We start from the raw sequence: 457,408 nt of genomic DNA, 5'->3' as shown, positions 1-457,408 counted from the left end.
GGGCGATGCGGCGGTCATGCGGGCAATCCTTGAAGATGCTGGCCATCGAGGCATTGGTCTGCCATGCGCCTACCCATGAATCAGGTCCGCAAGCAACGGATAAGCGAGTCCTTCGGCGCGGCGGCCGACCGGTATGACGAACATGCCGGACCGCAGCGGACGGCCGCAGCCTTGGTCGCCGATATCGCCCAGCGGCAAAGCCCGGACGGCGTCGCGCGCATCCTGGAAATCGGTTGCGGCACCGGCCTGCTCACGCGCGACATCCAGACCCGCTGGCCCGGCGCGGAACTGGTCGCGACGGACATTTCGCCAAAGATGCTCGACCGCGCGGCATCGGCCGGGCTGGTCGCCGGCACCTTCCTTACTATGGATGGGGAGGCGCCGTCGTTCGAGGGCGAATGGTTCGACCTCATCCTCTCCAGCCTTGCCTTCCAATGGTTTGACGACCTGCCCGCCGCGATCGCGCGGCTGGTGGCGCTGCTCCGCCCCGGCGGCAGCCTCATCTTCTCGACCATGGGGCAGGGCAGCTTTGCCAATTGGCGCGCTGCCCATGCGACCTGCGATCTGACGCCCGGCGTTCCCGCCTATCCCTCGCTCGACGCGCTGCGCGCCATGCTGGCGGCCTATGGCGACGCCTTCGCCTTTGACGAGACCGTCCTGCTGGAGGGGCAGGGCGCGCGCGCGCTGCTCGGCCATCTCAAGGGCATCGGCGCGGTGGTGCCGGACGAGGGGCGCCGGCCGCTCTCCCCCGCCGCGCTGCGCCGGGTGATGGCGGCCTATGACGAGGCGGGTGGCCGCGACGTCTATCAGTTGCTGATTGGCCGGGTGACGCGCGCGGACCAGGCATAGGGGCCGATCACCGTGCCGACGAAGCCGCCAGCCTCATGGGTGCTGAGGAAGCGGATATCGACATCGCGCGCCAACACCGTCTCCCGCCCGTCGACGCCATAGGCGAAGCGCGCCGTGCCGCCATCAAGGGCGATGGTCAGGCGGACGGGCTTGGCCGGATCGATCGGCGCGGCAGCGACCAGCCTGTCACGATCGCTGTCCTCGCGCAGCATCAGGGCGAGCTGCGGTTTCCCGTCCTTCCGCGTCACGCCGAAGAACAGGAAGGATCGGTCGGACTGCACCGCCACCAGCCCCGCAAGATCCCCCTCCGTCTCCGGCCGATAGGTCAGGTCGGTGCTGATGGTCGCGACATGGTGCTCCTGACGCCGCCCGACAAAGGCCGGGGCGCCGCTGAGGTCGCCCAGCGCCGTCGTGCCGTCCAGCACCAGTCCGCCTGCTTCCAGCCGGTAAAGCAGCGCCTTGGGCGTCCGCAGCCCGATCCAGCCCATGCCTAGCCGCGGTCCGTCGAACCCATCGCGATAGGCAAAATCGCCGCTGGTCGGCGGCGCAGCTGAATCGCTTATGGGCAGGGCCGGGCGCTTTGCCGCATAGGGAATGGCCTTGCCGGCCTCCAATATATGCGGCCAGCCATCGCGCCATGCGACCGGCAGCAGGAAGGTTTCGCGCCCGATATTGTAGAGGTCCGGGCCATAGGGGCGGGTGGCGAGGAAGGTCGCCCACCAGTCGCCCGTCGGCGTCTGCACCAGCTTGGCATGGCCGGCCGACGTCACCGGATGGGGACGGGCCGGGGCCAGGCTGCGCTGACTCAGGATCGGATTGCCGGCATAGGGAGTGAAGGGGCCGCGCAGGTCGCGGGCGCGGAACACCACTTCGCTATGCTGGTCGCCGGTGCCGCCCTCGGCCGCGATCAGATAATAAAACCCTTCGCGCTTCAGCAGATGTGGTCCCTCGATCCAGGCGGGCTTCTGTCTGATGTCGACGCCGCCATTGACGATCTGCGTCGCCGCGCCGGTCATCTTGAGCGCGTGCCAGTCAAATTCCTGCACCCAGATCGCCCGATGCCCCTCATAGCGGGGTGGTTCGGCCGGCGCGCGATTATTGACGATGAAGGCGGGGTCGCCTTCCCAGTAAATCGACGGATCAATCCCCTCGAACGGCAGCCAGTGCGGCTTGGACCAGGGGCCGGCCGCGTCCTTTGCCGTCATCACGAAATTGCCGCCGCAATCGACGCAGGTGCCGACCAGATAGAAGAGCCCGTCATGGAAGGAGATGTCGGGCGCGAACATGCCGCGCGAACTGCGCAGGCCGCTGAAATCAAACTGGTCGGGCCGGTCGATCGCATTGCCGATCTGGCGCCAATGGACCATGTCGGTCGACCGGAAGACCGGCAGCCCCGGATAATGGGCGAAGGAGGAGTTGACGAGATAATAGGTCTCGCCGACCCGCGTGATGGACGGGTCGGGATAATAGCCGGACAGGATCGGGTTGCGATATTCGTCGGGGCCGGGCGTCACCTGCTCCTGCGCGCGCCCGTCATAGCGAAAATCGCTGAAGCGCGCGGGGCCTGCCAGAGCCGGGCCGGCGACCGCAGCCAGCAACAGCAAGGCGGCACGACGGGTCTTGCGCATATCCTCTCCTCCCATTTTTGCGGAGCATAGGAGAGAGGAATTGATAGCGCTATCAAAAATCGAGCCCTGCTGAGGCAAACGGGCCTGGATATGTCAATTTCGCCGTCACTATCTTCTCTGGCGCCCGGCCGCGATGAAGGCGATCGGCAGGCCAACCAGGATGCAGTGGGAGAAGAGCTGGTTGCCGATATTCCAGGCGATCCGACCGATCGGCAGCGCGGCATAGGCGGCGGGCAACCACATGGCGGGCCAGCGCCACGGCCGCACGATCCAGTACATGATTGCCCAGAGCAGCAGGCCATAGAGCAGGCCGGCGACGACCGGATGGCCGCGCAGGGCAGGGCGCCGCTGTGCAATCAGCATATAGGCGCCCGCCATGCAGGCCATGATCGCGAAATGGACGGCCAGGCCGGCAATCGCCCATAGCCAGGCGGGATCGCCCCGCGCGCGATCGCCCAGCGGGCCGCTCGCGACAAATTGCAGCACCGCATGCGGCGCCGTGCCTGCCATGCCGGCAAAGACGAAGGCGGAAAATATGTCGAGTGTGCCGGCAACCAAGGTTGCCCGGATGATCCTCTCGCGCATGGTGCGCTCCCCATTTTCTCGGGGTGGATCATGACAGATTGCGATGAATTTGTCCCGCCGGATGCGCTGCACCCGGCGGGACGGAAAGATTTAGAGTTCGCTGTCCATCAGCGCGGGGAAGAAGCCCTCATGCGCGGTGCGCAGCGCGTCGATCGACACGCCCGCCACGCTGTCGCCGCCGACGGTGCCGATCTTGACCGCGCCCGCAATCTCGACGCCGGCCGGCGCCGTGACGACATAGCGGCTCTGGTCTTCGCCGAACGCCGAAGCGGTGGTCAGCGCCACGTCCAGCGTCGCGCCGATCTTGCCGGCCAGCGCCATCTCCGCGATCGTGACGATCAGGCCGCCGTCGGAAATGTCATGCACGGCATTGACCGTGCCGGCCACCACCAGCGCGCGGACAGCGTCGCCATTGGCGCGCTCGACCACCAGGTCGACCTTGGGCGCATCACCCGCTTCGCGGCCGGCAATCTCGCGCAGCCAGATCGACTGGCCCAGATGCGTGCCTTCGCCACCGACCAGCCAGATCGCGTCGCCTTCATTCTTGAACGCCACGGTCGCCATGGCATCGATGTCGGCCAGCAGGCCGATGCCGCCGATCGCCGGGGTCGGCAGGATCGCCGAGCCACCGCCGGTCGCCTTGGATTCATTGTAGAGGCTGACATTGCCCGACACGATCGGGAAGTCGAACGCGCGGCAGGCGTCGCCCATGCCTTCCAGACAGCCGGTCAGCTGCGCCATGATCTCGGGGCGCTGCGGATTGGCGAAGTTGAGGCAGTTGGTGACCGCCAGCGGGGTCGATCCGACCGCGCTCAGGTTGCGATAGCATTCCGCGATTGCCTGCTTGCCGCCTTCATAGGGGTCGGCATAGCAATAGCGCGGGGTGCAGTCGGTGCTGATGGCAATGCCCTTGCGGCTGTCATGGACGCGGACCACCGCGGCGTCGCCACCGGGGCGCTGCACCGTGTCGGCGCCGACCATATGGTCATATTGTTCCCAGATCCAGCGACGGCTGGCGATGTCGGGGCTGCCCATCAGCGTGACGAGGTCCGCGCCGATGTCGGCGCTCTCGGCGATCTCACCCAGCGGCTCGACCTTCGACCAGATCTTATACTCGTCCTTCGGCATCGAGGGGCGGTCGTAGAGCGGCGCATCGTCGGCCAGGGGGGCAAGCGGAATGTCGCAGACGATCTCGCCCTTATGCTCCAGCACCATGCGGCCGGTGTCGGTGACATGGCCGATGACGGCGAAGTCGAGTTCCCACTTCTTGAAGATCGCCTCGGCAAAGGCTTCGCGACCGGGCTTGAGCACCATGAGCATGCGCTCCTGGCTTTCCGACAGCATCATCTCATAGGTGGTCATGCCGGTTTCGCGCTGCGGCACGTCATCCATCTTGAGGTGCAGGCCGACGCCGCCCTTCGACGCCATTTCGACCGACGAAGAGGTGAGGCCGGCGGCGCCCATGTCCTGGATCGCGACGATCGCGTCCGACGCCATCAGTTCAAGACACGCCTCGATCAGCAGCTTTTCGGTGAAGGGATCGCCGACCTGGACGGTGGGGCGCTTCTCTTCGCTATCCTCGCCGAAATCGGCCGACGCCATGGTCGCGCCATGGATGCCGTCGCGGCCGGTCTTGGACCCGACATAGACGATCGGGTTGCCGACGCCGCTGGCGGCCGAATAGAAGATCTTGTCGGTATCGGCGATACCGACGGTCATCGCATTGACCAGGATATTGCCGTCATAGGCCGGGTGGAAATTCACCTCGCCGCCCACGGTCGGGACGCCGACACAATTGCCATAGCCGCCAATGCCATGGACCACGCCGCTGATGAGATGCTTCATCTTGGGGTGGTCGGGGCGGCCGAAGCGGAGCGCGTTCATGTTGGCCACCGGGCGGGCGCCCATGGTGAACACGTCGCGCAGAATGCCGCCGACACCGGTCGCGGCGCCCTGATAGGGTTCGATGTAGCTGGGGTGGTTGTGGCTTTCCATCTTGAAGATGGCGGCCTGGCCATCGCCGATGTCGACCACGCCGGCATTTTCGCCGGGGCCACAGATCACCTGCGGCCCCTTGGTGGGCAGCTTCATCAGGTGGATCTTGGAGGATTTATAGGAGCAATGCTCCGACCACATGACCGAAAAGATCCCGAGTTCCGTCAGGTTCGGCTCGCGGCCGATCGCCTTCAGGACGCGATCATATTCTTCGGGGGACAGACCGTGCTCGGCAACGATCTGCGGGGTGATCTGGGGGGCGCTGCTGGACATGAGCGCGCCTTTAGACGCGTGGCGCGGGATTCACAATGGGGAGGCGGCGGCCAAGTCATGGCCGCCGCCCTTAAGTCGCTTAGCAGCTGCTGTTGCGGTCGATGGCGCGGCCAGCCAGGGCGCCGGCGCCAGCGCCGACGACGGTGCCGGTGGTGCGATCGCCGCGGGTGTCGACCGCGCGACCCAGCAGGGCACCGGCAACGCCGCCCAGCAGCAGGCCGGTGGTGCCGCCCGACTTGCGGCAGCGATAATCACCGCGATAGCCGCGACGGTCGGAATAGCGACCATGGTCATAATGGCGGTCGCCACGGTGCCAGCCACGGTCGTGGCCGCGGGCGAAGGAGGTCGCCGGAACAGCGGTGGCGACGGTTGCGGTCGCCAGGGCCATGGCGATCAGGCTCTTCTTGAAGTTCATGGGTCATCTCCTCGACCTGTTTATCTCTGGTACGAGGCTGTTCTGCCACCGGCTGGCTGGCAACATCCTGAACCGGCACGTTATCTGCCGTTCAGGAAAGGCGTCGGGCATGAAAAAAGGGCCGGTTCCTAGGGAAGAACCGGCCCCTGTCAGAAAAAAGACTCAGGCAATGCTGCGATCAGACGTGGCAGGCCTGCGCCGACTTGCCGGGGACGGTGATCGTCACGTCGTTGCCCGAACCCTTGACCTCATAACCACCTTCGGCGGTGAAGGGCTGGCCGGCTTCGGCAGCCTTCAGCATGGTGGGCGCGCCATTCTTTTCGGTGCGCAGGATCGCGCTCTTGTCGTCGCTCATATAGTCGACGAAGAACAGGCTGTTGTCCTTGCAGCGGAACTGCTTGTTGGCCTTGACCGACGGCGGCAGCTCGACCGGCGCGGCGTTGGCAAGCTGGGCAGCCATCGGATCGGCGGGGCCGCCGACGACTTCGGGTTCGTCACTCTTGTTGCAGGCCGACAGCATGGTCAGGCCGGCAACGGCGATGAGGGGGAGATAATATTTCATAGCGATCCTTTTATGTGCGCTTGCAACATTGTGCGTCAACGCAAAACTGCCCCAATTCCGCCACGCCTGTGCAGCGACGTCATGACGTTTGCGTGACAGCGGCGCTATTGACCCACTATTGAGCGGCCTTGGGTCTGCTGCCATGTCATCCGCGCTTGACCCCGTGGACAGGGGCGGTCAATGCAGGCGCATGGCTGAGGAAAATACCCCGCAAAAGGATCTGTCCCAATTGTCGTTCGAGGATGCGCTGCGCGCGCTCGAATCGATCGTTCGCCGGCTGGAAAGCGGCGATGTCCCGCTCGATGAGTCGATCTCGCTCTATGCCCAGGGTGAAGAACTGCGCAAGCGCTGCACCGAGCGGTTGCAGGCGGCCGAGGCGCGCATCAGCAAGCTGACCGTCGATGCCGGCGGCGCCATCACCGGCGCCCAGCCGTTCGGCGCGGATTGACCCACTGCATGGAACGGAGCGCGGCAGGAGCGCTGGTCGCCGCCCGTGCGGCAACGGTCGCGGCCGATATCGACCGGGCGTTCGACGCGCTGCTGGCGATCCCCGACGATCCACGCCATCGCCTCTATGAAGCGATGCGCCATGCCGCGATCGGGGGCGGCAAGCGGCTGCGGCCGCTGCTGGTGCAGGCGACCTGCGACCTGTTCAACATTTCCCGCGAATCCGCGCTGCGCGTCGGTCTCGCGATCGAATGCATCCATGTCTATTCGCTGGTGCATGACGATCTGCCGGCGATGGACAACGACGATATGCGGCGCGGCAAGCCGACCGTCCACAAGGCGTTCGATGAAGCAACCGCGATCCTGGCCGGCGATTGCCTCCATGATCTCGCCTTCGAAATCCTGGCCGACGAACAGACCCATCCCGATGCCTTCGTCCGCATTGACCTCGTCAAGGCACTCGCCGTCGCCAGCGGCCCGGCCGGCATGGCGGGCGGGCAGATGATGGACCTGGAGGCGGAAAAGACCCGCTTCGATCTCGCCACCGTCACCCGGCTGCAAAATCTCAAGACCGGTGCGCTGATCGGCTTCTGCGTCGATGCCGCCGCCATCATGGCGCGCATCCCGGTCGATGCGCGCACCGGCCTGCACGGCTATGCCCGCGATATCGGCCTCGCCTTCCAGATTGCCGACGACCTGCTCGATGTGGAGGGCGACGCGGCCCTCGCCGGCAAGGCGCTGGGCAAGGATGCCGCCGCCGGCAAGGAAACCTTCGTCTCGCTCCTGGGGGTAGACCGGGCGCGGGAACAGGGGCGTCTGCTCGTTGAACAGGCCAAGGCGCACCTGCACGGCCATGGCGCGGAGGCGGACCTGCTGCGCGCTATTGCCGACTATATTGTGGAGAGGGACCGCTAGATCATGAGCAAGTCGCGTATCGGTGTCTATCCCGGCACCTTCGATCCCATCACCCTTGGCCATATGGACATCATCCGCCGCGGCGCGAAGCTGGTCGACAAGCTGGTGATCGGCGTCACCACCAACATCAGCAAGTCGCCGATGTTTGCCGACGAGGAACGGCTGGACATGGTTCGCCGCGAATGTGCGGACATCGACACCGAAATCGTCGTCACCGGCTTCAACTCGCTGTTGATGGACTTTGCCGAATCGCAGGGGGCCAGCGTCATCATCCGGGGCCTGCGCGCCGTCGCCGACTTCGAATATGAATATCAGATGGCGGGCATGAACCAGCAGATCAACAGCCGGGTCGAAACCGTCTTCCTGATGGCCGACGTCTCCTTGCAGCCGATCGCGTCGCGCCTGGTCAAGGAAATCGCCCTCTATGGCGGGCCGATCCACAAGTTCGTCAGCCCCGCCGTGCGCGAGGAGGTGGAGGCGCGGGTTGCCGCACTCGGCCTCAAGGGGCAGGGTTAGGAACGGATTGTCGCCAATGTTGCCGTCTCGTTTCAGCCCGCGTTCAGTTGCCAATCCCGATCAGGGCGCTATCAGGACGGCTTGACCTTCCCGGGCAAGATCTAAGGAAAGCTTATTCGCATGCGTTTCACTTCCGCGCTCAAGACCGTGGCGATCGGTTTCGCCCTCACCGCGTCCAGCGTGGCCTTCGCCCAGGGTGGCGGCGGTGGCGGCGGCGGTGCCGAGGAAATGAAGAAGGCGGAGACCGCTGCGAAGGCGGAGCAGAATGCCAAGTCACTGGGCGCCCAGCTGACGCCGCAACTGCCGCCGGCGACCATTCCGGCCGACCCGCAGAATATCTGGGATCTCGACCTGTCGAGCGGCGGCCGCGTGCGCATTCAGCTGCGCCCGGACATCGCCCCCAACCATGTCGAGCGGATCAAGGAACTGACCCGCCAGGGCTTCTACAATGGCCTGAAGTTCCACCGCGTCATCCCCGGCTTCATGGCCCAGGGCGGCGATCCCAAGGGTGACGGCACCGGCGGTTCGACGCTGCCCGACCTCAAGGCCGAGTTCAACCCGATGCCGCATCTGCGCGGCACCCTGTCGATGGCCCGCGCCCAGAGCGAGGACAGCGCCAATAGCCAGTTCTTCATCGTGCTGCTGCCGCGCATGCAACTCGACAAGAAATATACCGTCTTCGGTCGCGTGATCGAAGGCATGCAATATGTCGACGCGATCCATGAGGGCGAACCGCCGGCCGACCCGACCGTGATCCTGCAGGCCTCGATCGAGAGCGACGGCAAGCCGCCGGTGCTGGCACCGCCGCCCCCGCCGCCGGCGCCCGAACCCGCAGCGCTGCCGTCGAAGAAGCCGGCTGCCCCGGCCAAGAAGCCCGCCCCCAAGAAGAAGTGAGTTTGCGCCCGGAAGGGCCGTCGTCATGCGTGTAGACCTGTTCGATTTCGATCTGCCGGCGGAGAATATCGCGCTCCGCCCGGCCAGCCCGCGCGATTCGGCGCGCCTTCTGCTCGTGCCCGGTGACGGCGCGATGGAGGATCGCATCGTGCGCGACCTGCCATCGCTGCTGCGCGCGGGCGATGTGCTGGTCTTCAACGATACCCGCGTCATTCCCGCCCAGCTGGAAGGGATGCGGGGCGAGGCGCGGATCGGTGCGACCCTGCACAAGCGGCTGGGCCTGCGCCAGTGGCAGGCCTTCCTGCGCAATGCCAAGCGGGTGCGCGATGGCGACCGGATCGATTTCGGTGCGGGCGTGACCGCGATCGCTGGCCCGCGCGACGAGGATGGCGGCGTCACCCTCGATTTCGAGGGCGAGGAACCGGTCGAGATCCTGCTGGAACGGGCCGGGCGCATGCCGCTGCCGCCCTATATCGCCAGCAAGCGCGCCACCGACGAGCGTGACCGCAGCGATTACCAGACCATGTTCGCGCGCGAGGATGGCGCGGTCGCCGCCCCCACCGCCGCGCTGCACTTTACGCTCGACCTCACCGCCGCACTGGCGCAGGCCGGCGTGCTGACCGAAACGCTGACCCTGCATGTCGGTGCGGGCACCTTCCTGCCGGTCAAGGCGGACGATACCGACGACCATCGCATGCATGCCGAATGGGGCAGGATCGATCAGGACACGGCCGATCGCCTGAACGCCGCGCGCGCGGCCGGCGGCCGGATCATCGCGGTCGGCACCACCTCGCTGCGCCTGCTTGAAAGCGCGACGGGGGAGGATGGCGTGATCCGTCCCTTCGCCGACGAAACCCGCATCTTCATCACGCCCGGCTACCGCTTCCGCGCGATCGACGGGCTGATGACCAATTTCCACCTGCCCAAATCGACCCTGTTCATGCTGGTAAGTGCCTTGATGGGCCGCGATCGGATGCAGCAGGTCTACGCCCATGCGATCGCCACCGGTTATCGCTTCTACAGCTACGGGGATTCCTCGCTGCTGCTGCCGTGACGGCGATCGGTCATTGCTCCGGTCGTTTGACGCAGGCGATGCTGCCGACGATGTCGGTGCGGGTGCCGCGGTTGCAGTGCCAGGACGGGTCATCCTGCAATGTCGGCGGATGGTCCTTGGCGGCCGAACGATAATGGGCATTATATAGCCAGATCAGCGCGGGGCGGCCGCCTATGGCATGGGCGCGCAATATTGCGTTCGGATCGGCCCTGCGATCTACGACCAGCGGTTCCACGGGCACGTCCATTCCGGCCCGTGTCAGGAAATAGCCGCCGATGGCCGCAAGCGATGCGCGGTCCATGATCTTTGCCGAGGGCGAATCCCATAGGAACAGGACGCGGTCGGGCCGTTCCGCGCGGATGAAGTCGCTGCCCTGTTCATAGCCGTAGATCGTTCGGTCGCCCAGTTCGGTTCGCATCAGCGCGGGGTTGAGGACGGGCACCATGAAGGCGAAAGCCATGCCCAGTGCGGCATGAACGGGACGCGGCGTGCGCTGGATCAACAGGGTCAGGCCCAGCATTGCGCTTGGCACCAGTGGCACCAGATAGCGGTCGGTCAGGGACGGCTGGAACAGGCTGACCAGGATCGCAATGGCAAAGCCGATCACCGCCGTCAGTGCCGTCAGCGGCAACGGGTCGCTGCCGCTCGATAGGATAGCGGATTGCCGGCGCCGCATATGGATCGTCGCGACGATGACTAGCGCGATGACCGCGAACAGGGCGACGATATTCTGCGCACCCAGGACGAAGGCCAGGTTGAGCATCGCTCGGAACAGGCTGGTAGGATCATACCAGGCGACATCGTCGCGCGCATAGTCTGCCAGCCGGGGCAGATGATAGGCGAACCAGCCAAGACCGGGTGTCGCCACGATCATCGCCGGCCACATCCGCGCCAGGTTCAGGCGATGTCGGTACAGCAGCACCAGTATCTGGCCCAGGATCAGGACGGCGGCATAATAATGGGTGAGGAACATCAGTGTTCCAAGCCCGACCCAGAGCATCGCCCAGCGCCGCGTCAATCGCTCAAGCAGGTGCGCGACGGTCAGGCAGGATGCGGTCGACAGCACCATCATCAGGCCATAGCCGCGTGCGTCCACCATGATGCCCAGATTGGGCGGCCACAGAAAGAGGAGGGCGGCCCATGTCCAGGCGCCGGTGCGACCAAGCGTGCGCGGGCGCCAGAGCAGCGGCAACAGGGCGGCGACGAGGACGAACAGGATGGAGGGGAGGCGCAGCATCAGATTGCTGTCGCCGAACAGCGTCACCCAGCCTGTCAGCAGCAGATAATAGAGTGGCGGATTGCAATCGAGCCAGGCCTCGCGCCAGAAGGACGACCAGTCCGGTCGCGTCGCGATCATCCCGCTCCAGGTTTCATCGAGCCACAATGGGGTCGTGTTCGCCAAGCTTAAGCGCATGCCGACCAGATAGAGGGCGCCAAGGAGGAAGAAACTGCCGGTCAGCAGGATGATCGGTGTCGCGGGCAACCGGCGCGCGGCGGAAATCTCGGGCAAGATCGGATCCTCGGATGAATTGCGAGGACAGTGGTTTGTCATGGTTAATATATGGATAAGTGAGGGCGGGCTTCGTGATCGGGGGCGGTGTCGCGGCCAGCGAGGATGATGTGATCCGCCCTTTCGCCGAGGAAAGCCGCACCTTGGTCGCGTGGCGCTATCGCTTCTACAGCTATGGGGGATGCCTCGCTGCTGCCGCCGCAAGGTTGAACCTGGCGGCTAGAAGGCCTCCGCAATCCCGACATAGACGGCATGATCGTCCTTTCCCGCCGCAAGGTCGACGCGCAACTGCACGTCATTGCTGCGGAAAGGACGATAGCGCAGGCCTATGCCGCCGGCCGGCAGCAGCTTGCCCTTGTCGATGATCGTGCCGGCCGATGGCGCGATGCCGCCCAGCCCGACAAAGGCGGTAGCGCCCCAACGGCCGCTGACATGCTGGCGCCATTCGGCCTGCGTCGCCCAACTGGCCTTATCGCGATAGCGACCGGTGACATAGCCGCGCAGATCGTTGTTCGCGCCGAACAGGCACAGATCATAATAAGGGGCGTTGCCACCCGCGGCACATAGCGCCCCCCGCAATGCGATCACCGTGCCGGCGCCGATCGGCAGATAGCTGTTGGCGGCCATCTGCAACTTGTCATGGCTATAGCTGTCGCCCAGCGCGCGCAGGCCGAACAGCCAGTTGGCGCTCAACATCACGCCGCGATGCGGTTGGGTCGCGCTGTCGCGCGTATCATAGGCAAAGCTGGGGCCGATCGCAGACAGGTTGCTGTTCATGGCGTCGAGCGGCGGCGCCGGCAAGGATTCGGCCTCCGCCTCTTTCAGCCGCGCGTCGGTGGTGCGCAGGCGGTAGCGGATGCCGGCATAGCCGCGCGGGAAGACGCGCATCAACGCCTGCAGGTCGATGTTGAACTGCTTGCTGTCGATCTCGCTATGTGCGCCGCGGTCGCCGGCCGTCGCGCCGATCCCATAATAGTCGTTGCGATCGTCGATATAGGAGAGGCTGGCGCTGAAGCGCAGCCGATCCTTGTCGAACGACATGGAATGAAAGGCGCCGAGGCCCCTGGTCCCGCGCGAGGTGTAGATGACGCCGCCGGCACTGATCCATTGCTGGGGCGCGGCATTGGGATTGTAGAAGGCGATGGCACCTGCGGCGAGGCCGGTGCCGGTTGCCGGATTGGACAGCGGCACGGGGGCGAAGAGGATCTGGGGCTTGCGGGTGGTGGAGGGCGCCGTGGTGCCTTCAGCGGGCAGGGCGCGTGACAGGCTGTTCGCATCGGTCTCGCTCTGGGCCATTGCCATGCCCGCTGACAGGCAGGGGACGGACGTAAGCGCCACGCATCCGAGGCGATAGCGCCGGATCATGCCGGGGCCTGTGGGAGAGGCGGGCGGATGGCCATGCGCTATCCATCCCTCATCTCCGGCAGAGGAACCATCGGGACAAACACTGAAGCATGGCCGGCGATCCTGCGCGGCTTCATGTTAAAGCCGTCGAATTGCGCCATGACGTTCGGGGGAATGCGAGCGGACGGATGCAGGGCAGGGCATGCGCAAGCGACTGAAATGGCAATGCCCCCACATGTCGATCGCTTTGCGCTCTCGCCTGACTATCGTCATGGAAACCCGGCGTCGACCGGTCACCACTAGGGATAATCCCTGAGCCATGCCGGTGTTTCGCCCGATGGCTCCCGGCCCCCCAAACGGGACATGTTGCCCTCGATACACTGAGGGGGTCATATGGCCAATCTGGCGGAATTTCTGGACAAGCTGCCCATCCTGCTGGTCGGGTTTCTGATGCTGGCGACCATGACGCTGACGGCGACGGCCGGCTATGTCCTGCGGCGGCGCGTGCGGCTGATGCTGACGCACAAGGGCGCCAAGGAAGAAGGTGGGGCGGAGGGCTATATCGTCTCCGCCGTGATCGGTCTGGTTGCGCTGCTGCTGGGCTTCACCTTCGCGCTGGCGGTTGGCCGGTTCGAAACGCGCCGGGCGCTGGTGCTGCAGGAAGCCAATGCCATCGGCACCAGCTATTTGCGGGTCCAGGGCCTGCCCGAACCGCATCGCACGCGGATGTCGCAGATATTGGTCAACTACACCAATAATCGCGTCGAACTCGGCACAGCCAGCCCCGACAAGATGGCGCCCTTGATCGTCGCCAGCGATCGGCTGCTGGTCGAGCTATGGGCCGGCACGCTGGCGGCGACCGATGCGATCGGCAATTCCGCGCTGGCCTCCTCGCTCCATTCGACCGTCAACGAAGTGATCGACATGGACAGCGCGCGCAAGGCGGCGCGCAAGGTGCGGGTGCCGGGCGAGGTGTTCCTGGCGCTATGGCTCTATATCGCGGTGACCGCGGGGATGCTGGGCTATGCCCGGTCGGAAACACAGGGGCGGATGCTGGCGGGCATATTGTTCCTGCTCTTCACCATGTCCTACATGCTGATCATCGATATCGACCGGCCGGCGGGCGGCAATATCGTCGAAAGCCAGGGGCCGATGATCGAACTGCGCGAGACGCTGAAGCAGCAGCCGCCCGGCACCTTCGACATCTGGCGCAAGCCGGTCGCGACGCCGACGACCTAGGCGCGACGGAACGCCACTGCCAATGCACGGAGCATCGGCGGTGGCGTGTCGCGCAGGGGAATGGCGCGCGGGCCATGGAGCAGGCCGATCGTCCGCCGCTCGCCAAAGTCGCGCAGCGCCGCGCGCGCCATGCCGGGCCATTGATAGCCCAGCGGCATCACCGTGACGCCCAGGCCCGCCGCCACCATCTGCATCACCCGCTCGTCATTGGTCGATCGATAGGCGAAATGCGGGCGGATGCCGCGATCGACGAAATAGCGGCTGGTCGCCGACAGCGCTTCGCAATGGCGGCGCACGATCATCGTCTCGCCCGCCAGTTCCTCCGCCGCAATCGTCTCGCGCCCGGCCAGACGGTGATCGGCGGGAAGGGCCAGGCCATAGCCTTCCTCCGCCAGTGGCTGCGCCGCATAGCGGTCCTCCGCGCCCGGCCGCACCAGGGTCAGCGCCACGTCGATCCGCTCGGCATCCAGCCGCCCGAGCAGTTCGCGCTCCGATCCTGGAATAAATTCGACCCGGCCGCGCGCCTCGGCCGGGCAGGCGGCGACCGCTGCCGCCACCGGCGCGCCGGCGATGCTGGTCAGCAGGCCGATGCGCAGCGTCTGGATTTCGGCCGTCTGCGCGCCCGCCTGTTCGGCTAGGTTGAACTCGCGCTCGATCCGCCGCGCGTGGCTCAGCAGGCGACTGCCGGCCTCGGTCAGTTCGACCCGCTGGTTGCTGCGCAGGAACAAGGGCGCGCCGACGGCCTGTTCCAGCTTGGCGATGCCGACCGACAGGGTCGGCTGCGACACCAGGCAATGCGCCGCCGCACGGGAGAAATTGCCCTGGTCCACGACCGCCAGGAAATAGCGCAGCAGATAACGTTCGATCATAGATGGAAACTATACACTCCTGCCCGTGGTTTCAATTTTTCCCTTGCCGCGTTCAGGACTAGGGTGCGGCGCAGGAGAGATGCCAATGACCGACTTCGATTTCGCCCTGGGCGAGCATGCGGACATGATCCGCGAAAGCACCGCCCGTTTTGCCGCCGATCATATCGCCCCGTTGGCGGCGGAGATCGATGTCAAGGACTGGTTTCCCCGCGAGCTGTGGCCTGCCATGGGCGCGCTTGGCCTGCACGGCATCACCGTGGACGAGGCGGATGGCGGCCTGGGCCTGGGCTATCTGGAGCATGTGGTGGCGCAGGAGGAAGTGGCGCGGGCCTCCGCCTCCATAGGTCTCAGCTATGGCGCGCACTCAAACCTCTGCGTCAACCAGATCCGCCGCTGGGGCAATGACGCGCAGAAGGCGCGCTATCTGCCCAAGCTGATTTCCGGCGAGCATATCGGCAGCCTCGCTATGTCGGAAGCCGGCGCCGGGTCCGATGTCGTGTCGATGAAGCTGAAGGCCGAGAAGAAGGGCGATCGCTACGTCCTCAACGGCACCAAATTCTGGATCACCAACGCGACCGAGGCGGACACGCTCGTCGTCTATGCCAAGACTGGTGAGGGCTCCAAGGGCATCACCACTTTCCTGATCGAGAAGGGCTTTGCCGGCTTCTCGATCGGCCAGAAGATCGACAAGGTTGGCATGCGCGGCAGCCCGACCGCCGAACTGGTGTTCGACGATTGCGAAGTGCCCGAGGAAAATATCATGGGGCCGCTGAACGGCGGCGCCGGCGTGCTGATGTCGGGCCTCGACTATGAGCGCACCGTGCTCGCCGGCATCCAGCTCGGCATCATGCAGGCCTGCCTCGACACGGTGCTGCCCTATGTTCGCGAGCGCAGGCAGTTCGGCAAGCCGATCGGCGCGTTCCAGCTGATGCAGGCCAAGGTCGCCGACATGTATGTCGCGCTCAACAGTGCGCGCGCCTATGTCTATGCCGTGGCGCGCGCCTGCGACGCGGGCAAGACCACGCGCTTCGACGCGGCCGGCGCCATCTTGCTCGCCAGCGAAAATGCGATGAAGGTCGCGCTGGAAGCGGTGCAGGCGCTGGGCGGCGCGGGCTATACCAGGGACTGGCCGGTCGAACGCTATATGCGCGACGCCAAGCTGCTCGATATCGGCGCCGGCACCAACGAGATCCGCCGGATGCTGATCGGCCGGGAATTAATTGGGGCGTGATTCAGCTCCGCCCCACGAACAGGAAGCCGACCGCCGCCATGATGCAGGCAAAGGCAGCCGCGTGGCGCCAGTGGAGCGGTTCGCCCAGCACCGTCACCATGAAGATGCCGAAGATCACGAGGGCGATGGCTTCCTGCGCGATCTTGAGTTGTCCGGCGGACCAGCCATGGGCAAAGCCGATGCGGTTGGCGGGCACCGCCAGGCAATATTCGACGAAGGCGATCGCCCAGCTGATCAGGATGACCAGCATCAGCGGTTTGTTCATGCCGCCTTTGAGGTGCCAGTACCAGGCGGTGGTCATGAACAGGTTGGAGAGGATGAGGAGAATGATGGTGGGCATGGATGCTCTGTGGCACGCGGACGCCGGGAAGGCGAGGGCATGAGCGCACCGGTTCTGGACAGCAAGCTGTCGCCCGATAGCGAAAGCTTCCGCGCCAATGCCGCGCATAATCGCGCGCTGGCGGAGGAATTGCGCGCCAAGGTTGCCGACGCGGCCTTGGGCGGATCGCCGGCCGCGCGGGACAAGCACACCGGGCGCGGCAAGCTGCTGCCGCGTGATCGCGTCGAACGGCTGCTCGATCCGGGCTCGCCATTCCTGGAGATCGGCCAGCTCGCCGCCAATGGCCAATATGGCGACGAGGTGCCGGGCGCCGGCATGATCGCCGGCATCGGCCGGGTGTCGGGGCGCCAGGTGATGATCGCCTGCAACGACGCCACGGTGAAGGGCGGCACCTATTACCCCGTCACGGTGAAGAAGCATCTGCGCGCGCAGGAAATCGCGCTCGAAAACCGGTTGCCCTGCATCTATCTGGTCGACAGCGGCGGCGCCAACCTGCCCAACCAGGCGGAGGTCTTCCCCGACCGCGACCATTTCGGCCGCATCTTCTATAATCAGGCGAACCTGTCGGCGCGCGGCATTCCGCAGATCGCCTGCGTCATGGGCAGCTGCACCGCCGGTGGCGCCTATGTCCCGGCCATGTCGGACGAGACGGTGATCGTCCGCAACCAGGGCACCATCTTCCTCGCCGGCCCGCCGCTGGTGCAGGCGGCGACGGGCGAGGTCATCAGCGCCGAGGATCTGGGCGGCGGCGACCTGCATGGTCGCAAGTCGGGCGTGGTCGATCATGTCGCGGACAATGACGAGCATGCGCTGTCGATCGTGCGCGATATCGTCTCGACCCTGCAGCCCGATCGCCAGAGCGACCTCAACCTGCACGACCCGCGTCCACCCAAGTTCGACCCGGCCGATCTTTATGGCATCATCCCGCAGGATGTGCGCGCCCCCTATGATGTGCGTGAAGTGATCGCGCGGATCGTCGACGGCAGCGAATTTCACGAGTTCAAGCCGCTATACGGCACCACGCTCGTCTGCGGCTTCGCCCATATCTGCGGCATGCCGGTGGCGATCCTGGCGAACAACGGCGTGCTGTTCAGCGAAAGCGCGCAGAAGGGCGCCCATTTCATCGAACTGGCCTGCCAGCGCCGCATTCCGCTGCTGTTCCTCCAGAATATCTCCGGCTTCATGGTCGGCGGCAAATATGAGGCGGAGGGGATCGCCAAGCATGGCGCGAAGCTGGTGACGGCGGTGGCGACGGCGCAGGTGCCCAAGGTCACCGTGCTGATCGGCGGCAGCTTCGGCGCGGGCAATTATGGCATGTGCGGCCGCGCCTATCAGCCGCGCTTCCTCTTTACCTGGCCCAACAGCCGGATCAGCGTGATGGGCGGCGAACAGGCGGCGAGCGTGCTGGCGACCGTCCACCGCGACGCGTCCAAATGGACGCCGGAAGAGGCCGAAGCCTTCAAGGCGCCGGTGCGCCAGAAATATGAGGATGAAGGCAATCCCTATTTCGCGACCTCGCGCCTGTGGGACGATGGCGTGATCGACCCGGCCCAGACGCGGGATGTGCTGGGGCTGGCCTTCGCCGCTGCGCTGAATGCGCCGGTGGACGAACGCGCGCAATTTGGCGTGTTCCGGATGTGATCGGGGTGGAGGCGATGTCGCCCCTTTCATTCCTCCCCGAGCTTGTCTCGGGGAGGGGGACCGCCCGGCGCAGCCGGGTGGTGGAGGGGCAGGCGTGCGTGCGCCTCCGCGACGATCCCCGTCATGACGGCATCGAGGTCATTCAGCACATCGCGAGCGGCGATGCGCAAAGTCGCAACCTCCGCCGCGGCGAACCACGCATCGCGCGCGGCATCATGGCACTGCCTGGCGCTGTCGTCATGCCCGCTGCCATCGATCTCGATGGCCAGACGGGCATCCATGCAATAGAAATCGAGAATATAGGCGCCGCTTGGATGCTGGCGACGAAATTTCAGTCCGCCCGGTCGCTGCCGCAACGCTTGCCAGATCAATATTTCGGGCAGGGACATCGTTCGCCGCAACTGCCGCGCCGTTCGCGTCGCGCGCTTTCCTGCCTTGGGCGCCCGGTCTCTCAGCATCGCACCATTACCCCTCCACCATGCTTCGCATGGTCCCCCTCCCCGAGACAAGCTCGGGGAGGAATAACCGGAGATGTCCATGCTTGAATCCCTCCTCATCGCCAATCGTGGCGAAATTGCCTGTCGGGTGATCCGCACCGCGCGGCGACTGGGTATCCGCGCGATCGCGGTCTATTCCGATGCCGACGCCGACGCGCTGCATGTGCGCGAAGCGGATGAGGCGGTGTATATCGGCCCGTCGCCGGTGCGCGAATCCTACCTGGTCGGTGACCGGATCATCGCGACAGCGAAAGCGACAGGCGCGCAGGCGATTCACCCCGGCTATGGCTTCCTGTCGGAAAATGCCGAATTCGCGCAGGCGGTGATCGACGCGGGGCTGATCTGGGTCGGCCCCAACCCGTCCTCCATCACCGCGATGGGCCTGAAGGACGCGGCCAAGGCACTGATGCAGGATGCCGGCGTGCCCACCACGCCGGGCTATCTGGGCGAAGACCAGTCGCCTGAACGACTGGCGGCGGAGGCGGATGCGATCGGCTATCCTGTCCTCATCAAGGCGGTCGCCGGCGGCGGCGGCAAGGGCATGCGCAAGGTCGATGCCGCGGCCGACTTCGCCGACGCCTTGCTGTCCTGCCGGCGCGAGGCGGCGTCCAGCTTCGGCAATGACCAGGTGCTGCTGGAAAAATGGATCACCAACCCGCGCCATATCGAGGTGCAGGTGTTCGGCGACAAGCATGGCAATGTCGTCCATCTGTTCGAGCGCGACTGTTCGCTCCAGCGCCGCCACCAGAAGGTGATCGAGGAAGCCCCGGCACCGGGCATGGATGAAGCGACCCGCGCGGCCGTGTGCCAGGCGGCGGTCAATGCGGCCAAGGCGGTCGACTATGTCGGCGCCGGCACGATCGAGTTCATCGCCGACGGATCGGACGGGCTACGCGCCGACCGCATCTGGTTCATGGAAATGAACACCCGGCTTCAGGTCGAACATCCCGTAACCGAGGAGATCACCCGCCAGGATCTGGTCGAATGGCAGTTGCGGGTCGCGTCGGGCGAACCGCTGCCGCGGACGCAGGATCAGCTGTCGATCAATGGCTGGGCTATGGAAGCGCGCCTCTATGCCGAGGATCCGGCCAAGGGCTTCCTGCCCTCGATCGGTACGCTCGACACGTTCGAGCTGGGCGGCGGTGCGCGCATCGATACCGGCGTCGAGGAAGGGGCGGCGATTTCGCCCTATTATGATCCGATGATCGCCAAGCTCATCGCCCATGGCGACACGCGCGACGCGGCGCGGCTGCGGCTGGCGGCGGCGCTCGACGATACGGTGATCTGGCCGCTGCGCACCAATGCGGGCTTTCTGGTCAAGGCGCTGGAGAATGCGGATTTCGCGGCGGCCCGGCTCGACACTGGCCTGATCGCGCGGGAGGGCGACGCGCTGTTGCCGCCGGCCGATCCGTCCGACGCGGCACTGGCCGACGCAGCCGCGGCGCTGACGCCGGGCGGAGCGCTGGCGGGCTTCCGCCTCAATGCGCCGGTCCGGGCGGAGGCGAATTTCCTGCTGAACGGCCATGCCCATGCGGTGCGCTATGATCCGCGTCTGGGCGACGCCCGGCCGCTGGAGGATGTGCTGATTGCCGAGGGCGGGCAGGTCTGGGAAATGACGCCCTGGCGTGTTGTCGGCGGCGCCGGTGGTGCAGCATCCGACGGCGCGATCCTGTCGCCCATGCCCGGCCGCATCATTGCCGTGGCGGTGACGGCCGGACAGGCGGTGACCAAGGGGCAGAAGCTGATGACGCTCGAAGCGATGAAGATGGAGCATAGCCTGGTCGCGCCGTTCGACGGCGTGGTCGCAGACCTGAACGCGGCCGAGGGCGGGCAGGTGAGCGAGGGCGTACTGCTGGCCCGGATCGATCATGGCGAGGATTGAGCCGATCCGGCTTCATGGAATGATAATTGCACTATTGTGCATATTTATATAGAGGGCGAACTATGGCGGGCAGGCATTTTGACGAATGGCAGGTGGGCGACCGGATCGCGCATGAATTGCGCCGCACGGTGACCGAGACCGACAATCTGCTGTTCACGACGATGACCCATAATCCCCAGCCGCTGCATCTGGATGCCGAGGCGGCCAAGGCCTCGGAATTCGGCCAGATCCTGGTCAACGGCACTTTCAGCTTCGCGCTGATGATCGGCCTGTCGGTGGGGGATACCACCATGGGCACGCTGGTCGCGAACCTGGGCTATGACAAACTCGTCATGCCCAAGCCGGTGTTCATCGGCGATACGCTGCGCTGCGAGACCGAGGTTACGGACCTCAAGGAAAGCCGCTCGCGCCCCGAAGCGGGCATCGTCACCTTCACCCATCGCCTGCTCAACCAGCGGGACGAGATTGTTTGCCAGTGCCTGCGCATGGCGTTGCTCAAGAAGAGGTCTGCATGAAACTTCGCTCGCTGCTCTTTGTGCCGGGCGATCGCCCCGAACGGTTCGACAAGGCGGCGGCGAGCGGCGCGGATGCGATCATCCTCGACCTGGAGGATTCGGTCGCACCCGAGCGCAAGGGCTATGCCCGTGATGCGATCGCCGGCTGGCTGGGGGAGGCGCGCAATTGCACCGCCTTCGTCCGGGTCAATCCGCTGGACGGCGGGCAGACCGCCGACGATCTGGCCATCATCCTGCCGGCGACGCCCGACGGCATCATGCTGCCCAAGGCGGAAGGGGCGGCCAGCATCCTGACGCTGGAGGAACTGGCCGGGCAGGGGCGCCTGCCGCCGATCCTGCCCATCGCCACGGAAACGCCCGCCGCCCTGTTCGAGCTTGGCAGCTATCGCAGCGTTCGTGATCGGCTGGCCGGCCTCACCTGGGGCGCGGAGGATCTGCCCGCCTCGATCGGCGCTACCAGCGCGCGGGAGGCCGATGGCCGTTATACCGCGCCGATCGAGATGGCGCGCAGCCTGACCCTGTTCGCGGCCCATGCCGCCGGTGTCGCGGCGATCGACACGGTCTTCCCGCGGATCGACGCGATGGATGATCTGGCCGCCTATGTCGGCCGGGCGCGGCGCGACGGCTTTACCGGCATGATGGCGATCCATCCGGTTCAGGTCGCGGCGATCAATGCCGGCTTTACTCCGACCCCGGCGGAGGTCGATCATGCCCGCGCGGTGGTCGATGCCTTTGCCGCCAATCCGGGTGCCGGGGTGCTGAAGCTGGACGGCAAGATGATCGATCGCCCGCATCTGGTGCAGGCCCAGCGCGTGCTGGCCGCCATATGAAAAAGGCCCGGCATCGCGGCCGGGCCTTTCCATGTAGTTGCCTTTGTTCGGACTTTTTCTCGAAATGCGCGAAAGAGCGCATTTCGATAAGCGGCACCGGCCCACGCCCCCACCCGACCTCCCATTCAGGATACACTCTGTGGGAGGTCGGGTGGGGGTGTGGGCCGGTGCGGATGCGCCAAAGGCGCATGTCAAAATAGACTCTTAGCGGTAACGGCTCTTTTCATAATTGGTCGACGATCCGGCGCCATAGGTGCCACGGGTATCGTCGCGATCGCCGAACAGCGCCTGCTGTTCGCGCTCGATGCGCCAGGCGTGCTGCGCTTCGTCCGCGCTCTTTTCCAGCGTCACCTTGGTCGCATCGACCGACTTGATCCAGGAGGAGGGGATGGAGTGGTGGACACCGCCGGCATCGCTGTCGCTCTTGGTCAGGATGATGCGGTCGCCGCGCAGCTTGTCGACGGTGCCGACATGTTCGCCATCGCTGCCGACCACTTCCATATGCTCGCGCACCTGCGTCACCGCCTGGCGCTGCTCGCCGCGACGGGTGCGCCATGTACCGAACTCGCTGTTGAAGCGATCGCGATGTTCGCGCTGATATTCGGCATAGTCGCGGTCCAGTTCGTCGATCCGCTGCTGGCGCCAGCTATAATAGTTGCTGTCATGATGCGCGCCATAGTCCTGCTGCGGCCCGAAGGCGCGGTTGCGATAGCCATGGTCCTCGCTGCCATAGCCGCTGCGCTCCCCGGTATAGGGGGCAAAGCCACGGCCGGGTAGATAGTCGCTGCGTGCGGCCGAGGCATAGCCAAGCCGGCTCGACTGGTCGCGCGGGTCGCCATAGGGGCGGTTATAATATTCGTCATATTCGCGGCGGCGCTCCGCCTCGTCATCGCCGAACCAGCTGCGAATCTCGTCGCCGGCCCGGTCGAAGAAGCCGCGTTCGTCGGGATCATAGCCCTGGGGATAGGGGCGGGCACCCGGCCCGCTGAACTGGCCGCGCATGCCGTATCGATAGGCGCGCTCGTCGCGTGGCGCCCTGTACCGATCATTGCCGCGATCCCAGTCGGTTGAATAGCGATCATCGCCGCCATAGCGGCGTCCGCCTTGATAACCCATGGTCCGTCTCCTTGTGCTTGTCGGAGGATTGCGCCCTCCGGTGGTGCGTGCTTGTTGCACCGACAGGCCATCAATGGGTGGCGCGGCCCATCGTTCCGGGCGTTACGGGCGGGTAACGTCGCGCCTTTCAACCGCCCTGCCGAAGGCGGAAAGGGCCGATTTCCGGGGCTCTTGATCGAGATCAGGAAAGGCGGCGATTTTTTGCGCAAAAGACCGTTGCAAGGCGAAAATCCCTCGCCTATAGGCAGCCCACCTTTGGGGCCTTAGCTCAGCTGGGAGAGCGCGTCGTTCGCAATGACGAGGTCAGGGGTTCGATCCCCCTAGGCTCCACCATTTCCCTTCGAAATGAACGAACTGTTCCGTGTGGCATTGGCTGTGCGGACCGGACGCCACCGGCCGGCGCACCCCATGATCATCGGACAGCATGGCAAGATGCGCGATCTCGCACGGGCGGATCAGGGCAGCCTTTCTCCCATTGACGCTTCGAGCACCGCATACCATTCGCCGCGGGTCCATTCGACCTTGAAGGCTTCGATGCTGCGGGCAATGCGGGCAGCGGACTGGCTGCCGACAATGGGAATCGGGCGCGCGGGATGCGCCATGATCCAGGACAGGGCGGCGGCGGTGATATCGACGCCATAGCGCTCGCCCTGATCTGCAAGCATCACAGCGGCCGGGTGCAGCGCCTTGGCGAGGCGACCACCACCCAGCGGCGACCAGGCCAGAACCGCCATGTCGCGCGCCATCGCCTGATCGAGCGTGCCGTCATGGAGCGGCACCGTGCGCAGCGCGGAAAATTCGGGCTGGGTGCTGACGATCGGCAGGTCGAGAAAGCTCTGGAGCGCGTCGAGTTCATGAATCGCATAGTTGGACACGCCGATCGCGCGCACCTTGCCGGCTTCGACCATGCGGGTCAGGCTGGCGGCGACTTCCTGCGGATGGGTCAGGAAATCGCGGCGATGGATCTGGTAGAGATCGACCCGGTCGATGCCCATTCGCGTCAAGGACGCATCGATGGCCTCGGCCAGATAGTCTGCGCCGCTATTATAGGGGATGCCCGGCCGGATGCCGCCCTTGGTGGCGATGATCATGCGCTGCCGCAGTTCTGGGGCAGCCGCCAATATCTGGCCGAACAGCGTTTCGGCCGATCCGAAACCGGCGGGTGTGTCGCAGCCATAGATGTCCGCCGTGTCGAGCAGGGTGATGCCGGCGTCCAGCGCCGCCTCCACCCTGGCGCGGGCCTCGGCGATATCCTCGCCGGCCAGGCGCCACATGCCCCAGGCGATCGGAAAGACGGAAATGCCGCTCTTGCCGAGCGGACGTGGTTCGGCGGAGAAGCGCAGCGTGGTCATGGATCGATCAATGGCACAAGCAATGTGCTGGCGGTAGGGGCCATCCGCGCCCCACATGACCGGCCGGGCGAGCGGCGCTTGCCGGGGCCGGTGTCATGCCCTGGATGAAAAGCTCATGTAACGCGCGCGCCAGGCGGCGACTTCGGCGCGCAGGTGGGCGGGGGCGGCATCCCCCGACAGGACGAGGGCCGCGACCTCATTGTCGGGGTGCATCAACATCTTCCGCGATCCGTCGCTGAACCAGACGGGCACCAGCTGATCGCAAAGACTGTCGAGGATCGCGCCGGCCATGCCATTCTCGATCGCCGCGCTGCCGGGCAGCATGCGAACCATGATCGATACGCCTTCGAAGCAGTTGCGCGGTTCGCGGACGAAATCGATCGACGCCAGGATGCCGGACCGGTCCGGACGGGCTTCATCGGGCATGGCCTGGACCCGGCGCCATGCGCAAAACCATGTCCGGCAGATATGCGGGCGCACGGCATGAATGCTGCATCCCTGCTCGCCCAGATGCGCGCAGGGCGCGCCCGCCGCTTTCTTGAAATCGGGCGTGTCGACGGTCAGAATGGTGCAGCACATGGTGCAATCGCCGCAGGACCGGTCAGGGATGACAGGGCCCAGCAGAGCGGTTTCCAGATCTGTATCCATGTGCATCCGGGCGGGGTGCCTTGGCCTTGTCGGGAATGCAAGCGGCATCATGCGCGCCGCCTCGCGGCAGATGCCCTGCGCCGGTCAGGCGCGCATGAAGCGCCAGTGGTCGGCGTCGCTCTCCGCCGGATCGAAGCGATATCCGTCACTGTCGAAGCCCTGCATGGCCTCGACATCGGCGACATGATGTTCGCACATCCAGCGCGCCATCATGCCGCGTGCCCGCTTCGCGTTGAAGCTCACGAAGCGCGGGCCATTCGGCCCCGGCTCGCGAAAATCGACATGGATCACGCGCAGGCCATCCAGCCTGTTTTCGACCGCCGCGAAATATTCCTGGCTGGCGAGATTGAGGACGACGCCCGATCCCTCTTCCGCGGCCTGCGCGCGCAGCAGCGCGGCGATGCGGTCGCCCCACCAGTCGGTCAGCTTCTTGTGCCGCGGTGCCCAGCGCGTGCCCATTTCCAGCCGATAGGGACGGATCGCATCCAGCGGACGCAGCAGCCCGTAAAGGCCCGACAGCATCCGCACATGATCCTGCGCAAAGGCCACCGCCGCCTCGTCCAGCGTGTCCACTTCGAAACCGGAATAGACGTCGCCGGCAAAGGCATAGAGCGCCTGCCGTTCGGGCAACTCGGCGAAGTCCCGGAACCGGTCGGCATTGAGCTTCGCCAGGCGCGGCGAGATATGCATCAGTTCCGCCAGCCGCTTCTGCGAAAGATTGGCGGCCGACTTGGCGAGCCCGCGCGCTTCCTCGGCGAAATGCGGCGTGGTGACGGCAAGGGGCGGCAGCGCGCGCTCGAAGTCGAGCGTCTTGGCGGGAGAGAGCAGAACGATCATGCCCCGCGCGGTAGCCGCGCCTCGTCCGGGCGTCAAACCGGACCGCGCCTCCCCCTCCCGCCCACCAGCGGATTTCGCTTCAGCGCCCGCCTGTGGCCCCTGATGGCCGCGCCACCGCATACATGGCCTGCGCCATTTCCCGGTAGTAGGCGTTGCGATCGCCGTCCCGTGCATAGACTTCGTTGATGCTGTGCGACGCGCCGGGGACATAGATGAACTCTGCCCGTCCACCCACCTTGCGGAACGCGGCCTCCAGATCATGGACGGCGCCGTCGAGATAATAGGAATCGGCGGTCCCGACCACGACATGGACCTTGCCCTCCAGGTCATGGCGCAGGCGTGGCCATTGGGTCTCGATCCGGTGGCCGATATCATAATTTTCCCGCCAATAGGCCGCGACCTGCGCATCGACTGCGCCCGTCACCCGATCGAAGAGCGGCGCCGGCGTCCCGTCTGCACGGCGCGGCGAGAAGGTCCAGTCGAAGGATCGCAACTGGCCGCCGTCCCGGCCCAGCACCGTCTCGATCCCCGCCGCCTGCGCGATCGTCGTCTTCACCTCGCCATGGGCGCGCTCCAGCGGACGGGCCACGCCATTGGCATCGCGATACATGTTCGCCCCCGGCTGATAGAGGTCGACGCCGATGAAATGCCGGAAATCCACCGGATCGGGTGACGAGGCCCAGCTTCCGCCGAAGACAGCGGGATAGCGCACCATCGCCCAGAGCGCGAACCAGCCGCCCGAACTATGGCCGGTCAGGAACCGGCCCGAGGGCCTTGCATCCATCCGATAGCGGCTTTCGAGCGCCGGGATGATCTCGCGCGTCAGCGCTTCGCCCCAGGGACCATTATTGACGCTGTCGGCAAATTCGGTCGTGCCCGTGGGCGAGGCGAAGTCCAGCGTCACCCAGATCATCGGCGGAATGGCCTTTGTTTCCATCAGGTGCCAGATGTGCGACAATTGCTGCCCGTCCACCCGGTGATTGGTGCCGAACGCACCGGCCGTATAGACCGTGGGATAGGTGACGCGGCCATGGGGATCATAGCCCGGCGGGGTCAGCACCCAGGCGGCGACGCTCTGTGGCGTGCCGCGAAAGCGGGTCAGCGCCTTTGATACGACCTGTTCGTCGTGCAGATGCGGGCGCGACGCGGTGATCTGCTCGGCGGCGCGCGGCGGCAGGCCGGTGACGTCGAACTGCGCGGGCGCCGGCGGCAGTCTGTGATCGAGCGCAATCGACGGCCTGGCGCCTAGCGGCAGGCGCAACGTCACCACCTTCGAGACCAGGTCGCCCGGCCCCCGCCCGCCATAATTATAGACGCCATCGCGATCGAGCACGACCTGCACCCGATAGTCCCCAGGCGCCAGGGCCGCGAGCCCCTTGGGGAAGGCGCTTTCCCCGGCATCGATGCTGATTGTGCGATCCGGCCCGAAACTCGCGACATCGCGGCCCGCCACGAAGATGCGGGCGTCGTCGGGGCCATAGATGTCGATATCCTCGCTCTTGCCATTGTCGGCGCTCAGCGGTGCCGCAAAGAGCAGCAACCGTCCCGATGCGTCGTCGCCCAGCGCAGCCGGCAGGCTGATATCGAAACGCGTTTCGGGTGCCGCAGCGCCGATCAGCGCCAGCCCAGACAGGGGAAGTGCAAGCAAGCGGGCCATTGCGGTCATCATCAGGTGATCCTGCCATTTTGCCGGCGCAGGGCAATCAACTGGGCGGCAAGGCCCAGGATCAGCACCGCCAGAAGCGCAGCCTGCGATCCCAGCAGCAAGGGCGACTTGAGGTCTGTGACGAACGGGTGACCGTCCGGCACGCGGCGCAGGATTTCAGTCACGGTCGGCACCATCAGCAGAAACGTCGTGAGGCTGAGGAAGACGGTTTCCAGATAGCGCCGCGCGCGCCCGAGAAAGCGGATATTGTCCACGCCATAGCCGGCGATCAGCAGCAGGATCGTCACCGTGCCGATACCGTAGCTGACGGGCTGATGCGCCACCAGGAACACGGTGCCGGCACCGATCAGCATGAAGATGAGATAGGCGATGCCCGGTGCGGTTCGCGGCATGATCCGGCCATGGCGCGCAGGCTGCCGAGCGTATGGACCCAACCCAGGGGCGTTATTCCAAACATGGTCTGTGTCTTTCTGTTGGCGGGCGATCGCCGCGCTTATGCGGCAAAGCTGGTGGAGCGGGACAATGCGCGCCATTGCGCGATCTCTGCTTCCATGGCGGCCATCTTGCCTTCGACCAGGCCCAGCGCATCGTCGCCCAGGAACAGGCGCGTCGGCGGTGCCGGCGCCTCCACCAGCGCCAGCAAGGCTTGCGCCGCGCGCGCGGGATCGCCCGGCTGCTGCCCGCTCTTGGCCTGACGCGCCGCCCTTATCGGGTCCATGACCGCGTCATAGTCGGCGATGCTGCGCGGCGTGCGGTCCATCGACCGCCCGGCCCAGTCGGTGCGGAACTGGCCGGGCGCCAGCGCCGTCACATGAATGCCGAACGGCGCCACTTCCTTGCCCAGCGCTTCGGAAATCCCCTCCAGCGCGAACTTGCTGCCGCAATAGAAGCTGATGCCGGGCATGGTGATGAACCCGCCCATGGACGTGACGTTGACGATATGACCGCGCCGCCGTTCGCGCATGCCGGGCAGCACCGCCTTCATCATCGCCACCGGGCCGAACACATTGGCGGCGAACTGGCGCTGCAGATCGTCGATCGACGATTCCTCCAGCGCGCCCTCATGGCCATAGCCCGCATTGTTCACCAGCACGTCGACCGACCCGGCGCGCCGCTCGGCGTCCGCCACGGCCGCCGGAATCGCGTCCAGATGCGTCACGTCCAACTGCAGCGGATGCGCGCGTCCGGGCGCCAGCGCCCCAAAGGCGTCGGCATCCTTGGGGTTCCGCACGGTCCCGACGACGGCATGGCCGGCGTCCAGCGCGCCCTCGGCAAAGGCCCGGCCGAGGCCGGAACTGACGCCGGTAATCAGGAAAGTCTTGGGGATCAGCGCCGACATGGCCTACTCCATGATTTGAACATCAACTATATCATGATATAGATAGCAGCATGACGTCCATCAAGCCCCCCTCGACCGGTTCGCGTGGTGAACCCGTGCGCAATCGTGTGATCGACGCGGCCGAACGCCTGCTGCGCGACGGCAAGGCGGAATTTTCGATGCGCGATCTGGCGACCGAAGCGGGCGTCAGTTTCGCCACGCCGTTCAACCAGTTCGGCAGCAAGGCCGCGATCATGCACGCCCTGTCGGCGCGGCGGATCGCCACCGCTACCCAGCGCTTCGCGGACAAGCCGCGGCTCGACGATGCCGGCCAGCGCGTGCTGCTGGCGGTCGCCACGGTGGTCGAGTTGATGCTGGAAGAACCGCGCGTGAATCGGGCGGTGATGGGGTGGCTCGGCACGCCGGGGCCCACCCATGGCGAAGTGCTGGCGCAGTCCACCGCGCTGTGGACCCTGGCGATCGGTGCTGGCGAAGGTCTGATTGAAGGACACCCGGCGCTGCCCGCCCTGGCACGGCATCTGGCCTTCGGCTTTCGCGGTGTGCTGTCCTTCTGGACCGCGGGCGAGCTATCGGACGAGGAACTTGCCGCCAATGCCCGCGACGTGGCGAACGCCTTGCTGGGCAGCGCAGCCAGGCAGGCCTGATCGCCAAGCCCAGAGCGGGCGGCGCGCCTTATCCGTTCGCGCCCTGCTGGGCCTCGCGATAGGCGCGGGCGGACAGGCCCATGTTGCGCTGGAAGAAGCGGCTGAAATAGGCCGGGTCGGCAAAGCCGATCGAAAAGCCGATCTCGGCAATCGACAGGTTGGAATAGAGCAAGGCCCGTTGCGCTTCGAGCAGGGTGCGCTGGTCCAGCATCTGCGTCGGCGATCGTCCCGCCATCCGCGCGCAGGCGACGCGTAGCGCGGTCTGGCTGACGCCCAGCGCGGCGGCATGGACCGACACCGGTTCGCGCAGGCGGAAGCGCTGCTCGATCCGTTCGCGCAGCCGCGCGACGATCGACGCATGCGGTCCGGCGCGCGGGGCGGCATGGACGGCGGCGCTGCGATGGCGCAGTGCCGTCACCAGCAGCGACAGCATCGCCGCATCGACGGCCGCCCGGTGGCCCGGCGCCGACCAGCTGAGTTCGCGCATCAGATCGGCCACCAGCCGTTCGACTGGCGGCAATTGCGCCGCGCTCATCTCGATCGCGTCGGGCCGCTCGAACAGGCCGGCCAGTTCCGCGCCATGGCGGCCAAGATCCTGCAGATAGGCGTCGGCCATGGTGATGACGAAGCCGGCGGTTTCCTCCAGCCATTTGAAGCCATGCACCGCGGTGGCCGGCACCAGCAGGAAGCTGGGCGCGACGAAGCGCAGCTCCGCGCCATCCGCCTCCATCGCGCCGCCGCCCGAGGTGATGAGGAAGATATGGCTCAACTCGCTATGAGCATGCGGTTTGATCGTCCATTCGCTGGGACGTGAGCGATCGTCCAGCGTTTCGACATGGACGAAGCCCTCCGCCACCAGCCTGTGGGGCTCCCCATAGAGGTAGAAGGTCGGGAAGGACTGTTTCGACATTGGGCATGGTCCCGTCGGGATGCGCTGGGGCTGATGAATTGTCCAATTAATAGGCTGGTGCGCCCATGTCCATCGCCGGCCGTGCGGATACGATGGGCGCATCGGACAAACAGGGGCGCCGTCAGCGCGCCCGGATCATGAGAGGATGCGAATGCGCACCAGCATAGCCATTATCGGCGCCGGCCCGGCCGGCATGTTCCTGGCCCATCTGCTCGCGGCGGAGGGCATTGCCGCCGTCGTGCTGGAACGGCGCGACCGGACCTATGTTGAGGGGCGGGTCCGCGCCGGCGTGCTGGAACAGGTGACGACCGACCTGATGCATCGGCTGGCCCTCGGCAGCCGGCTCGATCGCGAGGGGCTGGTCCATGGCGGCACCCAGATTTCGCTCGACGGTTCGCTGTTCCGCATCGACATGGCGGCGCTGACCGGTGGCAGCGCGGTCACCGTCTATGGCCAGCAGGAAGTGATGCACGACCTGTTCGAGGCGGCGCCGGAGCGCGGTGTCGAGATCGTCTGGAATGCGCAGGATGTGACGCTGGAGGGGCTGGACGGCGATCATCCCGTGGTCCGCTGGCGCCAGGATGGCGTCGCGCAGGAATTGCAGTGCGACTATGTCGTCGGCTGCGACGGCTATCATGGCGTCAGCCGCAACAGCATCCCCGCCCATGTGCTGCGCACCTTCGAGCGCGTCTATCCGTTCGGCTGGCTCGGCATATTGGCCGATGTGCCGCCCGCCGACCATGAACTCATCTACGCCAATCATGAACGCGGCTTCGCGCTCGCCTCGATGCGCTCGCCCACGCGCAGCCGCTATTATATCCAGTGCGGCCTCGACGAGCAGGTCGATGACTGGTCCGACGATCGTTTCTGGGATGAGCTTTGCCTGCGCCTTGGCCCCGACGCGGCATCGCGCGTCACCCGCGGGCCGAGTTTCGAGAAGTCGATCGCGCCGCTGCGTTCCTTCGTGTCGGAACCGATGCGCTGGGGCCGGCTGTTCCTGGCCGGCGATGCTGCCCATATCGTGCCGCCGACCGGCGCCAAGGGGCTCAACCTTGCCGCGTCGGACGTCATCATGCTGAGCGAGGCGCTGGTTGACCATTATCGCGGCGGATCGGATGCCGGGCTGGACGGCTATTCCGCCCGTGCTCTGGCGCGCGTGTGGAAGGCGGAGCGCTTTTCCTGGTGGTTCACCTCGATCACGCACCGCTTCCCCGACATGGACGGTTTCGCCCGCCGCATCCAGGCGGCCGAGATCGACTATATTCGCGGGTCGCAGGCGGCGCAGCGCACGCTGGCGGAAAATTATGTCGGCCTTCCGCTGATGGCTGCCTGACGCCTCTCGCCGGGGCGGGGCTTTACCGCTCCGCCGGATGCGGCCTAGACCGGGGCATGAGCAAAGAGAATGACGCGGGGCGCCCCGCAGCGACGATCGTGATCGTGCGCGACCGGCCGGGGGCAGCGCCCGACCTGCTGATGATGGAACGGGCCGCGACCATGGCCTTTGCCGCTGGTGCGCTGGTCTTTCCGGGCGGTGGCGTCGACGATAGCGACCGGGCGCTGGCCGCCAGTGTTTCCAGCGATCTGGCCAGTGATGAGGTCGCTGCGCGGATCGCGGCCATTCGCGAGACGATCGAGGAAAGCGGCCTGGGCGTCGGTCTGGCGGGGTCTGTCGATGCCGCCACCGTGTCGGCGATTCGCGCGGGCCTGCTCGGCGGGGCGCCGCTGGGCGATCTTCTGGCGCCGCGCGGTATCGCCCTGGCGCTGGATGCGCTGGTGCCGTTCGCCCGCTGGCACCCGTCTGCGCGGGAAAAGGCGATCCGCGTCTATGACACCCGCTTCTATCTCGCCCGCGCGCCACTGGGGCAGGAGGCAAGCGTCGACGCGACCGAGAATGTCCGCCTGTTCTGGAGCAGCGCCGCCGCGACCATCGCCCGCGCCGATGGCGGCGACGGGCATGTCATCTTCCCCACCCGCCGCAATCTGGAACGGCTGGCGCAATATGACAGTTTCGACGCGCTCGCCGCCCATGCCCGCAGCATCCCGGTGGAAAAGGTGCGCCCCTGGTTCGAGGAGCGCGACGGCGAGCCGCATCTCTGCATCCCGGCGCATCTTGGTTATCCGGTCACGTCGGAACCAATGCGGCAGGTCCGGCGTGGTTAGGGCATGCGCCGCCTTCATCTGACCCTTCGTGCCCTTGTCATTATCGCTGTCATCCTTGGCCTGCTCTGGGTCGGATACGCGCTGCTGCGCCAGCGACCGCAGGATCTGCCCTGGACCAGGCTGGACCTGTCGCAGCCGGTCGGCCTGTTCACCGGTCGCAAGCTTGCCGCCCTGACCGGCGAGCGGGCACAATGTCTGGCGCTGCTCGATCGGGCCGGCATTGCCTATACGGCGATGAAGCCGGGCGGGGGCGAGGGGCAGTGCGGCTATGCCGACGCGGTCCGGCTGAAGGCGGAAAAGGGCATGATCGCCTTGTCACCCGCCGGGGTGGCGCCGTCCTGCCCGGTGGTTGCCGCCCTGCGCGTCTGGGAATGGCAGGTGGTGCAGCCCGCCGCCCAGCGCCTGTTCGGCCAGCCGGTGCGCTCCATCACCCATTTCGGTTCCTATAGCTGCCGGCGCATGTATGGCCGCAGCCAGGGCGACTTCAGCGAACATGCCACGGCCGACGCGATCGACGTCGCGGGCTTCGTGCTGGCCGATGGCCACCGGATCAGCGTGATCGGCGACTGGAAGGGAGAGGGCAAGGATGCCACCTTCCTGCGTGACGTGCGCGATGGCGCCTGCGACCTTTTCTCGACCGTGCTCTCGCCCGACTATAATGCCGCCCATCGCGACCATTTCCACCTCGACCAGGCGGAACGCGGTGCGACGGGCTGGCGGGCCTGTCGTTAAAGGTGGTTACTGCCCGTAGCCGGCCTGCTTGGCCAGGCTGACGGCTTCGCGCGCGGCGGCGAGCAGGGCACCGCTCTTGGCCTCGCATTCGCGCTGCTCATAGTCGGCGGTCGAATCGGCGACGATGCCGGCGCCGGCCTGGACGTGCATCACGCCATCCTTCAGCACGGCGGTGCGCAGCACGATGCAGCTGTCCATATTGCCGTCCGGCCCGAAATAACCGACGCCGCCGGCATAGGCACCGCGCGTTTCCGGCTCCAGTTCGGCGATGATCTCGCAGGCGCGGACCTTGGGCGCGCCCGACACGGTGCCGGCCGGGAAACCCGCGAACAGCGCGTCGATCGCATCTTTTTCGGGCGCCAGACGGCCGACCACGTTCGACACGATGTGCATCACATGGCTGTAGAATTCGACCGTATAGCTTTCCGTCACGGTAACGCTGCCGGCACTGGCGACGCGGCCGACATCGTTACGGCCCAAATCCAGCAGCATCAGATGCTCGGCCCGTTCCTTGGGATCGTCGAGCAGGCTGGCGCGATTGGCGGCGTCCTCCACCGCATTCTTGCCGCGCGGGCGGGTGCCGGCAATCGGCCGGATCGTCACTTCGCCATCGCGGGCGCGGACCAGGATTTCCGGGCTGGACCCGATCAGCGCAAAGCCGGGCAGGTCGAGATAATAGAGGAAGGGCGACGGATTGATCCGGCGCAGCGCGCGATAGAGCGCGATCGGCGGCAAGGTGAAGGGGCTGGTGAAGCGCTGCGCCAGCACCACCTGGAAGATGTCGCCCGCGACGATATAGTCCTTGGCGCGATCGACCATCTGGGCATAGCGGCCCGGTTCCAGCACCGGCGTCACGTCGATCTCGGCAATGTCGGCCGGGGCGGGCACGGCCGGCAGCGGCGCAGCCAGGCGCGCGGCGGTCGCGTCGATCCGTTCCAGCGCCTGCGCGATCGCCTTTTCCGCGTCGGCGGCCTGATCCTTCCACACCGGGGCGACCAGGAACAGGGCGTCGGCCAAGCGATCGAACACCAGGATGACGGTCGGCCGCACGAACAGCATGTCGGGCAGGGCGATGTTGTTGGCGGCGGGGCGGGGCAGCTTTTCGACCAGGCCCACCGTCTCATAGCCGAAATAGCCGACCAGACAGGCGAGCGCGGCCGGCAGGGCGGGGTCCAGATCGGCGCGGCATTCAGCGACCAGCGCGCGCAGCGCCTGCAACGCATCCTGTTCGGCCGGGACGAAAGCGTCGCGATCGGTCGCCCATTGGCGGTTGATCTCGCCCTTTGCGCCCTCGGCGCGATAGACGAGGTCGGGGGCCAGGCCGATCAGGCTGTAGCGGCCACGCACCGCGCCGCCCTCGACCGATTCCAGCAGGAAGTCGCCGCGGTCCGGCTCGAACAGCTTGAGCGCAGCGGAGATCGGCGTGTCGGTGTCGGCAATCTGCCGCCGCCACACCAGACCCGAACGGCCCTGTGCCAGTGCCGCGCGAGCGACGGCCGTGCCGTCCACCATTCCCCCCTGCGCCGCCATCTTACTGCTCGCCGCTATTGGTGGCGGACAGCGCCTTCTGGGCTTCGGCCACGGCGTTCGCCTTGCGGGTCACGCCCATGTCCTTCTCGATCGCGCGCTCGAACTGGGCGCCATATTCTTCGCCTACGACGTCGCCCAGCTGGGTGCGGACCTGGTTCAGCAATTCGGGCTGACCGGCGGCGTCGCCACGCTTGATGGCGTTCAATTGCACCACGAAGGTGCCGCGATCCTGGCCGATCGGCAGGGTCTTCACGCTGTTGGCGGCCATCGAGAAGAGGATGGCGATTTCGGCCGGCGGGCGCTGCTGGCCGCGCATCAGGTCGGCGCGACGGCCACCCACGACCTGCGGGGCGGGCAGCTTGACGCCGGCCTGGGCCAGCGCATCGGCCAGCTTGGTGCCCTTGACGACCTTGGCGCGGATGTCCTCGGCAACCTTCTGCGCCTTCTCATAGCCCTGGCTCAGCTTATACTGGGCCACGACCAGCGGCTTGATCTTGGCGAGCGGCGGCGGGGCGGGGGCGACGATATCGCCCGGCGCGGCCAGCGCATAGCGCTTGTCGGCAGTGATCGGCACCAGCTGGGCATCATCGTCGGCGCTCATCGCGAAGACGGGGGCCAGCAGCGGCTGCAGGTCGCTGTTGGGCTGATAGGTCTCGTCCTCGACCTGCTTGCCGCTCGACACCAGCAGCGGCGAGGTTTCCAGCTTCAGGCCATTATCCTTCGCGACTTCCTCGAAGGTGCCGCCATTGGCGATCTGATCCTCGATCTTGCCGGTGAAGTCGGTCAGCAGCTGCTTTTCCTTCTGGGTGCGCAGCGTGGCGATGATCTCATCGCGCACCGACGCCAGCGCACGGGCCGGGACATTGTTGAGCGCGGTGACGCGCAGCACGATCCAGCCGAGCGAACCACGGACCGGGCCAACCAGTTCGCCCTGCTTGGCGGCAAAGGCGGCGTCGGCGACCGGCTTGGAGGCGGTGGCGGCCAGCGCCTCGCGGCTCTGGTCGGTCAGGGTCGACACGGCAAGGCCCGCACCCTGCGCCGCGGCGGCCAGCGTCTTGCCGGCCTTCACCTGGTCGGCGATCGCCTTGGCGCCCGCCTGGGTCGGCAGCACAAGCTGTTCGACGCTGCGATTTTCCTTGGCGGCATAGGCCGCCTTGTTCTGATTGTAGGCGGCGGTGATTTCCGCCTCGGTCGGCTGGGCCGCCTGGGCGAACCGCTCGCTGTCGATCACGGCATAGCGGATGCGGCGCTGTTCCGGGATGGTGTAGCGCGCGGCATTCTTCTTGTAGAAATCGGCGACCTGCGCGTCGGTCGGCTCCTTGGCGTCCAGGAAAGCGGCGGCCGGGATCGCGGCGATCGTGCCCTGGCGTTCTTCCAGCAGCAGCGACGCATAGGGCAGCGCCACGCTGTCGGGCAGCTTCACGCCCAGGCCGACCGGGGCCAGCAGCTGGCGCTGCAGGATTTCGCGGCTGATATCGTCGCGCAGCGACTGTTCGCTGATCCGCTCGCGCTGCAGCAGGGCGCGGAAATTATCCTGGCTGAAATTGCCGGCGGCGTCCTGGAAGGCGGGGATCTGCGCGATCTGCGCATCGACCAGCCGCTTGCTGATATGGACGCCCTGATCGCTGGCGAACTGCTTGAGCGTCAGCGCCGCGACCAGCTGGTCGAACACCTGCTTGCCGCCACCCTGGGCAAAGAAATCGCCGATCTGCATGCCGGGATTTTCGCGGCGCGCATTTTCGAACACGCGCTGGATACGGTCCTGCAGCTCGCTCATGCGCAGCTTGGAACCGCCGGCCTTGGCGACGGTGTCGCCGCCGCCCAGGCCGGTCCCGAACTTGCCGCTGGAAATGTCGCCCAGGATGAACGCCGCCGCGATCAACCCCAGAAAGAGGATCGCGAAAAAGGCGCCGAATTTGGAACGGATGAAACTGCGGAAGACAGAGAGCATGAGAATGTCCGGTTTTTATGCGGCGATATGGCGGCCCGCTTTAGGGGCGGATCGACCCGGCGGCAAGTGCGGCCGTGGCGGACGGTCTGGACAAATGCTGCATCGCCGTCCATCGGCTTGATTGCCTGAAAGCGGAACCAGGAGACGCGGTGCATGCCGTGGGGACCCGCTGCGGGCACGTGCAGCAATAATCACAAGGGGACTTGGACCGATGAGCAGGCGCAAGCTGGTGGTCGGCAACTGGAAGATGAACGGGATGCGTGCGCATCTCGACGAGGTGGAGGCGATCGGCAAGCTCGCCGCGCAGCATCCGGCGGTGGAAGTCGGGCTTTGTCTGCCGGCCACGCTGATCATGGCCGGGTCGCAGCTGAAGGGCGCGGCCTTCATCGGCGCCCAGAACTGCCATATGGAATTGAGCGGCGCCTATACCGGATCGCTGTCGGCGGAGATGCTGATCGAGGCGGGGGCGACCTGGGTCATCACCGGCCATAGCGAACGGCGCGAGACGCGCGGCGAGACCAACGCCGATGTCGCCGCCAAGTCGGTCGCCGCCCATGCGGCGGGCATGAAGGTGATCCTGTGCGTCGGCGAAACGCTCGCCGTGCGCGATGCGGGCGATGCCGACGAAGTGGTCACCGCCCAGTTGCTCGCCTCTCTGCCCGAAGGCGCAAGCGCCGACTGGCTGGCCGTCGCCTATGAACCCATCTGGGCGATCGGCACCGGCCGCATCCCGACGCTGGAGGCGATCCAGTCGATGCACGCCACCCTGCGCGCCGCGCTCGCCAGCCGGATCGGCCAGGACCAGGCCGACGCCATGCGCATCCTCTATGGCGGATCGATGAACGGCGACAATGCCGCCGAGATCATCGCCCTGCCGGACGTCGACGGCGGCCTGGTCGGCGGCGCCAGCCTGTCGGCTGCCAAGTTCGAACCGGTGATCGCCGCCGCGGACTGATGCAGAGCGCCCTCTCTTCGTGCGGAAGAGGGGGCATTCTGGCTTGATGCGAGTCGAGCGCGTTGCTGGCTGTGCGTTGAAGGGGCGGGCTATCTTCACGCCGTTCGCCCTGAGCGAAGTCGAAGGGCGCTGCTGAGCGAAGGCGAAGCTATTGCCTCGCTCCGCTCGGCCGAGGGCTTCGATTTCGCTCAGCTTGAACGGTTCTTTCACTGTCCAGACTTAATTATATGGGCCATTGCAGGCCAGCCGCGGCACCCTCCGCACGCGCCCTCATCCATGCCTTCGTTCATATCGACAGGCTCGCCGGTTGCCCCGGCGGCCCATCATCGCTATGTGCGCGCCAACGCATTCCTTCATTGGACAGAAAAGAACCCGCATGTTCACCTTCCTTCTCGTCGTGCAGGCGATCGTCGCTGCCCTGCTGGTCACCGTCATTCTGATGCAGAAGTCGGAAGGTGGCGGTCTGGGCGTCGGTGGCAGCCCGGCCGGGCTGATGTCGGCGCGCGGCGCGGCGGATTTCCTGACGCGTTCGACCACGATCCTGGCGACCATCTTCGTCCTGCTGTCGATCACCCTGGCGGTCATCGCCTCGGTCCGTCATGCAGGCGGCGACATCGACACCTCGCTGGTCAAGTCGGCCCCCGCCACGCAGGCCCCGGCGCCCGCGACCGGCAGCGCCGACCCGCTGGCCGGTGCGGCCAGTGCCGCCGGCAATGGTTCGGCAGCGAACGGCGCAGTTCCGCTCGCTAACTGACCTTTTCGTCGTTCATCGCCATATTTTTTGCGAGCGTGCGGATTCGCGCGCTTGCTCAACTCGTTTGTATAAGGCTAAGCCTCTTCTCCCATGACGCGGTATATTTTCATCACCGGCGGCGTGGTCTCCTCGCTTGGTAAGGGCCTCATGGCCGCATCCTTGGCAGCGCTGTTGCAGGCGCGGGGCTATCGCGTGCGAATCCGGAAATTCGACCCCTATCTCAACGTCGATCCGGGCACGATGTCGCCCTATCAGCATGGCGAAGTCTATGTGACCGACGACGGGGCGGAAACCGACCTCGATCTTGGCCATTATGAACGCTTTACCGGCGTGTCGGCGCGCCAGTCGGACAACGTCACGCAGGGCCGGGTCTATCAGACCATCATCCAGCGCGAACGGCGCGGCGACTATCTGGGCGCGACCGTCCAGGTCATCCCGCACGTCACCGACGAGATCAAGGCGTTCGCCACGGCGGAGACCGACGATCTGGACTTCGTGCTGTGCGAAATCGGCGGCACCGTCGGCGACATCGAATCGCTGCCCTTCATGGAAGCGATTCGCCAGCTCCATAATGATCTGGACCGCGGCCAGTCGATCTTCGTCCACGTGACCCTGGTGCCCTATCTGGCGGCGGCCGGCGAACTGAAGACCAAGCCGACCCAGCACAGCGTGCGCGAACTGACCTCGCTCGGCATCCAGCCCGACATCCTGCTGTGCCGCGCCGAGCATCCGCTGCCCGAAAGCGAGCGCAAGAAGATCGCGCTCTTTTGCAATGTCCGTCCCGAGGCGGTCATTCCGGCGCTCGACGCCAAGAGCATCTATGCCGTGCCCGAGCAATATCATGCCGAGGGTCTCGACAATGAAGTGCTGCGCGCCTTCGGCATCACCGATGCGCCCGCGCCGTCGATGGACCGCTGGACCGATATCATGGATCGCCAGCTCAACCCAGAGGGCGAAGTGACGATCGGCGTGGTCGGCAAATATGTCGGCCTGCTCGACGCCTACAAGTCGCTGCACGAAGCGCTGCACCATGGCGGCCTTGCCAACCGGGTGAAGGTCAACATCAAGTGGATCGACGCCGAACTGTTCGAGAAGGGCGACGACCTCGCCGCCAGCCTCGAGCCGATGCACGGCATCCTCGTCCCCGGCGGCTTCGGCGTGCGCGGGTCGGAAGGCAAGATCGCATCGGTCAAGTTTGCGCGCGAACGCGACGTGCCCTTCTTTGGTATCTGTCTTGGCATGCAGATGGCCTGCATCGAAGGCGCGCGGAACACGGCGGGGATCGAAAATGCCTCGACCACCGAGTTCGGCGAAACCAGCGAGCCGGTCGTCGGCCTCATCACCGAATGGATGAGCAAGGAAGGCCTGCAGAAGCGCACCGCCGAGACCGATCTGGGCGGCACCATGCGTCTGGGCGCCTATCCGGCCAAGCTTGCGGGCAACAGCGTCGTCGCCGGCATCTATGGCAGCAACGACATCAGCGAGCGTCACCGCCACCGCTATGAAGTCAATGCCGGCTATCGCGAACCGCTGGAAAAGGGCGGCCTGATCTTCTCGGGCATGTCGCCGGACGGCACGCTGCCCGAAATCGTCGAGCGGCCCGACCATCCCTGGTTCGTCGGCGTGCAGTTCCACCCGGAACTCAAGTCCAAGCCGTTCGACCCGCACCCGCTCTTCGCCAGCTTCATCGAAGCGGCGGTCAAGCAGAGCCGGCTGGTATAAAAGAACGGGGCCGGAAGGCCCCGTTTCTCGTTTCAGCCCTTCGGCGTGTCGAAGAGATGGCGATACTGGCGCGGCTGGCAGCGCAGATATTGCGGCGCGGCCTTCACCGATGCGCCCAGATGGGCGGCGGCATGCCAGGGCCAGCGCGGATCATAGAGAATTGTGCGGGCGATCGCGATCAGGTCGGCGTCGCCGGTGCCGATGATCGCCTCCGCCTGCTCGAAATCGGTGATCAGGCCGACGGCGATCACCGGCATGTCGACCGCCTGCTTGACCGCGCGGGCCAGCGGCACCTGATAGCTTGGACCCACCGGAATATCCTGACGCGGGTCGAGGCCGCCGCTCGACACATGGATGGCGCTGCAGCCGCGCGCCTCCAGCGCCTTGGCAAATGCGACCGTCTGCTCGATGTCCCAGCCGCCATCGACCCAATCGGTGCCCGACACGCGCATCGTCACCGGCTTGTGCGCGGGCAGGGCGGCGCGCGCCGCGTCGAAAATCTCCAGCGGCAACCGCATCCGGTTTTCCAGGCTGCCGCCATAATCATCGTCGCGCTGGTTGGAGAGCGGCGAGAGGAACTGGTGCAGCAGATAGCCATGGGCGCCATGCAGCTGCACCGCATCGATACCGATTGCATCGGCCCGCTTTGCCGCCGCGACGAAGGCGTCGCGCAGCCGGTCGATCCCGGCCTTGTCCAGCGCCATCGGCGCATGGGTGCCCGGCGTGAAGGGCAGGGCGGAGGGGGCGACCGTCTGCCAGCCATTGACCGCATCGGGCGCGATCTGCGCGCCGCCCTGCCATGGCACCTGCGTCGATGCCTTGCGCCCGGCATGGCCGAGTTGGATCGCGATGGGCATGTCGCTATGGCGCCGCACGCCGTCCAGCACGCGCTGCATCGCCGCCTGCGTCGCATCGTCCCACAGGCCGACATCGGCATGGCTGATCCGCCCCTCGGGCAGCACGGCGGTCGCCTCGATCGTCAGCAACGCCGCGCCCGACAGGGCAAGCTGGCCCAGATGAATGAGGTGCCAGTCGTTCATCTGGCCGTCGACGGCGGAATATTGGCACATCGGCGCAATCACGATGCGGTTGTCGAGGGCAAGGCCGCCGACATCGAAGGGCTGGAACAGCTTGGGAGCGCTCATGCAGGTCTCCAGAAGTGGGAGAGGGAGAGAAGGCCCGCAAGATAGGAAGCCGGCCGGGCGGCCGAAAGGGGGCGTCTCTCGCGGTCGCAAGATGGTCCGGTCTTCAAAATGTCATCAATCGGTCATCGCGGTGCAGCGCTTCGGAAACGCCGCTGTCGCGCAGCTTTCCTAATCGCGACCCCGACCAGAGGGGACTCGATCATGACCAGGATTTTTGCGGCATCCATCAGCCTGTTCGCACTCGCGATCGCCGGCACCGCCCATGCGCAGCAGCCGCTGCCCGAGGAGGAAGGCGGCATCGTCGTCACCGGCCAGCGCGCGCAGTTGCAGCGTTCCATCGACCAGAAGCGGGCAGCGCTGGGCATCGTCGATGTGACCGCGTCCGATGATATGGGCCAGCTGCCCGACAAGAATGTGGCCGAGGCGGTCGAGCGCCTGCCCGGCGTCGGCGTCCAATATGACCAGGGCGAGGGACGCTATGTCGCGGTGCGCGGCGTGCCCTCCAGCCTCAATGGCTATACCATCAACGGCTTCGAGATCGGCAATCCCGACGGACTCGATCGGCGCCTGCCGCTCGACATCCTGTCGGGTCAGCTCTTGAAGCAGGTGGAGGTCGCCAAGGTGAAGACCGCCGACCTGACCGGCCAGGGCATCGGCGCGACCATCAACCTCGTCACCCAGACCGCCTTCGACTTCGACGATCGCTTCATCTTCCAGGCGAATGGGCAGGTCGGCTATCAGGAACTGCGCAAGGGCGACCAGCCGATCAAGGGCGATGTCACCATCGGCACCCGCTTCGGCGCGGACGAACAGTTTGGCATCCTGCTGGGCGCCAGCTATTCCGACCGCACCTATAGCAGCTATGGCATCTATCCCGATGACTGGACGCCCGACGCCGATGCCGCGCGCGGGGCCGTGCCGGTCAACATCAAATATAATGACTATCGCCTCAAGCGCGAGCGGATCGGTGCGGCCGGCTCGTTCGACTGGCGCGGCGAGAGCGTCCAGCTCTATGTTCGCGGCATCTATTCCAAATTCTCCGAGGATGAATATCGCCAGCGCTTCCGGCTCGATTTCTCCGATATCGACTGGGACGCCAACGGCCTGACCGGTATTGCCTCCACCAGCGAGCAGCGTTCCGACCTGCGTCTGGAATATAAGGAAAAGTCGGTCCTGTCCTTCATGGCCGGCGGCACGGCGGACCTGACTGACAACTGGTCGCTTGATTTCGGCGCGGCGCGCACCCGCAACGAAGTGATCGAACCCAATCAGCTCTGGCAGTTCCGGGGCAATCCCGGCGCGGTAGCGGTCGATTTTTCGGACAAGCTGTTCAGCGCCGTGCCGGTCGACGGCTATCTCGATCCGTCGGACCTGGGCTTCCGCCAATATTCGGCGCAGGATGAATATGGCCTGGAAAAGACCTGGCAGGGCCGGCTCGACCTGACCGGCAAGCTGCCGACGATCGGCCAGAACAGCTTCATCAAGTTCGGTGCCAATGGCCGCTGGACCGACAAGCGCTTTAATTCCTCCAATGACGTCTATGGGCGCGGCAGCAGTGCCAACCGCTTCACCCTGGATGGCCTGTCGGGCGACACCGTCATCGTGAAGCTGGGCGATGGCCGCAATTATTTCCTCGGCCCGGTGATCGATGCCGACCTTGTCGATGCCTATACCCAGGGCAAGCTAGGCGGCGCGCAGTTCGTGCTCAACGAAGCGACCAGCCTGGCCAATGAAACGCTGAGCGATTTCGACCTCAGCGAGAATGTCTATGCCGGCTATGCCATGGCCAATCTCGACTTTGGCGCGCTGTCGGTCACGGGCGGCCTGCGGGTTGAGCGGACCGAACTGGACATTGACGGCTATCTGCTGGAAGGCGACGTCGTCCGCCCGACATCGGGCCGCACCCGCTATACCAACTGGCTGCCCAGCCTGGTGGTGCGCGTGACCCCGTCGCACGACACCGTCTTCCGCCTTGCCTATTCGCGCAGCATCGGCCGGCCCAGCTATGCCGACCTGTCGCCGGGCGGCACCGTCACGGTGGAGGGCGCGGACGAGATCAGCGTGTCGAGCGGCAATCCGGCGCTCAAGCCCTATGTCGCGGACAATCTCGACATGTCGGCTGAATGGTATTTCGCGCCCGGCGGCCTGATCAGCGTCGGCGCCTTCGCCAAGTTCATCCGCAACCCGATCTTCACGCAAAGCTATACCATCAATGACGGCAGCTTTGGCGGTGTCGCCTATGACCGGATCAATTTCAGCCAGACGCTCAACGCCGACAAGGGCGATATCATCGGCCTGGAAGCCGCCTGGCAGCAGCAGTTCACCTTCCTGCCGGGTCTGCTCTCGGGTCTTGGCATGAACCTCAACCTCACCCTGATCGACTCCAGCCTGCGCATGCCGGACCGTGGCACCGTTGCCTTCCCCGAACAGTCCAAGCTGCTCTGGGGGGCGCAGATCTTCTACCAGAGGGGTATCGTCGAAGCGTCGGTCGCCTATCATCATACCGGCCGCGCCTTGCTGTCGGCGGGTGATATCCGCCTCAATGACCAGTATAATGACGATCTGCGTCGTCTGGACGCGAAGATCGGGGTGGATGTGACGAAGAATGTGCGCCTCTTTGCCGAAGGGCAGAATCTGACCGACGAGCCGACCCGCCAATATCAGGGCGGCGTGCGCGACTGGGTGATCCAGAATGAACGCTATGGTCGCACCTTCTACGTCGGGGCCTCGGTCAAATGGTAAGGGCGCTGCTTGTCGGAACCGCGCTGCTGGGACTGGCCGGCGCGGCGGTCGCGCAGCAGGCGCCGGCGGATGCGCCGTCGTCGCCGCCATCCCCGGTCAGCCTGCGGATCAAGGCGCCGGAAGCGCATCAGGGCGCGGCGTCGGACGGCACCCATGTCTATGCGATCGATAATGACCGGATCGGCAAATATCGCATCGCCGACGGACAGCGCGTGGCGCAGTGGCAGGGGGAGCGTCGCCTCTATCCGCACATGAACAGTTGCACCGTGGTCGGCACCGAACTGGTCTGTGCCGCGTCCAACTATCCCGCCGTGCCGCAGACCAGCGCGGTCGAGATTTTCGACACGAAGACGCTGAAGCATGTCCGCAGCGTCAGCCTGGGCTTTGGCCCCGGATCGCTGACGGTGATGGATCGCCATGATGGCAAATGGTGGGCGGTCTTCGCCAATTATGAGGGCAAGGGCGGCGAGCCGGGGCGCGATTATCGCTATACGCTGCTGGTGCGGATGGACGATGCTTTCCGGGCGGAGGCAAGCTGGGCGTTCCCGGCCGACGTGCTGGCCCGCTTCGCGCCCAAAAGCTGTTCCGGCCTTAGCTGGGGCGCAGACGGCCTGATCTATGCCACCGGGCATGACCGGCCCGAAGTCTATGCGCTGAAACTGCCGGAGGCCGGATCGGTGCTGGAGCATGTCGGGACGCTCGGCATTGCCACGCCGGGCCAGGCGATCGACTGGGATCCCAAGGCGCCGCGCCGCCTCTGGTCGATCGGCCGGGGTGCTGGCGAGATGGTGGCGAGCGAGATGCCGCCGCTCCGATAGGGCGGCTCAGCGGACCTTCAGCCCCAATTCGGCGAGCAGTTCGCCGGCCTGGTCGCGCGAGATGGTGGCGCCACGAAAGCGGCTGGCATCGCCCAGATGGACGCCGCCTATGTCCGCGCCGCGCAGGTCGGCGCCCTCGAACCGGGAGCCTTCCAGCATCGCCTCGCGCAGGCTGCAGCCTTCGAAACTGGCCATGCGGAAATCGCATTTGCGCAGGTCCGCCTGCGAAAAATCGATGCGGCTCAGTAGCTGCTTGCGGAAGGACAGGCCGGGCAGGCGCGCGTCGATCAGCAGGCATTCGGTCATGTCGATCTCCAGCGCGCGCAGGTCCGACAGGTCGGCGCCGGTCAGCTTGCACTGGGCCAGTCGCGCGCCCTCCAGCCGCGCCCGCCGCAATATGACATTGTTGAAATCGCATCCGGTCAGCACCGCGTCGGAGAGATCGCAGCCGGTGAAATTCGCGCCGCCGCCGCGGCAGCCCTGCCAGCGGGTGCGTTCCAGCGTGGCGCCGGCCAGATCGGCGTTGCGCAGGTTGCAGCGCTCGAACTGCCAACCGGTAAGGTCGAGCTGCGCCAGTTCCGCCGCTTCCAGGTCGCAGTCGATCAGGGCATGGGGCGTGCCCGCCAGCGCCATGATGTCGGCGCGCGCCAGTTGCTGCCCGTTGCGCGCGGGCAGGGCATCGATGTCGGTCATGCGGCTATCTATGCCTTGGGCGTCAGCTTGAGCAGGCGGCCCTGCGACTTGCCGCCATCCTCCAGCAGCCACAGCGCGCCGTCCGGCCCCTGTTCGACCTCGCGAATGCGGGCACCCATGTCCCACTGATCGGCCTTTTCCGCATTCTCGCCGTCCAGCTTTACCCGTACCAGCGACTGGCTCGACAGGCCGCCGATGAACAGCGATCCCTTCCATTGCGGGAACAGGTCGCCCGAATAATAGATCAGGCCGCCCGGCGAGATCACCGGATTCCACCAGACCTTCGGCGCCTCATAGCCGTCGCCAGGCTTGTGATCGGGAATGTCGCGGCCGTCATAATGATCGCCGTTCGACACGCGCGGATAGCCATAGTTGAGGCCGGGCTTGATCAAATTGACCTCGTCGCCGCCCTTGGGGCCCATTTCCTGTTCCCACAGGCGCCCGTCCTTGTCGAACGCGATGCCCAGCAGATTGCGATGGCCATAGGACCAGACCGCCGGGTTGAAGCCCTTGGCGCTGAGCGGATTGCCCGCCGCCGGCGTGCCGTCCAGATTGAGGCGTAGCACCTTGCCCAGGGTTGATTTGGGATCCTGCGCCGGCTCGAACTTCTGTCGCTCGCCATTGGTGAAGAAGAGATATTTGCCATCGGGCGAGAAGGCGATGCGGCCCGAATAATGGCCATTGCCCTCGACATAATCGCTGGCAAGGAAAATGACCTTCACGTCGGCCAGCCTGGTCGTGCCGTCGCTCGCCTGGTCGAAGATGCCGGTGGCCAGCGCCACGCCCTTGCCGCCGGCACGATCACCCTGGCCCACTTCGGAGAAGCTGAAATAGACCTTCTTGTCCTGCGCGAATGTGGGGGAGGGGACGATGTCCATCAGCGCGCCCTGGCCCTCGCTGTCGACCTTGGGGATGCCGGCGACCGGGATCTTGGTGCCGTTCTTCGGATCGAACAGGATCATCTCACCGGCCTTTTCGGTGATCAGCATCCGCCCGTCGGGCAGGAAGGTCATCGCCCAGGGCGATTCGAAATCGGCGATCACCGATGTCTTGAACGGCTTTTCCCCCGCGGTCGCACCGGCATTCTGGCCGGTCGCATCGTCGGCTGAACAGGCCAGCAGGGCGAGGGGGAGAGTGACGGCCATCACGCGCAGCATGGGAAACTCCTGTTATAATATTCGCGGGGGAAAGCCGATTTTCGGCGGGGGTTCCATGCCCGCATCCTCCACCGGATGCGGGCATGGATGCAAGCCTCATCGGCGATCGGCCGATTTCTTAAGCTTCTGCCGCTAGAGGACTGGGCGGCAAGAGGGGGAATATGGTGCTGCACGGCGTATCGGATTTCGATGCTGCGTGCGCGCAGGCAGGCGCCTTGCGCGTCGAGCCGCTATGCCTTGCCGACGCGCTGGATTCGACCGCGCTTGCCCGCGCCTGGGAAAGGCTGGAGGCGCGCGCCGACTGGCCGACCCAGACCCGCCTGTTCGCCGCCACGCTGAACGACCTGATTGCTGCCGGGCCGAGCCGCATCATGACGGTCTGGGCGGGCGCCGATCTGGTCGCGCTGCTGCCGCTGTGCCGCGATGGTGGCGCACTGGCCCGCTGGCGGATGATCGGCGCGCGCGAAACCTATGAGCCGGGCGACATGCTGTGCAACGGGACGGCGGCGGCCGATGCGCTGGCCGGCGCGATCGCGCGCCTGCCCCATCCGCTGCTGCTCGATCGCATCTCCGCCGGGTCGACCCTGATCCCCGCATTGGCGCGGGCGGTGCGGCGGCGTGGGCGGCTGGTCGTGCGGCCGGCCATGGCCTGTCCCCATATCGCGCTGGACGAGGGCTGGCGCGACCCGGAAAGCCGCTTCAACGCCGGTCGTCGCTCCGACTTCCGCCGCGCCCGGCGCAAGGCGGAAGGGTGCGGCCTGCTCCAGCATGAGACGCTGGCGCCGGACGCGGACAATTTCGACGCCCTGTTCGACGAGGCCGTCGCGGTCGAGGCGCTGGGCTGGAAGAGCGAGGCGGGCACCGCCATCGCCACCGATCCGCGTCAGGCAGCGATCTTCCGCGCCTTCTTCCGTGCGGTGGCGCAGCGCGGCGACCTGCGCATCTCCTTCCTGCGGATCGACGGCCGCGCCATCGCGATGCAGATGGCGGTGCTGTGGAACGGCCGCTACTGGCTGTTCAAGATCGGCCATGATGCCACCTTCAACGCCTGTTCGCCGGGCGGGCTGCTGATGCTCCATGCCATCGGCTGGGCGGCGCAAGCGCGGCTGCACAGTTTCGAATTTCTCGGCGTTGCCGAACCCTGGATTCGCAAGCTCTGGACCCAGACGGAGCATGACTGCGTCCAGTTGCGCACCTATCCCTATAATCTGCGCGGCGCGGCGGCCTTTGCGGCGGACGCTATTGTCTGGTCGCGGCAACGGCTGCTGCGGCGGTGAGGGGCGGGGCGGCCTGGCGCCTGTTGCGGGACACGCGTTATGCCCTGCCCGGTGCGCTGGGGCGGGTCATCCCGGCACCCGACGCCCCCCATGCCGTGGCGATCGCCCGGCAACAGGCCCGCGCCGGCGCTGCCACCACGATCGGCTATTTCGAAGGGGCGGGGGGTGATCCCTCGTCGATCATGGCCGCCTATGCGCGGGTGGCACAGCGGGCGCGCGGCCTGGACCTCAGCCTGTCGGTGAAGGCGCCGCCGCTGCGTTTCGATCCGGTCAGCCTGCGTGAACTGGCGCAGATTGCGCGCCAGTCCGGCCTGTCGCTGGTGTTCGACGCTCATGGCCCGCAGGATGCGGACGAGACGCTGGCGGCGGTCGAACGGCTGCTGCCCGACTTTCCCGATACCGGCATCGTCCTGCCCGCCCGTTGGCAGCGCAGTCAGGCCGACGCGGTCCGGCTGCGCGACAGCAGCGCGCCGGTCCGTATCGTGCGCGGGGAGTGGCCCGATCCGGCGGGCGATGCGGTCGATCCCGATGCCGCCTATCTGGCGCTGGTCGAAGCACTGGCCGGACGCGTGGCGCCGGTCGCGATCGCCACCCATCGCCCCGCGCTGGCCGACCGGGCGCTGGCCCTGCTGCGTAACGCCGGCACGCCGTGCAGCCTGGAACAGTTGCGGGGCCTTCCGGGCCGCCGCTGCCGGGCGGTGGCGCGGGGGCAGGGGGTGCCGGTGCGCCTCTATGTGCCGTTCGGTCCCGGCTGGATTCCCTATGCGCTGGACCGGGCGCTGGCCCGGCCCTATCTGCTGGCGTGGATATGGCGCGACTGGACAGGCCGCGCAGACCCCTGAAATAGCGCATTTTACGAAAGATGTTGCAGGTCATTGGCAACCTGCCTATATGGATATTGCTTCCTTACATCGTCACACATGTCAGGGTCGCAGGCACCAAGCCTGCGGCGGCAACAAGCAGCTATATATTTCTGGCCTATCTGATTTCTGGAGTATCCATGGCGGACATCGCCGAACTGACCGCATTGATCGAGCCCGAGGTAAAGGCCCTGGGGTTCGACCTCGTGCGCATCAAGCTGTTCGGATCGGGCGACGAATATACGCTGCAGATCATGGCCGAAGATCCGAAGACCAAGCAGTTGGTCATCGAGGATTGCGCCGCCATCTCGCGCCGCCTGTCCGACGTGATGGATGAAGTCGACCCGATCGAGGAAGCCTATCGTCTGGAAGTCAGCTCGCCCGGTATCGACCGGCCGCTGACCCGCCTGCACGATTTTCTCGAATGGGCGGGCCATGAAGCGAAGATTTCCGCGACCGAAGTGGTCGAGGGGCGCAAGAGCTTCCGTGGCATCCTCAAGGGCGTCGAGGGTGAGGATATCCTGTTCCAGGATGCCAAGGCCGGCGATGTCACCATCCCGTTCGCGCTGGTCGGCGATGCCAAGCTGATGCTGACCGATGCACTGATTTCTGCTACCATGCCGCTCTCCTCCGATGGGGCGGACGAGTTCGAAACCGAGGAATAAGGGTTTTATCGTCATGGCCAACGCCATTTCCGCCAATAAGGCCGAGCTGATCGCGATTGCCAACAGCGTCGCCAGCGAGAAGATGATCGACAAGGCGATCGTCATCGAGGCGATGGAAGATGCGATCCAGCGCGCCGCCCGTGCCCGTTACGGCGCCGAGAATGACATCCGTGCCAAGCTGGACCCGGACAGCGGCGACCTGCGCCTGTGGCGCGTCGTCGAAGTCGTCGAGGTGGTCGAGGATTATTTCAAGCAGGTCGACCTCAAGCAGGCCGCCAAGCTGAAGAAGGATGCCGTGGTCGGCGACTTCATCGTCGATCCGCTGCCCGCGATCGACCTGGGCCGTATCGACGCCCAGTCGGCCAAGCAGGTGATCTTCCAGAAGGTCCGCGACGCCGAGCGTGAACGTCAGTTCGACGAGTTTAAGGACCGCGTGGGTGAAATCATCACCGGCGTCGTCAAGTCGGTCGAATTCGGCCATGTCGTCGTCAATCTGGGCCGCGCCGAAGGCGTGATCCGCCGCGACCAGCAGATCCCGCGCGAAGTGGTTCGCGTTGGCGATCGCATCCGTTCGGTCGTGCTGAACGTGCGCCGCGAAAATCGCGGTCCGCAGATCTTCCTCAGCCGCGCGCACCCCGAATTCATGAAGAAGCTGTTCGCGCAGGAAGTGCCGGAAATCTATGATGGCGTCATCACCATCATGGCCGCCGCCCGCGATCCGGGTTCGCGCGCCAAGATCGGCGTCATCAGCCGTGACAGCAGCATCGATCCGGTCGGCGCCTGCGTCGGCATGAAGGGTAGCCGCGTCCAAGCCGTCGTGCAGGAAATGCAGGGCGAAAAGATCGACATCATCCCCTGGTCGGAAGATACCGCGACCTTCGTCGTCAACGCGCTGCAGCCGGCCCAGGTCGCCCGCGTCGTCATCGACGAGGAAGAAGAGCGCATCGAAGTCGTCGTGCCCGACGATCAGCTGTCGCTCGCCATCGGCCGCCGCGGCCAGAATGTCCGCCTCGCCAGCCAGCTGACCGGCAAGGCGATCGACATCATGACCGAGGCCGACGCCAGCGAGAAGCGCCAGAAGGAATTCGTCAGCCGTTCGGAAATGTTCCAGAACGAGCTGGACGTGGACGAGACGCTGTCGCAGCTGCTGGTCGCCGAAGGCTTTGGCGAGCTGGAAGAAGTCGCCTATGTCAGCGTCGAGGAACTGGCCGGGATCGAAGGCTTCGACGAGGATCTGGCTGCCGAGCTGCAGAGCCGTGCGCAGGAAGCGCTCGACCGTCGCGAACAGGCCGCCCGTGAAGAGCGTCAGGCGCTGGGCGTCGAGGACGCGCTGGCCGACATGCCGCACCTCACCGAAGCGATGCTGGTCACGCTCGGCAAGGCCGGCGTCAAGACGCTCGACGATCTCGCCGACCTCGCCACCGACGAACTGGTGCAGAAGAAGCGCGTCGACCAGCGTCGTCGCAAGTCGGACAGCGGCAATGAGGACAAGGGCGGCATCCTGGCCGCCTATGGTCTGAGCGACGAGCAGGGCAATGAGATCATCATGGCCGCCCGCGCCCATTGGTTCGAAGGCGAGGAAGCGTAAGCCAACATGCCTTTCGTCGACATCCGCCTGGCCGGTAGCGCGACTCGCGAGCAGAAAGCCGCGATCGTTGCTGACGTCACCCAGTCGCTCGTGGAGCGGCTGGGAAAGCCGGCGGCTGCCGTCCAGATCGTGATCTCGGAAGTCTCGACCGAAAATTATGCGGCCGGCGGTCAGTTGATCGCCGACCGTGCAATTTCTCCAGCCAGGGAGGACGCCAATGCTGCGGACACTCCCCGATGAGAGAATAAGCCTACTCGACAGCGTTGGTCTTGCCCTTTTGTCCGTTTTGGCGGAGGGGCGCGCATGACCGAACGCAAATGCATATTGAGCGGCGACCGCGCCGATCCCGAAACGCTGATCCGCCTGGCCATCGGCCCTGAAGGACAGGTGATGCCCGACGTCCGCGCCAAGGCGCCGGGCCGGGGCGCCTGGATCGGCGTGTCGCGGGCCGAACTGGAAACGGCGCTGGCCAAGGGCAAGCTCAAGGGTGCGCTCGCCCGCGCCTTCAAGGAAGGCGCTCTTGAAATTCCCGACAATCTTCCCGATCTGGTAGAGGCCGGGCTGCGGCAGGATCTGCTCAGCCGCCTGGGGCTGGAGGCTCGCGCCTCCATGCTGCTGACCGGATCGGAAAAGATCGACGTCGCATGCCGCAAGGGCATGGTGAAAATGCTGCTCCATGCCGCCGATGCGGGCACGGACGGCAATCGAAAACTGGACCAGGCCTTGCGCGTGGGACAGGAAGCGGAAGGCACGGATCTTGCGGGCATCGTCTTGCCTGTGGACCGGCACGCCCTATCTATGGCAATGGGGCGCGACAATGTCGTCCATATCGCGGTGACCGACTCGCGGGCGACAGTGCGCCTGCGTGCGGCTCTGGGCCGCTTGGAAAGCTATCTGGGATGCGCTACCGGGGCGCCGGTGCATGGCGAGCAGGACTCCGCCGATGCGCAGGCGCATGAGGCTGCATGGAATGATGCGTCGGCGGCTGCGCCGGCTGATGATGATGTGAAGGGTTAAACATAGTCGATGAGTGACAGCAACGAAGACAAGCCGGTTCTGGGCCGCAAGCCGCTGGGGATCAAGCGCACGGTCGAGTCCGGTCAGGTGCAGCAGCAGTTCAGCCATGGCCGCAAGAACACGGTCGTGGTTGAGGTGAAGCGGCGCCGCGTCCCCATGGGCAAGCCGGGTGAAAGCACCGGCGCTGCGCCCGCTGCTGCGCCCCAGGCTGATCCGACGCCGGCCGCGCCCGCAGCGCCGGCCGCACCCCGTCCCGCCGCGCCTGCGCCGCAGCAGCGCGCGCCGCAGCCCGCCCCCGTGCGCCAGGCGCCGCCGCAGAGCCTGATGTCGCGTCAGGAACTGCAGGCCAAGCTGCTGCGCGAGGCCGAGGAAGCCCGCATGGCCGCGCTGGAAGATGCGCGCCGCCGTGAGGATGCCGCACGCCTTGCCGCCAGCGAGGAAGAAAAGCGCCGCGCCGAGGAAAATCGCCAGGCTGCCGAAAATGCCGAGGTCGAGGCCGCCAAGGCTGCCGAAGCCGCCGAGCAGGCCAAGGTTGCCGAAGCCGCCAAGCCGGCTGCGCCGGTCGAAGCGCCGGCCGCGCCGGCTGCTGCAGCCGAGCCTGCCGCTGCCGCTCCGGCCGCGCCCGCCGCACCGGCGACCACCAGCTCGACCATGCCGCCGCCGCGCCGCTTCACCCCGGTCGCGCCGGTCAAGCGCCCCGAACCGGCGAAGCCCGATCGTGCCAAGCGCAACGATGACAATCGCCGCCAGTCCGGCAAGCTGACCGTCACCCGCGCGCTTGCGGACGACGACAGCGCCCGTGCCCGCAGCCTCGCCGCGCTCAAGCGCGCTCGCGAGAAGGAACGTCGTGCCCATTATTCGGGCGGCAGCCAGCCGCGCGAGAAGCAGAGCCGCGACGTCGTGGTGCCCGAAAGCATCACTGTGCAGGAACTGGCCAACCGTATGGCCGAAAAGGGCGCGGACCTGGTCAAGGCCCTGTTCAAGATGGGCACGGCCGTCACGCTCAACCAGCCGATCGATCAGGATACGGCGGAGCTGCTGGTCGAGGAATTCGGCCACCGCATCCAGCGCGTGTCGGATGCCGACGTCGAAATCGGCATGGAAGGTGAGGCTGACGCACCCGAAACGCTCAAGCCGCGTGCCCCGGTCGTGACGATCATGGGCCATGTCGACCATGGCAAGACCTCGCTGCTCGACGCGCTGCGCGGCACCGACGTGGTGGCCGGCGAAAGCGGCGGCATCACCCAGCATATCGGCGCCTATCAGGTGAAGACGAAGAGCGGTGATCTCATCACCTTCCTCGACACGCCGGGCCACGAAGCCTTCTCGGAAATGCGTGCCCGTGGCGCCAACGTCACCGACATCGTCATCCTCGTGGTGGCGGCCGATGACGGCCTGATGCCGCAGACGATCGAAGCCATCAACCACACCAAGGCTGCCGGCGTGCCGATGATCGTCGCGATCAACAAGTGCGACAAGCCCGACGCCAACCCGCAGAAGGTGCGTGAGCGCCTGCTGAGCGAGGAAATCGTGGTCGAGGACATGGGCGGTGACGTCCAGGACGTCGAAGTGTCGGCGCTCAAGAAGACCGGCCTTGACGAACTGATCACCAAGATCCTGCTCCAGGCCGAGGTCATGGAACTGACCGCCAACCCCGATCGCGACGCCGAAGGCAATGTGATCGAGGCCCAGCTCGACAAGGGCCGTGGTGCGGTTGCGACCGTGCTGGTCCGCAAGGGCACGCTGAAGATCGGTGACACCTTCGTCATCGGTTCGGAAAGCGGCAAGGTCCGCGCGATGATCAACGACAAGGGCCAGCAGGTTAAGGTCGCTGGTCCCTCGACCCCGGTCGAGGTTCTGGGTCTGTCGGGCGTGCCGATGGCCGGTGACCAGCTCACCGTCGTCGAGAATGAAGCCCGCGCCCGTGAAGTCGCTGCCTATCGTCAGGAACAGGCGACCAAGAAGCGCACCACGGCTGCCCCGACCAGCTTCGAGCATATGTTCTCGGCGCTGAACACCAAGGTCATCGAATATCCGGTGGTGGTGAAGGGCGACGTGCAGGGTTCGGTCGAAGCGATCGTGTCCTCGCTCAACCGTATCTCGACCGACGAGATCAAGGTCCGCATCCTGCATTCGGGTGTCGGCGCGATCACCGAAAGCGACGTCACGCTGGCCGCTGCCAGCCGCGCGCCGCTGATCGGCTTCAACGTCCGTCCCAATGCCAAGGCCCGTCAGCTCGCCGAGCGTGAGAAGATCAGCCTGCGTTACTATGACGTGATCTACGACCTGCTTGAGGAAGTTCGCGGCGAAATGGCTGGCCAGCTCGCCCCCGAACGGATCGAGACGATCGTCGGCCGCGCCGAGGTGCTGCAGGTCTTCCCGGCCGGCAAGAAGGACAAGGCCGCCGGTCTGCTCGTCCTCGACGGCATCATCCGCAAGGGTCTGGCCGCGCGCCTCACCCGCGACGATGTCATCGTGTCGCGCACCAACATCGCGTCGCTGCGTCGCTTCAAGGACGATGTCTCCGAAGTCCGCGCCGGCATGGAGTGCGGTGCGGTCCTGCAGGACACCAACGACATCAAGCCGGGCGACACGCTCGAACTGTTCGAAGTCGAAGAGCGCGCACGCACGCTGTGAGTTACAGAAGGCCGGTCGAGGAATTTAGCTGTGAGCTAAATTTCTTGACCGGCCTTTGCCGTGCCTATAATTTGCGGATGTGGATATCCGCTTCTCGAAGACGGCGATGAGAGCGCTGCTGCGATCGAACAAGCGAACGCTTATTCGGCAGAAGATTGACGAGTTGGCGAACGATCCCGCATCGCTGGAAGCCAATGTGAAGCGTCTTCAGGGGCGCCCGGAATATCGCTTGCGGGTTCAGGACTGGCGCGTGATTTTCCGTATCGATCAGGATATCCTCTGGATTGACGATATAGCGCCGCGCGGATCGGCTTATGAGGTGAACCCATGACCGTTCAGATTGTCGAGATCGCGGGCCAGAAGATCGCGATGCTGCCGATTGAGGATTATCAACGGCTTGTCGAGATCGCGGAGGATAAGGCTGACATGGTAGCAGCTGCAGAGGCTGAGGCGCGCCGCGATGGGGGCGAGGAATATCTTCCCGCGAAAGTGGTCGATGGAATGATGGCCGGGGAAAGCCCTTTACGCGCATGGCGAAAACATCGGGGCTTAACGCTGAAAGTTTTGGCGGAACGGGTGGGCTCGACACATGCCCATCTCAGTAATGTAGAACGCAATAAGAGAAGCGCGAATGTGGAACTCTGGCGCAAGCTGGCCATGGAGTTGAATGTTTCGCTCGACGATATGTTTTTTAAGGTCTGACTATGGCTCAACAACAATCCGAAGGTCCCTCTGTCCGCCTGCTGCGCGTCGGCGAACAGGTGCGCCATGTCCTTTCCGACATTCTCCAGCGCGGCGACGTGCATGACGATGTGCTGAGCCAGCATGTGGTCAGCGTCACCGAAGTGCGCATGTCGCCCGACCTGCGCCACGCCACCGTCTTCATCAAGTCGCTGCTCGGCAAGGATGAGGAAGCGGTGCTCAAGGCGCTGCGCACCAACACCGCCTATCTCCAGCGCGAAGTCGCGCACCGCATCCGCCTCAAATATGCGGCGAGGCTCAAATTCCTGTCGGACGAGAGCTTCGACGAGGGCAGCCATATCGACAAGCTGCTCCGCGACCCCAAGGTCGCCCGCGACCTGGAGCAGGATGAGAGCGAAGATTGAAGGGCTGGCCCCCGGAGCGCTATTCCGGGGGAGGACTAGGCCATGGCTGCGATGGAATTTTGAGCGCGTAAACGTGCGATCGCCTCGTCGGGCGTTTTACCTGTAGCAATCCAGGCCGGATGCGCCTGCCAGAACGCAGCTGCCTCCAGGTCATTACCGCTGGGGCCGTGGCTCATGATCCAGCCTATCCGCGAAGCCTGCTCGCAGGAGTGATCGCCCTCGGCCAGTGCAAGCCATGCCCCGCCACTATAGGCACCGCTATATCGGTCCTGCACGAGGACGATGGGATAGAGGCAGGCTTCACTGGCTTGCGCGGTCGCCATGTGTTTGCTCCAGCAATTGTGTGACGCATCTTGCCATATCTTGTCCGGTCGCGGAATGTTTCCAGCGTCGACGCGACGGTGCCGCAGCGCTAACAGCGTCTTTCCCGGAACCGGAAGATCAAGAGGGGCAAACGCATGAAGATGAGCGGGATAATCAGTATGGCCGCCTTGGCATTGGCTACGCCCGCCATCGCCCGCGAACCCGCCACCCATCCTGCCGTCACCACCGATCCCGCGCCCGACGCCGCCAACCCGGCGCGGATGGATGCGTTCGTCATTCCCTCGGGCGAGGGGGCGATGAATGCGGTCATGTATGTCGCGGCGGGCAGCGGCGTGCATCCGACCCTGCTGCTGCTCCACGGCTTTCCGGGCAATGAGCAGAATCTGGACCTGGCCCAGGCCGCGCGCCGCGCCGGCTGGAATGTCCTGACCCTCCATTATCGCGGATCATGGGGCAGCCCCGGCATCTTTTCCTTCACCAACGCGGCGGAGGATGCGTTCAACGCGCTGCTGTTCCTGGAGGAAGCGTCGACCGTCGCCAAATATCGCATCGACACCAGCGCGATCGTGGTCGCCGGGCACAGCATGGGCGGCTTCATGGCGGCGGAGGCAGCGGCCGCAGAACCGCGCGTCGCCGGGCTGTTCCTGATCGATCCCTGGGATCCGGCCCAGACTGTCGCGTCGCTGGCGACGCCACAGGGCGAGGCGGGTTGGAAGGCGGAGGTGGCGGGCGATCTGCCGCCGCTCGCCGGTGCCAGCTATGAAAGCCTGACCGCCGAGATCAAGGGCGACGGCCAGAAGTTCGACCTCGGCCGCAAGCTGGTCGGCTATGGCCGTCGGCCGCTGACCATCATCGGTGCGGAACGCGGCATCGGCGCGATGGCGCGCAAGGTCGGGGCGGACGCCCAGTCGGCCAATCCCAACACCCGCCTGATGGTCTGGCCGACCGATCACAGCTTCTCCGACAAGCGGATCGCGCTCGCCGATGCGTTGGTGCGTTTCCTGGCTGGCGTTGCGCCCACGCTGCGTTAAAGCGCGGCCATGGCGAAGCTCTATTTCTATTATAGCTCGATGAATGCGGGCAAATCGACGACCCTGCTGCAATCGAGCTTCAACTATCAGGAACGCGGCATGGCGACGATGCTGTGGACTGCGGCGGTCGACGATCGTTTCGGCCATGGCCGGATCGCCTCGCGCATCGGGCTGGAGGCGCGGGCGCATCTGTTCGAGCCGGGCGTCGATATGCTCGCCGCCATCGCCGCCCAGCATGACGCGACGCCGCTCTCCTGCGTGCTGGTGGATGAGGCGCAGTTCCTGACCCGCGATCAGGTCTGGCAACTCGCGGCGGTCAGCGACAGCCTCGGCATTCCTGTCCTCTGCTATGGCCTGCGCACCGATTTCCAGGGGGAGTTGTTCGAGGGCAGCGCCCATCTGCTGGGCCTGGCCGACGCGCTGACCGAGATCAAGACGGTGTGCGACTGCGGCCGCAAGGCGACGATGAACCTGCGCGTCGATGCGTCGGGCCGGGCGATCCGCCAGGGCGCCCAGACGGAGATTGGCGGCAATGACCGTTATGTCGCGCTGTGCCGTCGCCATTTTGTCGAGCAGATGCGCGGATGAGCCGGATGGAGGATCTGCTGGCGCCGATCGACGCGCCCGGCCTTCATCTGGAGCAGTTGGCCGACCATCATCGCGAGGCGTTGCGCGCCATCTGCCCGATCGACGATCCGGTGTGGGAGATTTATCCCAACCATCTCGCCGGGGCGGATTTCGACCCGACCTTCGACGCGATCCTGGCGACGCCCAATCGCTACACGTTTCTCATTCTGGCCGCTGGCGAGCCGGTCGGCATGTCGGGCTATCTCAATGTCGATGCTGCGCATAATGGGCTGGAACTTGGCGGCACCTATATGACGCCGGCGGTGCGCGGCACCGGGCTGAATGGCCGCATCAAGCCGCTGCTGCTCGACCGCGCCTTTGCCTGTGGCTTCACCCGCGTCCAGTTCTGCATCGACGCGCGCAACATCCGCTCGCAAAAGGCGGTGGAGAAGCTGGGCGCCGTGCGCGAAGGCGTGCTGCGCAAGCAGCGCATCACCTGGACTGGCCATGTCCGCGACACGGTGATCTACTCGATCCTCGCCGACGAATGGGCTGCCCGCGCCGCCTGAGCTTCAGTTGATGCCGGCAATCCAGTCCGGCAATTCGCCCAGCCGTTCGAGCTGGGTATAGCGCGCCGCGCCGATCGGCGGCTGCGCCCGCTCATGCGACCAGGCGCCCTCCTGCGGGATGAACGCCGCCCACGCCCCGGCCTCCAGCGCCGGCAATATGTCCGACCGCATCGAATCCCCGGCCATCACCGCCTGTTCGGGGGCGATGCCATGGCGGACGAACAGGGTGCGGAAAGTATCGACCTTCTTGTCGCTGACGATCTCGATCCCGGAAAACAGGTCGCCCAGGCCCGACGCCGCCAGCTTGCTTTCCTGGTGCAGCAGATCGCCCTTGGTCACCAGTACCAGCGGGCCGATGTCCGCCAGCCGCTCCAGCGTCTCCTCCACCCCGTCGAACAGCTCGACCGGATGGGCCAGTAGCGCGCGGCCTGCCGCCAATATGTCCTGGATCATCGCGGTCGACAGTTGATCGCCGGCCAGTTCCACCGCCGCCTCGATCATCGAGAGAGTGAAGCCCTTGGCGCCATAGCCATAGAGCGGCAGGTTGCGGATCTCGCAGGCGATCAGCCGCTCGCGCGTCACATCGACATCGGCAAAGGGCTGCAACATGTCGGTCAGCGCGTCCTGGGTCGCGTTGAAATGGCGCATATTGTGCCACAGCGTGTCGTCGGCATCGAGGCAGATGAGCTTGATCGTCATGGCGCCGGAATAGCCGAGCGCGATGGGCAGTGAAATGCCCTTATCGGGTGGATGTTCGGAAAGGACGATGGAAGGTGACATGTCGGGGCAGGGGGGGTAAGGCCCGCCGCCATGCACGGTTGGCTTATCCTCGACAAACCCCATGGCCTTGGCTCGACCCAGGCGGTCAGCGCAGTGAAGCGCGCGCTGCGGACCCAGCGCGAGGTTCTGGGCGGCACGGAGAAATGGAAGGTCGGCCATGGCGGCACGCTCGATCCGCTGGCGACCGGGGTGCTGCCGATCGCGATCGGCGAGGCGACCAAGCTGGCCGGCCGGATGCTCGACAGCGACAAGATCTACGACTTCACCATCGCCTTCGGCGCACAGACCGACACGCTCGACCTGGAGGGCAAGGTCATCGCGCAAAGCGAGGTGCGCCCGACGCTGGCACAGTTGGAGGCGGTGCTGCCGCGCTTCACCGGTCCGATCGAACAGGCGCCGCCGGCCTATAGCGCGATCCTGATCGACGGCCAGCGCGCCTATGACCTCGCCCGCAAGGGGGAGCAGGTGGAGATGAAGACGCGATCGGTGACGATCCATGAACTATTCCTCCCCGGAACGGGGAGGGGGACCGCGTCGCGCAGCGACGGGGTGGAGGGGCAGGCGCCGCTGGATATGGCTTTGGATGGGCAGGATAGGGGGGGCGTGCCCCTCCACCATGCTTCGCATGGTCCCCCTCCCCGTGCCGGGGAGGAATTGGCCACCGTCACCCTCACCGCCCACGTCTCCAAGGGCACCTATATCCGCTCCCTCGCCCGCGACATCGCGCTGGCGCTCGGCACGGTCGGCCATGTCACCATGTTGCGGCGGATCAAGGCCGGGCCCTTCACCCTGGAAACCGCGATTTCGCTGGACAAACTGGACGAAGCTGCTAGGGGCGGCGACATCGGCGAGCTTATGCTCCCGTTGACGGCAGGGCTGGACGATATCCCGGCTCTTGCAGTCTCTCCCGATGAAGCATTGGCACTCCGACAGGGGAAGATGCTCATGGGGAAACCGCACACCGGTCTCCTGCTGGCGATGTTGGGCGATACGCCCGTCGCGCTGGTGGAGTCCAGTGGCCCGGAGATCCGGGTGGTGCGCGGCTTCAATCTCTAGATACGAAAGGAAGCCCGATGTCGATCACTGCAGAGCGCAAGGAAGCGCTGATCAAGGAACATGCCCGCGTCGAAGGCGACACCGGTTCGCCGGAAGTCCAGGTTGCGATCCTGTCGGAGCGCATCTCGAACCTGACCGAGCATTTCAAGGGTCACCACAAGGATAACCACAGCCGTCGCGGCCTGCTGATGCTGGTCAACAAGCGTCGTTCGCTGCTGGACTATCTGAAGAAGAAGGATGCGGCTCGCTACACCGACCTCATCACCAAGCTGGGCCTGCGTAAGTAAGCCTGCTAATAAGGGACGGCCCCATTCGGGGCCGTTTCCGATTCTAACTGACGTCCTTTTGGGGATGTCATTCGGGACGGGCGCAATCCGGCGCCCCGTTTCGTTTCAGGGGCCACACGATGCTCCACAACCGCCGCGGACCGGTTTCGTCCGCATATGAGGCCCCGCCCGGCAATAGGGCCAGGTGGGCAAAGGAACATATATGTTCGATGTAAAGAAAGTTTCGATCGAGCTGGCCGGCAAGACGCTGACCCTCGAAACCGGCCGGATCGCGCGTCAGGCCGACGCCGCCGTGCTGGCAACCTATGGCGAAACCGTGGTGCTGTGCGCCGTGACCGCCGCCAAGTCGGTGAAGGACGGCCAGGACTTCTTCCCGCTGACCGTTCACTATCAGGAAAAATATTCGGCCGCCGGCCGCATTCCGGGTGGTTTCTTCAAGCGTGAGCGTGGCGCCACCGAGAAGGAAACCCTGGTTTCGCGCCTGATCGACCGTCCGATCCGTCCGCTCTTCCCCGAAGGCTTCTACAACGAAATCAACGTCATCGCCCAGGTGATGTCGTTCGATGGCGAGAGCGAACCCGACATCGTCGCGATGATCGCTGCTTCCGCTGCCCTGACCCTGTCGGGCGTGCCCTTCATGGGCCCGATCGGCGCTGCCCGCGTCGGTTACAAGGATGGCGAATATCAGCTGAACCCGTCGCTGGACGAAGTGAAGACCGGCGAACTCGACCTGGTCGTCGCTGCCACCAGCAACGCCGTGATGATGGTCGAATCCGAAGCCAAGGAACTGTCGGAAGACGTCATGCTCGGCGCCGTCCTGTTCGCCCATGAAGCGAGCAAGAAGGTCGTCGACGCGATCATCCAGCTGGCCGAAAAGGCCGCCAAGGATCCGTGGGAAATGGCCAAGGGCGACGATCTCGGCGTGCTGAAGGGCAAGCTCAAGGATCTGATCGGTGGCGACATCGCCGCCGCCTACAAGCTGACCGACAAGTCGGCCCGCTCGAATGCCCTGAACGAAGCCCGCGCCAAGGCGAAGGCGATGTTCGCGGAAGACGGCCTCGACGCCCAGACCGTGATGGCCGGCATCAAGCTGACCAAGAAGCTGGAAGCCGAGATCGTGCGCGGCGCCATCCTGAAGGACGGCCAGCGCATCGACGGCCGCACCACCACCCAGATCCGTCCGATCGAGGCGATGGTCGGCTTCCTGCCGCGCACCCATGGTTCGGCCCTGTTCACCCGTGGCGAGACGCAGGCGATCTGCACCACCACGCTGGGCACCAAGGACGCCGAGCAGATGATCGACGGCCTGACCGGCCTGCACTATGAAAACTTCATGCTGCACTACAACTTCCCGCCCTATTCGGTCGGTGAAGTGGGCCGCTTCGGTGCGCCGGGTCGTCGTGAAGTCGGCCATGGCAAGCTCGCCTGGCGCGCGCTGCACCCGGTGCTGCCGACCAAGGACGAATTCCCCTACACCATCCGCGTTCTCTCGGACATCACCGAGTCGAACGGTTCCTCGTCGATGGCCACCGTCTGCGGTGGTTCGCTCTCGATGATGGACGCGGGCGTTCCGCTCAAGCGTCCGGTGTCGGGCATCGCCATGGGCCTGATCCTGGAAGGCAGCGACTTCGCCGTCATCTCGGACATCCTGGGCGACGAGGATCACCTCGGCGACATGGACTTCAAGGTGGCTGGCACGGAAGCCGGCATCACCACCATGCAGATGGACATCAAGGTTGCCGGCATCACGCAGGAAATCTTCGAGACCGCCCTGCGCCAGGCCAAGGAAGGTCGCGCCCACATCCTGGGTGAGATGAACAAGGCCCTGTCCTCGACCCGCACCGAACTGTCGGCACACGCTCCGCGCATCGAGACGATCCAGATCGACAAGTCGAAGATCCGTGACGTCATCGGCACCGGCGGCAAGGTCATCCGCGAGATCGTCGCCGAAACCGGCGCCAAGGTCGACATCGACGACGAAGGCATCATCAAGATTTCGTCGTCCGACACCGCCCAGATCGAAGCTGCCAAGAAGTGGATTCTGGGCATTGTCGAGGAAGCGGAAGTCGGCAAGATCTACACCGGCAAGGTCGTCAACATCGTCGACTTCGGTGCGTTCGTGAACTTCATGGGTGGCAAGGACGGCCTCGTCCACGTCAGCGAAATGAAGAATGAGCGCGTCGAAAAGCCGACCGACGTCGTGTCGGAAGGCCAGGAAGTGAAGGTCAAGGTTCTCGAGATCGATCCGCGCGGCAAGGTTCGCCTGTCGATGCGCGTCGTCGACCAGGAAACCGGCGAGGAACTGGAAGACACCCGTCCGGCCCGCGAACCGCGTGAACCGCGCGGCGACCGTGGTGATCGCGGCGATCGTGGTCGCGGCCCGCGCCGTGACGGCGGCGACCGTGGTGGTCGTGGTGGCGATCGTGGCCCGCGCCGCGACCGTGGCCCGCGCAGCGAAGGCAAGGGCGACGATGACGGCTCCAACGCCGGCCTGCCCGACTTCCTGACCCAGGACTGATCGGCAGCATCATCGCTGACAGGAAAAGGGGGCGTCCGGTTCTACCGGGCGCCCTTTTTCGTGACGAATCCCGTCAGGGCTGATTTCGATCAAGGCGCGGGGGGCGACATCTGATACGGTCGCGTCACGGTTCTGGGGGAATGTCCATGCAACGCAGGAATGAGCGGTTTGTCGAGCGCCTGCCGCTCGTGCTTCCAAGACCGGTCTATGGCTATGCCCTGAGCCTGTTGCTCTGCATGCTCGCCTGGCTGGCGCGTGTCGCAGCGGAAACGCTGCTGCCGGTCGGCTATCCCTTCGTCACCTTCTTCCCGGCGGTCATCCTCTCCTCCTTCCTGTTCGGGGTGCGGCCGGGCATCTTCGCCGCCATCATCGGCGGGCTGCTGTCCTGGTATTGCTTCATCCCGCCCTTCTATGCGCTGGCCTTCAACCCCGGCGTCGCCATGGCGCTGATCTTCTACACGATGGTCGTGGCCGTCGACATATTGCTCATCCACTTCATGCAGCGCGCCAATTTCAACCTGGCGGTGGAACGGGAGCGCAGCCGCGCCCTGGCCGAGAATCGCGAATTATTGTTCCGCGAACTCCAGCACCGCGTGTCGAACAATCTTCAGGTGGTGGCCGCCATGCTCTCGCTCCAGCGGCGCCAGATCGACAATGATGTCGCCCGTCGCGCGCTGGACGATGCCGCCGCCCGCCTCGCCCTGATCGGCAAGATCAGCCGCGCCCTCTATGATCCCTCGGGGCAGGGGCAGGAACTGCGCGCCTTCATGGTCATGCTCTGCGCCGATATCGTCGATGCGTCGGGCCGCACCGATATCGATTGCACCATCTGCGCGCCCGATGGCCTGTCGCTCGAACCCGATGTCATCGTGCCGCTGGCGCTGATCGTGGCGGAATCGGTCAGCAACGCGATCGAACATGGCCTGCCCGATCGCGCCGGGCGGGTGGCGGTGACGCTGGAGCAGCAGGCGGACGGCGCGCTTCACCTGCGCGTCGTCGACGATGGGCGCGGCCTGCCGGACGGGACCATGCCCGACGGGCCGACCAGCATCGGCCTGCGCATCGCCGTCGCGCTGGCGCAGCAGCTTGGCGGCCGCTTCCGGCTGGAACCCGCGCCGGATGGCGGCGCCATGGCCTGCCTCGACCTGCCGCAACAGACGCGCTGACACGGCTTAACGTTCTGCAACATTCTGGCGCTTGGCGACGGCGATCCGCTCGGCTATGACCCGGCGCATGCTGACGAAAACCCTGACGCGCATCGGCGCGGCCACCACTCTGGTCCTGATCGCCTCGCCTGTGCTGACCGGCTGCTCCACATCGAAGAACAAGGCCGACACCCTCTACGTCGCCCGTGACGTGTCGACCCTCTACAACAGCGGCAAGGCCCGCCTCGATCGCGGCCAGTACAAGCTCGCCGCCGCACTGTTCGATGAGGTCGAGCGCCAGCATCCCTATTCGCCCTGGGCGCGCCGCGCGCAGCTCATGTCGGCGTTCAGCTATTATATGAACCGCGACTATCCGGAATCGATCGCGGCCTCGCAGCGCTTCCTGTCGATCCACACCGGCAACAAGGACGCGCCCTACGCTTATTATCTGATCGCGCTGTGCTATTATGAGCAGATTGCCGATGTCACCCGCGACCAGAAGATCACGCAGCAGGCGATGGATGCGCTGGGCGAACTGATCCGCCGCTATCCCGACACCCGCTATGCCGCCGACGCCCGTCTGAAGGTCGACCTGGTGAATGACCACCTTGCCGGCAAGGAAATGGAACTGGGCCGCTTCTACCAGCGCCGGGGCCAGTGGCTCGCCGCCACGCTGCGCTTCCGCACCGTGATCGACAAGTTCCAGACCACCACCCACACGCCCGAAGCGCTGGAGCGTCTGGTTGAATCCTATCTCTCGCTCGGCATCCCGGCCGAAGCGCAGAAGGCCGCCGCTGTGCTGGGCCGCAACTATCCCGGCACCAAATGGTATGAACGCAGCTACAAGCTGATGCAGCAGCATCCGGTCAAGAGCTGAGGCGCACGCTTTATTTGTTCCCCTTTTGTGCGATGGCAGGTAGACAGGCGCCATGCTGACCTCGCTTGCCATCCGCAATGTCGTGCTGATCGAGGCGCTGGACCTGGAGTTCGGCGCCGGCCTGTCCGTCCTCACCGGTGAAACCGGCGCGGGCAAGTCGATCCTGCTCGATTCGCTGGGGCTGGCGCTCGGCGCCCGCGCCGACAGCGGTCTTGTCCGGGCAGGGGAGGCGCAGGCCAGCGTCACCGCCAGCTTCGATCCGCCGCCCGCCGGCCATCGCGCTGCGCTGCTGCTGGCCGACAATGGCATCGACATCGAAGCCGGCGAACCGCTGCTGATCCGCCGCACGGTGAAGGCTGATGGCGGCAGCCGCGCCTTCATCAACGACCAGGCCTGTTCCGCCGCGCTGCTGCGCGATCTGGGCGGCGCGCTGGTCGAGATCCACGGCCAGCATGACGATCGCGGCCTGCTCAACGCCCGCGGCCACCGCGCGCTGCTCGACACCTATGGCCGCTGCGAGGCGGAGGCGGTCGCCATTGCTCATGCCGCCTGGCGCGCTGCCGCCGCCGATCTGGCGCAGGCGCGCGACACCGTCGCCAATGCCGCGCGCGATCGGGACTATCTCGACCATGCCGTCGCCGAACTGTCGAAATTCGCGCCCGAGGCCGGTGAGGAAGCGACTTTGGCGGAGGAGCGCGCGACCATGCAGAAGGGCGCGCGCCTGTCCGATGACCTGTCCGCCGTCACTGATTGCCTGACCGGCTCCGACGGTGGCCTCGCCCAGTTGCGCCAGGCGGCGCGCCGGCTCGACCGGATCGCGGGCGAATATGAACCGCTCTCCGCCGTACTGGAGGCGCTGGACCGCGCCGTGATCGAAGCGGGCGAGGCGGAGGATAAGCTGGCCGAGGCGGCCGAGGCGCTGAGCTTCGACCCCGCCCGGCTGGACGCGATCGAAACCCGGCTGTTCGACCTGCGCGGCCTGGCCCGCAAGCATCAGGTCGCGCCCGACGATCTTGCCGCGTTGCGCGACGAGATGGCCGCGCGCCTCGCCGCGATCGAGGGTGGGGAGGAGCATATCGCCGCGCTCGAAGCCGATGTCGCGCAAAAGGCCGCAACCTATCGCGCCGCTGCCCAGGCTCTGTCGGCCGAACGCCAGCTTGCCGCCGGCCGGCTCGATGCGGCGGTCGCGGGCGAACTGGCGCCGCTGAAGTTGGACGCCGCCCGCTTTCGCACTGTCGTAGCCCCGCTCGACGAAGGGCAATGGAGCGGCGCCGGCATGGACCGGGTCGAGTTCGAGATTTCGACCAATCCCGGCGCCCCCTTCGCGCCGCTCGCCAAGATCGCCTCGGGCGGGGAACTGTCCCGCTTCATCCTCGCGCTCAAGGTTGCGCTGGCGGAGCGGGGCGGGGCCGACACGCTGATCTTCGACGAGATTGACCGGGGCGTCGGCGGCGCGGTGGCCGATGCGATCGGCGAGCGCCTGTCGCGCCTGGCACAGAGCAACCAGATCCTGGTCGTCACCCACAGCCCGCAGGTCGCGGCGCGCGGCGCGGGCCATATGCTGATCGCGAAATCGAGCGACGGCACGGTGACGCGCACCGGCGTCCATGCGCTGAGCGATGGCGAACGCCGCGAGGAAATCGCCCGCATGCTCTCCGGCGCGGAAATCACCGCCGAAGCGCGCGCACAGGCGGAACGGTTGCTGGAAGCTTGACTCCCACCTCCGTTCGGTTCGAGCTTGTCGAGAACCAGAGTGCAGGGTTCTCGACAAGCTCGAACCGAACGGGGAGGATAGCCGCATGACCCATAATCGCAGAGACATGCTCGGCCTGACCGCCGCGACGCTGGCCGCAACCGCCATCCCCGCCGCCGCGCAGGAGGCAAAGCCGCGCTACGGCCTGATCGGCCAGATGCTCAGCGCGCCCGGCAAGCGCGACGAACTGGTCGGTTATCTCAAGGATGCGATCGGCGCGATGCCTGGCTGTCTCTCCTATGTCGTGGCGCTCGACACCGCCAATCCCGACGCGCTCTGGATCACCGAAGTCTGGGACAGCCGCGAAAGCCATGCCGCCTCGCTGAAACTCCCCGCCGTCCGCGCCGCCATCGCCAAGGCCCGCCCGATCATCGCCGGCTTCCCCCAGCATTTTGAAACCGTGCCGGTAGCGGGAATCTGAATTCTGATATCATAGTTTCAACCGGGTGCCCGCCTTTGCAGGGCGCTCTCGACGAGGGCGTAGCGCATGCCACTTACGTTGGCGCAATTCCTATTTTCGATCCCTGTTACGCTGGGAGTGTTGTTTCTGCCGTTTCTCGTTGGAGGAATGTTGAAGAACCGTCCTTTGAAGCCACTTTTGATAGCTTATGTGATCGTCAGCGCGCTATTGGTGGCTTTTTTCTCTATCCTCGCCTTGTTTGAGCATCTGAATAAATGACTGATCCTACGCAAATTACTGAAGCCGAAGCCGCCAACCGCCTGATGCGCCTTGCCAGGGAGGTGGCGAAGCATAACCGCCTCTATCATGACCAGGACGCGCCGGAGATCAGCGACGCGGACTATGACGCGCTGATCCGCGAGAATAACGCGCTCGAAGCGGCCTTCCCGCATTTGATCCGCGCCGACTCGCCCAACGCGCAGGTCGGCGCTGCCGCCACCTCGACGCTGAAGAAAGTGCCGCACGCGGTCCGCATGATGAGCCTCGACAATGGCTTTGCCGACGAGGATATCGCCGAGTTCGCCGCGCGCGTCCGCCGCTTCCTCGCGCTGGCCGAAGACGCGCCGGTGGCGATGACCGCCGAACCGAAGATCGACGGCCTGTCCTGTTCGCTGCGCTATGAGCAGGGCGAACTGGTGCTGGCCGCGACCCGCGGTGACGGCACCACCGGCGAGGACGTCACCGCCAATGTCCGCACCATCGCCGACATCCCGCAGCGCCTGACCGGCGAAGCCATCCCCGACCTGTTCGAGATACGGGGCGAGGTCTATATGGCCAAGGCGGATTTCGTCGCCCTCAACCAGCGGCTGCTGGACGAGGCGGAGGATGCGGACAAGGCGCGCCAGTTCGCCAATCCGCGCAACGCCGCCGCCGGATCGCTGCGTCAGAAGGACGCCAGCGTCACCGCCAGCCGGCCGCTGCGTTTCCTGGCCCATGGCTGGGGCGCCCATAGCGCGCTGCCCGCCGACACCCAGTTGGGCGTGATGCAGGCGATTGCGAGCTGGGGCCTGCCCGTGTCCGACATGCTGGTCTGCGTCGATAGCATCGACGCCATCCTGGCCCATTATCGCGCGATCGAGCGTGCCCGTGCCGATCTGCCCTTCGACATTGACGGCGTTGTTTACAAGGTCGACCGGCTCGACTGGCAGCAGCGGCTGGGTTTCGTGGCCAAGGCGCCGCGCTGGGCGATCGCCCATAAATTCCCGGCCGAACGCGCCCAGACCACGCTGGAGGCGATCGACATCCAGGTTGGCCGCACCGGCAAGCTGACCCCGGTCGGCCGCCTGACCCCGGTGACGGTCGGCGGCGTCGTCGTCTCCAACGTCACGCTCCACAATGCCGACGAGATCGAGCGGCTGGGCGTGCGGCCGGGCGACCGCATCGTCGTCCAGCGCGCCGGCGACGTCATCCCGCAGGTGGTCGACAATCTGACCCGCGACGAAGTGCGCGACCCCTTTCCCTTCCCCACCCATTGCCCGGTCTGCGGATCGGAAGCGGTGCGCGAGGAGGAGGAAGTCGATTATCGCTGCACCGGCGGCCTGATCTGCGCCGCCCAGCGGTTCGAGCGGCTGCGCCATTTCGTCAGCCGCGCCGCGCTCGATATCGAGGGGCTGGGCGAAAAGACGATCGAGGAATTTCTCGACCTTGGCTGGATCAAGGAGCCGGCCGACATCTTCCGCCTGCGCACCCATGCCGGCGAACTGCTGGGGCGTGAGGGCTGGAAGGAAAAGTCGGTCGACAATCTGCTCGCCGCGATCGAGGCCAAGCGCGCGCCCGACGCCGCCAAGCTGCTGTTTGGCCTCGGCATCCGCCATGTCGGCGCCGTCACCGCGCGCGATCTGTTGAAGCGCTATACGACGCTCTCCGCGCTGCGCACCCTTGCCGACGAGATCATTGCCCTGCGCGATCAGGATTATGAGACGCAGGCCAAGAAGGACAAGGCGATCGCCGAGCATATCGGGGTCGAGAATGTCGGCGCCGCCGTCGGCCATGCGCTCGCCGATTTCTTCCACGAACCCCATAATGTCGAGGCATGGGACGATCTGCTGAGCGAAGTGTCACCGCCGCCTTATGTCGTCGAGACCACCGCCAGCGCCGTTACGGGCAAGATCATCGTCTTCACCGGCAAGCTGGAAACAATGAGCCGCGACGAGGCCAAGGCACAGGCCGAGCGCCTCGGCGCCAAGGCGGCGGGATCGGTCAGCGCCAAGACCGACCTGGTCGTCGCCGGTCCCGGCGCGGGATCGAAGCTCAAGCAGGCGACCGCGCTCGGCATCGAGGTGATCAGCGAACAAGACTGGGCTGACATCGTCAGGGCGGCAGGCTAGAGCATTTTCGAAGCAGATGGTATCATCTGCTGGCTCGGAAAATGCGGAAAATAAAAGGAAAGTAGAGCATAATCCATTCAGAATGAATGGATTATGCTCTATAGGGCGATCATCATGTCAAACAGCAACAACAGTGGCACCGTCCTGGTCGACGGCGCGCATTATGATTGGGAAGTGCGGCGCGAACCGCAATGGAGCGATGCGGATGGCTGGCGCGGCATGACCGTCGCCCTGCAGCAGCAGGGGACGCAGCGCGGTGCCGTGCTGGAATTTCCGCCGCCCAAGCGCCTGCTCAAAGGACTGGCGCGCGGCCGGCTCCAGATCAACGACGCCATCGTCGCGCGTGGCGTACGCGCGGCGCTGGCGGCCGGCTGGGAACCGGAATCGCGCGGCAAGCCGATGCAGTTCATGGTCGACGCCGACGGCAATTGATGCCGGCGCCCCAGGGCGGGCGCTATCGTTCACGCAAATTTACCCAATCTTATCGCGTGGGGGCGTAGGGCAGGGGGATGATGGGGCAGGGTCGGACGCGATTGCAGGAACTGGACGCGTTGCGCGGCATCGCGGCCTTTTCCGTGCTGCTCTTCCATTATTTCAACATCTATCCCAAGCTCTTCCCGCAAGGGCATCGCCTGCCGCCCTTGTTCGAACATGGCGGCTATGGCGTGCTGCTCTTCTTCGCCATTTCCGGCTTCGTCATCGCCTTCTCGCTGGAAGGAACGCGCAGCGCCGCCGATTTCGCGGTCAAGCGCTTCGCCCGTCTCTTTCCGGTCTATTGGGCGGCAATGGCGCTCTCGATCGGCATCGTCCTGCTGCTGGGCGCCGGCCAGTTGCTGCCGCCCGCCTGGGTGATCCCGGTCAACATGACGATGCTGCAGGGCTATTTCTATCTGCCCGCAGTCGACGGCGTCTACTGGACGCTGGGCGTGGAACTCGCCTTCTATTGCTGCATGCTGGCGATCTGGATGGGGCGCGGCTTTGCCCGGCTCGAATGGCTGCTGCTCGGCTGGCTGGCGATCAAGGCCGCGATTGCCGGCTGGCACGCGATGCCCAGCCGCCTCGTCATGCTGCTGGTGCTCGACTATATCCCCTTCTTCATCATCGGCATGCTCTTCTATCGCATCTGGTCGGGCCATCGCCGCTGGGGCCAGCAGGCGCCCTTCTTCGTGGCGGCGCTGGCGACGATCGCCTGGGCCGACCCGCGCGAATATCTGGTCGCGGCGCTGCTGGTGATGGCGATCTTTGCCGCGATGCTGCGCGGCTGGCTGCCCTTCCTGCGCCATCGGCTGCTGCTCTGGCTGGGCGCGATCAGCTATGCGCTCTACCTCATCCATCATAATGCCGGGCTGGCGATCATGAACCTGGTCGACCGCGCCGGCCTGTCGACCTGGATCGGCCTGCTGCTGGCAACCGCGGTCTCGCTGTTGCTGGCGAGCGCGCTCACCTATGGCGTGGAGCGTCCCGCCGCCCGTCGCATCAACCGCTGGTGGCGCGACCGCACCGCGTCACAGGGCCAGCGCGCCACCCAGGCCGGTTAGGCGGCCTCGACCTCGCGTGCGTCATGCGCCCGGCGCGCGTCCATGATCGCGCCGACATGGCCCTCGGCCCAGCGCGTGATCTGGTCCAATATGCCGATCAGCCCCTGCGCCATCTCCGTCAGCCGATATTCCACCGTCACCGGCACCGTGGCATAGGCAGCGCGGCTCACCAGTCCGTCGCGCTCCAGGCTCTTCAATGTCTGGGACAGCATCTTCTGCGAGATCGCGCCGATCCGCCGGCGCAGATCGTTGAACCGCACTGGCCCGTCCTTCAACGTCAGCATCACCAGCACCGCCCATTTGTCGCCGATCCGGTCCAGCACATGGCGGGTCGGGCAATCGGGATCATAGGCGTCGCCGATCCGGGGCAGGGGCGTGGGCGCAGTCATGGCAGGCGGTATCCTCGGCGTAACCAGGTGATGGCAAAGTGCCTTCTTGCGACTATGATATCAGGATCGCTATCTGGTTTCCATTGGTAACTACCCATGGAGAATGGAACATGAAGATCGCGATCATCGGCGGCAGCGGCCGTGCCGGGCGGGAAATCAGCGCGGAACTGGCCCGCCGCGGCCATCAGGTGACGGCGATCTCGCGCCATCCCGAAAATGCGGTGCAGGATGCCGGCGTCGCTGCCGTCGCCGGCGACGTCAAGGACGCCGCCGCGCTCGGTGCGCTGCTCGCCGGCCATGATGCGGTGGTGAGCGCCGTCATGTTCGCGGACACCGATCCGGCATCGCTGGTCGGCGCGGTGCGCGCGTCGGGCGTGGCCCGCTATCTGGTGGTCGGCGGCGCCGGCAGCCTGGAGGTGGCGCCGGGCGTCAAGCTGATCGACACGCCGGACTTTCCCGAAGCCTATAAGGCCGAAGCCGGCCGGGGCGGCGATTTCCTCGCCTATCTGCGCGGCGTGGCGGATCTCGACTGGACCTTCCTCTCGCCCTCGGCCCTGTTCTTCGTCGGCGATCGCAAGGGCCATTTCCGCCTCGGCACCGACCAGTTGCTGGTCGACGGCGAGGGCCATAGCAGCATTTCCTATGCCGACTATGCCATCGCGCTCGCCGACGAGATCGAAACGCCTCGGCACATCCGCCAGCGCTTCACCGTAGGCTATTGATGAAATTCCTCCCCAAGCTCGGCTTGGGGAGGGGGACCGCCGCAGGCGGTGGAGGGGCCGGTGCGTGACCGCGCACCCTGCCCCTCCGTCCGTGCTTCCCGTTTCTCGACAGGCTCGAAACGAACGGAAGGGGTGTCAGGCAACCCCCTCCAGCTTGTCCTGCGTCTTCGTGGCAAAGTCGCCGGCGTCATGCCGCTCGTGCAGCTGATCCTCCAGCGGCCCGTTGGTCTTGTTGACGATCCGCCCGCGCTTCACCGCCGGGCGCGCATCGATCTGCTTCGCCCAGCGCAGCACATGGGTGTAGCTGCCCGCGTCCAGAAACTCCGCCGCGCCATAGACCCGGTTCAGCAGCACGCCCGCATACCAGGGCCACACCGCGATATCGGCGATCGAATATTCGTCGCCCGCCAGATATTCGTTGTCCGCCAGATGCCGGTCCAGCACGTCCAGCTGCCGCTTCACTTCCATCGTGTAGCGGTTGATCGGATATTCGTATTTTTCCGGCGCATAGGCGAAGAAATGGCCAAAGCCGCCGCCCAGGATCGGCGCGCTGCCCATCTGCCAGAACAGCCAGCTCAAGGTCGCGGTGCGCTTGGCCGGATCGGTCGGCAGGAATTTGCCGAACTTTTCGGCCAGGTAGAGCAGGATCGCGCCGGATTCGAACACGCGCTGCGGCGGCGACACGCTATGGTCCATCAGCGCGGGGATCTTGCTGTTGGGATTGACGTCGACAAAGCCGCTGCCGAACTGGTCGCCATCGCCGATGCGGATCAGCCAGGCATCATATTCGGCCTGCGTGACGCCCGCCTCCAGCAATTCCTCCAGCAGGATCGTCACCTTCTGCCCATTGGGCGTGCCCAGCGAATAGAGCTGGAGCGGATGCGGGCCGACCGGCAATGCCTTGTCATGGGTGGGGCCGGCGATCGGCCGGTTGATATTGGCAAAGGCGCCGCCCTTGTTTTTGTCCCAAATCCAGACGGCGGGCGGGGTATAGCTGTCGGTCATGCGGGCATCGCTCCGATAAGGGCCTGTTCCAATAAAGGCCTGGGATGCCCGGCAGGTAGGAACGGCGCTCGCCCGCCGCAACCGAGCGCCGCTCAACCCCTGTTGATTATTTCTGCTATTCCGCTGCCTGCGTCCGCACCACCAGCACGCTGACCGGCGACTGGTGGATGATCGCCGACGCATTGGACCCCAGCAGCTTGGATGTGAGCGAGGGCTGGTGCGATCCGATCACCACCAAGTCGGCCTTCAGCCGCGCCGCCTCGCTCAGCACCTCGTCGCGCACCCGCCCGCGCCGGGTCAGGAAATGGGTGCGATCGAGCGCCAGCCCGGCCTCGCTCGCCCATGTCTTCATTGCCGCCAGCGCATCGCGCTCCTCATTCTCGTCGAAACTGCCGTCCAGCAGTTCGGAATAGCGGGTCGGCAGATAATAGCGGACATAGAGCAGATGGACGACGCCCTGCTTCCCCGCCACATCGGCCGCGCCGGCAATGGCGGCACGGGCGAGGTCGGGGGCGTTGACATCGACGGCGGCGACGATCGTGGCATAGGACATGGCGCTCTCCTCTTATCGCTTATGCGCCGTCCAACCCGTGACGCGCGCGCGGGATGCCCCAGCCATCAAAGATTCCCGACGCGACATGAATAAGGACATGCCGCAATCGCCGGGCAATGGAGGAGGGGGCGCAAATCCGGCCATTTCCACCCGTCGCTGAGATGGCGGAGTTGGGTAGGAAGCTGGCCACCTGTTTCACAGCGTCATCCCCGCGCAGGCTGGGTCACCAGCTTCGGACCAGATGCGAGGTCAGGAGATGGATTCCCGCCTGCGCGGGAATGACGGAGTGGGTGGGGAGTGGACTGTCGGCTTTTGGCCCCTAATCGGCCGAGCAGACATATGATCGCCTTCTGCTCAACCTACACGGCCCTGATCTCGTTAACGACGCCGTCGAACAGGCCAAGGTATCTCGCTTCCAAATCCGCGATAGAAAGCGAAAACATGTGTGCCGAATGAGGCAGGCCAGCTTCCTTGGCAGCGACGTGACCGTCCCTCATAAACGATGCAAACAGATCAATCGCCGTGGTTAAATCGCCTGCATTTCGCATTCCGTAATCAGCAACCCACAAGCAATAGGTCACGCGCTGGATCGAAGTCATAGCTGCGAAGCCGATCTCCGCCTTCGCGCTCACGATTTCGTCGGTTGCGTCAAGCAGCCATGTCTCATTGTCGCGATCGTCATGCGTCATCGATGGCATACCTGATAAGGCGTTCGCATCTAACGCGCTCCGCAGTTTCGTCGCCCTCTGCTAACCCCGCGAAATCTTCCAAGAGATCACGCGCGATAAACGTTTCGAGAAAATAGCTGTAAACTATCCCTGATCGTTCGATGTCATCGGTCGCGTCTGGCGCAGGGTTGATAACGATAGCGTCTGCAAAGCACCCCCAAGGCTTGGCAGCGTAAATCGTGCCATCGTCGTCACTCCACTCCTGCGTGCTTTTCAGCAATTCAATCAAATGCACCCGGCCATCTCCGTCCGCTTATGACGAGGCTAGCGGTGGATTCTGGCGGCGGCAAATGGTCGTTAGCTGTCAAAGCCGGATATCGTCATTGCGAGCGGAGCGAAGCAATCCACTGGCGCGAGATGGATTGCTTCGCTCCGCTCGCAATGACGGGAGATGCTCGCTTCGTGTCACCCTGTCCTACATGCCCGATTTCTGATCTACCCTGCGCGATGGACCAGCGCCTTTCTTCGCATCGCCGCCTCTGCCTCGCCTGTAGCCTCATCGATGCGCGGCAGGCGCCTATGTGCCGCGTCGCCGCCGCCCCGCCGCCGCATGACGGGCGCGTGCCACCGACCCGCGCCCCCACACCCCCGACGCGCGACAGGCGCGTGGTCGACGCGTTCCCGGCGCGTTGGCGGTGCAAAGGCCCCGGAAACCCCGTTTACACTGTGAACTTCGACAGGCGCGTGGCCCTGTGCTGTTACCAGTCCTGCCGCCTGTCGCGTCGCAATCGTCGTCCGGTCCGTCGCGCCCGGCATGACGGGGCAGGGTGATTGCTGTATGGCCCGCACGCCGGTCCGATCGATCCCCGATCCATCGGGACGGCGAAAATTTTTATCCCGTCCCGCCCTTGACCGGCGAAACGACTTTTCCATATGCATGCCGCTAGCACTCTCCATCCGCGAGTGCTAACAATGAGAGAGTTCATCGGGAGAAGGACAAGGCGGGGCACAATATCGCACGGGGATATTCCTCTTGCGGGCCGCGCCGGACCCATCCCAGCACAAAGGGAAAGGCAATCATCATGGCATTCCGTCCGTTGCATGACCGCGTTCTCGTTCGCCGCATTGAAGCGGAAGCGAAGACGGCCGGTGGCATCATCATCCCCGACACCGCCAAGGAAAAGCCGCAGGAAGGCGAAATCGTCTCCGTCGGTTCGGGTTCGAAGGCCGAAGACGGCAAGGTCACCCCGCTGGACGTCAAGGCCGGCGATCGCGTGCTGTTCGGCAAGTGGTCGGGCACCGAAGTCAAGGTCGACGGTGAAGACCTGCTCATCATGAAGGAATCGGACATTCTGGGTATTGTCGCCTAAGCAGGCGACGGGCTGGGTATCGTCGCCTGAGCGACAGCAACCCGCAGAATTTCGGTTTTCCATTTTTCCCTATATTTCAAAGGAATTAGATCATGGCAGCGAAGGACGTAAAGTTTTCGCGTGACGCTCGTGAGCGCATCCTGCGCGGCGTCGACATCCTGGCCGACGCGGTCAAGGTGACCCTGGGCCCCAAGGGCCGCAACGTCGTCATCGACAAGAGCTTCGGCGCCCCCCGCATCACCAAGGACGGCGTCAGCGTCGCCAAGGAAATCGAACTGAAGGACAAGTTCGAGAATATGGGTGCCCAGATGGTCCGCGAAGTCGCTTCGAAGACCAACGACATCGCCGGTGACGGCACCACCACCGCGACCGTCCTGGCCCAGGCCATCGTGCGCGAAGGCATGAAGTCGGTTGCCGCCGGCATGAACCCGATGGACCTGAAGCGCGGCATCGATCTCGCCGTCGCCAAGGTTGTCGAGGACATCCAGTCGCGCTCGAAGCCGGTTGCCGGTTCGGCCGAAGTTGCCCAGGTCGGCATCATCTCGGCCAATGGCGACAAGGAAGTCGGCGAGAAGATCGCCGAAGCCATGGAAAAGGTCGGCAAGGAAGGCGTCATCACCGTGGAAGAGGCCAAGGGCCTCGACTTCGAGCTGGACGTTGTCGAAGGCATGCAGTTCGACCGCGGCTATCTGTCGCCCTACTTCATCACCAACCCGGAAAAGATGGCTGTCGAGCTGGCTGATCCGTACATCCTGATCCACGAGAAGAAGCTCTCGAATCTGCAGTCGATCCTGCCGATCCTGGAAGCCGTGGTTCAGTCGGGCCGTCCGCTCCTCATCATCGCCGAAGACATCGAAGGCGAAGCGCTGGCGACCCTGGTCGTCAACAAGCTGCGCGGCGGCCTGAAGGTTGCTGCGGTCAAGGCACCGGGCTTCGGCGATCGCCGCAAGGCCATGCTGGAAGACATCGCCGTCCTGACCAAGGGCGAAGTGATCTCGGAAGACCTGGGCATCAAGCTCGAAAACGTCACCCTGGGCATGCTGGGCACCGCCAAGCGCGTCACCATCGACAAGGACAACACCACCATCGTCGATGGCGCCGGTGATGCCGACTCGATCAAGGGCCGTACCGAGCAGATCCGTGCGCAGATCGAAGTCACCACTTCGGACTATGACCGTGAAAAGCTGCAGGAACGCCTGGCCAAGCTGGCTGGCGGCGTGGCCGTCATCAAGGTTGGCGGTGCGACCGAAGTCGAAGTCAAGGAGCGCAAGGATCGCGTCGACGACGCCCTGCACGCGACCCGCGCTGCCGTCGAAGAAGGCATCGTCCCCGGTGGTGGTACCGCGCTGCTCTACGCGACCAAGGTTCTCGAAGGCGTCGCTGGCGCCAATGACGACCAGACCCGCGGTATCGACATCGTCCGCAAGTCGCTGACCGCGCTGGTTCGCCAGATCGCCGCCAACGCCGGCCATGACGGTGCTGTCGTCTCGGGCAAGCTGCTCGACCAGACCGACACCTCGTTCGGCTTCAACGCGTCGACCGACACCTATGAAAATCTGGTTGCCGCTGGCGTCATCGACCCGACCAAGGTCGTGCGCACCGCGCTCCAGAACGCTGCCTCGGTTGCTGGTCTGCTGATCACCACCGAAGCCGCGGTTTCGGAACTGCCCGAAGACAAGCCCGCCATGCCCGCCATGCCGGGTGGCATGGGCGGCATGGGCGGCATGGACTTCTAATCAGTCCTGCGCTTGTTGCGAAAATGATGAGGCCGGTGGAGCGATCCACCGGCCTTTTTCGTGCCCGTCCTTTCCGCTGTCCTACAGCCTGTTTCCGGCCCCATATGACAGTGCCTTGGCCGGGGAGGAGAGGGGGATATTGTTGATCGGGCAGCGGAATTGATCTGCTTTGGTGGGCATCTGGTTTACCAAATCTCAAGGCTGATCCGCCACTATGCTGGCACGTGTCACGCCTCGTCCGCCATCTGTGCGCAGTCCTGCGCGCGCGCTTTGCGCCCCGTACCCAGCAGAATGCTGAGGTGCAGGATAGCCTCGTCAAAGCGCTTTATGCCTCCCCGGCATCGCTGCTTTCTGGCGCGATTTCAGGAGGTTCACTCAGTCTCGTGATCGCCTGGCAGGCCCATGTCCTGACCATGCACATCATCGCCGCGTTGGTCCTGATCGTGGGAATCAGTCGCTCCATTTCGGCCGTCTATTTCCAGCGCGCGCTGGCGCATCAGGATGGTCCGGCGCGTCCGATCTGGGGAATCGCCTATGAAATGGGGGCCTGGATCTATGCCGCGCTGCTCGGGCTGCAATCGCTCGCGACGCTGACGATCAGCCAGAATGCGACCCTGCATGTCCTGGCCGTCGGCATGGTCGCTTCCTATGCGGGCGGCATTTCCGGGCGCAATGCCGGCCGGGTCCATGTCGCGGTCGGCCAGACCTGCTTCACCATGCTGCCGACCTCGATCGGCCTGCTGATCGCTGGTGGCGTCGGCTATGTCGTCCTTGGCGTGCTCTGCTTCCTGATGATCTTCGCCATGGCGGAAATCACCAAGACCACCCACCGCATCGTGCTGGAAGCGATGCAGGGCAAGCAGGAGAAGAGCAACCTCGCGATCAAGTTCGAGCGGCTGGCCCGCTATGACAGCCTGACCGGGGTGGAAAACCGCATGGCGATGCAGATGCGGCTGCGCGACCTGTTCGACAATCGCATTTCCGATGCGGATCAGACCGCCGTCCTGTGGATGGACCTCGACCGGTTCAAGGAAATCAACGACACGCTGGGCCATATCGTCGGCGACCAGCTGCTGTGCCAGGTGGCCGAACGGCTGACCCGTGCGCTCGACCGGCGCGGCCATGTCGCGCGTTTCGGCGGCGACGAGTTCGTGCTGATCTGCCCCGGCGTCAGCCGCATCCAGGCGGAAGTGATCGCGGGCGACATCACCCGCATTCTTGCCGGCGATTTCGAAGTCGGCGGCCATCACCTGACCATCTCCGCCTCGATGGGCATTGCCGTCGCGCCCGAAGATGGCGCCGATGGCGACGAACTGCTGCAGCATGCCGACCTTGCGCTCTACAAGGCCAAGCATGCCGGGCGGAACCGCCATGCCCAGTTCGACTGGACCATGAAGGAGCGGCAGAACCGCACCTATGAGCTGGAGACCGGGCTACGCAGCGCGCTCGCCAATGGCGAGCTGCAACTTCATTATCAGCCGATCTTCGATACCGAGACCGGCCGGATCACCATCTGCGAGGCGCTGATGCGCTGGCAGCATCCGGAACTGGGCTGGATTTCCCCGGCCGAGTTCATCCCGATCGCCGAAAGCTCGGCCCTGATCGAGCCGATGACCAACTGGGCGCTGGCTCAGGCGTGCCGTGACGCGATGGGCTGGGACGAGGATATCCGGGTCGCGGTCAACATCTCGCCCGCGCTCATCAAGACCGACGGCCTGCCGCGCGCCGTCATTTCCGCTTTGCTCCAGTCGGGGCTCAAGGCGCGCCGGCTGGAGCTGGAAGTCACCGAATCCATCTTCCTGGAAGATGACCGCCGGACCCATCTGATCCTCAGCGAATTGCGCCGCATCGGCCTGCGCCTCGCGCTCGACGATTTCGGCACCGGCTATTCCTCGCTGGGCGCGCTGCGCACCCATGAGTTCGACACGATCAAGGTCGATCAGAGCTTCATGCGCGGCGTCGGTGAAAATCCCCGCGACCGGGCGATTGCCCAGTCCGTCGCCTATCTGGCCCGCGCGCTGGAGGTGGAGACGGTGGCGGAGGGGATCGAGACCGAGGAACAGTTGCGCTACGCCCGCGAAACCGGCTTCACCAACGTCCAGGGCTTCGTCCTCAGCCGACCGGTCCCGATCGGCGAGTTGCAGGCCCTGCTCAACCGCAACAGGGCCGATATCCATGACATGGCGGCGCTGATCCGCCAGCGCCGCCTGGCCTGATCCCTATTTGGTCAGGCGCGTCTGGGCCGACGCCAGCCGGCGCATCATGCGGATATCCTTTAGGTCGGTCTTGAGCGCCGAAGCGGCCCAATTCTCGACAATATCCTTCAGTTCGTCATGGTGCAGCGGATCGACCCGGCGCCCGGCTTCATAGACGCCGACATGGCCGGCATGGTGCGGGCGATTGCGGGTGACGAAATCGCGCACCGCCGCTTCCCCCTCGCCATCCTCGACCAGCGTATGGACGATGCCCATGTCGAACATCTCTTCCGCGGTGAAGACCTTGCCCGACAGGATCATGCGCTCGGCCGCCAGCCGGCCCAGCTTGCGCGACAGGATCGAATAGGCGCCCATGCCGGGGAACAGGCCGAACAGCATTTCGGGCAGGCCGAAACGGGCGCTGCGCTCGGCGATCACCACGTCGAAACAGAGCAGCGCCTCGAACCCGCCGCCCAGCGCATCGCCCTGCGCCAGCGCGATCGACACCACCGGCATGTCGCCGTTGCGCCAGGTGCGATGGACGACGTCGATGCAGGCATGGCCATATTGGACCAGGCCGGGCAGGTCGCCGCGTTCGATGCAGCCGGCGAACAGTTCGAGGTCGCCGCCCAGGTTGAACACGCCGGGGAAGCGGGAGCCGGCCACCATATATTTGACCGGCAACTGGCCGGCATCGAACAGCCGCTTGGTCTCGGCATACCAGTAGCGGACGTCGCGCAGCATGGTCATGCTGAAATTGGGGCGATTGGCCGGCGTCATGAACGCCCAGAGCGTTTCGGATTCGGCCTCCCACTGCACGTCGATCTGGCCGAGGTCGAACAGTTGGGAAGGGGCGGGGGATGACGTTACGGCATCCTCGCCAAAGCTTTCGATCTCGAATGCCGCTTCGACCTCGGTCGCGCGCTCGTCAGCTGCACTAAAGCGTCCTGAATCAATCATGTGCGCCCCATTTTTCTCTTGAATCTGAACCTTCGACGGTCGGCGCTTATGATGCAGTGCGGGACAAATAGTTGACAGATCATTAACCATTTTTATCCGCAACTGTTGCCCGGAAAGCGCGGTAAATGCGCCGAAATGGAGATTGTTGTTGCGATATCGCAACAGAAATTTTCGTTTCCGCTTTTCAACCCCTCTGCTCAGCCCTTTGTTAACCATTGTTAATTAGAGCGGTCGCATGGACATGCATCGCCTTCCGGCCCGCAAGAATGTGACACTCACGCTACAGGATGCGCAGGGCCAGCCCTGGACCTTGCGCCTGTCCGCCGATTGTCTGCGCTTCATCGGCCGCTATCGCAGGGTCGAGGGGTTCGACATCGACGCGATGACCCTGTTCGACGGCGTCCGCCGGGCGGGCTGAAACGGCGGTCAGGCCGCGCCGCTCTTGTGCGCGCGGGCGTTCGCTCCTAGAGCGCGGCGATGACCAAGCCCCGCTTTTCCTTCTCGATCGCCGCCACCGACGGCAAGGCCCGCACCGGCGCGATCCAGATGCGTCGCGGCGAGATCCGCACGCCCGCCTTCATGCCGGTCGGCACCGCCGCCACCGTCAAGGCGATGCGCCCGGCCGAAGTGCGCGCCACCGGTGCCGACATCATCCTGGGCAACACCTATCATCTGATGCTGCGCCCCGGCGCCGAACGCATGGCGCGACTGGGCGGACTGCACGGCTTCATGGGCTGGGACCGGCCGATCCTGACCGACAGCGGCGGCTATCAGGTGATGAGCCTGAGCGCCCTTACCAAGATGAGCGAGGAGGGGGTCGCCTTCTCCAGCCATCTCGACGGCTCCAAGCATATGCTCAGCCCCGAGCGCTCGATGGAGATCCAGCGGCTGCTCGACAGCGACATCGTCATGGCCTTTGACGAATGCACCAAGAATGGCTGCACCCATGACGAGGCCGCCAGGTCGATGGAGCGATCGATGCGCTGGGCCAAGCGCTCGCGCGACGGTTTCGATGCGGGCGGCGACCATGCCGATCGCGCAGCCCTGTTCGGCATCCAGCAGGGCTCGCTTAACGAAGGACTGCGCAAGATTTCGGCGGAAAAGCTGATCGAGATTGGCTTTGACGGCTATGCCGTGGGTGGCCTTGCGGTGGGCGAGGGGCAGGAGGCGATGTTCGCCACGCTCGACTTCGCGCCCGACATGCTGCCGCAGGACAAGCCGCGCTACCTGATGGGCGTGGGCAAGCCCGACGACATCGTCGGCGCCGTGGAGCGCGGCATCGACATGTTCGATTGCGTGCTGCCGACCCGGTCGGGCCGCAATGGCCAGGCCTTCACCTGGGCCGGCCCGCTCAACATCCGCAACGCCAAGTTCAACGAGGATCTGGGCCCGCTCGATCCGCGCTGCGGCTGCCCGGTCTGCGCGACCTGGAGCCGCGCCTATCTCCATCATCTGGTGAAGTCGGGCGAGATGCTGGGCGCGATGCTGATGACCCAGCATAACATCCATTTCTATCAGGAACTGATGCAGGGCCTGCGCGACAATATCGCGGCGGGCACATTATCGACCTTCACGGCCGATTTCCGCCGCGACTATCAGCGGGTCTGACGCTTTTTCAGGGAATGACGCTGATCGCGATGCTGTAGCAGCCCGCTTCGGCATCATGATCGAGCGGGGAGCGGAGCTGGCGCGACAGGCCGGTCAGCACCCGGCCATAACGTTCGTTCAGCAATAAAGTCACTTCCGGCCCGGCGCGCAGCGCGGGCGACGCCATCTGCAACAGGGCGCGGTCGTTCCGATCGGCCTCCAGATGCACCGAAATCCGCATCGTCGCGCGCGGATCGGACAGCATCGCCAGTTCGACCAGTTCGGTCACCAGGAAGGCGACCGGAACGGCGACATCCTGGCTGATGTGCAGATCATCGTCGCTGTCGATCTGGATGCCGAAACGGCGCGCCTCATGCGGGGCGGTGCCGCGCAGGCTGGCGGACAATTCGCTGATCAGCGGACGCACGCCGACGCCGCGATTTTCCTCCAACTCGGCAAAATGGTTGCGATGGACGACCGACAGGGCGTCGACCCGGCGCTGGATCGACCCATAGGCCGAAACTGCTTCGGGCTCATGCGCCGACCGGGCGTGCAGGCTGATCAGGCTGGCGATGATCTGCAGGTTGTTCTTGACCCGATGATGCACCTCGCGCGTCAGCTTGCGCTGGGTGTCGAGCGCGGCGGCCATTTCCGCCTCATGGGTGGCGACATCCTCGCTGATCTCGCGGAATGTGTCGCCCAGGTCGCTGATCTCGTGCGCGGGCGTGCGGATGCGCCGCAGCGGCTCCAGCACTTCGCCAGGCTGATAGGCGGCAACCTGGCGCCGCAGCAGCACCAGCGGGCGGATCAGCAGCCGATTGACCACGAACCAGCCGATCGCAGCGGCCGCGAACCACATCACCAGCGGCAGGAACAGCGACAGCAATCGGGCGATCGTCGCCGGCGGCTCGCGCACCGTCATGGTCAGCAATATGTCGGGCGGGTCGAGCCGGGCGGACAGGCTGCTGCTATGGCCGTCGATCCGACTGCCGGGGCGGCTGACGATCATCTGCCGCTCGCCCTGGCGCAGGCTCAGTTGCCGGTTCTGCAGCGCGGTTGCCGGATCGGCGACGCTTTCGAGATGCGGCCGCGAATAATAGGCCAGCGCCGCGACGCGATTGTCATGGCTGTGGGTGCGCGACAGCAGGAAGTCGCCGGACGACAGTAGTTCGACACGCGGACCGATGAAGCGGCGCGTGGGCGGAATGCCGGCCGGCTCCGGCGTGGCCGATCCGCACAGCTTCTTGCCCGATCGGTCATAGATATAGAATCGGATGCCGCTGCGGTCCTGCGCGGTAAGGAAGAAGGAGAGGCGGTTGCAGATTTCGCCGTCCGCCTTGCCATCGGCCAACGCGTTGACGGTCAGGCCCAGCGCGGTGCGATCGGCGTTGAGATCGGCGGTCAGCTTGCGCGCGCTCTGGGTCACGGCGACACGCAGCAGCGCTTCCTTCTCCAGGTCGGCGGTGCGGATCGCCTGCAGCGACGCCACCAGTGCGATCAGCCCCAGCGGCAGCAGCGCGAGCGTCAGGATGAGGAACATCTTGACGCCGGTGGACCGGAGATAGACGCCGAACATGGTCATGGGGGATCGAGAGGGTCCTTGTACGGGCGGCAGGGAAATGCCGCCCCGACCAGCGTTGATCAGTCCAGTTTGCTGAGCAGGTCCAGCATTTCGGCGGGAATATCTTCGTCGACCGTGCGCTGATAGACGGACTTGAGCACCTGGGACACCTGGGCCTCGTCCTTTTTCGCGGCCGTGCGGCGCTTGCGTGGTTCGGGCGCAGTCTTCATGTCGCGGTCGCGGATGGTCGTGCCGACGTCAATATCCCCTCCCATCCTGTCCCGTTCCGTTGTTGAAGAAACCAAAATCAGCCCCTTTGAAGCTAAATCCGTGACGCCAGCCTGTCCGCTATTTCGCCGCAACGCATAGCGGCGTCAATTCACCAAGCTGGGCAAATTTCACCAAAAAGCCGTTACCGTCGAAAAAACCGAACGAGAGTGAAACAAATCTTGGTGTCGATGGTTCCGGCATTCGAAGCATTTTTTGCACCGTCGGTCATTCGGCGGCAGGGGGAGAGGGGCTTGCCAGCGCGGCATCGTCATCCCATCCTCCGGCGGAGCCGATGTTTCGGACAACAGGCCCGACAGGGCAGGGAGAAGACTTACCGATGTCGCTTGGACAGCAACTGCACCCCCATCTTCCTTTCTTGCGGCGCTATGCGCGCGCGCTGACGGGCAGCCAGACTCATGGCGATGCCTATGTCCGCGCCACGCTCGAAGCGATCGTTGCCGCGCCGGAGGAGTTTCCCAGCGGTGTCGATCCTCGCCTCGGCCTTTACAAGACCTTCCATGCGATCTGGTCGTCCTCGCACCTGGATGACGAGCCCGGCTTCTCGGGTTCGATCGGGCAGGAGGCGATCGCCCATGCCCGATTGGCCCGGCTGACCCCGCTGCCGCGCCAGGCGCTGCTGCTGACCGCGCTCGAAGGCTTCACGACGGAAGATGCCGGCTATCTGATCGGCCTCGACACCGCCGATGTCGAAGCTCTGGTCGAGGAGGCGCTGGAGGAGATCGAGGCGCAGACCCGTGCCAAGGTTCTGATCATCGAGGATGAGCCAATTATCGCGATGGATATCGAGACGATCGTGCGCGACCTTGGTCATGATGTGACCGCCATCGCCGTCACCCGTGAGGATGCGGTGCGCGAGGCGCTGGCGGAACGGCCCGGCCTGGTGCTGGCCGATATCCAGTTGGCCGATGATTCGAGCGGCATCGACGCGGTGAAGGACATTCTTGCCGAATTCTCGGTGCCGGTGATCTTCATCACCGCCTTCCCCGAACGGCTGCTGACCGGCGAGCGGCCCGAGCCGACCTTCCTCATCACCAAGCCGTTCCAGCGCTCGACGGTCAAGGCCGCGATCTCGCAGGCGCTTTTCTTCGACGAGGCGACCGCCCCGGCCTGACCTGTCTTCCCGCCGGCCGATCCTTTGTGACGGTCGGCGGAACCCTCCCGGCTTTAACGCGTTAAATATGCGTAACGATTCGGAGAGGGCCGATGGCCGACGAGGAGCAGCATATCTCCACGCAGGACGCACGGGGCGGCGCTACGCCGCACGTCGTTCGCTATGTGCTGGGCATTTGGCTCGCACTGGCCGTGATCGTGATGCTGCTGGTTCTCTGGCGGTAAGGCAGTGGAAAAAATGGGCGTTTCTAGGGGTATCTTGGGAATTGGCCTTTGGCGGTAATCGAACTAGGGTGCGGATGCATATATGGCTTTGACGACTTCGGTTCATGCAGCGAGGGCGACAGTCGAAACGGGGGTTGCTGCCGTGGATGAAGGGCTGAACCAGGCGCCGCGCGAGGCACTGTCGGACGGCGAGTTCAAGCGTGAACTGGCCGCGGTCATTCCGCATCTGCGCGCCTTCGGGCGATCCCTGTCGGGCAATCGCGACACCGCCGACGATCTTGTCCAGGAAACCCTGCTCAAGGCCTGGGCCGCCCGTGCCCGCTTCCAGGCCGGCACCAACATGCGCGCCTGGACCTTCATCATCCTGCGCAATCATTATCTCTCGCAGATGCGCCGTTCGCGTTTCCGCGGCGATTGGGACGACCTGACCGCTGACCGGCTGCTCGCCGCGCCCGCGGGGCAGGACAAGCATGTCGAACTCAGCGACATGCAGCGCGCCCTGCTGCAATTGCCCCAGCCCCAGCGCGAGGCATTGATCCTCGTCGGCGCGGGTGGCTTTGCCTATGAGGAAGCGGCGGAAATCTGCGGCGTCGCGGTCGGCACGATCAAGAGCCGCGTGGCCCGCGGTCGCGCCGCGCTCGAACAGATATTGGAGGAGGGCGCGCTGCCCTCGCGCCGGACGCAGGAAACGACCGATACGGCGGTGCTGGACGAGATCATGGACGATGTCGATCGCCTGAGTCGTGGCCGCATTTCCGACAATCTGGTCGACCATGGTGCCGCCGACGACGATGGCGATGACGACATGGGGGGCAAGACCGCCGAGGATTGAGGGCGGGATGCACTTGCCCCGGCGTGATCGGGAACGATCCGCCCGGCTTGTCGGTTGAAAGGCCATGGGAAGGATGGAAGCCATGGGCAGCGACCCGCAACATCGACAGGATCGGACCGGGCGACGCTCGGATCGTCCGCAAGGCAGCGGCGGCATCGTCTTCGCGCTGGTGGCGCTGGCCCTGATCCTGGCGATCGGCTTCTTCTACCTCACCAACGAAAGCCGAGAGGATCGGCGCGCCGACGCCATTACCCAGGCGGCGGATTCGCTCGACAATGGTGCCCGGATCGTGGGTGAAGCCGCGCGCAATGCCGCGGACAAGCTGCGCAACAACAACTGAACCTCCTTGCGATCGGGCGGGACAAGGCGATCCGGTGTCGCCTTGATTTACAGTCACTGGCGCCATCTTCAGATTTTCTTTGCCATTTTCAGGCAGGGTCTGAGCCCTGTCGGATTTCCTTACAGCTTGTTGTAAGGCTGGGCCGACTCCAGTTGGCGGCCCTTCCCGACCGGAGGGGCGGTGCTGCGGGAAGAAGCGCGATACGATGATCAGGCTGTTCAAACATTATGTCCCTCATGCGGTGCTGCTGCTCGGCCTGCTCGATTTCCTGCTGCTGATCGGCGCGGCGGAAGCGGGCTGGATCCTGCGCGCGCATCAGATCGGCATGGATGTCGAGCCGATCGCGACCCGCATCGGCCCGCTGCTGAGCTTCGCCTTCGCCATCCAGACCGGCATGATCGCGGTCGGCGTCTACAGCCCCGAAGCGCTGCAATCGATCCGCTTCGCCTTCGCCCGCCTGCTCGTCGCCATCTCGCTGGGCGTCATATTCCTCTCGGTCATGTATTTCCTGCTGCCCGGCATCACCCTGTGGCGCTCCAATTCGCTCTACGCGATGGGGCTGGCGATGGGGCTGCTGCTGCTGGCCCGCATGCTGCTGGGGTCGCTGCTCGGGGGTGAGGCGTTCAAGCGCCGCCTTGTCGTGCTGGGCGCCGGCCGGCGTGCCAATCGCATCCGCGACCTGGAACAGAAGCGCGGCGCCGGTTTCCTGGTGGTCGGCTATATCGCCATGAACGACGGCGACCAGGTGGTGGAGGAAGCGATCAACCGCACCGCCATCTACAACATGTCCGATTATGTGGTGCGGCTGAACGCCAGCGAGGTCGTGCTGGCGCTGGAGGAACGGCGCAACGCCATCCCCATGTCCGACCTGCTGCGGATCAAGACCACCGGCGTCCATGTCAACGATCTCTCGACCTTCCTGGAGCGCGAGACCGGGCGCGTCGATCTCGACAGCGTCAATCCCAGCTGGCTGATCTTTTCCGACGGTTTTTCCGCCGGTCGTCGCCTGTCCAGCATCGCCAAGCGCATCTTCGACATCATCGCCAGTTCGATCCTGCTGCTGCTGACCGGCCCGATCATCCTGTTCGCCGCCTTGCTGGTGAAGCTCGACAGCCGTGGCCCGGCTTTCTACCGGCAGCAGCGCGTCGGCCTCTATGGCCAGGAATTCTGGATCGTGAAGCTGCGCACCATGCGCCAGGATGCGGAGGTCAAGGGCCAGGCAGTCTGGGCGGAGAAGGATGATCCGCGGATCACGCGCCTGGGCTATTGGCTGCGCAAGCTGCGCATCGACGAACTGCCGCAGAGCTGGACCGTGCTGAAGGGCGAGATGAGTTTCGTCGGTCCGCGCCCGGAACGGCGCCAGTTCGTCGAGGATCTGGAACAGCATCTGCGCTATTATGCCGAACGGCACATGGTGAAGCCCGGCATCACCGGCTGGGCGCAGATCAACTATCCCTATGGCGCGTCGATCGAGGACGCTCGCCACAAGCTCGAATATGATCTTTATTATGCCAAGAATTACACGCCCTTCCTGGACCTGCTGATCCTGATCCAGACGGTGCGGGTGATCCTCTGGCCCGACGGCGCGCGCTGAGCGGCAGGCCATGAGCGCGCTGCTGCAATTCATCGGCGACTGGGGCCATGCACTGGCCGCGGTCCTGTTCGCCGCGCTTGGCATCTTCATCCTGCGGCGCCGGGACGATGCGGCCGAGCCGCGCATGCTCGCCAGCGCGCTGCTGCTGACCTCCTGCTGGGCGCTCTATGTCTCGTTCGGTGGCGTCGACAAGCCGCTGTCGGGCATCGGGGAAAGTGTCCGCAACGCCGCCTGGCTGATGCTGCTGTTCGTCATGCTGCGGCGCGGGCCGGCCTCGCGCGGCGGCGCGCTGGTCGCCGTCGGCCTCGTCTATCTCGCCGTCGCCGGCCTCATCTTCCTCCAGACCTCGACCGATCTCACCTGGCGGCAATTGCCGGTCCGCAGCGATCTGCACCAGATGCTGGTGGCGGTGTCGCTGGTGCTGCGGATGATGACCGCGATCGGCTGCCTGCTGCTGGTCCATCATCTCTACACCGCCTGGCCCTCGCGCGATCGCGGGCGGGTGTCGCTGCTGCTCGGCGCGCTGGCGGCGATGTGGACCTATGACCTCAATCTCTATGTCATCGGCTATTTCGCGATGGACCGGGTCAACGAGCTATACGCGCTGCGCGGGCCGCTGATGGCGCTGCTGGCGCCGGTCATCGCCATCGGCATGCGCAAGGAAATGGCCGGCCGCCTGCAATTGTCGCGCACCATTGCCTTCCAGTCGCTCTCGCTGGTCGCGGTCGGCCTCTATGTCGTGGTGCTGACCGCGGCGGCGGTGCTGATCGAGATGATCGCCGGCCCCTATGCGCGGGTGGTGGAGATTGGCGCGGTCTTCTTCGTCGCGGTGACCGCGCTCGTCCTGCTGCCCTCGCCACAGATGCGCGCGCTGTGGAAGGTGCAGGTCGCCAAGCATTTCTTCCAGCATCGCTACGATTATCGCACCGAATGGATGCGCTTTGGCGAAACCATCGGCCGGCCGGGCGAAAATGCCCCGCCGCTGGGCGAGCGGGTGGCCAAGGCGGTCGCCGACATCACCGATTCCCCCGCTGCCTTGCTGCTGCTGCGCACCGATGACGGTCGGCTGGCGTTCGAGGCGCAATGGAACTGGCCGCAGGAGCCGATTGCCGGCCTGTCCCTGCCGCTCGATCAGTTGGAAAGCTGGGAAGGGAGCGGCTGGATCGTCGATGTCGGTCGCATCCGCGATGGCGACGCCACCTTCGACCTGCCGCCTTGGCTGATCGAGGATGCCCATGTCTGGGCGCTGGTCCCGCTGCTCCATTATGGCCGGCTGATCGGCGCGATCCTGCTTGCGCCGCCGCCGATCGACCGCCGCCTCGACTGGGAGGATTTCGACATGCTGCGCGCTGCCGGGCGCCAGGCGGCGACCCATATCAGCGAGGCGCAGGGGCAGCAGGCGCTCGACGACGCCCAGCGCTTCGACGAGTTCAACCGCCGCTTCGCCTTCATCGCGCATGACATCAAGAATCTGGTCAGCCAATTGTCCCTGCTCTCGCGCAATGCCGAGCGGCACGCCGACAATCCCGATTTCCGTGCCGACATGCTGCTGACGCTCAAGGAGTCGGTGGGCAAGATGAACGACATGCTCGCCCGCTTGTCGCAGCATAACAAGGGCCGGCCCGAAGAGCCGCGCCCGGTGGCGCTGGGGCCGCTGGTCGATCAGGTCGTGCGCAGCCGCGCCCGCCAGCGCGCCATCACCGTCAGTGGTGACTTGCCGGTCGCGCTCGCCGATCCGGCGCGGGTCGAGCAGATACTGGTCCATCTGCTGCAAAATGCGATCGACGCCAGCGATGCCGATCGCCCGGTCGAACTGCATCTGGGCAGCGCGCATGGCCAGGCGACATTGGCCGTGGTCGATCAGGGCTGCGGCATGACCGCCGAATTCATCCGCCGCGATCTGTTCAAGCCCTTTTCGTCCAGCAAGGCCGGCGGCTTTGGCCTCGGCGCCTTCGAGGCGCGGAGCCTGGCCGAGGCGATGGGCGGTCGGATCGACGTGGAAAGCAAACCCGGCGTGGGGAGCCGTTTCACCCTGCGCCTGCCGCTGGCGCCCGCGCCGGCGCGCGATGATGTTCAAGGAAAGGCCGCCTGATGAGCGACACCCGCCCCAAATTGCTGATCGTCGAGGATGATCCCGGCCTGCAGCGGCAATTGCGCTGGGCCTATGAGGATTATCAGCTCTTCATCGCCGGCGACCGGCTCGAAGCGATCGAGATGTTGCGGATGGAGGCACCCGATGTGGTGACGCTCGACCTGGGCCTGCCGCCGGACCCGGACGGCACCAGCGAGGGCTTTGCCACGCTGGAGGAGATATTGCGCATCAAGCCCGATACCAAGGTGATCGTGGCGTCGGGCCATGGCGCACGGGAAAGCGCGCTCAATGCCATTTCCGGCGGTGCCTATGATTTCTACCAGAAGCCGGTCGACATTGACGAACTGGGCCTGATCGTGCGCCGCGCCTTCCACGTCCACGCGCTGGAGCAGGAAAATGCCCGCCTCGCCGAAGCCGCGCCGGAGGGGGGCAGGGTGCTCGGCCGGATGATTACCGGCGCGCCGGAGATGATGCGGGTCGCCCGCACGATCGAGCGGGTCGCCAGCGCCGATGTCTCGGTCATGCTGCTGGGCGCCAGCGGCACCGGCAAGGAATTGCTGGCGCAGGGTCTGCATGATGCCAGCCCGCGTCGCGGCGGTGCCTTCGTCGCGATCAATTGCGCGGCCATCCCCGAAACCCTGCTGGAATCAGAACTGTTCGGGCATGAAAAGGGCGCCTTCACCGGTGCGGTCAAGACCACCCCCGGCAAGATCGAGCAGGCGCAGGGCGGCACCCTGTTCCTGGACGAGGTCGGCGACATTCCGCTGCCCCTGCAGGTAAAGCTGCTGCGCTTCCTGCAGGAACGGGTGATCGAACGGATCGGCGGGCGCCAGCCGATCGCGGTGGATACGCGCATCGTCTGCGCCACCCATCAGGATCTCGACGCGATGATCGCCGCCGCCAGCTTCCGTGAGGATCTCTATTATCGCCTTGCCGAGATCGTCATCCGCATCCCCGCGTTGCGCGACCGGCCGGGCGATCCGGCGCTGCTCGCGCGCCATTTCCTCACCCGCTTCGCGCAGGACATGAACCCGCAGGTCAAGGGCTTCGCCCCCGATGCGCTCGCCGCACTCGACGCCTGGGGCTGGCCGGGCAATGTGCGCGAGCTGGAAAATCGCGTGAAGCGCGCGGTCATCATGGCCGATGGCAAGCATGTGACGGCGGCCGATCTCGATCTCGACGGTGATCGAGCCGAAGGCAGCGAGGTCGTCAATCTCAAGGCCGCGCGCGAAATGGCCGATCGGCGCGCCATTCGCCGGGCGATCGCCCGCACCGACGGCAATATTTCCAGCGCCGCCAAGATATTGGGGATCAGCCGGCCGACTCTCTACGATCTGCTCAAGCAATATAAGATGCAGGGCTGATCGATGCGGCGCTCACGCCTGATCCTGCTGGCGGGCCTCGCCCTGCTGCTGCTGGCGCTGGCCGGCCTGTGGCAGTGGCGCGTGCATGAGGCGGACGGCAGTGCGGCGCTCGCGCGTGGGCTGGCCGCGCTGGATGCCGGCGATGCGCGCACCGCCCGGATCGAGCTGATGAACGCCATTCGTGGCAATTCGGCATCGCTCCCGGCGCGGCTGGGCCATGCCCGCGCGCTGGTGCAGCTGGGTGATGGCGCCGGGGCGCAGGCCGATCTGCTGCGGGCGCGCAAGCTGGGCGCCAGCGTCGCGGACATAAATGGGCTGCTGGCGCAGGCGCTGCTGTTGCAGGGCGATGCCGATGGCGCCCTGCGCGCGGTGCAGGCGCGCGAAGGCAAGTCGGCCGAGGCCGCCCGTGTCGCAGCCCGTGCCTGGCAGGCGAAGGGCGACAATGACGCCGCGCAGCGCGCCTTTGACGATGCGCTGCATCTCGCCCCGCGTGCGGCCCGGACCTGGATCGATCTCGGCCGGTTCCGCCTGATGCTGGGCGACCAGGCCGGGGCGATTGCGGCGGCGGACAAGGCATTGGCGCTGGCACCGGGCGATCCGGATGCGCTGACCCTGCGCGGCATGCTGATCCGCGATCAATATGGGCTGGTGGCGGCGCTGCCCTGGTTCGAACGCGCGCTGGACGATCATCCCAATGCGCTTGCCCCGCTCACCGAATATGCCGCGACGCTGGCCGATGCCGGCCGTGCGAGCCGCGCGCTCAGCGTCAGCCGGCGCATCCTGGCGCTCGATCCCGGCAATCCGCGCGCCTGGTTCCTTCAGGCGGTGATCGCTGCCCGCGCCGGCCAGATCGATCTTGCCCGCACCCTGCTGGCGCGCACCGATGGCCGGCTGGATGGCGAGCCGGCGACCCGGTTGCTGCGCGGCGTGCTGCACCTGTCGGATGGCAATGCCGTGCTGGCGGCCGATGCGCTGGGGCCGCTGGTGGCGATGCAGCCCGACAATCGCGTGGCGCGCACGCTGCTCGCCCGCGCTTCCTATCTGACCGGCGACTATGCCGGCACGGCGGCGACGCTCGCGCCCCTTGTCGATCGCCATGATGCCGATCCCTATGTGCTGACGCTGGCGGCCCGCGCGCAGGAGCAACTGGGCGATCGCGCGCAGGCCGACGCGTTGCTGGCCCGCGCGTCCTGGCCGGTGCGTCCCTCGTCGGACCTGCTGGGGGGCACGAACGCCGTCATGGCGCCGCCGGCCGATATCGCCACTGCGGCCGACAATATCCCCTATATCCGCGCGCTGCTGATGCAGGGGCGCACGGGCGAGGCGGTCGACCGCGCCGCGCTGCTGGCGCGCGCTAATCCCGGCGCGCCGGCCGCCCATGTCGTGCTGGGCGATGCGCTGGTCGCTGCCGGTCGGCCCGCCGATGCCGCCCGCAGTTTCGAGGCGGCGGCCAATATCCGGTTCGATCGCAATGCTGCGCTGCGGCTGGTCGCGGCCTGGAGCGCGGCGGGCGATCCTGCCCGCGCGCTGCAACTTATCCGCCTGTTCCTGGCGCAGAACCCGATGGATGTGGAGATGCAGCGGCTGGCGGCCGGGGCGGCGATGCAGGCGCATGACTGGCGCGGCGCGCTGCGTTTGTTGCAGGCGGTGCAGGCGCAGACGGGCGGCCATGATGCGCTGCTGATGGCCGATCTGGCCCGCGCGAGCCTGGAAACGGGATCGCCCGGCAAGGCGCGCCTCTATGCGGCCCAGGCCTATCGCCTGATGCCGGCCAATCCGGTCACCGCCGACATCTATGGCCTGGTGTTGCTGCGCACCGATGCGAAGGGGCCGGCGGCGATCGACCTGCTGGAAAAGGCGGTCGCCCTCGCGCCGCAAAACCCGCCTTTCCAGTTCCATCTGGGGCAGGCCTATGCCGCCGCCGGGCGCAAGGTGGAGGCGAAGCGCGCTTTGTCGCACGCGGCCGCCGCCCATTTCCCCGATCGCCAGCAGGCGGTCAAGGCGCTCGCTGCCTTGTAAAAAAAAAGCGCCCCGTGGGGCGCTCTTCTTCAGACCTTCTGGCTGTCCAGTTCGTCGAGCCGGATGCCCAGCCGCCGGATCTGTGCCGCGACCGGCGGCCACACGCTTTCCAGGAAGCGGCTGCGTTCCGCCTCGCGCAGCTTGCGGGTCGCGCCATCGGCGACGAACATGCCCACGCCGCGCTTCACGACGACCAGCCCGTCATCCTGGAAGCTCTGATAGGCCTTGGCCACGGTCAGCGGATTGGCGCCCTGCTGCGCGGCAAAGGCGCGGACCGAGGGGAGGAGGTCGCCATCGCGATAGTCCCCATCCAGGATGGAGGCGGCAATGATCTCGCGGAGGCGGAGATAGACGGGTTTGGATTCGTCGCTCATAAGTGCATCAGTGCCATAATACAGCCGTGCAGGTCAATGGACCTTGTTACGTGAAAGCCCGTATTTTCGGCAATTATCTGTCCCATGTCGATACGATATCGTTATAATCTGGCCGAGGCCGTTCTTCCAGCGCGCGTGAGGGCGTGCCGATGAAGACGAATCCGGCCAGCCGCTCGTCCGCGCTGCCAAAGGCGTCGCGCACATCGTCATTGAAGCTCGGCCATCCGGTCAGCCAGCCGCCGGCAAAGCCCAGCGCATGGGTGGCGTGCAACAGGTTCATGATCGCGGCGCCGGCTGACAATTCCTGTTCCCAGACCGGGATCTTGCTGCCCGCGATCGGCTTGGACAGCGCCACCACCAGGGTCGGCGCCTGATGCGCGAACTGGTGCATCGCCTCGATCTCCAGCCGCCCGGCCTCCGGCTTCTCGGCGCGATAGGCGGCCTCCAGCAGCGCGGCCAGCTTTTCCCTTTTGTCCTGCGGCACGATCACGAAGCGCCAGGGCGCCAGCTTGCCATGATCGGGCGTGCGCAGCGCGACTTCGAGGATCTGGCGCAGCTGCGCATCGTCCGGGCCGGGCGCGATCAGGTCGCGCGGCTTGCCGGAACGGCGGGTCTGCAGCAGGGTGAGGGGGCTGGAAAGGTCGTTGAACATCGGTTGCCAAATGGGACGCTTTGCCGCCGGGCGCAAGGGCGAAGGGCGCACTTCCTATCGCTTCAGCCCCTCTTTGACTCTGCCCACCTTTCCCCTCTAGGGTCCGTGCCATAACGCCGCCGCTTTCGCCGGCCGGCACAAAAAGACAATTTCAAGGGGGTCCGATGGCGACCGCAATCACCGTACCGGCGGAGGCAGGCAAGACCTGGCTCGGCCATCCGCGCGGCCTGTTCCTGCTGTTCTTCGCGGAAATGTGGGAACGTTTTTCCTATTATGGCATGCGTGCCATCCTGATTTTCTACCTCACCAAACATTTCCTGTTCGGCGAGGACAAGGCCTATATCCTCTACGGCGCCTATACCTCGCTGGTCTATATCACCCCGGTGATAGGCGGCTATCTGGCCGACCGGTTCCTTGGCCCGCGCAAGGCGGTGCTGGTGGGCGGCGTATTCATCGCCATCGGCCATTTCCTGATCGCCATCACCGAAGGGCCGGGGGGACAGGATGCCTTCTATCTCAACGGCTTCTATCTGGCGCTGGCCAGCATCATCGTCGGCACCGGCTTCCTGAAGGCCAATATCTCGGTGCTGGTGGGCGAACTTTATGCCCGTGACGATCATCGCCGCGACCCGGCCTTCTCCATCTTCTACATGGGCATCAACCTGGGCGGCGCCAGCGGACCGATTGTCTGCGGCCTGCTGGGCGAGCTGTGGGGCTGGAGCTGGGGCTTCGGCGCCGCCGGCGTCGGCATGCTGCTCGGCCTCGTCATGTTCGTCTGGCTGCGGCCCTGGCTGCTGGGCAAGGGCGAGCCGCCCGCGCCGGAAAAGCTGCGCGCGCCGGCGATCGGCACGATCTCGCAGGAATGGACCATCTATGCCAGCGCCGCGCTGGGCGTGGCGGCGATCTGGATGGTCATCCGCTATGCCGAACTGCTGGGCTATACGCTGCTGATCTTCTCGGCCCTGACGGTCGCCTACATCCTTTGGCGCTCGGTCACGGTGCTGACCAGGGTGGAGCGCGACCGGATGTTCGCCGCGCTCTTCCTGATCGCCCTCAATCCGCTCTTCTGGGGCCTGTTCGAACAGACCGGTTCCTCGCTCAACATCTTCACCGACCGCAATGTCGATCGCGTCATCCTGGGCTGGGATGTGCCGGCCTCTTTGTTCCAGTCGGTCAACTCCATCTACATCATCCTGCTCGCGCCGCTGTTCGCGGTGCTGTGGACCTTCCTCGACAAGCGCCGGCTGGAGCCATCCTCGCCCGCCAAGTTCGGCATCGGGCTCATCCTGTGCGGCGCCGGCTTCCTGGTGCTGGTCGCGGGCGCGGCGATGGCCGGGCAGTCGTTGACGCCGGTGATCTTCGTCTTCCTCATCTATCTGCTCCACACCATGGCGGAACTCTGCTTCTCGCCGGTCGGCCTGTCGGCGATGACGCGCCTGTCGGTGTCGAACATGGTCGGGCTGGTGATGGGCACCTGGTTCCTGGCGATGGCCGCGGGCAATTTCATCGCCGGCCTGATCGCGCGCGCCACCGGCAGCGGCGAGACGGGCGACGTGACCCAGGTGCTGGACGTCTACAGCCGCATCGGCTGGTTTTCCGTGGTGGTCGGCGGCCTGGTGCTGCTGGTCTCGCCCTATGTGAAACGCATGATGCATCTCGATCTCATTGCCGCTGAAAAGGGGAAACAGGCATGAACGCACGCAGCAAGCTGCTGCTGGGGCTGGCGCTGGTCGCGACCGGCATGACCGCGCCGGCGGTCGCCAAAAAGGAAAAGGACCAGCCCGCACCGGCGTCCCAGGGCAGTTCGGCCGAGCCGGACAATCCCTATCCTTCGACCTACAAGCCCTATCCGGGCGTGGCGACCGCGATCCGCGGCGCGACCATCTTCGATGGTGAGGGCGGACGGATCGACAAGGGCGTCGTCTTCCTGTCGGGTGGCAAGATCACCTCGATCGGTGGCCCCGACACGCCGATTCCGGCGGACATCGCGGTGTTCGACGGCACCGGCAAATATGTGACGCCCGGCGTCATCGACATTCACAGCCATCTGGGCGTCTATCCCTCGCCTGCTGTGGAGGCGCATTCGGACGGCAATGAAATGACCTCGCCGGTCACGCCCCATGTCTGGGCCGAACATTCGGTCTGGCCGCAGGATCCCGGCTTCGGCCGCGCACTTGCCAATGGCGGCGTCACCACGCTTCAGATCCTGCCCGGCTCGGGCAATCTGTTCGGCGGTCGCAGCGTGATCCTGAAGAATGTCCAGGCCCGCACCATGCAGGGGATGAAGTTCCCCGGCGCGCCCTATGGCCTGAAGATGGCCTGCGGCGAAAACCCCAAGCGCGTCTATGGCGCCAAGGGGCGCGAGCCCAGCACCCGCATGGGCAATATGGCGGTCGATCGCCAGACCTGGATCAAGGCGCGCGAATATCAGAAGAAGCGCGCCGCCGGTAAGGACCAGACCCGTGACCTGGGCATGGAGACGCTGGCCGATGCGCTGGAAGGCAAGATCCTGGTCCAGAACCATTGCTACCGCGCCGACGAGATGGCCAATGTGATCGATATGTCGAAGGAGTTCGGCTACAAGGTCACCGCCTTCCACCACGCGGTCGAGGCCTACAAGATCGCCGATTTGCTGCGCGAGAACGGCATCTGCGCCGCCATGTGGGGCGACTGGTATGGCTTCAAGATGGAAGCCTATGACGGGATCAAGGAAAATGTCCCGCTCGTCCACCAGGCCGGCGCCTGCGCCATCGTCCATTCCGATGACGAAAATGGCATCCAGCGGCTGAACCAGGAAGCGGCCAAGGCATTGGGCGCGGGCCGTCGCATGGGGCTGAATATCCCTGACGAGATCGCCTGGACCTGGCTCGCCATCAACCCGGCCAAGGCGATGGGCATCGCCGACCAGACCGGCAGCCTGAAGGTCGGCAAGATGGCCGACGTCGTGCTGTGGAACGGCAATCCGTTCAGCACCTATACCCGGCCGGAAAAGGTCTGGGTCGACGGCGCCCTGCTCTATGACGCCAATGATCCCAAGCGGCGCCCGGTAACCGACTTCGAACTCGGCCAGATCGGCGCGGGAGACGTGAAATGACGATGAAGACCGCAATCCGCGCCGCCGCCGCGCTGCTCGCCATTGCCGCCTCGCCCATGGCCCTGGCCCAGACCATCGCGATTACCGGCGCCACCCTGGCGATCGGGGACGGGTCGGAACCGATCCAGAATGGCACCGTGGTCATTTCCGCGGGCAAGGTGGTGGCCGCCGGGGCCGGCGTCGCCGTGCCGGCCGGCGCCAAGACCATCGACGCCAGCGGCAAATGGGTGACGCCCGGCATCGTCTCGGGCTTCTCGCGCGTCGGCCTGGCCGAAGTGCCCGGCGTCAAGGAAACCAACGACATCAACGCCCGCACGCCCTTCTCGGCCGCGATCGATGTTGCGCCGGCGATCAACCCGCTCGCCAATCCGATCGCGATCAGCCGCACCGCCGGCGTGACCCGCGCGGTGGTCGTGCCCGCGACCGGCAACGGCATCTTTGCCGGGCAGGGCGCGGTGGTCGATCTGGGTGCCGATATGGACCCGATCACCAAGGCGCGCGCCTTCCAATATGTCGAGATGGGCGAAGAGGGGGCGGAGGATGCCGGCGGCAGCCGACCGGCGGCTTACCTCACCTTCAAGATGATGCTGCGCGAGGCGCAGGATTATGCCAGGGCCCCGGCCAGCTATGATGGCCGGTCGAAGGACGCGCTGCTCAACCGGGTCGATGCCGAGGCGCTGGTCCCGGTCGTCACCGGCGCCATGCCGCTGATGATCCATGTCGAAAGCGCGCGCGACATTCTCGGCGTGCTGGCGCTCCGGAAGGACTTCCCGGCGCTGAAACTGATCCTCGCCGGCGCGACCGAGGGCTGGATGGTCGCCAGCCAGATCGCCGCCGCCAAGGTGCCGGTGATCGCCGGCGGGCTCGACGACCTGCCCTCCAGCTTCGAGAAGCTGGCCGCGACCCAGAGCAATGTCGGCCGCATGGTCAAGGCCGGCGTGCCCGTCGCCATGGGCCTGATGGACCGGGACGAAGCGCTGCAACTGCGCCTCGCCACCCAGCAGGCGGGCAATATGGTCGCCCTCAACAAGGTGCCGGGCGCCACTGGCCTCAGCTGGGGCCAGGCGCTGCGCAGCATCACTTCCGCCCCGGCCGAGGCGATGGGGCTGGGCGACCGGATCGGCTCGCTCAAGGCCGGCAAGGCGGGCGATGTGGTGATCTGGGACGGCGACCCGCTGGAAATGGAATCGGCGCCGGTCGCGGTGTGGATCGACGGCATCCAGCAGCCGATCGACAATCGCCAGACCAAGCTGCGCGACCGCTACGCCACCCCGGCCGAGGGCAGCCTGCCCAAGGCCTATGAATGGTAAGATGGGGAAGGGGGCCACGGCTCCCTTTTTCATGCCGCGCACATCTGCCGGCAAAATGCGGGGGGCATGGCACCAAAGGCGACCCCGCCTCGTTGGGGCAGGACGCAACCGCGATATAGGAGAGGCCCCATGCCCGATGAACTGAATGAAGCCCTCGAGCGGTTCCAGATGTTTGCCGCCCGCTTCAAACTAGATGATCTGATCGATGCCGAAAGCGGCTTCACCGGCAACGACGCCGCCCTGCTGGCGGGCGAAGTCGAAATGGCCATCCAGACCAGAGGCATGCAAGACAGCCCCGAGCCGGATATAGACGGCGGCCTGTTCTAGGGGCCGTGAATCCAGCTGGGCGACGATAGAAGCGCACTATCTGGGCAAACTGCCCCCGGACGCAGCGGCAGGAACAATCAGCTATTCATGGAGGTCGTGCTGTGGACTGTTCGAAAGGGCAGTCCATGGCGCGACCTGCCGACCCATTCGATTAACCGGGAAAGGCGCCGCCTCTGGTTCCCGGCCACGGTCGACTTCCGACGGAAATGCTGTCCTCCCTGCACGACAGGCGCCGCATGATCACGCGCGATTAGTAGGTCATCTGGCCGGTGACATTGCCGCCGTCGAGATAGCGGCAGACCAGTATCTCATCCTCGCCGCTGGCGACGGTGACGAGCGCACATCCCACCTGTGTCGTGTCGCGCCAGATCAGCTGGGTATAATGGCCGACATCTTCCCACTGGCCCGATGTGCTGACATCGGTGAACACGCCATTCTTGAACGCTGCCTTCTCGTCGATCCACATGGTGACCATGTCTTCGGGCGTATAGGCGCCCTTGCTGCCCCGCCACAGATTCTCGCCCTCTGCGACCAGCGAGCCATCATGTTCGAGATCGCTTAGCGTCTGGAGATTGGCGCCCCATCGCGCCGCATCGGCGGCGAGCGCCGGGCTCCAGCTAAGGTTCGGCACGCCAATCTGGCCACGCTCCGCATTATGGGCGGCCAGGACGCGCTGGTCGAAATTGTCGAGCCGGTTCTGCGCCTGTACCGGTGATGCCGCGATAAGGCCCAGCAGAATGGCGGCTGACCGCTGTATCGAGGGGCGCGTGAGAAGCTCCAGCATCATAAACTTCTCCTTGCTCTGATGGTAGATCGCGCGGGGCATTAGCCGAATTTTTCGAGCAGATATTGCGAGACCCAGATCTGGGTGCCAGCCAATTGGGGCAGCGCCAGCCTGGTCCGCTGGTCAAAGCGCAGCTGCCGCGCCAGCCCATCGCCGATGGCCGCCCCGGCGGCCATCTCGTGCGGGTTGAAGCTGTTCCGCACCCGGCGCAGGGCGTCGCGCACGCGGTCGCCTTCCTCGCCGGTCAGGGTCGCGGGTAATGGCCCACCATAAGGGGTGCCGCTTGCGATTAGGCCGAGCAGCTTCGCAAAATCATCGGGTTGCATCTCTACCCATTGATGAGGCTGGAGAATGGCCTTCGGGCGGAAAATCACAGCGGTTGCCGTCACGATCCCTCCCGTCAGATAGACGGTCGGGCGTTGCCGGGGTGGGGGTTCCGTTGCAATCTGTGGCGCCAGCACCGGGGCCACGGTGTCGCCGTAAAATTCCGATGCCCTTTGACTGACAGTGGCGGTGCGGACGTCCGGCCAGCGAAGCTTGACCGCGCCGGCCATCGTCTTGGGTCCATAGGGCGCCGAAAGGGCGACAAACTGGCCATGCTGGTCATAATAGCCGCCCTTGATCGTGCCGCTGGCGATGTTGACGTGCATCACATTGCGGCGGTCGGCGGGGCGCACGATCCTGTCATAGCCCAGCCGTGCCTGATCCTTGATCGAGATGATTTCGGGGGTGATGCCCGTTCGTGCGGGAAGGGCGGCGACGAACTGCTCCACCCGGCCTGGCGCGAAATCGATCAGGCCGCCTGAAACCAGTACGGCAATGTCGCCGGTCTGCAAACCATGCTGGGACTTCAGCCGATCGATATGGCCGGCCACGATCTCGACGCTCTGGGCGGCCATGGCGTCATCCGCTGCGGGGCCGAGTGGGCTTGCCAGTTCGGTTTCGACGAACGCCTTGCCGCTGGGCTCCGGCGCCATGCGCTCGAAGCCCGAAAGCCTGCGTTGGCCCAGTTGGTCACGGTCGAACCGGTAGGCTGCGACGCTCATTCCGCCTCGTCGGATTTCGACGACGCCATAGGTTTTTTGCCGGTTCGCCTGCGCATTCGCCCTGGCTGGTATCAGGCCCGGTATCAGGGACAGGCCTGTGACCGATGCTGCCGTTGCGCCGATGAATGCGCGCCTGCTCCAAGCCATCGCTGTCCCCCATGTCCAGGCAGATGTCGGGGCCAATCCCGGCGAGCTGCGACAAACGGATTGCTAGGGCGATGTCGGGTGCGAAACAATCGGGCTATTCCGGATCGCCGATGGCGGAAAATCCTTAGGGGCGATGGCGCCGGGGCCGTGGCGTCTGTCCTACAGCGCCGGCTTTCCGCTATACCGTCGCCGGCTCTTTCCCATCGTCCGCGCGCGTCCTCGGCCTCGCACGATAATTTCCATCATCGGCACGAAAATGTCAGGATGTGCGGGAAATATGCGAAGTTAAGCGCGGCATTTCCTATTTTTGCCGGGCCGGGTTCAGCCGCTGGTGGCGCCCCACACGTCGCTCGCCTTCACGAAGCCCTTCTGGCCCTTCACGTCGAATGCGCACCAGCCGCTCGAGCAGGAACCGATCCGGCCGACCACGCCCTTTTCGGCGCGGAACAGGGTGCGGCTGGTTTCGCTCGCGCCCTCGTGCATCGGTGCTTGCGCTGCGGTGACGATCGCCGTGGCGGTATCGCTCAGCAGGCGGACATGCATCCAGCCCTGGGCACCGTCAGGGTCTTCCACCTTGCGCCACAGGCCCAGCACCTGCACCACCTTCACCGGCAGGTCGCGGCGCTGATAGACCCAGTTGGACGGGTAATCGAGGCTGGGGCCGACGCGCATCCGCGCCTCGTCGTGCGACAGTGATGCCCAATAGGGCACCGGCTTGGCCGGGGCCGCCGCCGCGCCGCTCATATTGGTCAGTGTCGCGATCATGCCCGCGCCCAGCAGCAGGCGCTTCATGCCCGACCCTTTGCCCATATCACCCATGGTCTTTCCATACGCTTGTCCGGCCGGTCGCGACAAGCTTTCAATCGCAGGCAGCCGCATATCCGCTTGACCGGCGGGGCAGGCGGGAATAGCGGCCATGCTATGGCCAGGAAACCGCGCCCCGCAACGCCGCGCGTCATCGTGACGCGTCGCCTGCCCCCCAATGTGGAGGCGCGCATGGCCGAACTGTTCGACGCCAGCTTCAACACCGGCGACATCCCCATGAACCGGGCCGAACTCGCCGCCGCCATGGCGCAGTGCGACGTGCTGGTGCCCTGCATCAGTGACCAGATCGACGCGGAACTGATCGCCGGCGCGCCCGACCGGCTGCAACTGATCGCCAGCTTCGGCAGCGGCGTCGACCATATCGACCTCGCCGCCGCGCGGACCAGGGGCGTGATCGTCACCAACACGCCCGGCGTGCTGACCGAAGACACGGCCGACATGACCATGGCGCTGATCCTCTCCGTGCCCCGCCGCCTGGCCGAGGGGGAGAAGCTGGTGCGCTCGGGCCAATGGCATGGCTGGAGCCCGTCGGGCATGCTCGGCCATCGCATCGGCGGCAAGAAGCTGGGCCTCATCGGCATGGGTCGCATCGGTCGCGCCGTCGCCCGCCGCGCGAAGGCGTTCGGCCTCTCCATCGCCTATCATAATCGCCACCGCCTGCCGTTCGAGGTGGAGCAGGAGCTGGAGGCCAGCTGGCATGACGATCTCGACGCGCTGCTGCGCGAATGCGACATCGTGTCGATCCATTGTCCGCTCAACGCCGACAGCCGTGGCCTGATCGATGCGCGGCGGATCGGCCTGATGCGGCCCGACGCCTATCTCATCAACACCTCCCGCGCGGAAATCACCGATGAGCCGGCACTGATCGCTGCGCTCGCTGAAGCACGGATTGCCGGTGCCGGGCTTGACGTCTACACCCATGAGCCGGCGGTCGATCCGCGGCTGCTCGCGCTCGCCAACGTCACCCTGCTGCCCCATGTCGGCTCGGCGACCTTCGAGGGGCGCGATGCCACCGGCGCGCGCGTCATCGCCAATATCCGCACCTGGGCCGATGGCCATCGCCCACCCAATCAGGTGCTTGAAGGCTGGGTCTGATCGCTGCGCGCGCGGAACAATGCGCGCCTTCCTCCGTTTGGAAACATCAGAGAAACGGAAGGAATCCCACCATGATTCGTCTTGCCATCATTGCCCTTGTGATCGCGGCCGTGCTCGCCGTCCTCGGCTTCGGCGGCGCCGCCGGCACCTTTGTCGGCATCGCCAAATTGCTGTTCGGCGTCGCGATTGCCCTGTTCCTGATCTTCCTTGTTCTGGGCCTTCTGGCTGGCAAGGGAATCAAGGATGCGATAGACTGACACGCATGATCGAGATTGGCGCTGGAGTGGATGAGACCGGGCGGTTGCTGCGCGATGAGGCCGGCTTCCTGCTCCAGCGCGATCTGGGCGGCACCTGGCGACTGGTGTTGCTGCGCGTGCCGGTCGACCATGTCGAAAAGCGGGTCCGGGTGCGCGCCTATTATGCCGGCGACGACATTGTCGAAGCGGATGGCGTAGCCGCCGCCTGAACCGGCATCGGGCCATCTTGCCAGAATCGTTGCGCCGCGCGATCAGTTGCGCCCATGCGCAAGATCATTTCCCTGATGCTCGCCGTTGCGGCGCCAGCTCTGGCTCACGCCCAGACTCCCCATGACCAACTGACCCAGGTGATCGATGATCACTGGAAATGGTATCTGTCGGTCCATCCGGTGGAGGCTACCGCGCGCGGCGTGCGCGACTACGACGATCAGATTTCGGACCTGTCGTTTGGCGCCCGCGATGCCCAGATCAAGGCGGAACAGGGCTTCGTCACCCGGCTGGATGCGGTGCCGGAGGCGGGGCTGGATGCCGCCGACAAGGTGAACCGTGCCGTGCTGTTGTGGATGCTGCGCGACGACATCGCCAGCGACAAGCATCAGGCCGAACGGCTGATGCTCTTCACCACCTATTATAGCTGGCATCAGGGCTTTTCCGGCATGGCCGACGGCCTGCCTTTCTACACCCGTGCCGATTATGAGAGCTATTTGAAGCGCCTTGCGCTTTATCCCAAGCAGAATGGCGACGGCATGGCGATCACCCGCCAAGCGATCAAGGGCGGTTACGTGCTGCCCTGTTCGGTGCTGGGCGGCTTTGCCAAGGGGATCAGCGGCATCGTCGCCGGGCCGCCGGAGGGCACGCGCTTCTACGAGCCCTTCACGCGGACGAAACCGCGCGACATCAGCGACGCCGACTGGGCGGCACTGCAGGCGCGCGCGGTAGCGGTGATCCGCGATGTCATCACGCCCGAATATGGCAAATGGCACGACCTGTTCGTGGCGGACTATCTGCCCAAATGCCGCAAGAGCGACAGCGCCTCGACCCTGCCGGGCGGGGCGGCCTGGTATGCCAGTCGGGTGCGCACCCACACCGCCACCGACCTGACGCCCGATCAGATCCACCAGATCGGGCTGGATGAGGTGGCCCGCATCGGCAAGCGGATGGACGCGATCGCGGCCAAGGCGGGCTATCCCAGCCGCGCCGCCTTCATCCAGCATCTGCGCACCGACCCCAGCTATTACGCCAAGACGCCCGAGGAACTGCTGCGCGTTGCCGCACGCCAAGCCAAGACGATCGACGGCCTGCTGCCGCGCTATTTCGCCACGCTGCCGCGCCTGCCTTATGGCATCAAGCCGATCCCGGCGGCCGAGGCGGAGGGGACGACCACGGCCTATTATGGCCCCGGCGCGCCCGAGGCAGGAATTTCCGGCACCTATTGGGTCAACACCTCGAAGCTCGACCAGCGGCCCTTCTGGGAATTGCCGGCGCTGACCGCGCATGAAGCGGTGCCGGGCCATCACAACCAAATCGCGTTGCAGCAGGAATTGCCGCTGCCGCCCTTCCGCAAATATCTCGCCGGCTTCACCGCCTATGTCGAGGGCTGGGCGCTCTACACCGAATATCTGGGCGAGGAGATGGGGCTCTACGACACGCCCGAAAAGATGATGGGTCGCCTGTCCTACGAGATGTGGCGCGCCTGTCGCCTGGTGGTGGACACCGGCATCCATGCCAAGGGCTGGGACAAGGCGAAGGCCGTCGCCTTCATGAAGGCGAACAGCGCCCTGAGCGACGCCAATATCGATGCGGAGGTCAATCGCTATATCAGTTGGCCGGGACAGGCGCTGGGCTACAAGCTGGGCGAGATCAAGATCCGCGAATTGCGCGCGCGGGCGGAACAGCAGCTTGGGCCCAAATTCGACCTGCGCCGTTTTCATGACGCGGTGCTGTCGCAGGGGGCGGTGCCGCTTACCGTGCTGGAAAGCCAGATCGACGGCTGGATCGCCGCGGAAAAGGCGCGCTGACAAGTGCGCTGATAAAGGCAAGATGTGGGGCGGGGCGGGAGCGATTTCCACGCCTCCCGCACAATAAAAGTGCGCCCCATGTGCGCGTCGCTGCGAATGATTTTCAGTAAGCGAAAATGGCGGAAATAAAGGGGCTTTCGGCCATTTTGTCCCTTTGCCTGAGCGGTCGCAATCTGTATGCCACCGCTCATCGGGACACACTTGCTTCGACCATAGGTTGGGGCGCCTCCCTCCACCTTGCCGCGTCTTCGTGGCTTCTGGTGGGAACGCGACGCTTCCTTCCGCATGGCCGGGCCTATGCGAGGAGACGCATATCTTATGACCGCCACCGGACAGGATACTCTCGGCACGCGCGACACGCTCAATGTCGGCGGCAAGGACATCGCCTATTATTCGTTGGAAAAGGCGGCTGCGAAGCTGGGCGATGTTTCGCGCCTGCCTTTCTCGATGAAGGTGCTGCTCGAAAATCTGCTGCGCTTCGAGGATGGCGTGACCGTCACCACCGACGACATCAAGGCGATCGTCGACTGGCAGAATGACAAGGGCAAGGCGGAGCGCGAGATCCAGTATCGCCCGGCGCGCGTGCTGCTGCAGGACTTCACCGGCGTGCCCTGCGTCGTCGACCTGGCCGCCATGCGCGACGCGATGAACGCGCTGGGCGCCGACGCGAGCAAGATCAACCCGCAGGTGCCCGTCCACCTCGTCATCGACCATTCGGTCATGGTCGACGAGTTCGGCACGCCGCGCGCGTTCCAGGACAATATGGAGATCGAATATCAGCGCAATATGGAGCGCTACGACTTCCTGAAATGGGGCAGCAAGAGCCTCGCCAATTTCTACGCCGTGCCGCCGGGCACCGGCATCTGTCATCAGGTGAACCTGGAAAATATCGCGCAGGGCGTCTGGTCGAGCGAAGGCGCTGATGGTGCCACCATCGCCTATCCCGACACCTGCGTCGGCACGGACAGCCACACCACCATGGTCAATGGCCTTGGCGTGCTGGGCTGGGGCGTGGGCGGGATCGAGGCGGAGGCCGCGATGCTGGGCCAGCCCGTCTCCATGCTGATCCCCGAAGTGGTCGGCTTCAAGTTTACCGGCAATTTGAAGGAAGGCGTGACCGCCACCGACCTGGTGCTGACCTGCACCCAGATGTTGCGCGCGCGCGGCGTGGTCGGCCGCTTTGTCGAATATTTCGGCCCCGGCCTTGCCACTCTCAGCCTCGCTGACCGGGCGACGCTGGCCAATATGGCGCCCGAATATGGCGCGACCTGCGGCTTCTTCGGCATCGATGACAAGACGCTGGACTATATGCGCCTGACCGGCCGCAGCGACGAGAATATCGCGCTGGTCGAGGCCTATGCCAAGCAGCAGGGCTTCTGGATCGATCCGTCGGTCGAGCCGATCTTCACCGATACGCTGGAGCTGGACCTGTCCACCGTGGTGCCGAGCCTGGCTGGTCCCAAGCGCCCGCAGGACCGCGTCGCGCTTCCGCAAGTGGACGACGTGTTCAACGCGGACATGGAGAAGACCTATCAGAAGGCGCAGACCCGCGTTCCGGTCGAGGGCAAGGATTATGACATTGGCGACGGCGACGTCACCATCGCCGCGATCACCAGCTGCACCAACACCTCCAACCCCAATGTGCTGATCGCGGCCGGCCTGGTCGCCAAGAAGGCGAACGAGCTGGGCTTGAAGCCCAAGCCCTGGGTCAAGACCTCGCTGGCGCCGGGTAGCCAGGTCGTCACCGACTATCTGGAAAAGGCGGGCCTTCAGGCGCATCTCGACGCGATCGGCTTTAACCTCGTCGGCTATGGCTGCACCACCTGCATCGGCAATTCCGGCCCGCTGGCCGAGCCGATCAGCAAGGCGATCAATGAAAATGGCCTGGTCGCTGCCGCCGTCATTTCGGGCAACCGCAACTTCGAAGGTCGCGTCTCGCCCGACGTGCGCGCCAACTTCCTCGCTTCGCCGCCGCTGGTCGTCGCCTATGCGCTCAAGGGCACGGTGATCGAGGATTTCATCACCACCCCGATCGGCACGAGCAAGGATGGCGAAGCGGTCTATCTCAAGGACATCTGGCCGACCAATGACGAGGTCGCGACCACCCTGGCGGGGGCGGTCGACCGGGAGATGTTCCGCGCCCGCTACGCCAATGTCTACAAGGGCGACGCCCATTGGCAGGCGATCGAGGTCACCGGATCGGACACCTACAAGTGGCGCGCCGGGTCGACCTATGTCGCCAATCCGCCCTATTTCGAGGGGCTGACCATGACCCCGGCGCCGGTCACCGACATCATCGGCGCCATGCCGCTGGCGATCTTCGGCGACTCGATCACCACCGACCACATCTCGCCGGCCGGTTCGATCAAGGCGACCTCGCCCGCAGGCAAGTGGCTGAGCGAGCATCAGGTCGCCCAGGCCGACTATAACAGCTATGGTTCGCGCCGTGGCCATCACGAAGTCATGATGCGTGGCACCTTCGCCAATATCCGCATCAAGAATCTGATGCTCGATGGCGTCGAAGGCGGCATGACCAGCTATCAGGGCGAAGTCATGCCGATCTATGACGCGGCGATGAAGCACAAGGCCGACGGCACGCCGCTGGTCGTGATCGGTGGCAAGGAATATGGCACCGGCTCGTCGCGCGACTGGGCGGCCAAGGGCACCAACCTGCTCGGCGTGCGCGCCGTGATCGTCGAAAGCTTCGAGCGTATCCACCGGTCGAACCTGGTCGGCATGGGCGTGCTGCCCCTGGTGTTCAAGGATGGCCAGACCCGCGACACGCTGGGCCTCAAGGGCGATGACAGCTTCACCATCACCGGTGTCGCCGACCTCAAGCCCCGCCAGGATGTCGAAGTGCAGGTCACCCGCGCCGACGGTTCGACCTTCAGCTTCACCGCGCTTTGCCGCATCGATACCGTCAACGAGCTGGAATATTTCCTCAACGGCGGCATCCTGCAATATGTGCTGCGCAAGCTGGCGGCCTGAGCGCTTGATCGATTGACGCGCTGAGCTAAGGAATGAGGGCTCTCTCCGTGAGGAGGGAGCCCTTTTCATTTTGGGGTGGATGGTGGCGCTGTTCGTGGAGATCGTCGGCTGGGCCGGCGCGATATTGGTGCTGATCGCCTATGTCGGCGTCTCGACCGGGCGGCTGTCGGGTGGGTCGGCGACCTTCCAGTGGCTCAACGCCGTCGGCGCCGCCTTCTTCATCCTCAACACCTGGTGGCACGACGCCTTTTTTCCCTCGATGGTGCTCAACATCATCTGGGCGGTCGTCGGCTTTTCCACCCTGTGGCGCATCTTCCGTCGGAGAATGTCCCCGTCATGACCCGCTTGATCGATCTCAGCCACGCCATCGAACATGGCATGACTACCTATAAGGGCGTCGCCGCCCCGCATATCTGCGATTACTGGACCCGCGAACAGTCGCGCGCCAACTATGCCGATGGCAGCGCCTTTCAGATGGGTCGGATCGACATGGTGTCGAACACCGGCACCTATCTCGATGCGCCCTTCCACCGTTTCGAGGAGGGCGATGACCTCTCCATGCTCGATCTCGACCGGCTGGCCAGCCTGCCGGCGATCGTCGTGCGGCGGCCGTTCGACGCAGTGGGCCTCGCGACGGATGCCGCCGATCTCGACGGCATCGACGTCGCCGGCCGCGCGGTGCTGGTCCACACCGGTTGGGACCGGCACTGGCGCACGCCGGCCTATTATGAGGATCATCCCTTCCTGACCGAAGCGGCGGCGCAGATGCTGGTGGCGCGCGGCGCCCGGCTGGTCGGCATCGACAGCCATAATATCGACGATACCCGCCCCGGCACCGGTCGCCCGGTCCATCGCGAACTGCTGGGCGGCGGCGTGCTGATCTGCGAGCATATGACCAATCTGGGCGCGCTGCCGGATGCGGGCTTCGCCTTCACCGCTGTGCCGCCCAAGATCGTCGGCATGGGCACATTCCCGGTGCGGGCCTTCGCGCAAGTCGATCCGGCATGATCTTGTGATGTCGCGCTGAAGCATGACATCGCTGTTAGGCTTCGGCTTTCACTTGAACTGAGAGGCGTTAGCGCCGATACTATGACGATCGGCCGAGAAAGGCCGTCCAAGGAGATTTTACCCATGGCCAATTGGTCCGACCCCCGTTCCGATATCGCAGGCTTTGGCAATGCCAGCGCCGCGCGCAGCGAGGCGTTCGATGCCGGGCTGCGCAAATATATGCTGTCGGTCTATAATTATATGGCGAGCGGCGTGCTGCTGACCGGCGTCGTCGCGATGCTGTTCGCGTCGAGCGGTCTGGCGCTGCAGATCCTCGCCGGCCCCGGCATTCTGAAATATGTCATCATGTTCGCGCCGCTGGCTTTCGTCATGGTGATGAGCTTTGGCATCAACAAGCTGTCGACCGTCGCGATGCAGAGCCTGTTCTGGGCCTATGCCGCCGTGATGGGCCTGTCGCTGTCGTCGATCTTCCTGGTCTATACCGGCACGTCGATCGCGCAGACCTTCTTCGCGACCGCTGCGGCCTTCGCCGGCCTCAGCCTGTTCGGCTACACCACCAAGAAGGATCTGTCGGGCTTCGGCACCTTCCTGATCATGGGTGTCGTCGGCCTGCTGGTCGCCAGCCTGATCAACCTCTTCCTGCGTTCCAGCATGATGGATCTGGTGATCAGCTTCGTCGGCGTGCTGCTGTTCGCGGGCCTGACCGCCTATGACACGCAGAAGATCAAGAGCATCTACAGCTATGTCGCCGGCACCGACATGATGGGCAAGTCGGTGGTGATGGGGGCGCTGAACCTCTATCTCGACTTCATCAACATGTTCATGTTCCTGCTGCGCTTCATGGGCGATCGCCGCTGATCTCCAGCGAACGGAACGAAGACAGGAAAAAGGCCCGGCGGACATCTCCGCCGGGCCTTTTGCTTTGTTGGGAAGGGGCAGGCTCAGCCCTGTTTCTGCATCTCGGCGATCAGGGCGTTGTCGATCTCCTTCTGCCTCTTATAGGCTGGGCGTTCGCGCAACCGGGCGGCATAGGCCTCGAATGCCGGGCGGCTGGGGATGGTGCCGAAGGTGAGCCCCCAGTCGATCTGCGCGCCGACATAGACGTCCGCTGCGGTGAAGGTGCCGCCGCAGATCCAGCTGCGGCCGGTGACCGCCGTTTCCAGCGTGTCGAGCGTGTCATCGAGCGAGCCATAGCCCGCGCTGCGTTCGCGTCCCTCTGGCAGGACGAAGCCCATCGCCTTGTTGGTGACCGCGGCCTCCACCGGACCGGCGGCGAAGAAGAGCCAGCGATAATAGTCGGCCCGATCATCGGTCGCCGGCGCCAGGCCGGCGGCGGGGAAGGCATCGGCCAGATAGGCGCAGATGGCGGCGCATTCGGTCACCACCTTGCCGCCATGAACGATCGCCGGCACCTTGCCCATCGGGTTGATCGCGCGATAGTCGGCGGTCTTCATGCCGCCGGCATAATCCAGCACCACCGCCTCATAGGGGGCGCCGACCTCCTCCAGCATCCATCGGGCGATCTGCCCGCGGGACATGGGGTTGGTATAGAGAAGAACCGGGTCCGCCATCATGCATTCTCCTTGGAAAGTGGCCGGAACATATCATGAACGATATGCTCCGGCCAGCCGGATCATTGGGCCGGTGCGGTGGCCGCCGCCGCAGGCTTGTCGCGATAGCGATCGAACCAGGCGATGATCGCCGCCGCCTTGGCCGCCGATTGCGACGGGCGGGCGGCGATGCCGCCATGGCTCGCGCCCGGCACCTTCACCAGCGCGGTCGGCACGCCCCGTATCTGGAGCGCGCCATAATATTGCTCCGCCTCGCTGACCGGGGTGCGATAATCCTCGCTGCCCACGACCACCAGGGTCGGCGTCTTGACGTTGCCAACCAGGCTGAGCGGCGAGCGGTTCCAATAGCCCATCGGATCTTCCCAGGGCTTGGCCGGGAACCAGTAGCGCGAGGTGAAGAGGGTATTGTCCATGGTCAGCGCTTCGCTGATCCAGTTGATCACCGGTTTCTGCGTCGCGGCGCCCTTGAACCGGTCGGTCTTGCCGATGATCCAGCTGGTCAGCACGCCGCCGCCCGAACCGCCGGTAACGAACAGATTGTCCGGATCGGCCACGCCCGCGGCGATCGCGGCATCGACCGCGGCCATCAGGTCGCCATAGTCGTCACCGGGATATTTGTGATGGATCAGCTGGGCAAACTCTTCGCCATAGGAGGTGGAGCCGCGCGGGTTGGTGTAGAGCACGGCATAGCCGGCGGCGGCATAAAGCTGGTCGTCGGTCGAGAAATGCGGGCCATAGGCGGTGTGCGGGCCGCCATGGATTTCCAGCAGCAACGGCACGCGGGTGCCAGGCTGATAGCCGGGCGGGGTGACGAGCCAGGCCGGCACGGTCCGGCCGTCGGGCGCGGTGACGGCCAGTTCCTTGACCTGTCCCAGCGCCTTGTGCCCCAGGAAATCCTCATTGAGGCGCGTGAGCTGGCGGCTCTTGCCGCCGCTGCTGACCGACAGGTCGGCCGGGCGCAACGCCGATCCGCTGGTGAAAGCGAGCGTGCCATTGGCCGCGACGCTGAAATCGCCGCCGCTATAGGGCCGGTCGAAGGCGGTGCCGGTGAGGCCGCTCGCCAGTTCGGTGACATGGCCGTCGAGGCTGATGCGGGCGAGGCGGTTGACGCCGCGCTCGTCATATTGGGCGTAGAGCGACTTGCCGTCCGCCGCCCAATAGGCGCGGTCGATGTTGCGGTCGAAACTGGCGGTGATCGCATGGGCGCCGCTGCCGTCGCGGTTCATGACGTAGAGATAGGTGTTCTGGTAGGAGAGGCGCTTGTCGTCATAGCCGAGATAGGCGACCTTGCTGCCGTCGGGCGAGACGACCGGCGCCACATCGGGGCCTTCGCGGCTGGTCAGTGGGCTGATCGCGCCCGAGGCGATGTCGAGCGTATAGATTTCCGGGTCAAACACCTTCTGCTGCCAGTCGGGCTTGCGCACCGCGCTGAACAATATGGCGCGGCCATCGGGTGTCCAGCTCAATGGGCCGCCATCCTGATAGTCGCCAAAGCTCAGCTGCCGCGCCGGACCGCCATCGGCCGACACCAGGAAGATATGGTCATAGCCGGCCTGGACATAGCCGCCGCCATCATTGCGATAATCAACCCGGTCGATCACCTCCAGCGGCTTGGCCCATTCGGCTCCCTCCGGCTTGTCGGGCGCCCTGCCCAGCTTCATCGGGTCGGCGGGTACGCGCATGATATAGGCAAGGCTCTTGCCGTCGGGCGACCAGGTGACCGACTGCGGGCCGTCGGGCAGGGTGGTGACGCGCACGGTGGCGCCGGTGTCCAGCCAGCGCACGAACAATTGCGGCTTGCCCGCATCGGCGGCGATATAGGCGATGCGCTTGCCATCGGGCGACCAGCGCGGCTGGCTGGCGTCGGCGACCAGCGGGCGCTGCGCGCCGGTGGCGGTGTCGACCAGCCAGATCGCGCCCTTCTGCCGGTCGGTCATGATGTCGCCCTGGCGGCGGACATAGGCGACGCTATTTCCGTCGGGGCTGATCTGCGGATCGGTCGCGACCTGCAGCGCGAAGATGTCGCGGCCCTCGAACCTGGACGACGGGGCGGCCGACTGGGCGGCGAGCGGCAGGGGGGAGAGGGCGGCGCCGAGCAGCAGCGCGGCCAGTAGCTTGTGTCGCATGAAAACCTCGAAACGGAAGAATGGCGCGAGACTTGCCGGATTTTCCTTTCGTTTCAAGTGCAACTCGTGGCCGGGGCGCGACGGGTGGCGCCGCGCCCCGACTGTCGCTTCAGCAGCCTGCGCCCATCGCGCCGGCGAGCATGCCGCCAAGGCCGCCCTTGCATTTCTTCTTCTTGGGTGGCGGATTGTCGCCGGAGGCGTCGGCGCTGTCGTCACTGCCCTGGCTCATCATCGATCCCATGTCCGGGCCATTGAGCATCCACATGGTGTTGGAGCGATAGCGCACACGGGCGATCCATTCCGGTTTCCAGGCGATCTTGGGATCGGCCGGGCGCGGCGGATAGGCGAAATTGGCTTCCGGGCCATAGGCATAGAGGCTGCCCATCAGCATCTCGCCGCCCGATTGCATCACCTGCGACGGCACGGTGCAACTGGTCTGGCTGGGCGGCATGACGATCTTGTCGCCGATCAGCTTGCGCACGGCACCGGGCGAAAGCCAGTCCCACACCGGCCCGCCAAAGGCCTGACTGGCTGATGACGCCCACCACACCATGTCGCCGCCCTGCTTGGCCGCGAACACCCAGGCATAATAGCCGGTCGCATTGGGCACCGCGTTCCAGCTCAGCTGGGTGGCGCCGCCCGCCGCCGGGCTGGCGCGCCCCGTGATCGGCGGCATGAAGTCCTGGTTCAGCGCGAACTTGATCTCGGGCGAATAATTGCCGGCGATGCGATGGTCGCCGATCAGCGAGGAATTGCCCGACAGCGTCTTGCGTGTCTGGCCATTGGGCCATTCGCCATAGGTCTTGCTGTTGGTGAAGCGGACCTGCCATTCCTGCGGGATCGCCGCGCCGGTCATATAGAGGCCGGGCGGAAACTGGCCGCGCGCGACCTTGGCGAAATCGATCACCACCGGCTGGTTCGGCCCGGCGGTCGCGCCGCAGCCCCAATAGATGAGCAGCCGCCCCTTGGGCTTCTCGCCGGGTAGCGCCGGCTCGTCGCTCGGCGTGACCTTTGGCGTGACCAGCGGGACGGAGGCACCCAGCCGGGCGCCGGCGGGCATATAATGCTCGGCTGCCGGCGAACCGCTGGCGGCCTGGGTCGATCCCAGCCGCAGCACCAGTTCATGGATCGGCTGGTTGCCGCCGCCCATCATCATCGACATGGCCCCGCCCATGCCGCCGCCGCCCGCCATCGCGGCCATGCCGGACATGGTGCCGGCATCCATCGAATAGCGGGCGATCGGTCCGCCGGCCTGCTGGCTGGCGCCGGGCGTGGCGAGAAGGACGAAGCTGAAGCTGAGCAGCGCGGCGCGTGGCGCGGCGGACCGCAGATGAAGCGAAGTGGACATGCATTCCCCTATGAAAGCGTGGAAGACATGCGACCTTTCTGTTCTGGAGTCGGCTTAGCAGAATTTGCGGGGGGCGGGGAGAGGGGCGCGACGCTAGGCGACCTGCCTTCCCGTTTTAGCTTTTGTCAGCCTTGCCCTTGCCGCTGGCCGGGAAATAGCCGCCGCAGCGCCGTGTGCCATACAAAGTGGAACCGGTGCCGAATGTCGCGGGAGTGAAGGTAACAGCCTGCACCGGCGCGCTGACGCCAGGGGCGCGGCGCGCAAGCATGGCCTGCACGGCGGCGATCTGGGGCGCATCCACCGGCGCAAAGATTGGTCCCTGCGGCAGGTCGAAATAATCGACGAAGCCACCGCCGCGAATGCTGGTATTGCCTGATGCGATCGCCTGCCTGGTCAATTGCTGCCGATGGGTGAGCGCGTCGAACCGGCCGAGATAGACGACCTGGCCCGGCTTCGCCTCGAACTGGAGCGAGGCAGCGTTGAAGCAGAGCGCCCAGCTATCCTGCTGCGAATAGCTGCGCACGACCCAGCGCCCCGGCTTGACGGGAACCATCAGATAGCCGTCGAGGAAATTCTTCTGCTTGGCTTCGAACAGCGCGGTGCCGCTGAAAGGCCCACTGGAAAGCCGGGCTTCCGCATCGACATAGGTGGAGAGCAGCAGCTTGAATGCCGAGTGCATCGACGGCGCCGGTTGCCACCAGTCGGTCTTGATGATGACCAGCGCCTCTTCGGATTGGGGCGTGAGAATGATCTGGCCGGGCGCCTTGGCGTTGGCGACATGCGGCGATAGCGCGCCGCCCAACGCAACAACTGCACCGAGCGCTGCCGCCCATTTTCCAATCATGACCATGTTTTCCCCAATCCCTGCGGACTCAATCCGTCCTGCCGATCTGACCGCAATTCCCTAATAATTGCGCAACGGCCGCCGCGCGCATGTGGGGCGGGGGAATCAGGTCCGTGCGAACTGCCCATGGCGCAGGAAATGCGCGACCTGATCGACGACGGGGCGGGTGTAGATCATCGCGGTATGGGCGACAGGCAGGGTGATATGATCGCTTTCGCCCGGACAATGGGTGGCGGCGACGCTGACCTTGCCGTCATTGGGCGCGCGGAAGATGCGGCTGGGGAGCAGGCCGTTCATCGGCCGGTCGCCCGCGATGATGCCGAGCGGATAGTCGACCTTGCCCAGCGCCGCCAGCGTGGCCGCGTCGCGGCGGGTGCGCAGCAGCGCGCCGGCCTGGTTCAGGATCAGCGGATGGAGGCGCAGGCGGTAGAGAAGGTCGGCAATCTCGCTGCCGCCATTGGGCGTGCCGAGCATGACGACGCGGCCCAGATGGTCGGGGCGATGGCGCGCGAGCCAAGCGCGCAGCATGAGGCCGCCCATCGAATGGCCGACGCAATGCACGGTCTGGGCGGTGTAGGCCGGGCTGGCGATGATGCGGGCGTGGAGATGATCGATGACGCGGGCCAGCGGCCAGCGCCAGCTGGGATAGCCGATATTGGCGACGTCATACCCCGCCCCGCGCAGCCGCCGGGCAAGCAGCGCGGTCTGCACCTGATGCCCGCCAAAGCCGTGGAGGAGGAGGATGGACTGGGTGTGGGGCAGCATGATGGCATGGGTGTCATGCAACGCTGACGCAGGCAAGGGCATGTGGGTGTAGGGGGAGGGGGCTGACCACCAGAAGAAGCTGTGAATTCCTCCCCTGCAAGGTTCGGCAGAGGCACGCGACTCTGCCGAACCTTGCAGGGGAGGATGGTCTGGAAGCGACCACCCCCGTCATCGCGAGCGACGATGCCGGCCTTTGACGGCTGACGACCAGAAGCTACCTTCACCATCTTCGTCATCCCGGACTTGATCCGGGATCCATTCAGCGCTCCCCATCCGCCGTAGCGCAGAATGGATCCTGACTTCCGTCAGGATGACGGTGGCTGTGACTGGCAAGTAACGACCAACATTTGCCATCCACGCGGCTCTCGCGGTTCTCCATCTGCGGACATTGCAGTTTGCGGAAACCGATCTTAGCATCATCAACTATGTTCAATTGGTTGCGCGACAAGTTGAAATGCATTCGGCCCGTTTCATCGTGGATGGTTACAATCTCAGGTGAAGCGATCGTTACCACCGATGGGCAAGGCACTGAACGCCAGCTACCCATTGTCGATCTTAAACGCGTCGTTGTCGCGACTGACGACAGTGGACCTTGGGGCGACGATGTAGTGTTTCTGCTCTATTCTGATGGATCAGAGCCTGTCGGTATTTTCCCGCTTGAGGCCGGTGGATGCCAAGACTTTGTCGATTGGCTGAGTACGTTAGACGGCTACAAAGACCGCGAAATGGCCAAAGCCATGTCATCCACCGAAGTGGCAAGATTTGCCGTTTTTTCGGCTGAAAGCTGACAGTCTCCTAATCACCCAAGTTGGCCTTCCCTTTTCTTCTCCGCGCCTCCGCGTGATTCATTTTCGCGCGGAGCCGCGGCGGCACGGAGATAGTGGATGAGGGCTAACCGCCTGTGCGGCAATGACGGAAAAAGAGGGGAGCAGCAGCTGCGCGGGGATGTGGCTCTTTGTGGCGCGTGCCCCTCCACCGTGCTGCGCACGGTCCAGCTCCTTGTGCCGGATAGGAATAAAAAAAGGCGGCCCTCTCGAGCCGCCTTTCCCATGGGCCTGTGAAGCCGCTTATTTCGTGCCTTCCGGCGTCTTGGCCTTGCCGCCCTTCTTGCCACCCTTCTTGGGGGCGGCGGGGGTGATCTGGAAGGCCAGGGCCTCATCCTTCATATGGACATGGACCTCGCCGCCATGGACCAGCTTGCCGAACAGCAGTTCCTCGGCCAGCGGCTGCTTGATCTTCTCCTGCATCAGGCGGCCCATCGGGCGGGCACCATAGAGCTTGTCATAGCCCTTCTTGGTGAGCCAGGCCTTGGCATCCTCGTCCAGCGTGATGTGGACATCGCGATCCGCCAGTTGCAGTTCCAGTTGCAGCACGAACTTGTCGATGACCCGGGCGACGATTTCCGGCGGCAGATAGCCGAACGGCACGATCGCATCGAGGCGGTTGCGGAATTCGGGGGTGAAGAGCTTCTTCACCGCGTCTTCCTGCACATCCTCGCGGGTCAGCTCGCCAAAGCCGATCGATTCCTTCGCCATGTCCGACGCACCGGCATTGGTGGTCATGATGAGGATGGTGTTGCGGAAATCGACGGTCTTGCCGTGATGATCGGTCAGGCGGCCATTGTCCATCACCTGCAACAGGATGTTGAACAGGTCCGGATGCGCCTTCTCGATCTCGTCGAGCAGCAGCACGCTGTGCGGCTGCTGGTCGACGGCGTCGGTCAAGAGGCCACCCTGGTCATAGCCGACATAGCCCGGAGGGGCACCGATCAGGCGGCTGACCGAATGGCGCTCCATATATTCCGACATGTCGAACCGCTGCAGCGGGATGCCGAGCAGGGTTGCGAGCTGGCGCGCCACCTCCGTCTTGCCGACGCCGGTCGGGCCGGAGAAGAGATAGTTGCCGATAGGCTTGTCGGGATCGCGCAGGCCGGCGCGCGACAGCTTGATCGCGGACGACAGCACCTCGATCGCCTGATCCTGGCCGAAGACGACGCGCTTCAGATCGGTGGTCAGCGATTCCAGCACGCTCTTGTCGTCCGACGACACGGTCTTGGGTGGGATGCGGGCCATGGTGGCGATGACCGCCTCGATCTCCTTGGGGGTGATCGTCTTCTTGCGCTTGGAGGGCACCACCAGCATCTGCATCGCGCCGACTTCGTCGATCACGTCGATCGCCTTGTCGGGTAGCTTGCGGTCGTTGATGTAGCGCGCCGACAGCTCCACCGCCGCCTTGATCGCGTCCGGCGTATATTTGACGTGATGATGTTCCTCGAACGCGGTGCGCAGGCCGGTCAGGATCTTGATCGTATCCTCGACCGAAGGCTCGTTCACGTCGATCTTCTGGAAGCGACGCAGCAGCGCGCGGTCCTTCTCGAAATGATTGCGGAATTCCTTGTAGGTGGTCGAACCGATGCAGCGGATCGTCCCGCCCGACAGGGCCGGCTTCAAGAGGTTCGAGGCGTCCATCGCGCCGCCGCTGGTCGCGCCGGCACCGATCACGGTGTGGATCTCGTCGATGAAGAGGACGGCGTGCGGCATCTTCTCCAGTTCGGTGACGACCGCCTTCAGCCGCTCTTCAAAGTCGCCGCGATAGCGGGTGCCGGCCAGCAGCGCGCCCATGTCGAGCGAATAGATGACCGCTTCCTTGAGCACGTCGGGCACTTCGCCCTCGACGATCTTGCGCGCCAGGCCTTCCGCGATCGCGGTCTTGCCGACGCCCGGATCGCCGACATAGAGCGGGTTGTTCTTCGACCGGCGGCACAGGATCTGGATGGTGCGGTCGACTTCCGACGACCGGCCGATCAGCGGATCGACCTTGCCGCGTTCCGCCTTCTCGTTGAGGTTGACGGTGAACTGCTCCAAGGCACTGTCCTTCTTGCCCTTGCCGTCCTGCACCTTCTTTTCCTCCTCGGCTGCCCCCTTGGTCTCCTGACGCTCGGGCGTGGGCGTGCCCTTGCCGACGCCGTGGCTGATGTAGCTGACGGCATCGAGGCGGCTCATGTCCTGCTGTTGCAGGAAATAGACGGCATAGGATTCGCGTTCGGAGAAGAGCGCGACGAGGACATTGGCGCCCGTCACCTCATCCTTGCCGGACGACTGGACATGGAGGATGGCGCGCTGGACGACGCGCTGGAAGCCGCTGGTGGGCGAGGGGTCGCTGGCGCCCTCCACCTTCAGGCTGTCGAGTTCGGTGTCGAGATACTGGGTGACGGCATCGGCCAGTTCGCCCAGTTCCACGCCGCACGCCTGCATCACCTTCGACGCATGTTCATCGTCGATCAGCGCGAGAAGCAGATGCTCCAGCGTCGCATATTCATGCTTGCGCTCGGACGCATGGGTCAGCGCATTGTGCAGGGTGGTTTCAAGGGCGGCTGCGAAAGATGGCATGTCTTTTCTACTCCTGGCCCCGGTTAGGGGCTGACTTGAACCTTATGTCGGCATTGCTCGACGACGGTTCAAGGGAGAGGCCCTGACCGCCGGAATTGCCAGACTGCCCATGCCCGGTGGAGCCCTTGGTCGGGCCGTCAGGGGCGAGGCGCGGGTTCATCGCTTGAATAACGCCTCGGCAGTTGCCTTGTGGTTAACGGCGCTTTCAATTTTTGTTCGAGTGCGGGTGATTTCGGTTTCCAGCGCCCTGATGCGCGCTTCCAGTTCCGCAACGGACAGGGGACCCAGATCCTGTCGGAGCAGTTGGGCCAGCGGATCATCGGCCTTCCTCGGCAGATCATTGTCCATGTCCATAAAGGGTAATGTTGACCCTGTAGGCTAGTCTGTCAATAAGAAGCGAAGCTCCGTCCGTCGATTTTGGGTGCGGCGCAATATCTCTGGCCCGGGGGGGCGCATATGATCCTCGACAGTTTCACGATTCCATCGCAGATGACGGCCATCGGCATCCCGGTGCCGGGCGGTCCCGACGCCCTGGTGCCCGAACAGCGGCCGGTGCCGGTGCCCGGCGAGGATGAGGTGCTGATCCGCGTCGCCGCCGCCGGCGTCAACCGGCCCGACGTGCTGCAGCGGCAGGGCAAATATCCGCCGCCGCCCGGCGCGTCCGACATTCCCGGACTCGAGGTGGCGGGCACGATCGTCGCCGCCGGCCGGTCTGCCGACATGCTGGTCGGCCAGCGCGTCTGCGCGCTGCTGCCGGGCGGGGGCTATGCCGAATATGCGATTGCGCCGGCCGGCCAATGCCTGCCGGTGCCCGCGGACTATGACCTGGTCGAGGCGGCGGCGCTGCCCGAAACCCTGTTCACCGTGTGGACCAACCTGTTCGAGCGCGCCTATGTGGTCGGCGGCGACCGCGTGCTGGTCCATGGCGGCACCAGCGGCATCGGCACCATGGCGATCTCGCTCTGCCGCCTGTTCGACATAGAGATCATCGTTACCTGCGGCAGCGACGACAAATGCGCGCAGGCGCTCGAATGGGGCGCTTCCCATGCGATCAATTACAAGAGCCAGGACTATGTCGCCGAGGTGAAGCGCATCACCGGCGGGCAGGGGGTGCAGGCGGTGCTCGACATGGTCGGCGGCGACTATGTCCCGCGCAACATCGAATGCATGGCGGAAGATGGCCGCCATGTGTCGATCGCGGTGCTGGGCGGGGCCAAGACCAGCATCTTCCTGCCGACGGTGATGTCCAAGCGCCTGACCCTGACCGGATCGACGCTGCGGCCGCGCTCCTCGGGCTTCAAGAGCCTGGTCGCGGACGAGATCATGCGCACCGTCTGGCCCTTCGTCGAACAGGGCAAGCTGCGCCCGGCAATGGACCAGCGCTTTGCCCTTGCCGACGCGGCCAAGGCCCATGCCCGCATGGATGCCGGCGAACATTTCGGGAAGATCGTGCTGACGGTGTGAGGGGTGGCGGGGAAAACCCGCCAAACCGTAGCATTTCCGTCATATTCGGTGCGGAGTTGTAACAGAGCGGCGCTAGGGATTCGGCCTCAAGGACAACAGCCCTTGAGGACGTAGACATGGACGCCATCACGCGCTTGCCCTTCCTGAGCGAACTGGAAGAGGGGGCTGACGACCGCTTCCACATCCCCGAACGGGAAGGCGCGCGTCGCCGCTATCGCACCATCTGGATTTCCGACATCCATCTGGGCACGCGCGGCTGCAACGCGACGATGCTGATCGATTTCCTGGACAGCGTCGACAGCGACACCATCTATCTGGTCGGCGACATCATCGACGGCTGGCGGCTCAAGAAGCGCTTCTACTGGCCGGCCGCGCATAATGACGTGCTGTGGCGGATCATGAAGCGGGCCAAGCGCGGCACGCGCGTCGTCTATATTCCCGGCAATCATGACGAGATGTTCCGCCAGTTCACCGGCATGAATTTCGGCGGGGTCGAGATCCGCCGCAAGGCGATCCACGAGACCGCCGACGGGCGCAAGCTGCTGGTGCTGCATGGCGACGAGTTCGACACGATCATGCTGGCGCATCGCTGGCTCGCCTTCGTGGGGGACGCGGCATACACCACCCTGATGCGCCTCAATGTGGTGGTCAACGCGGTGCGCCGGCGCATGGGCCTGCCTTATTGGTCACTGTCCAAGATGGCCAAGCACAAGGTCAAGAATGCCGTGTCCTTCATCTCCCGCTTCGAGGAAGTGGTGGCGCATGAAGCCGGCGCGCGTGGCGTCGACGGCGTGGTGTGCGGCCATATCCACAATGCCGAGATGCGCGAGATCGAGGGAATCGAATATTATAATGATGGCGACTGGGTGGAGGGCTGCACCGCGCTGGTCGAACATGCCAGCGGCGCGATGGAGGTGCTGCACTGGGCCGACGAGATCGCCAAGCGCGGCGAAAAGACGCCGGCGCTGATGGCGGCCTGACGCGGAGACGGGCCATGCGGATCGCGATCGTCACCGACGCCTGGACGCCGCAGGTCAATGGCGTGGTGCGCACGCTGCAGACGATCCAGGCCGAACTGGAGCATATGGGCCATGAGGTGAAGGTGATCTCGCCCGATCTCTACGGCTCCATTCCCTGTCCGACCTATCCGGAAATCCGGCTGGCGCTGGTGCGATCGGGCGTGGTGGGGCAGGCGATCGCCGCCTTCCGTCCCGATGCCGTCCATCTGGCGACCGAAGGGCCGCTCTGCTTTGCCGCCCGGCGCTGGTGCCTGCGCGGCAACGTGCCCTTCACCACTGCCTATCACACCCACTTTCCCGATTATGTGTCGCAGCGCACCGGCCTGCCGGCGGCCTGGTTCTGGCGCTATATTCGCTGGTTCCACGGCCCGGCACAGGCGGTGCTGGTGTCGACCCGGTCGGTGCGGCAGCAATTGCGCGCCCATGGCGTCGCCAATGTCCGCAAATGGGGCAGGGGCGTGGACCTCAACACCTTTGCTGGCGATCTCGCCCCCTCGGCCCTGCTGGCGGACCTGCCGCGCCCGATCCAGCTCTATGTCGGCCGGGTCGCGGTCGAGAAAAATCTTGAAGCCTTCCTGGCGAGCGAGCATCCCGGAACCAAGCTGATCGTCGGCGACGGCCCGGCCCGCGGTGCGCTGGAACGCGCCTATCCCGATGCCCGTTTCCTGGGCGCGCAGTTCGGTGCCGATCTGGCGGCCATCTATGCCGGCGCGGACGTGTTCGTCTTCCCCAGCCGCACCGACACGTTCGGGCTGGTGATGATCGAGGCGCTGGCCGCTGGCACGCCGGTCGCGGCCTATCCGGTCACCGGGCCGATCGATATCGTCACGCCGGAAACCGGTGCCCTGTCGGAGCGGCTGGAGGATGCCATCGCCGCCGCGCTGCTGTGCGATCGGGCCGCCTGTGCCGCCTATGGGCGTAGCTTTAGTTGGGAACGCAGCGCGCAGGAATTTCTGGCCGGATTGCATCCGATCGATCCGGTGGTGATGGACAGCGCCGCCTGACGCTTTTCCTTGCCGCAAGCCCCGCGATGCTCTATCCCTGACATGTCGTGGCCGCCCTGCTTGGGCGGCCCTTATCGTTTTTAGAGCCGGAGAAGACCCCGTGTCCCAGCCCCTCATGCCCCATGCGACCGCCAGCTGGCTGGTCGACAATAGCGCTCTGAGCTTCGACCAGATCGCGGAATTCTGCGGGCTCCACATCCTGGAAGTCCAGGCCATCGCCGATGACACTGCCGGCATCAAATATACCGGCCGCGATCCGGTGCGCGCCCATGAAATCACCATGGACGAAATCCACAAGGGCGAGAGCAATCCCGACTATAAGCTCAAGATGCTCAAGGGCCCCGAGCCGGTCCGCCGCACCAAGGGCCCGCGCTACACCCCGGTCAGCAAGCGCCAGGACAAGCCCGATGGCATCGCCTGGATCCTGCGCAACCATCCGGAGATTTCGGACGGCGCGATCGGCAAGCTGATCGGCACCACTCGCACCACCATCGCCGCGATCCGCGATCGCAGCCACTGGAACATCAGCAATATCACGCCCAAGGATCCGGTGACGCTGGGCCTGTGCTCGCAGCGCGAACTGGATGCGCTGGTCAGCAAAGCGGCGAAGAAGGCCGGCATCGAGATGCCGACCGATTCGCGTCTGGATGGCGATCGTGAGGCGCTGATCGAGGAACTGCGCCGCGAGCGCGAGGATAATGCGCGCCGCATCGAGCAGGCGCTCAAGAGCGAGTCCGAGCTGATTTCGGGTGCCGCGACGATCCTCGATCCGTTCAGCAGCAACAAGGGCGAGGTCTGAAGACGTAGCGTCATCCGACGCTCTTTCTGACCCGCTGCAATGCAGCATTTTCAAGGGCCGCGCCGGCTTTCCGGCGCGGCCTTTTTGCTACAATCCAGACACAGGTTGACGCTTGCGTAAAGCGCTCGGGCCACTTACACTTCTGTAAATGGAGAGCAGAGAAAAGATCTGGCGCGAGCATTATCAGCACCCTACGCCGTGGGAGCAGACGTTCCCGCCGATGTCGATGGGGGACATGGTAACGCAGAGCGCCACCGCCCACCCGCAGGCCCACATGATCGACTTCATGGGGCGCAAGTTCAGCTATGGCGCGATGATGGACGACATCAGGCGCATCGCCTGTGGTTTGCAGGCCATGGGCGTGAAGAAGGGGGATCGGGTCGGTCTCTACCTGCCCAACACCCCCCATTATGTCGCGGCCTATTATGGCGCGCTGCTGGCCGGCGCGATCGTCGTCAACTTCTCCCCCCTCTACACAGCCGCCGAACTGGAGCATCAGGTCGAGGATAGCGGCACCAAAATCCTGTTCACCCTGTCGGCCAAGGCATTGCTGCCGACCGCGCTCAAGGTGCTGGACAATAGCAGCCTCGAAAAGCTGGTAGTCGGTTCGATCGCCGAGGTGCTGCCGACTGCCAAGAGCATCCTCTTCCGCCTGTTCAAGCGCGGCGAGACGACGCCGCTGCCGCATGATCCGCGCGTCATCCGCTACGACCGGCTGATCGCCAATTCCGGCGAATGCATCGTCGCCGACATCGATCCGGTCAACGACGTCGCGCTGCTGCAATATACCGGCGGCACCACCGGCACGCCCAAGGGCGCGATGCTGACCCACCAGAATCTGACCGCCAACGCGCGCCAGGCGCAGGGGATCGACCCGCACGCGGGCGAGGGCGACGACCGCATCATCGCGGTGCTGCCCTTCTTCCACGTCTTCGCCAATACCTGCACGCTGAACCGGACCGTCATGAATGGTGGCGAGATGGTGATGCTGCCCCGGTTCGAGGCGGTGCAGGTGCTCTCGGCGGTGCAGCGGACCAAGGCGACGTCGCTGCCCGGCGTGCCGACCATGTATCAGGCGCTGCTCGATCATCCGGCCCTGCCGAACATCGATTTCTCGTCGCTGCGCACCTGCATTTCGGGCGGCGCGCCGCTGCCGATGGAGGTGAAGCAAAAGTTCGAGGCGGTGACCGGTGCGCGGTTGATCGAGGGCTATGGCCTCACCGAAACCAGCCCGATCGTCTGCGCCAACCCCTATGAGGGGCTGAACAAGACCGGCACCGTCGGCCAGCCCGTGCCGGGCACCCGCGTCAAGATCGTCAGCCGCGAGGATCCGACCCAGCCCCCGCCAGAAGGCGAGCCGGGCGAACTGATGTTTGCCGGCCCGCAGATCATGAAGGGCTATTGGAACCGACCGGACGCGGATGCGCAGGTGTTCGTGGGCGAGTTCCTGCGCACCGGCGATGTCGGCGAGGTTGATGACGACGGCTATGTGCGCATCGTCGATCGGCTCAAGGACATGATCGCTGTCGGTGGCTTCAAGGTCTTCCCGAGCCAGGTGGAATCGGTCCTCTATCATCATGAATCGGTGAAGGAGGCGCTGGTGATCGGCGTGCCCGATCGCTATCGCGGCGAGCAGCCCAAGGCGTTCGTGACCCTGAACGAAGGCGCGACCGTCGACGGGCCGGGGCTCAAGGACTGGCTGAACCCGCAACTGGGCAAGCATGAGCGGGTCTGCGAGGTCGAGGTGCGGGCCAGCCTGCCCAAGACGCTGGTCGGCAAGCTGTCGCGCAAGGAACTGGTCGCCGAAGAACGCGCCAAGGCCGAACAGGCGATGGCGCAGAATGCGGCGCAGACTGGAACCGCGGCCTGATTTCTCCTATCTAGCGCGCCAAAGCTGGATAAGGATTATCGATATATGGCGCAGGAAATCGCAACGCTGGCTGGTGGCTGCTTCTGGTGTACGGAAGCAGTCTACCAGACGCTCAAGGGCGTGGAATCGGTCCAGAGCGGCTATATCGGCGGGACCAAGGTCGATCCGACCTATGAGGAGGTCTGCACCGGCAGTACCGGCCATGCCGAAGCGATCCGCATCGCCTTCGACCCGGCCGTCATCAGCTATGCCGACCTGCTCGACATCTTCTTCGCCACCCACAATCCGACGACGCTGAACCGCCAGGGCAACGACATCGGGACGCAGTATCGCTCGGCGATCTTCCCCCATTCGGCCGAGCAGCAGGCCGAGGCGCTGGCCGGCATCGCGCGGGCACAGGTGGACCAGGTCGATCCGGTCGTGACCGCGATCGAGGCGGACGCCCCCTGGTATCCGGCCGAGGATTATCACCAGAAATATTGGGAGCGGGTCGGCGACCAGAATCCCTATTGCATGGCGGTGATCCCGCCCAAGCTGGCCAAGCTGCGCAAGGGTTTTGCTGCGCGCATCGAGGAATAAGCCTCGGCCTGGCCGATTTCCCGACGGCTCGTCCCGTTTCGCCGCGTTCTTAGCCTATGGTTAATGTCGACCATGGCAGATGCAGCGCAACGGACGAGTCGGGGGACTTTGAAATGACCAAGACGATCATGCTGCTGGCGCCGGCGATGCTACTGATGCTGCCGGGTTGCATCGCCAGGACGGCGGTGGATATCGTGACCCTGCCGGTGCGCGCAGGTGCGCAGGCGGCGGACTGGGCGACGACCAGCCAGGACGAGGCCGACCGCAACTATGGCCGCAAGATGCGCAAGCAGGAGGCCGAGGAAGGCAAGGCGCGCAAGAAGGCCGACGAACAGCGCCGCCGCGAATGCCGCAAGGCCGGTTACGACAATTGCGGCTGAGCCCCGAAATTCGTCAGATCGACCGGTCAGGCCGCGGCGCGGCGTAACCGGTCGTTGATGGCGGTGCCGATCCCCTCGTCGGGGATGGGTGCGACCGCGATCCGCTCCTGGGTGCTGGCGTCGGCGACGTGCAGCGCCGCGAACAGATTGGCCGCCGCCTCGCGCAGGTCCGCGTCGACGCTCAGGTTCAGATGGCAGGGCATTAGCCCGAAGCCGATCAGATATTCATCCTTTTCCGCCCGCAGCGCGTTAAGCCGTACCGGCTTCGACGGCGCATAATGGCTTTCGAGCTGGCCGGGCGCTTCGATCTTCGCATTGTCCTTCCCCGTGATAACCGGCAGGCCACTTGCCTCCTCCAGCATCGCGGCCGTCACCGGGCCGGGGCGCAGCAGGCGGATGCGGTCCGCTTCGGGCGCGGCAATGGTCGATTCCAGCCCTTCGCTGGTCGGGCCTTCGTCCAGGATCATGCGGATCTTGCCGTTGAGGCTCGCCAGCACATGCTCGGCCCGGCTGGGGCTGATCGATCCGCTGCGATTGGCCGAAGGCGCCGCCAGCGGCCGGCCACTCTCGCGGATCAGCGCGCGCATCGCCGGATGGGCCGGCAGGCGCAACGCCACGGTCGGCAGGCCGGCCATCACCAGCGGCGACAGGCCGCTATCGGCCCGCACCGGCAGCACCATGGTCAGCGCGCCCGGCCAGAAACGGGCGGCAAGCTGCTCGGCCTGGGGCGAGAAATCGGCCAGCCGCCGCGCCATCTCCATGTCGGCGACATGGACGATCAGCGGGTTGAAGCTGGGCCGCCCCTTGGCGCTATAGATGCCCGCGACCGCCTGGGAATCGGTGGCATCGGCCGCCAGGCCATAGACGGTTTCGGTGGGAACGGCGACGGGCTCGCCGGCGCGGATCAGCAAGGCTGCCTCGCGAAGCGCTTCCGCGCCATAGCGGCAGACCCTGGTGGAAAAGGCTGGATTTGGGATAGTCACGACCCCCGCGATATAGACCCCGGAACGCTGCAGTAAAAGGCCATTGCGACAGTGACATGACATTGTTGGCAAAGCTTGCCGCAACGGCGCGGCCCGGCTAATCCCGCGCCATGAACGACGCCCTGCTGACCCGTATCGCCGAAGCGCTCGAACGGCTCGCGCCGCCGCCGGCTTCCTCTGCCGACCTTGCGGCTGCACCCGCCTATGTGTGGGACGGGGTGGCGATCCGCGCGGTGGATGCGTTCGACCCGGTGGATTATGATCTGCTGACCGGCATCGATGCGCAGAAGAGCGCGCTGCTGGACAATAGCCGTCGCCACGCCGCCGGCCATGCCGCCCATGACGTGCTGCTGTGGGGCGCGCGGGGCACTGGCAAGTCGGCGACCGTGGCTTCGGTGGTCGGCAAGCTTCAGGCGGAAGGGCAGGACATCGCCCTGCTGCAATGCGCGATCGACGAACTGGCCAGCCTGCCGGCGCTCTTCACCCTGCTGCGCAGCACGACCCGGCCCTTCATCCTGTTCCTCGACGATCTGGGCTTTGACGAAGGCGTGGGGGATGCCCGTGCGCTGCGTTCGCTGCTCCAGGGTGGCACCGCCGCGCGTCCGGCCAATGTCCGCCTCTATGTGACGTCCAACCGCCGCCATATCGTGCCGCGCAACCTGTCGGAACAGGATGATCCGATCAATCCGCGCGACGTGGTCGATGACAAGATGGCGCTATCGGACCGGTTCGGCCTCAGCCTCGGCTTCCATGCCCTCGACCAGGACGCCTATGTCGCCATTGTCGAGGGCTATGCGCAGGCGCTGGGCCTCAGTGTCGAGCCGCTTGACGCGATCCAGTGGGCAACCCAGCGGGGCAGCCGCTCGGGCCGTGTCGCCTGGCAATATGTGGTCGAACTCGCCGGCCGTCACGGCCTCTCGGTCTGATCCCCTCTTGGTCTGATTCTCAGTCGCCGTCCTTTTCGGCAAGGCTCAGAAATTCGTCGACCAGTCGGTCCAGTTCCTTGCGGCAACGCGGCGGATCGACGGCGGTGTCGCACAGCGGCGCGGCATCGGCCATCGTCTTGATGACGCGGGCCAGACTCAGCGTGTCGCTGTGACGCTGTCGATGGGCGAGGGCGGCGAAGGTGTTGAAATACATTTCCGCCAGCCGGCGGTCATGCTCTAGATCATAGCCTTGTCGTCGGTCCGGCTGGCCCAGCGCTTCCATGCGCAAATGATGAAGGGATCGCCGCGCGCTGTCCGCCCGCAGCTGATATAGCTCCGCCGGTTCGATCGGTTTCATCTTGGATGCCTGTCGCATCGCGTATCAGCGCGCGAACGGGGCAATATATCCCGGCTGTTGCCCGGCCGAAATTAAGCGTCTGGTCTTGCGAACAAGTTTTTTCGACGCTTCGGCCGGGCGCCCAAGATTATTGTGCGCGGGTCACCCGCCAGACGACACCGCCGACATCGTCCGCCACCAGCAGTGCGCCCTTGGCGTCCACGGTCACGTCGACCGGGCGGCCACGCGCCGCGCCCTGTGCATCGAGGAATCCGGTCAGGACGTCGGTCGGCTTGGCCTTGCCGACTTCGCCATTATCCTCGAACGGAATGAACACGACCTTGTAGCCGGCGGCCGGCTTGCGGTTCCAGCTGCCATGCAGGCCGACAAAGGCGCCATTGCCATAGGCGGCGCCAAGCTGCGCATCCTTGGAGAAGCTCAGGCCCAGCGGCGCGACATGATTGCCCAGCGCATAGTCGGGGCGCTTGGTATATTCGCGGATTTCCGGCCGCTGCGGCTGGACCCGGCGATCCTCATAGCCGCCCCAGTAATTCCACGGCCAGCCATAGAAGGCACCGAACTCGACGCGGGTCAGATAGTCGGGGACCAGGTCGCCGCCCAGCATGTCGCGCTCATTGACCACGCCCCACAGCACGCCGCTCCTGGGTTCGAACGCCAGGCCGACCGGATTGCGCAGGCCCGACGCATAGATGCGATAGTCGCCGGTCTTGGGATTGACCTCCAGCACGGCGGCGCGGTTCGCTTCGCTTTCCAGGCCATTCTCGCCGATATTGCTGTTCGATCCGACGCCGACATAGAGCAGCCCGTTGGGGCCGACGGTCAGGCTGCGGGTCCAGTGCATGTTCGGCGCCTGGGCGGGCAGGTTCAGGATCTTGCGCCCCTTGTCGCTGATCTTGGTTTCGCCTTCCTTATAGGGGAAGGCCATCAGCGCATTGGTGTTGGCGACATAGAGGGTGTCGCCGATCAGCGCCATGCCATAGGGCGAATAGAGGCCGCTCAGGAACACCGTCTTGGTGTCCGCCTTGCCGTCGCCATCGGTGTCGCGCAGCAGGCTGATGCGGTCGGGCGAGGGGACGCCGGCGCCGGCCTTGTTCATCAGGAAATTCATCACCCGGCTGACGATGCCGGTCTGCGGGCGGGGTTGGCTGTTGGTCTCGGCCGTCAATATGTCGCCATTGGGCAGGCGCAGCAGCGATCGCGGATGGCTCAGCCCCTCGGCGAAGCGCTCGACCACTAGGCCCTTGGCGGCGACCGGCTTCTCGCCCGCCTTCCACGGCTTCACTTCGGCGATGTTGACCGTCGGGAAAAACTCGTTGCGCGGCGCGGTGAAGCGCGGTTCCCGACCGACATCGGCGCCGGCCGGCAACTGGGCCGTGTCGCCCTGCGCGAAATAGAGGAAGGCGCCGCCGGCAATGACCAGCGCGACGAGGGGGATGGCGATGAAATGCTTCTTCATGTCGCCACATCTATGCGGCGATGCGGCGCCCGGCAAGGCGCTCCGTTGCGCGGGTGGTTAGTTAGAATCTGTTTGGAAATGCGCCTTTGGCGCATCCGCACCGGCCCGCACCCCCACTCGACCGCCCAGGCATGGTATCCTGATGGGTGGTCGAGTGGGGGTGCGGGCCGGTGCCGCATCGAAAATGCGCTCTTCCGCGCATTTTTCAAACAGGCTTCTAGGCCTTTCGTTCGCGCAGCCACAGCAGCAGGGCGATCAGGATGCCGGCCCCGGTGCCGACCAGCAGGCCGATGCTGGGCTGGCCCAGCAGGCCGCCGCCGATCGCCCCGGCCATGATCAGCAATGCGATGATGGCGCCCGCGCCGGTCGGATTCTTCGCCTTGTTCATGGCCCATCCTTGCCATGGCCCGCCGCCCATGGCCAGTCGCTTGTGCGCGCGTCCACCCTGTCCCGGATCGGAACGGACGGCGTCCCGAAATGGCGCGCCTGTCCCGCTGCGGGACTTGGCTAACTGGTTGTTCACCCTCGTCATCGGCCTGCTGCGCCAAAGCGCCAAACTGGCATGGGGGTTGATAGGGGAGGGGAAAGGGCGCGCAAAAATCGGGGGTCGCATGCACATGCCATATCTTTCGGATCGAAAGAGCTATGAGGATGCGACGGAACTGATCGCGACCTTCGGCGCCAATGCCGGCTATGAGGCGGCGGCGCGGGCCGATCGCAGCCGCGACCTCGGCAACCACATCCATTTCTGCCACTGGCGCCAGATCGAGCGGCTGATCGTGCTGCTCGCCCATCACCAGCCGCTCGGCACGATCCACTGATCGTCTGAACGCAAAAGGGCCGGAGCGTCATGGAACGCTCCGGCCCTTTTTGCTGTCTCGCTGACGGCGCTTTAGAGCCGCAGCCCCGCGGTTTCCGGCAGGCCGGCCAGGATGTTGAGATTCTGCACGGCGGCGCCCGCCGCACCCTTGCCCAGATTGTCGAGCGTGGCGACCAGACGCGCCTGGCCGCTCTGCGCATTGCCGAACACCGACAGCGACAGGCGGTCGGTCGCGCCGACATGCTCGACCTCAATCTGTGCCATGGCTTCGCTGTCGGCCAGCGGCGTCACGCTGACGGTCGGCGATCCTGCATAGGCGGCGGCCAGCGCGGCATGGATGTCTGCCGGGGATGGCGTGCCGGGCATGGCGCGCAGTTGGAGCGGCACTTCCACCAGCATGCCACGATAGGCGTTGGCGACGGCCGGGGCGAACAGCGGCGGATGGGCCAGACCCGAATAGCGGGTCATTTCCGGCACATGCTTGTGCGCCAGGCTCAGGCCATAGGCGCGGAAGGCGGTCGGCGCGCCCTCGGCGCCCTCATATTCCGCGATCATCGCCTTGCCGCCACCCGAATAGCCCGACGCGCCCGATACCGTCACCGGCCAGTCCACCGGCAGCAGGCCGGCCAGCACCAGCGGACGGACCAGGCCCAGAAAGCCGGTCGGCCAGCAGCCTGGATTGGCGACGAAGCGGCTGTTGGCCAGTCGCTCGCGATGGCCCGGTTCCAGTTCGGGGAAGCCATAGGTCCAGCCGTCGGCGACGCGGTGTGCGGTCGATGCGTCGATCACGCGGGTGCGGTCATTGTCGATCATCGACACGGATTCGCGCGCGGCATCGTCGGGCAGGCACAGGATCACGATATCGGCCGCGTTCAGCGCGTCGCGCCGGGCCGCCATGTTGCGGCGATCCTTCTCGTCGACCGTGATCAGCGACAGTTCGGGCCGGTCGGCCAGGCGATCGGCAATCTCGATGCCGGTGGTGCCATGGCCGCCGTCGATGAAGATCTTCGTCGTCATGGGGCAATCCTCCGCCGCGCGATGATCGGCTGTTCATGATCGGGCGCCAGCCGAGCGACGACATCGGCCAGCGGCTCGACCACCACGGCCATCCAATGGGCGTTGGCGTGCAGCATATGGGTGGCGTCGGTCATGATCCCGACATGGCCGGGGAAGAAGATCAGGTCGCCGCGCTGCAACGGCACGCTCGCCTCGATCGGCGCGCCAATGCCCTCGCACTGCAGGTCGGTGTCGCGCGGCACGGCGATGCCGCATTCGCCCAGCGCCACCTGCACCAGCCCCGAACAGTCGATGCCGCGATGGCCACGGCCGCCCCAGACATAGGGCTGGCCGAGATAGCGCTGCGCCACCGCGACCCAGTCGCTTTCCCGCGAGTCGAGCGGGGCGGCATGGCGGCCATGGATGAAGCCGTCGCCGGTCGCGAGGAAACTGTCCTCGGCCTCGCCGCCGAAGCGGGCGCCCAGCGGCCAATGATCGGCGATCGGTGCCTTGATGTCGGCGCGGCTGAACAGCGGCGCGCTCTGGTTGACGATGCGGTGGCTGACCGCCTCCTTCACGTCCAGCGCGTCGCGGCGGATATAGCCGACATAGCCATCATGCCCGCAAAAGCCCCAGGCCCAGTCGGTCGTGACGTCGAGCGCATGGAAACTTTCGCCACGCAGCAATTCGCTGACCGCCTCGGCATTGTGCGAGGGCTGGGACAGGATCGGCGCGCCGGGCGCCACGCAGGTCAGTTCGACCGCGCGGGCATAATGGGCGGAAAAGAGCACGCCGGCGAGCGAGATGTCCGCAAGGTCGCCACGCGCCGCATGGACGCGGTGGTCGAGCGCTACGGATCTGCCGTCCAGCTTGAACCGGGTTCTTTCAGGCGGTGCGTTCCGCGTGGTGTTGATCTGGCCTGTCATCGCGCGCGGTTCCTGCGATGAAATGGTGAAAGGCGTCAAGGAATTCCGCGCCCTTCGACGTGCGGGTGATGAAAATATTGCGCCGATCGGCCGCATCCCGCTCTCGTCGGAGATAGCCGAGCGCCGAAAGCTTGTTCAGCGCGCGGGTGATGACCGGCTTGGACACATGCAACTGTTCGGCCAGGCCGCGCACCGTATGCGGACCATCGCCGATATAGACGGTCAGCATCAGGGCCATCTGGCGGTTGGTGAGGTCGGGTTTTCCCGACCGCACATAATCCACCAGGGTCCGCATCCACTGGCTGAGCGGCTGTATGCCGGGACGGTCGATCTGGGCGGCCTGTTGCGGGGAAGCGAGCGCGTTCATGCCCCCCTAACGCATGATAGCCAATCCGGTTGCGTAACGGATCGCAGGATATTGCAGTTTGGCTATCGCGCGCCGTCATAGCGCTGCTGGAGCAGGCGGAAGACCGCGCGCAGGCCCAGCGCCTCGCCGCCCTTGGGCCGGCCCGGACGCGCCGCCGGTCGCCAGGCGAAGGTGTCGAGGTGAATCCAGGCCGTGCCCTCCGGCACGAAACGCTGCAGGAACAGGGCGGCGGTCACCGCGCCGGCAAAGCCGCCTTCGCCGGCATTGTTCATGTCGGCAATGTCGGACTTCAGCATGTCATAATAGCCGTCCCACAGCGGCAGGCGCCAGGTCGGGTCGTCGACCGCCGTGCCGGCCGCCGCGATGTCGGTCGCCAGCGCCTCGTCATTGGTGAACAGCGCCGGCAGGTCCGGGCCGACGGCGACGCGCGCCGCGCCGGTCAGGGTGGCGAAGTCCACGATCAGCTCGGGCTTTTCCTCGCCCGCGCGGGTCAGTGCATCGCCCAGCACCAGCCGCCCTTCGGCGTCGGTATTGCCGATCTCCACGGTGAGCCCCTGCCGGCTGCGCAATATGTCGCCGGGGCGGAAGGCATTGCCGCTGATGGCATTTTCGGCGGTCGGCACCAGCAGGTGCAGCCGCACCGGCAGGCGCGCGCCGATGATCAGCCGGGCCAGCGCAATCGCATGGGCCGCGCCGCCCATATCCTTCTTCATCAGGCGCATGCCCGATGATGGCTTGATGTCGAGGCCGCCGCTGTCGAAGCAGATGCCCTTGCCGACCACGGCAATGCGCGGCGCACTGGGATCGCCCCAGCTCATTTCGATGAGGCGCGGGGCAAAGCTCTTGTCCGCCGCCTTGCCGACGGCATGGATCATCGGGAAACCCTGCTCCAGCGCGTCGCCGCGCGTCACCTGCACGTCGCCGCCATGGGCCTGTGCCAACTGGCGCACGGCATCTTCCAGATCCTGCGGTCCCATGTCGGCGGCCGGCGTGTTCACCAGGTCGCGGACCAGCGCCACCGCCTCGGCCTGCTGCACGATCGCCTCGATCCGGGCGACGTCGCCGGTCAGCAGTATGCGCGGGCCGGCCGCGCCCTCATCCTTGCGATAGCGTTCGAACCGATATTGCGCCGTCAGCCAGCCCAGCGCCGCCGCGCCGGTGCTACCCTCGGTCAGGCGATAGCTGCCCTCGGGCAGGCTTTCGGCTAGCCTGGCCAGGCACCAGCTGCCGAGCGCGTCGCGCTTGGCGACCCCGGCCACGACCGACCAGTCGCTCTGCCCCTCGCCGGGGACGATCGCATATTCGTTCGGCTTGGCGTGGAATTTCTGAGCGCTGATCAGGGCGCGGACCCGCTCGGGCTGGGCGGTGAACCAGGCGTCCAGCTCGGCCGCTTCGATCAACTGGATGGAACGGGCGGGCTGGCCATTATCGGCTTTGAGCAGGTCGGCAAATTCGGTCATGCACAGGGATGTAGGAGAAAGCGCTCCACATGGGAACGGGCCATTTTTTGCATCTTCTTTCGTCCCGGTGGAAACCCGGCCGGCCGTCAGGGCATTTGCCTATTGTGGCCCGAGTGCCTAGGTTCCAGATCATAATAAACGGCAAGGAGAGTAGCCATGATCCGTTCCGACAATAGCGGCCTGCAGGCGCTGCGCGCCCGCGCCTATGCGCTGGCCGAAAGCGGCCAGTTCGCCAACGCCCATGCGGTCGAGCAGGCGCTTGTGGCCGAAGGATGGCCCAACATCCATCGCGCTCTCGCCGGCGATTATGCGCGCAAGGCGATCAGCGAGCGCTGCCTGACGGCCAAGCCGCACTGATGCGGGCAGGGTGGGGGAACGGGTCGACGGGCCTGCTGCTCGCAGCCCTGTTGCTGTCCGGCTGCTCGAAATCGACTGAGGATGACACGCCCGGCGGCAACATGCCCGCCAATGCGACGATGCGCGCCTTTGTCGACCGCATGGCCGGCACCACGCGACCCGCTGCCCCACCCGCCAAACCATTCGAGCAGTCGGACAAGACCGAACTGCTGGAATTTCTCTACGCCTATCCGGCGCAGGCGGCGGCGATCCCGACGCTGGTCGATCGCTTCGCCCACGCCATGGCCGAGAACAAGGCCGATGCGCTCAAGATGGCGACGCAGGACCGGGATTCGGCCAGGAAAGCGGGTTTCCCCTTCCACGCCCATAGCCGCGAGACGCGCTGGAGCGTGATGGCCGATACGCCGCGCTTCCTGGCGCTCGAATCCGCCAATTACATGTATACCGGCGGCGCCCATGGCATGACCGGCTATGAAGCGCTGCTGTGGGACAAGGAACGGCGGCGCGAGACCGATTTCGGCGCGCTGCTGACGTCCGAACCGGCCTTTGCAACGGCCATCCACGACAATTTCTGCAAAGCGCTGGACCAAGCGCGGGCGGAAAAGCGCGGCGCGCCGGTGGTGCCGGGCGATGACGACTTCACAAAATGCATCGATCCGATGAAGCAGGTGCTGGCGCCGACATCGCGCGACGGCAAGTTGATCGACGGCATCCAGGTGACGATCGGCCCCTATGGCGCCGGCCCCTATGCCGAGGGCAGCTATGACATCAAGCTGCCGGTCGATGCGGCGATCTACAAGGCGATCAAGACCGAATATCAGGATGCCTTCGCCAGGCCCTGATATCCGGTTCCCGATCGGTCAGGCCGGCACGCCGTACAGGTCGTGATCGTCGGCATCCTCGATCAGCACGTCGAACATGTCGCCGGCCTTGCGGCCTTCGCCGACGTCGCGCAGGAAGACATTGCCGTCGATTTCCGGCGCGTCAGCCTGGCTGCGCGCGGTGGCGCCGATGCTGCCATCTTCCTCGTCGGGCTCGCCGACCTCGTCGATGATCACCGGCATGACCCGGCCGACCTTGGCCTGCAGCTTGGCGGCGCTGATCGCGGCGGTCTTTTCCATGATCCGCTGATAGCGTTCTTCCTTGACCTCTTCGGGCACCGCGCCTGGCAGGTCATTGGCGGCAGCGCCCTCGACCGGCTCGAAGCGGAAGGCGCCGACGCGGTCGAGCTGCGCCTCGTCCAGCCAGTCGAGCAGATACTGGAAGTCCGCCTCGGTCTCGCCGGGGAAGCCGACGACGAAGCTGGAGCGGATCGCGATGTCGGGGCAGATGTCGCGCCACTTGCGAATGCGATCCAGCACCTTGGCTTCGTTGGCCGGGCGCTTCATCGTCTTGAGCACGCTCGGCGAGGCATGCTGGAAGGGGATGTCGAGATAGGGCGTCAGCAGCCCCTCGGCCATCAGCGGGATGACATGGTCGACATGGGGATAGGGGTAGACATAATGGAGGCGCACCCAGGGGGCGACGCCGTCCGCCGTGCGCAACTGGCCCAGTTCGCGCGCCATATCGGTCATATGGGCGCGGACCTCATGGCCCTTCCACATGCGCGGCTCGTGGCGGGTGTCGACGCCATAGGCCGAGGTGTCCTGGCTGATGACCAGCAACTCCTTGGTGCCGGCCGCGACCAGCTTTTCCGCCTCGCGCAGCACTGCGTCGATCCGGCGCGACACCAGGTCGCCGCGGATCGAGGGGATGATGCAGAAGGAGCAGCGATGGTTGCAGCCCTCTGAAATCTTCAGATAGCTGTAATGGCGCGGCGTGAGCTTTAGCCCGCCCTCGGGCACCAGATCGATGAAGGCATTGGGGATGGGCGGCGATGCATCATGCACCGCATTGACCACCTGCTCATATTGATGCGCGCCGGTAACGGCCAGCACCTGCGGGAATTTCGCGCGGATCACGTCCGCTTCGTCGCCCATGCAACCGGTCACGATGACGCGGCCATTTTCGGCCATGGCCTCGCCGATCGCCTCGAGCGATTCCTCCTTGGCGGAATCTAGGAAGCCGCAGGTGTTGACCAGCACGACGTCGGCGCCGGCATAGTCGGCGGACATCTGATAGCCGTCGGAACGCAGCTTGGTCAGGATACGTTCGGAGTCGACCAGGTTCTTCGGACAGCCGAGCGAAACCATGCCGATCTTCGGCGCGTCTGGGATTTTGGTTGCCATGATCGGCGCGCACATAGGGATTTTTGCGCCAAATGTCACGGGGTAGCCGAAAAGACAAAGGGCGCGCCCGGATGGACGCGCCCTTCGTTCTAGCTAAGCCCTTGATCCGTTACATCTTGTAGGACAGGCGGATGTAACCGAACTGGCCCGGCACATCATAGGTGGTCGGGTCGAAATTGGCGCTGTCGCAGGTGAAGCAGGCCGGCGGATCCTTGTCGAACAGGTTGTTGACGCCGATCGTCAGCCGGGTGCGATGGTCGAGCCAGGCCGGCGAGAAATAGGCCTGCATGTCGCCATAGAAGGTCGATCCCATGACATGGCCGTCGCTCTCGGTCACCTTGCTGATATAGCGGCCGGTGAAGGAAACGCCCCAGGCATCGGCCGAATAGTCGAGCGTGGTGGTCGCCTTGAAGCGCGGATAGGCCTGGTCGACCGAACCGCAGCGTTCGGTGCCGGCGCATTTGATCGTGGGGGCATTCAACTCGGCCGGGGCCTTGATGTCATAGCTCAGCAGATAGGCGGCATTGATCGTCAGACCGACCGTGCCGTCGCCCACCGGCTTGGAGCGATAGATCAAAGATCCGTCGATGCCGTCGGTGTTGATGGCGTTGAGATTCTGCAGCGTGGCGTCGATGCCGGCGACCAGACCGCTGGGCGTGCGGCTGATCGATGCGCAACTGACCGGATCGGCATCGAAGGCGCAGCGGCGCAGCGTCAGCGTCGCAGGCACCGAGTCGATCGCGTTCTTTAGGCGGATATTATAATAATTGACCTCAAGGCTGAGTGCGCTGGCAAAGCCGTTGCGTGCCCAGGCCGGGCTGTAGACCATGCCGGCGGTCCAGGTCTTGGCGGTTTCCGGCTTCAGGTTGGTCGAGCCGCTGGAAAAGACGCCCAGCTGGCCACCGGTCGGCTCGTCATAGCTGCCATCGGCCGGCACGCCATTGGCGATGCAGTTGGCGCGCACGGTCGGATTGTCCCAGGATCCGCCCGCTGCGCTGGTGCAGGGGTCGTTGATCGTCTGATCGGTGCGCGACCGGCCGGCATGCATTTCGCCGATGCTGGGCGCACGCAGGCTCTCGGCATAGCCGCCGCGCAGCAGCAGGTCGCTGACCGGTTTCCACAGGCCCGACACGGTGAAGGTCGTGTTGCTGCCAAAGCTGCTATAGTTGGAATGGCGCACCGCGCCGTCCAGTTCCAGCTTCTGGAAGAAGGGCACGTCGGCGAGGATCGGGATGCGGATTTCGCCATAGACTTCATCGACATTGAAGCTGCCGGCGGCCGGGCTGGTCGGCACGTCGGCGCCCAGGCCCGCGGTGATGATCGGGTCGGGGGTGTAGCTGGCGCGCTGGTTGCGATGCTCGTAGCCGACGGCGAAGCCGACCGCGCCGCCCGGCAGGTCGAACAATTCGCCCGACAGGTTGGCGGTGGCGTCCCACAATTCCTGCGTGCTGCGATCCTTCTGGTCGAAGGTCACATAGTCGAGCATGGCCTGGGTGATCGACCCGGCCCCGCCGAAGATGTTGAACGGTACGCAATCGCCAGTGCAGCCCGCGACCGGCCCCAGCGCCTGGGCCAGCTTGGCGGCGTTCAGGTTGCCGGTGAACACCTGATGCGCGTCATTGCTGCCATACATGCCGTTGACGTCCCAATACCATGTCTTGTCGCCGACCCCGAAGGAGCCTTCGAGTGTCGATTGCATGGTGAAGGTATCGACATCCTGGCTGAAGATGCGCGGGCCGCCCTCGACGAAGCGACGGGCGATCAGCGAATAGGTCGCCGGCTCGCCATTGGCACCCGACGACAAGGTGAAGCCGAACGGATTATAGGGATTGGTCGCATCGATGCTGATCGTATCGAGCAGATTGCCATTGCCCGCATCCGGGCCGACGAACAGCGGCAGCGGCGCGGCCTGGGTGGTCGAACTGCGATGCTGATAGACCAGCCGCGTGCGCAGGCTGACATTGTCGGAAAATTCGAACTTGGCGTTGAGGAAGCCGCCATAGCGTTCCGACGGCGTCAGCAGGTAATTTTCCGGCGCGAAATTATAGCGATCGGCCGAAGTGAAATTCTTGAAGTCTCCCGGATAGGTCGGGCGCCCGCTGACCGGCGCGATCAGCGTCAGATCCTCGTCGCCGATCATGAAGCGGCCGTTGGGCGTCGCACCGGAACAGCCGCCGATCGGGTCGGCGCAGCTCGTCTGGCCCGGATTGGGGAAGCGGGAGATGGAGCGATCGGCGGTGCGGACGCTCTGCTGCTTCACATAATTGCCGCCAAAGACGATCGACACCCTATCGGACTGCAGGCCATAGCTGGCGTTGAGATCATAGGTTTCGCCATCGCCTTGTTCATAAGTGCCGAACTGGGCGGACAGGTCGAGGCCCTTCTGCGACTGCTTGGTAATGATGTTGACGACGCCGGCAACCGCGTCGGAGCCATAGAGCGGGGAGGCGCCCGACTGCAGCACCTCGACCCGTTCGATCATGCTGGCAGGGATGGAGTTCAAGTCGACCGAAGCGGGGATGCCGCCGGCGGCCGAGCCGTTCACATAGCGCATGCCGTCGACCAGGATCAGCGTGCGCTTGGCGCCCAGGTAACGCAGGTCGATTTCGGCCGAGCCGGAGCTGACGCCGGTGCCGTCGGGCGGACCACCGATATTGCCGGCATTGTTGACCTTGGTGTTGAGGCCGCCGCCAGCGCTCGGAATGCGCTGCAGCACGTCGGCGATGGAGGAAAGGCCGGTCCGCGCGATCGCTTCCTGATCGACGGTGACGATCGGCTTGTCCTGGTCCAGCGGATTCTGGCGGATGCGCGACCCGGTGACGATGATGGCCCCGGCATCATCGGCCTGCGGCGCGGCGGATTGGGCGAAAGACGATGCGTTATAAAGGAAGGCGGACAGCAGGACGCCGGTTTTCAGGACATTTTTCAAGCGCATATTCTACCCCTCAAAAATCAGACCTGAGGGAGTGTTGCCATTCTATGACAGCAAGGCAATTGGCCGCATGCTGCGCTGCACCGTTGGTAGCACGAATTTTGCTCTATGTTGCTGTGGCGCAACAAACATGTTCAGTCTGTCGCTGATTTGAACCTATTGATCGTCAGGGCGAGGCATGGCGCCGGTTTCTTCCACGATCTCGATGATGCAGTCGCCGGTCTGGAGCGCTCGCGCGCCTTCCTCCCAGAAGCCGATCGGATGGTCGCCGCGATAGATGCGCACGCCCAGGCCCGTGCCGATCGCCGAAAGCGGCTGGCCGATTTCCTGCGGCAGCACTGGCCGCTCGTGCAGCTTCACCCGGCCGCCCGAGGCGGCGAGATCGGCCATATAGTCGGCAATATGCTTGCCGCTGGTGCTGCCCGCCAGCAGCAGCCCGGCAAAGCTGACCGGGTTGATGACCGTGGTGGCGCCCGCCTGGCGCGCGGGCACTTCATTATCCTCGTTGCGCACGACGATGCTGATCGGCAGGCGCGGGGCCAGATGGCGCGCAGTGAGCGTAATCAGAATCGACGTGTCGTCGCGTCCCGCCGACACGATCATCGTGCGGGCACGGTGGATGGCCACGTCCTTCAGCGTCTTGTCGCGGGTGCTGTCGCCGCACAGCACGTTGCAGCCCAGCGCCTCGGCATGGTCCAGCGCTTTCTCGCTGCCGTCGATCACCACGATCTCGCGCGGGTCGGTGCCACGCGCCAGCAGCTCGTTCACCGCCTCCTGGCCGCTGGTGCCGAAACCGGTGACGACGATATGATTGTGCAGATCGGCCTGAATGCGTGCCATGCGCCACCTGTAGAGGATGTTGCGGAAGAAGAGATTATAGGCCGTGCCCAGAAAGATGATCCAGACGAACAGCCGGATCGGCGTGACGAAGATGGATTCGAACAGGCGCGCTTCGGGCGAGACCGGCACGATATCGCCATAGCCGACCGTGGTGACGGTGACCGTGGTGAAATAGAGCACGTCGATGAAGCTGATCTGGTCGTCATAATTGTCCTTGAGACCGTCGCGCCCGAACCAGTGGAGCGCCAGCACGATCGCGATCAGGCCAAAGACCAGCACCACCCGCCAGGCGAGGTCCGCCCAGACCGGCAGCGCCGATCGCCGCCGCAGAAAGCCGGCCATGGGCGATGCCGAAGGCGGCGGCGCGATCTTCATGGGGTGGGCAATTGGGTCATGGGATTGATCGGCACTCGGTCCTTGCGCAGCTCGAAATGCAGCTTCGGCTTGCTGGCATAGCCTGTGTCACCGCTGAGGCCAATCACCTGGCCCTTAGTCACCTTCTGCCCGCGAACCACGTCGATCCGGTTGGCATGGCCATAGGCGCTGACCCAGCCGCTACCATGGGTGATGAGGATGAGGCCGCCGAACACCGCGATGCTGTCGCCGGCATAGGCGACGACTCCATCAGCCGCCGCGCGGATCGGCGTGCCGATCGGCGCGGCAATGTCGATGCCGTTATTCTTGGCGCCGCTTTCGCCGGGGCCGAAGCGCGAGAGGATATTGCCCTTGAGCGGCCAGGCGAATTGGCCGGAAAAGCCGCCAGGCTGGGCGATCGGCACATTGGAGGGCAGGGGGCGGGGCTGCGCCTTGGCCACCGTGCGCGGCTTCTCCTCCGCGACGGCAGGCTGGCCGCCGGTCAGCACATCGTCAATGTCGATGCGGAAGGCGGCGGCGCGCTGTTCCAGGCTGGATGCGGGCGCCCGGACCGGCTGCGCCGCCACCGGGGCGGCCGGCATCTCGCCACCGGGCAGCAGCAGTCGCTGCCCGCGCCGCAGTACATAGGGTTCGGTCAGGCCATTGATGTCGACAATGTCGCTCCACCGCACGCCATAGGCCACGGCGATGGCGATGCCGGTCTCCCCCTCTGCCACCGCATGATAACGCCCGCTGGGGATCGACAGGCTCTGCCCCGGCCGCAGCGCATAGGGCGGGGCCAGTCCGTTGGCCCGTGCGATCGCGTCCGATCCCGCGCCGGTGCGGTTGCCGATGCCGCGCAGCGTGTCGCCCGGCTGCACGCTGTAGAGGCTGGCGGCCACCGTCCGCGCATTCGCCGTCACCTGCTGCGCCGTCCAGACCGGTTTGCGCTCGATCATCTGCGGTTCGGGCTTGACCGGTTGCGGCGGCATGCTGGGCGATGGCGGAATGGCGGGCGCCGGCTGGGCCGGGGGCAGGGGGGCGGCATAGGGGGCGCTGTCCTGCACCGGGGCAGGGATGCAACCCGCCAGCAGCAGCGGCAGCGGCGCCATGGGCAGCCAGCGCCGCCCCCTCAGATGTCCAGCCATATGGTCTCCCCCCGGAGCGTCAGTCAGTCCGAAAATGCCTGCGCCGTCGCCGCCAGCGCGCCATCCTGCGTCAGGTCATAATGAAGCGGCGTCACCGCGATATACTCATCTGCGATGGCCGCCAGATCGGTTCCCTCGGGCGCGGAATCGCTCCGCCCCAGGCCAAACCAGTAATAGCGATAGCCGCGCGGATCGGTGCCCTCGATGATCTTCGTCCGGTCGATGTCATGGAAGCCCTGCCGCACCACGCGCACGCCCTTGATCCTGTCCGGGGCGATCGCGGGGAAATTGACGTTGAACAGCAGGCGCGGGCTGGCCGGCATGGCGATCAGCGGGCGCAGCACCCGCTCGCCCCAGGCTTCGGCGGCAGCAAAGGGTACCGCGTCGCCCATCGCCTCACGGGCATAGACCTGGCTCAGCGCGATCGACTTGATGCCGGAAATCGCACCCTCCATCGCGGCGGCGACGGTGCCCGAATAGGTGACGTCCTCGGCCAGGTTGGCCCCGCGATTGACGCCCGACAGGACCAGGTCCGGTTTCGCGTCCTTCATCAGATGGCCGACCGCCATCATCACCGCATCGGTCGGCGTGCCGGTGACGCTATAATGTTTGTCGCCATGCTTGCGGATGCGCAGCGGCCGGGTCAGCGTCAGGCTGTGGCCTGCGCCGGACTGTTCCTCGCTGGGCGCAACGATCCAGATATCGTCGGACAGGGTGCGGGCGATCGCCTCCAGCACCTTCAGCCCCGGCGCATGGACGCCATCGTCATTGGTGAGGAGGATGCGCATCGCCCGTTTCCTTGCTTGAGGCCTTTTCTTATCGCGGCTCCAGCTTGGTGATGCCGCCCATATAGGGCGTCAGCACCTCGGGCACGATCACGCTGCCATCGGCCTGCTGGTAATTTTCCAGCACCGCAACCAGCGTGCGACCGACCGCCAGGCCCGATCCGTTGAGGGTATGGAGGAAGCGGGTCGCTTTCTCCCCCTCCGGCTTGTAGCGGGCGTTCATTCGCCGCGCCTGGAAATCGCCGCAGTTGGAGACGGAGCTGATCTCGCGATAGGTCGCCTGGCTCGGCAGCCAGACTTCCAGGTCATAGGTCTTGCGCGCGCCAAAGCCCATGTCGCCGCTGCACAGCAGCATCTTGCGATAGGGCAGGTTCAGCGCCTGCAAAATGCCCTCGGCCGCCTGCACCATCCGCTCATGCTCGGCGTCCGATTCCTCGGGCGCGCAGATCGCGACCAGCTCGACCTTCTCGAACTGATGCTGGCGGATGAAGCCGCGCGTGTCGCGCCCGGCCGATCCGGCCTCGGACCGGAAACAGGGGGTCAGCGCGGTCAGCCGCACCGGCAGGGCGTCGGTCGGCACGATCTGCTCGGCGACCAGATTGGTCAGCGATACCTCGGCAGTCGGGATCAGCCAAAGCTTTTCCCTGCGAACCTCAGGATTTGTGAGGTATTCTTGCTGAATTAGCGCATTCAGGTTACCTGACCATCCTGGCTGGCCTTGGCCGCTAAGGGCTTCATTAATCCGATTCACAAAATGCTCGAGCGAAGATACAGATCTGAGCGTAGAGAACAGATCTTCGGCAAACTTGGGCAACTGCCCGGTGCCGAACAGCGCCTCGTCCTTCACCAGCAGTGGCGGATTGGTTTCCTCATAGCCGTTGGTACCGGTCTGGGTGTCGAGCATATATTGCGCCAGCGCGCGGTGCAGCCGCGCCATCTGGCCGCGCAGCGCGGTGAAGCGCGCACCCGAAAGTCGCGCGCCGCCCTCGAAATCCAGCCCCAGCGCCGGGCCGAAATCGGCATGGTCCTGCGGCGCGAAATCGAACGCGCGAACATTCCCCCAGCGGCTCAGCTCGACATTGCCGGCTTCATCCGCGCCCTGCGGCACATCGTCGGCGGGCAGGTTGGGGATCGCCGCCAGCATGGCATTGAGCGCCGCGCCGACCTCGGCCTCTTCGGCTTCCAGCGCGGGCGTGCCTTCCTTCAGCGCCGCGACCTCGGCCTTCAGCGCCTCGGCCTTGGCCATGTCCTTGGCCGCCATCGCCTGACCGATCGCCTTGCTCGCCTCGTTGCGGCGGGCCTGTCCCTGCTGCAGCTCCGTCTTGAGCGCGCGGCTCTTTTCGTCCAGCGCCAATATGTCGGCGGACAGCGGGGCCAGGCCACGGCGCGCCAGGGCGGCGTCGAAAGCGGCGGGATTTTCGCGGATGAAGCGGATGTCGTGCATCGCTGCCCTATGCCGTCGCGAACGAGGCCACGCAACCCTGTGCGCCTTCGCCCGTTGGTGATGCGTCCACAAAATGAAGGAGAAGGCGATGCAGATCGATCATGATGCGATGGTGCTGGTGGCGGACGGGCGCAAATTGCTCTTCTTCCGCAACAAGGGCGACCGCGCCTTTCCCCAGCTGGAGGCGGAAGAGGTGAAGGTGCAGGATAATCCGGCCGACCGGGACCAGGCATCGGACGCGCCCGGCCGCGCCTTCAATTCGGTTGGCAGCCATCGCAGCAGTATGGAACAGACCGATTTCCATGAACTGGAAGAGGCACGCTTCGCGGCAGAGGCGGCAGACCTGCTCAAGCGCCGCGCCTTTGCCCAGGATTATGAGAAGCTGATCATCGTCGCCCCGCCCACGGCATTGGGCGAGATGCGCAAACATTATCACAAGGAAGTGCAGGACCGGCTGGTCGGCGAGATCGCCAAGGATCTGGCCAATCATCCGGTCGGTGAGATCGAGAAGATCATCGCCCGCAGTTGAGCGGGAAATCCTGTCGGTAAAAGAAAAGGGCGGCCCCAGGGCCGCCCTTTTTGGTTCTCGGACAGTGCCGGCTCAGATGTCGCCGGTGCGGATGATCGGGATAGGCTTGGCCGGGCCATGGCCCTCGATCGACAGCTCCGTATTGCGATCGGCCAGGCGCTTGCGCATCAGCAGCGCGGCGGCACCGGCGCCGAACAGCAGCACCATCGGCGGCGCCGGCACATCGGTCGGCGGCGGCGGCGCGGGAGGCGGCGGCGTGCCCGAAGAGGTGCCCGACGATGTCGAGGTCGACGTGGAACTGCTGGTCGAGCTGCTCGACGACGTGCTGCCGAAGCTCGACGATCCGGTCGAGGTCGAACTGGACGTCGAGGTCGATGTCGCGCCCGACGAGGAAGAGGTCGATGTGGACGTAGAGGTCGAAGTCGATGTGGAGGTCGACGTCGAGGTCGTCGTGGTCGACGTCGTACCGCTGGAGGTCGACGTCGGCGGTGTCGGCGAATCCGAACCGCTGGTCGTCGATGTCGGCGGCGTGGGCGAGTTGGAGCCGCTCGAGCCCGTCGAACCGGTGGTGGAGATCACCACCGTGCCGCCACCGCTGCTGCCGCCACCAAAGAAGCCGCCGATGAAACCGCTGCTGCCGCCAAAGCCGCTGCTACCGCCGATCGGCGCTGCGGTCGGGGTCGGCCCGCCAGCCATCAGCGGCAAAGCGGCCTGCACCGGCGGCGGGGGCAGCGGGATGGGCGGCGACGGCGTGGTCACGGTCAAGCGGATCGGGGCGGGCTTCTTGGCCGGCGGGCGCTTGGCCGTGGCCAGGACGCGCTGGCGCGGCTTGGCCTTCACACTCTTGGTGCTGTAGACCGTTGCCGGACGCGCATTTTCCGCCACATGGACGGCGCCTCCGCCAATGATGGCGCCGCCACAAGTGCAGGCGCACAATTTTGCCAAAGCCATCCGAACCGACATAGGATCTTCTCTAGTCCTGTTTACCCATTCGCGCCATCGGTGCCTTCCGTAGCGTGAACCCTGCCATTCCCTACTGCATACCAACGCAAAATAAAGCGTTAACTGCAAGGGCATTAACCATCTTTGCGTCGTAAAAGGTCCGAAAAACCGGGCGTTTGAGTCAATCGCGATGGTTAACGTGTCATTGTGGAACGTTAAGGATGGGCTGCATGAACATCCGGATGGCGAGATCGGGGAAAACCCTGATGGAGTCGCGCTGTCCGTTCCGGGTGCGTCAGCTGGCCTAGGGGATGCGCCGGAGTGCGCATTGTCCGCTTGTATCGCCTCGTCGCGATGGCTATGAGGCCCGCTCAAACAAAAGTCATGGGCGCCCGGAACTTACAGCGCCGGGGCCTCTCGAGTCGGAGAGCCAGATGGCATCGGTACTGAATTCCGATAAAGACGGTGTGAAGCCGCCAAAATCGACCGTAACACTCCCGGACGATTATCGTCCGTCGGCTGACGAAGAATTCATGAACCCCCTGCAGCAGGAATATTTCCGGCAGCGTCTCTGGGACTGGAAGAAACAGATCCTGTCGGAAGCGGAAGGCACGCTCGCTGTGCTGCAGAATGAACCGCTGCGCGAACCCGACCTCAACGACCGCGCATCGAGCGAGACCGACTGGTCGATCGAACTGCGCACCCGCGACCGCCAGCGCAAGCTGATCTCCAAGATCGACGCGGCGCTCCGCCGTATCGACGAAGGCGAATATGGCTATTGCGAAGTCACCGGCGAGCCGATCTCGCTGGGCCGGCTGGAAGCCCGTCCGATCGCGACCATGACGGTCGAGGCGCAGGAGCGGCACGAGCGTCAGGAAAAAGTCTCCCGCGACGATTAACCCCCTGCGGCGGTTAACCCTTTCTCCACGTCGCATGACTATCCTGTTGGCCAAGTGTCATTTTGCGGGAATAGTCATGGATAAGGAAACGGGAAATTCTGATCGGGGACCGGCTCGTTCCGCGCCGCGCGACAGCCTGTTCCTGCTCACCAGCCTCAGCACGCTGGATGGCGTCGATCTGGGCAAGGCGCGCGTGCGCAATCTGTCGGCCACCGGCCTGATGGCGGATTGCGAACGCGCCATTCCCGCCGGCACGCGGCTGCGTCTCGAACTGCGCGGTGTTGGCCTGGTCGAGGGGGCTGTCGCCTGGTCGCGCGATGACAAGATCGGCTTCGCCTTCGACGCGCCGATCGATCCGCAACTGGCGCGCAAGCCGGTCGCCAATGGCGTGTCGCGGCAGGCCCTGCCGGACTATCTGCGTTCCGCGACGATCACGCGCCGCTGATACCGATGATATAAATGGGTTGGCAAAAGGCCCCGCCGGTTCGCCGCGCGGGGCTTTTTCATATGCGACCTGTTCCATGCCGCCGCGACGCCTCCACTTGGGGCGAGCGTTAGGCGAAGGCTGTCATGCCCAACGCCTGTCATCGCCAGGTCATCTTCCCCGGCTAGGCGTCATCCGCTGCACTATGTCGAAAATCTGGCCGGGTTTCCGGCTGGATCGATGCTCTGCGTCCCGCTGGCAGGAAAATGGCCGGTCCGGTGATCCGGCCCCGGCCTTTTCCGTGCGGAACGGGCTTAATGTCGGCCCTGCATCTCTTCCTTGACCCGCAATTTCTGCTTCTTCAGCGAGGCGACGAGAATGTCGTCGGGCATCGGCCGACTCGACTCGGCCTTGATCCGGGCTTCAAGCCCGGCATGCTTTGCGGAAAGAGCTGAAACGTGGGAATTTTCCATGACATTCTCCTTACGAGGGTGATGGATGACGAAGTAGATCATGATTCGGCGGACCTGTCTCGCGATGATTCGCGCTTTGCGATGGGCCGTCGGTAAAATTGCGATGGCCCGCGCGCCTGCGCCGGGCTATCGGGAGAGGCTATGTTGGGTTCGGAAGGCGGGGGCTTGGTGAGCCGCGAAGACATTATGCGCCGGTTGGAGCTGCTGCGGGTCGAGCATCGCGATCTCGATGCCGCGATCGCGGCGCTGGTCGACGGCGGGGTGGGTGACCAGATGCAGGTCGCGCGCCTCAAGAAACGCAAGCTGCGGCTGCGGGACGAGATCGTCGCGCTCGAAGATGCGCTGGTCCCGGACATCATCGCCTGATGCGTCCGCCGCGTCGCAAAATTGCGGGACTGCGGCGTAAAGCGATCCCAAATGGGACAGGCGGGCTTCCGGCGCCATCCACGGCCCTGACAATCGCACCGCGATATGTCAGCTAGGCCTATGCGCAACGCAGCCGCCCTTGATCCCGGTCTTCATCGCCGCCTTGTCGATGGCCTCTATATGGAGGCGATGGTGATGGCGGATGAGGCGCGCTCCTATTTCGACGCGGACGAGGCCGGGCAGTTTGCCGCCGACGATCCCCTGCGCCGCGTGTCCTTCGCCTGTGAATCGCTCAAGGTCACGACCCGGCTGATGCACATCATCGCCTGGCTGCTCAGCCAGCGCGCCTGGCAGCGTGGCGAAATTAGCGATGCGGACGTGGCCGATGAGAAATATCGGCTCGGCCGCGCCACCGCCACCGATCCGGGCATTGCCGGCGACTTCCCCTTCGCCGCCCGTTCGCTGATCGAGGCGAGCCAGGAGCTTTATGGTCGGGTCGCGCGGCTGGAAAAACGGATGCTGTCGCCGGACGCGCCGCTGGCCGACAGTCCGGCCCGCGCACTCATGGATCGGCTCAACACCGCCTTCTGACCATTGGGCCATCGCCATCTCTTGGCTGGCATAATCGCCCCGACTTGGTCTAGACCGGTCGCATGACCCATGGCTTGCGGACAGGGCGCCGCTTTCCCGTTGATCCGCGCGCCGCAGGGCTATGTCTCTTGTCCCTGGCGTTCTGCACCGCCGGCACTGCGTTCGCGCAGGCGGCCCAGCCTGCGCCTGATCCCGCTGCCGATCCCGCCAGCCCGCCGGTCGATCCCTCCGCATCGCTCGATGCCATGCCCGACATCGGCATCGACTGGCCCGACATGGGCCAGCCCGATACGGTCGCCCCACTGCCGGAGGATCCGGTTGCGGCCAGCGAACCCGACACCCCCGACCAGCCGGCGCAGCAGGCCGACGCCGCCGCCGATACCGGCCCGGCCGAGGAGGTCGTCACCTTCACCGACGCCGGGGAGGAGCGCAAATATGGCGTCACCCTGCGCGGTATCGACGCGATCGGCGACAATCAGGTCGCGCCCCGTTTCGACAGCCTGTCGATATTGCACCAGGGGGAGGGGAAGGCCGCCAACCTTGCCCAGATCAACCGCCGGGTGAAGGAGGACAGCGACCTGCTCGACCGGCTGCTGCGCGCCGACGGCTATTATGCCGCGCGGGTGCGCGGCAGCGTCGCGCCGCCGCCCGCCGGCAGCGACAAGCTGTCGGTCATCTTTGATGTCACGCCGGGGCCGCTTTATGTCCTCGACACGGTGGAGATTGCCGGTCTCGCCGAAACCGGCCCGCGGGAGGAGACGCTGCGCGGCGCCTTCACGATGAAGTCGGGCGATCCGATCAACGCCGACCGCATCCTTGCGGGGCAGACCGCGCTGGCGACGGCGCTGGGCGAAAATGGCTATCCCTTTGCCAGGGTGGACGAACCCGAAGTGCGGATCGACCATGAAGCGCGCAACGGCGATCTCGACATCATCGTCACGCCCGGCGGTTATCGCAGCTTCGGCCAGATATTGCTCGACAATGATGATGTGTTCAGCGCCCGCCATCTCCAGCGCATGGCCCGGTTCGAACCCGGCGAAACCTACCGCGCCACCGATGTGGAGGATCTGCGCCGCGCTATCGTCACCACCGGCCTCGTCTCGTCCGTCACGCTGACGCCGAAGGACGCGGGCGATGGCGAGCATGTCGACCTGGATGTCGATCTGCGCCCGGCGCCGATGCGCACCATTGCGGGCGAACTGGGCTATGGTACGGGCGAAGGTTATCGCGCGGAGGTCAGTTGGCAGCATCGCAATCTTTTCCCGCCCGAAGGATCGCTCACTCTGCGCGGCGTGCTCGGCACCCAGGAACAGACGGCGCAGGCCACCTATCGCCGCAACAATTTCCGCGAGCGCGACCATGTGCTGACGGGCCTCGTCTCCTACAGCAATATCCGCCGCGACGCCTATGACGCGCGCACCATCACCCTGTCGGGCGGGCTGGAGCGGCAGACCAACATCCTGTTCCAGAAACATTGGGTCTGGCGCGTCGGCGCCGAACTCATCGCCTCGGACGAAGCGGACGCCTTTTCCGGCGGCAGCCGCCGTACCTTCTTCATCGGCGCGGTGCCGCTCAGCCTGACCTATGATGGCAGCGACGACCTGCTCAACCCCAGCAAGGGCTTCCGCCTCGGCGGCCGCCTCAGCCCCGAACTCTCCTTTCAGGGGTCGACCTTCGGCTATGCCAAGGCGCAGGTCGACGCCAGCGCCTATCAGCCGATCAATGATCGTGTCGTGCTCGCCGGGCGGACCCGGCTCGGCACCATCCTCGGCTCCACGGTCGATCGCATCGCGCCGTCGCGGCGCTTCTATGCCGGCGGCGGCGCGTCGGTGCGCGGCTATGGCTATCAGGCGATCGGCCCGCGCTACGGCCCGGATGATGATCCGGTCGGCGGCAAGAGCCTGATCGAATTTTCGGCCGAGGCGCGCATCCGCTTCGGCAATTTCGGCGTCGTGCCCTTCCTCGACGCGGGCAATATCTCCACCACCTTCCTGCCGCGCTTCCGCGACCTGCGGGTCGGCACCGGGCTTGGCGTGCGCTATTATAGCAGCTTCGGCCCGATCCGCGTCGATGTCGGCACGCCGATCAATCCGCAGCCGGGCGATGCCAAGGTCGCCGTCTATGTCTCGCTGGGGCAGGCCTTCTGATGGCCATGCCGCCGCCCGATAGCCAGCCGCCCGTGCCGCCGCCCCCGGCCGCGCCGCGCCGCCGCGCCTGGGACGGGCGCTGGCAGCGCTGGCTGGCGGGCGCACTGGCGCTCGCGCTGCTGGTCGTGGTGGCGACGCTGGCCTGGCTCGACAGCGCGCCCGGACACCGCTTCCTCGTCTCGCGCATCGCCGCCGTCAGCCCGCCCTCGGGCCTGCGCATCCATGTCGACCGGATCGAGGGCAGCATTTATCGCAAGGCGGTGCTGCGCGGCCTCGTCCTGTCCGATCCCAAGGGCCGCTTCTTCGACGCGCCGCGGGTGGAACTGGACTGGTGGCCCTTCGCCTGGCTCTCCAACCGGCTCGACATCGACCGGCTGCTGATCCCGCAGGCGACCCTGCACAAACTGCCCAAGCTCAATCCCAGCGAGCGGCAGGGGCCGATCCTGCCGGGCTTCGACATCCGCCTGATGCAGTTCTCGGTCGATCGGCTGACCGTCGCGCCCGCCGTCACCGGCAAGGTCGAACTGGCGACCCTGTCGGGTGATGCGGACATTCGTGGCGGCCGCGCGATCATCGACTTGTCGGCCCGCGTCATCGGCGCGGAGGATGCCCTGAACCTTACGCTCGACAGCCGGCCCGACGATGACCGATTCAACCTGGCGGTCACCGTCAACGCGCCCAGGGGTGGCGTGCTGGCGGCGGTGGCCGGCCTCAATCAGGACGGCAATCTGCGCATCAGTGGCAAGGGGCGCTGGACCCGATGGGATGGGCGCCTCGCCGCCACGCTGGCCGGCAATCCCGTCGCCGACCTGAAGCTCGGTGCGCGCAGCGGCGCCTACACCATCCAGGGCACGATCGAGGGCAGCGCCATTCCCGGCAAGGGCCTGCTGCCGCGCCTCGCCTCACCGCGCCTGACCATCGGCGCGCAGGGTACGCTGGCCGACCGGGTGGTCGATGGCAGGCTCACGCTGCGCTCGGCTGCGATCGACATGGTCGCCGACGGCGCCATCGACCTGCGCAACAACGCCTTCGACAATCTGCGCCTCGACATGAACCTCGCTCGGCCTGAAGCGCTGCTCAAGGATATGCGCGGCCGCGACGTGGTGGCGAAGGTCCGGCTCGACGGTCCGTTCGCTGGCTTTGGCTATGAATATCTGCTCACCGCGCGCCAGCTCGCCTTCGGCAAGACCCAGATCAACGATGTCCGCATCGACGGCAAGGGGCGTCAGGCGAAAAGCGGGCCGGTGCTGCTACCGGTCCGGCTGCGCGCCCGCAGCCTTGACGGGCAGGGCGATCTGGTTGCCGGCATCGTCCGCAATTTCGCGCTCGACGGCGTGCTGCAGCTCAAGGGGCAGCAGATCGTCAGCAACCCCATGCCCTTCCGGTCGGACCGTCTGAACGGCAAGCTGCTGGTCATGGCCGACCTCAAGAGCGGCCGCTATGATGTCGGCATCGACGGCCGGATCAGCGGCCTCTTCATCCGCGGCCTCGGCATCGTCGATCTGGACTCGAAACTGCGTGCGGCCCCCGGCGCCAATGGCGCCTTCGGCCTGTCGGGCAATGCCGTGGCCAAGGTCCGCCGGCTCGATAATGCCTTTCTCAGGGGGCTGGGCGGCGGCCTGCCCACGGTCCGCAGCGCGCTGGCGCTGCTGCCGGGCGGCGAGATCGGCTTCTCCAACATGAAGCTCGACGCGCCGCTCATCAGCCTCAATGCCAAGGGCGTGCGCCACCGCGACGGCAGCGTCCATCTCGAAGGCAATGGCAGCCACAAGCAATATGGCCCGGTCAATGTCGTGCTCGATGGCAAGATCGACCGGCCGATCGTCCATGTCCAGCTTGCGCGGCCGATGGATGCGCTCGGCCTGCGCGACGTGCGCGGCGAATTTCTGCCCGGCGCCGATGGCAATTACAGCTTCACCGCCAATGGCGGATCGACGCTCGGCCCGTTCACCGGAGAAGGCCGCATCTTGCTGCCGCCCGGCGGTCAGGCGGTGGTCCGCGTCGCGCGCATCGCGGTCTCGGGCGTCACCGCCAGCGGCGACATCCGCCCCGTCACCGGCGGGCTCGACGGCCAGTTGCTGGTCGCCGGCCCGGTCAGCGGCACGATCGGCTTCCAGCCGGTCGGCGGCATCCAGCAGTTGAAGCTCGATCTCGACGCCAATGACGCCAGCTTCGACGGCCCTTCGACCATCGCCGTGCGGCGCGGCTCGCTCGACGCTACCATCCTGCTCGATCCCGACGGCACCTCGATCAACGCCACGGCCCAGGCACGCGGCCTTCGCGTCGGCGGCATGCTGCTCGGTCGGCTCGATGCCACTGCTGCGCTGGTCGATGGGCGCGGCAAGGTCTCGGGCAATCTCTCGGGCCAGCGCGGCCGCCTGTTCGACCTCAAGGGCGAGGCGCAGGTCGATCTCGACCGCGTCCGCCTGTCGGCCAGCGGCACGATCGACAAGCGGCCGATCCGTCTGACCCGCGCGGCGCTCTTCACCCGCGCCGAGGATGGCTGGCGCCTGTCGCCTGCGACCATCAGCTATGCCGGCGGCACGCTGCAATTGGCGGGCGAACTGGGCGGCGAAACCACCCGGATCGAGGCGCGCGCGCAGAAGATGCCGCTCGCCCTGCTCGACATCGCCTATGACAATTTGGGGCTGGGCGGCATGGCCACCGGCACGCTGAGCTACAGCCGCCCGCGCGGCGGCCTGCCGACCGGCAAGGCGGAACTGCGCATCCGTGGCCTGTCCCGCTCGGGCCTGTCTTTGAGTTCCCGCCCGGTCGATGTCGGCGTCAACGCCGTGCTGACCCTCGACCGGCTTGCCACCCGCATGGTCTTCGTCGCCGATGGCCAGACCATCGGCCGCGGCCAGGCGCTGCTCACCCCGCTCATCTCGACCGGCAGCCTGGTCGAACGGCTCAACGGTGCGCCGCTGATCGCGCAGCTTCGCTTCAACGGCACCGCCGACACGCTCTGGCGCCTGACCGGCGTGGAGATTGTCGATATTGCCGGCCCTGTCAGCGTCACCGCCGACGCGCATGGCACGCTTGCCGATCCGGTCATCACCGGTTCGCTCGCGACCGACAATGCCGCGCTCAACAGTCCGGTCACCGGCATGCGCCTGCGCAACGTCAAGGCGCGCGCCCGTTTCGCCGGGGCGCAACTGGTCTTCTCCAGCTTCACCGCCAATGCCCAGAATGGCGGCAGCGTGACCGGCACCGGCAATTTTACGTTCAACGGCATTGGCGGCGTCGGCATGGACCTCGCCTTCCAGGCGGACAATGCCGCGCTGCTGGAGCGTGACGATATCGCCGCCACCGTCACCGGCCCGCTCACCATCCGCTCCGACGGCAAGGGCGGCGAGATTGGCGGCGACGTCACCCTCAACAGGAGCCGCTTCACCATGGGCCGCGCTGCCGCCGTCGCCCAGATCCCCGAACTCAAGGTGATCGAGATCAACCGGCGCGGCGAGGAGATCGAACGCCCCCGCGCGGCCGAGCCCTGGACCATGGCGGTCAAGGCGCGGGCGCGCAATCGTCTGACCGTGACCGGCCTTGGCCTCGACAGCGAATGGCGCGCCGATCTCAACATTGGTGGCACCGTCACCAATCCGGCGATCGCTGGCCGGGCCGAACTGGTGCGCGGCAATTATGAATTTGCCGGCCGCCGCTTCGAACTGCGCGAAGGGCGCATCCAGTTCGACGGCAAGACCCCGGTCAACCCGACCCTCGACATCGATGCGGAGGCGGACGTCAGCGATCTCACCGCCACCATCCATGTCGGCGGCACCGGCCTCAAGCCCGACATCAGCTTCAACTCCGTGCCCTCGCTGCCGCAGGACGAACTGCTCTCGCGCATCCTGTTCGGCACCTCGATCACCAACCTGTCCGCGCCCGAAGCGCTCCAGCTCGCCTCGGCGGTCGGCTCGCTTCAGGGCGAGGGCGGGCTTGATCCGATCAATGCAGTGCGCAAGGCGGCGGGCCTGGATCGTCTGCGCATCATCGCGGCCGATCCGACCCAGGGGCAGGGCACCTCGCTTGCCGCCGGCAAATATCTGACCCGCAAGACCTATGTCGAACTGATCAGCGACGGGCAGGGCTATAGCGCCACCCGGATGGAATATCAGGTGACACGCTGGCTGTCCCTGCTAGGCGCCATTTCCACCCTCGGCCGCCAGAGCGCCAACCTGCGTATTTCCAAGGATTATTGACGTGACCAAATCGCGCATCGACAGCGCCGCCGCGATCAGCGTGATGGACCTGTTCACCATCGGCATCGGCCCGTCCAGCTCGCACACGGTCGGGCCGATGCGCGCCGCGCTGATGTTCATGGATACGCTGCCGACCTGTCCGGTGCGGGTGCAGTGCGAACTTTATGGCTCGCTGGCGCTGACCGGCCGGGGCCATGCCACCGACAGCGCGATCCTGCTCGGCCTGTCGGGCCACAGCCCCGAAAATGTCGATCCCGATGCCATCCCCGCCATTCTTCAGGCGATCCGCGACGATGGCCGCATTCGCGCCGGCAGCGCCCATCTCGACTGGGTGCCGTTCGAGGAAGCGCGCGACCTTGTCTTCCGCATGGGCGAATTTCTGGAGGCGCACAGCAACGGCATGCGCTTCACCGCCTGGCTGCCGGGCCGGGACGAACCGCTGGTGCGCGATTATTATTCGATCGGCGGCGGCGCGGTGCTGCCCGGCGCCATTCCCGCCGACCCGGATATTCCGCTCGGCCATAATGTGGTCCAGCCCTTTCCCTTCTCGTCCGGCGCCGAACTGCTGGCGCAGGGGGAGGCGACCGGCCTTAGCATCGCGACGCTGGTTCTCCGCAACGAGGGCGCCTGGCGCGCCCAGGGAGAGACCGAGGCCTTTCTCGACAGCGTTATCGACGCCATGTCCGCCTCGATCGATCGCGGCCTGAAAGAAGAGGGCCTGCTGCCCGGCGGGCTCAAGGTGCGCCGCCGGGCCAAGGCGATCCACAACAAGCTGCGGCTGCAGGGCGCCAGCGTCGGCCCGGCCCAGATCTTCGAATGGGTCAGCCTGTTCGCGCTCGCCGTGAATGAGGAAAATGCCGCCGGCGGCCGGGTCGTCACCGCACCCACCAACGGCGCGGCCGGCGTGATCCCGGCGGTGCTTCATTATTATCGCCGCTTCGTGCCCGGCGCCGATCGGGAAGGGGAGCGCCGCTTCCTCCTCACCACCGCCGCCATGGGCTTCCTCTACAAGAAGCGCGCCTCCATCTCGGCCGCCGAAATGGGCTGTCAGGGGGAAGTCGGCGTCGCCTGCTCGATGGCAGCCGCGGGCCTCGCCGCCGTGCTGGGCGGCACCAACAGCCAGGTCGAAAATGCCGCCGAGATCGGCATGGAGCATAATCTTGGCCTCACCTGCGATCCGATCGGCGGCCTCGTCCAGATCCCCTGCATCGAACGCAACACCATGGGCGCGGTGAAGGCGATCAACGCCGCCTATCTCGCGCTCCAGGGCGATGGGCGCCATATCGTCAGCCTCGACGCGGTGATCGAGACGATGCGCCAGACCGGCGAGGACATGGCCAGCCGCTACAAGGAGACATCGCTTGGCGGCCTGGCCGTCAATGTCGTGGAATGCTGAAGGAAGGTCGCCTCATTTCGTCGCTCCCGGCCCACGGGAACGCGCCGAACTGAGCGGCTTTCGTGGCATTAATACCACATTATCAGCTGTTTATCTGAGGTTCATGAAACAAATATGACCGCTCCGGCTTGAGCGTCTCACCCCCAAGGGGAAGAGAAAGACAACGGAGTGATGTTTATGCGTAAGTTGATGGTCGCCACTTTGCTGGCCGGTGGTGCAGTTGCCGCGCCGGCGCTCGCACAGGATGCCACCCCGACCTTCACCGGCCCGCGTGTCGAAGCGATCCTGGGCTATGACCATACCGGGGCCGGCAGCTCGATCGACAATGACAATGGCAGCGACGATCAGAAGATCGACGGCCTGCTCTATGGTGTCGGCGCGGGCTATGACGTGAATGTCGGCGGCGCCGTCGTCGGCGTCGAGGGCGAGTTCACCGACTCCACCGCCAAGAGCAGCCGCAACGACTTCACCGACCAGTTCGGCTATGGCCGCGTCAAGCAGGGCCGCGATCTCTATATCGGTGCCCGCGCGGGTATCCTCGCCGATCCCTCGACCCTCATCTATGTGAAGGGTGGCTACACCAACACCAAGCTGGGCGTGCTGGCCGGCGACACCAATCAGGTCACCGACACCTCGTTCAAGCTGGATGGCTGGCGCGTCGGCGGCGGCGTGGAGCGCGCGCTCAACGCCAACACCTTCGCCAAGATCGAATATCGCTACTCCAAATATGACAGCGCCCATATCGACTTCATGGATGGCTCGACCAGCAGCGAATTCGACGTCGACACCGACCGCCATCAGGTCGTCGCCTCGGTCGGCTGGCGCTTCTAAGACGTCAGAACATCCTCCCCATCCGTTCGCTTCGAGCGAAGTCGAGAAGTGCGATGCACAGGCGTTTCTCGACAAGCTCGAAACGAACGGGGGAGGGGGCGTTCGATACAGAAAACAGGGGGCCGGTCACCGATCGGCCCCTTTTTTGCAGCATCCGCCCATAGCCTCTATCAGCCGCCCTGCGGGGATGTTACTTACATGGCTGTGAGTAACGCGATTCCCCACCTGTACCCGGTTGGCATCCAGCCCGACGACATCGACTTCATGGGTCATGTCAACAATGCCAGCTATCTGAAGTGGGTGCAGGATGCCGTGCTCGACCATTGGCGCGCGCTCGCCCCGGCCGAGGCGGTGGCCCAGCATCTCTGGGTCGCGCTCAAGCATGAGATCACCTACCGCAAGCCCACCTTCCTGGATGATGAGGTGATCGCCACCGTCCTCCTCGAAAAGGTGCAGGGCGCCCGTGCCTTCTATGAAACCGTGATCCGCCGTGGCGAGGAAGTGCTGGCCGAAGTCAAGTCGAGCTGGTGCTGCGTCGACTCCTCCACCCTGCGCCCGGCCCGCATCGCCCGCGAAGTGATGCAGCATTTCTTCGCGCCCGACGACAGCGGCTCCACCGCCGACTGATCCCACCCCATGAATGGCAGGGTTGCAGCGTGGGAACGCGCTTGACCCACGCCCGGATGTTTGCATTAGTCCGACAAATAAAGGGCCGGTGACGGGGCGGCGAAGCGCGCCGTCCGCTGCGGCCCTGTCGGCGAAGCGCGTCTGTCGATCATCATGCGCTCGCCCGATGGATGAGGGAGAGGGCGTTGATGCGGTGGCCGTCGGGAATGACATATCTGGGTTTTGGCCTGCTGCTGGGCAGCGCCACCATGGCGATCGCGGCCCCCGCCACGCCGCCGCGCCAGCTCGACATCGTCAAAAGCATCGTCAAGGCCAAGCCGGAGGCGAAGGACGAAGCCAGCGCCCGGACGTCCTATCTCCTCGTCTATTTCAAGGACGAGACCCACTCGCTGCATTTCGCGACCTCGGCGGATGGCTACAGCTTTACCGACGTCAATGACGGTGCGCCGGTCCTCAATGGCCGCGATGTCGCCGAACAGAAGGGCATCCGCGATCCCTATATCATGCGCGGTCCCGACAATGCCTTCTACCTCGCCATGACCGATCTGCATATTTTCGCCAAGCGCGAAGGGCTGCGCGATACCGACTGGCAGCGGCCGACCGACAGCTATGGCTGGGGCAATAACCGCTCGATGCTCTTCATGAAATCCTATGATCTCACCCACTGGACGCTGGCGTCCGTGACCATCGATCAATTGTTCAAGTCGACCGCCAATGCCGGCACCGCCTGGGCGCCGGAAATGATCTACGATCCCGACAAGCGCAAGATCATGGTCTATTTCAGCACCCGCAACGGCAAGGAGACCGACCATATGGTCTATGCCTATGCGGACGACGCCTTCACCACGCTGACCAGCGAACCGCGCGACCTGTTCACCTATCCCAAGGCCGGCACCGGCACGATCGACGGCGATATCACCAAGGTCGGCGATCGCTACCGCCTCTTCTATGTCGCCCATGACAAGCCCGGCCATCTGCGTCAGGCCACCTCATCGCGCATGGATGGCGGCTATGTCTTCGATCCGGCCAAGATTGACCCGGAAACGGTCGGTACCGAAGCGCCCAACCTGTGGCGGCGCCACGGCACTGACACCTATGTGCTGATGTATGATGTGTTCGGCGCCAAGCCGGTCAACAATATGGGCTTTTCGGAGACGGAGGATTTCGTCCATTTCCGCGACATCGGCCATTTCAACGCGCCGGGATCGCCGATGAAGGCGACCAACTTCACCCAGCCCAAGCACGGCGCCGTCATCCCGATCACCCCGGCAGAAGCGGAGCGGCTGAAAACCTATTTCCGGAAATAAGGGGCAGGGGAGGATCGCACCGGATCGGCGCAGCGCCGCCGTTGCGATCCACCATCCTTACAGCGTCGCTTCGATCGCGCGCGCCGCCTGGTCAGGATCTTCGGCCTGGCTGATCGGGCGACCGATCACCAGCATCGACGCGCCCCGGTCCAGCGCCTCGCGCGGGGTCACGGCGCGCTTCTGGTCGCCCATCGCGCCGCCCGCCGGGCGGACACCGGGCACGACGAAATAGCCGTCGGGCCAGATCTTCTTGACCAGCGCGACCTCCTCGCCGGAACAGACGATGCCGTCCAGGCCGGCGTCGCGCGCCAGTTCGGCGAGCCGCGTCACCTGTTCCTCGGCGGCGCCATTGACGCCAATGTCATTAAGGTCGCCATTGTCGAGGCTGGTGAGTACCGTCACCGCCACCACCTTGGTCTTGGTGCCGGCCGCCGCTTTCGCATCCTCCAGCATCGCCCGGCCGCCGGCCGCATGGACCGTCAGCACCGCCGGTTCCAGCCCGTGCAGCGCCTGCACCGCCTTCGCCACCGTATTGGGAATGTCGTGCAGCTTGAGGTCGAGGAAGATCGGCAGGCCGAACTTCATCATTTCATGCACGCCATGATGGCCATTGGCGCAGAAGAACTCCAGCCCCAGCTTTAGCCCGCCGACATGGTTGCGGACCTGCCCGGCCAGATGCTGGGCCTTGGCAAGGTCGGGCGTGTCGATGGCGACATAGATCGGGCTGCTCATGCTTGTCCTGTAGGGGTAAGGGGCGACGGCGTGGCGTCGGGCAAGATCGGGGTTGTCACCGTCGCAGGCGTGGCCGGGGCGGCGGAAGCGGTCGCGGCGACCAGCGCACGCTCGGTGCTCTCCAGCCGGCGCTTCATGCGCCAGCGCGTCGCGCGGGCCATGATCCAGAAGGGCATGGCGCCCAGCAGGAATGCGCCGATCAGAAGCACCGGCAATTTGGTTTCCATCACCATGTCGCCCCACAGGCGCACGGTCACGGGGACATAGTTCGCCATGCAGAAGAAGGCGAGGGCGACGGCGATGACGACCCAGAAGGCAGTCCGCAGAAATTGCATCGGCGATCCTCTCGCTGCTGATAGGGCGGTCAGCCTAGGCGATTTTGGCGAAAGGCGAAAGCGCCTGTTCAGATTTCGCGGACGGCGACCATCATCGACAGCGTTTGCGTGGCGCCCGGCGCCAGCATCGCCATGCCTTCAGGTCCGTTGATCGCGTCCGGCATATGGCTGACCGGCTCCAGGCAGAAGAAGTCGCCAGCGGGCGGGCGGAAGACATGCAGCCAGTCCGCACCCTGCGCCGTCAAGGTCAGGCGGATGCCGTCGCCCCGGTCGACCACCGCCACATGATCCCAGCCGCCATGGACATTGTCGATCAGGCTGTCGCCGGTCACGCGCGCGCCCTGCGACCAGTCGCCCAGCGCATCGGCCGGCACTTCCCGTTCGGGCAGCATGTCGGGGGAGGAGAGCCAGAGCGTGTCGGCGTGGAAGCGCAGCATCGTGTCGCCGTCCAGCGCGAAATAGGGATGGAAGCCAAGGCCGCAGGGCATCGGGCTGTCGCCCAGATTCTGCACCAGCAGCGTGACTTCCAGCGCATCCTCGCTCAGGCGGACATGCTGCTGCGCGCGCCAGGCCCAGGGCCAGCCCGCATCGCCGTCATGCGTCTGTTCCAGCCTGACGTGATGGCCCGACTGTTCCAGCACCTGCCAGGGCCGCTGCCAGCCAAAGCCATGGATGCTGTGGGGATGATCGCCGAAATTGAGCGGCAACTGATAGCTTTGCCCGTCCACGCTATAGCGCCCATGGGCGATGCGGTTGGCATAAGGCACCAGCGGGAAGCTGGCCATGTCCAGCGGATCATGGCTGTCCTGCGGCGCGCGGCGCAGCAGGGCCACGCCGTCGCGATCGAAGGACAGGATCGACCCGCCAATGTCAGGGGCGAGCGCGCAGCTGAGCGCGCCCGCCTTCAGGGTGACGATCTTGCTCAGCCGACCATGTCCTCAAGCTCGCGGCCCTTGGTCTCATGGACCATGGCGCGCACGAAGAAGAAGGAAATGGCGGCAAACAGGGCGTAGCCGGTATAGGTCATGACCAGGCCCGGCGACACGGCGAGCGAGGGGAAGCTGACCGAGATCGCCGCATTGGCGATCCACTGGGCAAAGCCGGCGACGGCCAGGCCCGAACCACGGATCTGGTTGGGGAACATCTCGCCCAGCATCACCCACATGATCGGACCCCAGCTCAGGTTGAAGAAGATCACGTAGAGGTTCGCCGCGATCAGCGCCATCAGGCCGTTATGGCCCGGCAGCACCACGCCGCCATCCGCGCCGGTGACGGCGGTGGAGAAGGCATAGGCAACGATCGCCAGCGTCACCGCCATGCCCGCCGAACCGATCAGCAGCAGCGGCTTGCGGCCGATCTTGTCGACCAGCATGATCGTGCCCAGGCACGCGCCGATCGACAGCACGCCCGACAGGATGTTGATCTGCAGCGCATTATCCTCGGAAAAGCCGACGGCTTCCCACAGGGTGGCGCCATAATAGAAGACGACGTTGATGCCGACCAGCTGCTGGAACACGGCCAGACCAATGCCGGCCCACACGATCGGGCGCACCTTGCCGCTGGCCTTGTCGATCAGGTCGCTGAGCTTGGGGCGGTGATGATCGGCGGCCAGGCTGGCGCGGATCTCGCCGACCTTGCGATTGGCTTCCTCGGCCCCGAACAGCTTGGTCAGGACCGCGCGGGCGCGTTCGTCCTGGCCGCGCGCGACCAGATAGCGGGGGCTTTCCGGGATCACCAGCAGCGCCAGGAAATAGATGGCGGCCGGGATCGCCTGCAGCCAGAACATCCAGCGCCAGGCCGGGAAGTCGAGCCACAGCGGCGCGGTCGAACCGCCGGCATAGCGGGCCAGCACGAAATTGGCGACGAAGGCGCCGGTGAGGCCGGAAATGATCATCACCTGCTGCACGCTCGACAGCCGGCCGCGGATCGAGGCGGGGGTGACTTCGGAGATATAGACCGGCGAGATGACGCTCGCCGCGCCCACGCCCAGGCCGCCGATGATGCGGGCAATGATGAAGATGGCGGAGGAACCGGCGGCACCGGCCAGCAGTGCGCTCACCAGGAACAGGATCGCCGCCAGCATCATCACGCCGCGACGGCCGATGATGTCGGCCATGCGGCCCGCGCCGAACGCGCCGATCGACGATCCGACCAGGATCGCGCCGACATTGACGCCGATGCCCAGCTTGCCCAGGTCGAAGGCGGCTTCCAGCCCCTTCTGGGTGCCGTTGATGACGCCCGAATCATAACCGAACATGAAACCGCCGATCGTGGCGACGGCCACGATCGCTGCGATGAAGGCCATATTGACCTTCCCGGCGCTCCCCTCACTCATCTGCTTGTCCTTCCAGCTCTCTATTTCTTCTATATCGTGGCGACATGGCCCGGCAGCCCCGCGACGCCGGCGTCGAAGGCGAACAGATCGCCTGCCAGGGGCTGTTCTGTCAACGCTGTCACATCCAGTCCCTTGCGCGCCGTCGTGGCATAGGCCGTCATCAGGTCCGGGCCGCCAAAGGCGATCTTGGTGATGTTGGCGACGGGGAAGCGGATTTCCCGCATCAGCCGCCCGGCCGGGTCATAGCGGCGCACCGCCCATCCGCCGAACAGGCCGGTCCACAGGCAGCCTTCGGCATCGACCGTGGGGCCATCGGGATAGCCCGCGCCATCCTCGATCCGGGTGAACAGGGTGGCGGCGCCGGCGACGCCATCGGCATCGACCGGGCATTGCCAGATGGCGCGGCCCAGCGTGTCGGTATGATAGAGGATGCGCCCGTCGGGCGAGAGGGCAGGGCCGTTGGTGATCGACACGGCGGCCAGCCCGCTCTCGACCAGGTCGCCGCGATGCAGCCGGTAGAAACGGCCGCTTTCCTCTGCCTCGGCATCGTCCATCGACCCGAACCACAGGGCGCCGCCGGGCGCCACCGTGGCGTCGTTCAGCCGGTTGCCCGGTCGATGCGCTTCGGGCGCGTGGAGCAGGGTGAAGGCGCCGCTCCTGGGATCGAAGCGATGCACGCCCGATTGCAGGCCGACCGCGAACAGCCCGTCGTCGGTCGGCACGATCCAGCCGACCTGGCCCGGCGTGGTCCAGCTCTTGGACACGTCCAGCGCCGGGTCGAAGCGGTGGATCGCATGGCCCTTGATGTCGACGAACCACAGGGCCGCCTCGCGTTCGACCCAGATCGGCCCTTCGCCCAGTATCGCCCCGACCGACAGGACGCTGCGCGGTGCGGCGTCGCTCATCTCAGCGCCAGCCGGCGTCGATGAAATAGTCATGGCCGGTGCAATAGCGCGCATCGTCCGACGACAGGAACATGGCCAGCGCGGCGACATCGACCGGCAGGATGCGGCCGTCCAGGCACTGGGCCGCGACGATCTCGGCCTCGCCTTCGGGCGTGTACCATTTTTCCTGGCGCAGCGTCTTCACATTGCCCGGAATGATGGTGTTGACGCGGATATTGTCGCGGCCAAGGTCGCGGGCCAGGCTGCGCGTCAGCCCCTCGATCGCCGCCTTGGCGGTCTGGTAGAGGATGAGGTCGGGCAGGGCCAGGTGCCAGCTGATCGAACCGAAGTTCAGGATCACGCCGCCGCCCGCGCGCTTCATCGCCGGGATCGCCGCCTGCGCCGCGAAGAACTGGTGGCGCAGATTGACCGCCATCCGCTCGTCCCAATAGGCCTGGGTCACGTCCTCGATCACGTGGCGATCGTCATTGGCGGCGTTGTTGATCAGGATGTCGATCCCGCCCAGTTCCGCCTCGACCCGCGCCATCATCGCCTGCAGCGCGTCGATGTCGCGCAGGTCGCAGGCGTGGAAGATCGGGGTGAAGGCGCAGCCGCTCAGCCGTGCGGCCAGGGCCTCGCTCTCGGGGATGGCGATGTCGCAGAAGGCGACATGCGCGCCCTGCATCGCATAGGCTTCGACCAGCCCTTCGCCGATGCCGCTGCCGCCGCCGCTGATGAAGACCCGCTTGCCCTTCAGGCTCGGGTAGATGGCGCGGCTCATGCAGTTTCTTTCTGGTCGACGGCCGAGAGCAGACCGCGCCCGGCAAGATTGGTCATCAGCGCGGTCAGGCCGAAGGTCCAGGGTGCGGCGTCCTTCGACGTCACCACCGGGTTGATCAGCTTGCCCAGGCGCGGGGTGGAGATGGCAACGATGTCACCGACCTTGTGCGTAAAGCCGCGGCCTTCCTCGTCACGGTCCTGCACGGGCGCGAACAGCGTGCCCAGGAACAGGGCGAAGCCATCGGGATATTGATGTTCCGACAGGGTCTGGCGCACCAGTTCCAGTGGATCGCGGCTGATCTGGTCCATCCGGCTCGTGCCTTCGAGCATATAGCCTTCCGGCCCCTCGATGGTCAGGCCGACTTCGGCATTGCGCACATCGTCGATGGTGAAATCGCCGTCGAACAGGCGAACGAGCGGGCCGAGCGAGCAGGACGCATTATTGTCCTTCGCCTTGCCCAGCAGCAGGGCGGAGCGCCCTTCGAAATCGCGCAGATTGACGTCATTGCCTAGCGTCGCGCCCACGGCCTGGCCATCGGCATTGACCAGCAGCACGACCTCTGGCTCGGGATTGTTCCAGGTGGAATCGGACCGGATGCCGATTTCCGCCATCGGGCCGACCGTCGCCAGCACCGGTGCCTTGGTGAAGACTTCCGCATCCGGGCCGATCGCGACCTCCAGATATTGCGACCACAGGCCGTCCTCGATCAGCGCGGCCTTGAGCGCAGCGGCTTCCTCGGTGCCCGGCACCACGGCGCGGATCGATCCGCCGACCCGCTCTTCCAGGCGGCCACGGATTTCGGCGGCAGCGCCGGCATCGCCGCGCGCCCGTTCCTCGATTACGCGCTCCAGCGCCGACAGGGCAAAGGTCACGCCGCATGCCTTGACGCATTGCAGGTCGACCGGACTCAGCAGGGCCGCTTCGATCGCGTCCAGATCGCCGATCTTCTCGCCATCGGTGGCGGCGACGAAGGGCAGCTTCTCGACCAGCTGGGCGCTGGTCGGCGCGATCGCGCTCATGTCGTAAACGACGCCCTGCGACACCAGGATCGGGCTCGGGCCCGCGTTCGTCTGGATGCGGCCCAGGAAAAGCCCGGTCCGCCAGTCATGCGGCAGACAGTCAAGCAAGGCGGTATCCCCCGGCATCATCTTCTCCTATGCACCTGGTTGTTGATTGATAGCGCTACCAACATGGAAGGGCGGTGCAAGTCAAGACCCCCCTGATGAAAATCGCTCGCAGGGGCGGGGCGTCGGGGCTTTGCTGGCCGCGGGCCAGGCGTCATGGCGTGCGCATGGCACGGCGAATTTCCGGCCTTGCCGCTACGTCAGCCCTTTTCAGTCCCGCCGGGCTGCGGCATAGAAGGGGGACTATGAAGAAGAACCAAGAGAGCGTGCCGGACGCCGGCGCAGAAGCCCTCCAGCCAGAGGATAATGCCCCCGATCTCGCCGATGCGGCGCGCAAGTCCGCCGGAAAGGCCGTGTGGATGGGCACGGCCGTGGGCATTGGCTCGGCCGCGATCGTCGCCGCCCTGCTCTATACCAAGAAGCGTCGCTGAACCGGTCGGGGCCTGTTCCCGGCACCGCGGCCATCCGCCATAAAAAAAAGAGGCGGCATGTTCTGTGACATGCCGCCCCGGTGCGACCCGCTTGGGGTTCTGTATTTTCCCTGCCTTCGTGACGGGAAGGGAAATATTTATGCGCCCGCGCTGCCGCTCAGATAGCTGATCAGTTCGGGCTTGCTGACCGATATGCTCTTGTCGGCATCGGCAGTGGTGAAGGCGCCGCTGGCCCAGGCGGTGACTTCGGCCGGCGGCAGCGTCTTGCCGGTGGCCTTCATCTCCTGATCCTTGAGGGCCACCATCCAGCGCGAAAACTCGCCCTGGTCCAGCTGTCCGTCCTTGTTCGTGTCATAGGCCGGGAATTCCGACTCGACGATCGCGGCGACCGAATTGGCCGGGTTTGCCGGCTGCGCGGCCTGCGGTTCGGCCGGGCTCGCGGGCGCTGCCGGTTGTGCGGCCTGCGCTGCCGGATCGGCCGGCGCAGCCTGCTGCGCCAATGCGGGCGCTGCGACCAGCATGGCGCTCGTCAGAAGCAAGGTGCGGATCATGGCGACATCCTTTATATCATTGAAACGCGCAGGGCCTGCATTGGGCGCCTGCTTTGGCTTCATGCCTTAATTGCCATCACATAATACATGAAGACTAGGAAAAGTTCCTGAACATCGGTTCATCTACGCATTTGGACTTATGAAATGCTTCGGTTCGACTGTCTTTGCTTGGATAATTGCGGCCGGATGAGGCGCGCGCGGGGCAGGGGAGCCTCCTCAATTGCTCCAAAGGGCGCGGGCTGCTAGGCGGCGCGGCAATATCCACCCTCCAGCCGCAGGATTCGCCCATGGTCCCCCGCTATTCCCGTCCCGCAATGACCGCCCTCTGGGAGCCGGAAGCCCGCTTCAAGATCTGGTTCGAGATCGAGGCGCACGCGACCGAGAAGCTGGGCGAACTGGGCGTCGTCCCGCCGTCGGCCGCCAAGGCGCTGTGGGACTGGTGGGCCACCAACCCCGCGATCGACGTGCCCGCGATCGACGCGATCGAAGCCGTCACCAAGCATGACGTCATCGCCTTCCTGACTTGGGTTGCCGAACAGGTGGGCGACGAAGCCCGCTTCATGCACCAGGGCATGACCAGCTCCGACGTGCTCGACACCTGCCTGGCCGTGCAACTGACCCGCGCCGCCGACCTGCTGATCGAGGATCTCGACAAGCTGCTCGACGTCATCAAGCGCCGCGCCTTCGAGCATAAGCTGACCCCGACCATCGGCCGCAGCCACGGCATCCATGCCGAACCGGTCACCTTCGGCCTCAAGATGGCCGAAGCCTATGCCGAATTTTCGCGCTGCAAGACCCGCCTGATCGCGGCCCGCGAGGAAGTCGCCACTTGCGCCATTTCGGGCGCGGTCGGCACCTTCGCCAATATCGATCCGCGCGTCGAGGAACATGTCGCGCAAAAGCTCGGCCTCGCGATCGAGCCGGTCTCGACCCAGGTGATCCCGCGCGATCGCCACGCCATGTTCTTCGCGACCCTGGGCGTCATCGCCTCCTCGATCGAGCGCCTCGCCGTCGAGGTCCGCCACCTGCAGCGCACCGAAGTGCTGGAGGCCGAGGAATATTTCTCGCCCGGCCAGAAGGGCTCGTCGGCCATGCCGCACAAGCGCAATCCGGTCCTCACCGAAAATCTCACCGGCCTCGCCCGCATGGTGCGCAGCTACGCGCTACCCGCCATGGAAAATGTGGCGCTCTGGCATGAGCGCGACATCTCGCACTCTTCGGTCGAGCGCTATATCGGCCCCGACGCCACCATCACCCTCGACTTCGCGCTCGGCCGCCTGACCGGCGTGATCGACAAGCTGCTCGTCTACCCCGAGCGGATGATGAAGAATCTCGACAAGATGGGCGGCCTCGTCCACTCGCAGCGCGTGCTGCTGGCCCTGACACAGGCCGGCGTCAGCCGCGAAGACAGCTATCGCTATGTCCAGCGCAACGCGATGAAGGTCTGGGAATCCGACGGCCAGCTTTCGCTGCTCGAACTGCTCAAGGCCGACGAAGATGTCGCCAAGGCATTGAGCGCCCAGGAAATCGAGGACAAGTTCAACCTCGACTATCATTTCCGCCAGGTCGACACCATCTTCGCCCGCGTCTTCGGCGAAGCCTGACCCGACGCGCGAACAGCGCCGCGCGACAGTAAAGAAGAGGGCGCCCGACCACCCGGTCCGGCGCCCTTTTTCGTCCCTGCGAGCATGGCGAAGTCATGACGATAACGGGTTTTGACCGCTGACGACCCAATGCTGCCCGCTCTATCTTCGTCACCCTGAACTTGTTTCAGGGTCCATTCCTCCCAATAGACCAATGGCTTGTTAGGCTTGATAGATGCTGAAAAAAAGTTCAGCATGACGTAGGTGGAATGGCCGCAACCCACCCTCGATCGCTGTCCACAGAGCCGATCGCTACAAAGCGCTCCCCGCAGCGGCCTGTCCGCTTATGGCCGGAAAAGCTGCCCGGCGCGACACGACCATTTTTGGCCGTTCCGTCAGATAATCCTGATCCTTGAAACCGGCCATTCATTCAAGAGGCACGAAGAAGGCTGAATGGCGAAATCTGTTGGAGAGCGGACGTCCGCCGATCACAGCAGCGCCTAGAAATATTTAATTATATATTACAGTGGACCACGCGATATTGCGCGGCATTTTGCCCCATCCAAAAAAAGATCGGACGACATCCTGCGCCGTTTGATGGTCAAATGAATCTCCAGAAGGGCTTTTGAAAATAGCCCCAAGAAAACCAGTAACCCCCATCTCTTTGCCCGAAAATTTATTATTAGTCTTAACAGCGATTTTGCGAACGCGCTCTCCGTTGGGAATTAACTCTATACCCCAACCCTTCTTGTTCCATTGAAGGATAAGTTGATTGCGATCCTCATCGACCACACCAATGATGCCGTCCCTACGTCCCTTTGTGGTTTCAAAGGCTTCATCAATAGATGTCTCAGATGCGATCAGGGTATCGCCCCACCCAGAGGCGCGCACTGAGGGCACAGGAAAATTCGAGTTATGCACCTCTCGTGACGCATTTCGCTTCCCCTCAATGCTGTCTTCAATCCATCTCAGCGTAAAGACGAAACCGACAATGAGGCATATCCCAATCGGCAAGAAGCGCAAAAAGCCAATCTCTTCAAACGCCTTTGATATAAAAGGCGCATAGAAAAAAAGCGCAGCGATGCTCAATATGAACGAAATGAAACGGGCTAAGCGATATCGGCACATGTGCATTTTGATACACTTGAGTTGCCGATGTCCGCAACAAAGTGATTATTGCCGAACGACTTTTCCGCGCATCGTCGGCTATCGCTTGTCATCTCTCCAAAAGCAGACCGTCTCAAACCCACCCAAACCTGTCCTACACCCCGCCCACCCTGCTACACCGGGCCAAGGCTCATTCCCATCGTCCGCCCACCCTCCATCCTCGCATGAAGATTTCCAATGCGCGCACGAAAATGTCACAATGTGCGGGAAATATGCGAAGTTAAGCGCGGTCGATCCTATTTTCTGCCCTTGTGCTTGGGGCGCAGCCGCGGCGCCGCGTCGGACTGGCGGCGGACCAGTTCATAGTCCAGCAGCATGTGCGGCGGGCCATCCTCGCTCTGGGCGCGGCGCCCCTTGATGTGGCGCACCAGCAGGTCGACCGCCGCCCGCGACATGGCGCTGATCGGCTGGCGGATGGTGGTGAGTTCCGGCCAGATGGTGGTGGCGAGCGAGGTGTCGTCGAAGCCGCAGACGGTAAGGTCGCCCGGCACGTCCAGTCCGTTGCGATGGGCGATCGCCACCGTCGCGGCGGCCATGTCGTCATTGCTGGCGAAGATGGCGGTCGGCGGATTGTCCCGCGCCAATATATGCTCGGCCGCGTCCAGACCGGATCGGTAGGTGAAGAAACCCTGTTCCACCAGCGCATCGTCCAGCGCGATGCCGGCTTCGCCCAGCGCCCGGATATAGCCCTGATAGCGTTCCTCGCTCGCGCTCAGGTTCGGATGCCCCTTGATGAAGCCGATGCGGTTATGGCCAAGGCCAATCAGGTGCCGGGTCATTTCATAGGCCGCGCCCCGGTCGTCGATGCTGACCGCGGCCAGGCTGGCGGGCGCATGGCCGGTCGCCACCACGACGGCGGGGATGCCCGCCTCGCGCAGGGCATCGATCATCGCTTCATGGTCGCACAGCGGCGGCGGCAGCACGACGCCGTCGATCCGGCCGCGCACCAGATGGTCGACCACCGCCTTGATCGCGGTCTGCTCGTCCCATTTCTCGACGACCAGGTCGATGCCGGCGCGGCTCGACTGGTCGAGGCTCCCGACCAGGAATTCCGACAGATAGGAGGCGGACGGGTTGGAATAGAGCAGGCCGATCCGCGTCTCGTCGCCGCCCGCCAGGCTGCGCGCGGCGGCGCTGGGGGAGTAGTTGAGCGCGGCGATCGCCGCCTCCACCTTCTCCTTGGTTGCCGCCCGCACCACCTGTTCGCCATTGATCACCCGCGACACCGTCATCGGCGACACGCCGGCATGTTTCGCCACATCGTTGATGGTGGGCGCGTTGCGCTGGCGGCGGGAACTTCTGGCTTCCATCAGTTTTTCGGGGCCTTCGACATGGGACTAAACCTCTCTGCTAGCGGGATCATTGCGCAAGCTTAAGTAAAATCTCATTTCGGGTGCCCCGGCGCATAGGGGAAGCTCAGCGCCTTGTACCAGTCGAGCGGATGGGCGGGCGCCGCGCTGCCGGCGGGCAGGGGGCGGCCGGACACCGACTGGAAATAGGCGATGCAGGCGTCGCGCCACCATTGGGCTTCGCGATGCTGGATCGCCAGGAAGGTCTCGACCTGCGCAAAGCGCTCGGCATCGACCTGGGGCTTCAGCTTGGCCCAGTCCCGCTGCATCGCCGCCACCGTTTCGACGCCCCGGTCATAATGATGGATCAGCCCGTCCCACAGCGTCTCGCCAGACGCCAGGCGATAGTCCCAGGGCAGATGGTGGAACCACAGCAGCTCGCGCTCCGGCGTGGTCTTCGGATTGTCCAGTTGCTTCGCCAGCGCCGGCGCATATTGGCCGGTGGCATTGCTGCCCGTCCTGGTCCGGTCAAAGCCGATGCCCTGCCTGTCGGCCTTGTGATAATAGACCGGGTTCCATTCGGGCCGCGCCAGTTCGGACACCCAGGGGGCGGGGCCATAATGATGGCCAGTGCCCATGATATGGGCTAGGCCCAGCGGCGTCATATAGTCGACCGCCGCCTCGCGCGATCCCATCATCATCGCGACGATCGGCGTCACCACCCTGGGATCGGGCGAGAAGGTCTGCGCCGCCCATTCGCGCGCGACAGCCTCGGCGGTCAGGTCGGTGTCCCACGCCATGCGACCGAACGCATACCAGTCCGCCTGGTTGAAGATCGACCCGCTCCAGTCGCGGTCGACGCCGATATTGGCGACCCCGGCGATGCCGGTCAGCTTGTGGCCTTCCAGCGATCCGTCGATCACCTTGGCGACGGTCGATCCCTTGCCTTTGGCCAGCGTATCGCTCTTCAGCACCTCCTCGAACAGCGTGCCCAGATAGGTAAGGTGGGTCGACTGGCCCAGATATTCCTTGGTGATCTGGAATTCCATCATCAGCGGCGTCTTGGGCATCGCGCCGAACAGCGGGTGGAAGGGTTCGCGCGGCTGGAAGTCGATCGCGCCATTCTTCACCTGGACGATGACATTGTCGGCAAACTGGCCGTCGAGCGGCTTGAAGTCGCTATAGGCCTGCTTGGCGCGATCGTCGGGATTGTCATGGGCATAGACGAAGGCGCGCCACATCACGATGCCGCCATGCGGCTTGACCGCGGCCGCCAGCATGTTGGCGCCGTCGGCATGGGTGCGCTTGTAATCCTGCGGGCCGGGCTGGCCCTCGCTGTTCGCCTTCACCAGGAAACCGCCGAAATCGGGGATCGCCTTGTAGATTTCGTCGGCCTTGGCCTTCCACCAGGCGGCAACCGCCGGATCGAGCGGATCGGCGCTTTTCAGGCCATCCAGTTCCATCGGCGCGGTCCATTTGACCGACAGATAGACCTTGATGCCATAGGGGCGGAACAGGTCGGCCAGCGCCGCCGCCTTGGCGATATAGGCGGCTGTCAGGCTGTCCGACTTGGCATTCACATTATTGAGCACCGTGCCATTGATGCCCAGCGACGCGTTGGCGCGGGCATAGTCGGTATAGCGCGGCCCCTTATAATCGGGCAGGCGCCACCAGTCCCAGATCGACTGGCCGGCATAGCCGCGCTCCACCGTGCCATCCAGATTGTCCCAATGGTTGAGCAGGCGCAGGCCGATGCGCGGCGCGCTGCGCATATCGATCCGGTCGAGCGCCGCGCCGGTGCGGGCAAGGCGCAGCCAAGCATAGGCGCCGTGCAGCACGCCGACATCGGTCGCGCCGGCAATCACCGTCACCGGCTTGCCCGCGACCGTCATGGTGCGAATCGCATAGCCGTCAGCGCCCAGCCCGTCGGTCGGCACCGATGGCTTGTCCTGCCGCGCGGCCGACTGCAGCAGGATCGCACCTTGCTGCACTGTTGCTGTCAGGGGCACGGTGACGCCGGTCAGCCCGGCAATGCCGCGCTGCAATTCCCGCCGGGCGATCATCAGGGTAGGGCTGGCCCCGCCGACAATGCTGCGCGCGTTGGCCCCAATTTGTTGGGCAGCGGCTGGATCGGCCGGCACGTTGCGCAGCCACAGATCATAGCCATCCTCGGCCCAGGCGCGCGGCGCGCCGATCAGCAGGACGCTGGCCATGATCCAGCAAAACAGGCGCGCAAACATTCGGTCCTCTCCCCCTTTGCCCGCAGGCAATTTTTTGGTGCATTGCCAACGGTGGCATTGACAAGCAGCTCTTGGGTTGTGATGGTAACGCTATCAGTTGATCGGCGGCAAGCAAAAAGGAAAGCCGCGACAAAATTGGAGAGGGGCGTCGTGATCCGGTCAGTTCAGTTTTTGTGCGCAGCATCAGCGCTGTCGCTGGTGATGGCGGCGCCGCTCACGCCCGTTATAGCGGCGCCGGCAACCGGCCAGTCGGCCCGCCCGCTCTACAAGGATGCGTCCGCCCCGATCGAGGCGCGCGTCGATGATCTGCTGGCGCGCATGACGCTGGATGAAAAGATCGCCCAGATCACCACCGTCTGGACCGACAAGGTGAAGCTGCTGGACGCGCAGGGCGAACTGGACCCCGGCAAGCTCAGCCCGACCTTCCCCAACGGCATCGGCCATTTCACCCGTCCGTCGGACGGTCGTGGCAGTTTCAGCCCGCGCGTCGTGCCCGGCCGCGATCCGCGCCGCACCGTGGCACTGGTCAACGGCTTGCAGAAATGGGCGATGACGCAGACGCGCCTCGGCATCCCGATCCTGTTCCATGAGGAAGGACTGCACGGCTATGCCGCCGTCGGCGCCACCAGCTTCCCCCAGTCGATCGCCATGGCGTCGAGCTGGGATCCGGCCATGCTGCGCCAGGTCAATCAGGTGATCGCCCGCGAAATCCGCGCGCGGGGCGTGCCGATGGTGCTCTCGCCCGTGGTCGACATCGCCCGCGACCCGCGCTGGGGCCGGATCGAGGAAACCTATGGCGAGGATCCCTATCTGGTCGGCGAAATGGGCGTTGCGGCGGTGGAGGGGCTTCAGGGTGTTGGCCGTTCGCGCATGCTCCAGCCCAATCATGTCTTCGCCACGCTCAAGCATCTGACCGGCCATGGCCAGCCCGAAAGCGGCACCAATATCGGCCCGGCGCCGGTGTCGGAACGCGAACTGCGCGAGAATTTCTTCCCGCCCTTCGAACAGGTGGTGAAACGCACCGGCATCGAGGCGGTGATGGCCAGCTATAACGAGATTGACGGCGTGCCTAGCCACGCCAATCGCTGGCTGCTGGAAAATATCCTGCGGGAAGAGTGGGGCTTTCGCGGCGCCGTCGTCTCCGATTATTCGGCCGTCGACCAGCTGATGAGCATCCACCATATCGCCGCCAATCTGGAAGAGGCGGCGACGCGTGCGCTCGATGCCGGCGTGGACGCGGACCTGCCCGAGGGCCTGTCCTACGCCACGCTCGGCAAGCTGGTGCGCGAGGGCAAGGTCAGCGAGGCGAAGGTCGATCTCGCCGTGCGGCGCATGCTGGAGCTGAAGTTCCGCGCCGGCCTGTTCGAAAATCCCTATGCCGACGCCAATGCGGCGGCCGCGATCACCAATAATGAAGAGGCCCGCGCGCTCGCCCGCACCGCGGCCCAGCGCTCCATCACCCTCCTCAAGAATGACGGCATGCTGCCCTTGAAGCCCGAAGGCACGATCGCGGTGATCGGCCCCAGCGCGGCGGTCGCGCGGCTGGGCGGCTATTATGGCCAGCCGCCGCACAGCGTCTCCATCCTAGAAGGGATCAAGGCGCGGGTCGGCACCAAGGCGAACATCGTCTTCGCCCAGGGCGTCAAGATCACCGAGGATGACGACTGGTGGGCCGACAGCGTCACCAAGTCGGACCCGGCCGAAAATCGCAAGCTGATCGCGCAGGCGGTCGAGGCGGCGCGCAATGTCGACCGCATCATCCTGACCTTGGGCGACACCGAACAGTCGAGCCGCGAGGGCTGGGCCGACAATCATCTGGGCGACCGCCCCAGCCTCGACCTGGTCGGCGAGCAGCAGGAACTGTTCGATGCATTGAAGGCGCTGGGCAAGCCGATCACCGTCGTCCTCATCAACGGTCGTCCGGCCTCCACGGTCAAGGTCAGCGAACAGGCCAATGCCATCCTGGAAGGCTGGTATCTGGGCGAGCAGGGCGGCAATGCCGTGGCCGACATCCTGTTCGGCGATGTCAATCCGGGCGGCAAGCTGCCCGTCACCGTCCCGCGCTCGGCCGGCCAGTTGCCGCTCTTCTACAATATGAAGCCCTCGGCCCGGCGCGGCTATCTGTTCGACACCACCGACCCGCTCTATCCCTTCGGCTTCGGCCTCAGTTACACCAGCTTCAGCCTGTCGGCGCCGCGCCTCTCCGCCACCAAGATCGGCACCGGCGGCAAGACCAGCGTCTCGGTCGATGTCCGCAATACCGGCGCGCGCGAAGGGGACGAGGTCGTCCAGCTCTATATCCGCGACAAGGTCAGCTCGGTCACCCGCCCGGTCAAGGAGCTGAAGGGCTTCCAGCGCGTCACGCTGAAACCCGGCGAGAGCCGCACCATCACCTTCACCGTCGGTCCCGAAGCGCTGCAGATGTGGAACGACCAGATGCACCGCGTCGTCGAACCCGGCGATTTCGAGATCATGACCGGCAACAGCTCGGTCGCGCTCCAGTCCACCACCCTGACGGTGCAATAAGCCATGATGACGACCCGCTTCGCCCGCCGCCAGGCCCTTGGCCTGCTCGCCTCCACTTCCGCGCTTGCTGCCGCCCCGCTGGCGGCGAAGGGGAAGGGCGGTCCGCTCTACAAGGATGCGACCGCACCGATCGACCTGCGCGTGCGCGACCTGCTCGGCCGCATGACTCTGGAGGAAAAGGTCGGCCAGATCATCGCGCTCTGGGCGACCAAGGCCGACATCATGGATGATCTCACCTTCTCGCCGGCCAAGGCGAGCAAGGCTTATCCGGCGAGCTTCGGCCAGATTACCCGCCCGTCCGACCGGCGCGGCGCGCCCAATGGATCGACCCAGGCCGGCGGCGTCGGCGCGCGCTGGCGCACCCCGGCCGATACCGTCGCCTTCATCAACGCCGTCCAGAAATGGGCGGTGGAAGAGACCCGCCTCGGCATCCCGATCCTCTTCCATGAGGAATCGCTCCACGGCTACATGGCGACCGACGCCACCATGTTCCCGATGGCGATCGGCCTTGCCGGCAGTTTCGATCGCCAGCTCATGACCGATGTCCAGTCGGTTATTGCTCGGGAAGTCCGTGCGCGCGGCGTCCATCTCGCGCTTTCGCCGGTGGTCGACATCGCCCGCGACCCGCGCTGGGGCCGGATCGAGGAAACCTTTGGCGAAGACCCCTATCTCTGCGGCGAGATGGGCGTTGCTGCCGTGCTGGGCCTGCAGGGGGAGGGCAAGCAGATCGGCCCGGACAAGGTCATGGCCACGCTCAAGCATATGACCGGCCATGGCCAGCCGCAGGCGGGCGAGAATATCGCGCCCGCGCCGATCAGCGAGCGCGAACTGCGCGAGAATTTCTTCCCGCCCTTCCGTCAGGTGGTCAAGCGCACCGGCATCGCCGCCGTCATGCCCAGCTATAACGAGATCGACGGCGTCCCCAGCCATCAGAACAAGTGGCTGCTCGGCGATATCCTGCGCGGCGAATGGCATTTCGATGGCGCCGTGGTCAGCGATTATGGCGCCGTCCCCGAACTCGACACCATTCACCATGTCCAGCCCGACCTGGAGGCGACGGCCCGTGCCGCGCTCCGCGCCGGGGTCGATTGCGAGCTGCCCGATGGCCTGGCCTATCGCACGCTCGTCGAACAGGTCCGCGCCGGAAAAGTGCCCCTTGAGGCCGTCAACCTCGCCTGCACGCGGATGTTGACGCTCAAGTTCCGCGCGGGCCTGTTCGAAAATCCCTGGCCGCGCGCCGACTATGATGCGCTCACCGGCAATGCGGAGGCGCGCGCGCTGGCGCTCAAGGCGGCGCACAAGTCGATCGTCTTGCTCAAGAATGACGGCACCTTGCCGCTCAAGCCCGGCGCCCATCGCAAGGTCGCGGTTATCGGGCCCAATGCCGCGGTCGCGCGGCTGGGCGGCTATTCCTCGATCCCGCGCCAGGCGGTCTCGCTGCTGGATGGGGTGAAGGCGAAGCTCGGCAACCGGGCGGACATCGTCCATGCCCAGGGCGTCTTCATCACCCAGAGTGAGGACCGCTCGGTGGACGAAGTGCTGCTGGCCGACCCGGCGAAGAACCGCCAGCTGATCGCCGAAGCGGTCGAGGTCGCAAAGACCGCCGACATCATCCTGCTCGCCATCGGCGACACGGAACAGACCAGCCGCGAAGGCTTTGCCAAAAACCATCTGGGCGATCGCACCAGCCTCGATCTGGTCGGTGAGCAGAATGACCTGTTCGCCGCGATGAAGGCGACCGGAAAGCCGGTGGTGGTGTGCGCCATCAACGGTCGCCCGCCCAGCTATCCCGCCGTGGTCGATGGCGCCAATGCGCTGATCGAATGCTGGTATCCGGGGCAGGAGGGCGGCACGGCCATGGCCGACATATTGTTCGGAGACGTCAATCCGGGGGCCAAGCTGCCCGTCACCGTCGCGCGCGACGCGGGCCAGATCCCGATCTTCTACAACCGCAAGCCATCCTCGCGGCGCGGCTATCTCTTCGCCGATGCCAGCCCGCTTTTCCCGTTCGGCTTCGGCCTCAGCTACACCAAATTCGCCTTCGGTCCGCCGCGCCTGTCGGCCAGCCGCATCGGCGTGGGCGGCGAAGTCACGGTGGAGGTCGATGTCCGCAATGTCGGCACTGTCGCGGGCGAGGAAGTGGTGCAGCTCTATGTCCATGACCAGACCGCCTCGGTCACGCGCCCGCTCAAGGAATTGAAGGGCTTCGAACGGATCGCGCTGGCGCCCGGCGAAAGCCGCACCGTGCGTCTGACCATCGGCCCGGAAGCAGTCGCGCTGTGGAATCTCGACATGCGCGAAGTGGTCGAGCCGGGCCTGTTCGACATCATGGTCGGGCCGGACAGCGCCACGCTTCAGACGGTTACATTGGAGATCGCCTGATGGTATTGGCCTGACCAATATCGTTGAAGGCAAATTGATTATCGCCTATGGCCATGATTGGTCATACCAGTTTTAGGGGAGCATCCATGCCCAAGATTACCGGCGCCAAGGTCATCGTTACCTGCCCTGGTCGCAATTTCGTCACCCTCAAGATCGAGACCGAAGAGGGCGTCTATGGTCTGGGCGATGCGACCCTCAACGGCCGCGAACTGTCCGTCGCCTCCTATCTGCAGGACCATGTCATTCCCTGCCTGATCGGCCGGGATGCGCACCAGATCGAGGATATCTGGCAATATCTCTACAAGGGCGCCTATTGGCGCCGCGGCCCGGTGACGATGTCGGCCATCGCCGCCGTCGATACCGCGCTCTGGGACATCAAGGGCAAGATTGCCGGCCTGCCGGTCTACCAGCTGCTCGGCGGCGCCAGCCGTGAAAGCGTCATGGTCTATGGCCATGCCAATGGCACGACGATCGAGGACACGGTCAAGGTCGCGCTGGAATATCAGGCACAGGGTTACAAGGCGATCCGCATCCAGTGCGGCGTCCCTGGCATGGCGTCGACCTATGGCGTGTCGAAGGACAAATATTTCTACGAACCCGCCGACGCCGACCTGCCGACCGAAAATGTCTGGAACACCAGCAAATATCTCCGCATCGTCCCCGAACTGTTCAAGGCCGCCCGCGAGGCGCTGGGCTGGGACGTGCATCTGCTGCACGACATCCATCATCGCCTGACCCCGATCGAGGCCGGGCGTCTGGGCAAGGATCTGGAACAATATCGCCCCTTCTGGCTGGAAGATGCGACGCCTGCTGAAAATCAGGACGCGTTCAAGCTGATCCGCCAGCACACCACCACGCCGCTGGCCGTGGGCGAGATTTTCAACTCGATCCATGATTGCCGCGAGCTGATCCAGAACCAGCTGATCGACTATATCCGCGCCACCGTGGTCCATGCCGGCGGCATCAGCCATCTGCGCAAGATCGCGAACCTCGCCGATCTCTATCAGGTCCGCACCGGCTGCCACGGCGCGACCGACCTGTCGCCGGTCTGCATGGCCGCCGCGCTCCACTTCGACCTGTCGGTGCCCAATTTCGGGGTGCAGGAATATATGCGCCACACGCCCGAGACCGATGCCGTCTTCCCCCATGCCTATACGTTCGAAAACGGCGCCATGCATCCAGGCGACAAGCCGGGCCTGGGCGTCGACATCGACGAGGAACTGGCCGCCAAATATGAATATAATCGCGCATTCCTGCCGGTGAACCGGCTCGAAGACGGCACCATGTTCAACTGGTGATCGCTTGACCTGCTTTGGCCACTCCACGCCGTCATCCCCGCGAAAGCGGGGATCCATCTCCTGCCATAGCCCCAATCGCGAGGTCCGGAGGTGGATTCCCGCGCTCGCGGGAATGACGAAACATTGTCGGAGTGGCCAATGACCACGATTCCCAAACCGTCCGGAAAGGTCCGCTGGATCGTCTGCGGCCTGCTCTTTGCGGCGGTGGTGCTGAGCTATATCGACCGGCTTGTCCTGCCGACGCTCAAGCCCGATCTTCAGGCCCACTATGGCTGGAGCGAGAGCGGCTATGCCGATCTCGCCATCTGGTTTCAGGCGGGTTACGGCATCGCCTATGTCGCCTTCGGCCGCCTGATCGACCGGATCGGCGCGCGGGCCGGCTATGCGCTGGCGGTCGGCCTGTGGACGGTCGGCCATGTCATGCACATCTTCTTCACCTCGACCGCCGGCATGCTGTTCGCCCGCATCCCACTGGCAATTGGTGAGGCGGGGACATTCCCGGCGGCGATCGCCGCCACCAATGAATGGTTTCCCAAGAAGGAACGCGCCTTCGCCATCGGCATCTTCAATGCCGGCTCCAATGTCGGCGCGATCCTGACGCCGCTGATCGTCCCGGTCATTGCGGTCACGCTGGGCTGGCGTTGGGCCTTCATCCTCACCGGCCTGCTGACGGTCTTCTGGCTCGCCGCCTGGCTGACCTTCTATCGCCGCCCGCGCGAAAAGAAGGGGCTGAGCGCCGAGGAACTGGCCTGGATCGAGGCGGACCCGCAGGAACCGGCCCGCCCGGTCAAGTGGCGCACCCTGTTCCGCTATCGCCAGACCTGGGCCTATATGACCTCGCGCTTCCTCATCGATCCGGTCTGGTGGACCTTCCTCTTCTGGCTGCCCGATTTCTTCAACAAGCAATATGGCGTGAAGATGCTGGACTTCGGCCCGCCGCTGATCGCCGTCTATCTGCTGGCCGATGTCGGTTCGGTCGCGGGCGGCTGGCTGTCGTCGCGCCTGATGGGCCGGGGCATGAACATCAACCGCGCCCGCAAGACGGCGATGTTCTGCGCCGGGCTTTGCGCCCTGCCGATCGCGTTCGCTGCCCAGGCGCCCAGCATGTGGATCGCGGTCGGCCTGATCGGCCTCGCCTGCGCCGGGCATCAGGGCTTCTCGGCCAATGTCTATGCGCTGCCGGGCGATCTCTTTCCGCGCTGGATGGCGGGGTCAGTGGTCGGCCTTGGCGGGCTGGCCGGCGCGATCGGCGGCATGCTGATGGCCAAGTTCGCCGGCATCATCCTGGAAACCGTCGGCAGCTTCCAGCCGATCTTCATCGTCGCATCCTGTGCCTATCTGCTGGCGCTGCTGGTGCTGCACCTTATCGTCCCGCGCTATGTGCCCGTGACTCTCTCGCAAGAGGCTGTCTGATCCTGTGACCCGTCTATCGTCCGCCACGCTCGCCGGCCTGCCCGCCGATATCGTCCGTCCCGGCTATGATCGCGCGGCGGTTCGCCCCGGCGTCGTCCATCTCGGCATCGGTGCCTTCAACCGCGCGCATCAGGCGGTGATCTTCGATGATGCCCTGACCGCCGGCGACCTGCGCTGGGGCGTGATTGCCGCGTCGCTGCGTTCGCCCGGCGTGCGCGACCAGATGATGCCGCAGGACTGCCTCTACACCATGCTGGTGCGCGATGGTTCGGCCGAGCAGGCGCGCATCATCGGCGTGGTCAGCCAGGTATTGGTCGCCCCGGAAGACCCGGCCGCACTGGTCGCCGCGCTCGCCGCGCCCGACACCCATATCGTCACCCTGACCGTGGCCGAGAAGGGCTATAAGCTCGATCCCGCGACCGGCGCCCTGATCGAGGGCGATCCCCAACTCGCCGCAGACCTTGCCTCGCTCGCCGCGCCGCAGACTGCGCCCGGCTTCCTCGTCGCGGCGCTGGCCGTGCGCCAGGCGGCGGGCCTGCCGCCTTTCACCGCGATCAGTTGCGACAATCTGCCGCACAACGGCACCCGGTTGCGCAACGCCGTGCTGGCGCTCGCTGCCCGGCACGACCCGGCACTGGCCGACTGGATCGCGGCAGAAGGGGCCTTCCCCGAAACCATGGTCGACCGCATCGTCCCCGCCACCACCGACGCCGACATCGCCGCGCTCGCCGCCCGGCTCGGCGTCGAGGATCAGGCAATGGTCAAGACCGAACCCTTCCTGCAATGGGTGATCGAGGATAAATTCTGCGGCCCGCGCCCGGATTTCGGCGCGGGGGTTCAGGTCACCGCCGCCGTTGCCCCCTGGGAGGAGGCGAAGCTGCGCCTGCTCAACGGCGCGCATAGCGGCATCGCCTATCTCGGCGGCCTCGCCGGCATCGACCATGTCCATGAAGTGCTCGCGCTGCCCGAAGCCCGGCATTTCGTCGAAAGTCTGTGGGACGAGGCGCAGACCACGCTGTCGCCGCCGCCCGAACTGGACGTCGCCGCCTATCGCCGCGAGCTGATGGCGCGCTTCGACAATCCGACCCTGCAGCATCGCACCCGCCAGATCGCGATGGACGGATCGCAAAAGCTGCCCCAGCGCCTGCTCGCCACCATCGCCGCGCGGCTGTCGGCAGGGCAGGGGATCGATGCCCTGTCGCTCGCCGTCGCCGCCTGGGTCCGCTGGCAGGCCGGCGTCGATGACCGGGGCGAAGCCCATGTCGTCGACGATCCGCTCGCCGCCGCCATCACCGCCCGGCTGGCCGACGCATCCTCTACGCAAGCCCGTGTCGACGCGATCCTGGCCTTCGATGCCGTGGTGCCCGCCGACCTTGCCGGCAACGCCGCCTTCCGCGCCGCGCTGATCCGCTGGCTCGCCATCCTCGAAGCAGACGGCGCCCGCGCTGCGCTCGCCCAGCTCTGACGGAGCCCCTGATGAAGACCCTGCGCACCATCCTGCTCGCCTCCTGCCTGCTCAGCCCTGCGACCTTGCTGGCCGCGCCGCGCGACAGCGTCTCGATCAGCCGCGACTGGCGCTTCACCAAGGGAGATCCCGCCGGCCTGATCGAGGATCTGCGCTATGATGTCCGTCCGCCGATCGAGGATGCCGGCGACGGCAAGGTGGCCGACGCCCGTCCCGACGCGGCGGTGCAGGTGGACGACAGCGGCGCCCGCGTGCTCAAGCCCTGGATATTGCCCAGCGCCAATCCCTTCATCGCCGATCCCGCCAGGCATCACACCCGTCCCGCCGGCAATCCGGGCGGCACCGTATCCTATGTCCAGCCCGGCTTCGACGACAGCGGCTGGACCCATGTCGACCTGCCGCACGACTGGGCGATCGCCGGCCCGTTCATCAAGGATGGCCCCTATGGCGGCATGGGCCGCCTGCCCAGCTGGGGCATCGGCTGGTATCGCAAGGCGCTGACCATCCCCGCCAGCGACAAGGGCAAGTCGATCTTCCTCGATGTCGAAGGGGCGATGTCCTACGCCGCCGTCTGGCTGAATGGAAAGCTCGTCGGCGGCTGGCCCTATGGCTATAACAGCTTCCGCCTCGACCTCACCCCCTATGCGGTGCCGGGCGGCCAGAACCAACTCGTGATCCGCCTCGACAATCCCCAGGCTTCGGCGCGCTGGTATCCGGGCGGCGGCCTCTATCGCGACATCTATCTCACCACCACCAACAAGGTCCATGTCGGCCAGTGGGGCAGCATCGTCCGCACGCCGCAGGTCAGCAAGGCGCAGGCCAGCGTGGACCTGAGCCTCACCCTCGACAATGACGGCGACACCCCGGCGCAGGTCGAGGTCGCGACCGCTCTCTATGCGATCGACGCCAGCGGCAAGCGCATCGGCCGCCCGGTCGCCAGCATCGCCCGCCAGTCCACCAGCATCGCCCCCCATGGCAAGGCGGAGCTGAAGGGCAGCACGATCCTCAGCAACCCGCGCCTCTGGGGCCCGCCGCCGACGCAGGCGCCCAACCGCTATGTCGCCGTCTCCACCGTGACCCAGGGCGGCAAGCTGATCGACAGCTACGAAACCCGCTTCGGCGTGCGCGACATCAAGTTCGATCCCGACAAGGGCGTGATCGTCAATGGTGAGCAGATCCCCCTGCGCGGCGTCAACAATCATCATGATCTCGGTGCGATCGGCGCAGCCTTCAACGCCCGCGCGGCCGAGCGCCAGCTCGAAATATTGCGCGACATGGGCACCAACGCCGTGCGCATGAGCCATAATCCGCCCGCGCCCGAACTGCTCGAACTCACCGACCGCATGGGCTTCCTGGTGATGGACGAGGTGTTCGACAGCTGGGAGAAGAAGAAGACCCCGCACGACTTCCACCTGATCTTCCCGGATTGGCATGAGGCCGACGCGCGCGCCATGCTGCGCCGCGACCGCAACCATCCCTCGATCATCATCTGGAGCATCGGCAACGAGGTCGGCGAACAATATGATGGTGAGGCGGGGGCGAAGATCGGCCGCGAACTGGTCGCCATCGCGCATCAGGAAGACCCGACCCGGCCCGCCACCAGCGCGATGAACTATGCCAAGGCGGACATGGCTCTGCCCACCACCGTGGACGTCATCAGCCTCAATTATCAGGGCGCCGGCATTCGCGGCATCGTCGGCCAATATCCCGCCTTCCGCGCGAAATTCCCGGACAAGGTCATCCTGTCCACCGAAAGCGCATCGGCCCTGTCCAGTCGCGGCGAATATATGTTCCCGGTGGCCGGCGCGATCAGCGGTCCGGTGCGCCCCTGGTCGGGCGGCAATCCCGACACGCATCAGGTCTCCGCCTATGAGATGCACGCCGCCGATTTTGGCTCCTCGCCCGATCGGGTCTGGGCCGCCGATGACCAGAATCCCTATGTCGCGGGCGAGTTCGTCTGGACCGGCTTCGATTATCTGGGCGAACCGACACCCTATTACACGTCGCGCAGTTCCTATTCCGGCATCCTCGATCTCGCCGGCTTCCCCAAGGACCGCTTCTGGCTCTACCAGGCGCGCTGGCGGCCCGACCTCAAATTCGCGCATATCCTGCCGCACTGGACCTGGCCTGACCGCGTCGGCCAGATCACGCCGGTTCATGTCTTCTCCTCGGCCGACGAGGCGGAACTGTTCATCAACGGCAAGTCGCAGGGCAAGGTCAAGAAGCGCGATTATGAATATCGCTTCCGCTGGGACTATGTCGTCTATGAACCGGGCGAGGTGAAGGTCGTCACCTGGAAGAAGGGCCAGCCCTGGGCGACCGAGACGATCCGCACCGTGGGCGAGGCGGCGAAACTGTCGCTGACCGCCGATCGCTCCGCCATCGCCGATGACGGTCGTGACCTCAGTTTCGTGACGCTCAAGATCCTCGACAAGGACGGCAATGTCGTCCCTGCCGCCAAGCAGGACATCCGCTTCTCGATCGAGGGACCGGGCGAGATCATTGCCACCGACAATGGCGACCCGACCGATCTGACTGCCTTTCCGTCGAAAGATCGCAAGGCTTTCAATGGCCTGGCGCTAGTGATCGTGAAGGCCAAGCCGGGCGAGAAGGGGCGGGTAACCGTCCGCGCCAGCGCACCGGGCCTGACCGCGGCGCAGGCCGTCATCAGCACAAATGCCACAGTCCGCTGAAAATTAATAACGTTACCATTTTCGCCCGTCCCATATCTTGACAATTGGGACGGGCACTTTATTGGTCTGCATCTGATAGCGCTACCAGATACGCCCACCGGATAGTCGGGGGCAGCGCTCGGGGAGAGGTTGTATGAACGTTTCACGCCACCATAATATCCGTGCGGCCCTGTTCGCCGCATCCGCCTTCGGTGCGCTGGGCCTGGCCCAGGCCGCCGCTGCGCAGGATGCTGCTGCACCGGCCGAAACCGCCGCCGCGCCGCAGGACAGCGAAACCGCCGACATCGTCGTCACCGGTATCCGCGCCTCGCTGGAAAGCGCCACCAACGCCAAGAAGAATGCGGTTGCGTTTGGCGACTCGATCTTCGCGGAAGATATCGGCAAGCTGCCCGCCACCAACCTCGCTGAAACGCTGAACCGCATGCCCGGCGTGCGCCTCAACCGCGACATCAACGGTGAAGGCACCCAGGTCGCGATCCGCGGCCTTGGCCCCAGCTTCACCCGCGTGCTGCTCAACGGTTCGCAGCTTCAGGTTGCATCGGATGGCGGCACCAACGGCGGCAGCGCCAACCGCGAAGTCGATCTCGACTTCTTCCCGTCGGAACTCTTCACCCGCCTCGACCTCGCCAAGAGCCCGTCGCCCTCGACGCTTGAAGGCGGCATCGCCGGCACCGTCAACCTGCGCAATGCCCGTCCCTTCGACAAGGAAGGCACCCATGTCACCGTCGTGGCGCAGGGCCAATATACCGACAATAACGACAAGTTCAGCCCGCGCGGCGCGATCGTCGCCAGCCACACCACTGACACGTTCGGCATCCTCGTCGGCGTTGCCGGCGTGAAGACCAAGACCCGCGTAGATGGCTTTGAATCGGTCGGCTGGACCGACGGTAATCTCGGCACCGGCGACGCCGGCGGCAATAATTTCTCCTGGGCCTCGGTCGTTCCCAACAATACCGGCCATGGCCTGGTCGCCGGCCAGCCGGTCGATGTCGTCGCCACTTCTGGCCTGACCCGCGACCAGCTCAGCACCGCGCTGATCCCGCGTCTCGGCCGCAAGAGCCTGACCGAAGGCGATCGCTCGCGCATCTCGGCGCTGGCCTCGCTCGAATGGCGCCCGTCGGACGAGCTGCATTTCGCCCTGGACGGCATCTGGGCCAAGTCCAAGCGTGATTACAGCAAGGTCAACATGAATTGGCAGGTCCGCAACTCGGGGCCGGGCACCAGCGCCCAGTCGACTGGTGGCATGGTGCCGATCGACCTGACCGTCGATGACAATGGCGTCGTCACCAGCGGCACCTTCGCCAACTCCTCCTATTTCCTCGAAGCCAGCCTGTTCAAGCAGACGACCAAATTCTGGAACGTCAACCCGAGCGTCAGCTGGCAGCCGACCGAGGATCTGAAGGTCGACCTCAGCGCCAACTGGTCGAAGAGCCGCTTCTTCCGCGAACAGCCGACCTGGGCGTTCCAGACCACGCCGCAGTCGGGCGTCGAAACCTATTATGACAATACCGGTGGCGACTATCCGTCGATCACCAGCAATCTCGACCTCAACGATCCGAACAACGGCAGCTGGCAATGGTATCGCCAGAATATCCAGCTGGTCCGTCGCAAGACCGAGACCAAGGGCGCGCATCTCGACGTGACCTATGGCGATGACATGTTCAACGTGAAGGTCGGCGGCGCCTATGATCAGGCGACCCGTTCGATCCGCGCCTATGACAACAGCACCGCCTATCAGCTGTCGGTCTGCGGCACTGGCTGCACCGGCGCCACCGGCACCGTGCCGACCAGCGCCATCGCTCAGTATCTGCGCAGTTCCTCGACCGCCGGCTTCATCGTGCCGGACTTCGATGCGCTCAAGCAGGCCACCAACTATGCCAGCTATCGCGACAGCGCGCCCGAAGCACGCGGGGCCGTCACCGGCGGCGCGACCGGCGACATGGATGAAAAGGTCTGGGGTGCCTATTTCGAACTGAACGGCGTCACGACCATTGCCGGCCGCGACCTGCACATCAACACCGGCATGCGCTACGCCCACACCGACCAGCTGGTCGTCGGACCGAGCCAGGTCGGCACGGAGATCGTCGACATCACCTCGTCCTCGACCTACGAGAATTTCCTGCCGTCGATCAATCTGACCTATGATGTCGCCGACAATGTGAAGCTGCGTGCGTCGGCCTCGCGGACGATGACCCGCCCGGATGCCGGCGCGATCCTGCCGGGCATCACCTTCTCCGATCCTTCGGCGCTGACTGCCACGGCGGGCAATCCGAACCTCAAGCCCTACACCTCGGACAATTATGACCTGGGCGGCGAAATCTACACCGGCGGCATCGGTTATGTCGGCGTGTCGCTGTTCATGAAGAATATCCAGGGCTTCACCGTCACCACCTCCGAACAGGTTGCCTTCGGGTCGCTCAACATTCCGTTCGACAGCCTGATCTCGACGCAGCAGAACGCCCTCAACGACCGGTCGCTCCAGACCGGCATCCCGGTCGCTCAGCTGCCGATCACCGTGAACCGTCCGGTCAACCTGCGCGATCTCAAGATCAAGGGTATCGAAGCGACCTGGGTGCAGCCGCTCGACTTCCTGGTGAAGGGCCTCGGCTTCTCGGCCAACGGCACTTACCTGAAGCAGTCCTCCTCCTCGGGTCTGGTCGCGACCGGCGTGTCGCCCTGGAGCTACAACCTGCAGGGCTTCTATGAAAATGGCGGTCTGTCGGTCAGCGTGAACTATGTCTGGAATGACGAGGCGATCGCCGTGAACGGTCCGCAGAACGGCATCAACGGCGCCGACCTCAAGTCCGACGCCCGTGGCCAGCTCGACATGTCGGCCGGCTATCAGCTGCCCTTCTTCAACAAGGCGCTGCGCCTGACGCTCGATGTGCTGAACATCACGGACGAGCCGATCCGCACCACCTTCGAATATTCGAACGCCGCCTATTCGGTCTATTATCCCGGTCGCACCGTGCTGGCCGGTATCCGGGCCAACTTCTGATCCTCCCCCAGGGATGCACTGACAGGGCCGGCGGCAACGCCGGCCCTTTTTCTTGGAAGTCGTTGGGACCGCGGCTTGGCATAGGGCAGGGGCCTTCCAATGTTGGAGGATATTTGGTCTACCCTTGGCCATGAACCCGTCTTCGCGGACGCCTTTGCCATGACCTTGTCGTGACCCGGTCGTCGCGTCCCTGTTGCCTCATGGGCGCGTCACTGGGGCGTGGCGGTGACCCAGGTGTCGCGTCACCGGCGCGTTGCAGGTCGCGGCCGGCCCGGAAAGGCGCGGAAATGCGTCAACGCCTGCCGCACGACACTGTGAACTTCGATACCGTGATCCTCATATGCCCATTTTGGGGACGCGCCGCCCGCCATCCCCGACCGAAAGGAAGCCGATGATCCGTCCCTTGCTCGCCAGCCTGCCGCTGTCCCTGCTGCTGTCCCTGCTGCTGTCCCAGCCCGTCACGGCAAAGACCTGCACGCCGACCTGGGTGTCGGGCTGGGCCTCCTCGCAATTCCGCCCGACCGGCGACGCTGCGCTACCCGCCGGCACGCTCAAGGACCAGTCGCTGCGCCAGATCGTCCGCCCCTCGATCGCCGGCGACCGGGTGCGGGTGCGCATCTCCAACCTCGCCGGCACCGCGCCGCTCCATATCGCCGGCGTCAGCATCGCCCGCGCCCCTGCCAGCACATCGCCGGCGATCGATCCCGGCACGCTCATTTCGCTGCGCTTCGATGGCAGCCCGGACCTGATCGTGCCCGCCGGTGCCGATTATCTGTCCGACCCGGTATCGCTGCCGGTCGCCGCGCTTGACACGATCGCCGTCACCATCCGCTATCAGGGCGAACCGGAACAGACTTCGCATCCCGGCTCGCGCGCCACTTCCTGGCATATGCCCGGCGATCACCTGACCGACACGGCGATGGCGGGCGCCGCCTCGTTCGACCATTGGTTCAATCTCGCCGCGCTGGAGGTCGAGCGCTGCGCGCCCGCACGGCTGGTTGTGGCGCTCGGCGACTCCATCACCGATGGCAAGGGATCGACCACCAACGGCAATGATCGCTGGACCGACCGGCTTGCCCAGCGGTTGCAGGCGGACCCCAAGCGCCGCGACATCGCCGTCGTCAATCAGGGGATCGGCGGCAACCGGCTGCTGAACGACGGGCTTGGCCCCAATGCGCTGGCCCGGCTCGACCGCGATGTGCTGGCCCAGCCCGGCGTCACGCATCTGGTCCTGCTGGAAGGGGTCAATGATCTTGGCACCCTCACTCGCGATGCCCCCGTCAGTGTCGAGGATCACAAGGCCCATGTCGCCCGCATCATCGGCGCCTATCGCCAGATCATCGCCCGCGCCCATGCGCGCGGGATCAAGGTGATTGGCGCCACCATCATGCCCTTTGTCGGCAATGATTATTATCATGCCGATGCCCAGAATGAGGCGGACCGGCAGGCGGTCAATGCCTGGATACGCACGCCGGGCCATTTCGACGGGCTGGTCGATTTCGACCGTGCCACCCGCGATCCTGCGCGGCCCGACCGGCTGCTGCCCGCTTATGATGGCGGTGACGCGCTCCATCCCAATCCGGCCGGCTATCGCGCCATGGGCGATGCCGTGCCGCTGGCCCTGTTTGATTAACATGCCTTAACCGCGTGATCCCGATCACGCGGATTTTACGTAAAATCCGCTACGTCTCCCGCGAAAGGGATGACGGGTGATCGAAAAAGCGCCGAGGAAATATCGTCTGCAGGACTATGCCAATGCAGAGGCGGATGTTGCTATCCGCAGCGATCAGGACGTGCTGGAGATCTGGCGTTCGACCACCGACTATCAGCGCCTGACCCCGCATCAGAAGGCGGCGCGGGCCGAGCTTCAGCGGCGCGGCATCCGGATAGAAGGGCCTTCGGTCCCGCGTTAACGGCGCGGCCGCTTGCTGCCGGATTCCAGCACCGTCTCCATTGCCACGAAGGTCGATGTGCTGGCGACGTGGGGCAGGGCGGAAATCTTCTCGCCCAGCACCATGCGATAGCGGCGAATGTCGGACGTGCGGACCTTCAGCAGATAGTCGAAATTGCTCGCCAGCATATGGCATTCTTCGACCTCCGGGATGCGCCGCACCGCCGCATTGAACTCCCGCAACGCGCTCTCCCGCGTGTCGCTCAGCTTCACCTCGGTAAAGGCGACATGGTCCATCCCCAGCTTGGCCGGATCGACGATCGCGCGAAAACCGCGAATGACGCCGCTCTCCTGCAATCGCTTCAACCGCACCTGGCAGGGTGTCTTGGACAGGCCGACGCTGGCGGCCAGATCGGTCACGGTCATGCGGCCATCCTCGACCAGCGCGGCGATGATACGCCGGTCGAACTCATCCATTTCGACCATAGCGGGCTTGTTGCTCATGCAATTTGCCTATCATGCTGCCATTAATAAGTCACTTTGACATTTATCGGGGCATTCATAAGACGGAATGAAATGCGCCAATCGGATATTCTGGTCGCATGACCGACCAGCATCCCTTTGCCGCCTTCGCCCCCGCCATCCGCGACCAGTCGCCGCTGCGCCGGGCGATCACCGCCGCCTATCGCCGCGACGAGGCTGAATGCCTTGCCCCGCTGCTCGACGCGGCGACCCTGCCCGGCGCCACCCGCGCCGCCGTGGCGGACACGGCGCGCCATCTGGTCACCACCCTGCGCGCCAATCACAAGGGCACCGGGGTCGAAGGGCTGGTCCAGGAATATTCGCTCTCCAGTCAGGAGGGCGTGGCGCTGATGTGCCTTGCCGAAGCGCTGCTGCGCATTCCCGACAACGACACGCGCGACGCCCTCATTCGCGACAAGATCGCCGACGGCGACTGGAGTTCGCATCTGGGCGGCGGCAAGTCTTTGTTCGTCAATGCCGCGACCTGGGGCCTGGTCGTCACCGGCAAGCTGGTCGGCAGCGTCGACGATCGCGGCCTGGCGGCGGCGCTCGCCCGTCTGGTCGCCCGCGCCGGCGAGCCGGTGATCCGGCGCGGCGTCGATCTCGCCATGCGGATGATGGGCGAACAGTTTGTCACCGGCGAGACGATCAAGGAAGCGGTCAAGCGCGCCAAGGAACTGGAGGCCAAGGGCTTCGCCTACAGCTATGACATGCTGGGCGAGGCGGCGACCACCGCCGCCGACGCCGCACGCTATTATGCCGATTATGAAAAGGCGATCCACGCCATCGGCAAGGCGTCGGCCGGGCGCGGCATCTATGCCGGCCCCGGCATCTCGATCAAGCTGTCGGCGCTCCATCCGCGCTACGTTCGCGCGCAGGCCGACCGGGTGATGGGCGAATTGCTGCCGGCGGTTAAGCAACTCGCGCTGCTGTCGAAGCGCTACGACATCGGCCTCAACATCGACGCGGAGGAGGCGGATCGCCTCGAACTCTCGCTCGACCTGCTCGAAAGCCTGGCGCTTGATCCCGACCTTGCCGGCTGGGATGGCCTGGGCTTCGTCGTCCAGGGCTATGGCAAGCGCTGCCCCTTCGTCATCGACTGGATCATCGACCTCGCCCGTCGCGCCAATCGCCGGATGATGGTGCGTCTGGTCAAGGGCGCCTATTGGGATGCGGAGATCAAGCGCGCGCAGGTCGATGGCCTCGCCGATTTTCCGGTCTATACCCGCAAGGTCCATACCGACGTCGCCTATGTCGCCTGCGCGAAAAAGCTGCTGGCCGCGCCCGACGCCGTCTTCCCGCAATTCGCGACCCATAATGCCCAGACGCTCGCCACCATCTACCAGATGGCCGGGCCGGACTTCGCGATCGGCCAATATGAGTTCCAGTGCCTGCACGGCATGGGCGAGCCGCTCTATGAACAGGTCGTCGGCAAGGACAAGCTGGACCGCCCGTGCCGCATCTATGCGCCGGTCGGCACGCATGAGACATTGCTCGCCTATCTCGTCCGCCGCCTGCTGGAAAATGGCGCGAACAGCAGCTTCGTCAACCGCATCGCCGATCCCGATGTCTCGATCGAGGAGATGATCGCCGACCCGGTCGAGATCGTCCGCGCCATGCCGCATCCCGGCGCCCGGCACGACCAGATCGCCGCGCCCGCCGGCCTCTATCCCGATCGCCGAAATTCCGATGGCATCGACCTCAGCGATGAAGGCGCGCTAGCTAAGCTGACACAGGCGCTGCAGCACAGCGCCACCATCGCCTGGACCGCCGCGCCCGAGGGCGGGGAAGGGCCCGAAGGCGGGGAAGGGGAAGCCCGCCCGGTCTGCAACCCCGCCGACCATCGCGACATTGTCGGCACCGTCTGGGAAGCGAGCGCCGACCACGCCCGTGCCGCTGCGATCCGCGCCGCCAACGCCTGCTGGCCCAACACGGCCGTCGCCGATCGTGCCGTCCTGCTGGAGCGGGCGGCCGACGCGATGCAGGACCGGATGCCGGTGCTGCTCGGCCTCATCATGCGCGAAGCGGGCAAGTCGCTGCCCAACGCCATCGCCGAAGTGCGCGAGGCGATCGACTTCCTGCGCTATTATGCGGCGCAGGCACGCGGCACCTTCGGCCCGGATCAGGCGCCGCTGGGGCCGATTGTCTGCATCAGCCCGTGGAACTTCCCGCTCGCCATCTTCACCGGACAGGTCGCGGCGGCACTGGTCGCCGGCAATCCGGTGCTGGCCAAGCCCGCCGAGGAAACCCCGCTGATCGCGGCCGAAGCCGTGCGCCTGCTGCATGAAGCCGGCGTGCCCGGCGATGCGCTGCAACTGCTGCCCGGCGACGGCCGGATCGGCGCCGCGCTGGTCGCTGCGCCGGAAACGGCAGGCGTCATGTTCACCGGCTCGACCGAGGTCGCCCGGCTGATCCAGCGCCAGCTCGCCACCCGCCTGTCGCCCGCGGGCAAGCCGATCCCGCTGATCGCCGAAACCGGCGGCCAGAATGCGATGATCGTCGACAGTTCGGCGCTGGCGGAACAGGTGGTGGCCGACGTCATCGCCTCCGCCTTCGACAGCGCCGGCCAGCGCTGCTCGGCGCTGCGCATATTGTGCCTGCAGGAGGATGTCGCCGATCGCACCCTCACCATGCTGAAGGGCGCGCTCAGGGAATTGCGCATCGGCCGCACCGATCGGCTCGCGGTCGATACCGGCCCGGTCATCACCGCCGAGGCGAAGGCGGGCATCGAACAGCATATCGCGTCGATGCGCGCGCTCGGCCGCAAGGTCGAGCAGCAGGAACTGCCCGAAGAGGCGGCGCACGGCACCTTCGTCGCGCCGACCATCATCGAACTGGACAGCATCGCGGACCTCAGCCGCGAGATATTCGGCCCGGTGCTGCACGTCATCCGCTTCCGCCGCGAGCGGATGGATGCGCTGGTCGATGCGATCAACGCCACCGGCTATGGCCTGACCTTCGGCCTGCACACCCGTCTCGACGAGACGGTGGCGCGCGTCACCGCGCGGGTGAAGGCCGGCAATATCTATGTGAACCGCAATGTCATCGGCGCGATCGTTGGGGTTCAGCCGTTCGGCGGGCGCGGCCTGTCGGGCACCGGACCCAAGGCGGGCGGACCGCTCTATCTTGGCCGCCTGACCCGCACCGCGCCTGTCTTTGCCGAGCGGGTCGGCTATCTCGCCTCGCCAATCCATGATTTCGTCAGCTGGCTGGAAGCGCAGGACGATCATGAAGCGGCGGCGGTCGCGCGCCATTATGGCGATGCGTCGGCGCTCGGCGTCGAACTGGCGTTGCCCGGCCCGGTCGGCGAGACCAACCTCTATGCGCTGCATCCGCGTGGCTTGCTGTTGCTGCGTCCGGGCACGCGGCGCGGCCTGCTCGCGCAGATGGCCGCCGTGCTGGCGACCGGCAATCGCGCCGTGATCGAGGGCGCTCCGCTGCCGCAGGGCCTGCCCGCCAGCGTCGCCGCCCATTTCCTCGTCCAGCCCGACGCGCCCTTTGCCGCGATGCTGGTGGAGGGCGACGCCGACCAGATCCTCGCCGCAACCCAGGCGGTGGCCGAACTGGATGGGCCGATCGTCACCGTCCACGCAGCCGCGCCCGGCGACGAGCGCGCCTGGCATCTCGACTGGCTGCTGGAGGAGGTGTCGACCTCCATCAACACGACCGCCGCGGGCGGCAATGCCAGCCTGATGATGATCGGCTGATAATGAAAAGGGCGGCCCGCAAAGGCCGCCCTTTTTCTTTGTGGCGGATTGCCAGGCGTCAGGCGACGCTCAGGCGCACGTCGATATTGCCGCGCGTGGCGTGCGAATAGGGGCAGATCGTGTCCGCTTCGGCGACCAGCGCCTCGGCAGCACCCTTGTCGACGCCCGGCAGGCTGATTTCCAGCGCGACGTCCAGGCCAAAGCCCTTGTCGCTGCGCGGGCCGATGCCGACCGTGGCGGTGACGCTGGCGTCGGCGGGCACGCGGGGCAGATCCTTGTCCTGGCTGGCGGCGAACTTCATCGCGCCCAGGAAGCAGGCGGCATAGCCCGACGCGAACAGCTGTTCGGGATTATTGCCCTGGCCATTGCCGCCCAGTTCCTTGGGTGTGCCCAGCGTCACGGCGAAGCTGCCATCGGTGGTTGCGGCCTTGCCGTCGCGGCCGCCGGTTGCGGTCGCGCTGGTGGAATAGAGGATCTTGCTGCTCATCGATCGGTCCTTTCATTTAATCATCTGCGATTAAATCGCGTGCGATCTATATGTGCCTGCCGATCTGAGTCGTCAACCCTTGCGATCATATCGCGTGCGATTTATATTTCCGGGCAAGGAGTATCGCCATGACCACCCCCGCCATGACTGCCCAAGATACCGCGCGCGGCGCGCTCGACGATTTTCTCTGCTTCGGCGTCTATTCGACCGGGCTTGCCTTCAACCGGCTCTACAAGCCGCTGCTCGATCGCTACGGCCTCACCTATCCCCAATATCTGGTGATGGTGGCGCTGGCCCGGCGCGACGACCAGACGGTCGGCGAACTGGGCGGCCAGCTCTTCCTCGAATCCAATACGCTGACCCCGCTGATCAAGCGGCTGGAGGCGGCGGCCCTCGTCACCCGCCAGCGCGACACCAAGGATGAGCGGGTGGTCCGCGTGCGCCTGACGCAGCAGGGCCAGTCGGTGGCGCAGGACGTATCAACCTGCGTCCCGGCCGAACTGATGGAGGCCGTCGGCATCTCGATCGAGGAAATCGCCGCGCTCAACCAGTCGCTGGTAACGCTGCGGGAGAAGCTGCAGCGGGCGGCCTGATCGGGCGCGCTATGCCTTGGGGCACTGGGCGTTGTCGAACATCGCCAGATATTGCTCGATCGTCTGCGTCATGCCGACCGCCTGGCGGCGCGTATTCACCGCATCGGGGGCTTCCAGGTCGGTCGGCTGCCATCGGCCGTCGACACAATTGACCTGGGTGCCATAGCGCTGCGGCTTCTTGTCGAATGTCATCGCCACCCGATCATAGAGCATCGCATAGGCCTGGCCCTCGGCCTCGCCGTCCGGCAGCAAGGCCTCCATCCGGTTCAGTGTCCCGCGCATCAGCGCCGGATCGTCGACGGCATGCTGGACGATCAGGAAGGCGGCGCGGGCCGCTTCCTTGCCGTAGACGCTGATCCGGAACCATCCTTCTTTCGGGATCATCGCCTTCAGCCGTTCCTGATTCAGCCTGTCATGGCGACTGATCTCGGCCAATATGGCGCCGCGCCATACCGGTTGCTGGTCGGCGGGCACCGATGACCAGTCCAGTTTCATCATGGTGATGCGACCGACCTGATCCAGCGTGCCCAGCCGGATGATCTTCTCGGCATCGTCCTTCGCCGGTGGCAATGCGGCCTGTCGCGCCTCCTCCTGGCGATAGGCATCGGTCACCTGCTGGCGCATGGCGTCCATCGTCGGGGTCGGGACGATGGCGCCGGTGGCGGCCTGCAGGAAAAGAAGCACTGCCTTCATGCTTCACCCATTCACATGACTCCAGATGCGCGAGATCACGACCGATCCTTCGCCCACGGCAGAGGCGACGCGCTTCACCGATCCGGCACGCACGTCGCCGACCGCGAAGATGCCGGCGCGTGAGGTTTCATAGGGGGAGGGGGCCTCGACCGCATCGCCGGTCAGCACGAACCCCTTGTCATCCAGCGCCACCAGTCCCGACAGCCAGCCGGTATTGGGCGCCGCGCCGACCATGATGAACAGGGCGCAGCAGGCGATCTGGCGCTGGCTGCCGTCGGCCGTGCGAATGGTTACCGCGTCGAGCTGCGCATCGCCATGCAATGTGTCAATTTCGGTGTCATAATGGATGGTGATCGCCGGGTCGGCCTCCAGCCGGCTCGACAGGTAACTGGACATCGACAAGGCGAGCGAGGGGCCGCGCACCAGCAGATGGACATGGCGCGCGCTGCGGCTGAGGAACATCGCCGCCTGGCCGGCGCTGTTGCCGCCGCCGACCACCACCGCTTCGGCCTGGCGGCAATAGCGGGCCTCATTCTCGGTCGCAGCATAATAGATGCCGGCACCTTCCAGTTCGGCGAGCCGCGCGATCGGCAGGCGGCGATATTCCACGCCGGTCGCGACCAGCACCGCGCGCGCGCAGATGCGCTGGCCATTGTCGAACACGCCGCAATAATGGCCGTGGCCGGTTTCCTCCAGCGCCGTCACCCGGCGCGGCATCAGGAAGCGGGTGCCGAATTTCATCGCCTGCACCTCGCCGCGCCAGACCAGGTCGGCGCCCGAAATCCCGGTGGGAAAGCCCATATAATTTTCGATCCGGCTCGATGTGCCGGCCTGACCGCCGATCGCGATATCCTCCACCACCAGCGCATTGAGCCCTTCGGCCCCGGCATAGACGGCCGCCGCCACGCCGGCCGGCCCGCCGCCCACGATCAGCAGGTCGACGGTCTCATTCTCGGTAAAGCCACGATCCAGGCCGAACAGCCGGGCGACCTTCTCGGGCGTGGGATCGGCAACGACATTGTCGCGCCCGAAGATCACGGCGGGCCGGTCCGCCTGCGCCCCGCAACTGGCGGCAACCCGGCGGGCGTCGTCGCTGCCCAGCGCATGAGATGTGTAGGGCAGGCGGTTGCGGCTGGCGAATTCGGCGATGCAGCGCACCGCCCGATCCTCATCCTCGCCGATCAGCACCAGGGTGCTGTCGCCCATGTCGAGCTGCCGCCGGCGCCGCGCCGCCAGAACGGTGATGATGATGTCCGACATTTCCGGGATCGCCGCCATCAGCCGCAGCATCGTCGGGCGCGGCACTTCCAGTACGCGGGTATCGCGTGCCGCGCGCATCGGGATCGACCAGCTGCCGCCGCCCAGGAAGGATATCTCGCCCATGAACTGGGTCGGGCCGATGGTGGAGGGGACATGCCGTTCCTCGCCGAACGGATTGACCACCTCGATCTCGCCATCCTCGACATAGATGAAGCGGTCGACCGGGTCGCCGGGCCGGACGATATAGGTGCCGGCGGGATAGACCGCCTCGCTTCCTTCTGCGCGCAGCACCGCGACATGCTCGGCCGTCAGTGGTACACGCTGCATCTCGCGAAGATCGCGCCCGATCGTCTCCATCCCCGGCCTCCCGCCACTCCGTGTCGCGCGATGATGGCGATGGTGCAGCCTGTGCGCAATGGTCGCGGGTGCTCGGGATGCGATCAGGCGCATCAATAGGTTGATCTCGATCAGCCCTGGCGCTCCGGCGCAAGGTGGCGCTTGCTTTCGTGCGGAAATGCCCCTTAGTCGGCACCTCCGTCACGGCAACGACAACAGGATGATAATGGGCAAGGCGAAATTTGGCTCCGTCAGCGGGCGCACGGATGCATGGGCGGCGCTGGGCCTGTTCCTCGGGATTGCCTTCTTCCTGGTAAGCGGCGCTGTCGCCTATCTCAATATCCAGGGCCTGGGCGAGAGCGACCGGGCGATCCGCCATACCCATAATGTGCTGATTGCGCTCGACGAACTGCTTTCGACCGCGCAGGATGCCGAGACTGGCCAGCGCGGCTATCTGCTGACGAGCGACCGCGGCTATCTGGAGCCCTATGAGAATGCGGTGGCGACCATGCCCGGCCGGCTCGATGCGCTGGCCAGGCTGACCCGCGACAACCCGACCCAGCAGAATAATCTCGCCCGCCTGCGGCGTCATGTCGATGCCAAGCTTGCCGAACTCAGGGAAACGATCGAGGCGCGGCGCAACCAGAGCATCATCCAGGCACTGACGATCGTTACCACCGGCCGCGGCAAGCAGGAAATGGACGCCGTCCGGGCCCAGCTCGACACGATGGCGCGTGAGGAATTGCGACTGCGGGAAATCCGCCTCGCCGACATGGCATCTGCCTCGCAGACCGCGATCATGTCGGGCCTCGTCACCGGCCTTCTGGGCGTGGTGCTGACCATCGCCGTCTATCTGCTGGTACGCCGCAACAGCAAGGCGCGCGCGCGCCAGGCCTGGTTGCAGGCGGGGCATCTGGGGCTGGCCGACGCCATGCGTGGCGACCAGAGCGTCGAGCAACTGGGGGAGGCGATCCTCGCCTTCCTCGCACGCTATCTCGGCTTCCAGGGCGGTGCCCTGTTCAAGGGCGAGGATGGCCAGTTCAACCGCGTCGCGACGCTCGGAGTGCCGGCCGACGCCGACATGCCGCAGCGCTTCGTCGCCAAGGAAGGCCTGCTGGGTCAGGTCGCGGCCGAAGGGCGGGCGCAGCTGCTGCATGACGTGCCCGATCATTATCTGACGATCGGCTCGGCCTTTGGCCGCGATCGTCCCCGCCATCTGCTGATCGTGCCGACCGTGACCGACGGCATCGTCAATGCGGTGCTGGAACTGGGCGCCTTCGATCCGGTCGATGACCGTGTGCTCGAACTGTTGGAGGAAGCGAGCGCCGGCATGGGCATCGCACTGCGTTCGGCCCGTTTCCGCGCCCGGTTGCAGGACGCGCTGGAGGAAACCCAGCGCCAGGCCGAGGAATTGCAGGCCCAGGGCGAGGAACTGCGCGCCAATAATGACGAGCTGGAAACCCAGAGCCGCCAGCTTCAGGACTCCGCCTCCCGCCTGGAGGCGCAGCAGAGCGAACTGGAACAGACCAATGTCCAGCTGGAGGAGCAGGCCCGCCACATGCAGGCGCAGCGCGACGATCTCGCCCGTGCCCAGCTGTCGCTCCAGCAACAGGCCGCCGAGCTGGATCAGGCCAGCCGCTACAAATCCGAATTCCTCGCCAATATGAGCCATGAGCTGCGCACGCCGCTCAACTCGCTGCTCATCATGGCACGCCTGCTGGCGGAAAATCGTGCCGGCAATCTCAGCGCCGATCAGGTGCGTCATGCCGAGACGATCGAGACGTCGGGCAATGACCTGCTGACCCTGATCAACGACATTCTCGACATTTCCAAGATCGAGGCGGGCAAGCTGGAATTGCAGCCGCGTTCGGTGCGGATCGCGCCGATGCTGGACAAGCTGCAGGCGATCTTCGCGCCTTCGGCCCAGGCCAAGGGCCTGTCCTTCCGCCTCGCCGCCGGCGCCGATCCGGTCGAGATCGAAACCGATCCGCAGCGCGTCGAGCAGGTGCTGAAGAATTTCCTGTCCAATGCGATCAAGTTTACCGATCGGGGCGAGGTCGCGCTGACCGTTGGTCGGCATGCGGACGGCCGGGTCGCCTTCACCGTGCAGGACAGCGGCGTCGGCATTGCGGAAGCGCAGCAGAAGCTGATCTTCGAACCTTTCCGCCAGGCCGATGGCACGATCAGCCGCAAATATGGCGGCACTGGTCTTGGCCTCTCCATCTCGCGCGAACTGGCGCGGCTGTTGGGCGGCGAACTGCGCGTCGAAAGCCAGCCGGGTGAGGGCAGTGCCTTCTCGCTGCTGCTGCCCGATCGCTTCGATCCCGCGCTCAGTCATCTGCCTTCGATCAGCCTGGCCGAAGCGCCGCGCCCCCAGCCGGTGGCGCCCGCGCGCCAGCGTGTCGCCAGCCTGGTCGATACCCAGGATGATCGCGAAACCCTGTCCGGGGATTCGCGCCTGATCCTGATCGTGGAGGATGATCCGGTCTTCGCCCGAATCCTGTGCGACATCGCGCATGAACAGGGCTTCCAGTGCCTGATCGCCGGCACCGCCGACGAAGGCGCGCTGATGGCTCGGCAATATCTGCCCCATGCCGTCATCCTCGACATGAACCTGCCCGACCATACCGGCCTGTCGGTGCTCGACCGGATCAAGCGCGACATGCGCACCCGCCACATCCCGGTCCATGTCGTGTCGGTTGATGATGACAGCCAGGCGGCGCTGGCCAGCGGCGCGATCGGCTATCTGTTCAAGCCGGTGAAGCGCGATGCGCTGATCGACATGCTCGAAGGGCTGGAGGCGCGCATGGCCCAGCGCATGCGCCGGGTTCTGGTGGTCGAGGATGACGCCCAGCAGGCCGAGAGCATCAAGCTGCTGCTCGCCTCGCGCGAGGTGGAGACGCTGGAGGCCCATTCGGCCGCCCAATGTTTCGAGATGCTGGGCCGCGAGACCTTCGACTGCATGGTGCTCGATCTCAACCTGCCCGATGCGTCCGGTTTCGATCTGCTCGAACGGCTGAGCGCGGACGACAGCGTCGGCTTCCCGCCGGTCATCGTCTATACCGGCCGCGACCTTGGCGCGGAGGAGGAACTGCGCCTGCGCCGCTATTCCAAGTCGATCATCGTCAAGGGCGCCAAGTCGCCCGAACGGCTGCTCGATGAAGTGACGCTGTTCCTGCATCAGGTGGTGTCGGAATTGCCCGAACCCCAGCAGCAGCTCATCGCCCGTTCGCTCAGCCGCGATGAGGCGCTGGAAGGCAAAAATATTCTGGTTGTCGAGGACGATATACGGAACGTTTATGCCCTCACGAGCATTTTCGAACCCCATGGGGTTCATGTCGGTATCGCACGCAATGGCCGCGAGGCGCTTGTCGCGCTCGAAGAGGCTGCGCGCGCCGAGGCGCCCAAGATCGATCTTGTGCTGATGGACGTGATGATGCCCGAAATGGATGGGCTGACCGCGATGCGCGAAATCCGCAAGCAGGGCTGGGGCGTGGGCCTGCCGATCATCGCGCTCACGGCCAAGGCGATGGCACAGGACCAGCAGGAATGCCTGGCCGCCGGTGCCAACGATTATCTCGCCAAGCCGCTTGACGTCGACAAGTTGCTCAGCCTGGTGCGTGTATGGATGCCGCGCTGATGGAAGAACATTTCGGGCCGCGGGACGAGCTGGAGCTTGACCTGCTGCTCGAAGCGATCTTCCGCCATTATCATTACGACTTCCGCGGCTATTCGCGCGGATCGCTGCATCGCCGACTGGCTCGTGCCCAGCATCAGCATGGCTGCGACAGCCTGTCCCAGCTCCAGCATCTGCTGCTGCGCGATCCCGCCGTGTTCGCCGACCTGATGGGCTTCCTCACCATCCAGGTGAGCGAGATGTTCCGTGATCCCGCCTATTTCCGGGCATTGCGCGAGCAGGTCGTGCCGCATCTCAAGACCTATCCCTCGCTCAAGGTGTGGATCGCCGGCTGCGCCAATGGCGAGGAATTCTACTCGCTCGCGATCCTGTTCCGCGAGGAAGGGCTGGAGGATCGCACGATCTTCTACTGCACCGACATCAGTCCGGCCGCGCTCGAAAAGGCGGAAGCGGGCATCTACGCGATCGATCGTCTGCCGCAATTCAGCGAAAATCATCGGCTCGCGGGCGGGAAGGCCTCGCTGTCCGATTATTATACTGCCGCCTATGGCGCCGCCGTCTTCGACAAGACGCTGCGTCGCCGCGCGGTCTTTGCACAACATAATCTGGCGAGCGACCAGGTCTTCGGGGAGGTACAGCTGGTGTCCAGCCGTAATGTGCTCATCTATTTCGATCGCGAATTGCAGGACCGCGCGCTTGGCCTGTTCGGGGAATCGCTGGTCCGCGGTGGCTTCCTCGGGCTGGGCTCGAAGGAAACGCTGCGCTTCTCGCGCTATTCCGATGGCTTTGCCGATTTCGACGAGGGCGAGAAAATCTATCGCCGCAACCTGCAGGATCTGAAGGCGCTCGACCATGCAGCCTGAGCCCACCAAGATCCTGGCGGTCGACGATGTCGAGGAAAATCTGACCGCGCTTGAAGCGCTGCTGGCGGACGAGGGCGTGACCCTCATCAAGGCGCGATCGGGCATGCAGGCGCTCGAACTGCTGCTGGTGGAGGATGTCGCGCTGGCGCTGCTCGACGTGCAGATGCCAGGCATGGACGGGTTCGAGCTGGCCGAACTGATGCGCGGCACGGAACGGACCCGGCGCGTGCCGATCATCTTCCTGACCGCCGTGGCGACCGACGAGCGACGCCAGTTTCGCGGCTATGAAAGCGGTGCGATCGACTATCTGTTCAAGCCGGTCGACCCCCATATCCTGCGGCACAAGGTCGCCTTGTTCGTCGAACTGTTCCAGCAGCGGCAGGAATTGGCGCGGGAGCGCGACAGCCATGCCGCGGCCTTGGCCCGCATCCAGGCCCATGGCGACAACAGCCCGTTGGCGATCGTCGAAATCGATGCCCAGCGCCATGTCGTTGCCTGGTCCAAGGGAGCGGAGCGGCTGTTCGGCTGGCGTGCGGCAGAGGTGGCGGGTTTTGGCGCGTCCGAACTCAAATGGCTGGACGACAGCCAGCGTGGCGATTTTGCCGGCCTGATGGACGAAATGATCGCCGGCACCGTGCCGCGCACCAACCGCCTGCTGCGCTTCCACACGGCCGAGGGGCTGACCCTCGATTGCGAATGCTATTGCTCGGCGCTGCGCGATGCCGCCGGCCGGCTCTTCTCGATCAGCCTGCAGATCCTCGACGTGACCGAACGCAAGCGGGCGGAGGCAACGCAGAAGCTGCTGATCGGCGAGCTCAACCACCGGGTGAAGAACACGCTGGCGTCGGTCCAGGCGATCGCCACCCAGACCTTGCGCCATTCGTCCGGCCCGTCCGATTTCGCCCCGACCTTCATCGGTCGCATCCACGCGCTGGCCAGCGCCCATTCGCTGCTGAGCGGCGAAACCTGGCAGGCCGCGCGGCTGGGGGATCTGATCGAGGGGCAGGTGACGATCGGCGCGATCGACGGTGAGCGTTTCCATTGGAACGGGCCGGAGGTCGATCTGCGCCCCGAACCGGCGCTGCACCTGGCGCTGGTGCTGCACGAACTGGTGACCAACGCCCATAAATATGGAGCGCTGTCGGCGCCGGCCGGCCGTGTCGAGCTGGAATGGCGTCTGACCAATGACCAACTGGTTCTGGATTGGCGCGAACGCGGCGGTCCGCCGGTTGCGCCGCCCAGCCGTCGCGGCTTCGGCACCGCGCTGATCGAGCGCAGCCTGCGTTCCGACGGCGGCAGTGCCCAGCCCCATTACGGCGCCGAGGGCATGGGATGGACGCTGACGCTGCCCTATGCCTCCAGCCCGCGCCTGCGCAAGAAGGCGCGTCCGGCGCCCCGAGAGCAGGGCGCGAGCGGCAGTGGCAGTGACGGCAAGGCGCATCTGGGCGGCCGCCGCCTGCTGCTGATCGAGGATGAGCCGCTGGTCGCCTTTGAACTGGCCGCGACGCTGGAGGATGCGGGCGGCCATATCGTCGGGCAGGCTGCGACCGTGGCCGATGCGCTGGCCCTGATCGATCAGGCGGAGTGCGATCTGGTGCTGCTTGACGGCAATCTCCAGGGTGAGGGCGTGGAGCAGGTTGCGCGCGTCCTGGCGGACCGGGCCATGCCCTTCCTGTTCGTCAGCGGCTATGGGCGCGATCATCTGCCCGAGGCGTTTGATGCGGTGCCGGTGATCGAAAAGCCATTCAAGGTCGCCGACTTGATCGACGCGATTGCCAAATTGGCGGTGCCGGCAACCCAGAGGTGATAGGCTCTTGAAGTCAGGACAGGGGGCGTACCGAACCGGGTTCGTTATGCCCTCGGTCGGTCCGCGGTCCGACGGGCATGGCAAGGAAGCAGAACGCAAAAACCCCGGACTTCCGATGTAAGTCCGGGGTTTTTCTGCTTATCGTCCCGAACCGAAGTCCGAGCGAATAAGTTGGTCGGGGAAAGAGGATTCGAACCTCCGGCCCCTGCCTCCCGAAGACAGTGCTCTACCAGGCTGAGCTATTCCCCGACCGATGCCGAAGCCGCTTTTGGGGCGGCCCCGTAAGGCAGGAGTGCGCCTATAGAGAGGGGTTTGAGGGCTGGCAAGCCACCTGATGCGCTTTTTTGAAAATTCTACAAAAGACCCGCATCGCGGAAGCTGAAACAGCCGCTCGGCGTGTCGATCCGATGGTCGGCCAGATGGATGTCGAGCGCCCGCAGCCGGCGATGCAGGCTACGGGTCAGGGCGATATCGACCGGCTGCGGTGCCGCCGCGCCACGCTGCTGGTGCAGGATGACGCGTCGTGCATCGCTGGCCAGCAGATGGGCGACCAGGCAGGGCCAGTTGCCATCTGGGTGCAGCCGGTCGCGCGGCTGGCCGTCCTCGTCGAGAATCACCAAAGTCAGCATCGCACCCCCTGGGCACAGCCTGTCAGCAATGGGCGTGGAGCGGAGACGCGGAATGATCCGTAGTGGCGGAATGGGGCTGGCCCGGCGGGCAGTCGCATCCGTTACGGCGCGACCTTTGGTCGGGACAGCGGGGCAGGGGGGATGCTACATGGACGGGACGTTCAGATTCACTCCCATCCCAGGATCATCGACCTTGCACGCCATGTCGCCGCAGCCGCCCCATTATGAAGAGCAATATCTCGACCTGATGCGCCATATCTGGCGCCATGGCGACGAGCGGATCGACCGCACCGGCGTTGGCACTCGATCGATCCTGGGCGCGACCCTGCGATTCTCGCTGGCGGACGATGCGGTGCCGCTGCTCACCACCAAGCGGGTCTATTGGAAGGTCGCCGCGCGCGAGATGCTGTGGTTCCTGACTGGCGACACCAATATCCGCGAACTGGTGAAGCAGAATGTCCATATCTGGACCGACTGGCCGCTCGACAGCTACCGCAAGGCGACCGGCGAGGATATCGACCGCGACGCATTCGAGGCGCGAATCATCGAGGATGAGGCCTTTGCCCGGCAATGGGGCGATCTCGGCCCGGTCTATGGCGCCCAATGGGTGAACTGGCCGCGCTACGAGCCGGCCGGCGACGGCCTGTTCCGCCGGGCGGCGCAGGGCCACAACCAGATTGCCGCGCTGGTCGATGCGATTCGCACCAACCCCGGTTCGCGCCGCCTGCTCTTCACCGGCTGGAATGTCGCGGAGGTGGCACAGATGGCCTTGCCGCCCTGCCACATGACCTATCAGTTCCAGGTGTCGGACGGCCGCCTCAACGGCCTGCTCTTCCAGCGCAGCTGCGACCTGGGATTGGGCTTTGCCTTCAACATCTTCGGCCTGTCGATGATCACCCGGATGCTGGCCCAGCAATGCGATCTGGAACCGGGCGAGGTGGTCTGGCAGGGCGGCGACGTCCATCTCTACCTCAACCATGCCGATCTGGTGGAGGAGCAGATCAGCCGCACCCCGGCTGGCGCGCCAAAGCTGCGGATCAATCGTCGGCCTTCGAGCATTTTCGACTATAAGATCGAGGATTTCGAGGTGCAGGATTATGCGCCGCAGGCCCATATTTCCGCGCCCGTCGCCGTCTGAGGTGACAGCGAAGGCGACAGGCGAAAAGGAATTGGGTCAGTAAGGCTTGCCTTGCGCGGCGTTGAAATATAATAATTGCCACAAGCAATATTATTGCAACGCACAATAGGAGGCAGGATGACCGATTCGATCGAATCCGGCGCTGTGACGGACGGGCAGGGGCGCAACCTGCCGCCGCTGCAGCTGCATGTGCCCGAGCCGCCCGCGCGGCCCGGTGAAAGCGCGGACTTCACCCATTTCGACATTCCCGCGGCCGACGCGGCGCCGCGCCCGGACGAGGCGACCCATCCTTCGCAAATGCGCGACTTCGCCTATGGGCTGGTCCGCGTCCTGGACGAGGATGGCCATGCGGTCGGCGCCTGGGACCCCAAGTTGCCGGCCGAAACGCTGCTGCGGATGCTGCGCTACATGGCGCTGACCCGCGCCTTTGACGGCCGCATGTTCCGTGCCCAGCGCCAGGGCAAGACCAGCTTCTACATGAAGTCGACCGGCGAGGAGGCGGTGTCGATCGGCGCCGCGCTTGCCCTGTCGCGCGACGACATGTGCTTTCCCTCCTATCGCCAGCAGGGCATATTGATCGCGCGCGACTGGTCCATCGTCGACATGATGAACCAGATCTACTCGAACAAGGGCGACCGGATGAAGGGGCGCCAGCTGCCGATCATGTATTCGGCGCGCGAGGCCGGCTTCTTCTCCATCTCCGGCAACCTCACCACCCAATATCCCCAGGCGGTGGGCTGGGCGATGGCGAGCGCGGCCAAGGGCGACACCCGCATCGCCGCGACCTGGTGCGGCGAGGGCTCGACCGCGGAGGGCGACTTCCATTCGGCCTGCACCTTCGCCAGCGTCTATCGCGCCCCGGTCATCATGAATGTGGTGAACAACCAGTGGGCGATCAGCAGCTTCTCCGGCTTTGCCGGGGCAGAGGCGACCACCTTCGCTGCGCGCGCGATCGGCTATGGCATTGCCGGGCTGCGCGTCGATGGCAATGACGTGCTGGCCGTCTATGCCGCCACCCGCTGGGCCGCGGATCGCGCCCGCGCCAATGGCGGCCCGACCCTGATCGAGCATTTCACCTATCGCGTCGAAGGACACAGCACGTCCGACGATCCGACCGCCTATCGCTCGGCCGAGGAAAGCAGCAAATGGCCGCTCGGCGATCCGATCGCGCGGCTGAAACAGCATTGCATCACGCTGGGCATCTGGGACGAGGAACGCCACGCCGCGATGGACCAGGAACTGGCCGAGATGGTCCGCGACGCCGCGCGCGAGGCCGAAAAGAACGGCATATTGGGCCATGGCCTCCACCATCCGATGGAAAGCATGTTCCAGGACGTGTTCGAGGACATGCCCTGGCACCTGAAGGAACAGCAGCAGCAGATGCTCGACGAATGGAAGGCGGCAGGGCTGTGAACGACATGCGCATGGAAACGGTCGCCGTCGGCGGCCAGGACGAGCCCGTCCAGATGAACATGATCCAGGCGATCAACAGCGCGCTGGACGTGATGATGGGCCGCGACCCCGATGTCGTGGTGATGGGCGAGGATGTCGGCTATTTCGGCGGCGTGTTCCGCGCCACCGCGGGCTTGCAGCAGAAATATGGCAAGAACCGGGTGTTCGACACGCCGATCACCGAATGCGGCATCATCGGCGTTGCGGTCGGCATGGGCGCCTATGGCCTGCGGCCGGTGCCCGAAATCCAGTTCGCCGACTATATCTATCCCGCGCTCGACCAGCTGGTGAGCGAGGCGGCGCGGCTGCGCTATCGCTCGGCCGGCGAGTTCATCTCGCCGATGACGGTGCGCTCGCCCTTTGGCGGCGGCATCTTCGGCGGCCAGACCCACAGCCAGAGCCCGGAAGGCATCTTCACCCATGTGTCCGGGGTCAAGACGGTGATCCCGTCCACCCCCTATGATGCAAAGGGCCTGCTGATCGCCGCGATCGAGGATAATGACCCGGTCATCTTCTTCGAACCCAAGCGCATCTATAACGGCCCGTTCGACGGCCATTATGACACGCCGGCCAAGAGCTGGGCGGGCCACGCAGATGCCCAGGTGCCGCAGGGCTATTATCGCATCGACCTTGGCAAGGCGCGCATCGCCCGATCCGGCGAGGCGCTGACCATCCTCTGCTATGGCACGATGGTCCATGTCGTTGAAAACACCGTGGCAAAGCTGGGTATCGATGCCGAAATCGTCGACCTGCGCAGCCTGGTGCCGCTCGACATCGACACGATCGAGGCGTCGGTCAGGAAGACCGGCCGCTGCCTGATCGTGCATGAAGCGACGCGGACCAGCGGCTTTGGCGCCGAACTGTCGGCGCTGGTGCAGGAACGCTGCTTCTACCATCTCGAAGCGCCGATCGAGCGCGTCACCGGCTTCGACACGCCCTATCCGCACAGTCTGGAATGGGCCTATTTCCCCGGCCCCGTGCGCATCCGCGAAGCCATCAACAAGATCATGAAGGACTGAGGGCTATGGCTCTTTTCACATTCAAGCTGCCGGACATCGGCGAAGGCATTGCGCAGGCGGAGATTGTCGGTTGGCACGTTCAGGTCGGCGACCGGGTCGAGGAAGACCAGCCGATCGCCGACATGATGACCGACAAGGCGACGGTCGAGATGGAAAGCCCGGTCGCGGGCACGGTCGTCCGCTTGGCCGGCGAGCCGGGCGATCAGGTGTCGATCGGATCGATGCTGGTCGAGATCGAGACGGAAGGCGAGGGGGCGGTTGCCGCCCCTGCGCCGTCGGTCGAAACGGCCGAGGCCTCCATTGATGCTCCCCTCCCTTCCAGGGAGGGGCCGGGGGTGGGTGGCGAGCAAAGCGAGCTGCCTGCCGTTGAGCCAGAAGCACCGGCTTCGCCGGTACCCACCCCTAACCCCTCCCTGGAAGGGAGGGGGCCTGATGTTGCCGCCCCCATCCTCGCGTCCCCTGCCGTCCGCGCACGCGCCAGGGAACTGGGTGTCGATCTCGCCCTGGTGAAGCCGAACGGCGACCATATCCGCCACGCCGATCTCGACGCCTATCTGCTCTACGGTGCGGGGCAGGGCTATCGCCCGGCCGGCCGCGTGGCACCGCGCGCCGACGAGCAGGTGAAGGTGATCGGCATGCGTCGCCGCATTGCCGAGAATATGGCCGCGTCCAAGCGCAACATCCCGCACTTCACCTATGTCGAGGAAATCGACGTCACCGCGCTGGAGGAGGCGCGGGCACAGCTCAACGCCCATCGCGGCGATCGGCCCAAGCTCACCATGCTGCCGCTGCTGATCGTGGCGATCTGCAGGACGTTGCCTGACTTCCCGATGCTCAACGCCCGTTATGATGACGAGGCGGGCGTGGTGACGCGCCATGGTGCCGTCCATCTCGGCATGGCGACGCAGACCGACGCAGGTCTGATGGTGCCGGTGATCCGCGACGCGCAGGACAGGAATGTCTGGCAGCTGGCGACCGAGATCCGCCGCCTTGCCGACGCGGCGCGCAGCGGCAAGGCGACGTCGGCCGAACTGTCGGGTTCCACCCTGACCCTGACCTCGCTCGGCCCGCTCGGCGGCATCGCCACCACCCCGGTCATCAACCGGCCCGAAGTGGCGATCATCGGCCCCAACCGCGTGATCGAGCGCCCCATGTTCCGGGGGGAGGAGATCGTCGCGGCAAAGCTGATGAACCTGTCGATCAGCTGCGACCATCGCGTCGTCGACGGATGGGACGCCGCCAGCTTCGTCCAGGCCGTGCGCAAGCTGCTGGAAACGCCGGTCCTGCTGTTCGAGGGCTGATGAATGCACGGGACCGGGGCGGCCAACGTCGCCCCGGTCCCGCCTGCGTCAGCGCACCTGCGCCCGATAGGTCAGCCGTCCCGATTGTCCCGGTGCCACGCTGTCGGGCAGGCGCCAGCGTATATGGGTAATATCCTCGGGCGTAGCGTGGCGGACACCGCCCAGCGGCGTCGGCAGCCATAATTGATCCAGTCGACCCCAATGGGCGCCGCCATCGACCGATGCCTGCATGGCGGGATCGGTCGGGTCGAGCAGGGTGCCGCGCGGCACCTGGCGAACCACGGTCAGCCCATGGGCCGTCCGGCTGCCTTCATGGCGCCAGTCGACCACGACGATCAACTGGTCGCCCGACATGGCGCGTTCGGCATTGGCGATGGTGCGGCGCGGGCGGCCATTAATGTCGGTCTGCACCCGTTCGACGAAGGTCCGGCTGTCGAGCCGCATGTCCTGCGCACCAGCCTGCCAGGATGCGGTCATGCCTGCGATCAGGCCCAGTCCCGCGATCAACCCTCTTGCCATGCGATATCCCCCTTATCGAATGTCCGCATCTCCTACGGCCAGTCTCCCCAATATTTGGTTAAGCCCCTGTTTGCCGTCTTCCTGATGCGATTCGCCGATGGCATTTGACCGGCCGGAGCGCCGGGTGCAGAGCGGCAGGGCTGCTGCACAGGGGACGGATCGGGCGTGACCACCAACGAGGAACTGGAAGTCAATCGGCGGCGCGACCGTTTGCTGGCGTCGATCGCCTTGTCCTCGGGCGTCGGTCTGTTGCTGGCCTTGCCCTTCGCCCTGCGCGCGGGCGCCGAATTTTTCCTGCCGCTGACGGCTGCTCTGGTGATCGCGATCGCGCTGGTGCCGCTGCTTGAATGGCTGGAGCGGCGCGGGCTGCCCTCGGGCCTGTCGGCGCTGCTGGCGGTCATTGCCTTCCTCAGTGTCGCCAATACCGCGCTGGTGCTGATCGTGGTGCCGGCGACCGACTGGTTCCGCATCCTGCCCGAACGCCTGCCCAAGATTCAGGCGACGCTGGCGCCGCTCATCGATTTCTATTCCCAGGCCCAGCGATTCGTTGACGAAACCGTCCAGATGCTGGTCGCGGGGCCGGCATCGGTCGCGCACAGGGCGGCGGTGGAAACGCCCGGATCGCTGCTGCAGTTCGCGGCCGCCTCCGCCCCGTCGGCGATCATCCAGATGGTGTTCGCGCTGCTCATCATCTATTTCTTCCTTGCCGGCTGGACCCGGCTGCGCCGCCGCACGATCAACAGCCGGGGCAGTTTCGACGGCGCCATGGCGGTCGCGCGGGTGATCCAGAATGTGGTCGACGCAACCTCCGCCTATGTGATGACGATCGCCACCATCAACCTGTGCCTCGGCCTCGCCGTGGCGCTGGCGCTCTGGCTGATCGGCATGCCATCGCCCTGGATGTGGGGCGGCATCGTCGCACTGCTCAACTTCATTCCCTATTTCGGGCCGATGCTGGCCGCCGTGCTGCTGGCGCTGGGCGGCCTCATGGTGTTCGATGATGTCTGGACGGCGCTGCTGCCCGCTTTCCTCCAGATCGGCTTCCATCTGGTGGAGGCCAATGTCATCACCCCCACCATCCTTGGCCGTCGCCTGACGATGAACCCGCTGCTGATTCTCGTCTCGCTGACCTTCTGGGGCTGGGTCTGGGGCACGCCCGGTGCGCTGCTCGGCGTTCCGTTGCTCATCATCGTGCAGACCGTCGTGGCCGCCGCCGGCACGCCCGACATTGCCGGTTTCCTGTTCGAACAGGGGACGCTGACGGTCAGCCGTCGCAAAGAAAATGCAACAAGTGAAGAAACTGATGGCGAGGACGGTTGACAGCTTGGCCGGACCCGCATAGACGGCCGCCCACACCGAACGCGGGTGTAGCTCAGTTGGTTAGAGCGCCGGCCTGTCACGCCGGAGGTCGCGGGTTCGAGCCCCGTCACTCGCGCCACTTTCCCTGACCGGAAAGTCGGAAGGTAAACAGATTTGCATCATCTGGTGACCATGGGTCACGATAGGATGCCGCCCTGCGCGGGTGTAGCTCAGTTGGTTAGAGCGCCGGCCTGTCACGCCGGAGGTCGCGGGTTCGAGCCCCGTCACTCGCGCCACTTCATTCCCGAAGTGATCCGATCGCCAGGCGATCCTTTTTCCTCACATCGATACAGGCCAGCGGGCCGACACCAACGGCATCGGCCCGTGACGATTCGTCTCAGAGATGTTCGCCCGTCACATGTGGCGGCAGCGGTTCGTTGGCGAGCCAGCGATAGACGCCGCCGGCGGCCAGCGCGCCGATGATCGGCGCCACCCAGAACAGCCAGAGCTGATGCAGCGCCAGCCCGCCGACCAGCAGGGCAGGGCCGGTGCTGCGCGCCGGATTGACCGAGGTGTTGGTGACCGGAATGCTGATCAGGTGGATCAGCGTCAGCGCCAGGCCGATCGCGATCGGGGCAAAGCCCGCCGGCGCGCGGCTGTCGGTCGCGCCCAGAATGACGCTCAGGAAGCCGAAGGTCAGCACCATCTCGATCGCCAGCCCCGATTCGAGCGTGTAGCCGCCTGGCGAATGCAGGCCATAGCCATTGACCGCCAGGCCGTTGGGCGCCAGCTCATAGCCCGGCTGGCCGCTGGCGATGAACAGCAGCAGGGCGGCTGCGATCACCGCGCCCACCAGTTGCACGACGATATAGGGGGCGATGTCGCGGGCCGGGAAGCGGCCGCCGGCCCACAGGCCGATCGTCACCGCCGGGTTGAGGTGGCAGCCCGAAATATGGCCGATGGAAAAGGCCATGGTCAGCACCGTGAGGCCGAAGGCCAGGGCAACGCCCAGCAGGCCGATGCCGACATCGGGAAAGGCCGCCGCCAGCACGGCGCTGCCGCACCCGCCGAACACCAGCCAGAATGTACCGAAACATTCGGCAAACAATCGCTTGCTCAATGGAACCATCAACGCCTCCTGTTGCACTGTGCGCCTGCCACCGGACATGGCTTGAGACCGGTGCGGGGTGGCGCCGCCCGGAGAATGCAGGATGATCGAAGGGGGCGGTCCGCGGCATGGGCGGCCGATGCTGGTGACTGGCGCATGGACATGCCGTTGCCCCCGTTCCCGGCGAGCCGCCTGCATCGCGCATGGTCGCGATGCGTCCGCTATGGTCGCCTAACGCTCAGGGATAAGGCGAAACACCATGGGCTGGGCATCGGGATTAACCCTGACGCCAGCGCCCCGTTTCCATCCAGGCGAGCAGCCGCCGCAGCGGCAGGATCCAGATCCAGATCAGGCCCAGGAAAATATAGACCGGCACCTGGCCCCACATCGGCAACTGGCCGATCAGCGGCGCCAGGCTGCCGACCAGCACGGCCCAGCCCAGGATCAGCCCCAGGATCGCGAACATGCCGGCCGGCTTGCGCCAGCTGGGCTGATGATAATGGCGCGGGTCGATGCTCATCGGAGTCAGGTTGCCTCGATCACGGCGGTTTCGGTCAGGATCATGTCGAGCGGCAGATCCCATGGGTCGGCCGGCACATCATCCAGTTCCTGCGCCGACCAGGCAAGGCCGACGCGCAAGGCATCGGGATGGCGGGCAAAGGCACGGTCATAATAGCCGCCGCCCTGGCCGAGGCGGTTCATCCGCTGGTCGAAACCCAGCAGTGGCGCGATGATGACATCCGGCGCCACCGCGCCGCCTGATGGCTCGGGGTGGCTGGTGCCGAACAGGCCGGGGAACAGCTGGTCCTCCGGCCGCCACAGCAGGAAATCCATGCTGCCCAGTCGATCGAGCACGCGCGGCAACGCCACCTGCTTGCCCATCACGCCCAGTTGCGGGGCCAGACGCTGCGCCGGCGCCTCGTCATCCAGCGCCATGTAGAGCGCGATCACCTGCGCGTCGGCGATACGGTGGGCGAGCGGGGAGGGGACGGCCTTGAACGCCAGCCTGTGGGTCAGCGCGTCGAGCGAGGCGACGAAGTTGCGCCGCCGCTGCCGGGCGATCGCGCGCAGGGTCGACTTGTCGGCGGCATCACTGTCGTCGGGCATGGGGTGCCTTTGCTGGGAAGAGGAGGGTGACGGGACCGCCTTGGCCGTTTGCTGGAATATCCTCTGACGCCTCAACGTCAGGTGGGGACCATGTAGATCGGGCCAGAGCCCGCCCAGGGACAGCCCCCGTGGATGTGATTATCGCCTCAGGGATGTTCGCTAAAGCTCGCACCAGGCAGTGCCCGTCGCCGCCAATCTAGGCGTCGGCGGCGCGGGCGGCAAGAGCCTCGCTCAGCTTTTCTACGCGCGCGGCCAGTGCCTCGACCGCGCGGGCAGCCGGCTCGTCGTCGCCATCCAGCGCCAGCCGCTCCTGTCGGCCGGCTGCGGCGCGCTTCAGTTCGTTGAGTTCGTCCGCCATGAACAGCGCCGCGAACAGCAGCGTGCGCACCTCGGTCAGGCCCGGCGTGCTGCGCTGCGCCTGATAGGCCTTGTCCTCTATGATCTGGGCCAGATGCGCCATATGCGCTTCCTCGCCATCGCGGCAGCGCAACTGATAGGGGCGGCCGGCGATCTGCAACATGATTTCAGCCATCGGTGCGCCCCCGCAATTCCCCGATCAGATCGTCCAGCGATTGCAATGCCGCTTGGGCGGCCATCTGGTCGATGCCGGAATTGCCATGGGGGACAGCCTGCGAAAGGCTGGCCACATTCTGTTCAAGCCGACTGATCGCGCGCTCCAGCGTGCCGATCGCCTGCATCATGCGGTCGCTTGCCATATTTTCTGCATAGCCAATGTTTTCGCCTTGCAAAAGCGCTGTTTGGACGGCTTGCCGCGCGCCACGCCCCGCCTGCGGTTGACGCATGGGGATTGACGCGACAAAGGGAACCCAAATCGACTCGCCCGTTCGCGCGGGCCGTTCCATGCCAGTCATGAAAGACATCTTCCCGCTATGACCGTTTCCGACACGCAGCTCGCCAACGCCATCCGGGCGCTTTCCATGGACGCCGTGCAGGCTGCCAACAGCGGCCATCCCGGCATGCCGATGGGCATGGCCGACGTCGCCACCGTGCTGTTCAAGGATTATGTGAAGTTCGATCCGGCCGCGCCGAAATGGGCCGATCGCGACCGCTTCGTGTTGTCGGCCGGTCATGGCTCGATGCTGATCTACTCGCTGCTGAACCTCACCGGCTATGCCCGTCCGACGATGGACGACATCCGCAACTTCCGCCAGCTGGGTTCGCCCTGCGCCGGCCACCCGGAGAATTTCGAGCTGGCAGGGGTCGAAGCGACCACCGGCCCGCTGGGTTCGGGCCTGGCCACCGCCGTCGGCATGGCGATTGCCGAGCGTCACCTGAACGCCGAATTTGGCGACGATCTGGTCGATCACCGCACCTGGGTGATCGCCGGCGATGGCTGCCTGATGGAAGGCATCAACCATGAGGCGATCGGTCTGGCCGGTCATCTCAACCTCTCGCGCCTGATCGTGCTGTGGGACGACAACAAGATCACCATCGACGGCGCCGTTGACTTATCGAGCAACGAAGATGTCCGCGCCCGCTATGCCGCCACCGGCTGGCATGTCGTGTCGTGCGACGGCCATGACGTTGCCGATGTGCGCCGCGCCATCGACGAAGCACTGGCCGATCCGCGTCCCTCGCTGATCGCCTGCGCCACCAAGATCGGTTATGGCGCGCCGAACAAGGCTGGCACCTCGGGCGTCCACGGCTCGGCACTGGGCGAGGCCGAAGTCGCCGCCGCCCGCGAATTTCTCGGCTGGACCGCCGAACCCTTCGTGGTCCCCGCCGACATCGACGCCGCCTGGAAGGCGATCGGTGCCAAGGGCGGTGATGTTCGCAAGGCCTGGGAAGTTCGCCTGGCAAATGCTTCGGAAGGCGCCGAATTCTCGCGCCGCATGGCGGGCGAACTGCCGGCCGGCTTCTCGCTCGACGCCTATATCGACAGCCTGATCGCCAACCCGCAGAAGGTCGCCACCCGCAAGGCCAGCGAACTGGCGCTGGGCGCGATCAATGATCTGCTGCCCGAAACCGTCGGCGGCTCGGCCGACCTTACCGGCTCGAACAACACCAAGACCAAGTCCACCGGCCCGCTGACCCGTGACGATTATTCGGGCCGCTATGTCTATTATGGCATCCGCGAATTCGGCATGGCCTGCGCGATGAACGGCATGGCGCTGCATGGTGGCGTGATCCCCTATGGCGGCACCTTCCTGGTCTTCTCCGACTATATGCGCGCCGGGATCCGCCTCGCCGCGCTGCAGGAACAGCGCGTGATCCACGTCCTCACCCATGACTCGATCGGTCTGGGCGAGGACGGTCCGACCCACCAGCCGATCGAACATGTCATGTCGATGCGCATGATCCCCAACCTGGACGTCTATCGCCCGGCCGACATCGTCGAGACGGCGGAATGCTGGGAACTGGCGCTGAAGGATGCGACCGGCCCGTCGGTGCTGGCGCTGACCCGCCAGAACCTGCCGCAGCTGCGCACCGAAAAGAGCGAAAACCTGTCGGCCAAGGGCGCCTATCGTCTGGTCGCCGCGACCGCCGATCGCAAGGTCGTGCTGCTCGCCACCGGTTCGGAAGTCGAGATCGCCGTCGCCACCGCCAAGGCGCTGGAAGAACAGGGCATCGGCGCCGACGTCGTCTCGATGCCCAGCTGGGCCCATTTCGACGCGCAGGACGCCGCCTACAAGGCTGACATCCTGCCCGCCGGCGTGCTGCGCGCCTCGATCGAGGCCGGCACCACCTTCGGCTGGGAACGCTATACCGGCCTTGACGGCCTGCGCTTCGGCATCGACAGCTTCGGCGCGTCGGCTCCGGCCGAAGTGCTCTACGACCATTTCGGCCTGACCGCCGCCAAGATCGCTCCGCAGATCAAGGCCGCGCTCGGCGCCTGAGCCCAAGACCTACACGCAAACCGGGAGACAAGTGCAGTGGCAACGAAGGTAGCAATCAACGGTTTCGGCCGCATCGGTCGTCTGGTGGCGCGCGCCATCCTCTCGCGCACCGACCATGATCTGGAACTGGTGAGCATCAACGACCTGGGCGATGCCAAGGCCAATGCCCTGCTGTTCAAGCGCGACTCGGTCCATGGCAACTGGGCCGGCGAAGTCAGCGTCGACGGCGATTTCCTGGTGGTCGACGGCAAGAAGATCAAGGTGACGGCAGAGCGCGATCCCGCCAACCTGCCGCACGCCGAACTGGGCGTCGAAATCGCCCTGGAATGCACCGGCATCTTTACCAGCAAGGACAAGGCCGGCGCCCACCTGACCGCCGGCGCCAAGCGCGTCGTCATCTCGGCACCGGGCACCAATGTCGACAAGACTGTCGTCTTCGGTGTCAACCATGACGAGCTGACCGCCGACGACATCATCATCTCGAACGCCAGCTGCACCACCAACTGCCTGGCGCCGCTCGCCAAGGTGCTGAACGATTCGATCGGCATCGAACGCGGCTTCATGACCACGATCCACAGCTACACCAACGACCAGAACACGCTGGACCAGATCCACAAGGACATGCGTCGCGCCCGCGCCGCTGCCCTGTCGATGATCCCGACCACCACCGGTGCCGCCCGCGCCGTGGGTGAGGTTCTGCCCGCGCTCAAGGGCAAGCTGGACGGTTCGTCGGTCCGCGTGCCGACCCCGAACGTCTCGGTCGTCGACCTGAAGTTCATCCCCAGCCGTGCCACCACGGTCGAGGAAGTCAACGGCCTGCTCAAGGCGGCGTCGGAATCCGGCCCGCTCAAGGGCATTCTGGGCTATTCGGACGAGCCGCTGGTTTCGATCGACTATAATGGCGATCCGCGCAGCTCGACCGTCGACAGCCTGGAAACGGCCGTGATCGAGGGCAATCTGGTCCGCGTGCTCAGCTGGTACGACAATGAATGGGGCTTCTCGAACCGCATGATCGACACCTCGGGTGTCATGGCGAAGTTCCTCTAAGCCTTCTCAGCCCCGCCGGACCAACCGGCGGGGTTTTTCTTCTGATATAATTCCAAATTCTAGGAGCGATCATGGCAAAGCCGTTCAAGACACTCGACGACATGGGCGACATCACCGGCAAGGTGGTGCTGGTGCGCGAGGATCTGAACGTGCCGATGCAGGACGGTTCGGTCAGCGACGACACCCGTCTGCGCGCGGCGATGCCGACTATCCTGGAACTGGCCGATCGCGGCGCCAAGGTGCTGATCCTGGCCCATTTCGGCCGGCCCAAGGGCCAGAAGAACCCGGAATTTTCGCTGAGCAAGATCACCCGTCCGCTGACCCAGGTGCTGGGCCGCGAGGTGCAGTTCATTCCTGACTGCCAGGGTGAAGCCGCGACCGACGGTATCAAGGTGATGCGCAACGGCGACATCGCCATCCTCGAAAATACCCGCTTCCATGCCGGCGAGGAAAAGAATGATCCCGCGCTGGTCGACGCGATCGCCGCGATCGGCGACCTCTATGTCAACGACGCCTTTTCCGCCGCGCACCGCGCCCATGCCTCGACCGAGGGGCTGGCCCACAAGCTGCCCGCCTTCGCCGGCCGTTCGATGGAGAAGGAACTGGACGCGCTCGAAGCCGCGCTCGGTGCCCCTGTCAAGCCGGTCGCGGCCGTCGTCGGCGGCGCCAAGGTGTCGACCAAGCTCGACGTGCTCAACAATCTCGTGACCAAGGTCGATCATCTGATCATCGGCGGCGGCATGGCCAATACCTTCCTCCACGCCCGCGGTGTCGATGTCGGCAAGTCGCTGTGCGAAAAGGATCTGGCCGACACGGCGGACGCGATCTTCGACAAGGCCGAGGAAGCCGGCTGCATCATCCATCTGCCCTATGACGTGGTCGTGGCCAAGGAATTTGCCGCCAACCCGCCGTCGGTCCGGACCTGCAACGTCCATGAAGTCGCCGAGGACGAGATGATCCTCGACGTCGGTCCCGCCGCGGTCGAAGCGCTGGGCGATGCGCTCAAGAACTGCCGCACCCTGGTGTGGAACGGCCCGCTCGGCGCGTTCGAGATCGCGCCCTTCGACGCCGCGACGGTGGCTCTCGCCAAGACGGCGGCGGCGCTCACCAAGGAAGGCCAACTGGTGTCGGTCGCGGGCGGTGGCGACACCGTCGCCGCGCTCAACCATGCCGGCGCGGCGGCCGACTTCACCTTCATCTCGACCGCTGGCGGCGCCTTCCTCGAATGGATGGAAGGCAAGGAACTGCCGGGCGTGAAGGCACTTTACGCCTAAGCCTTTTGACGGCGGGGGCGTCAGCGCGTGGCGCTGGCGCCCCGGTCGAACAGGATGAAGACCAGCGCGGCCACGCCGCCAATCGCCGCACCGGCGATCGCGCTCAGGCTCCAGCCGCCCGCTTCATAGGTGGTCGACCCGATCACCGATCCCAGCGCCCCGACCACGAACATTACCGTCATATAGGCCGCGTTGATCCGGCCGCGCGCATGGGGATCGAGCGAGAAGATCAGCTTCTGCCCGGTGATCTGGCTTACCTGCACCGCCGCGTCGATCAACACCGCCATGATGGTGAAGCCGATCAGGCTGCCCGCCGCCACCGTCCAGTCCGCCAGCAGGAAGCCGATGGAAAGCGCGATCAGCGCGCCGAGCGATGCCGGGCCGGTCAGGCGCCGGTCGGCCAGCCAGCCCGCCACCGGGGCCACCAGCGCGCCGCCTGCGCCGGCCAGGGCAAAGGCGCCGATGCCATTATGGCTGAGGCCAAAGTCGTGGATCAGGCTCAGCGGCGCAGCGGTCCAGAACAGGTTGAACGCCGCGAACATCGACGCCTGATAGAAGGCGCGCATCCGCACGACGCGATATTTCCCGAGCTGCGAGAAGGTGGAGCTTAGGACTTCGCCATAATGCATGCCGCCCTTGGGCCTGCGCTGCGGACAGGCGATCAGCAGCGCGACCGCCACCAGCGCGATCACCCCGGCCGACAGCAGGAAGGTCGCGCGCCAGCCCATGGAGCCTGCCAGGAAGCTGGCGATCGGCCGCGACAACATGATGCCGAACAGCAACCCGCTCATCACCGTCCCGACCACGCGCCCCTGCCGTTCGGGCGGGGCCAGATGCGAGGCGAGGGGGATCAGCACTTGTACCCCGGTCGCGCCGACGCCGGTCATGACGGAGGCGATCAGGAAGGTCGCGGGGCCATTGGACAGGGCGATGGCGATACAGCCCAGCACCGTCGCCACCGCCGATATCAGCACGATCCGCCGGTTCTCGAACAGGTCGGCCAGCGGCACCACCAGGATGATGCCCAGGCCATAGCCCAACTGCGTCAGCGTGGTGATGAGGCCCGCAACTCCGGCCGACATGCCGATTTCCGGCCCGATCACGTCGATCAGCGTCTGGGCATAATAGAGGTTGGCGACCATCGTCCCGCACGCGACCGCCATCAGCAATATGGCAAAGCGGGACAGGGGCGCATCATCGCGCGGCAGGGGCAGGGCGGCAGAATGGGTCATGCCGCCCTAATGGTCCCGCCATGGCCGGCTTTCAACCGGATGACGGAAATTTCATTGTGCAATGCAACGGAAAATCGCCTCAGGCGGGTGGCTGTTCGTTGAGCAAGGGCACCAGCAGCGCATTGAGGTCATCCAGCTCGAACGCGCCGGACTTGGCGTAGCGCAGCCGGCCTGCCCGATCGATGACGAAATTGGTCGGCACCCCGGTCAGCGGACCATAGGGGCCCTTGATCCTTTTGGCCGACGGGATGTGCATCGCCGCGAACAATTGCTTCAGCTGTGCGATTGGTACCGATCCTTCGGTGGTGATCGCGAAGACTTTCAGCCCATGTTTCTTCTGGAGCCCATAATAGCTGTCGAGCGTCGGTAATTCCTTGCGACACGGTACGCACCAGGTCGCCCAGAAATTGAGCAGCACCACCTGGCCCTTCAGTTCCGCCAGCGACACCTTGCTGCCGTCGATCAGCGTCAGCTCGAAATCCGGCGCCATCTCGCCGACGACCGGCTTGGGCGCCGCCTGCGCCACCCCGATATCGAACAGCCCCAGCATCAGCGCGGCCGCCATGACGGGCCGCATCTTCCCGATCCCCATTCTTCCCCCGATTCAGACCTTTGGCCACAGCCTATCAGGCACTTTCGCACGCGCCAACGATATTGGCGGCCGCCCCGTCGCCGCGCGGGGGCAAGCATCTTGCGGTGCGACATGGGACTAGCTAACAGCCCGGATACCGGCGGGCCTGACGGCGCGCTACAGTCATGCCCTCGGGTTCGCCCGATGGCTTCCATCTTTCCGCGCTACCGAGGGGGTGGCGCGCCCCAAGAGAAGGTATGTGCAGATGCTGGATCAGGACATGGTCAAGAAGGTTTCCGACGGTCAGGGCTTCATCGCCGCGCTCGACCAGAGCGGCGGTTCCACGCCCAAGGCGCTCAAGGGCTATGGCGTCGAGGAAAGCGCCTGGAGCAATGACGAGGAGATGTTCGGCCTGATCCATGGCATGCGCAGCCGTGTCATCACTTCGCCCGCCTTCACCGGCGACAAGGTGCTGGGCGCGATCCTGTTCGAGCGCACCATGGACGGCACCGTCGACGGCAAGCCGACCCCGACCGCGCTGCTCGAACGGGGCGTCGTGCCGTTCATCAAGATCGACAAGGGCCTGGAGGATGAGGCGAACGGCGTGCAGCTGATGAAGCCGATGCCCGAACTCGACGCACTGCTCGCCCGCGCCAAGGGCCTGGGCGTGTTCGGCACCAAGGAACGTTCGGTCGTCAACCTCGCCAACCGTGAGGGCATTGCCGCCGTGGTCGCGCAGCAGTTCGAAGTCGGCAAGCAGGTTCTGGCCGGCGGCCTGATGCCGATCATCGAACCCGAAGTGAACATCAAGTCGCCCGAACGCGCCGAGGCCGACCAGATCCTGCTCGAGGAAATCCTCAAGCAGCTCGACGCCCTGCCCGAAGGCGAGCAGGTGATGCTCAAGCTCTCGCTGCCCGCCAAGGCCGGCCTGTTCGATCCGCTGGTCGATCATCCCAAGGTGCTGCGCGTCGTCGCCCTGTCGGGTGGCTTCAGCCGCACCGAGGCCTGCGCCGAACTCGCCAAGAATCGCGGCATCATCGCCAGCTTCAGCCGCGCGCTGCTCAACGACCTGCGTCACCAGATGAGCGACGACGAATTCAACGCGTCGCTGGGCGGTGCGATCGACGAAATCTACGCCGCTTCGGCCACCAAGACCCCGGTCGCGGCCTGACGCATATGGACGGCGCCGGGCAGGGGGAAAATCCCACCGGCGCCGCCTTTTCCTATCATCGCGCGGTCGCGCCGATGCTCTGGGTTCTACTGGGCCTGATGGTCGTCGAGACGTCCGTGGTCCATCTGCTGGTCGCGCTGTGGAGCCCGCGCGCGGCGCTTGTCCTTTCGCTGCTGAGCCTCGCTACGATTGCCTGGTTCATCTCCTTCATCCGTTCCTTCCGCCACCATCCGGTACGTATCACGTCCGAAGGGCTAGTCTGGCCCGTTGGGAAGCTGCGCAGCCTCGCCATCCCCTGGTCGCAAGTCGCGGGTCTGCGCGACGACTGGACTCTGGCCGAACTCAAGGCGGCGGGCCTGTTCAACGGCGCGCTGGTGGCCCACCCCAACATCGTCATCGCGCTCGACCCACCGGCCAAGGCAGGGCGGCGCACGATCCGCTACCTTGCCCACCGGCTTGACGATCCAGTCGCCTTCATCGCTGCCTTCAGCGCGTGCCCTTCAGCATAGGCAGCACCTTGTCGAGCGGCAGGGCCTCGGCCGTCCCGCGATTGCCGACCACGGTCTGCGCCTTGAACAGCGCGTTCAGCACCGCTTCCTCGGTCGCCTCGATCGTCGCCTGGAACAGCGGCGACAGGCGGTCATTGGGCAGGTCATCGACCGCCGCCACCGCATTGCGCTTTGCCGCCGTGCGCCGCGCCGCGTCGCTGGTGGAAAAGGCGATGGCATAGTCGCCCGACCCGTTGGAGAAGCTCGACCCGGTCCGCGCAATGCCGCCAAAGGCGCGCTCGGCGACGCGGCGCAGGTTGCGGTCGGACAGCGGCGCGTCGGTCGCAATGACGATCACGACCGATCCGTCCGCCTTCTTTTCCTCGACCTGCTGGCGATAGTCATAGCGGCCAAGCTTCACCCCCACCGGCACGCCTGCGATCGTCAGCACCCCGCCATAATTGGCTTGCACCAGCACGCCCACGGTCCAGCCGCCCAGCGACGCCGGCAGCTTGCGCGACGATGTGCCGATCCCCGCCTTGAAGCCGAAGGCCACCGTGCCAGTGCCCGCGCCCACGCCGCCTTCCTCGACCGGGCCGGCCTTGGCGCTCTCGATCGCGCGCCGCGCGTCGGCGATGGTGACATGCCGCCCGCGAATGTCATTGAGCATGCCGTCATTGGTCTCGCCGACCACGGCATTGACCGACCGCACCTCCTCATTGCCGGCCTGCGCCAGCGTCCATTCGACCGAGGCCGCGCCGGCCTCCGCCACGTTCAGCGTATTGGTCAGCAGGATCGGCGTCTCGATCTCGCCCAGCTCGGCGACCTGGGTCGATCCCATGAACTTGCCGAACGCATTATAGGCGACGAAGCCGGCCGGCACCTTGTCCTGGAACAGGTTGCCGCCATGCGGCAGGATCGCGGTCACGCCGGTATTGACGTCCTTGCTGCGCGGCAGCGTCACCTGGCCCACCTTCACCCCGGCGACATCGGTGATCGCGTTGAGCGGGCCGGGCTGGAGGATGCCGACGGTGACGCCAGCCTCCCGCGCGCGCGGCCGCGGCGCCTCCTGCGCCAGCACGGGCGCGGCGGACAGGAGCAGCAGGGCGGCGAAAGCGTGGCGCATGGAATATCCTTCGGTATTGTGATCGCGGTCATAGCCGCACTTGGCGCGGCCGCGCGAGCGGCTATAAGGCGCGCATGACCGATTTCACTGACGAAGAACTGGCGCTCGACCCCCATTTTGCCGAGCAGTTCGAAAAGGGCTTTCGCCCGGCCTGCCAACTCTATCTGATTTCGCCGCCGGCGATCGACGAGACTTTCGTCGATCAACTCGCCCAGGCGTTCGACGGCGGCAAGGTCGCGGCCTTCCAGCTGCGCCTGAAGGGGATCGACGATCATGCCATCGCCGCGCTGGCCGGGCCGATCCAGGCGCTCTGTGCCGAGCGCGAGGTGGCCTTCATCATCAATGACAGCATCGGCCTTGCCAAGCGGCTGAACGCCGATGGCGTCCATCTGGGGCAGAAAGATGGCGACCCGCGCGAGGCGCGCAAGCAGCTTGGTCCCAAGGTGCAGATCGGCGTCACCTGTCATGACAGCCGTCATCTGGCGATGGAAGCGGGTGAGGCGGGGGCCGACTACGTCGCCTTCGGCGCCTTCTACCCGACCACGACCAAGGAAACGACGCACCGCGCCGAACCGTCGATCCTGGGCTGGTGGACGACCCTGTTCGAACTGCCCTGCGTCGCGATCGGCGGCATCACGCCGGACAATGCCGCCCCCCTGATCGCGGCGGGTGCCGATTTCCTGGCGGTCAGCGGAACGGTGTGGAATCATCCCGACGGGCCAAAGGCCGGCGTCGCCGCCTTCGCGTCGGTGCTGGGCGGGGCCTAATCGCGGGTTTATCCCGATAGGCAAAGGGCCGCCACCGGGCCAGCATCCCTGCAATCGGGCAAGGGGTGCTGGGCATGGCGTTGGAAGAATTCGTCCATCAGTTGGCGGAATATGTCGCGCTGCTGGTCAATCTGATGGCGATCCTGGCGATCGCCATCGGTTCGGTTCAGGGCGCGATCGGCCTGACCGGGCTGCTGCTTTTCAAGGCAGACGAATCGAAGCTCATGCCCGTCTGGATGAGCTTTGGCCGCTGGGCGGTCGCCGGGCTGAGTTTCCAGCTTGCGGCCGATATCGTGGAAACCAGCATCGCCCCGACCTGGGCGGAAATCGGCAAGCTCGGGGCGATCGCGGCCATCCGCACTTTCCTCAACTATTTCCTCGATCGGGATCTGGAGGGGATACGCGAGCGCGAGAAGGCCAAGGCGGAGGCCGAAGCCGTCTGATCGTAGCGGCACAGGCAGCTTTCCGTCGCCTGCTGCGTTGTCTCTTCCATGATGTGGGAGAGTATCGCCTTGAAATATCGTCTTCTCGGCCTGCCGCTGCTGTGCGCGGCCTGCAATGTGTCGACCACCGATGCCAATGAAAGCCAGCCAGCCGCGCCAACCAACCAGGCACCGATCAACCAGACGCAGGCCGCGCCCGATCCGTCGGCCGCCTATGCTTTCCAGGTCGTGGAGGAACCCGGCGGCAAGCCCTGGCAGCCCAACCAGATATTGCAGGCGCAGGTGGCGCTAGATCGCTGGGGTTTCTCGCCCGGCGTGATCGACGGCAAGGACGGGATGAGCTTCAAGGCGGCCTTGCGCGGCTTCCAGGAGGCGAACAAGCTGCCCGTCACCGGCGATTATGACCAGAAGACCTCGGCCGCGCTGCTGGAGGGGGAGGCGAAGCCGACTACCTGGCTGGTCCGCATTCCCGACGGTTTTGCCCGCGGGCCCTTCTTCGACATCCCCGAGGGGCTGAACAATCAGGCGAGCCTGCCCGCGCTCACCTATCGCAACCTGCTCGAAAAGCTGGCGGAGCGCTTCCACACCACGCCCGAAGTGCTGACCGCCATGAACCCGCCCGATACGAAGGTCGCCGCCGGTGCAACCATCCGTGTGCCGGCGATCGCCAACCAGCCGGTGGCACGGATCGAGGGCGACGAGCGTGGCTGGGGCGAAACGCTCGCCAGTCTCGGCGTCGCCAAGGACCAGCCACAGGCCGACCATCTGGTGGTCGACAAGTCGGAAGGGCTGCTCAAGGTCTATGGCGCGGACAACCGCCTGATCGCGCAATTCCCGGTCACCACCGGGTCACAGCATGATCCGCTGCCGCTGGGCGAATGGACGATCAAGGGCGTCAGCCGCAATCCCGACTTCCATTATAATCCCGACCTGTTCTGGGATGCTGCGTCGAAGGATCAGAAGGCGCTGCTGAAACCCGGTCCCAACGGCCCGGTCGGCGTCGTGTGGATCGATCTGTCCAAGGATCATTATGGCATCCATGGCACGCCCGAACCGCAACTGATCGGCCGCACCGAAAGCCATGGCTGCATCCGCCTTACCAACTGGGACGCCGCGCGGCTGGCGCAGATGGTGAAGAGCGGCGTCAAGGCCAAGTTCCAGGCATGAACGTCCGGCTGTGGGGCGGTATCGCGGTCGCGCTGCTGCTCTGCATCGCCTTCGCCCGCTATTGCGTGCGGATCGTCCCGGCCGATGCGCCGATGCGATCCGCTGTGTCCGCGCCGCCAACCGTCAGCAACGGCGCGCTGCTGATCCCGGTGGAGGGCGTGCCGGCGTCCGCGCTCACCGACACCTTCACCCAGGCGCGGGCAGGCGGCGCCCGTCCGCATGACGCGATCGACATCATGGCGGCGCGGGGCAGGGTGGTGCTGGCCGCCGCCGACGGCCGGATCGAGAAGATTTTCTGGAGCGAGGCGGGTGGCCGCACCCTCTATGAACGCTCGCCTGACGGGCGCACCCTCTATTATTATGCCCATCTCGACAGCTATGCGCCCGGCCTGCGCGAAGGGCAGGCGGTCAGGCGCGGGCAGCGCATCGCGACCGTGGGCAGCACCGGCAATGCCGATCCCGCCGCGCCGCACCTCCATTTCGCCGTCAACCGCATGGCGCCGGCTGATCCCTGGTATGGTGGCCAGCCGGTCAATCCCTATCCGCTGCTGGTCGGCCAATGACCTGTCCTATCGGCCCGCGATCGGCTATCATCGGGGTCAGCCGCGATCGAAAATTGCTCAAGTAGGAAAGCGAATTTCAAAATGTGCGGGAAATGTGCGAAGTTAAGCGGAAACGCCGCCCTCTTGCCCTTGGCGCCGTCTCGCGGTAAAGGCGCGGCCAGCCTCGCAGAGGCCGGCTCTTTTCCACATTCAGACATATAGGCAGGCTCTTCCCATGAAGATCAGCGGCGTGGACATTCGTCCCGGCAACAATATCGAATATGAGGGTGGCCTGTGGCGCGCCGTCAAGATTCAGCACACCCAGCCCGGCAAGGGCGGCGCCTATATGCAGGTGGAGCTGAAGAACCTGATCGATGGCCGCAAGAACAATGTCCGCTTCCGCTCGGCCGAGAGCGTTGAGCGTATCCGCCTCGACACCAAGGATTTTCAGTATCTCTACCCCGAGGGTGACATGCTGGTGTTCATGGACACCGAAACCTATGACCAGATCAACCTGCCGATGGACCTGGTCGGCGATGCCGCCGCCTTCCTGCAGGACGGCATGATGGTCATGCTGGAAATGTATGAAGAACGTCCGATCAGCGTCCAGCTGCCCGAGACGGTCGAAGCGACCATCGTCGAAGCCGACGCCGTGGTGAAGGGCCAGACCGCATCGGCCAGCTACAAGCCGGCGATCCTCGACAATGGCGTCCGCGTCATGGTTCCGCCGCACATCGTCACCGGCACGCGCATCGTGGTCGATGTCTATGAGCGCGAATATGTGAAGCGGGCCGACTGATGCGGTTCGGGCGCAGCACGGCAGTTGCCGCCATCCTCGCGATCGGCGCCCTGCCGGCTGCGCTCCCTGCCCAGACGGTCAACAAGCCGTCCAAGGCGCAGATCGACAGTGCGGCCTATGTGCTGCAGGTCATCAGCAGCGCGCTGGAGTCGAAGGAGGTCGAGCAGCCGGTCAAGACCGCGCTGTTCGAATGCCTCTACAGCAATTCGCTGTCGCAGATCAGTGCGGCGACCGACAAGGTGATCGCGGGCAATCCGGGCAAGGTGAACCGCAAGGATCCCTCGCAGATGCTGGCGGTGATCGCCGGCACCTGTGGCTATCGTCCGGCCGCCACCAAGCCCGCCCCCAAGAAATAAAGCAAAGGCCGCCCACCGGGGCGGCGGAGATTTTACATGGTATCCCATTCCGGCCTTCTCACCGTCATGGAACGCGCCGCCCGCAAGGCCGGCTCCAAGCTGCGCCGCGACTTCGGCGAGGTCGAGCATCTGCAGGTGTCGCGCAAGGGGCCGGCGGACTTCGTGTCCAAGGCCGACAAGCAGGCTGAGCAGACGCTGGTCGAGGAATTGCAGAAGGCGCGTCCCGACTGGGGCTTCCTGCTGGAAGAGGGCGGGGTGATCGAGGGCGATCCCAACAAGCCGCGCTGGATCATCGATCCGCTCGACGGCACCACCAACTTCCTGCACGGCATCCCGCACTTCGCCATCTCGATCGCGGTCGAGGAGCCGTTGTTCGGCGGCAAGCGCGAAGTGACCTCGGGCCTGATCTACCAGCCGGTCACCGACGAAAGCTATTGGGCGGAAAAGAATCGCGGCGCCTGGCGTCATGATCAGCGTCTGCGCGTCTCGGCCCGCCGTGACCTTGCCGACTGCCTGATCGCCACCGGCATCCCGTTCATGGGCCATGGCAACATGGCCGAATGGACCCGGATCTTCGGTGCGGTGGCGCCTTCGGTCGCTGGCCTGCGCCGCTTCGGTGCCGCCTCGCTCGACCTCGCCCATGTCGCGTCGGGCCGCTATGACGGCTTCTGGGAGAGCGGCCTGCAGCCCTGGGACGTGGCGGCCGGCATCCTGATGGTGCGCGAAGCCGGCGGCTTCGTCAGCGACTTCCGTGGCGGCGACCAGATGATCGACCGCAAAGAAGTGATCGCAGGCAATGACGCGACCCACAGCAAGCTGCACAAGCTGGTCGCTGGCGCGCTGCGCTAAGAGTCTGGTCGCGATTGGGGGAGGTGCTTCGCGTTTTCGCCGATAGCGTGAATCAGGCTCTGCTAAGCTTCTGATTTAAGAGCAAAGGGCGTCGGCCCACCGCGGCGAGTCTTCGGGCTTCCAGAGGTGGTCCGGCGCCTGTTTTTTTGTGTCTGCGGCAATCGTCTCTTGCGCTTTTGGTAACGCGATCAAGCCTTTGCAATTGTTGCGAATCATTCTCATGGGTTCGCCCCTTGCTTCGCATATGCAGCAGGCCTAAAGGCCCCCCAGAACAATTTTCGCCCAGGGGATTCCATTGGTCGATCTCAGCCAATATCTGCCGATCCTGATCTTTCTCGGGATCGCTCTGCTGCTCTCCAGCACCTTCGTCTTCTTGCCGATGCTGGTTGGCCGCCTGACCGGTGCGCACAAGCCCGATCCTGCCAAGCTGTCCGAATATGAATGCGGCTTCCCCGCATTTGAAGAGCCGCGCAGCCAGTTCGACGTGCGTTTCTACCTTGTCGCCATCCTGTTCATCATTTTCGACCTGGAAGCGGCATTCCTCTTTCCCTGGGCGGTGAGCCTTGACCAGATCGGCTGGGCCGGCTGGGCGACGATGATGATCTTCATAGCGGAGCTGGTGCTCGGCCTCGTCTATGCGTGGAAGAAGGGAGCACTCGATTGGGAGTAGAACTGACCAGCCCCATTCCCGGCACCATGCCGCCGATGGGGACGCAGCCCGACCAGGACTTCTTCAACGCGCTCAGCAGTGAAGTCAGCGACAAGGGTTTTCTTGTCACCTCGACCGAGGAACTGTTCCAGTGGGCCCGCACGGGTTCGCTGTGGTGGATGACCTTCGGTCTGGCCTGCTGCGCCGTGGAGATGATCCACGTCAACATGCCGCGCTACGACATGGAGCGTTTCGGCGCCGCGCCGCGCGCATCCCCGCGCCAGTCGGACGTGATGATCGTCGCGGGCACGCTGTGCAACAAGATGGCCCCGGCGCTCCGCAAGGTCTATGACCAGATGTCCAACCCGAAATATGTGATTTCGATGGGCAGCTGCGCCAATGGCGGTGGTTACTACCACTATAGCTATTCGGTCGTCCGTGGCTGTGACCGCATCGTGCCGGTCGACATCTATGTGCCGGGCTGCCCGCCCACTGCCGAAGCTCTGCTCTACGGCATCATGCAGCTGCAGCGGAAGATCCGCCGGATCGGGACGATTGAGCGTTAATATGGGCCATTCTGCACCCAAGATCGTGAACCCCGAAGGGATCGCCGAGGAAATCGGCGCCCTCTTGGGTTCGATGCTGATCGAAACCATCGATCATGCCGACGAGCTGACCTTCGTTGTCGCGCGCGACGACCTGGCCAATGCCATGGTCGCGCTGCGCGATATGGCGCATTACCAGCAGCTGATGGAAATCGCCGGCGTCGACTATCCGGAACGTCCGGACCGGTTCGAGGTCGCCTATCATCTGCTCAGCGTCACGCGGAACCACCGCGTCCGCGTCAAGGTTTCGACCGACGAGGATACGCCGGTGCCGACCGTCACGCACCTCTGGCCGGTCGCCGGCTGGCTGGAGCGCGAAGTGTTCGACATGTATGGCGTCATCTTCGACGGCAATACCGACCTGCGTCGCATCCTGACCGACTATGGCTTCAAGGGGCATCCGCAGCGCAAGGACTTCCCGCTGACCGGCTATGTCGAGCTGCGCTATTCCGAAGAAGACAAGCGCGTCGTCTATGAGCCGGTGAAGCTGGCCCAGGACTTCCGCAGCTTCGACTTCATGTCGCCCTGGGAAGGTGCGCAATATGTGCTGCCGGGTGACGAGAAGGCGGCGGCACCTGCTGCTGCGCCCGCAGCCGCACCCACGCCCAAGGCGACGGAAAGCAAGGCCGACACCGGTGCTGGCGATGCCGCCAACAAGAAGGCCGAGGAAAAGTCGGCCGACGCGCCGGCCAAGCCCGCCGCCGAAACCGATGAAGGCAAGGGGGCTGCCAAGCCCGAAGGTAAGGCCTGATGTCCGACTATCTCGAAAAGATGGATCATGTCACCGATGCGGCCGATCCGGCCTATGGTGACACGGAAATCCAGAACTACACGATCAACTTCGGTCCGCAGCACCCTGCGGCGCACGGCGTTCTGCGTCTGGTCATGGAACTGGACGGCGAAATCGTCGAGCGCTGCGACCCGCATGTCGGCCTGCTGCATCGCGGCACCGAAAAGCTGATCGAGCACAAGACCTATATGCAGGCGCTGCCCTATTTCGACCGGCTGGACTATTGTTCGCCGCTCGGCATGGAGCATAGCTATGTCCTGGCGGTCGAAAAGCTGCTGAACCTGGAAGTGCCGCTGCGCGCGCAATATCTGCGCGTGTTCTTCGCGGAACTGACCCGTATCTGCAATCACATGCTGAACCTGGGTTCGCACGTCATGGACGTCGGCGCGATGACGCCGAACCTGTGGCTGTTTGAAATCCGCGAGGATTGCCTCAACTTCTTCGAGCGCGCTTCGGGTGCCCGCATGCACTCGGCCTATTTCCGGCCGGGCGGCGTTCATCAGGACGTGCCGCTCAAGCTGCTGACGGACATTGCCGACTGGCTCGACACCCGTCTGCCGCGCCTGTTCGAGGACGCGATGAGCCTGGTCGTCGACAATCGCATCTTCAAGCAGCGCAATGTCGACATTTCGATCGTCAGCAAGGAAGATGCGCTGAAGTGGGGCTTCTCCGGCCCGATGCTGCGTGGCTCGGGCATCGCCTGGGACATCCGCAAGGCGCAGCCCTACGACGTCTATGACCGCATGGAATTCGACGTTCCGGTCGGCACCGCGTTCGACTGCTACGACCGGTTCATGGTCCGCGTCGAGGAAGTGCGCCAGTCCGCGCGCATCATGAAGCAGTGCCTCAGTGAAATGCCCGAAGGGCCGATCGCCAGCTTCGACCGCAAGGTCTCCCCGCCCAAGCGCGGCGAGATGAAGAAGTCGATGGAAGCGCTGATCCACCACTTCAAGCTCTATACCGAGGGCTTCCACGTCCCCGCGGGCGAGGTCTATGTGGCGACCGAAAGCCCGAAGGGCGAATTCGGCGTCTATCTGGTCAGCGACGGCTCCAACAAGCCCTATCGCTGCAAGATCCGCCCGACCGCCTTCAGCCATCTGCAGGCGATGGACTTCATGATGAAGGGCCACATGCTGGCCGATACAACCGCTGTACTGGGCGCGATGGACATCGTGTTCGGAGAATGTGACCGATAATGGCTGACGCAGTTCATATCCCCGATGAGGCCGAAACCCGCGCGCGCTGGGGCGCGTTCGAGTGGACGCCCAAAAATGCCGAGCAGGCCAAGAAGGTCATCGCGCGCTATCCCGCCGGTCGCCAGCAGTCGGCGGTGATGCCGCTGCTCGACCTGGCCCAGCGCCAGGTTGGTGCGGAGACGCAGACCAATGGCTGGCTGCCGGTTCCGGTCATGGAATATATCGGGCGCCAGCTCGATATGCCGTACATGCGCGTCTATGAGGTCGCGACCTTCTACACCATGTACAATCTGGCGCCGGTCGGCCGCTATCATGTGCAGGTCTGCGGCACGACGCCGTGCATGCTGCGCGGGTCGGACGATGTCTTTGCCGCGTGCAAGAACAAGGGTCTGGTCAAGGGCGGCACGACCCCCGACGGCCTGTTCACCCTCAATGAGGTCGAATGCCTTGGCGCCTGCGCCAACGCGCCGATGGTCCAGATCAACGACGATAATTTCGAAGATCTGACCTACGACAGCACCATCGCCATCCTGGAAACGCTCGCCGCCGGCGGCCAGCCCAAGATCGGCCCGCAGATCGACCGTCAGACCAGCGCGCCGGAAGGTGGCCCGACCACCCTCAAGGAGATGGTCGGCGAAAATCACGACTATCGCGGTCAATGGAACGAAGGAGCGACGGCATGACCGATGCACCCGCACCGGCGCCCTTCGTCGGGCCGCTGTCCGACAAGGACCGCATCTTCACCAACGTCCACGGCTTCCAGGATTGGGGCGTCGACGCCGCGATGAAGCGTGGCGATTGGGACAATACCAAGAAGCTGATGGAAATCGGCCAGGACGCGATCATCGACACCATCAAGGCGTCGAACCTGCGCGGCCGTGGTGGCGCCGGCTTCCCGACCGGCATGAAGTGGAGCTTCATGCCCAAGGAAAGCAAGGACGGCCGTCCCAGCTTCCTCGTCATCAACGCCGACGAATCCGAACCGGGTTCGTGCAAGGACCGCGAAATCATCCGCCACGATCCGCACAAGCTGATCGAAGGCGCGCTGATCGCCGGTTTCGCGATGCGGGCGCGTGCCGCCTACATCTATATCCGCGGCGAGTTCATCTATGAGGCGAAGGTGCTCTTCGCCGCCGTCGAGCAGGCCTATGAGAAGGGCTTCATCGGCAAGAATGCTTGCGGGTCGGGCTATGATTTCGACGTGTTCGTCCATCGTGGCGCCGGCGCCTATATCTGCGGCGAGGAAACCGCCCAGATCGAAAGCATCGAGGGCAAGAAGGGCCAGCCCCGCCTGAAGCCGCCTTTCCCAGCCGGCGCGGGCCTCTATGGCTGCCCGACCACGGTGAACAACGTGGAATCGATCGCGGTTGCGCCGACGATCCTGCGTCGTGGCGCCGCCTGGTTCAACGGCTTCGGTCGTGAGAATAACCGCGGCACCAAGCTGTTCCAGATCAGCGGCCATGTGAACAAGCCCTGCGTCGTCGAGGAATCGATGTCGATCCCGTTCCGCGAACTGATCGATCGCCATTGCGGCGGCATCCGTGGCGGCTGGGACAATCTGCTCGCGGTCATTCCGGGCGGGTCGTCGGTGCCTTTGGTCCCCGCCAAGGAGATCATGGACGCACCGATGGACTTTGACGGTCTGCGCGCGCTGGGCTCGGGCCTGGGCACCGCCGCCGTCATCGTCATGGACAAGTCGACCGACATCGTCCGCGCCATTTCGCGTCTCTCCTACTTCTACAAGCATGAGAGCTGCGGCCAGTGCACGCCGTGCCGCGAAGGCACCGGCTGGATGTGGCGCGTCATGGAGCGTCTGCGCACCGGCGACGCGGACCAGAGCGAAATCGACATGCTGTTCCAGGTGACCAAGCAGGTTGAAGGCCACACCATCTGCGCGCTTGGCGACGCAGCGGCATGGCCGATCCAGGGGCTGATCCGGCACTTCCGTCCGGAAATCGAGCGCCGGATCAACGAGAACAAGGGTAGTGCCCCCGTCATGGAGGCAGCGGAGTAACCATGCCGAAGGTCAAAGTAGACGGCGTAGAACTCGAAGTCCCGGCGGGCGCCACAGTCCTCCAGGCTTGCGAGCAGGCGGGGAAGGAAATCCCCCGTTTCTGCTATCATGAGCGCCTTTCCATCGCCGGCAATTGCCGCATGTGCCTGGTCGAGGTGAAGCCTGGGCCGCCCAAGCCGCAGGCGTCGTGCGCGCTTCCGGCCACTGAAGGCCAGGAAATCCGCACCGACAGCGAAATGGTCAAGAAGGCCCGCGAAGGGGTGATGGAGTTCCTGCTCATCAACCACCCGCTGGATTGCCCGATCTGCGACCAGGGCGGCGAGTGCGACCTGCAGGACCAGTCGGTGGCCTATGGCCGTGGTTCGTCGCGCTATGACGAAAACAAGCGCGCCGTCACCGAGAAGAATATGGGTCCGATCGTCAAGACGGTCATGACCCGCTGCATCCAGTGTACCCGTTGCGTGCGCTTTGCAGAGGAAGTCGCGGGCGTGCCGGAAATCGGCGCCATCTATCGCGGCGAAAATATGCAGATCACCACCTATCTCGAACATGCCGCCAAGAGCGAGCTGTCGGGCAATGTGGTCGATCTCTGCCCGGTCGGTGCGCTGACCGCCAAGCCCTATGCTTTCGAAGCGCGTCCGTGGGAACTCAAGAAGACCCATGCGATCGACGTGATGGACGCGCTCGGCACCAACATCCGCCTCGACAGCCGTGGTCGTCAGGTGCTGCGCGCCGTGCCGCGCATCAATGACGACGTGAACGAGGAGTGGGCGTCGGACAAGACTCGTCACAATGTCGACGGTCTGGTCCGCAAGCGCCTCGACAAGCCGTTCGTCCGCAAGGATGGCAAGCTGGTTCCGGCGACCTGGGCGGAAGCCTTCGCCGCTGTCGCCGCGGTCCAGCATGGCGGCAGCGTCGCGGCGATCGCCGGTGACCTGCTCGACTGCGAAACCATGTTCGCGGGCAAGGCGCTGGTCGAAAAGCTCGGCGGTTCGCTGCTGGAAGGCCGTCAGACCGGCCTGTCCTACGACGTGTCGAGCCTGTCGTCGGTGGTGTTCAACACGCCGCTCGCCGATCTCGAAACTGCGGACGTCATCCTGCTGGTCGGCACCAACCTGCGCTGGGAAGCGCCGCTGGTGAACACCCGCATCCGCAAGGCGATCAAGAAGGGCGCGAAGGTCTTCGCCGTCGGTCCGGAATTCGACCTGACCTACAAGGTCGAATGGCTGGGCAATGATGCGTCGCTGCTGGCTAAGCTGCCGGACGCCGTGCTCGAAGCCTTCAAGGGCGCTGCCCGTCCGGCGATGATCGTCGGTGGCGGCGTGCTGGCCAAGGACGGCGCGCATGGCGACACGCTGGCGCTGGTCGATACGCTGGGCCTGATCAAGGACGGCTGGAACGGTTACAACGTCCTGCACTTCGCGGCGGCCCGCATGGGCGGCCTGATGCTGGGCTATGCGACCAAGGGCGGCATCAAGGCGGTGGCTGCGGCCGCGCCGAAGCTGCTCTTCTCGCTGGGCGCAGACGAGGTCGACTATTCGGCCTTCGAAACCAGCTTCAAGGTCTATGTCGGCCATCATGGCGACAAGGGCGCCCATGCGGCGGACGTGATCCTGCCGGGCGCAAGCTATGCCGAAAAGGCCGGCACCTACGTCAACCTGGAAGGCCGGGTGCAGTTCGGTGAAAAGGCCGTGTTCGCGCCGGGCGACGCCCGCGAGGACTGGTCGATCCTGCGCGCCCTGTCGGAAGCGCTGGGTGCCAAGCTGCCGTTCGACAGCTTCGACGCGCTGCGCGCCGAAATGGTCAAGGCGGTTCCCGCGCTCGGTGTCGAAGGTATCGCCGACTATGGTTGGTCGGTCCCGTCGCTCCCCACCGGCGCTACCGGTGAGCTGGGTTCGCCGATCAAGGATTTCTACCTCACCAACGCGATCTGCCGCGCCAGCCCGACGATGCAGCAATGCTCGGCCGAGCTGATCCATGGTGAAAGCTTCGCGGAGGCCGCAGAGTGACCGCTTTCTTCCAAGGCCTTGGCCTGCCTTTCGAGGGCGCCTGGCTGCTTTCGACCATTATCGGCATTCTGGTCATCGCACTGCCGCTGATGCTGGCCGTCGCCATGATCATCTATGCCGACCGCAAGATCTGGGCGGCCATGGCGCTGCGCCGTGGTCCCAACGTCGTCGGCCCGCTGGGCCTGCTTCAGTCCTTCGCGGACGGCCTGAAGGTCTTCCTGCAGGAAACCATCGTTCCCTCGGCGTCGAACAAGGCCCTGTTCCTGATCGCGCCGATCATCACCTTCACCGTGGCGCTGATGGCCTGGGCCGTCATCCCCTTCGGCGTCGGCGTGATGGTGTCGAACGTCAATGTCGGCCTGCTCTACATCCTCGCCATCTCGTCGCTCGGCGTCTACGGCGTGGTGCTGGCGGGCTGGGCGTCCAACTCCAAATATCCCTTCTACTCCGCGATCCGCGCCAGCGCGCAGATGATCTCCTATGAAGTCTCGATCGGCTTCATCCTGATCACCGTCGTGCTGTGGGCCGGCAGCTTCAACATGTCGGCGATCGTGGAAAGCCAGAAGGGCTATTATGGCTTCCTCAACGGCAACGGCTTCAACCCGCTGCTGTTCCCGATGGCGATCATGTTCCTGATTTCGGCCATGGCGGAAACGGCACGCGCGCCGTTCGACCTGACCGAAGCGGAATCCGAACTGGTCGCGGGTTACCAGACCGAATATTCGTCGATGGCCTTCGCCCTGTTCTGGCTCGGCGAATATGCCAACGTCATCCTGATGTGCGGCCTCAACGCGATCCTGTTCTGGGGTGGCTATCTGCCGCCGTTCGACTGGGCGCCGCTCTATCTGGTGCCGGGTATCATCTGGTTCCTGCTCAAGATCGCCTTCTTCTTCTTCGTCTTCTCCTGGGTGAAGGCGACGGTGCCCCGTTACCGTTATGACCAGCTGATGCGGCTGGGCTGGAAGATCTTCCTGCCGACCTCGCTCTTCTTCGTCTTCCTGGTTTCTGGCTTCCTCATGCTGACGCGCTATGGAGGCGCACAATGAGCCTCGGTTACTACGTCAAAAGCTTCACCCTCTGGGAGTTCGTGAAGGCGCACTGGCTGACCTTGAAGTATTTCTTCAAGCCCAAGGCGACGATCAACTACCCCTATGAGAAGAACCCGATTTCGCCGCGCTTCCGTGGTGAACATGCGCTGCGCCGCTATCCCAACGGGGAAGAGCGCTGCATCGCGTGCAAGCTGTGCGAGGCCATCTGTCCGGCGCAGGCGATCACCATCGAGGCGCAGCCGCGCGACGATGGCAGCCGCCGCACCACGCGCTACGACATCGACATGACCAAGTGCATCTATTGCGGCTTCTGCCAGGAAGCCTGCCCGGTCGATGCGATTGTCGAGGGCCCGAACTTCGAGTTCGCGACCGAAACCCGCGAGGAGCTGATCTACGACAAGGCCAAGCTCCTGGAAAACGGTGACAAGTGGGAGCGTGCCATCGCTGCCAATCTTGCTGCCGATGCCCCCTATCGTTAAGCCGCCGGCGTCAAAGGGAATATGAACCTGTGATCCACGTCCTCGCCTTTTACCTGTTCGCCATTCTGGTGGTGAGCAGCGGCGCGCTCACGATATTGTCGCGCAACCCGGTCCACTCGGTCCTCTGGCTGATCCTGGCCTTCTTCAACGCTGCCGGTTTGATGATCCTGCTCGGCGCCGAATTCATCGCGATGCTGCTTGTCATCGTCTATGTCGGCGCGGTCGCGGTGCTGTTCCTGTTCGTCGTCATGATGCTCGACATCGACTTCGCCGAACTGCGCGCCGGCTTCGTCAGCTATCTGCCGTTCGGCCTGCTGATCGCGCTCGTGCTGCTGGCCGAAATCGTCCTCGGCATCGGCCTGTGGAGCGCCGGTCCGATCGAACTCGCGCAGCGTGCGGCCCCGGCCAATCCGGAACTTTCCAACATCCAGGCGATCGGCGGCATTCTCTACACCCGCTACATCTTCCTGTTCGAGGCGGCGGGTATCGTCCTGCTGGTCGCGATGATCGGCGCCATCGTGCTGACCCATCGTGCCCGTGGCGGCGTCCGTGGTCAGAATGTTGCCAAGCAGAACCGCCGTCGTCCGCAGGACGCCGTGCGCAACATCAATCAGCCCGTGGGGCAGGGGGTGGAGCTGTGATCGGCCTTCAACATTATATGGTGGTCAGCGCCATTCTCTTCGTGATGGGGGTGCTCGGCATCTTCATCAATCGCAAGAATGTCATCATCATCCTGATGGCGATCGAGCTGATCCTCCTCAGCGTGAACATCAACCTCGTCGCCTTCAGCGCCTTCCTGGGCGATCTGGTGGGCCAGGTCTTCTCGATGTTCGTGCTGACCGTCGCGGCGGGTGAAGCGGCCATCGGCCTCGCCATCCTCGTCATTTACTTCCGTGGTCGCGGCACCATCGCCGTCGACGATGTCAACCGGATGAAGGGCTGAGCCAAATCCCATGATCCAGCTTATCGTCCTTCTCCCGCTGCTTGCCGCAGCCATCGCCGGCCTTGGCAACAAGGCCCTGGGCAAGATCCCGGCGAAGATCGTCACGACCGGCGCGCTGTTCGCAGCCTGCGCCATGTCCTGGCCGATCTTCATCAGCTTCCTGACCGGCCACGCCGAACCCTATGTCGCGCCCGTCTTCACCTGGATCGAAAGCGGCAGCTTCGACGCCCAGTGGGCACTGCGGGTCGACACCATGACGGCGGTCATGCTGGTGGTCATCACCAGCGTGTCCAGCCTCGTCCACCTCTATAGCTGGGGCTATATGGACGAAGAGCCGGATCAGCCGCGCTTCTTCGCCTATCTCTCGCTCTTCACCTTCGCGATGCTGATGCTCGTGACCGCGAACAATCTGCTGCAGATGTTCTTCGGTTGGGAAGGCGTGGGTCTGGCCTCCTACCTGCTGATCGGTTTCTGGTTCCGTAAGCCTTCGGCCAATGCGGCCGCGATCAAGGCATTCGTCGTCAACCGCGTTGGCGACCTTGGTTTCATGATGGGCATTTTCGGCACCTATCTGGTGTTCAATACCATCTCGATCCCGGAAATCCTGGAAATGGCCCCGTCGATGGCGGGTTCGACCATTGGCTTCCTGGGGCACCGCTTCGACACCATGACCGTGCTCTGCCTGCTGCTGTTCATCGGCGCGATGGGCAAGTCGGCGCAGCTCGGCCTCCACACCTGGCTTCCCGACGCGATGGAAGGCCCGACCCCGGTGTCGGCGCTGATCCACGCGGCCACCATGGTCACCGCCGGCGTCTTCATGGTCTGCCGCCTGTCGCCGATGTTCGAAATGTCGCCGACCGCGCTGACCGTGGTCACCTATGTCGGTGCCGCCACCTGTCTGTTCGCCGCCACCGTCGGCACCGTGCAGACCGACATCAAGCGCGTCATCGCCTATTCGACCTGTTCGCAGCTGGGCTACATGTTCTTTGCGGCCGGTTGCGGCGCCTATGGCGCGGCGATGTTCCACCTCTTCACCCACGCCTTCTTCAAGGCGCTTCTGTTCCTGGGCGCTGGCTCGGTCATCCATGCGATGCACCATGAGCAGGACATGCGCTACTATGGCGGCCTGCGTAAGAAGATCCCCGTGACCTTCTGGACCATGACGCTCGGCACGCTCGCCATCACGGGCGTCGGCCTGCCGCTCGTCGGCGTCGGTTTCGCCGGCTTCTATTCGAAGGACGGCATTCTCGAAGCGGCCTTCGCGTCGGGCGGTGCGGGCATCGGTGCCTATTATGTCGGCGTGTTCGCCGCGCTGCTGACCAGCTTCTACAGCTGGCGCCTGGTCTTCCTGACCTTCTTCGGCAAGCCGCGCTGGACCCAGTCGGAACATATCCAGCATGCGCTGCATGACGATCACGGCCACGGCCATGACGATCACGCCCATGCCGGCCATGGTCATGACGATCATGCCCACGCGCACGCCGATCATGGCCATGACCATCATGCCCATGACGCTGGCGACGGCACCGGTGGCTACCACCCGCATGAAAGCGGCCTGGTCATGCTGATTCCGCTGCTGGTGCTCAGCCTGGGCGCCGTGTTCGCCGGCTTCGTCTTCCACGACCAGTTCATTGGTCCGGAAGGGGGCATCGAGTTCTGGAAGGGCGCCCTGGCGTTCGACAGCCACCTGATGCACGCCGCGCATGAAGTGCCGACCTGGGTCAAGTTCGGTCCGTTCACCGTGATGCTGACCGGCCTGGTCATTGCCTGGCTCGCCTACATCAAGAACACCGACTGGCCGCAGCGCTTCGTCGCCACCTTCGGCGCCCTGCACCAGTTCCTGCTGAACAAGTGGTATTTTGACGAGCTGTACAACTTCCTGTTCGTCAAGCCCGCCTTCGCCATCGGCCGCTTCTTCTGGCAGTTCGGTGACGTCGGCTTCATCGACCGCTTCGGCCCCAACGGGCTGGCTGCTCTGGTCGTGCAGGGCAACAAGATCACCCGTCGGCTTCAGTCCGGCTACCTCTACACCTATGCGCTGGTGATGCTGATTGGCCTCGCCGCGGCTGCAACCTGGGCGATGACACGATAATGGACGGCTTCCCCATCCTCTCCCTGATGATGGCAGTGCCGATGGCTGGTGCCATCGCCTGCCTCTTCGCTGGCGCCAATAATGCGCGCTGGATTGCGCTGATCGCCACGCTGGTCGATCTGGTCCTGGGCATCGTCCTGTGGGTCAATTTCGATCAGTCGGGCGCCGGCGCCCAGTGGCAGTTCACCGAATATGCGCCGATCTTCGGCCGCTTCGCGTGGGCGCTCGGGATCGACGGCATTGCCTTGCTGCTGATCGCGCTGACCGTATTCCTGATGCCGATCTGCATCGGCGCCAGCTGGAACGCGATCAACAAGCGCGTCGGCGAATATATGGCGGCGTTCCTGTTCATGGAGGTGCTGATGATCGGCGTCTTCACCGCGCAGGATCTCTACCTCTTCTACATCATGTTCGAAGCCGGCCTGATCCCGATGTATCTGATCATCGGTATCTGGGGTGGTGCGAACCGTATCTACGCCTCGTACAAATTCTTCCTCTACACGCTGCTCGGCTCGGTCCTGATGCTGATCGCGATGATGTGGATGGTGCATGAGGCCGGCACGACCCGCATTCCCGACCTGATGGCCTACAACTTCGATCCGAAGATCCAGATCTGGCTGTTCCTGGCCTTCTTCGCCAGCTTTGCGGTGAAGATGCCGATGTGGCCGGTCCACACCTGGCTGCCCGACGCGCACGTTCAGGCGCCGACCGCCGGTTCGGTCATCCTGGCAGGCGTGCTGCTGAAGATGGGGGGCTACGGCTTCATCCGCTTCTCGCTGCCGATGTTCCCGGAAGCCTCGGCACAGCTCGCGCCCTGGGTCTGGGGCCTGTCGATGGTCGCCGTCGTCTATACCAGCCTCATCGCGCTGGTTCAGTCGGACATGAAGAAGCTGATCGCCTATTCGTCGGTCGCGCACATGGCGATCGTCACCATCGGCCTGTTCGCCTTCAACCAGGCGGGCCTGGAAGGCGCGATGATGGTCATGCTGGGCCACGGCCTCGTCTCGGGCGCGCTGTTCCTCTGTGTCGGCGTCATCTATGACCGGCTGCACACCCGTGAGATCAACCGCTATGGTGGCCTCGCGATCAACATGCCGCGCTACGCCGTGCTGTTCCTGCTCTTCACCATGGCTTCGGTCGGTCTGCCGGGCACCAGCAACTTCGTCGGCGAATTCCTGTCGCTGATGGGCATCTATCAGGTTTCGACCTGGGCGGCGCTGATCTGCACCACCGGCATCATCCTGGGTGCGGCCTATATGCTCTACCTCTATCGCCGCATCTGCTACGGCGATCAGGTGAACGCCGATGCCGCTGCCATGCCCGACCTGTCGGCGCGTGAAATCTGGCTGCTCGCCCCGATTGCCGCGGCGGTGCTCTGGATGGGCGTCTATCCGGAAAGCTTCCTGGCCCCGATGCGTCCCGACATCCGCGCGCTCGAAGCGCGTCTCGCCCCTGCGGCTCCCGCAGGAGATTCCCAGATCAAAATGGGTGCGCCCAAGCCGGTAGGCGAGGGCCATCATGAAGAAGCCGCTGCGCACGGGGAGGCGCACTAATGATCGAAACCGCTTCCCTTCTGGCCGTATTGCCGGAACTCATCCTCACCGGCTCCGGCCTGGTGCTGATGCTGATCGCCGCCTTTGGTGGTGACCGCTCGACCCATGCCGTCAACTGGCTGGCAGTGCTCGCACTGCTGGCTGCCGGCCTCAGCCTCTGCACCTCGATGGCGCATGGCCCGGTCGCGTTCGACGGTCTGGTCCGTGCCGACGCCTTCTCGGTCTATGCCAAGGCGCTGATCTATGGCGCGGCCGGTGCGGCCATCCTGCTGGCCCCGCGCTTCTTCGCCACCGACGGCGCGGTGCGCCCCGAATATGCCGTCCTGATCGTCTTTGCCGCCATCGGCATGGGCATGATGGTCTCGGCCGGCGACATGCTGACGCTCTATGTCGGCCTGGAAATGAACAGCCTCGCGTCCTACGTGCTGGCCAGCTTCATGCGCCAGGACGAGAAGTCGTCGGAAGCGGGCCTGAAATATTTTGTGCTCGGTTCGCTGGCCAGCGGCATCCTGCTCTACGGCATCTCGCTGCTCTACGGCTTCACCGGTTCGACCGCGTTCGACGGCATTGCCATTGCCATGGGTGACGGCGTGTCGAAGGGCGAGCTGTTCGGCCTGGTCTTCGTGCTCGCGGGCCTCGCCTTCAAGATCAGCGCCGTGCCGTTCCACATGTGGACGCCCGACGTCTATGAAGGCGCGCCGACGCCGGTCACTGCCTTCTTCGGCAGCGCGCCCAAGGTCGCCGCGATGGGCCTGATGGTCCGCGTCGCGATCGAAGCGCTCGGCCCGGCCGGTCTCGACTGGCAGCAGATCATCATCTTCGTTGCACTCGCGTCAATCCTGTTCGGTGCGGTCGCGGCGATCGGCCAGACCAGCATCAAGCGTCTGATGGCCTATTCGTCGATCAACAATGTCGGCTTCGCGCTGGTTGGCCTCGCCGCCGGCACGCCCGCCGGCGTTGCCGCGACGATGAGCTACATGGCGATCTACGTCGTCATGACCATCGGTGCCTTCGCCTGCATCCTCCAGATGCGTGATGCCGACGGCAAGCCGGTCGACACGATCGCCAGCCTTGCGGGCCTGTCGCAGTCGCGCAAGGGCCTGTCGGCCGCCTTCGCGATCTTCATGTTCTCGATGGCCGGTATCCCGCCGCTGTTCGGCTTCTGGGCGAAGTTCCTGGTGTTCGATGCCGCGGTCGCTGCCAACCTGACCGCGCTCGCCGCCTTCGGCATCGCCATGTCGGTGATCGGCGCCTTCTATTATCTCAAGATCATCAAGACGATCTATTTCGACGAGCCGGCCGCGCCTTATGAGGCGAAGGGTGGGGCGGTCGAAAACATCATCATGGCCGCCTGCGCCATCGTGATCGTCTTCGGTTATCTGCTCAACCCGCTGCTGGACAAGGCCAGCGCGGCTGCGGCGGCTTCGCTGTTCTGACGCAGTTTCGCACCGTAGAAGAAACCGGCTCCACCAATGCCGACATGCTGGCATTGGCGGAGCAGGGTGAAACCGAGGGCCTCTGGCTGCGCGCAAAGCGACAGTCCGGAGGCCGCGGTCGTTTGGGCCGGGCGTGGGAAAGCCCGGTCGGCAATCTTTATTGCTCGACCCTGATCCGGCTGCAGCCGGGCGACCCGATGGCGCACACGCTGGCGCTGGTCGCGGCGAACGCCGTCCATGCGCTGGTCGCGCCGCTCTGTGCCGGACAGGCGCGGATCAAATGGCCCAATGACATATTGGTCGACGGCGCGAAGATCGCCGGCATCCTGCTGGAACGCACCGGCGATGCCGTGGTGGTCGGCATCGGCATCAACGTCACCCATTTCCCGCAGGGGCTCGACCGTCCGGTCACCAGCCTCGCAGCGCAAGGCGCGGACGGGGAGGGGGCGGACGCCGCTGCGCTGCTGGAGCGTCTCGCCCAGCTTTTCGGCCATTGGCTGGCGATCTGGCGGGCCCAGGGGCTTGATCCGGTGCGCGCCCACTGGCTGCTCAATGCCCATCCGACCGGCACGCCGATGCGTGTCGTCCAGCCCGATGGCGACGTGGTGGAGGGCGGCTTCGGCACGCTCGACAGCCAGGGCATGTTGATCCTGCGCTTGGCGAATGGCGATACCCATGCCATTCATGCCGGCGATATCTTTCTCATCTGAGGGTTCGGCCATGCTTCTCGCGATCGACGCGGGCAACACCAATGTCGTTTTCGCGCTGCTTGACGGGCGTGAGATCAAGACGCGCTGGCGCATCGCCACCGACCCACGCCGCACCGCCGACGAATATGCCGTGTGGCTGAACCAGCTCTTGATGCTGGAAGGCTATGCCATGGCCGATGTCGACGCGGTGATCGTCGCCACGGTCGTGCCGCGCGCGCTCCACAATCTTCAGGTGCTGGCCGACAAATATTTCAAGACGACCGCGCTCGTCGCCGGCCAGGGGCTGGTCGACTGGGGCATCGAACTGGACGTGGCGGAACCCGCCTCGGTCGGCGCCGACCGGGTTGTAAACGCGATCGCGGCCCACCATCTTTACGAGGGCGACCTGATCGTCATCGACTTCGGCACGGCGACGACCTTCGACGTGGTGGATTATCGCGGCGCCTATAAGGGCGGCATCATCGCGCCGGGCATCAACCTGTCGCTCGATGCGCTGGTGGCGGCCGCGGCCAAGCTGCCCCGCATCGCGATCGCCCCGCCAGAGAACCGATCGGTTATCGGTCGGACCACGGCCGACGCCATGCTGATCGGCGTCTTCTGGGGCTATGTGGCGATGATGGAGGGGCTGGTTGCCCGGATGCGGGCCGAGATCGGCCGCCCGACCAAAGTGATTTCGACCGGAGGACTCGCTGTCCTCTTCAATGACAATAGCGATATTTTCGATGCGATCGCGCCCGACCTGACGATCCAGGGCCTCGCATTGCTGTACGAACGGAGTTTACAGACAGAATGACACCCAAGGACGAGCTGCTCTTCCTGGCCCTCGGCGGCTCGGGCGAGATCGGCATGAACGTCAATCTTTATGGTTGCCAGGGCAAATGGGTCATGGTCGATCTCGGCCTGACCTTTGCCGACCCGCTTTATCCCGGCGTCGAACTGGTGTTGCCCGACCTTGCCTTCATCGAGGAGCGCAAGGACGACCTGCTCGGCATCGTGCTGACCCATGGCCATGAAGACCATATCGGCGCCATCCCCTATCTGGCGGCGGACCTAGGCGTGCCGCTCTATGCCACGCCCTTCACCGCGGGCCTGATCCGGCTGAAGCTGGAGGAAGAGGGCCTGACCAAGGAGGTCAAGCTCCACGTCATCGAGAATGAGGGCAGCTTCAATCTCGGTCCGTTCGGCTTCCGCTACGTGCCGCTGGCCCACTCGATCCCGGAAGGTAATGCCGTCCTGATCGATACGCCGCACGGCCGCATCTTCCACACCGGCGACTGGAAGCTGGACGCCGCCCCGCTGCTCGGCCAGCCCTCGACCCCGGAGGAACTGACCGCGATCGGCGACGAAGGCGTGCTGGCCTTGGTGTGCGACAGCACCAATGTCTTCAATCCAGAACCATCGGGTTCTGAAAGCACCGTGCGCGATGGCCTGATGCAGACCGTCGCAGCGGCGAAGGGCCGGGTGCTGGTCACGACCTTTGCCTCCAACGCCGCGCGCGTGCAGACGCTGGGCGAGGTCGCGGCCGCCACCGGGCGCAAGCTGTGTGTCGCCGGCCGCTCGCTCGACCGCATCATCAGCACCGCCAAGGCCGCCGGCTATCTCAAGGATTTCCCGCCGCTGATCGACTGGGACGATGCGATGGACCTGCCGCGTTCGGAGGTGATGTTCATCGCCACCGGCGGCCAGGGCGAGGCGCGTGCCGCGCTGTCGCGCATCGCCTTTGACAGCCACCCGATCAAGCTGGCCGAGGGCGACACCGTCGTCTTCTCGTCCAAGCAGATTCCGGGCAATGAAATCGCGATCGGCCGCATCCAGAATGCGCTGGCGACCAAGGGCATCATCATGGTGACCGACCGCCAGGCCGAGGTCCATGTTTCGGGCCATCCGGGCCGCCCGGAACTGGAATCCATGTATCGCTGGATCCGCCCCGCCATCCTGCTGCCGGTCCATGGCGAGCGTCGCCACATGGCGGAGCAGGCGCGGCTTGGCCTCGCCACCGGCATCCCCGATGCCGTGGTCCAGTCGAACGGCGACCTGCTGCGCCTGGCACCGGGCAAGCCGACGATCATCGGCCATGAGGATACCGGCCGTCTGGTGCTCGACGGCGATGTCATCCTGCCCGCCGACGGCGCGACCATGAACGAGCGGCGCAAGCTCGGCCTGCACGGCCAGATCAGCGTCGCCGTGGCGCTCGACGCGAAGAACCGCCTGATCGGCGAACCCGTGCTGCGCACCCAGGGCGTGCCGGTGGAGGAAGACAAGGACGCCTTCCTCGCCGAAGCGGCCGAGGAGGCTGCGGCGGCCGTCGCCAAGGGATCGATGGAGCAGGAAGCCCTGCGCGAACGGCTGCGGCTCGCCGTGCGCCGCACCGCCACCCGCTGGACCGGCAAGAAGCCGATCGTCGACGTGCTGCTGATCCGCGCATGATATGAGAGTGCCGTTCGCCATCCTGCGGGAGCAAGGCGAACGGCGCTTTCGCTGACAGCCGGAAGCCTTTAGGCTCAGGCAGATCAAGATTGAATCGTCATGGCGAGCGAAGAAGCGCCGCAATGACGGGAGAGGATAGGGGTATGCGCTGCAATAACGGGCCGGCCGGATGAACTGGTACGCCATCTTCGCCATCTATGTGCTGTTCTGGGTGATCAGCGCCTTCCTCGTCCTGCCCTTCGGCCTGCGCACGCCCGACGAGACGGGCGAGCTACTGCTGAAGGGCCAGGCGGACAGCGCCCCCAGCAACTTCCGCCCCGGCCGCGTCATGCTCCGCGCCACCCTGCTCTCGGCCGTCCTGTTCGGCCTCTATTATGCCAATTATGTGCAGGGCTGGGTCACGATCGACAACATCCCCGGCCTCCATCCGCCACGCTGAGCGGGGATGACGGAGTTGGGTTGGAACAAGACATAGCCCCTCCCTTCCAGGGAGGGGTTGGGGTGGGTGGCGAGCGTAGCGAGCTTCTGCCCTATCGACCGTAGACCGCCGCTACGCGGCGCACCCACCCCCAGCCCCTCCCTGAAAGGGAGGGGAGTAGGAAACGTCCGCAAGTGGTCGCTAGATTCCATCCTCAATCCCGTCATGCCGGGCTTGACCCGGCATCCCGCTTTTCTTGCTTTGCGAGCGCGAGCCGACCAAGGCCGCACACCCTCTGTCCTATTCGGCCCGTTCATGATCTACTCCGGCCATGAACAGCCGTCCCCCTCACGCAAACATGTCCGGAATTGTCGCGCCGCTGTCGCGTCCCTGTCGCCTGACTGTCGCGTCGGTGGTGCGGGACGGTGATCCTGATCGTGGCCCAACACTCGCGCCACAGGCGCGTGACAGGTGCAAAAGGCCCTAAATCGCCCGACGACACTGTGAACTTCGGACCGAAATAAACTGTCGCGTCATCAGCCCAGTCGGCCGATCCTCAAACCGGCAAATTCGCGCTGTCCTACACAGCGCCTCTCCGCCACTATGCAGACGGCTCTTTGACCTGTCGGACATGCCCGCGCGCCGCGGAAGGCCGATCTTACCGCTTGCGCGTCAACTCCCGCATCGCATCGTCCAGCCCCTCCAGCGTCAGCGGATACATGCGCTCGTTCATCAGGTCGCGGATGATGCGGGTGGACTGGCTATAGCCCCAATGTTCCGCCGGCGCGGGGTTGAGCCACACGGTTGCGGGATAGGTATGGGCAACCCGCTGCAGCCAGACGGCACCGGCTTCCTCGTTCATATGCTCCACCGACCCGCCCGGATGGCTGATCTCATAGGGGCTCATCGCCGCGTCGCCGACGAAGATCACCTTATAATCATTGCCATATTTGTGCAGCACGTCCCAGGTCGGCGTGCGTTCGGCAAAGCGGCGGCGATTATCCTTCCACACGCCTTCATAGAGGCAGTTATGGAAGTAGAAGAATTCCATATTCTTGAATTCGCTGGTCGCGGCCGAAAACAGCTCCTCGCACAGCTTGATATGCGGGTCCATCGATCCGCCCACGTCCAGGAACAGCAGCAGCTTGACCGCATTGTGCCGCTCGGGCCGCATCCGGATGTCGAGCCAGCCCTGCCGCGCGGTGCCGCGGATCGTGGCGTCCAGGTCCAGTTCGTCGGCCGCCCCCTCCCGCGCAAAACGCCGCAGCCGGCGCAGCGCGACCTTGATGTTGCGGGTGCCGATCTCGCGATTGCTGTCCAGATTGGCGAATTCGCGCTTTTCCCACACCTTGATCGCGCGCTTGTGTCGGCTTTCTCCGCCGATCCGCACGCCCTCGGGATTATAGCCGCCATGGCCGAAGGGGGATGTGCCACCAGTGCCGATCCACTTGCTGCCGCCCTGGTGGCGCTCCTTCTGCTCCTCCAGCCGCTCCTTGAGCGTCTTCATGATCTCGTCCCAGTCGCCCAGCGACTTGATCTTCTCCATCTCCTCGGGGCTGAGGAACTTCTCCGCGACCAGGCGCAGCCATTCCTCGGGTATCTCCGCCTCGACCCCGTCCTGGCCCAGCAGTCCCTTGAACACGCGGGCAAAGACCTGATCGAACCGGTCGATCAGCCCCTCATCCTTCACATAGGTGGCGCGGGCGAGATAATAGAAATCCTCCGGTCGCCGCTCGATCACGTCGCGGTCCAGCGCCTCCAGGAGCAGCAGATGCTCCTTGATGCTGGCGGGGATGCCGGCGGCGCGCAGCGCGTCGAGGAAATTGAGCATCATGGTGCCGATCTTGTCGGCCAGCGCGCGAGGGGATGCAAGCGCCGGGCGGATCGCATTGGCGAAATATTAAGTGTTGCGCCGCACGGTAAACAGTTCAGTATTCATTGTGACAGTTAAGTTGCGGGGGCGGCTTGGAAAACGGAGAATTGTTGGCTGACCTGGGGGAACGGTCGGGCGACATAGCATTGCAATGCAGCGAAACCGCTGGATTTCTGGGCGAAGTGAACCGCCGGATCCAGGGCGATTCGGCGCGCCTGTCGGACTTGCAGGCAAACATGCAAACGCTGACCGCCAGCCAGAATGAGAGCGTGGCCGCCGCCCAGGAACTGAGCCTCACCGCCGGGCGCGCCGGACGCATCATCGCCGAGGGGCATGATGTCATCACCCTGTCGCTGGGCGAGGTGGCGGGGCTGGTCGAACATGTCACCGGCCTCGAAGGCCATCTGCGCCAGTTCCTGCAGGTGATCGAGGCGGTGGGCGGCATTTCCGACCAACTCGGCACGATCGCCCGCCAGACCCGCCTGCTGGGCGTCAACGCGGCGATCGAGGCGGCGCGCGGCGGCGAGGCGACGATGGGCTTTGCCGTGGTGGCGGAGGAAATCCGGCGGCTTGCCGAGCAGGCGGCCGAATCCTCGGCCTCGGTCGGCAGCAAGCTTGGCCAGCTCGACCGCGATGCCCGCCATCTGATCGGGGGGGTGGAGGCGAATATCCAGCGCGGCCGCGACGTCGGCACCCATATCGACCAGCTGCGCCTGTCCATGGCGGAAATCGCCTCACTGGTGACCCAGTTCGGCGAGCGATCCAGCGCGATCGTCGCCTGCACCGACGAGGCGGACGCCCATGTCGCGGCGCTGGACCAGGGGCTGGCGCTGTTCGGCCGCTCCTCGACCGAGAGCGCGGGACGTGTCGACATGGCCCGCGACAAGATCGAGACGCTGGAGAGCCTGGCCAACGACATGCTCAACACCGCGGCGCAGAGCAGGCTGCGGACCCGCAACAGCCATTATATCGCGCTGGCCGAGGATGGCGCGGCGGAGGTCGCGGCGCTGATCGAGGATGCGCTGGCCCGCGGCGAACTGTCGCAACAGGCGCTGTTCGATCGCAGCCATCGACCGATCGCGGGGTCTGAACCGACCCAATATCAGACCGGTTTCACCGCCTATGCCGATCTGCGGGTGCGGCCGTTGCTCGACCGCCATACCGCGAAGGACGCGACCATCATCGGCTGCTGCCTGATCGACATGGACGGCTATCTGCCCACCCATATCAGCGCGCGCAGCCAGCCGCAGCGGATCGGCGACCCGCGCTGGAACATGGAACATGCCCGCAACCGGCAAATCTTCATGGATGCCCAGACCCGCCGCGCGCTCGACGGCGACGACGACTTCTACCTCTTCACCTATCGCCAGAATCTGGGGGAGGGGCGCTATCGGGCACTGCGCAGCGTGTTCGTGCCGCTGCGTTTCGCCGGCCGCCGCTGGGGCCTGTATGAGGTCGGCTATCTGATCTGATCGACGCGCCTTATGCCGTGGATCAGCGAGACCAGCACGAAGGAGATGATCATCAGCAGATACCAGGCGCCCAGCTTCATCAGGCTGACCATCTCCCAACCGTGGCGCTGGCTGGGGTAGGTCCAGGCATTGGCGAAGGTGCCGATATTCTCCGCCAGCCAGATGAACAGCGCAACCAGGAAGAAGCCGAGCAGCAGCGGCATCCGCCGTGCTTCCCGCCAGGGCGTGAACCATATCCAGCTGCGTCCGAACAACAGGATGGCGCCCACGAACAGGGCGATCCGCACATCGGGCAGCCAGTGATGGGCAAAGAAATTGACATAGACGGCGCTCGCCAGCAGCACCGTCGCCCAGACCGGCGGATAGCGGCTGAAACCAAAGTCGAAGATGCGCCAGACCCGCGCGATATAGCTGCCGACGGCGGCATACATGAAGCCGGAAAAGAGCGGCACGGCGCCGATATGGAGCAGGCTTGCCTCCGGATAGACCCAGCTTCCCGCATGGGTCTTGAACAATTCCATGATCGTGCCGATCAGGTGAAAGGCGCAGATCACCAGCGCCTCGCGCGGACTTTCCAGCCGCAGGGCCAGCATCGCGATCTGGATCGCGACTGCGGCCAGGGTCAGGAAATCATAGCGATGCAGCGGCGCGCCGGCGGGATAGAATAGATGGGTCGCGAGCAGCAGGGCCAGCATCAGTCCGCCGAACAGGCAGGCCCAGCCCTGCTTGAAGCTGAATAGCAGGAATTCATAGGCCCAGGCGCGTGGCCCCGCCGCGACGCGGACCGATTCCAGATGGGCGCGTATCCGCGCAAAGCGGGTCGCGCCCGTGGGGTCGTTCATGTTCCCATGTCTAGCGCGCCATGGCTCGGACGCCAATCATTCCGGCCCCGACGAAAGGGCTTTGCAGCGCGCGCATGATCGTTAAGCTGACGGAACGACAAAAAAATGAGGAGAGGCTGCCGATGGCGGGACGGCGATGGACGCGGGGTGTGGCTTTGGCGCTGCTCGGCGCGTCGGGCGCGGCGCTGGGGACCGATACGCCCCAGCAGGCCCAGGACGAGATCGTCGTGATCGCCGCCCGGATGAAGATCATCAACATCGAATATGCGCTTCGTGGCCCCTGGCTCAAGGCCTGCAATCTCGACGGGACGACCGGCACGCCGGCCGCCGACCGGGCGATCTGCATGTTGCTGCAGCAATGCCTGCTTGACGGGAAGATAAGGCGCGAAGAGGCCAAGCAATGTGTCAATGCCCGGATCGATGATCTCGCCAATCATCGGGGTACCCTGCCTGCACTGGTGAGCGAGGCCGCACTTGAAACCGCCCCTGCCGGGCAGGATGCACAAGCGGACGAAGCCGAAAAATCCGACGCGATCATCGTCACCGGCGCGCGCCATGCCATCAATCCTGGCCTGTGGCGCTTTACCGAGATTGGCACCTATGTAAGCAGCATATCCGGACATCATCCTCCCGGCACCCGCCAGTGGGAGGCCTGCATTCCCGACCGCCGCGATGACCTGGCGATCCGCTATGCCGTGGAGGGGCCGCCCCGGCCGGCTGGGGCCGGTGGCCCGCATGGATGCCGCCAATGGCGGGTCACTGTGTCAGGGCGCAAATTCGAGGGGCGACTATATTGCGGCCGTGCGCATGGCGGCTTTTCCTATGGCAGGATGAACGGAACGGTCACGGGCGATGCGCTGGAGGCATCTGCCGAACACAAGACGGTTGGCGGACGCGGGCCGCGCGGGAAGGGGCCTGAGAAGCCTCGCTTCTTCGGGAGCCTGAAGACCGAATTGTCGGGGGAGCGCGTCGGCGTGTGCCCCGGTCGCTGATCGGAAGCGAAAGGGCGCTCCGGATAATGTCCGGAGCGCCCAGGATTTTCTAAAACCGCCTCAGTTGGGCTTGCGTGCCCCCTGGCTGATCGTCACCTCGCCATTGGCGGCATAGAGTGCCGTGGCTTCGGCCTGGGCGGTCTGGGGATCCTTGCCGTCCAGGATCGCGGCGATCTGACGGCCGCTGGGCACCTTGTCATAGACGCCGTAAAGGTCAGTCTGGCCGACCATATGGATCGACAGTTGATAGCCAAGGTCGCGGGTGGCGGGATCGAAGGCGAGAACGGTGCCGCTATCGTCGACCGGCACGATGATCGCGCCATCGCTGCGCCCCGTCTGCTGCAGCATGTCATAGCTGCCCTGTGCGGTCTGGACGGTGCCGCGAATGCACAGATTGTCCTTGCCCTCGCGCGGGATGCGGACCTCCTGCGGCACAGGCTGGCCGGCGGTGCCGCTTGGCACGGCCTTGGTCAGGCGCGCGTCGCCGCCATCGCCGGTCGGGCAGGCGCTGAAGCTGGCGGGGCTGGTCTCGTGCAGGCTTGTCGCATCGTCGAATTTCAGGCCGGCCAGCATGCCGTCCAATCCGGCCAGCACCTCGGCGCGGCGTTCGGTCGGCCCTGTGACGCGCAGCTTCACCATCCAGCGTCCGGCATGGGCAAAGGCGGCCGCCGTGGTCAGCGCGCCATCGGCGGCATCATCATAGACGGCGCGGATGGCCGTGCCCGCGCGGGCGCCGGCGGCGACGCTGTCATAAGCGGTGCGATGGGTCTTGCCGCCAAACCGCTCCATCACCGCCTTGTCGGTCATGTAGGCGGCGAGTGAAGCGTCGGCATAGGCGGGCAGATAGACATAGAGGGTCGCCTGGATGGCGCCATCCTGCGAAATATATTGGGCGTAATTGTCGATGCCCTTGCCGCCGTTCGATACTTCGCCGCTCTTGGTCAACGACAGGCTGGCGACCGTCTGCGGCAGGCTGATGCCGGCGGCGGTGGCACTTATGGCAGTATCACTGGGCGTCCATGCCTCGATATCGTCCGCCGCCTGCGCCAGCGAGGGCAGGGCTAGGCAGAGGGCCATCGAACATAGGAACAACGCACGTCGGGGCATTGGCATCCTCTCTCTCGATCCAGACCGTCTTGGCGCGGCCTTGAATGACAGAGGATCAGGAAATCACGGATTCCGCAGGGGCGCAAGCCGCCTTCACGCTGCCAGTGTTATTTGCCCCGGAAATTGCGACAATTGCGGGCCGTGACAGGCCCATTGCGGCGCAGCATCGGTCCGGATGACGCCTTCGGCCACGACAGAGCCGGGTGCGGTCAATGTCAGGATCGCGATTCGGCCAGGTTGGACGGCGGCCTCAGCGCCCCTGGCGTCGTGCCATGAAGGCCAGGCGCTCGAACATCATGATGTCCTGCTCATTCTTGAGCAGCGCGCCGTGCAGTGGCGGGATCGCCTTGGTCGGATCGGCATTCTGCAACACGTCGAGCGGCATGTCCTCGTTCAGCAGCAGCTTCAGCCAGTCGAGCAATTCGCTGGTGCTGGGCTTCTTCTTGAGGCCGGGCACTTCACGAATGTCGTAGAAAATGTCCATCGCCCGGCTGACCAGCATCTTCTGGATGCCGGGGAAATGGACATCGACGATCGCCTGCATCGTCTCGCGATCCGGGAACTTGATATAGTGGAAGAAACAGCGGCGCAGGAAGGCGTCGGGCAATTCCTTCTCGTTGTTCGAGGTGATGATGACGACCGGCCGTTCCTTGGCCGCGACCGTCTCGCCGGTTTCATAGACATGGAAGGCCATGCGATCGAGTTCCTGCAACAGGTCGTTGGGAAATTCGATATCGGCCTTGTCGATCTCGTCGATCAGCAGGACGGGCAGGGTGGGGGAGGTGAAGGCCTCCCACAGCTTGCCCTTGCGGATATAGTTGGCGATGTCATGGACCCGCTCGTCGCCCAGCTGGCCGTCGCGCAGGCGGGCGACCGCGTCATATTCATAGAGACCCTGATGCGCCTTGGTCGTCGACTTGACGTTCCATTCGATGAGGGGGGCGTTAATGGCCTTGGCGATTTCCTGGGCCAGCACGGTCTTGCCGGTGCCCGGTTCGCCCTTCACCAGCAGCGGCCGGCGCAGCAGCACGGCGGCATTGACCGCGACCTTCAGATCGTCGGTGGCGACATAATCCTGGGTGCCTTCAAAGCGCATGGCTCTCTTCCGCTCCATCATTGCTGGAGGACCGGACTAGGCAAAGCGGGATTGGGGCGCAACGCGTTTGTGCGTTGCGGCAAGCGGTGGGGCGATGGATCAGGCCGGCTGTTGCCGGCGGATGGCGGCGCGCGCCTCCAGCACATCCCACAGGCCACGATGCTGGGCCAGGAGTTGGCGCATGCCGAACTGGATCGCGCGATCAACGGCCGGATCGCCACCAATGGCGCGCGCCACGTCCAGCGTTGCCCGATGATCGGGCAAAGAGCAGGGAACCGGTTCGATGCCCGCACGAAGCGCGGCAATGTCCAGCAGCTTGCGCACGGCGCGCCAGTCCAGCACCAACGCGATCGCTGAGCCCATGGCGCAACCGCGCCGGTCGGACTGGGCCAGCATGTCGAGCGCATGGCGCTGCTGACTGACGATGGTTTCGCAACTGCTCTGGCCCGCCGTGCTGGGGGCGGGGCCGGCGGCCACGGTGACCTGGGTCAGATAGGCGCGCTCCCGCGCAAAGGCGTCGGCGGCCTCGATCAGCCAGCGGCGTGCGGCATTGTCGACCGAGCGGGTGGCCGCGTGATCGATCACGCCAGGATGGCGACCATGGAGCAGGCAGAGATAATAGGCGGCATCGGCAAGGTCGGGCAGGCCAAGGCCATCGCGCGAGCGGGCATCCTGGCTCGCCTGGGCCAGATAGCTGTGGCTATAGCTGCCATCGGCCCGAACCAGCATGTCCAGGATTTGCGCAATATCGTCGCCCCGGCGCAGCGCCGTCACTTCGCTCATAGAAATTTCCCTGTGGCAACGGCGTAAGGGGCGCCGCTGGGCACAATCTAGGGCAAGGTGCGTAAACGCCGGGTTAAACTTGTCGCTTCGGCTGGTCGCAAATGTGGCACCAATGGTCTAGGCCATTATGGTTAACAAATGATGCTATCGTCTTGAAAAACAAAAGGCCCGGCTGGAATGTCCGGCCGGGCCCTTGTTTGAAGCGATAATCTGACCGGATTTACTGGTCCAGGAAGCTGCGCATCTTGCGGCTGCGGCTGGGGTGCTTCAGCTTGCGCAGCGCCTTCGCCTCGATCTGGCGGATACGCTCGCGGGTCACGCTGAACTGCTGGCCCACTTCCTCCAGCGTATGGTCGGTGTTCATGCCGATGCCGAAGCGCATGCGCAGCACACGTTCCTCGCGCGGGGTCAGGCTGGCAAGGACGCGGGTAACCGTTTCCTTGAGGTTTGCCTGGATCGCGGCATCCACCGGGATGATCGCATTCTTGTCCTCGATGAAATCGCCGAGGTGGCTGTCTTCCTCGTCGCCGATCGGCGTTTCGAGCGAGATCGGCTCCTTGGCGATCTTCATCACCTTGCGGACCTTTTCGAGCGGCATCGACAGGCGCTCGGCCATTTCCTCCGGCGTGGGCTCGCGGCCCTGCTCGTGCAGAAACTGGCGGCTGGTGCGGACCAGCTTGTTGATCGTCTCGATCATGTGGACCGGGATGCGGATGGTCCGCGCCTGGTCCGCGATCGAACGGGTGATCGCCTGACGAATCCACCAGGTGGCATAGGTGCTGAACTTGTAGCCGCGGCGATACTCGAACTTGTCCACCGCCTTCATCAGGCCGATATTGCCTTCCTGGATAAGGTCCAGGAACTGCAGGCCGCGGTTCGTGTATTTCTTGGCGATGGAGATGACGAGGCGCAGGTTCGCCTCGACCATTTCCTTCTTGGCGATGCGGGCCTCGCGCTCGCCCTTCTGCACCATATTCACGATGCGGCGGAATTCGCTGAGCGACATGCCGGTCGCCTGGGCGATCTCGCTCACTTCGTTGCGGATGCGCTCGACGGCGCGGCCTTCGGCAGCGGCAAAGGCAGCCCATTTCTTGTCGAGGCCCTGCACCTTTTCCAGCCAGGCATCGTCCAGTTCATGGCCCATATAGCGCTCGAGGAAGTCCTTGCGGCTCACCTTGTGGCGCTCGGCCAGGCGCAGCATCTGACCACCCAGCGCGGTCAGGCGCCGGTTATAGGCATAGAGCTGGTCGACCAGATATTCGATCTTCTGCTGGTGGAACTGGACGCTCTCGACCTCGGCGGTCAGCTGCTCGCGCAGCTCATGATAGCTGTCCTCAGCCTTCTGGCTCAGGCTCTCGCCGTTCGCCATGGCGACCATGCGCGATTCCTGGGCCTTGGAGAAGGCGCGGAAGATTTCGGTGATGGTCGCGAACTTCTCCAGCGCCATCGGCTTCAAGGTTTCTTCCATCTGGGCGAGGGACAGGGTGTTGTCCTCTTCCTCGTCCTCCTCGCGGCGGGCGCGGGGCGCACCATCCTCGTCCTCGTCGCCGTCGGCGGATTCCTCCTCCGGCTCTTCCTCTTCCTTGAAGCTGGGGCCAGCGGTCTTCTCGCTGATCTCGCCATCATCATCCTCGGCGCCTTCCTCCATATTTTCAGGAGCAGGATCCTTGGACAGCATGGCGTCGAGATCCAGGATCTCGCGCAGCTGCATCTCGCCATTGTTGAGCGCGGTCGACCATTCGATGATCGCGTTGAAGGTGGTCGGGCTTTCGCACAGGCCCAGGATCATCGTGTCGCGACCGGCCTCGATGCGCTTGGCAATGGCGATTTCGCCCTCGCGGCTGAGCAGTTCGACGGCGCCCATCTCGCGCAGATACATGCGCACGGGATCGTCGGTGCGATCGACCGTTTCCTTCTTCTTCTCGGTGACGAGCTTGGGGCCGTCATCGTCGCTCGAATCATCGTCGGCGTCGTCGGCTTCCTCGCGCTCGCGCTGCTCGTCGCCGTCTTCGCTCGCCTCTTCATTCTCGACGATGTTGACGCCCATCTCGTTGAGCGCCGACATAATGTCCTCGATCTGTTCGGAGGACATCTGGTCCTGCGGCAGGGCGTCGTTCAGTTCGTCATAGGTGATGTAACCGCGCTTCTTCGCGCGGGCGATCAGCTTCTTGACGGACGCTTCGTTGAGGTCGAGCAGGGGGGCATCGCCATCCTCGCCATCGCCCATCCCGCCATTCTTGCTGTTCGCCTTGGTCGCCATCTATTCGCCTTAACTCCGTCGTCCCAACAGGAACGAGCCTCAATCAAACAATGTCTTCGGACTGCGCCAGTTCCGCCAGGCGGCTGTCGTGATCGGCTTTCAGCGCGCGGATGCGCTGCTGTTCAGCGAAATTCTCTTCGCTGAAGTCGCTCTCGAACCGTCTAGTAGCCTCCGCCAGCGCCGTTTCCAGCTCCGGTCCTTGCGCCATCACCCGGATGGCCTCGTCCAGGTCGCGTTGCACGCGACTGGGGTCGGTTGTCATCCTATGTGGGGTGAATGTGAACGTATCGGCCCGGAGCATCCCCTTAGCCATATTATACAAGTCACCTTGCCCCAATATGGTAAGGAGGGCCTGCGTTTCAACTGTTTCTTTGCGGAAGGATGCGGCGATCATCGCATCCAGCAATCGCGCCAGCGCGGGATCGCCGATTCGCAGACCTGACAGCGTCTCGCGGTGCAGGATAATCTGCTCCGGATCGCGCAGCAGGCTGGCCAAAATCGCGCGCAGCAACCGATGTTCCATGCCGCTCGCACCGATCTCCCGCGCCTCGTTGCCGGCGGGCGGGATGGGCGGCTTCCAATTGCCCTTCTTGTCGCGCTGCCAGCCGGCGCGGCTGCCACCGCCACCGGAGCCGCGCGGGGCACGCTGGCCGCCGCCAAACCGATCCGGCCGGGCAAAGAAGAGCGCGTCATAGCGCTCCCGGAATGCCTGGGCATAGAGCGCGCGGACATCGGGATGCTGGATCGAGTCGCTATGGGCGGCCAGCCGCTGCTTGAGCGCCGCCTTCTGTTCGGGCGTGTCGAGCGGACCGACTTTCTGCTCATGCTCCCACAGGCGATCGACCAGCGGCTGGGCGCCAGCCAGCACCGCGTCCATCGCGCGCGGCCCCTCGGCGCGGAGCAGGTCGTCGGGGTCTTGCCCGGCGGGCAGGGTGGCGAAGGCCAGGCTATGGCCGGGACGCAGCAGGGGGAGGGCGCGGGTCGCCGCGCGGATCGCCGCCTTCTGCCCGGCCGCATCGCCGTCGAAGCACAATATCGGCACCTCGACCATCTTCCACAGTCGTTCGATCTGATGTTCGGTCAGCGCCGTGCCGAGCGGCGCGACGGCGTCGCCGAAACCGGCCTGGGCCAGCGCGATCACATCCATATAGCCCTCGACCACGATCACCCGGCCGCTTTGCCGGCTGGCGGGGGAGGCGCGGTCGATATTGTAGAGGGTACGCCCCTTGTCGAAGAGCGGGGTGTCGGGCGAGTTCAGATATTTGGGTTCGCCCTGGCCGATGATCCGGCCGCCAAAGGCGATCACCCGGCCGCGAATATCGCGGATCGGCAGCATGAGGCGACCGCGGAACCTATCGTACGTGTCACGTTCGCCGTCAGGGTCGATGAGCAAGCCGGCCTCGACCAGCATCGGCTCACCAAAATCGCGCAGCGACGTCTTGAGCTTCCCGCGCGAATCCGGCGAATAGCCAAAGCCAAACGTGCGCCGGGTTGCATCGCTGATGCCGCGCTTGGCGAGATAGGCGCGGGCGTCGCCGCCGTCGATGCCGCCAAGCTGGTCCTCGAAGAAGCTCTGCGCCGCCGCCATTGCGTCATGCAGCCCCTTGGTCTGCTCGGCGCGCTTGGCTGCGCGCGGATCGGCGGCGGGCACTTCCATGCCGGCGGTTGCCGCCAGTTCCTTCACGGCCTCCATGAAGGGCAGGCCGCGCTGGTCGGTCATCCAGCGGATCGCATCGCCATGCGCGCCGCAGCCGAAGCAGTGATAAAAGCCCTTCTCGTCGTTGATCGTGAAGCTGGGCGTCTTCTCGTTATGGAAGGGGCAGCAGGCCTTATACTCGCGGCCCGCCTTCTGCACCTTCACGGTCTTGCCGATCAACGTCGAAAGCGACGTCCGCGCGCGCAGCTCGTCCAGCCATTGGGGCGTGAGGGTCATCTAATTAAAGCCCCTCCCTTCCAAGGGAGGGGTTGGGGTGGGTGATCTTCTGCCTTTCCGGCATGGCGCGGGCGCGATCCAGAATGACGCTCAGCACGCCTTCCAGATTATCCCGAATGTCGATGTTGGAGAAGCGCAAAACCAGATAGCCCTGATGTGCAAGGTCAAAGTCTCTATCTCGATCCTTGATAGCATCATGGCTATCATCATCGACTTCTATGATGAGGCCGAGGAGGGGGCAGAGAAAGTCGCAGATATAGGGTTCGATCACGGCTTGTCGGCGGAATTTGAAGCCGTCCAGCTGGGAACCGCGTAGGGCGCCCCAAAGGCGGCGTTCATATTCCGTGGGCTCGCGCCGCATCTTGCGCGCAAATTGACCGAGTCTCGCATTGATGCGCAGCGCCATCACCCACCCCAACCCCTCCCTTGGAAGGGAGGGGCTATTATGTCAGTATCGCATGCGCGTGTCAGCCCGGTGCTAACTCAGCTCAGCGCCGCCTTCACCAGCCCGCTCGCCTTGCTCATGTCGATCACCGCGCCATGGCGTTCCTTGAGCACGGCCATCACCTTGCCCATGTCCTTGACGCTTTCCGCGCCGATCTCGGCCTTGATGCCCTCGATCGCGGCGCGGGTCTCGTCCTCGCTCAGCTGCGCAGGCAGGAAGGTTTCGATCACGTCCAGCTCGGCCTGTTCCTTGGCCGCCAGTTCGTCGCGGCCACCGCTCTTGAACATGTCGATCGATTCGCGGCGCTGCTTCACCATCTTCTGCAGCACCTCGACCACGACTGTGTCGTCGTCGGGCACATTGCTGGCGGTGCGCAGTTCGATGTCGCGATCCTTGAGCTTGGCCAGGATCAGGCGCACGGCAGCCAGGCGATCCTTGTCGCCGGCCTTCATGGACTCCACTTGGGCGCTCTTGATGGTGTCGCGAATCATGGGCGAATTAATCCTGTTTCTCGGGAAAGGAGTAGATATAATGCGAAAAGAGATTTTTAACAGACGTTGACCTTCACGCGTTGCGGGAATAGGTGACCGGCCGTTTAACCCGCACCAGACGGGTTCCCGCAAAAGCATAAAGGACCGCAGACCATGGCTGACGCCAAGACCCTCATTGTGCCCAAAGGAGCGACAGGGGTATTGGTTTTTGCCGATGGCTCCGCCGTCTTCGGTCGCGGCTTCGGCGCGGTCGGCGACGCGGTCGGCGAACTCTGCTTCAACACCTCGATCACCGGCTATCAGGAGATCATGACCGATCCCTCCTATGCCGGGCAGATCATCACCTTCACCTTCCCGCATATCGGCAATGTCGGCACCAATCTCGACGACGTCGAAGCCGACAGCCCCTATGCGCTGGGTTGCATCGTGCGCCAGGACGTCACCGCGCCCAGCAATTTCCGCAATGTCGAACCGTTCGACCAGTGGATGAAGGACAAGGGCCGCATCGGCCTCGCCGGTGTCGACACCCGCGCGCTGACTAGGCTGATCCGCGAGAAGGGCGCGCCCAACGTCGTCATCGCTTATGATCCCGACGGCAATTTCGACATCGCCGCGCTCGCGGCCAAGGCGGCCGCCTGGCCGGGCCTTGAAGGCATGGACCTCGCCATCGAAGTCACGGGCAAGGAAAGCCGCCTGTGGAAGGACGGCATCTGGACCATCGGCCATGGCTATGGCCTCAATGAAGCGGGTGATGAACGCCCCCATGTCGTTGCCATCGATTATGGCGCGAAGAACAACATCTTCCGTAATCTGGTGAAGGCCGGCGCGCGCGTCACCGTGCTGCCCGCTACCGCGACCTTTGACCAGGTCAAGGCGCTCAATCCCGACGGCGTGTTCCTGTCGAACGGCCCTGGCGATCCGGCCGCGACCGGCGACTATGCCGTGCCGGTGATCCAGCAGGTACTGGCCGCCGACATCCCCGTCTTCGGCATCTGCCTTGGCCACCAGCTTCTGGGCCTGGCCGTCGGCGCGAAGACGATCAAGATGCATCAGGGCCATCGCGGCGCCAACCATCCGGTCAAGCGCCTGTCGGACGGTCTGGTCGAGATCACCAGCATGAACCATGGCTTCGCCGTCGATGTCGACACGCTGCCGGCCAATGCGCGCTCGACCCATGTCTCGCTGTTCGACGGCAGCAATTGCGGCATCGAACTGACCGACAAGAACGCCTTTTCGGTCCAGTATCACCCCGAAGCCTCGCCCGGCCCGCAGGACAGCTTCTACCTGTTCAAGAAGTTCGTCGATGGCCTCAAGGGTGCGGTCGCCGCGTGAGCCAGAACCTGCCCCCGGTTGACGAAGCGCGCCTCGCCGCAGAGTGGGAGGCGGACCGTGAGGTTCTCGCCAACCTGAAGCGCAATGGCGACGTCGCGCGTCTCGCGCGACCCGTGGATGTCAGCTTCCGGGGCAGCGAGAAGGATTTCGAGCGCGTCCTGACCATCGCCAGCCAGTTCGGCTTCGTCGAACTGGACCGCGAGGAAGATGAGGAAGGCGACCTGTTCCTGTTCCTGGAATGCGTGCAACCGGTCGACGAAGCCTCGATCCGCGCGCTGACCCGCAAATGCCTCCAGATCGAAATCCTCTGCGGCGTCGAATATGACGGCTGGGGCTGCGAGGCGCAGGCGGGAGGCGTGCATTGACCGCCATTATTCAAATTGTGCGCGTGAGCGCCTTCAACTGTAAATCAGAGGCCAAATAATGCCCAAGCGCACAGACATCTCCTCCATCCTCATCATCGGCGCTGGTCCGATCATCATCGGCCAGGCGTGCGAGTTCGATTATTCGGGCACGCAGGCGGTCAAGGCGCTGAAGGAAGAGGGCTATCGCATCATCCTGGTGAATTCCAACCCGGCCACCATCATGACCGACCCGGAATTTGCCGACGCGACCTATGTCGAGCCGATCACGCCCGAAATCGTGGCGAAGATCATCGAGAAGGAGCGGCCCGATGCGGTGCTGCCGACGATGGGTGGCCAGACCGCGCTGAACACCGCGCTGGCGCTGTTCAACGACGGCACGCTGGAGAAATATGGCGTCCAGATGATCGGCGCCGACGCTGAAGCCATCGACAAGGCGGAGGACCGGATCAAGTTCCGCGATGCCATGGACAAGATCGGCCTGGAATCGGCCCGCTCGCGCATCGCCCACACCATGGAAGAGGCGATGGAAGCGCTGGAGTTCACCGGCCTTCCCTCGATCATCCGTCCCAGCTTCACCATGGGCGGCACCGGCGGCGGCATTGCCTATAATCGCGACGAGTTCATGAACATCGTCCGCGGCGGCCTAGATGCCTCGCCGACCACCGAAGTCCTGATCGAGGAATCGCTCCTCGGCTGGAAGGAATATGAGATGGAAGTCGTGCGCGATCGCAACGACAATTCCATCATCATCTGTTCGATCGAGAATGTCGATCCGATGGGCGTCCATACCGGCGACTCCATCACCGTCGCGCCGGCGCTGACGCTGACCGACAAGGAATATCAGATCATGCGCAACGCCAGCCTGGCGGTGCTGCGCGAGATCGGCGTCGAAACCGGCGGTTCCAACGTCCAGTTCGCGGTCAATCCCAAGGATGGCCGCCTGGTCGTCATCGAGATGAACCCGCGCGTGTCGCGCTCTTCGGCGCTCGCGTCGAAGGCGACCGGCTTCCCGATCGCCAAGGTCGCTGCGAAGCTGGCCGTCGGCTACACGCTCGACGAGATCGAGAATGACATTACCGGCGCGACCCCGGCCTCGTTCGAGCCGACCATCGACTATGTCGTGACCAAGATCCCGCGCTTCGCCTTTGAAAAGTTCAAGGGCGCCGAGCCGCTGCTGGGCACCGCCATGAAGTCGGTCGGCGAAGTCATGGCGATCGGCCGCAACATCCATGAATCGATGCAGAAGGCGCTGCGCGGTCTGGAAACCGGCCTGTCCGGCTTCAACCAGGTCGATCATCTGGTCGGCGCGCCCAAGGACGACATCATCGCCGCCCTGGCACAGCCGACGCCCGATCGTCTGCTGGTCGCCGCGCAAGCCCTTCGTGAAGGTCTGACCGTCGCGGAAATCCACAATATCGCCAAGTTCGACCCCTGGTTCCTGGAGCGCCTGAAGGAAATCGTCGAGGCCGAGAATGAGGTGCTGGAACATGGCCTGCCGCGCGATGCGGATGGCATGCGCCGGCTCAAGGCCATGGGCTTTTCCGACAAGCGTCTCGCCTGGCTGGCGCTCAAGTCCGCCAATCTGCGCGGCAATGAGCGCGGCGTCGCGCGCGGCAGCGGCCTGATCCACGATGCTGTCGTCGCCATGACCGGCGGCGTGACCGAGGATGAAGTGCGCAGCCTGCGCCACAAGCTGGGTGTGCGTCCGGTGTTCAAGCGCATCGACACCTGCGCCGCCGAGTTCGAGGCGAAGACGCCCTACATGTATTCGACCTATGAAGCCCCGATCTTCGGTGAGCCGGAGAATGAGGCGCAGCCCAGCGATCGCAAGAAGGTCGTCATCCTGGGCGGTGGTCCCAACCGCATCGGTCAGGGCATCGAGTTCGACTATTGCTGCGTCCATGCCTGCTTTGCGCTGAGCGAAGCCGGCTATGAGACGATCATGGTCAACTGCAACCCGGAAACCGTGTCGACCGACTATGACACGTCCGACCGCCTCTATTTCGAGCCGCTGACGGCCGAAGACGTGCTGGAAATCCTGCATGTCGAAATGTCGAAGGGGACGCTGGCCGGCGTGCTGGTGCAGTTTGGCGGCCAGACGCCGCTCAAGCTCGCGCAGGCGCTGGAAGATGCCGGCATCCCGATCCTGGGCACTAGCCCGGACGCGATCGACCTGGCCGAGGATCGCGAGCGTTTCGCTGCGCTGATCGACAAGCTGAAGCTGCGCCAGCCGGCCAACGGCATTGCCCGCAGCCGCGAGGAGGCGATCGCGGTCGCCAATCGTATCGGCTATCCGGTTCTGATGCGTCCTTCCTACGTCCTTGGCGGCCGCGCCATGGAAATCGTCGACGGCCAGGCCCAGCTCGAAGAATATATCACCACCGCCGTGCAGGTGTCGGGCGACTCTCCGGTGCTGATCGACCAGTATCTGCGTGATGCGGTCGAGGTGGACGTCGACGCGCTGTGTGACGGCGACGATGTGGTCGTCGCCGGCGTGTTGCAGCATATTGAGGAAGCCGGCGTTCACTCCGGTGACTCGGCCTGCTCGCTGCCGCCCTACAGCCTGTCGGACGAGGTGATTGCCGAGATCGAGCGTCAGACCGAAGTGCTGGCCCGTGCCCTGTCGGTCCGTGGCCTGATGAACATCCAGTTCGCGGTCAAGGATGGCATTGTCTATCTGATCGAGGTCAATCCGCGCGCCAGCCGGACCGTGCCCTTCGTCGCCAAGGCGATCGGCACCCCGATCGCCAAGATCGCCTCGCGCGTCATGGCCGGTGAGAAGATCAAGGATCTGCCCAAGATCGATCGCAACGCGATCGACCATGTCGCGGTCAAGGAAGCCGTCTTCCCGTTCAACCGCTTCCCGGGCGTCGACCCCGTGCTCTCGCCGGAAATGAAGAGCACCGGCGAAGTCATGGGCATCGACAGCAATTTCGCCACTGCCTTCGCCAAGGCGCAGCTGGGTGCGGGCACCGTGCTGCCGACCAGCGGCACCGTCTTCGTGTCGGTCAAGGACAGCGACAAGCCGGTGATCCTGCCAGCGGTGCAGAAGCTGGCGGGCATGGGTTTCACCATCATCGCGACCGGCGGCACCGCCACCTATCTGGAAGGGCAGGGGATCGCCGTCGAGCATGTGAACAAGGTGGCCGAAGGCCGTCCGCACATCGTCGACCGGATCACCGATGGCGACGTGCAGCTGATCTTCAACACCACCGAAGGCTGGCAGTCCCTGAAGGACAGCAAGGCGATCCGCACCAGTGCTCTACGCGCAAAGATTGCAAGTTTCACCACCGCGACCGCCAGCGTCGCTGCGGCGGACGCAATCGAGGCTTTGCGGGACCGCGCCCTTGAAGTGCGCTCGCTCCAGTCCTATTATCCTGGGTCGCACGCCTGATCCCCTTCACCAGGAAGCATGCTGCGGGTGGCGCCACGTTCGGCGCCGCCAAAGGGAAGTTTTGACGAAGGATTTGCAATAATGGCGACCGTCGAGAAGATGCCGATGCTGCAGGTGGGCTATGACAAGCTCAATGCGCAGCTCCGCGAACTGAAGGCCGAGCGCCCTCTGATCGTGGACGCCATCGAGGAAGCTCGTGCCCACGGCGACCTGTCGGAAAATGCCGAATATCACGCCGCCAAGGAACGGCAGGGGCAGGTCGAGGCAACGATTTCCGACCTGGAAGACAAGCTGTCGCGCGCCCAGATCATCGATCCGACCACCCTGTCGGGTAACAAGATCGTGTTCGGCGCGACCGTGACCCTGCTGGACGAGGACGACAAGCCGGTCAAATATCAGATCGTGGGCCAGGCCGAGGCGGATGCCAAGGCGGGCATGATCAGCTATAACAGCCCGCTGGGCCGTGCGCTGATCGGCCGCGAGGTCGGTGACGAGGTGGAAGTGTCGGTCCCGTCGGGCGACAAATTCTACCTGGTCGACAAGATCGCGTTCATCTGATCCCGTGAAACTGCCTGCCGGACGCACGACCAACGCGATCGCGCTGGTCACGTTCGTCCTGTTCCTGTTGCTGCTCGCAACCGGGCAGATCGACAATGCGGCCTTGCTGGGCGGGTTCATGCCCGCCCGCATTGGCAATCCCGGCCTGCTGGACGGCATGGCGGCGGTGCCCTGGTGGCTGACGCCGCTCAGTTGCACCTTCGTCCATGCCGGCTGGCTGCATATCGCCTTCAACCTGCTGATGCTGCTTTTCTGCGGGCGGCAGGTCGAGCATGTGCTGGGCCGCACCGGCACGCTGATCCTCTATGTCGTCGGTGCCTATGCCGCCTGCTTCGCGCAATGGGCGATCACGCCGGAATCGATCAATCCGATGGTCGGGGCGAGCGGCGCGATTTCCGCGATCATCGCCACCTATGCGCTGCTTTACAGCCAGCAACAGGTGCGGCGGATCGGGCCGTTGTCGGCCAATTTCGTGCGGGTGCTGTGGCTGGCAGCCGCCTGGATCGCGATCCAGTTGATGATCGGCGTGGCGACGGCGGGGGGATTGGGCGATCTGGGTCAGATCGCGATTGCCGCGCATATCGGCGGCTTCCTTGCAGGGCTGGCCTTGACCCGGCCCTTGCTGCGCTGGCGGTTCCGCAAACGGCCCCAGGCTATCAATTGATCGTTCGATAAACTGTGTTCGGGCGAAACCGGGGCATGATCCGGTCTCGCCCGAAACAGGCCATCAGGCTGCCGGCAGCTCAGGCTCCAGCAAGCGGTGCAGATGGACAATCACATAACGCATTTCGGCGTCATCGACGGTGCGCTGCGCCGCGCCGCGCCAGGCCTTTTCGGCCGAGGCATAGTCGGGGAAGACGCCAACCAGGTCGACCTTGCTCAGGTCCTGGAATTCCAGCGTCTGCGGGTTGGTTACGCGGCCGCCCATCACCAGATGCATCTTGCTCATGGCGTTATATGTTCTCCTTTGACTGATCGCGGTGCCTTAGCATCGTCCCTGCGATCCGCCAAGGAAAGCGGCCTTTGTGTCGATTGCGTTTGCGGCAATCGCGATTAGCTTTTCGGCAATCGCGCCTTGATCGCGTCGCCCAGCGCCTCGACGCGGGTGGAGACGAGCGCGACCAGTTCGTCCGCTAGCTTCGATGCCTTGCCGCCAAGATCGGCCGATGCCGCAGCGTCACGGGCCGCTGCAGCGGTGTCGCTGGCGCTTTCCTTGGCGCTCGACAGCGCATGGCTTGCCGTTTCGCGGGCCTTGCTGAGCACTTCGCCAGCATTGTCCCGCGCACTGGCCAGCGCTTCGCCCGCATTGTGGCGCAGCGACTCGCTATTCTCGCTCGCGGCCGTGCGGGCGGTGGCGGCCGCCTCCAGCACGCGCGCGCCGGCGGTGGCGGCCAGGCCCGGCAGCGCCTTCATCACCTTCCGGCTCTTGGGGAACATCCAAGCGATGACTGCGCCGGCCGCGACCGCGCCAGCGACTGCCGCCACCGGATGTTCCTGAATGATCTCGTTGGCGCGGGCAGCGACCCGCTGGCCCCGGTCGCGCGCGTCGCCATAGGCTTCGCTCGCCTTGTCCTTGCCGGTCTGGATCAGTTCGCCGGCGCTTTCGCGCGCCTTGCCGGTGCTGTCCTTGATCATGTCGGTTGCGCTGCCGGCAGCGTCATTGGCCGCTTCGCGGACGCGGGTCAGTTGGGCGCGGATGTCAGCCATCATCAATCTCCGAAATTTCCGTGTTACGGTTCCTCAGTCGAACGAACAGGCGTCCGAAAAGTGCCGTGAGGGGGCGGCGGAAGAGAAACAGGACGATGCCTGTTGCGGCGGCGCCGGTGGCAACCGGCCGCTGGCGCACTTTGGCACCGACATAGGCGACGCCGTCGAGCGCAGTCGCCGTGATCTTGGCCTCGGCATCGGCCTTCAGCCGATCGGGCGCGATACGCGCCTGGGCATCGGCAAGGCTCAGGACCGCCTTGCTGCGCAGATGCGCCGCGCGTTCGGTCGCTTCGAGATAGGCCTGTTCCCGGCTCATGACTTGATCGTCTTCAACATATGGCTGATCTGTCCCTTGGCCAGCAGCAGCAGCAGGACGGCGATCAGTACGGCGCCGCCGAACACCGCCAGCGTTGCCCAGAGCGGCCCGATCATCGCGGACAGCGCAATCACCAACCCGATCAACAGGGTCACGATCGCGGCGAACAGCAGCATCAGGGCCACGATCCCCAGGATCGCGGCATTGCGGATGCCGGCGCCAGCAATGCCGGCGCGCAGCTTCTGGCGCTCGACCTCCGCCTGCGCATAGGCGCGGCCATCGGTGTAGAGGCGGGCGAATGTCGCGCGGACAGACCCCTCATTCCCCTCGGTCTGCGGCGTTGCCACCGTATCCGCTGGTTCCTGCGTCAATTGCCCCTCCGCCCCGTCAACCGGGGCCTGCGGTTAGCCGTCACGATAATCCTGTCTTGCGTTCGTCAGGCGTCGCTGTCGGACGATCCCTTGGCCAGGCGCATCAGCACGAAGCCGACCACGGCGGCCGCGCCGATGGCAACGGCCGGGCTCTTGCGCACGAAATCACGCGCCTCGGTCATCAGCTGGTCGACATCCTTGCTGTCCAGCGTATCTGCGGCACTGGCCACCGATTCCGCTGCCTGGCGGGCATAGTCGCCATATTGCGGGCCCAGCTTCGCATCGACCGTGCCGGCGGTGTCCGCAATCAGCTTCGACAGGCTCTGCATCGCCGAACCGGTCTTGTCCTTGGCACTGCTCGCCGCAGACTTTGCGGTCTTGCCGGCCTGTTCCTTGATCGGGTCGATATGCGCCTTCCAGTCGACCGAATTGATCTTGTCGGTTGCGGCCTTGGCGGCCTTTTCGGCCTGCGCCTTGATCGGCGCAATCTGTGCGGACCAGCCATGGGCTGCCCCGTTTCCGGGCTTTGCGGGCGCCTTGCGGGTGGCGGCCTTCTTCACCGGCGCGGCCTTGACGGCCGGGGTGGAGGCCTTGGTCGACGCCGGCTTCGCCTTGGCGGCAACCGCCTTCTTCGCGCGCTTGACGGGCGGGGTTTCCGGGGTGTCGGCCATTGTCCAAAGTCTCCCTAAAGCTCAACCTCATGGTCCCGCGCGAGGCGGGCTGTCATGATCCTAATGCTTGGCGGCGGCCTACAGTTCCGGCGCCGTTACTATTTTGAGCATCGGCATTTTTTGTCCGATGGCAAGTCCCCCGGATTGCCAAGTTTGGGGCTGCTGGCTAAGCGGGGCCGCGAAAAGGCCGCCCGGCGCGTGTCCGGGCCCAGATCAGGGAGCGATCATGACCGCCATTCTCGATATTCACGCCCGCCAGATTCTCGACAGCCGCGGCAATCCGACCGTCGAAGTCGATGTGATGCTGGAAGATGGCAGCTTCGGCCGCGCCGCCGTGCCCTCGGGTGCGTCGACCGGTGCCTATGAGGCGGTCGAAAAGCGCGACGGCGACAAGAGCAAATATCTGGGCAAGGGCGTGCTTCAGGCCGTCGCCGCCGTCAATGACGAGATTGCCGAGCAGCTCATCGGTCTCGATGCCGAGGACCAGGGCGAAGTCGATGCCGCAATGATCGCGCTCGACGGCACCGAGAACAAGTCGCGCCTGGGCGCCAACGCGATCCTGGGCGTGTCGCTCGCCACCGCCAAGGCTGCTGCCGACGCGCGCGGCCTGCCGCTCTATCGCTATGTCGGCGGCGTGTCGTCGCATGTCCTGCCGGTGCCGATGATGAACATCATCAACGGCGGCGAGCATGCCGACAACCCGATCGACTTCCAGGAATTCATGATCATGCCGGTCGGTGCGGAGAGCATCGCCGACGCCGTGCGCATCGGTTCGGAAATCTTCCACACCCTCAAGAAGGGCCTGCACGACAAGGGCCTGGCCACCTCGGTCGGTGACGAGGGCGGCTTTGCCCCCAACATCGCCTCGACCCGCGATGCGCTCGACTTCATCATGCTGTCGGTCGAAAAGGCCGGCTACAAGCCCGGTGACGATGTCGTGCTGGCGCTGGACTGCGCCGCGACCGAATTCTTCAAGAACGGCAAATATGAGATTTCGGGCGAAGGCCTGTCGCTTTCGCCGGTCGAAATGGCCGACTATCTCGCCGCGCTGGCTGCCGACTATCCGATCAAGTCGATCGAAGACGGCATGAGCGAGGATGATTTCGAGGGCTGGAAGGCGCTGACCGACAAGATCGGTGACAAGGTCCAGCTGGTCGGCGACGATCTGTTCGTCACCAACCCGGCTCGCCTGTCGATGGGCATTGGCAAGGGGCTGGCCAACTCGCTGCTGGTGAAGGTCAACCAGATCGGCACGCTGTCGGAAACGCTCGCCGCCGTCGATATGGCGCACCGTGCCCGCTACACGGCGGTCATGTCGCACCGTTCGGGCGAGACCGAGGATTCGACCATCGCCGACCTCGCCGTCGCCACCAATTGCGGTCAGATCAAGACCGGCTCGCTCGCCCGTTCGGACCGGCTTGCCAAGTATAATCAACTGATCCGCATCGAGGAAGAACTGGGCGACATGGCGGTCTATGCCGGTCGTTCGATCTTCCGCTGATCCACGGCTGATTTCAGGTTAGGGATTCGGCTGGTCGCATCGGGCATGTTTTTGCTTGCGACCGGTCGAATCCTGTGATTCAAGCGATTCATGGCGCATATCGCGAAGCTCCGCATGCTATTGATGTCGGCCCTCGGGCCGGCAATCGCGGTGCTGTTGCTGCTGTTCTTCGCCGGCTATGTGGTGCTGGGCTCCAATGGCGTGCTTGCCTGGGGCGATTATTCGCGCCAGCTGCGCGATGCGAAGGCTGAACTCAAAATCGTCCAACTGCATCGCCAGGAGCTGCGCAACCGGGTCGATCTGCTCAATCCGCGCCGCGTTGATCCCGATCTGTCGGATGAGCTGATCCGTCGCCAGCTCGGCGTGATTCACCATGACGAAGTGATCGTTCCGCTGAACTGATCCGCACTCCCGACGGCGTGCGCTTTCCATTTATTTGGTAAAATCATGTCGCGGCAACATTTTGTTGCCAGCCGTTCGTGACCCGTTTTCGACAGCGTTGTCATGGATTGTCGTTTTTGCACTCGGCACATTCATTATGCCGGGATTCCGTGGGGTCCGCCGTTGCAATCTATGCAACTCTGACGCATATCGGGCTTCCTTCCATCCTACCCACGCAAAAGGATAATAGCCTTGGCGAAACCAACCACGCCGCGCGCCGACAGCGCAAAGGCAAAGGCCGCAGTGCCGGCCGGTGCGGACCATAATCGTCCGCGCCCCGAAACGCCCACCGACTACAAGGCCAGCAAGGAAGAGCTGCTGGAATTCTATCGGCAGATGGTTCTGATCCGCCGCTTCGAGGAAAAGGCCGGCCAGCTCTATGGTCTGGGTTTCATCGGCGGCTTCTGTCACCTCTATATCGGCCAGGAAGCGGTTGCGGTCGGCATCCAGTCGGCGCTCAAGCCCGGCAAGGACAGCGTGATCACCGGCTATCGCGACCATGGTCACATGCTCGCCTATGGCATCGATCCCAAGGTCATCATGGCCGAACTGACCGGCCGCGAAGCCGGCATTTCGCGTGGCAAGGGCGGTTCGATGCACATGTTCAGCGTCGAGCATAAATTCTATGGCGGCCACGGCATCGTCGGCGCCCAGGTGTCGCTCGGCGCGGGTCTGGCCTTCGCGCACAAATATAATGATGATGGCGGCGTGTGCGTTGCCTATTTCGGCGACGGCGCGGCCAACCAGGGCCAGGTCTACGAATCGTTCAACATGGCCGAGCTGTGGAAGCTCCCGATCATCTTCGTGATCGAGAACAACCAATATGCCATGGGCACCAGCGTCAATCGCGCCTCGTCGGAAGACCAGCTTTATCGCCGTGGCGAGAGCTTCCGCATCCCCGGCATCCAGGTCGACGGTATGGACGTTCTGGCGGTGCGCGGTGCGACCGAGGAAGCGCTCAAGTGGGTCCAGGGCGGCAATGGCCCGATCCTGCTGGAAATGAAAACCTACCGTTATCGCGGTCACTCCATGTCCGACCCGGCCAAATATCGTTCGCGTGACGAGGTTCAGGCCGTGCGCGACAACAGCGACCCGATTGAGGGCGTGAAGAAATATCTGATCGATGCCGGCGTCAGCGAGGACGAGATCAAGGTCATCGATCAGGATATCCGCAAGATCGTCGCCGAAGCGGCCGATTTCGCCGAAACCTCGCCCGAACCTGAGATGCATGAACTCTATACCGACGTGCTGGTGGAGCAATATTAATGGGTATCGAAATCAAGATGCCGGCGCTCTCGCCGACGATGGAAGAGGGCACGCTGGCCAAGTGGCTGGTGAAGGAAGGCGATGAAGTGAAGTCCGGCGACATCCTCGCCGAGATCGAGACCGACAAGGCGACGATGGAATTCGAAGCCGTCGACGAAGGCAAGATCGGCCAGATCGTGATTGCCGAAGGCACCGAAGGGGTGAAGGTCGGCACCGTGATCGCGACGATGGCGGGCGAGGGCGGCGAGGCTGCTCCGGCACCTGCACCGAAGGCTGAAGCCCCCAAGGCCGAAGAAGCGCCCAAGAAGGCGGAAAGCGGCACCTCCAAGCTGGCGTCGGAAGCCAAGGCGACCGTGCAGGATCCGGACCTTCCGGCCGGCACCGAGTTCGTCAAGACCACCGTGCGCGAAGCGCTGCGCGACGCCATGGCCGAGGAAATGCGGTCGGACCCGCGCGTCTTCGTGATGGGCGAGGAAGTCGCCGAATATCAGGGCGCCTACAAGGTGACCCAGGGCCTGCTCGACGAATTCGGTCCCAAGCGCGTCATCGACACGCCGATCACCGAATATGGCTTTGCCGGCATCGGTTCGGGCGCGGCCATGGGTGGCCTGCGTCCAGTGATCGAGTTCATGACGTTCAACTTCGCCATGCAGGCGATCGACCACATCATCAACTCGGCTGCTAAGACCAACTATATGTCCGGTGGCCAGATGCGCTGCCCGATCGTGTTCCGTGGTCCCAACGGTGCGGCCAGCCGCGTCGGCGCGCAGCACAGCCAGAACTATGGTCCCTGGTATGCCGCCGTTCCCGGCCTGATCGTCATCGCGCCCTATGACGCGGCCGACGCCAAGGGTCTGCTGAAGGCCGCGATCCGCTCGACCGACCCGGTCGTGTTCCTGGAGAATGAACTTCTCTACGGTCGCAGCTTCGACGTGCCCAAGGTTGACGATTATGTCCTGCCGATCGGCAAGGCGCGCATCATGCGTCCGGGCAAGGACGTCACCCTGGTCAGCTACTCGATCGGCGTGGGCCTGGCGCTCGACGCGGCCGAGCAGCTTGCTGCCGAGGGCATCGATGCGGAAGTAATCGACCTGCGCACGCTGCGTCCGCTCGACACCGCGACCGTGCTGGAGAGCCTCAAGAAGACCAACCGCCTGGTGGTGGTGGAAGAAGGCTGGCCGACCTGCTCGATCGCGTCGGAAATCGCCGCGGTCGTGATGGAAAAGGGCTTCGACGATCTCGACGCCCCGGTCCTGCGCGTCACCAACGAGGATGTGCCGCTGCCTTATGCCGCCAACCTCGAAAAGCTGGCGCTGATCGACGCGGCCCGCGTGGTCGAAGCGGCCAAGAAGGTCTGCTACAAGTAAGAAGGGAAAAGGGGCGGTCCGATCGGATCGCCCCTTTTTCTATCGGTTCATTGTCCGCTTGCGGTCAGGCAGGGCAGGAGGCGATCTGGCTGTTGGGCAGGCTGCCCGCATTCTTCATCGCCTGGTCCGTGCGTTCGCGGACGTTGAATGCGCTGGTGTAGCGGATCGTCTTGCTGCCGAAGAGGCTGTCTGAGATCAGCGGCTGATAGGTATAGGCCACTTCCACGAACATGACTGCCGTTCCGCTGCCGGAGGCGATCTTGGTCGCTGCCGTTGTGCCTGGTCCCATGCCGTCCTTCAGGGTGGCGTCGCTGGTGCCATCCCCCGCCTTGCCATAACTGGAGGTGAAGCTGCCATTGCCCCAGCAGCGCTGCCAACGAATATACTGGCCCGCATTGCTGCCCGTCTGGTTGTTGGGTTCCAGATCGGACAGGAAGATGCGGGTGTTTGCCTTGAAGTTCTTGAGGTTGGCACCGGCCAATTCCGCGCCGGTAAAAATCTCGTTGATGTCGGACTCATCGATCGAGGTTCGCTCGCGGGAGGCATTGTCGGCGACCAGCATCGCGATCTGGCTGACGCGCATATGGGCGGTCGCCAGATTGGCGATTTCCAGCCCACCCATCGACAACACCATCAGCACCGGCAAGGAATAGGCAAACTCAATAAGGGCCAGGCCCGACTGGTCGTCGCGCAGATGGCGCGCCCAGCGCGCGAGGGAAAGGCGGATCGGTTTCATGTGCAGATGATCGGCAATGTTGCCTGGTTGGACCAGGGCTGGTTGCGGATGGTGGCGTTGGCCGTGGCGGTCTGGGTTGCACTCCAGCCCAGCAGTTTGGCCATCGGGAACAGGCGGGGCATGGACACGGTTACCTGATAGAAGACGATATCATCAGCTCCACCAAGGCCCGTAGAGCCGGCGCTGCTGTCGTAACTGCCATTACCATTGGAATCCTCGAAGCAATCGCCCGTGTTGAAGCTGCCAAGCGGTGCCGTATCCGTGGTGATCTTTTCAGGCTTCCCGACGCGTGAGAAATTGTAATAGCTCTTCTTGGTCACCGAAGTGGAGCCGTTCTTGCTGTTGATCGCCTGCATCTGCGCATCGATATAGGCGTCGATCTGGGTGCTGTTGAGTGTCCCGACCGATGCCGCGCGAGCGGCTCTGTCGAGCACACCCTGGGTCACCGAGCGCAGATAGGACTGATAGCCCAAGTCGCCGACGCCCATGATGAACAGGCAGAGCGGCGTGACGATCAGGCCGAACTCCATCAGCGTCGCGCCACGTTGATCACGCTGTAGATCACCGGGGAGGTGAAACGGCCAGCGCATCAGTTGGACAACCGCAAGCCGCCAATATTCTTGGCGATGTTCTGGAAGGTCGTTTTCAACTGCGCTGCGGAATAGTTCATGCTCCAATGATTGGCGCTGCTGGCGCAATTCTGCAAAGGAGTGCTCATCACGTTCGAATTGCTGAATCCGATCACCCAGATGGTGATCCCCTTGGACTTGATTGCGTTGCACATCATTTCCAGGCGACGGTTGTGAATGGCCGTCAGGTCGTCATTGGAAGCGCCGGCGGGACCGTCGCGCTGATCGAGTGTCTGATATCCCCAGGCACCGTAGACATTGTTGTAGGCTTGCATGACGCCGTCGGTCATGAACACGATGTGACGCGAAATGTTGAAGCCGTTGGGCGCGTTGGCGTTATCCGATGCGAAGATTCCGGTCGGCGACAGGAAGCGCGCGCCCCACATCATACCAATGGTGTGATAGGTGCCGCCAACTGCAACCAGACTGTCGACATAGCTGTCATAGCTGCTGGTTTGACCGTCCGGAATGGCGGTGCGGCTGGCGTAAGAGGTCAGCCTACGTGCCTGGCTGGGGCAGGCGACATAGCCGTTGCTGATGTTGTTCGAACTGTTGAGCCAAGAGCCGCCGCGTGTGTATTCGACATCAGGCCAAAATGGGCGCCATTTTGTAGCAGTCGTCGTCGGTGCCGTATCGATCTGAAGATCAAAGGCTGTCGTTGGAATGGAAGAAGTCGACGAATTTGCGTTAATGGTGCTGTCCGTATCGCGTTCCTCGATACAGCCAGACCATGTCGCGTTGGTGCCCCACTCAAAGGCGGGATTCTGGATGGGTTCGCCCTTGATGAAGTCGCTCATGTTGAACGCTACGTTGGTGTAGGTCCAATTGGTGTAACGGGTGCGCCCCGGACCGGGAGTGGTTGAGGTGAAGTAGGTCTTGGTTGTTGTCAGCTCTTTGCGCACGCACACGCGCGCGGTGCTGCCCGATGGGGCGTTCGACGTGCTGTTGTTCCAGCCGCCATAGCTGTAGACGGTCCGTGTGGTGTTGCTGGGCGCGCTGCCGCTTGTGCTCGCGGAGGCATTCTGCCAGTTGGAGCAGTCGGTCCCGTTCAGATTGGTCCCACCTGATCCATTGATCGCATTCTGGGCTGATGTGTAGCAGGTGTTTGAGCCATTGCGCTTGTAGCAGGTCGTGTCCGTCGACGTGTTTTCCCAGTAATACCACGCATAGCGGCTGTTATAAGTCCATGTCTCGCCGGCCGTGCCTCCGAGTACCGCGCTGGTGGGCAATTGGTAACCAACATTCACAGTGGAGCTATAGGGCATGAAGCCGTAGCGGATGCGACCACTGCTGTCGGAGCCAGGACCTAGCGTATCGTAGAAATCTCTTACCGCCTGCTGCAGGGCGGTGAGCTTTACAACCGTGCCTCCTGAGCCATTGGAAATGGAATCTGCCATTGACCCGGTGGTATCCAGCACCAGCATCACATCCGTATTCCCGATGTCGAAACGGGAATCGCAGTTCACGGCCAGCGACAATGTCTGAACGCCGAAGATGCGCATGATGGTGGTCGGGATGGTGGTCGCGGCCGACACCTGGACAGTCGTCGTCTCGCCGGGTTTGCTTTGGATAACCGGGTCGAACTTTGCGGCGCCGAAGGTCTGCTGCGGGAAGTTGAAATCGAAGAATTTCTTCGCCTCGGCCTTGTTGGCATCGGTCATGGATGAAGCGGTCATCGCACGGCGCCCCGCCAGTGCTGCGGCGTCACAGGCTTGCTGCATGCGCGCGCGGACCATATAGGCGCGGCTCATGTCCACGCCGCCGCCGATCAGGCCGGCAAGGGGAATGACGGCCGCGGCCACCATGGCGAGCGTGTTGCCCGCCTGGTTGCGCCGAAGCCGGCCGAGGAATGTCATCGCGCGCTTGATCTGCTTGCCCATGTTCCGCATTCACCCATGTCGCCCGTTTCCCCCAGAACTCTGGACAGGGCCATCGTCGGCCATGCAACGGGACTGGTTAGGGTCTCTATGCGAAGTCTGGTTAAAGGATTGATAAGCCATTTTTAGATCGGGATCGAAATGATGGATCGCACTGACGATCTGGCGCCGCTGGCGCGCCTGCTTTCCGGGCATGCGGGGCGCTTTGCCGAGCGGCATCGTGCGCTCTGGGCGCTGGATCAGCGCTTTGCGCAAATTGCGCGAACCACCAGCGATGCGGCGATCGGGCAGATGCGCCTTGCCTGGTGGCTGGGCGTCGTCACGGACGAGGCGGGCGTCAAGGGGCAGGGCGAACCGGTGGTCGACTGGCTGCGCGCGATCGGTGCGCTGGACGCGCCCGGTATCCCGGCGATGCTCGACGGTTGGGAAGTGCTGGTGGTGGAGCCGGAGATCGATCTCACTGGCCTGCGCGACTATGCCGCCGGCCGCGGCGGCGGGCTGTTCCAGGCATTGGCCGATGTAGCCGATGCGCCCGACTGGCTGATCGCGGCGGGCAAGGTCTGGGCCTTGTGGGATCTGTCCGCCCATAGCGGCGACGAAGCACTGGCGGATGCGGCCATTGGGCTGGCCCGCGACCTGTTGCCGCAGGTTGGTGATCCGGTGTGGCCCAAGGCGTGGAAGCCGCTGCGCATCGCCTATCTGCTGGCGCGGCATGATGTCGAGCGGGGACAGCGGGCGCCGGTCGGGCTGACGCGGAACATGGCCTGGCGGCTGATGCGGATCGCGCTTGTCGGGCGCTAGTCGATCGCGATAGGTTCGCTGCCGTCACGAAGTGGGGAGCGGGCGATGGGACGGTTGCTGGCAGGTGGCATGGGGGCGTTGCTGCTGGTCGCGGCCGGCCTGTTCTGGTGGCAGGGGCGGGCGACCAACGAGCCGCCGCCCAAGGCTTTGCTCGCGCCACCGCCACCGCCAGCCAACGAAGCCCTGCCCGAAGGCGATCCCGATGCGGTAGGCGAGCCGCCGCCGATGCCCGGCGAGGCCAGTCCGCAGAGCCGCGAGGAAAAGCGCTTTGCCCGTTATGACCGCAATCGCGACGGCATCATCAGCCGGATCGAGATGCTGGGCAGCCGAACCGCCGCGTTCAAACAGCTCGATACGAACAAGGATAATCTCCTGTCGTTCGAGGAATGGGCGGTGGCCACCGCGGATCGTTTTGCCGGGGCCGATGCCGACAAGGATGGCAAGCTGACCCCGGCCGAGTTCGCCACCACCGCGCCGAAGCGGGCGGCGAAACCGCGCTGCAAATGCTGAGCCTGTCCCGGAAGGATCAGGCTGGTTCCACCACCTCACCCAGCCAGCGACCGAAGGAGGCGCGGGCGCGGGCGGTATAGGCTTCCTTGCGCTGCTTCTTCTTGACGTCGTCGAGCGTCGGGAACAGGCCGAAATTGACGTTCATCGGCTGATAGTCGGCGGTCTCGACATTGCCGGTGACATGGCCGAGCAGCGCGCCCAGTGCCGTGTCGGCGGGCGGCGGCGCCAATTCCTGGCCCAATATCTCGGCCGCAGCGAAACGCCCGGCGATGAGGCCGATGGCAGCGCTCTCGACATAGCCCTCGCACCCGGTCATCTGCCCGGCGAAGCGGATATGCGGCGCGCTTTTCAGGCGCAGCGTCGGATCGAGCAGCTTGGGGCTCTGGATGAAGGTGTTGCGGTGCAGCCCGCCCAGCCGCGCGAACTCCGCCTTTTCAAGGCCCGGAATGGTGCGGAACAGTTCGACCTGCGCGCCATGCTTCAGCTTGGTCTGGAAGCCGACCATGTTCCACAAGGTGCCCGACGCATTGTCCTGGCGCAGCTGGACCACGGCATAGGGCCAGCGGCCGGTCTTGGGATTGTCCAGCCCCATCGGCTTCATCGGGCCGTGGCGCAGCGTTTCCGGCCCGCGCGAGGCCATCACCTCGATCGGCATGCAGCCCTCGAAATAGGGGGTGCTCGACTCCCATTGCTTGAACTCGGTCTTCTCGCCGTCGAGCAGCCCCTGGACAAAGGCCTGATACTGCTCCTTGTTCATCGGGCAGTTGATATAGTCCTTGCCCTCGCCACCGCCGGGGCCGATCTTGTCCCAGCGATTGGCCATCCAGCATTCTTCCATGTCGATGCTGTCGAAATGGATGACCGGCGCGATCGCGTCGAAGAAGGCGAGATGCTCCATGCCGGCCGCTTCGCCGATGCTGCTGGCGAGCGCCGCGGCGGTCAGCGGCCCGGTGGCGACGATGGTCATGCCTTCGGTGGGCAGCGTGTCGATCCGTTCGCGCACGATCTCGACATTGGGATGTTCGGCCAGCGCACGGGTGACGCCGTCGGAAAAGACATGGCGGTCGACCGCCAGGGCGGAGCCGGCCGGCACCTTGGCCGGTTCGGCGCGGTCCATGATCAGCGAGCCGAGGCGGCGCATTTCCTGATGCAGCAGGCCCACGGCATTCTTGTCCGCGTCATCGGAACGGAAACTGTTGGAGCAGACCAGTTCGGCAAGGCCGTCGGTCTGGTGCGCCGGGGTCATCTCCCCGGTCCCGCGCATTTCCGACAGGCGGACCTTGATACCGGCCTGGGCAAGCTGCCAGGCGGCTTCCGAACCGGCGAGGCCGCCGCCGATGACATGGATCTGATGATTGGACATATTTCGCTTAACTTCGCACTTTTCCCGCACATTCGGCAATTTCCGAACGCCAGTGGGACATATTGTTATGAGATGCAATCAGTATAGCGGGCCATGATCCAATAGGACAGGGGCGCGGAAATACTATTCCGGCGTGTAGGCCAGCCAGCCGCTGAGGCCGCTGGTGGCGATCAGGGCAAAGCTCAAATCGGGGACTTCCCCCAGTAGGTCGCAGCCATAAGCCACGCCGAAGCCGATGGCGGCACCGGCGAGCAACCAGAAGGCGCGGGGGGCAAAAAGGGGGCAATGATATGCCAGGACGCGCATCGACGTCGTCCCGATGATGATCGGGATGGCGGCAACCAAGGGGCCGAAGATCAACGCGAAGAGCAATATGAGGGGCAGGATGATGAGGATGCCCAGATCCACCGTAATGGCATCGGGTATGCGGCGATAGAGATCGGCGGCCAGATAGAGCGTCATGAACAGCGGGCCGGCGGTCAGGATCGCGCGGCCGGCGCCGCGAAGATGGGCAGGATCGGCATGGGACATCGGAACCTCCCGGAAAGGGGGAAGGACGGGGCACACCCCCCCCGGCTGGCGATCAGGCAGCCTGGGTATGGCCGTCGTGCAGCCAGCCATTCACCTTGCGACCGAAATGGGCGATCGCGCCCATGTTGAAGAAATGCATTCCGCCGAGCACGGCGAGGCCGATCTTGGCGCTGAGGAAGCGGATCGTTTCGGCATAGCTGGTCGGTTCCTTCCCCAGGCTGAGCGTCAGGGTGATGAAGCCGATGTTGACGAGGTAGAAGCCGACGACGAGCAGATGGTTGGTCGACCGGGCCAGTTGCGCATCATGGCCGAAACATTGGGTCAGGAAGACTTCGCCATTTTTAGACAGGGTGCGCGCGACCCAGATGGTGATGGCGAGCGTGATGACCAGATAGAGGGCATAGGCGGTTTCAACCATGGTTCATCTCCTTTTGGCAGTCAGAGGATGGCGGGCGCGACCGGCCGTTCGGCGCGCTGCTTGACGAGGGCGAGCAGGTTCTTTTCGATGTCGCCCAGGAAGATTTCGCCCCACAGCCGGGAATAGCCATTGACCGGGGTCTGCATCCAATAATGGGTGTCGATGATGACGCGGGTGCGGCCGGGGCCGGCCGGTTCCATGCGATAGCCGCCGGTCGTCACCTTGAAATAGGCGCTGTCGGGCATCAGGTGCCGGTCGGTGAATTGCCAGGCGTCGAGCCCGCGAAAATCGAAGCGCCAGCCGATGCTGCGGCCCGGTTGCCAGTCGATGATATGCTCGCGAAACCGCACCTGCCGGCCCCAGTCGGCCATGCGGACCGCGCCGATCCCGTCACCCAGCATATGCGCGCCGAGCGGCCGGGGTACGCCCAGCACATCCTGGGTGAAGGTCCATGTGCCATCGCCCGGCCGGACATCGGGAATGCCGCGCAGCAGTGGCCAGATCCGGTCCGGACTGGCCTCGACGATGATCGAGCGGCTGACCGTGGCGGTGGCGTCGGGCAGGGGGATCATCGGTTCGACCTGCATCGCGATCAGCGGCATGGCGAGCAGGGCCATGCAATAGCTGGTGCCACGATCGCCAGCGCGACCGCGCAGCCGGTAGGTGGCATAGGCGCCTGCCAGGCCGCTGGCGATCCACAGCGGGGCGAGCATGACGATGCAGATCACTCCTTCCTTCAGCACCGGTACGGACAGGAGGATGGTCGCGCCCAGCAGCCAGAGCGGCATCGTCATATAATAGCGGCGCGACCGCTCCGCCCAGGGATCGCCGACATAGGCAACGAAGGCGGTGAGCGCTGCGGGCAGGAGCAGAAGGAAGGTGAAGCTGACGAGACCGTTCACGCGGGTGGCGTCGAGCAGCAGATAGACGCCAATCGCAAAAGCCATGGCCAGCGCGACGGCCGAGGCGATGCGCAGCGGGGCCGATCCGGTGCGGGTGGGCGGGGCGATGGGATCGGGATTTTCGTCGTTTGTGTCAGACATTTCTGTAAACTCCGAAATAGCTGGGCGCGATCGGGCGTCAGGGCGCATCGATCAGCAGCGGCTAGTCCTTGTTCTTGCCGGTGGGGATGAAGCGGGCGACCTTGTTGCCGAGCTTCATGAGGGCGATCAGGGTCGACTTGGGCAGCTTGTTGACCTGCTCATACCAGTTGCCGAGGGTCGACATGAATTCATGCATGCGGGTGATGCGTTCGCGCACATGGGGCGGGCAGCTTTCATCCTTGGCGAGGCGCTGGGCGAGGTCGTTCAGCAGGGCAATGGTCGGATCGATCTCGCGCCGCTTGCGCTCGGCAGCGATGCGGGTGAGCATTTCCCACAGATCGGTTTCCGCGACGAAATGGTCGCGCCGGTCGCCCTCCACATGGACGCGGCGGACGATCGCATAGGATTGCAGTTCCTTGAGCGCGGTCGAGACATTGGAGCGGGCAAGGCCGAGCTGGTCGACAATCTCGTCGGCGGGCAGGGGATGGTCCGACAGATAGAGGAGCGCATGGACCTGGCTGACCGACCGGTTGACGCCCCATTGGGTGCCCATCTCGCCCCAGTGGAGCAGGAATGCCTTGGCATCGGGATGGTCGAGAAGTGGCATGACATTCCTTTCTGTAAAAACAGAAATAACGGAATGAGGTGAGTCGGGCAAGGGGGCGGTGACGGCGGAGGAAAAATCGCCGAAATCCGTCGAGCCCGTTGAAAAGCCGCCGCATCTCGGCAATCTGCGGATCAGCAACGGAGCTTCTTATGTCAGCCCTTTCCGACGATCCCGCCTCGCTCGATACCTTGCCAACACCCTGCCTTGTGCTGGATGCCGACCGGATGGATCGCAACATTACGCGGCTGCGCGCGCATCTGGACGGGCTGGGCGTGGGGATGCGGCCGCATCTCAAGACCGCCAAGTCGGTCGAGGTTGCGCAACGGCTGATGCCGACGGCGCAGGGGCCGGCGACGGTATCGACCCTGCAGGAGGCGCGCCGCTTTGCGGCGGCCGGGGTGCGCGACATTCTCTATGCGGTCGGCATCAGCCCGGCCAAGTTGCCCGAGATACTGGCGCTTCGGGCGCAGGGCGTGGATCTGGCGATCGTGCTGGATTCGGTCGAGCAGGCGGAGGCGGTCGCGGCCGCATCGCGCGCGGCGGGCACGGCCATTCCGGCCCTGATCGAGATTGATTGCGACGGGCATCGGTCGGGCGTGAAGCCCGGCGATGCGGCGCGGCTGCGGGCGATCGGCGCGGCGCTGGCGCAGGGCGGGGCATTGCGCGGCGTGATGACCCATGCCGGCGGCAGCTATGGCGCGCGCGGCGCGGCGGAACTGCGCGCCTGCGCCGATGCCGAGAGGGATGCCGTGGTGGCGGCGGCGCGGACCTTGAAAGAGGCGGGGCATGATTGCCCGGTGATCAGCGTCGGATCGACCCCCACCGCGCATCATGCCACGGACCTGAGCGGCGTGACCGAGGTGCGCGCCGGCGTTTTCGTCTTCTTCGATCTGGTGATGGCCGGGATCGGTATCTGTTCGGTTGACGACATCGCCCTGTCGGTGCTGGCGACGGTGATCGGGCACCAGCGGGACAAGGGCTGGATCTTGGTCGATGCCGGCTGGATGGCGATGTCGCGCGATCGCGGCACGGCGAAACAGGATGTCGATCAGGGCTATGGCCTGGTCTGCGACCCGGACGGGCGGCCCTATGGCGATCTGATCCTGGTCGATGCCAATCAGGAGCATGGCATCATCGCGCTGCGGCCCGGCGGATCGGGCGCGCTGCCGGACCTGGCGGTGGGCGATCGGGTGCGGATATTGCCCAACCATGCCTGTGCCACCGGGGCGCAGCATGATCGCTATCATGTGGTGCGGGGTGGCAGCGATGCGGTGGAAGCGGTCTGGCCGCGATTTGGAGGATGGTGATGGACGTGCAGCGGATCGAGACCGACAAGGCGCCGGCGCCCGCCGGCCATTATGCGCAGGCGACGATCGCGAATGGCTTCGTCTTCGTGTCGGGGCAATTGCCGGTGGTGGCAGGGGAGGGGCCGCGCAGCGACCTGTCGTTCGAGGATCAGGCGCGGCTGGCGATCGGCAACATGCTGGCGATCCTGGCAGAGGCAGGATGCGGGCCGGAGCGGATCGCGCGCGTCACCGCCTATATCGTGGGCGTTGAGAACTGGCCGCGTTTCAACGCCATCTATGCGCAGATGATGGGGGATGCCCGGCCGGCGCGTACGGTGGTGCCGGCGCCCGAACTTCATCATGACTGCCTGGTCGAGGTGGACGCGATTGGCCTGCTGCCGGGCTGAACTACGACCATGGGAGCGCTATCTTTCCGTCGCCGCCTGTCCTAGCGATAGGCGAGCGAAGGAGACAGGCGGATGAGAAACAAGGCCGGGGCGCTCATCGCCCTGCTGGGGCTGTCGGTGCCCGCAGCGGTGGAGGCGGAGGACCAGTATAAGCTGCTGGTCCTCGCCATCCCGAACAAATATCATTATGAATATATACCGATCGCGCGCGACAGCCTGGAGCATCTGGGCAAGCTGCATGATTTCAGCTTCACCTGGGCCAACAACACGTCCGTCTTCGACGGCGATCTCAGCCAATATGCGGCGGTGATGTTCCTCAATACGCCGGGCGAGGAACTGAACCCGCCCCAGCGCGCCAGGTTCGAGGCCTATATGCGTGCGGGCGGCAATGCCATCGTCGTGCATCGCGCGCTGATCACGCCGCCGGGCGAATGGGCCTGGTACGAGAAGATGGTCGGGCGCAGCTTCGTCATCCATCCGATGGTGCAGACGGCGGTGGTGACGCCGACCGAGAAGGGCTTTCCCGCCACCTATGGCCTGCCCGATCGCTGGATCTGGACCGACGAATATTATGTCACCGCCAACCCCTATAAGGTGACGATCCATCCGGTGCTGAATGTCGAGGAAAGCAGCTACGACCCGACCAAAATCTGGCCGGGACAGGTGGCGAAACCGATGGGGCGGGAGCATCCCGTCGCCTGGTATCATGCTTATGAGAACGGGCGGGTGTTCGTCACCACGCTGGGCCATAATGGCGAGATGTATCGCGATCCGCGCTATCTCGACCATCTGATGGGCGGCATCTACTGGACGGCGACCGGGCGCGGCCAGTTGCCCTGACGGCGGCGCGGAACGCCCGCGCCGCCCGGTTTTCGATCAGGCGGCGACCAGTTCGCCTTCGCCATAATAGGCGCTCTCGTCGAGAATGCCCTCGCGCTTGGCGACGATCACGCCGACCAGCACCTGACCCGCGACGTTGACGGCGGTGCGGCCCATGTCGAGGATCGGGTCGATCGCCAGCAGCAGGCCGGCGCCTTCCAGCGGCAGGCCGAGCGTCGAGAGGGTGAGGGTCAGCATCACGATCGCGCCGGTCAGGCCGGCGGTCGCGGCCGAGCCGATGACCGAGACGAAGACGATCAGCACATAGTCGATGAAGTGCAGCGGGATGCCATAGAAGCCCGCGACGAAGATCGCCGCCAGCGCGGGATAGATGGAGGCGCAGCCGTCCATCTTGGTGGTCGAGGCAAGCGGGATCGCGAAGGCGGCATAGCCCTTGTCGACGCCCAGCCGCTCGGTCACGGTCTCGGTCACTGGCAGCGTGCCGACCGACGAGCGCGAAACGAAGGCGAGCTGGATCGCCGGCCAGGCCTTGGCGAAGAAGGGGCCGGGCTTGAGGCCATTGGCGATCAGCAGCAGCGGATAGACCACCAGCAGGACGAGGCCGAGGCCCAGATAGATGGCGGCGGTGAAGGTGCCGAGCTGCGCCAGCGCGCTCCAGCCATAGGTGGCGATCGCGGTGCCGATCAGCGCGGCCGAGCCGATCGGCGTCAGGCGGATGACCCAGCCCAGGATCGCACGGACGACGGCGAGCAGCGAGCGGACGAAGGAGAGAAAGGGCTCCGCCTTGTCGCCGACCTTGAGCGTGGCAAGGCCGACCGCGATCGAGATGACCAGCAATTGCAGGATGTTGAACGAGATGCTGGTGCTGGCGCTGCCGTCGGTGATCTTGGTGCTGCCCGACAGGGCCAGGCTGTTGCCGGGGACCAGACCTTTCAGGAAATCGAGCCAGCCGCCCACGCTATCCGCCTTGCCCATGGCGAGCGCGGTGCCGTGCAGGCCCGCGCCCGGCTGGACGATCAGGCCGATGGCGAGGCCGATGCTGACAGCGATCAGCGCGGTGATCGCGAACCAGAGCAGGGTCTGGCCGGCGAGACGGGCGGCATTGTCGAGTGCGCGCAGATTGGCGATCGACGCAACGATCGCGGCGAAGACCAGAGGCGGCACGATCGCCTTCAAGAGCGAGACGAAGATTGATCCGACAGTCTTGAGCGTGGTCGCGAGCCAGTTGAGGTCGCCATCGGGGCCTGCGCCGATCTGGCGCGCGACGAGACCGAGGGCGAGGCCCACGACCATGCCGAGCAGAACCTGGAAGCCGAAGCTGCGATAATTGAGGGCCATGATGGCATTTTTCCTTTGGACGACCGGCGCGCTATATCGGATGGCATCTGTCCGATTGCGCGCAAGCAATTCTTTCAAGGGGTTCAGTGCGGATAAGGTGGCCCTCTTTCCGCGCGCCGTTCGATCAAACGCATGGAACGGCGCGATCCGCTATGCCACAATCGCCGCTCGGGTCCATCAGGGAGTATAAATATATGCAATTGCGGGGGATATTGCTGGCAGGGGCGATGCTGGCAATGCCAGTCGGGGCGCAGGCGGCAGCGGATGCCGGTGTGGCCAAGGAAATTCTGAAGAAGTCGGTCGCGTTCAAGACGGTCGAGGGCGCGGGACAGGTGCCCGCGCTGGCCGCCTATTATGCGTCGGTGCTGAAGCAGGCGGGCTTTGCCGATGGCGATATCGTCATCACCCCGATGGGCGAGACCGCGACCCTGGCGGCGACGATCAAGGGGCGCGATCCCAGCCTGAAGCCGATGCTGATGATCGGTCATATGGACGTGGTGGCCGCCAACCGGGCCGACTGGACACGCGATCCCTTCGTTCCGGTCGAGGAAGATGGGTATATTTTCGGGCGCGGCTCGGAAGATAATAAATATGACGTGGCGATGATGGTCGCGACGCTGGCGCAGCTCAAGAAGGAAGGCTGGACCCCGCGCCGCACCGTGACCCTGCTGCTGTCGGGCGACGAGGAGACCAACATGGTCACCACCAAGGCGCTGGCGGCCAAGTATAAGGATGCCGAGCTGCTGCTGAACGGCGATGGCGGCGGCGGCCTGCTCGACGAGAGTGGCAAGCCGGTCCTCTACCAGTTGCAGGCGGGCGAGAAGACCTATGCCGATTTCGAGATCGGCTTCACCGATCCGGGCGGCCATTCGAGCGCACCGACGCCGGGCAACCCGATCTATCGGCTGGCCAAGGCGATCGACCGGATCGCGGCCTATCAGTTCCCGCCGATGATCAACGAACTGACCAAGGCGTCGCTCAGCCTGTCGGCGCAGCGGATCGGCGGCGATGTGGGAGAGGCGATGCGTCTCTATGCCGCGACCCAGGATCCGGCCTCTGCGGAACTATTGTCGAGCCGGCCGGAATTTGTGGGACAGGTGCGCACCACCTGCGTCGCGACCATGCTGTCGGGCGGCCATGCGCTCAACGCCCTGCCGCAAAGTGCCAAGGTCAGCGTCAATTGCCGCATCTTCCCCGGCGTGAAGATCGACGATGTGAAGGCGCAACTGGTCAAGGTGGTGGATGATCAAAGCGCGACCTTCACCACGCTCAATGACCCGACCGGCAGCGATGCCTCGCCGTTGCGCGACGATGTGGTGAAGGCGGTGGCGGCCGCGATCAAGGCGCGCTCGCCCGCGATCACGGTGATGCCGGGGATGTCGGCCGGCGCGACCGACAGCCTCTATTTCCGCGCGCTGGGCGTGCCCAGCTATGGCGTATCCAGCCTGTTCATGAAGGCCGAGGACGGCTTTGCCCATGGCCTCAATGAACGGGTGCCGGTGGCGGGCATCGCCGCCTCGCTGGCCCAGTGGGACAGCGTGGTCCGGGCGCTGGCGAAGTAAGGTTTATCCTTAATTCGTTTGGGCTGAGCGAAGTCGAAGCCCGACACTGAGCGAAGCGAAGTGGCCTCCCGATGGTCGGCCGTGCCCTTCGACTTCGCTCAGGGCGAACGGATGGATATCAGCCTCGCACGGCCACCGCATTGGCGGCCGAGAGGACGGCCTTGACCGATGCGGTCGCGACGTCGCTGTCGGTGCCGATGCCGAAGACGGTGCGGCCGTCGGCGGTGCGGCATTCGACATAGGCGGCGGCGTTCACGTCGGTGCCGGCGCCGATGGCGTGCTCATTATAGTCGGCAACCTCCAGCACCACGCCCAGTTCGTCGCGCAGCGCAGCCAGCACCGACGAGATGAGGCCGTTGCCGCGACCCGAGATCGAGCGTTCGCCGCCTTCATGGACGATCTTGCCGGTGAAGATGCGGTCGCCCGCGCTGCCGCTCTCATGATAGTCGATCAGGCTATAGGCCTGGTCGCCGGTCTGATGATAATAGTCGTCGAACGCGGCCGAGATGTCGGCGGCGTTGAGTTCGCGGCTCGACTGGTCGGCCAGCGCCTGCACCACCTTCGAGAAGTCGGCCTGCATCCGCTTGGGCAGCTTATAGCCCTTGTCCTGCTGCAGCACCCAGGCGACGCCGCCCTTGCCCGACTGCGAATTGACGCGGATCACGGCTTCATAGTCGCGGCCCAGATCCTTGGGGTCGATTGGCAGATAGGGGACGTTCCAGAACAGGTCGTTGCGCGCTTCCTGCGCGGCAAAGCCCTTCTTGATCGCGTCCTGATGCGACCCCGAGAAGGCGGTGAACACCAGTTCGCCGGCATAGGGATGGCGCGGGTGGACTGGCAGCTGGTTGCAATATTCAACGGTCTGGATGACTTCGTCGATGTCGCTGAAGTCCAGCTCCGGATCGATGCCCTGCGTGTACATGTTGAGCGCGACGGTCACCAGGTCGCAATTGCCGGTGCGTTCGCCATTGCCGAACAGGCAGCCTTCGACGCGGTCGGCGCCCGCCATGATGCCCAGTTCCGCGGCGGCGACGCCGGTGCCCCGGTCATTATGGGTGTGCAGCGAGATCACCACGCTGTCGCGGCGCGAGATGTTGCGGCAGATCCATTCGATCTGGTCGGCATAGATGTTGGGGGTCGCGCACTCGACGGTGGCGGGCAGGTTCAGGATCAGCGGCCGTTCCGGCGTCGGCTGCAGGATGTCCATCACCGCCTCGCAGCATTCCAGGCTGAAATCCAGCTCGGCGGTCGAGAAGGTTTCGGGGCTATATTCGAAATGCCAGTCGGTGTCGGGCATCCGCGCCGCATTGTCGCGCAGCAGCTTGGCGGCGTTGATCGCGATCTGCTTGATTTCCGGGCGTTCCATCTGGAACACGATGTTGCGCCAGGCCGGCGAGATCGCGTTATAGACATGGACGATCGCCTGCTTCGCGCCACGCAGGCTTTCGAAGGTGGTGGCGATCAGATCCTCGCGCGCCTGGGTCAGCACCTGGGGCATGACATCGTCGGGGATGGCGCCTTCCTTGACCAGGCCCGAGATGAAGTCGAACTCGGTCGCGCCGGCGGCGGGGAAGCCGACCTCGATCTCCTTGACGCCGACCTTGACCAGCAGGTCGAAGAAGCGGCGCTTCTTTTCCGCATTCATCGGGTCGATCAGCGACTGGTTGCCGTCGCGCATGTCGGTCGACAGCCAGCGGGGCGCCTTGGTGATGACCTTGGACGGCCATTGGCGATTGGGCAGGTCCACCTGGGGGAAGGGGCGGTATTTCTGCGAAGGATCGGTCAGCATCATGGGATCAAACTACTTCCTGGCTCGGGACGCTATGGCGCGCTCCGGGGTACGACTTGACTGTGATGAATGCCCTTAGGCGGATCGACGCTGCCCTTAGCCGGAAGGCAGCACAAAAGCCACGCCTAAGGGCGTGTAAGTCGTAGCAGGGTAAGAAGCGCGACGCTCTGCATGATGGATGCGCCCATAACGCGAAACGGGGCCGACTTGCAAGCCGGCCCCGCATTTTTGACAGAAAATGTCGTGCGCGCGCTTATTTCTGGAACGCGACGATGATCTTCAGTTCGACATTGTCGCCGACGACGGGAACGAAGCCGCCCATGCCGAAATCGCTGCGCTTGATCGTGCCGGTCGCGACGAAGCCGACATTTTCCTTCTTGTTCATCGGGTTTGCACCGGCGCCATAGAATTCGGCGTCCAGCGTCACCGGCTTGGTGATGCCCTTGATGGTCAGGTTGCCGGTGATGTCCGCGCCGGTCGCGCCATCGGTCTTCACGCCGGTCGACACGAAGGTCGCGGTCGGGAACTTGGCTGCGTCGAAAAATTCGGGCTTGGCGAGATGCTCGTTCAGCGCCGGGATGCCGGTGGTGAGGTTGGCGATCGGCAGGGTGATCGACACCTTCGATGCCGAGAGATTGGCCTTGTCCAGCGTCAGCGTGCCGGTCGGCTGGGTGATGACGCCCATATTGTTGGTGAAGCCCATATGGTCATAGGCGAAGACGATCTGGGTGTGGCTGGGTTCGACGCTGTAAGTACCGCCGGTGACCTTGGCGACATCCTTGCTGCCGGGGACGGCCATCGGGGCCTGGGCGATGACGCCCGAGGTGAGAAGGGTGGTGCCGCCGGCGACCGCGATCAGGGCAGCGGCAGAGATGAGATATTTGCGCATGGGAAACGCTCTCCAAAAGCATCCAAGGGACGCAGCACAGAATATGCCACGTCCCTCGATTGTTCCAGAGGCGTAACCGGAAACGGATCGTTCCGTTTCCGGTGCGCGAAAGGGCTTAGTTCTTGTCCTTGTTGACCAGCTTGTTGGCGCCGATCCAGGGCATCATGGCGCGCAGCTGCGAACCGGTCTTCTCGATCTGGTGGGCGGCAGCCTGCTTGCGGCTGGCCTTGAGTTCGGGCTGACCGGCGCGGTTGTCGAGGATGAAGTCCTTGACGAAGCGGCCCGACTGGATGTCGGCCAGAACGCGCTTCATTTCCTTCTTGGTTTCCTCGGTGATGATGCGCGGGCCGGTCTTGATGTCGCCATATTCGGCGGTGTTCGAGATCGAGTAGCGCATGTCGGCGATGCCGCCTTCATACATCAGGTCGACGATCAGCTTCAGCTCGTGCAGGCACTCGAAATAGGCCATTTCCGGGGCATAGCCGGCTTCGACCAGGGTTTCGAAACCGGCCTGGACCAGCGCGGTGGCGCCGCCGCACAGAACGGCCTGCTCGCCGAACAGGTCGGTTTCGCATTCCTCGCGGAAGTTGGTTTCGATGATGCCGCTGCGGCCGCCGCCGACGCCCGAAGCGTAGGACAGGGCGATGTCATGGGCGTTGCCGGTCGCGTCCTGATGGACGGCGATCAGGCAGGGGACGCCGCCGCCGCGCTGATATTCGCCGCGCACGGTGTGGCCGGGGCCCTTGGGCGCGATCATGATGACGTCGATGTCGGCGGGGACTTCGATCAGGCCGAAATGGATGTTCAGGCCATGGGCGAAGGCGAGCGCGGCGCCGGGGCGCAGATTGCCCTTGATGTCGGCTTCATAGATGGCGGCCTGATGCTCGTCGGGCGCCAGGATCATCAGCACGTCGGCCCACTGGGCGGCTTCCTTGTTCGGCAGCACCTTGAAACCGGCGCCTTCGGCCTTCTTGGCGCTGGGCGAACCGGGGCGCAGGGCGATGGCGACTTCGGCAACGCCGGAGTCGCGCAGGTTCTGCGCATGGGCGTGGCCCTGCGAGCCATAGCCCAATATGGCGACCTTCTTGCCCTTGATCAGGCCGATGTCTGCGTCGCGATCGTAATAAACCTTCATTGGAAAACCCCTTCTCGTCCCCCCATGCAGGGGGCGTTAGACAATAGTGGTGGAAAGAAACGCCGCCTGTGACGGCGCGGAATGGAATATCAGGCCGGCTCCTTGCCGCGGATCAGGCCGGCAACGCCGGTGCGACCGACCTCGACCAGGCCGATCTGGCGCATCAGGCCGACGAAATTGTCGATCTTCTCGGTCGTGCCGGTGATCTCGAAGATGAAGCTCTCGATCGTGGTGTCGACCACCTTGGCACGGAACACGTCGGCCAGGCGCAGCGCCTCGATCCGGTCCTCGCCGGTGCCGGCGACCTTGACCAGCGCCAGCTCGCGTTCGACGAACGGGCCGGCGTCGGTCAGGTCGGTGACCTTGTGGACCGGCACCAGCCGGTCGAGCTGGGCGATGATCTGGTCGATCACCTTGGGCGGGCCGTTGGTGACGATGGTGATGCGGCTGATCGCATGATCGTCGGTAATGTCGGCCACGGTCAGGCTGTCGATATTATAGCCGCGCGCGGTGAACAGGCCGGCGATGCGGGCCAGGATGCCCGCCTCGTTCGATACCGTCAGCGACAGGACGTGCCGCTCGCTCTGTTCTTCGTGGATATGCATCAGATGCTGTTCCCGTCTTCCATTTCTTCGCGCTCGGGGCGCGGCGAGATCATGCCGATAAAGGCATAGTGCCAATCATCGTCCTGCGGGTGGGCGAGGCGGACGGGAAAGGCCGTCACCGCGTCGAACATCCGCAGGAGATGTTCGCCCACATAGCGTGGGCCGGCCAGCAGCCGATCGACCTGCAGGCCATGATATTCGAACCCGCTATCCAGATGCACTTCCCATTCCTCATTGTCGGGGTCAGCATGGTCGCTGGTCCAGCCGGTGAGTTCGGTCGTGCCGGTGATCCGTTCGAAATCCCAGGGTTCGGTCACGAAAATGCGGACCTTGGCGGGGGTGGTCACACCAGTGCCTTTGCCTCGTCCGACATGACGCCTTCGATCTGGTTGGGATCGAGCAGCATTTCGGTATGGGCCGCACCCGACGGGATCATCGGGAAGCAGTTGGACAGCTTTGCCACGCGGCAGTCGACGATCACGGGGCCGTCGGTTTCCAGCATCTGGCGGATGCCGGCCTCCAGTTCCTGCGGTCCTTCGATGCGGATGCCGGTCCAGCCATAGGCTTCACCCAGCTTCACGAAGTCGGGCAGGCTGTCCGAATAGCTGTTGGAATAGCGGCTTTCATAGGTCAGTTCCTGCCACTGGCGGACCATGCCCATATATTCATTGTTCAGGATGAAGATCTTGACCGGCAGGCGATACTGGCTGGCCGTCCCCATTTCCTGGATGTTCATCTGGATCGAGGCGTCGCCGGCGATGCAGATGCTGATGCTGTCGGGATTGCCCATCTGCGCGCCGATGGCGGCGGGGAAGCCATAGCCCATCGTGCCCAGGCCGCCCGAGGTCAGCCATTTATTGGGGTCTTCAAAACCGAAATGCTGGGCCGCCCACATCTGGTGCTGGCCGACTTCGGTGGTGATGATGATGTCCTTGCCGGTCGCGCGGGTCGCCTTGTAGAGGTCCGCGATCGCCTTTTGCGGCATGATCTCGCTGCCGCTTTCGGGGTAGGACAGGCTCTTCTTGGCACGCCATTCTGCGATCCGCGCCCACCAGGCCGACAGGTCCGCCTTTTCATGGCCGCGCTGCTTCCACAGGGCGATCATGTCCTCCAGCGCGCTGCCGACATCGGCGACGACCGCGACATCGACGTCGACGATCTTGTTGATCGAACTGCGGTCGATATCGATATGCACCTTGCGGCTGTTGGGCGCGAAGGCGTCCAGCCGGCCGGTGACGCGATCGTCGAAACGCGCGCCGATGCAGAGGATCAGGTCCGCCTGGTTCATTGCCCAATTGGCTTCATAGGTGCCATGCATGCCCAGCATGCCGACCCACTGGTCGGACGAAGCGGGGAAGGCGCCCAGGCCCATCAGGGTCGAGGTGACGGGCGCGCCGGTCATCGCCGCCAGTTCGCGCAGCAGCGCGCTGGCCTGCGGACCCGAATTGATGACACCGCCGCCGGTGTAGAAGATCGGCCGTTCCGCCGCGGCCAGCATCTCGACCGCCGCGTCGATCGCGCCGGCATCCGCCTTGGTCTGCGGATGATAGCTGGCATGGACCTTCAGTTCCGGCCGGGCATAGGGCGCGGTCGCGATCTGGACATTCTTGGGAATGTCGACGACGACCGGGCCGGGGCGGCCGGTGGTGGCGATATGAAACGCCTCATGGACGACGCCGGCCAGCTTGGCCGGATCCTTCACCAGATAATTATGCTTGGTGCAGTGGCGCGTGATGCCGACCGTGTCCGCCTCCTGGAAGGCGTCGGTGCCGATCAGTTGCGTCGGCACCTGACCGGTGATGACGATCATCGGGATCGAATCCAGCAGCGCGTCGGTGATTCCGGTGACGGCATTTGTCGCGCCGGGGCCGGAGGTGACCAGGACGACGCCCGGCTTGCCGGTCGAGCGGGCATAGCCCTCCGCCATGTGGGTCGCGCCCTGCTCGTGGCGCACTAGGACATGCTTGATCGTGGGGTGATTATAGAGCGCGTCATAGATGGGCAGCACGGCGCCGCCCGGATAGCCGAACACAACTTCGACGCCCAGATCAACCAGGCACTCGACCAAAATGTCCGCGCCGCTCTTTTCGGCCACGATGAAACTCCTCTTTTTTAAGATGCTGGCTCGCGGGTCTGCGCCGTCGCGCCCGCATTGGCAAGGCGCCAGCGTCTAGAGGACATAAAATGCGTGGTCAACCCCTATTGTTGTAATTTAATTGCTAATTCATTGGCAATTTCAGCATCAATCGATCTCTTTTCGCGGTGCCAGTCCTGCGGTGGCTGGTTGGAGAACCAGGTATATTGGCGTTTGGCATATTGGCGCGTGGCGAGCTGTCCGCGCGCCATCATCGTGTCACGATCGATGTCACCTTTGAGCCAGGCGGCAATTTCCGGTACGCCGATCGCCCGCATCACTGGCAGGTCGGGATTGAGGTTGCGGGGCAGCAGCGCCTCCACCTCCGCAACGGCGCCCTGATCGACCATCTGTTCGAACCGCCGGTCGCAGCGTTCGATCAGCCAGTCACGCGGCGGCAGCAGGATCATCGGGGACAGGCTGATGCGGTCGGCGATGCCGCCCTGCTTGTGCTGCTGCCATAGCTTCAGCGGCTTGCCGGTCGATCGCACCACCTCCAGCGCGCGGGCGACGCGGGTGGTGTCGGCCGGGGCGAGGCGGGCAGCGGCCTCCGGGTCTTCGCTGCGCAGCGCTTCATGCGCCTGCGCCACCGGCATGGCGCGGACGGCGGCGCGGATATCGGCATCGATTTCCGGCACCGGCGCGATGCCGTCGAGCAAGGTCCGTATATAAAGGCCGGTGCCGCCAACCAGCACGGGCAGCTTGCCGGCCGCATGGGCGGCGTCGATCTCCGCCCTGGCCTCGGCGGCCCAGCGCGCGGCGGAGCAGGCTTCGGCCCCGTCGATATGGCCGAACAGGCGATGCGGCACGCCGCCCATTTCCTCTTGCGACGGGCGGGCGGACAGGATCGCCAGGTCGGCATAGACCTGGCTGGCATCGGCATTGATGACGACGCCGTCGGCGATCTGGGCCAGGCGGACGGCGAGCGCGCTCTTGCCGCTGGCGGTCGGCCCGGCAATAAGCGCGACCGGTGGGCGGGATTCGCCCGGCATATGTGCGGGAGTGTTCATGTTCGTCGCGACCTTAGTGGCAGTTGAGACCCTGAAACAGGCGGATATTGCCGAAGCGGCCGGACGGCTGGCCTCTGCCGGCTGCGCCCCGGTCGATAGCGTCTGGCTGGACGAGGGCAAGGCGGCCGATATTTTCTTCGGCAGCGATCCCGTCACCGCCCGCGCGGCGCTGACCGATATTGGCGACCGGGTCGACGTGATCGTGCAGATGGCGGCGGGCCGCGAGAAGAAGCTGCTGATCGCCGACATGGATTCGACCATGATCACGGTCGAGTGCATCGACGAACTGGCCGACTATGCCGGGATCAAGCCACAGATTGCCGAGATCACCGAACGAGCGATGCGCGGCGAACTGGATTTCGAGGGGGCGCTGCATGGCCGCGTCGCCCTGTTGAAAGGGTTGCCCGACAGCGCGATCGACCAGTGCCGCGAGGAGCGGGTGGTGATCATGGGCGGTGCCCGCGAACTGGTGCGCACGATGAAGGCGCGCGGCGCGCGCACCTTGCTGGTTTCTGGCGGCTTCACCCGCTTCACCGGGCCGGTCGCGGCGGAAATCGGCTTCGATGTGCATGTCGCCAATGTGCTGGAAATTGCCGATGGCGCGCTGCTTGGCACCGTCACCGTGCCGATCGTCGATGCCGCGCGCAAGCGCACCGAGTTGGAGGCCGCGATCGACGGTGGGATCGATCGTGCGCTGACGCTGGCGGTGGGCGATGGCGCCAATGACATTCCGATGATCGAGGGGGCGGGGCTGGGTGTCGCCTATCATGCCAAGCCCAAGACCCGCGCGGCGGCAGCGGCCGAGATCGTCCATGGCGACCTGTCGGTGCTGCTCTATGCCCAGGGTATTGCTTCGGCCGACTGGGTCCGCGACTGATCCCATATGCTCAACGGCTGGGCGCGCTTGAGGCACGTCCTGCCGTCATTGCACAAGGGTAATGGATTCCATTTCGCCCCTGAACCGTTGTCGTCGCACTGCATCCCGGCAGTGGGTCCAATTGGTGTCGCGACAGGATCGCGGCGCACAGGGAGATGGTATGAAAATCCAGACAATGGCGCTGGTCGCCGGTAGCCTGCTGGCGCTGAGCGCCTGCTCGAAAAATGATGCGCCGGTGACCAGCGCGCCGCCGCTCGGGCCGGGCGCGATTGCCGGCACGGTGGCCGCAGACCGCAACGGCGATGGCTATGTCGACGGCTATTATACGTCGGATGGCATCTATCACCCGGTCCAGGGACCGCCCTGTCCGCCGCCCCCGCCGCCGCCGGCGCCGCCCCGTTCCGGAGAACGCGGCTGAGCAATCTTCCTTTCCGGGCGCGGCATTTCCGCCGCGCCCCCCGACATCCTGTTTCCCTGATCCTCGTCATGCTGATCGCCGGTTCCGTGCCGGGGATGGTGGCTGCGCAGCCGGCCGCCAGCGACACGGCGGCGCGGTCGAGCGTGGCAGCTGAAATCCGGTCGGCGGCAAGCGGCAAGCTGCGCGATTTCTATGGCACGCGCGGCTATTGGCCGCTGTGGAGCGACAAGGGCAAGGTCCGCGCCGAACCGGCGCAAGCGCTGCTGACGCTGCTCGACAGTGCCGATCAGGACGGGCTGCGATCGCGCGACTATGATGCCAGGGGGTTGTTGCGGGCGATCAAGGAGGCCGATGCCTCCGGCGACCCCAAGGCGCTTGCTCGGGTCGACGTCGCCCTGTCGAAGGCGCTGGCCACCTATGTCGCCGATGTCCGCCGCCCGTCCAAGGCGGTGAAGATGCGCTATCTCGACCCCGAGGTGGAACCGCAGGCGCCCGATGCCGCCGAAGTGCTGCGCGCAGCGGCGGTGGCGCCGTCGCTGGCGACCTATGTCGAGAAGGCGGGCTGGATGAGCCCGCTCTACATGAAGCTGCGCGCGGCAAGCGGCGCCTATGCAACGCGCTGGGGCGGCCTGCCGGCGGTGAACGTGCCGACCGACGTCAAGCTGCGGCCGGGCGGATCGAGTGGCGAGATCGCGATCCTGCGTCATCGGTTGGGGCTGCCCGACGGGGTTGATTATGACAAGGCGCTGGCGGCCAAGGTCAAGCTGTTCCAGGCCGATCACGGGCTGAATGCGGACGGCATTGCCGGCGCGCAGACGATCGAGGCGCTTAATCGTGGTCCGGGCTATTTTGCCCGCATATTGCAGCTCAATCTGGAGCGGGCGCGGCTGCTGCCCGGTCCATGGGTGCGGCATGTCGAGGTCGATGCGGCATCGGCGCGGCTCTATTATTATAGCGGCGGCGAATTGGACGGATCGATGAAGGTCGTGGCCGGCGCCAAGGAAAGCCAGACGCCGATGATGGCGGGCATGATCCGCTATGCGACGCTCAATCCCTATTGGAATGTCCCGCCCGACCTGGTCGAGCGCAAGATCGCACCCAAGATACTGGATGGGGCAACACTCAGGAAGATGCGCTATGAGGCGTTGAGCGACTGGACCGCCGAGGCGCAGACGCTGAACCAGAGCGAGATCGACTGGCAGGCGGTGGCAGCGGGGCAGCGCGAATTGCGCGTGCGCCAGTTGCCCGGCGGCAATAATGCCATGGGGAAGATCAAGTTCATGTTCCCCAATGACCTGGGCATCTATCTGCACGACACGCCCGACCGGGCGCTGTTCGCCAAGCCGGTGCGCCATTTCAGCAATGGCTGCGTCCGGCTGGAGGATGCGCAGCGTCTGGGGCACTGGTTCTTCGGCAAGACGCCGACGGCGGAGAGCGACGCGCCCGAACAATATGTGCCGCTGCCCCGGCCGGTGCCGGTCTATCTCACCTATCTGACGGTGGTGCCGACGGCGGACGGGGTGCAGTTCCTGCCCGACGATTATGGACGGGACGGGGAGTAGCCTCCCCGTCCTGCCGGCTCAATGGATGCCGGCAACCATCCAAAGCGCCATGGCGACCATCATGACATTCTCAGTCAGCGAGACGAAGCCGAGCGGCACGTTGCTGCTGCCGCCGACGCAGGCGCATTTGAGTTCGCGCTTCTCGATATAGACTGCCTTGAACACCGATGTCGCGCCGATGCCGCCGATGAACAGGGCGACCGGGATCGACAGCCAGGGGGCAAGGCCGGTCAGCATCAGCGCGCCCGCGCCCAGTTCCAGGAAGGGATAGATGCGGCCATAAGGAATGACGCGGCGGGCGAGCAGGTCATAGTTGAGGAACATGGTCGCAAACCGCTCCACATCCTGCAGCTTCAGCATGGCAAGCAGCATCATGGCGATGGCGATGAACCGTTCGAGCGTCAGCAGGCCGACCAGCGGCGCCAAGGTTAGCCAGTTGATCGCCAGCGCCAGCAGTGCGGCGACGGCGAAGACGGCCAGCACCGGCACATAGCTGGTCGCGCCGGGCACCGGCACCTTGAGGCCCAGGAAGCGGCGCAGATCGTCATGGCCGCCGATCCGCCGGCCGTCGATGAAGATTTGCGGTGTCGTTTTCACGTCATGCTGCGCCTTGAAGGCGTCGGTCTCGGCCCGGCTGGTAAGGGCATGATCCTCGACCCGATAGCCATGGCGGCGCAGCAGCCAGCGCGCCTTGAGGCCATAGGGACAGACATGACCGGGCATCACCATACGGTAGAGCTGGGCCGTCTTTTCCGGGGCCGGATTTCCCGAGGCTGGGGACATTGCATCATCCTTGTTTACGCTGCGATGCCCCTCATATAGGGTCTGTACCATGGTACGGAGTCAAGGCATGAGCATGACAATTTCCGCACTGGCCCGCGCGGGCGATGTTGGGGTGGAGACGGTGCGCTTCTACCAGCGGCGCGGCCTGCTGGATGCGCCCGATCGGCCGGAGGGCGGCGTGCGGCGCTATGGCGAGGGCGACGTGCGGCGGCTGCGCTTCATCCGGTCGGCGCAGGCGGCGGGCTTCACGCTGGAACAGATTGGCGAACTGCTGCAGCTCGATGCCGGGCAGGACCGCAAGCGGGCGCGCGAGCTGGCGGCCGATCGGATCGCGGCGCTGGATGTGAAGATCGCGGAACTGGAGGCGGCGCGGGCGGCGCTGACGCGGCTGGCCCGGCAATGCCATGCCTCCGATGAAGGGCCATGCCCGATCATCGCGGCGTTCGAGGACGGCGTTCAGACGTCCTGCGTCTGATCGTCCTGCTTCTGCGCCATCTGCCGGCGCGACATTTCCCGACGCACCGAGTAGCTGGTGGGATCACGGCGAAAATGGTCGCGCATCATGCGGCGCTGTTCGCTGATGATGTGCCAGATATCTTCCGGACTCTTGCCTTCGGTCATTGATCCGTCCGCCCTTTTCCGTTCGACTGCAGGGCAGGGAATATCGCTTTCGCAACGATCAATCCGTGAGCGCGATCACGTAAATAGCGCTTTAACGCTGTTACTTCAGATATATGCAACTCCGGCAGCGCGCGCTGGGCGGGATGAATGTTGGAAATCGCGCGCTTAACTTCGCATATTTCCCGTACATTCTGACATTATGTTACGTTCCGCTGATCCTATCGGAAAGTGGCGGGGGATCGCGATGGGAAAGAGCCGCCGGGAATGTAGCGGGGCGGCACGTTGTAGGACAGGCGTGCCTATTCCAGCCCGGCGACGAGGCCGTCGATCGCGCCCTGGAGGATGTAGCTGGCGGCGAGCTTGTCGACCAGTTCGTCGCGGCGGGCGCGGCTGGCGTCGGCCTCCAGCAGGGTGCGGGTGACGGCCTGGGTCGACCAGCGCTCGTCCCAGAGCAGCACGGGCAGGCCGATATCCGCGACATTATGGGCGAAGGCGCGGCTCGCCTGGCTGCGCGGGCTGTTGGTGCCGTCGAGGTTGAGCGGCAGGCCGATGACGATGCCCTTGACCTGCTGCTGCGCCATGAAGGCTTCGAGCGCCGGCTTGTCCTTGCTGAACTTGCCGCGATTGACGGTGTAGGCGGGACTTGCGATCGACCATTGGGCGTCGCACAGGGCTAGGCCGATCGTCTTCGTGCCCACATCCATGCCGATCAGGCGGCCACCCTCGGGCAGGGCTGCGCGAAATTCCGCGCGGTCAGTCGTGACAAGTTTCATGTATCTCAGTGCGTCTTGGTAAAGGCCGCCAGTCGCTGGCGGGCGTCGTCGCGCACATTGCCCCAGAACAGGCTATAATCATAGACGTGATAATTATTGCCGGGCAGCGTGTAGGGGCCCATGTCGACCGGCTCGCCGATCATCAGCACGCCGCTGGTGTCGCAGCGGGCAGGGACGATGCCGGCGACCAGATGAGCGGGCTTGTCGGCGGCGCGGGCGTCGAGCGTGCCGATATTGGCGCTGGCGGGCGCATTGCCGTTGAAGGTGCCGGTGATCGGATTGGTGCAGAGCATGTGCGTGCCCTTGCGCGGCTGGCCATTGAGGCCCTGCTTGCGCTCGAAGCTTTCGACCACGGCGGACGGATCGGCCGGTTCGGCATAGCTTTGCCAGCTGACGATGCAGTGTGATTGATCCCGCTTGGCGCAGGCGGGGAAGCCCAATGCAGGCAGGTCCGCCTCGACCGAGATCGGCCAGCCCACGGCATAGATGGCGGCGATCCGGTCGGCGACCGGCTTGCCCGCCACCTGTTCGCGCACCAGTTGCAGCAGGTGGCGTGACCCCTGACTGTGGCCAGCGAGGATCAGCGGGCCGGTGGGATTGGCCTTGAGAAAGGCGGCGAAGGCCTGGGTCACGTCGCGATAGGCGGCGGCGAGCGCCTGGTCGCCCTCCGCTCCGGTGGTGAGGAAGGCGCCATAATTGGCCTGGCGATAGCGCGGTGCCCAGACATTGCCGGCGGCGCTGAAGGCACTGGCCTGGCTCAGCACGAAGCGGCGCGCGGTCGCGTTGCTTTCGGCATCGTCCAGCGGCGCGTTCCAATGGGCATTGCCAAGCGGCGTCACATAGCTGGTCGGGTGGATGAAGAAGACGGCGGCCTTCTGCGCGGGCGGCGCAAGCTTGGCCGCGCCCTGCGGCGTCCAGAGCGCGGGATTGTCCTTGCTCAGGTCAGGGCGGGCGATCCACATTTTCGGATCGTCATAGGCGTTGGCGGGCAGGGGTTGGAGCGGCTGGAACGCTTCGCGCGGGACCATCACCGCCCGCATGATCTGCATCCCCCAGATGCGATAGGCGAGCAGCATCGCAAGCACCAGCACGACCAGGCCGGCGACGACATAGAGGAATTTGCGGGCCACTTGCTCTCGTCTCCATCCCTGTGCGGGGATCGCCCCGCCTTCGTGCGGCCTGTCTGGCCCATGCGCGGCAGTCATGCAAGATGGGCGCATGCAAGATGGCAGATGGTGCAGCAGGACACTTGAAGCGGACTGGTGCGGGTGCTAGCGGCTTGGCCCATGTCGATAGACCTTCAGACCGTGAAAAAGATCGCCAGCCTTTCGCGCATTTCGGTGACGGATGCGGAAGCGGAAGCCATGGTGCCCGAACTCAACAATATCCTTGGCTGGGTGGAACAGCTGGGCGAGGTGGACGTGACCGGCGTGCAGCCGATGACGGCCGTCATCCCCAACCATCAACGCCTGCGCGACGATGTCGTCACTGACGGCAATGTGCGTGACAAGGTGCTGGCCAATGCGCCGCAGGCCGAACATGGCTTCTTCGCGGTGCCCAAGGTGATCGAATAATGACCAATCTGACTGATCTTACTGTAGCGGAAATCCGCGACGGCTTCCGCGCGGGCGATTTTTCGGCGCGCGAAGTGGCCGAGGGTTTCAACGCCAATGTCGCCGCTGCCAAGGCGCTGAACGCCTTCATCGTCGAGACCCCCGAAAAGGCGCTGGCTGCGGCCGACGCCGCCGACAAGGCCAAGGCCGCCGGCGAGACGCTGGGCGCGCTCGCGGGCGTGCCGATCGGCATGAAGGACCTGTTCTGCACCGAAGGCACGCAGACGACTGCCGCGTCGCACATGCTGGAAGGCTTCGTGCCGACCTATGAATCGACCGTGTCGGGCAAGCTGTGGGCGGCCGGTGCGGGCATGCTGGGCAAGCTCAACCTCGACCAGTTCGCCATGGGTTCGTCCAACGAGACGAGCTATTATGGCAATGTGATCTCGCCCTGGCGGCGCGGCGGCGGTGATAATGCCGCACTGGCGCCCGGTGGTTCGTCGGGCGGTTCCTCCTCGGCCATTTCCGCGCGGCTCTGCCCGGCTGCGACCGGCACCGACACCGGTGGCTCGATCCGCCAGCCGGCCGCCTTCACCGGCATCAGCGGCATCAAGCCGACCTATGGCCGCTGCTCGCGTTTCGGTATCGTCGCCTTCGCTTCGTCGCTCGACCAGGCCGGGCCGATGGCGCGCACGGTGCGCGACAATGCGATCCTGCTGGAAGTCATGTCGGGCTTCGATCCCAAGGATTCGACCAGCCTCGATCTGGCGGTTCCGCAGTGGGAAGCCAATCTGTCGAGCGATCTCAAGGGCAAGAAGGTCGGTATTCCCAAGGAATATCGCCCCGATGGCCTGAACGCGGAAATCTCCGCCATGTGGGATCGCGGTATCGAATGGCTCAAGGACGCCGGCGCCGAAGTGGTGGAGGTGTCGCTGCCGCATACCAAATATGCGCTGCCGACATATTATATCATTGCGCCTGCCGAAGCCTCGTCGAACCTCGCCCGCTATGACGGCGTGCGTTATGGCCAGCGCGACCTGCCTGATGGCGCAGGTTTGCAGGACATGTATGCCGCGACCCGCGCTGCCGGCTTCGGCCCGGAAGTGAAGCGCCGCATCATGATCGGCACCTATGTGCTGTCGGCCGGCTTCTACGACGCCTATTATACCCAGGCACAGAAGGTCCGGGCGCTGATCGCGCGCGATTTCGAACTGGCGTTCGAGAAGTGCGACCTGCTGCTGACGCCGACCGCGCCGAGCGCGGCGTTCGGCCTGGGCGAGAAGCAGGCTGATCCGCTGGCCATGTATCTGAACGACGTCTTCACCGTGCCGGCCTCGCTGGCCGGGCTGCCGGCGATGGCGATCCCGGGCGGGCTGGATTCGGCCGGCCTGCCGATCGGCCTGCAGGTGATCGGCAAGGCGCTGGACGAACAGACCGTGCTGAACGCCAGCCTCGCCATCGAGGAACGGGCCGGCTTCACCGCGCGGCCGAACAAGTGGTGGTAAGATGACCTTCCTAGAACTGGTGGGGGAACTTGTCGATTTGCTCAGTTCCTTCACTGTTTCTGGGAAACAGCGATATCAGCGTAAGGATGATCGACCAGCCAAGCGTCGGAAGATCGTCATTGCTACCGCGGAAGCGACATCGGATCGCCCCAAGACCAGTCTGTGGGGCAAGGGTCGCCGAAGCAGAGGTCGGATCGCTCCGACAGAAATTGATGGGCAAGAAGCGAAATGACTGAATCAACCTATCGCATCCAGGGCGCAACCGGCGAGTGGGAGGTCGTGATCGGCCTGGAAGTCCATGCGCAGGTGACGTCGAACGCGAAGCTCTTTTCCGGCGCCGCGACGGCGTTCGGCGCGGAGCCCAATACGCAGGTCAGCCTGATCGATGCGGCCATGCCCGGCATGCTGCCCGTGCCGAACCGCGAGTGCATCCGCCAGGCGGTGCGCACCGGCATGGCGATCGACGCGCAGATCAACAAATGGTCGCGCTTCGACCGCAAGAATTATTTCTATGCGGATCTGCCGCAGGGCTATCAGATCAGCCAGCTCTATCACCCGATCGTGGGCGAAGGGCAGATCGAGATCGTCCTCGACGAGAAGAACCCCGAAGCCAGCACCAAGGTGATCGGCGTCGAGCGCATCCATGTCGAGCAGGACGCCGGCAAGCTGATGCACGACCAGCACCCGACCAGCTCCTATGTCGACCTCAACCGGTCGGGCGTGGCGCTGATGGAAATCGTGTCGAAGCCGGACATGCGTTCGCCTGCTGAAGCAGGAGCTTATCTCTCGAAGCTGCGAACCATTCTTCGCTATGTCGGGTCGTGCGACGGCAATATGGACCAGGGGTCGATGCGCGCCGACGTCAACGTTTCCGTGCGTCGTCCGGGCGAAGAGTTCGGTACCCGCACCGAGACGAAGAATGTGAACTCGGTCCGCTTTGTCATGGCCGTGGTCGAGCATGAGGCGAACCGTCAGGTCGACGTGCTGGAAGCCGGTGGCAAGATCGTGCAGGAAACGCGCCTCTATGATCCGGACCGCAACGAAACCCGTTCGATGCGGTCGAAGGAAGATGCGCACGACTATCGCTACTTCCCCGATCCCGACCTGTTGCCGCTGGAACTGGACGACGCCTTCCTGGAGGAATGCCGCCAGTCGCTGCCGGAACTGCCGGACGCGAAGCTGCGCCGTTATGCACAGGATCTGGGCCTGTCCGCTTATAATGCCGCGACCCTGACCGCCGACGCCGACACCGCCCGCTGGTTCGAGGCGCTGCTGGCGGAAGGCGCGCGCATCCAGAAGAAGAGCGAGGGCGAGGTCGCCAAGGCATCGGCCAACTGGCTGCTGTCGGAACTGTATGGCGCCCTCAACCGCATTGGCAAGAGCCTTGAAGAAAGCTCGGTAAGCCCCGAGGAAGGCGCCGAATTGCTGGCACTGGTGGCCGATGGCACGATCAGCGGCACGATCGCCAAGCAGGTGTTCGAGATCATGCTGGAAACAGGCGACAAGCCCGGCAAGATCGTCGAGGAAAAGGGCCTGAAGCAGACCAGCGACACTGGCGCGATCGAGGCGGCGGTGGCCGATGTCCTCGCCAAGAATGGCGACAAGGTCGAGCAGTATCGCGGCGGCAAGGAAGCCTTGTTCGGCTTCTTCGTCGGCCAGACGATGAAGGCGATGCAGGGCAAGGCCAATCCCCAGGTCGTTAACGAACTGGTCAAGAAGGCGCTCGCCGGCTGACAGGAAAACAGAAAGGGCGGTGGCTTGAAGGCCATCGCCCTTTTCTTTTGGGGGACCGCCTTGGGGAAGGCGGGCTGGCGGGCAATGCCATTGGCATGATGGGGGGAAGGGATGACATTGAGGGGAAGGGCGGCCTCGGCCGTCATGCTGGCATGGTGCCTGATAGCCATGCCGGTGCGGGCGCAGGATGGGATTGAAGCGCCAAGGCTGGCAGGCACAGTGCTGGAAGACAGCGCATCGCCCTTTGGTCCGGTGGACCTTAGCGACAAGGATATTCGGCTGATCATCCTGCCGGCGGTCAAGGGGCCATTCAACGCTTCGGATGCCGCCGATTTCGAGAAATATTATTATTTCCGGCGCGATAACACCGATGTGCGCACGGCCTTTGCCGATATCAGCGAATGTGACGGCTATGCCCGTGGCCTGCGGTCGAACCTGCCGAACAATTATTCCTATTATTATGGGGTTGGCGGGCTTGTTGGTGGTGCGATCGGTAGCCTGATGAGCGAGGCCATCATCGGTTCGGCCCTGAAGCGCGAAGCACGGCGCCAGACGATGCGCACCTGCATGGCTTTCAAGGGCTATGACCGGCACGGCGTGTCGAAGAAGGTCTGGCAATATTTCAATTTCGAGGAAGGGCTGACCGCCGTGCCCGACGGCGAACGGCGACGGCGCCTATTGCAGCAGGCCGCTGTGGCGGCGCGAACGCCCGCCATCGGGGAGGTGCTGGCGCCATGAAGCCGATGCTGTCCATGCTGGCGCTGCTTGCAGTGTTGCCGTCCCTCGCGACGGCAAAGGATCAGGTCTATGCGACCAGCAAATCGGTCGATAACCAGCTGGCCCTGACGCAGGATCCGGCCAAGGCCTATATCCTGCTGCGCTCCGACGATCCCAGCAGCCTGATGCTGATGCGGATCGCCGATGCGGCCGATCAGGCCCGATACGATGCCGCGCGCGCAGAAGCGCTGGCCGAGGAGCATGAGAAATATCTGGGGCGCCTCAAGGCCTATGAACGCGACAATAAGGGCGGCACGATCGAGCGGCCGGTCGAACCCGCCGAAGCCAATTTCGTCTATCCCAGTTTCGGCGAGGCCGCGACGGTCACGCTGGGCGGTGGCGGCCGCTTCGCCAAGGGCAGCAATGGCTATTCAGTCTATCTGCAGGAGATCACGCCCGGCAGCTATCGCATCTATGGCATGGGGCCGATCATGCAGGGGCTGGGCGCCTGCTATTGCATGGGCAGCGTCCGGTTCGAGGCGAAGGCGGGCGAGGTGACGGACCTGGGCACGCTGACCGGCGTCAATGCCCTGACCCCGGTGACTGCGGAGGTCGCGACCGATCCACGCCTCGCGCAATGGACGATCCGCCCAGCCCGCTATCGCGCGGTGGGCAAGCTGCCGAATTTCCATGGCGTCCCGGTCACGCGGATCATGCCGATCGCCGGCGTCCTCGCCTATGATCGCGACCGGATTATCGATCTGGCGGCGACGCCCGCCGAATAGGCGCCAAACTGTCTAGAGCATGATCCGTTCATACTGGATCGGATCATGCTCTGTTTATCTTTTGTTTTCCGCATTTTTCGAGCCAGCAGATGAGGCCATCTGCTTCGAAAATGCTCTACCCCATGAAAAAGGGGCGTCGCTCGGGTGAAACCCATGCGACGCCCCTCTTTTTTGCCTTGGCGTCCCTTGGGGAGGAACATCATGCCGTGGCGCAACTGGCGGACCGGGAGGGTCTGTGGGGTGTGGCCCGCCAATTCCTTATTCAGACGTCACAGGACGAAGTTAACCGTCGCCCGGAATGAGATTGCGACGTGATTTTGTTGTTCTTCCGCACCGAATTCGCCGCCGACGCGGAACGTGTCGGTGCCGCCATAGAGGCGGGCCCGGCCGGTCCAGCCGCTGGTACGCTTGTCGGCGACCAGGACGAAGTCATCGCCATCCTTGAAATGGGCGACCGTGTCGCCGAGCGACCCGCCGATCAGCTGGCGGCGACCGCCTTCCAGTTCGAACCGTGCCCAGCCATCCTCACGATTGAGGCTGCCGAAATCATAGCCGGCAGCGATCGTGCCGTTGGCGGTCATTTCGTCGCTGGTGCGGCCGTCGACGGTCAGGTTGAACGCGTCGCCACCGCCGCTTTCGCTGTAGCCGCCTTCCTTCAGGCGATAATAGTCGATGCCCACGCCCGGACGCAGGCTGAAGCGGTTGAACTGGAGCTGATAGGAAGCCCCGGCCGTGGCCGAATAGAGCTTGCCCGACCAGTCGCCGGTCGCCTTGCGCACGACATCGTCCAGGGTGAAGTTGCGGGTGCCGTCAAAGTCGATATGCGCCGCCGACACGCGCGCGAAGGCCTGGAGCGGCCCCCAGCTGCCGCGCCAGTGCGCCGCCAGCTCGAACTGGTCGGAATCCGCCGAGCTGTTGGAGCTGTCGCTGGTGTCCCGGCCATGGATATAGGCGAAGGAGCCACCGAAGGCGCCAAGATCAGTCAGATATTCGACGCCGCCGCCCGCGCCCCAGCCATTAATGTCGTAGGAGGCGGTGTCGCCGATGCTCTTGGAGCTGCCGAACGCCACCTGTTGCAGCCAGAAGCCGAGCTTGCCGTCCTTGGTGCGGTAGATGCCGTTGGGATCGGACAGGATGCGCGCGGTCGCCCGCGAGCCGGCGGTGACGGCTTCGAAGGTGCTGCCGGAATGTTCGGGCAGCATCTGGCGCAGCGCACCGTTCAGCGTCTGGCCGTCGGTCACGTCCAGATAGGCCGACGCCATCGAGCTGTCATTGTCGAGCGCGTTGAAGATCGCCGAATAGGCCCTTGAAAGCGAGCCGGTCAGGCCCAGTTCCGACGTCGTCTTTGCGGCGATCGACAGGGTCACGTCACCGGTCGTCGTGTCGCTGCTGACGCTGCCCTTGAACATATAGGGCAGCAGGGTCGCGCTATCGAGCGCCGGGGTGCCCGACAGCGACGCGGCGCGGACGATGACATAGTCGCCTTCCGATCCGCCGACCTGGGTCAGCGCCACCTTCACCTTGGAACCGCTGGCGAAGCTGGCGGCGCCGGCGACGTCATAGACGGTGTTGGTGCCATCGGCGCCGTTGATGGTGACGCCCAGCGCCGAGCCGGAGGAGGCGCTGAGCGAGGCGAGCGCGACCGAACCGGTGTTGCTGGCCGCCAGCGTGCCGCCGTTCAGCACCAGCGCCATGTTGCCGCTGTTGCTGATCGCGCCGGTATAGCTGGAGGTGCCGTTCAGCGTCATCGTGCCGCTGGCGCCGCCAAAGTCGAGCGCACCGGTGACGCTGGCGGTATCGGCCAGGGTCAGGGTGGCGCCGGTGCCGGCATAGCTGAGATCGCCGGTCAGGGTCGAACTGCCCGAGAGCGACAGGCTGTTATTGCCTGCGCCCAGGCTGACATCGCCGACGATCCGGCCGGCCGATACCGTCATGACGTCATCGCCCGAGCCGAGCTTGACGTCGCCGACGATGCTGGGCGCGGTCGCGGTCGAGGAGGCGAGCGCCTGGGTCAGCGTCACGCCGCTGCTGTTGGCGCTGAGGTCGATGGCGGTGTTGGTGAGGCCGCCGGTCGCCGAGATGGTGCCGGTGTTGCTGAGGCTGGAGACGGTGCCCGAGGAATCGAGGATCGCGATCGCGCGGCCCTTTTCATCATCGGCGGCAACCGCCGCGACCGTGCCGCTGACCTTGACCGAATTGACCTGTGCGCCGGCGTCGATCACCAGGCCGCGCGCGCTGGTGTTGGCGAGCGCGGCGCCCGAAGCGGCGACGGTGCCCGAAATCTCGATCGCGTCGCTGGTCGCGCCCGAACCCAGGCGCAGCGCGGTGGCGTTGCTGTCATAGGAGATAGCGGTGATCGATCCGGCGACCAGGACGCCCTTGGCAATGTCGACATCGCCGCCCAGGCCGCCGATCACCATCGCATTGGCATCGACGCCGTCATAGATGCCATAGCCCGCGATCGCGCCGCGCACGACCACGCCATAGCCCGAACTGTCGCCCTGGACAACGCCGATGCTGGTGTCGGCGCTGGCCGAGCCGATCTGCACCGCAGCCGCCGAGCCATAGTTGATGACCGTGGCAGTGGTTTCGGTGCTGTCGAGCAGGCCGTCATCATCGATGTCGGTGTCATCTTCGTCGTCATCATCGCTGGCGGTCGGCGCGACGTCGAACACGATGCCGCCGCTGACATTGCCGGCGATGACGAGGGCGGGGCCGCCCTGCAGCAGGTCGTCGGCGTCGAGCTTGGTCACGTCGCTCGGGCGGGTGGTGGAACGATAGCCGGTGCTGACGATCGTGCCCTGGATCTTCACTGCGCCATCGACATCGCCGAGCAGGGCGACGGCGGTGCTGTTCGCGCCCTTGGTGCTGATCGAACCGCGGATCGTGGCGTTGCCGTCGATATCGTTGGCGACCACGCCATAGCTGTTGTCGCCGGTCACGCCGATCGTGCCATAGGTCGACAGATTGCCGATCAGCGTCGAGTTGACGCGGATGCCGGCGCTGTTGTTGCCTTCGATCGAGATCGTGCCAGTGGTGTCGATATTGCCGGTGTGAGCCGCGCCGGATTCGACCAGGATGCCATTGCGGTTCGTCCCTTTGGCGAACGTGCCGTCAATGTCGCCGTCACTGTCCGTGTCGGTCGCGGTATAATCTTCCGTCAGCGTGATCGTGCCGCTGTTGGTGATGTTGCCGGTGGTGCCGGCCTTGACCAGAATGCCGGTCGCATTGTCGGCATCGTTGATGGTCAGCGAACCGGCGTTGCTGACATTGTTGTTGCTGTCCATCGTGATCGCGGTGCCGCTGGTCAGCGTGATGCTGCCAGCCGAGCTGACCGTGATCGCATCGGCCGCGCCGGAGGCGACGGTGGAGGTCTTGACGGCGGTGGTGGTGGATGAACCGATCGTGGTTTCCGCCGCGGCGTTGGTTGCGGTCAGCGCAACCAGAACCGGGGCGATGGCCGTGCAGGCCAGCAAATGTCGCATGATATCTCCTCTGAATGCCGCGCCGTTTGATGGGCACGTACATGCGGGAGGGACGCCGCCGCCGGGCTGGTTCCGTCAGGAAAAATGCCGTCTGGCGTGATTTTAGAAGGCGAAATCCAGGCCGATGCGCACGGTGCGGGGACGCAGCGGCGTATAATAGTCGGTGCTCAGGTCGAACGGGGTGCCGAGCGAGAAACGATTGCCGTCGCTGTCGAACAGGTTGGTGAGCGAAAGCGAGAGTTCGATCGGGCCGCGCGTGACGGCCGCGGACAGGGCCGTATCGACATAATCGCCCTGTTCGCGGCCCAATATCGGCCCGACGCCCAGGCGTGACTTGCCGACATAGCGGGCCGAGGCCGACAGGTGCAGGCGCATGTCGTCGCCCAATGGCGCGCGATAGTCGGCAGCGACGCGGCCGCCCAGATTGGCGACGTTGGGCAGGGTCAGCGAGCGCCCTTCATAGGAAAGCGCGCGCACGAACTGGGCCGGTTGGGTCAGGCGGCTGTCATTGTAGATGATCGAGCCATCCAGCGTCAGCGGCGGGATCGGGCGGACCACGATCCGGCCTTCGACCGTATAGATGCGTCCGTCGCCGATATTGGCGGTGGTCGGCAGGCCGATGCGGTCGGTGACGTCGGCCTGGATGTCGCGCCAGTCGGTATAGGCGACATTGCCGCTGAGCGCGACCGTGTCGCGGCCGGGCACGCCCTTGCGGAAGCCCAGTTCCATGGTCGAGATGCGATCATTGCGGAAGCTGCGCGCGCGCTGATCGTCGACCGCGAGGCCACCGGGACGGAAGCCCTGTTCGAACCGGGCATAGAGGGTAAGCCCCTTCACCGCATCGCTGAGCAGCGAGAAGGAGGGGAGGAAGATGGTTTCGGAACGATCGGCCTGCGCCTCGACACGGGCCAGGTCGGCGACGGCCGAAAGCATCGCCACCGGATCGATCGCCTCGCCGCTGAGGCGGCTGTTGGTGAGGCGTCCGCCGACGGTGGCGACCAGCCCCTGGAGCGGCTCGAACGAGGCTTCGCCGAACAGGGTCGCTTCCTTGATCCGATTGCGCACGCCGGTGGCTGTGGCAGGACGTCCGCGACCATAGACCGGGACGCCCGGCAAAATCTCGATCGCCGGTGCGCTCAGCGGGCCATAGCCGGTCAGCGACCGCTGGATGGTCGAGGTGCTTTCCAGATAGGAGACGCCCAGCAGCCAGCCCAGGCCATTGTCGAGGTCGCGCACCAGCCGGTTCTCGGTCGAGAAAAGTTCGACCTTGTTGCGCTGGCGGAACAGGGCCGGCGCGCCGCCCGGCTGGGTCGCGTCATAGCTTTCGGCCAGGACATTGCGGACATAGCCGGTCGAGGAGACGAGGCGCAGATCGTCCCACTGATGCTCGATGCGCGCATTGGCCAGGATATAGTCGGAATGATAGGGCTGGGCGACGCTGGAGGCGCGTTCCAGTCGGCCGACGTCATGGCTGGCATATTGGGCGTCGTCACCCTCGATATGCTGGTAGGCGGTGCTGAGATCGATGGTCCAGTCGTCCGCCGGTGCGATCCGCAGCGTGGCGCGGCCGCCATAGGTGCGGGTGCGATTGACGTCATCCTTGTCGCGCAGGACATCGTCGATATAGCCGCCTTCCTGCACGCCATAGCCGACGACGCGCAGCGCCACCTTCTCGGCCACGATCGGCAGGTTGAGGATGGCCGACAGGTCACCGCCCGGATCGCCATGCTGGGTTGCCGACACGCCGGTCGAGATCTGGCCGCCGAACTGCGCGAGATTGGGGGCGTTGGGGATGATGCGGATGATGCCGCCGAGCGAGCCGGCGCCATAGAGCGTGCCCTGTGGCCCTTCCAACACCTCGACCCCGCCGACGTCATAGAGGCGCAGGTCGGGATCGGGTGCGGCATAGTTGAGGCGCATGTCGCCCAGATATTGGCCGGTCGTCGCCTGGGTCGGCCCGGCAACGCCGGAATCGGCGATGGCGCGGATGAACAGCTTGTTGCGGCCGGCGCCGGCATGGGTGGAACTCAGACTTGCGACGCGCGAGAGCAGCGCGGCCGTGCCCTGTGCCGCGTCGGCGGTCTCAAACAAGCCGCCGGTCACGGTTTCGACCATGCCGGCATAGCGGGGCAGGGGAATGTCGCGCTTGGACGCAGTGACGATGATGTCGGCTGGCGTTTCCTGAACGACCGGCGCGAGTTGCACCGCTGCGGCTGGCGTCGGCGATGGCGGCGGAGTGCTTTTGCGGGCACGCACGATGCGCCAGGTGCTGGCGTCGATCTGTTTGGCCTTGGCGCCGCTGCCGCGCAGCAGCTGGGAAAGGGCGCCTGCGGTCGACATCCGGCCCCGGATCGCAGGGGTGGCGATGCCGGCCAGCGACTGGTCCGACATGCCGATGCTGGCGCCGGTTTGATGGCCGAGCGCCACCACCGCCTCGCCCAGGCGTCCCGGAGCGAGGTCGATCGACTGTCTGTCCGCCGCTCGCGCAGGCGATGCGGCCGCTATGGCGAAGGCGGTGACGAAAAGGACGTCAGTTTTGCGACCCATCCCCTTCCTTCAGCAGCCATCCATTCCCCTGTCGGATGGCGGACAGCCCCATCAGGGGCGCGGCAGCGGCGAAGAAGCGGGACGGGTCCCGTTCCAGCCGGATCGTGCCGGTAAAGCGCATGGCCTGCGCGCCGGGCGTCGCGGCCAGCGTCACGCCCAGCGAGCGGGCGATATCCTGGGTCACGTCGCCGACCGGCGCATTGGCATAGATAAGCTGGCCCTGGCGCCAGCTGGCGACGGCCTGGGGCGCGACGTCCATCACGCGCAGCCCTTCGGCGCTATCGCTGAGCGCGCGGCCGGCGGGCAGCGAAATGGCTTCGGCCTGCGGATTGTAGATGACCTTGCCTTCGGACACGCCAATGCGAGTGGCGCCGCCGCTATGGACGATGTTGAAGACGGTGCCGGCATCCTCGAACACGGCGTCGCCCACGCTCACGCGGAACGGTTCGGCAGCGTCATGGCGCACGGTGAAGGCCGCTTCGCCGGCGTCGAGCGCGGCAAAGCGCGCATTCTTGCGGTCGAGGCGCAGGGTGGTGCCGCCGTTCAGTTCGATCCTGGTGCCGTCGTCGAGCGCGATGCTGCGGGTTTCGCCGGGACGGGTGGTGATGCTGTAGATGTCGCTGCGGTTGAGCAGGCCGACCGAGACGGCGGCGACCAGCGCGGCGGCGACCGCGCCGCCGCCGATCCAGCGCAGCGGGCGGCGCTGACGTTCGCCGGCATCATTGGCGGCAACAGGCATGACGACGGGGGGGGCAGCCGGAACCATGTCCGCCAGATCCGCGTCGGCCGCCATCAGCGTATCATAGGCGGTCGCGCGGGCGGGATCGCCCTCCAGCCAGATGGTGAAGGCGTCCCAGTCGTCAAATTCGGGATCGCGCGTGCGGATCACCCACCCGAGCGCCTCCTCGTTCATCATGGCCTGTGCCCTGTTCATTTCTTGCCCCTTGAAGAGCCAGACGCCGCCGATCCGCTCATTCCGTATCCAGACTTTGCTTGAGCGCGAGCATCGCCCGATAGGCTTTTTGCAGATCCTTCTCGACCGTGGTCAGGCTGACCCCCAATTCCTCCGCGATCAGCCGCTGGCCGACCCCTTCTATGCGGAACCGGCGGAACACCAGTTCGACGCGGGGGCCAAGATCGGCCAATATGCCGCGCGCCTGTTCCAGCCGCTGATTGAGGATCATGCGTTCGTCGACCGCCAGATCGTCATTTGGATCGGCCATCACGCCGCCGGCGCCTTCGGCCCAGTCCTGCTCGCGTCGTTCGCGCCGGGTGGCGGAGCGATAGCGGTCGAGCATCAGGTTGTTGGCCATGCGATAGAGATAGGGCAGGGGATCGGCGACCGGCCCCAGATCCTTGGCCTCCAGCTTCATCCACATGTCCTGCAGCAGATCTTCCGCATCCTCGCCCGCACCGCGCGCGCGCAGGAAGCGCAGCAGGGCAGCGCGATTCTGGAAGAAGATAGCAGAAAGGCCCGTGGCCATGCCTGTGGTGCGTCCGGTATTGGCGATCAGGCGGGTTGCCATAGAGGCAGGGGTGGGGTCTTGGCAATGGCAAGGCGTGGATCGACCGGTCATGGCCTGAAATCATTTACCTAGTGCGCGGCTTGCTCTAGCCCGTTTCGGATATGGCAGGAGCGGACATGGCGACAGCGAAGGTGGCGGATGCAGCAGCGGCGCGGGCGGCGGGGATGGACCCCGACCGGCTGGACGCGCTGGTCGATCATCTGGACCGGACCTATGTGCAGAGCGGCAAATTGCCGCATATGCAGATGCTGGTCTCGCGCGACGAAGTGCCGTTGCTGTCGGTCAGCCGGGGGCAGGCGCGGGCGACCGGCGAGCCGTTGCAGGCCGAAGCGCTGTTCCGCATCGCGTCGATGACCAAGCCGATCACCAGCGTTGCCTTCATGCGGCTGGTCGAACAGGGCAAGGTGGCGCTGGACGATCCGGTGACCGACGTGCTGCCCGAATTTGCCGACCTTCGCGTCGGCGCGGACGGGCGCGGGCGGATCAAGCGGCCGATGCAGATGATCGACCTGCTGCGCCACACGTCGGGCCTGACCTATGGGCTGCAGAAGCAGACGCCGATCGACGCGCGCTATCGCGAACTGGGGCTGGACGAGTTCCAGCAGAAGCGGTCGTCGGACGAGTTCATCGCCGCGCTGGCCGGTATTCCGCTGGAATTTTCGCCGGGCGAGCGCTGGAATTACGGCGTGTCGACCGATGTGCTGGGCGTGATCGTCGAGCGACTGTCGGGGCAGGATCTGGAGCGCCATTTTCGCGAACATATCTTTGCGCCGCTCGGCATGACGGACACATTCTTCACCATCCCGGTGGATCGGATCGATCGTCTGACCGACGCCTGGCGACTGGAGGATGATCGGCTGAAGCTCAAGGATCGCGGCGCGCGCAGCAGTTGGCGGCGCAAGCTGCGTTTCCGATCCGGTGGGGGTGGGCTGATTTCCTCCACGGCCGACTATCATCGCTTTGCCCGGATGCTGCTGCGCGGTGGCGAACTGGATGGGGCGCGGCTGTTGCAGCCCGAAACGGTGGCGCAGATGCGGATCAATCACCTGCCCGGCGGCGGCGACCTTGCCAGCATGTCGCAGGCGATGTTCAGCGAAGCCGATTATGCCGGTGTCGGTTTCGGCCTGGGCTTCGCGATGACGCTGGCGAACCAGCAATTTTATTGGGGCGGGGTGTTTTCGACCTATTTCTTCATCGATCCGGTCGAGCGGCTGATCGGCCTGTTCATGACCCAGCATCTGCCGTCCAGCACCTATCCGGTTCGGGCGGAATTGCGGGCCGGGATCGGGGCGGCCATCGTCACGCGACGCGGTCAGGGCTGAGACAGGCCAAGCCCGCAGAAAGAGGCGGGAATAGTCTATGCTGCGCTGCAAAAAAACGTATGGCCCGCCCCGTTTGCAAGTAGGATTTTACGGTGTTCTGATCAGTCTGCGTCAACGTATGCGGTCTCACGGGAGCATCCCGTGGCCAAGATGGACATCCGCACGTCTGGAGCCACAATAAGGGAACCGGCAACAGGTGCCATTTTTTTGCCCGGGCTTTCCAGACGCCGATCGACTGTCAGGCCATCTTCACGATCCTTCCTGCAAACATCGTTGGGCTACGCGCGCAGAAGCACGCAGCCGATCCGTTATGCCGCTGCTGGATAGCCGCGTTCGAAGCTCACTTCTTTGCGAAGGGCTGCCCAAGCGATCCGCGCCAGTTTATTAGCCAATGCGACGACGATTGCGTTGCGATGAACTCCTCGCTCGATCATTCCTGTCAACCAACGTCCCAGCGGGGTTTCGCTGCGCGCCAGTGACGGTAATGCTGCCCGGGCGCCATGGATGAGCAAAGTGCGCAAATAGGTGTTGCCACGCTTGGAGATGCCGAGCAGCCGGGGCTTGCCGCCGGTAGTATGTTGCCTGGGTACCAAGCCGAGCCAAGCACCCAAGTCTCGCGCTTTGGCAAAGCTGCTGGCATCGCCCACGGCTGCAATCAAAGCGGTTGCGTTCAACGTGCCGATGCCGGGGATGGACGTGAGCCGCCGGGCAGCTGCATCATTGCGAGCCAGTTCGACAAACTCGCCGTTCAGTGCCTCGACCTTGGTATCAAGTTCGTGCCATTCGGCGCGCAGTTCACCCACCAGTTGCTTCAAGCGTGGTGATAGGGCCGTATCTTCGGCGGCCAGCATGGCATCAATGCCCAACTCCAGCTTGCGCCGGCCGGCCGGAAAAATGGTCCCCCGCTCCAGGAGGATCGCCCGCAGTTGGTTGATAAGGTTTGTGCGCTCGGCTACCAGGCGGGACCTGACGCGGTGGAGGGTCTGGATGTCCAACTGCTCCTGAGTCTTGAGTTCGACGAAGCGCATAGTCGGGCGCGAGGCGGCCTCGGCAATCCCCTCCGCATCACGATCATCATTCTTCTGCGCTTTGACATACGGGCGTACGTACTCCGGCGACATCAATCTGATTTCGTGCCCCTGCGCGGCGAAAAGGCGACCAAGGTTGTGGGCACCACAGCACGCCTCCATTGCAATCACGCAAGCCGGAAGCTTGGTCACGTAATCGATAAGTGTCTGTCGGCGCATCGACTTACGCACGATGACAGCGCCTGCTGCATCAACGCCTACGACACTGCAGGCATTCTTGCCCAAATCAACGCCAAGGATAACAATAGACATCGGTCCGCTCCTTTCCTTTTCAAGCACCGGCATCATACCTGATGCCGGGGAAAAGGGGCGGGCCATCCCATAATGGATTGGCATGGCGAAGCGCGCTGTGCCATCATCCCGGTGACTCATAGAGGGAGATCCCGGCCATGAATCTCAAGGGCGAGACGCAGCTTCCCAAGCCGGCACCCCGGCAGGTTGATCCGCAGATTCTGGCCCATGAGATTGTCGAGCGATTGACCTATCGCATCGGCAAGGATGCCAAGGCAGCCAAGCCGCATGACTGGCTGCATGCCGTCATCCTCTCGATCCGCGACCGGGTGATCGACGCCTGGATCGAGTCCACCCACAAGACCTATGAGGAACAGGGGCGCCGGGTCTATTATCTGAGCCTGGAATTCCTGATCGGCCGGCTGATGCGCGATGCCGCGTCCAACATGGAAATGCTGGACGATTTGCAGGCCGCGCTCGACTCGCTGGGCGTCGATCTGGACCTGATCGCTGCGCTGGAGCCGGATGCTGCGCTGGGCAATGGCGGCCTGGGGCGCCTCGCCGCCTGCTTCATGGAGAGCATGGCGACGGTCGACATCCCCGCCTATGGCTATGGCATCCGTTATGTGAACGGCATGTTCCGGCAGGAGATAAGCGACGGCTGGCAGGTGGAACTGCCGGAAAACTGGTTGGCGCACGGCAATCCCTGGGAGTTCGAGCGGCGCGAGGCGAGTTACGAGGTGGGCTTTGGCGGGCGCGTCGATCCGGCCGAGTGCGAGAATTGCGGCCCCTATCAGATGAGCTGGCGTCCCGCCGAACGGGTGATCGCCACCCCCTATGACACGCCGATCGCCGGCTGGCGCGGCAAGCGGGTCAATACGCTGCGCCTGTGGGAGGCGCAGCCGATCGACCCGATCCTGCTCGACAAGTTCAATGCCGGCGACCATCTGGGCGCGCTGTCCGAAAGCAACCGGGCCGAGGCGCTGACTCGCGTCCTCTATCCTGCCGATAGTTCACCGGCGGGCCAGGAATTGCGGCTGCGGCAGGAATATTTCTTCTCCTCCGCCTCGCTGCAGGACATTGTCCGGCGGCATATCCAATATTTCGGCGATGTCCGCACCCTGCCGGACAAGGCGGCGATCCAGCTGAACGATACCCATCCGGCGGTGTCGGTGGCGGAACTGATGCGCATCCTGGTCGATGAGCATGGGCTGGATTTCGACGAGGGTTGGGACATTGTTCGCCGCACCTTCGGCTATACCAACCATACCTTGTTGCCCGAGGCGCTGGAAAGCTGGCCGGTGCCCTTGTTCGAGCGGCTGCTGCCCCGGCACATGCAGATCGTCTATGCCATCAACAGCCGGTTGCTGGGCGAGGCGCGCAAGTCCGGCCAGTTCGACGATCATGCGATCGGCACCATCTCGCTGATCGATGAGGGCGGCGAGCGGCGGGTGCGGATGGGCAATCTGGCCTTTGCCGGATCGCACAGCGTCAATGGCGTGTCGGCGCTGCACACCGACCTGATGAAGGTCACGGTCTTTGCTGACCTGCACAAGCTTTATCCCGCGCGGATCAACAACAAGACCAATGGCGTGACTTTCCGCCGCTGGCTGATGCAGTGCAACCATGGCCTGTTCGACCTGATCCGCGAGGCGATCGGCGACCGCTTCATGGACGATGCCGAGGCGCTGCGCGAGCTTGACAATTTCGCCGACGACACGGCTTTCCAGGAGCGGTTCCTGGCGGTGAAGCGCTTCAACAAGGTCGCGCTGGCCGACCTGCTGCGCAAGCGGATCAACGCCCGGATCGACGCCGACGCGCTGTTCGACATCCAGATCAAGCGCATCCACGAATATAAGCGGCAGTTGCTCAACATCATCGAGGCGGTGGCGCTTTATGACCAGATCCGCTCGCATCCCGAAAAAGCCTGGGTGCCGCGGGTCAAGCTGTTCGGCGGCAAGGCGGCGCCCAGCTATCATAATGCCAAGCTGATCATAAAGCTGGCGGGCGACGTGGCCCGCGCGATCAATCATGATCCGTCGGTGCAGGGGCTGCTGAAGGTGCAGTTCGTGCCCAATTACAATGTCTCCATGGCCGAGATGATGATCCCGGCGGCGGACCTGAGCGAACAGATTTCGACCGCCGGTATGGAGGCGTCGGGCACCGGAAACATGAAGTTCGCGGTCAATGGCGCGCTGACCATCGGCACGCTGGACGGCGCCAATGTCGAGATGCGCGATCATGTTGGCGAGGATAATATCGTGATCTTCGGCCTGACCGCGGCCGAGGTGAACCAGCGCCGGGCCGAAGGCTATAATCCGCGCGCGGTGATCGAACAGAGCCGGGAACTGGGGCAGGCGCTCAATGCCATTGCCAGCGGCGTCTTCTCGCCCGACGACCCCAATCGCTACAAGGATCTGATCCAGGGTATCTACGACCATGACTGGTTCATGGTGGCGGCCGATTTCGACAGCTATGCCGCCGCCCAGCGCCGGGTCGACGGCATCTGGCAGGATCAGGCATTGTGGGCGAAGAAGGCGATCCACAATGTCGCGCGCATGGGCTGGTTCTCGTCCGACCGGACGATCCGCGAATATGCCGCCGACATCTGGAAGATGGGATGATAAGAATGGCCGCTATCGGCGGAGACGGGAGATAGGAGCGTGCTGACGCCGGAGCAGATCGACCGGCTGGTCGAAGGGCGGGATGCCGATCCCTTCGCGACGCTTGGCGTGCACCCGGCCGATCCTGACAGCGGCAAGACCGGCTTTACCGCCTGCGTGCTGCTGCCCGATGCCGTCAGCGTCAGTGCGCAGACGCTGGATGGCAAGGTGGTCGGCGAACTGGCGCTGATCCACCCGGCCGGACTATTCGAGGGCAAGGTCAAGATCCGCAAGCGCCAGCCGCTGCGCTATGAAGCGCATTATGGCGATGGCGGCAGCTATGCGACGATTGATCCCTATGGCTTTGGCCCGGTGCTGGGGCCGATGGACGATTATTATTTCGCCGAAGGATCGCACAAGCGGCTGTTCGAGAAGCTGGGCGCGCATCCGATGGAGCATGAAGGGATTGCCGGCACCCATTTCGCGGTCTGGGCGCCCAATGCCCGGCGCGTGTCGGTGGTCGGCGACTTCAATCGCTGGGACGGGCGGCGCGCGGCGATGCGGCACCGGCAGGATGCGGGCGTGTGGGAAATCTTCCTGCCCGAAGTCGGCATCGGCCAGCCCTACAAGTTCGAGATTGTCGGGCCGGATGGCGTGGTGCTGCCGCTCAAGGCCGATCCCTTCGCCTTCCGCTCGGAACTGCGCCCGTCGACTGCGTCGATCGTCAACGGTCCACCCGCGCATATATGGGGCGATGCGGATCACCGCGACCATTGGCAGAAGGCGGATGCGCGGCGGCAGCCCATCTCCATCTACGAAGTGCATGCCGGGTCATGGCAGCGCGACGAAAATGGCGATTTTCTGCATTGGGATGCGCTGGCCGAGCGGCTGATCCCCTATGTCGTGGGCATGGGTTTTACCCATATCGAGTTCCTGCCGATCAGCGAATTTCCCTATGACCCAAGCTGGGGCTACCAGACGCTGGGCCTTTATGCGCCGACTGCGCGCTTTGGCGATCCGGCGGGCTTTGCCCGCTTCGTCGATGGTGCGCACCGGGCGGGGATCGGCGTCCTTCTCGATTGGGTGCCGGCGCATTTTCCGACCGACGAGCATGGCCTGGCCCGGTTCGACGGCACCGCGCTTTATGAACATGCCGATCCGCGCAAGGGCTTCCAGCCGGACTGGAACACGGCGATCTATAATTTCGGCCGGCGCGAGGTGGCGGAATATCTCACCAACAATGCGCTCTTCTGGGCCGAGCGCTATCATGTCGACGGGCTGCGGGTCGATGCGGTCGCGTCGATGCTCTACCTCGATTATTCGCGAAAGCCCGGCGAATGGATCCCCAACGACCATGGCGGGCGGGAGAATGTGGAGGCGGTCGCCTTCCTCCAGGGGATGAACAAGGCGCTCTATGCGGATTCTCCCGGCGTGATGACGATCGCCGAGGAATCGACCAGCTGGCCGCAGGTATCGGCGCCGGTGCATCAGGGTGGCCTTGGCTTCGGTTTCAAATGGAATATGGGATTCATGCACGACACGCTGCGCTATCTGGCGCGCGAGCCGGTGCATCGGCAGCATCATCATGACGACATCACCTTCGGCCTGCTCTACGCCTTCAGCGAGAATTTCGTGCTGGCGCTGAGCCATGACGAGGTGGTGCATGGCAAATCGTCGCTGCTGCACAAGATGGCGGGCGACGACTGGCAGAAATTCGCGACGCTGCGGGCTTATTATGCCTTCATGTGGGGCTATCCCGGCAAGAAGCTGCTGTTCATGGGGCAGGAATTCGCCCAGCGCGCCGAGTGGAGCGAGCAGCGGGCGCTCGACTGGAACCTGGTCGATCATGCGCCCCATCAGGGTGTGCAAATGCTGGTCGGCGACCTCAACCGTCTCTATCGCTCGCGGCCGGCATTGCATGCGCGCGATTGCGAGGCGGAAGGGTTTGAATGGGTGCTGGTCGACGGCGCAGCGGACAGCGTCTTTGCCTGGCAACGACGGGCGCCCGGCCACAAGCCGATCGTCGTCGTCAGCCATTTCACGCCGGTGCTGCGCCATGGCTATCGCATGCGGCTGCCCGTGGGCGGTCGCTGGCGCGAGATACTCAATAGCGATGCGTGTGAATATGGCGGCAGCGGAGCCGGCAATATGGGCGTGGTCGAGGCCGATGAGAGCGGATGGGCGAACATAACCATCCCGCCCTTCGGAACCTTGATGCTGGAACTGGACTATTGATACCGAGGAACGCGTGCAGGCGGTCGCGGGCATGAGAGAGGAGCCCTAATGCAACAACGCAATCAGCCGATCGCGCGCGACGCCATGGCCTATGTGCTGGCCGGCGGACGCGGCAGTCGCCTTGCCGAGCTGACCGACCGGCGGGCCAAGCCGGCGGTGCATTTCGGCGGCAAGGCGCGGATTATCGACTTTGCCCTGTCCAACGCGCTCAACAGCGGCATTCGCCGCATCGGCGTGGCGACCCAGTATAAGGCCCACTCGCTGATCCGCCATTTGCAGCGCGGCTGGAACTTCCTGCGGCCCGAGCGCAACGAGAGCTTCGACATATTGCCCGCCAGCCAGCGTATTTCCGAAAGCCAATGGTATGAGGGCACGGCCGACGCGGTGTTCCAGAATATCGACATCATCGAAAGCTATGCGCCGGAATATATGGTCATCCTGGCCGGCGATCATGTCTACAAGATGGACTATGAGCTGATGCTGCAGCAGCATGTCGACAGTGGCGCGGATGTCACCGTCGGCTGTCTGGAGGTGCCGCGGATGGAGGCGGTCGGCTTTGGCGTGATGCATGTCGACGAGGCGGACGTGATCACCGCCTTTGTCGAAAAGCCCAAGGATCCGCCCGCCATTCCCGGCCAGCCCGACATGGCGCTGGCGTCGATGGGCATCTATGTCTTCCGCACCCGCTTCCTGATCGAGCAATTGTTGCGCGATGCCGACGACAAGAACAGCAAGCGCGATTTCGGCGGCGACATCATCCCCTATATCGTGAAGCACGGGAAGGCGGTGGCGCATCGCTTCTCCAGCAGCTGTGTGCGGGCGGAAAGCGAGCTGGTGCCCTATTGGCGCGATGTCGGCACGATCGACGCCTATTGGCAGGCCAATATCGACCTGACCGATGTGGTTCCGAGCCTGGACCTTTACGACCGCAGCTGGCCGCTCTGGACCTATTCGGAGGTCACGCCGCCGGCCAAGTTCGTCCATAATGAGGATGGCCGACGCGGATCGGCGACCAGTTCGCTGGTGGCGGGCGGCTGCATCGTGTCGGGCTCCTCGCTGCATCGCAGCCTGCTCTTTTCCGAGGTGCGCACCCACAGCTTCTCGTCGGTGACGGAAAGCATCATCATGCCCGATTGCGAGATCGGCCGGGGTGCTCGGCTGCACAAATGCGTGGTCGATTCCGGGATCATCATCCCGCCGGGGCTGATCATCGGCGAAGATCCGGCCTTTGATGCGCAGCATTTCCGGCGGACCGACAATGGCGTCTGCCTGGTGACGCAGCCGATGATCGACCGACTGGTGGCCTGAAGACGAAGGATGATGATGAAGCTTCTGTCGGTTGCGTCCGAAATATACCCGTTGATCAAGACCGGAGGGCTGGCCGATGTGGTCGGCGCGCTGCCCGCCGCGCTGGCGGGCCATGATGTCGAGACCCGGACGCTGGTGCCGGGCTATCCGTCGGTCCTGTCGAAGCTGGGCAAGGCCAAGGCGGTGCGCCGCTATGACAAGCTGTTCGGTGCCCCGGCGACGGTGCTGGCGGGGAAGGTCGGCGACCTCGACCTGCTGGTGCTGGACGCGCCCGATTTCTTTGCGCGCGAAGGCGGGCCCTATGGCGACCATGGCGGCAATGACTGGGGCGATAATTGGCGGCGCTTTGCCGCGCTGGCGCGGGTCGGTGCGGACATTGCGGCGGAGGGCGTGAAGGGATGGGGGCCCGATATCGTCCATGTCCATGACTGGCAGGCGGCGATGACGGCAGCCTATATGCGCTTTGGCCCGGCCCATGCCGTGCCGCGCATCGTCACCATCCATAACCTTGCCTTTCAGGGGCGTTTCGGGCCGGAGATATTTGCCCAGCTGGGCCTGCCGGCCGAAGCCTGGGGCATGGATGGCGTCGAATATTATGGCGGCACCGGCTTTCTGAAGGCGGGGCTGGTGTCGGCTGATGCGATCACCACGGTCAGCCCGACCTATGCCGAGGAAATCCGCTCGCCGGTCCATGGCATGGGGCTGGACGGGCTGATCAACGGACGCAGCGACAAACTGCACGGCATTTTGAACGGCGTCGATACCGACATCTGGAACCCGGCCGAGGATGAACTGATCGCGCGGCGCTACAGCGCGCGCGCCCTCAGCGGCCGCAGCGCCAACCGGCGGGCGCTGGAGAAGCGTTTCGGTTTGCAGCGCGACGATGCGCCGATCTTCGTCATCATCAGCCGCCTGACCTGGCAGAAGGGCATGGACCTGATGATGGGGGCGATCGACCATCTGGTCGGGCTGGGCGCGAAGCTGGCGGTGCTGGGATCGGGCGATCATGCGCTGGAGGGCGGCTTCCTGGCGGCGGCGGACCGGCATCGCGGCCGGGTGGGCGTGCAGATCGGCTATGACGAGCCGCTGTCGCATCTGTTGCAGGCGGGCGGCGACGCGATCCTGATCCCGTCGCGCTTCGAGCCGTGCGGCCTGACCCAGCTTTATGGCCTGCGCTATGGCTGCGTGCCGGTGGTGGCGCGGGTCGGCGGCCTGGCCGATACGGTGATCGACGCCAATGAGGCGGCGGTGAGCGCGGGCGTGGCGACCGGCATCCTGTTCGCTGGCGATGATCCGCTGGCGCTGCATGGTGCGATCGCGCGGACGGTGCGATTGCATGGCGAGCCGGAAGCCTGGCAGGCGATGCAGCGTGCGGGGATGCGCGCCGATTTCAGCTGGACCCACAGCGCGGCGCGCTACGCGGCCCTTTATCGCAGCCTGCTGGAGCGCGAAGCGGCATGAGCGCGGACGGGTTCGGGCCGGTGATCGATGCCGGCGGAACCCGCTTTGCCGTCTGGGCGCCGGAGGCGACGCAGCTCTGGCTCTGCCTGTTCGATCAGGACGACCGGGAAACCCGCCTGTCGATGGCGCGGGGAGAGGAGGGCGTCTGGCAGGTTCATGCGCCGGGCGTCGGCGCCGGTGCCCGCTATGGCCTGCGCGCCGACGGCCCATATGATCCCGATAGCGGCCTATGGTTCGATCCCGACAAGCTGCTGCTCGATCCCTATGCGCCGGCGCTCGACCGGGCCTTCGTCCATGACCCGATGCTGGCCGCACCGCGCGGGCAGGGGGAGGATACGGCGCCGGTGATGCCCAAAGGGGTTGTGAGCGCGCCTCTGCCGCCGGTCGCGCCGGCGCCGCCGTGCTTCCAGCCAGGCGGGCTGATCTATGAATTGCAGGTGCGCAGCTTCTCGCTGTTGCATCCTGACGTTCCCGAGGCGCGGCGCGGCACGATCGCGGCGCTGGCGCATCCGGTGGTGATCGATCATCTGCAGAAGCTGGGCGTTGGCGCGGTCGAACTGATGCCGATCAACGCCTGGATCGACGAGCGACATTTGCCGCCGCTCGGCCTGCGCAATGCCTGGGGCTATAATCCGGTCAGCTATTTCGCGCTCGATCCGCGACTGGCGCCTGGCGGCCTGACCGAACTGCGCGATACGGTGGCTGCGCTGCATGCGGCCGGGATCGGCGTGATCCTGGACATGGTCTATAATCATGACGGCGAAAGTGACAGGTTGGGACCGACCTTGTCGTTGCGCGGCCTCAATGCCCGTGCCTATTTCCGGCATGAGGCGGACGGGCGGCTGATCAACGATACCGGCACCGGCAACAGCGTGGATTGCAACCAGCCGATGGTGCGCCGGATGATCCTGGAATCGCTGCGCCATTTCGTGGTGCAGGCGGGGATTGATGGTTTCCGTTTCGATCTGGCGCCGGCGCTGGGGCGGCTTGCGGACGGGTTCGATCCTGACGCGCCGCTGCTGGCGGAGATGCGCGCCGATCCGGTGCTGGGCGACCGCATTCTGATCGCCGAGCCCTGGGATATCGGGCCGGGGGGCTATCAACTGGGCCGGTTCGGGCCGCCCTGGCTGGAATGGAATGACCGCTATCGCGACGATATGCGGCGGTTCTGGCGGGGAGACGCCGGCACGATCGGCGCCTTTGCCACGCGGCTGGCGGGATCGTCGGACCTGTTCGAGGGCATCACCCGCAGCGTCAATTTCCTCGCCGCCCATGACGGCTTCACTTTGGCCGACTGCACTGCCTATGCGGACAAGCATAACCTCGCCAATGGCGAGGACAATCGCGATGGCCATGGCGAGAATTTCAGCTGGAACAATGGCCTGGAGGGGGCGAGTGCCGATCCGGCGGTGATCGCGGCGCGGCAACGCGATATCAAGGCGCTGCTTTCGACCCTCTTCTGCTCGCGCGGCACGATCATGCTGACGGCGGGCGACGAGTTCGGGCGCAGCCAGATGGGCAATAATAATGCCTATGCGCAGGATAATGGCATCAGCTGGATCGAGTGGGACGCGCGCGACCGGGAGATCGAGGCGCATGCCTTTGCGCTGGGCCAGTGGCGACGGAGCTGCGTCGAGCTGACCGACGTGGCGCTGCTGGGCGAGGGCGATGTCGTCTGGCTGGATGAGGGCGGTCAGCCGCTGACCGTTGCCCAATGGGAAGATCCCGCGCGCCGGCGGCTGGTGCTGCATTTCCGGGCGTCGGGCCTCAGCCTCTGCATCAATGGCGCGGAAGGCGATTTTCTTTTCGATCTGCCCGGCGGTCCCCTGATGGTGCCGGGGCGCAGCGTGATGCCGCAACGCCGTAGCGTTATCCCGGAAGGTGCAGCCGCGCCCGATTGATGCGCGGCGATCCAGCCGTCATCCTGCCCGCCGATCGGGGGCTTCCTTCGCCCGCCAAAGCATGGCTAAGCAGGGGCAAAGGGAGCAGGACGACAGATGATGGAAGCAGGATCGGCGGCAGGACCGGGATCGGATGAGGAACGGGATCTGCTTGGCGGACGCTGGCTGACGGGCGATACGCCCTATGGCGCGATGATCGACCGGCTGCGCGATTTCCTGGATCATGTCGCGGCGGCCAAGCTGGACGACGCTACGGCGCAGGCGCTGGACGCGGACCTGGCCGCCTGGACGCAGCGGCTGACGCCGATGGTGGCGGACGAGGCGCATCGCATGTTCGGCCGGGTGCGCGACGCGCCGGGCCATGGACAGGTGTTTGCGCCGGCCTTCATCCCCGATCGGATGGGCGACGATTCGCTCCATGCCCGCGTCACCTTTGGCGCCTTCCATCTGGGCGCCAATTATGCCGCTCATGGCGGGGCGGTGGCTTTGCTGTTCGACGAGATATTGGGGTTGCCGGCGAATATGAGCGCGCAGCGGATGGCGCGCACCGCCTATCTGCACGTCAATTATCGCGCGATCACGCCGATCGACAAGGAATTGCAGGTCAGCGCCTGGGTCACGAAGGTCGAGGGGCGCAAGCGTTTCGTGCGGGGCGAACTGCGTGACGGCGATGTTCTGTGTGCCGACGCTGAGGGGCTGTTCATCGAATTGCTGCCGCATCAGCAATAAGGCGGGAACCATCGCCGCACTGGCCCGTTCTGTTGCATGAGGCCGCCGCACTTCCCCCCGCTCGGGCGGTCTCGCAGATTGGGCCCGTCGACATCCCCCCGTCGACGGGCCTTCTCTCTTTTCAGGACAATGTGACGAGCGCGCCATCCTGCGCGGCGGACTGGCGGATCGCGTCGAGTAGCGCCATCGCCGCGACGCCATCATGGAAGGTCGGGACCGGGACGCCATCGGGCATGGGCCGCCCTTCGACGCCGGCGCGCAGGGCTTCGCACAGGCGGATGAAGGGGGCGAGTTCGAACAGCATTGCCGCTTTGCGCGGATCGTCGGCTTCGATCGGAGGCAGGCCAAGGTCGGCATCGACGGGCAGGTCGCGCACGCCATCCCGGTCGGCGATCTTGACCACGCCCTTGTCCACCCAGAGCGTGCCATGGGTGCCGGCGACGCGGCTGATATTTTCGGATGGACCCCAGACGCCGGCGCTGTGTTGAAGTACGCCTTGAGCGCCATTCTTCATGCCGAAGCGGACGACATAGCTGTCCTCCGCCGCGTCGGCCGGGCGGTCCGACACGGTGGGCAGGGTGGCGCTGAGGCTGTCGACCTCGCCCAACCAGACGCGCAACTGGTCGACCAGATGCGAGCCATGAGCACCAAGCCAGCCGCCGCCTGCGCCGGCATCGAACCACCAGCGCGGCATGCGGGCGGCAGGATCGGCGACGATTGGCAGGACGCTGGACAGGGTGACATAGCGCGGATCTCCGATCAGCCCGTTGGCGATGGCGCGGCCGATCATCGCGCGATCGGGTGCCCAGCGAAACTCGTTGCCGATCAGGTGCGTGATGCCGGCCTGTTCCGCCGCCGCCAGCATGGCGCGGGCCTCGGCCAGGTCGGCGGCCATCGGCTTTTCGCAAAGGATGTGGCAGCCCCGCTCGATCGCGGTCAGGGCAAGCGCGGCATGGGTGGCGGGCGGCGTGGCGATCGTCACCGCGACCGCGCCGGTGCGCTCGATCGCTTCGCCCAGATCCGTGAAGATGTCAGCGATGTTGACAGCATCGGCACGGCGGCGGGTGCGGTCGGGATCGGTGCCGACGAGGCCCGCCACCTCGAACCCGGCGGCGCGCAGTGCGGGAACATGGATGCGACAGCCAAAGCCGGTGCCGACGACGATCGCGCGAGGGGCAGGAGGCATGGTTGGTCCTTTCGGGCGGGTCAGGTGGCGGGGACGGCGGCGAAGAAGTCGATCCCGGCCTGGGTGGGGAAAATATATTCGAGATAATGGCCAAGCTCGGGCGCATCTACGAAACAACTGTCCATGAAGCCCGGATTATGGCTGACATGGGGGACGGGCAGGCCGTCGGCTTGCGCGCGGGCGAGCAGGGCCTGCCACTGCGCGGCGTCGTGGATCAGATAGCCCAGATGATGATGGCGCAGCTGGAAAGCATCGCCGGGGGCGAGCCGGTCCATATAGATGGCCGATCCCGGCCCGGAGGCGGTCAGCAATTCATACATGACCGGGCCGACCCAGGCCAGTTCGACGCGGATATGGCCGCCGGCCGCCAGCGGTCCTTCGAGCCGGCGGAAAGCGCCTATGCCATAGCGATCGGCCAGGATCGCCTGTGCCCGGTCGATATCGTTAGTCGCATAGGCGATCTGGAAATGTTCGGCGCGCAGCACGCCCGATGCCGGGTCGACAAGCGGCGATGGTCGGCGCAACAGCATAAGCGCTATCCTCTCCGGACGATCCCGTTCGCGGGATTCGGCATGAAGATAGTATATGCTATCTTTATGGGGCAAGGCGCGGGCGCCCTGATCCGCCCCGGCGATATGGGACGATGATGATGCAGGAAATCGGCGTGGGCCTGATCGGCTATGGGCTTGGCGGGCGGGCGTTCCACGCGCCCTATGTGCTGGCGACGCCGGGCATGGCGCTGCGCGCGGTGGTCTCGCGCGACCCGGCCAAGGTCCATGCCGGCCTGCCCGACATGCAGGTGGTGCCCGATGTCGATGCGCTGCTGGCGCTGCCGGGGATCGATCTGGTGATCGTGTGCAGCCCGGACGAGCTGCATGCCGAGCATGCGATCGCGGCGCTGCGGGCGGGCAAGCATGTGCTGGTGGACAAGCCCTTCGCTGCGACGCTGGCCGATGCGCGCCGGGTGGCGGCCGAGGCGGAAAGTGCGGGCAGGCTGCTTGCCGTGTTCCAGAACCGGCGCTGGGACGCGGATTTCCGCACCTTGCGCCGGCTGATCGCCGAAGGGCGGCTGGGGGAGATCGTCCAGTTCGAAAGCCATTTCGATCGCTGGCGGCCGACCCCGGCGACAAGCTGGAAGGATGCGCGGGCGGCCGGCATCTGGCAGGATCTGGGGCCGCATCTGCTCGACCAGGCGCTGTGCCTGTTCGGCAAGCCCGAAGGGGTGAGCGCGGATATTGCCGCGCTGCGTGAAGGGGCGGTGTCGCCCGACTATTTCCATGTGACGCTGCGCTATCCGCGCCATCGCGTGCTGCTGCATGCGACCAAGCAGGCGGCGGCGCACGGGCTGCGCTTCGTCGTCCATGGCACGGGCGGCAGCTGGATCAAGCAGGGGACCGACGGGCAGGAAGCGGTGACAGTCGCCGGGCAGCGGCCCGAGGGCGCGGACTGGGGCATCGATCCGCAGCCGGGCCATCTGACCGATGCGGCGGGGGATACCCACATGGTTATGAATGAGCGCGGCGACTACCGGTTGTTCTGGCAGGCGTTGGCCGATGCGATCCGGGGCGAGGGCGCCAATCCGGTGCCGGCGGACGAAGCGATCGCGGTGATGGAAATATTGGAAGCAGGCCTGCGCAGCAGCGCGGAAAGGCGCGAAATCCGGCCCTGACGGGTTGAAGATACATAATCCGGAAATATTTGGGTGAAGGGGGATTAAAGCGATCACTGAGGCGTAAGTGACGTATGAAACCCACGCCGCCCAAGGTTGTCGACCTGTTGCCCGCGCTGATGCGCTATGCCCGTCGGCTGACCGGCAATGAAAATGATGCCGAGGATCTGGTCCAGGATGCGCTGGTGCGCGCCTATGCCAATGCCGACAGCTATCAGCGCGGCCGGCCGCTGCGCGTCTGGCTGTTTTCCATCCTGCACAATGTCTTCATCAGCGGAACGCGGCGTGCTGCCGTGCGGGAACGCTTTCGTGCCGACGCCGTGGCGCAGGCCGATCCGGTCGAGGCGCCGCAGCAGGAACAGATGGTGCGGCTGCACCAGATCGAGGCGGCGCTGGCCGCGCTGCCGCAGGAGCAGCAGGCCGTGCTGCACCTCGTCGCGGTCGAGGGGCTGTCCTATCAGGATGCGGCCGACGCCATCGGCATTCCCATCGGCACGCTGATTTCGCGCCTGTCGCGCGCCCGCGCCAAGCTGCGCGCGCTGGAAGAGGATGTGCCCGCCGTGCGCCCCGGCCATCTGCGCATCGTGAGGGATTGAGCCATGGCGGAACTCACCATCACCGAATGCGAACTGCACGCCTATGTCGACGACCAACTTGACGCAATGGGGCGGCTGGAAGTGGCCGATTATCTGGTGCGCAATCCCGATGTCGCCGCGCGTGTGCTGGCCGACCTGTCGGTGCGCGACGCGATGCGGGCACTGGCGGAGCGCGATGATCAGCCCGTGCCGCAGCGCCTGCAGGACAGCGCCCGCAAGGTGGAGGGGGCGCTGCACCGCAGCCGCCTGTTTCGCCGGCTGAGCGGCGGGCTGGCGATGGCGGCGGGCATCGTTGCCGCGGTGGCGCTGGGCGTGGGCAAGCTGAACATGGGCGTGGCGCCGCCGGCGCAGGCGATGCCGGTGTTCATCGAGGAGGCCTTGATGTCGCACAAGACCGCGCTGGTGCGGTCGCACATGAAGTCGCAGCCCGAAATCCCGCATTTCGACCCGGCCGATGTCCGGTCCGCCACCCATATCAACGTGCCGGTTCTGCCGGCGGGCTGGCGGGTGCTGGATGTGCAGCTGTTCCCGTCGGACTATGGGCCGAGCCTGCAACTGGTGATCGATGCGGGCGAGAAGGCGCCGGTGTCGCTGTTCGCGGCGCGGGCCGTCACCGGCCTGCCGGAAACGCCGCGCACCCAGGTCGTCGACGGCGAGACCATCGCCTACTGGGCCCGCAAGGGCACCGTCTATGTGCTGACCGGCGTGGAATCCCAGGATTTCCTGCAGAGGCACGCGGCCGATCTGGCCAATAATCAGGACGCATGAATGAGCATTGATCTCTCGCAACAGACCGGCGCGCTGCGCCGGCGGGCAGATGTCTGCGTCATCGGCGCGGGCGCGGCCGGCATCACCACCGCGCGCCGGCTGCTGGCGGCCGGGCATCAGGTGCTGCTGCTGGAAAGCGGTGGGCTGGACTATGAGCGGGAAACCGCCGACCTCAACGCCGGCAAGAATGTCGGCCAGGCCTATTATGATCTGGACGATGCGCGGCTCCGCTTCTTTGGCGGCACGACCGCGATCTGGGGCGGGCGCTGCGCCACGTTGGACCCGATCGACCTGCAGCGGCGCGACTGGGTGGCGGGATCAGGCTGGCCGCTGTCCTGGGACGAACTGCAGGATTATTATGGCCAGGCGCGCGGCATATTCGAGATTGGCGACGAGCCGGCCAGCGCGGAGGCGCTGAGCGCCCATGGCGTACCGCTGCCGGGGTTCGACCGGTCGGAACTGCACATGCCGGTGTGGAATTTCGATCCGCGTTTCAACCGCTTCACCTTCGACGCGTGCCAGGATCTGCGCGATCATTCGCGCTGCGAGATCATCACCCATGCCAGCGTTACACGGATCGTGACGAAGGATGGCGCGATCAGCCGGATCGAGGCGAAGGCGCTGGCGGGCGCGCATCTGCATGTCGAGGCGCGGGCGTTCGTGCTGGCGGCAGGCGGGATCGAGAATGCCCGGCTGCTGCTGGCGTCGAACATCGGCAATGAGCGCGACCAGGTCGGCCGCAACTTCATGGAGCATCCCCATGCGCGCGGCGGGCGGATCGTCGATGCCAGGGCCTGGCCGCTGCTCAAGGCGTTCGGCCGGCGGCACCGGATCGGCGGGCATGACATGGCGGCGTTGATTACGCCCTCGGCCGATCTGCAGCGGCGCGAAGGGCTGCTCAACAGTTCGCTGACCATCGTTGGGCGGCAACCGGCGCGGGCGTCGCAATTCTGGGGCATGCGCGCCTATGGTTCGCTCAAGCATGACATGTCGCCGACGCGCAGCGGCCGGCGGCTGTGGATGATGACCAAGAAGGCGGCGACCTGGGCCCAGCGCCATGTCGATCCGCTGCGTCCCTGGCTGCTGCACAAGGCGGGCAAGCTGGAGATCGCGCTGCTGGTGCGGGCCGAACAGGCGCCCAATCCCGATAGCCGGGTGCTGCTGACGAAGGAGCGCGACGCGCTGGGCGTGCCGCGCGTGGCGCTGGACTGGCGCTTGTCGGCGATCGACAAGCATAGCGTGACGGGACTGGTCGATGGTCTGGGCCGTGAACTCAAGCGGCTGGGCATGGGCCGGGTCGAGCGTGCCGACTGGCTGGACGAGCCGGGCGAGCTGTGGCGCAACGATCCGCTCATCTCCTCCCACGCGATCGGCGGCTATCATCATATGGGCACGACCCGCATGGCGACCGATCCGCGCCAGGGCGTGGTCGACGCCGATGGCCGCGTGCATGGCCAGGCCAATCTCTATGTCGTGGGCTCTTCGACCTTCCCGACATCGAGCTGGGCCAATCCGACCCTGACCATCGCCGCGCTGGCGCTGCGCACGGCCGATCGGCTGTCGGTGGCGCTCAACCGGCCGGTGGCGCAGCCGGTGCGGGTGCCGGGGCTGGCCAAGGCGTCGTAGCGCTCGCTTTGAGGTTCGCCGAACGGCGGCGATGCGGTGGGAACAAGACATAGCCCCTCCCTTGCAGGGAGGGGTTGGGGTGGGTTGCGAGCGTAGCGAGCTTCTGCCCTATCGACCGTAGACCGCCGCTACGCGGCGCACCCACCCCCGGCCCCTCCCTGGAAGGGAGGGGAGTAGGAAACGTCAGCTTCTTCTCGTTTCTCGACAGGCTTGAAACGAACGGATGTGGGAGCGCGCGGGTTGGGGGGCTCAGTCCACCAGGCCGTGGAATTCGGCTTCGACGATGCCGAGGTGCCAGCCGGGCGGGACGGCGTCGGCGCCGGTGTCGCCGGCCTGGCGGGCGCTGGCCAGTTCCACCACCTTGCCGAAGGCGTCCTTGTCCTGCACCGGGCCGGTCTGGCGGATGCGCAGCGTCTGGCCGGTCGTGGCGGGGAAGCGGAGCGTGGTGTAGCCGAGCTGCCGTTCGGTCTCGCCGCGCCAGACGCTTTTGCCGTCGATCGTCAGTTCGAGCGGATAGGCACGCGAGCGCCAGCCGACCAGCTTCAGGTCGATTTCGCTTAAGCGCACCGGGGCGGCGAAGCGATATTCGATCCAGCCATTGTCCGGCTTGCCGTCGCTGGCCCAGCGGGTGAGTTCATTGTCGTCGACGGTGGCACCGGCATCGGTCTGTCCGGACCCGGCACGGATATCCTGCGCGAGGAAAGTCGTGCGGTGCGGGGTGAAGCTGGGGGTGGCGGGCGTCGGGCCGCGCACCAGGCTGCCGGGCTGGAAGGCGTCGGCGAAATCGGTGGAGAGCCCGCCCTTGGTGGCGGCGGGCAGCTTGGTCTGGATCGACAGGCTGGCGGCCTTGAGGCCCGGCGCGGTCGCGGTGAGCGATACGATGCCGGCCTTGGTGCCCGCGCGGATCAGGACGCGGTTAACCCCGCCCTCCAGCGGCAGGTCGGGCGAGAGGATATAATTATCCTCCTCGCGCGCGGTGCCGGCATAGGAGGTGGTGCCGTCCGCACCATGCGCTTTGGTCACGACCGCTTCGCCTTCGGTCTGGCCGGCGCGGACCTTGCCCTGGCTGTCGCCCTGGGCGATGCCGCCGCGCCAGAGCGCCGGCCCCTTGAGATCGAAATGGACCTTGCTGGCGTCGACCGGCACGCGGCGGCCCTGCGCATCGACGGCCTCGACATCGACCAGTGCGATGTCGGCGCCGTCCATGACGAAGCCGCGCGGCGAGACATGGGGGGTGAGCTTGAGCGCGACCGCCGGGCCGGTGGTCGAGAGGCTGAACTCCGACGTCTTGCCATCGGCGTGGGTGGCGACCGCGCGCAGCGTGCCGGGGGCGAAGGCGATAGCCTTCCAGCTGAAGAGGAAGCTATCGCTGCGCTGGCCCTTGCCGAGCGAGCGGCCGTTGAGGAACAGTTCGACGCTCTGCCCATTGGACACGACGCTCATGTCCTTGACCGTGCCGGGCGCGTAGTTCCAGTGGCCGATGACGTGGGTGGCGGGGGTGACGCTGTCGACCCAGTCGTTCCACATTACCTGATGCGCGAAAAAGCCCTGTTTGGGGATGCGCACGGCGTCGACCTCGCCCGAGCGGCGATAGTTATTGTCGCCGCGATAATGGGTGTTGCTGTCCGACCAGATGATGTTGACGCCGCCCGAACTGACGCGGGTGCCGGTGCCGGGCCGCATGACATAATAGTCGTTCCAGCGCTTCACATCCTCGATGGCATGGCTGTCCTGGTTGCGATTATAGGCGGGCGCATCCTTGTGGAAAGGCGGGGTGAAATTGTCCTGATAGGCGCGGGCGGCTTCGTCGCGGCTATATTCCATCGACCACATCGGATGCTTCGCGCTCTTGTTGATATACATCATCTCGCCGCCATATTCGGCGACTTTGCTGTCCAGCATTTCGCGCGATCCGATGGCGCGGCCGCCATGGGGATCGTATTGATCGCGGATCGCCTTCATCTCCGCCATATGCGCTTCGCTGATATTCTCGTTCCCGCTTTCGTAGAAGAGGATCGAGGGATTGTTGCGATTATAGATGATCGCGTCGCGCATCACCTCCTTGCGCTGGTCCCAGCGGCGGCCGGTGACGTCGCTTTCGGCGTCGCCCGCCGGCATCGCCTGCATCAGGCCGACGCGGTCGGCGGATTCGATGTCCTGCTTTGACGGGGTGACGTGCATCCAGCGGACCAGATTGCCGCCGCTCTCCACCATCAGCGCGTTGGAAAAGTCGCTGATCCAGGGCGGAATCGAGGTGCCGACGGCGGGCCATTCGTTGGAGGTGCGCTGGGCATAGCCATGGACCATGATGGTGCGGCCGTTGAGGTCGACCTTGCCATTGCCGAAGCGGGTCTGGCGGAAGCCGGTCTTCGTATCGACGCTGTCGATGACCTTGCCCTTGTCCATCAGGCTGGTCGTCACGGTGTAGAGATAGCCATAGCCCCAGCTCCAATAATGGAGGTCGGCGACCGGTGCGGCGGCGGCGAGGGTGGCGCTCTGGCCGGGCGCGATCGAGGTGGCGCCGCTGTCGAAGCGGGCGATGCGGCGGCCGGCGGGATCGCGGATTTCGACGCGGAGCGACAAAGCGTGGGCGGCAGCGCTGTCGTTGCGGACCTGGCTTTCGGCATGAATATTGGCGCGGCGGCCGGCGATGTCGAAACCATCGGCCCAGACATATTGGCCGGTGGTGCCGAGCGTCGAATAGAGCGGCAGCGTCTGATAGACTGGCCCGGTCAGGTGGAGCCGGACATTCTTGGTAATGCCGCCATAATTGACGTTGAAATTGTCATTGTTCCACTGGAAGCCGCTGCCGGTGGCGCGTTCCTTATATTTCCAGTCATTGTCGACGCGCACGGCAATGACATTGTCGCCGGGCTTGAGTGCGGCGGTAATGTCGGCGCCGAAGGCCATCACGCCATGTTCGGACAGCGCGACCGAGCGGCCATTGACCCAGATTTCGGCGGCCTGACGCACGCCCTCAAATTCCAGGAAGGCCCTGCCGCGCGCCGCATCGGCGGGGAGGGTGATGTGCTTGCGATACCAGATGATGCCGGTGGACAGCGCCTTGATGTCGCGAGCGAAGGCCTGCGTCTCGTTGAAGGCGTTGGGCAGGGTGACGCTCTGCCAGCCCTTGTCGTCAAAGCCGGGCTGCTGCGCACCGGCCTGATCGCCGGTGGTCATCAGCCAGCCGGGATTGAGATTATAGGTCTGGCGCGGCGAGGCGGTGACGGTGGAGGCGTCATGGGCGGCGGCGGGGAGAGCGGGCAGGAGCGGCGTCAGCGCCAGCAGGGCCAGGCCACCCCGCAACTGACGCACCCGCGCGCCGACAGCCGATTTTCGCTTCATGCCCTTGCCCTCTCCGAATATTGGTCAGGCCACTTTGGGCGATGCCAGGCGAGGGGTCAATAGATATCCCTAAAAATGGATATATGATCCATATATTGGTCAGTCAGGTGGGCGGCGCATGGGGCGCCACCCACCCGATCAAGGGTCAGCGTTCGCCCTGCTTGCCGGCGCCCAGATAGAAGCTGGTGTGCGGCGGCTGATTATAGGCGGTGTTCTGCCAGGCGATGCCGAGGCGATAGACCGGATCCTGCATCAGCGTCACGAAGCGGTGCGTGGTCGGATAGGGGGTGGTGTAGATGCGCAGTTCGCGATTGTCGGCGCTGCGCCACACCACTTCCTCGCGCCAGTCGCCGATCAGGTCCGCCTGAAGCGCCGGTGTCGCCTTGGTGCCGTTGTTGGACGACAGGCCTTCGGGCGAAAGCAGGGGGATTTCCCTGCCATTTTCCCAGTCCCATTTGGAAATGGTCGTCTTGTCGAGCAGTTCGCGCAGCAGGTCGCCATCCCACCAGATGGCGAAGTTCATCTGGCGCGGGCGCGGGCCGATCGGCTTGCCGGCGACGTCGAACAGTTCGGCCGAACTGGAGTTCCAGAACTCGGCGCCCCAGTGGCGCGGATCGATATCGGCGGCGACGCCGCGACCGGTGTCCTTTTCGGCCGGGGTGGACCAGAGCATCTGGCCGGTGCGCGCGTCGAGAAGGGCGGAGCCGATCATGCCATTCTGGCGCTGATCCTCGAACACGCCGAATTTTTCGAGGCCGGGACGGGCGGGGTCGAGATCGCTGACATGCATGGTGTCGCCGTGGAAGAGCGGCTGGGTCCACAGCCCCTTGCCATCGTCATCGACCGCCATCGATCCGTAGATCACCTCGTCGCGGCCGTCGCCATCGACATCGGCGATCGAAAGCTGGTGATTGCCGCGTCCGGCATAGTCGCCCTTGCCCGGCTGGCTGCTGTCGAACAGCCAGCGCTGGGTCAACTTGCCGTCGCGCCAGTCCCAGGCGGCGATCGCGGTGCGGGCATAATAGCCGCGGCCAAAGACCATCGAGGGCAGATGGCCGTCGAGATAGGCGACACCGGCCAGGAACCGGTCGGATCGGTTGGCATAGCCATCGCCCCAGCTTTCGGTCAGCTGCTGCGTCGTGGGATTGCCGCCGGGATAGCGTGGCGGATCATAGGGGGCGGTGGCCAATGCCTTGCCGGTGAGGCCGTCGAAGACGGTCAGATATTCCGGCCCCTTGACGATGCGGCCCTGCATCGGTGCGACCTTGGTGCCATCGGGCAGCACCTTGGCGCCGGTGCGGTCGCGCTGGGGCACTTCGCCATCATGGCCGCGCCAGTCGGCCTTGGCGTCGCCGATCACCGTGCCGGTGCCGTCGACCGTGCCGTCGGCGGTCTTCATCGCCACTTCGGCGCGACCGTCGCCGTCGAAGTCGAAGGCCAGGAACTGGGTATAATGGGCGCCGGCGCGGATATTGCGGCCAAGGTCGATGCGCCATAGCCGCGTGCCGTCGAGCCGATAGGCGTCGAGCAGCACCGGCCCGCTATAGCCGCCCTGGCTGTTGTCATGGCTGTTGGTCGGATCCCATTTCAGGATGATCTCGTAACGGCCGTCGCCGTCCAGATCGGCCGCGCTCGCATCATTGGCGGTGTAGCTGAACGACTCGCCGGCCGGGGTGACGCCGTCGGCGGGGGGCGTGAGGGGGATGGAGAGAAAGGATTTGTCCCACATCATGGCGGGGGAGGGGGCGCTCTTGTCGCCGATCCGCTGCACCGCATAGCGGCTGGTGGCGCTGCCTTTCTTGTCCACGAAGGCAGTGGCTTCGCCGACGCGGCTGTCATGGATCGGCTTGCCGTCGCGCAACAGGCGGAAACGGATGGTGGCGGGATCATCGGCCAGTAGACGCCATGTAATGAGCATGCCGCCGCCCTGTGCTGGTAGCGCTACCGCGCCACGATCAAGTCGTTCGGCCGCTATTCGGGCGGTGGGGCCAGTTGCCAATGCCATGGTCGAAGTCGCCAGCCCGAGCATCATGGTAAAGGCCCGAATAGTGGTGCGCATTTGCATCAATCTCCCCTCCGGATCACTACTGATCCAAATATTAGAATTGCATCCCACATATAGGTTCAGTAACTCTCCGTCTAGAAACTGATTCGACGACCGTGGGGAAACGGAGTCGGTCATGGGGTGTTCTGGGAGAGAGGGGATCGGCTATGCGCGAGCATACCACTGAAAGTGCACGCAATTTTTCCAACATCGCGATGGTTCGCCGGACGCTGAAGGGCGCTTCCGCCCTCGCCATGGCCGGCGTCATGCTGGTGTCGGCTTCGGCCATTGCTCAGACAAATGACGAAGGCGAAAAGAAGGAAGGTGCCGTTTCGGCTGCCGATATCGTCGTCGTCGGCACTCGCGCCTCGCTGCAATCGGCGATCAACCGCAAGAAGGAAGCGAACACCGTCGTCGACTCGATCGTCGCCGATGATATCGCCAGCTTCCCGGACAAGAATATCGGTGACTCGCTCGCCCGCATCACCGGCGTCCAGCTGAGCCGCGAATTTGGCGAGGGCAACCAGATTTCGATCCGTGGCGTCGAGCCCGACCTCAACCGCGTCGAGATCAACGGTGTCAGCCAGGTCAGCGCGCTCGGTTCGCGCGCCGGCGACTTCCGCGAAATCGCGGCCGAACTGGTCAAGTCGGTCGACGTCTACAAGGGCTATGCCGTCGACCTGACAGAAGGTGGCATTGGTGGCACGGTGCGCGTCGAAACGCGCAAGCCGCTGGAACTGAAGGATCCACTGATCTCGATGGTCGCGTCGGGCCAGCATCTGGATCTTACGGAAAGCTGGAAGCCGCGCCTGACCTTCTTTGCCGGTGCGCCCAAATTCCTGATCGATGGCTTGGGCATCCTGGTCAACGCCACCTATAGCGACGTCGACACACGCCAGGATTATATCAGCAACACCAACTGGCAGCGGCTGGCCGATTTCGATCATTCGACCGAGAAGACGGTCGCTAATCCGCTCTACAGCAACTATAATACATATGAGAGCTGCGCTGGCGTCGGTGGTGCGACCACTGGGGCCGCTACCGCCAACCGGCTGGCGTGCGAAACCCAGTTCTTCGACTGGGCGCCGACCGTGCCGCGCTATCGCCAACTGGTGCGTAATGACAAGCGCATCTCGGCCGATGTCACATTGCAATATCAGGTGGCGCCCAATTTCCGCGCCTATGTCAACGGCCAGGTCAATCTGCGCAACCAGAAGCTGCAGGACACCAACTATTCGGTCGATTTGGGCCGCATCGAGCGCTTCAATCTCGATCCGCAACTGGCAGCCGGCGCGGGCGGTGGCACGTCGCGTCGCCGGGTCCAACTGGGCACTTCGACGGTCAACGGGAACCATGTCGTCACCGGCCTCACCACCGCGCTTGACGCCGTCAACATCGGTACCGCAACCAACCCCAACTGGAATGGTGCGGCGAACATCATCGGCGTGCAGCGCCGCGACTTCGATTATGACCAGGACAGCAAATATTTCTCGGGCGGCTTCACCTGGGAACCCAATAGCCGGTTGAAGATCGACGTGATGGGATCGCATGCGACCGCCCATACCGATCAGCAGACCAACCTCATTTCGCTGGGCACCAGCGTGTCGGGCATCACCATCGACCGCAACAATGATCAGGGGCTGCCGGTCTTCAGCTTCCCATCCAATTTCGACCCCGCCGATCCGGCGGTCTATGCCGACTTCACCCGCACCGGCGCCAATGGCCAGGTGCTGCCCGTCTACGGCCCCGGCCTGCAATATCGTCCGGGCGAGTTCAACAATACCGAAGATCAGTTCAAGATCGACGTCGATTGGGAAATCGATCACCCGATCGTCAGCAAGATCGAATTTGGTGCCCAGGGGCGCAAACAAAAATTCCTGAACTATCAGGGGGGTGGTTCGGTACTGCTCGATCCCACGAGCATGACCTATCAATCGTCGGCGAATGTCTCCTACACCACCAATATCGTCGCCAATCCGACCCAGACGCGCAACGGCAATACCTGGTATATGACGCCCGCCCAATATACCGCGCTGATCGGCGCGATTGGCGGCACCACGGGTGGCGCGCCGCTCTTTTCCGGCCTGAAGGGCGCGCCGGCTGGCCTGCCCACGGGGCTCGCCTTCCCCAATTTCGATGCCGAGGAACTGGGGAAATTCTACGATCTGTCGGGCTTCGATCATGATCTCGTCCGCTTCGCCGATGGTTTCCCGCAGGTGCCCAGCGCCAAGATCGACGAAACCGTGCTGGCGGGTTATGTCATGGCGGATATCGATACCCAGATTTTCGGCATGCGCCTGACCGGCAATGCCGGCGTGCGCTGGATGCATACCAAGGATGAAGGGACCGGCACCAATGTCAGCCGCGTGACCCGCTTCACCCCGACCGGCGGCACGGAAACGGTCGTGCTGGCGGCGCAATCGGTGACGATCAGCAACAGTTACACGGACATCATGCCGGCCTTCAACGCCAATCTGGAACTGGCGCGCGACCTGTTCCTGCGGGCCAATTGGGCCAAGAATTTGGCGCGACCGCGCCCGACCGACCTGGTGCCGAACATCAATTGCTTGGATGACATCACCATCACGGGCACGGACGATACCTGCACAGCGGGTAATCCGGCGCTCAAGCCCTATCGCGCAGACCAGTGGGAAGTGAACCTGGCCTGGTATCCCAATGCCGACACGATGCTGAGCCTGGGCTATTGGAAGAAATATGAATCCAGCTTCGTCATTCCCAATGTGACCCGCAGCGGCGTGGACCTGTTCAACGACGGCTCCAGCTATACGGTGCGCCAGCCGGTCAATGGCTTTGGTGCGCTGCTCGACGGCATCGAGGCGAATGCGCAGACTGCCTTCACCTTCCTGCCCAAGCCGTTCGATGGTTTCGGGGCTAGCGCGAATTTCAGCTATTCGCGGGCGTTGCGGACCAACCTCACCAACAGTGCGACCGGGGCGGAACTCAAAGAATATCCCGGCATGTCGAAATATACTTATAATGCCAGCTTCTTCTACGACAAGGATTGGCTCAATTTCCGCCTGAGCTACAATTATCGCTCCAAGTGGATGCAGACGGTGATTGATGCCAATAACGGCAATAACCCGCTCTATCGCAGGGGTGAAGGCTATCTGGACGGAAAGATCACGCTGCGCTTCCCGCAATATCATTTCAGTGTCTTCCTGGAAGCGCAGAACCTGACCAAGGAATCCACCAAACTCTATATCAATAGCGATATGCCGGTGGAGATGGCCTATCCCGGTCAGCGCTTCTTCGTCGGTATCCAGGGCAAGTTCTGATCCCATTCCCTTGGGGAAGGGCAAAGACGCGGTTCCGGGCATGTTCCGGGGCCGCGTTTTCTTTTGCGGGTGGGCGCAATGGGGGAAGGTCGGGTCATGGGAAAGGTGACGCGCCCGCTATCGAAAACCGCGGTGTGCGCCCCGGATCTTGGCAGCGGGCGCGTCGCCCGCTCGATAACAACTGGACCCGTCCTGTCCTGCCGTTTGTCGGCACGATAGTTGTGCGCCATGTGCAGAAATGATGCGGGCGCACGACCTTGACCGGGCGCGGATGCGCCGGGATCGGTTTCTATCGCGATGTCTGGGGTGGTGAGTCCAGCTGGGTTCGAACCAGCGACCTACTGATTAAAAGAGCGAAAGTTGTAGCACATTGTTTAGCAAAAACAGGTACTTGACTGCATCCGTCTTCGAGCTGCTATCCAATGTGCTACAACGAATTTCAACGTGCGGCATTAGTGCTTGGCCCAGAAAAGGACACAGGCTCGATCGGCTTTATGGGCAATTGAAGTCCCCTGCTTTCGGTATATCCCAATCTGTCCTCACCTGAGTCGCTTAAGGGTTATGTTCTCAGGAAATAGGAGGGCGTGCAGCTCCATGCATGGCAGTAGCTGTTAATGTGGATGTCGCCATATGGGGAGGAGAGCGGATTGGCCGGGTCGAACACTTCCCAGAACGTGTCAGCGCCCGCATCGATCATTGCGCCCCAATAGCTTTCGAGTAGCGCCAGCGCGCCGGTCTTCTCGCCGCAGGCGATCAGGGCCTCCACCACATAATGATAGAGATAGGGAGTGGACGGCCTGATCGCGGCGGGATCGGCCAGCGCTGCGCGCAGGGCGTTGCGGCCTTCGCGCGGTGACAGCAGGCCGCCCAGCATCATCCAGCTGGCGCCTGCCCAGCTGACCTGCCGCGCAGTGCCGCTGAGCACCCGGCCGCTGGCGGCGTCCCAATAAGCAGCGCGCCCGGCGACGGTCATCATGGCGGCGCGGCGGGAGAGGCGATCCGCCTCCCGCGTCAGGCCCAGTCGCCGGGCCAGATCGGCGGTTGCCTTCCAGGCGAAGGTCAGCAGGCCCTGGATGGCAGCGCCCTTGTCCAGCTTGCTCGACCAGTCGATGAAGATCCACATATTGCCCGGATCGACGAACAGTCCGGCTGGACTGATCCAGCGTTCGATCAACTCCAGCTGGCGCTGAGCCACCGGCCACAGGTCGCGCGCCGTGGCCACATCGCCCGTCGCGTCCAGATAGTCGCGCAGGGTGACGTTGAAAAGTGCCGCATAATCGACAATGTGCATGCCGCCATAGCGCGGATAGGGTTTTTCATAGACGCAGGCGGCGACCAGCCCGTCCTTGTCGCGATAGGCGGCAAACAGATAGAGGCAGCGTTTGACCAGATCATTGTTGCGGAAGCTGGCATAGTTGGCGAGGGCCTGAAGCCGCAGGTCGCCGACCCACAGACGCTGGTCGCGCCGCGGGCCATCCTCGAAACTTGTCTGCATGCAGTCGCGCAGAGTCGCCATCGCAACCTCGTCTATCCGTCGCAGCCGCGGGGTCGACCCCATCGGCACGGGCATCGGACCGGCTGAAGTGATTGCATGCGCGCGGACATTGCCGAATTTCACCGCGAAGCCGGGTGAGGTGTCGATCACATCGACCCGGACATAGCGGAAGGCGTAGCGGCGCGGCATCTTCACCGATTGCGGCAGATAATCGACGGTGATGATCTCTTCTGGCAACCACGCCTCGCTAATCTTGCCCTTATAGGGGTGCAGCGGTTCGGCGACATCGGGCTGCACCTCGCCGAAGGTCAGCTTCAGCCGGGCCGGGGCATCGGGTTCACGCCCGACGGTTTCCAGATCGAAGGACAGATGGCCGGTGCGATGCCCGCCAAAGTCGAGGATGAAGCTGTCGCCCTTGCGGAAGCTGCGGGTGGCAAAGTCTGTGATGCTGGCATCCTCTTCCACCCGGAAACGCAAGATTTGCGCGGGGTCGGGGATCATCTTCACCAGCGCAAGCGGTTGCTGCTCGACGCTGTGCAGCGCGGGCATCAACGCCTGCGCCTTGCGCGCCCAGGCGGCATTGGGCTCGCCGGCGATGGCCGGTGCGAAACGGCTGCCCTGCGCCAACGCCTCTGGCCCGGCCAACAGGGAGGCGAGGGTGACGCCGGCGGCGCCACCCAGAAATTGCCGTCTGCCGATGGCAGGCGCGTGTTTCTGCATCGCGTCGCCCCTTAGCGGCTCTTGCCGGTCAGCGGCAGATCGCGCGAGGAGCCGCCGACCTGGACGATGCGCGTGCCCTTGGGCGTGGTCCAGCGTCCGGCCTTCTCGTCCCAATATTGCAGGCTGCGCGGTGCGACATGGACCGAGATCGTCTTGCGTTCCGATGGCGCCAGATGAATGCGATCGAAACCGGCGAGCGCACGCACCGGGAACGCGATGCCCTGCGGCGCATTGGCGGGTGCGCCGAGATAGACCTGTGCTACTTCGTCCGACGCGCGCTGCCCGGTGTTGGCGACGGTGAAGCGGACGTCGAGGCCGCCGTCGGCTGCAGGCTTCACGCCTAGGCCCGAATAGGCGAAGCTGGTGTAGCTGAGGCCGTGGCCGAAGGCGTAGAGCGGCGCCTTGTTCTGTCGATCGAACCAGCGATAGCCGACGTCCAGTCCTTCAGAATAGGTGACGACGCCATCCTCCCGCGCGCCGCGCTCGGGATAGCGCGGGTCGGTTGCGGGATAATCCTCCAGCGCCTTGCCCCAGGTGAAGGGCAGGCGGCCTGCCGGGCTGACGCGGCCGGTCAGGATGTCGACCGTCGCTTCGCCCCCTTTGTCGCCGCCCCACCACATGTTGAGCACCGCCTTCACCTTGCCCAGCCAGGGCATGTCAACGGGATAGCTGGTGTTGAGCACGACGATGGTGTTGGGGTTGGCGGCGCTCACATCCTCGATCAGCTTGTTCTGTTCCGCCGTGAGGCCGAAGATGGGGCTTTGCCGGGCCCAGGCGAAGACCACCGCCTTTTTCGCTTTCGCCGCAGTTTCGACGGCGTGGCGATAATTGGCCTCCTTCTGCTCTGGCGTGACCCAGTTCAGGCGGATCTGGATCGGCGCGTGCGAGGTGTCAGCGCCGGTCGTGACCTCGATACTATGCTTGCCCGCCGTCAGTTCGACGTCGCGGCGGACATTGTTGAGATTGTCGGTGGTAGACAGCAGCGCGTCCTGACCAGGCTGTACCGTGTCGCCATGGCGCGCGCCGGTCATGCCGCTGGAACGGCCGACCAGCTTGCCGTCGATCAGCAACTCGCCATGGGTGCCCAGCATCTGAAGATAGATGCCGTAGGTGCCGGCCGAGGGGATGTCGATCTCCCCCTTCCAGCCCGGCTGGGCGTCGGCGGCGAGAGCATTGGCGTTGCCGTCGGTGAAGTTCAGCGCGCTGTCCTGCGCGACTTTCCTGCCATCGACATAGCGGGCGAGGCCTGGCACGCCGTCGCTGCTGAAGCGGTCGGCGGGGATGGGCGTACCGGTCATGTCGTTGGCGACGGCATAGGCGACATGGGCGCCGGCGCGGCCGCCCGCCTCACGCTGGAGCAGGGCGGCGACACTGTTCTGGGTTTCGGGCAGGCCGAGCGAATGTTCGGCGTTGATGCCCAGGGCCACGACCTGACCCGCGCCGGGGCCGATCAGCGCCAGATCGTCCATGTCCGTTTGGCTCAAAGGCAGGGCGGCGCCGTCATTCTTCAGCAGGACGGCGGAATCCGCGGCGGTCTTGCGGATGATGGGCGCGATGCGGGGATCGACCGCGCCGCCGGTGGGCTGGTGATTGCCCCGGTCGAGCAGGCCGAAGCGGTTCATTTCATGCACGACGCGGTAGGCCGCTTCGTCGATCTGCGCCAGTTGCACCGTGCCGTCGGCCAGCGCGGAGGCCATGTTGACCGGCGCGGGATCGTCCGGGAACTGGCCGCGGAAGATCACCGACTTGATCGGGGCGCGCTCGCCCTTGCCCTCTTCCGGCACGGCGCGACCGAAGACGCGACCGAGCACGTCCATGGTCATCTTGAGCGGTTCGACCGGCGCCTTGTCATTGTCGAAATAGGAACGGGTGATGGTGAGCCAGGGGCTGCCCTTTGGCATCAGGCCTGGCATTTCCATGTCGAGGCCGGTGTTGATGTCGGTCGGCTTGTGCACTGCGCCCCAGTCGGACGTGACGAAGCCCTTGAAGCCCAGTTCCTTGCGCAGGGTGACGTTGAGCAGGTCGTCATTGGCGCAGGCATATTTGCCGTTGGTATAGTTGTAGGCGCACATCAGCGAGGAGACGCCAGCGTCGATCACCGCCTCGAACGGGGCGAGATAGACTTCATGCATGGTCTGTTCGTCCATGACCGTCTTGTAGCCGCGCAGGTCATAGCCGAGATAATGTTTGGCCTGCGCCATCACGCCCTGGCCCTGGATGCCGCGCACCTGCGCCGCGCCCATGATGCCCGACAGATAGGGGTCTTCGCCATAGGTGTTCCAGCCGCGGCTGAAATTGAGGTCGCGCATGATGTTGACGAACGGTTCCAGTGCCACGTCGACGCCGAGGCGCCGGGCTTCGAGGCCAACCACAGCGCCATTTTGTTCCGCATCCTCCCGGCTGAAGGTGGCGGCGAGTGCCATGGTCGCCGGCAGGGCGACCGAGGGTTCGCGGGTCAGGATGCCGGGAGGACCATCGGCAAAGCGCATCGAGGGGATGCCGAGGCGCGGCACGCCCCGGAGATAGCCGGCGGCGGCCTGATCGGTCTTCGCATCCTCCTGCGCCCCGCGGATCATATCGATCTTTTCATCGAGCGTCATCTTCGCCACCAGGTCACGGGCGCGCTGATCGTCACCGCTTTCCGGCACGGGTGAGGCGATCGGGGCGATCGGCTGGGCGTGGAGCGGGGCTTGCATGCCCACGGCGGCCAGAAGGATGGCGCTCGTATGGAGCAGGGCCTGCCGCCCATGGCGATGAATGTGGAAATGCCCCTTGGTGGCGCTGCGCGATTCTCTGTTCAATTCTGCCTCCGTTGATGCCGGCAGCAAAGCAAATTTAATTGAAATGTCAATTAATCTTTGGGCGTTTTTAGAGCGGGCTTCAATTTTTTTGATGCTGGTTGAGGCTTTTCCAACTTCATTCGTTCATGCGTATTTTTCTGAAGTTTTATCGCGACAAACTGACGTATTTACATGAGATTTGGATCGTTCCGAGAAATGTGAAATTTCGTTGACAAAGATTGCATAATAAATGAACATTCAACTAATCCAGCGCTGATCGCTGGTCTTGTCGACCTCAAAGAGGCGAGAAGGGGAGTGAATGAATCGTCGAGATTTTCTTGCAGCGACAATGGCTATGGCTGCGGCGGGCTGTTCCACGATCCCCAAAGTCGGCGGGTCGCGCAATGCGGCCTGGGGATTGCAACTCTTCACCGTAGGCGCACTGCTAGAGCAGGATTTCGAGGGTACGCTGCGGCAGGTGGCCGAGTTGGGCTACAAGGAAGTGGAAACGGTCGGCAGCTTCGGCCGTGATCCCGCCTGGCTGCGAGGGCAACTGGATCGGTTCGGGCTGGTTTCCCCGTCCCAGCATATCGCGTCCGACGAAGTCTATGCTTCCTTCGGCGCCTGGACGCGCAAGGAAATCACGACCGAGCAGAATCGCGAAAATTACGAGCGCGCCTTCCTGCCGGAAAAGGCGCTGGCGCTGGTCGAGGATGGCATCGGCAAGGCGAAGCTGCTGGGGCAGCGCTATGTGACCTGGCCGATCCTGATGCCGCGCATGCTGGCCGATCGCGCGATCCTGGACCGCTATATCGGCATTTTCAACCAGGCGGGGCGGATGTGCCGGGATGCCGGGCTGACCTTTGCCTTCCACAACCATCACCGCGAATTTCAGCGGCTGGGGCCGGACATGATCTACGATCTGATCCTGAAGGGCACGGACCCGGAACAGGTGAAGATGGAACTGGATTTCTATTGGGTGACCAAGGCGGGGCAGGACCCCATCCTCTATTTCGAGAATAATCCGGGCCGTTATTTCGGCTGTCATGTGAAGGATGTGGACGCCGTCGGCGAATTTGCCGTAGTGGGCACCGGGCGGCTGGACCTGCCCCGCCTGATCGCCGCCGCACGCAAGGCCGGGGCACAGCATTTCTTCGTCGAATATGACCGGTCGGACGATCCGATGGCGGCGATCCGCGACAGCATGGCCTATCTCAACAGGCTGCCCGCATGATCGATCATGAACTGACGCACCGGCGCGCCTGGATCGCGGTGATCCTGTGCATGATCGCCTATATATTCTCCTTCATCGACCGGCAGATCATGGCGTTGCTGATCGGCCCGATCCAGGCCGACCTTGGCATTTCCGATACCCAGTTCGGGCTGCTGCACGGTTTCGCCTTTTCCATCTTCTATGCGACGATGGGGATACCGATCGCGGCCCTTTCCGACCGCAAGTCGCGGCCGGTCATCATTGCTGTCGGTGTCGCCTTCTGGAGCCTTGCCACGGCGGCGTGCGGCTTTGCACGCGCCTTCTTGCAACTGTTTCTGGCGCGGGTGTGCGTCGGCGCGGGGGAAGCGGCGCTTTCGCCGGCGACCTATTCGCTCATCAGCGACTTGTTCCCCAAGGAGAAGTTGGGACGGGCGGTGGCGGTCTATTCGCTCGGTTCCTTCATGGGGACCGGAATCGCCTTCCTGCTGGGCGGCTGGGTGATTGGCGCGGTCAGCGCGGGCGGGCCGCAATATTGGCTGGGCCTGCGTCTTGCCGCCTGGCAGATGACGTTCATCATCGTGGGCGCCCCCGGTCTGCTGCTGGCGCTGGTGATGCTGGCGACGATCCGCGACCCGCGTGTGCAGCAGGCCGGGCGGGCCGAGCAGGGTGCGGGCGCATCTGACGCCAAAGCCGTTCCCTCGGTGGTGGAGGTGATGCAGTTCCTGGCGCGCAACCGGGCGATCTTTCTGCCGCACATGGCAGGCTATACCCTGGCCGCGATGACCTTGTTCTCGCTATTGTCCTGGTCGCCGGCCTATCTGATGCGCGTGTTCGCGCTGACGCCGGGGGAGAGCGGGCTTCGTCTGGGCTGGGTCGCGATCTTCGCGGCGGGCGGCGGCGTGCTGGCGAGTGGCGCGATCATGGACCGGCTGACCCGGTCCGGCAGCAAGGATGCGCCGTTCCGCACCGGCATCATCGGCGCGCTGGGCGCGGTGCCGCCGATTGCCCTGCTGCCCTGGGCGGCGAGTGTCGACCAGGCGACGCTACTGCTGGCCATCGCTTTCTTCTTCGCCTCCTTCCCGATGCCGCCGTCTACCGCCGTCATGCAGATCGTTGCGCCGCCCGCGATGCGATCGCGCGTGTCGGCCCTGTTCCTGGGCGTCAATTCGCTGATCGGCATGGGGTTGAGCAGCGCGCTGGTGGGGATGGCGAACGACCGATGGTTCGGCGGGCCGCAAGGCACGGGGCATTCTCTTGCGCTGGTCGCCGCCGGTGCGGCGCTGCTGGCGGTGCCCGTGCTGAGCCGTGGTCTGGCGCCGTTCCGCCGCTATGTCGAAAACAGGTTATAACTTCCGATAATTCAGAGGTCGCATGACATCCCTGTTCCGTTCTTCCTGCCGCATGCTGATCGGCGCCACAATGCTGGCCGGCGTATCGGCCCATGCTGCGCCCAAGCCGGCCGCGCAGGCAGGCATCATTATCCAGCGGGACCATTATGGCGTGCCGCATATTCATGCGCAGAGCCGGCCGGCGCTCTATTATGGGCTGGGCTATGCGATCGGTCAGGACCGGTTGTTCCAGATGGAAATGATGCGCCGATCCGTCTGGGGTGAGGTGGCCGAGATATTGGGGCCGTCCTTCGTCGATTTTGATCGCGAGACGCGCCAGCGCGGCTATACCCGCGCCGAAGTCACGGCGCGGCTGGCGGCGCTGAAGCCGGCCGAACGCGCGCTGTTCAGGGCCTATGCCGACGGCCTGAATGCCTGGATCGCCAAGGGTAGCCTGCCGAGCCAGTTCGCTGCGCTAGGCTTTGCGCCAAAGCCATGGACTGCGGAGGATCTGGCGCAGATCTTCATCGGCAATGTTGCGGTTCGCTTCACCGACAAGACACAGGAACTCGACAATGCGGCGATGCTGGACCAGCTAACCAGTCAGTTCGGTGCCGCGCGGGCGCGGGCGATGTTCGATGATCTGGTGCCGCTGGAGGAAGACCCGGAAGCGGTCACGTCGCTGGCGGCGGGCGACTGGACCGGCAAGAGCCTGCGCGCCCTGTCGGTCGTGGGGCAGCCGCATGTTGCGGCTGGCGGGCCGGGCGTCGCGGCGGCGGCGGAAGGGGTCGGCAAGGCCGATACCATGCTGGGCGCCAGAATGGCGTCGCTGGCGCTCAACGATCATGGCGGCAGCAATGTATGGGTCGTGGGCAAGGACAAGTCGGCGACCGGCTATCCGATGCTGATGGGCGGGCCGCAAATGGGCTTCACCATGCCGGGCTTCCTGTATGAGGCGGGATTGCACGGCGGGGGCATGGACGTGGTCGGCACGACGCCGATCGGCTTCATCCCGATTTTCTTCGGCCATAATGGGAATACGGCATGGTCGAGCACGGTGGGCCGGGGCGATGCCGTCGACAGCTTTGTCGAGCAGCTCGATCCGGCCGATCCGACCCGCTATTTCCACAAGGGCCAGTGGAAGAGGATGCAGGCGCGGACCGAGACGATCAGGGTCAAGGGTGCTCCCCCCGTGACCGCCACCTTCTATCGCACGGTCCATGGACCGGTGCTGCAGGTCGATGCGCAGAATCACCGGGCATATGCCCGTGCGCGGGCGTGGGAAGGGCATGAACTGGACACCGAAATGGCCTGGTTCGATTCGACGCTGGCGCAGGATTTCGACCAGTTCCACAAGGCGGCACTGCGATCGGCGATCAGCATCAACTGGTGGTATGCCGACCGGAAGGGCAATATCGGCATGGTCTATCCGGGCCATTTCCCGATCCGCGGCGCCGATCAGGACCCCCGCTTGCCGTCCGACGGCACGGGGGCGAGCGACTGGCGTGGTTTCCTGCCGTCGTCGCAGCAGCCCTATCGCCTGAACCCGTCGCGCGGCTTCTTCACCAACTGGAACCAGCAGCCGATCAAGGGATGGTATTTCCCCGATACCGGATGGAGTTCGGTGGAGCGCGCGCGGTTGCTCCAGAATTTCGTCGAGAGCCATGACCGGCTGTCCGCCGCCGATATGGAGAAACTGGTCGAAGTGGCCAGCACCATGAGCCAGACGGCGGACTTCTTCATCCCCGGCCTGATCGCCGCGATCGGGCAGCAGGCGCCCGGCGATCCGCAATTACAGCAGGCACGCGACCTGCTGGCCGGATGGGACAGGCGGCGGATCGATGCCGATGGCGACGGCCGCTATGACAGCCCGGCGCTGGTCATCTATGATGCCTGGCTGGCGGCGATGACCGCGCGTCTTTTCGCCCCCGAGGTCGTCGGGCCGTCGCTGTCCAAATCGCTCGGCTACAAGCGCAGCGATACCTATGACATTGGGCGTGGTCCCAAGCTGCTGGCGCGGATATTGGCCGGCAAGACGGCGTCGCTGCCGGTCAAGGCGGACTATCTGGGCGGGCGGGATGCTACGTCGGTCCAGGTCGAAACTTTGCGGCTGGTCTTGGCGAAGCTCGCGGCTGCGCGCGGGGCGGATATGGCTCGCTGGTCCGACCCGATCCTGACAACCCAGTTCGCGACCGCCAACGCCCATAATGTGCCGCAAGGTTCGCGCGAGCCAGTTATCGTCCCGCTTGCGGAACGGGGTACTCAGAATCACCTTATTGAACTGCGCCCAACCGGGGCAGTGGGCCGTAATGTGGTAGCGCCGGGCCAGGCCGAAGAGGGCGCGCAACATGTCCTCGATCAGGTCGGCCTGTTCCGGGAATTTCAGTACAAACCGATGCTGTTTTCCGACCGTGAAATTGCGCAAAATGCTGAAAATAAAGAGATTTTAAACGATCCCTACCGGTGATTAGCGGCGTAGCGAATTAATGAAACGTCGTTGCGTGGCGATAGCGTAAAGTGCAATAAAAATACTTGAAGATTACGATATAATGACATAAAAAATTGATGTCGTTCGGTAACAAAACAAGAGCGAAAGGGGTTTTAGCGATGAAACAGTTCAAGCGTTTGAGCAGTGTGAGTCTGGTCGTGCTGGCAGGCTTCCATGCAAGTGCGGCCATGGCGCAGACGGCCGAGCAGTCCTCCGGCGGTATCGACGAAATTGTCGTTACGGCTGAAAAGCGGGAAACATCGGTTCAGAAGACCGCGATCGCCATCACCGCTTTCGATCAAAAGGCGCTGGAAAAGAATGGCGTTTCCACGCTGACGGATATCGCGGCGATCGCGCCGGGGGTGGGCATCTCCAAGAACTCCGCCAACGTCATCATCGCGGTGCGCGGCGTTTCGAGCCAGAACACCAATGAAATCGGCGATCCGGCCATCTCGATTGCGCAGGATGGTTTCTACATCCAGAAGCCCTTCGGCTTTGGCGATTCGATGTTCGATCTCGAGCGCGTCGAAGTCCTGCGTGGCCCCCAAGGTACGCTCTACGGCCGTAATGCCACGGGCGGCGCGATCAACGTCATCACCGCAAAGCCTAAGGACGAGTTCGAGGGCAAGGTTGCGGTCGGCGTGGGCAATTACGACCAGATCACGACCGAGGGCATGATCAACCTGCCGGTCACGGACACGCTGGCGGTTCGCGCGGCGTTCTCGACCAGCAAGCATGACGGCTATCGCGTCAATGAGGCGCCTGCGCGCGCCGGCGACGACGCTGATTCCCAGTCGGTGCGCCTTCACGTTCAGTGGAAACCGACCCATCGCCTCAAGCTGTTGCTGACCGGCCAGTTGACCAAAATCGGCGGCGTCGGTCCGACGATGTGGGGCACGCCGCTGCGGTATACCTCCTCGGGTGCGATCGACACCAGCTATCGCCCGGACGTGGATGGCGACGGCACGCCGCACAGCCTGCCAAACCAGTATATCGACACGACACTGCGCACGATCCAATGGAACGGCGAATATGATCTGGGCTTTGCGAGCCTGGTCTATCTGGGTGGCTTCCGCGACACCGATTATTCGCAGTTGCGCGATCTGGACGGCACTACCAGCCAGGCGGCCTATATTCAGCCAACCGAGAAGGTGCATGACTGGTCCCACGAGGTCCGCCTGGTCTCTAACGGCAATGGCCGGTTCAAGTGGCAGATCGGCGGCTATCTGTTCCGCGAAACCTCGGACCTGTTCAGCCTGTTCCAGAGCTATGCGGTGGCCAATCCGCCGTCGAACATCTTCACCTTCTCCTATAATGTGAAGGCGAAGTCGAAGGCCGCCTTCGGGCAGGCAAGCTATGAAGTGATCGACGGGCTGAAGGCGGAGTTTGGTATCCGCTATTCGGACGACTATAAGAGCCGCACGGGCTACAGCAACACCGGCAGTGGCAATGTTGCGCAGGACGATGATGCCTCGAGCACCAAGACCACCTATCATGCTGGCCTGACCTACGACTATAGCCCGCGCAACATGGTCTACGCCAAGTTTGATACCGGCTATAAGGCGGGTGGCTTCAATACTGTGCCGGGGCAGAATACCCTGCCATATCAGCCGGAAACCATCACTTCCTGGGAAGTCGGCTCGAAAAATCGCTTCCTCGATAACAGCCTGCAACTGAACCTGTCGGCCTTCCTGTATAATTACAAGGATCAGCAGATTTCGGTGCGTGACCAGACGGTCGGTCTTTCGGCGGTATTCAACGCTGGTAAGTCGCGCATTTGGGGACTTGAGGCGGAAACCGTCTTCCAGCCGAGCGACGTCGACCGGTTTGATGCCAGCGCGGTATTCCTGCATTCGGAATATACCGAGCTTTGTCTCAACATCGCGACTGACGGTACCTGCGTGACCGACTATTCGGGCAACCGCTCGACCCAGGCGCCACGCTGGTCGTTCAATATGGGATATGAGCACAGCTTCGGGCTGCTCGGCGGCACGCTGACCCCGCGTGTCCAGACCCATATCGAAACCTCGTCCTTCTATGGGATCGAGAATTTCGCCTATCAGAAGCAGGACAGCTATTCGCGTAGCGACCTGATCGTGACCTTCACGCCGGAGAGCAAGAAGTGGAGCCTGCAGGGCTTTGTCCGCAACATCGAGGATGAAACGGTCATAACCAGTGCCGTCGCTAGCACGCGCTTTGGCACCTACAGCTACGGCATGGCGCCGCCGCGCACTTATGGCGCCAAGCTGACCTATAATTTCTAAATAGAGGCAGCGTTCGCAGGAGAGACCGCCGATGCGAAAACATCGGCGGTCTTCTGTCGTGTTGGAAGGCTGAAAGCCGGCACTGTTTGCCGGCTATGACTTTGTGGGCTGGGTTAGCCAGCCAGGCTGCGCGTTATCGTCCGGAGAAGTTTGTTGAGTGTCGAAACATCCTTTTTCGACAGATCTTCAAAGGCGCGCTCGTAAATCCTGTTCGCTGCTTCCCAGGCCTTGCGACCAGCGACAACGCCTTCAGGGGTCAGCGAGACTTCGGTCACTCGGCCGTCTGCCACACTCTGCCTGCAATGCACCAGATTGTCGGCCTGCATGCGCTTCACGATCTTGGTCATGGTCGGCAACTTGACGATCGCATGGTCGGCAATCTCGCTGACGCTCATCGTCTCGCGGTTGCGCAATGTCATGAGCACACGCCACCGCGGGATGTCGAGGCCCAGCGGTTTAAGTGCCAGTTCCATTTGCAGCAGATAGCGGCCGGTAAAGCGGGTGAGCCAGTAGAAGGGCCATTCCTCCATGTTGAAGGGGGCGGCGTCACCTGCAATTTCGGGTTCCTGTACCTCTTCAACCATCTGTGATCCCTGCTTGCGCGGGCTCCGGCACCCAGATGGCCCGCATCTCTCCCGCCCCAAAATCCCTACCGGGAGACCGGGGCATGTTCAAGCAAGAGAATGAATGAAAATTACTTGACTATTCACGTAATATGATCCAGCTTTCTTATATCAGCCATCAAGGGAAATCGGGGATGTCTGCTATCCTGATTGAAAGCTATGACGTGCCGGGCAGTGGTCCGTCCGTCGCAGTCAAGGACTGCATAGATATTGCGGGCGCGCGCACCTGCTGCGGCTCCCGGGCCTTTGCCGATGTCGCACCTGCACAGCGTAACGCCCACGTGGTGCAGGCTCTGGTTGAGGCCGGCTATCGGATCATTGCCAAGGCGAGCATGCACGAATTGGCCTACGGCATGACGGGCCTCAACGACTGGACGGGACATGTCGAAAATCCGCTCTATCCCGGCCTTATGCCCGGCGGATCATCCAGCGGTTCTGCCGCTGCAGTCGCTGCCGGACTGGTCGACCTGTCGCTCGGCACAGATACGGGTGGCTCGGTCCGCATGCCTGCAGCCTGTTGCGGTGTTATCGGTTTCAAGCCGAGCTTTGGACGGCTAAGCCGCGATGGCCTGACGCCAAGCGACAGCGACCTGGATTGTGTCGGCTTGTTCGCCCGCTCCATGTCGCTGATCGAAGGTGCCATGGAACAGATGGATCCTGATTTTGCGGTCGCTGACCCAGTTGCTCGGCCCGCCATAGGATTTGTAGAAGTCATCGCTGATGAAGAGGTGGCGGGCGCTGTTGCCGCTGCGCTTGCTTCGCTTTGGGATGCCGTCGAAACCTGCTCCCTGCCGCTTCTGGAGGACGCTTTCCAGGCTGGCGTCGTCAAAATGGCAGCAGAGGCTTCTGCCGCTTACGGTCATCTGGTGGACACAGGTCTGCTTGGCATTGATGTCGAACAACGTTTGCGCGCAGCACCCACGGTTGCAACGGTGGAACGCATGGTCTGGGCGCAAGAAGTCAAGGCCAGCTTCATTGCGCAGGTTGATGCCTTGCTGGAGCGCTTTGACGTCCTGGCGTTGCCGACACTGCCAGGATTTCCGCCGCACGTCGACGCAATGGGTGACGCGGCATCGATCCTGCGGCTGTCCTCTCTCGTGCGTCCTTTCAACCTCAGTTGCCATCCTGCGATCTCGCTGCCGCTGACAACGCCGTCAGGGCGACCGGCGGCGCTGCAACTGGTGGCGCGCCGGGGAGATGATGCACGGCTCTGCGCCATCGCGCGCTTGTTCGCCCATTCTGACCAGAATCTACAACATAAGGAAATTTGCTGATGAACGCGTTGAACGCCCTTTCCGGGCGGAGCGCCGCGGAAACGCCCGGCATCGCCCCCATTGGCGAAGAGCTGATCGCTTCTTTCCGCGCAAGAAGGCAGGAAATTGCGGCCCTTGGCCAATTGCCGGCCGACATAGTCGCCGAGCTGCGCCGCCTGGGCGTCTACAGGGCGCTTGTGTCGACCCGCTATGGTGGTCTGGAGGTGTCGCCTGCGACCTTCCTGAAGCTGATCGAGCGCTTGTCCGAGGCTGACGGCTCGATAGGCTGGGTGGCAAGCTTCGGTGTCTCGTCCATGTATCTGGCCTCTTTGCCGACGGGGACGTTGGCCAAGGTCTATGCCGATGGGCCGGACGTGATCTTTGCAGGTGCGCTCTTCCCGCCGCAGGCAGCGGCGAAGGTCGAGGGTGGCCTCAAGGTGTCGGGGCGCTGGAAGTTCGGCAGCGGATCGACCGGGGCCGATATCATCGGCGTCGGCGTCAAAGTGGAAGGCGAGAAAGGCGGCCTTCCGCGCATGGCGGTCATGCCCGCCTCGTCGGTCGCGATCGAACGCAACTGGGATGTGATCGGCCTCCAGGGCACGGGTAGCCATGACCTGGTCGTCGACGAGGTCGTCGTACCAGAAGAATGGACCTTCATCCGGGGCGGCGCGCCGACACTCGACACGCCGCTTTATCGCTATCCCTCCATGGCCTTCGCCGCGCAGGTACTGGCGATCGTTGGTGTGGGTGTAGCGCGCGCCGCACTGGACGAAATCACGCAGATGGCGGGAGGGCGCGCCTCCATCACTGGAGCGCCGGTGCTGGCCGACCGCGCCTATGTGCAGACCGAGATTGCCAAGGCAGAAGCCAAACTCCGATCTGCCCGTGTCTTCTTCTACGAGGCGACCGAGGATGTTTGGGCTACCTTGTGCGCGGGCGATCCGGCATCACTCAAGCAAACGGGCTTGCTGCGCCTCGCCTCGAGCCACGTTGCGCGGATCGGCTGTGAAGTCGCCCAGACCGCCTTCATGCTGTCGGGCACAACCGGCATCTACAACGACCATCCGCTTGCGGCCTATGTCCATGACGCGATGGTGGTGGCCCAGCATGCCTTCCTGTCCGAAGGCACGTTTGCCAGCGCGGGCCGGGTGCTGCTCGGGCTCGACAACCCGCCCGGATTTCCCTGATCGACAAAAGGATCGCATTCATGACCGACACACCTGCCAAACCCCTGCGCGTCCTTTTCTGCGCTGCCGTGCTCCAGAATTTCTTCGATCTGCCCGCAACCGAGATCGGCAAGGTCTGGGCCGCCACTGGCGAGATGCTCAAGGGCATTCGTGACCTGCCGGGCGTGACCGTGCTGGGTACGCTGGACGATGACGAAACCATGGTCGGCACCTCGCCCAATGGCTGGCCCTGGACCTTCTACGTCATGGCGGACGTGCCCGATCGCGCGACGGTGGTCGCCGCCTGCAACCTGTTCCGCACCATCGAGGTCGGCGAGTATCGACTTTGGAAATATATGCGCGTCGAAGCCCGGGTCGGCCGGGAGTTGGTCATCCCCGCATGACAGAAGCCGGCGCCCTTGCCCTGTTGAGCCAGCGGATCGCATTGCTGGAAGCAGAGGCGGCGGTCCGGCGCGTCGTGATGGACTATTTCCGTCTGTGCGACACGCTGGGGCCGTCGACCCCGATGGATGTGCTGGGCGGGCTGTTCACCCGCGATGCTGTCTGGGAGGGCACGGGGCGCTATCGCAAGGCTTTCGGCCGGCATGAGGGGCGCGACGCCATCGTCGCCATGCTGGCCAGCTATACCAGCCCGCTGCACTTCAGACTGAACGGCCATTATCTCTCGTCCGAGACGATCGACGTCGCGGATGCGGGGCATGCCACCGGTCGCTGGATGATGTTGCAGGTATCGACCTATCGCGACGGCCGATCTGACTGCCGCAGTGCGGCTCTGACGATCGACTGTGTTTTCGAGGACGGTGCGTGGCGGATGTCCCGTTTCGTGACCGAGAATATTTTCTCCCGGGATGTCGGCCCGTGGAATGACGAGGCCGACATTTCCGTCCCCCAGCAAGACGCCGAGGAGGGCGCATGAGCACCACAGATTTCGCCGCGCTGGTGAAGGACGATCGCGTCCATACCGCGCTCTACAAGGATCCCGCTATCTTTGAGGAAGAGATGGACCGGATCTTCAACAATACATGGGTCTGGGTCGCCCATGAAAGTGACGTGCCAACGAAGAACACGTTCAAGACCAGTTTTGTTGGTAACCAGCCCGTGATCGTGACGCGGGACAAGGAAAGCAAAGTCCATGTCCTTCTGAACCGTTGCCGCCACCGCGCGGCAAGTGTGTGCGAGAAGAAGAAGGGCAAGGCCAGCGTCTTCGTCTGCCCCTATCACGGCTGGAGCTACGATCCCGACGGCCGCTTGCGTAAGGTGCCCCATGCCAAGGGCTATGACGAGGCGTTCGACACTACGGAGTTCCCGCTGATCTCGCTGCGGGTCGAAATCTATCAGGGCATGATCTTTGCCACATTCAACAGCGATATCGAACCGCTGGTGGATTTCCTGGGGCCGGCCAAGAAGTGGATGGACCTGTTCATGAAACAGGGTGCTGGCTTTGGCGTGAAGACGCTTGGCGAACACAAGTTCCGCTTTCCGGGCAACTGGAAAATCCAGCTGGAGAACACCACCGACGCCTATCATTTCCCGATCGTCCACAAGACCTTTCTCGACAGTCTCGACGCGGAGACGGAAAATGTCTTCGACGTGCTGGGGCAGGGCGGCTGGGTCGAGGATTTGGGCAATGGCCACAGCGTCATGGTGATGATCCCCGACCTCATCGACCTCGAAGATAATCTCGACGCGCCGATCCCTGATCGTTTCGCCGATCTGGCGCAGGAATTGCGCGACGAGGGGCATGACGATGCGACGGTGCGCAAGGTGGTGCGCGCCGTGGGCGGTTCGGGCTTCAACCTGAACCTGTTCCCCAATGTCGCCTGTTCCATGGCCTTTTTCCGCGTGCTGCGCCCGGTGGCGGTCGATGAGACGGAAATTACCCACGTCGCTATCGGCATGGACGGCGGCCCGGCAGCGGGCAACCGAGCGCGGTTGCGGCTGCATGAGCATTTCCAGGGGCCGATGGGCTTTGGCACGCCCGACGATGCCGAGGGCTGGGAGCGGGTGCAGCGCGGTGCGCGGGCGGGCGATGATCTTTGGATCATGCTCAATCGCGGCGTTGATGCGCCCGATGGCGTGGCCGAGGTCGGCCATAATGCGGGTGACGTCAGTGCTGAGACCGGCATGAGGGCTGCCTATCAGCAGTGGAAGCGGATGATGAGCGCATGAGCTTCGATCTTCAGGAGAAAAATGTCGTGACGGATTTGCAGACGGGGGCGCCGACGTTCGAGGAGGCGATCGCCTTCATCTGGGCTGAAGCCGACATGCTTGACCGGCTGGACTACAAGCCCTGGCTCAAGCTTTGGACGCAGACCGGCAAATATATTATCCCGGTTGAGCGCGATGCCGATTATGTCGACGCGCTCAACATCGTCTATGACGACCAGGAGATGCGCCAGGCGCGCGCCAAGCGACTGTTGTCGGGTTTCTCCATGTCATCGGCGCCGCCGGCTCGGACCGTGCGAACGGTATCGCGGTTCGTGCTTGAGGCACGGGACGAGAGCTCGATCACGCTGCGCGGGGCGCAGATGCTGGCCGAATATAAATATGAGCATATGCGCTTCCTGCCCGCCGACACGCGTTATCGCATCGTTCGGGCGGAGGATGGCTCGCTCCTCCTTGATGAGAAGGTTGTGGCGCTGATCAACGCCGACGATTTCCAGTTTGGGATCGGATATCTGCTGTGAGCCGCCCGGAAAATCCGCGGACGCTGCTCATCACCGGCGGTTCGCAAGGGCTGGGCGCCGCTATTGCACGCGCCTTCCACGAGGCGGGCTACAATGTCGGGATCTCGGACATTGACGGCGCTGCGGCCCACGCACTGGCGCTGGAGCTTGATCCAAGCGGTGAAACCGCATTGGGCCTTACACTCGATGTACGCGACGAGGCTGCGTTCGAGGCTGCTCGCGACGCGCTCATCGCGCGCTGGGGATCAATCGAGGCATTGGTCAACAATGCCGTCGTCACCATCGTTCGCCCGGTACTGGAGATCAGTCCGGACGAGTTCGACAAGGTGCTGGCGGTCAATCTGCGGGGTACCTTCATTGGCTGCCAGGTCCTGGGCCGCTATTTCAAGAACAAGGGCCATGGCCGCATCGTCAACATTGCCTCGCTCGCGGGGCAAAATGGCGGGACGGCGACGGGCGCTCATTATGCCGCATCCAAGGGTGGAATCATCACCCTGACCAAGGTGTTTGCACGGGATCTCGCGCCGTTCGGCATAACCGTCAACGCGATCGCGCCGGGTCCGCTCGACCTGCCGTCGGTCCGGGCATTGGTACCCGAGGACAAGCTGGAGGGCATCGTTGCGGGCATTCCCGTCCGTCATCTGGGCTCGCCCGATTTCGTGGCTTCAACCACCGTCCATCTGGCCTCTCCCGAGGCTGCTTTCGCCAATGGTGCCATTTGGGACATCAATGGCGGCTTGCTGATGCGTTGAGGGCGACATGATCGAGACACAGTTATTTCGCGCCGCGATGGCGCGTCTGGGCGCTGCTGTAAACATCATTGTCACAGATGGCGCCGCCGGACGACATGGGATGACCGCATCGGCTGTGTGCAGCGTCAGCGACAGCCCAGCCTCGCTGCTGCTATGCATCAACAAGTCGGCGAGAATGCATGATGTGCTGAAAGATAATGGCCAACTGACGGTCAATGTGCTGGCGGGCGGGCAGGCCGGATTGTCTGGCACCTTTGCCGACAAGAACCTCGATATGGACGCACGTTTCGCGGCGGCAGACTGGACCATGCTGGGCCATGGCGTGCCGGCGCTGACCGGAGCGCTGGCAGCCTTTGGCTGTACCATTGCTTCGGTCGTGGAGATGGGCAGCCACAGCATCTTTCTGTGCGAGGTGCAGCATTTGCTGATTGGTGGGGAAGAGCCGGGACTGGTCTATTTCGACCGCCAATATCACGCGCTGCCGATGCGGGCTGCTGCCTGACATGGTTGCGGTCGAAATAGCGGCAAGCTTCGTTGCTGCCCGCAGGCGTGGCCATGGTCTGGCGAAATTTCCGGGCCTTTTCCCCTCTGACCTCGACGATGCCTATACGATCCAGCTGGCCGCCATCGATCTGTGGCCCGACGCTATTGCCGGCTGGAAGGTCGGACGCCTCAGTCCGGCATTGGCCGATCGCTTCGGGATGGATCGCTTCGTAGGACCGGTCTTTGCCGGCGGCGTTACCCATCTTGATGGAGGCGAGGAAGCAGATTTTCCGGTCTTCGTCGGCGGATCTGCTGCATTCGAAGCGGAATATGTCATGGTCCTGGGTGAAGATCAGCCGCCGCTGCAGACAGGGGTCGATATCGATCAGGCTCGGCGTCTGGTGGGTGAGGTAAGGATTGGCGTGGAGGTGGCTGGAAGTCCACTTGCCGTCATGCCGGATCTCGATGCGCTGGCGTCTATTGCAGATCTTGGCAATAATAATGGTCAGATTTTCGGGCCGGCCATTCCTCTTGAGGTACTCGGCGATCCGCGCGGCATGACCTGTACTACCCGCATAGACGGCACTTTGATGCGTAGCGCAACGGCTGCCGAGCTTCCTGGCGGCCCCTTGACTGCACTCGCCTTCGCACTTGATCAGTGCGCGAGACTGGGCTTCCCGCTCAAGGCGGGGCAGTTCGTATCAACCGGCGCAGTGACCGGCATGCACTGGATCCGGGCAGGCCAACGCTGTGTCGCCGATTTCGGACGCTTCGGCAGAATTGACTGCCTCGCTGTACCCCTCGGCCGCGCCTGATTCTTTCTATCAACAATTTATTTTCACGGAGGCCATGTGCCCGCAATTCATGTCACCGATCGTGCCGGTTCGAGCAGGATCATTCAGGCCGATGAGGGCCTCTCTCTGATGGAGGCACTGCGGGAAAACGGCTTTGACGAGCTGATGGCCTTGTGCGGAGGCTGTTGCTCCTGCGCCACCTGCCATGTCTATGTGATATCGGATGCGCTGCCGCCGATGAGCGAAGACGAAAATGACCTGCTCGACAGTAGCGATGCGCGGGAAGATGCCAGTCGTCTGTCTTGCCAGATCTCGCTCGGAGCCGAACATGAGGGCCTCCAGGTTGTGATCGCGCCGGAGGATTGAGCGAATGACTCGCTATGACGTTCTGATCGTGGGGGCCGGCCATGCCGGCGCGCAGGCGGCGATCTCGCTGCGGCAACACGGCTTCGAAGGCTCGGTCGGCATGATCGGCGACGAGAAGGATCCGCCCTATGAGCGCCCGCCTTTGTCCAAGGAATATTTCGCCGGCGACAAGAGCTTCGACCGTATCCTGATCCGCCCCGCCGCCTTCTGGGACGAGCGCAAGATCGACATGTTGCTGGGGCGCCGGGTCAAGAGCGTCGATCCGGCCGGCAAGTTCGTCACCGTCGGCGACGAGGAAATCGGCTATGACAAGCTGATCTGGTGTACCGGCGGCAGCCCCCGGATGCTGACCTGCAGCGGCGCCGAAGCCGCCAATGTCCATGCCGTGCGCCGCCGCGACGATGTCGACGCGATGATGGCGAAGATCGACAGCGTCAGCCATGTCACCATCATCGGCGGCGGCTATATTGGGCTGGAGGCCGCCGCCGTCCTGTCCAAGTTCGGCAAGACCGTGGTGCTGCTCGAAGCGCTCGACCGGGTGCTGGCCCGCGTCGCGGGCGAGGATCTCTCGCGCTTCTACGAGGCGGAGCATCGCGCCCATGGCGTCGACCTGCGCACCGGCGCGAAGATGGACTGTATCGCGGTCGAGGATGGCCGGGCCACCGCGGTGCTGATGCAGGATGGCGAGCGGATCGAAACCGACATGGTGATCGTAGGCATCGGCATCGTGCCCGAAACCGGCCCGCTGATCGCGGCGGGCGCCGCGGGGGGCAATGGCGTCGACGTCGACGAATATTGCCGCACCTCGCTGCCCGACATCTATGCCGTGGGCGATTGCGCAGCCCATGCCAACCGTTTTGCCGGCGGCGCGCAGATGCGCCTCGAATCCGTCCAGAACGCCAATGACCAGGCCAAGACCGCCGTCGCCCATATCCTCGGCAAGGAAGAGGCCTATGACGCCGTCCCCTGGTTCTGGTCGAACCAATATGATCTCAAGCTCCAGACCGTGGGCCTCTCGACCGGCTTCGACCAGACGGTGCTGCGCGGCGACCCCGCCACCCGCAGCTTCTCGGTGGTCTATCTGAAGGGCGGCAAGGTGATCGCGCTCGACTGCGTCAATGCGGTCAAGGACTATGTCCAGGGCCGCGCCCATGTGCTCTCGGCCGCCCATCTCGACCCGGTGCAGCTGGCCGATGCCGGCATTCCGCTCAAGGAAATTGCGGTGATCGGGGCGGTCAGTGAAGGAAGCTCGGTTGGCAGCATCTGACAAAGGTGGGAGGGCCGGCAGTCCCTGGGTCTGCCGGCCCCCACTCACTATAATCAGGTCTGCCTCCTGAGCATCACAATCCCCATTTATTCAGGCGAAACCCGCACTATGACCCGGCGATAGCTGCGCATGGTCAATTGCGCATCATCGCGGGCTTCGACGATCAGATGGAGCAGGGTCGGCATCTTGACCGCAGGTGCTGTCAGGACGATTTCCCGATCGGTGCATTTCTCGATCGAGAGCGTTGGAACTCTCGCCGTGCTGACCGATGTCGTGCTCGGTTCCTTATATTGCCAGCATTAAAGGTTGACAGCATCTCCATCCGGATCGCGCGTTCCTGACAGATTGAGCCTGAGTTGCTGTCCGGCAACCAATTCCCGCTCCACCGGCACAAGGCCGTGATCTTTTTCGATGCGAATGATCGGAGCATGATTTGCTGCCTTATATTGCGGGGCGAGAGTCCATTGCATGCGTGCAGCGAAATCGCCCTGATAGGCATCGCGCCACCGCCAGATGCTTGCCTGCGCTTGGCTATGCTGGCGCCCATCCTGACCAAGCGCTGTATCCGACACATCTGTCCAGATGCTCTGTCCGGCGCCAAGTCTGCCATAGCGACCGCCCCAGCTACCAAAATCGGGTGCTTCGGGAACCCCAAGGCCATTTGGGTGTTGATTTCCACTGAGAAGTGACCCGGGTTTTCCATCGAGAAGTGACCCGTCTGCGGATTATGTTTCGGGTGTCATGGGTGGGTCAACCCGTGGTTTTCTCCTTTGGGTTCTGGCCTGCTTGGCAGAGCTGTTTTTGAAGCGGAAGCTATCGTTGCCGGTCTCCAGGATGTGGCAGTGATGGGTAAGCCGATCGAGAAGCGCCGTGGTCATTTTGGCGTCGCCGAACACGGTGGCCCATTCGCTGAAGCTCAGGTTTGTGGTGATGATGACGCTGGTGCGCTCGTAGAGTTTGCTCAGTAGATGGAAGAGCAGCGCGCCACCTGAAGCACTGAACGGCAGATATCCAAGCTCATCCAGGATAACGAGATCGGAGTGCAGGAGGCGATTGGCGATCTGACCGGCCTTGCCCTGTGCTTTTTCCTGCTCGAGCGCATTGACCAGTTCGACCGTCGAGAAGAAGCGGACGCGCTTTCGATGATGTTCGATGGCCTGGATGCCCAGCGCCGTTGCCACATGGCTCTTGCCGGTGCCAGGACCGCCGACCAGCACGATATTGTCGGCGATGTCGATGAAGTCGCAGCGATGCAACTGACGCACTAGAGCTTCATTGACCTCGCTACTGGTAAAGTCGAAGCCGGCCAGATCGCGATAGACAGGGAAGCGCGCGATCTTGAGCTGATAGGCCACAGACCGAACCTCCCGTTCTGCTGTCTCGGCTTTGAGCAACTGGGAGAGGATCGGGATGGCGGCTTCGAAGGCTGGAGATCCCTGTTCCATGAGATCGGTGACGGCCTGCGCCATGCCATGCATCTTGAGGCTGCGGAGCATGACGACGATGGCGCCGCTGGCAGGGTCATGACGCATGACGCTTCTCCTTGCGCAGATCATCATAGCGTTCGACATTGGCCATCGGCTCGCTGACCAGTTTGAGCGCCTGGGGCGCCGTCACCGGCGGCGTGGAGATCGGTTTTCCGTCGACCAGCCTATAGAGCAGATTGAGGATATGGGTCTTGGTCGGAACGCCAGCCTCCAGCGCCATGGTGACCGCCGTCAGCACCAGTTGCTCATCATGATGAAGAACCAGCGCCAGTATTTCGACCATTTCCCTGTCGCCGCCGGGATTGCGCAACAGATGTCGCTGCAGACGCTGGAACGCATCGGGTAGCTCAAGGAAGGGCGCTCCGTTGCGCAGGGCGCCGGGTTTGCGCTGCACGACCGCCAGATAATGGCGCCAGTCATAAACCGTATGACCTGGACCGTCGTGAGAGCGGTTGATGATGCGCTGATGTGCGCAGATTGGCTGCCCCTCGGCGACGACCTGGAAGCGATCAGGATAGACGCGCAGGCTGACAGTGCGATTGGCGAAAGAGGCCGGTACGCTGTAGCGATTGCGCTCAAAGTGGATGAGGCAGGTCGGCGATACCCGTTTGCGATATTCCACAAAACCATCGAAGGGCCTGCCCGCAACCATCAGACACTCAGATTCATCGGCCCAGGCATTGGCAACCGACCCGGGTTCGATCCCGTGAGAGATGTCCTCCCATAACGCCTTGCAGCGCTCCTCCAGCCACAGGTTCAGCGCATCAAGGCTCTCGGCCTGCGGCGTGGGTTGCCACAGACGGTGCCGCGCATCCTGGACATTCTTCTCGACCTGCCCCTTTTCCCATCCCGCAGCCGGGTTACAGAACTCGGCTTCGAACAGATAGTGGCTGACCATCGTCAGAAAGCGTGCGTTGACGGTGCGTTCCTTGCCACGCCCGACCTTGTCGACGGCCGTGCGCATATTGTCATAGATACCCCGGCGCGGCACGCCGCCCAGCACGCGGAAGGCGTGATTATGGGCGTCGAACAGCATCTCATGGGTTTGCAGAAGGTAGGCGCGCACGATGAATGCCCGGCTGTAACTGAGCTTGAAGTGCGCGACCTGCAGCTTGGTCCGAACCCCGGCAATGATTGCCCAGTCCTCACTCCAATCAAACTGGAAAGCTTCCCCCGGCGCGAACGACAGGGGCACGAATGTCCCACGCCCGCCAATCTGTTGCTGGCGCCGATAATCTTCGCGCCAGTCCCGAGCAAAAGCGGCAACCCGGTTGTAGGATCCTTCATAACCCAGGCTCACCAGATCGGCGTGAAACTGCTTGATCGTGCGCTTCTGCTTGCGCGATCGGCCCATCTCGCGCCGCAGCCAGGCCGCCAGATGCTCAGCAAATGGATCCAGTTTGCTTGGTCGATCAGGCACCTTGAATCGCGGATCGATCGTCTCGGACCGCAAATATTTGCGGATCGTGTTGCGTGATAGTCCGGTGCGCCGCGCTATCTCCCGGATCGGTAGATGATCGCGAAAATGCCAGCGCCGGATAACGCTCAATAACGCCATGTCCAACACTCCATATACCCTCGCTTGCCAAAGCCAGGGACGAGTTCAACATGGGTCAATTCTTAGTGGAAATTTACGCCCTACCCGGGTCACTTCTCAGTGGAAATCAACATTCATAGCCTTTCGCGACCTCATAGTCTGCTTTTGCGCCTACAACGCTTGTCGAAAGAGGTTCAGGGCTGCAGACAGCGTTTGGCGTGCAAGAAAGGGATCATATCGCGGCCCCTCATCCCGCATGAAGGCATGCTCAGCGTTATATTCCTGCCATTCATAGTTGGCGCCAACCTCTTCCAGCCGCGAACGGATCCGTTCGCGGCCGGCGAAAGGAATATGAGGATCCTGCCGTCCCCAGATGAAGAGTGCCTGGGCCTTGAGATCATCCAGGCGCGCCAATGTGTCGTCGGCGCGGCCCGCGCCCAGCGTGCCACTATGCACGTCTGTGGGATAGAAACAGGCAGTGGCACCCACGCGATGATCGAACGCCGCGCGCAACGCAAGATGCCCGCCCAGGCACAGGCCGATCGTGCCGATGCTGCCGGTAGAGAGCTGATGACTGGTGAGGAAATCGATCGCGCAAAGAGCGTCTCGGTCATAGGCGTCGACCGATTTTTCGATCTTGAGATCATTGCCGCGTGCTGTCCCCTCGGACGAATAGGGCAGAGCCAGACCCGGAGCCAGATATTCGTGATAGACGTCAGGCGCTCCCACCAGGAAGCCATGCCCGGCGATGCTCGCTGCCAGTCGCCGGATCGGTCCGGTGACCTGATAAATTTCTGAGAAGAGGAGGAGAGCCGGATAGCGGCCAGGCGCGGAGGGGCGGGTGATGTGCATTCGCATTGTGCCGCCAGCGGCAAGGTCGATATCGCTGAACTCATCGGTGATGATGCGCATGAGGCACTCCTTTTGGAACAGCTTGGCCGCCACCGGCTGCGTGCGGCGCTAAAAAAATCTCTCGCCTTTCGAGAATCTTGGTCTCGAAAGGCGAGAGAAGAAGGCTCTCAGTAGGAGGGTAAGGGATGGAGAGCCTTAGAATTTGGCACGGAAACCGGCCGTGATGACCCGTTCGAACTGGTTATAGGTATGCTTGAAGGCCTTGTTGAATGCATAGTTCACCGGCGCCTCTTCAGTCAGGTTCGAACCATTGACGAAGATCTGGAGATTCTCGTTCACATCATAGGATGCGCCGAAGTCCAGATAGAGGGTCGGCCGCTGCCAATTGGCGACACCGGCCGTGCCCGTGGTCGGTGTGAACGACCAATGGCCATAGGTGCCCTGATATAGTTTGCTCAGATAGTTGGCAGCGATACGGGCCTGGAACTTGCTGTCCTGATACCAGAGCACGGCATTCACCTGATGCTTTGCAGTGTCGTTGAACGGCGCGTCCGAACCATCTGCCAGGATCAGTTTTTCACCTGTGGCCGCGTCGCGACCAGCCTGGCTGGGCGAGAAGGTGTAGGTGATCGACGTGCCCAGATATTTGAGGAAGCTTGGCAGGAAGGTGAAGCTCTGCTGATAGCCGAACTCGACGCCATAATAGCTGGCCCCCTTGCCCTGCGCGATGGTCAGCAGGGTTGCGCCGTTACGAATGACGCCGTCGCTGTCCGGCACCATGATGCTCGACTGATTCTGATAGGTATAGCTTTCGATCTGGGTCTTGAAGGCACCCAGTGACAGGATGGTATTGCCATTGGGATACCATTCGGCTGCGATGCTGCCGGACCGGGCGAACCAGGGGTCGAGCTCGGGATTGCCAAGCCGCTGTACGCTGCTGACGCGCTGGAAATCCTCGCCAATCTGTTCGGTATTGTAGAAGGTGATCTCGCTTCGGCCGAGGTTCTCCAGTGGCTGAAGCGCCTGTGTCTCATAATAGGCGGCCTTCAGGCGAAGCTTCGATCCGACATCGACGTTGAAATTGATGCTGGGCAGCGCCTTGGTTCGGCTGGTCTTGGTGTTCCGGTCGCCAAGATCGACATAGGCGGAGTGGTTGGGGTCGACGCCGACGATGATGTCGGGGTTCAGCAGGCCGCTCTGCACGATATTCTGCCGGACATTGAGCTTGGTATTGACTACGCGCACGCCGACATTGCCGCTCATCGCGATCGTGTCGGATAGGTCTCCCTTGAAATTGACCTGCATATAGGCGGAGAGCTGCTTCTCCTTGACGCCATAGGTGCGATCGGGCGCCACGATATACTGCCCCTCACCATAGAGCATGTCGCGGAATGCTTCCGGATCGGTCAGCGCCTTGGCGTTGATCAGGGGCAGCGTCACATTCAGGCCGCCGACGGGGCCGAAGTCGGAGACATTCTTGACGTAGGAGGTCAGCGTGCTGCTGTCGAGACCATAGACAGGCAGCGGGTCATAGGTAAGAGCCGAACCAGTGCCGCCGATGAACTTGCCGATGGCATAGCCCGCTTCGCCATATTTGGTCAGTACGCCGTTTCCGAAACCGGAGGGCGAGAAATAATCCTCGCGCACAACATCCATGTCGCGGTTCGAATAGCGCGCACCGAACGAGAGCGAGAGGGTGTCATCCTCATTTTCCCATTTGCCGTCCCCCCGCAGGATATTCTGGGTAGACTTGGTCTTGGTCCGCTCCAGCCAGGATGAATGGACATACCAGGCCGCCGGATCGGAGGCGAGCGAAGCAAGCTCGTCCCCGATATTGTAGTAGAGCGCATTCTTGCCCATGCCGATCGAGAAGGGATAGCTAAGCGTTTCGGGGATCGAGCCCGGATTGATATTGACCGCCTCGCCGCCTTCTGTCTGCGCGATCTGGGCAGAACTGGTCTGCTGGGCGACCGTCATGTCGCGAGAATCGCGCGTACCATGGCCATAGACCCAGCGGACGCTGCCGCTGAAGCCATCATCATTCTTGAAGCGCAGCTGCAGGTTGGTGTTGATCGCTTCGGTCTTGCGCAGGTTGGACTGGACGCCGGCGCGCAGACCATTGGTGAGCCCGTTGAAGGAGGTGACCAGATTATGCCGATATTCGGTCAGGTCGCTGATATCGACCGATGACAGGACCGAAGGCAGGCCGGTCGCCTGCGAATAAGCAGGCAGGGATGAGCGGCCACCGAAATTGCCGTTGACGAACAATTGCTGGCCAAAGGCCTTCTCGTCCATGCTGTTGTAGAGCACGTCGGCGACCAGTTCCAACTGGTCGTTCAGGCGGGCGTTGAAATTATAGGCGAGGCCAAAACGTTCGCGATTGGTCTCGCGCGAATTGACATAGGTGTTCCAGCCATTGGGGATCAGGAAATCGTCGGCCAGATCGCCATCGCCGTTCAGGTCCACGCTGTTGGGCGTGAACCAGGTGGAATATTCGTCGACTAGGTCGAGTTCGACCGACTGGAAGGAACTGGCGAGGCGGCTCTTGCCATAGGAAAAGCCCAGCGACATGCCGATATCATCGGTCGGCTTGTAGCCGATCAGCCCGTCGATCTTCTTGTCGACGCCGCCGACCATGCTGCCAAAGCCCAGTTCGCCACGGATGTTGGCGGTCAGACCGTCCTTGAGGGTCAGGCCGCGAATGGTCTGGAGATCGACCACGCCGCCGACGCCGCCATCGGTCAGGCTGGCATTTTGCGACTTGTAGACGACCACGCCATTGACGAGGCTGGCGGGGATGTCAGTGAAATTCGCTTCGCTGTTGACGATCGTTTCGGCATTGATGAAGCGTTCGCCATTAAGCGTCCCCAGCACCTGCGGCGCGCCGCGAATGACGACGCGGCCACCTTCGCCCGCGGTGCGCGAAATCTGGACCCCGGGAACTCGCTGCAATGAGTCGGCGATGGTCACGTCAGGCAGTTTGCCGATATCTTCCGCGACGATGGCGTCGACGATTTCTGCCGAGCGACGCTTGAGATCAATGCCTTTTTCCTGGGCAGCGCGAACGCCGGTGACGACGATGTCGCCGGTCGTGGCCTCCGGGGCCACTTCCTGTGCCTGGGCAGCACCGGCCAGCACGAACGCCGATATGGGCGCGCTGCCCAGCAGCAGCGCACGCGTCAGAAATATCATGGATTTCATGAGCAATCCTCCCCTTGATGTGGGCGCCTCCTGGCGGCCATCGCATTTGCGCAAATTGGCTTGTGTGCCGGTCTACTTAAATATATTTGATTTGCTTAATCGTTTTAGGCCTGCCTTGGTGCCGGTGTCAAGTTGATATCGCTCCAGCGAGGTGGGTGCCTGACATCGCGCACAAGGAGAGGGACGGGTGAGGAAAGAGCGCGGCGCGCCTGTGACCAGTCATATCGGGCAGGAGCGGGCATTGCTCGTCAGCCTTGATGACGCGCTGTCTGATCCGCAGCGCGTGCGCGCAATGGCCTCCGTGGCATGTTTCGCGGTCGATTCGCCTTTTTATCCAGGTGTGCGTGCCCCTTTGCCGCAGGGGGTAGCGGCAGAAGTAGAGCGGTTGTCATGGCCGGTGCTGGCGGAGCATTTTGGCTGTCGACGCGGACTGAATATCAAAAATGCGAGCTTTGCGCTGACCGTGACAGCACCAGCCCAACTGAGGCCGCCGCAGAGAATTCCGCATTATGACGGTACCAGCGACAGCCAGTTCGCTGTCCTCATTCACCTGGGGTTTGACGATCTTGGTGGGACGGGTTTTTTCCGCCACCGGTCGACTGGCTACGAATCAATCGGTCCGGAGCGGGAGCTGTCATATTTCGCGGCACTTCGCTCTGACCTGGAGCGTTTTGGGCGACCAAAGCCTTCATATATCGATGAGTCGACGGCTATCTATGAGCGGATTGCTGTCAGCTCCGCCCGTTTCAACCGGATGATCCTCTATCGCGGAAACATGCTGCATTCAGCCATGTTGCGTTTGCCGGAGGGACTGAGTGCATGTCCTGCGACAGGCCGACTGACCATCACCTGCTTCATCGACGCCGACTGATTGGCGAGGCGAGGGCCGCGCCCGCGAAAAATCCTCGCTTCGCCATTGACCGGGAGACGGGATGCTGGCAAATAATAAAACAAATATATTTAATATCGTGACGATGGAGGGGGTGCGGATATGCGTCCGGTAAATTCCATCTATCATCGGGTTTCAAAGGGTGATCCGCATCGCGAATGTTGGACTCCTGTTGTCATCAAAGGCGGCCTTTGGCTGCTCAGAAATGGCAAACAGAGGTGGCCCTTCAACGCCTTGGGGTAGGGACGGTGTAGGCCTTTGAGGTCTGAAGCGCTCTCCCCTGGGTTCGTCGGCCCGACTGCACGCGGGTCGGCGAACCCATCTTGCATCAAGCCACGCCGGGAGGCTGGCGTCGAACGCATAATATCTTAGGCAGGGCCTTGGGCCGGAAGAGAGAATGTTCATGAAAGATCTGCTGATCGCCGGGGTCGAGCTTGGTGGTACCAAATGCATCGCGACACTGGCGAATGGCCGGGGCGAGATCGTCGATCAGGCGCAATTTCCCACCACGACGCCCGACGAAACACTGGGGGCGCTGGAAATCTGCCTGCATCGTTGGTGGAATGGGCATCGCTTTGCTGCATTGGGCATCGCGTCCTTCGGTCCGGTCGATCTGACCCCGCAATCTCCCAGCTTCGGCTTTATCACCTCAACGCCCAAGCCCGGCTGGTGCGATGTCGATGTCGCACGGCGGCTGGCCGCGCCCTTTCCCGTTCCGATGACATTCGATACCGATGTCAATGGTGCGGCAATCGCGGAAGGTTGCTGGGGCGGTGCGCGCGGCCTGAGCGACTATGCCTATGTGACGGTGGGCACTGGCGTCGGTGTCGGGCTGATCGTGAACGGGCTTCCCACGCGGGGGCTGGGCCATTGCGAACTGGGCCATGTGCGCGTGCCACGCCTGCGCGGGGACGACTGGCCGGGCAGTTGTCCCTATCATGGCGATTGCGTGGAGGGGCTGGCAGCCGGCCCGGCGCTCAAGGCGCGCAAGCAGACCGAACATGTCTCGGCCGTTCCGGCGGAAGACCCAATGTGGGAAAGCGTCTCCTATGCTTTGGCGCAGATGTGCCATGTCATGGTGCTGGCCAGCGGGCCGCGTCGTATCCTGTTCGGCGGGGGCGTGATCAAGGGGCAGCCGCACCTTCTGTCCCGCACCGAGGCCATGCTGCGCGACAGCCTGGCGGGTTATGTCACGCTGGCAGGGGACAAGCCTTTCCTGCAATTGGCGGGTCTGGGCGATCGGGCTGGCCCGCTGGGGCCGATCGCCATGGGACTGTCGCTGCTGGGCATTCCCGAACCAGCCTGACTTCCTTGCTGCTTGGAGAAACAGCCCGGGACCACTGGTGCCGGGCTTTTCTTACGTCAGTGCCCCGCGGCCAGGCTGACCCGGTGCGCAGCCTGACCTGGACGGGCGCCAGCGACCAGCGCGAACAGCAGTAACAGGGCGTAGCAGACGGCCGGCACGATCATCGCCGGGCCATAGCCATGGATGCCCGACACCAGGCCGACCAGCGGCGGGATTGCAGCGCCGCCGACTATCGCCATGCACAGGAAACCGGACGTAGCCTCGGCGCTGGCACTGGAGCGTTCCAGTGTGAGGGTGAAGATCAACGGAAACATCACCGAATTGAACAGGCCGATCGAAAGGGCGGCGAAGCCTGCGCTGACGCCACCGATCTGCGCGACATACAGGCACAAGGCCATCGCGATGCCCGCCGCGAAGGCGAGTAGTCGGGCTGCGCTGATCCGCATCAGCAGGGCGGTCCCGCCAAGCCGGCCGATCATTGCGCCGCCCCAGTAAAGGGCGACGGCCTTGCCAGCTTCCTGCAGCGACACGCCGGCCTGTCCGTCATCGCCCATGATCGCGCCGATCAGCGGCATGGTGAAGGGCAAGTCGGATCGCCCCCAGACAGCGTCGGAATTGAGGAACAGCGCCATTTGCGATCCGATGGCGACTTCGGCCCCGACATAGAGGAATATCGCGAGCCCGCCGACCAGTGTCCAGGGCGATGACAGTGCGTCGCGCAGCAAGCCGCCGCCCCCGACGCATTCGTTTGCCGCCGTTGCGCGGCTCACCAGCACCTGCTGGATCAGGCGACGCCGAAAAAGGAAATAGGCAAGTAACAGGCCGATCAGGCCGCAGATCCAGAAATAAGCGGTGTCGATTCCAGCGAGGGCATCGGCACGGGCTTCTGGGGTGACGGTGGCGCCCTGCTTTACTTCCAGCCCATTAAGGAAGAGATGGGCGCCCAGGATCGGGCCGAGAAAGGTGCCAAAGGAGTTGAATGCCTGGCTCAGCGTCAGGCGCAGATGGCTGCGCTCCGGCGCGCCCAAGGCTGCGGCCAGCGGATTGGCCGAGACCTGAAGGATGGTGATGCCGCTGGCCAAGATGAACAGGCCGGCAAGGACCAGCGCGTAAATGGCCATATTCGCTGCGCTCAGCATGGTGAGGCAGCCGATGATCATCATCGCAAGGGCAGAGAGGATCGCATTGGCCGGCCCCAGCCGGCGCACTAGTCCGGCGGCGGGCAGCGACACTAGGCCATAGGCGATGAAGAATGCGGAGGTGCTCAGCTGCGCCATCAGGTCGGAAAGATTGAATATCCCCTTCACCGCGGCGACCAGCGGGTCGATCAGCGATGTGATCGCACCCCAGGCGAAAAACAGGGTGGTGACAGATAGAAAGGCACTGGTCGTGCCGCGTTCAGGCGGTTGCATTCGTCTCTCCGGGCTTGTTGTGCCCTTGCTATGTGGCCGCGCCCTCCACCACATCGGTGGTCCAGAGTGCGGTCGGCTTGGGCAGATGAAAATGGCTGAAAGGCAGGATCGCGGCGCCCACGGCCGGCGCGTCTTCGGCCAGGAAGGCACGGCTGACCGGTGCCAGGACCGGGACATGGGGCGCCCGCTGGCGCAATTGCCGATTGAGGCGCAGGGCGATCTGATCGACCCAGGGGCCGGGGAGGCGGCCGCCGATCAGGATCGTGCCGGGATTGAGGAGGCAGTTGACTGCGATCAACGGATCGACCAGCCGCTCGACCGATCGATCGATCCACCGTTCGACAATGGCTGTCAATGCCGGATCGGATGCGCGGTGCGAAAACAGGTCGCCCAGCGTCATGCCGGCGCTGGCCAGTTCGACCGTCAGACCGGACAGCGACACGATATTCTGCAACTGGTCGCGTCCACCCGCTCCGTCATCGACCATCAGAAAGCCGATTTCGCCGCTGCGGCCATCAGCGCCGGGGAAATAGGTGCTGTCGAGCACCAGGCTGCCGCCCAGGCCCGAGGTGATGAGGATGTAGAAGAAGCTGGGATGCTTCTGCCCATGGCCCAGTTGCAACTCGCCGGTCGCGGCGGCGGCGGCATCATTTTCGATGAAGATCGGCAGCGCGATCGGCCGTTCGAACAGGGCGGCGATGTCGGTGTCTTCCCACCGGTCATAATCTCTTGGACGGCCGGGCAGGTCAACCAGTCCCATGTCGTCGGGCTTGGCCACGCCGATGCCAACCAGTGCGCTGGCATCGATGCCGGCTTCCTGGATCAGATTGTCGATCGAGCGGAGATAGAGGGACTGGACATCCTCGGGCGATGGAAAGGGGATTTCCCGCGAGACCCGCGCCAGGGTCTGGCCGGCAAAGTCCACCAGCACGATGGTGACATGGTCGCGGTCGATATTGACGCCGATGGCATAGCAGGCGGTCTTGTTGATCACCAGCTTGGTGGCCGGCTGCCCCCGGCCGCCACGCTTCTGGCCGGCTTCCTCGATCAGCCCCTCGCTGAGCAGCTTTTTCGTGATGTTGGCGATCGCGGGCGGGGTCAGGCCAGTGATATGGGCGAGATCGACGCGGGTCAGCGGCCCTTTCACGCGGATGGCATGCAAGGTAACCCGCTGATTATGGTCGGCGGCCCGTTCCAGATTGGTTCCTGAAAGCCGGATCTTATTTTGTGGCATCTTGTCCATCCATCCTGCGGCGCGCAAACGGCCGACATCCTAATCCCTGGCGCGTCGACGACGGGCCTTTCCTGTTTCGCTACGGGCGGATGCCGCCATGTGGCAAGGCGGGAACATTAAATCACTTTCCTTAATGAGGGTGCGGAGTGCGTGACAGGCCTGTTGCAAGGTCAATATCCTCCAGCGCGACGCCACGGGTTTCGGGAAAGAAGAACCAGACCACAAGCAGCTGCGCAGCCGTCGCAGCAGCGAAGATCGCAAATGGCCAGGCATGGCTCCACGCGGCGATGACGGGGAAGGCGAAGGAAATGAGTGCGTTGAGTACCCAATGGGTGGCGCTGCCCAGGGCCTGCCCACGGGCGCGGACCGGGGTGGGAAATATTTCGGAGAGATAGACCCAGATCACTGCCCCCTGCGAGACGGCGAAACTGACAATGAAAAGGATCAGCAGTGGCAGCAGCAACACGGCCCCGCTGCCGGTGGCATAAATGGCGGCAACGCCGCTCAGCGCCAGGCAGGTGCCGGCTGCGCCAATGAGCAGCAGCGGTCGTCGTCCGACCGAATCGATGATCGCCATGGCAAACAGGGTGGCGCCAAGATTGGCGAGCCCGATGGCCACTGCCTGCATGTCGGCGGACAGGCGGCTGAACCCGGCCGCTGCAAATATATCATTGATATAATAAAGGATCGCATTGATCCCCGACAACTGGTTGAAAGCTGCGATTGCCAGCGCCAGCAGGATCGGCCGGGCATGCTGATGCCAGTTGAGGCGCGCGCCAGGCGAGGGCGGCGTGACATCGGGCCAGTCGCCGCTGTCCATGCCCAGTCGCTTTGCCGCCAGCCGAGCCTGGACCATAAGGCCCTTGCTGGCCAGCCAGCGCGGGCTGGCTGGCAGGTCGAACATCAGGATCAGGAACAACAGTGATGGCAGGGCGGCAGCTGCCAGTTTCCAGCGCCAGGCGATCGCTTCAGGAAACTGCATGGCGATCAGGAAATTGCTGAGATAGGCGAGCAGGATCCCGGCCACGATATTGAACTGGAAAAGGCCAACCAGCAGGCCGCGTCGCCGGGCCGGGCTGATTTCCGATATGTAGACCGGCGCCAGTACGGAGGAGCCGCCTATTGCGAGGCCTCCGATGAAACGGGCGAGGGAAAAGGACCAGAAGCTGGGGGCCATGGCGGAGGCAAGGGCGGAGAGGAGGTAGGCCGCCGCGATCCAGATCAGCAGAGTGCGGCTGCCCCAGCGATCGCCGGGGCGCCCGGAACAGGTAGCCCCCACCAGCGTCCCCCACAGGGCGGCGGAAACGGCAAGGCCCAGGCCTGTCGGTGACAGGGCAAAGGCTGTCCGCAGCGAATCGGTGGCGCCGGAAATGACGGCCGTGTCAAAACCGAACAATAGCCCGGCAAGGCCGGCCGAAGCCGCAAAACGCACGGGCATGGCACCCGCTTGCCTGTCCATCATCACCCTCCAAATGAATATTTCAATTTGACTTATTAAATCAGTTCATTGCAGAACGCAAAGGGAAGCTGGCCAAGACCGGACCGGATTTTGACGAAGAACGGGGAGAGGATTTCATGCGCGCAATCATTCAGGCTCTGCTGGGATCGTCCCTCATTGCGCTGAGCGGCATGGCGATCGCTCAGCAGGGGGATAGCGCCGCGGCGCCTTATGGATCGGGCGCGACCTTCAATGCGATCTTTCTGGAAGGCGGCATCGGCATCGACCGCGCGATCGCGCCGGGATCGGCCCTGGCGACGGCGGGCGCGCCGCTCAGCCTGACCGCCTGGGTCCGGCCGGATCGCATCGCGAAGGGCGACATTGCCCTGCTCCAGCTCGGCGCGCTGGCCGGGCAGGGGCCGCAATTGCTGCTCCGCGATGGCCGACCGGCGGTGAAGATGGCAGGCACTGTGCTGGCGGCACCGCAGGTTCTGGTCGCCGACCGGTGGACGCATGTCAGTGCGACGATCGATAATGGCCAGACGATACTCTATGTCGGTGGCCGCGCGGTAGCGCGCGGTGCGACCCAAATCCCCCCTTTCGCGCCCCAGATTCATGTCGCGCCTGCCCAGGCAGACGCCGCGCATTTTGGCGGCGCACTGGCCGGGGCGGGGGTTGCGACCGAACCGCTGACCGATGCGCAGGTCGCCGCCGCTGCGGCTGCGCGGCCGGTTTTCGATCTCATCCAGTTCTGGCATGTCGGGGCGGGATGGGAATGGCAGAGCCGCGCCAATACCGGCCTGTGGAAACAGCAGGATGCCTGGACCCTGCCGCAGGGCAGGGGCGGCTATTCCAGCCCGGTCGCCAAGCCCGCGTCCGATGCGCCGGCCCTGGAAGCGGTCGCGTCCGATCGCTGGCGCGTCAATGGCTGGCAACTGGCGGCGGCTCCCGGCGTAAAGCAGGATGGCGCGGCGTTGTCGCTTCCGGGCAATCCGTCGGGGGAATGGCGCGTCGCGACCGTGCCGGGCACGGTCCTGACGACATTGGTGGACCGGGGCGTCTATCCCGACCCCTATTATGGCCTCAACAATATGGCGATTCCGGAAAGCCTGGCACGACAGGATTATTGGTATCGCACTCGCTTCATCCTGCCGGCCGACGTGGCAGGCAAGAAGCTCACCATCCTCTTCAACGGCATTAATTATGCGGGCGAGGCCTGGGCCAATGGCCAGCGTCTGGGCGCGACGATCGGCGCCTTCACGCGCGGGCAGTTCGCTTTCACAGCTGTTCCGGGCGAAAATGTCGTGGCGGTCCGTGTGTCGCCACCGCCTCATCCCGGCATTCCACACGAGCAGTCGATCAAGGCGGGCGTCGGCGAAAATGGCGGCCAGCTCGCGATCGACGGGCCGACCTTTGTCGCGACCGAGGGCTGGGACTGGATTCCGGGTATTCGCGATCGCAATACCGGTCTGTGGCAGGGCGTTGAATTGCAGGCGCATGGCGAAGTCCGCATACTCGATCCGCATGTCGTGACCGATCTGCCGCTACCACGCACCGACAGTGCCGACATCTTCATCACCGTGCCGTTGCGTAATGACGGCACAGCCAGTCGCCGCGTCACCGTCCGGGCGGCGTTCGACGATGTGGTCGTGGAAAAGGCGATCGATCTGGCCCCGGGCGCAGGCGAAGTGCGCTTTGCCCCCACCGAGTTTGCGGCGCTGCGGGTCCGCAATCCCCGTCTCTGGTGGCCCAATGGCTATGGCGATCCGGCGCTTCACAGACTGGATCTGACGGCCAGCGTCGATGGCGCCGCGTCGGACCATCGATCGACCCGTTTCGGCATCCGCGAAGTCAGCTACGACCTCTCGCTGTTCGATGCGAAGGGCGCGCTGCGCCGCGTCAATGTGCAGACCACCAATGGCGGGCTGGCGGGCCAGAAGCTGATCGATGTCCGGCATGAAGCGATCAAGCAGAGCCCGAAGGGCTGGGCGGAATCGCTGACTGCGGCGGGCGAGGCTTCCCCCGCTGTCACCGCGCTGGGCGCTGCCGATACATTGCCCGAACCGCATCTCACCATCCGGGTCAATGGCGTGAAGATCGCGGCGCGAGGCGGCAATTGGGGCATGGACGATGCCATGAAGCGCATCTCGCGCGACCGATTGGAGCCCTATTTCCGCCTCGAAAAAGAAGCGCATATGAACATCATCCGCAACTGGATGGGTACCAATACGGAGCCGGAATTTTACGATCTGGCCGACGAATATGGCATGATGGTGCTCAATGACTTCTGGCAGTCGACCCAGAATTTCCAGGTCGAGCCGCAAGATCCGCAACTGTTCCTGGCCAATGCCCGCGACACGGTCAGTCGCTATCGCAACCATCCCTCCATCATCCTGTGGTTCGGTCGCAACGAAGGCGTGCCTTATCCGCTGCTGAACGAGAAGCTTGACGATCTGGTGTTCGAACTGGACGGCACGCGCTGGTTCACCGGCAGTTCCAACACGGTAAATCTGCAGGGTTCTGGTCCCTATAATTATCGCGCGCCCGAGGGCTATTTTACCGATCTCGCCTCCGGCTTTTCGGTCGAGACCGGCACGCCATCCCTGTCCACGCTGGAATCGGTTGCGGCGTCCGTGCCCCAGGCCGACCTCTGGCCGCTCAGTGACACGCTTGCCTATCATGACTGGCATTTCAGCGGGAATGGCGACACGAAGACCTTCATGTCGACGCTGGCGAACATGTTCGGCCCGGCAACCAGTTTCGAGGATTTCGAGCGCAAGGCGCAGATGATGAACCTCGAAACCCACAAGGCCATGTATGAGGGCTTTCTGGGCCATCTCTGGACCAAGAATAGCGGTCGGCTTCTGTGGATGACCCATCCGGCCTGGCCGTCGAACGCCTGGCAGATCCATAGCTGGGATTATGACACCCATGGCGCCTATTATGGGGCGAAGAAGGCGGTCGAGCCGGTTCACGTCCAGCTCAACCTGCCGGGCAATGAACTGATCGCGCTCAACACCACGCGCAATGCACTGCCCGGCCTCACCGCCAGCGTGAAGGTGGTCAGCCTTGACAACCGCACGCTGTTCAGCCGTAGCGACCGGCTGGACCTGCCCGCCAACCAGCGTGTGGAACTGGCGGCCGTCCCGCTTGAACGGCTGTTCGCCAGCGATCCGATGCTGCTGGTGTCGCTGCGTCTGACCGACAAGGCAGGCAAATTGCTGTCGGAGAATTTCTATTGGCGCGGCAAGGATGAGGCGGCCTATCGCGCGCTCGACGGGCTGCAACAGGTGCGGCTCGGCATGCAGGTCGGCGTGCCTGCACAGGTGGATGGCGAGCAGATGCTGACCGTCACCCTGGCCAATGACGCGGCGGTGCCGGTGCTCAATGCCAAGCTGACCCTGCTCGATGCGCGGGGCACCCGCATCCTGCCGGCCTATTATAGCGACAATTATGTCGCGCTGTTGCCGGGAGAAAAGCGCAGCGTCACCATCCGTTATCCCGCCAGCCAGAGCGGTGTCCCGTCCGTCACCCTGCGCGGATGGAATGTCGTGCCGCAGAGCGTCGCCGCCGGGCAGTGAGATGAAGCGGCATTTAGCCCTCTTCCTTGCGCCGCTGTTGCTGGCGGCGGCCGCGCCGCCGCAGGTGGCGGTGACCGGCGGCGTGATCGAGGGGATCGCAGGCGCATCGGATGATCCGCTGCTGTTTCGCGGCATCCCCTTTGCCGCTGCGCCGGTGGGGGCATTGCGCTGGCGGGCGCCGCAGCCGGTCACGCCCTGGCGCGGCGTGCGCATGGCCACCACGCGGGTGCCGGCATGCCTGCAGAATGATTATGGCTGGAACCGAAGCGATCATGTCGCGGGGAGCGAGGATTGCCTGACGCTGGACGTGGCGACCCCCGGGCTGGCTGGACATCGTCCGGTCATGGTCTGGATCCATGGTGGCAGCAACCGGGCCGGATCGGCAGGCGACACGGTCAAGGCGGCGCTGGCGCTACGCGGCATCGTGCTGGTCGCAATCCAGTATCGGCTAGGTATTTTCGGCTTTCTGAGCCATCGTGCTCTGTCGGCGGAAGCGCATGGCGCCAGCGGCAATTATGGGCTGATGGACCAGATTGTAGCGCTGCGCTGGGTACAGGACAATATTGCGCGTTTCGGTGGCGATCCCGCCAATGTCACCATTTTCGGCGAATCCGCCGGCGCCCAGGATGTCGGCCTGCTGCTGGCAGCGCCTACGGCCCGCCGGCTATTCGCCCGTGCCATCCTGCAAAGCGGAACCCCCAATTTCGGATTGCCCACCCGTCCGCTCGATCGCGCCTTGCGCATCGGCGATCAGCTTGACGCGCTGCTTGGCAGTGGCGGCAATGCCGGGCTGCTGCGTGGGGCATCGTCGGCCGCCGTGCTGGCAGCGGACCTGCGCCTGCATGACGAGCGACTGGAAAGTGATGATTTCCTGTGGCTGCGGCCGACTATCGACGGCGCCGTGCTGCCGGATGATCCGCGCAGTCTGTTACGGCAGGGGCCGGCGCGACCGGTCATCATCGGGTCCAATCGTGCCGAGTTCGGCTTGCCCGGCGGTCGCGCCCATCGCGACGCCAATGTCGATGCCGCTTTTGGCGCCCATGCCGGCAAGGCGCGCGCCTTCTATCGGCTCGACGAACCTGATCCCACCCCCGACCCGCGGCTGGGCGATCGAGACCTGCGGATCGCGACCGACATTCTCTTTCGCTGTCCTTCGGGTCGCTTGGCTGATCTTCTGGCGGAATCCGGCTGGCCGGTATGGCGCTATGAATTCGATCTGGCACCCGATGGTGGGCGCAGCTTCCATGGCGCTGATATAGACTATGTAATGGCAGACCAGCCGATAGGCTTGGCACTCTCGATGCAGGATTATTGGCTGGCCTTTGCCTACAGCGGCGTGCCCGCGCCGGCCGACAAGCCCGCGTGGCCCCGCTATGCGCCAGGCCGCCGCCATGTGACCTTCGATGCGCGCGGCGTTACGCCCGAGACATCGCTGGCGGCAATTCCGTGCGATTGGATGGATCGGATATGACGGGTGAAATCACGCGGCGCGCAATCATGGGCATGGCGGCGGCGCTGCCGCTGGGGACGGCGATGCCGGCCATGGCGCAGGATTGTCGGGTGGAAAATGACGCAGAAAGGCGGCTGCACAGCGATTTCGCCTGGCTGGATCGCTACGCCGCCGACAATCGCGTGCTGATCGACAGCGGTACGCAAACCGGTATCGTCTTCATCGGCGACAGCATCACTCAAGGGTGGAAGGACAAGCGACCGGCCTTCTTCACGCCCGGCCGGGTCAATCGCGGCATTAGCGGGCAGACCACGCCGCAGATGCTGTTGCGGATGATGGCGGATGTCATCGCGCTGAAGCCGCGCGCGGTGCATATCATGGCCGGGACCAACGACATTGCTGGCAATAGCGGGCCCATGACCCAAGCGATGAGCCGGGACAATCTGGCCGCCATGACAACGCTTGCCCGCGCGCACGATGTGCAGGTGCTGCTGAGCGCGATTCCGCCAGCGGCCAGCTTTCCCTGGCGGCCAGGCCTGGACACGCGCACGCCAATCGCCTCGCTCAATCGCTGGCTCAAAAGTCATGCGGAGCAGGGCGGTGCGACCTGGATCGACTATCATGCCGTCCTGGATGACGGCTCCGGCGGCATGAAGCCGGGGCTGGCGAAAGACGGCGTCCACCCCACCGAGGCGGGCTATGAGTTGATGGAGCGTCTGATCGCTCCGGTCCTTGCCGCCCAGCAGCTTTGAAACAAGGATGATTGCATGAAGCTCGTCGCGAATTTTGTCGAAAAGCCTTGGGGGCGCCATGACCTGCCGGACTGGGCGGCGGTGCCAGCGAACCTGAAAGACCCGATCGGTGAACTCTGGTTCACGCCGCCCGATGGCGCGCATCTGCCGTTGCTGGTCAAATATCTCTTCACCAGCGAGCGCCTGTCGGTCCAGGTTCATCCCGATGATGTGCAGGCGCGGGCGCGGGGACTGGCCGGCGGCAAGAGTGAATGCTGGTACATCATCGATGCACAGCCCGGCGCGACGCTTGGCATCGGCGTGCGGCGGCCACTCGATCCGCAGCAATTGCGTGACGCCGCGCTGGATGGATCGATCGAACGGGAAATGATATGGCATCCGGTCGCACCGGGCGACTTCTTCTTCATTCCCGCCGGCACCGTCCATGCGGTGGGAGCGGGGATCATGCTGGTCGAAATTCAGCAGAATGTCGACGTGACCTATCGCCTCTATGATTATGGTCGCCCGCGCGAACTGCATCTGGCGGATGGCACAGCGGTGTCGCGCGCCTTGCCCTATGACATGGCCCAGGCGGTGCGGGCGTCACAGGGGGGGGCGGTCGAGCGCATACTGGCTCGCTGCCCGATCTTCACCGTGCTGCGGGCGACCGATGCCGACGGGCTGCGCGCACGACTGGGGCAGCAGCCGGTCTGGATCATCCCGCTGGCCGGCTTCGCCACGGCCGACGGCGACAGCGCGGGCGTGGGCGAATGCCTCTATCTCGACAGCCCGGCATCCCTGTGCCTGTCCGCCGATGCTATGGTCCTGGCTGCCGTAGAAGGGGCGTTGTGATGCGGGGACGTCGGGCGTTGCCTTTGCTGGCACTACCCTTGTTCACACTGGGCTATGCACTGCCGGCCGCCGCCCAGTCGCGGGTCGTTGCGTCGCCCGACGGGCATAACCGGATCAGCCTCACTCTGGATGCGCAGGGGCAGCCGCTCTGGTCGGTGGATCGGGATGGGCACCGCCTGGTCGACCCCTCGCCGCTGGGGCTGACATTGGACGACGGCCCCTTGGCGACCAATCTGGCGCTGACGGCCAGTCAGGCGTCGTCCGGGGAGGATCGCTATCCCATCGTCGCGGGCAAGGCGGCTTCCGCCGCCGATCGCTATCGCGCGCTGCGCGTGGAGCTGACACAAAAGGATGGCGCGAACCGCGCGCTGACGGTGGAACTGCGTGCCTATGATGATGGTGTGGCCTTTCGCACCATCCTGCCGGTTCAGCCGCAGATTGCCGTGTCGGTCATCCGTGAGGAGCGGACCGAATTTCGCGTCGCGGCCGACAGCCGTTGCTGGGGTTTCAACATCGGATCGTTCGGCAAGAGCCATGAGGGCGAATATGAGCCGGTCGAACCCGCCAAAGTAAGACCGCACAATCTGTTCGACCTCCCGATGCTGTGCGAAAGTGGCGGCAAGGCACTGGCCATCACTGAAGCTGGGCTGAGCGACTATGCCGGCCTTTATCTGACCGGGCGCGGCGATGGCGGCCCGGGCTTTGCGGCGCGCCTGTCACCGGCGCTCGACGATCCGAGGGTCGCGGTCCGTGGCAAGGTGGGGGCGCCGCTCGCCAGTCCCTGGCGGCTCGTCATGCTGGCGGACCGGGCGGGGGACCTGGCCGCCTCTACGCTGGTCACCAGCCTCGCCGAACCGTCGCGAGTGGCGCAGACCGACTGGATCAGGCCGGGCCTGTCGGCCTGGGACTGGTGGAACGGCCCCAGCCTGAAGGGGGTCGACAAAGCCGGCACCAACACCGCCACGGCCAAGGCCTATATTGATTTCGCCGCTGCCAATGGCCTCCCATACAGCCTGATCGACGAGGGCTGGTATCAGGGCGCGGGTGGTGGCGGCGACGTGCGCCCCGGTGCTGATGTTATGCACTGGACACCGGACATCGATTTGCCCGGCCTCATCGATTATGCTGGCCGGAAGGGGGTGCGCCTCTGGCTCTGGTTCAACTGGCGGGCGCTGGACGCGGATATGGAAGCGGCGCTCGCCCAATATGCGCGTATGGGCATTGCCGGCATCAAGGTCGACTTCATGGACCGCGACGATCAGGCGATGGTCGCCTGGTATCATCGCCTGCTGGAAGTTGCGGCGCGCCACAAGCTGATGGTCAATCTGCACGGTGCCTATGTGCCGCGCGGGCTGACGCGCACCTATCCCAATTTCCTGACCCAGGAAGGGGTGATGGGCGCGGAATATAATAAATGGAGCCGGCGGATCACCGCCGATCACAATGTGATGCTCGCCTATACGCGCGGCTTGCTGGGCCCGATGGACTATACGCCGGGGGGCTTCAACAATGTCGCGCCGGCCGACTTCGCAATCCGTAACGATCTGCCCTTCGTCCAGACGACCCGTGCTCATGGGCTTGCACTTTATGTGGTCTATGAAAGTCCTTTCGCCTGTGTGTCCGACAGTCCCGACAGCTATGCTGCCAGCCCTGCAGGACTTGATGTCATCCGTATGCTACCCACCAGCTGGGACGAGACCCGCTTCCTTGCGGGGGATGTGGGGGATTATGTCGCTATCGCCCGGCGAAAGGGCAGGCGCTGGTATGTCGGCATACTCAACAACAGCCAGGCGCGTCATGTCGAACTGCCGATCGGCAAGCTTGGATCCTCATTCAGAATGACGATGTGGCAGGATGGTGAGCGGCCGAGGGATATCGTGCAAACGAGCCGCCCTGCTGACGGTAGCATATCCATCAGCCTCGCGGCTTCTGGTGGAGCGGTATTGATATTGGATCCATGATTGCGTGAATGAGCTTGCGCAGGGCAGCGGGAACTGCCGTGAAATGGGGAGCAACAGCGCTATCGCAATGCCCAAGCGGTCGTGGGGCAGGGCGGAGGTCGAGAGACAATGGCCGTCAGAGACGCCCATTCGCTGGCAAAGCTGGCAGGAGGGGGCGCCTTGTCCGGCCGTAATGTTGGAAACTGTTGATTGGGGCGACCGGTGCTGGCCAGTTACGGCGCAGCTGCGGCCGCAAGCCCAGCGCCAAGAAGCAGACGCCGTGCTTGGTGCATTTCCACCCCCTCCAACTCTTCACTGAGTAGAGGCCAATGATCTTCATGAGTAAAGGTATATTTCGTCTGGGCAATTATGCTTGTTCACGAGATTCTGCCGCGCGTCATATAGGGTACGACCCATTGTTGCTGTTCAGGCCACAAATCTAGATTCCCCCTCCCAGACGGGCAGCTATTCTGCGAGCCGTCCGGACGACCGGCGCGGAATCAGCGTTGGCGCCACGAGCATTGTGGCCGAATTGCCTGCCGCTGGTGGCGTATCCAGTAGCTCAAGCGCCGCTGCCGCGATCTGATCAAACGGGACCCGCATCGTCGTGAGCGGCGTCGGCAGATGGCTGACGATCGGGATATCATTGTAGCCAACGAGCGAGATGTCGCCGGGCACCGTGATCCCCATATTGGTGAGCTTCGAGAGTGCGCCGATGGCGGTATTGTCGTTCACTGCAAATATGGCGGTGGGGCGCTGATCCAGAGCCATGATTGCTTCAGCCGCTTCTGCCCCAGCCTCGATGCTGAAGCTGGATTCCATGATGAGCGATGGATCGAGGGCGATCGATGCTTCTTCCAACGCCTGTTTGTAGCCAGCCAATCGCTCCCGGCTGCTTGAAGCAAAGGAGGGACCGGCGATGATGGCGATCCGCTGATGTCCAAGATCGATGAGATGCCGGGTCGCGAGATAGCCCCCAAGTCGATCATCGCCGATCGCTGACGGGCTGTGGCCATCCGTGCGCAACGCCAGGACATGCGGCACACCCCGCTTTTCGAGCTTGTCGGGCAGATCGTCACCGGTGCGCGCCGTGGCCAGGATCAGGCCATCGACCCCACGCTGGATCAGGGTCTCAGCTGCCCGCTCATCGGCATCGATATTGTCGTCGGTCGTCGCGACGAGCGCGATCCGCCCGCTCTTTGCGCAGGCCTTGGCGATCGCTTCGTACAGCATCGCCATGACCGTATCGGTCAGACGCGGGACGATCACGCCGATCGCCATCGTCTTGCCCCGCCGGAGGCTCGAGGCGGAAATATCACGGATATAGCCAAGATCGGCCGCCACCTGCCGCACCCGGCGCGCGGTGTCGTTGTCAGACTGGGGCAGCCGTTCATCGAGAATGCGTGACACCGTCGATTTCGACACGCCCGCCGCCGCGGCAACATCGTGCAGCGTGACCCGGCCACCGCGCCCTTCCAAATCCCTGCTCATTCCTGCCATTCCGCCTTGATATCGCTTGCTCTCTTCACCGTTCCGGCAGCCCGCTTTGCACTTTGCCGCAAAATCCACCTTGACACCAGAGCCGATTCGAAACGATAACGGGAACGTTCCCAGCAACGTTTTCATATAGGAGAGTTTCATGAGCCTGGGCGGCTGGAAATCTGAGGTGATGGTGCGCCGTTATGCGCATATGTCGGTGAAGCATTTGCAGCCCTACGCCGACCAGCTGATTTTCAAGGACACAAAAGCGCCGAGCCAAGTGTCTGAGAAGATTGAGGCGGGTGGACCCAAAAATGGACACAGGGCAGGGCCTCCGCGGCTCTACCTCGTGGAGTGAGTTCGGTAACTCACTGATACGACTGTGAAAAAATGGTGAGTCCAGCTGGGTTCGAACCAGCGACCTACTGATTAAAAGTCAGTTGCTCTACCGACTGAGCTATGGACCCCCTGTCGAGACCGCTCGCACTAGTGGCGTGCGGGCGGCTGGTCAACCTCTTGTGGCGCGATGATAGGATGCTTTTCGCAAAAGTGCATGGAGATGCCGCACACTCTGCCCGGAAGGCGGGCATTTCCAGTCTGGCGCGATGGCGCTGAGCGGGCGCAGGACGAAGTCGCGTTGGGCAAAGGCGGGGTGGGGGATGATGAGGTCCCGGCTGCACCAGCGTCCGCCCGACCAGAGGATGATGTCGATGTCGAGCCGGCGCGCGCCCCAGCGCTGGAAGCGGCGGCGGCCAAGCCCGGTCTCGATGCCTTGCAGTGCGGCCAGCATGGCGGGCGGGGGTAGGGCGCTGTCGACCAGCAGCGCGGCATTGGCGAAGCGGCGACGCGAGGGGCCGAGCGGCGGCGTCTCGATCGTCGGGGACAGGGCGACCACATCGCCGAGCGCGCCGATCCGGCGCACGGCTTCGGCCAGCAGGCGCGGCGGCGTCAGCCGGGCCGAGAGCGGCCGATTCGATCCGATCGAAAGCGCATAAAGGTGGCGGCTTGTGTCCGGCATGGTGCAGCGCCTATCTGAGCGCCATGATCCTGCAAAGTCCCCTTTCAAGTGAACCGCCCCGTGACTGTCCGCTCTGCCCGCGCCTGGTCGCGCTGCGCGTGGAATGCCGGGCGGAACATCCCGACTGGTGGAATGCGCCGGTGCCCGCCTTTGGCGACCCGATGGCGCGGATCGGCATCATCGGCCTGGCGCCGGGCAAGCAGGGGGCAAACCGCACGGGTCGGCCCTTCACCGGCGATGTCGCGGGCGAACTGTTCTTTGCGACGCTCAAGAAGTTCGGCCTGGCGCAAGGCAATTATGAGGCGCGGGTCGATGACGGGCTGGAACTGCGTGACGCGATCATCATCAATTCGGTTCGCTGCCTGCCGCCGCAGAACAAGCCGGTGCCGACCGAAATCCATGCCTGCCGCCCCTTCCTCGCCGATGGCGTGGCGCAACTGCCGCGCGCGCGGACCTTCGTGGCGCTGGGCGAGATTGCGCATCAGTCGGCGGTGAAGGTGCTTGGCGGCAAGCTGCCCAAGGCGCGCTTTGCCCATGGCGCGGAGCATCGCATGCCCGACGGGCGGATGCTTATCGATAGCTATCATTGTTCGCGCTACAACCAGAATACCAACCGGCTGACGGCGGAGATGTTCGAGGCGGTGTTCGCGCGGGCGGTGGAACTGGCGGGGCTGACGTCCGCCAATTAAATCCGCTCCGGCTTTAGATCCGTTCGTTTCGAGCGCAGTCGAGAAACATGGGTGTCAGCGATTCTCGACAGGCTCGAAGCGAACGGAGGGGGGGGGCAGCGTGGATGGGATGGCTCAGGCGCGGTGCGGGCCGAACAGGATGATGCCCGCGCCGACAAGGCTGAGCGCCACGCCGGCCATGTCCCAGCGGTCCGGCCGCACGCCTTCCACCAGCCAGAGCCAGAGCAGCGCCGAACTGATATAGACGCCGCCATAGGCCGCATAGGCGCGCCCGGCGGCCGCCGCATCGACCAGCGTCAGAAGCCAGGCGAAGAGCAGCAGCGACCCCGTGCCGGGGATCAGCCACAGCATCGACTTGTCCATCCGCAGCCAGGCCCAGAAGGCGAAGCAGCCGGCGATTTCGGCCAGGGCGGCGGCGATATAGACCAGGATCGAGGGCATCAGCCGATCCGCGTTCGGGCAGCGTGCGCCATCAGATATCCTGCGCGATGCGGCCGTAAAGTTCGGGGCGGCGATCGCGGAAGAAGCCCATGCCGGCGCGGTGGATCTTCGCCTTGGCAAGATCCAGCGTGGCGACCAGCGCGCCATTGTCCCTGGCGTCGGACTCCGCGAGGAAATCGCCCCACTCATCGCTGATGAAGCTGTGGCCGTAGAATTTCTGGCCCTCTTCCTCGCCGATGCGGTTGGCGGCGATCACCGGCATGCAGTTGCTGACCGCATGGCCGATCATCGCGCGGCGCCACATGCGGCTGGTGTCCAGCTCCGCATCATAGGGTTCGGAGCCGATCGCGGTCGGGTAGAACAGCATTTCCGCGCCCATCAGCGCCATGCAGCGGGCGGTTTCGGGATACCATTGGTCCCAGCAGATGCCGACGCCCACGGTGCCATATTTGGTCGGCCACACCTTGAAGCCGGTATTGCCGGGGCGGAAATAATATTTTTCCTCATAGCCCGGACCGTCGGGGATGTGGCTCTTGCGATAGACGCCCATGATCTCGCCCTCATCATCGATCATGGCGAGCGAGTTGTAATAATGATGGCCGTCCCGCTCGAAATAGCTGGTCGGGATATAGACGCCCAGATCCTTGGCCAGCTTGCGCATTTCCTGCACGGCGGGGTGCTGGTCGGTCGGCTGGGCGCGGTCGAACAGGGCTTCGTCCTCTTGCCGGCAGAAATAATGGCCCTCGAACAGTTCGGGCGGCAGGATGATCTTCGCGCCGCGAGCGGCGGCCTTGGTCACATGATCGGCGACCATGGCGATATTGTCGGCCATGTCGTCCGAAAAGGCGAGCTGCAGGGCGGCGACGGTCACGCGGGTCATTCATCACTCCATGATGGGTTCGCCGCGCGATATAGGGGCTATGGCGCCGCCGCGCTACCGGGAAGCGCCTATAGCAGGGAAGCCGATTGCTTGAGCACCATGGAGCACATCTTGCCCTTGGCATCGCCCTTCAGGCTATCGAGCGAAATGTCCTTCTTGCCGGCATGGATGATGCCGGTCTCGCCGGACTTGAAGGCGCCCGAGCCCTTCACGCCCGGTTTCTTGTTCAGTTTGTCCAGCACGGCGTTGGCGCTGGTCGCATCAACGAGCCGGTTCTTGACGCAATAACCCAGCACGCCCGCGGCATTGTCGGCGCCCATGCCGATGATGCTGGGCAATTGGGCGGTGCCGGCGCTCGCGCCCAGCAGGATCAGCGAAGTGGCAAGGATCGGACGAAACATGGGGCAATGCTCCTGAAGCCGGGCGATGCTGCGTCGCCCGGCCCGGAAATTGCGCCCGCATGCGCATCCCCGCAACGGGGGACTAACCCTTAGACCAGCGAGGGCATTTGCTGGCTGCAGCAATGGAAGCTGCCGCCGCCCGACAGGATCGCGTCGCTGCGCAGGCCGATGATCTGGCGCCCCGGAAAGAAGGGGGCGAAGGCGTCGAGCGCCGCCTGATCGTTGGGCTGGCCATAGATGGGGACGATGACGGCGGCATTGCCGACATAGAAATTCATGTAGCTGGCGGGGATCGCTTCGCCATCGACCAGCACCAGGCCGGGCGAGGGGATGTCGACCACCTCGACGCCATGCGCCTTGGCGCGGGCGTGGGCGTCGGCATAGATGGCCGTGTTGGGATCGTCCGGGGTGGTCGCGATCGGCAGCGCCAGCTTGCCCGGCGCGACGAAGCGGGCGAGATTGTCGACATGGCCGTCGGTATGGTCGTTGAGCAGGCCATCGCCCAGCCACAGCATGTCGGACAGGCCCAGCGCGCCGGCCAGCAGCGTCTCGATCTTGCCGCGATCAAGGTCCGGGTTGCGGTTGGGATTGAGCAGGCACTGTTCGGTGGTGACGAAGAGGCCGGTGCCGTCGGTATCGATCGCGCCGCCCTCGAACACCCAATTCTGGGTCGAGGTCGCCATGCCGGTGGTTGCGGCCAGGCGCGCGCCGATATCCTCGTCACCGGGCATCTGATATTTGCCGCCCCAGCCGTTGAAACCGAAATCGACCAGCGCACGGTCTCCAGCGCCGTTCAGCACGGCGATCGGCGCGGTGTCGCGCAGCCATACGTCACCCAGATTGTGGACGGCGATGGTGACGCCCGGCGCGACCAGGGCACGCGCAGCGTCGGCATCCGCCTCATTGGCGACGACCAGACGCACCTCTTCGCCCTTGCCATCGGCATGGAGTGCGCTGGCGAAATCGGCAATCTGGCGGCGGGCACCGTCAAAGGCGCCGGGCCATTCTTCCGGGTTGGTCGGGAAGCCGATCCAGGTCCAGTCGTGCGGCGCCCATTCGGCAGGCATGCGAAAAGTCATAGATTTGTCCTTGCCCGGCGCGCTGGCCGGTCCGAGATAGCGGGAGAGATGTTGCGCGCTCCATAGCGCAGGGTCGCGGGTCTGGACAGAGGGTGTAGCGGGTGAAGAAGAGCGTATCGATCATGCTGGCGGCGCTGATGCTGGGCGGGGCGCCGCTGGCGCAGGCGGCGGACCTGCCCGAATGGCTGACCGGCGAATGGCAGCAGGAACGCGGCGACCGCTGGACCGAGGAACTCTGGTCGCTGCCGCGCGGCGGGGTGATGATCGGCATGGGCCGCAGCGGGCGGGGCGAAAGCCTGCAAAGCTGGGAGGTGATGCGGATCGTGCGCGCGGCAGACGGAACGCTGACGCTGCATGCGGCGCCGGAGGGCGGCAAGGAGACGATCTTCCCCGTGCTGGAACAGGGCGTGCGCGACATCAGCTTCGCCAATCCCGACCACGATTACCCCCAACGCATCCGTTACTGGCGCGAGGGCCGGCTGCTGATGGCCGAAACCGCTATGATGGACGGCAGCAACGCCCAGAACTGGACCTATGCCCCGGCGGGGCAGTGAGGGGCGAGGTTGCGACCAGACCTAGTTCCTCCCCAAGCTTGCTTGGGGAGGTGGCAGCGCGAAGCGCTGACGGAGGGGAAATGGCGCAAGCGCAACGCTATTGCCCCTCCACCGCCTTCGGCGGTCCCCCTCCCCAAGCAAGCTTGGGGAGGATTTTCGGACAGTCCGCTTCCCACCCAGGTCCGTCATGCCAGCGGAGGCTGGCATCTCACTTCTTTTAACGATGGGTTTGAAAGAAAAGAGAGATGCCCTGAGTTCACGGAACAAGTGCAACAGCTGTTAGGATGTTGCCGCGATGGGAGAAGATTATGGCCAGCTCAGCCTTGAAGAGCGGATCGAGATTTACCGGCTGCATGCAGCCGGTAAATCTCGAAGAAGTATAGCCACGGGTCTGGGGCGTTCAGCGTCCACGATCAGTCGCGAACTGCGGCGCAACAGCGTCAGGACGAAGGCCTGGCCTGGCGGCTACGAGCCAGTGCGCGTCCATCATCTTGCCGAGCGCCGACGACGATGGGATTGCCGCTTCAAGCTGGAACGCCAACCAGACCTGCGCGACCGGGTGAGAGACGGTCTTGCGATGGGATGGTCTCCCGAACAGATCGCCGGCCGGTTGACGCTGGAAAATGGTCGCACCCTCATCAGTCCAGAGTCAATCTATCGCTTCATCTATCACCGCTCTGCACAGAAGGATTACTGGCATCGCCTGTTGCCGCGGGCCAAGCACAAGCGCGGCCGTCCTGGCCGTTTCGGTGGCAGCATGGTCGATATCATCAAGCATCGGCGCCCTTTGAGCGAGCGCCCTGCAGAGGTTCAGGACCGGCAAAGGCCAGGGCATTGGGAAGCCGACTTCATGCTCTTTGCCCAATATGGCCAGTCCATCCTGGTCGCCCATGAGCGCAGTTCGCGGTTCACGATCATCCAGCGGCCCCGTGATCGAAAGGCGCAGACGACAGCGCAGCATCTTGCCTGCATGCTCATGGCCATGCCCCAAGCCATGCGCCGCACCATCACCTTCGACAATGGCCCAGAGTTCGCCCAGCATCACCAACTGGCTGACCGGATCGGCATCCAGACCTATTTTTGCGACGTCAGGTCACCCTGGCAAAAAGGTGGCATCGAAAATGCCATCGGGCGACTGCGCCGCTTCCTGCCGCGCAAAACCAACCTCGACGCCATCGATCAGGCAAGCATTCTCGCTGCCGCCCACCAATATAACCATACGCCCAGGAAATGCCTCGACTTCAAAACGCCCGCCGAGGCATTCTCTCCCCGCCGAGGCATTCTCTCAATGTCAGTCACATGTTGCACTTCAAACGTGAGTCCACATCCCAGCCTTCGCTGGCATGACGGGATGAAAGGCAGGTTGGCACCTATGCGCCCACCTCAGACTTTAAGGCCGTTTTCCGCCCGGCTGGCTGCGCTGGGCTTGGGTCAGGCTCTGGAGGGCGCGGCCTTGCATGTCGATTTCGCGCTGTTCGGAATAGCTGAGGCCATCGCGGGCGCTGCGATCGGCCTGGGCGTCGGCGCGGTCGGCCTCTCGGCGGAGCGTGCGCGCCTGCTTCTTGCTGAGCGTGCCGCTCTTGCGGCCGTCGCGTATATCCTCGCGCGCCCGGTCCAGTTCATAGTCGCCGGATGGCCGAGGCTCGACCCGGACATTGACCGGGCCGGGCGGTGCGGTCGGCTCTGTCTTGGGCGCGATTTGCGCGGGCAGCGCGGCCGGCAGGGCGAGGGCGGTCAGAAACAGGCTGGGCAGGGCAAGGGTTATGCGCATGGCGTTGCTCCTACAGGACGGGTCAAGGTCGGTTTCCGGCGCTGAACCCGCGCTGAACCTTCAGCCGATGATGTGCGGCACGAAGCGCGCGGCATTGCCGGTGATCGGTCCATCCTCGCGAATGCCCATGCCGGCCGGGTCGCCATCCACCACCCAGCTGCCCAGCACCGGCCGCCGGTCGCCCGCACCGGGCAGGGTATAGAGCCGTTGGTAGATGAAGCCTTCCTCGCCATAGTCGCCGCCGCTCTGGGCGACCGTTTCGCCATCGCGGACGATGCGGACATTGGCGCCCTCGCGGGACAGCAGCGGTTTCATCACATGATCGCCCGTCATGGCGACGCGGCTGGCCTCCAGCAAATTGGGGTGGCCGGGGAACAGATCCCACAGGATCGGCAGGATCGCCTTGTTGCTCCAGACCATCTTCCAGATCGGCTCGATCCACAGGGTGGAGGACAGGCTTTCCACCACTTCCCGGCCAAAGGGTTCATGGACGATCCATTCCCACGGATAGAGGTGGAACAGCGCGTCGATCGGTCGATTGTCGAGATCGACGAAGCGGCGGCGCTGATGGTCCCATCCCAGTTGCTGGGTCTGGATCAACTGGGTGTCGATCCCCGCTTCGCGCGCCGTGTCGGCCATATAGGCGACGGTCACGGCATCCTCGCCCATATTGCCGTCGACATAGGTGAGATGCAGCATCGACGTGCCGCGCGGCGGCGCGATGGCGCGCCAGCGGTCGACCAGCCGTTCGTGCAGGCTGTTGAACTGGTCGGCGGCGGGAAAGAGGGCCTCCTTCCAGTCCCACTGGATCACCGATGCTTCCAGCAGACTGGTCGGCGTGTCGCAGTTGAACTCGAACAATTTGGGCGGCCCGGCGCCGTCATAGCCGAGATCAAAGCGGCCATAGTTGAGCGCGGCCGGCTCCCCGTCCCATGCCTCGCGGATCGCCTGATGACAGAAATCGGGAATGCCGAAGCTGCCGAGCAGATCCTGATCCAGCACATGCTGGCCAGCGGCAAGGAACAGGCGATAGAGTTCGGCGGTCGCCTGCTCGATCTCCGCGATCTCGTCCGGGCTGAAGCGATAGCAGGCGCTTTCATCCCAATAGGGCTGGGCATCGGCGCCATGCCAGACCAGGCCCAGATGCTCGACGCGGGCCTGCCAGTGCGGGCGCGGCGTGCAGGCGATCCGTTCCATCAGCTGTGGCCGCTGCGCCCCGACAGGCCAAGGCCGCCGCGCGTCACATTGGCCGAGGATGCCGGGCTGTAGCTATGGCCATAGGAGGGGGCGATCGACCCGCCACTAACCCGTTCGCCCACGCGCGCGACCGCGCTGCCCCGGCCCAGATAATACCAACCATGGCCGCCACCGCTGCCGCCCCAGCTGCAATTGCGGTCCTCGACCCGGCGCCCCTGCGCATCGCGGCATACACGCACGTCGCGGTCGGCGGTGTCGGGGCTGCGCGAGCAGCCGGTGGCGAGCAGGGCCGCCGCCATGGCCGATGTGATCGGCAACATGCGCCGGTCGAATTTCTGGGTCATGATCCCCCTTATAGCCCCGAAGATGAAAGGCCGGCGACAGCGTCCCCATGCTGTCGCCGGCCTTGACGATGCTTATTTGCCCGCGCGGTCCTTGTCGCGGATGGCGCGGAATTCGTCGCCATCGACCCAGTTGGGCCAGTCGGTCGTATTCGCGAGCGCGCGGCCGACATCATAATAGAGCTTCAGGTCTGCGGCGACGCCGGTCCAGTCCCAATTGGGATCATATTCGTCCTTGGGGCCGTGATAGCGATACTCGGTATAATCCTCGGCCGCGGCCATGCCGGCGGCGGTGCCGCCCTTCACCAGATCCTCGCCGCCCTCGAAATAGAGCATCGGCAGGCCATGCTTGGCGAAGCTGAAATGGTCGGAACGGTAATAATAGCCCTTTTCCGGGGTCGGTTCGAGCGTGGCGACGCGGCCCTGCGCACCCAGCGCGCGGTCGAGATAGGCATCGAGCTGCGACTTGCCCTTGCCGATGACGACGACATTCTTGGCGAGGCCCGCGACGCTCAAGGCATCCATGTTGACGCCGCCGACGGTCTTGCTGAACGGGAAGACCGGATTGTTGCCATAATAGGCCGAACCCAGCAGGCCCGATTCCTCGCCGGTGACGGCCAGGAACACCTGGCTGCGGTCGGACGGGCCGGCCTTCACATTGGCCTGGGCCAGCGCGACCAGCGCGGCGGTGCCGGTGGCATTGTCGACCGCGCCGTTGCAGATATCGTCGCCGTCGGGCGCTGCCTGGCAATGGCCCAGATGATCCCAATGGGCGCTGTAGAGCACATATTCGTCGGGGCGGGTCTTGCCCGGCAGCAGGGCGACGACATTCTTCGACGCATGCTTGCGCAGGTCATTGTCGAACGAGACATTGGCCTTGATCGCGCCCAGCGGCACGGCCTTGAAGCCCTTCTGCTTGGCGGCGGCCATCTGCTGATCGAGGTTGAGGCCGGCGTCGGCGAACAGGGCGGCCGCCTTGTCCTTCTGGATCCAGCCGATCGCGGCCGACTGGTCGGCATTGCCGCCCGGATTGTCGGCGACATGCTGCGACCCGGTCCAACTCGACTGGACGACGTTCCAGCCATAGGCGGCCGGTTCGGTGTCGTGGATGATGATCGCGGCGGCGGCGCCCTGACGCGCGGCTTCCTCGAACTTGTAGGTCCAGCGGCCATAATAGGTCATAGCGCGGCCGTTGAACGGGCCGGTCAGGCCTGGCGTCTGATAATCCGGATCATTGACCAGGATCAGCACCGTCTTGCCCTTCACGTCCAGCCCGGCATAGTCGTTCCAGCCCTTTTCCGGGGCGTTGATGCCATAGCCGACGAACACGACCGGGCTGTCTTTGACCTCGATCCGAGGCTGGGTGGTGCGATAGGTGCCGATCACCATTTCCGGGCCATAGGCGGCAGTGATGGGCGCCTTGCCACCGGTGAAGCTCAGCGCCGAGACATTCTTGGCGGTGATCTCGACCAGCGGCACGTCCTGGAACCAGCTGCCCTTGTTGCCGGGCTTGAGGCCCAGTCTCTCGAACTCGGCGGTCAGCAGCGCCAGCGTCTTTTCCTCGCCCACGGTGCCGGGCGCGCGGCCCTCATAGGCGTCGGACGACAGCTCCTTCACCAGCCGCTTCATTGTGTCGATTGACGGGGCAGTATCGGCCTTGGCGGCGGGGGCGGCGAGCGCGACGGCGGGCGTCAGGGCGGGAGCGGAAAGGGCGAGAACGGCGGCGATCGCCGCGACGGAGCTGCGCATGGAAGGAACCCTTGGTTGGATAGGATGGCGGGGTGATGCCATCGCACCGGGGGCAAGGCAAGATTGTTACAAGGTAAAGAAAATGGCCAAGGAAAAAGGCCAAAAGAAAAGGGCGGTCCCTTGCGGGGCCGCCCTTCTCCAAATTCTGTCCGGAAAGACCGATTAGCGCGAATAGAATTCGACGACCAGATTCGGTTCCATCTTCACCGGGTAGGGCACTTCGTCCAGCGTCGGAACGCGGACATAGGTGACCTTGGTGGCGCCGTCGGGGGCGACATAGTCGGGGATGTCACGCTCGGGCAGGCTCTGCGCTTCGAGAACCAGCGCCATTTCCTGCGCCTTCTTACCCAGGGTGATTTCGTCGCCCGGCTTCACCAGACGCGAGGCGATGTTGCACTTCACGCCGTTCACATAGATGTGGCCGTGCGAAACGATCTGGCGCGCCGAGAAGATGGTCGGCGCGAACTTGGCGCGGTACACGACGGCGTCCAGACGGCGCTCCAGCAGACCGATCAGGTTCTGGCCGGTGTCGCCCTTCATGCGGCTGGCTTCGAAATAGTTCTTCTTGAACTGCTTCTCGGTGATGTCGCCGTAATAGCCCTTCAGCTTCTGCTTGGCGCGCAGCTGGATGCCGTAGTCCGACATCTTGCCCTTGCGGCGCTGGCCGTGCTGACCGGGGCCATATTCGCGCTTGTTGACCGGGCTCTTCGGGCGACCCCAGATGTTCTCGCCCATGCGACGGTCGAGCTTGTACTTGGCGCTAGAGCGCTTCGACATACCTAATTCCTTACAACTGCATACTACGTTATCCGCCCTCCGGATCCGATGAACCGAGGTCCGCAAATTGCGGAGGGCGAAGGCTTCCCGGTCATCGCCTGTTTCCATATTTCAGGGACAGGGCCGCCGCTTCACCGGGATGCGGGGCCAATCGCGAAGGCGCGCCTATGGAGAAGGTCGGATATTATGTCAAGCGCAGAGTCTGGCCTCGACAGCCGGCGGAGCGCGGCCTAATCCGGCGGCCATGAAGCCCGAAGACTATACCAGCATGACCGAGGTGCGCGCCGGTGTCGACGCCCTCGACCGCCAGCTCGTCGCCCTGCTTGACCAGCGTTTTGCCCATATGCGCGCCGCCGCCCGGATCAAGCCGGATCGTGGCGCCGTCCGCGACGAGGCGCGCAAGCGTCAGGTGATCGACAATGCCCGCGCGGAGGCCGAGCGGCTGGGCGCGCCCGGCGACGTGATCGCGGAGCTGTGGGAGCAGCTGGTCGAAGCCTCGATCGCCTATGAAATGGCCGAGTATGACCGCACGCGGGGTTAACGCTCGCGCGGTCGGTTGAGGTGCGACAGCACGCCGCGGAGCGTGCGCACCTCCAGATGGTTCCAGCCCGGCTTGGTAAGCAGGTTGCGCAGCGTCAGCTTGGTCGCGGGTGCGCGGTCGGGCGGGAAGAAATAGCCGACCTTCTCCAACAGCGTGTTCAGCTGCAGGATCATGCCTTCCAGCTCCTCCTGGGGGGCGGGCTCGCCCAGCTCGGTCACGGTCGGCTGTGCCAGATTGGCTTGCTTGGACCATTCATAGGCGCACAGGATCACCGCCTGGGCGAGGTTCAGCGACCCGAATTCCGGATTGATCGGCACGGTCAGGATCTTGCGGGCGAGCGCCACATCCTCGGTCTCCAGCCCCGACCGTTCCGGCCCGAACACATAGGCGCAGCGGCCCTGCGCGGCATGGATTTCCTGCGCGGCTTCCTCGGGTGTGACCACCGGCTTGGTGACGCCGCGCTTGCGCACGGTGGTGGCATAGACATGGGCGCAGTCGGCGACCGCATCGGCCAGCGTCTCATAGACCTGCGCCTTGTCCAGGATGAAGTCCGCGCCAGCGGCCGCCGGACCGGCATCGGGATTGGGCCAGCCATCGCGCGGGGAAACAAGCCGCATCTCGGTCAGCCCGAAATTCAGCATCGCGCGCGCCGCCTTGCCGATATTCTCGCCCAGTTGCGGGCGGACCAGGACGATCACGGGGGGGAGGGGGGAGGTGTCAGTCATATTTCCGTTCGTCCTGAGTAGGGGCTGAGCCGCCTCCGCTTCCGTTCGGTTCGAGCCAGGGTCGAGCGAAGTCGAGGCCCGTGGTCGAGAACGCGCAGCATCCGAGACCGCTTTCCAATCTCCCCTTATCAGGGCTTCCTTCTTCTTGCGGGACCAGTCCTTGATCTGATGTTCACGCTCCAGGGCGTCAATCCGATCGGGGAATGTCTCGCTGAAAACCAATTCGACCGGACGTCGGTCGTGCGTGTAGCCGGCAATCGTGCCGCTTCGATGCTGGGCTATCTGGCGCTCCAGGTCATCGGTGTGACCGGTATAATAGCTCCCATCGGAGCAGCGCAGGATATAGACCCAGAAACTCATTGCGCGCGCGGTTCTCGACAGGCTCGAACCGAACGGACCTTGGCCCTGCGGGCGAGAGTGATTTTACTCACTCCCGACCTCCTTCACCGTGCTGGCGAAATCCTCGAAGTCGCGGGCGTCGGTGAAGTCCTTGTAGACGCTGGCGAAGCGGATATAGGCGACGCTGTCGAGGCGTTTGAGCCCTTCCATCACCATCTCGCCGATCGATCGCGCCGGGATCTCGCTCTCGCCGCTGGTTTCCAGCTGGCGCTGGATGCCCGAAATCAGCTTCTCGATCCGGCTCGGGTCGATCGGCCGCTTGCGGCAGGCGATGCCGATGGAGCGGGCCAGCTTGTCGCGCTCGAACGCTTCCTTGCGGCCTTCGCTCTTCACCACCCAGATGTCGCGCAGCTGGATGCGCTCGAAGGTGGTGAAGCGCGCGCCGCAGGCTTCGCACTGCCGGCGACGGCGAATGGCATTGCCATCCTCCGTCGGCCGGCTGTCCTTCACCTGGCTGTCCTCATGGGCGCAGAAAGGGCAGCGCAAGCGGGCTTACCCCTGATAGATGGGGAAGCGGGCGCAGAGCGCGGCGACACGCTCGCGGACGCTGGCTTCGACGGCGGCATCGCCATGTTCGCCCCCAGAAGCCTGGCTGTCGCGCAAGCCTTCCAGAACGTCGGCGATCATGTCACCGATATCTTCGAACTCGGCGACGCCGAAGCCGCGGGTGGTGCCGGCCGGCGAACCGACGCGGATGCCGCTGGTCTTGGTCGGCGGCAGCGGATCGCCCGGCACGCCATTCTTGTTGCAGGTGATGAAGCTGCGTTCCAGCGCCTCGTCCGCATCCTTGCCCGAAATGCCATAGGGGCGCAGGTCGATAAGGGCGAGGTGGGTGTCGGTGCCGCCCGAGACCACGGCCAGACCGCGCTGCTCCAGCTTGCCGGCCAGTGCCTTCGCGTTGGTGACGATCGCCTGGGCATAGGTCTTGAATTCGGGCTGCAGCGCTTCGCCGAAAGCGACAGCCTTGGCGGCGATCACGTGCATCAGCGGGCCGCCCTGAAGGCCGGGGAAGATCGCCGAATTGATCTTCTTCGCGATCGCCTCGTCATCGGTCATGATCATGCCGCCACGCGGGCCACGCAGCGTCTTGTGCGTGGTGGTGGTCACGACATGGGCATGGCCGAAGGGCGAGGGGTGGGCGCCACCGGCGACCAGGCCGGCGAAGTGGGCCATGTCGACCATGAACAGCGCGCCGACCTTGTCCGCGATTGCGCGGAAGCGGGCGAAGTCGATCTGGCGCGGATAGGCGCTGCCGCCGGCGATGATCAGCTTGGGCTGGCATTCGATCGCCTGGGCCTCAACCGCGTCATAGTCGATCAGATGGGTGTCTTCGCGCACGCCATATTGCACGGCGTTGAACCACTTGCCCGACATGCTGGGCTTGGAACCGTGGGTCAGGTGACCACCGGCGTCGAGCGACAGGCCCATGATGGTTTCGCCGGGCTTGACCAGCGCCAGCATCACGCCGCCATTGGCCTGCGCGCCCGAATGGGGCTGGACGTTGGCGAACTGGCAGCCGAACAGCTGCTTCGCGCGGTCGATGGCGAGCTGTTCCACCACGTCCGACGGGGCGCAGCCCTGATAATAGCGCTTGCCCGGATAGCCTTCGGCATATTTGTTGGTGAAGACGCTGCCCTGCGCTTCGAGCACGGCCTGCGACACGATATTTTCCGACGCGATCAGCTCGATCTGGGTCTGCTCGCGCTTCAGTTCCTGGGCGACGCCGGCGAACACGGCCGGATCGGCAGCGGCCAGGCCTGCGGTGAAATAGCCTTCCGAACGAATGTCGGGCAGGTTGGGCTGGGTGAGGGTTTCGGTGCTCATCTCAAGTCCTTTCAGAGCGCGGGCTGGGACAGTTTCTCGACGCGGCCGGCATGGCGGCCACCGCCGAACTCGGTGGTGAGGAAGGCGGTGACGCAGGCCTTGGCCATGTCGACGCCGGTCAGGCGCGCACCCATGGCCAGGACATTGGCGTCATTATGCTCGCGCGACAGCGCAGCCGACAGCGGTTCGCCGACCAGGGCGCAGCGGCAGGCCGGGTTGCGATTGACGGCGATCGAGATGCCGATGCCCGAACCGCAAAGCGCGATGCCGCGTTCCGCTTCGCCCGATGCGACGGCGGTCGCGAGCTTGTAACCAAAATCGGGATAATCGACGCGGTCGGCGGTGGCCGGGCCGAGGTCGGCGACCTCATGGCCCTCGTCGCGCAACCACTGCGCAAGTTCGGCCTTCAGGTCGACGGCGGCATGATCGGAAGCGATGGCGATTTTCATGGGTGCGTTCCCCTGCGGCTTGGGGTGATTCGTTTCTGCGCGCCTCATAGGGGCATGGGCCGCCAATTGCCACAGTCCAGCTAGGCGCCTATGGACTGGCCCATGGCGGGGATGATCCTTTCGATATTGATGCTGGCGGGTATCCTGCTGACCGGTGGGGGAATTTACGCGATCGTGAAGCGCGGCGACCGCAAGCGCGGGGTGCTGATGATCGTCGCGGGGCTGGTGATGTTCGGCAATGTCGCGATCAGTGCGATACCGATGCCGCCACCGCAACAGGTTCGCTGACCAGCGGGCAGCAAGAAGGGCGCAACCTTGCGGTCGCGCCCTGTGCTTGTTTCGGATGGCCGGATCAGGCGGCGTCGCGATCCTTGTTGATGTCGACCAGATGGCCGCCATTCACGGCGATCTTCTTGGGCTTCATCGCTTCGGGCACTTCGCGCACCAGTTCGATCACCAGCAGGCCGTCGGCCAGGTCCGCCTTTTCGACGCGGACGAAATCGGCCAGTTCGAAGCGGCGTTCGAAGCTGCGATTGGCGATGCCGACATGCAGGAACTTGGAACGGTCGGCGTTGGTCTCATCCTTGCGGCCGATCACCTGGAGCAGGTTCTGCTGGGCGGTGATGTCGATTTCCTCGGGACGGAAGCCGGCGACGGCCAGGGTCACGCGATAGCGGTCCTCGGCCAGGCGTTCGATGTTGAAGGGCGGGTAATTGTCGCCCTGCGCCAGACGGGCATTATTCTCGATCAGGTCGAACAGACGATCGAAGCCGACGGTCGAGCGGCGATAGGGGGTAAGGTCGAAACCACGCATGCTCATAATCTCCAACAGAGCAAAATGATCCTGCCGGACCCGGTCTTCGGCGTCCGGCCTATGCTTGCGCCCGGCCCCATGTGGCGGCCGGACGGGATTGATATGGTTGGCTCTTTGCGTTGTTCAAGAGGGGGCAGGGCGAAGCATCGCGCCGCCTGTCCTACAGTGCCCGCAGGCGATAGACTGGCGAGAAGAGGGCACGGAAAATGGTCGGAAGCGTAACAAAATTTCCGTCTTGAATCCGAAAATGCCAAGATGTGCGGGAAATGTGCGAAGTTAAGCGGGAAAAGTGCCCAAGAGTCGCCGAACAAAAAAGTGCCCGGGCCGCTTTCGCGATCCGGGCACTTAATGGACGATTGCTCGTCTCCCCCTTGGCCTGCCTCTACCGACTTCTCAGCCCCCTAAGCTTGAAGTGGGAAGCAGTATCCCTGAACCACGGCCTTTTGCCTGTGCCTCGGGAGCCTTGCTATGACTGGCGCAGCCTGCTGTCACGGGCAAAATCCGGGCTCTGTGATTTTCTGTATCGGCCTGTGTCCCGCGTGCAACAATTCCGCAATCCTTGCCGTTAAGGCTCAGCCTGCTAGACCGGCCGCATCACTACCAGAAGGGCCATTCGCGCCACTATGATTCTATCCCGCTACGAACGCATGATCGCCAAGCGCTATTTGCTGCCGGGCAAGGGGGAAGGCTTCATCTTCCTCGTCGCCGGCATCAGCCTGGCCGCGGTCATGCTCGGAGTCGCCGCGCTCATCATCGTCATGAGCGTCATGAACGGGTTCCGCGCGGAGCTGTTCGACAAGATTGTCGGCCTCAACGGCCATGCCGTGGTGCAGGGCTATGGCGGGCGCCTGCCCGACTGGCGCGATGTGCTGAAGGAAGCGAAGGCGACGCCGGGCGTCACCAGCGCGACACCGCTGATCGAGCAGCCCCTGCTCGGCAGCTATCAGGGGCGGGTGGAAGGCGTGCTGGTGCGCGGCATGACCGTGCCCGACATTCGCAGCAACACGACGCTCAAGGGCAAGATCGTCGCCGGCGATCTCAACGCGCTGACCGCCAATAGCGAGAAGGTCGGCATCGGCGTGCGCCTGGCGGAAAATCTGGGTATCCAGGTCGGCGACCATATCAGCATCATGAACCCGGCGGGCCGGTCGACGCCGTTCGGCACCGTTCCCCGCCAGATTTCCTATCAGGTGGCGGCGATCTTCGAGGTCGGCGTCTATGATTATGACAAGGCCTTCGTGGTCATGCCCATCGAGGATGCGCAGACGCTGCTGCTGCTGGGCGATGTCGTCAGCATGATCGAGGTCGAAACGGTCAATGCCGACAGGGTCGGGTCGATCCTGGAGCCGCTGGCGGCCAAGGTCGCGGGCCGCGCCGTGGTGCAGGACTGGCGCCAGATGAATGCCAGCCTGTTCGAGGCGCTGGCGGTCGAGCGGGTGGCGATGTTCGTCGTGCTGTCGATCATCGTGCTGGTCGCGGTGTTCAACATCCTGTCTTCGCTGATCATGCTGGTGCGCGCCAAGACCCGCGACATCGCGATCCTGCGGACCATGGGGGCGAGCCGGAGCGGGCTGGTGAAGATCTTCATGACGGTGGGTGTGACCATCGGCACGCTGGGCATGGTCGCCGGCATGGTGCTGGGCTTCACCTTCCTCTTCTTCCGCCAGAGCGTGGTGAATGTGATCCAGTTCGTGACCGGGCAGAATCTGTGGGATCCCTCGATCCGCTTCCTGACCGAATTGCCGTCCAAGCCCGATCCGGTTGAGATCGTGATCATCTGTCTGATGGCGCTGGTCTTCAGCTTCCTCGCCACCCTCTATCCGGCCTTCAAGGCTGCCAATACCGATCCTGTCCAGGTGCTGCGCTATGAATGATGTCCTCAAGGTCAGCGGCCTGTCCCGCAGCTTCACCCAGGGCGGCGTCACGATCGACGTGCTGCGCGGCGTCGACCTGACGGTTGGGCCGGGCGAGATCGTCGCGTTGCTCGGGCCTTCGGGCTCGGGCAAGTCGACGCTGCTGCAGGCGGTCGGCCTGCTGGAAGGCGGGTTCGACGGATCGATCCGCATCGCCGGCGAGGAAGCGGCCAAGCTGGACAATGACGGGCGCACCCGCCTGCGCCGCGATGCGCTGGGCTTCGTCTATCAGTTTCACCACCTGTTGCCCGATTTCAACGCGACCGAGAATGTCGTGCTGCCGCAGGTGATCAAGGACGCGACCATGGACGCGGCGCGGGGCCGCGCGGAATCGCTGCTGACGGCGCTGGGGCTGGGCCATCGGCTCGACCATCGGCCGAGCCAGTTGTCGGGCGGCGAGCAGCAGCGCGTCGCGGTCGCCCGCGCGCTGGCCAATCGCCCGGCGCTGGTGCTGGCGGACGAGCCGACCGGCAATCTGGACGAGCGCACTGCCGACGTGGTGCTGGCCGAATTCCTGCGCCTGGTGCGGGGCGAAGGATCGGCAGCTTTGGTCGCCACCCATAATGAGCGGCTGGCGGAAAAGATGGACCGGGTGGTCCGCCTGCACGAAGGGCGGCTGGAAGAGGCGTCAGCCCGGTAACAGCCCCTCGCGTGCGGTGGCGACCATGATCTGGTCGCGGCCCTCGCCCTTGGCGCGCAGCAGCGCGGCGTCGGCGGTGGTGACCAGTCGGACGGCGGCGCCATGGTCGGGCCAGGCGGCCAGGCCAAAGGAGGCGGTGATCGGCCCCAGTTCCTGACCGCGATGCTCGACCCGCAGGTCGCGGATGCGCTGCTGGATCTGGGCGGACCGGGCGAGCGCCTGCTCCAGCGTGAAGCCGGGCATCAGGAGGACAAATTCCTCGCCGCCCAGGCGGAAGGCAAAGCCTTGTTCGCGCAGCGAGTCGCCCAGCACCGCGCCGACCGCGCGCAGCACCGCGTCGCCGGCGTCATGGCCATAGCTGTCGTTGAACCGCTTGAAATGGTCGATGTCGACCATCAGGCAGGCGAGCGGGGCATGGTTGCGTTCCGCCTCGTCCACCAGCGCTTCGAACATGGCGTCGAAATGGCGGCGGTTGGGCAGGCCGGTCAGCGCGTCGGCCATCGCCATTTCACGCAGCGCGTCGCGCAGGCGCAGATTGGCGAGCGCTAGGCCGATATTCTCCGCCAGCATCTCCAGATATTTTTCGGCCCGATCGAGATGTTCGGCGTCCATCTCGCGGGTCTGCTCGAAATAGAGCAGGCCGATGCTTTCCCCCTGTGCCGCCAGCGGGATGCAGATGGTCGGGACGGCGGTTTCGCCTTCCAGATGCTCGCAGGCAATGTCGACCATGCCGCCGCGCGGCTTGTGGACCTGGCCGCGTCGCAGCGCCCAGCAGGCCGAGGCCGGGAAATCGTTGCGCGACTGTTTGGGATCGAGCCAGTCGCAGGCCTGCAGCATCATGTTGCGGCGAATGTCGTGGATATAGAGGCGGCCAGGGAAGTCGGGCGTGATTTCCGGGGTGAAGCGGCGTACCACCTCGACCAGATCGGCGGTGCTGTCGCAGCCCTGCAGGCGCTGGGTCATGCGCGACAGCAGGTCGCGCATGGTGCGATCGACATCGCGCTCCTGCTCCAGACGCTGCCGCTCAAGGCCATTTTCACGGAAAATACGGATCGCCTGCGCCATGTCGCCAATCTCGTCCACCTGCGGGAAGTCGGGCGGGATCGCGGCAAAATCCTGCGCGGCAAGACGGGTGACGACATCGCTCAGCCGCACGACGGGATGCAGGATGCGCTGCTTCAGCACGAAATAGAGGACGCACAGGAACAGCAGGGCGGTGACGCCCAGCATGATTTCCGACATGGTCCGCCACTGGCGCGCGGTATCGGTCGCGCCCTGCACCGCCGTGTCGGTGCGATGGTCCAGCATATATTGGAAGCGGCCGACCTGCGCCGCCACCCGGTCCAGTTCGCGGCCATATTCGTCGCCGAAGAGGATGGTGCGGGCGGTCTTGTCGTCGCCCGCCTGCGCCGCCTTGATCGCGACATCCTGCTCGTCGGACAGGGCGTCGGCCCACTGGATCGCCTGGCGCAGCGCGTTCAGCTCATTTTCGTTGGCGCCGGCATCCTTCAGATGCTGGATGCGATCCTCGACGGAACGCAGCGCTTCCTTCTCGCGGCGATAGACGACCAGATGGCTGGGATCGCCCGAAATCACATAGCCGCGCGCCTGTTCGGTCAGGCGATAGACATCCTCCTCCAGGGTGGAGGTCAACTGGTCGAAACTGGCGCGCTGGGCGACCGCGGCGCGCTCGCGCTGTTCCGCGCCGGACGCGAACAGCATCGTCGTGCCCGACGCCAGAGTGAGCAGGACGGTGGCCCCATAGGCCCAGTTGGTGATCGTGGATAAACGCATGATGGCGCCTAACCTAGGCCCGATAGCTTGGCAATTCGTTACGCGGGCGACCTCATGACATTGCCTATTTTGCGGCGAGCGCGCTCAGTCGGTCGAGATCGAGGGCGTTCACTGCGGCCTTGAGCTCCCCGATATCGGCGACGGTGCCCTCCGCCTCGACCATGAAGCGGTCGGCCAGCGTGGTCGCATATTTGCCGTGGCGGCTGTCCTTGTCCCATTCCTCGGTGACGATGCGGCCGTCGATCGTCTGTGTGCGCTCATAGCCGCTGGCGGTCTGGCGGTTCGACTGGACGTTGAGCGCCGCGCCGATCCCGGCAAAGGCGCCGGCCACCGCGATGTCGTTCACCTCCAGCTCGATCTCGTCGTCGCCGGCACGATAGCGGGCGGAGGCATGGGCACCAGCGGACATGCCGCTGCTCTCAATCTCGGTGCGGGTGAAGCGGCCGATCTTCTCGGGCAGCAGCGCCTGCAGCACATCGGGCGCGATCGCGGCGGAGCGGCCGTTCTTGGTCGCTTCCTCCATCCGCTTGGCGGCCTGTTCCATCTGCTTGGTGGCGGCGTCCATCTTGTCGACGTCGATCTTGCCGATGCCCGGCACCATGATGTCGGCGCTGATATCGTCCGGGTCGGTATGGCCACCCAGCAGGCCGCTGAACGGCATGGCGAGCAGGCTGGCGAGGATGAAGAGCAGCGCGCCCGCGACCATGGTGACGATGGTGTAGGGCAGCGCCTTCTGCTCTGGCACCTTCATCAGGCGCGGCAGGCCGAGATAGAGGAGGTAGAGGCTGTAAAGTCCGAGCAGGCCGAGCATGCCAAGGCCCGGCAGCAGCGAGAAGATGTCGGCCAGCCAGCCAGCGGTCGCCGAATAGGCGGAAATCTTGAACGCCTTCAGCTTGTCACGCTGGCCGCCGAAGCTGGGGGCGAGGAAGTTGATGATGATCGCCAGCACGGCGAGGCCGATCAGCGACAGGACATAATGGGCGATGGCCATGCCGATCGCGCCGATCAGCGGCGGGCGCCAGGTAATGCCGAACAGGCCATGGCCAAAGACCTGTCCGCCGATCAGGGTCGCGAGCGGCGGGATCGCCGCCAGGATCATGGCATAGCCGGTATAGATACTGCCGATGCTGGCCGGTTCGGCCTCGATCACCGGCCATTCGTCCCTGGGGCGCAGGATGATCGCCTTGGCCCGGTCGGCGATGCCGGGCGGGGTGGAAACCGGGTTGCTGTCCGACATGACCGTTCTCCCTGTTCTCTGGCCTATCCTCTGGCCCGTTCTTTGGGCGCGATAGGATCAGCAAGCGCAGCCCTTGGCAAGCGACAAGTGGTGATCTTGTCCACAGCTTTTCGCCGGGCGGGACTGGCGCGCGGGCGCGGGCGTCGTTAGATTGCCGCGATGTCTCATTCCGCCTTCGTACCGCTGCGCATCTTTTCGTCCTTCACCATGCTCGAAGGGGCGATCGACCCCAAGAAGATCGCTAAGCAGGCCAAGGCCCTGGGTTTTCCGGCGGCGGCGATCACCGACCGCAACGGCCTTTATGGTTCGATGGCCTTTTCCGACGGCTGCAAGGGCGAGGGCGTGCAGCCGATCGTCGGCGCCATGCTGGGCGTGGTGCGGCCGGGTCGGCCATCCAACGCGCCGGCGGTGCATGACTGGATCGCCCTCTATGCGCAGGATGCGGGCGGCTATGACAATATCTGCGCGCTGGTGTCGATGGCGCATCTCGACCGGCCGCTGGAGGAAGTGCCGCATGTCACGCTCGACATGCTGGAGGGGCGGACCGATGGCGTGATCGCGCTGACCGCCGGCGGGGAGGGGGCGATCGCCCGCCTGTTCGCCGAGGATCAGCCCGACGCTGCGCTGGCCTATGCCGACCGGTTGCAGGCGCTGTTCCCCGATCGGCTCTATGTCGAGATTTGCCGCCGGCTGGACCCGGTCGAGGGCAAGGCGGAGCCGCAACTGCTCGACCTGGCCTATGACCGCAATCTGCCGCTGGTCGCGACCAACCCGACCTGCTTTGCCGAGCCGGAATTCCACGCGGCGCATGACGTGATGCTGTGCATCGCCGATGGCGCCTATGTCGAGACGCCCGACCGTCGCACCAGCTCGCCCGACGCCTGGATGAAGCCGGCGGCGGAGATGAAGCGGCTGTTCGAGGATCTGCCCGAGGCGCTGGCCAACACGCTGGTCGTGGCCCAGCGCTGCGCGGTGATGGCGCCCAAGCGCAAGCCGATCCTGCCGAGTCTGGCCGGCGATATCGAGGGCGAGGGCATCATGCTGCGCGACCAGTCGATCGCGGGGCTGGAGGCCCGGCTGGAGAAGGCCGGGATCATCGCGGACGAGGCGCGCCAACCCTATTTCGAACGGTTGAAGTTCGAAATGGACATCATCATCCAGATGGGGTTCCCCGGCTACTTCCTGATCGTGGCCGACTTCATCAAATGGGCCAAGGATCATGATATTCCGGTGGGGCCGGGCCGTGGTTCGGGCGCCGGGTCGCTGGTCGCCTGGGCGCTGACCATCACCGATCTCGATCCGTTGCAACTGGGCCTGCTGTTCGAGCGCTTCCTGAACCCGGAACGCGTCTCCATGCCCGACTTCGATATCGACTTCTGCGAAACGCGGCGCGGCGAGGTGATCCGCTACGTGCAGCAGAAATATGGCAGCGATCATGTCGCCCAGATCATCACCTTCGGTAAGCTCAAGGCCCGCGCCGTGCTGAAGGATACCGGCCGCGTGATGCAGATGAGCTATGGCCAGGTCGATCGCCTCGCCAAGCTGGTGCCCAACCATCCGACCGATCCCTGGACGCTGGAGCGATCGCTGAACGGCGTTGCCGAGTTCAAGGCGGAATATGACAATGACAATCAGGTCAAGCGCCTGATCGACTATGCGATGAAGCTGGAGGGCTTTCCGCGCCACAGCTCCACCCACGCGGCCGGCGTGGTGATCGGCGACCGGCCGCTGAGCCAGTTGGTTCCGCTCTATCGCGATCCGCGATCCGACATGCCGGTGACCCAGTTCGACATGAAGTTCGTCGAGGGTGCGGGCCTGGTGAAGTTCGACTTTCTCGGCCTCAAGACGCTGTCTGTGCTGCAGAAGGCAGTGCAACTGCTCAAGGGGCGCGGCGTCACGGTCGATCTCGACACGCTCGCCTGGGACGATGCCAAGGTCTATGAACTGCTCCAGCGCGGCGACACGGTCGGCGTGTTCCAGCTGGAATCCGAAGGCATGCGCAAGACGCTGGCCGCCGTGCGCCCGACCAATTTCGGCGACATCATCGCGCTGGTGTCGCTCTATCGTCCCGGCCCGATGGACAATATCCCGATGTTCGGGCGCCGCAAGAACGGCCAGGAAGAGATTGAATATCCGCACATCCTGCTGAAGCCGATCCTCGAAGAAACCTATGGCATCTTCGTCTATCAGGAGCAGGTGATGCAGGCCGCGCAGATCCTGGCCGGCTACTCGCTTGGCGACGCCGACCTTCTGCGCCGCGCCATGGGCAAGAAGGTGAAGGCGGAGATGGACGCGCAGCGATCGCGCTTCGTCGAGGGCTGTGCCAAGAGCGACATCAAGCCGGCCAAGGCGAACGAGCTGTTCGACTTGATCGACAAGTTCGCCGGCTATGGCTTCAACAAGTCGCACGCCGCCGCCTACGCGCTGCTCGCCTATCAGACCGCCTGGCTGAAGGCCCATTATCCGGCGGAATTCTATGCCGGGTCGATGGCCTTCGATATCCATCTGACCGAAAAGCTGACCGTCTTCGTCGACGACATGCGGCGCATGGGCATGACCTGCCTGCCGCCAGACCTCAACCAGAGCGAGGCCGACTTCACCGTCGAGGCGGTGCCGTTCGAGGGGGATGACCCGCGCCTGGGCTTTGCCGTGCGCTATGCGCTGGGCGGCCTCAAGGGCGTGGGCGAGAAGGCGATGGAGCAGCTGGTTGCCGAGCGCGAAGCCAATGGTCCGTTCAAGCATCTGGATGATCTGGCCGACCGGATCGAGCCGCGCCTGCTCAACCGGCGCCAGCTCGAAAGCCTGGCCGCGGCCGGTGCGTTCGACACCATCCATGCCGATCGGGCCGGGGTGCATGCGGCGGCCGAAACCCTGTTGAGCGTCGCGGCAAGCGCGGCGCAGGCGCGCGAGAGCGGGCAGGGCGGCCTGTTCGGCGATGTCGAGACGGCCCATGCCGACGTCCGCATCCCGCCGCATCAGGCCTGGACCGTGTCGGACCGGATGGCGCAGGAAAAGGAGGCGTTCGGCTTCTATTTCTCGGCCCATCCGGTCGACCGCTTCCGCCATCTGGCCGATGCGCGCGGCGCGAAAAGCTATGGCGAAATCTGTTCCCAGCCAATGGGCATGCCCAATGCCGAAGGACGGGTGATGGGCATCATGGCGGCGATGGTCGAGGATGTTCGCTGGCGCGAGACGCGGCGGGGTGCGCGCTATGCCAACGCCACCTTCTCCGACCAGAGCGGCCAGTTCCAGGCGAGCTGTTTCGACGAGGATGCCTGCAAGCAGATCGAGGAACTGGCGCGCGAGGGCGATTGCGCGCTGCTGCATGTCGAGCTGGATCGCCTGCCGGGCGAGGAAACGCCGCGCGTCACCGTGCGCCGGATGGAGCCGTTCCGCGAGATCGCCAACGTGTCGCGCATGGAGCTGGTGCTGGACATCGAGATGGTCGAGGCCGTCGCCAAGCTGGCCGCGATCCTGTCCGGCAGCCGGGGCGGGCGGTGCGAGGTGTTCGTGCGGGCGCCGATCGGCGATGGCAAGGCGGCCCGCGTCTTCCTGGGCGACGACTTCACGCTGGGCGCCGATCAGGTCGACGCGATCAGCGGCATTGCCGGGCTGACCGTCCATAATCTGGCGCGGATGGAGGCGAAGTCGGACGGCTATCGCACCCGCCATCGCCGATCGGCCATGCGGCTGGTCGGCTGACCCCGCCCGTTTTCCCAGTCCGAGGAGAAATCTGTGTCCGAAGCGACCCTGGCCCTGGTCCATGCCTATTATGACGCCTTCAACCGGCAGGATGCCGAGGGGATGCTGGCGCTGCTGGCCGACGATGTGCGGCATGAGCCGAGCCAGGGCGCGGCCCGTATCGGCAAGGCAGCCTTCGCCGATTTCCTGGCCCATATGAACATTTGCTATGCCGAGACGGTGATCGATCCGATCGTGCTCGCGAACGCGGAAGGGACGCGGGCGGCGGCCGAGTTCATGCTGGATGGCCGCTATCTGATGACCGACGAAGGCCTGCCGCCGGCCGTCGGCCAGACCTATCATCTGCGCGTCGGCGCCTTCTTTGATATCGGCGAGGGCCAGATAACGCGCATTTCCAACCATTATAATCTGGCCGACTGGATCGCGCAGGTCGATCGGGTCTAAGCCTGCACCCGCCCCATTGCCGTTCCATCCCGAGGTATCCTTGACCCACATTCGCGTTGCCGCCGCCCAATATCCGATCGAGCAGATGCAGAGCTTTGCCGCCTGGCAGGAAAAGCTGACCCGCTGGGTGGAGGAGGCCGCCGTGCTGGGCGCGACGCTGGCGATCTTCCCCGAATATGCGGCGATGGAGCTGGCCGGGATCGATCCGGAGCGAGCGGCGGACCTGACCGCCTCGCTCGACCTGGTTATGCAGTTTGGCGAAGCCCATGACCGCCTCCATGCCGAGCTTGCGGCGCGGCTCGACATCATGATCCTGGCGGGTAGCCGGCCGGTGCGGGAAAGCGACGGGCGGATCGTCAATCGCGCGCGGCTGTTCTGTCCCGACGGCACCACCGGCCATCAGGACAAGATCATGATGACCCGGTTCGAGCGCGAGCGCTGGGGCATCAGCGGCGGCGACAGCATCAACCTCATCCACACGCCGATCGGGCCGGTCGGCATATCGATCTGCTATGATGTCGAATTTCCGATGATCGCGCGGGCGCAGGCGGAGGCCGGCGCCAAGCTGATCCTGACGCCATCGGCCACCGACACGATGCAGGGCTATTGGCGGGTGCGGATCGGCGCGCAGGCGCGGGCGATGGAAAATCAATGCTTCGTCGTCCAGTCGCCCAGCGTCGGCATGGCGCCCTGGCTGCCCTGCATGGACGAGAATTTCGGCGCCGCCGGCGCCTTTGGTCCGCCCGATGGCGCGATGCCCGACGATGGCGTGATCGCGTTGGGGCAGGCGAACGGCCCGGCCTGGGTGGTGGCGGACATCGACCTTGCCATGGTCGACGCGCTGCGCGCCGACGGCACGGTGCTGCCCTTCCGCCACTGGCCCGAACAGCATGTGCCCTTCCACATCATCCAGAATGGCGCGGGATCGGACGTGATCGCGCAGATGGCCAGCGATGCCGCGCGCGACGATGCGCCGGCCGCGCCGCAAATCGAAGATCAGGAGATTGCAGAATGACCGAGCCGTCGATCATCGTCGACCGCGTGACCAGCGATGCGCAGGGACTTGAGGCGCTGGCGACGCTGCGCATCCGCATCTTCCGTGAGTGGCCCTATCTCTATGAGGGCGATGCCGCGCATGAGGAGGCGTATCTGCGCGAATTTCTGGCGAGCGACAAGGCGACTTTGGTGCGGGCGCGGATCGGCGAGGAGCCGGTCGGCATCGCCACCGCCTCGCCGCTGGCCGGCCAGCCCGACAGCCTGGTCGCGCCGCTGGCGGCGGCGGGCGTCGATGTCGCGCGCAGCTTCTATTTCGGCGAGTCCGTGCTGCTGCCGGCCTATCATGGTCGCGGCATCGGCCATCTCTTCTTCGACGCGCGGGAGGCGGCGGCGCGGGAGGCTGGCGCCGAATATGCGATCTTCTGTGGCGTGGTGCGCGGCGAGGACGATCCGCGCCGCCCGGCCGGCGCCCGCGACCTTGCCCCCTTCTGGCGCAAGCGCGGCTATGCGCCGATCAAGGGCGCGCTGTGCGACATGAGCTGGAAGGAAATTGGCGGCAGCGAAAAGGTCAGCCACCCGATGCAATTCTGGATGCGGGCGCTGTAAGGGGCGGGGCGATTCCGGGGGCATGGCGGCGAAAGCTTTCCCTTGATTTCGCGCGCGGTGGGTGGTGATGGGATATGCATGATTATCTCGACCATCCCCTGGGACCAGCCCGCCACCATGATCGACCTGGATGGCAAGGCACCGCTGATCGCGACGGTGCGCGATTGCGTCATCCATTATGGCCTGTTCAAGCCCTTCGCCAAGGAACAGGCGCGGGTGCTGCTGACCCAGCCGGTGCATCGCGAGGGGCAGAAGACCCGGACTTGGCTGCTCAATCCCGATGAAATCCAGCAACTGGCGGACAAGCTGCGCGCCGAGGGCTGAGTTAGCGGCGGCGGCCGGCCTGGAGCAGGGCGTAGAAGGTCACCGCCGAAAAGCCGATCGCGCCGGTGAGGCCGATGGCGGCGCCGATCCAGGCGCCGTCCATGCCGGCGAGCAGCTGGCCGGCGAGAAAGCCGATAATCGGCAATATCATCAGGAGTAGGCAGCCGAGCGCCGCCATGTCAGCGGTTCGCTTCGGCGGCCTTGGCCCGCTCCAGGAAGTTGCGGGACAGGCCGTGATAGAGGCGCTCGCGACAGAATATCTGCGCCGATGCGTCGGCGACCAGTGCGGCGCCCAGCAGCGGCAACATGAAGCCGCGGCTGCCGGTGGTTTCCGAAATGATGATGACGGCGGTCAATGGCGCGCGCACCACGCCGGTGAAATAGGCGACCATGCCCAGCAGCACGACGGCGCTCGCCGGTTCGCCGGGGAAAATCCAGCGCAGCAGATTGCCGAAGCCGGCGCCGGTGGCGAGCGAGGGGGCGAAGATGCCGCCGGGAATGCCCGAGACGCTGGTGGCGAGGGTGCTGAGGAATTTGGCAGGGGCGAACCAGAGCGGCTGGTCGCCGCCCGCGATCATGGTGCGGGCCGGGGCATAGCTGGTGCCCCAAGTGAGGCCGGTGGCCACGCCGATCGCCGCCACCAGCAGGCCGCAGCCGCCGGCGAACAGCACTGGATGGGCCCGCATCCAGTCGGTCATGCGATTGCGCGCGGTGGCGGCATCGAGCGCCAGCCGCGCGAACAGGCCGCCGGACATGCCGCCCAGCAACCCGGCCAGCAGCGCGATCGGCACTGCCGACTGCAGCGGCAGATGGGCGGCGACCGCGCCGAAATAGACATAGTCGCCAGCGACGCCGAGGCTGACCATGCCCGAGATGATGACCGCCGTGATGACCAGCAAGGTCATGCGCTGCTCATAGGCGGAAGCCAGTTCCTCGATCGCGAAGGCAATACCGGCGAGCGGCGTGTTGAAGGCGGCGGCAACGCCGGCCGCGCCGCCCGCGACCATGACGGACGCGCGCAGGGGCACGTTCAGCAGGGCGTGAACGCGGGCAAGAATGGCGGCGGAAATCTGGACGGTGGGGCCTTCGCGGCCGACCGATGCGCCGACCAGCAGGCCGGATATGGTCAGCACGACCTTCAGCAGGGCCATGCGCAGGTCAACCAGGCAGCGGCCGACCTTTTCCGGCAATTGGGTGGCGGCGATCACCTGCGGAATGCCTGATCCGCCGGCAAAGGGCGCGACGCTGCGGGTGATCCAGGCGAGGGCGGCAAAGCCGAGCGGGGTCAGCAGCAGCGGCAGCCAGCGATTGGCGGTGGCGAGGCGATGGAAAGCCTCGGTCGCTTCGTCCGCGGCCCAGGCGAAGGCGAGCGCGGCGAGGCCCACCAGCACGGCGCCGCCGATCAGGGCGAGGCGACGGCGAAACAGCAAGGATGTCGGCCCGCTATGGCGCAGCAGCGCGCGGGCGCGGCGGCGGCTCCAGCGCTGGCCGGGGCGGCTCATGATGGACGTTGCGCGCCGGGGCGCGATTGACGCAGGACGCGGAAAGGGGGCGGCGCGGATGCCATGGCGCGAAATATCGATCCCGGTGGGCTGGACGCGCCCTCCCTACCAGCAAAATGGGCGATGGCCAGTATTTTCCGGGCTATTTGTCCATTTTCCCGATCAACAAGCGGATCGCCCCTCAGAGCCGGTTCATCCGCAGCCAGTCGGGATCGCCGGACCAGGCGCTGGTCAGGGCCTTGCGGGCGGCGGCGGCCTCTGCCTTGTGCCCCTGGGCTGCCTCCGCGCGGGCAAGGCCGTAGAGCGCCCAGCCATTATTGGGGGCCTGGATCAGTGCCTGGCGGAAAGCGGCGCTGGCATCGTCGTGGCGGCCGGCGAGGAAGAGGGCGGCGCCGAGCGACTGATGCACCGGATAATACCAGTAGGCCGGTTCCTGATAGGGTATCCTGCGCTCCAGCGCGATCGCGGCGCGATAATGGTCGGCGGCCTGCGCATAGCGGCGCTGGGCGGTGGCGAGACGGCCGCGCGCGACCGCGGTGGCGAGCGCGATCAGGTCCGGGGCTGGGACGCCCTGCGCAATCATCGGGGCCAGTGCATCGGAGCGGGCGAGCGCGCTCATTGCCGCGACCTCCGCATCGAAGCCGCGCTGGTCGCGCTGCTGGGCACGGGCGACGGCGCGGGCATAATGGCGCATGGCGATGGCATAGGGCAGGCGCGGATCGGGCGCGGGCAGGGCGAGGATGTCGGCAGGCGCGGCGAACTGCGCCATGGCCAGATAGGGGGCGGCGTCGATCGCCTGGATCCAGGCGATGGCGGCGGAGGTTGCGGGATCGAGAATGACGCGCAGGCGGCGCGCCTCCCGCATCGCGCCATCCATGTCGCCTGCCATTTGCGCGGAGGCGACGATGAAATGGACATTGTGCGGATAATAGCCGTAGCGCACCAGGCTGTGGTCGTCGGTGGCGCGAATGAAGACTTCGTCGGCGCGGGCGGCGGCGATGTTGACGCGGATCGAGTCACGATAGCGGCCGACGACCTGATAGATGTGGCTCGGCATATGGACGAGATGGGCGGCGCTGGGCACGCCATCGGCGGAGAGGCGGTCGGCGGCAGCTTCGGCGCGTTTTGCATCGCTCGCTTCGAGCAGGTGGATCATCAGATGCGCCGCCTGGACATGGGCGGGATTGCGCGCCTGCACCGTTTCGACCAGGCGGATGGCGGCGCCGGCGCGCCCGATCGGGGTCTTGCGGTCGGCCTCCCAATAATTCCACGGGCTGGTGTCCATCGCCGCTTCGGCCGCCAGCAGGGCGACATCGTCATCGGCCGGGAAGCGCGCCGCGAGCGCCAGCATCGCATCGGCATAGGCGCCGTCGAGCGCCGCGCGATCGGCATCGGGATCAGGGGCATAGCGCAGCGCCGCGGCCGCGATCAGGCCGCGCTCCATCGGTGAGGCCCGATCGCGCAGCGTCATCGCCCGGTCCATCGCGGCAAGAGCCGCGCCCCGGTCGCCGGCATCCATCGGTGCGTTGATATTGGGGCCGAGCGCCACCGCCTCGCCCCACCAGCAGAGCGCGCAGGCCGGATCGAGCCGCTGTGCCGCACGGAAGGAGCGGACCGCGCCGGCATGGTTGAAGCCGTACATGAGCAGCAGACCCTGGCTGAAATAGCGGCGCGCCTGCGGATTGGTGCTGGTCAGTGGAAAGCGTGAATGGGTGAGATCATCGAACAGCGGGATCGGCGGGGCTTGAGCGATCGGCTGGGCGGCGGCCGCCGCGATCAGCAATTCGCGGGCGAGGGCGGAGCCGACCCCTGGGCCGCTGCACAGGCTGCGGGCGAGGCGGACAGGATCGAGCGCGGCAAGCGTCGCGGGCGAGAAGGCAGGTTCGATCGATACGGAGGCGAGCGACAGGCCGATGCCCAGCGCGGTCGCCGCCCTTATCCAGTCAGCCATGCGTCCGGCCCTTCCCCAAAAGCCCGCCATCCTGTGAGACAGGCTATATCATCGGGGGAGGGGCCGGTAAATCAGGGCGTCAATGCGCCTGTTCGAGATAGGCGTCGATGGTCGCCAGATGGGCGTCCTTGGCCTGCTGCGGCAGGAAGGAGCCGATGATGCTGTTGCGCGCCAGCAGGGCAATTTGTTCGCGGGTCAGGTCGCGTGCGGCGGTGACGGCGCGATAATTGTCGTTGAGATAGCCGCCGAAATAGGCCGGATCGTCGGAATTGACCGTCGCGCGCAGGCCCATGTCCAGCATCCGGTCGAGCGGATGGCTGGCGATGTCGTCGATCACGCATAATTTGAGGTTGGAGAGCGGGCAGACGGTCAGCACCATCTGCTCGTCCACCAGTCGCTCGACCAGGGCATCCTCCTCCAGCGCGCGATTGCCATGGTCGATCCGGTCGACCTTGAGCAGGTCGAGCGCTTCCCAGACATAGGCGGGCGGGCCTTCCTCGCCGGCGTGGGCGCACAGCTTGAGGCCGGCATCGGCTGCAGCGGCGAAGACGCGGGCGAATTTCTCGGGCGGGTGGCCGACTTCCGACGAGTCCAGCCCCACGGCCTTGATCTGCGACAGCCAGGGGGTCGCGGCGTGCAGTGTGTCAAAGGCCTCTTCCTCGCTCAGATGGCGCAGGAAGCTCAGGATCAGGTCGCTGGTGATGCCATGGCGTTCTTCCGCGTCCCGCATGGCTGACAGCAGCCCCTCGATCACATGGGCGAAGGGCACGCCGCGCGATGTGTGCGCCTGCGGATCGAACATGATTTCGGCATGGACGATATTGTCCTGCGCTGCGCGATCGAAATAGGCGGCCGCGAGATCGTGGAAATCCTGCGGCGTGCGCAGCACATTGGTGCCGGCATAATAGATGTCGAGGAAATCCTGGAGATTGCCGAAATCATAGGCCTGGCGGATCTCGTCGATCGAGCCGTAAGGCAGCGTCACGTCGTTACGCCGGGCCAGCGCGAACATCAGTTCGGGCTCCAGCGTCCCTTCGATATGGAGGTGCAACTCTGCCTTGGGCAGTCCGGCGATAAATTGGTCGATGTCGGTCATGGGGCCTCTATACAGGATCGACCACCATGGCACAGCTACGGGCCGCGTGGAACGGTCGTTGCAGCGCCATGCTGGTTTGCGTGGAAGGTCGCGTGTGGAAGGCCCCGCGGTATTTATTTGGCGATCAGCGTCGGCCGCCACAGCATTCATGATTCCCGATCATGACATCATGCCGATCATCGCATGAACCTGAACGGCCTCTCCTGTGTTATCCTCCATCTGGGTAGATGGCAGGCCGGAAGATGGCCGCCAGTTTTTTCTTCGATAGAGCGCGCAACCAGCGTCTGCAGGGGAGATTTTCATGGCCGATTTTCCGGATATGGGCGTGTCGCGACGTGGCATATTGGCGGGCGGTGCCGCCTCCGCGACGGTTGCCGTCATTCCAGCACCAGTGCAGGCACAGCCGTCTCCCGCTGCGCCGCCGCCGATGATGGCGGTCGATTTCATCGTGAATGGCGAGCGGCAGCAGTTGAAGCTCGACACCCGCACGACATTGCTCGACGCGCTGCGCGAACATCTCAAGCTGACCGGCACCAAGAAGGGCTGCGATCATGGCCAGTGCGGCGCCTGCACCGTGATGGTCAACGGCACCCGCATCAACAGCTGCCTCAGCCTGGCGCTGCAGCATCAGGGCGACGAGATCACCACGATCGAAGGGCTGGGCATGCCCGACAACCTGCATCCGATGCAGGCCGCTTTCATCGCCCATGACGGCTATCAGTGCGGCTATTGCACGCCGGGGCAGATCTGCTCTGCCGTTGCCGTGCTCAAGGAAATCGAGCAGGGCGTGCCGAGCCATGTCCAGGCGGACATCACCCGCGCCCCGGACTATTCCAATATCGAGATGCGCGAGCGGATGAGCGGCAATCTCTGCCGTTGCGGCGCCTATTCCAACATTGCCGAGGCCATGGCGCAGGTCGCGGGAGCAAAGGCATGAAGAGCTTTACCTATGAACGGGCGAAGACGCCCGAGCAGGCCGCCGCCGCCGTGGCCGGCCGGCCTGGCGCCAAATATCTGGCTGGCGGCACCAATTTGCTCGACCTGATGAAGCTGGAGATCGAGACGCCGACCCATCTGGTCGATGTCCAGGATCTGAAGCTTGACCAGATCGAGAAGACGGCGGAGGGCGGGCTGCGGATCGGCGCGCTCGTCACCAACACGGCGCTGGCGTCGGACATGGCGGTCCGCCGCGACTATGGCGTCCTTGCCCGTGCGATCGTCGCCGGCGCCAGCGGCCAGTTGCGCAACAAGGCGACGACGGCGGGGAACCTGCTGCAGCGAACCCGCTGCCCCTATTTCTACGACACCAACATGCCCTGCAACAAGCGTCGGCCCGGCACCGGCTGCGCGGCGATCGGCGGCTTTTCCCGGCAGCTGGCCGTCATCGGCTCGTCGGACCAGTGCATCGCCACCTATCCCGGCGACATGGGCGTGGCGCTGCGCCTGCTCGATGCGAAGGTCGAGACGGTGAAGGCCGATGGCGCAAAGCGCGCAATCGATTTTGCGGATTTCCATCGCCTGCCCGGCAATGAGCCGCAGCGCGACAATGTGCTGGAGGCTGGCGAACTGATCACCGCCGTCACCCTGCCAAAGCCGATCGGCGGCACCCAGCTCTATTACAAGGTGCGCGACCGGGCCTCCTATGCCTTCGCGCTGGTTTCGGTCGCCACCGTCATCCAGAAGGACGGTAGCGGACGCGTGGCATTTGGCGGCGTCGCCCATCGGCCCTGGCGGGTGGAAGCGGCCGAAAGCGCCTTTCCAGGCGGCGCGCGCGCGGTGACGGAGAAGGTCTTTGCCGATGCCCGTCCGACCGAGGACAACAGGTTCAAGCTGAAACTGGCCGAGCGGACGCTGGCGTCGCTCATGGCCCAGGCGAGGAGTTGATCCCATGAAATTCGATGCCCCCGCCAAGGCCAATCTGTTCGATCAGGCCAAGATCGTCGGCAAGTCGACGCCCCGGATCGACGGCCCGCTCAAGACCACCGGCCAGGCGCCCTATGCCGCCGAACGCCATGATGTCATCGCCAACCAGGCCTATGGCTTCGTCGTCGGATCGGCCATCGCCAAGGGGCGGATCGCCGCGATGGACACCAGCCTGGCCCGCGCCGCGCCGGGCGTGATCGCGATCGTGACCGCCCCCGATACCAAGCCGGTCGGCAAGGGCATGATGAATTATGCCCCGCTGTTCGGCGGCAGCGACATCCATCATTATCATCAGGCGATCGCCTGTGTGGTGGCCGAAAGCTTCGAACAGGCGCGCGCCGCCGCGGCGCTCATCCGCACCGATTATGTGCGGGACAAGGGCGTGTTCGATTTTCCTGCCGTCGCCCCCGCCGCGCCGCTGGCCAAGGGGCAGGGGGGCAAGCCTGACACGAGCAGTCAGGGCGATTTCGCCACCGCCTTCGCCGCAGCGCCGGTGAAGCTCGACGCGCGCTACAGCACCGCGAACGAAAGTCATTCGATGATGGAACCGTTCGCCACCATCGCTGCCTGGGACGGCGACAGGCTGACGCTCTGGACGTCCAACCAGATGATCGCCTGGGCCAAGCAGAGCATGAGCAAGATCCTGGGCATCGACCCTGCCAATGTGCGGGTGGATTCGCCCTATATTGGCGGCGGTTTTGGCGGAAAGCTGTTCGTGCGGGCGGATGCCGTGCTGGCGGCGCTGGGTGCCAAGGCGGCCGGACGGCCGGTCAAGATTGCCGTGCAGCGCCCGCTGATGGCCAATAACGCGACCCATCGCCAGGCGACGATCCAGCGCATCCGTATCGGCGCGGAGCGCGACGGACGGATCACGGCGATCGGGCATGAAAACTGGTCGAGCAACATCAACGGCACCGATGGCGAGGATGGCACGGCGCAGACGCCCAAAGTCTATGCCGGCGCCAATCGCATGACCGCCAATCATGTCGCCATGCTCGACCTGCCGGAAGGCAATGCGATGCGCGCGCCCGGCGAGGCGCCGGGGCATCTGGCACTGGAAGTGGCGATCGACGAACTGGCCGAAAAGCTTGGCATGGACCCGATCGAACTGCGCATCCGCAATGAGCCCGAAGGGACGGTGCCTGCCAACGCGACCCAGCGCATTTCCGACCGCAACCTCGTCCGCTGCCTGCGCGAAGGGGCGGAGCGGTTCGGCTGGGCGCAGCGCAGCGCCAGGCCAGGGCAGCGCCGCGAGGGCGCCTGGCTGATCGGCATGGGCGTCGCGGCGGGCTATCGCGGCGGGCCGACGGCGACATCCGGCGCGCGCGCACGGCTCGGCACGGATGGCCGTATCACCATCGAAACCGACATGACCGACATCGGTACCGGCAGCTACACGATCATCGCCCAGACCGCGGCGGAAACCATGGGCGTGCCGCTCGACCGGGTCCAGGTGGTGCTGGGTGATTCCGATTTTCCCGCCTCATCGGGGTCGGGCGGCCAATGGGGCGCGGCCAGTTCGACCGCCGGCGTTTATGCCGCCTGCGTGGCGCTGCGCCGGGCGATCGGCCAGAAACTGGGGTTCGACGCCGATAGCGCAACCTTCGCCGACGGCCGGATCGATGCGGGCGGTCGCCGCATGGCGCTGACCGATGCCGGCGCCCTGACGGCGGAGGATGAAATCAGCTTCGGCGATTTCAAGAAGGGCTATGATGTCGGCACCTATGCCGGCCATTTCGCCGAAGTCGCGGTCAACGCCTATACCGGCGAAACCCGGATCCGCCGGATGCTGGCGGTGTGCGATGCCGGCCGCATCCTCAATCCGCTGTCGGCGCGCAGCCAGGTGATCGGCGCCATGGTCATGTCGGCCGGCTCCGCCCTGATGGAGGAACTGGCGGTCGACACCCGCTTCGGCTTCTTCGTCAATCACGACCTTGCCGGCTATGAAGTGCCGGTCCATGCCGACATCCCGCATCAGGAATGCATCTTCCTCGACACGCTCGATCCGGTGGTCTCGCCGTTGAAGGCGAAGGGGGTGGGCGAACTGGGCATATGCGGCCCCGGATCGGCGATCGCCAACGCCATCTACAATGCCACCGGCATCCGCGTGCGCGACTATCCGCTGACGCTCGACAAATATCTCGACCAGATGCCCGACATCGCCTGACCCTTAACCGGAGCAACAGCATGAAGCCGGACAAGACCGCTATCGTCCTGATCGAATATCAGAATGATTTCGTCAGCGAGGGCGGTGCCCAGCATGAGGCGGTGCGGGATGTGATGCGCGCCACCAGCATGCTGGCGAACAGCGTCGCGCTGCTGGATGGTGCGCGCCAGGCGGGGCTCACCATCCTTCATGTGCCGATCAGCTTTGCGGAGGGCTATCCCGAACTGTCGACCCGGCCCTATGGCATCCTTGCCGGCGTGATCGCCGCCAGGGCCTTTCGCCGTGGCAGCTGGGGCGCGCAGATTGCCGATGCGATGGCGCCAACCGATGGCGAGATCGTGGTGGAGGGCAAGCGTGGCCTGGACTGCTTCGCCAGCACCAATATCGACTTCATCCTGCGCCAGCATGGCATCACGCACCTGGTCATTGCCGGCTTTCTCACCAATTGCTGCGTCGAATCCACCATGCGCTCCGCCTATGAACGGGGCTATCATGTCGCGACGCTGATCGACTGCTGCGCCACCATCGGCGAGGAGGAACAGCGCGTCGCCATCACCAAGGATTTCCCGATGTTCTCGCTGCCAATGACCGGGCGGGATTTCCTCGCGCAATTTGGCTGAAGGACCGATCTGTCCCCTCCAGAGCGGGGGACTTCTGGCCGGGAGGGCAGCATTTGCCCTGATGCCTGCACCATTCTGCAAACGCTTCATAAGTTTATGTTGCTGTGCAGCATAAGCCATTGTGGGCCTTAATCGCCGCGGTTAGGGGCGCTTTCGATGAGGCTGGCAGGGAACAGGTGTCGAGTTGGCGAGTGAGCGTTTCGGCTTGCGGCAGGCGGCCGCGTGGCTGTCGGAGGTGGTGGGGCCTGACCGCAGCTATGTGAATGTCGGGATCGTCTATACGGTGGCGATCAGCCTGTTGTCGCTGGCCACCCCCATCTCCGTGCAACTGCTGATCAACTCGGTGGCGCGCACCGCGCTGGTCGCGCCCTTGTGGATCCTGTCCGGCGTGCTGCTGGCGCTGCTGCTGGTCGTGGCGGGGCTGAGCGCGCTGCGCGTCTATCTGCTGGCGATCTTCGAACGCCGCATCTTTGCACGGGTGGTCGCGGAAATCACCGTGCGCGCGGTCCATGCGCAGAACCCTTTCTTCGTCGATGAAAGCCGGGGTAGCCTGTTCAACCGCTATTTCGACATGGTGATCGTCCAGAAATCGGTGCCCAGCCTGGTAATCGGCGCCTTCACCATCGTGCTGCAGGGGGCGGTGGGACTGGTGGTGACCAGTTTCTACCATCCCTTCTTCCTGGCCTTCAACCTGGTGCTGGTGACGGTGTGCCTGATGATTTGGCTGGCCTGGCGGCATGGTGCGATCACCGGCGCGGTAGGTGTCAGCCATGCCAAGCATAATGCCGCGCATTGGCTGGAAAGCGTCGGCGGTTCCAACGGCTTCTACAAGTCGGCCCGGCACCTGAATTTCGCGATGGACCGGTCCGAAACGGTCATTGCCGACTATATCGCCGCGCATCGCCGCTATTTCCGCTACAGCTTCGCGCAGACGCTGGGTTATTTCCTGGTCTATGCCTTTGCCGCGGCCGCCTTGCTCGCGCTCGGCGGCAATCTGATCCTCGCCGGCCAGCTTTCGATCGGCCAGCTGGTCGCGGCGGAACTGATCCTGTCCGGCGTCTTCTACGGCATCTACCAGCTCGGTTCCTATCTCGACACCTTCTATGATCTGGTCGCGAGCAGCGAGGAACTGTCGCAGATCCTGGCCATCCCGCAGGAGCGGCTGGGCCAGCGCGGGGAAGCGCCGCGCGACGGATCGGTGCGCTTCCGCGATGTCGAGATCGACAAGGCCCAGATTAATTTCGAGATTGCGAGCGGCGAACAGGCGGTGATCCTGGCCGAACCGGGCATGGAGAGCGCCCTGGCGCTGCTGCTCAAGCGCCATGCCGCGCCCGACAGCGGGATCGTCCTGATCGGCGGTAGCGAACTGGGCAGTTTCGACATGTATCTGCTGCGATCGGCGGTGATGGTGCTCAATCGCCCGACCATCATCGATGTCACCCTGCGCGAATATCTCTCGTTCGCCGAAGGCCGCGACATGGATGGGGCGCGGATCATGAACGCGCTGGAACGGGTTGGCCTGGGCGCGCGGCTCGCCAGGCTGCCGCACGGGCTCGATACCCAACTCGCCAGTTCCGGCTCGCCGCTGTCGATCGTCGAAGTGATGCAGCTCAAGCTTGCCAATGCCCTGCTCAGCCGTCCGCGCGTGCTGCTGTTGTCGCAACTTTACGACATGATGCCGATTGCCAGCCTCAAGGCGACGTTGGCCGAGTTGCGGGCAGCGGGCACGACCGTGCTGCTCAGCAGCGGGCGCCCCGAAGCGCTCGACCTCGACGCCTGGTATTGGGTCGGCGCGCGCGCGCAGCAACGGTTCACCGACAAGGATGAATTTGCCCGCTTCGTCGCAGCGCGGGAGGCGCAGGCATGACACTGGATCGCGCCCAGGCCGAACATTTCCCGTCGCTCGCCCAGTTGCGGCCGCCCCGACTGGTGACGACCGTCGCCTGGCTCATCCTGCTGGGCGTCCTGCTCGTGCTGGCGATCCTGTTCGTGCCCTGGCAGCAGACGGCGCAGGGCGGTGGCCAGGTCACGACGCTGAGCGCGCAGGACCGCGCCCGCGACGTATCCTCGCTGGTGAGCGGCCGCGTCGCCGAGTTCTACGTCAGGGACGGCGATCATGTCCGGGCCGGCGATCCGATCGTCCGGGTGGTCGATGTCGATCCGGATTTTCTTGCCCGGCTGGCGGGCGAAAAGGCGCAGGTCGAGGCGCAGATCGCGGCGGTCCAGCAGGCGCGGGCAACCGCGATGATCGACGTCAATCGCACCAGCCAGCTCTATGCCGAAGGGCTGGCCGCCCGGCGCGATTATGAGCAGACCCAGATCAAGGTCGCCGACGTGGACGCGAAGCTGGCCGAAGCGCGGGCGAAGCTCAAGCAGATCGAGATCAAGCTCGCGCAAAGTTCGGCGCAGATCGTCTCGGCGCCGCGTGAAGGTCGGGTGCAGGATCTGAATGCCGCAGCGGGCGGCGCGCTGATCTCGTCCGGCACGGTGCTGGCGACGATCGCGCCCGAGAATATCACCCGCGCGGTCGAGCTCTATGTCGACGGGCGCGACGTGCCCCTGGTCGAGCCGGGGCGCTCCGTGCGGCTCGAATTTGAGGGCTTCCCGGCCTTCCAGTTCAGCGGCTGGCCGGCTTTTGCTGTTGGTATCTATGACGGCCAGGTGCGGTCGGTCGATCCCACGCCGCGCACCGACGGGTTGTTCCGCATCTTGGTGGAACAGGCGCCGGGCAAGACCGCCTGGCCGGAGCGACGCTTCGTCCGTCAGGGCAGCAAGGTGCTGGGCTGGGTCCAGGGCGACACGGTGCCGGTCTGGTATGAATTGTGGCGCCAGCTCAACGATTTCCCGCTCAACTTTGGCCAGGATCAGGTGGCCGGCAAGGGCGAGGCGAAAGCGCCCAAGGACGACAAGAGTTCGATCGAGAAGAAGAAGTGACGATGTGGCGCGCAATGGCGCTGCCCATGCTGGTCGCGGCCATGGGCGCGGGCACCCTGCCGTGCGCGGCCGGTGCAGCCCTGTCGGTCGATGCGACGCCCGCGCCGACCGCAGGGCAGCCCTCGACGCCGCTGACGCTGGATGAGGTGCTGCAATCCTCGGCCCGCTCGGCGCCCGATATCATTGCCGCCCTGGCGCGCGCGCGTCAGGCCGAAGGGCGCGCGATCAGCGCACAGGGCGCTTTCGACACGGTGTTTTCCGTGGATGCCCGCAGCCGGGTCGAGGGCTATTATGACGGCACGCTGATCGACAGCAAGGTCGAACGCCCGCTGACCGGCAATGGCGGCTATGTCTATGGCCAATATCGCAATTCGCGCGGGGATTTCCCGGTTTATGAGGACAAGGCCTATACCAATCGCGCGGGCGAACTGAAGATCGGAGCGCTCTATGCCCTCATGCGCGATCGCCTGATCGACGCGCGGCGATCCGCTTCGCAAATCGCCGGCAATGACATCGACATCGCCCGCTTCGAAACGCGGGCGACCGCCATCGGCGTGCAGGCGCGCGCCATTGCCGCCTATCAGAAATGGGTGGCGAGCGGCCTCAAGCTCAAGGCTTATGAGGCGCTATACGATCTGGCGGAAAGCCGCAGCCAGGGCATTGCGCGCCAGGTGCAACTGGGCGCCAAGTCCGCGATATTGCTGACCGAAAACGAAGCCAACATGGTCAAGCGCGAGGCGCTGGTGGTGCAGGCGCGGCAGGAGTTCATGGCGGCGGCCAACAGCTTCTCGCTCTATTATCGCGATGCGGACGGATTGCCGATCCTCGTCGATGCCGCGCGCCTGCCCGCATCCGCCGCCGCGTTCGACGGCCTGCGGATCAACCCGCTGTTCGCGATCGAGGATCGTCCCGACTTCGGCATCCTGCTGGAGGAAATCGATAACGCCTCGGTCAAGCTGGCGCTGGCCGAGAACGACACCCGCCCCAAGCTGGATTTCGAGGGGCAGGTTGCCAAGGATGTCGGTGCCCAGGGTCTGGGTGGCTATAGCCGCACGCCGCTGGAGGTGATCGTCGGCGTGACCTTCAAGGTGCCGCTGCAGAACCGCAAAGCGAGGGGCAAGGTCGCCGAGAGCCAGGCAAAGATCGACGAACTCACCGTCAAGCAGCGCTATCTGGCGGAAAAGATCCGCACCGAAGTGGCCGGCATCGGCATCGAGGTCGACGCCGCGCGCGTGCTGGTGGATACGACCCGGCGGCAGCGCGACCTGGCCGAACGACTGGCCCAGGCCGAGCGGCGCCGCTTCGATCTGGGATCGAGCGATTTCTTCCTGGTCAATAGTCGCGAGGAAGCGGCCACCGATGCCGCGGTCAAGCTGATCGAGGCGCAGGCACGCATCGCCGCAGCCCAGGCCGAAATGGCGGCGGCAACGGCCGATGACCGGGCGCTGGGGCTGGACCGCAGCTAGGCGGCATGTTGCTACGACCTGGCGTCAGGGCCCCGGTCGGTCGGGAAAAAGGGCCTTGATCGCCGCATAGGCGGCTCTCGCCTTCATCAGGGCGTCGAACTGGACTTGGTGCCAGGGCGAGCCGATCGCGACGACACCATCGACAATCTTCCGGTTGCTGCCCCAAAGTCGATGGCAGTGCCCGGCGCCGCGTGGGACGCAGCTGTCGAAGGACATGCCGGGGCGGACCTCGATGTGATCCCTGATGTCGCGCATCAGAAGCTGGCCCGGCGCATAAGCGCGATAATCCTCGTCGAACGCCATCTTGAAGCCATGGCCCCAGATGGCGGCTTCAAACCAGCTCGACATGGCGATGGCGCGGCCCCCGACCGACAGGGTGGCGAGGCGGGCGCTGCCGTTCGCATGACCGCGCTCAATCACTTCGCAAAACAGGGCTTGGGTCGCGCCGTCGCTTGCCAATGCGCTGCCGCCCCGGCCTTTCCAGCCGGATGCCTCCAGGTCCAGAAACGCGTCGATCCAGGCTGTGCATGGCGCGTCAGACGCCAGAATGTCGATCGTGACCGGGCCATGGTCCTGTTCCAGCCGCTTCGACAGGCTGCGCAGTCGGCTCCGCATTTTCGCGTCGCTGCGGCCTTCCCCTTGCTTGCCGGCGCGATAGGCTGGACGATCATGGCAATGGATGGTGTGGAATGCTCGCCTTTCCCGTTCACAGCGATCGAACAGGGCGATATTGACCGGATCGTCGGCATCCAGTCCGGAGACATGCAGCATGATCTCCCCGCCTGCGCGCTGGTCCAGGAAGGCGAACAGGCTCTTCCAGAACAGATCAGCGGACTGCGCGATGACCAGCGGCGTACCCAGGAACTGGTTGGTCGCCGACCAGTTGCGCCAGATGCGAACGGGCCACCGGCCGAAGCGTGGTACGGCGAGCAGCGGCATGACGCCCAGCCATGGTCCATCGATGGGGGCGACGACGGCCAGTAACACGTCAGCGCCATCAGGCGCGTGGCTCAGGGCGGCGTCCATGAACCAGTCCTGCGCGAAGACATTGGCGGCCCCGGCCAGTGCCGACAGGGCTGCCCACTGCGCGCGATCATCGGCCGTCAGATCGGCATGGCGCAGGATGCGGACGGCGGGTTGGTCGGCGTCCGACATCGGCCAGGCATGGCTTGAGTCCGGTTGGAAACTGCCGGAGGCGGGAAGGTGGCTCATAACAGCCCGGCCTTGCGCGCCACGCGGCACCCGATCGAGCGCCATTTGGCGGCCTTGGGCCATATCGGCACGTCGCCGGTGGGCAGGCCCCATCGCCGCAGCAGCGGATTGATCTGCATGGCGTCGCCCAGCGTCTGGCTCCACTGGCTCTGCCAAGTGATCGACAGCGAAATGGACGGCTCCGAGCCCGCCCTGACCCAATGGGGCGAGGCATAGGGGATGAACAGGCCGTCGCCCGGCTGCATGGGGTGGATGTCGGCATCCGCCTCATAGGCGTCGTTCCAGGGCAGCATATTGTCGCCACCACCATAATAGGCTTCGTGCCGGTCGATCGGCAGCCATGGTGCCATCGGGCGATAGGTCGCGAACTGTTTGTCGCCCGCGATCTGGAAGAGGATATTATATTCGCAATCGAAGTGAAACGGGGTGAGCGTTCCCGGCGCGGAAATGAAGATGAACCCCCGCACCGTCAGCCCCGGACCGGTCGCTGGAGAAATTGCGGGGCCGATCTGGTCCATCAGCCTGGCCAGCAACTCGCGATAGGCGGGCAGTTGCTCGACGAAGCGGAGCATGATCCAGTTGCCGCTGGTCTGGATCGAGCGAATGACGGTGGCGACATCGGCGTCGTCGGAGCGGTCCATCGCGAATTCGCCGCCATTGGGGGCGTTGCCGATCCGGCGTTCGACAAATTGCGGTGGCAGGTCGATGCTGGCTTTTGCCAGGGCTTCGAACGAGAGCAGCGGATGGCCCGTCAGGCTATGCTGCAGCATCGTCGGTGACAGCGGATAGGCGCTGGCGAAAGGACCGAGACTGGACGGCGCAACAAAGCTCATGGAGGAAGTTCTTCCGCTATGACGAGATCAATTGCCGCAAGATTGTCCTGCAAGGTTGAAGATCGCGTTAAGCAAGGTGCGCGTCTTCCTGTATATTTCAGGTCATAAGAAGTTCAGTTTCTGTCTGGGCTGAGTTGAAATGGTGATGCGGAAATATCGATTTGGATGAAAGATGGTTGCGACAATGATTTCTGGTCTGTTTCCGCATTGATGCGATGAAGAAGATCGTAATGCGGTGTTTCGATCGTGCCTGGTCTTAGATGCGCGCTATTCTCCCCTTGCGCGATTGTCGGATGCCGCGCTGGTACGCAACCGTGCAGCATGATGAGATTGTCGGCAGCGACGAGAGGTCTGCGCTTGATGGGGCGCCGCGGACGCACGCGCCGGCACGACGCATTTCGCCGTGGAGAAGCCTTGAGGCTCTGGTTCAACTCAGCCGGTCGATCGCGTCGCTGTCGAGGCCACCGGGGATGATCATGATCGGGCAGGGCATCTTGCCCGCGTCCGATCCGGTGAAGTGGGATACCAGGGCACCGGGTGGGCCACTGGCGGCGGCGCCCAGGACCAGGGCGGCGACATCGTCCATTTCCTCCAGCGTCTTGCGCACGACCGCGACGGGATCGCCCTGGCGCACGGTGATGCTGGGGCGGATGCCGGATTCGTCGGTCAGCGTGCCGGCGGCGCTGGTTACCAGCGCTTCGGCCCGTTGCAGCGCCTCATCCTCCATCGTCGCCTGGACGCCGCCCCACTGGACGAATTCGGACGGCGGGATGAGGGCCAGGATGCGGATCGTCCCGGCCGTCTTGGCGGCGCGGCGTGCGGCGAAGCGCAGCGCGGTTTCCGCTTCGGGCGATTCGTCCACGACCACCAGATATGTCCGCATTGTTCGATATCCCCGAGAAACAAAAATCGGCCTTGCCGGCCCGTCAAAACTGCCCCGACGAACCAACGAGGTGAAATGTGGGGCATTATGGGCCCTTGCGCAAGGCGTGGCCTTGACCGTTCCGGCCAAAGGGTGAAAACGGGCTCCGAAACGGCGCGTGCCAGATAATCAAGAAGAGGCCCCGAACGCATGAGCAAGACGATCCAGATGCCTGCCCTGTCCCCCACCATGGAGGAGGGCACGCTGGCCAAGTGGCTGGTCAAGGAAGGGGACAAGGTATCGTCCGGCGACCTTCTCGCCGAGATCGAGACCGACAAGGCCACCATGGAATTCGAAGCGGTCGATGAAGGCACCGTCGCCAAGATCCTGGTGTCGGAAGGCGCCGAGGGCGTGAAGGTCGGCACCGTCATCGCGATCATCGCCGAAGAGGGCGAGGATGTCGCCGCAGCGGCCGCCAGCGGTGGCGCTGCCCCCGCGCCCAAGGCTGATGCGGTTCCCGCCAAGGCCGAAGCCGCCGCCCCCGCCGCCAAGGCTGATCCGGTGCCGGCGAAGGCGGCTGCGCCTGCCGCCGCTCCGGCGGAAGGCCGCGTGAAGGCGAGCCCGCTGGCCCGTCGCCTGGCCGAAGCCAAGGGCGTCGATCTGGCTGCTGTCGCCGGTTCGGGCCCGAACGGCCGCATCGTCAAGGCTGACCTGGATGGCGCCGCTGCTGCCCCGGCCAAGACCGCTGCACCGGTTGCCGCCCCGGCCGCTGCTGCACCCGCCGCTGCCCCGGCACCGGTGGCCGCTGCCGCGCAGGATTTCGGCATTCCGCACGAAGTCATCAAGCTCAACGGCATGCGCAAGACGATCGCGCGCCGCCTGACCGAGTCCAAGCAGCAGGTGCCGCACATCTACCTGACCGTGGACATCCAGCTCGACAAGCTGCTGAAGCTGCGCGGCGAGCTGAACGCCGGCCTGTCGGGCCGTGGCGTCAAGCTGTCGGTCAACGACCTGCTGATCAAGGCGCTGGGCGTCGGGCTGATGCAGGTGCCCGAGTGCAACGTGCAGTTCGCCGGTGACCAGATGCTGCAGTTCAAGCGCGCCGACATTTCGGTGGCCGTGTCGATCCCCGGTGGCCTGATCACCCCGATCGTCACCGGCGCCGACATCAAGGGCGTCGCCGCCATCTCGAACGAGATGAAGGACCTGGCCGATCGCGCCAAGGCCGGCAAACTGCAGCCGAGCGAATATCAGGGCGGCACCGCGTCGCTGTCGAACATGGGCATGTTCGGCATCAAGCAGTTCGAAGCCGTCATCAACCCGCCGCAGGGCATGATCATGGCGATCGGCGCGGGCGAGAAGCGTCCCTTCGTGGTCGATGACTCGCTCCAGATCGCGACCGTGATGTCGGCGACCGGCAGCTTCGATCATCGCGCGATCGATGGCGCCGACGGCGCTCGCCTGATGAAGGCGTTCCGCGAACTCATCGAAAATCCGCTGGGCATGCTGGCCTGATGGCGAAGATCGACGAGCAGCCGCCGGAGCATAGCCCGGCGGTGCGCGTCATCGCCATGCCAGCCGATACCAATCCCCATGGGGATATTTTCGGCGGCTGGCTGATGAGCCTGATGGATTCGGCTGCGGGTTCGGTCGCGGCGCGCTACAGCCACGGCCGTGCGGTGACGATCGCGGTGGAGGGCATGACCTTCCACCGTCCGGTCATCGTCGGCGATGAGGTGTCGGTGTTCGCGACGCTGAAGTCGGTCGGCCGCACATCGATGAAGATCGATGTCGAGGCGTGGCGCCGTGCCCGTCACGACGATCGATCCTATCGCGTGACCCAGGCGACCTTCACCTTCGTGGCGATCGGTGAAGATCGCCAGCCCCGTTCCGTGCCGCCGCTGCCTGCTCAATAAGGGCGCGGCCTGACCAAGATATCGAATAGCGAGAGAGACCATGGCTGATACCTATGACCTGATCGTCCTCGGCTCCGGCCCGGGCGGCTATGTTGCCGCCATCCGGGCGGCGCAACTGGGCCTCAAGACCGCGATCGTGGAGCGCGAAAATCTGGGCGGCATCTGCCTCAACTGGGGCTGTATTCCGACCAAGGCGCTGCTGCGCTCGGCCGAAATCTTCCATTATATGCAGCATGCCAAGGATTATGGCCTGGTTGCCGAGAAGATCAGCGCCGACATCGAAGCGGTGGTGAAGCGCTCGCGTGGCGTCGCCAAGCAGCTCAATCAGGGCGTCACGCACCTGATGAAGAAGAACAAGATCACCGTTCACATGGGCGATGGCAAGCTGACCGGAAAGGGCAAGCTGACCGTCACCAAGGACGGCAAGAGCGAAGAGCTGACCGCCAAGCATATCATCGTCGCGACCGGCGCCCGCGCCCGCGACCTGCCGCAGCTGAAAGCTGACGGCAAGCGCGTGTGGACCTATCGCCATGCCATGACTCCGGCGGAAATGCCGACCAAGCTGCTGGTCATCGGTTCGGGCGCGATCGGTATCGAATTCGCCAGCTTCTACAACGACATGGGCGCTGACGTGACCGTGGTCGAGATGATGGACCGGATCGTGCCGGTCGAGGATGCCGATGTCTCGGCCTTCCTCGAAAAGGCGGTTAAGAAGCAGGGCATGACCATCCTGACCGGCGCCAAGATCGAGAAGATCGCCGCGACCGACAAGGCCGTGACCGCGACCATCAAGGACAAGGCCGGCAAGGACATCACCGCCGAATATAGCCATGTCATCGTGGCGATCGGCATCGTCCCCAATGTCGAGAATATCGGTCTGGAAGAGGTTGGCGTCGAGCCCGACCAGCGCTTCCACATCAAGACTGACGCCTATGGCCGCACCAATGTCGACGGCATCTGGGCGATCGGCGACGTCACCGCGCCGCCATGGCTGGCCCACAAGGCAAGCCACGAAGCCGTCACCACGGTCGAGGCGATCGCGCAGGCGCTGGGCAACAAGGATGTCCACCCGCATGCGATGGACGTGCGCAACATTCCGGGTTGCACCTATTGCCACCCGCAGATCGCGTCGGTCGGCCTGACCGAAGCCAAGGCCAAGGAAGCGGGCTACGACGTCAAGGTAGGCATGTTCCCCTTCATCGGCAACGGCAAGGCGATCGCGCTGGGCGAGGCCGAGGGCTTCACCAAGACCGTGTTCGACGCCAAAACCGGCGAACTGCTGGGCGCCCACATGATCGGCGCGGAAGTAACCGAGATGATCCAGGGCTATACCATCGGCAAGACGCTGGAGACCACCGAAGCCGAACTGATGCAGACGGTGTTCCCGCACCCGACCATCTCGGAATCGATGCATGAAAGCGTGCTCGCCGCTTATGGGCGTGCGCTCCATATCTGATCGGCAGAAGATGCTGAAAAAGGGCGCGGGGATATTCATCCTCGCGCTTTTTTGCGTGCTGGGAATCGCGCTGGCGCAGCGCAATGGTCTGCTCGACGATCTGAACATCGGTCTGATGGGCTGGGCCGGGCAGGGGCGCGAGACGGCGCTGGGCGGGCAGGTGACCATGGTCATGCGGCTCGCCTCGGCAATCGGCGGCACGGCGATCCGCATCATCCTGTCGCTGGTCGTGCTGGGGGCGCTGGTCTTTACCGGGCGGCGCGCGGCGGCCTGGTGGTTTGCCGGGGTGGAGATTGGCGGCACGCTGCTCAACCTGATCCTCAAACAGATTTTCGCCGCGCCCCGGCCAGACCTGCTGCCGCATCTCGACATCGTGCATAGCTACAGCTTCCCCAGCGGTCATGCGGCGGGGAACATGATGTTCTTCGGCGCGCTGGCGATGCTGGCCGGGCAGCGCTGGGCCTATGGCGCGGGCGGGGCGATGATCGCGCTGATCGGCGCCAGCCGGGTATGGCTGGGCGTGCATTGGCCGAGCGACGTGATGGCCGGATGGGTCGAGGGGCTGGGCTGGCTTGTGCTGTGCGCGGTCTGGCTACCAGCGCGGCGAGGGCAACAGTAAGGCGCGGCCGATGCTGCCGTGCGGCGGCATGCCGTCGGCGGTGACGAAGCCATGGATCCAGAAGCTGTCCCAGGCACTGAGCATCGCGATAAGGAGCAGTGTCAGGCCCACGCCCGCGCAGAGCAGGCGGGCGCCGCGCAGCGGATCGGCCGGCATCAATGCCAGCAGCACGAGCGGCAGCAGCGGCAGGAAATAGCGACCCTGCGTCCCCTGGACATAATCGGCGCCGAGCGGCGTGCCGGTGAGATACATGGCGGTTTCGATCAGCAGCGCGGTGCCGAGCGCGATCGCCAGCCACCAGAGCCGCTGGCCGAGGCCGAAGCGCACGCCCGATCCGCTCAGCACGGCGCTGCCAAGCATCAGCAGGGCAAGGGGGTAAGCGAGCAGCGGCAGCAGGATGGCGTTCCAGCCGAAACGGCCGATGATCTGCAGCGCATAGACTGGCGCGCGTTCGACAATGCTGGACGCGAGGATGCGGGCATAGGCGGCCGGGTCGGCCAGGATCACGGCCAGCTGCTGCGCCAGCGGGGCGGTCAGCACGCTCTCCCCGGTCTTGCGCGAGGTGATGTGATAGAGCGCCTGGCTGCCGCCGTTCGCCTTCATCCAGACAGCGAAGATGACAGCCCCCAGCAGCATCGCGCTCAGGATCAGCGCGTTGCGAAGCAGGCTGGCGCGGCTGGGCCAGCGCAGGCCGGCGGCCATCAGCGGCAGATAGACGCCCTTGGCCAGCGCCAGCAGCGGCGCGGTGACCAGCGTGGCGGCGGTGCTGGCGCGCTGCGGCGCCATGAAGCCGATCCGCAGTGCCAGGGCGAGGCCGAGAAAGCCGATGCCGTTGATGACCGCATCGGGTGAGAGCGAGCCGATCTGATAGCAGAAGGTCGGCAGCAGCGCGGTGCCGAGCAGCGCCATGCGGCCAAAGGGGATGAGGCGCAGCGCGGCGAGGAGCAGCAGCAATGCGGTCAGCGCATTGGCGATACGGCCGGCATAGAAGGCGCCGATGCGCGGCAGGCCGAGCGCGTCGCCTATCGCGAGGCCGACGGCGCCAGGGGCATAGAGGGTCGGCGCATAGCTGGCGACATTGGGAAATTCGGCAAAGCGCGTGCCGGGGCGAGCGGCGTCGGCGGCCCAGGCCCGGTCGATCATCGTCTTGTCATAGCGGTGGCGTTGGCCGTCCGGTTCGGTCGGGAAATCGAGAGCATGAAGATCGACCGCGGCACGCGGCAGTTCCGCGCCGATCCGGTCGCCATGGGCTTCCGTCACCACATGGCCCTGCGACAGGGCCAGCGCCTTCATATAATGCTGGTTCTCATCCGGCGCCTGGAAAGGAGGTGTCAGAGTCGCGAAGAACAAAGTCGCGAGGCAGATCGCAAGAAACACTATCCGTTCGAGACGCGACCATGGCGCGGCGATCGCCATGTCGGCATAAGGATGGTTCCTGGAAGAAGATCGCTCGCTGCGCATGCCCGCCGTTCGGTTGAATATTGATACGCCCTAGATATGCCCCGTTAACATTTTGCGATGCGAAAGACGAAGGTTGAATGGCAACAATGTCGAAGTGCCTCGCGGTACTCGCAAGGGGGAAGGGCAGGGAAAGCAACAACCATTTCGAACTTTCCTTCTCCCGCCAGCGGGAGAAGGATATGAAGCCTTGCTGGCAAAGCCGGCTAGGCGAAGTTGGATGAGGGCTGCTTACTCCAGAAGACCCTCACCCTCCCACGCCTTCGGCGCGGGGCCCTCCCTCTCCCGTTTACGGGAGAGGGAATGCGCAATGTCTGCTCGCGGTCCAATATCATCACCGTAGCGGAGGCTGGATGCTCAACAGATCAAGCAGTGATATGTCAAAAATCCTGCCTTTGCTGATCGCAGAGAAAAAGGAAGATACCCTCAGGCATCTTCCGCTTCCAGTTCCTGCTCGACCGGCGGGTGGAGTCGCAGGCGGGTGACGCGGCGGCCGTCGCTGGCCAGGACTTCCAGCTTCCAGCCGCTCTGTTCGTGCGGAATGATCTCGCCCGGTTCGGGGACGCGGCCGGCGAGCACGAAGGCGAGGCCGCCCAGCGTATCGACATCTTCCTCGATCTCGCCCAGGCGCGGGTCGATTTCCTCGGCAACATCGTCCAGTTCGGCGCGGGCGTCGGCGTCCCACATGCCGCCTTCCAACGGCACCAGCATCGCTTCGGGCGCGTCGTCATGCTCGTCCTCGACCTCGCCGACGATTTCCTCGACCAGATCCTCGAAGGTCAGCAGCCCTTCGGTGCCCGAATATTCGTCGAGCACGATGGCCAGATGGGTGCGCTTGGCGCGCATTTCGGCGAGCAGGTCGAGCGCGCCCATGCTTTCGGGCACATAGAGCGGCTGGCGGATCAGCGGCGCCAGCGTATCGGGCACCGGCGCCTTGCCGGCGAGGATGGCGAAGGCATCGCGGATATGGACCATGCCGACGATCGTATCGAGCGTCTCGCGATAGACCGGGATGCGGCTATGACCGGCCTCGGCGAACAGTTCGGCCAGTTCGGCAAAGCTCGCCTTTTCCTCGATCGCGACAATGTCGGCGCGGGGCAGGGCGACGTCGTCGACCGTATGTTCGGAAAAATGCAGCAGGTTGCGGACCATCTGCCGCTCGATCGCGGACAGATCGCCCTTGGCAGGCGGGGCCGCGCCCTCTTCCTGCTCTTCCTCATCATATTCGTCGAGCGCCTCTTCCAGTTCCTTGCGGAGGCTGGGGGCTTCATTCTCGCCGAACAGGAGCGACTTCAGGCCGCTCCATAAACCGCCCTCGTTACTACTGTCCGCTTCCTTGGAACCGGCGCTATCCTTCGGGCTGCCTTCAGCCATCTTACTTCCTATTCCCCTGTTTCAGAACATTGTCGAAGCCGGTGATAGACCGGATCCGAATAAGCATGATCAACCATTGTCCCGATCCCCATAGGGATCGGCCAGGCCAAGGCTGAGGAGCGCGCGGATTTCCAGCGCTTCCATCGCCTCGGCTTCATTGTCGTCCATATGGTCATATCCAAGCAAATGAAAAGTCCCGTGGACGATCAGATGCGTGGCATGGTCGGCGACCGATATGCCCTTTTCCGCGGCTTCGGCGGCGCAGACCCCCTCGGCCAGCACGATATCGCCCAGCAGAACCTCGCCATCGTCGGTGTTCGCCGTCACTTCCAGCAGGTCTTCCTGCACCATCGGGAAGGACAGGACGTTGGTCGGCTTGTCCTTCTCGCGATAGGCGCGGTTGAGCTGATGCACCTCATCGTCGTCGGTCAGCTTGACCGCGACTTCATAGAGGGTGGAGTCGGTCGCGAAGGCGGCATAGGGACTGTGCGCAATGGCGGCCGAAACCGCCTGTTGCGCGAGAAATTCCCAGTCCGGGCCGGGCCAGCCTTCTTCATGAAGGACAGCGACTTCGATCATAATGTTGAGATCCGTTGTGAAGATTTAGGCATCCGGCCCCTCATAGGCCTGGACGATGCGGCCGACCACCGGATGGCGCACGACGTCGCCAATGCCGAAGGGGACCATGGCGATGCCCTCGACCCCGTCGAGCCGCGCGACCGCGTCGGCAAGGCCCGAAATGCCCGGCTGCGGCAGGTCGACCTGCTTGGGATCGCCGCAGATGACCATGCGGCTGCCTTCGCCAAAGCGGGTCAGGAACATCTTCATCTGGGCGATGGTGGTGTTCTGCGCCTCGTCCAGCACGATGAAGGCATTGGCCAGGGTACGACCGCGCATGAAGGCGAGCGGCGCAATCTCGATCTCGCCGCTGGCGATGCGCCGTTCGACCTGTTCGGCCGGCAGCGTGTCGTGCAGCGCGTCGTAGATCGGCCGCAGATAGGGATCGACCTTTTCCTTCATGTCGCCGGGCAGGAAGCCGAGCTTCTCGCCCGCCTCGACAGCCGGGCGGGAGAGGATCAAGCGGTCGACGCTGCCGGTGATGAGCTGGCTGACCGCCTGGGCGACGGCCAGATAGGTCTTGCCGGTGCCTGCCGGGCCAAGCGCGAAGATGATGTCGTTCCGGGTCAGCGCCTCCATATAGGCGACCTGGGTGGCGGAACGGGGGACGATCGTCTTCTTGCGGGTGCGGATCATCACCTTGGGCGGTTCGGCGACGTCATGGCGGATGATGCCGTCCAGCGTCGGTTCGGCCGACATGGCGATCACGGCTTCCACTGCGCCATTGTCGATTTCCTGCCCGGCGACGATGCGGTTGTAGAGGCCGGTCATCACGTCGCGGGCGCGGGCGGCGGCTTCGGCCTCGCCCTCGATCTGCAGCTTGTTGCCGCGGGCGGCGATGTAGACGCCCAGGCGGTTCTCGATCGCGACCAGATTCTGGTCATATTGGCCGAACAGCGCACCCAGAAGATGCGGTTTCTCGAACGTCACTTCCAGGCGCGCGCGCTCGGCAATGTCGGTGCGGGGATGGTGCGGTTTCTTGCCCATTCAAAAGCCTCCCTGGCTCGTCATGCATCTCGTAAGGACCGGCAGGCGCCGTGGGTCGGGGAGATGGCTTCCCGGCTGTGCGGGAATGACGAGGCTTTGGTTCAAGCGGCTTTCCTCCTGCTGATTTCGCCGGCCAGGCTGTTCGGGCCGGCGCTGATGATATCGACATCGACCATGTCGCCAATGCCATATTCGGGCGCGGTGACATGGACGGATTGCAGCCAGGGCGTCTTGCCGATCAGCTGGCCGGGATAGCGGCCCTTGCGTTCGAGCAGGATGCTGGTGGTGCGGCCCACCGTGGCGCTGTTGAAATCGACCTGATGGCGGTTGATCGCGGCCTGCAGCCGGGCCAGCCGTTCGTCCATCACCGCCGCCGGGATCTGATGATCCATGTCCGCCGCCGGGGTGCCGGGGCGGGGGCTGTATTTGAAGGAATAGCATTGTGCATAGCGCACTTGATCGACGATCTTGAGAGTGTCTTCGAACTCGGCGTCGCTCTCGCCGGGGAAGCCGACGATGAAATCGCCCGACAGGGCGATGTCCGGCCGGGCCTCGCGCACGCGTTCGATGATGCGCAGATAGCTGTCCACGCTGTGGCTGCGGTTCATTGCCTTCAAAATGCGGTCATTGCCCGATTGCACCGGCAGGTGGAGGAAGGGCATCAGCTTGGGTTCGTCGCCATGGGCGGCGATCAGGCCATCGCTCATGTCGTTGGGGTGGCTGGTGGTGTAACGGATACGCTCCAGCCCGCCCAGCATCGCCAGTTCGCGGGCCAGGCCGTCCATGCCTTGCATCCGGCCCCGATCATCTTCGCCGGTCCAGGCGTTGACGTTCTGGCCGAGCAGGGTGATCTCGCGCACGCCGCCATCGACCAGCGCCCTGGCCTCGTCCAGGATCGCGGTCCAGCTGCGGCTGATTTCCGCGCCGCGGGTATAGGGCACGACGCAATAGGTGCAGAATTTGTCGCAGCCTTCCATGATCGTCAGGAAGGCGGTCGGCCGGGCCTGCTTGGTGCGGCCGGGCAAAGCAGCGAACTTGGAATTGGCCGGCATGTCGGTGTCGACCGCATCCTCGCCACGCTGCGCCTTGCCAATCAGGTCGGGCAGGCGGTGATAGGCCTGCGGGCCGACGACGATGTCGACATTGCGGGCGCGGCGCTGAATCTCGCCGCCTTCGGCCTGGGCAACGCAGCCGGCGACCGCGATCATCGGGCGCGTGCCATCCTCGCGGGTCAGGCGGCCGATGTCGGAATAGACCTTGTCCACCGCCTTTTCGCGGATGTGGCAGGTGTTGAGAATGACGAGGTCGGCCTCTGCGCCATCGGCAGCAGCGGTCATGCCGCGCTCGCCCAGCATTTCGGCCATGCGTTCGCCATCATAGACGTTCATCTGGCAGCCGAAGGATTTGACCTGGAAGGTGGCCGGGCCCTTGCCGGCTTTATGTTCGGGGGCGTCGTTACGATTCATGCCGTCCAGCTATACAGGCGCTTGGCCCGAAGAGGAAGGTGGCAGGTGCGCGGCAATGCTCGCGGCGATCCGCTGGTGCGCGGTGGCCGCCAATATCTTGCGATCGGCGCAACTGGCCGGGTCGAACGGCTCCAGGAACCGGATGGTGACGGGCAGGCGGCCCTTGCGCTCCAGCAGCCGTTTGGCGTTGGCGCCGGCGGGTTCGTCGCCATGCCAGGCGATCTCCGCCGTGGCGGCGCCATAATCGATATGGACCGGCTGGATCATCACCGCGCGCGGCGGCGGCATCAGTACGGCGAGCAGCGAGGGCTTGAAGGGCAGCAGGCCACTGCCATCGCTGGTCGTGCCTTCAGGGAAGAGGGCGACCGGCTGATGACCGGCAAGCGCGGCGCGCAGCGCATCGAGCTGGCCCGACAGGCTGCCGCGCTTCTCGCGCGAGACGAATAATGTATTGTTCTGGGCGGCGAGCCAGCCGATCACCGGCCAGCTGGCAATGCCGTCATGGGCGACGAAGGCGGCGCCGGTGGCATCGGCCAGGGCGAGAATGTCGATCCAACTGACATGATTGGCGACCAGGAACATGTCGCTGTCGACCGGGCGACCTTCCACCCGGACGCGGGCGCCGACCGAGCGGGCCGCCATCCCCAGGAAGCGGCGCGGCCAGGGGGATGGACGGCGAAACAGGCGCCACAAGAGGTGCGGGGGCAGGCAGAGCAGCAGGCTGCCCAGAAGGGCGGTGATGCGGCCTGCCCGGCGCAGTGGCGCCAAGGCGTCAGTCCTTGCGGTCGAGGGCGACGCCGTACAGTTCCATGCGATGGTCGACCAGGCGGAAGCCGAGCTTTTCGGCGATCTGCTTCTGCAGCAATTCCAGTTCGGGATCGACGAATTCGATGACGTTGCCGGTTTCGACGTCGATCAGATGGTCGTGATGCGATTCCGGGGCGGCTTCGTAGCGGGCGCGGCCGTCACCAAAATCGTGGCGCTCCAGAATGCCGGCTTCCTCGAACAGGCGCACGGTGCGGTAGACGGTGGCGATCGAGATGCCCGGATCGATGGTGGACGCGCGCTTGTGCAGTTCCTCGACATCGGGGTGATCGGTCGCGTCGCTCAGCACCTGGGCGATGACCCGGCGCTGTTCGGTGATGCGCAGGCCCTTCTCGTGGCAAAGGGCTTCGACGTCGATCTTGCGGTTCATGCGGGGGGCTGGCTCGCTTCAAAAATGGAAAAGTCGGACATTGCCTAGCCGCTTTTGTTCCAACGGAAAAGGGGCGCATCGTCGATGCGCCCCTTTCGCAATAGGTAAATGCCGAAGTTGTGGGGCTTATTTGCCGCCACGGGTCCGGCGGCGCTTGGTGCCCAGACCAATCTTCTTGGCCAGCGAGCGGCGCTGTTCGGCATAATTGGGGGCGACCATCGGGTAATCGGCCGGCAGGCCCCACTTGGCGCGATAATCTTCGGGGGTCATCTGATAATGGGTCATCAGGTGACGCTTGAGCATCTTCAGCTTCTTACCGTCTTCCAGACAAATGATGTAATCCGGCTTGATCGATGCGCGTACCGAAACAGCCGGTTCCGGCTTGACTTCGGGGGCGGGCGCCGGGGTCGAAAGACCGGTCAGCGCGGCATGAACATTCTGGATCAGGGTTGCGACGTCGGAAACAGCAACACTGTTGTTCGAGACGTGCGCAGCGACAATGTCGGAGGTCAGAGTGACGAGCAGTTCGCTCTGTGCCGATTCGTTTTCCATTTTTCTTGTTTCCTGCAAAGGCTTCTATTGTGCGACCCGCCTGAGGAAATGGATTCAGAGCGGTATATCTTGGCTAGACCCTGTGGCCTGCCTTCGCAAGAGAAGATTGCCTTAAACAAGCATGTCGATGCGAAAACTCAAAGCGTCATGAAGCTTTCCATCATTGCCCCGATAGTAACCGGGGCGACGATGTACATATTCGAAACCAATAGTCTCATAAAGTTTGACCGCCATGTTCGATGCGCGGACTTCCAGGTTCATCGACGTGATGCCACGGCGACGCGCCAGCGTCAGGCTGTGGCCCAGCAGGGACCGGCCGATGCCACGGCCACGCCATAGCGGATCGACCGCCAGCAGCAGCAGTTCGCATTCGTCCAGCACCGAGCGGACCAGGGCGAAGCCGAGCGGGGCCGCATCGACATGGGCGATGGTCAGCCAGGTGCCCGGCATGGTCATGACCCCCGACAATTGGGGCAGGGTCCAGGCTTCGCCGAACAGCGGGTCGAAGGCGCGGGTCATCACTTCCATGGCGTCGGCGAGCGCATTGCGCTCGCCCTCATCATAGGTGTCGAGCGTCAGGCCGGCGGGGATCATGAAGCGGTGCGCTCCGCGATCGTCTTGGCGTCGGCCTCGCGGCCATAGAGCGGGGAGGGGGCAAGCGGCGGCAGCTCCGCAATCAGGCTGTAGCGCGCGGCTTCGGGATAGAGGGCAATCGCGGTGCCGTCGCCGCGTGCGGTGACCAACGCCTCGGCGCCGGTGCCGTAAAATTGCGCCATGTCCAGTTGGGTCGCGAGCGTGGCGATCGGCGTGGAGGCGGGCTGGGTCGTGGCGGTGCGGCCATCGGCCTCGAACAATTGCCAGAAGAGTTCGCCATGGCCGCCGGTGATGGTGACGGCGACCGGACCGTCCCGATGGTCGACGGCCGCCATCGCGGCGATCAGCGAAAAGGCGCTATAACCATGGAGCGGAACCGACCAGGCGAGCGCCAAGGCGCGGGCGGCGGCGATGCCGATGCGCACGCCAGTGAAGCTGCCCGGCCCGACATCGACCGCGATCGCATCGGCGCGCCCGCCATCGGGCAGCGCGGCGATCGCGGGCAGCAAGGCCTCGGCATGGCCGCGGCCAACGATTTCATGAAAATGGCCGATTGGCTGGCCGTCTTCCAGCAGCGCAACGGACAGCGCCTGTGTGGCGGTGTCGATGACCAATATGCGCAAATTCACTCCCCCGAAGCCGCGGTGCCGATATGGATATGGCTGCGGTTAATCGATCCGGGGCGATTTGCCAAATCCGGTCATCGCAGCGTCAGACCGCGCGGACTTCCGTCACTTCCGGCACATAATGTTTGAGCAACTGCTCGATGCCGTTCTTGAGCGTTGCGGAGGAGGAGGGGCAGCCGGCGCAGGCGCCCTGCATGCGCAGATAGACGGTGCCCTTGTCGAAGCCGCGATAGATGATGTCGCCGCCGTCATTGGCCACGGCCGGACGCACGCGGGTTTCGATCAAATCCTTGATCTGGTCGACGATCTCGGCATCTTCCGGGTCATCGGTGAAAGCCTCTTCTTCGGCCGGGACGCTGAAGCCCGCGGCGGTGCCGGCGGCGAACAGCGGCATGTTGGCCGAGAAATGGTCGAGCAGGATCGAGAGGATTTCCGGCTTCACGTCGCTCCATTCGGCGCCCGGCGCGATCGTCACCGAAATGAAGTCGGCGCCGAAGAAGACACCGGTCACGTCACCCAGGCCGAACAGCGCATCGGCCAGTGGCGAGACTTCCGCCTCTTCGGGGCTGGCGAAGTCGCGGGTGCCCGCGGCGCCCATGACGGCCTGGCCGGGGAGGAATTTGACGGTCGCCGGATTGGGCGTGAGTTCGGTCTCGATCAGCATGGCCGCTATGTGGCGACGTGCGCGCCCGAGATCAAGCGGTCAAACGGAACCTCGGCGGCGTCGGGCCATTTCCTTTGGTGAAGCCCCAGATAAGGAGATGGAAAGATGAGCGACGACAAGGATATTCGCGAACGTTTCTGGACGGATCTGTCGAGCAGCCCGTTCCTGATGGTGGGGTTGCAGGGTGCCCATGCGCACAGCGTGCCGATGACCGCGCAATTGGACAAGGATGCCGATCATTGCTTCTGGTTCTATACCAGTCGCGACAATCGACTGGCGCCCGGCGGCCCGGCGATGGCGCAGTTCGCGGCGAAGGATCATTATCTGTTCGCCTGCATCAACGGCACGCTGGTGCCGGAGACCGACGAGGCGGTGATCGACCGTTACTGGTCGAAGCAGGTCGAGGCCTGGTATCCTGGCGGACGACAGGATCCCAACCTGCTGATGCTGCGCTTTGACCTTGGCACGGCGGAGATCTGGCGCGCCGATCTGTCGATCGGCGGGGTGTTCAAGATGATGTTCGGCGGCGATGTCCGTGCGGAGTTGCGCGACAAGCATGCCGAGGTCAGTCTTTAAAGGATTGGCATGATGTTGGGCGGCCGCGGGCGAAATCCCGTGGCCGCTTGCTTTTCGGCGGCATTTGCCCCATATGTGCGGCAGCGCAGCATGGCCCTTGGGGCCCGATAGCGATTGGCAGCGTGATCGTTCCCGGCTCTGACAGGCCCTGGGAACCGGCCAATGACAGTCTGCGCCAAGCTTGAGGCTTCCCTATTCACGCGGGTCGTTTCCTAACCCGCCTTGCGCCCTTGCTGCGTCCGCAGACAGGTTGGCGCCCGGCCGACTTGTGAGTTTCTCATGCATTTCAATGAACTTGGTCTTTCCGAGCCGATCATCAAGGCGCTTACCGCCAAGAAATATGCCGAGCCGACGCCGATCCAGCAAAAGGCCATTCCGGTCCTGCTGGAAGGCCGCGACCTGTGCGGCATCGCCCAGACCGGCACCGGCAAGACCGCAGCCTTCGCGCTGCCCAGCCTCGACTATTTCGCGCGCAATCCCAAGCCGACGCCGATCAAGGGCTGTCGCATGCTGGTGCTGTCGCCGACCCGCGAGCTGGCCGCCCAGATCGCCCAGAGCTTCCGCGACTATGGTCGCTTCCTGCGCCTGTCGGTGGAAACCGTGTTCGGCGGCGTGCCGGTCAACAAGCAGATCCGTGCCCTGTCGGCCGGCGTCGACATCGTCGTCGCTACCCCCGGCCGCCTGCTCGACCTGATCGACCAGCGCGCCTTCACCATCAAGGACACGGAAATCTTCGTCCTCGACGAAGCGGACCAGATGATGGACATGGGCTTCATCCATCCCCTGAAGCGCATCGCCAAGCTGCTGCCGCGCGATCGCCAGAACCTGTTCTTCTCGGCCACCATGCCCAAGGAGATCGAGGCGCTGGCCGGCCAGTTCCTCAATGATCCGGTCAAGGTCAGCGTCGCGCCGCAGTCGACCACGGCCGAGCGCGTTCGCCAGCAGCTGACCTTCGTCAACCAGGCAGAAAAGCAGGCACTGCTGCATATCGTGCTGAAGACCGAGGAGATTGACCGCGCGCTGATCTTCACCCGCACCAAGCATGGCGCCGACCGCGTCGTGCGTTTCCTGGAGGGCGCGGGCATCCAGGCCTTCGCGATCCATGGCAACAAGAGCCAGGCGCAGCGCACCACCGCGCTGCAGGCGTTCCGCCACGGCCATTGCAAGCTGCTGGTCGCGACCGACATCGCCGCGCGCGGCATCGACGTGTCGGGCGTGTCCCACGTCATCAACTTCGAAATCCCGAACGTGCCGGAACAATATGTCCACCGCATCGGCCGCACGGCGCGTGCCGGCGCGGACGGTATCGCCATCAGCTTCGTGGCGGATGATGAACGGCCTTACCTCAAGGCAATCGAGCGGGCGACCAAGGTGAAGCCCGAGATCGTGCCCCTGCCGGAGAATTTCCTGGAGGCCGTGCGCAACCTTCCCAAGCCCGCGCCGCAGCGCAAGGGGCCGAGCCAGAGCCCGGCCCAGCAGGCCAAGCGCGCCGAAGGCCAGCGTCGCTATCAGGACGGGCAGAAGGCCCAGCGCGGCGCCCCCGACAAGGCTCGCCGTGGTGAAGGGGGCCATCGTGGCGAGGGCGCGCATCGTGGCGAAGGCGATGGTGCCGGCGCCAAGAAGAATTTCCGTCGTCGTCGCGGTGGCGGCGGTGGCGCCGTCGGCACGCACAAGGGCGCGGTCCAGCGCACCGGCGCACCGCGCGGCTAATAGCTGAGGCGTTCCGGGCGCTCCCCCCATGGAGCGTCCGGGGCGACCCGCTCTGACGCGTGCCATTTTGCGCGCGCCATATTTCCATTGTCGCATCGCGTGGGGCGCAGGACCGGTTCTCCCTTCTGTGTGCAATGCTCCGATGCCGCGGCGTGACCATCTTTGTCAGTGGTCATTCAGGAAAATGCCGTTAGGCTCCCCTGCCTATGCGTTTGACCTCTCGCCGTTCGGCCGCTTCGCTCACCATTCTTGCCCTGCTTCTGTCGGGCTCTCCCCTGCCGCTGGCGGCCAGGACCGATCCTTCGGTCGCCGGGGCAAAGGCTGCGCCAGGCGGCAGCCAGGCGGATATCCGCCCCTGGCTCTACGAAAATAGTGACGTGCCGATCGACACGGCGTGGCGGTTTGGCACGCTGTCCAACGGGCTGCGCTATGCCATCCGCCGCAATGGCGTGCCGCCGGGGCAGGTGTCGATCCGCCTGCGCATCGACGCCGGATCGCTGATGGAGCGTCCCGATGAGCAGGGCTATGCCCATTTCATGGAGCATCTGTCGATGCGCGGGTCGCGCCATGTGCCCGATGGCGAGTCGAAGCGCATCTGGCAGCGGCTGGGCGTAACCTTCGGCAGCGACAGCAATGCCGCGACCACGCCGACCGGCACCACCTATGCGCTCGACCTGCCCCAAGCCAATCAGGCGAGCCTTGGCGAAAGCCTGAAAATTCTGGCCGGCATGATGGCCGACCCCAATATCGTCGACAGCGCGGTCGATGCCGAGCGGGCGGTGGTGCTGGCTGAACGGCGCGAGAGCGACGGGCCGCAGATGCGCATTTCTGACGCCAGCCGCCAGCATTTCTTCGCCGGCCAGGCCTTGGCCGACCATGCGCCGATCGGCACGGTCGCTACGCTCAACGCGGTGACCGCGGCCAAGGCTGAAGCCTTCCACCAGCGCTGGTATCGCCCGGAAAACACGGTGATTGCGATTGCCGGCGATATCGACCCGGCGCTGGCCGAACAATTGCTCAAGGATAATTTTGCCAGCTGGCAGGATAGCGGCAAGGGCGCCGAGCAGCCCGATTTCGGAGAACCGGACGCCAAGGCGCCGGCTACCCGCGTCGTGGTGGAACCGGGCTCGCCGACGGGCCTCACCATGGCCTGGTTGCGTCCGTGGAAGCCCCATGCCGACACGATCGTCTATAATCAGGACAAGCTGACCGACATGCTGGCGCTGCAGATCGTCAGCCGGCGGCTGGAGCAGGCGGCACGGGCAGGGGGCAGCTTCTTGGCGGCAGGCGTCGATCAGCAGGATATCAGCCGGTCGGCCGACGGCACCTTCATCACCATCACGCCCACCGGCGAGAATTGGGAGAAGGCGCTGGCCGATGTGCGTGCGATCATCGAGGATGCGAAGGCCGCGCCGCCGACCCAGCAGGAAATCGACCGCGAATATGCGCAGCTCGACACGGCGCTGGCGATCCAGGTCGAAAATGCCGACACGGAAGCCGGGGCGAAGCAGGCGAGCGATCTGGTGAGCGCGGTGGACATTCGCGAAACCACGGTCAGCCCGCAGGCGGCGCTCGACATCTTCCGTTCTGGCAAGCCGGCGATGACGCCGCAGAAGATACTGGATTGCACCCGCCGCCTCTTTTCCGCCGGGGTGTTCCGGGCGATGCTGATCACCGGCAAGGTCGAGGCGGGGCAGGACCAGAAGCTGGCTGCTGCGCTCGCCGCGCCGGTCAAGGCGGCGACCAATGCTCGGCTGGCCGACAAGGCGGTGACGATGGACGACCTGCCCAAATTCGGTGCGCCCGCGACCGTCGTGTCGCGCACGCCGGTCGGGTTGCAGGGCATGGAGAGCATCACCTTCTCCAATGGCGTCAAGCTGACCTTGTTTGCCAATGATGCGGAGACCGAGAAGGTGCGCATCAATGTCCGCTTCGGTCATGGCCAGCAGGCCTTTTCACCCACCAAGCCGGTGGCAAGCTGGGCCGGCGATTATGCGCTGGTGGCCAGCGGCATCGGCAAGCTGGGCCAGCGGGAACTGGACGACCTGACCAATGGCCGGCGCATGGGCATGCAGTTTTCGACCGACGATGACGCGTTCGAATTGCAGGCGGTGACCCGTCCGGCCGATTACAAGGACCAGTTGCGCCTGTTTGCCGCCAAACTGTACCAGCCGGGCTGGGATCCGGCACCGATCGCGCGGGTGAAGACCGGCGCCTCGGTCGCCTATGACGCGATGTCGCGCGCGCCCGATGGCGTGCTGGGGCGCGACCTCAACTGGCTGCTGCATGACAAGGATGTGCGGTTCCGCACCCCGTCCAAGGCGGAAATCGACGCGCTGACGCCGCAGAGCTTCCGCCAGACCTGGGAGCCGATCCTGGCTTCGGGACCGATCGAGATCCAGATTTTCGGCCAGGTGAAGGCCGAAGAGGCGATCCAGGCCGTGGCGGCGACCTTTGGCGCGATGCCGGCTCGCCCCGACGTGCCGGTGCCGGCCGCGAACAAGGTGCAGCGTTTCCCCGCCCATGTCGAACAGCCGGTCATCCTGCGCCATGACGGCGACAAGGAACAGGCGGCCGCCGTCATGGCCTGGCCGACGTCCGGCGGTTTTACAATGACCAAGGAGGCGCGCCAGCTCGAAATCCTGACCCAGATCTTCAATGACCGGCTGTTCGACAAGCTGCGCTCGACCGAGGGCGCTGCCTATTCGCCCAGCGTGCAGAATAGCTGGCCCTTCTCCTATGACAGTGGCGGCTATATCTTGGTCACCAGCCAGGTGCGGCCCGACCGGGTCAATTATTTCTACAGCGTCGTGAAGGAAACGGCCGCCGATCTGGCGAAAACGCCGATCAGCGCCGACGAACTGCAACGGGCCGTGGCACCGATGCGGCAGTTGTTGATGCGCGCCAGCACCGGCAATGCCTTCTGGATGGGGCAGATGGAGGGATCGACCCATGATCCCCGCTATGTGCAGGCGATGCAGACCATGAGCCAGGATCTGCTCAACGTCACGCCGGCCGATATCCAGGCGCTGGCCACCAAATATCTGGTGCCGGGCAAGAGCTGGTCGGCGGTGGTGCTGCCACAGGGCGTCGCCGCCGAATAGGCGGCTGGATCAGGCGGAGGCGACTTGCGCGTCCTCCGCCTGCAGCAATTGCTCGTAGAGCCGCGCATATTCCAGATGCATGTTGCGGAGCGCCGGTGTGGCCGATCGCGCCGCCAACTGGCGATTGCGGTCGCGTCGCTGCTCGAAATAGGCGCGGCCGAAATTCGCTTCCAGATCCATGAAATACCTCCCTCGATTGATCCTCCAATGGGTGGGGCGCCAACAGGTTGCGGGCAGGGCAGGGGCTTGCGGTGGACGGGGGTGAAACAGGGGCGGGCGGCACCATGCTGACATCCATCTTTGCCCTTGATGCCGGCTGGCCTTGGTCGCTAGGTCAGGGGCTTGGGGCAATGATGATCCGGCCATACGCGGCCCGGACATCGATCGCCCAAGGGGATTTGCATCGCATGTTGAAGACTGTCCGGGCATCGGCCATGGCCACCACCATCCTGTTGTCGCTGGCTGCCGCGCCGGCGCTTGCCGAGCAGGTGGTCGTCACTGCGGACCATATGGTCGATGTGCTGGCCGGCAAGACGGTCGATCATCCGGCCATCTTCATCACCGATGGTCGCATTACCGGCATTGCCGACGCGCGCACCGTGCGCTGGGGAAGCGACGTCCGCCATATCGACCTGTCGGGCAAGACCATCCTGCCGGGCCTGATCGACATGCACGTCCATTTGACCAGTCTGGCGGAAGTGGGCGGCTATCAGGGGCTCCGCTACACCGACAGTTTCTGGACCGCTGTGGGCGTCAAGAATGCGCGGATCACGCTGAAGGCCGGTTTTACCACGGTGCGCAATGTCGGGTCGGCCGATTTCGCCGATGTGGGCCTCAAACAGGCGATCGAGGAGGGGCAGATTGTCGGGCCGCGGATCATCCCGGCCGGCTATGCGATCGGCGCAACTGGCGGCCATTGCGATGGCGGTGGCCTGCCGCCCTCAATGGACCGCAAGGAGCCTTCGGTGGTCGACAGCCCGCAGGAGGGCCGCGCCAAGGTGCGCTGGCTGCACAAATATGGCGCGCGCGTGATCAAGATCTGTGCGACCGGCGGCGTCTTCTCGCTGGGCGACGCGGTTGGCGCCCAGCAACTGAGCTTTGACGAGATGAAGGCGATTGCCGACGAGGCGCATATGCTGGGCCTCAAGGTTGCGGCGCACGCCCATGGCAATGACGGTATCCGCACCGCGATCGAAGCCGGGATCGACACGATCGAACATTGCAGCCTGGCCGATGACGAGACGATCAAGCTGGCGGCCAGCAAGAAGACCTGGTTCGACATGGATATCTATAATGACGATTATATCCTGGCGACGGGCACGGCCAATGGCACCGAACAGGAAAGCCTGGACAAGGAGAAACTGATCGGGCGTCTCCAACGCGAAACCTTCCGCAAGGCGGTGAAGGCGGGCGTGCCGATGCTGTTCGGCACCGATGCCGGCGTCTATCCCCATGGCGACAATGGCAAGCAATTCGCCAAGATGGTCGAATGGGGCATGACGCCGATGCAGGCGATCCAGGCGGCGACCGTCAGCGGCGCCAAGGCGCTGGGCTGGGAAGCCGATGTCGGCGCGATCGCCGTCGGCCGCTATGGCGACATCGTTGCAGTGCAGGGTGATCCTCTCAAGGATGTGACGTTGCTGCAGCATGTCAGCGACGTGGTGAAGGGCGGCGAACTGGTGGAGTGATCCGCCGCTGCCGGTTCACGATCGGTGTGAACCGGCTTTCGCTGCGATCAGCGCACGGCCTTCAGGCCTGCCACGATCATCTGGGCGGCGCGCCGGGCCGACGCCTCCGGGCTGAGATTGGGGCGCGACAGGCTGCGATGGCCCAGGCCGAACATGCAGGCCAGGATCATCTCCTCCGCGCCGTCCAGTGCCTCGCCCGAAAGCTCAGGATTGGCGGCGCAGGCAAAGTCGCGAATATCGTCGCGGAAACGGCCGCACATGGTGCCGATCATCTCGCCGACCGTCGGATTGCGGAAGCTTTCGGCCAGGATGTCGAACGACAGCGCCTCATCCTTTTCGTCAATGACGTGCAGCATCAGTTGCTCGAACGTATCGTCGATGCTCAACTCGCCACTGTCGAGTCGTTTGCGCAGGATATCAACGTCCTCCGCCCACTGGTCGGCGTCGGCATGGACGATAGCCTCGATGATATCTTCCTTTCCTTTGAAAAGCCGATATATTTGCCCCACTGATACCTGTGCGGCGGAAGCGAGTTCGGCCATGGACGTCTGGTGGAAACCATGGCTGTTGAACAGGTCTCGCGCCGCTGCAAGTACACGGTCGCGACTGCTTTTTTCATGCTGCGCTGCAACCATTTTACCCTCGGAAAATTGTTTTTCTCTTGAATTCCCTCTGACAGCTTCTTAGGTGCGCGGCAAGCGGAATGAACGTTCATTCCGGTCCTGCGATATTTATCGGATTGGGAAAATTGATGCAAAAGGGGAACTTCTTCGGATTGCTGGCCTGTGTTTCGGCCCTTGCGCTGAGCGCTTGCGGTCAGGAAGCGCCGCCCGCACCGCCGCCGCCGAGCGTGGGCGTGGTGACGCTCAAGACCGAGTCGGCACCGTTGCTGAACGAACTGCCGGGCCGCATTTCGGCCTTTGAAACGGCCGAAGTCCGGCCGCAGATCAGCGGCGTGATCCGTCGCCGCCTGTTTACCGAAGGCGGTACTGTCCAGGCCGGGCAATTGCTCTACGAGATTGAGGACGCGCCCTATCGCGCGGCGCTCGCCCAGGCCCAGGGCTCGTTGGCCAATGCCCAGGCGGCGATCCGCTCGACCGGGCTGCAGGCTCAGCGCTACAAGGATCTGGTCGGCATCAACGCGGTGTCGAAGCAGGAATATGATGACGCGGCGGCTGCGGCCCAGCAGGCTCGCGCCAATGTTGCGGCGCAGCAGGGCGCGGTACAGGCAGCGCAGGTGAACCAGAATTTCACCCGCATCCGCGCGCCGATTTCGGGCCGTATCGGCCGTTCGCTGCTGACGCCGGGCGCACTGGTCCAGACCGGCCAGGCCGATCCGCTGACCACCATCCAGCGCACCGACCGCGTCTATGTCGACGTGACCCAGTCGGCCGCGCAGATCATCGACCTCAAGCAGGCGATGAAGGCTGGCGGCATCAGCGAGGCGCAGGGCGCCCGCATCCAGCTGATCCTGCCCAATGGCAGCGTCTATCCGGGTGAAGGCCGCCTGCAATTTGCCGACGTGACGGTGGATTCCAGCTCGGGCGCGGTCACGCTGCGCGCGATCTTCCCCAACGCCGACGGCCTGTTGCTGCCGGGCATGTATGTCCGCGCCAAGCTGATCGAGGGTGAGCGCACCCAGGCGATCCTGGCCCCGCAGCAGGGCATTTCGCGCGACGCGCGCGGCCGGGCTACGGCGATGGTCGTGGGCAAGGACAACAAGGTCGAGATGCGCCAGGTCACCGTCGACCGCGCGATCGGCGACAAGTGGATCGTCACCAGCGGCCTGAAGCCGGGCGATCAGCTGATCGTTGAAGGCCTGGTCAATCTGCGCCCCGGCACGGTGGTGAAGCCCGGCGCGCCGCAGCAGGTGACCGCGCCTGAAGGCGGCGCTGCCGCCCAGGGCGGCGCGAAGCCGGCCGCTGCACAAGGCGCGTCAAACGCGGGCGAGGCGCACTAAGCCATGGCCCGCTATTTTATCGACAGGCCCATCTTCGCATGGGTCATCGCCATCGTCATCATGCTGGCGGGCCTGCTCGCGATCCGGTCGCTGCCGGTCGCGCAGTTCCCGGAAATCGCCCCGCCGGCGGTGACGATCCAGACCACCTATCCCGGTGCTAACGCCCAGACGCTGGAAAGCACGACGACGCAGATCATCGAGCAACAGCTCAAGGGCATCGACAATCTGCGCTATTTCTCGTCCACCAGCGATGGTTCGGGCAATCTCAACATCACCCTGACCTTCGAGCAGGGCACCGATCCTGACATTGCGCAGGTGCAGGTACAGAACAAGCTGTCGCAGGCGACCCCCCTGTTGCCGCAGGAAGTGCAGCAACAGGGCCTGCGCGTGGGCAAGTCCACGTCCAGCTTCCTGCTCATCATGGCGGCCTATTCCGACGACGGCATCCATGACCAGGAAGACGCGGCGGACTTCATCGCGTCCAGCCTCCAGGATCCGCTGAGCCGCGTCACCGGCGTCGGCGATACCCAGCTGTTCGGTTCGCAATATGCGATGCGCATCTGGCTCGACCCCTACAAGATGGCCAATCTGGGCGTGACCACCGGCGACGTGAAATCGGCGATCACCGCGCAGAATGCCCAGGTGTCGGCCGGCCAGATCGGTGGTTCGCCTTCGCCCAAGGGCCAGGCGCTCAACGCCACCGTCACGGCCCAGTCGCGCCTGCGCACGCCGGAGGAATTCCAGAATATCCGCCTGCGCAGCAACAGCGACGGTTCGGTCGTGCTGATGAAGGATGTTGCCAAGGTCGAGCTGGGCGCGGAAACCTATGGTTTCGGCGTGAAGTTCAACGGCCATCCGGCATCGGGCTTCGGCATCAAGCTGGCACCGGGCGCCAACGCGCTCGACACGGTGGAAGCGGTCAAGGCACGCGTTGACCAGCTGTCGAAGAATTTCCCCAGCTGGGTCAAATATGACTTCCCGGTCGACAACTCGACCTTCGTCAAGCTGTCGGTGGAGCAGGTCGTCCATACCCTGTTCGAAGCCGTGCTGCTGGTGTTCGTCGTCATGTTCCTGTTCCTGCAGAACTGGCGTGCGACGCTGATCCCGACGATTGCGGTGCCGGTGGTGCTGCTGGGCGCGCTGGCAATCCTCAGCGCAGCCGGCTTCACCATCAACACCCTGACCCTGTTCGGCATGGTGCTGGCGATCGGCCTGCTGGTCGACGACGCGATCGTCGTCGTCGAGAATGTCGAACGTCTGATCCAGGATGAAGGGCTGAGCCCCAAGGAAGCGGCCAAGAAGTCGATGGACGAGATCAGCGGCGCGCTGATCGGCATCGGTCTGGTGCTGTCGGCGGTGTTCCTGCCCATGGCCTTCTTCGGCGGCTCGACCGGCGTCATCTTCCGCCAGTTCTCGATCACCATCGTGTCGTCGATGATCCTGTCGGTGCTGGTCGCGTTGATCCTGACCCCGGCGCTGTGCGCCACCATCCTCAAGCCCGCCTCGCACGGGCATAGCTGGAATGGGCCGATCGGTTCGATCCTCGGCCGCTTCTTCGACTGGTTCAACCGCACCTTCGACAAGGGCGTGGTGCGCTATGGCAAGGGCGTCGAGAAGGTCGAGCGCAGCTGGGTCCGGACCATGCTGGTCTATGGCCTGGTGGTGGTCGGCATGGCCTTCATCTTCCTGCGCCTGCCCAGCGGCTTCCTGCCGGACGAGGACCAGGGCATCATCATCAACCAGGTGTCGCTGCCCGCGGGCACGACGCTGGAAGAGACCGAGCGGGCCCTCGCCCGGATGCGCGACCATTATCTGGTCGACGAGAAGAAGAATGTCTCGGCCGTGTTCACGGTCGCCGGCTTCGGCTTCGTGGGCCAGGGCCAGAATGTCGGCATCGTCTTTGCCCGCATGAAGGACTGGCATGAACGGTCGGGTGCGGACAATCGCGTGCCCGCGATCGCCCTGCGCGCCAATATGGCGTTCCAGAAGATCTCGTCGGGCATGGCCTTCGCCTTCGTGCCGCCGGCCGTGCAGGAACTGGGCAACGCGTCCGGTTTCGACTTCCAGCTGCTCGATCAGGCCAATCTTGGTCATGAGAAGCTGCTGGAAGCCCGCAACCAGTTGCTGGGCATGGCGATGGGCGACAAGCGTCTGGCGCAGGTCCGTCCCAATGGCCTGGAAGATACGCCGCAGCTGAAGCTGAATGTCGATCAGGCCGCAGCCGGTGCGCTGGGCATCGCCCAGTCGGACGTCAATGACACGATCAGTACCAATCTGGGCGGATCCTATGTCAACGACTTCATCGACCGCGACCGCGTGAAGCGCGTCTATGTGCAGGCGGATGCACCGTTCCGTACCTCGGCCGACGCGATCAACGCCTATCATGTGCGTGGCAGCACGGGCGTGATGGCGCCGCTCTCCGCCTTCTCCACCACGGAATGGGTCCAAGGCCCGGCCCGTCTGGAACGCTATAATGGCGTGCCGTCGATGAACATCCAGGGCGCCCCGGCACCCGGCGTGTCGAGCGGCACCGCGATGCAGGCGATGGAAGAGTTCGCGGCCAAGCTGCCGGCCGGTATCGGCTATGCCTGGAACGGCATTTCCTATGAGGAACAGACCTCCGGTGGACAGGCGCCCTATGTCTATGCGCTTTCCATGCTGATCGTCTTCCTCTGCCTGGCTGCGCTCTATGAAAGCTGGTCGGTGCCGATTGCGGTCATGCTGGTCGTGCCCTTGGGCGTGCTCGGCGCGGTGATCGCGGCGACGCTGGCGGGCCTCAACAACGACATCTATCTGCAGGTGGGCCTGATCACGACCATCGGCGTGTCGGCGAAGAACGCGATCCTGATCGTGGAATTTGCCGAAGAGAAGATGCGCGAAGGGCTGCCGCCCGCCAAGGCGGCGCTGGAAGCGGGCAAGCTGCGTCTGCGGCCGATCCTGATGACCAGTTTCGCCTTCATCTTCGGCGTGCTGCCGCTGGCCGTGTCCAAGGGCGCGGGCGCGGGTGGCCAGAACGCCATCGGCTGGGCCGTGGTCGGCGGCATGCTGTCCGCCACCGTCCTCGCCATCTTCTTCGTGCCGGTCTTCTTCACCGTGGTGAAGCGGTTGTTCCGCGAACATCATGAAGGGGAAGAACAGCGTAACGCCGACGGCGAAACGCCGAACGCACCGCAGGAGGCATAAGAATGTTGCGTAATATCAAAGCAATGTCGGTCGCCTCTCTGGCGCTGACGCTGGCCGCCTGTGACATGGCGCCCAAATATGCCCGCCCCGAACTGCCGGTGCCGCAGGCCAGCCCCCAGGGGCCGGCCTATGCGGCCGCGGCGGACGGCGGCGCGGCGATCGTACCGGCCGATACCGCCTGGCGCGATTTCTTTACCGACCCGCGCCTGGTGCGGGTGATCGAGACGAGCCTCGCCAACAATCGCGACCTGCGGATCGCGGTGGCCAATGTCGAGCAGGCACGGGCACAGTATAAGGTGCAGCGGGCCGATCTGCTGCCGACCGTCGGGGCCACCGGCACGGCGACCTATTCGGAACAGCCATTGGTCCAGTTCGGCCAGAGCCAGCGCCTCAACACCGACGTCTATCAGGCACAGGTCGGCATCTCTGCCTGGGAAATCGATCTGTTCGGCCGGGTGCGGAACCTGACCAAGGCGGCGCAGGAGCAATATTTCGCCTCGGTCGAAAACCGCAATGCGGCCCAGACCGCATTGGTGGCGGAAGTGGCGACGGCCTGGGTGAACATGGCCGCCGATCAGGAATTGCTGTCGATCGCGCGGACGCTGGCGACCGCGTTCAAGGAGACGCTGGACCTCAACAAGGCCCGCTTCGACAAGGGCATCGCGTCCGAACTGGAAGTGCGCGAGGCACAGACCAGCTATGACCAGGCGCGGGCCGCCATCGCCAGCGCTACCACGCTGGTCGCGCAGGACCAGAATGCACTGAACCTGCTGGCGGGCACGACGCTCGGCAGCGAGGATCTGCCCTCGGCCCTGCCGGAAGGCCATGTCACGCTCGACAATCTGCCGGCGGAACTGCCCTCGACCCTGTTGCTGCGCCGGCCCGACATCGCGTCGGCCGAGCATCAGCTGATCGCGGCCAACGCCAATATCGGTGCGGCGCGGGCGGCCTTCTTCCCGCAGCTGTCGCTGACGGCGGCGCTGGGCACGGTCAGCCTTGGCCTGTCCGGCCTGTTCAAGTCGGGCAGCGACACCTGGTCGGTGGCGCCCAGTGCGACCCTGCCGATCTTCGACTTCGGCCGAAACAAGGGCAATCTGCGTTATGCCAGGGCGACCTATGACGCGATGCTCGCCACGTATGAAAAGAGCGTGCAGACCGGCTTCCGCGAAGTCGCCGATGCGCTCGCCCGGCGTGGCACGATGACCGATCAGGTCGAGGCGCAGACCTCGCAGCGCGATGCCGCGCGCAAGGCCTATGACCTGACGCAGGCCCGCTTCCGTGCGGGTGTCGACGGCTTCCTGCCGACCCTGGTGTCGCAGCGGACCCTGTCGAGCGCGGAGCAGAGCCTGGTGACGACGCGTCTGGCGCGGCTTACCAACATGATCGAGCTGTATCGTGCCATGGGTGGTGGCCTGAAATGATGCGGCCTGCCGCTTGCGGACTTTGACCGCAAGCGGCAGGAAGCGGGGGCGGGGATCATCGCCTATCTCCAGCGATGACGCATGGAGGATGACGATGACCCTGGCCTGTATGACGATGCCCTCTCCGGTCGGCGACCTGACGCTG

Annotated in this window: 417 protein-coding genes, 5 tRNA genes and 1 pseudogene (2 of these 423 only partly in view); 242 read left to right on the top strand and 181 right to left on the bottom strand. The window is 64.7% G+C overall.

Features of this window, described 5'->3' with window-relative positions; genetic code table 11:
• On the bottom strand, positions 1-18 hold the start of the coding sequence (locus HH800_RS14995) for a DUF418 domain-containing protein (RefSeq protein ID WP_169861553.1). The gene continues 1,227 nt to the left of window position 1, outside the view; the window shows 18 of its 1,245 coding nt (coding positions 1-18); it begins with the start codon at positions 16-18; its stop codon lies off the left edge, out of view.
• Between the two features lie 57 nt (positions 19-75).
• Between HH800_RS14995 and HH800_RS14990 the strand changes: the two genes are divergently transcribed.
• Entirely contained in the window at positions 76-849 is a 774-nt protein-coding gene (locus HH800_RS14990; protein WP_169863339.1) for a methyltransferase domain-containing protein, read from the top strand.
• On the opposite strand, the gene HH800_RS14985 is transcribed toward HH800_RS14990, so the two are convergent.
• The 5 genes from HH800_RS14985 to HH800_RS14965 form a co-directional block, all read right to left on the bottom strand.
• Positions 807-2,477: a glycoside hydrolase family 43 protein gene (locus HH800_RS14985; RefSeq protein ID WP_169861552.1), complete on the bottom strand. Its 1,671-nt coding sequence runs from the start codon at positions 2,475-2,477 to the stop codon at positions 807-809. The two genes, HH800_RS14990 and HH800_RS14985, sit on opposite strands and share 43 nt — an antisense overlap.
• A gap of 108 nt (positions 2,478-2,585) precedes the next feature.
• Positions 2,586-3,062: a hypothetical protein gene (locus tag HH800_RS14980; protein ID WP_169861551.1), complete on the bottom strand. Its 477-nt coding sequence runs from the start codon at positions 3,060-3,062 to the stop codon at positions 2,586-2,588.
• Between the two features lie 90 nt (positions 3,063-3,152).
• A complete protein-coding gene (gene purL, locus HH800_RS14975) occupies positions 3,153-5,330 on the bottom strand; it encodes a phosphoribosylformylglycinamidine synthase subunit PurL (RefSeq protein WP_169861550.1) in 2,178 nt (725 codons plus the stop codon).
• 79 nt (positions 5,331-5,409) lie between these two features.
• Entirely contained in the window at positions 5,410-5,745 is a 336-nt protein-coding gene (locus HH800_RS14970) for a glycine zipper 2TM domain-containing protein (protein ID WP_004211212.1), read from the bottom strand.
• Positions 5,746-5,923: 178 nt separating this feature from the next.
• The gene (locus tag HH800_RS14965; RefSeq protein ID WP_004211213.1) at positions 5,924-6,307 is read right to left on the bottom strand and encodes a hypothetical protein; all 384 of its coding nucleotides are present in this window, start codon (positions 6,305-6,307) and stop codon (positions 5,924-5,926) included.
• 190 nt (positions 6,308-6,497) lie between these two features.
• Between HH800_RS14965 and HH800_RS14960 the strand changes: the two genes are divergently transcribed.
• From HH800_RS14960 to queA, 5 genes are all read left to right on the top strand, one after another.
• Entirely contained in the window at positions 6,498-6,755 is a 258-nt protein-coding gene (locus tag HH800_RS14960) for an exodeoxyribonuclease VII small subunit (protein ID WP_004211214.1), read from the top strand.
• 8 nt (positions 6,756-6,763) lie between these two features.
• Positions 6,764-7,669, top strand: coding sequence for a polyprenyl synthetase family protein (locus HH800_RS14955; protein ID WP_125985182.1), 906 nt, complete (start codon positions 6,764-6,766; stop codon positions 7,667-7,669).
• A 3-nt stretch (positions 7,670-7,672) separates the two neighbouring features.
• Positions 7,673-8,185, top strand: a complete 513-nt coding sequence (gene coaD / locus HH800_RS14950; protein ID WP_004211217.1) for a pantetheine-phosphate adenylyltransferase — start codon at positions 7,673-7,675, stop codon at positions 8,183-8,185.
• Between the two features lie 120 nt (positions 8,186-8,305).
• Positions 8,306-9,079 carry a peptidylprolyl isomerase gene (locus HH800_RS14945; protein ID WP_004211219.1) on the top strand — a complete coding sequence of 258 codons (774 nt, stop codon included), beginning with the start codon at positions 8,306-8,308 and terminating at the stop codon, positions 9,077-9,079.
• A 25-nt stretch (positions 9,080-9,104) separates the two neighbouring features.
• Positions 9,105-10,133, top strand: a complete 1,029-nt coding sequence (queA, locus tag HH800_RS14940; protein WP_169861549.1) for a tRNA preQ1(34) S-adenosylmethionine ribosyltransferase-isomerase QueA — start codon at positions 9,105-9,107, stop codon at positions 10,131-10,133.
• 10 nt (positions 10,134-10,143) lie between these two features.
• Here queA and HH800_RS14935 read toward each other — a convergent pair whose 3' ends face one another.
• Both HH800_RS14935 and HH800_RS14930 read right to left on the bottom strand, forming a co-directional pair.
• The gene (locus HH800_RS14935) at positions 10,144-11,643 is read right to left on the bottom strand and encodes a glycosyltransferase family 39 protein (protein WP_169861548.1); all 1,500 of its coding nucleotides are present in this window, start codon (positions 11,641-11,643) and stop codon (positions 10,144-10,146) included.
• Between the two features lie 219 nt (positions 11,644-11,862).
• On the bottom strand, positions 11,863-13,008 hold the full coding sequence (locus tag HH800_RS14930; protein ID WP_235681893.1) for a BamA/TamA family outer membrane protein: 1,146 nt from the start codon (positions 13,006-13,008) through the stop codon (positions 11,863-11,865).
• A 372-nt stretch (positions 13,009-13,380) separates the two neighbouring features.
• On the opposite strand from HH800_RS14930, the gene HH800_RS14925 reads away from it, so the two are divergent.
• Positions 13,381-14,226: a hypothetical protein gene (locus HH800_RS14925; RefSeq protein WP_169861547.1), complete on the top strand. Its 846-nt coding sequence runs from the start codon at positions 13,381-13,383 to the stop codon at positions 14,224-14,226.
• Here HH800_RS14925 and HH800_RS14920 read toward each other — a convergent pair.
• Positions 14,223-15,095 carry a LysR family transcriptional regulator gene (locus HH800_RS14920; protein ID WP_169861546.1) on the bottom strand — a complete coding sequence of 291 codons (873 nt, stop codon included), beginning with the start codon at positions 15,093-15,095 and terminating at the stop codon, positions 14,223-14,225. The genes HH800_RS14925 and HH800_RS14920 overlap by 4 nt on opposite strands.
• An 85-nt stretch (positions 15,096-15,180) precedes the next feature.
• Between HH800_RS14920 and HH800_RS14915 the strand changes: the two genes are divergently transcribed.
• Positions 15,181-16,326 (top strand): acyl-CoA dehydrogenase family protein, encoded by a 1,146-nt coding sequence (locus HH800_RS14915; RefSeq protein ID WP_169861545.1) that lies wholly within the window; start codon positions 15,181-15,183, stop codon positions 16,324-16,326.
• A 1-nt stretch (position 16,327) separates the two neighbouring features.
• On the opposite strand, the gene HH800_RS14910 is transcribed toward HH800_RS14915, so the two are convergent.
• Positions 16,328-16,666 carry a DMT family protein gene (locus HH800_RS14910; RefSeq protein WP_004211232.1) on the bottom strand — a complete coding sequence of 113 codons (339 nt, stop codon included), beginning with the start codon at positions 16,664-16,666 and terminating at the stop codon, positions 16,328-16,330.
• 39 nt (positions 16,667-16,705) lie between these two features.
• Here HH800_RS14910 and HH800_RS14905 point away from each other — a divergent pair, with 39 nt between their 5' ends.
• Positions 16,706-18,307: a carboxyl transferase domain-containing protein gene (locus HH800_RS14905; RefSeq protein ID WP_169861544.1), complete on the top strand. Its 1,602-nt coding sequence runs from the start codon at positions 16,706-16,708 to the stop codon at positions 18,305-18,307.
• Positions 18,308-18,333: 26 nt separating this feature from the next.
• On the opposite strand, the gene HH800_RS14900 is transcribed toward HH800_RS14905, so the two are convergent.
• Positions 18,334-18,678, bottom strand: coding sequence for a DUF559 domain-containing protein (locus HH800_RS14900; RefSeq protein ID WP_235681892.1), 345 nt, complete (start codon positions 18,676-18,678; stop codon positions 18,334-18,336).
• A 166-nt stretch (positions 18,679-18,844) separates the two neighbouring features.
• On the opposite strand from HH800_RS14900, the gene HH800_RS14895 reads away from it, so the two are divergent.
• The 3 genes from HH800_RS14895 (at position 18,845) to HH800_RS14885 (ending at position 22,031) form a co-directional block, all read left to right on the top strand.
• Positions 18,845-20,686 carry an acetyl/propionyl/methylcrotonyl-CoA carboxylase subunit alpha gene (locus HH800_RS14895; RefSeq protein WP_169861543.1) on the top strand — a complete coding sequence of 614 codons (1,842 nt, stop codon included), beginning with the start codon at positions 18,845-18,847 and terminating at the stop codon, positions 20,684-20,686.
• Positions 20,687-20,748: 62 nt separating this feature from the next.
• Positions 20,749-21,201: a MaoC family dehydratase gene (locus tag HH800_RS14890; protein ID WP_007704598.1), complete on the top strand. Its 453-nt coding sequence runs from the start codon at positions 20,749-20,751 to the stop codon at positions 21,199-21,201.
• The gene (locus HH800_RS14885) at positions 21,198-22,031 is read left to right on the top strand and encodes an HpcH/HpaI aldolase/citrate lyase family protein (protein WP_169861542.1); all 834 of its coding nucleotides are present in this window, start codon (positions 21,198-21,200) and stop codon (positions 22,029-22,031) included. The genes HH800_RS14890 and HH800_RS14885 overlap by 4 nt, the downstream gene beginning before the upstream one ends.
• Before the next feature lie 204 nt (positions 22,032-22,235).
• On the opposite strand, the gene HH800_RS14880 is transcribed toward HH800_RS14885, so the two are convergent.
• Positions 22,236-23,147, bottom strand: a complete 912-nt coding sequence (locus HH800_RS14880) for a DUF2171 domain-containing protein (RefSeq protein ID WP_169861541.1) — start codon at positions 23,145-23,147, stop codon at positions 22,236-22,238.
• A 257-nt stretch (positions 23,148-23,404) separates the two neighbouring features.
• Here HH800_RS14880 and HH800_RS14875 point away from each other — a divergent pair.
• Positions 23,405-23,480: transfer RNA gene (locus HH800_RS14875), tRNA-Ala, on the top strand.
• A gap of 122 nt (positions 23,481-23,602) precedes the next feature.
• Here the strand turns inward: HH800_RS14875 and HH800_RS14870 are convergent.
• From HH800_RS14870 to HH800_RS14845, 6 genes are all read right to left on the bottom strand, one after another.
• On the bottom strand, positions 23,603-24,499 hold the full coding sequence (locus HH800_RS14870; RefSeq protein ID WP_169861540.1) for an aldo/keto reductase: 897 nt from the start codon (positions 24,497-24,499) through the stop codon (positions 23,603-23,605).
• 93 nt (positions 24,500-24,592) lie between these two features.
• Positions 24,593-25,153 (bottom strand): YkgJ family cysteine cluster protein, encoded by a 561-nt coding sequence (locus HH800_RS14865; protein WP_037491139.1) that lies wholly within the window; start codon positions 25,151-25,153, stop codon positions 24,593-24,595.
• 78 nt (positions 25,154-25,231) lie between these two features.
• Positions 25,232-25,984: a peroxide stress protein YaaA gene (gene yaaA / locus HH800_RS14860; protein ID WP_037512850.1), complete on the bottom strand. Its 753-nt coding sequence runs from the start codon at positions 25,982-25,984 to the stop codon at positions 25,232-25,234.
• A 79-nt stretch (positions 25,985-26,063) separates the two neighbouring features.
• On the bottom strand, positions 26,064-27,653 hold the full coding sequence (locus HH800_RS14855) for an alpha/beta hydrolase (protein ID WP_169861539.1): 1,590 nt from the start codon (positions 27,651-27,653) through the stop codon (positions 26,064-26,066).
• On the bottom strand, positions 27,653-28,042 hold the full coding sequence (locus HH800_RS14850) for a hypothetical protein (RefSeq protein ID WP_235681891.1): 390 nt from the start codon (positions 28,040-28,042) through the stop codon (positions 27,653-27,655). The genes HH800_RS14855 and HH800_RS14850 overlap by 1 nt, the downstream gene beginning before the upstream one ends.
• A 101-nt stretch (positions 28,043-28,143) precedes the next feature.
• Positions 28,144-28,989 carry an oxidoreductase gene (locus tag HH800_RS14845; protein ID WP_169861538.1) on the bottom strand — a complete coding sequence of 282 codons (846 nt, stop codon included), beginning with the start codon at positions 28,987-28,989 and terminating at the stop codon, positions 28,144-28,146.
• 50 nt (positions 28,990-29,039) lie between these two features.
• On the opposite strand from HH800_RS14845, the gene HH800_RS14840 reads away from it, so the two are divergent.
• Positions 29,040-29,633 carry a TetR/AcrR family transcriptional regulator gene (locus HH800_RS14840; protein WP_169861537.1) on the top strand — a complete coding sequence of 198 codons (594 nt, stop codon included), beginning with the start codon at positions 29,040-29,042 and terminating at the stop codon, positions 29,631-29,633.
• Positions 29,634-29,661: 28 nt separating this feature from the next.
• On the opposite strand, the gene HH800_RS14835 is transcribed toward HH800_RS14840, so the two are convergent.
• Complete coding sequence (locus HH800_RS14835) at positions 29,662-30,543, bottom strand: helix-turn-helix domain-containing protein (protein WP_169861536.1); 882 nt, start codon at positions 30,541-30,543, stop codon at positions 29,662-29,664.
• Between the two features lie 151 nt (positions 30,544-30,694).
• On the opposite strand from HH800_RS14835, the gene pobA reads away from it, so the two are divergent.
• The 3 genes from pobA to HH800_RS14820 are packed head-to-tail and all read left to right on the top strand — an operon-like array spanning position 30,695 to position 33,435.
• Positions 30,695-31,876, top strand: a complete 1,182-nt coding sequence (gene pobA / locus HH800_RS14830) for a 4-hydroxybenzoate 3-monooxygenase (RefSeq protein ID WP_169861535.1) — start codon at positions 30,695-30,697, stop codon at positions 31,874-31,876.
• 56 nt (positions 31,877-31,932) lie between these two features.
• Positions 31,933-32,703: an NUDIX domain-containing protein gene (locus tag HH800_RS14825; RefSeq protein WP_169861534.1), complete on the top strand. Its 771-nt coding sequence runs from the start codon at positions 31,933-31,935 to the stop codon at positions 32,701-32,703.
• A gap of 3 nt (positions 32,704-32,706) precedes the next feature.
• A complete protein-coding gene (locus tag HH800_RS14820; RefSeq protein WP_169861533.1) occupies positions 32,707-33,435 on the top strand; it encodes an extensin family protein in 729 nt (242 codons plus the stop codon).
• A gap of 6 nt (positions 33,436-33,441) precedes the next feature.
• Here the strand turns inward: HH800_RS14820 and trpE are convergent, their stop codons facing one another.
• Both trpE and HH800_RS14810 read right to left on the bottom strand, forming a co-directional pair.
• On the bottom strand, positions 33,442-34,965 hold the full coding sequence (trpE, locus tag HH800_RS14815; RefSeq protein ID WP_169861532.1) for an anthranilate synthase component I: 1,524 nt from the start codon (positions 34,963-34,965) through the stop codon (positions 33,442-33,444).
• 1 nt (position 34,966) lies between these two features.
• Positions 34,967-36,916 carry a peptidylprolyl isomerase gene (locus HH800_RS14810; RefSeq protein ID WP_169861531.1) on the bottom strand — a complete coding sequence of 650 codons (1,950 nt, stop codon included), beginning with the start codon at positions 36,914-36,916 and terminating at the stop codon, positions 34,967-34,969.
• Between the two features lie 211 nt (positions 36,917-37,127).
• On the opposite strand from HH800_RS14810, the gene tpiA reads away from it, so the two are divergent.
• The 3 genes from tpiA (at position 37,128) to HH800_RS14795 (ending at position 40,347) form a co-directional block, all read left to right on the top strand.
• Positions 37,128-37,871: a triose-phosphate isomerase gene (tpiA, locus tag HH800_RS14805; protein WP_099230913.1), complete on the top strand. Its 744-nt coding sequence runs from the start codon at positions 37,128-37,130 to the stop codon at positions 37,869-37,871.
• Positions 37,872-38,247: 376 nt separating this feature from the next.
• A complete protein-coding gene (gene secG / locus HH800_RS14800; RefSeq protein ID WP_010337428.1) occupies positions 38,248-38,625 on the top strand; it encodes a preprotein translocase subunit SecG in 378 nt (125 codons plus the stop codon).
• 90 nt (positions 38,626-38,715) lie between these two features.
• The gene (locus tag HH800_RS14795; RefSeq protein WP_010337427.1) at positions 38,716-40,347 is read left to right on the top strand and encodes a CTP synthase; all 1,632 of its coding nucleotides are present in this window, start codon (positions 38,716-38,718) and stop codon (positions 40,345-40,347) included.
• Positions 40,348-40,379: 32 nt separating this feature from the next.
• On the opposite strand, the gene HH800_RS14790 is transcribed toward HH800_RS14795, so the two are convergent.
• Positions 40,380-41,492: an NADH:flavin oxidoreductase/NADH oxidase gene (locus tag HH800_RS14790; protein ID WP_169861530.1), complete on the bottom strand. Its 1,113-nt coding sequence runs from the start codon at positions 41,490-41,492 to the stop codon at positions 40,380-40,382.
• Positions 41,493-41,693: 201 nt separating this feature from the next.
• Here HH800_RS14790 and HH800_RS14785 point away from each other — a divergent pair, with 201 nt between their 5' ends.
• Positions 41,694-44,234: a TonB-dependent receptor gene (locus HH800_RS14785; protein WP_169861529.1), complete on the top strand. Its 2,541-nt coding sequence runs from the start codon at positions 41,694-41,696 to the stop codon at positions 44,232-44,234.
• On the top strand, positions 44,228-45,052 hold the full coding sequence (locus tag HH800_RS14780; RefSeq protein ID WP_169861528.1) for a hypothetical protein: 825 nt from the start codon (positions 44,228-44,230) through the stop codon (positions 45,050-45,052). Before HH800_RS14785 ends, HH800_RS14780 begins: the two co-directional genes overlap by 7 nt.
• Before the next feature lie 6 nt (positions 45,053-45,058).
• On the opposite strand, the gene HH800_RS14775 is transcribed toward HH800_RS14780, so the two are convergent.
• Positions 45,059-45,745, bottom strand: a complete 687-nt coding sequence (locus HH800_RS14775; RefSeq protein WP_169861527.1) for a pentapeptide repeat-containing protein — start codon at positions 45,743-45,745, stop codon at positions 45,059-45,061.
• A gap of 8 nt (positions 45,746-45,753) precedes the next feature.
• Complete coding sequence (locus HH800_RS14770; protein WP_169861526.1) at positions 45,754-46,902, bottom strand: PQQ-dependent sugar dehydrogenase; 1,149 nt, start codon at positions 46,900-46,902, stop codon at positions 45,754-45,756.
• A 161-nt stretch (positions 46,903-47,063) separates the two neighbouring features.
• Here HH800_RS14770 and HH800_RS14765 point away from each other — a divergent pair, with 161 nt between their 5' ends.
• From HH800_RS14765 to rbfA, 10 genes are all read left to right on the top strand, one after another.
• Positions 47,064-48,179 (top strand): GNAT family N-acetyltransferase, encoded by a 1,116-nt coding sequence (locus HH800_RS14765; protein WP_169861525.1) that lies wholly within the window; start codon positions 47,064-47,066, stop codon positions 48,177-48,179.
• 23 nt (positions 48,180-48,202) lie between these two features.
• Positions 48,203-49,021, top strand: coding sequence for a proline dehydrogenase family protein (locus HH800_RS14760; protein WP_235681890.1), 819 nt, complete (start codon positions 48,203-48,205; stop codon positions 49,019-49,021).
• Positions 49,022-49,179: 158 nt separating this feature from the next.
• Entirely contained in the window at positions 49,180-49,704 is a 525-nt protein-coding gene (rimP, locus tag HH800_RS14755; protein ID WP_048937897.1) for a ribosome maturation protein RimP, read from the top strand.
• A gap of 13 nt (positions 49,705-49,717) precedes the next feature.
• Positions 49,718-51,292, top strand: coding sequence for a transcription termination factor NusA (gene nusA, locus HH800_RS14750; RefSeq protein WP_004211271.1), 1,575 nt, complete (start codon positions 49,718-49,720; stop codon positions 51,290-51,292).
• A gap of 6 nt (positions 51,293-51,298) precedes the next feature.
• Positions 51,299-51,532 carry a tautomerase family protein gene (locus HH800_RS14745; RefSeq protein ID WP_069336750.1) on the top strand — a complete coding sequence of 78 codons (234 nt, stop codon included), beginning with the start codon at positions 51,299-51,301 and terminating at the stop codon, positions 51,530-51,532.
• A 63-nt stretch (positions 51,533-51,595) separates the two neighbouring features.
• Positions 51,596-52,309, top strand: a complete 714-nt coding sequence (locus tag HH800_RS14740) for a DUF448 domain-containing protein (protein WP_010337417.1) — start codon at positions 51,596-51,598, stop codon at positions 52,307-52,309.
• A 9-nt stretch (positions 52,310-52,318) separates the two neighbouring features.
• Positions 52,319-54,946, top strand: coding sequence for a translation initiation factor IF-2 (infB, locus tag HH800_RS14735; protein ID WP_125985155.1), 2,628 nt, complete (start codon positions 52,319-52,321; stop codon positions 54,944-54,946).
• Positions 54,947-55,025: 79 nt separating this feature from the next.
• Complete coding sequence (locus tag HH800_RS14730) at positions 55,026-55,277, top strand: type II toxin-antitoxin system RelE family toxin (protein ID WP_169861523.1); 252 nt, start codon at positions 55,026-55,028, stop codon at positions 55,275-55,277.
• On the top strand, positions 55,274-55,648 hold the full coding sequence (locus tag HH800_RS14725) for a helix-turn-helix domain-containing protein (RefSeq protein WP_004211278.1): 375 nt from the start codon (positions 55,274-55,276) through the stop codon (positions 55,646-55,648). Before HH800_RS14730 ends, HH800_RS14725 begins: the two co-directional genes overlap by 4 nt.
• 2 nt (positions 55,649-55,650) lie before the next feature.
• On the top strand, positions 55,651-56,052 hold the full coding sequence (gene rbfA / locus HH800_RS14720) for a 30S ribosome-binding factor RbfA (protein WP_169861522.1): 402 nt from the start codon (positions 55,651-55,653) through the stop codon (positions 56,050-56,052).
• Between the two features lie 35 nt (positions 56,053-56,087).
• On the opposite strand, the gene HH800_RS14715 is transcribed toward rbfA, so the two are convergent.
• Positions 56,088-56,375 (bottom strand): hypothetical protein, encoded by a 288-nt coding sequence (locus tag HH800_RS14715; RefSeq protein ID WP_169861521.1) that lies wholly within the window; start codon positions 56,373-56,375, stop codon positions 56,088-56,090.
• A 135-nt stretch (positions 56,376-56,510) separates the two neighbouring features.
• Here HH800_RS14715 and HH800_RS14710 point away from each other — a divergent pair, with 135 nt between their 5' ends.
• The 3 genes from HH800_RS14710 to HH800_RS14700 are packed head-to-tail and all read left to right on the top strand — an operon-like array spanning position 56,511 to position 58,543.
• Positions 56,511-57,407 carry an alpha/beta hydrolase family protein gene (locus tag HH800_RS14710; RefSeq protein WP_169861520.1) on the top strand — a complete coding sequence of 299 codons (897 nt, stop codon included), beginning with the start codon at positions 56,511-56,513 and terminating at the stop codon, positions 57,405-57,407.
• A 9-nt stretch (positions 57,408-57,416) separates the two neighbouring features.
• A complete protein-coding gene (locus HH800_RS14705; RefSeq protein WP_169861519.1) occupies positions 57,417-57,995 on the top strand; it encodes a thymidine kinase in 579 nt (192 codons plus the stop codon).
• A complete protein-coding gene (locus HH800_RS14700; protein WP_169861518.1) occupies positions 57,992-58,543 on the top strand; it encodes a GNAT family N-acetyltransferase in 552 nt (183 codons plus the stop codon). The genes HH800_RS14705 and HH800_RS14700 overlap by 4 nt, the downstream gene beginning before the upstream one ends.
• Positions 58,544-58,546: 3 nt before the next feature.
• On the opposite strand, the gene HH800_RS14695 is transcribed toward HH800_RS14700, so the two are convergent.
• The gene (locus HH800_RS14695; protein WP_029547688.1) at positions 58,547-59,242 is read right to left on the bottom strand and encodes an HAD family hydrolase; all 696 of its coding nucleotides are present in this window, start codon (positions 59,240-59,242) and stop codon (positions 58,547-58,549) included.
• A gap of 111 nt (positions 59,243-59,353) precedes the next feature.
• On the opposite strand from HH800_RS14695, the gene truB reads away from it, so the two are divergent.
• The 11 genes from truB (at position 59,354) to HH800_RS14640 (ending at position 71,284) form a co-directional block, all read left to right on the top strand.
• Positions 59,354-60,379: a tRNA pseudouridine(55) synthase TruB gene (gene truB, locus HH800_RS14690; protein WP_169861517.1), complete on the top strand. Its 1,026-nt coding sequence runs from the start codon at positions 59,354-59,356 to the stop codon at positions 60,377-60,379.
• Between the two features lie 17 nt (positions 60,380-60,396).
• Entirely contained in the window at positions 60,397-60,666 is a 270-nt protein-coding gene (rpsO, locus tag HH800_RS14685) for a 30S ribosomal protein S15 (RefSeq protein WP_010337408.1), read from the top strand.
• 202 nt (positions 60,667-60,868) lie between these two features.
• Positions 60,869-63,184: a polyribonucleotide nucleotidyltransferase gene (pnp, locus tag HH800_RS14680; RefSeq protein ID WP_169861516.1), complete on the top strand. Its 2,316-nt coding sequence runs from the start codon at positions 60,869-60,871 to the stop codon at positions 63,182-63,184.
• 146 nt (positions 63,185-63,330) lie between these two features.
• Positions 63,331-64,350: a sensor histidine kinase gene (locus HH800_RS14675; RefSeq protein WP_169861515.1), complete on the top strand. Its 1,020-nt coding sequence runs from the start codon at positions 63,331-63,333 to the stop codon at positions 64,348-64,350.
• A gap of 67 nt (positions 64,351-64,417) precedes the next feature.
• Positions 64,418-65,206 carry an outer membrane protein assembly factor BamD gene (locus tag HH800_RS14670; protein ID WP_037492082.1) on the top strand — a complete coding sequence of 263 codons (789 nt, stop codon included), beginning with the start codon at positions 64,418-64,420 and terminating at the stop codon, positions 65,204-65,206.
• 52 nt (positions 65,207-65,258) lie between these two features.
• Entirely contained in the window at positions 65,259-66,920 is a 1,662-nt protein-coding gene (gene recN, locus HH800_RS14665) for a DNA repair protein RecN (protein WP_169861514.1), read from the top strand.
• Positions 66,921-67,005: 85 nt separating this feature from the next.
• A complete protein-coding gene (locus HH800_RS14660; protein ID WP_169861513.1) occupies positions 67,006-67,380 on the top strand; it encodes a putative quinol monooxygenase in 375 nt (124 codons plus the stop codon).
• A gap of 66 nt (positions 67,381-67,446) precedes the next feature.
• Positions 67,447-67,638, top strand: coding sequence for a hypothetical protein (locus tag HH800_RS14655; protein ID WP_037511320.1), 192 nt, complete (start codon positions 67,447-67,449; stop codon positions 67,636-67,638).
• Entirely contained in the window at positions 67,635-69,746 is a 2,112-nt protein-coding gene (gene ligA / locus HH800_RS14650; RefSeq protein WP_169861512.1) for an NAD-dependent DNA ligase LigA, read from the top strand. The genes HH800_RS14655 and ligA overlap by 4 nt, the downstream gene beginning before the upstream one ends.
• 114 nt (positions 69,747-69,860) lie before the next feature.
• Complete coding sequence (locus HH800_RS14645; protein ID WP_004211293.1) at positions 69,861-70,178, top strand: hypothetical protein; 318 nt, start codon at positions 69,861-69,863, stop codon at positions 70,176-70,178.
• A gap of 77 nt (positions 70,179-70,255) precedes the next feature.
• Positions 70,256-71,284, top strand: a complete 1,029-nt coding sequence (locus HH800_RS14640; RefSeq protein WP_169861511.1) for an acyltransferase family protein — start codon at positions 70,256-70,258, stop codon at positions 71,282-71,284.
• Here HH800_RS14640 and HH800_RS14635 read toward each other — a convergent pair.
• Complete coding sequence (locus tag HH800_RS14635; RefSeq protein ID WP_136187799.1) at positions 71,281-71,673, bottom strand: winged helix-turn-helix transcriptional regulator; 393 nt, start codon at positions 71,671-71,673, stop codon at positions 71,281-71,283. The genes HH800_RS14640 and HH800_RS14635 overlap by 4 nt on opposite strands.
• Before the next feature lie 110 nt (positions 71,674-71,783).
• Here HH800_RS14635 and HH800_RS14630 point away from each other — a divergent pair, with 110 nt between their 5' ends.
• Positions 71,784-72,395 (top strand): NAD(P)-dependent oxidoreductase, encoded by a 612-nt coding sequence (locus HH800_RS14630; protein ID WP_169861510.1) that lies wholly within the window; start codon positions 71,784-71,786, stop codon positions 72,393-72,395.
• Positions 72,396-72,530: 135 nt separating this feature from the next.
• Here HH800_RS14630 and yghU read toward each other — a convergent pair whose 3' ends face one another.
• From yghU to HH800_RS14610, 4 genes are all read right to left on the bottom strand, one after another.
• Positions 72,531-73,400 carry a glutathione-dependent disulfide-bond oxidoreductase gene (gene yghU, locus HH800_RS14625; RefSeq protein WP_169861509.1) on the bottom strand — a complete coding sequence of 290 codons (870 nt, stop codon included), beginning with the start codon at positions 73,398-73,400 and terminating at the stop codon, positions 72,531-72,533.
• 115 nt (positions 73,401-73,515) lie between these two features.
• Positions 73,516-73,953, bottom strand: a complete 438-nt coding sequence (locus tag HH800_RS14620) for a universal stress protein (RefSeq protein ID WP_169861508.1) — start codon at positions 73,951-73,953, stop codon at positions 73,516-73,518.
• A gap of 359 nt (positions 73,954-74,312) precedes the next feature.
• Positions 74,313-74,642: a hypothetical protein gene (locus HH800_RS14615; RefSeq protein ID WP_169861507.1), complete on the bottom strand. Its 330-nt coding sequence runs from the start codon at positions 74,640-74,642 to the stop codon at positions 74,313-74,315.
• Positions 74,632-74,916 (bottom strand): hypothetical protein, encoded by a 285-nt coding sequence (locus HH800_RS14610; RefSeq protein WP_169861506.1) that lies wholly within the window; start codon positions 74,914-74,916, stop codon positions 74,632-74,634. The genes HH800_RS14615 and HH800_RS14610 overlap by 11 nt, the downstream gene beginning before the upstream one ends.
• Positions 74,917-75,703: 787 nt before the next feature.
• On the opposite strand from HH800_RS14610, the gene groES reads away from it, so the two are divergent.
• From groES to HH800_RS14595, 3 genes are all read left to right on the top strand, one after another.
• Positions 75,704-75,991, top strand: a complete 288-nt coding sequence (groES, locus tag HH800_RS14605) for a co-chaperone GroES (protein ID WP_004211301.1) — start codon at positions 75,704-75,706, stop codon at positions 75,989-75,991.
• A 92-nt stretch (positions 75,992-76,083) separates the two neighbouring features.
• Entirely contained in the window at positions 76,084-77,727 is a 1,644-nt protein-coding gene (groL, locus tag HH800_RS14600; RefSeq protein ID WP_004211302.1) for a chaperonin GroEL, read from the top strand.
• A gap of 224 nt (positions 77,728-77,951) precedes the next feature.
• Positions 77,952-79,943 (top strand): putative bifunctional diguanylate cyclase/phosphodiesterase, encoded by a 1,992-nt coding sequence (locus HH800_RS14595; protein ID WP_169861505.1) that lies wholly within the window; start codon positions 77,952-77,954, stop codon positions 79,941-79,943.
• A gap of 3 nt (positions 79,944-79,946) precedes the next feature.
• Here HH800_RS14595 and HH800_RS14590 read toward each other — a convergent pair whose 3' ends face one another.
• Positions 79,947-80,882, bottom strand: coding sequence for a crotonase/enoyl-CoA hydratase family protein (locus HH800_RS14590; RefSeq protein WP_099234150.1), 936 nt, complete (start codon positions 80,880-80,882; stop codon positions 79,947-79,949).
• A gap of 235 nt (positions 80,883-81,117) precedes the next feature.
• Between HH800_RS14590 and HH800_RS14585 the strand changes: the two genes are divergently transcribed.
• Complete coding sequence (locus tag HH800_RS14585; RefSeq protein ID WP_017502262.1) at positions 81,118-81,300, top strand: hypothetical protein; 183 nt, start codon at positions 81,118-81,120, stop codon at positions 81,298-81,300.
• A gap of 59 nt (positions 81,301-81,359) precedes the next feature.
• On the top strand, positions 81,360-82,490 hold the full coding sequence (gene tgt / locus HH800_RS14580) for a tRNA guanosine(34) transglycosylase Tgt (RefSeq protein ID WP_099234149.1): 1,131 nt from the start codon (positions 81,360-81,362) through the stop codon (positions 82,488-82,490).
• A 7-nt stretch (positions 82,491-82,497) separates the two neighbouring features.
• Here the strand turns inward: tgt and HH800_RS14575 are convergent, their stop codons facing one another.
• Together HH800_RS14575 and HH800_RS14570 are read right to left on the bottom strand one after the other, a co-directional pair.
• Positions 82,498-84,051 (bottom strand): sensor histidine kinase, encoded by a 1,554-nt coding sequence (locus HH800_RS14575; protein ID WP_169861504.1) that lies wholly within the window; start codon positions 84,049-84,051, stop codon positions 82,498-82,500.
• A 59-nt stretch (positions 84,052-84,110) separates the two neighbouring features.
• The gene (locus HH800_RS14570; RefSeq protein ID WP_004211312.1) at positions 84,111-84,305 is read right to left on the bottom strand and encodes a NepR family anti-sigma factor; all 195 of its coding nucleotides are present in this window, start codon (positions 84,303-84,305) and stop codon (positions 84,111-84,113) included.
• Between the two features lie 332 nt (positions 84,306-84,637).
• Here HH800_RS14570 and HH800_RS14565 point away from each other — a divergent pair, with 332 nt between their 5' ends.
• The 8 genes from HH800_RS14565 (at position 84,638) to HH800_RS14535 (ending at position 93,897) form a co-directional block, all read left to right on the top strand.
• Complete coding sequence (locus HH800_RS14565) at positions 84,638-85,432, top strand: response regulator (RefSeq protein ID WP_004211315.1); 795 nt, start codon at positions 84,638-84,640, stop codon at positions 85,430-85,432.
• A 92-nt stretch (positions 85,433-85,524) separates the two neighbouring features.
• Entirely contained in the window at positions 85,525-85,656 is a 132-nt protein-coding gene (locus HH800_RS29375; RefSeq protein ID WP_268932888.1) for a hypothetical protein, read from the top strand.
• An 82-nt stretch (positions 85,657-85,738) separates the two neighbouring features.
• Positions 85,739-86,488 (top strand): sigma-70 family RNA polymerase sigma factor, encoded by a 750-nt coding sequence (locus HH800_RS14560; protein ID WP_004211318.1) that lies wholly within the window; start codon positions 85,739-85,741, stop codon positions 86,486-86,488.
• Positions 86,489-86,570: 82 nt separating this feature from the next.
• Entirely contained in the window at positions 86,571-86,828 is a 258-nt protein-coding gene (locus HH800_RS14555) for a hypothetical protein (RefSeq protein ID WP_169861503.1), read from the top strand.
• A gap of 205 nt (positions 86,829-87,033) precedes the next feature.
• The gene (locus tag HH800_RS14550) at positions 87,034-88,422 is read left to right on the top strand and encodes a TIGR03013 family XrtA/PEP-CTERM system glycosyltransferase (RefSeq protein WP_004211321.1); all 1,389 of its coding nucleotides are present in this window, start codon (positions 87,034-87,036) and stop codon (positions 88,420-88,422) included.
• Positions 88,423-88,432: 10 nt separating this feature from the next.
• Positions 88,433-90,514: an XrtA/PEP-CTERM system histidine kinase PrsK gene (prsK, locus tag HH800_RS14545; RefSeq protein ID WP_169861502.1), complete on the top strand. Its 2,082-nt coding sequence runs from the start codon at positions 88,433-88,435 to the stop codon at positions 90,512-90,514.
• Entirely contained in the window at positions 90,514-91,878 is a 1,365-nt protein-coding gene (gene prsR / locus HH800_RS14540) for a PEP-CTERM-box response regulator transcription factor (protein ID WP_004211323.1), read from the top strand. Before prsK ends, prsR begins: the two co-directional genes overlap by 1 nt.
• Before the next feature lie 3 nt (positions 91,879-91,881).
• A complete protein-coding gene (locus tag HH800_RS14535) occupies positions 91,882-93,897 on the top strand; it encodes a tetratricopeptide repeat protein (RefSeq protein ID WP_169861501.1) in 2,016 nt (671 codons plus the stop codon).
• Between the two features lie 29 nt (positions 93,898-93,926).
• Here HH800_RS14535 and HH800_RS14530 read toward each other — a convergent pair whose 3' ends face one another.
• Together HH800_RS14530 and HH800_RS14525 are read right to left on the bottom strand one after the other, a co-directional pair.
• A complete protein-coding gene (locus HH800_RS14530; RefSeq protein WP_004211328.1) occupies positions 93,927-94,271 on the bottom strand; it encodes a GntR family transcriptional regulator in 345 nt (114 codons plus the stop codon).
• Between the two features lie 73 nt (positions 94,272-94,344).
• Positions 94,345-94,923 (bottom strand): nitroreductase family protein, encoded by a 579-nt coding sequence (locus HH800_RS14525; protein ID WP_169861500.1) that lies wholly within the window; start codon positions 94,921-94,923, stop codon positions 94,345-94,347.
• 164 nt (positions 94,924-95,087) lie between these two features.
• On the opposite strand from HH800_RS14525, the gene HH800_RS14520 reads away from it, so the two are divergent.
• The 4 genes from HH800_RS14520 (at position 95,088) to HH800_RS14505 (ending at position 99,654) form a co-directional block, all read left to right on the top strand.
• The gene (locus HH800_RS14520; RefSeq protein ID WP_169861499.1) at positions 95,088-96,617 is read left to right on the top strand and encodes a peptide MFS transporter; all 1,530 of its coding nucleotides are present in this window, start codon (positions 95,088-95,090) and stop codon (positions 96,615-96,617) included.
• Complete coding sequence (locus tag HH800_RS14515) at positions 96,614-98,017, top strand: amidohydrolase (protein ID WP_169861498.1); 1,404 nt, start codon at positions 96,614-96,616, stop codon at positions 98,015-98,017. The genes HH800_RS14520 and HH800_RS14515 overlap by 4 nt, the downstream gene beginning before the upstream one ends.
• Positions 98,014-99,327, top strand: coding sequence for an amidohydrolase family protein (locus tag HH800_RS14510; protein ID WP_004211333.1), 1,314 nt, complete (start codon positions 98,014-98,016; stop codon positions 99,325-99,327). The genes HH800_RS14515 and HH800_RS14510 overlap by 4 nt, the downstream gene beginning before the upstream one ends.
• A 129-nt stretch (positions 99,328-99,456) precedes the next feature.
• The gene (locus tag HH800_RS14505; protein WP_169861497.1) at positions 99,457-99,654 is read left to right on the top strand and encodes a hypothetical protein; all 198 of its coding nucleotides are present in this window, start codon (positions 99,457-99,459) and stop codon (positions 99,652-99,654) included.
• 250 nt (positions 99,655-99,904) lie between these two features.
• Here the strand turns inward: HH800_RS14505 and HH800_RS14495 are convergent, their stop codons facing one another.
• The 3 genes from HH800_RS14495 to HH800_RS14485 all read right to left on the bottom strand — a co-directional run bounded on the left by HH800_RS14495 (position 99,905) and on the right by HH800_RS14485 (position 102,450).
• Positions 99,905-100,441, bottom strand: coding sequence for a CAP domain-containing protein (locus tag HH800_RS14495; protein ID WP_235681888.1), 537 nt, complete (start codon positions 100,439-100,441; stop codon positions 99,905-99,907).
• Positions 100,442-100,479: 38 nt separating this feature from the next.
• Positions 100,480-101,484, bottom strand: coding sequence for a hypothetical protein (locus tag HH800_RS14490; protein ID WP_169861495.1), 1,005 nt, complete (start codon positions 101,482-101,484; stop codon positions 100,480-100,482).
• A gap of 468 nt (positions 101,485-101,952) precedes the next feature.
• A complete protein-coding gene (locus HH800_RS14485; protein ID WP_169861494.1) occupies positions 101,953-102,450 on the bottom strand; it encodes an SH3 domain-containing protein in 498 nt (165 codons plus the stop codon).
• A gap of 102 nt (positions 102,451-102,552) precedes the next feature.
• On the opposite strand from HH800_RS14485, the gene HH800_RS14480 reads away from it, so the two are divergent.
• The 8 genes from HH800_RS14480 (at position 102,553) to HH800_RS14445 (ending at position 110,680) form a co-directional block, all read left to right on the top strand.
• On the top strand, positions 102,553-103,551 hold the full coding sequence (locus tag HH800_RS14480) for a 2-hydroxyacid dehydrogenase (protein WP_169861493.1): 999 nt from the start codon (positions 102,553-102,555) through the stop codon (positions 103,549-103,551).
• A gap of 71 nt (positions 103,552-103,622) precedes the next feature.
• Positions 103,623-103,808 carry a DUF1328 domain-containing protein gene (locus HH800_RS14475; protein ID WP_017502243.1) on the top strand — a complete coding sequence of 62 codons (186 nt, stop codon included), beginning with the start codon at positions 103,623-103,625 and terminating at the stop codon, positions 103,806-103,808.
• 5 nt (positions 103,809-103,813) lie between these two features.
• The gene (locus tag HH800_RS14470) at positions 103,814-104,017 is read left to right on the top strand and encodes a DUF5818 domain-containing protein (RefSeq protein WP_169861492.1); all 204 of its coding nucleotides are present in this window, start codon (positions 103,814-103,816) and stop codon (positions 104,015-104,017) included.
• A gap of 54 nt (positions 104,018-104,071) precedes the next feature.
• Positions 104,072-105,826: a DUF885 domain-containing protein gene (locus HH800_RS14465; RefSeq protein WP_169861491.1), complete on the top strand. Its 1,755-nt coding sequence runs from the start codon at positions 104,072-104,074 to the stop codon at positions 105,824-105,826.
• Between the two features lie 318 nt (positions 105,827-106,144).
• Positions 106,145-108,814 carry an aconitate hydratase AcnA gene (gene acnA, locus HH800_RS14460; RefSeq protein ID WP_169861490.1) on the top strand — a complete coding sequence of 890 codons (2,670 nt, stop codon included), beginning with the start codon at positions 106,145-106,147 and terminating at the stop codon, positions 108,812-108,814.
• 79 nt (positions 108,815-108,893) lie between these two features.
• Entirely contained in the window at positions 108,894-109,154 is a 261-nt protein-coding gene (locus tag HH800_RS14455; protein WP_169861489.1) for a CBU_0592 family membrane protein, read from the top strand.
• A complete protein-coding gene (locus HH800_RS14450) occupies positions 109,151-109,822 on the top strand; it encodes a cyclase family protein (protein ID WP_122129376.1) in 672 nt (223 codons plus the stop codon). The genes HH800_RS14455 and HH800_RS14450 overlap by 4 nt, the downstream gene beginning before the upstream one ends.
• A 123-nt stretch (positions 109,823-109,945) precedes the next feature.
• Positions 109,946-110,680, top strand: coding sequence for a Bax inhibitor-1/YccA family protein (locus HH800_RS14445; RefSeq protein WP_122129377.1), 735 nt, complete (start codon positions 109,946-109,948; stop codon positions 110,678-110,680).
• Between the two features lie 83 nt (positions 110,681-110,763).
• Here HH800_RS14445 and HH800_RS14440 read toward each other — a convergent pair whose 3' ends face one another.
• From HH800_RS14440 to HH800_RS14420, 5 genes are all read right to left on the bottom strand, one after another.
• Complete coding sequence (locus HH800_RS14440) at positions 110,764-111,393, bottom strand: glutathione S-transferase family protein (protein ID WP_169863336.1); 630 nt, start codon at positions 111,391-111,393, stop codon at positions 110,764-110,766.
• A 62-nt stretch (positions 111,394-111,455) separates the two neighbouring features.
• Positions 111,456-113,519, bottom strand: coding sequence for an alpha/beta hydrolase family protein (locus tag HH800_RS14435; RefSeq protein WP_169861488.1), 2,064 nt, complete (start codon positions 113,517-113,519; stop codon positions 111,456-111,458).
• A 109-nt stretch (positions 113,520-113,628) separates the two neighbouring features.
• Positions 113,629-114,867, bottom strand: coding sequence for a hypothetical protein (locus HH800_RS14430; RefSeq protein ID WP_169861487.1), 1,239 nt, complete (start codon positions 114,865-114,867; stop codon positions 113,629-113,631).
• Positions 114,868-114,982: 115 nt separating this feature from the next.
• Positions 114,983-115,717 (bottom strand): hypothetical protein, encoded by a 735-nt coding sequence (locus tag HH800_RS14425; protein ID WP_169861486.1) that lies wholly within the window; start codon positions 115,715-115,717, stop codon positions 114,983-114,985.
• A gap of 99 nt (positions 115,718-115,816) precedes the next feature.
• Positions 115,817-116,476, bottom strand: a complete 660-nt coding sequence (locus tag HH800_RS14420) for an esterase/lipase family protein (protein WP_169861485.1) — start codon at positions 116,474-116,476, stop codon at positions 115,817-115,819.
• A gap of 425 nt (positions 116,477-116,901) precedes the next feature.
• Between HH800_RS14420 and HH800_RS14415 the strand changes: the two genes are divergently transcribed.
• A complete protein-coding gene (locus HH800_RS14415) occupies positions 116,902-117,264 on the top strand; it encodes a hypothetical protein (RefSeq protein WP_048937823.1) in 363 nt (120 codons plus the stop codon).
• Between the two features lie 279 nt (positions 117,265-117,543).
• Here HH800_RS14415 and clpA read toward each other — a convergent pair whose 3' ends face one another.
• Positions 117,544-119,865 carry an ATP-dependent Clp protease ATP-binding subunit ClpA gene (gene clpA / locus HH800_RS14410; protein WP_037511227.1) on the bottom strand — a complete coding sequence of 774 codons (2,322 nt, stop codon included), beginning with the start codon at positions 119,863-119,865 and terminating at the stop codon, positions 117,544-117,546.
• A gap of 156 nt (positions 119,866-120,021) precedes the next feature.
• Positions 120,022-120,219 (bottom strand): DUF1192 domain-containing protein, encoded by a 198-nt coding sequence (locus tag HH800_RS14405; protein ID WP_004211362.1) that lies wholly within the window; start codon positions 120,217-120,219, stop codon positions 120,022-120,024.
• Positions 120,220-120,321: 102 nt separating this feature from the next.
• Here HH800_RS14405 and HH800_RS14400 point away from each other — a divergent pair, with 102 nt between their 5' ends.
• From HH800_RS14400 to HH800_RS14370, 7 genes are all read left to right on the top strand, one after another.
• Entirely contained in the window at positions 120,322-121,329 is a 1,008-nt protein-coding gene (locus tag HH800_RS14400) for an NAD(P)H-quinone oxidoreductase (protein ID WP_122129379.1), read from the top strand.
• A 116-nt stretch (positions 121,330-121,445) separates the two neighbouring features.
• Positions 121,446-122,309, top strand: coding sequence for a UDP-2,3-diacylglucosamine diphosphatase (locus tag HH800_RS14395; protein WP_010337926.1), 864 nt, complete (start codon positions 121,446-121,448; stop codon positions 122,307-122,309).
• Between the two features lie 14 nt (positions 122,310-122,323).
• The gene (locus HH800_RS14390) at positions 122,324-123,352 is read left to right on the top strand and encodes a glycosyltransferase family 4 protein (protein WP_010337927.1); all 1,029 of its coding nucleotides are present in this window, start codon (positions 122,324-122,326) and stop codon (positions 123,350-123,352) included.
• A gap of 115 nt (positions 123,353-123,467) precedes the next feature.
• Positions 123,468-124,151 carry a DUF1013 domain-containing protein gene (locus tag HH800_RS14385; protein WP_010337928.1) on the top strand — a complete coding sequence of 228 codons (684 nt, stop codon included), beginning with the start codon at positions 123,468-123,470 and terminating at the stop codon, positions 124,149-124,151.
• 148 nt (positions 124,152-124,299) lie between these two features.
• Positions 124,300-126,021, top strand: a complete 1,722-nt coding sequence (locus tag HH800_RS14380; protein ID WP_169861484.1) for a long-chain-fatty-acid--CoA ligase — start codon at positions 124,300-124,302, stop codon at positions 126,019-126,021.
• A gap of 45 nt (positions 126,022-126,066) precedes the next feature.
• Positions 126,067-126,600, top strand: a complete 534-nt coding sequence (msrA, locus tag HH800_RS14375) for a peptide-methionine (S)-S-oxide reductase MsrA (RefSeq protein WP_169861483.1) — start codon at positions 126,067-126,069, stop codon at positions 126,598-126,600.
• A 113-nt stretch (positions 126,601-126,713) separates the two neighbouring features.
• The gene (locus HH800_RS14370) at positions 126,714-126,980 is read left to right on the top strand and encodes a hypothetical protein (protein WP_004211370.1); all 267 of its coding nucleotides are present in this window, start codon (positions 126,714-126,716) and stop codon (positions 126,978-126,980) included.
• A 26-nt stretch (positions 126,981-127,006) separates the two neighbouring features.
• Here HH800_RS14370 and HH800_RS14365 read toward each other — a convergent pair whose 3' ends face one another.
• Positions 127,007-127,963, bottom strand: coding sequence for an L-threonylcarbamoyladenylate synthase (locus HH800_RS14365; protein WP_029547760.1), 957 nt, complete (start codon positions 127,961-127,963; stop codon positions 127,007-127,009).
• A 110-nt stretch (positions 127,964-128,073) separates the two neighbouring features.
• Here HH800_RS14365 and HH800_RS14360 point away from each other — a divergent pair, with 110 nt between their 5' ends.
• A complete protein-coding gene (locus tag HH800_RS14360; RefSeq protein WP_004211373.1) occupies positions 128,074-128,889 on the top strand; it encodes an ATP-binding protein in 816 nt (271 codons plus the stop codon).
• A 19-nt stretch (positions 128,890-128,908) separates the two neighbouring features.
• Here HH800_RS14360 and HH800_RS14355 read toward each other — a convergent pair whose 3' ends face one another.
• From HH800_RS14355 to HH800_RS14345, 3 genes are all read right to left on the bottom strand, one after another.
• Complete coding sequence (locus tag HH800_RS14355) at positions 128,909-129,247, bottom strand: hypothetical protein (RefSeq protein ID WP_230588606.1); 339 nt, start codon at positions 129,245-129,247, stop codon at positions 128,909-128,911.
• A gap of 127 nt (positions 129,248-129,374) precedes the next feature.
• On the bottom strand, positions 129,375-130,703 hold the full coding sequence (locus tag HH800_RS14350) for a PQQ-dependent sugar dehydrogenase (protein ID WP_169861482.1): 1,329 nt from the start codon (positions 130,701-130,703) through the stop codon (positions 129,375-129,377).
• 217 nt (positions 130,704-130,920) lie between these two features.
• Positions 130,921-131,091, bottom strand: coding sequence for a hypothetical protein (locus tag HH800_RS14345; RefSeq protein WP_010337933.1), 171 nt, complete (start codon positions 131,089-131,091; stop codon positions 130,921-130,923).
• Between the two features lie 229 nt (positions 131,092-131,320).
• On the opposite strand from HH800_RS14345, the gene HH800_RS14340 reads away from it, so the two are divergent.
• Positions 131,321-131,524, top strand: coding sequence for a hypothetical protein (locus HH800_RS14340; RefSeq protein WP_004211380.1), 204 nt, complete (start codon positions 131,321-131,323; stop codon positions 131,522-131,524).
• 71 nt (positions 131,525-131,595) lie between these two features.
• Here the strand turns inward: HH800_RS14340 and argC are convergent, their stop codons facing one another.
• The 4 genes from argC to HH800_RS14320 all read right to left on the bottom strand — a co-directional run bounded on the left by argC (position 131,596) and on the right by HH800_RS14320 (position 135,272).
• Positions 131,596-132,540: an N-acetyl-gamma-glutamyl-phosphate reductase gene (gene argC / locus HH800_RS14335; protein WP_169861481.1), complete on the bottom strand. Its 945-nt coding sequence runs from the start codon at positions 132,538-132,540 to the stop codon at positions 131,596-131,598.
• Positions 132,537-133,445, bottom strand: a complete 909-nt coding sequence (locus HH800_RS14330) for a C40 family peptidase (protein ID WP_048939087.1) — start codon at positions 133,443-133,445, stop codon at positions 132,537-132,539. The genes argC and HH800_RS14330 overlap by 4 nt, the downstream gene beginning before the upstream one ends.
• Positions 133,405-133,812: a MarR family transcriptional regulator gene (locus HH800_RS14325; RefSeq protein WP_004211384.1), complete on the bottom strand. Its 408-nt coding sequence runs from the start codon at positions 133,810-133,812 to the stop codon at positions 133,405-133,407. The genes HH800_RS14330 and HH800_RS14325 overlap by 41 nt, the downstream gene beginning before the upstream one ends.
• A 62-nt stretch (positions 133,813-133,874) precedes the next feature.
• The gene (locus HH800_RS14320; RefSeq protein ID WP_169861480.1) at positions 133,875-135,272 is read right to left on the bottom strand and encodes a leucyl aminopeptidase family protein; all 1,398 of its coding nucleotides are present in this window, start codon (positions 135,270-135,272) and stop codon (positions 133,875-133,877) included.
• Between the two features lie 156 nt (positions 135,273-135,428).
• Here HH800_RS14320 and HH800_RS14315 point away from each other — a divergent pair, with 156 nt between their 5' ends.
• Together HH800_RS14315 and HH800_RS14310 are read left to right on the top strand one after the other, a co-directional pair.
• Positions 135,429-135,629: a hypothetical protein gene (locus HH800_RS14315; protein WP_004211387.1), complete on the top strand. Its 201-nt coding sequence runs from the start codon at positions 135,429-135,431 to the stop codon at positions 135,627-135,629.
• Positions 135,629-136,471, top strand: coding sequence for a DUF4163 domain-containing protein (locus tag HH800_RS14310; protein WP_169861479.1), 843 nt, complete (start codon positions 135,629-135,631; stop codon positions 136,469-136,471). The genes HH800_RS14315 and HH800_RS14310 overlap by 1 nt, the downstream gene beginning before the upstream one ends.
• An 18-nt stretch (positions 136,472-136,489) precedes the next feature.
• Here the strand turns inward: HH800_RS14310 and rimO are convergent, their stop codons facing one another.
• The 6 genes from rimO to serS form a co-directional block, all read right to left on the bottom strand.
• Positions 136,490-137,872: a 30S ribosomal protein S12 methylthiotransferase RimO gene (rimO, locus tag HH800_RS14305; protein ID WP_169861478.1), complete on the bottom strand. Its 1,383-nt coding sequence runs from the start codon at positions 137,870-137,872 to the stop codon at positions 136,490-136,492.
• A 94-nt stretch (positions 137,873-137,966) separates the two neighbouring features.
• Positions 137,967-140,792: a TonB-dependent receptor domain-containing protein gene (locus HH800_RS14300; protein WP_169861477.1), complete on the bottom strand. Its 2,826-nt coding sequence runs from the start codon at positions 140,790-140,792 to the stop codon at positions 137,967-137,969.
• A 153-nt stretch (positions 140,793-140,945) separates the two neighbouring features.
• Positions 140,946-142,004, bottom strand: a complete 1,059-nt coding sequence (locus HH800_RS14295; RefSeq protein WP_169861476.1) for a potassium channel family protein — start codon at positions 142,002-142,004, stop codon at positions 140,946-140,948.
• The gene (locus HH800_RS14290; RefSeq protein WP_419248206.1) at positions 142,001-143,131 is read right to left on the bottom strand and encodes a peptidoglycan DD-metalloendopeptidase family protein; all 1,131 of its coding nucleotides are present in this window, start codon (positions 143,129-143,131) and stop codon (positions 142,001-142,003) included. Before HH800_RS14290 ends, HH800_RS14295 begins: the two co-directional genes overlap by 4 nt.
• Before the next feature lie 23 nt (positions 143,132-143,154).
• A complete protein-coding gene (gene surE / locus HH800_RS14285) occupies positions 143,155-143,919 on the bottom strand; it encodes a 5'/3'-nucleotidase SurE (protein WP_169861475.1) in 765 nt (254 codons plus the stop codon).
• Between the two features lie 28 nt (positions 143,920-143,947).
• On the bottom strand, positions 143,948-145,360 hold the full coding sequence (gene serS / locus HH800_RS14280) for a serine--tRNA ligase (protein ID WP_169861474.1): 1,413 nt from the start codon (positions 145,358-145,360) through the stop codon (positions 143,948-143,950).
• A gap of 88 nt (positions 145,361-145,448) precedes the next feature.
• Between serS and HH800_RS14275 the strand changes: the two genes are divergently transcribed.
• Positions 145,449-145,889, top strand: coding sequence for a host attachment family protein (locus tag HH800_RS14275; RefSeq protein WP_029547763.1), 441 nt, complete (start codon positions 145,449-145,451; stop codon positions 145,887-145,889).
• A 72-nt stretch (positions 145,890-145,961) separates the two neighbouring features.
• On the opposite strand, the gene HH800_RS29105 is transcribed toward HH800_RS14275, so the two are convergent.
• Positions 145,962-146,111: a hypothetical protein gene (locus tag HH800_RS29105; RefSeq protein ID WP_235681887.1), complete on the bottom strand. Its 150-nt coding sequence runs from the start codon at positions 146,109-146,111 to the stop codon at positions 145,962-145,964.
• 34 nt (positions 146,112-146,145) lie between these two features.
• Between HH800_RS29105 and HH800_RS14270 the strand changes: the two genes are divergently transcribed.
• From HH800_RS14270 to HH800_RS14260, 3 genes are all read left to right on the top strand, one after another.
• Positions 146,146-146,745 (top strand): hypothetical protein, encoded by a 600-nt coding sequence (locus HH800_RS14270; RefSeq protein WP_235681886.1) that lies wholly within the window; start codon positions 146,146-146,148, stop codon positions 146,743-146,745.
• 520 nt (positions 146,746-147,265) lie between these two features.
• The gene (gene dksA / locus HH800_RS14265) at positions 147,266-147,730 is read left to right on the top strand and encodes an RNA polymerase-binding protein DksA (protein WP_004211401.1); all 465 of its coding nucleotides are present in this window, start codon (positions 147,266-147,268) and stop codon (positions 147,728-147,730) included.
• Between the two features lie 76 nt (positions 147,731-147,806).
• Positions 147,807-148,175 (top strand): PilZ domain-containing protein, encoded by a 369-nt coding sequence (locus tag HH800_RS14260; RefSeq protein WP_017501570.1) that lies wholly within the window; start codon positions 147,807-147,809, stop codon positions 148,173-148,175.
• Between the two features lie 293 nt (positions 148,176-148,468).
• Here HH800_RS14260 and HH800_RS14255 read toward each other — a convergent pair whose 3' ends face one another.
• The gene (locus HH800_RS14255) at positions 148,469-148,627 is read right to left on the bottom strand and encodes a YdcH family protein (RefSeq protein ID WP_010337949.1); all 159 of its coding nucleotides are present in this window, start codon (positions 148,625-148,627) and stop codon (positions 148,469-148,471) included.
• A 186-nt stretch (positions 148,628-148,813) separates the two neighbouring features.
• Between HH800_RS14255 and HH800_RS14250 the strand changes: the two genes are divergently transcribed.
• The 8 genes from HH800_RS14250 (at position 148,814) to HH800_RS14215 (ending at position 160,094) form a co-directional block, all read left to right on the top strand.
• Entirely contained in the window at positions 148,814-148,993 is a 180-nt protein-coding gene (locus HH800_RS14250) for a YdcH family protein (RefSeq protein ID WP_037492086.1), read from the top strand.
• 120 nt (positions 148,994-149,113) lie between these two features.
• Positions 149,114-149,584, top strand: coding sequence for a DUF1465 family protein (locus HH800_RS14245; RefSeq protein WP_169861473.1), 471 nt, complete (start codon positions 149,114-149,116; stop codon positions 149,582-149,584).
• Between the two features lie 128 nt (positions 149,585-149,712).
• Positions 149,713-151,731: an autotransporter assembly complex protein TamA gene (locus HH800_RS14240; RefSeq protein WP_169861472.1), complete on the top strand. Its 2,019-nt coding sequence runs from the start codon at positions 149,713-149,715 to the stop codon at positions 151,729-151,731.
• Positions 151,731-155,933, top strand: a complete 4,203-nt coding sequence (locus HH800_RS14235; protein ID WP_169861471.1) for a translocation/assembly module TamB domain-containing protein — start codon at positions 151,731-151,733, stop codon at positions 155,931-155,933. The genes HH800_RS14240 and HH800_RS14235 overlap by 1 nt, the downstream gene beginning before the upstream one ends.
• Before the next feature lies 1 nt (position 155,934).
• Positions 155,935-157,329, top strand: a complete 1,395-nt coding sequence (locus HH800_RS14230) for an L-serine ammonia-lyase (RefSeq protein ID WP_278986226.1) — start codon at positions 155,935-155,937, stop codon at positions 157,327-157,329.
• A gap of 177 nt (positions 157,330-157,506) precedes the next feature.
• Entirely contained in the window at positions 157,507-158,160 is a 654-nt protein-coding gene (locus HH800_RS14225; RefSeq protein WP_004211411.1) for an outer membrane protein, read from the top strand.
• A 198-nt stretch (positions 158,161-158,358) separates the two neighbouring features.
• Positions 158,359-158,787 (top strand): acyl-CoA thioesterase, encoded by a 429-nt coding sequence (locus HH800_RS14220; RefSeq protein ID WP_169861470.1) that lies wholly within the window; start codon positions 158,359-158,361, stop codon positions 158,785-158,787.
• Between the two features lie 206 nt (positions 158,788-158,993).
• Positions 158,994-160,094 (top strand): glycoside hydrolase family 43 protein, encoded by a 1,101-nt coding sequence (locus HH800_RS14215; protein WP_235681885.1) that lies wholly within the window; start codon positions 158,994-158,996, stop codon positions 160,092-160,094.
• 57 nt (positions 160,095-160,151) lie between these two features.
• On the opposite strand, the gene pyrF is transcribed toward HH800_RS14215, so the two are convergent.
• From pyrF to HH800_RS14180, 7 genes are all read right to left on the bottom strand, one after another.
• Complete coding sequence (pyrF, locus tag HH800_RS14210) at positions 160,152-160,826, bottom strand: orotidine-5'-phosphate decarboxylase (protein WP_010337957.1); 675 nt, start codon at positions 160,824-160,826, stop codon at positions 160,152-160,154.
• Entirely contained in the window at positions 160,823-161,161 is a 339-nt protein-coding gene (locus tag HH800_RS14205) for a lipopolysaccharide assembly protein LapA domain-containing protein (RefSeq protein ID WP_010337958.1), read from the bottom strand. Before HH800_RS14205 ends, pyrF begins: the two co-directional genes overlap by 4 nt.
• 68 nt (positions 161,162-161,229) lie before the next feature.
• Positions 161,230-162,018: an aldose 1-epimerase gene (locus HH800_RS14200; protein ID WP_419248229.1), complete on the bottom strand. Its 789-nt coding sequence runs from the start codon at positions 162,016-162,018 to the stop codon at positions 161,230-161,232.
• A gap of 65 nt (positions 162,019-162,083) precedes the next feature.
• Positions 162,084-163,496, bottom strand: coding sequence for a sugar porter family MFS transporter (locus HH800_RS14195; RefSeq protein ID WP_169861468.1), 1,413 nt, complete (start codon positions 163,494-163,496; stop codon positions 162,084-162,086).
• 29 nt (positions 163,497-163,525) lie between these two features.
• Positions 163,526-164,401, bottom strand: a complete 876-nt coding sequence (locus tag HH800_RS14190; RefSeq protein WP_010337961.1) for an SMP-30/gluconolactonase/LRE family protein — start codon at positions 164,399-164,401, stop codon at positions 163,526-163,528.
• A gap of 1 nt (position 164,402) precedes the next feature.
• On the bottom strand, positions 164,403-165,161 hold the full coding sequence (locus HH800_RS14185) for an SDR family NAD(P)-dependent oxidoreductase (RefSeq protein WP_125985097.1): 759 nt from the start codon (positions 165,159-165,161) through the stop codon (positions 164,403-164,405).
• Entirely contained in the window at positions 165,158-166,306 is a 1,149-nt protein-coding gene (locus tag HH800_RS14180; protein WP_063976189.1) for a fumarylacetoacetate hydrolase family protein, read from the bottom strand. Before HH800_RS14180 ends, HH800_RS14185 begins: the two co-directional genes overlap by 4 nt.
• Positions 166,307-166,530: 224 nt before the next feature.
• On the opposite strand from HH800_RS14180, the gene HH800_RS14175 reads away from it, so the two are divergent.
• Complete coding sequence (locus tag HH800_RS14175; protein ID WP_004211421.1) at positions 166,531-166,716, top strand: hypothetical protein; 186 nt, start codon at positions 166,531-166,533, stop codon at positions 166,714-166,716.
• 137 nt (positions 166,717-166,853) lie between these two features.
• Here the strand turns inward: HH800_RS14175 and HH800_RS14170 are convergent, their stop codons facing one another.
• Positions 166,854-167,267 (bottom strand): EF-hand domain-containing protein, encoded by a 414-nt coding sequence (locus HH800_RS14170; protein ID WP_026109251.1) that lies wholly within the window; start codon positions 167,265-167,267, stop codon positions 166,854-166,856.
• A gap of 287 nt (positions 167,268-167,554) precedes the next feature.
• Here HH800_RS14170 and purB point away from each other — a divergent pair, with 287 nt between their 5' ends.
• Positions 167,555-168,871, top strand: a complete 1,317-nt coding sequence (gene purB / locus HH800_RS14165) for an adenylosuccinate lyase (RefSeq protein WP_010337965.1) — start codon at positions 167,555-167,557, stop codon at positions 168,869-168,871.
• Between the two features lie 489 nt (positions 168,872-169,360).
• Here purB and HH800_RS14160 read toward each other — a convergent pair whose 3' ends face one another.
• From HH800_RS14160 to HH800_RS14150, 3 genes are all read right to left on the bottom strand, one after another.
• Positions 169,361-169,939 (bottom strand): hypothetical protein, encoded by a 579-nt coding sequence (locus HH800_RS14160; protein WP_169861467.1) that lies wholly within the window; start codon positions 169,937-169,939, stop codon positions 169,361-169,363.
• Between the two features lie 314 nt (positions 169,940-170,253).
• Positions 170,254-171,327 (bottom strand): LacI family DNA-binding transcriptional regulator, encoded by a 1,074-nt coding sequence (locus HH800_RS14155; protein ID WP_017503410.1) that lies wholly within the window; start codon positions 171,325-171,327, stop codon positions 170,254-170,256.
• A gap of 74 nt (positions 171,328-171,401) precedes the next feature.
• On the bottom strand, positions 171,402-173,546 hold the full coding sequence (locus HH800_RS14150; RefSeq protein WP_169861466.1) for an alpha-glucuronidase family glycosyl hydrolase: 2,145 nt from the start codon (positions 173,544-173,546) through the stop codon (positions 171,402-171,404).
• 201 nt (positions 173,547-173,747) lie between these two features.
• On the opposite strand from HH800_RS14150, the gene HH800_RS14145 reads away from it, so the two are divergent.
• The 9 genes from HH800_RS14145 (at position 173,748) to HH800_RS14105 (ending at position 190,234) form a co-directional block, all read left to right on the top strand.
• Entirely contained in the window at positions 173,748-176,072 is a 2,325-nt protein-coding gene (locus HH800_RS14145; RefSeq protein WP_235682127.1) for a glycoside hydrolase family 3 N-terminal domain-containing protein, read from the top strand.
• A gap of 3 nt (positions 176,073-176,075) precedes the next feature.
• On the top strand, positions 176,076-178,454 hold the full coding sequence (locus HH800_RS14140) for a glycoside hydrolase family 3 N-terminal domain-containing protein (protein ID WP_169861464.1): 2,379 nt from the start codon (positions 176,076-176,078) through the stop codon (positions 178,452-178,454).
• 86 nt (positions 178,455-178,540) lie between these two features.
• Positions 178,541-179,752, top strand: a complete 1,212-nt coding sequence (gene manD, locus HH800_RS14135; RefSeq protein WP_004211435.1) for a D-mannonate dehydratase ManD — start codon at positions 178,541-178,543, stop codon at positions 179,750-179,752.
• A 138-nt stretch (positions 179,753-179,890) separates the two neighbouring features.
• Complete coding sequence (locus HH800_RS14130) at positions 179,891-181,165, top strand: MFS transporter (RefSeq protein ID WP_169861463.1); 1,275 nt, start codon at positions 179,891-179,893, stop codon at positions 181,163-181,165.
• A 4-nt stretch (positions 181,166-181,169) separates the two neighbouring features.
• Positions 181,170-182,630 (top strand): mannitol dehydrogenase family protein, encoded by a 1,461-nt coding sequence (locus HH800_RS14125; RefSeq protein WP_169861462.1) that lies wholly within the window; start codon positions 181,170-181,172, stop codon positions 182,628-182,630.
• 11 nt (positions 182,631-182,641) lie between these two features.
• Positions 182,642-185,323 carry a beta-galactosidase GalB gene (gene galB / locus HH800_RS14120; RefSeq protein WP_169861461.1) on the top strand — a complete coding sequence of 894 codons (2,682 nt, stop codon included), beginning with the start codon at positions 182,642-182,644 and terminating at the stop codon, positions 185,321-185,323.
• Positions 185,324-185,456: 133 nt separating this feature from the next.
• On the top strand, positions 185,457-188,321 hold the full coding sequence (locus HH800_RS14115) for a TonB-dependent receptor (protein ID WP_169861460.1): 2,865 nt from the start codon (positions 185,457-185,459) through the stop codon (positions 188,319-188,321).
• Between the two features lie 391 nt (positions 188,322-188,712).
• Positions 188,713-189,954 (top strand): SGNH/GDSL hydrolase family protein, encoded by a 1,242-nt coding sequence (locus HH800_RS14110; RefSeq protein WP_169861459.1) that lies wholly within the window; start codon positions 188,713-188,715, stop codon positions 189,952-189,954.
• 76 nt (positions 189,955-190,030) lie between these two features.
• Positions 190,031-190,234 carry a hypothetical protein gene (locus HH800_RS14105; RefSeq protein WP_169861458.1) on the top strand — a complete coding sequence of 68 codons (204 nt, stop codon included), beginning with the start codon at positions 190,031-190,033 and terminating at the stop codon, positions 190,232-190,234.
• Here HH800_RS14105 and HH800_RS14100 read toward each other — a convergent pair.
• On the bottom strand, positions 190,231-190,716 hold the full coding sequence (locus HH800_RS14100) for an Lrp/AsnC family transcriptional regulator (RefSeq protein ID WP_004211443.1): 486 nt from the start codon (positions 190,714-190,716) through the stop codon (positions 190,231-190,233). The two genes, HH800_RS14105 and HH800_RS14100, sit on opposite strands and share 4 nt — an antisense overlap.
• 98 nt (positions 190,717-190,814) lie before the next feature.
• On the opposite strand from HH800_RS14100, the gene putA reads away from it, so the two are divergent.
• Entirely contained in the window at positions 190,815-194,441 is a 3,627-nt protein-coding gene (putA, locus tag HH800_RS14095; RefSeq protein ID WP_169861457.1) for a trifunctional transcriptional regulator/proline dehydrogenase/L-glutamate gamma-semialdehyde dehydrogenase, read from the top strand.
• A gap of 58 nt (positions 194,442-194,499) precedes the next feature.
• Here putA and HH800_RS14090 read toward each other — a convergent pair whose 3' ends face one another.
• A complete protein-coding gene (locus HH800_RS14090; RefSeq protein ID WP_169861456.1) occupies positions 194,500-194,928 on the bottom strand; it encodes an organic hydroperoxide resistance protein in 429 nt (142 codons plus the stop codon).
• A gap of 128 nt (positions 194,929-195,056) precedes the next feature.
• Between HH800_RS14090 and HH800_RS14085 the strand changes: the two genes are divergently transcribed.
• On the top strand, positions 195,057-195,521 hold the full coding sequence (locus tag HH800_RS14085) for a MarR family winged helix-turn-helix transcriptional regulator (RefSeq protein ID WP_169861455.1): 465 nt from the start codon (positions 195,057-195,059) through the stop codon (positions 195,519-195,521).
• 9 nt (positions 195,522-195,530) lie between these two features.
• Here the strand turns inward: HH800_RS14085 and HH800_RS14080 are convergent, their stop codons facing one another.
• Positions 195,531-196,214, bottom strand: a complete 684-nt coding sequence (locus HH800_RS14080) for a DUF6624 domain-containing protein (RefSeq protein ID WP_169861454.1) — start codon at positions 196,212-196,214, stop codon at positions 195,531-195,533.
• 3 nt (positions 196,215-196,217) lie between these two features.
• The gene (locus HH800_RS14075; protein ID WP_169861453.1) at positions 196,218-197,831 is read right to left on the bottom strand and encodes an FAD-dependent oxidoreductase; all 1,614 of its coding nucleotides are present in this window, start codon (positions 197,829-197,831) and stop codon (positions 196,218-196,220) included.
• Positions 197,832-198,036: 205 nt separating this feature from the next.
• Between HH800_RS14075 and HH800_RS14070 the strand changes: the two genes are divergently transcribed.
• Genes HH800_RS14070 through HH800_RS14060 form a run of 3 tightly spaced genes read left to right on the top strand, consistent with a single transcriptional unit; the run spans position 198,037 to position 204,117 of the window.
• Positions 198,037-201,450: a response regulator gene (locus HH800_RS14070; protein WP_169861452.1), complete on the top strand. Its 3,414-nt coding sequence runs from the start codon at positions 198,037-198,039 to the stop codon at positions 201,448-201,450.
• Positions 201,435-202,310 carry a CheR family methyltransferase gene (locus HH800_RS14065; protein ID WP_048937350.1) on the top strand — a complete coding sequence of 292 codons (876 nt, stop codon included), beginning with the start codon at positions 201,435-201,437 and terminating at the stop codon, positions 202,308-202,310. Before HH800_RS14070 ends, HH800_RS14065 begins: the two co-directional genes overlap by 16 nt.
• Positions 202,300-204,117 (top strand): response regulator, encoded by a 1,818-nt coding sequence (locus HH800_RS14060; RefSeq protein ID WP_169861451.1) that lies wholly within the window; start codon positions 202,300-202,302, stop codon positions 204,115-204,117. The genes HH800_RS14065 and HH800_RS14060 overlap by 11 nt, the downstream gene beginning before the upstream one ends.
• A 172-nt stretch (positions 204,118-204,289) precedes the next feature.
• Here the strand turns inward: HH800_RS14060 and HH800_RS14055 are convergent.
• Positions 204,290-204,366 (bottom strand) — tRNA-Pro (locus HH800_RS14055).
• Positions 204,367-204,470: 104 nt separating this feature from the next.
• Positions 204,471-204,746, bottom strand: a complete 276-nt coding sequence (locus HH800_RS14050; RefSeq protein WP_037521453.1) for a JAB domain-containing protein — start codon at positions 204,744-204,746, stop codon at positions 204,471-204,473.
• A gap of 202 nt (positions 204,747-204,948) precedes the next feature.
• Between HH800_RS14050 and thyA the strand changes: the two genes are divergently transcribed.
• The 4 genes from thyA (at position 204,949) to HH800_RS14030 (ending at position 209,656) form a co-directional block, all read left to right on the top strand.
• Positions 204,949-205,884: a thymidylate synthase gene (gene thyA, locus HH800_RS14045; protein ID WP_169861450.1), complete on the top strand. Its 936-nt coding sequence runs from the start codon at positions 204,949-204,951 to the stop codon at positions 205,882-205,884.
• Positions 205,885-206,001: 117 nt separating this feature from the next.
• Positions 206,002-207,297 (top strand): 3-methyl-2-oxobutanoate dehydrogenase (2-methylpropanoyl-transferring) subunit alpha, encoded by a 1,296-nt coding sequence (locus HH800_RS14040; RefSeq protein ID WP_169861449.1) that lies wholly within the window; start codon positions 206,002-206,004, stop codon positions 207,295-207,297.
• 53 nt (positions 207,298-207,350) lie between these two features.
• Positions 207,351-208,355: an alpha-ketoacid dehydrogenase subunit beta gene (locus HH800_RS14035; protein WP_069335795.1), complete on the top strand. Its 1,005-nt coding sequence runs from the start codon at positions 207,351-207,353 to the stop codon at positions 208,353-208,355.
• Positions 208,356-208,360: 5 nt separating this feature from the next.
• Complete coding sequence (locus HH800_RS14030; RefSeq protein WP_169861448.1) at positions 208,361-209,656, top strand: dihydrolipoamide acetyltransferase family protein; 1,296 nt, start codon at positions 208,361-208,363, stop codon at positions 209,654-209,656.
• A 48-nt stretch (positions 209,657-209,704) separates the two neighbouring features.
• Here the strand turns inward: HH800_RS14030 and HH800_RS14025 are convergent, their stop codons facing one another.
• A complete protein-coding gene (locus tag HH800_RS14025; RefSeq protein WP_169861447.1) occupies positions 209,705-210,175 on the bottom strand; it encodes a hypothetical protein in 471 nt (156 codons plus the stop codon).
• Positions 210,176-210,340: 165 nt separating this feature from the next.
• Between HH800_RS14025 and HH800_RS14020 the strand changes: the two genes are divergently transcribed.
• From HH800_RS14020 to HH800_RS14010, 3 genes are all read left to right on the top strand, one after another.
• Positions 210,341-211,495 carry an AI-2E family transporter gene (locus HH800_RS14020; protein ID WP_037507550.1) on the top strand — a complete coding sequence of 385 codons (1,155 nt, stop codon included), beginning with the start codon at positions 210,341-210,343 and terminating at the stop codon, positions 211,493-211,495.
• 41 nt (positions 211,496-211,536) lie between these two features.
• Positions 211,537-211,613: transfer RNA gene (locus tag HH800_RS14015), tRNA-Asp, on the top strand.
• 80 nt (positions 211,614-211,693) lie between these two features.
• Positions 211,694-211,770 (top strand) — tRNA-Asp (locus tag HH800_RS14010).
• Between the two features lie 101 nt (positions 211,771-211,871).
• Here HH800_RS14010 and aqpZ read toward each other — a convergent pair.
• The 5 genes from aqpZ to HH800_RS13985 form a co-directional block, all read right to left on the bottom strand.
• Entirely contained in the window at positions 211,872-212,603 is a 732-nt protein-coding gene (aqpZ, locus tag HH800_RS14005) for an aquaporin Z (RefSeq protein ID WP_026109314.1), read from the bottom strand.
• Between the two features lie 256 nt (positions 212,604-212,859).
• On the bottom strand, positions 212,860-213,102 hold the full coding sequence (locus HH800_RS14000; RefSeq protein ID WP_169861446.1) for a DUF2842 domain-containing protein: 243 nt from the start codon (positions 213,100-213,102) through the stop codon (positions 212,860-212,862).
• Between the two features lie 5 nt (positions 213,103-213,107).
• A complete protein-coding gene (locus HH800_RS13995) occupies positions 213,108-213,689 on the bottom strand; it encodes a 5-formyltetrahydrofolate cyclo-ligase (protein WP_169861445.1) in 582 nt (193 codons plus the stop codon).
• Positions 213,690-213,885: 196 nt separating this feature from the next.
• Complete coding sequence (locus tag HH800_RS13990) at positions 213,886-214,221, bottom strand: cell division protein ZapA (protein WP_169861444.1); 336 nt, start codon at positions 214,219-214,221, stop codon at positions 213,886-213,888.
• Positions 214,214-214,570 carry a hypothetical protein gene (locus HH800_RS13985; protein WP_169859722.1) on the bottom strand — a complete coding sequence of 119 codons (357 nt, stop codon included), beginning with the start codon at positions 214,568-214,570 and terminating at the stop codon, positions 214,214-214,216. Before HH800_RS13985 ends, HH800_RS13990 begins: the two co-directional genes overlap by 8 nt.
• 9 nt (positions 214,571-214,579) lie before the next feature.
• Between HH800_RS13985 and tkt the strand changes: the two genes are divergently transcribed.
• The 3 genes from tkt (at position 214,580) to HH800_RS13970 (ending at position 218,868) form a co-directional block, all read left to right on the top strand.
• Entirely contained in the window at positions 214,580-216,547 is a 1,968-nt protein-coding gene (gene tkt / locus HH800_RS13980) for a transketolase (protein ID WP_169861443.1), read from the top strand.
• Between the two features lie 36 nt (positions 216,548-216,583).
• Complete coding sequence (gene gap / locus HH800_RS13975) at positions 216,584-217,594, top strand: type I glyceraldehyde-3-phosphate dehydrogenase (protein ID WP_004211711.1); 1,011 nt, start codon at positions 216,584-216,586, stop codon at positions 217,592-217,594.
• A gap of 71 nt (positions 217,595-217,665) precedes the next feature.
• Entirely contained in the window at positions 217,666-218,868 is a 1,203-nt protein-coding gene (locus HH800_RS13970; protein WP_037507546.1) for a phosphoglycerate kinase, read from the top strand.
• 20 nt (positions 218,869-218,888) lie between these two features.
• Here the strand turns inward: HH800_RS13970 and HH800_RS13965 are convergent, their stop codons facing one another.
• Both HH800_RS13965 and HH800_RS13960 read right to left on the bottom strand, forming a co-directional pair.
• Positions 218,889-220,100 carry an MFS transporter gene (locus tag HH800_RS13965; RefSeq protein ID WP_169861442.1) on the bottom strand — a complete coding sequence of 404 codons (1,212 nt, stop codon included), beginning with the start codon at positions 220,098-220,100 and terminating at the stop codon, positions 218,889-218,891.
• 79 nt (positions 220,101-220,179) lie between these two features.
• On the bottom strand, positions 220,180-220,677 hold the full coding sequence (locus HH800_RS13960; RefSeq protein WP_169861441.1) for a TlpA family protein disulfide reductase: 498 nt from the start codon (positions 220,675-220,677) through the stop codon (positions 220,180-220,182).
• Between the two features lie 259 nt (positions 220,678-220,936).
• Here HH800_RS13960 and HH800_RS13955 point away from each other — a divergent pair, with 259 nt between their 5' ends.
• Positions 220,937-221,842: a fructose bisphosphate aldolase gene (locus HH800_RS13955; protein ID WP_169863331.1), complete on the top strand. Its 906-nt coding sequence runs from the start codon at positions 220,937-220,939 to the stop codon at positions 221,840-221,842.
• A gap of 5 nt (positions 221,843-221,847) precedes the next feature.
• Positions 221,848-222,351, top strand: coding sequence for a hypothetical protein (locus tag HH800_RS13950; protein WP_169861440.1), 504 nt, complete (start codon positions 221,848-221,850; stop codon positions 222,349-222,351).
• On the opposite strand, the gene HH800_RS13945 is transcribed toward HH800_RS13950, so the two are convergent.
• A complete protein-coding gene (locus tag HH800_RS13945) occupies positions 222,329-223,456 on the bottom strand; it encodes a P1 family peptidase (RefSeq protein WP_169861439.1) in 1,128 nt (375 codons plus the stop codon). The genes HH800_RS13950 and HH800_RS13945 overlap by 23 nt on opposite strands.
• 74 nt (positions 223,457-223,530) lie before the next feature.
• Between HH800_RS13945 and thiE the strand changes: the two genes are divergently transcribed.
• From thiE to HH800_RS13820, 25 genes are all read left to right on the top strand, one after another.
• The gene (gene thiE / locus HH800_RS13940) at positions 223,531-224,223 is read left to right on the top strand and encodes a thiamine phosphate synthase (RefSeq protein WP_169861438.1); all 693 of its coding nucleotides are present in this window, start codon (positions 223,531-223,533) and stop codon (positions 224,221-224,223) included.
• Positions 224,224-224,297: 74 nt separating this feature from the next.
• Positions 224,298-224,666: a DUF1622 domain-containing protein gene (locus HH800_RS13935; protein ID WP_169861437.1), complete on the top strand. Its 369-nt coding sequence runs from the start codon at positions 224,298-224,300 to the stop codon at positions 224,664-224,666.
• 48 nt (positions 224,667-224,714) lie between these two features.
• The gene (locus HH800_RS13930; protein WP_169861436.1) at positions 224,715-225,833 is read left to right on the top strand and encodes a L,D-transpeptidase family protein; all 1,119 of its coding nucleotides are present in this window, start codon (positions 224,715-224,717) and stop codon (positions 225,831-225,833) included.
• Positions 225,830-226,396 carry a M23 family metallopeptidase gene (locus tag HH800_RS13925; protein WP_169861435.1) on the top strand — a complete coding sequence of 189 codons (567 nt, stop codon included), beginning with the start codon at positions 225,830-225,832 and terminating at the stop codon, positions 226,394-226,396. The genes HH800_RS13930 and HH800_RS13925 overlap by 4 nt, the downstream gene beginning before the upstream one ends.
• A 214-nt stretch (positions 226,397-226,610) precedes the next feature.
• Positions 226,611-227,174 (top strand): elongation factor P, encoded by a 564-nt coding sequence (efp, locus tag HH800_RS13920; protein ID WP_004211725.1) that lies wholly within the window; start codon positions 226,611-226,613, stop codon positions 227,172-227,174.
• Positions 227,174-227,530, top strand: a complete 357-nt coding sequence (locus tag HH800_RS13915) for a hypothetical protein (protein ID WP_169861434.1) — start codon at positions 227,174-227,176, stop codon at positions 227,528-227,530. The genes efp and HH800_RS13915 overlap by 1 nt, the downstream gene beginning before the upstream one ends.
• Before the next feature lie 36 nt (positions 227,531-227,566).
• The gene (locus tag HH800_RS13910; RefSeq protein WP_004211727.1) at positions 227,567-228,379 is read left to right on the top strand and encodes an inositol monophosphatase family protein; all 813 of its coding nucleotides are present in this window, start codon (positions 227,567-227,569) and stop codon (positions 228,377-228,379) included.
• 295 nt (positions 228,380-228,674) lie between these two features.
• The gene (locus HH800_RS13905) at positions 228,675-229,049 is read left to right on the top strand and encodes an NADH-quinone oxidoreductase subunit A (RefSeq protein ID WP_004211729.1); all 375 of its coding nucleotides are present in this window, start codon (positions 228,675-228,677) and stop codon (positions 229,047-229,049) included.
• Complete coding sequence (locus HH800_RS13900; RefSeq protein WP_004211730.1) at positions 229,040-229,594, top strand: NuoB/complex I 20 kDa subunit family protein; 555 nt, start codon at positions 229,040-229,042, stop codon at positions 229,592-229,594. Before HH800_RS13905 ends, HH800_RS13900 begins: the two co-directional genes overlap by 10 nt.
• Before the next feature lies 1 nt (position 229,595).
• Positions 229,596-230,384 carry an NADH-quinone oxidoreductase subunit C gene (locus HH800_RS13895; protein WP_125998261.1) on the top strand — a complete coding sequence of 263 codons (789 nt, stop codon included), beginning with the start codon at positions 229,596-229,598 and terminating at the stop codon, positions 230,382-230,384.
• A complete protein-coding gene (locus tag HH800_RS13890; RefSeq protein WP_004211732.1) occupies positions 230,384-231,619 on the top strand; it encodes an NADH-quinone oxidoreductase subunit D in 1,236 nt (411 codons plus the stop codon). The genes HH800_RS13895 and HH800_RS13890 overlap by 1 nt, the downstream gene beginning before the upstream one ends.
• A complete protein-coding gene (locus HH800_RS13885) occupies positions 231,619-232,302 on the top strand; it encodes a complex I 24 kDa subunit family protein (RefSeq protein WP_169861433.1) in 684 nt (227 codons plus the stop codon). The genes HH800_RS13890 and HH800_RS13885 overlap by 1 nt, the downstream gene beginning before the upstream one ends.
• Positions 232,299-233,633: an NADH-quinone oxidoreductase subunit NuoF gene (nuoF, locus tag HH800_RS13880; protein WP_004211735.1), complete on the top strand. Its 1,335-nt coding sequence runs from the start codon at positions 232,299-232,301 to the stop codon at positions 233,631-233,633. Before HH800_RS13885 ends, nuoF begins: the two co-directional genes overlap by 4 nt.
• Positions 233,634-233,635: 2 nt before the next feature.
• A complete protein-coding gene (gene nuoG, locus HH800_RS13875; protein WP_169861432.1) occupies positions 233,636-235,642 on the top strand; it encodes an NADH-quinone oxidoreductase subunit NuoG in 2,007 nt (668 codons plus the stop codon).
• Entirely contained in the window at positions 235,639-236,688 is a 1,050-nt protein-coding gene (gene nuoH, locus HH800_RS13870; protein WP_017501781.1) for an NADH-quinone oxidoreductase subunit NuoH, read from the top strand. The genes nuoG and nuoH overlap by 4 nt, the downstream gene beginning before the upstream one ends.
• Positions 236,685-237,170, top strand: a complete 486-nt coding sequence (gene nuoI, locus HH800_RS13865; RefSeq protein ID WP_004211738.1) for an NADH-quinone oxidoreductase subunit NuoI — start codon at positions 236,685-236,687, stop codon at positions 237,168-237,170. The genes nuoH and nuoI overlap by 4 nt, the downstream gene beginning before the upstream one ends.
• Before the next feature lie 29 nt (positions 237,171-237,199).
• Positions 237,200-237,811: an NADH-quinone oxidoreductase subunit J gene (locus tag HH800_RS13860; protein ID WP_004211740.1), complete on the top strand. Its 612-nt coding sequence runs from the start codon at positions 237,200-237,202 to the stop codon at positions 237,809-237,811.
• On the top strand, positions 237,808-238,113 hold the full coding sequence (gene nuoK, locus HH800_RS13855; RefSeq protein ID WP_004211745.1) for an NADH-quinone oxidoreductase subunit NuoK: 306 nt from the start codon (positions 237,808-237,810) through the stop codon (positions 238,111-238,113). Before HH800_RS13860 ends, nuoK begins: the two co-directional genes overlap by 4 nt.
• Before the next feature lie 10 nt (positions 238,114-238,123).
• Positions 238,124-240,205, top strand: a complete 2,082-nt coding sequence (gene nuoL / locus HH800_RS13850) for an NADH-quinone oxidoreductase subunit L (RefSeq protein WP_169861431.1) — start codon at positions 238,124-238,126, stop codon at positions 240,203-240,205.
• Positions 240,205-241,758, top strand: a complete 1,554-nt coding sequence (locus tag HH800_RS13845; RefSeq protein ID WP_007714750.1) for an NADH-quinone oxidoreductase subunit M — start codon at positions 240,205-240,207, stop codon at positions 241,756-241,758. The genes nuoL and HH800_RS13845 overlap by 1 nt, the downstream gene beginning before the upstream one ends.
• Positions 241,758-243,194 carry an NADH-quinone oxidoreductase subunit NuoN gene (gene nuoN / locus HH800_RS13840; RefSeq protein ID WP_169861430.1) on the top strand — a complete coding sequence of 479 codons (1,437 nt, stop codon included), beginning with the start codon at positions 241,758-241,760 and terminating at the stop codon, positions 243,192-243,194. The genes HH800_RS13845 and nuoN overlap by 1 nt, the downstream gene beginning before the upstream one ends.
• Complete coding sequence (locus HH800_RS13835; protein WP_169863330.1) at positions 243,191-243,904, top strand: biotin--[acetyl-CoA-carboxylase] ligase; 714 nt, start codon at positions 243,191-243,193, stop codon at positions 243,902-243,904. Before nuoN ends, HH800_RS13835 begins: the two co-directional genes overlap by 4 nt.
• A gap of 10 nt (positions 243,905-243,914) precedes the next feature.
• Positions 243,915-244,697: a type III pantothenate kinase gene (locus HH800_RS13830; RefSeq protein WP_017501777.1), complete on the top strand. Its 783-nt coding sequence runs from the start codon at positions 243,915-243,917 to the stop codon at positions 244,695-244,697.
• Positions 244,694-246,331, top strand: coding sequence for a ribonuclease J (locus HH800_RS13825; RefSeq protein WP_169861429.1), 1,638 nt, complete (start codon positions 244,694-244,696; stop codon positions 246,329-246,331). The genes HH800_RS13830 and HH800_RS13825 overlap by 4 nt, the downstream gene beginning before the upstream one ends.
• Positions 246,332-246,500: 169 nt before the next feature.
• Entirely contained in the window at positions 246,501-246,770 is a 270-nt protein-coding gene (locus HH800_RS13820) for a DUF1467 family protein (protein ID WP_007714730.1), read from the top strand.
• Between the two features lie 637 nt (positions 246,771-247,407).
• Here HH800_RS13820 and HH800_RS13815 read toward each other — a convergent pair.
• Positions 247,408-248,583 carry a vWA domain-containing protein gene (locus HH800_RS13815; RefSeq protein ID WP_169861428.1) on the bottom strand — a complete coding sequence of 392 codons (1,176 nt, stop codon included), beginning with the start codon at positions 248,581-248,583 and terminating at the stop codon, positions 247,408-247,410.
• Positions 248,584-248,729: 146 nt separating this feature from the next.
• Between HH800_RS13815 and HH800_RS13810 the strand changes: the two genes are divergently transcribed.
• Positions 248,730-250,094, top strand: coding sequence for a methyl-accepting chemotaxis protein (locus tag HH800_RS13810; RefSeq protein WP_029547663.1), 1,365 nt, complete (start codon positions 248,730-248,732; stop codon positions 250,092-250,094).
• Here the strand turns inward: HH800_RS13810 and HH800_RS13805 are convergent.
• Complete coding sequence (locus HH800_RS13805; RefSeq protein WP_169861427.1) at positions 250,082-250,936, bottom strand: DUF817 domain-containing protein; 855 nt, start codon at positions 250,934-250,936, stop codon at positions 250,082-250,084. The genes HH800_RS13810 and HH800_RS13805 overlap by 13 nt on opposite strands.
• Positions 250,937-251,058: 122 nt before the next feature.
• On the opposite strand from HH800_RS13805, the gene HH800_RS13800 reads away from it, so the two are divergent.
• The gene (locus HH800_RS13800) at positions 251,059-251,928 is read left to right on the top strand and encodes a DUF3617 domain-containing protein (RefSeq protein WP_169861426.1); all 870 of its coding nucleotides are present in this window, start codon (positions 251,059-251,061) and stop codon (positions 251,926-251,928) included.
• A 60-nt stretch (positions 251,929-251,988) separates the two neighbouring features.
• Here HH800_RS13800 and HH800_RS13795 read toward each other — a convergent pair whose 3' ends face one another.
• From HH800_RS13795 to HH800_RS13765, 7 genes are all read right to left on the bottom strand, one after another.
• A complete protein-coding gene (locus tag HH800_RS13795; protein WP_169861425.1) occupies positions 251,989-253,035 on the bottom strand; it encodes a hypothetical protein in 1,047 nt (348 codons plus the stop codon).
• A gap of 250 nt (positions 253,036-253,285) precedes the next feature.
• A complete protein-coding gene (locus HH800_RS13790; protein ID WP_010337204.1) occupies positions 253,286-254,131 on the bottom strand; it encodes an AAA family ATPase in 846 nt (281 codons plus the stop codon).
• Between the two features lie 99 nt (positions 254,132-254,230).
• The gene (locus HH800_RS13785; protein WP_169861424.1) at positions 254,231-254,914 is read right to left on the bottom strand and encodes a DUF6975 family protein; all 684 of its coding nucleotides are present in this window, start codon (positions 254,912-254,914) and stop codon (positions 254,231-254,233) included.
• 220 nt (positions 254,915-255,134) lie between these two features.
• Positions 255,135-257,174 carry an RNA polymerase sigma factor RpoD gene (rpoD, locus tag HH800_RS13780; protein WP_004211766.1) on the bottom strand — a complete coding sequence of 680 codons (2,040 nt, stop codon included), beginning with the start codon at positions 257,172-257,174 and terminating at the stop codon, positions 255,135-255,137.
• A 43-nt stretch (positions 257,175-257,217) separates the two neighbouring features.
• Positions 257,218-259,107, bottom strand: coding sequence for a DNA primase (gene dnaG, locus HH800_RS13775; protein WP_169861423.1), 1,890 nt, complete (start codon positions 259,105-259,107; stop codon positions 257,218-257,220).
• Positions 259,108-259,111: 4 nt separating this feature from the next.
• The gene (locus tag HH800_RS13770; RefSeq protein ID WP_125987307.1) at positions 259,112-259,513 is read right to left on the bottom strand and encodes an endonuclease domain-containing protein; all 402 of its coding nucleotides are present in this window, start codon (positions 259,511-259,513) and stop codon (positions 259,112-259,114) included.
• A 77-nt stretch (positions 259,514-259,590) separates the two neighbouring features.
• Positions 259,591-260,043, bottom strand: coding sequence for a GatB/YqeY domain-containing protein (locus HH800_RS13765; protein WP_004211770.1), 453 nt, complete (start codon positions 260,041-260,043; stop codon positions 259,591-259,593).
• A 153-nt stretch (positions 260,044-260,196) separates the two neighbouring features.
• Between HH800_RS13765 and carA the strand changes: the two genes are divergently transcribed.
• The 5 genes from carA to HH800_RS13740 all read left to right on the top strand — a co-directional run bounded on the left by carA (position 260,197) and on the right by HH800_RS13740 (position 266,356).
• Positions 260,197-261,375, top strand: a complete 1,179-nt coding sequence (gene carA / locus HH800_RS13760; RefSeq protein ID WP_097382632.1) for a glutamine-hydrolyzing carbamoyl-phosphate synthase small subunit — start codon at positions 260,197-260,199, stop codon at positions 261,373-261,375.
• Entirely contained in the window at positions 261,372-261,740 is a 369-nt protein-coding gene (locus tag HH800_RS13755) for a ribonuclease E inhibitor RraB (RefSeq protein WP_169861422.1), read from the top strand. The genes carA and HH800_RS13755 overlap by 4 nt, the downstream gene beginning before the upstream one ends.
• 58 nt (positions 261,741-261,798) lie before the next feature.
• Complete coding sequence (carB, locus tag HH800_RS13750; RefSeq protein ID WP_010337195.1) at positions 261,799-265,134, top strand: carbamoyl-phosphate synthase large subunit; 3,336 nt, start codon at positions 261,799-261,801, stop codon at positions 265,132-265,134.
• Between the two features lie 81 nt (positions 265,135-265,215).
• Entirely contained in the window at positions 265,216-265,692 is a 477-nt protein-coding gene (gene greA / locus HH800_RS13745; protein ID WP_004211784.1) for a transcription elongation factor GreA, read from the top strand.
• A 4-nt stretch (positions 265,693-265,696) separates the two neighbouring features.
• Entirely contained in the window at positions 265,697-266,356 is a 660-nt protein-coding gene (locus HH800_RS13740; RefSeq protein ID WP_069335868.1) for a rhomboid family intramembrane serine protease, read from the top strand.
• Between the two features lie 63 nt (positions 266,357-266,419).
• Here the strand turns inward: HH800_RS13740 and HH800_RS13735 are convergent, their stop codons facing one another.
• From HH800_RS13735 to HH800_RS13715, 5 genes are all read right to left on the bottom strand, one after another.
• A complete protein-coding gene (locus tag HH800_RS13735) occupies positions 266,420-266,641 on the bottom strand; it encodes a DUF4170 domain-containing protein (protein ID WP_004211788.1) in 222 nt (73 codons plus the stop codon).
• 104 nt (positions 266,642-266,745) lie between these two features.
• A complete protein-coding gene (locus tag HH800_RS13730; protein WP_004211790.1) occupies positions 266,746-267,399 on the bottom strand; it encodes a hypothetical protein in 654 nt (217 codons plus the stop codon).
• Positions 267,392-267,715, bottom strand: coding sequence for a hypothetical protein (locus HH800_RS13725; protein ID WP_169861421.1), 324 nt, complete (start codon positions 267,713-267,715; stop codon positions 267,392-267,394). The genes HH800_RS13730 and HH800_RS13725 overlap by 8 nt, the downstream gene beginning before the upstream one ends.
• A complete protein-coding gene (locus HH800_RS13720; RefSeq protein ID WP_097382636.1) occupies positions 267,712-268,086 on the bottom strand; it encodes a phage holin family protein in 375 nt (124 codons plus the stop codon). Before HH800_RS13720 ends, HH800_RS13725 begins: the two co-directional genes overlap by 4 nt.
• A 65-nt stretch (positions 268,087-268,151) precedes the next feature.
• The gene (locus tag HH800_RS13715; RefSeq protein WP_037507498.1) at positions 268,152-268,757 is read right to left on the bottom strand and encodes a hypothetical protein; all 606 of its coding nucleotides are present in this window, start codon (positions 268,755-268,757) and stop codon (positions 268,152-268,154) included.
• Between the two features lie 226 nt (positions 268,758-268,983).
• Here HH800_RS13715 and eno point away from each other — a divergent pair, with 226 nt between their 5' ends.
• The 4 genes from eno (at position 268,984) to HH800_RS13695 (ending at position 273,332) form a co-directional block, all read left to right on the top strand.
• The gene (gene eno, locus HH800_RS13710) at positions 268,984-270,258 is read left to right on the top strand and encodes a phosphopyruvate hydratase (RefSeq protein WP_037521021.1); all 1,275 of its coding nucleotides are present in this window, start codon (positions 268,984-268,986) and stop codon (positions 270,256-270,258) included.
• Positions 270,259-270,348: 90 nt separating this feature from the next.
• On the top strand, positions 270,349-270,660 hold the full coding sequence (locus tag HH800_RS13705) for an FtsB family cell division protein (protein ID WP_004211795.1): 312 nt from the start codon (positions 270,349-270,351) through the stop codon (positions 270,658-270,660).
• A 231-nt stretch (positions 270,661-270,891) separates the two neighbouring features.
• Positions 270,892-271,965, top strand: coding sequence for a pyruvate dehydrogenase (acetyl-transferring) E1 component subunit alpha (gene pdhA, locus HH800_RS13700; protein ID WP_004211796.1), 1,074 nt, complete (start codon positions 270,892-270,894; stop codon positions 271,963-271,965).
• Positions 271,965-273,332: a pyruvate dehydrogenase complex E1 component subunit beta gene (locus tag HH800_RS13695; protein ID WP_004211797.1), complete on the top strand. Its 1,368-nt coding sequence runs from the start codon at positions 271,965-271,967 to the stop codon at positions 273,330-273,332. The genes pdhA and HH800_RS13695 overlap by 1 nt, the downstream gene beginning before the upstream one ends.
• A gap of 64 nt (positions 273,333-273,396) precedes the next feature.
• Here HH800_RS13695 and HH800_RS13690 read toward each other — a convergent pair whose 3' ends face one another.
• The 3 genes from HH800_RS13690 to HH800_RS13680 are packed head-to-tail and all read right to left on the bottom strand — an operon-like array spanning position 273,397 to position 276,577.
• Positions 273,397-274,068, bottom strand: coding sequence for a TadE/TadG family type IV pilus assembly protein (locus HH800_RS13690; RefSeq protein WP_169861420.1), 672 nt, complete (start codon positions 274,066-274,068; stop codon positions 273,397-273,399).
• Positions 274,065-274,658 (bottom strand): TadE/TadG family type IV pilus assembly protein, encoded by a 594-nt coding sequence (locus HH800_RS13685; protein ID WP_169861419.1) that lies wholly within the window; start codon positions 274,656-274,658, stop codon positions 274,065-274,067. The genes HH800_RS13690 and HH800_RS13685 overlap by 4 nt, the downstream gene beginning before the upstream one ends.
• Positions 274,658-276,577: a pilus assembly protein gene (locus HH800_RS13680; RefSeq protein ID WP_169861418.1), complete on the bottom strand. Its 1,920-nt coding sequence runs from the start codon at positions 276,575-276,577 to the stop codon at positions 274,658-274,660. Before HH800_RS13680 ends, HH800_RS13685 begins: the two co-directional genes overlap by 1 nt.
• Before the next feature lie 138 nt (positions 276,578-276,715).
• Between HH800_RS13680 and HH800_RS13675 the strand changes: the two genes are divergently transcribed.
• Positions 276,716-277,375, top strand: a complete 660-nt coding sequence (locus tag HH800_RS13675; protein ID WP_169861417.1) for a hypothetical protein — start codon at positions 276,716-276,718, stop codon at positions 277,373-277,375.
• A 45-nt stretch (positions 277,376-277,420) separates the two neighbouring features.
• A complete protein-coding gene (locus HH800_RS13670) occupies positions 277,421-277,885 on the top strand; it encodes an EF-hand domain-containing protein (protein WP_169861416.1) in 465 nt (154 codons plus the stop codon).
• Between the two features lie 16 nt (positions 277,886-277,901).
• On the opposite strand, the gene trmFO is transcribed toward HH800_RS13670, so the two are convergent.
• The 5 genes from trmFO to HH800_RS13645 form a co-directional block, all read right to left on the bottom strand.
• Positions 277,902-279,248 carry a methylenetetrahydrofolate--tRNA-(uracil(54)-C(5))-methyltransferase (FADH(2)-oxidizing) TrmFO gene (gene trmFO / locus HH800_RS13665; RefSeq protein ID WP_169861415.1) on the bottom strand — a complete coding sequence of 449 codons (1,347 nt, stop codon included), beginning with the start codon at positions 279,246-279,248 and terminating at the stop codon, positions 277,902-277,904.
• 123 nt (positions 279,249-279,371) lie between these two features.
• Positions 279,372-279,779, bottom strand: coding sequence for a hypothetical protein (locus HH800_RS13660; RefSeq protein ID WP_004211806.1), 408 nt, complete (start codon positions 279,777-279,779; stop codon positions 279,372-279,374).
• A 52-nt stretch (positions 279,780-279,831) separates the two neighbouring features.
• Entirely contained in the window at positions 279,832-280,197 is a 366-nt protein-coding gene (locus tag HH800_RS13655) for a hypothetical protein (protein ID WP_169861414.1), read from the bottom strand.
• Between the two features lie 20 nt (positions 280,198-280,217).
• Positions 280,218-281,240, bottom strand: coding sequence for an SRPBCC family protein (locus tag HH800_RS13650; RefSeq protein WP_169861413.1), 1,023 nt, complete (start codon positions 281,238-281,240; stop codon positions 280,218-280,220).
• A 61-nt stretch (positions 281,241-281,301) separates the two neighbouring features.
• Positions 281,302-281,847 (bottom strand): GbsR/MarR family transcriptional regulator, encoded by a 546-nt coding sequence (locus tag HH800_RS13645; RefSeq protein WP_169861412.1) that lies wholly within the window; start codon positions 281,845-281,847, stop codon positions 281,302-281,304.
• Positions 281,848-281,996: 149 nt separating this feature from the next.
• On the opposite strand from HH800_RS13645, the gene HH800_RS13640 reads away from it, so the two are divergent.
• From HH800_RS13640 to HH800_RS13630, 3 genes are all read left to right on the top strand, one after another.
• Positions 281,997-283,154, top strand: coding sequence for an alanine racemase (locus HH800_RS13640; protein ID WP_169861411.1), 1,158 nt, complete (start codon positions 281,997-281,999; stop codon positions 283,152-283,154).
• Positions 283,154-283,540: a RidA family protein gene (locus HH800_RS13635; protein ID WP_169861410.1), complete on the top strand. Its 387-nt coding sequence runs from the start codon at positions 283,154-283,156 to the stop codon at positions 283,538-283,540. The genes HH800_RS13640 and HH800_RS13635 overlap by 1 nt, the downstream gene beginning before the upstream one ends.
• 72 nt (positions 283,541-283,612) lie before the next feature.
• A complete protein-coding gene (locus tag HH800_RS13630) occupies positions 283,613-284,380 on the top strand; it encodes a ThuA domain-containing protein (RefSeq protein ID WP_169861409.1) in 768 nt (255 codons plus the stop codon).
• Positions 284,381-284,416: 36 nt separating this feature from the next.
• On the opposite strand, the gene HH800_RS13625 is transcribed toward HH800_RS13630, so the two are convergent.
• On the bottom strand, positions 284,417-285,718 hold the full coding sequence (locus HH800_RS13625) for a dicarboxylate/amino acid:cation symporter (protein ID WP_037521091.1): 1,302 nt from the start codon (positions 285,716-285,718) through the stop codon (positions 284,417-284,419).
• A 194-nt stretch (positions 285,719-285,912) separates the two neighbouring features.
• On the opposite strand from HH800_RS13625, the gene HH800_RS13620 reads away from it, so the two are divergent.
• Positions 285,913-287,280, top strand: a complete 1,368-nt coding sequence (locus HH800_RS13620; RefSeq protein ID WP_169861408.1) for a M20/M25/M40 family metallo-hydrolase — start codon at positions 285,913-285,915, stop codon at positions 287,278-287,280.
• A 118-nt stretch (positions 287,281-287,398) separates the two neighbouring features.
• On the opposite strand, the gene leuA is transcribed toward HH800_RS13620, so the two are convergent.
• The 7 genes from leuA to miaA form a co-directional block, all read right to left on the bottom strand.
• Positions 287,399-289,072: a 2-isopropylmalate synthase gene (gene leuA / locus HH800_RS13615; protein ID WP_097382649.1), complete on the bottom strand. Its 1,674-nt coding sequence runs from the start codon at positions 289,070-289,072 to the stop codon at positions 287,399-287,401.
• A gap of 250 nt (positions 289,073-289,322) precedes the next feature.
• Entirely contained in the window at positions 289,323-289,958 is a 636-nt protein-coding gene (locus HH800_RS13610) for a YceI family protein (RefSeq protein WP_125998614.1), read from the bottom strand.
• Positions 289,959-290,073: 115 nt separating this feature from the next.
• The gene (ilvC, locus tag HH800_RS13605) at positions 290,074-291,093 is read right to left on the bottom strand and encodes a ketol-acid reductoisomerase (RefSeq protein ID WP_004211826.1); all 1,020 of its coding nucleotides are present in this window, start codon (positions 291,091-291,093) and stop codon (positions 290,074-290,076) included.
• 89 nt (positions 291,094-291,182) lie between these two features.
• Positions 291,183-291,698, bottom strand: a complete 516-nt coding sequence (gene ilvN, locus HH800_RS13600; protein ID WP_004211828.1) for an acetolactate synthase small subunit — start codon at positions 291,696-291,698, stop codon at positions 291,183-291,185.
• On the bottom strand, positions 291,698-292,045 hold the full coding sequence (locus HH800_RS13595) for a hypothetical protein (RefSeq protein ID WP_010337168.1): 348 nt from the start codon (positions 292,043-292,045) through the stop codon (positions 291,698-291,700). The genes ilvN and HH800_RS13595 overlap by 1 nt, the downstream gene beginning before the upstream one ends.
• Positions 292,042-293,793, bottom strand: a complete 1,752-nt coding sequence (locus tag HH800_RS13590) for an acetolactate synthase 3 large subunit (protein WP_169861407.1) — start codon at positions 293,791-293,793, stop codon at positions 292,042-292,044. Before HH800_RS13590 ends, HH800_RS13595 begins: the two co-directional genes overlap by 4 nt.
• A gap of 104 nt (positions 293,794-293,897) precedes the next feature.
• Entirely contained in the window at positions 293,898-294,842 is a 945-nt protein-coding gene (gene miaA / locus HH800_RS13585; RefSeq protein WP_169861406.1) for a tRNA (adenosine(37)-N6)-dimethylallyltransferase MiaA, read from the bottom strand.
• Here miaA and serB point away from each other — a divergent pair.
• From serB to HH800_RS13570, 3 genes are all read left to right on the top strand, one after another.
• A complete protein-coding gene (gene serB, locus HH800_RS13580; protein ID WP_169861405.1) occupies positions 294,841-295,719 on the top strand; it encodes a phosphoserine phosphatase SerB in 879 nt (292 codons plus the stop codon). The two genes, miaA and serB, sit on opposite strands and share 2 nt — an antisense overlap.
• Positions 295,720-295,879: 160 nt before the next feature.
• Positions 295,880-296,137: a hypothetical protein gene (locus HH800_RS13575; RefSeq protein ID WP_010337163.1), complete on the top strand. Its 258-nt coding sequence runs from the start codon at positions 295,880-295,882 to the stop codon at positions 296,135-296,137.
• 68 nt (positions 296,138-296,205) lie between these two features.
• On the top strand, positions 296,206-297,699 hold the full coding sequence (locus HH800_RS13570; protein ID WP_169861404.1) for a L,D-transpeptidase family protein: 1,494 nt from the start codon (positions 296,206-296,208) through the stop codon (positions 297,697-297,699).
• Between the two features lie 18 nt (positions 297,700-297,717).
• Here the strand turns inward: HH800_RS13570 and HH800_RS13565 are convergent, their stop codons facing one another.
• Complete coding sequence (locus HH800_RS13565; protein WP_169861403.1) at positions 297,718-298,482, bottom strand: MauE/DoxX family redox-associated membrane protein; 765 nt, start codon at positions 298,480-298,482, stop codon at positions 297,718-297,720.
• Between the two features lie 67 nt (positions 298,483-298,549).
• Here HH800_RS13565 and HH800_RS13560 point away from each other — a divergent pair, with 67 nt between their 5' ends.
• The gene (locus HH800_RS13560) at positions 298,550-298,957 is read left to right on the top strand and encodes a MerR family transcriptional regulator (RefSeq protein WP_169861402.1); all 408 of its coding nucleotides are present in this window, start codon (positions 298,550-298,552) and stop codon (positions 298,955-298,957) included.
• Here the strand turns inward: HH800_RS13560 and HH800_RS13555 are convergent.
• The 3 genes from HH800_RS13555 to HH800_RS13545 all read right to left on the bottom strand — a co-directional run bounded on the left by HH800_RS13555 (position 298,939) and on the right by HH800_RS13545 (position 301,006).
• Positions 298,939-299,103: a hypothetical protein gene (locus tag HH800_RS13555; protein ID WP_004211842.1), complete on the bottom strand. Its 165-nt coding sequence runs from the start codon at positions 299,101-299,103 to the stop codon at positions 298,939-298,941. The two genes, HH800_RS13560 and HH800_RS13555, sit on opposite strands and share 19 nt — an antisense overlap.
• 299 nt (positions 299,104-299,402) lie before the next feature.
• On the bottom strand, positions 299,403-299,876 hold the full coding sequence (gene ruvX / locus HH800_RS13550) for a Holliday junction resolvase RuvX (protein WP_004211843.1): 474 nt from the start codon (positions 299,874-299,876) through the stop codon (positions 299,403-299,405).
• 5 nt (positions 299,877-299,881) lie between these two features.
• Positions 299,882-301,006, bottom strand: coding sequence for a DUF3089 domain-containing protein (locus HH800_RS13545; RefSeq protein WP_037520979.1), 1,125 nt, complete (start codon positions 301,004-301,006; stop codon positions 299,882-299,884).
• A 156-nt stretch (positions 301,007-301,162) separates the two neighbouring features.
• On the opposite strand from HH800_RS13545, the gene gatC reads away from it, so the two are divergent.
• The 5 genes from gatC to HH800_RS13520 all read left to right on the top strand — a co-directional run bounded on the left by gatC (position 301,163) and on the right by HH800_RS13520 (position 306,170).
• Positions 301,163-301,450 carry an Asp-tRNA(Asn)/Glu-tRNA(Gln) amidotransferase subunit GatC gene (gene gatC / locus HH800_RS13540; RefSeq protein ID WP_004211845.1) on the top strand — a complete coding sequence of 96 codons (288 nt, stop codon included), beginning with the start codon at positions 301,163-301,165 and terminating at the stop codon, positions 301,448-301,450.
• On the top strand, positions 301,450-302,934 hold the full coding sequence (gene gatA / locus HH800_RS13535) for an Asp-tRNA(Asn)/Glu-tRNA(Gln) amidotransferase subunit GatA (protein WP_169861401.1): 1,485 nt from the start codon (positions 301,450-301,452) through the stop codon (positions 302,932-302,934). The genes gatC and gatA overlap by 1 nt, the downstream gene beginning before the upstream one ends.
• Positions 302,935-303,162: 228 nt before the next feature.
• Positions 303,163-304,668, top strand: coding sequence for an Asp-tRNA(Asn)/Glu-tRNA(Gln) amidotransferase subunit GatB (gene gatB / locus HH800_RS13530; protein WP_169861400.1), 1,506 nt, complete (start codon positions 303,163-303,165; stop codon positions 304,666-304,668).
• Between the two features lie 111 nt (positions 304,669-304,779).
• Positions 304,780-305,406, top strand: coding sequence for a hypothetical protein (locus HH800_RS13525; protein ID WP_169861399.1), 627 nt, complete (start codon positions 304,780-304,782; stop codon positions 305,404-305,406).
• Positions 305,403-306,170: a hypothetical protein gene (locus tag HH800_RS13520; protein ID WP_169861398.1), complete on the top strand. Its 768-nt coding sequence runs from the start codon at positions 305,403-305,405 to the stop codon at positions 306,168-306,170. The genes HH800_RS13525 and HH800_RS13520 overlap by 4 nt, the downstream gene beginning before the upstream one ends.
• A 269-nt stretch (positions 306,171-306,439) precedes the next feature.
• On the opposite strand, the gene HH800_RS13515 is transcribed toward HH800_RS13520, so the two are convergent.
• The 4 genes from HH800_RS13515 to HH800_RS13500 all read right to left on the bottom strand — a co-directional run bounded on the left by HH800_RS13515 (position 306,440) and on the right by HH800_RS13500 (position 313,686).
• On the bottom strand, positions 306,440-309,655 hold the full coding sequence (locus HH800_RS13515) for an autotransporter domain-containing protein (protein WP_169861397.1): 3,216 nt from the start codon (positions 309,653-309,655) through the stop codon (positions 306,440-306,442).
• A 102-nt stretch (positions 309,656-309,757) separates the two neighbouring features.
• Positions 309,758-312,202 (bottom strand): TonB-dependent receptor domain-containing protein, encoded by a 2,445-nt coding sequence (locus tag HH800_RS13510; protein WP_169861396.1) that lies wholly within the window; start codon positions 312,200-312,202, stop codon positions 309,758-309,760.
• Entirely contained in the window at positions 312,186-313,118 is a 933-nt protein-coding gene (locus HH800_RS13505; RefSeq protein ID WP_169863329.1) for a FecR family protein, read from the bottom strand. Before HH800_RS13505 ends, HH800_RS13510 begins: the two co-directional genes overlap by 17 nt.
• A 55-nt stretch (positions 313,119-313,173) precedes the next feature.
• Complete coding sequence (locus tag HH800_RS13500; protein WP_029547652.1) at positions 313,174-313,686, bottom strand: RNA polymerase sigma factor; 513 nt, start codon at positions 313,684-313,686, stop codon at positions 313,174-313,176.
• Between the two features lie 158 nt (positions 313,687-313,844).
• Here HH800_RS13500 and HH800_RS13495 point away from each other — a divergent pair, with 158 nt between their 5' ends.
• Entirely contained in the window at positions 313,845-315,050 is a 1,206-nt protein-coding gene (locus HH800_RS13495; protein WP_169861395.1) for a serine hydrolase domain-containing protein, read from the top strand.
• A gap of 308 nt (positions 315,051-315,358) precedes the next feature.
• Here the strand turns inward: HH800_RS13495 and HH800_RS13490 are convergent, their stop codons facing one another.
• Positions 315,359-316,390, bottom strand: coding sequence for an IS110 family transposase (locus HH800_RS13490; RefSeq protein ID WP_020818605.1), 1,032 nt, complete (start codon positions 316,388-316,390; stop codon positions 315,359-315,361).
• Positions 316,391-316,527: 137 nt separating this feature from the next.
• On the opposite strand from HH800_RS13490, the gene HH800_RS13485 reads away from it, so the two are divergent.
• The 6 genes from HH800_RS13485 to HH800_RS13460 all read left to right on the top strand — a co-directional run bounded on the left by HH800_RS13485 (position 316,528) and on the right by HH800_RS13460 (position 326,606).
• A complete protein-coding gene (locus HH800_RS13485; protein ID WP_169861394.1) occupies positions 316,528-318,993 on the top strand; it encodes a glycogen/starch/alpha-glucan phosphorylase in 2,466 nt (821 codons plus the stop codon).
• Between the two features lie 39 nt (positions 318,994-319,032).
• Complete coding sequence (gene glgB / locus HH800_RS13480) at positions 319,033-321,207, top strand: 1,4-alpha-glucan branching protein GlgB (RefSeq protein ID WP_169861393.1); 2,175 nt, start codon at positions 319,033-319,035, stop codon at positions 321,205-321,207.
• 48 nt (positions 321,208-321,255) lie between these two features.
• Entirely contained in the window at positions 321,256-322,515 is a 1,260-nt protein-coding gene (gene glgC / locus HH800_RS13475) for a glucose-1-phosphate adenylyltransferase (protein WP_169861392.1), read from the top strand.
• 9 nt (positions 322,516-322,524) lie between these two features.
• Positions 322,525-323,976 (top strand): glycogen synthase GlgA, encoded by a 1,452-nt coding sequence (glgA, locus tag HH800_RS13470; protein WP_169861391.1) that lies wholly within the window; start codon positions 322,525-322,527, stop codon positions 323,974-323,976.
• Positions 323,973-325,877, top strand: coding sequence for a glycogen debranching protein GlgX (gene glgX, locus HH800_RS13465; protein ID WP_169861390.1), 1,905 nt, complete (start codon positions 323,973-323,975; stop codon positions 325,875-325,877). The genes glgA and glgX overlap by 4 nt, the downstream gene beginning before the upstream one ends.
• Before the next feature lie 96 nt (positions 325,878-325,973).
• On the top strand, positions 325,974-326,606 hold the full coding sequence (locus tag HH800_RS13460) for a PaaI family thioesterase (RefSeq protein WP_169861389.1): 633 nt from the start codon (positions 325,974-325,976) through the stop codon (positions 326,604-326,606).
• A gap of 121 nt (positions 326,607-326,727) precedes the next feature.
• On the opposite strand, the gene HH800_RS13455 is transcribed toward HH800_RS13460, so the two are convergent.
• Positions 326,728-327,792 carry a Gfo/Idh/MocA family protein gene (locus HH800_RS13455; protein WP_169861388.1) on the bottom strand — a complete coding sequence of 355 codons (1,065 nt, stop codon included), beginning with the start codon at positions 327,790-327,792 and terminating at the stop codon, positions 326,728-326,730.
• A gap of 20 nt (positions 327,793-327,812) precedes the next feature.
• Complete coding sequence (locus HH800_RS13450) at positions 327,813-328,322, bottom strand: hypothetical protein (RefSeq protein ID WP_169861387.1); 510 nt, start codon at positions 328,320-328,322, stop codon at positions 327,813-327,815.
• A 113-nt stretch (positions 328,323-328,435) separates the two neighbouring features.
• Here HH800_RS13450 and HH800_RS13445 point away from each other — a divergent pair, with 113 nt between their 5' ends.
• The 4 genes from HH800_RS13445 (at position 328,436) to HH800_RS13430 (ending at position 332,451) form a co-directional block, all read left to right on the top strand.
• Positions 328,436-329,461, top strand: a complete 1,026-nt coding sequence (locus HH800_RS13445) for an oxidoreductase (protein WP_169861386.1) — start codon at positions 328,436-328,438, stop codon at positions 329,459-329,461.
• Positions 329,462-329,535: 74 nt separating this feature from the next.
• On the top strand, positions 329,536-330,057 hold the full coding sequence (locus HH800_RS13440) for a sigma-70 family RNA polymerase sigma factor (RefSeq protein WP_169861385.1): 522 nt from the start codon (positions 329,536-329,538) through the stop codon (positions 330,055-330,057).
• Positions 330,058-330,060: 3 nt separating this feature from the next.
• The gene (locus tag HH800_RS13435) at positions 330,061-330,825 is read left to right on the top strand and encodes an anti-sigma factor family protein (RefSeq protein WP_169861384.1); all 765 of its coding nucleotides are present in this window, start codon (positions 330,061-330,063) and stop codon (positions 330,823-330,825) included.
• Positions 330,826-332,451 (top strand): FAD-dependent oxidoreductase, encoded by a 1,626-nt coding sequence (locus tag HH800_RS13430; protein ID WP_169861383.1) that lies wholly within the window; start codon positions 330,826-330,828, stop codon positions 332,449-332,451.
• Positions 332,452-332,700: 249 nt separating this feature from the next.
• Here HH800_RS13430 and HH800_RS13425 read toward each other — a convergent pair whose 3' ends face one another.
• The gene (locus HH800_RS13425; protein ID WP_169861382.1) at positions 332,701-335,796 is read right to left on the bottom strand and encodes a DUF4982 domain-containing protein; all 3,096 of its coding nucleotides are present in this window, start codon (positions 335,794-335,796) and stop codon (positions 332,701-332,703) included.
• Between the two features lie 145 nt (positions 335,797-335,941).
• Positions 335,942-337,828, bottom strand: a complete 1,887-nt coding sequence (locus HH800_RS13420; RefSeq protein WP_328805742.1) for a rhamnogalacturonan lyase — start codon at positions 337,826-337,828, stop codon at positions 335,942-335,944.
• Positions 337,829-338,007: 179 nt separating this feature from the next.
• Between HH800_RS13420 and HH800_RS13415 the strand changes: the two genes are divergently transcribed.
• Positions 338,008-341,136: a TonB-dependent receptor gene (locus HH800_RS13415; protein WP_169861381.1), complete on the top strand. Its 3,129-nt coding sequence runs from the start codon at positions 338,008-338,010 to the stop codon at positions 341,134-341,136.
• 559 nt (positions 341,137-341,695) lie between these two features.
• On the opposite strand, the gene HH800_RS13410 is transcribed toward HH800_RS13415, so the two are convergent.
• On the bottom strand, positions 341,696-343,351 hold the full coding sequence (locus HH800_RS13410) for a hypothetical protein (RefSeq protein ID WP_206379172.1): 1,656 nt from the start codon (positions 343,349-343,351) through the stop codon (positions 341,696-341,698).
• 11 nt (positions 343,352-343,362) lie between these two features.
• The gene (locus HH800_RS13405; protein ID WP_206379171.1) at positions 343,363-346,152 is read right to left on the bottom strand and encodes a beta-glucosidase family protein; all 2,790 of its coding nucleotides are present in this window, start codon (positions 346,150-346,152) and stop codon (positions 343,363-343,365) included.
• On the opposite strand from HH800_RS13405, the gene HH800_RS13400 reads away from it, so the two are divergent.
• The 5 genes from HH800_RS13400 to HH800_RS13380 all read left to right on the top strand — a co-directional run bounded on the left by HH800_RS13400 (position 346,124) and on the right by HH800_RS13380 (position 353,424).
• Complete coding sequence (locus tag HH800_RS13400; RefSeq protein ID WP_169861380.1) at positions 346,124-346,327, top strand: hypothetical protein; 204 nt, start codon at positions 346,124-346,126, stop codon at positions 346,325-346,327. The two genes, HH800_RS13405 and HH800_RS13400, sit on opposite strands and share 29 nt — an antisense overlap.
• A 153-nt stretch (positions 346,328-346,480) precedes the next feature.
• Entirely contained in the window at positions 346,481-347,365 is an 885-nt protein-coding gene (locus HH800_RS13395; protein WP_235681883.1) for a sugar phosphate isomerase/epimerase family protein, read from the top strand.
• Positions 347,362-348,693, top strand: a complete 1,332-nt coding sequence (locus tag HH800_RS13390) for a spinster family MFS transporter (protein WP_206379170.1) — start codon at positions 347,362-347,364, stop codon at positions 348,691-348,693. Before HH800_RS13395 ends, HH800_RS13390 begins: the two co-directional genes overlap by 4 nt.
• A 22-nt stretch (positions 348,694-348,715) precedes the next feature.
• The gene (locus HH800_RS13385; protein WP_169861378.1) at positions 348,716-351,139 is read left to right on the top strand and encodes a penicillin acylase family protein; all 2,424 of its coding nucleotides are present in this window, start codon (positions 348,716-348,718) and stop codon (positions 351,137-351,139) included.
• A 140-nt stretch (positions 351,140-351,279) separates the two neighbouring features.
• Positions 351,280-353,424 carry a TonB-dependent receptor gene (locus HH800_RS13380; RefSeq protein WP_169861377.1) on the top strand — a complete coding sequence of 715 codons (2,145 nt, stop codon included), beginning with the start codon at positions 351,280-351,282 and terminating at the stop codon, positions 353,422-353,424.
• A gap of 113 nt (positions 353,425-353,537) precedes the next feature.
• Here the strand turns inward: HH800_RS13380 and HH800_RS13375 are convergent, their stop codons facing one another.
• Complete coding sequence (locus tag HH800_RS13375; protein ID WP_235681882.1) at positions 353,538-353,954, bottom strand: MarR family winged helix-turn-helix transcriptional regulator; 417 nt, start codon at positions 353,952-353,954, stop codon at positions 353,538-353,540.
• 185 nt (positions 353,955-354,139) lie between these two features.
• On the opposite strand from HH800_RS13375, the gene HH800_RS13370 reads away from it, so the two are divergent.
• The 11 genes from HH800_RS13370 to HH800_RS13320 are packed head-to-tail and all read left to right on the top strand — an operon-like array spanning position 354,140 to position 362,836.
• A complete protein-coding gene (locus tag HH800_RS13370; protein WP_235681881.1) occupies positions 354,140-355,321 on the top strand; it encodes an amidase in 1,182 nt (393 codons plus the stop codon).
• Positions 355,321-356,487: an acyl-CoA dehydrogenase family protein gene (locus HH800_RS13365; RefSeq protein WP_169861375.1), complete on the top strand. Its 1,167-nt coding sequence runs from the start codon at positions 355,321-355,323 to the stop codon at positions 356,485-356,487. The genes HH800_RS13370 and HH800_RS13365 overlap by 1 nt, the downstream gene beginning before the upstream one ends.
• Before the next feature lie 20 nt (positions 356,488-356,507).
• Positions 356,508-356,870 (top strand): hypothetical protein, encoded by a 363-nt coding sequence (locus tag HH800_RS13360; RefSeq protein ID WP_169861374.1) that lies wholly within the window; start codon positions 356,508-356,510, stop codon positions 356,868-356,870.
• Entirely contained in the window at positions 356,867-357,403 is a 537-nt protein-coding gene (locus HH800_RS13355; RefSeq protein WP_169861373.1) for a nuclear transport factor 2 family protein, read from the top strand. The genes HH800_RS13360 and HH800_RS13355 overlap by 4 nt, the downstream gene beginning before the upstream one ends.
• Entirely contained in the window at positions 357,400-358,656 is a 1,257-nt protein-coding gene (locus tag HH800_RS13350; RefSeq protein ID WP_169861372.1) for an aromatic ring-hydroxylating oxygenase subunit alpha, read from the top strand. Before HH800_RS13355 ends, HH800_RS13350 begins: the two co-directional genes overlap by 4 nt.
• The gene (locus tag HH800_RS13345; RefSeq protein ID WP_169861371.1) at positions 358,653-359,174 is read left to right on the top strand and encodes an aromatic-ring-hydroxylating dioxygenase subunit beta; all 522 of its coding nucleotides are present in this window, start codon (positions 358,653-358,655) and stop codon (positions 359,172-359,174) included. The genes HH800_RS13350 and HH800_RS13345 overlap by 4 nt, the downstream gene beginning before the upstream one ends.
• Positions 359,171-359,926, top strand: coding sequence for an SDR family NAD(P)-dependent oxidoreductase (locus HH800_RS13340; RefSeq protein ID WP_169861370.1), 756 nt, complete (start codon positions 359,171-359,173; stop codon positions 359,924-359,926). Before HH800_RS13345 ends, HH800_RS13340 begins: the two co-directional genes overlap by 4 nt.
• Positions 359,927-359,933: 7 nt before the next feature.
• On the top strand, positions 359,934-360,428 hold the full coding sequence (locus HH800_RS13335; protein WP_169861369.1) for a flavin reductase family protein: 495 nt from the start codon (positions 359,934-359,936) through the stop codon (positions 360,426-360,428).
• Position 360,429: 1 nt separating this feature from the next.
• Entirely contained in the window at positions 360,430-361,224 is a 795-nt protein-coding gene (locus HH800_RS13330; RefSeq protein WP_169861368.1) for a 2-keto-4-pentenoate hydratase, read from the top strand.
• 36 nt (positions 361,225-361,260) lie between these two features.
• A complete protein-coding gene (locus HH800_RS13325) occupies positions 361,261-361,569 on the top strand; it encodes a 2Fe-2S iron-sulfur cluster-binding protein (protein ID WP_169861367.1) in 309 nt (102 codons plus the stop codon).
• A 4-nt stretch (positions 361,570-361,573) separates the two neighbouring features.
• Positions 361,574-362,836 carry an NAD(P)/FAD-dependent oxidoreductase gene (locus tag HH800_RS13320; protein WP_169861366.1) on the top strand — a complete coding sequence of 421 codons (1,263 nt, stop codon included), beginning with the start codon at positions 361,574-361,576 and terminating at the stop codon, positions 362,834-362,836.
• An 86-nt stretch (positions 362,837-362,922) separates the two neighbouring features.
• Here the strand turns inward: HH800_RS13320 and HH800_RS29495 are convergent.
• The 6 genes and pseudogenes from HH800_RS29495 to HH800_RS13295 all read right to left on the bottom strand — a co-directional run.
• Positions 362,923-363,120, bottom strand: a pseudogene (locus HH800_RS29495) (hypothetical protein); the annotation flags it as partial.
• Between the two features lie 15 nt (positions 363,121-363,135).
• A complete protein-coding gene (locus tag HH800_RS13315) occupies positions 363,136-363,408 on the bottom strand; it encodes a hypothetical protein (protein ID WP_169861365.1) in 273 nt (90 codons plus the stop codon).
• A gap of 153 nt (positions 363,409-363,561) precedes the next feature.
• Positions 363,562-364,368: an IS21-like element helper ATPase IstB gene (gene istB, locus HH800_RS13310; protein ID WP_069338825.1), complete on the bottom strand. Its 807-nt coding sequence runs from the start codon at positions 364,366-364,368 to the stop codon at positions 363,562-363,564.
• Positions 364,358-365,881, bottom strand: a complete 1,524-nt coding sequence (gene istA, locus HH800_RS13305) for an IS21 family transposase (protein ID WP_086485527.1) — start codon at positions 365,879-365,881, stop codon at positions 364,358-364,360. Before istA ends, istB begins: the two co-directional genes overlap by 11 nt.
• 150 nt (positions 365,882-366,031) lie before the next feature.
• Positions 366,032-366,805 (bottom strand): dienelactone hydrolase family protein, encoded by a 774-nt coding sequence (locus HH800_RS13300; protein ID WP_235681880.1) that lies wholly within the window; start codon positions 366,803-366,805, stop codon positions 366,032-366,034.
• Positions 366,806-366,907: 102 nt separating this feature from the next.
• Complete coding sequence (locus HH800_RS13295) at positions 366,908-369,913, bottom strand: TonB-dependent receptor (RefSeq protein ID WP_169861364.1); 3,006 nt, start codon at positions 369,911-369,913, stop codon at positions 366,908-366,910.
• 187 nt (positions 369,914-370,100) lie between these two features.
• On the opposite strand from HH800_RS13295, the gene HH800_RS13290 reads away from it, so the two are divergent.
• Together HH800_RS13290 and HH800_RS13285 are read left to right on the top strand one after the other, a co-directional pair.
• The gene (locus HH800_RS13290; protein ID WP_169861363.1) at positions 370,101-370,784 is read left to right on the top strand and encodes a DUF6445 family protein; all 684 of its coding nucleotides are present in this window, start codon (positions 370,101-370,103) and stop codon (positions 370,782-370,784) included.
• A gap of 421 nt (positions 370,785-371,205) precedes the next feature.
• Positions 371,206-372,108 (top strand): ROK family protein, encoded by a 903-nt coding sequence (locus HH800_RS13285; protein ID WP_169861362.1) that lies wholly within the window; start codon positions 371,206-371,208, stop codon positions 372,106-372,108.
• A 56-nt stretch (positions 372,109-372,164) separates the two neighbouring features.
• Here HH800_RS13285 and HH800_RS13280 read toward each other — a convergent pair whose 3' ends face one another.
• From HH800_RS13280 to HH800_RS13270, 3 genes are all read right to left on the bottom strand, one after another.
• On the bottom strand, positions 372,165-373,520 hold the full coding sequence (locus HH800_RS13280; protein WP_169861361.1) for an MFS transporter: 1,356 nt from the start codon (positions 373,518-373,520) through the stop codon (positions 372,165-372,167).
• Between the two features lie 28 nt (positions 373,521-373,548).
• Positions 373,549-374,754, bottom strand: coding sequence for an ROK family transcriptional regulator (locus HH800_RS13275; protein ID WP_235681879.1), 1,206 nt, complete (start codon positions 374,752-374,754; stop codon positions 373,549-373,551).
• 130 nt (positions 374,755-374,884) lie between these two features.
• Positions 374,885-376,192, bottom strand: coding sequence for a sugar porter family MFS transporter (locus HH800_RS13270; RefSeq protein WP_169861359.1), 1,308 nt, complete (start codon positions 376,190-376,192; stop codon positions 374,885-374,887).
• A gap of 137 nt (positions 376,193-376,329) precedes the next feature.
• Here HH800_RS13270 and HH800_RS13265 point away from each other — a divergent pair, with 137 nt between their 5' ends.
• From HH800_RS13265 to HH800_RS13245, 5 genes are read left to right on the top strand one after another with little or no spacing between them, the layout of a single operon-like run.
• Positions 376,330-379,773 carry a glycosyl hydrolase 2 galactose-binding domain-containing protein gene (locus tag HH800_RS13265; protein WP_169861358.1) on the top strand — a complete coding sequence of 1,148 codons (3,444 nt, stop codon included), beginning with the start codon at positions 376,330-376,332 and terminating at the stop codon, positions 379,771-379,773.
• Position 379,774: 1 nt separating this feature from the next.
• On the top strand, positions 379,775-381,244 hold the full coding sequence (locus tag HH800_RS13260) for a carboxylesterase/lipase family protein (protein ID WP_169861357.1): 1,470 nt from the start codon (positions 379,775-379,777) through the stop codon (positions 381,242-381,244).
• Positions 381,241-381,975 carry a GDSL-type esterase/lipase family protein gene (locus HH800_RS13255; protein ID WP_169861356.1) on the top strand — a complete coding sequence of 245 codons (735 nt, stop codon included), beginning with the start codon at positions 381,241-381,243 and terminating at the stop codon, positions 381,973-381,975. The genes HH800_RS13260 and HH800_RS13255 overlap by 4 nt, the downstream gene beginning before the upstream one ends.
• Before the next feature lie 15 nt (positions 381,976-381,990).
• Positions 381,991-382,806, top strand: a complete 816-nt coding sequence (locus HH800_RS13250) for a class I mannose-6-phosphate isomerase (RefSeq protein ID WP_169861355.1) — start codon at positions 381,991-381,993, stop codon at positions 382,804-382,806.
• Positions 382,806-384,767: a glycoside hydrolase family 97 protein gene (locus HH800_RS13245; RefSeq protein ID WP_169861354.1), complete on the top strand. Its 1,962-nt coding sequence runs from the start codon at positions 382,806-382,808 to the stop codon at positions 384,765-384,767. Before HH800_RS13250 ends, HH800_RS13245 begins: the two co-directional genes overlap by 1 nt.
• A gap of 444 nt (positions 384,768-385,211) precedes the next feature.
• On the opposite strand, the gene HH800_RS13240 is transcribed toward HH800_RS13245, so the two are convergent.
• Positions 385,212-386,387 carry a LacI family DNA-binding transcriptional regulator gene (locus tag HH800_RS13240; RefSeq protein ID WP_206379169.1) on the bottom strand — a complete coding sequence of 392 codons (1,176 nt, stop codon included), beginning with the start codon at positions 386,385-386,387 and terminating at the stop codon, positions 385,212-385,214.
• On the opposite strand from HH800_RS13240, the gene HH800_RS28925 reads away from it, so the two are divergent.
• On the top strand, positions 386,386-386,583 hold the full coding sequence (locus HH800_RS28925) for a hypothetical protein (RefSeq protein ID WP_206379168.1): 198 nt from the start codon (positions 386,386-386,388) through the stop codon (positions 386,581-386,583). The two genes, HH800_RS13240 and HH800_RS28925, sit on opposite strands and share 2 nt — an antisense overlap.
• A gap of 33 nt (positions 386,584-386,616) precedes the next feature.
• Here HH800_RS28925 and HH800_RS13230 read toward each other — a convergent pair.
• Positions 386,617-386,692: transfer RNA gene (locus HH800_RS13230), tRNA-Lys, on the bottom strand.
• A gap of 41 nt (positions 386,693-386,733) precedes the next feature.
• A complete protein-coding gene (folK, locus tag HH800_RS13225; RefSeq protein WP_169861353.1) occupies positions 386,734-387,243 on the bottom strand; it encodes a 2-amino-4-hydroxy-6-hydroxymethyldihydropteridine diphosphokinase in 510 nt (169 codons plus the stop codon).
• A gap of 23 nt (positions 387,244-387,266) precedes the next feature.
• Here folK and HH800_RS13220 point away from each other — a divergent pair, with 23 nt between their 5' ends.
• Positions 387,267-387,932, top strand: a complete 666-nt coding sequence (locus tag HH800_RS13220) for a uracil-DNA glycosylase (RefSeq protein ID WP_169861352.1) — start codon at positions 387,267-387,269, stop codon at positions 387,930-387,932.
• A 114-nt stretch (positions 387,933-388,046) separates the two neighbouring features.
• Here HH800_RS13220 and HH800_RS13215 read toward each other — a convergent pair whose 3' ends face one another.
• From HH800_RS13215 to HH800_RS13200, 4 genes are all read right to left on the bottom strand, one after another.
• A complete protein-coding gene (locus HH800_RS13215) occupies positions 388,047-388,373 on the bottom strand; it encodes a YnfA family protein (RefSeq protein ID WP_169861351.1) in 327 nt (108 codons plus the stop codon).
• Positions 388,374-388,404: 31 nt separating this feature from the next.
• On the bottom strand, positions 388,405-389,253 hold the full coding sequence (gene aguB / locus HH800_RS13210; RefSeq protein ID WP_099230338.1) for an N-carbamoylputrescine amidase: 849 nt from the start codon (positions 389,251-389,253) through the stop codon (positions 388,405-388,407).
• Positions 389,254-389,321: 68 nt separating this feature from the next.
• Positions 389,322-389,654, bottom strand: coding sequence for a DUF2501 domain-containing protein (locus HH800_RS13205; RefSeq protein WP_069337833.1), 333 nt, complete (start codon positions 389,652-389,654; stop codon positions 389,322-389,324).
• A gap of 89 nt (positions 389,655-389,743) precedes the next feature.
• Positions 389,744-390,733 (bottom strand): agmatine deiminase family protein, encoded by a 990-nt coding sequence (locus tag HH800_RS13200; RefSeq protein ID WP_169861350.1) that lies wholly within the window; start codon positions 390,731-390,733, stop codon positions 389,744-389,746.
• Positions 390,734-390,834: 101 nt separating this feature from the next.
• Between HH800_RS13200 and HH800_RS13195 the strand changes: the two genes are divergently transcribed.
• Positions 390,835-391,287 carry a DUF6265 family protein gene (locus tag HH800_RS13195; protein WP_097382683.1) on the top strand — a complete coding sequence of 151 codons (453 nt, stop codon included), beginning with the start codon at positions 390,835-390,837 and terminating at the stop codon, positions 391,285-391,287.
• Positions 391,288-391,582: 295 nt separating this feature from the next.
• Positions 391,583-393,103: an IS30 family transposase gene (locus HH800_RS29100; protein WP_235681878.1), complete on the top strand. Its 1,521-nt coding sequence runs from the start codon at positions 391,583-391,585 to the stop codon at positions 393,101-393,103.
• Positions 393,104-393,118: 15 nt separating this feature from the next.
• Here HH800_RS29100 and HH800_RS13185 read toward each other — a convergent pair whose 3' ends face one another.
• The 4 genes from HH800_RS13185 to rpsD form a co-directional block, all read right to left on the bottom strand.
• Entirely contained in the window at positions 393,119-394,255 is a 1,137-nt protein-coding gene (locus tag HH800_RS13185) for a glutathionylspermidine synthase family protein (protein ID WP_169861349.1), read from the bottom strand.
• Positions 394,255-394,599, bottom strand: coding sequence for a hypothetical protein (locus tag HH800_RS13180; protein WP_136187629.1), 345 nt, complete (start codon positions 394,597-394,599; stop codon positions 394,255-394,257). Before HH800_RS13180 ends, HH800_RS13185 begins: the two co-directional genes overlap by 1 nt.
• A gap of 72 nt (positions 394,600-394,671) precedes the next feature.
• Positions 394,672-396,345, bottom strand: coding sequence for a M28 family peptidase (locus HH800_RS13175; RefSeq protein WP_169861348.1), 1,674 nt, complete (start codon positions 396,343-396,345; stop codon positions 394,672-394,674).
• Positions 396,346-396,507: 162 nt separating this feature from the next.
• Complete coding sequence (gene rpsD / locus HH800_RS13170) at positions 396,508-397,122, bottom strand: 30S ribosomal protein S4 (protein ID WP_004211980.1); 615 nt, start codon at positions 397,120-397,122, stop codon at positions 396,508-396,510.
• 244 nt (positions 397,123-397,366) lie between these two features.
• On the opposite strand from rpsD, the gene HH800_RS13165 reads away from it, so the two are divergent.
• The gene (locus HH800_RS13165) at positions 397,367-397,663 is read left to right on the top strand and encodes a chorismate mutase (protein WP_017501829.1); all 297 of its coding nucleotides are present in this window, start codon (positions 397,367-397,369) and stop codon (positions 397,661-397,663) included.
• On the opposite strand, the gene HH800_RS13160 is transcribed toward HH800_RS13165, so the two are convergent.
• From HH800_RS13160 to rpiB, 4 genes are all read right to left on the bottom strand, one after another.
• The gene (locus HH800_RS13160) at positions 397,660-398,748 is read right to left on the bottom strand and encodes a TrmJ/YjtD family RNA methyltransferase (RefSeq protein WP_169861347.1); all 1,089 of its coding nucleotides are present in this window, start codon (positions 398,746-398,748) and stop codon (positions 397,660-397,662) included. The two genes, HH800_RS13165 and HH800_RS13160, sit on opposite strands and share 4 nt — an antisense overlap.
• Positions 398,749-398,811: 63 nt before the next feature.
• Positions 398,812-399,273: a transcriptional regulator NrdR gene (nrdR, locus tag HH800_RS13155; RefSeq protein ID WP_010337343.1), complete on the bottom strand. Its 462-nt coding sequence runs from the start codon at positions 399,271-399,273 to the stop codon at positions 398,812-398,814.
• Positions 399,274-399,279: 6 nt separating this feature from the next.
• Positions 399,280-400,611, bottom strand: a complete 1,332-nt coding sequence (gene glyA, locus HH800_RS13150) for a serine hydroxymethyltransferase (RefSeq protein ID WP_169861346.1) — start codon at positions 400,609-400,611, stop codon at positions 399,280-399,282.
• 11 nt (positions 400,612-400,622) lie between these two features.
• The gene (rpiB, locus tag HH800_RS13145; protein WP_017501826.1) at positions 400,623-401,060 is read right to left on the bottom strand and encodes a ribose 5-phosphate isomerase B; all 438 of its coding nucleotides are present in this window, start codon (positions 401,058-401,060) and stop codon (positions 400,623-400,625) included.
• 102 nt (positions 401,061-401,162) lie between these two features.
• Here rpiB and HH800_RS13140 point away from each other — a divergent pair, with 102 nt between their 5' ends.
• Positions 401,163-401,348 carry a hypothetical protein gene (locus HH800_RS13140; protein ID WP_099230362.1) on the top strand — a complete coding sequence of 62 codons (186 nt, stop codon included), beginning with the start codon at positions 401,163-401,165 and terminating at the stop codon, positions 401,346-401,348.
• 64 nt (positions 401,349-401,412) lie between these two features.
• Here HH800_RS13140 and HH800_RS13135 read toward each other — a convergent pair whose 3' ends face one another.
• The gene (locus HH800_RS13135) at positions 401,413-401,880 is read right to left on the bottom strand and encodes an Hsp20 family protein (protein WP_010337347.1); all 468 of its coding nucleotides are present in this window, start codon (positions 401,878-401,880) and stop codon (positions 401,413-401,415) included.
• Between the two features lie 617 nt (positions 401,881-402,497).
• On the opposite strand from HH800_RS13135, the gene HH800_RS13130 reads away from it, so the two are divergent.
• Together HH800_RS13130 and HH800_RS13125 are read left to right on the top strand one after the other, a co-directional pair.
• Positions 402,498-403,748: a lipoprotein-releasing ABC transporter permease subunit gene (locus HH800_RS13130; protein ID WP_136187624.1), complete on the top strand. Its 1,251-nt coding sequence runs from the start codon at positions 402,498-402,500 to the stop codon at positions 403,746-403,748.
• Entirely contained in the window at positions 403,741-404,427 is a 687-nt protein-coding gene (locus tag HH800_RS13125) for an ABC transporter ATP-binding protein (protein ID WP_169861345.1), read from the top strand. Before HH800_RS13130 ends, HH800_RS13125 begins: the two co-directional genes overlap by 8 nt.
• On the opposite strand, the gene HH800_RS13120 is transcribed toward HH800_RS13125, so the two are convergent.
• Together HH800_RS13120 and HH800_RS13115 are read right to left on the bottom strand one after the other, a co-directional pair.
• Complete coding sequence (locus HH800_RS13120) at positions 404,416-406,221, bottom strand: diguanylate cyclase (RefSeq protein ID WP_169861344.1); 1,806 nt, start codon at positions 406,219-406,221, stop codon at positions 404,416-404,418. The two genes, HH800_RS13125 and HH800_RS13120, sit on opposite strands and share 12 nt — an antisense overlap.
• Before the next feature lie 64 nt (positions 406,222-406,285).
• Positions 406,286-407,458: a Yip1 family protein gene (locus tag HH800_RS13115; RefSeq protein WP_169861343.1), complete on the bottom strand. Its 1,173-nt coding sequence runs from the start codon at positions 407,456-407,458 to the stop codon at positions 406,286-406,288.
• 159 nt (positions 407,459-407,617) lie between these two features.
• Between HH800_RS13115 and dnaE the strand changes: the two genes are divergently transcribed.
• From dnaE to HH800_RS13090, 5 genes are all read left to right on the top strand, one after another.
• Complete coding sequence (gene dnaE / locus HH800_RS13110) at positions 407,618-411,160, top strand: DNA polymerase III subunit alpha (protein WP_169861342.1); 3,543 nt, start codon at positions 407,618-407,620, stop codon at positions 411,158-411,160.
• A gap of 33 nt (positions 411,161-411,193) precedes the next feature.
• Positions 411,194-411,604 (top strand): ketosteroid isomerase-related protein, encoded by a 411-nt coding sequence (locus HH800_RS13105; RefSeq protein WP_169861341.1) that lies wholly within the window; start codon positions 411,194-411,196, stop codon positions 411,602-411,604.
• Positions 411,605-411,644: 40 nt separating this feature from the next.
• Entirely contained in the window at positions 411,645-412,619 is a 975-nt protein-coding gene (locus HH800_RS13100; protein ID WP_169861340.1) for a carbon-nitrogen hydrolase family protein, read from the top strand.
• A complete protein-coding gene (locus tag HH800_RS13095) occupies positions 412,616-413,206 on the top strand; it encodes a GNAT family N-acetyltransferase (RefSeq protein WP_169861339.1) in 591 nt (196 codons plus the stop codon). The genes HH800_RS13100 and HH800_RS13095 overlap by 4 nt, the downstream gene beginning before the upstream one ends.
• A 78-nt stretch (positions 413,207-413,284) precedes the next feature.
• Positions 413,285-413,530, top strand: a complete 246-nt coding sequence (locus tag HH800_RS13090) for a hypothetical protein (protein WP_010337356.1) — start codon at positions 413,285-413,287, stop codon at positions 413,528-413,530.
• 1 nt (position 413,531) lies between these two features.
• Here the strand turns inward: HH800_RS13090 and HH800_RS13085 are convergent, their stop codons facing one another.
• From HH800_RS13085 to HH800_RS13070, 4 genes are all read right to left on the bottom strand, one after another.
• Positions 413,532-413,681, bottom strand: a complete 150-nt coding sequence (locus tag HH800_RS13085) for a hypothetical protein (protein ID WP_168708657.1) — start codon at positions 413,679-413,681, stop codon at positions 413,532-413,534.
• Between the two features lie 28 nt (positions 413,682-413,709).
• Positions 413,710-415,032, bottom strand: coding sequence for a chloride channel protein (locus HH800_RS13080; protein ID WP_169861338.1), 1,323 nt, complete (start codon positions 415,030-415,032; stop codon positions 413,710-413,712).
• 181 nt (positions 415,033-415,213) lie between these two features.
• Positions 415,214-416,983, bottom strand: a complete 1,770-nt coding sequence (locus HH800_RS13075; protein WP_169861337.1) for a tetratricopeptide repeat protein — start codon at positions 416,981-416,983, stop codon at positions 415,214-415,216.
• Between the two features lie 79 nt (positions 416,984-417,062).
• Positions 417,063-418,079, bottom strand: a complete 1,017-nt coding sequence (locus tag HH800_RS13070; RefSeq protein ID WP_169861336.1) for an adenosine deaminase — start codon at positions 418,077-418,079, stop codon at positions 417,063-417,065.
• Positions 418,080-418,380: 301 nt separating this feature from the next.
• Here HH800_RS13070 and paoA point away from each other — a divergent pair, with 301 nt between their 5' ends.
• From paoA to HH800_RS13035, 7 genes are all read left to right on the top strand, one after another.
• A complete protein-coding gene (gene paoA, locus HH800_RS13065; RefSeq protein ID WP_169861335.1) occupies positions 418,381-419,016 on the top strand; it encodes an aldehyde dehydrogenase iron-sulfur subunit PaoA in 636 nt (211 codons plus the stop codon).
• Positions 419,013-419,963, top strand: a complete 951-nt coding sequence (locus HH800_RS13060; protein ID WP_169861334.1) for an FAD binding domain-containing protein — start codon at positions 419,013-419,015, stop codon at positions 419,961-419,963. Before paoA ends, HH800_RS13060 begins: the two co-directional genes overlap by 4 nt.
• 4 nt (positions 419,964-419,967) lie before the next feature.
• Positions 419,968-422,169, top strand: a complete 2,202-nt coding sequence (paoC, locus tag HH800_RS13055; protein ID WP_161730418.1) for an aldehyde oxidoreductase molybdenum-binding subunit PaoC — start codon at positions 419,968-419,970, stop codon at positions 422,167-422,169.
• 20 nt (positions 422,170-422,189) lie between these two features.
• On the top strand, positions 422,190-422,789 hold the full coding sequence (locus tag HH800_RS13050) for a cysteine hydrolase family protein (RefSeq protein WP_169861333.1): 600 nt from the start codon (positions 422,190-422,192) through the stop codon (positions 422,787-422,789).
• A gap of 184 nt (positions 422,790-422,973) precedes the next feature.
• Positions 422,974-424,656 carry an ABC transporter ATP-binding protein gene (locus tag HH800_RS13045; protein WP_037512656.1) on the top strand — a complete coding sequence of 561 codons (1,683 nt, stop codon included), beginning with the start codon at positions 422,974-422,976 and terminating at the stop codon, positions 424,654-424,656.
• Positions 424,653-425,723, top strand: coding sequence for an efflux RND transporter periplasmic adaptor subunit (locus HH800_RS13040; RefSeq protein ID WP_037521586.1), 1,071 nt, complete (start codon positions 424,653-424,655; stop codon positions 425,721-425,723). The genes HH800_RS13045 and HH800_RS13040 overlap by 4 nt, the downstream gene beginning before the upstream one ends.
• Before the next feature lie 2 nt (positions 425,724-425,725).
• The gene (locus HH800_RS13035; protein WP_169861332.1) at positions 425,726-427,189 is read left to right on the top strand and encodes a TolC family protein; all 1,464 of its coding nucleotides are present in this window, start codon (positions 425,726-425,728) and stop codon (positions 427,187-427,189) included.
• 24 nt (positions 427,190-427,213) lie between these two features.
• Here HH800_RS13035 and HH800_RS13030 read toward each other — a convergent pair whose 3' ends face one another.
• The 3 genes from HH800_RS13030 to HH800_RS13020 all read right to left on the bottom strand — a co-directional run bounded on the left by HH800_RS13030 (position 427,214) and on the right by HH800_RS13020 (position 430,117).
• Positions 427,214-428,344, bottom strand: a complete 1,131-nt coding sequence (locus HH800_RS13030; protein ID WP_235681877.1) for a GNAT family N-acetyltransferase — start codon at positions 428,342-428,344, stop codon at positions 427,214-427,216.
• A gap of 53 nt (positions 428,345-428,397) precedes the next feature.
• A complete protein-coding gene (locus HH800_RS13025) occupies positions 428,398-429,234 on the bottom strand; it encodes a transcription factor jumonji, JmjC (protein ID WP_169861330.1) in 837 nt (278 codons plus the stop codon).
• 427 nt (positions 429,235-429,661) lie between these two features.
• Positions 429,662-430,117: a universal stress protein gene (locus HH800_RS13020; protein ID WP_004207608.1), complete on the bottom strand. Its 456-nt coding sequence runs from the start codon at positions 430,115-430,117 to the stop codon at positions 429,662-429,664.
• 189 nt (positions 430,118-430,306) lie between these two features.
• Between HH800_RS13020 and HH800_RS13015 the strand changes: the two genes are divergently transcribed.
• From HH800_RS13015 to HH800_RS13000, 4 genes are read left to right on the top strand one after another with little or no spacing between them, the layout of a single operon-like run.
• Positions 430,307-431,611: a pyruvate dehydrogenase complex dihydrolipoamide acetyltransferase gene (locus tag HH800_RS13015; RefSeq protein ID WP_169861329.1), complete on the top strand. Its 1,305-nt coding sequence runs from the start codon at positions 430,307-430,309 to the stop codon at positions 431,609-431,611.
• Entirely contained in the window at positions 431,611-432,012 is a 402-nt protein-coding gene (locus HH800_RS13010) for an acyl-CoA thioesterase (protein ID WP_004207606.1), read from the top strand. Before HH800_RS13015 ends, HH800_RS13010 begins: the two co-directional genes overlap by 1 nt.
• A 40-nt stretch (positions 432,013-432,052) precedes the next feature.
• Positions 432,053-433,468 (top strand): dihydrolipoyl dehydrogenase, encoded by a 1,416-nt coding sequence (gene lpdA / locus HH800_RS13005; protein WP_010336022.1) that lies wholly within the window; start codon positions 432,053-432,055, stop codon positions 433,466-433,468.
• Complete coding sequence (locus tag HH800_RS13000) at positions 433,446-434,087, top strand: phosphatase PAP2 family protein (protein WP_169861328.1); 642 nt, start codon at positions 433,446-433,448, stop codon at positions 434,085-434,087. The genes lpdA and HH800_RS13000 overlap by 23 nt, the downstream gene beginning before the upstream one ends.
• Here the strand turns inward: HH800_RS13000 and HH800_RS12995 are convergent.
• From HH800_RS12995 to HH800_RS12945, 11 genes are all read right to left on the bottom strand, one after another.
• Positions 434,061-435,503 carry a DUF2142 domain-containing protein gene (locus HH800_RS12995; RefSeq protein ID WP_169861327.1) on the bottom strand — a complete coding sequence of 481 codons (1,443 nt, stop codon included), beginning with the start codon at positions 435,501-435,503 and terminating at the stop codon, positions 434,061-434,063. The two genes, HH800_RS13000 and HH800_RS12995, sit on opposite strands and share 27 nt — an antisense overlap.
• A gap of 468 nt (positions 435,504-435,971) precedes the next feature.
• Positions 435,972-436,919: a hemolysin family protein gene (locus HH800_RS12990; RefSeq protein ID WP_169861326.1), complete on the bottom strand. Its 948-nt coding sequence runs from the start codon at positions 436,917-436,919 to the stop codon at positions 435,972-435,974.
• A 69-nt stretch (positions 436,920-436,988) separates the two neighbouring features.
• Complete coding sequence (gene ybeY / locus HH800_RS12985) at positions 436,989-437,498, bottom strand: rRNA maturation RNase YbeY (protein WP_037516911.1); 510 nt, start codon at positions 437,496-437,498, stop codon at positions 436,989-436,991.
• Between the two features lie 24 nt (positions 437,499-437,522).
• Entirely contained in the window at positions 437,523-438,524 is a 1,002-nt protein-coding gene (locus HH800_RS12980) for a PhoH family protein (protein WP_010336027.1), read from the bottom strand.
• 101 nt (positions 438,525-438,625) lie between these two features.
• Positions 438,626-439,990: a tRNA (N6-isopentenyl adenosine(37)-C2)-methylthiotransferase MiaB gene (miaB, locus tag HH800_RS12975; protein WP_169861325.1), complete on the bottom strand. Its 1,365-nt coding sequence runs from the start codon at positions 439,988-439,990 to the stop codon at positions 438,626-438,628.
• Positions 439,991-439,999: 9 nt separating this feature from the next.
• Positions 440,000-440,758 (bottom strand): lysophospholipid acyltransferase family protein, encoded by a 759-nt coding sequence (locus HH800_RS12970; protein ID WP_169861324.1) that lies wholly within the window; start codon positions 440,756-440,758, stop codon positions 440,000-440,002.
• A gap of 4 nt (positions 440,759-440,762) precedes the next feature.
• Positions 440,763-441,185: a Fur family transcriptional regulator gene (locus HH800_RS12965; protein ID WP_004207596.1), complete on the bottom strand. Its 423-nt coding sequence runs from the start codon at positions 441,183-441,185 to the stop codon at positions 440,763-440,765.
• A gap of 126 nt (positions 441,186-441,311) precedes the next feature.
• On the bottom strand, positions 441,312-441,737 hold the full coding sequence (locus HH800_RS12960) for a MucR family transcriptional regulator (RefSeq protein ID WP_004207595.1): 426 nt from the start codon (positions 441,735-441,737) through the stop codon (positions 441,312-441,314).
• Positions 441,738-441,848: 111 nt separating this feature from the next.
• Positions 441,849-442,331: a GNAT family N-acetyltransferase gene (locus tag HH800_RS12955; protein ID WP_037511585.1), complete on the bottom strand. Its 483-nt coding sequence runs from the start codon at positions 442,329-442,331 to the stop codon at positions 441,849-441,851.
• Complete coding sequence (tsaB, locus tag HH800_RS12950) at positions 442,328-442,954, bottom strand: tRNA (adenosine(37)-N6)-threonylcarbamoyltransferase complex dimerization subunit type 1 TsaB (RefSeq protein WP_169861323.1); 627 nt, start codon at positions 442,952-442,954, stop codon at positions 442,328-442,330. Before tsaB ends, HH800_RS12955 begins: the two co-directional genes overlap by 4 nt.
• An 88-nt stretch (positions 442,955-443,042) precedes the next feature.
• Entirely contained in the window at positions 443,043-443,621 is a 579-nt protein-coding gene (locus tag HH800_RS12945) for a NifU family protein (protein WP_010336031.1), read from the bottom strand.
• 105 nt (positions 443,622-443,726) lie between these two features.
• Here HH800_RS12945 and HH800_RS12940 point away from each other — a divergent pair, with 105 nt between their 5' ends.
• The 3 genes from HH800_RS12940 (at position 443,727) to HH800_RS12930 (ending at position 449,011) form a co-directional block, all read left to right on the top strand.
• Positions 443,727-444,197 carry a pyridoxamine 5'-phosphate oxidase family protein gene (locus tag HH800_RS12940; RefSeq protein ID WP_136187600.1) on the top strand — a complete coding sequence of 157 codons (471 nt, stop codon included), beginning with the start codon at positions 443,727-443,729 and terminating at the stop codon, positions 444,195-444,197.
• A gap of 279 nt (positions 444,198-444,476) precedes the next feature.
• Positions 444,477-445,907: a DEAD/DEAH box helicase gene (locus HH800_RS12935; protein ID WP_125986704.1), complete on the top strand. Its 1,431-nt coding sequence runs from the start codon at positions 444,477-444,479 to the stop codon at positions 445,905-445,907.
• Between the two features lie 206 nt (positions 445,908-446,113).
• Positions 446,114-449,011, top strand: coding sequence for a M16 family metallopeptidase (locus tag HH800_RS12930; protein WP_169861322.1), 2,898 nt, complete (start codon positions 446,114-446,116; stop codon positions 449,009-449,011).
• Between the two features lie 9 nt (positions 449,012-449,020).
• Here the strand turns inward: HH800_RS12930 and HH800_RS12925 are convergent, their stop codons facing one another.
• Positions 449,021-449,191 (bottom strand): hypothetical protein, encoded by a 171-nt coding sequence (locus tag HH800_RS12925; protein ID WP_169861321.1) that lies wholly within the window; start codon positions 449,189-449,191, stop codon positions 449,021-449,023.
• Between the two features lie 227 nt (positions 449,192-449,418).
• On the opposite strand from HH800_RS12925, the gene HH800_RS12920 reads away from it, so the two are divergent.
• The gene (locus HH800_RS12920; RefSeq protein ID WP_026109360.1) at positions 449,419-450,699 is read left to right on the top strand and encodes a metal-dependent hydrolase family protein; all 1,281 of its coding nucleotides are present in this window, start codon (positions 449,419-449,421) and stop codon (positions 450,697-450,699) included.
• Positions 450,700-450,746: 47 nt separating this feature from the next.
• On the opposite strand, the gene HH800_RS12915 is transcribed toward HH800_RS12920, so the two are convergent.
• Positions 450,747-451,334 carry a TetR/AcrR family transcriptional regulator gene (locus tag HH800_RS12915; protein ID WP_004207585.1) on the bottom strand — a complete coding sequence of 196 codons (588 nt, stop codon included), beginning with the start codon at positions 451,332-451,334 and terminating at the stop codon, positions 450,747-450,749.
• A gap of 116 nt (positions 451,335-451,450) precedes the next feature.
• On the opposite strand from HH800_RS12915, the gene HH800_RS12910 reads away from it, so the two are divergent.
• The 4 genes from HH800_RS12910 to HH800_RS12895 all read left to right on the top strand — a co-directional run.
• Entirely contained in the window at positions 451,451-452,659 is a 1,209-nt protein-coding gene (locus HH800_RS12910; RefSeq protein ID WP_161733225.1) for an efflux RND transporter periplasmic adaptor subunit, read from the top strand.
• 3 nt (positions 452,660-452,662) lie between these two features.
• Entirely contained in the window at positions 452,663-455,842 is a 3,180-nt protein-coding gene (locus HH800_RS12905) for an efflux RND transporter permease subunit (protein ID WP_004207583.1), read from the top strand.
• Positions 455,843-455,844: 2 nt separating this feature from the next.
• Entirely contained in the window at positions 455,845-457,263 is a 1,419-nt protein-coding gene (locus HH800_RS12900; protein ID WP_169861320.1) for an efflux transporter outer membrane subunit, read from the top strand.
• A 94-nt stretch (positions 457,264-457,357) separates the two neighbouring features.
• Positions 457,358-457,408, top strand: partial view of a methylated-DNA--[protein]-cysteine S-methyltransferase gene (locus HH800_RS12895; protein ID WP_169861319.1) — the beginning only. It continues 489 nt past the right edge of the window; the window shows 51 of its 540 coding nt (coding positions 1-51); its start codon is at positions 457,358-457,360; its stop codon lies beyond the right edge, outside the window.

This window comes from Sphingobium yanoikuyae, assembly GCF_013001025.1.
Classification (GTDB): domain Bacteria; phylum Pseudomonadota; class Alphaproteobacteria; order Sphingomonadales; family Sphingomonadaceae; genus Sphingobium; species Sphingobium yanoikuyae_A.
This window is presented reverse-complemented; position numbering and strand designations above follow the sequence as displayed.

Excerpts from the sequence above, each read along its gene's own strand:
- HH800_RS14990 (WP_169863339.1), top strand. The coding sequence starts at position 76 with ATGAATCAGGTCCGCAAGCAACGGATAAGCGAGTCCTTCGGCGCGGCG.
- HH800_RS14985 (WP_169861552.1), bottom strand. The coding sequence starts at position 2,477 with ATGCGCAAGACCCGTCGTGCCGCCTTGCTGTTGCTGGCTGCGGTCGCC.
- HH800_RS14980 (WP_169861551.1), bottom strand. The coding sequence starts at position 3,062 with ATGCGCGAGAGGATCATCCGGGCAACCTTGGTTGCCGGCACACTCGAC.
- purL (WP_169861550.1), bottom strand. The coding sequence starts at position 5,330 with ATGTCCAGCAGCGCCCCCCAGATCACCCCGCAGATCGTTGCCGAGCAC.
- HH800_RS14970 (WP_004211212.1), bottom strand. The coding sequence starts at position 5,745 with ATGAACTTCAAGAAGAGCCTGATCGCCATGGCCCTGGCGACCGCAACC.
- HH800_RS14965 (WP_004211213.1), bottom strand. The coding sequence starts at position 6,307 with ATGAAATATTATCTCCCCCTCATCGCCGTTGCCGGCCTGACCATGCTG.
- HH800_RS14960 (WP_004211214.1), top strand. The coding sequence starts at position 6,498 with ATGGCTGAGGAAAATACCCCGCAAAAGGATCTGTCCCAATTGTCGTTC.
- HH800_RS14955 (WP_125985182.1), top strand. The coding sequence starts at position 6,764 with ATGGAACGGAGCGCGGCAGGAGCGCTGGTCGCCGCCCGTGCGGCAACG.
- coaD (WP_004211217.1), top strand. The coding sequence starts at position 7,673 with ATGAGCAAGTCGCGTATCGGTGTCTATCCCGGCACCTTCGATCCCATC.
- HH800_RS14945 (WP_004211219.1), top strand. The coding sequence starts at position 8,306 with ATGCGTTTCACTTCCGCGCTCAAGACCGTGGCGATCGGTTTCGCCCTC.
- queA (WP_169861549.1), top strand. The coding sequence starts at position 9,105 with ATGCGTGTAGACCTGTTCGATTTCGATCTGCCGGCGGAGAATATCGCG.
- HH800_RS14930 (WP_235681893.1), bottom strand. The coding sequence starts at position 13,008 with ATGATCCGGCGCTATCGCCTCGGATGCGTGGCGCTTACGTCCGTCCCC.
- HH800_RS14925 (WP_169861547.1), top strand. The coding sequence starts at position 13,381 with ATGGCCAATCTGGCGGAATTTCTGGACAAGCTGCCCATCCTGCTGGTC.
- HH800_RS14920 (WP_169861546.1), bottom strand. The coding sequence starts at position 15,095 with ATGATCGAACGTTATCTGCTGCGCTATTTCCTGGCGGTCGTGGACCAG.
- HH800_RS14915 (WP_169861545.1), top strand. The coding sequence starts at position 15,181 with ATGACCGACTTCGATTTCGCCCTGGGCGAGCATGCGGACATGATCCGC.
- HH800_RS14910 (WP_004211232.1), bottom strand. The coding sequence starts at position 16,666 with ATGCCCACCATCATTCTCCTCATCCTCTCCAACCTGTTCATGACCACC.
- HH800_RS14905 (WP_169861544.1), top strand. The coding sequence starts at position 16,706 with ATGAGCGCACCGGTTCTGGACAGCAAGCTGTCGCCCGATAGCGAAAGC.
- HH800_RS14895 (WP_169861543.1), top strand. The coding sequence starts at position 18,845 with ATGCTTGAATCCCTCCTCATCGCCAATCGTGGCGAAATTGCCTGTCGG.
- HH800_RS14890 (WP_007704598.1), top strand. The coding sequence starts at position 20,749 with ATGGCGGGCAGGCATTTTGACGAATGGCAGGTGGGCGACCGGATCGCG.
- HH800_RS14885 (WP_169861542.1), top strand. The coding sequence starts at position 21,198 with ATGAAACTTCGCTCGCTGCTCTTTGTGCCGGGCGATCGCCCCGAACGG.
- HH800_RS14880 (WP_169861541.1), bottom strand. The coding sequence starts at position 23,147 with ATGGGTTATCAAGGCGGACGCCGCTATGGCGGCGATGATCGCTATTCA.
- HH800_RS14870 (WP_169861540.1), bottom strand. The coding sequence starts at position 24,499 with ATGACCACGCTGCGCTTCTCCGCCGAACCACGTCCGCTCGGCAAGAGC.
- HH800_RS14865 (WP_037491139.1), bottom strand. The coding sequence starts at position 25,153 with ATGCACATGGATACAGATCTGGAAACCGCTCTGCTGGGCCCTGTCATC.
- yaaA (WP_037512850.1), bottom strand. The coding sequence starts at position 25,984 with ATGATCGTTCTGCTCTCTCCCGCCAAGACGCTCGACTTCGAGCGCGCG.
- HH800_RS14855 (WP_169861539.1), bottom strand. The coding sequence starts at position 27,653 with ATGATGACCGCAATGGCCCGCTTGCTTGCACTTCCCCTGTCTGGGCTG.
- HH800_RS14850 (WP_235681891.1), bottom strand. The coding sequence starts at position 28,042 with ATGCCGCGAACCGCACCGGGCATCGCCTATCTCATCTTCATGCTGATC.
- HH800_RS14845 (WP_169861538.1), bottom strand. The coding sequence starts at position 28,989 with ATGTCGGCGCTGATCCCCAAGACTTTCCTGATTACCGGCGTCAGTTCC.
- HH800_RS14840 (WP_169861537.1), top strand. The coding sequence starts at position 29,040 with ATGACGTCCATCAAGCCCCCCTCGACCGGTTCGCGTGGTGAACCCGTG.
- HH800_RS14835 (WP_169861536.1), bottom strand. The coding sequence starts at position 30,543 with ATGTCGAAACAGTCCTTCCCGACCTTCTACCTCTATGGGGAGCCCCAC.
- pobA (WP_169861535.1), top strand. The coding sequence starts at position 30,695 with ATGCGCACCAGCATAGCCATTATCGGCGCCGGCCCGGCCGGCATGTTC.
- HH800_RS14825 (WP_169861534.1), top strand. The coding sequence starts at position 31,933 with ATGAGCAAAGAGAATGACGCGGGGCGCCCCGCAGCGACGATCGTGATC.
- HH800_RS14820 (WP_169861533.1), top strand. The coding sequence starts at position 32,707 with ATGCGCCGCCTTCATCTGACCCTTCGTGCCCTTGTCATTATCGCTGTC.
- trpE (WP_169861532.1), bottom strand. The coding sequence starts at position 34,965 with ATGGCGGCGCAGGGGGGAATGGTGGACGGCACGGCCGTCGCTCGCGCG.
- HH800_RS14810 (WP_169861531.1), bottom strand. The coding sequence starts at position 36,916 with ATGCTCTCTGTCTTCCGCAGTTTCATCCGTTCCAAATTCGGCGCCTTT.
- tpiA (WP_099230913.1), top strand. The coding sequence starts at position 37,128 with ATGAGCAGGCGCAAGCTGGTGGTCGGCAACTGGAAGATGAACGGGATG.
- secG (WP_010337428.1), top strand. The coding sequence starts at position 38,248 with ATGTTCACCTTCCTTCTCGTCGTGCAGGCGATCGTCGCTGCCCTGCTG.
- HH800_RS14795 (WP_010337427.1), top strand. The coding sequence starts at position 38,716 with ATGACGCGGTATATTTTCATCACCGGCGGCGTGGTCTCCTCGCTTGGT.
- HH800_RS14790 (WP_169861530.1), bottom strand. The coding sequence starts at position 41,492 with ATGAGCGCTCCCAAGCTGTTCCAGCCCTTCGATGTCGGCGGCCTTGCC.
- HH800_RS14785 (WP_169861529.1), top strand. The coding sequence starts at position 41,694 with ATGACCAGGATTTTTGCGGCATCCATCAGCCTGTTCGCACTCGCGATC.
- HH800_RS14780 (WP_169861528.1), top strand. The coding sequence starts at position 44,228 with ATGGTAAGGGCGCTGCTTGTCGGAACCGCGCTGCTGGGACTGGCCGGC.
- HH800_RS14775 (WP_169861527.1), bottom strand. The coding sequence starts at position 45,745 with ATGACCGACATCGATGCCCTGCCCGCGCGCAACGGGCAGCAACTGGCG.
- HH800_RS14770 (WP_169861526.1), bottom strand. The coding sequence starts at position 46,902 with ATGCTGCGCGTGATGGCCGTCACTCTCCCCCTCGCCCTGCTGGCCTGT.
- HH800_RS14765 (WP_169861525.1), top strand. The coding sequence starts at position 47,064 with ATGGTGCTGCACGGCGTATCGGATTTCGATGCTGCGTGCGCGCAGGCA.
- rimP (WP_048937897.1), top strand. The coding sequence starts at position 49,180 with ATGGCGGACATCGCCGAACTGACCGCATTGATCGAGCCCGAGGTAAAG.
- nusA (WP_004211271.1), top strand. The coding sequence starts at position 49,718 with ATGGCCAACGCCATTTCCGCCAATAAGGCCGAGCTGATCGCGATTGCC.
- HH800_RS14745 (WP_069336750.1), top strand. The coding sequence starts at position 51,299 with ATGCCTTTCGTCGACATCCGCCTGGCCGGTAGCGCGACTCGCGAGCAG.
- HH800_RS14740 (WP_010337417.1), top strand. The coding sequence starts at position 51,596 with ATGACCGAACGCAAATGCATATTGAGCGGCGACCGCGCCGATCCCGAA.
- infB (WP_125985155.1), top strand. The coding sequence starts at position 52,319 with ATGAGTGACAGCAACGAAGACAAGCCGGTTCTGGGCCGCAAGCCGCTG.
- HH800_RS14725 (WP_004211278.1), top strand. The coding sequence starts at position 55,274 with ATGACCGTTCAGATTGTCGAGATCGCGGGCCAGAAGATCGCGATGCTG.
- rbfA (WP_169861522.1), top strand. The coding sequence starts at position 55,651 with ATGGCTCAACAACAATCCGAAGGTCCCTCTGTCCGCCTGCTGCGCGTC.
- HH800_RS14715 (WP_169861521.1), bottom strand. The coding sequence starts at position 56,375 with ATGGCGACCGCGCAAGCCAGTGAAGCCTGCCTCTATCCCATCGTCCTC.
- HH800_RS14710 (WP_169861520.1), top strand. The coding sequence starts at position 56,511 with ATGAAGATGAGCGGGATAATCAGTATGGCCGCCTTGGCATTGGCTACG.
- HH800_RS14705 (WP_169861519.1), top strand. The coding sequence starts at position 57,417 with ATGGCGAAGCTCTATTTCTATTATAGCTCGATGAATGCGGGCAAATCG.
- HH800_RS14700 (WP_169861518.1), top strand. The coding sequence starts at position 57,992 with ATGAGCCGGATGGAGGATCTGCTGGCGCCGATCGACGCGCCCGGCCTT.
- HH800_RS14695 (WP_029547688.1), bottom strand. The coding sequence starts at position 59,242 with ATGACGATCAAGCTCATCTGCCTCGATGCCGACGACACGCTGTGGCAC.
- truB (WP_169861517.1), top strand. The coding sequence starts at position 59,354 with ATGCACGGTTGGCTTATCCTCGACAAACCCCATGGCCTTGGCTCGACC.
- rpsO (WP_010337408.1), top strand. The coding sequence starts at position 60,397 with ATGTCGATCACTGCAGAGCGCAAGGAAGCGCTGATCAAGGAACATGCC.
- pnp (WP_169861516.1), top strand. The coding sequence starts at position 60,869 with ATGTTCGATGTAAAGAAAGTTTCGATCGAGCTGGCCGGCAAGACGCTG.
- HH800_RS14675 (WP_169861515.1), top strand. The coding sequence starts at position 63,331 with ATGCAACGCAGGAATGAGCGGTTTGTCGAGCGCCTGCCGCTCGTGCTT.
- HH800_RS14670 (WP_037492082.1), top strand. The coding sequence starts at position 64,418 with ATGCTGACGAAAACCCTGACGCGCATCGGCGCGGCCACCACTCTGGTC.
- recN (WP_169861514.1), top strand. The coding sequence starts at position 65,259 with ATGCTGACCTCGCTTGCCATCCGCAATGTCGTGCTGATCGAGGCGCTG.
- HH800_RS14660 (WP_169861513.1), top strand. The coding sequence starts at position 67,006 with ATGACCCATAATCGCAGAGACATGCTCGGCCTGACCGCCGCGACGCTG.
- HH800_RS14655 (WP_037511320.1), top strand. The coding sequence starts at position 67,447 with ATGCCACTTACGTTGGCGCAATTCCTATTTTCGATCCCTGTTACGCTG.
- ligA (WP_169861512.1), top strand. The coding sequence starts at position 67,635 with ATGACTGATCCTACGCAAATTACTGAAGCCGAAGCCGCCAACCGCCTG.
- HH800_RS14645 (WP_004211293.1), top strand. The coding sequence starts at position 69,861 with ATGTCAAACAGCAACAACAGTGGCACCGTCCTGGTCGACGGCGCGCAT.
- HH800_RS14640 (WP_169861511.1), top strand. The coding sequence starts at position 70,256 with ATGATGGGGCAGGGTCGGACGCGATTGCAGGAACTGGACGCGTTGCGC.
- HH800_RS14635 (WP_136187799.1), bottom strand. The coding sequence starts at position 71,673 with ATGACTGCGCCCACGCCCCTGCCCCGGATCGGCGACGCCTATGATCCC.
- HH800_RS14630 (WP_169861510.1), top strand. The coding sequence starts at position 71,784 with ATGAAGATCGCGATCATCGGCGGCAGCGGCCGTGCCGGGCGGGAAATC.
- yghU (WP_169861509.1), bottom strand. The coding sequence starts at position 73,400 with ATGACCGACAGCTATACCCCGCCCGCCGTCTGGATTTGGGACAAAAAC.
- HH800_RS14620 (WP_169861508.1), bottom strand. The coding sequence starts at position 73,953 with ATGTCCTATGCCACGATCGTCGCCGCCGTCGATGTCAACGCCCCCGAC.
- HH800_RS14615 (WP_169861507.1), bottom strand. The coding sequence starts at position 74,642 with ATGACGCATGACGATCGCGACAATGAGACATGGCTGCTTGACGCAACC.
- groES (WP_004211301.1), top strand. The coding sequence starts at position 75,704 with ATGGCATTCCGTCCGTTGCATGACCGCGTTCTCGTTCGCCGCATTGAA.
- groL (WP_004211302.1), top strand. The coding sequence starts at position 76,084 with ATGGCAGCGAAGGACGTAAAGTTTTCGCGTGACGCTCGTGAGCGCATC.
- HH800_RS14590 (WP_099234150.1), bottom strand. The coding sequence starts at position 80,882 with ATGATTGATTCAGGACGCTTTAGTGCAGCTGACGAGCGCGCGACCGAG.
- HH800_RS14585 (WP_017502262.1), top strand. The coding sequence starts at position 81,118 with ATGGACATGCATCGCCTTCCGGCCCGCAAGAATGTGACACTCACGCTA.
- tgt (WP_099234149.1), top strand. The coding sequence starts at position 81,360 with ATGACCAAGCCCCGCTTTTCCTTCTCGATCGCCGCCACCGACGGCAAG.
- HH800_RS14575 (WP_169861504.1), bottom strand. The coding sequence starts at position 84,051 with ATGACCATGTTCGGCGTCTATCTCCGGTCCACCGGCGTCAAGATGTTC.
- HH800_RS14570 (WP_004211312.1), bottom strand. The coding sequence starts at position 84,305 with ATGGGAGGGGATATTGACGTCGGCACGACCATCCGCGACCGCGACATG.
- HH800_RS14565 (WP_004211315.1), top strand. The coding sequence starts at position 84,638 with ATGTCGCTTGGACAGCAACTGCACCCCCATCTTCCTTTCTTGCGGCGC.
- HH800_RS29375 (WP_268932888.1), top strand. The coding sequence starts at position 85,525 with ATGGCCGACGAGGAGCAGCATATCTCCACGCAGGACGCACGGGGCGGC.
- HH800_RS14560 (WP_004211318.1), top strand. The coding sequence starts at position 85,739 with ATGGCTTTGACGACTTCGGTTCATGCAGCGAGGGCGACAGTCGAAACG.
- HH800_RS14555 (WP_169861503.1), top strand. The coding sequence starts at position 86,571 with ATGGGCAGCGACCCGCAACATCGACAGGATCGGACCGGGCGACGCTCG.
- HH800_RS14550 (WP_004211321.1), top strand. The coding sequence starts at position 87,034 with ATGATCAGGCTGTTCAAACATTATGTCCCTCATGCGGTGCTGCTGCTC.
- prsK (WP_169861502.1), top strand. The coding sequence starts at position 88,433 with ATGAGCGCGCTGCTGCAATTCATCGGCGACTGGGGCCATGCACTGGCC.
- prsR (WP_004211323.1), top strand. The coding sequence starts at position 90,514 with ATGAGCGACACCCGCCCCAAATTGCTGATCGTCGAGGATGATCCCGGC.
- HH800_RS14535 (WP_169861501.1), top strand. The coding sequence starts at position 91,882 with ATGCGGCGCTCACGCCTGATCCTGCTGGCGGGCCTCGCCCTGCTGCTG.
- HH800_RS14530 (WP_004211328.1), bottom strand. The coding sequence starts at position 94,271 with ATGAGCGACGAATCCAAACCCGTCTATCTCCGCCTCCGCGAGATCATT.
- HH800_RS14525 (WP_169861500.1), bottom strand. The coding sequence starts at position 94,923 with ATGTTCAACGACCTTTCCAGCCCCCTCACCCTGCTGCAGACCCGCCGT.
- HH800_RS14520 (WP_169861499.1), top strand. The coding sequence starts at position 95,088 with ATGGCGACCGCAATCACCGTACCGGCGGAGGCAGGCAAGACCTGGCTC.
- HH800_RS14515 (WP_169861498.1), top strand. The coding sequence starts at position 96,614 with ATGAACGCACGCAGCAAGCTGCTGCTGGGGCTGGCGCTGGTCGCGACC.
- HH800_RS14510 (WP_004211333.1), top strand. The coding sequence starts at position 98,014 with ATGACGATGAAGACCGCAATCCGCGCCGCCGCCGCGCTGCTCGCCATT.
- HH800_RS14505 (WP_169861497.1), top strand. The coding sequence starts at position 99,457 with ATGCCCGATGAACTGAATGAAGCCCTCGAGCGGTTCCAGATGTTTGCC.
- HH800_RS14495 (WP_235681888.1), bottom strand. The coding sequence starts at position 100,441 with ATGATGCTGGAGCTTCTCACGCGCCCCTCGATACAGCGGTCAGCCGCC.
- HH800_RS14490 (WP_169861495.1), bottom strand. The coding sequence starts at position 101,484 with ATGAGCGTCGCAGCCTACCGGTTCGACCGTGACCAACTGGGCCAACGC.
- HH800_RS14485 (WP_169861494.1), bottom strand. The coding sequence starts at position 102,450 with ATGGGTGATATGGGCAAAGGGTCGGGCATGAAGCGCCTGCTGCTGGGC.
- HH800_RS14480 (WP_169861493.1), top strand. The coding sequence starts at position 102,553 with ATGGCCAGGAAACCGCGCCCCGCAACGCCGCGCGTCATCGTGACGCGT.
- HH800_RS14475 (WP_017502243.1), top strand. The coding sequence starts at position 103,623 with ATGATTCGTCTTGCCATCATTGCCCTTGTGATCGCGGCCGTGCTCGCC.
- HH800_RS14470 (WP_169861492.1), top strand. The coding sequence starts at position 103,814 with ATGATCGAGATTGGCGCTGGAGTGGATGAGACCGGGCGGTTGCTGCGC.
- HH800_RS14465 (WP_169861491.1), top strand. The coding sequence starts at position 104,072 with ATGCGCAAGATCATTTCCCTGATGCTCGCCGTTGCGGCGCCAGCTCTG.
- acnA (WP_169861490.1), top strand. The coding sequence starts at position 106,145 with ATGACCGCCACCGGACAGGATACTCTCGGCACGCGCGACACGCTCAAT.
- HH800_RS14455 (WP_169861489.1), top strand. The coding sequence starts at position 108,894 with ATGGTGGCGCTGTTCGTGGAGATCGTCGGCTGGGCCGGCGCGATATTG.
- HH800_RS14450 (WP_122129376.1), top strand. The coding sequence starts at position 109,151 with ATGACCCGCTTGATCGATCTCAGCCACGCCATCGAACATGGCATGACT.
- HH800_RS14445 (WP_122129377.1), top strand. The coding sequence starts at position 109,946 with ATGGCCAATTGGTCCGACCCCCGTTCCGATATCGCAGGCTTTGGCAAT.
- HH800_RS14440 (WP_169863336.1), bottom strand. The coding sequence starts at position 111,393 with ATGGCGGACCCGGTTCTTCTCTATACCAACCCCATGTCCCGCGGGCAG.
- HH800_RS14435 (WP_169861488.1), bottom strand. The coding sequence starts at position 113,519 with ATGCGACACAAGCTACTGGCCGCGCTGCTGCTCGGCGCCGCCCTCTCC.
- HH800_RS14430 (WP_169861487.1), bottom strand. The coding sequence starts at position 114,867 with ATGTCCACTTCGCTTCATCTGCGGTCCGCCGCGCCACGCGCCGCGCTG.
- HH800_RS14425 (WP_169861486.1), bottom strand. The coding sequence starts at position 115,717 with ATGGTCATGATTGGAAAATGGGCGGCAGCGCTCGGTGCAGTTGTTGCG.
- HH800_RS14420 (WP_169861485.1), bottom strand. The coding sequence starts at position 116,476 with ATGCTGCCCCACACCCAGTCCATCCTCCTCCTCCACGGCTTTGGCGGG.
- HH800_RS14415 (WP_048937823.1), top strand. The coding sequence starts at position 116,902 with ATGTTCAATTGGTTGCGCGACAAGTTGAAATGCATTCGGCCCGTTTCA.
- clpA (WP_037511227.1), bottom strand. The coding sequence starts at position 119,865 with ATGCCATCTTTCGCAGCCGCCCTTGAAACCACCCTGCACAATGCGCTG.
- HH800_RS14405 (WP_004211362.1), bottom strand. The coding sequence starts at position 120,219 with ATGGACATGGACAATGATCTGCCGAGGAAGGCCGATGATCCGCTGGCC.
- HH800_RS14400 (WP_122129379.1), top strand. The coding sequence starts at position 120,322 with ATGATCCTCGACAGTTTCACGATTCCATCGCAGATGACGGCCATCGGC.
- HH800_RS14395 (WP_010337926.1), top strand. The coding sequence starts at position 121,446 with ATGGACGCCATCACGCGCTTGCCCTTCCTGAGCGAACTGGAAGAGGGG.
- HH800_RS14390 (WP_010337927.1), top strand. The coding sequence starts at position 122,324 with ATGCGGATCGCGATCGTCACCGACGCCTGGACGCCGCAGGTCAATGGC.
- HH800_RS14385 (WP_010337928.1), top strand. The coding sequence starts at position 123,468 with ATGCCCCATGCGACCGCCAGCTGGCTGGTCGACAATAGCGCTCTGAGC.
- HH800_RS14380 (WP_169861484.1), top strand. The coding sequence starts at position 124,300 with ATGGAGAGCAGAGAAAAGATCTGGCGCGAGCATTATCAGCACCCTACG.
- msrA (WP_169861483.1), top strand. The coding sequence starts at position 126,067 with ATGGCGCAGGAAATCGCAACGCTGGCTGGTGGCTGCTTCTGGTGTACG.
- HH800_RS14370 (WP_004211370.1), top strand. The coding sequence starts at position 126,714 with ATGACCAAGACGATCATGCTGCTGGCGCCGGCGATGCTACTGATGCTG.
- HH800_RS14360 (WP_004211373.1), top strand. The coding sequence starts at position 128,074 with ATGAACGACGCCCTGCTGACCCGTATCGCCGAAGCGCTCGAACGGCTC.
- HH800_RS14355 (WP_230588606.1), bottom strand. The coding sequence starts at position 129,247 with ATGAAACCGATCGAACCGGCGGAGCTATATCAGCTGCGGGCGGACAGC.
- HH800_RS14350 (WP_169861482.1), bottom strand. The coding sequence starts at position 130,703 with ATGAAGAAGCATTTCATCGCCATCCCCCTCGTCGCGCTGGTCATTGCC.
- HH800_RS14345 (WP_010337933.1), bottom strand. The coding sequence starts at position 131,091 with ATGAACAAGGCGAAGAATCCGACCGGCGCGGGCGCCATCATCGCATTG.
- HH800_RS14340 (WP_004211380.1), top strand. The coding sequence starts at position 131,321 with ATGCCATATCTTTCGGATCGAAAGAGCTATGAGGATGCGACGGAACTG.
- argC (WP_169861481.1), bottom strand. The coding sequence starts at position 132,540 with ATGACGACGAAGATCTTCATCGACGGCGGCCATGGCACCACCGGCATC.
- HH800_RS14330 (WP_048939087.1), bottom strand. The coding sequence starts at position 133,445 with ATGACAGGCCAGATCAACACCACGCGGAACGCACCGCCTGAAAGAACC.
- HH800_RS14325 (WP_004211384.1), bottom strand. The coding sequence starts at position 133,812 with ATGAACGCGCTCGCTTCCCCGCAACAGGCCGCCCAGATCGACCGTCCC.
- HH800_RS14320 (WP_169861480.1), bottom strand. The coding sequence starts at position 135,272 with ATGACCGAATTTGCCGACCTGCTCAAAGCCGATAATGGCCAGCCCGCC.
- HH800_RS14315 (WP_004211387.1), top strand. The coding sequence starts at position 135,429 with ATGATCCGTTCCGACAATAGCGGCCTGCAGGCGCTGCGCGCCCGCGCC.
- HH800_RS14310 (WP_169861479.1), top strand. The coding sequence starts at position 135,629 with ATGCGGGCAGGGTGGGGGAACGGGTCGACGGGCCTGCTGCTCGCAGCC.
- rimO (WP_169861478.1), bottom strand. The coding sequence starts at position 137,872 with ATGTGCGCGCCGATCATGGCAACCAAAATCCCAGACGCGCCGAAGATC.
- HH800_RS14300 (WP_169861477.1), bottom strand. The coding sequence starts at position 140,792 with ATGCGCTTGAAAAATGTCCTGAAAACCGGCGTCCTGCTGTCCGCCTTC.
- HH800_RS14295 (WP_169861476.1), bottom strand. The coding sequence starts at position 142,004 with ATGAAGATCGCGCCGCCGCCTTCGGCATCGCCCATGGCCGGCTTTCTG.
- HH800_RS14290 (WP_419248206.1), bottom strand. The coding sequence starts at position 143,131 with ATGGCTGGACATCTGAGGGGGCGGCGCTGGCTGCCCATGGCGCCGCTG.
- surE (WP_169861475.1), bottom strand. The coding sequence starts at position 143,919 with ATGCGCATCCTCCTCACCAATGACGATGGCGTCCATGCGCCGGGGCTG.
- serS (WP_169861474.1), bottom strand. The coding sequence starts at position 145,360 with ATGCACGACATCCGCTTCATCCGCGAAAATCCCGCCGCTTTCGACGCC.
- HH800_RS14275 (WP_029547763.1), top strand. The coding sequence starts at position 145,449 with ATGCAGATCGATCATGATGCGATGGTGCTGGTGGCGGACGGGCGCAAA.
- dksA (WP_004211401.1), top strand. The coding sequence starts at position 147,266 with ATGGCATCGGTACTGAATTCCGATAAAGACGGTGTGAAGCCGCCAAAA.
- HH800_RS14260 (WP_017501570.1), top strand. The coding sequence starts at position 147,807 with ATGGATAAGGAAACGGGAAATTCTGATCGGGGACCGGCTCGTTCCGCG.
- HH800_RS14255 (WP_010337949.1), bottom strand. The coding sequence starts at position 148,627 with ATGGAAAATTCCCACGTTTCAGCTCTTTCCGCAAAGCATGCCGGGCTT.
- HH800_RS14250 (WP_037492086.1), top strand. The coding sequence starts at position 148,814 with ATGCGCCGGTTGGAGCTGCTGCGGGTCGAGCATCGCGATCTCGATGCC.
- HH800_RS14245 (WP_169861473.1), top strand. The coding sequence starts at position 149,114 with ATGCGCAACGCAGCCGCCCTTGATCCCGGTCTTCATCGCCGCCTTGTC.
- HH800_RS14235 (WP_169861471.1), top strand. The coding sequence starts at position 151,731 with ATGGCCATGCCGCCGCCCGATAGCCAGCCGCCCGTGCCGCCGCCCCCG.
- HH800_RS14225 (WP_004211411.1), top strand. The coding sequence starts at position 157,507 with ATGCGTAAGTTGATGGTCGCCACTTTGCTGGCCGGTGGTGCAGTTGCC.
- HH800_RS14220 (WP_169861470.1), top strand. The coding sequence starts at position 158,359 with ATGGCTGTGAGTAACGCGATTCCCCACCTGTACCCGGTTGGCATCCAG.
- HH800_RS14215 (WP_235681885.1), top strand. The coding sequence starts at position 158,994 with ATGACATATCTGGGTTTTGGCCTGCTGCTGGGCAGCGCCACCATGGCG.
- pyrF (WP_010337957.1), bottom strand. The coding sequence starts at position 160,826 with ATGAGCAGCCCGATCTATGTCGCCATCGACACGCCCGACCTTGCCAAG.
- HH800_RS14205 (WP_010337958.1), bottom strand. The coding sequence starts at position 161,161 with ATGCAATTTCTGCGGACTGCCTTCTGGGTCGTCATCGCCGTCGCCCTC.
- HH800_RS14195 (WP_169861468.1), bottom strand. The coding sequence starts at position 163,496 with ATGAGTGAGGGGAGCGCCGGGAAGGTCAATATGGCCTTCATCGCAGCG.
- HH800_RS14190 (WP_010337961.1), bottom strand. The coding sequence starts at position 164,401 with ATGAGCGACGCCGCACCGCGCAGCGTCCTGTCGGTCGGGGCGATACTG.
- HH800_RS14185 (WP_125985097.1), bottom strand. The coding sequence starts at position 165,161 with ATGAGCCGCGCCATCTACCCGAGCCTGAAGGGCAAGCGGGTCTTCATC.
- HH800_RS14180 (WP_063976189.1), bottom strand. The coding sequence starts at position 166,306 with ATGCCGGGGGATACCGCCTTGCTTGACTGTCTGCCGCATGACTGGCGG.
- HH800_RS14175 (WP_004211421.1), top strand. The coding sequence starts at position 166,531 with ATGAAGAAGAACCAAGAGAGCGTGCCGGACGCCGGCGCAGAAGCCCTC.
- HH800_RS14170 (WP_026109251.1), bottom strand. The coding sequence starts at position 167,267 with ATGATCCGCACCTTGCTTCTGACGAGCGCCATGCTGGTCGCAGCGCCC.
- purB (WP_010337965.1), top strand. The coding sequence starts at position 167,555 with ATGGTCCCCCGCTATTCCCGTCCCGCAATGACCGCCCTCTGGGAGCCG.
- HH800_RS14155 (WP_017503410.1), bottom strand. The coding sequence starts at position 171,327 with ATGGAAGCCAGAAGTTCCCGCCGCCAGCGCAACGCGCCCACCATCAAC.
- HH800_RS14150 (WP_169861466.1), bottom strand. The coding sequence starts at position 173,546 with ATGTTTGCGCGCCTGTTTTGCTGGATCATGGCCAGCGTCCTGCTGATC.
- HH800_RS14145 (WP_235682127.1), top strand. The coding sequence starts at position 173,748 with ATGGCGGCGCCGCTCACGCCCGTTATAGCGGCGCCGGCAACCGGCCAG.
- HH800_RS14140 (WP_169861464.1), top strand. The coding sequence starts at position 176,076 with ATGATGACGACCCGCTTCGCCCGCCGCCAGGCCCTTGGCCTGCTCGCC.
- manD (WP_004211435.1), top strand. The coding sequence starts at position 178,541 with ATGCCCAAGATTACCGGCGCCAAGGTCATCGTTACCTGCCCTGGTCGC.
- HH800_RS14130 (WP_169861463.1), top strand. The coding sequence starts at position 179,891 with ATGACCACGATTCCCAAACCGTCCGGAAAGGTCCGCTGGATCGTCTGC.
- galB (WP_169861461.1), top strand. The coding sequence starts at position 182,642 with ATGAAGACCCTGCGCACCATCCTGCTCGCCTCCTGCCTGCTCAGCCCT.
- HH800_RS14115 (WP_169861460.1), top strand. The coding sequence starts at position 185,457 with ATGAACGTTTCACGCCACCATAATATCCGTGCGGCCCTGTTCGCCGCA.
- HH800_RS14110 (WP_169861459.1), top strand. The coding sequence starts at position 188,713 with ATGATCCGTCCCTTGCTCGCCAGCCTGCCGCTGTCCCTGCTGCTGTCC.
- HH800_RS14100 (WP_004211443.1), bottom strand. The coding sequence starts at position 190,716 with ATGAGCAACAAGCCCGCTATGGTCGAAATGGATGAGTTCGACCGGCGT.
- putA (WP_169861457.1), top strand. The coding sequence starts at position 190,815 with ATGACCGACCAGCATCCCTTTGCCGCCTTCGCCCCCGCCATCCGCGAC.
- HH800_RS14090 (WP_169861456.1), bottom strand. The coding sequence starts at position 194,928 with ATGAGCAGCAAGATCCTCTATTCCACCAGCGCGACCGCAACCGGCGGC.
- HH800_RS14085 (WP_169861455.1), top strand. The coding sequence starts at position 195,057 with ATGACCACCCCCGCCATGACTGCCCAAGATACCGCGCGCGGCGCGCTC.
- HH800_RS14080 (WP_169861454.1), bottom strand. The coding sequence starts at position 196,214 with ATGAAGGCAGTGCTTCTTTTCCTGCAGGCCGCCACCGGCGCCATCGTC.
- HH800_RS14075 (WP_169861453.1), bottom strand. The coding sequence starts at position 197,831 with ATGGAGACGATCGGGCGCGATCTTCGCGAGATGCAGCGTGTACCACTG.
- HH800_RS14070 (WP_169861452.1), top strand. The coding sequence starts at position 198,037 with ATGGGCAAGGCGAAATTTGGCTCCGTCAGCGGGCGCACGGATGCATGG.
- HH800_RS14065 (WP_048937350.1), top strand. The coding sequence starts at position 201,435 with ATGGATGCCGCGCTGATGGAAGAACATTTCGGGCCGCGGGACGAGCTG.
- HH800_RS14060 (WP_169861451.1), top strand. The coding sequence starts at position 202,300 with ATGCAGCCTGAGCCCACCAAGATCCTGGCGGTCGACGATGTCGAGGAA.
- HH800_RS14050 (WP_037521453.1), bottom strand. The coding sequence starts at position 204,746 with ATGCTGACTTTGGTGATTCTCGACGAGGACGGCCAGCCGCGCGACCGG.
- thyA (WP_169861450.1), top strand. The coding sequence starts at position 204,949 with ATGTCGCCGCAGCCGCCCCATTATGAAGAGCAATATCTCGACCTGATG.
- HH800_RS14040 (WP_169861449.1), top strand. The coding sequence starts at position 206,002 with ATGACCGATTCGATCGAATCCGGCGCTGTGACGGACGGGCAGGGGCGC.
- HH800_RS14035 (WP_069335795.1), top strand. The coding sequence starts at position 207,351 with ATGAACATGATCCAGGCGATCAACAGCGCGCTGGACGTGATGATGGGC.
- HH800_RS14030 (WP_169861448.1), top strand. The coding sequence starts at position 208,361 with ATGGCTCTTTTCACATTCAAGCTGCCGGACATCGGCGAAGGCATTGCG.
- HH800_RS14025 (WP_169861447.1), bottom strand. The coding sequence starts at position 210,175 with ATGGCAAGAGGGTTGATCGCGGGACTGGGCCTGATCGCAGGCATGACC.
- aqpZ (WP_026109314.1), bottom strand. The coding sequence starts at position 212,603 with ATGGTTCCATTGAGCAAGCGATTGTTTGCCGAATGTTTCGGTACATTC.
- HH800_RS14000 (WP_169861446.1), bottom strand. The coding sequence starts at position 213,102 with ATGAGCATCGACCCGCGCCATTATCATCAGCCCAGCTGGCGCAAGCCG.
- HH800_RS13995 (WP_169861445.1), bottom strand. The coding sequence starts at position 213,689 with ATGCCCGACGACAGTGATGCCGCCGACAAGTCGACCCTGCGCGCGATC.
- HH800_RS13990 (WP_169861444.1), bottom strand. The coding sequence starts at position 214,221 with ATGGCTGAAATCATGTTGCAGATCGCCGGCCGCCCCTATCAGTTGCGC.
- HH800_RS13985 (WP_169859722.1), bottom strand. The coding sequence starts at position 214,570 with ATGTCTTTCATGACTGGCATGGAACGGCCCGCGCGAACGGGCGAGTCG.
- tkt (WP_169861443.1), top strand. The coding sequence starts at position 214,580 with ATGACCGTTTCCGACACGCAGCTCGCCAACGCCATCCGGGCGCTTTCC.
- HH800_RS13970 (WP_037507546.1), top strand. The coding sequence starts at position 217,666 with ATGGCAAAGCCGTTCAAGACACTCGACGACATGGGCGACATCACCGGC.
- HH800_RS13965 (WP_169861442.1), bottom strand. The coding sequence starts at position 220,100 with ATGACCCATTCTGCCGCCCTGCCCCTGCCGCGCGATGATGCGCCCCTG.
- HH800_RS13960 (WP_169861441.1), bottom strand. The coding sequence starts at position 220,677 with ATGCGGCCCGTCATGGCGGCCGCGCTGATGCTGGGGCTGTTCGATATC.
- HH800_RS13955 (WP_169863331.1), top strand. The coding sequence starts at position 220,937 with ATGCTGGATCAGGACATGGTCAAGAAGGTTTCCGACGGTCAGGGCTTC.
- HH800_RS13950 (WP_169861440.1), top strand. The coding sequence starts at position 221,848 with ATGGACGGCGCCGGGCAGGGGGAAAATCCCACCGGCGCCGCCTTTTCC.
- HH800_RS13945 (WP_169861439.1), bottom strand. The coding sequence starts at position 223,456 with ATGCGCCACGCTTTCGCCGCCCTGCTGCTCCTGTCCGCCGCGCCCGTG.
- thiE (WP_169861438.1), top strand. The coding sequence starts at position 223,531 with ATGACCGATTTCACTGACGAAGAACTGGCGCTCGACCCCCATTTTGCC.
- HH800_RS13935 (WP_169861437.1), top strand. The coding sequence starts at position 224,298 with ATGGCGTTGGAAGAATTCGTCCATCAGTTGGCGGAATATGTCGCGCTG.
- HH800_RS13930 (WP_169861436.1), top strand. The coding sequence starts at position 224,715 with ATGATGTGGGAGAGTATCGCCTTGAAATATCGTCTTCTCGGCCTGCCG.
- HH800_RS13925 (WP_169861435.1), top strand. The coding sequence starts at position 225,830 with ATGAACGTCCGGCTGTGGGGCGGTATCGCGGTCGCGCTGCTGCTCTGC.
- efp (WP_004211725.1), top strand. The coding sequence starts at position 226,611 with ATGAAGATCAGCGGCGTGGACATTCGTCCCGGCAACAATATCGAATAT.
- HH800_RS13915 (WP_169861434.1), top strand. The coding sequence starts at position 227,174 with ATGCGGTTCGGGCGCAGCACGGCAGTTGCCGCCATCCTCGCGATCGGC.
- HH800_RS13910 (WP_004211727.1), top strand. The coding sequence starts at position 227,567 with ATGGTATCCCATTCCGGCCTTCTCACCGTCATGGAACGCGCCGCCCGC.
- HH800_RS13895 (WP_125998261.1), top strand. The coding sequence starts at position 229,596 with ATGGGCCATTCTGCACCCAAGATCGTGAACCCCGAAGGGATCGCCGAG.
- HH800_RS13890 (WP_004211732.1), top strand. The coding sequence starts at position 230,384 with ATGTCCGACTATCTCGAAAAGATGGATCATGTCACCGATGCGGCCGAT.
- HH800_RS13885 (WP_169861433.1), top strand. The coding sequence starts at position 231,619 with ATGGCTGACGCAGTTCATATCCCCGATGAGGCCGAAACCCGCGCGCGC.
- nuoF (WP_004211735.1), top strand. The coding sequence starts at position 232,299 with ATGACCGATGCACCCGCACCGGCGCCCTTCGTCGGGCCGCTGTCCGAC.
- nuoG (WP_169861432.1), top strand. The coding sequence starts at position 233,636 with ATGCCGAAGGTCAAAGTAGACGGCGTAGAACTCGAAGTCCCGGCGGGC.
- nuoI (WP_004211738.1), top strand. The coding sequence starts at position 236,685 with ATGAGCCTCGGTTACTACGTCAAAAGCTTCACCCTCTGGGAGTTCGTG.
- nuoL (WP_169861431.1), top strand. The coding sequence starts at position 238,124 with ATGATCCAGCTTATCGTCCTTCTCCCGCTGCTTGCCGCAGCCATCGCC.
- HH800_RS13845 (WP_007714750.1), top strand. The coding sequence starts at position 240,205 with ATGGACGGCTTCCCCATCCTCTCCCTGATGATGGCAGTGCCGATGGCT.
- nuoN (WP_169861430.1), top strand. The coding sequence starts at position 241,758 with ATGATCGAAACCGCTTCCCTTCTGGCCGTATTGCCGGAACTCATCCTC.
- HH800_RS13830 (WP_017501777.1), top strand. The coding sequence starts at position 243,915 with ATGCTTCTCGCGATCGACGCGGGCAACACCAATGTCGTTTTCGCGCTG.
- HH800_RS13825 (WP_169861429.1), top strand. The coding sequence starts at position 244,694 with ATGACACCCAAGGACGAGCTGCTCTTCCTGGCCCTCGGCGGCTCGGGC.
- HH800_RS13820 (WP_007714730.1), top strand. The coding sequence starts at position 246,501 with ATGAACTGGTACGCCATCTTCGCCATCTATGTGCTGTTCTGGGTGATC.
- HH800_RS13815 (WP_169861428.1), bottom strand. The coding sequence starts at position 248,583 with ATGATGCTCAATTTCCTCGACGCGCTGCGCGCCGCCGGCATCCCCGCC.
- HH800_RS13805 (WP_169861427.1), bottom strand. The coding sequence starts at position 250,936 with ATGAACGACCCCACGGGCGCGACCCGCTTTGCGCGGATACGCGCCCAT.
- HH800_RS13800 (WP_169861426.1), top strand. The coding sequence starts at position 251,059 with ATGGCGGGACGGCGATGGACGCGGGGTGTGGCTTTGGCGCTGCTCGGC.
- HH800_RS13795 (WP_169861425.1), bottom strand. The coding sequence starts at position 253,035 with ATGCCCCGACGTGCGTTGTTCCTATGTTCGATGGCCCTCTGCCTAGCC.
- HH800_RS13790 (WP_010337204.1), bottom strand. The coding sequence starts at position 254,131 with ATGCGCTTTGAAGGCACCCAGGATTATGTCGCCACCGACGATCTGAAG.
- HH800_RS13785 (WP_169861424.1), bottom strand. The coding sequence starts at position 254,914 with ATGAGCGAAGTGACGGCGCTGCGCCGGGGCGACGATATTGCGCAAATC.
- rpoD (WP_004211766.1), bottom strand. The coding sequence starts at position 257,174 with ATGGCGACCAAGGCGAACAGCAAGAATGGCGGGATGGGCGATGGCGAG.
- dnaG (WP_169861423.1), bottom strand. The coding sequence starts at position 259,107 with ATGACCCTCACGCCCCAATGGCTGGACGAGCTGCGCGCGCGGACGTCG.
- HH800_RS13770 (WP_125987307.1), bottom strand. The coding sequence starts at position 259,513 with ATGGCGCTGCGCATCAATGCGAGACTCGGTCAATTTGCGCGCAAGATG.
- HH800_RS13765 (WP_004211770.1), bottom strand. The coding sequence starts at position 260,043 with ATGATTCGCGACACCATCAAGAGCGCCCAAGTGGAGTCCATGAAGGCC.
- carA (WP_097382632.1), top strand. The coding sequence starts at position 260,197 with ATGGCTGACGCCAAGACCCTCATTGTGCCCAAAGGAGCGACAGGGGTA.
- carB (WP_010337195.1), top strand. The coding sequence starts at position 261,799 with ATGCCCAAGCGCACAGACATCTCCTCCATCCTCATCATCGGCGCTGGT.
- greA (WP_004211784.1), top strand. The coding sequence starts at position 265,216 with ATGGCGACCGTCGAGAAGATGCCGATGCTGCAGGTGGGCTATGACAAG.
- HH800_RS13735 (WP_004211788.1), bottom strand. The coding sequence starts at position 266,641 with ATGAGCAAGATGCATCTGGTGATGGGCGGCCGCGTAACCAACCCGCAG.
- HH800_RS13730 (WP_004211790.1), bottom strand. The coding sequence starts at position 267,399 with ATGGCTGACATCCGCGCCCAACTGACCCGCGTCCGCGAAGCGGCCAAT.
- HH800_RS13725 (WP_169861421.1), bottom strand. The coding sequence starts at position 267,715 with ATGAGCCGGGAACAGGCCTATCTCGAAGCGACCGAACGCGCGGCGCAT.
- HH800_RS13715 (WP_037507498.1), bottom strand. The coding sequence starts at position 268,757 with ATGGCCGACACCCCGGAAACCCCGCCCGTCAAGCGCGCGAAGAAGGCG.
- eno (WP_037521021.1), top strand. The coding sequence starts at position 268,984 with ATGACCGCCATTCTCGATATTCACGCCCGCCAGATTCTCGACAGCCGC.
- HH800_RS13705 (WP_004211795.1), top strand. The coding sequence starts at position 270,349 with ATGGCGCATATCGCGAAGCTCCGCATGCTATTGATGTCGGCCCTCGGG.
- HH800_RS13695 (WP_004211797.1), top strand. The coding sequence starts at position 271,965 with ATGGGTATCGAAATCAAGATGCCGGCGCTCTCGCCGACGATGGAAGAG.
- HH800_RS13690 (WP_169861420.1), bottom strand. The coding sequence starts at position 274,068 with ATGAAACCGATCCGCCTTTCCCTCGCGCGCTGGGCGCGCCATCTGCGC.
- HH800_RS13685 (WP_169861419.1), bottom strand. The coding sequence starts at position 274,658 with ATGCGCTGGCCGTTTCACCTCCCCGGTGATCTACAGCGTGATCAACGT.
- HH800_RS13680 (WP_169861418.1), bottom strand. The coding sequence starts at position 276,577 with ATGGGCAAGCAGATCAAGCGCGCGATGACATTCCTCGGCCGGCTTCGG.
- HH800_RS13675 (WP_169861417.1), top strand. The coding sequence starts at position 276,716 with ATGATGGATCGCACTGACGATCTGGCGCCGCTGGCGCGCCTGCTTTCC.
- HH800_RS13670 (WP_169861416.1), top strand. The coding sequence starts at position 277,421 with ATGGGACGGTTGCTGGCAGGTGGCATGGGGGCGTTGCTGCTGGTCGCG.
- trmFO (WP_169861415.1), bottom strand. The coding sequence starts at position 279,248 with ATGTCCAATCATCAGATCCATGTCATCGGCGGCGGCCTCGCCGGTTCG.
- HH800_RS13660 (WP_004211806.1), bottom strand. The coding sequence starts at position 279,779 with ATGTCCCATGCCGATCCTGCCCATCTTCGCGGCGCCGGCCGCGCGATC.
- HH800_RS13655 (WP_169861414.1), bottom strand. The coding sequence starts at position 280,197 with ATGGTTGAAACCGCCTATGCCCTCTATCTGGTCATCACGCTCGCCATC.
- HH800_RS13650 (WP_169861413.1), bottom strand. The coding sequence starts at position 281,240 with ATGTCTGACACAAACGACGAAAATCCCGATCCCATCGCCCCGCCCACC.
- HH800_RS13645 (WP_169861412.1), bottom strand. The coding sequence starts at position 281,847 with ATGCCACTTCTCGACCATCCCGATGCCAAGGCATTCCTGCTCCACTGG.
- HH800_RS13640 (WP_169861411.1), top strand. The coding sequence starts at position 281,997 with ATGTCAGCCCTTTCCGACGATCCCGCCTCGCTCGATACCTTGCCAACA.
- HH800_RS13635 (WP_169861410.1), top strand. The coding sequence starts at position 283,154 with ATGGACGTGCAGCGGATCGAGACCGACAAGGCGCCGGCGCCCGCCGGC.
- HH800_RS13630 (WP_169861409.1), top strand. The coding sequence starts at position 283,613 with ATGAGAAACAAGGCCGGGGCGCTCATCGCCCTGCTGGGGCTGTCGGTG.
- HH800_RS13625 (WP_037521091.1), bottom strand. The coding sequence starts at position 285,718 with ATGGCCCTCAATTATCGCAGCTTCGGCTTCCAGGTTCTGCTCGGCATG.
- HH800_RS13620 (WP_169861408.1), top strand. The coding sequence starts at position 285,913 with ATGCAATTGCGGGGGATATTGCTGGCAGGGGCGATGCTGGCAATGCCA.
- leuA (WP_097382649.1), bottom strand. The coding sequence starts at position 289,072 with ATGATGCTGACCGATCCTTCGCAGAAATACCGCCCCTTCCCCCAGGTG.
- HH800_RS13610 (WP_125998614.1), bottom strand. The coding sequence starts at position 289,958 with ATGCGCAAATATCTCATCTCTGCCGCTGCCCTGATCGCGGTCGCCGGC.
- ilvC (WP_004211826.1), bottom strand. The coding sequence starts at position 291,093 with ATGAAGGTTTATTACGATCGCGACGCAGACATCGGCCTGATCAAGGGC.
- ilvN (WP_004211828.1), bottom strand. The coding sequence starts at position 291,698 with ATGCATATCCACGAAGAACAGAGCGAGCGGCACGTCCTGTCGCTGACG.
- serB (WP_169861405.1), top strand. The coding sequence starts at position 294,841 with ATGTTCGTCGCGACCTTAGTGGCAGTTGAGACCCTGAAACAGGCGGAT.
- miaA (WP_169861406.1), bottom strand. The coding sequence starts at position 294,842 with ATGAACACTCCCGCACATATGCCGGGCGAATCCCGCCCACCGGTCGCG.
- HH800_RS13575 (WP_010337163.1), top strand. The coding sequence starts at position 295,880 with ATGAAAATCCAGACAATGGCGCTGGTCGCCGGTAGCCTGCTGGCGCTG.
- HH800_RS13570 (WP_169861404.1), top strand. The coding sequence starts at position 296,206 with ATGCTGATCGCCGGTTCCGTGCCGGGGATGGTGGCTGCGCAGCCGGCC.
- HH800_RS13565 (WP_169861403.1), bottom strand. The coding sequence starts at position 298,482 with ATGTCCCCAGCCTCGGGAAATCCGGCCCCGGAAAAGACGGCCCAGCTC.
- HH800_RS13560 (WP_169861402.1), top strand. The coding sequence starts at position 298,550 with ATGAGCATGACAATTTCCGCACTGGCCCGCGCGGGCGATGTTGGGGTG.
- HH800_RS13555 (WP_004211842.1), bottom strand. The coding sequence starts at position 299,103 with ATGACCGAAGGCAAGAGTCCGGAAGATATCTGGCACATCATCAGCGAA.
- ruvX (WP_004211843.1), bottom strand. The coding sequence starts at position 299,876 with ATGAAACTTGTCACGACTGACCGCGCGGAATTTCGCGCAGCCCTGCCC.
- gatC (WP_004211845.1), top strand. The coding sequence starts at position 301,163 with ATGTCGATAGACCTTCAGACCGTGAAAAAGATCGCCAGCCTTTCGCGC.
- gatA (WP_169861401.1), top strand. The coding sequence starts at position 301,450 with ATGACCAATCTGACTGATCTTACTGTAGCGGAAATCCGCGACGGCTTC.
- gatB (WP_169861400.1), top strand. The coding sequence starts at position 303,163 with ATGACTGAATCAACCTATCGCATCCAGGGCGCAACCGGCGAGTGGGAG.
- HH800_RS13525 (WP_169861399.1), top strand. The coding sequence starts at position 304,780 with ATGACATTGAGGGGAAGGGCGGCCTCGGCCGTCATGCTGGCATGGTGC.
- HH800_RS13520 (WP_169861398.1), top strand. The coding sequence starts at position 305,403 with ATGAAGCCGATGCTGTCCATGCTGGCGCTGCTTGCAGTGTTGCCGTCC.
- HH800_RS13515 (WP_169861397.1), bottom strand. The coding sequence starts at position 309,655 with ATGCGACATTTGCTGGCCTGCACGGCCATCGCCCCGGTTCTGGTTGCG.
- HH800_RS13510 (WP_169861396.1), bottom strand. The coding sequence starts at position 312,202 with ATGGGTCGCAAAACTGACGTCCTTTTCGTCACCGCCTTCGCCATAGCG.
- HH800_RS13505 (WP_169863329.1), bottom strand. The coding sequence starts at position 313,118 with ATGATGAACGAGGAGGCGCTCGGGTGGGTGATCCGCACGCGCGATCCC.
- HH800_RS13500 (WP_029547652.1), bottom strand. The coding sequence starts at position 313,686 with ATGGCCACGGGCCTTTCTGCTATCTTCTTCCAGAATCGCGCTGCCCTG.
- HH800_RS13495 (WP_169861395.1), top strand. The coding sequence starts at position 313,845 with ATGGCGACAGCGAAGGTGGCGGATGCAGCAGCGGCGCGGGCGGCGGGG.
- HH800_RS13490 (WP_020818605.1), bottom strand. The coding sequence starts at position 316,390 with ATGTCTATTGTTATCCTTGGCGTTGATTTGGGCAAGAATGCCTGCAGT.
- HH800_RS13485 (WP_169861394.1), top strand. The coding sequence starts at position 316,528 with ATGAATCTCAAGGGCGAGACGCAGCTTCCCAAGCCGGCACCCCGGCAG.
- glgC (WP_169861392.1), top strand. The coding sequence starts at position 321,256 with ATGCAACAACGCAATCAGCCGATCGCGCGCGACGCCATGGCCTATGTG.
- glgA (WP_169861391.1), top strand. The coding sequence starts at position 322,525 with ATGATGATGAAGCTTCTGTCGGTTGCGTCCGAAATATACCCGTTGATC.
- glgX (WP_169861390.1), top strand. The coding sequence starts at position 323,973 with ATGAGCGCGGACGGGTTCGGGCCGGTGATCGATGCCGGCGGAACCCGC.
- HH800_RS13460 (WP_169861389.1), top strand. The coding sequence starts at position 325,974 with ATGATGGAAGCAGGATCGGCGGCAGGACCGGGATCGGATGAGGAACGG.
- HH800_RS13455 (WP_169861388.1), bottom strand. The coding sequence starts at position 327,792 with ATGCCTCCTGCCCCTCGCGCGATCGTCGTCGGCACCGGCTTTGGCTGT.
- HH800_RS13450 (WP_169861387.1), bottom strand. The coding sequence starts at position 328,322 with ATGCTGTTGCGCCGACCATCGCCGCTTGTCGACCCGGCATCGGGCGTG.
- HH800_RS13445 (WP_169861386.1), top strand. The coding sequence starts at position 328,436 with ATGATGATGCAGGAAATCGGCGTGGGCCTGATCGGCTATGGGCTTGGC.
- HH800_RS13440 (WP_169861385.1), top strand. The coding sequence starts at position 329,536 with ATGAAACCCACGCCGCCCAAGGTTGTCGACCTGTTGCCCGCGCTGATG.
- HH800_RS13435 (WP_169861384.1), top strand. The coding sequence starts at position 330,061 with ATGGCGGAACTCACCATCACCGAATGCGAACTGCACGCCTATGTCGAC.
- HH800_RS13430 (WP_169861383.1), top strand. The coding sequence starts at position 330,826 with ATGAGCATTGATCTCTCGCAACAGACCGGCGCGCTGCGCCGGCGGGCA.
- HH800_RS13425 (WP_169861382.1), bottom strand. The coding sequence starts at position 335,796 with ATGAAGCGAAAATCGGCTGTCGGCGCGCGGGTGCGTCAGTTGCGGGGT.
- HH800_RS13420 (WP_328805742.1), bottom strand. The coding sequence starts at position 337,828 with ATGATGCTCGGGCTGGCGACTTCGACCATGGCATTGGCAACTGGCCCC.
- HH800_RS13415 (WP_169861381.1), top strand. The coding sequence starts at position 338,008 with ATGCGCGAGCATACCACTGAAAGTGCACGCAATTTTTCCAACATCGCG.
- HH800_RS13410 (WP_206379172.1), bottom strand. The coding sequence starts at position 343,351 with ATGCAGAAACACGCGCCTGCCATCGGCAGACGGCAATTTCTGGGTGGC.
- HH800_RS13395 (WP_235681883.1), top strand. The coding sequence starts at position 346,481 with ATGGCTATGGCTGCGGCGGGCTGTTCCACGATCCCCAAAGTCGGCGGG.
- HH800_RS13390 (WP_206379170.1), top strand. The coding sequence starts at position 347,362 with ATGATCGATCATGAACTGACGCACCGGCGCGCCTGGATCGCGGTGATC.
- HH800_RS13385 (WP_169861378.1), top strand. The coding sequence starts at position 348,716 with ATGACATCCCTGTTCCGTTCTTCCTGCCGCATGCTGATCGGCGCCACA.
- HH800_RS13380 (WP_169861377.1), top strand. The coding sequence starts at position 351,280 with ATGAAACAGTTCAAGCGTTTGAGCAGTGTGAGTCTGGTCGTGCTGGCA.
- HH800_RS13375 (WP_235681882.1), bottom strand. The coding sequence starts at position 353,954 with ATGGAGGAATGGCCCTTCTACTGGCTCACCCGCTTTACCGGCCGCTAT.
- HH800_RS13370 (WP_235681881.1), top strand. The coding sequence starts at position 354,140 with ATGATCCAGCTTTCTTATATCAGCCATCAAGGGAAATCGGGGATGTCT.
- HH800_RS13365 (WP_169861375.1), top strand. The coding sequence starts at position 355,321 with ATGAACGCGTTGAACGCCCTTTCCGGGCGGAGCGCCGCGGAAACGCCC.
- HH800_RS13360 (WP_169861374.1), top strand. The coding sequence starts at position 356,508 with ATGACCGACACACCTGCCAAACCCCTGCGCGTCCTTTTCTGCGCTGCC.
- HH800_RS13355 (WP_169861373.1), top strand. The coding sequence starts at position 356,867 with ATGACAGAAGCCGGCGCCCTTGCCCTGTTGAGCCAGCGGATCGCATTG.
- HH800_RS13350 (WP_169861372.1), top strand. The coding sequence starts at position 357,400 with ATGAGCACCACAGATTTCGCCGCGCTGGTGAAGGACGATCGCGTCCAT.
- HH800_RS13345 (WP_169861371.1), top strand. The coding sequence starts at position 358,653 with ATGAGCTTCGATCTTCAGGAGAAAAATGTCGTGACGGATTTGCAGACG.
- HH800_RS13335 (WP_169861369.1), top strand. The coding sequence starts at position 359,934 with ATGATCGAGACACAGTTATTTCGCGCCGCGATGGCGCGTCTGGGCGCT.
- HH800_RS13330 (WP_169861368.1), top strand. The coding sequence starts at position 360,430 with ATGGTTGCGGTCGAAATAGCGGCAAGCTTCGTTGCTGCCCGCAGGCGT.
- HH800_RS13320 (WP_169861366.1), top strand. The coding sequence starts at position 361,574 with ATGACTCGCTATGACGTTCTGATCGTGGGGGCCGGCCATGCCGGCGCG.
- istB (WP_069338825.1), bottom strand. The coding sequence starts at position 364,368 with ATGCGTCATGACCCTGCCAGCGGCGCCATCGTCGTCATGCTCCGCAGC.
- istA (WP_086485527.1), bottom strand. The coding sequence starts at position 365,881 with ATGGCGTTATTGAGCGTTATCCGGCGCTGGCATTTTCGCGATCATCTA.
- HH800_RS13295 (WP_169861364.1), bottom strand. The coding sequence starts at position 369,913 with ATGAAATCCATGATATTTCTGACGCGTGCGCTGCTGCTGGGCAGCGCG.
- HH800_RS13285 (WP_169861362.1), top strand. The coding sequence starts at position 371,206 with ATGAAAGATCTGCTGATCGCCGGGGTCGAGCTTGGTGGTACCAAATGC.
- HH800_RS13280 (WP_169861361.1), bottom strand. The coding sequence starts at position 373,520 with ATGCAACCGCCTGAACGCGGCACGACCAGTGCCTTTCTATCTGTCACC.
- HH800_RS13275 (WP_235681879.1), bottom strand. The coding sequence starts at position 374,754 with ATGCCACAAAATAAGATCCGGCTTTCAGGAACCAATCTGGAACGGGCC.
- HH800_RS13270 (WP_169861359.1), bottom strand. The coding sequence starts at position 376,192 with ATGCCCGTGCGTTTTGCGGCTTCGGCCGGCCTTGCCGGGCTATTGTTC.
- HH800_RS13265 (WP_169861358.1), top strand. The coding sequence starts at position 376,330 with ATGCGCGCAATCATTCAGGCTCTGCTGGGATCGTCCCTCATTGCGCTG.
- HH800_RS13260 (WP_169861357.1), top strand. The coding sequence starts at position 379,775 with ATGAAGCGGCATTTAGCCCTCTTCCTTGCGCCGCTGTTGCTGGCGGCG.
- HH800_RS13255 (WP_169861356.1), top strand. The coding sequence starts at position 381,241 with ATGACGGGTGAAATCACGCGGCGCGCAATCATGGGCATGGCGGCGGCG.
- HH800_RS13250 (WP_169861355.1), top strand. The coding sequence starts at position 381,991 with ATGAAGCTCGTCGCGAATTTTGTCGAAAAGCCTTGGGGGCGCCATGAC.
- HH800_RS13245 (WP_169861354.1), top strand. The coding sequence starts at position 382,806 with ATGCGGGGACGTCGGGCGTTGCCTTTGCTGGCACTACCCTTGTTCACA.
- HH800_RS28925 (WP_206379168.1), top strand. The coding sequence starts at position 386,386 with ATGAGCCTGGGCGGCTGGAAATCTGAGGTGATGGTGCGCCGTTATGCG.
- HH800_RS13240 (WP_206379169.1), bottom strand. The coding sequence starts at position 386,387 with ATGAAACTCTCCTATATGAAAACGTTGCTGGGAACGTTCCCGTTATCG.
- folK (WP_169861353.1), bottom strand. The coding sequence starts at position 387,243 with ATGCCGGACACAAGCCGCCACCTTTATGCGCTTTCGATCGGATCGAAT.
- HH800_RS13220 (WP_169861352.1), top strand. The coding sequence starts at position 387,267 with ATGATCCTGCAAAGTCCCCTTTCAAGTGAACCGCCCCGTGACTGTCCG.
- HH800_RS13215 (WP_169861351.1), bottom strand. The coding sequence starts at position 388,373 with ATGCCCTCGATCCTGGTCTATATCGCCGCCGCCCTGGCCGAAATCGCC.
- aguB (WP_099230338.1), bottom strand. The coding sequence starts at position 389,253 with ATGACCCGCGTGACCGTCGCCGCCCTGCAGCTCGCCTTTTCGGACGAC.
- HH800_RS13205 (WP_069337833.1), bottom strand. The coding sequence starts at position 389,654 with ATGTTTCGTCCGATCCTTGCCACTTCGCTGATCCTGCTGGGCGCGAGC.
- HH800_RS13200 (WP_169861350.1), bottom strand. The coding sequence starts at position 390,733 with ATGACTTTTCGCATGCCTGCCGAATGGGCGCCGCACGACTGGACCTGG.
- HH800_RS29100 (WP_235681878.1), top strand. The coding sequence starts at position 391,583 with ATGGGAGAAGATTATGGCCAGCTCAGCCTTGAAGAGCGGATCGAGATT.
- HH800_RS13185 (WP_169861349.1), bottom strand. The coding sequence starts at position 394,255 with ATGGAACGGATCGCCTGCACGCCGCGCCCGCACTGGCAGGCCCGCGTC.
- HH800_RS13180 (WP_136187629.1), bottom strand. The coding sequence starts at position 394,599 with ATGACCCAGAAATTCGACCGGCGCATGTTGCCGATCACATCGGCCATG.
- HH800_RS13175 (WP_169861348.1), bottom strand. The coding sequence starts at position 396,345 with ATGCGCAGCTCCGTCGCGGCGATCGCCGCCGTTCTCGCCCTTTCCGCT.
- rpsD (WP_004211980.1), bottom strand. The coding sequence starts at position 397,122 with ATGTCGAAGCGCTCTAGCGCCAAGTACAAGCTCGACCGTCGCATGGGC.
- HH800_RS13165 (WP_017501829.1), top strand. The coding sequence starts at position 397,367 with ATGAAGCCCGAAGACTATACCAGCATGACCGAGGTGCGCGCCGGTGTC.
- HH800_RS13160 (WP_169861347.1), bottom strand. The coding sequence starts at position 398,748 with ATGAGTTTCTGGGTCTATATCCTGCGCTGCTCCGATGGGAGCTATTAT.
- glyA (WP_169861346.1), bottom strand. The coding sequence starts at position 400,611 with ATGAGCACCGAAACCCTCACCCAGCCCAACCTGCCCGACATTCGTTCG.
- rpiB (WP_017501826.1), bottom strand. The coding sequence starts at position 401,060 with ATGAAAATCGCCATCGCTTCCGATCATGCCGCCGTCGACCTGAAGGCC.
- HH800_RS13140 (WP_099230362.1), top strand. The coding sequence starts at position 401,163 with ATGGCGGGGATGATCCTTTCGATATTGATGCTGGCGGGTATCCTGCTG.
- HH800_RS13135 (WP_010337347.1), bottom strand. The coding sequence starts at position 401,880 with ATGAGCATGCGTGGTTTCGACCTTACCCCCTATCGCCGCTCGACCGTC.
- HH800_RS13130 (WP_136187624.1), top strand. The coding sequence starts at position 402,498 with ATGATTCTATCCCGCTACGAACGCATGATCGCCAAGCGCTATTTGCTG.
- HH800_RS13125 (WP_169861345.1), top strand. The coding sequence starts at position 403,741 with ATGAATGATGTCCTCAAGGTCAGCGGCCTGTCCCGCAGCTTCACCCAG.
- HH800_RS13120 (WP_169861344.1), bottom strand. The coding sequence starts at position 406,221 with ATGCGTTTATCCACGATCACCAACTGGGCCTATGGGGCCACCGTCCTG.
- HH800_RS13115 (WP_169861343.1), bottom strand. The coding sequence starts at position 407,458 with ATGTCGGACAGCAACCCGGTTTCCACCCCGCCCGGCATCGCCGACCGG.
- dnaE (WP_169861342.1), top strand. The coding sequence starts at position 407,618 with ATGTCTCATTCCGCCTTCGTACCGCTGCGCATCTTTTCGTCCTTCACC.
- HH800_RS13095 (WP_169861339.1), top strand. The coding sequence starts at position 412,616 with ATGACCGAGCCGTCGATCATCGTCGACCGCGTGACCAGCGATGCGCAG.
- HH800_RS13090 (WP_010337356.1), top strand. The coding sequence starts at position 413,285 with ATGATTATCTCGACCATCCCCTGGGACCAGCCCGCCACCATGATCGAC.
- HH800_RS13085 (WP_168708657.1), bottom strand. The coding sequence starts at position 413,681 with ATGATATTGCCGATTATCGGCTTTCTCGCCGGCCAGCTGCTCGCCGGC.
- HH800_RS13080 (WP_169861338.1), bottom strand. The coding sequence starts at position 415,032 with ATGAGCCGCCCCGGCCAGCGCTGGAGCCGCCGCCGCGCCCGCGCGCTG.
- HH800_RS13075 (WP_169861337.1), bottom strand. The coding sequence starts at position 416,983 with ATGGCTGACTGGATAAGGGCGGCGACCGCGCTGGGCATCGGCCTGTCG.
- HH800_RS13070 (WP_169861336.1), bottom strand. The coding sequence starts at position 418,079 with ATGACCGACATCGACCAATTTATCGCCGGACTGCCCAAGGCAGAGTTG.
- paoA (WP_169861335.1), top strand. The coding sequence starts at position 418,381 with ATGGCCGATTTTCCGGATATGGGCGTGTCGCGACGTGGCATATTGGCG.
- HH800_RS13060 (WP_169861334.1), top strand. The coding sequence starts at position 419,013 with ATGAAGAGCTTTACCTATGAACGGGCGAAGACGCCCGAGCAGGCCGCC.
- paoC (WP_161730418.1), top strand. The coding sequence starts at position 419,968 with ATGAAATTCGATGCCCCCGCCAAGGCCAATCTGTTCGATCAGGCCAAG.
- HH800_RS13050 (WP_169861333.1), top strand. The coding sequence starts at position 422,190 with ATGAAGCCGGACAAGACCGCTATCGTCCTGATCGAATATCAGAATGAT.
- HH800_RS13040 (WP_037521586.1), top strand. The coding sequence starts at position 424,653 with ATGACACTGGATCGCGCCCAGGCCGAACATTTCCCGTCGCTCGCCCAG.
- HH800_RS13035 (WP_169861332.1), top strand. The coding sequence starts at position 425,726 with ATGTGGCGCGCAATGGCGCTGCCCATGCTGGTCGCGGCCATGGGCGCG.
- HH800_RS13030 (WP_235681877.1), bottom strand. The coding sequence starts at position 428,344 with ATGTCGGACGCCGACCAACCCGCCGTCCGCATCCTGCGCCATGCCGAT.
- HH800_RS13025 (WP_169861330.1), bottom strand. The coding sequence starts at position 429,234 with ATGAGCTTTGTTGCGCCGTCCAGTCTCGGTCCTTTCGCCAGCGCCTAT.
- HH800_RS13020 (WP_004207608.1), bottom strand. The coding sequence starts at position 430,117 with ATGCGGACATATCTGGTGGTCGTGGACGAATCGCCCGAAGCGGAAACC.
- HH800_RS13015 (WP_169861329.1), top strand. The coding sequence starts at position 430,307 with ATGAGCAAGACGATCCAGATGCCTGCCCTGTCCCCCACCATGGAGGAG.
- HH800_RS13010 (WP_004207606.1), top strand. The coding sequence starts at position 431,611 with ATGGCGAAGATCGACGAGCAGCCGCCGGAGCATAGCCCGGCGGTGCGC.
- lpdA (WP_010336022.1), top strand. The coding sequence starts at position 432,053 with ATGGCTGATACCTATGACCTGATCGTCCTCGGCTCCGGCCCGGGCGGC.
- HH800_RS13000 (WP_169861328.1), top strand. The coding sequence starts at position 433,446 with ATGGGCGTGCGCTCCATATCTGATCGGCAGAAGATGCTGAAAAAGGGC.
- HH800_RS12995 (WP_169861327.1), bottom strand. The coding sequence starts at position 435,503 with ATGGCGATCGCCGCGCCATGGTCGCGTCTCGAACGGATAGTGTTTCTT.
- HH800_RS12990 (WP_169861326.1), bottom strand. The coding sequence starts at position 436,919 with ATGGCTGAAGGCAGCCCGAAGGATAGCGCCGGTTCCAAGGAAGCGGAC.
- ybeY (WP_037516911.1), bottom strand. The coding sequence starts at position 437,498 with ATGATCGAAGTCGCTGTCCTTCATGAAGAAGGCTGGCCCGGCCCGGAC.
- HH800_RS12980 (WP_010336027.1), bottom strand. The coding sequence starts at position 438,524 with ATGGGCAAGAAACCGCACCATCCCCGCACCGACATTGCCGAGCGCGCG.
- miaB (WP_169861325.1), bottom strand. The coding sequence starts at position 439,990 with ATGAATCGTAACGACGCCCCCGAACATAAAGCCGGCAAGGGCCCGGCC.
- HH800_RS12965 (WP_004207596.1), bottom strand. The coding sequence starts at position 441,185 with ATGAACCGCAAGATCGACGTCGAAGCCCTTTGCCACGAGAAGGGCCTG.
- HH800_RS12960 (WP_004207595.1), bottom strand. The coding sequence starts at position 441,737 with ATGGAAAACGAATCGGCACAGAGCGAACTGCTCGTCACTCTGACCTCC.
- HH800_RS12955 (WP_037511585.1), bottom strand. The coding sequence starts at position 442,331 with ATGATCCCCGCCGGCCTGACGCTCGACACCTATGATGAGGGCGAGCGC.
- HH800_RS12945 (WP_010336031.1), bottom strand. The coding sequence starts at position 443,621 with ATGCTGATCGAGACCGAACTCACGCCCAATCCGGCGACCGTCAAATTC.
- HH800_RS12940 (WP_136187600.1), top strand. The coding sequence starts at position 443,727 with ATGAGCGACGACAAGGATATTCGCGAACGTTTCTGGACGGATCTGTCG.
- HH800_RS12935 (WP_125986704.1), top strand. The coding sequence starts at position 444,477 with ATGCATTTCAATGAACTTGGTCTTTCCGAGCCGATCATCAAGGCGCTT.
- HH800_RS12930 (WP_169861322.1), top strand. The coding sequence starts at position 446,114 with ATGCGTTTGACCTCTCGCCGTTCGGCCGCTTCGCTCACCATTCTTGCC.
- HH800_RS12925 (WP_169861321.1), bottom strand. The coding sequence starts at position 449,191 with ATGGATCTGGAAGCGAATTTCGGCCGCGCCTATTTCGAGCAGCGACGC.
- HH800_RS12920 (WP_026109360.1), top strand. The coding sequence starts at position 449,419 with ATGTTGAAGACTGTCCGGGCATCGGCCATGGCCACCACCATCCTGTTG.
- HH800_RS12915 (WP_004207585.1), bottom strand. The coding sequence starts at position 451,334 with ATGGTTGCAGCGCAGCATGAAAAAAGCAGTCGCGACCGTGTACTTGCA.
- HH800_RS12910 (WP_161733225.1), top strand. The coding sequence starts at position 451,451 with ATGCAAAAGGGGAACTTCTTCGGATTGCTGGCCTGTGTTTCGGCCCTT.
- HH800_RS12905 (WP_004207583.1), top strand. The coding sequence starts at position 452,663 with ATGGCCCGCTATTTTATCGACAGGCCCATCTTCGCATGGGTCATCGCC.
- HH800_RS12900 (WP_169861320.1), top strand. The coding sequence starts at position 455,845 with ATGTTGCGTAATATCAAAGCAATGTCGGTCGCCTCTCTGGCGCTGACG.